This is a genomic window from Pseudomonas sp. KH_046_2 (assembly GCF_057838985.1).
On sequence record NZ_CM174480.1, the window covers coordinates 5,893,187 to 6,273,898 of the forward strand.

358 protein-coding genes, 1 other RNA gene and 10 pseudogenes (1 of these 369 running past the window's edge) are annotated in these 380,712 nt (G+C 59.8%); 172 read left to right on the forward strand and 197 right to left on the reverse strand.

Features of this window, described 5'->3' with window-relative positions; all coding sequences use genetic code 11:
* The 4 genes from AC3IX1_RS26845 to pilG form a co-directional block, all read right to left on the reverse strand.
* Window positions 1–68: the 5' end (the start) of a methyl-accepting chemotaxis protein gene (locus AC3IX1_RS26845; RefSeq protein ID WP_489386413.1), read on the reverse strand. It extends 1,993 nt beyond the left edge of the window; 68 of the gene's 2,061 nt are visible here — the first part of the coding sequence; its start codon is at window positions 66–68; its stop codon lies off the left edge, out of view.
* 65 nt (window positions 69–133) lie between these two features.
* Complete coding sequence (locus AC3IX1_RS26850; protein ID WP_046039266.1) at window positions 134–673, reverse strand: chemotaxis protein CheW; 540 nt, start codon at window positions 671–673, stop codon at window positions 134–136.
* 10 nt (window positions 674–683) lie between these two features.
* A complete protein-coding gene (gene pilH / locus AC3IX1_RS26855; RefSeq protein WP_007897961.1) occupies window positions 684–1,049 on the reverse strand; it encodes a twitching motility response regulator PilH in 366 nt (121 codons plus the stop codon).
* Window positions 1,050–1,106: 57 nt separating this feature from the next.
* Window positions 1,107–1,511, reverse strand: a complete 405-nt coding sequence (gene pilG, locus AC3IX1_RS26860; protein ID WP_489326252.1) for a twitching motility response regulator PilG — start codon at window positions 1,509–1,511, stop codon at window positions 1,107–1,109.
* Window positions 1,512–1,746: 235 nt separating this feature from the next.
* Between pilG and gshB the strand changes: the two genes are divergently transcribed.
* From gshB to AC3IX1_RS26905, 9 genes are all read left to right on the forward strand, one after another.
* Window positions 1,747–2,700 carry a glutathione synthase gene (gene gshB / locus AC3IX1_RS26865; protein WP_489386414.1) on the forward strand — a complete coding sequence of 318 codons (954 nt, stop codon included), beginning with the start codon at window positions 1,747–1,749 and terminating at the stop codon, window positions 2,698–2,700.
* Window positions 2,701–2,764: 64 nt separating this feature from the next.
* Window positions 2,765–3,664, forward strand: coding sequence for an energy transducer TonB (locus AC3IX1_RS26870; protein ID WP_489386415.1), 900 nt, complete (start codon window positions 2,765–2,767; stop codon window positions 3,662–3,664).
* Between the two features lie 192 nt (window positions 3,665–3,856).
* The gene (locus AC3IX1_RS26875) at window positions 3,857–4,429 is read left to right on the forward strand and encodes a YqgE/AlgH family protein (RefSeq protein WP_489386416.1); all 573 of its coding nucleotides are present in this window, start codon (window positions 3,857–3,859) and stop codon (window positions 4,427–4,429) included.
* Window positions 4,429–4,866, forward strand: a complete 438-nt coding sequence (gene ruvX, locus AC3IX1_RS26880) for a Holliday junction resolvase RuvX (RefSeq protein ID WP_056726497.1) — start codon at window positions 4,429–4,431, stop codon at window positions 4,864–4,866. Before AC3IX1_RS26875 ends, ruvX begins: the two co-directional genes overlap by 1 nt.
* Window positions 4,867–4,945: 79 nt before the next feature.
* On the forward strand, window positions 4,946–5,449 hold the full coding sequence (pyrR, locus tag AC3IX1_RS26885) for a bifunctional pyr operon transcriptional regulator/uracil phosphoribosyltransferase PyrR (RefSeq protein WP_489386417.1): 504 nt from the start codon (window positions 4,946–4,948) through the stop codon (window positions 5,447–5,449).
* Between the two features lie 27 nt (window positions 5,450–5,476).
* Window positions 5,477–6,481, forward strand: coding sequence for an aspartate carbamoyltransferase catalytic subunit (locus AC3IX1_RS26890; protein ID WP_007939362.1), 1,005 nt, complete (start codon window positions 5,477–5,479; stop codon window positions 6,479–6,481).
* Entirely contained in the window at window positions 6,478–7,749 is a 1,272-nt protein-coding gene (locus AC3IX1_RS26895) for a dihydroorotase (RefSeq protein WP_489386418.1), read from the forward strand. Before AC3IX1_RS26890 ends, AC3IX1_RS26895 begins: the two co-directional genes overlap by 4 nt.
* 439 nt (window positions 7,750–8,188) lie before the next feature.
* Window positions 8,189–9,178, forward strand: coding sequence for a lipid II-degrading bacteriocin (locus tag AC3IX1_RS26900; protein WP_489386419.1), 990 nt, complete (start codon window positions 8,189–8,191; stop codon window positions 9,176–9,178).
* Window positions 9,179–9,228: 50 nt separating this feature from the next.
* On the forward strand, window positions 9,229–9,627 hold the full coding sequence (locus AC3IX1_RS26905) for a hypothetical protein (protein WP_489386420.1): 399 nt from the start codon (window positions 9,229–9,231) through the stop codon (window positions 9,625–9,627).
* A 96-nt stretch (window positions 9,628–9,723) separates the two neighbouring features.
* On the opposite strand, the gene AC3IX1_RS26910 is transcribed toward AC3IX1_RS26905, so the two are convergent.
* Window positions 9,724–10,143 (reverse strand): NINE protein, encoded by a 420-nt coding sequence (locus AC3IX1_RS26910; protein ID WP_489386421.1) that lies wholly within the window; start codon window positions 10,141–10,143, stop codon window positions 9,724–9,726.
* Between the two features lie 250 nt (window positions 10,144–10,393).
* Between AC3IX1_RS26910 and AC3IX1_RS26915 the strand changes: the two genes are divergently transcribed.
* On the forward strand, window positions 10,394–11,014 hold the full coding sequence (locus AC3IX1_RS26915; RefSeq protein ID WP_489386422.1) for a C40 family peptidase: 621 nt from the start codon (window positions 10,394–10,396) through the stop codon (window positions 11,012–11,014).
* 141 nt (window positions 11,015–11,155) lie between these two features.
* Here the strand turns inward: AC3IX1_RS26915 and AC3IX1_RS26920 are convergent, their stop codons facing one another.
* The gene (locus AC3IX1_RS26920; protein WP_489386423.1) at window positions 11,156–12,190 is read right to left on the reverse strand and encodes a type IV pilus twitching motility protein PilT; all 1,035 of its coding nucleotides are present in this window, start codon (window positions 12,188–12,190) and stop codon (window positions 11,156–11,158) included.
* Between the two features lie 56 nt (window positions 12,191–12,246).
* Here AC3IX1_RS26920 and AC3IX1_RS26925 point away from each other — a divergent pair, with 56 nt between their 5' ends.
* From AC3IX1_RS26925 to AC3IX1_RS26970, 10 genes are all read left to right on the forward strand, one after another.
* A complete protein-coding gene (locus AC3IX1_RS26925; protein WP_489386424.1) occupies window positions 12,247–12,945 on the forward strand; it encodes a YggS family pyridoxal phosphate-dependent enzyme in 699 nt (232 codons plus the stop codon).
* A gap of 35 nt (window positions 12,946–12,980) precedes the next feature.
* Window positions 12,981–13,799: a pyrroline-5-carboxylate reductase gene (gene proC, locus AC3IX1_RS26930; protein ID WP_489386425.1), complete on the forward strand. Its 819-nt coding sequence runs from the start codon at window positions 12,981–12,983 to the stop codon at window positions 13,797–13,799.
* Window positions 13,800–13,823: 24 nt separating this feature from the next.
* The gene (locus AC3IX1_RS26935; protein WP_489386426.1) at window positions 13,824–14,411 is read left to right on the forward strand and encodes a YggT family protein; all 588 of its coding nucleotides are present in this window, start codon (window positions 13,824–13,826) and stop codon (window positions 14,409–14,411) included.
* The gene (locus AC3IX1_RS26940) at window positions 14,411–14,701 is read left to right on the forward strand and encodes a DUF167 domain-containing protein (protein WP_489386427.1); all 291 of its coding nucleotides are present in this window, start codon (window positions 14,411–14,413) and stop codon (window positions 14,699–14,701) included. Before AC3IX1_RS26935 ends, AC3IX1_RS26940 begins: the two co-directional genes overlap by 1 nt.
* 65 nt (window positions 14,702–14,766) lie before the next feature.
* Window positions 14,767–15,906, forward strand: coding sequence for a homoserine O-succinyltransferase MetX (gene metX, locus AC3IX1_RS26945; RefSeq protein WP_489386428.1), 1,140 nt, complete (start codon window positions 14,767–14,769; stop codon window positions 15,904–15,906).
* A 7-nt stretch (window positions 15,907–15,913) separates the two neighbouring features.
* Window positions 15,914–16,534 carry a methionine biosynthesis protein MetW gene (gene metW / locus AC3IX1_RS26950; protein WP_338583685.1) on the forward strand — a complete coding sequence of 207 codons (621 nt, stop codon included), beginning with the start codon at window positions 15,914–15,916 and terminating at the stop codon, window positions 16,532–16,534.
* A gap of 26 nt (window positions 16,535–16,560) precedes the next feature.
* Window positions 16,561–16,995 carry a DUF4426 domain-containing protein gene (locus tag AC3IX1_RS26955; protein ID WP_489386429.1) on the forward strand — a complete coding sequence of 145 codons (435 nt, stop codon included), beginning with the start codon at window positions 16,561–16,563 and terminating at the stop codon, window positions 16,993–16,995.
* A complete protein-coding gene (gene rdgB / locus AC3IX1_RS26960; protein WP_489386430.1) occupies window positions 16,992–17,588 on the forward strand; it encodes an RdgB/HAM1 family non-canonical purine NTP pyrophosphatase in 597 nt (198 codons plus the stop codon). The genes AC3IX1_RS26955 and rdgB overlap by 4 nt, the downstream gene beginning before the upstream one ends.
* On the forward strand, window positions 17,585–18,790 hold the full coding sequence (gene hemW / locus AC3IX1_RS26965; RefSeq protein ID WP_489386431.1) for a radical SAM family heme chaperone HemW: 1,206 nt from the start codon (window positions 17,585–17,587) through the stop codon (window positions 18,788–18,790). The genes rdgB and hemW overlap by 4 nt, the downstream gene beginning before the upstream one ends.
* Window positions 18,791–18,799: 9 nt before the next feature.
* Window positions 18,800–19,123 (forward strand): DUF3392 domain-containing protein, encoded by a 324-nt coding sequence (locus AC3IX1_RS26970; RefSeq protein ID WP_007987827.1) that lies wholly within the window; start codon window positions 18,800–18,802, stop codon window positions 19,121–19,123.
* A gap of 131 nt (window positions 19,124–19,254) precedes the next feature.
* Here AC3IX1_RS26970 and trmB read toward each other — a convergent pair whose 3' ends face one another.
* The 4 genes from trmB to AC3IX1_RS26990 all read right to left on the reverse strand — a co-directional run bounded on the left by trmB (window position 19,255) and on the right by AC3IX1_RS26990 (window position 21,507).
* Window positions 19,255–19,980: a tRNA (guanosine(46)-N7)-methyltransferase TrmB gene (trmB, locus tag AC3IX1_RS26975; protein ID WP_007975392.1), complete on the reverse strand. Its 726-nt coding sequence runs from the start codon at window positions 19,978–19,980 to the stop codon at window positions 19,255–19,257.
* 9 nt (window positions 19,981–19,989) lie between these two features.
* On the reverse strand, window positions 19,990–20,784 hold the full coding sequence (locus tag AC3IX1_RS26980; RefSeq protein WP_489386432.1) for a thiazole synthase: 795 nt from the start codon (window positions 20,782–20,784) through the stop codon (window positions 19,990–19,992).
* Window positions 20,785–20,844: 60 nt separating this feature from the next.
* Window positions 20,845–21,045: a sulfur carrier protein ThiS gene (gene thiS, locus AC3IX1_RS26985; RefSeq protein WP_162184594.1), complete on the reverse strand. Its 201-nt coding sequence runs from the start codon at window positions 21,043–21,045 to the stop codon at window positions 20,845–20,847.
* A gap of 90 nt (window positions 21,046–21,135) precedes the next feature.
* The gene (locus AC3IX1_RS26990) at window positions 21,136–21,507 is read right to left on the reverse strand and encodes a DUF423 domain-containing protein (RefSeq protein WP_095944384.1); all 372 of its coding nucleotides are present in this window, start codon (window positions 21,505–21,507) and stop codon (window positions 21,136–21,138) included.
* A gap of 74 nt (window positions 21,508–21,581) precedes the next feature.
* Here AC3IX1_RS26990 and mtgA point away from each other — a divergent pair, with 74 nt between their 5' ends.
* Window positions 21,582–22,304, forward strand: a complete 723-nt coding sequence (mtgA, locus tag AC3IX1_RS26995; protein WP_489386433.1) for a monofunctional biosynthetic peptidoglycan transglycosylase — start codon at window positions 21,582–21,584, stop codon at window positions 22,302–22,304.
* A gap of 162 nt (window positions 22,305–22,466) precedes the next feature.
* Here mtgA and rpoH read toward each other — a convergent pair whose 3' ends face one another.
* From rpoH to ftsY, 4 genes are all read right to left on the reverse strand, one after another.
* On the reverse strand, window positions 22,467–23,321 hold the full coding sequence (rpoH, locus tag AC3IX1_RS27000) for an RNA polymerase sigma factor RpoH (RefSeq protein ID WP_489386434.1): 855 nt from the start codon (window positions 23,319–23,321) through the stop codon (window positions 22,467–22,469).
* Between the two features lie 120 nt (window positions 23,322–23,441).
* Window positions 23,442–24,464 (reverse strand): permease-like cell division protein FtsX, encoded by a 1,023-nt coding sequence (ftsX, locus tag AC3IX1_RS27005; protein WP_489386435.1) that lies wholly within the window; start codon window positions 24,462–24,464, stop codon window positions 23,442–23,444.
* The gene (gene ftsE, locus AC3IX1_RS27010; RefSeq protein ID WP_007975383.1) at window positions 24,461–25,132 is read right to left on the reverse strand and encodes a cell division ATP-binding protein FtsE; all 672 of its coding nucleotides are present in this window, start codon (window positions 25,130–25,132) and stop codon (window positions 24,461–24,463) included. Before ftsE ends, ftsX begins: the two co-directional genes overlap by 4 nt.
* Entirely contained in the window at window positions 25,129–26,649 is a 1,521-nt protein-coding gene (ftsY, locus tag AC3IX1_RS27015; protein ID WP_489386436.1) for a signal recognition particle-docking protein FtsY, read from the reverse strand. The genes ftsE and ftsY overlap by 4 nt, the downstream gene beginning before the upstream one ends.
* Before the next feature lie 343 nt (window positions 26,650–26,992).
* Between ftsY and AC3IX1_RS27020 the strand changes: the two genes are divergently transcribed.
* The 7 genes from AC3IX1_RS27020 to AC3IX1_RS27050 all read left to right on the forward strand — a co-directional run bounded on the left by AC3IX1_RS27020 (window position 26,993) and on the right by AC3IX1_RS27050 (window position 35,276).
* Window positions 26,993–28,348 carry a M16 family metallopeptidase gene (locus tag AC3IX1_RS27020; RefSeq protein ID WP_489386437.1) on the forward strand — a complete coding sequence of 452 codons (1,356 nt, stop codon included), beginning with the start codon at window positions 26,993–26,995 and terminating at the stop codon, window positions 28,346–28,348.
* The gene (locus tag AC3IX1_RS27025) at window positions 28,341–29,831 is read left to right on the forward strand and encodes a M16 family metallopeptidase (protein WP_489386438.1); all 1,491 of its coding nucleotides are present in this window, start codon (window positions 28,341–28,343) and stop codon (window positions 29,829–29,831) included. Before AC3IX1_RS27020 ends, AC3IX1_RS27025 begins: the two co-directional genes overlap by 8 nt.
* The gene (rsmD, locus tag AC3IX1_RS27030; RefSeq protein ID WP_489386439.1) at window positions 29,831–30,430 is read left to right on the forward strand and encodes a 16S rRNA (guanine(966)-N(2))-methyltransferase RsmD; all 600 of its coding nucleotides are present in this window, start codon (window positions 29,831–29,833) and stop codon (window positions 30,428–30,430) included. Before AC3IX1_RS27025 ends, rsmD begins: the two co-directional genes overlap by 1 nt.
* A gap of 125 nt (window positions 30,431–30,555) precedes the next feature.
* Window positions 30,556–31,902 carry a M16 family metallopeptidase gene (locus AC3IX1_RS27035; protein WP_489386440.1) on the forward strand — a complete coding sequence of 449 codons (1,347 nt, stop codon included), beginning with the start codon at window positions 30,556–30,558 and terminating at the stop codon, window positions 31,900–31,902.
* A complete protein-coding gene (locus tag AC3IX1_RS27040) occupies window positions 31,895–33,340 on the forward strand; it encodes a M16 family metallopeptidase (RefSeq protein ID WP_489386441.1) in 1,446 nt (481 codons plus the stop codon). The genes AC3IX1_RS27035 and AC3IX1_RS27040 overlap by 8 nt, the downstream gene beginning before the upstream one ends.
* A 73-nt stretch (window positions 33,341–33,413) precedes the next feature.
* Window positions 33,414–34,433, forward strand: a complete 1,020-nt coding sequence (locus AC3IX1_RS27045; RefSeq protein WP_489386442.1) for a hydrolase — start codon at window positions 33,414–33,416, stop codon at window positions 34,431–34,433.
* A 3-nt stretch (window positions 34,434–34,436) separates the two neighbouring features.
* Window positions 34,437–35,276, forward strand: coding sequence for a helix-turn-helix transcriptional regulator (locus AC3IX1_RS27050; RefSeq protein WP_489386443.1), 840 nt, complete (start codon window positions 34,437–34,439; stop codon window positions 35,274–35,276).
* Between the two features lie 121 nt (window positions 35,277–35,397).
* On the opposite strand, the gene AC3IX1_RS27055 is transcribed toward AC3IX1_RS27050, so the two are convergent.
* Both AC3IX1_RS27055 and AC3IX1_RS27060 read right to left on the reverse strand, forming a co-directional pair.
* Complete coding sequence (locus tag AC3IX1_RS27055) at window positions 35,398–36,252, reverse strand: sulfurtransferase (protein WP_489386444.1); 855 nt, start codon at window positions 36,250–36,252, stop codon at window positions 35,398–35,400.
* A gap of 32 nt (window positions 36,253–36,284) precedes the next feature.
* Window positions 36,285–36,956, reverse strand: a complete 672-nt coding sequence (locus AC3IX1_RS27060; RefSeq protein WP_008048320.1) for a TetR/AcrR family transcriptional regulator — start codon at window positions 36,954–36,956, stop codon at window positions 36,285–36,287.
* A 145-nt stretch (window positions 36,957–37,101) separates the two neighbouring features.
* On the opposite strand from AC3IX1_RS27060, the gene AC3IX1_RS27065 reads away from it, so the two are divergent.
* The 5 genes from AC3IX1_RS27065 (at window position 37,102) to AC3IX1_RS27085 (ending at window position 41,804) form a co-directional block, all read left to right on the forward strand.
* Complete coding sequence (locus tag AC3IX1_RS27065; protein ID WP_489386445.1) at window positions 37,102–38,532, forward strand: coniferyl aldehyde dehydrogenase; 1,431 nt, start codon at window positions 37,102–37,104, stop codon at window positions 38,530–38,532.
* Between the two features lie 28 nt (window positions 38,533–38,560).
* Window positions 38,561–39,106, forward strand: a complete 546-nt coding sequence (locus AC3IX1_RS27070; RefSeq protein WP_489386446.1) for a twin-arginine translocation pathway signal protein — start codon at window positions 38,561–38,563, stop codon at window positions 39,104–39,106.
* Between the two features lie 91 nt (window positions 39,107–39,197).
* Window positions 39,198–40,793 carry a GMC family oxidoreductase gene (locus AC3IX1_RS27075; RefSeq protein WP_489386447.1) on the forward strand — a complete coding sequence of 532 codons (1,596 nt, stop codon included), beginning with the start codon at window positions 39,198–39,200 and terminating at the stop codon, window positions 40,791–40,793.
* Window positions 40,794–40,908: 115 nt separating this feature from the next.
* Complete coding sequence (gene coaD, locus AC3IX1_RS27080) at window positions 40,909–41,388, forward strand: pantetheine-phosphate adenylyltransferase (RefSeq protein WP_046039203.1); 480 nt, start codon at window positions 40,909–40,911, stop codon at window positions 41,386–41,388.
* A 164-nt stretch (window positions 41,389–41,552) separates the two neighbouring features.
* Window positions 41,553–41,804: a YfhL family 4Fe-4S dicluster ferredoxin gene (locus tag AC3IX1_RS27085; RefSeq protein ID WP_252884975.1), complete on the forward strand. Its 252-nt coding sequence runs from the start codon at window positions 41,553–41,555 to the stop codon at window positions 41,802–41,804.
* Here the strand turns inward: AC3IX1_RS27085 and mutM are convergent, their stop codons facing one another.
* Both mutM and AC3IX1_RS27095 read right to left on the reverse strand, forming a co-directional pair.
* A complete protein-coding gene (gene mutM, locus AC3IX1_RS27090; protein WP_046039201.1) occupies window positions 41,805–42,617 on the reverse strand; it encodes a bifunctional DNA-formamidopyrimidine glycosylase/DNA-(apurinic or apyrimidinic site) lyase in 813 nt (270 codons plus the stop codon).
* Window positions 42,618–42,659: 42 nt separating this feature from the next.
* Window positions 42,660–43,475 (reverse strand): HDOD domain-containing protein, encoded by an 816-nt coding sequence (locus tag AC3IX1_RS27095; protein WP_489388794.1) that lies wholly within the window; start codon window positions 43,473–43,475, stop codon window positions 42,660–42,662.
* Window positions 43,476–43,682: 207 nt separating this feature from the next.
* Between AC3IX1_RS27095 and AC3IX1_RS27100 the strand changes: the two genes are divergently transcribed.
* The 4 genes from AC3IX1_RS27100 (at window position 43,683) to ilvD (ending at window position 49,194) form a co-directional block, all read left to right on the forward strand.
* Window positions 43,683–44,879, forward strand: a complete 1,197-nt coding sequence (locus tag AC3IX1_RS27100) for a class I SAM-dependent rRNA methyltransferase (RefSeq protein WP_489386448.1) — start codon at window positions 43,683–43,685, stop codon at window positions 44,877–44,879.
* Window positions 44,880–45,116: 237 nt separating this feature from the next.
* On the forward strand, window positions 45,117–46,313 hold the full coding sequence (locus tag AC3IX1_RS27105) for an MFS transporter (protein ID WP_489386449.1): 1,197 nt from the start codon (window positions 45,117–45,119) through the stop codon (window positions 46,311–46,313).
* Between the two features lie 194 nt (window positions 46,314–46,507).
* Window positions 46,508–46,966: an REP-associated tyrosine transposase gene (locus tag AC3IX1_RS27110; protein WP_489386450.1), complete on the forward strand. Its 459-nt coding sequence runs from the start codon at window positions 46,508–46,510 to the stop codon at window positions 46,964–46,966.
* Between the two features lie 386 nt (window positions 46,967–47,352).
* Window positions 47,353–49,194, forward strand: coding sequence for a dihydroxy-acid dehydratase (gene ilvD / locus AC3IX1_RS27115; RefSeq protein ID WP_056726462.1), 1,842 nt, complete (start codon window positions 47,353–47,355; stop codon window positions 49,192–49,194).
* A gap of 103 nt (window positions 49,195–49,297) precedes the next feature.
* Here the strand turns inward: ilvD and AC3IX1_RS27120 are convergent, their stop codons facing one another.
* The gene (locus AC3IX1_RS27120; protein WP_489386451.1) at window positions 49,298–50,353 is read right to left on the reverse strand and encodes an HAD family hydrolase; all 1,056 of its coding nucleotides are present in this window, start codon (window positions 50,351–50,353) and stop codon (window positions 49,298–49,300) included.
* Between the two features lie 243 nt (window positions 50,354–50,596).
* Here AC3IX1_RS27120 and AC3IX1_RS27125 point away from each other — a divergent pair, with 243 nt between their 5' ends.
* Window positions 50,597–51,988, forward strand: coding sequence for an L-cystine transporter (locus tag AC3IX1_RS27125; protein WP_489386452.1), 1,392 nt, complete (start codon window positions 50,597–50,599; stop codon window positions 51,986–51,988).
* Window positions 51,989–52,087: 99 nt separating this feature from the next.
* On the opposite strand, the gene AC3IX1_RS27130 is transcribed toward AC3IX1_RS27125, so the two are convergent.
* Window positions 52,088–52,600, reverse strand: a complete 513-nt coding sequence (locus AC3IX1_RS27130; protein ID WP_489386453.1) for a dihydrofolate reductase — start codon at window positions 52,598–52,600, stop codon at window positions 52,088–52,090.
* Between the two features lie 85 nt (window positions 52,601–52,685).
* On the opposite strand from AC3IX1_RS27130, the gene AC3IX1_RS27135 reads away from it, so the two are divergent.
* Both AC3IX1_RS27135 and AC3IX1_RS27140 read left to right on the forward strand, forming a co-directional pair.
* Window positions 52,686–54,056, forward strand: a complete 1,371-nt coding sequence (locus AC3IX1_RS27135; protein WP_489386454.1) for a DUF2868 domain-containing protein — start codon at window positions 52,686–52,688, stop codon at window positions 54,054–54,056.
* Window positions 54,049–55,413, forward strand: a complete 1,365-nt coding sequence (locus AC3IX1_RS27140) for a GTPase/DUF3482 domain-containing protein (protein ID WP_489386455.1) — start codon at window positions 54,049–54,051, stop codon at window positions 55,411–55,413. The genes AC3IX1_RS27135 and AC3IX1_RS27140 overlap by 8 nt, the downstream gene beginning before the upstream one ends.
* Window positions 55,414–55,540: 127 nt before the next feature.
* Here AC3IX1_RS27140 and AC3IX1_RS27145 read toward each other — a convergent pair whose 3' ends face one another.
* From AC3IX1_RS27145 to AC3IX1_RS27175, 7 genes are all read right to left on the reverse strand, one after another.
* A complete protein-coding gene (locus AC3IX1_RS27145) occupies window positions 55,541–56,098 on the reverse strand; it encodes a phosphonate degradation HD-domain oxygenase (protein ID WP_489386456.1) in 558 nt (185 codons plus the stop codon).
* The gene (locus AC3IX1_RS27150) at window positions 56,098–57,231 is read right to left on the reverse strand and encodes a TIGR03364 family FAD-dependent oxidoreductase (protein ID WP_489386457.1); all 1,134 of its coding nucleotides are present in this window, start codon (window positions 57,229–57,231) and stop codon (window positions 56,098–56,100) included. The genes AC3IX1_RS27145 and AC3IX1_RS27150 overlap by 1 nt, the downstream gene beginning before the upstream one ends.
* A gap of 143 nt (window positions 57,232–57,374) precedes the next feature.
* Window positions 57,375–58,400 carry a putative 2-aminoethylphosphonate ABC transporter substrate-binding protein gene (locus AC3IX1_RS27155; protein ID WP_489386458.1) on the reverse strand — a complete coding sequence of 342 codons (1,026 nt, stop codon included), beginning with the start codon at window positions 58,398–58,400 and terminating at the stop codon, window positions 57,375–57,377.
* 39 nt (window positions 58,401–58,439) lie between these two features.
* Window positions 58,440–60,164 (reverse strand): putative 2-aminoethylphosphonate ABC transporter permease subunit, encoded by a 1,725-nt coding sequence (locus tag AC3IX1_RS27160; protein WP_489386459.1) that lies wholly within the window; start codon window positions 60,162–60,164, stop codon window positions 58,440–58,442.
* Window positions 60,164–61,240: a putative 2-aminoethylphosphonate ABC transporter ATP-binding protein gene (locus AC3IX1_RS27165; protein WP_489386460.1), complete on the reverse strand. Its 1,077-nt coding sequence runs from the start codon at window positions 61,238–61,240 to the stop codon at window positions 60,164–60,166. The genes AC3IX1_RS27160 and AC3IX1_RS27165 overlap by 1 nt, the downstream gene beginning before the upstream one ends.
* A gap of 219 nt (window positions 61,241–61,459) precedes the next feature.
* Window positions 61,460–62,323: a LysR family transcriptional regulator gene (locus AC3IX1_RS27170; protein ID WP_489386461.1), complete on the reverse strand. Its 864-nt coding sequence runs from the start codon at window positions 62,321–62,323 to the stop codon at window positions 61,460–61,462.
* Between the two features lie 16 nt (window positions 62,324–62,339).
* A complete protein-coding gene (locus tag AC3IX1_RS27175) occupies window positions 62,340–64,601 on the reverse strand; it encodes a heavy metal translocating P-type ATPase (protein WP_489386462.1) in 2,262 nt (753 codons plus the stop codon).
* 93 nt (window positions 64,602–64,694) lie between these two features.
* Here AC3IX1_RS27175 and cadR point away from each other — a divergent pair, with 93 nt between their 5' ends.
* Complete coding sequence (gene cadR / locus AC3IX1_RS27180; protein ID WP_489386463.1) at window positions 64,695–65,144, forward strand: Cd(II)/Pb(II)-responsive transcriptional regulator; 450 nt, start codon at window positions 64,695–64,697, stop codon at window positions 65,142–65,144.
* A gap of 136 nt (window positions 65,145–65,280) precedes the next feature.
* Here the strand turns inward: cadR and AC3IX1_RS27185 are convergent, their stop codons facing one another.
* The 3 genes from AC3IX1_RS27185 to AC3IX1_RS27195 all read right to left on the reverse strand — a co-directional run bounded on the left by AC3IX1_RS27185 (window position 65,281) and on the right by AC3IX1_RS27195 (window position 67,988).
* Window positions 65,281–66,252, reverse strand: coding sequence for a thymidylate synthase (locus AC3IX1_RS27185; protein ID WP_150755062.1), 972 nt, complete (start codon window positions 66,250–66,252; stop codon window positions 65,281–65,283).
* Between the two features lie 49 nt (window positions 66,253–66,301).
* A complete protein-coding gene (lgt, locus tag AC3IX1_RS27190) occupies window positions 66,302–67,108 on the reverse strand; it encodes a prolipoprotein diacylglyceryl transferase (RefSeq protein ID WP_489386464.1) in 807 nt (268 codons plus the stop codon).
* A 97-nt stretch (window positions 67,109–67,205) separates the two neighbouring features.
* Window positions 67,206–67,988, reverse strand: a complete 783-nt coding sequence (locus tag AC3IX1_RS27195) for a sulfite exporter TauE/SafE family protein (protein WP_489386465.1) — start codon at window positions 67,986–67,988, stop codon at window positions 67,206–67,208.
* Window positions 67,989–68,122: 134 nt separating this feature from the next.
* Between AC3IX1_RS27195 and AC3IX1_RS27200 the strand changes: the two genes are divergently transcribed.
* Window positions 68,123–68,869: an NRDE family protein gene (locus AC3IX1_RS27200; protein ID WP_489386466.1), complete on the forward strand. Its 747-nt coding sequence runs from the start codon at window positions 68,123–68,125 to the stop codon at window positions 68,867–68,869.
* Between the two features lie 159 nt (window positions 68,870–69,028).
* Here AC3IX1_RS27200 and ptsP read toward each other — a convergent pair whose 3' ends face one another.
* Together ptsP and AC3IX1_RS27210 are read right to left on the reverse strand one after the other, a co-directional pair.
* On the reverse strand, window positions 69,029–71,308 hold the full coding sequence (gene ptsP, locus AC3IX1_RS27205; protein WP_489386467.1) for a phosphoenolpyruvate--protein phosphotransferase: 2,280 nt from the start codon (window positions 71,306–71,308) through the stop codon (window positions 69,029–69,031).
* A 22-nt stretch (window positions 71,309–71,330) separates the two neighbouring features.
* Window positions 71,331–71,810 (reverse strand): RNA pyrophosphohydrolase, encoded by a 480-nt coding sequence (locus AC3IX1_RS27210; protein ID WP_003229203.1) that lies wholly within the window; start codon window positions 71,808–71,810, stop codon window positions 71,331–71,333.
* Window positions 71,811–71,953: 143 nt separating this feature from the next.
* Between AC3IX1_RS27210 and AC3IX1_RS27215 the strand changes: the two genes are divergently transcribed.
* Complete coding sequence (locus AC3IX1_RS27215) at window positions 71,954–72,610, forward strand: histidinol-phosphatase (protein WP_489386468.1); 657 nt, start codon at window positions 71,954–71,956, stop codon at window positions 72,608–72,610.
* A gap of 119 nt (window positions 72,611–72,729) precedes the next feature.
* On the opposite strand, the gene AC3IX1_RS27220 is transcribed toward AC3IX1_RS27215, so the two are convergent.
* Both AC3IX1_RS27220 and ilvA read right to left on the reverse strand, forming a co-directional pair.
* Window positions 72,730–73,155 carry a DUF2269 domain-containing protein gene (locus AC3IX1_RS27220; protein ID WP_489386469.1) on the reverse strand — a complete coding sequence of 142 codons (426 nt, stop codon included), beginning with the start codon at window positions 73,153–73,155 and terminating at the stop codon, window positions 72,730–72,732.
* Between the two features lie 40 nt (window positions 73,156–73,195).
* A complete protein-coding gene (ilvA, locus tag AC3IX1_RS27225; protein WP_489386470.1) occupies window positions 73,196–74,710 on the reverse strand; it encodes a threonine ammonia-lyase, biosynthetic in 1,515 nt (504 codons plus the stop codon).
* A gap of 266 nt (window positions 74,711–74,976) precedes the next feature.
* Here ilvA and rpiA point away from each other — a divergent pair, with 266 nt between their 5' ends.
* Entirely contained in the window at window positions 74,977–75,651 is a 675-nt protein-coding gene (rpiA, locus tag AC3IX1_RS27230) for a ribose-5-phosphate isomerase RpiA (protein ID WP_489386471.1), read from the forward strand.
* A gap of 144 nt (window positions 75,652–75,795) precedes the next feature.
* On the opposite strand, the gene AC3IX1_RS27235 is transcribed toward rpiA, so the two are convergent.
* The 4 genes from AC3IX1_RS27235 to AC3IX1_RS27250 form a co-directional block, all read right to left on the reverse strand.
* On the reverse strand, window positions 75,796–76,713 hold the full coding sequence (locus tag AC3IX1_RS27235; protein WP_489386472.1) for an SdiA-regulated domain-containing protein: 918 nt from the start codon (window positions 76,711–76,713) through the stop codon (window positions 75,796–75,798).
* Window positions 76,714–76,819: 106 nt separating this feature from the next.
* Complete coding sequence (locus AC3IX1_RS27240; protein ID WP_489386473.1) at window positions 76,820–77,746, reverse strand: SdiA-regulated domain-containing protein; 927 nt, start codon at window positions 77,744–77,746, stop codon at window positions 76,820–76,822.
* 83 nt (window positions 77,747–77,829) lie between these two features.
* Window positions 77,830–78,495, reverse strand: coding sequence for a fumarylacetoacetate hydrolase family protein (locus AC3IX1_RS27245; protein ID WP_489386474.1), 666 nt, complete (start codon window positions 78,493–78,495; stop codon window positions 77,830–77,832).
* A 38-nt stretch (window positions 78,496–78,533) separates the two neighbouring features.
* Window positions 78,534–79,928 (reverse strand): FAD-binding oxidoreductase, encoded by a 1,395-nt coding sequence (locus tag AC3IX1_RS27250; RefSeq protein ID WP_489386475.1) that lies wholly within the window; start codon window positions 79,926–79,928, stop codon window positions 78,534–78,536.
* Window positions 79,929–80,134: 206 nt separating this feature from the next.
* Between AC3IX1_RS27250 and serA the strand changes: the two genes are divergently transcribed.
* The gene (gene serA, locus AC3IX1_RS27255) at window positions 80,135–81,364 is read left to right on the forward strand and encodes a phosphoglycerate dehydrogenase (protein ID WP_095945603.1); all 1,230 of its coding nucleotides are present in this window, start codon (window positions 80,135–80,137) and stop codon (window positions 81,362–81,364) included.
* A 122-nt stretch (window positions 81,365–81,486) separates the two neighbouring features.
* On the opposite strand, the gene AC3IX1_RS27260 is transcribed toward serA, so the two are convergent.
* Window positions 81,487–81,912 (reverse strand): DUF4399 domain-containing protein, encoded by a 426-nt coding sequence (locus AC3IX1_RS27260; protein ID WP_489386476.1) that lies wholly within the window; start codon window positions 81,910–81,912, stop codon window positions 81,487–81,489.
* A gap of 134 nt (window positions 81,913–82,046) precedes the next feature.
* Here AC3IX1_RS27260 and AC3IX1_RS27265 point away from each other — a divergent pair, with 134 nt between their 5' ends.
* Window positions 82,047–82,631, forward strand: a complete 585-nt coding sequence (locus tag AC3IX1_RS27265; protein ID WP_489386477.1) for a transporter substrate-binding domain-containing protein — start codon at window positions 82,047–82,049, stop codon at window positions 82,629–82,631.
* Between the two features lie 141 nt (window positions 82,632–82,772).
* Here AC3IX1_RS27265 and AC3IX1_RS27270 read toward each other — a convergent pair whose 3' ends face one another.
* The gene (locus AC3IX1_RS27270) at window positions 82,773–83,258 is read right to left on the reverse strand and encodes a 2-thiouracil desulfurase family protein (RefSeq protein ID WP_489386478.1); all 486 of its coding nucleotides are present in this window, start codon (window positions 83,256–83,258) and stop codon (window positions 82,773–82,775) included.
* A gap of 2 nt (window positions 83,259–83,260) precedes the next feature.
* On the reverse strand, window positions 83,261–83,893 hold the full coding sequence (locus tag AC3IX1_RS27275; protein WP_489386479.1) for a 2OG-Fe(II) oxygenase: 633 nt from the start codon (window positions 83,891–83,893) through the stop codon (window positions 83,261–83,263).
* 108 nt (window positions 83,894–84,001) lie between these two features.
* Here AC3IX1_RS27275 and AC3IX1_RS27280 point away from each other — a divergent pair, with 108 nt between their 5' ends.
* A complete protein-coding gene (locus tag AC3IX1_RS27280) occupies window positions 84,002–84,754 on the forward strand; it encodes a DUF2059 domain-containing protein (protein WP_489386480.1) in 753 nt (250 codons plus the stop codon).
* Window positions 84,755–84,858: 104 nt separating this feature from the next.
* Here AC3IX1_RS27280 and bipL read toward each other — a convergent pair whose 3' ends face one another.
* Window positions 84,859–85,806, reverse strand: a complete 948-nt coding sequence (gene bipL, locus AC3IX1_RS27285; RefSeq protein WP_489386481.1) for a phospholipase BipL — start codon at window positions 85,804–85,806, stop codon at window positions 84,859–84,861.
* A 96-nt stretch (window positions 85,807–85,902) separates the two neighbouring features.
* On the opposite strand from bipL, the gene AC3IX1_RS27290 reads away from it, so the two are divergent.
* Both AC3IX1_RS27290 and AC3IX1_RS27295 read left to right on the forward strand, forming a co-directional pair.
* A complete protein-coding gene (locus AC3IX1_RS27290) occupies window positions 85,903–86,484 on the forward strand; it encodes a DUF6436 domain-containing protein (protein ID WP_489386482.1) in 582 nt (193 codons plus the stop codon).
* 103 nt (window positions 86,485–86,587) lie between these two features.
* Window positions 86,588–88,987 (forward strand): penicillin acylase family protein, encoded by a 2,400-nt coding sequence (locus AC3IX1_RS27295; RefSeq protein ID WP_489386483.1) that lies wholly within the window; start codon window positions 86,588–86,590, stop codon window positions 88,985–88,987.
* Between the two features lie 145 nt (window positions 88,988–89,132).
* Here the strand turns inward: AC3IX1_RS27295 and AC3IX1_RS27300 are convergent, their stop codons facing one another.
* Window positions 89,133–90,098: a GlxA family transcriptional regulator gene (locus tag AC3IX1_RS27300; protein ID WP_489386484.1), complete on the reverse strand. Its 966-nt coding sequence runs from the start codon at window positions 90,096–90,098 to the stop codon at window positions 89,133–89,135.
* Window positions 90,099–90,388: 290 nt separating this feature from the next.
* Between AC3IX1_RS27300 and AC3IX1_RS27305 the strand changes: the two genes are divergently transcribed.
* Entirely contained in the window at window positions 90,389–91,030 is a 642-nt protein-coding gene (locus tag AC3IX1_RS27305) for an HD domain-containing protein (protein ID WP_489386485.1), read from the forward strand.
* Window positions 91,031–91,172: 142 nt separating this feature from the next.
* On the opposite strand, the gene AC3IX1_RS27310 is transcribed toward AC3IX1_RS27305, so the two are convergent.
* The 7 genes from AC3IX1_RS27310 to AC3IX1_RS27340 all read right to left on the reverse strand — a co-directional run bounded on the left by AC3IX1_RS27310 (window position 91,173) and on the right by AC3IX1_RS27340 (window position 99,562).
* The gene (locus AC3IX1_RS27310; RefSeq protein ID WP_489317606.1) at window positions 91,173–92,063 is read right to left on the reverse strand and encodes an ABC transporter permease subunit; all 891 of its coding nucleotides are present in this window, start codon (window positions 92,061–92,063) and stop codon (window positions 91,173–91,175) included.
* Entirely contained in the window at window positions 92,060–92,941 is an 882-nt protein-coding gene (locus AC3IX1_RS27315) for an ABC transporter permease subunit (RefSeq protein ID WP_489388795.1), read from the reverse strand. Before AC3IX1_RS27315 ends, AC3IX1_RS27310 begins: the two co-directional genes overlap by 4 nt.
* Window positions 92,942–92,976: 35 nt before the next feature.
* Window positions 92,977–94,119 carry an ABC transporter ATP-binding protein gene (locus tag AC3IX1_RS27320; RefSeq protein WP_489386486.1) on the reverse strand — a complete coding sequence of 381 codons (1,143 nt, stop codon included), beginning with the start codon at window positions 94,117–94,119 and terminating at the stop codon, window positions 92,977–92,979.
* A gap of 73 nt (window positions 94,120–94,192) precedes the next feature.
* The gene (locus AC3IX1_RS27325; RefSeq protein WP_489386487.1) at window positions 94,193–95,290 is read right to left on the reverse strand and encodes a polyamine ABC transporter substrate-binding protein; all 1,098 of its coding nucleotides are present in this window, start codon (window positions 95,288–95,290) and stop codon (window positions 94,193–94,195) included.
* 188 nt (window positions 95,291–95,478) lie between these two features.
* Window positions 95,479–96,591, reverse strand: a complete 1,113-nt coding sequence (locus AC3IX1_RS27330; RefSeq protein WP_056726423.1) for a polyamine ABC transporter substrate-binding protein — start codon at window positions 96,589–96,591, stop codon at window positions 95,479–95,481.
* A 188-nt stretch (window positions 96,592–96,779) separates the two neighbouring features.
* Window positions 96,780–98,144 carry an aspartate aminotransferase family protein gene (locus AC3IX1_RS27335; RefSeq protein ID WP_489386488.1) on the reverse strand — a complete coding sequence of 455 codons (1,365 nt, stop codon included), beginning with the start codon at window positions 98,142–98,144 and terminating at the stop codon, window positions 96,780–96,782.
* A 59-nt stretch (window positions 98,145–98,203) separates the two neighbouring features.
* Entirely contained in the window at window positions 98,204–99,562 is a 1,359-nt protein-coding gene (locus AC3IX1_RS27340) for a glutamine synthetase family protein (RefSeq protein ID WP_489386489.1), read from the reverse strand.
* Between the two features lie 667 nt (window positions 99,563–100,229).
* Here AC3IX1_RS27340 and AC3IX1_RS27345 point away from each other — a divergent pair.
* Both AC3IX1_RS27345 and AC3IX1_RS27350 read left to right on the forward strand, forming a co-directional pair.
* Window positions 100,230–101,606 (forward strand): glutamine synthetase family protein, encoded by a 1,377-nt coding sequence (locus AC3IX1_RS27345; RefSeq protein ID WP_223455869.1) that lies wholly within the window; start codon window positions 100,230–100,232, stop codon window positions 101,604–101,606.
* A 255-nt stretch (window positions 101,607–101,861) separates the two neighbouring features.
* Window positions 101,862–102,500, forward strand: coding sequence for a TetR/AcrR family transcriptional regulator (locus AC3IX1_RS27350; RefSeq protein ID WP_489386490.1), 639 nt, complete (start codon window positions 101,862–101,864; stop codon window positions 102,498–102,500).
* Window positions 102,501–102,672: 172 nt separating this feature from the next.
* On the opposite strand, the gene AC3IX1_RS27355 is transcribed toward AC3IX1_RS27350, so the two are convergent.
* The 9 genes from AC3IX1_RS27355 to AC3IX1_RS27395 form a co-directional block, all read right to left on the reverse strand.
* Complete coding sequence (locus AC3IX1_RS27355; RefSeq protein ID WP_007967989.1) at window positions 102,673–102,888, reverse strand: TOBE domain-containing protein; 216 nt, start codon at window positions 102,886–102,888, stop codon at window positions 102,673–102,675.
* Window positions 102,889–102,921: 33 nt separating this feature from the next.
* Window positions 102,922–103,728 (reverse strand): aliphatic sulfonates ABC transporter ATP-binding protein, encoded by an 807-nt coding sequence (ssuB, locus tag AC3IX1_RS27360; protein WP_489386491.1) that lies wholly within the window; start codon window positions 103,726–103,728, stop codon window positions 102,922–102,924.
* Window positions 103,725–104,507: an aliphatic sulfonate ABC transporter permease SsuC gene (gene ssuC / locus AC3IX1_RS27365; protein WP_150716315.1), complete on the reverse strand. Its 783-nt coding sequence runs from the start codon at window positions 104,505–104,507 to the stop codon at window positions 103,725–103,727. The genes ssuB and ssuC overlap by 4 nt, the downstream gene beginning before the upstream one ends.
* A gap of 9 nt (window positions 104,508–104,516) precedes the next feature.
* Entirely contained in the window at window positions 104,517–105,665 is a 1,149-nt protein-coding gene (ssuD, locus tag AC3IX1_RS27370) for an FMNH2-dependent alkanesulfonate monooxygenase (RefSeq protein ID WP_095057518.1), read from the reverse strand.
* 25 nt (window positions 105,666–105,690) lie between these two features.
* Window positions 105,691–106,683 carry a sulfonate ABC transporter substrate-binding protein gene (locus AC3IX1_RS27375; RefSeq protein WP_489386492.1) on the reverse strand — a complete coding sequence of 331 codons (993 nt, stop codon included), beginning with the start codon at window positions 106,681–106,683 and terminating at the stop codon, window positions 105,691–105,693.
* 90 nt (window positions 106,684–106,773) lie between these two features.
* Window positions 106,774–107,367: an NADPH-dependent FMN reductase gene (ssuE, locus tag AC3IX1_RS27380; RefSeq protein ID WP_489386493.1), complete on the reverse strand. Its 594-nt coding sequence runs from the start codon at window positions 107,365–107,367 to the stop codon at window positions 106,774–106,776.
* 286 nt (window positions 107,368–107,653) lie between these two features.
* On the reverse strand, window positions 107,654–108,292 hold the full coding sequence (locus tag AC3IX1_RS27385; protein ID WP_489386494.1) for a peroxiredoxin: 639 nt from the start codon (window positions 108,290–108,292) through the stop codon (window positions 107,654–107,656).
* A 292-nt stretch (window positions 108,293–108,584) separates the two neighbouring features.
* On the reverse strand, window positions 108,585–109,928 hold the full coding sequence (locus tag AC3IX1_RS27390) for an OprD family porin (RefSeq protein WP_489386495.1): 1,344 nt from the start codon (window positions 109,926–109,928) through the stop codon (window positions 108,585–108,587).
* A gap of 411 nt (window positions 109,929–110,339) precedes the next feature.
* A complete protein-coding gene (locus tag AC3IX1_RS27395) occupies window positions 110,340–111,671 on the reverse strand; it encodes an OprD family porin (RefSeq protein WP_489386496.1) in 1,332 nt (443 codons plus the stop codon).
* 362 nt (window positions 111,672–112,033) lie between these two features.
* Here AC3IX1_RS27395 and tauA point away from each other — a divergent pair, with 362 nt between their 5' ends.
* Window positions 112,034–113,023: a taurine ABC transporter substrate-binding protein gene (gene tauA, locus AC3IX1_RS27400; RefSeq protein WP_489386497.1), complete on the forward strand. Its 990-nt coding sequence runs from the start codon at window positions 112,034–112,036 to the stop codon at window positions 113,021–113,023.
* 147 nt (window positions 113,024–113,170) lie between these two features.
* On the opposite strand, the gene argA is transcribed toward tauA, so the two are convergent.
* Together argA and argE are read right to left on the reverse strand one after the other, a co-directional pair.
* The gene (argA, locus tag AC3IX1_RS27405; RefSeq protein WP_489386498.1) at window positions 113,171–114,469 is read right to left on the reverse strand and encodes an amino-acid N-acetyltransferase; all 1,299 of its coding nucleotides are present in this window, start codon (window positions 114,467–114,469) and stop codon (window positions 113,171–113,173) included.
* A 246-nt stretch (window positions 114,470–114,715) separates the two neighbouring features.
* A complete protein-coding gene (argE, locus tag AC3IX1_RS27410; RefSeq protein ID WP_489386499.1) occupies window positions 114,716–115,864 on the reverse strand; it encodes an acetylornithine deacetylase in 1,149 nt (382 codons plus the stop codon).
* Window positions 115,865–116,021: 157 nt separating this feature from the next.
* Here argE and AC3IX1_RS27415 point away from each other — a divergent pair, with 157 nt between their 5' ends.
* Window positions 116,022–117,389, forward strand: coding sequence for a CYTH domain-containing protein (locus AC3IX1_RS27415; RefSeq protein ID WP_347909666.1), 1,368 nt, complete (start codon window positions 116,022–116,024; stop codon window positions 117,387–117,389).
* A gap of 108 nt (window positions 117,390–117,497) precedes the next feature.
* On the opposite strand, the gene AC3IX1_RS27420 is transcribed toward AC3IX1_RS27415, so the two are convergent.
* Window positions 117,498–117,962, reverse strand: a complete 465-nt coding sequence (locus tag AC3IX1_RS27420) for an Lrp/AsnC family transcriptional regulator (protein WP_008015415.1) — start codon at window positions 117,960–117,962, stop codon at window positions 117,498–117,500.
* 126 nt (window positions 117,963–118,088) lie between these two features.
* On the opposite strand from AC3IX1_RS27420, the gene AC3IX1_RS27425 reads away from it, so the two are divergent.
* From AC3IX1_RS27425 to AC3IX1_RS27445, 5 genes are all read left to right on the forward strand, one after another.
* A complete protein-coding gene (locus tag AC3IX1_RS27425) occupies window positions 118,089–118,427 on the forward strand; it encodes a hypothetical protein (protein WP_489386500.1) in 339 nt (112 codons plus the stop codon).
* A gap of 90 nt (window positions 118,428–118,517) precedes the next feature.
* A complete protein-coding gene (tfpB, locus tag AC3IX1_RS27430; RefSeq protein WP_489386501.1) occupies window positions 118,518–120,302 on the forward strand; it encodes a type IV pilus assembly ATPase TfpB in 1,785 nt (594 codons plus the stop codon).
* Window positions 120,303–120,386: 84 nt separating this feature from the next.
* On the forward strand, window positions 120,387–121,307 hold the full coding sequence (locus AC3IX1_RS27435) for an SPFH domain-containing protein (protein WP_046039079.1): 921 nt from the start codon (window positions 120,387–120,389) through the stop codon (window positions 121,305–121,307).
* Between the two features lie 8 nt (window positions 121,308–121,315).
* Complete coding sequence (locus AC3IX1_RS27440; RefSeq protein WP_489386502.1) at window positions 121,316–121,765, forward strand: NfeD family protein; 450 nt, start codon at window positions 121,316–121,318, stop codon at window positions 121,763–121,765.
* A 68-nt stretch (window positions 121,766–121,833) separates the two neighbouring features.
* Window positions 121,834–122,151, forward strand: coding sequence for a DUF2388 domain-containing protein (locus tag AC3IX1_RS27445; protein ID WP_150753894.1), 318 nt, complete (start codon window positions 121,834–121,836; stop codon window positions 122,149–122,151).
* Between the two features lie 108 nt (window positions 122,152–122,259).
* Here AC3IX1_RS27445 and gcvP read toward each other — a convergent pair whose 3' ends face one another.
* From gcvP to AC3IX1_RS27495, 10 genes and pseudogenes are all read right to left on the reverse strand, one after another.
* Window positions 122,260–125,133, reverse strand: a complete 2,874-nt coding sequence (gcvP, locus tag AC3IX1_RS27450) for an aminomethyl-transferring glycine dehydrogenase (protein ID WP_489386503.1) — start codon at window positions 125,131–125,133, stop codon at window positions 122,260–122,262.
* Window positions 125,134–125,278: 145 nt separating this feature from the next.
* Window positions 125,279–125,662, reverse strand: a complete 384-nt coding sequence (gcvH, locus tag AC3IX1_RS27455) for a glycine cleavage system protein GcvH (protein ID WP_489386504.1) — start codon at window positions 125,660–125,662, stop codon at window positions 125,279–125,281.
* A 48-nt stretch (window positions 125,663–125,710) separates the two neighbouring features.
* Window positions 125,711–126,793, reverse strand: a complete 1,083-nt coding sequence (gcvT, locus tag AC3IX1_RS27460) for a glycine cleavage system aminomethyltransferase GcvT (RefSeq protein ID WP_489386505.1) — start codon at window positions 126,791–126,793, stop codon at window positions 125,711–125,713.
* Window positions 126,794–126,949: 156 nt separating this feature from the next.
* Window positions 126,950–128,566 (reverse strand): ABC transporter permease, encoded by a 1,617-nt coding sequence (locus tag AC3IX1_RS27465; RefSeq protein WP_489386506.1) that lies wholly within the window; start codon window positions 128,564–128,566, stop codon window positions 126,950–126,952.
* A 180-nt stretch (window positions 128,567–128,746) separates the two neighbouring features.
* On the reverse strand, window positions 128,747–129,751 hold the full coding sequence (locus AC3IX1_RS27470; RefSeq protein ID WP_489386507.1) for an extracellular solute-binding protein: 1,005 nt from the start codon (window positions 129,749–129,751) through the stop codon (window positions 128,747–128,749).
* Window positions 129,752–129,999: 248 nt separating this feature from the next.
* A complete protein-coding gene (locus tag AC3IX1_RS27475; protein WP_489388796.1) occupies window positions 130,000–131,217 on the reverse strand; it encodes a 2-octaprenyl-3-methyl-6-methoxy-1,4-benzoquinol hydroxylase in 1,218 nt (405 codons plus the stop codon).
* A gap of 9 nt (window positions 131,218–131,226) precedes the next feature.
* A pseudogene (locus AC3IX1_RS27480) lies at window positions 131,227–131,313 on the reverse strand (tetrameric acyl-CoA thioesterase); the annotation flags it as partial.
* 58 nt (window positions 131,314–131,371) lie between these two features.
* Window positions 131,372–132,559 (reverse strand): 2-octaprenyl-6-methoxyphenyl hydroxylase, encoded by a 1,188-nt coding sequence (gene ubiH / locus AC3IX1_RS27485; protein WP_489386508.1) that lies wholly within the window; start codon window positions 132,557–132,559, stop codon window positions 131,372–131,374.
* Window positions 132,556–133,890, reverse strand: coding sequence for a Xaa-Pro aminopeptidase (gene pepP / locus AC3IX1_RS27490; RefSeq protein WP_489386509.1), 1,335 nt, complete (start codon window positions 133,888–133,890; stop codon window positions 132,556–132,558). The genes ubiH and pepP overlap by 4 nt, the downstream gene beginning before the upstream one ends.
* Before the next feature lie 27 nt (window positions 133,891–133,917).
* Entirely contained in the window at window positions 133,918–134,475 is a 558-nt protein-coding gene (locus AC3IX1_RS27495; protein ID WP_489386510.1) for a YecA/YgfB family protein, read from the reverse strand.
* Between the two features lie 194 nt (window positions 134,476–134,669).
* Here AC3IX1_RS27495 and AC3IX1_RS27500 point away from each other — a divergent pair, with 194 nt between their 5' ends.
* The 4 genes from AC3IX1_RS27500 (at window position 134,670) to AC3IX1_RS27515 (ending at window position 136,094) form a co-directional block, all read left to right on the forward strand.
* Window positions 134,670–134,879 carry a TIGR02449 family protein gene (locus AC3IX1_RS27500; RefSeq protein ID WP_007982902.1) on the forward strand — a complete coding sequence of 70 codons (210 nt, stop codon included), beginning with the start codon at window positions 134,670–134,672 and terminating at the stop codon, window positions 134,877–134,879.
* Window positions 134,876–135,193 carry a cell division protein ZapA gene (locus AC3IX1_RS27505; protein ID WP_489386511.1) on the forward strand — a complete coding sequence of 106 codons (318 nt, stop codon included), beginning with the start codon at window positions 134,876–134,878 and terminating at the stop codon, window positions 135,191–135,193. Before AC3IX1_RS27500 ends, AC3IX1_RS27505 begins: the two co-directional genes overlap by 4 nt.
* Window positions 135,194–135,223: 30 nt before the next feature.
* Window positions 135,224–135,402: non-coding RNA, 6S RNA (ssrS, locus tag AC3IX1_RS27510), on the forward strand.
* An 86-nt stretch (window positions 135,403–135,488) separates the two neighbouring features.
* The gene (locus tag AC3IX1_RS27515) at window positions 135,489–136,094 is read left to right on the forward strand and encodes a 5-formyltetrahydrofolate cyclo-ligase (RefSeq protein WP_008048703.1); all 606 of its coding nucleotides are present in this window, start codon (window positions 135,489–135,491) and stop codon (window positions 136,092–136,094) included.
* A gap of 35 nt (window positions 136,095–136,129) precedes the next feature.
* On the opposite strand, the gene AC3IX1_RS27520 is transcribed toward AC3IX1_RS27515, so the two are convergent.
* Window positions 136,130–136,285, reverse strand: a complete 156-nt coding sequence (locus tag AC3IX1_RS27520) for a hypothetical protein (RefSeq protein ID WP_007982896.1) — start codon at window positions 136,283–136,285, stop codon at window positions 136,130–136,132.
* Window positions 136,286–136,480: 195 nt separating this feature from the next.
* Between AC3IX1_RS27520 and AC3IX1_RS27525 the strand changes: the two genes are divergently transcribed.
* Window positions 136,481–136,933, forward strand: a complete 453-nt coding sequence (locus tag AC3IX1_RS27525) for an EVE domain-containing protein (RefSeq protein WP_489386512.1) — start codon at window positions 136,481–136,483, stop codon at window positions 136,931–136,933.
* A gap of 142 nt (window positions 136,934–137,075) precedes the next feature.
* Here AC3IX1_RS27525 and AC3IX1_RS27530 read toward each other — a convergent pair whose 3' ends face one another.
* A complete protein-coding gene (locus AC3IX1_RS27530; protein ID WP_489386513.1) occupies window positions 137,076–137,483 on the reverse strand; it encodes a flagellar basal body-associated protein FliL in 408 nt (135 codons plus the stop codon).
* A 150-nt stretch (window positions 137,484–137,633) separates the two neighbouring features.
* Between AC3IX1_RS27530 and AC3IX1_RS27535 the strand changes: the two genes are divergently transcribed.
* Together AC3IX1_RS27535 and glpT are read left to right on the forward strand one after the other, a co-directional pair.
* A complete protein-coding gene (locus AC3IX1_RS27535; RefSeq protein WP_489386514.1) occupies window positions 137,634–138,611 on the forward strand; it encodes an NADPH:quinone oxidoreductase family protein in 978 nt (325 codons plus the stop codon).
* Between the two features lie 447 nt (window positions 138,612–139,058).
* On the forward strand, window positions 139,059–140,408 hold the full coding sequence (gene glpT, locus AC3IX1_RS27540) for a glycerol-3-phosphate transporter (protein ID WP_489386515.1): 1,350 nt from the start codon (window positions 139,059–139,061) through the stop codon (window positions 140,406–140,408).
* Here the strand turns inward: glpT and AC3IX1_RS27545 are convergent.
* The 7 genes from AC3IX1_RS27545 to AC3IX1_RS27575 all read right to left on the reverse strand — a co-directional run bounded on the left by AC3IX1_RS27545 (window position 140,384) and on the right by AC3IX1_RS27575 (window position 148,636).
* Window positions 140,384–141,052, reverse strand: coding sequence for a gamma-glutamylcyclotransferase (locus tag AC3IX1_RS27545; RefSeq protein WP_489386516.1), 669 nt, complete (start codon window positions 141,050–141,052; stop codon window positions 140,384–140,386). The genes glpT and AC3IX1_RS27545 overlap by 25 nt on opposite strands.
* A 221-nt stretch (window positions 141,053–141,273) precedes the next feature.
* Window positions 141,274–142,242, reverse strand: coding sequence for a CDP-6-deoxy-delta-3,4-glucoseen reductase (locus tag AC3IX1_RS27550; RefSeq protein ID WP_489386517.1), 969 nt, complete (start codon window positions 142,240–142,242; stop codon window positions 141,274–141,276).
* Window positions 142,242–143,708, reverse strand: coding sequence for a 4-hydroxy-3-polyprenylbenzoate decarboxylase (gene ubiD, locus AC3IX1_RS27555; RefSeq protein ID WP_060542502.1), 1,467 nt, complete (start codon window positions 143,706–143,708; stop codon window positions 142,242–142,244). Before ubiD ends, AC3IX1_RS27550 begins: the two co-directional genes overlap by 1 nt.
* A 69-nt stretch (window positions 143,709–143,777) precedes the next feature.
* Window positions 143,778–145,775 carry an acyltransferase family protein gene (locus AC3IX1_RS27560; RefSeq protein ID WP_489386518.1) on the reverse strand — a complete coding sequence of 666 codons (1,998 nt, stop codon included), beginning with the start codon at window positions 145,773–145,775 and terminating at the stop codon, window positions 143,778–143,780.
* Window positions 145,776–145,971: 196 nt separating this feature from the next.
* On the reverse strand, window positions 145,972–147,231 hold the full coding sequence (gene rho, locus AC3IX1_RS27565) for a transcription termination factor Rho (protein ID WP_046039047.1): 1,260 nt from the start codon (window positions 147,229–147,231) through the stop codon (window positions 145,972–145,974).
* Window positions 147,232–147,478: 247 nt separating this feature from the next.
* Window positions 147,479–147,808: a thioredoxin TrxA gene (trxA, locus tag AC3IX1_RS27570; protein WP_003206727.1), complete on the reverse strand. Its 330-nt coding sequence runs from the start codon at window positions 147,806–147,808 to the stop codon at window positions 147,479–147,481.
* 120 nt (window positions 147,809–147,928) lie between these two features.
* Window positions 147,929–148,636: a FadR/GntR family transcriptional regulator gene (locus AC3IX1_RS27575; RefSeq protein WP_150724950.1), complete on the reverse strand. Its 708-nt coding sequence runs from the start codon at window positions 148,634–148,636 to the stop codon at window positions 147,929–147,931.
* A 256-nt stretch (window positions 148,637–148,892) separates the two neighbouring features.
* On the opposite strand from AC3IX1_RS27575, the gene AC3IX1_RS27580 reads away from it, so the two are divergent.
* The 5 genes from AC3IX1_RS27580 to ppx all read left to right on the forward strand — a co-directional run bounded on the left by AC3IX1_RS27580 (window position 148,893) and on the right by ppx (window position 153,483).
* The gene (locus tag AC3IX1_RS27580; RefSeq protein WP_008048680.1) at window positions 148,893–149,678 is read left to right on the forward strand and encodes a transporter substrate-binding domain-containing protein; all 786 of its coding nucleotides are present in this window, start codon (window positions 148,893–148,895) and stop codon (window positions 149,676–149,678) included.
* A 22-nt stretch (window positions 149,679–149,700) separates the two neighbouring features.
* Window positions 149,701–150,369, forward strand: a complete 669-nt coding sequence (locus AC3IX1_RS27585; RefSeq protein ID WP_489386519.1) for an amino acid ABC transporter permease — start codon at window positions 149,701–149,703, stop codon at window positions 150,367–150,369.
* Window positions 150,366–151,016 (forward strand): amino acid ABC transporter permease, encoded by a 651-nt coding sequence (locus tag AC3IX1_RS27590; protein ID WP_489386520.1) that lies wholly within the window; start codon window positions 150,366–150,368, stop codon window positions 151,014–151,016. The genes AC3IX1_RS27585 and AC3IX1_RS27590 overlap by 4 nt, the downstream gene beginning before the upstream one ends.
* Window positions 151,003–151,740, forward strand: coding sequence for an amino acid ABC transporter ATP-binding protein (locus AC3IX1_RS27595; RefSeq protein ID WP_126048225.1), 738 nt, complete (start codon window positions 151,003–151,005; stop codon window positions 151,738–151,740). The genes AC3IX1_RS27590 and AC3IX1_RS27595 overlap by 14 nt, the downstream gene beginning before the upstream one ends.
* Before the next feature lie 240 nt (window positions 151,741–151,980).
* Window positions 151,981–153,483: an exopolyphosphatase gene (ppx, locus tag AC3IX1_RS27600; RefSeq protein WP_489386521.1), complete on the forward strand. Its 1,503-nt coding sequence runs from the start codon at window positions 151,981–151,983 to the stop codon at window positions 153,481–153,483.
* A gap of 173 nt (window positions 153,484–153,656) precedes the next feature.
* Here the strand turns inward: ppx and ppk1 are convergent, their stop codons facing one another.
* Both ppk1 and hemB read right to left on the reverse strand, forming a co-directional pair.
* Complete coding sequence (gene ppk1, locus AC3IX1_RS27605; RefSeq protein ID WP_489386522.1) at window positions 153,657–155,885, reverse strand: polyphosphate kinase 1; 2,229 nt, start codon at window positions 155,883–155,885, stop codon at window positions 153,657–153,659.
* Window positions 155,886–155,903: 18 nt separating this feature from the next.
* Window positions 155,904–156,917 (reverse strand): porphobilinogen synthase, encoded by a 1,014-nt coding sequence (hemB, locus tag AC3IX1_RS27610; protein WP_046039035.1) that lies wholly within the window; start codon window positions 156,915–156,917, stop codon window positions 155,904–155,906.
* Window positions 156,918–157,125: 208 nt separating this feature from the next.
* Between hemB and AC3IX1_RS27615 the strand changes: the two genes are divergently transcribed.
* A complete protein-coding gene (locus tag AC3IX1_RS27615) occupies window positions 157,126–157,758 on the forward strand; it encodes a DedA family protein (protein WP_489386523.1) in 633 nt (210 codons plus the stop codon).
* Here the strand turns inward: AC3IX1_RS27615 and AC3IX1_RS27620 are convergent.
* Window positions 157,739–158,974, reverse strand: a complete 1,236-nt coding sequence (locus AC3IX1_RS27620) for a sterol desaturase family protein (RefSeq protein WP_489386524.1) — start codon at window positions 158,972–158,974, stop codon at window positions 157,739–157,741. The two genes, AC3IX1_RS27615 and AC3IX1_RS27620, sit on opposite strands and share 20 nt — an antisense overlap.
* A 115-nt stretch (window positions 158,975–159,089) precedes the next feature.
* On the opposite strand from AC3IX1_RS27620, the gene elbB reads away from it, so the two are divergent.
* Entirely contained in the window at window positions 159,090–159,758 is a 669-nt protein-coding gene (gene elbB, locus AC3IX1_RS27625; protein ID WP_489386525.1) for an isoprenoid biosynthesis glyoxalase ElbB, read from the forward strand.
* A gap of 122 nt (window positions 159,759–159,880) precedes the next feature.
* Here the strand turns inward: elbB and AC3IX1_RS27630 are convergent, their stop codons facing one another.
* The 6 genes and pseudogenes from AC3IX1_RS27630 to AC3IX1_RS27655 form a co-directional block, all read right to left on the reverse strand.
* Window positions 159,881–160,336: a YaiI/YqxD family protein gene (locus tag AC3IX1_RS27630; RefSeq protein ID WP_046039029.1), complete on the reverse strand. Its 456-nt coding sequence runs from the start codon at window positions 160,334–160,336 to the stop codon at window positions 159,881–159,883.
* 109 nt (window positions 160,337–160,445) lie between these two features.
* Window positions 160,446–162,344, reverse strand: a complete 1,899-nt coding sequence (locus AC3IX1_RS27635) for an FTR1 family protein (RefSeq protein WP_489386526.1) — start codon at window positions 162,342–162,344, stop codon at window positions 160,446–160,448.
* A gap of 146 nt (window positions 162,345–162,490) precedes the next feature.
* Window positions 162,491–163,823: pseudogene (locus AC3IX1_RS27640) on the reverse strand (IS4 family transposase).
* Between the two features lie 119 nt (window positions 163,824–163,942).
* Window positions 163,943–164,575, reverse strand: a complete 633-nt coding sequence (gene rhtB / locus AC3IX1_RS27645; protein ID WP_008048656.1) for a homoserine/homoserine lactone efflux protein — start codon at window positions 164,573–164,575, stop codon at window positions 163,943–163,945.
* A gap of 237 nt (window positions 164,576–164,812) precedes the next feature.
* Window positions 164,813–165,394: pseudogene (locus tag AC3IX1_RS27650) on the reverse strand (mechanosensitive ion channel domain-containing protein).
* Window positions 165,394–167,304 carry an ATP-binding cassette domain-containing protein gene (locus AC3IX1_RS27655; protein ID WP_489386527.1) on the reverse strand — a complete coding sequence of 637 codons (1,911 nt, stop codon included), beginning with the start codon at window positions 167,302–167,304 and terminating at the stop codon, window positions 165,394–165,396. The pseudogene AC3IX1_RS27650 and the gene AC3IX1_RS27655 overlap by 1 nt, the downstream one beginning before the upstream one ends.
* 50 nt (window positions 167,305–167,354) lie before the next feature.
* Here AC3IX1_RS27655 and AC3IX1_RS27660 point away from each other — a divergent pair, with 50 nt between their 5' ends.
* On the forward strand, window positions 167,355–167,819 hold the full coding sequence (locus AC3IX1_RS27660; RefSeq protein ID WP_489386528.1) for a TIGR02444 family protein: 465 nt from the start codon (window positions 167,355–167,357) through the stop codon (window positions 167,817–167,819).
* On the opposite strand, the gene AC3IX1_RS27665 is transcribed toward AC3IX1_RS27660, so the two are convergent.
* Entirely contained in the window at window positions 167,816–168,994 is a 1,179-nt protein-coding gene (locus AC3IX1_RS27665; RefSeq protein ID WP_489386529.1) for an AlgP family protein, read from the reverse strand. The genes AC3IX1_RS27660 and AC3IX1_RS27665 overlap by 4 nt on opposite strands.
* A gap of 192 nt (window positions 168,995–169,186) precedes the next feature.
* Here AC3IX1_RS27665 and AC3IX1_RS27670 point away from each other — a divergent pair, with 192 nt between their 5' ends.
* On the forward strand, window positions 169,187–169,852 hold the full coding sequence (locus tag AC3IX1_RS27670) for an FKBP-type peptidyl-prolyl cis-trans isomerase (RefSeq protein WP_489386530.1): 666 nt from the start codon (window positions 169,187–169,189) through the stop codon (window positions 169,850–169,852).
* Between the two features lie 61 nt (window positions 169,853–169,913).
* Here AC3IX1_RS27670 and rsd read toward each other — a convergent pair whose 3' ends face one another.
* The 8 genes and pseudogenes from rsd to AC3IX1_RS27710 form a co-directional block, all read right to left on the reverse strand.
* Complete coding sequence (gene rsd / locus AC3IX1_RS27675; RefSeq protein WP_223455405.1) at window positions 169,914–170,372, reverse strand: sigma D regulator; 459 nt, start codon at window positions 170,370–170,372, stop codon at window positions 169,914–169,916.
* A 177-nt stretch (window positions 170,373–170,549) separates the two neighbouring features.
* Entirely contained in the window at window positions 170,550–171,101 is a 552-nt protein-coding gene (locus AC3IX1_RS27680; RefSeq protein WP_489386531.1) for a disulfide bond formation protein B, read from the reverse strand.
* Between the two features lie 263 nt (window positions 171,102–171,364).
* Window positions 171,365–172,603, reverse strand: coding sequence for a heme biosynthesis protein HemY (locus AC3IX1_RS27685; protein WP_489386532.1), 1,239 nt, complete (start codon window positions 172,601–172,603; stop codon window positions 171,365–171,367).
* Window positions 172,600–173,763 (reverse strand): uroporphyrinogen-III C-methyltransferase, encoded by a 1,164-nt coding sequence (locus tag AC3IX1_RS27690; RefSeq protein ID WP_489386533.1) that lies wholly within the window; start codon window positions 173,761–173,763, stop codon window positions 172,600–172,602. The genes AC3IX1_RS27685 and AC3IX1_RS27690 overlap by 4 nt, the downstream gene beginning before the upstream one ends.
* Before the next feature lie 16 nt (window positions 173,764–173,779).
* Window positions 173,780–174,547 carry a uroporphyrinogen-III synthase gene (locus tag AC3IX1_RS27695; RefSeq protein WP_489386534.1) on the reverse strand — a complete coding sequence of 256 codons (768 nt, stop codon included), beginning with the start codon at window positions 174,545–174,547 and terminating at the stop codon, window positions 173,780–173,782.
* Window positions 174,544–175,485, reverse strand: a complete 942-nt coding sequence (gene hemC, locus AC3IX1_RS27700; protein ID WP_489386535.1) for a hydroxymethylbilane synthase — start codon at window positions 175,483–175,485, stop codon at window positions 174,544–174,546. Before hemC ends, AC3IX1_RS27695 begins: the two co-directional genes overlap by 4 nt.
* Before the next feature lie 138 nt (window positions 175,486–175,623).
* Window positions 175,624–176,370: a LytR/AlgR family response regulator transcription factor gene (locus AC3IX1_RS27705; RefSeq protein ID WP_489386536.1), complete on the reverse strand. Its 747-nt coding sequence runs from the start codon at window positions 176,368–176,370 to the stop codon at window positions 175,624–175,626.
* A pseudogene (locus AC3IX1_RS27710) lies at window positions 176,367–176,483 on the reverse strand (sensor histidine kinase); the annotation flags it as partial. The gene AC3IX1_RS27705 and the pseudogene AC3IX1_RS27710, both read right to left, overlap by 4 nt.
* A gap of 348 nt (window positions 176,484–176,831) precedes the next feature.
* On the opposite strand from AC3IX1_RS27710, the gene argH reads away from it, so the two are divergent.
* Window positions 176,832–178,226, forward strand: coding sequence for an argininosuccinate lyase (argH, locus tag AC3IX1_RS27715; RefSeq protein WP_489386537.1), 1,395 nt, complete (start codon window positions 176,832–176,834; stop codon window positions 178,224–178,226).
* Window positions 178,227–178,349: 123 nt separating this feature from the next.
* On the opposite strand, the gene AC3IX1_RS27720 is transcribed toward argH, so the two are convergent.
* Window positions 178,350–179,009: a glutathione S-transferase family protein gene (locus AC3IX1_RS27720; protein WP_489386538.1), complete on the reverse strand. Its 660-nt coding sequence runs from the start codon at window positions 179,007–179,009 to the stop codon at window positions 178,350–178,352.
* Window positions 179,010–179,133: 124 nt separating this feature from the next.
* Between AC3IX1_RS27720 and AC3IX1_RS27725 the strand changes: the two genes are divergently transcribed.
* From AC3IX1_RS27725 to AC3IX1_RS27735, 3 genes are all read left to right on the forward strand, one after another.
* Window positions 179,134–179,418: a hypothetical protein gene (locus AC3IX1_RS27725; RefSeq protein ID WP_489386539.1), complete on the forward strand. Its 285-nt coding sequence runs from the start codon at window positions 179,134–179,136 to the stop codon at window positions 179,416–179,418.
* 209 nt (window positions 179,419–179,627) lie between these two features.
* Window positions 179,628–179,873, forward strand: a complete 246-nt coding sequence (locus AC3IX1_RS27730; RefSeq protein WP_489386540.1) for a TIGR02647 family protein — start codon at window positions 179,628–179,630, stop codon at window positions 179,871–179,873.
* Between the two features lie 194 nt (window positions 179,874–180,067).
* Complete coding sequence (locus tag AC3IX1_RS27735) at window positions 180,068–182,911, forward strand: class I adenylate cyclase (protein WP_489386541.1); 2,844 nt, start codon at window positions 180,068–180,070, stop codon at window positions 182,909–182,911.
* Between the two features lie 7 nt (window positions 182,912–182,918).
* Here AC3IX1_RS27735 and rnk read toward each other — a convergent pair whose 3' ends face one another.
* The 3 genes from rnk to cyaY all read right to left on the reverse strand — a co-directional run bounded on the left by rnk (window position 182,919) and on the right by cyaY (window position 184,017).
* Window positions 182,919–183,329, reverse strand: coding sequence for a nucleoside diphosphate kinase regulator (rnk, locus tag AC3IX1_RS27740; RefSeq protein WP_008050852.1), 411 nt, complete (start codon window positions 183,327–183,329; stop codon window positions 182,919–182,921).
* 126 nt (window positions 183,330–183,455) lie between these two features.
* Entirely contained in the window at window positions 183,456–183,680 is a 225-nt protein-coding gene (locus tag AC3IX1_RS27745; protein ID WP_489386542.1) for a DUF1289 domain-containing protein, read from the reverse strand.
* Between the two features lie 4 nt (window positions 183,681–183,684).
* On the reverse strand, window positions 183,685–184,017 hold the full coding sequence (cyaY, locus tag AC3IX1_RS27750) for an iron donor protein CyaY (RefSeq protein WP_008050853.1): 333 nt from the start codon (window positions 184,015–184,017) through the stop codon (window positions 183,685–183,687).
* Window positions 184,018–184,228: 211 nt separating this feature from the next.
* Here cyaY and lptM point away from each other — a divergent pair, with 211 nt between their 5' ends.
* Genes lptM through AC3IX1_RS27780 form a run of 6 tightly spaced genes read left to right on the forward strand, consistent with a single transcriptional unit; the run spans window position 184,229 to window position 188,845 of the window.
* Window positions 184,229–184,405, forward strand: a complete 177-nt coding sequence (lptM, locus tag AC3IX1_RS27755; protein WP_150716244.1) for an LPS translocon maturation chaperone LptM — start codon at window positions 184,229–184,231, stop codon at window positions 184,403–184,405.
* Between the two features lie 12 nt (window positions 184,406–184,417).
* Complete coding sequence (gene lysA, locus AC3IX1_RS27760; protein WP_150724920.1) at window positions 184,418–185,665, forward strand: diaminopimelate decarboxylase; 1,248 nt, start codon at window positions 184,418–184,420, stop codon at window positions 185,663–185,665.
* A gap of 4 nt (window positions 185,666–185,669) precedes the next feature.
* A complete protein-coding gene (gene dapF, locus AC3IX1_RS27765) occupies window positions 185,670–186,500 on the forward strand; it encodes a diaminopimelate epimerase (RefSeq protein ID WP_489326332.1) in 831 nt (276 codons plus the stop codon).
* Between the two features lie 13 nt (window positions 186,501–186,513).
* Window positions 186,514–187,239 carry a DUF484 family protein gene (locus AC3IX1_RS27770; protein ID WP_015097340.1) on the forward strand — a complete coding sequence of 242 codons (726 nt, stop codon included), beginning with the start codon at window positions 186,514–186,516 and terminating at the stop codon, window positions 187,237–187,239.
* Window positions 187,240–187,241: 2 nt separating this feature from the next.
* Window positions 187,242–188,141 (forward strand): tyrosine recombinase XerC, encoded by a 900-nt coding sequence (gene xerC, locus AC3IX1_RS27775; RefSeq protein ID WP_489386543.1) that lies wholly within the window; start codon window positions 187,242–187,244, stop codon window positions 188,139–188,141.
* On the forward strand, window positions 188,138–188,845 hold the full coding sequence (locus tag AC3IX1_RS27780) for an HAD family hydrolase (protein ID WP_489386544.1): 708 nt from the start codon (window positions 188,138–188,140) through the stop codon (window positions 188,843–188,845). The genes xerC and AC3IX1_RS27780 overlap by 4 nt, the downstream gene beginning before the upstream one ends.
* A gap of 100 nt (window positions 188,846–188,945) precedes the next feature.
* On the opposite strand, the gene sutA is transcribed toward AC3IX1_RS27780, so the two are convergent.
* From sutA to glnK, 4 genes are all read right to left on the reverse strand, one after another.
* On the reverse strand, window positions 188,946–189,269 hold the full coding sequence (gene sutA / locus AC3IX1_RS27785; protein ID WP_046038997.1) for a transcriptional regulator SutA: 324 nt from the start codon (window positions 189,267–189,269) through the stop codon (window positions 188,946–188,948).
* A 101-nt stretch (window positions 189,270–189,370) separates the two neighbouring features.
* Window positions 189,371–189,796, reverse strand: coding sequence for a secondary thiamine-phosphate synthase enzyme YjbQ (locus AC3IX1_RS27790; RefSeq protein ID WP_150724915.1), 426 nt, complete (start codon window positions 189,794–189,796; stop codon window positions 189,371–189,373).
* 213 nt (window positions 189,797–190,009) lie between these two features.
* Window positions 190,010–191,347: an ammonium transporter gene (locus AC3IX1_RS27795; RefSeq protein ID WP_056726351.1), complete on the reverse strand. Its 1,338-nt coding sequence runs from the start codon at window positions 191,345–191,347 to the stop codon at window positions 190,010–190,012.
* A gap of 35 nt (window positions 191,348–191,382) precedes the next feature.
* Complete coding sequence (glnK, locus tag AC3IX1_RS27800; RefSeq protein ID WP_002555808.1) at window positions 191,383–191,721, reverse strand: P-II family nitrogen regulator; 339 nt, start codon at window positions 191,719–191,721, stop codon at window positions 191,383–191,385.
* Between the two features lie 408 nt (window positions 191,722–192,129).
* On the opposite strand from glnK, the gene AC3IX1_RS27805 reads away from it, so the two are divergent.
* On the forward strand, window positions 192,130–192,390 hold the full coding sequence (locus AC3IX1_RS27805) for an accessory factor UbiK family protein (RefSeq protein WP_046038993.1): 261 nt from the start codon (window positions 192,130–192,132) through the stop codon (window positions 192,388–192,390).
* Window positions 192,391–192,822: 432 nt separating this feature from the next.
* A complete protein-coding gene (locus AC3IX1_RS27810; protein WP_489386545.1) occupies window positions 192,823–193,341 on the forward strand; it encodes a BRO-N domain-containing protein in 519 nt (172 codons plus the stop codon).
* Here the strand turns inward: AC3IX1_RS27810 and AC3IX1_RS27815 are convergent.
* The gene (locus tag AC3IX1_RS27815; RefSeq protein ID WP_489386546.1) at window positions 193,318–193,629 is read right to left on the reverse strand and encodes a HigA family addiction module antitoxin; all 312 of its coding nucleotides are present in this window, start codon (window positions 193,627–193,629) and stop codon (window positions 193,318–193,320) included. The genes AC3IX1_RS27810 and AC3IX1_RS27815 overlap by 24 nt on opposite strands.
* Window positions 193,630–194,065: 436 nt before the next feature.
* Between AC3IX1_RS27815 and AC3IX1_RS27820 the strand changes: the two genes are divergently transcribed.
* Window positions 194,066–194,236 (forward strand): hypothetical protein, encoded by a 171-nt coding sequence (locus AC3IX1_RS27820; RefSeq protein ID WP_191624900.1) that lies wholly within the window; start codon window positions 194,066–194,068, stop codon window positions 194,234–194,236.
* A 172-nt stretch (window positions 194,237–194,408) separates the two neighbouring features.
* Entirely contained in the window at window positions 194,409–195,902 is a 1,494-nt protein-coding gene (locus AC3IX1_RS27825) for a YifB family Mg chelatase-like AAA ATPase (protein ID WP_489386547.1), read from the forward strand.
* Between the two features lie 6 nt (window positions 195,903–195,908).
* Here AC3IX1_RS27825 and AC3IX1_RS27830 read toward each other — a convergent pair whose 3' ends face one another.
* Together AC3IX1_RS27830 and AC3IX1_RS27835 are read right to left on the reverse strand one after the other, a co-directional pair.
* On the reverse strand, window positions 195,909–197,123 hold the full coding sequence (locus tag AC3IX1_RS27830; RefSeq protein WP_489386548.1) for an aldose 1-epimerase family protein: 1,215 nt from the start codon (window positions 197,121–197,123) through the stop codon (window positions 195,909–195,911).
* 111 nt (window positions 197,124–197,234) lie between these two features.
* Window positions 197,235–198,155, reverse strand: coding sequence for a LysR substrate-binding domain-containing protein (locus AC3IX1_RS27835; protein WP_489386549.1), 921 nt, complete (start codon window positions 198,153–198,155; stop codon window positions 197,235–197,237).
* Window positions 198,156–198,313: 158 nt separating this feature from the next.
* Here AC3IX1_RS27835 and AC3IX1_RS27840 point away from each other — a divergent pair, with 158 nt between their 5' ends.
* Window positions 198,314–199,711, forward strand: a complete 1,398-nt coding sequence (locus AC3IX1_RS27840) for a NorM family multidrug efflux MATE transporter (RefSeq protein WP_489386550.1) — start codon at window positions 198,314–198,316, stop codon at window positions 199,709–199,711.
* A 134-nt stretch (window positions 199,712–199,845) separates the two neighbouring features.
* On the opposite strand, the gene AC3IX1_RS27845 is transcribed toward AC3IX1_RS27840, so the two are convergent.
* Entirely contained in the window at window positions 199,846–201,519 is a 1,674-nt protein-coding gene (locus AC3IX1_RS27845) for a putative bifunctional diguanylate cyclase/phosphodiesterase (protein WP_489386551.1), read from the reverse strand.
* A gap of 264 nt (window positions 201,520–201,783) precedes the next feature.
* Here AC3IX1_RS27845 and rep point away from each other — a divergent pair, with 264 nt between their 5' ends.
* Together rep and AC3IX1_RS27855 are read left to right on the forward strand one after the other, a co-directional pair.
* Window positions 201,784–203,793: a DNA helicase Rep gene (rep, locus tag AC3IX1_RS27850; RefSeq protein WP_489386552.1), complete on the forward strand. Its 2,010-nt coding sequence runs from the start codon at window positions 201,784–201,786 to the stop codon at window positions 203,791–203,793.
* Between the two features lie 55 nt (window positions 203,794–203,848).
* Window positions 203,849–204,421: a xanthine phosphoribosyltransferase gene (locus AC3IX1_RS27855; RefSeq protein ID WP_046038985.1), complete on the forward strand. Its 573-nt coding sequence runs from the start codon at window positions 203,849–203,851 to the stop codon at window positions 204,419–204,421.
* Window positions 204,422–204,551: 130 nt separating this feature from the next.
* Here the strand turns inward: AC3IX1_RS27855 and AC3IX1_RS27860 are convergent, their stop codons facing one another.
* From AC3IX1_RS27860 to dadA, 6 genes are all read right to left on the reverse strand, one after another.
* Window positions 204,552–206,474 carry an acetyl-CoA hydrolase/transferase C-terminal domain-containing protein gene (locus AC3IX1_RS27860; protein ID WP_489386553.1) on the reverse strand — a complete coding sequence of 641 codons (1,923 nt, stop codon included), beginning with the start codon at window positions 206,472–206,474 and terminating at the stop codon, window positions 204,552–204,554.
* A gap of 271 nt (window positions 206,475–206,745) precedes the next feature.
* Entirely contained in the window at window positions 206,746–207,168 is a 423-nt protein-coding gene (locus AC3IX1_RS27865; protein WP_150815265.1) for a c-type cytochrome, read from the reverse strand.
* Window positions 207,169–207,350: 182 nt separating this feature from the next.
* Window positions 207,351–207,899 carry a cupin domain-containing protein gene (locus tag AC3IX1_RS27870; protein ID WP_008023455.1) on the reverse strand — a complete coding sequence of 183 codons (549 nt, stop codon included), beginning with the start codon at window positions 207,897–207,899 and terminating at the stop codon, window positions 207,351–207,353.
* 127 nt (window positions 207,900–208,026) lie between these two features.
* On the reverse strand, window positions 208,027–209,100 hold the full coding sequence (gene alr / locus AC3IX1_RS27875; protein ID WP_489386554.1) for an alanine racemase: 1,074 nt from the start codon (window positions 209,098–209,100) through the stop codon (window positions 208,027–208,029).
* Window positions 209,101–209,197: 97 nt separating this feature from the next.
* Window positions 209,198–209,551, reverse strand: a complete 354-nt coding sequence (locus AC3IX1_RS27880; protein WP_477763032.1) for a RidA family protein — start codon at window positions 209,549–209,551, stop codon at window positions 209,198–209,200.
* Window positions 209,523–210,827: a D-amino acid dehydrogenase gene (gene dadA / locus AC3IX1_RS27885; RefSeq protein ID WP_489386555.1), complete on the reverse strand. Its 1,305-nt coding sequence runs from the start codon at window positions 210,825–210,827 to the stop codon at window positions 209,523–209,525. Before dadA ends, AC3IX1_RS27880 begins: the two co-directional genes overlap by 29 nt.
* 157 nt (window positions 210,828–210,984) lie before the next feature.
* Here dadA and AC3IX1_RS27890 point away from each other — a divergent pair, with 157 nt between their 5' ends.
* Window positions 210,985–211,473, forward strand: a complete 489-nt coding sequence (locus tag AC3IX1_RS27890) for an Lrp/AsnC ligand binding domain-containing protein (RefSeq protein ID WP_007975155.1) — start codon at window positions 210,985–210,987, stop codon at window positions 211,471–211,473.
* Between the two features lie 138 nt (window positions 211,474–211,611).
* Here the strand turns inward: AC3IX1_RS27890 and AC3IX1_RS27895 are convergent, their stop codons facing one another.
* Window positions 211,612–211,965, reverse strand: a complete 354-nt coding sequence (locus tag AC3IX1_RS27895; protein ID WP_057398678.1) for a YkgJ family cysteine cluster protein — start codon at window positions 211,963–211,965, stop codon at window positions 211,612–211,614.
* Between the two features lie 147 nt (window positions 211,966–212,112).
* Here AC3IX1_RS27895 and AC3IX1_RS27900 point away from each other — a divergent pair, with 147 nt between their 5' ends.
* Window positions 212,113–213,420: an NAD(P)/FAD-dependent oxidoreductase gene (locus AC3IX1_RS27900; RefSeq protein WP_489386556.1), complete on the forward strand. Its 1,308-nt coding sequence runs from the start codon at window positions 212,113–212,115 to the stop codon at window positions 213,418–213,420.
* A 157-nt stretch (window positions 213,421–213,577) separates the two neighbouring features.
* Here AC3IX1_RS27900 and AC3IX1_RS27905 read toward each other — a convergent pair whose 3' ends face one another.
* Complete coding sequence (locus tag AC3IX1_RS27905) at window positions 213,578–213,823, reverse strand: DUF1127 domain-containing protein (protein WP_489386557.1); 246 nt, start codon at window positions 213,821–213,823, stop codon at window positions 213,578–213,580.
* A 179-nt stretch (window positions 213,824–214,002) separates the two neighbouring features.
* Here AC3IX1_RS27905 and AC3IX1_RS27910 point away from each other — a divergent pair, with 179 nt between their 5' ends.
* Complete coding sequence (locus tag AC3IX1_RS27910) at window positions 214,003–215,436, forward strand: aminotransferase-like domain-containing protein (RefSeq protein ID WP_489386558.1); 1,434 nt, start codon at window positions 214,003–214,005, stop codon at window positions 215,434–215,436.
* Between the two features lie 60 nt (window positions 215,437–215,496).
* The gene (locus AC3IX1_RS27915) at window positions 215,497–217,071 is read left to right on the forward strand and encodes a phospholipase D family protein (protein ID WP_489386559.1); all 1,575 of its coding nucleotides are present in this window, start codon (window positions 215,497–215,499) and stop codon (window positions 217,069–217,071) included.
* 169 nt (window positions 217,072–217,240) lie between these two features.
* On the opposite strand, the gene AC3IX1_RS27920 is transcribed toward AC3IX1_RS27915, so the two are convergent.
* The gene (locus AC3IX1_RS27920; RefSeq protein WP_489386560.1) at window positions 217,241–218,383 is read right to left on the reverse strand and encodes an MFS transporter; all 1,143 of its coding nucleotides are present in this window, start codon (window positions 218,381–218,383) and stop codon (window positions 217,241–217,243) included.
* A 193-nt stretch (window positions 218,384–218,576) separates the two neighbouring features.
* A complete protein-coding gene (locus tag AC3IX1_RS27925) occupies window positions 218,577–220,070 on the reverse strand; it encodes an aldehyde dehydrogenase (protein ID WP_489386561.1) in 1,494 nt (497 codons plus the stop codon).
* 223 nt (window positions 220,071–220,293) lie between these two features.
* Between AC3IX1_RS27925 and AC3IX1_RS27930 the strand changes: the two genes are divergently transcribed.
* Together AC3IX1_RS27930 and AC3IX1_RS27935 are read left to right on the forward strand one after the other, a co-directional pair.
* The gene (locus AC3IX1_RS27930; protein WP_489317683.1) at window positions 220,294–220,656 is read left to right on the forward strand and encodes a cupin domain-containing protein; all 363 of its coding nucleotides are present in this window, start codon (window positions 220,294–220,296) and stop codon (window positions 220,654–220,656) included.
* Between the two features lie 189 nt (window positions 220,657–220,845).
* The gene (locus AC3IX1_RS27935) at window positions 220,846–221,058 is read left to right on the forward strand and encodes a hypothetical protein (protein WP_489386562.1); all 213 of its coding nucleotides are present in this window, start codon (window positions 220,846–220,848) and stop codon (window positions 221,056–221,058) included.
* A gap of 142 nt (window positions 221,059–221,200) precedes the next feature.
* Here AC3IX1_RS27935 and rpmG read toward each other — a convergent pair whose 3' ends face one another.
* Window positions 221,201–221,356 (reverse strand): 50S ribosomal protein L33, encoded by a 156-nt coding sequence (gene rpmG / locus AC3IX1_RS27940; RefSeq protein WP_003177274.1) that lies wholly within the window; start codon window positions 221,354–221,356, stop codon window positions 221,201–221,203.
* A gap of 11 nt (window positions 221,357–221,367) precedes the next feature.
* The gene (gene rpmB / locus AC3IX1_RS27945) at window positions 221,368–221,601 is read right to left on the reverse strand and encodes a 50S ribosomal protein L28 (RefSeq protein ID WP_007975166.1); all 234 of its coding nucleotides are present in this window, start codon (window positions 221,599–221,601) and stop codon (window positions 221,368–221,370) included.
* A gap of 446 nt (window positions 221,602–222,047) precedes the next feature.
* Here rpmB and AC3IX1_RS27950 point away from each other — a divergent pair, with 446 nt between their 5' ends.
* Window positions 222,048–223,634: an ABC transporter substrate-binding protein gene (locus AC3IX1_RS27950; protein WP_489386563.1), complete on the forward strand. Its 1,587-nt coding sequence runs from the start codon at window positions 222,048–222,050 to the stop codon at window positions 223,632–223,634.
* Between the two features lie 130 nt (window positions 223,635–223,764).
* Here the strand turns inward: AC3IX1_RS27950 and AC3IX1_RS27955 are convergent.
* Window positions 223,765–223,926: pseudogene (locus AC3IX1_RS27955) on the reverse strand (JAB domain-containing protein); the annotation flags it as partial.
* A gap of 139 nt (window positions 223,927–224,065) precedes the next feature.
* On the opposite strand from AC3IX1_RS27955, the gene AC3IX1_RS27960 reads away from it, so the two are divergent.
* The 3 genes from AC3IX1_RS27960 to AC3IX1_RS27970 are packed head-to-tail and all read left to right on the forward strand — an operon-like array spanning window position 224,066 to window position 227,327.
* Window positions 224,066–225,325, forward strand: coding sequence for a tyrosine-type recombinase/integrase (locus AC3IX1_RS27960; RefSeq protein ID WP_150798389.1), 1,260 nt, complete (start codon window positions 224,066–224,068; stop codon window positions 225,323–225,325).
* On the forward strand, window positions 225,322–226,314 hold the full coding sequence (locus AC3IX1_RS27965; protein WP_150798388.1) for a tyrosine-type recombinase/integrase: 993 nt from the start codon (window positions 225,322–225,324) through the stop codon (window positions 226,312–226,314). Before AC3IX1_RS27960 ends, AC3IX1_RS27965 begins: the two co-directional genes overlap by 4 nt.
* Window positions 226,311–227,327: a tyrosine-type recombinase/integrase gene (locus AC3IX1_RS27970; RefSeq protein WP_150798387.1), complete on the forward strand. Its 1,017-nt coding sequence runs from the start codon at window positions 226,311–226,313 to the stop codon at window positions 227,325–227,327. The genes AC3IX1_RS27965 and AC3IX1_RS27970 overlap by 4 nt, the downstream gene beginning before the upstream one ends.
* Window positions 227,328–227,550: 223 nt before the next feature.
* On the opposite strand, the pseudogene radC reads toward AC3IX1_RS27970, so the two are convergent.
* Window positions 227,551–228,069 (reverse strand): annotated as a pseudogene (radC, locus tag AC3IX1_RS27975) (RadC family protein); the annotation flags it as partial.
* Window positions 228,070–228,204: 135 nt separating this feature from the next.
* On the opposite strand from radC, the gene coaBC reads away from it, so the two are divergent.
* The 5 genes and pseudogenes from coaBC to AC3IX1_RS28000 all read left to right on the forward strand — a co-directional run.
* On the forward strand, window positions 228,205–229,413 hold the full coding sequence (gene coaBC / locus AC3IX1_RS27980; RefSeq protein WP_102700099.1) for a bifunctional phosphopantothenoylcysteine decarboxylase/phosphopantothenate--cysteine ligase CoaBC: 1,209 nt from the start codon (window positions 228,205–228,207) through the stop codon (window positions 229,411–229,413).
* A 5-nt stretch (window positions 229,414–229,418) separates the two neighbouring features.
* The gene (dut, locus tag AC3IX1_RS27985) at window positions 229,419–229,874 is read left to right on the forward strand and encodes a dUTP diphosphatase (RefSeq protein WP_007975171.1); all 456 of its coding nucleotides are present in this window, start codon (window positions 229,419–229,421) and stop codon (window positions 229,872–229,874) included.
* A 266-nt stretch (window positions 229,875–230,140) separates the two neighbouring features.
* Window positions 230,141–231,517: pseudogene (locus AC3IX1_RS27990) on the forward strand (phosphomannomutase/phosphoglucomutase); the annotation flags it as partial.
* Window positions 231,518–231,534: 17 nt separating this feature from the next.
* Window positions 231,535–232,440, forward strand: a complete 906-nt coding sequence (argB, locus tag AC3IX1_RS27995) for an acetylglutamate kinase (RefSeq protein ID WP_008047078.1) — start codon at window positions 231,535–231,537, stop codon at window positions 232,438–232,440.
* A 59-nt stretch (window positions 232,441–232,499) separates the two neighbouring features.
* Window positions 232,500–232,601: pseudogene (locus AC3IX1_RS28000) on the forward strand (metal ABC transporter ATP-binding protein); the annotation flags it as partial.
* Window positions 232,602–232,614: 13 nt separating this feature from the next.
* Here AC3IX1_RS28000 and pyrE read toward each other — a convergent pair.
* Window positions 232,615–233,259 (reverse strand): orotate phosphoribosyltransferase, encoded by a 645-nt coding sequence (pyrE, locus tag AC3IX1_RS28005; protein WP_011336558.1) that lies wholly within the window; start codon window positions 233,257–233,259, stop codon window positions 232,615–232,617.
* Between the two features lie 82 nt (window positions 233,260–233,341).
* Here pyrE and crc point away from each other — a divergent pair, with 82 nt between their 5' ends.
* Window positions 233,342–234,121 carry a catabolite repression control protein Crc gene (gene crc, locus AC3IX1_RS28010; protein ID WP_003176915.1) on the forward strand — a complete coding sequence of 260 codons (780 nt, stop codon included), beginning with the start codon at window positions 233,342–233,344 and terminating at the stop codon, window positions 234,119–234,121.
* Between the two features lie 167 nt (window positions 234,122–234,288).
* On the opposite strand, the gene AC3IX1_RS28015 is transcribed toward crc, so the two are convergent.
* Together AC3IX1_RS28015 and rph are read right to left on the reverse strand one after the other, a co-directional pair.
* Window positions 234,289–234,657, reverse strand: coding sequence for a DUF4870 domain-containing protein (locus AC3IX1_RS28015; protein WP_489386564.1), 369 nt, complete (start codon window positions 234,655–234,657; stop codon window positions 234,289–234,291).
* Window positions 234,658–234,685: 28 nt separating this feature from the next.
* The gene (rph, locus tag AC3IX1_RS28020; protein WP_007975179.1) at window positions 234,686–235,408 is read right to left on the reverse strand and encodes a ribonuclease PH; all 723 of its coding nucleotides are present in this window, start codon (window positions 235,406–235,408) and stop codon (window positions 234,686–234,688) included.
* A 268-nt stretch (window positions 235,409–235,676) separates the two neighbouring features.
* Between rph and AC3IX1_RS28025 the strand changes: the two genes are divergently transcribed.
* The 6 genes from AC3IX1_RS28025 (at window position 235,677) to AC3IX1_RS28050 (ending at window position 240,980) form a co-directional block, all read left to right on the forward strand.
* On the forward strand, window positions 235,677–236,540 hold the full coding sequence (locus AC3IX1_RS28025) for a YicC/YloC family endoribonuclease (protein ID WP_008047081.1): 864 nt from the start codon (window positions 235,677–235,679) through the stop codon (window positions 236,538–236,540).
* Window positions 236,541–236,552: 12 nt separating this feature from the next.
* Window positions 236,553–237,173 carry a guanylate kinase gene (gene gmk, locus AC3IX1_RS28030; protein WP_046038947.1) on the forward strand — a complete coding sequence of 207 codons (621 nt, stop codon included), beginning with the start codon at window positions 236,553–236,555 and terminating at the stop codon, window positions 237,171–237,173.
* A 167-nt stretch (window positions 237,174–237,340) separates the two neighbouring features.
* Window positions 237,341–237,604, forward strand: coding sequence for a DNA-directed RNA polymerase subunit omega (rpoZ, locus tag AC3IX1_RS28035; protein WP_007921129.1), 264 nt, complete (start codon window positions 237,341–237,343; stop codon window positions 237,602–237,604).
* 57 nt (window positions 237,605–237,661) lie between these two features.
* Window positions 237,662–239,767, forward strand: a complete 2,106-nt coding sequence (gene spoT / locus AC3IX1_RS28040) for a bifunctional GTP diphosphokinase/guanosine-3',5'-bis pyrophosphate 3'-pyrophosphohydrolase (protein WP_489386565.1) — start codon at window positions 237,662–237,664, stop codon at window positions 239,765–239,767.
* A 23-nt stretch (window positions 239,768–239,790) separates the two neighbouring features.
* Window positions 239,791–240,171 carry a RidA family protein gene (locus AC3IX1_RS28045; protein ID WP_489386566.1) on the forward strand — a complete coding sequence of 127 codons (381 nt, stop codon included), beginning with the start codon at window positions 239,791–239,793 and terminating at the stop codon, window positions 240,169–240,171.
* A 68-nt stretch (window positions 240,172–240,239) separates the two neighbouring features.
* The gene (locus AC3IX1_RS28050; RefSeq protein WP_489386567.1) at window positions 240,240–240,980 is read left to right on the forward strand and encodes a hypothetical protein; all 741 of its coding nucleotides are present in this window, start codon (window positions 240,240–240,242) and stop codon (window positions 240,978–240,980) included.
* A 127-nt stretch (window positions 240,981–241,107) separates the two neighbouring features.
* On the opposite strand, the gene AC3IX1_RS28055 is transcribed toward AC3IX1_RS28050, so the two are convergent.
* Complete coding sequence (locus tag AC3IX1_RS28055; RefSeq protein WP_489386568.1) at window positions 241,108–241,965, reverse strand: SDR family oxidoreductase; 858 nt, start codon at window positions 241,963–241,965, stop codon at window positions 241,108–241,110.
* Between the two features lie 188 nt (window positions 241,966–242,153).
* Here AC3IX1_RS28055 and exbB point away from each other — a divergent pair, with 188 nt between their 5' ends.
* From exbB to AC3IX1_RS28085, 6 genes are all read left to right on the forward strand, one after another.
* Complete coding sequence (exbB, locus tag AC3IX1_RS28060) at window positions 242,154–243,125, forward strand: tonB-system energizer ExbB (protein ID WP_489386569.1); 972 nt, start codon at window positions 242,154–242,156, stop codon at window positions 243,123–243,125.
* 6 nt (window positions 243,126–243,131) lie between these two features.
* The gene (gene exbD / locus AC3IX1_RS28065) at window positions 243,132–243,560 is read left to right on the forward strand and encodes a TonB system transport protein ExbD (protein WP_007989589.1); all 429 of its coding nucleotides are present in this window, start codon (window positions 243,132–243,134) and stop codon (window positions 243,558–243,560) included.
* A complete protein-coding gene (locus tag AC3IX1_RS28070; protein WP_489386570.1) occupies window positions 243,557–244,306 on the forward strand; it encodes an energy transducer TonB family protein in 750 nt (249 codons plus the stop codon). Before exbD ends, AC3IX1_RS28070 begins: the two co-directional genes overlap by 4 nt.
* A gap of 181 nt (window positions 244,307–244,487) precedes the next feature.
* Window positions 244,488–245,417 carry a hydrogen peroxide-inducible genes activator gene (locus AC3IX1_RS28075; RefSeq protein WP_008000272.1) on the forward strand — a complete coding sequence of 310 codons (930 nt, stop codon included), beginning with the start codon at window positions 244,488–244,490 and terminating at the stop codon, window positions 245,415–245,417.
* A 9-nt stretch (window positions 245,418–245,426) separates the two neighbouring features.
* Entirely contained in the window at window positions 245,427–247,502 is a 2,076-nt protein-coding gene (recG, locus tag AC3IX1_RS28080; RefSeq protein WP_489386571.1) for an ATP-dependent DNA helicase RecG, read from the forward strand.
* Between the two features lie 78 nt (window positions 247,503–247,580).
* Window positions 247,581–248,984 (forward strand): aminoacyl-tRNA deacylase and HDOD domain-containing protein, encoded by a 1,404-nt coding sequence (locus AC3IX1_RS28085; protein WP_489386572.1) that lies wholly within the window; start codon window positions 247,581–247,583, stop codon window positions 248,982–248,984.
* Between the two features lie 142 nt (window positions 248,985–249,126).
* Here the strand turns inward: AC3IX1_RS28085 and AC3IX1_RS28090 are convergent, their stop codons facing one another.
* Window positions 249,127–249,498, reverse strand: coding sequence for a hypothetical protein (locus tag AC3IX1_RS28090; RefSeq protein ID WP_046038928.1), 372 nt, complete (start codon window positions 249,496–249,498; stop codon window positions 249,127–249,129).
* 536 nt (window positions 249,499–250,034) lie between these two features.
* Between AC3IX1_RS28090 and AC3IX1_RS28095 the strand changes: the two genes are divergently transcribed.
* The 5 genes from AC3IX1_RS28095 to AC3IX1_RS28115 all read left to right on the forward strand — a co-directional run bounded on the left by AC3IX1_RS28095 (window position 250,035) and on the right by AC3IX1_RS28115 (window position 256,053).
* Complete coding sequence (locus AC3IX1_RS28095) at window positions 250,035–251,444, forward strand: DUF2130 domain-containing protein (RefSeq protein WP_489386573.1); 1,410 nt, start codon at window positions 250,035–250,037, stop codon at window positions 251,442–251,444.
* A 49-nt stretch (window positions 251,445–251,493) separates the two neighbouring features.
* Window positions 251,494–252,678 (forward strand): SIR2 family protein, encoded by a 1,185-nt coding sequence (locus AC3IX1_RS28100; protein WP_489386574.1) that lies wholly within the window; start codon window positions 251,494–251,496, stop codon window positions 252,676–252,678.
* Window positions 252,675–254,447 (forward strand): ATP-binding protein, encoded by a 1,773-nt coding sequence (locus AC3IX1_RS28105; protein ID WP_489386575.1) that lies wholly within the window; start codon window positions 252,675–252,677, stop codon window positions 254,445–254,447. The genes AC3IX1_RS28100 and AC3IX1_RS28105 overlap by 4 nt, the downstream gene beginning before the upstream one ends.
* A gap of 8 nt (window positions 254,448–254,455) precedes the next feature.
* Window positions 254,456–254,668 (forward strand): KTSC domain-containing protein, encoded by a 213-nt coding sequence (locus AC3IX1_RS28110; RefSeq protein WP_489386576.1) that lies wholly within the window; start codon window positions 254,456–254,458, stop codon window positions 254,666–254,668.
* Between the two features lie 989 nt (window positions 254,669–255,657).
* The gene (locus tag AC3IX1_RS28115) at window positions 255,658–256,053 is read left to right on the forward strand and encodes a DUF6124 family protein (RefSeq protein ID WP_489386577.1); all 396 of its coding nucleotides are present in this window, start codon (window positions 255,658–255,660) and stop codon (window positions 256,051–256,053) included.
* 89 nt (window positions 256,054–256,142) lie between these two features.
* Here the strand turns inward: AC3IX1_RS28115 and AC3IX1_RS28120 are convergent, their stop codons facing one another.
* The 3 genes from AC3IX1_RS28120 to AC3IX1_RS28130 form a co-directional block, all read right to left on the reverse strand.
* Window positions 256,143–256,418 carry an HU family DNA-binding protein gene (locus AC3IX1_RS28120; protein WP_489386578.1) on the reverse strand — a complete coding sequence of 92 codons (276 nt, stop codon included), beginning with the start codon at window positions 256,416–256,418 and terminating at the stop codon, window positions 256,143–256,145.
* 194 nt (window positions 256,419–256,612) lie between these two features.
* Entirely contained in the window at window positions 256,613–257,761 is a 1,149-nt protein-coding gene (locus AC3IX1_RS28125; protein WP_489386579.1) for an NAD(P)/FAD-dependent oxidoreductase, read from the reverse strand.
* Window positions 257,762–257,779: 18 nt separating this feature from the next.
* The gene (locus AC3IX1_RS28130) at window positions 257,780–257,950 is read right to left on the reverse strand and encodes a rubredoxin (protein WP_007995385.1); all 171 of its coding nucleotides are present in this window, start codon (window positions 257,948–257,950) and stop codon (window positions 257,780–257,782) included.
* Between the two features lie 199 nt (window positions 257,951–258,149).
* Between AC3IX1_RS28130 and AC3IX1_RS28135 the strand changes: the two genes are divergently transcribed.
* Together AC3IX1_RS28135 and ubiA are read left to right on the forward strand one after the other, a co-directional pair.
* Entirely contained in the window at window positions 258,150–258,713 is a 564-nt protein-coding gene (locus AC3IX1_RS28135) for a chorismate--pyruvate lyase family protein (RefSeq protein WP_057712730.1), read from the forward strand.
* Window positions 258,713–259,603 carry a 4-hydroxybenzoate octaprenyltransferase gene (ubiA, locus tag AC3IX1_RS28140; protein ID WP_489386580.1) on the forward strand — a complete coding sequence of 297 codons (891 nt, stop codon included), beginning with the start codon at window positions 258,713–258,715 and terminating at the stop codon, window positions 259,601–259,603. The genes AC3IX1_RS28135 and ubiA overlap by 1 nt, the downstream gene beginning before the upstream one ends.
* Window positions 259,604–259,664: 61 nt before the next feature.
* On the opposite strand, the gene AC3IX1_RS28145 is transcribed toward ubiA, so the two are convergent.
* Window positions 259,665–260,048: a COG4315 family predicted lipoprotein gene (locus AC3IX1_RS28145; protein WP_489353842.1), complete on the reverse strand. Its 384-nt coding sequence runs from the start codon at window positions 260,046–260,048 to the stop codon at window positions 259,665–259,667.
* 153 nt (window positions 260,049–260,201) lie between these two features.
* Here AC3IX1_RS28145 and phoB point away from each other — a divergent pair, with 153 nt between their 5' ends.
* From phoB to AC3IX1_RS28160, 3 genes are all read left to right on the forward strand, one after another.
* Complete coding sequence (gene phoB / locus AC3IX1_RS28150) at window positions 260,202–260,891, forward strand: phosphate regulon transcriptional regulator PhoB (protein WP_003229608.1); 690 nt, start codon at window positions 260,202–260,204, stop codon at window positions 260,889–260,891.
* An 80-nt stretch (window positions 260,892–260,971) separates the two neighbouring features.
* Complete coding sequence (gene phoR / locus AC3IX1_RS28155; RefSeq protein WP_256589043.1) at window positions 260,972–262,258, forward strand: phosphate regulon sensor histidine kinase PhoR; 1,287 nt, start codon at window positions 260,972–260,974, stop codon at window positions 262,256–262,258.
* A 125-nt stretch (window positions 262,259–262,383) separates the two neighbouring features.
* Window positions 262,384–263,724: a hemolysin family protein gene (locus tag AC3IX1_RS28160; RefSeq protein ID WP_007975205.1), complete on the forward strand. Its 1,341-nt coding sequence runs from the start codon at window positions 262,384–262,386 to the stop codon at window positions 263,722–263,724.
* A 128-nt stretch (window positions 263,725–263,852) separates the two neighbouring features.
* Here the strand turns inward: AC3IX1_RS28160 and AC3IX1_RS28165 are convergent, their stop codons facing one another.
* The 8 genes from AC3IX1_RS28165 to AC3IX1_RS28200 form a co-directional block, all read right to left on the reverse strand.
* Window positions 263,853–264,749 (reverse strand): peptidoglycan DD-metalloendopeptidase family protein, encoded by an 897-nt coding sequence (locus AC3IX1_RS28165; protein WP_489386581.1) that lies wholly within the window; start codon window positions 264,747–264,749, stop codon window positions 263,853–263,855.
* Between the two features lie 204 nt (window positions 264,750–264,953).
* Window positions 264,954–265,856, reverse strand: a complete 903-nt coding sequence (locus AC3IX1_RS28170) for a response regulator (protein ID WP_489386582.1) — start codon at window positions 265,854–265,856, stop codon at window positions 264,954–264,956.
* Window positions 265,857–266,024: 168 nt separating this feature from the next.
* Window positions 266,025–266,786, reverse strand: coding sequence for a phosphate signaling complex protein PhoU (gene phoU / locus AC3IX1_RS28175; protein WP_046038908.1), 762 nt, complete (start codon window positions 266,784–266,786; stop codon window positions 266,025–266,027).
* A 128-nt stretch (window positions 266,787–266,914) separates the two neighbouring features.
* Entirely contained in the window at window positions 266,915–267,748 is an 834-nt protein-coding gene (gene pstB / locus AC3IX1_RS28180; RefSeq protein WP_253558129.1) for a phosphate ABC transporter ATP-binding protein PstB, read from the reverse strand.
* A gap of 176 nt (window positions 267,749–267,924) precedes the next feature.
* The gene (pstA, locus tag AC3IX1_RS28185; RefSeq protein ID WP_347909782.1) at window positions 267,925–269,595 is read right to left on the reverse strand and encodes a phosphate ABC transporter permease PstA; all 1,671 of its coding nucleotides are present in this window, start codon (window positions 269,593–269,595) and stop codon (window positions 267,925–267,927) included.
* A gap of 15 nt (window positions 269,596–269,610) precedes the next feature.
* Window positions 269,611–271,644 carry an ABC transporter permease subunit gene (locus AC3IX1_RS28190; protein ID WP_489388797.1) on the reverse strand — a complete coding sequence of 678 codons (2,034 nt, stop codon included), beginning with the start codon at window positions 271,642–271,644 and terminating at the stop codon, window positions 269,611–269,613.
* 411 nt (window positions 271,645–272,055) lie between these two features.
* Window positions 272,056–273,057: a phosphate ABC transporter substrate-binding protein PstS gene (locus AC3IX1_RS28195; protein WP_008045533.1), complete on the reverse strand. Its 1,002-nt coding sequence runs from the start codon at window positions 273,055–273,057 to the stop codon at window positions 272,056–272,058.
* A gap of 201 nt (window positions 273,058–273,258) precedes the next feature.
* Complete coding sequence (locus AC3IX1_RS28200) at window positions 273,259–274,557, reverse strand: MFS transporter (protein ID WP_489386583.1); 1,299 nt, start codon at window positions 274,555–274,557, stop codon at window positions 273,259–273,261.
* Window positions 274,558–274,919: 362 nt separating this feature from the next.
* Between AC3IX1_RS28200 and AC3IX1_RS28205 the strand changes: the two genes are divergently transcribed.
* Both AC3IX1_RS28205 and AC3IX1_RS28210 read left to right on the forward strand, forming a co-directional pair.
* Window positions 274,920–275,324, forward strand: coding sequence for an acyl-CoA thioesterase (locus AC3IX1_RS28205; protein ID WP_007942704.1), 405 nt, complete (start codon window positions 274,920–274,922; stop codon window positions 275,322–275,324).
* A gap of 69 nt (window positions 275,325–275,393) precedes the next feature.
* A complete protein-coding gene (locus AC3IX1_RS28210) occupies window positions 275,394–276,293 on the forward strand; it encodes a D-hexose-6-phosphate mutarotase (protein ID WP_489386584.1) in 900 nt (299 codons plus the stop codon).
* Window positions 276,294–276,326: 33 nt separating this feature from the next.
* Here the strand turns inward: AC3IX1_RS28210 and AC3IX1_RS28215 are convergent, their stop codons facing one another.
* The 4 genes from AC3IX1_RS28215 to purE form a co-directional block, all read right to left on the reverse strand.
* Window positions 276,327–276,863 carry a DUF3299 domain-containing protein gene (locus AC3IX1_RS28215; protein WP_489386585.1) on the reverse strand — a complete coding sequence of 179 codons (537 nt, stop codon included), beginning with the start codon at window positions 276,861–276,863 and terminating at the stop codon, window positions 276,327–276,329.
* Between the two features lie 87 nt (window positions 276,864–276,950).
* On the reverse strand, window positions 276,951–277,196 hold the full coding sequence (locus AC3IX1_RS28220; RefSeq protein ID WP_007928514.1) for a GlsB/YeaQ/YmgE family stress response membrane protein: 246 nt from the start codon (window positions 277,194–277,196) through the stop codon (window positions 276,951–276,953).
* Between the two features lie 106 nt (window positions 277,197–277,302).
* The gene (locus AC3IX1_RS28225) at window positions 277,303–278,385 is read right to left on the reverse strand and encodes a 5-(carboxyamino)imidazole ribonucleotide synthase (protein ID WP_414929669.1); all 1,083 of its coding nucleotides are present in this window, start codon (window positions 278,383–278,385) and stop codon (window positions 277,303–277,305) included.
* Between the two features lie 11 nt (window positions 278,386–278,396).
* Complete coding sequence (purE, locus tag AC3IX1_RS28230) at window positions 278,397–278,888, reverse strand: 5-(carboxyamino)imidazole ribonucleotide mutase (RefSeq protein WP_223455273.1); 492 nt, start codon at window positions 278,886–278,888, stop codon at window positions 278,397–278,399.
* Window positions 278,889–279,283: 395 nt separating this feature from the next.
* Here purE and AC3IX1_RS28235 point away from each other — a divergent pair, with 395 nt between their 5' ends.
* Entirely contained in the window at window positions 279,284–279,874 is a 591-nt protein-coding gene (locus tag AC3IX1_RS28235; RefSeq protein WP_489386586.1) for a reprolysin-like metallopeptidase, read from the forward strand.
* A 35-nt stretch (window positions 279,875–279,909) separates the two neighbouring features.
* Here AC3IX1_RS28235 and AC3IX1_RS28240 read toward each other — a convergent pair whose 3' ends face one another.
* Window positions 279,910–280,821 (reverse strand): LysR substrate-binding domain-containing protein, encoded by a 912-nt coding sequence (locus AC3IX1_RS28240; RefSeq protein ID WP_057712714.1) that lies wholly within the window; start codon window positions 280,819–280,821, stop codon window positions 279,910–279,912.
* A 180-nt stretch (window positions 280,822–281,001) separates the two neighbouring features.
* Here AC3IX1_RS28240 and AC3IX1_RS28245 point away from each other — a divergent pair, with 180 nt between their 5' ends.
* The 6 genes from AC3IX1_RS28245 to AC3IX1_RS28270 all read left to right on the forward strand — a co-directional run bounded on the left by AC3IX1_RS28245 (window position 281,002) and on the right by AC3IX1_RS28270 (window position 288,884).
* Complete coding sequence (locus tag AC3IX1_RS28245) at window positions 281,002–282,426, forward strand: aspartate ammonia-lyase (RefSeq protein WP_489386587.1); 1,425 nt, start codon at window positions 281,002–281,004, stop codon at window positions 282,424–282,426.
* Between the two features lie 438 nt (window positions 282,427–282,864).
* Window positions 282,865–284,316 carry an alanine/glycine:cation symporter family protein gene (locus tag AC3IX1_RS28250; RefSeq protein ID WP_489386588.1) on the forward strand — a complete coding sequence of 484 codons (1,452 nt, stop codon included), beginning with the start codon at window positions 282,865–282,867 and terminating at the stop codon, window positions 284,314–284,316.
* A 100-nt stretch (window positions 284,317–284,416) separates the two neighbouring features.
* Window positions 284,417–285,421 carry an asparaginase gene (locus tag AC3IX1_RS28255; RefSeq protein ID WP_489386589.1) on the forward strand — a complete coding sequence of 335 codons (1,005 nt, stop codon included), beginning with the start codon at window positions 284,417–284,419 and terminating at the stop codon, window positions 285,419–285,421.
* A 182-nt stretch (window positions 285,422–285,603) separates the two neighbouring features.
* Window positions 285,604–286,602: an AraC family transcriptional regulator gene (locus tag AC3IX1_RS28260; protein ID WP_489386590.1), complete on the forward strand. Its 999-nt coding sequence runs from the start codon at window positions 285,604–285,606 to the stop codon at window positions 286,600–286,602.
* A 137-nt stretch (window positions 286,603–286,739) separates the two neighbouring features.
* Window positions 286,740–287,768 (forward strand): histone deacetylase family protein, encoded by a 1,029-nt coding sequence (locus tag AC3IX1_RS28265; RefSeq protein WP_489386591.1) that lies wholly within the window; start codon window positions 286,740–286,742, stop codon window positions 287,766–287,768.
* A 15-nt stretch (window positions 287,769–287,783) separates the two neighbouring features.
* Entirely contained in the window at window positions 287,784–288,884 is a 1,101-nt protein-coding gene (locus AC3IX1_RS28270) for a polyamine ABC transporter substrate-binding protein (RefSeq protein WP_489386592.1), read from the forward strand.
* 126 nt (window positions 288,885–289,010) lie between these two features.
* Here the strand turns inward: AC3IX1_RS28270 and pdxR are convergent, their stop codons facing one another.
* The gene (gene pdxR, locus AC3IX1_RS28275) at window positions 289,011–290,564 is read right to left on the reverse strand and encodes a MocR-like pyridoxine biosynthesis transcription factor PdxR (RefSeq protein ID WP_489386593.1); all 1,554 of its coding nucleotides are present in this window, start codon (window positions 290,562–290,564) and stop codon (window positions 289,011–289,013) included.
* A 92-nt stretch (window positions 290,565–290,656) separates the two neighbouring features.
* Between pdxR and AC3IX1_RS28280 the strand changes: the two genes are divergently transcribed.
* The 3 genes from AC3IX1_RS28280 to AC3IX1_RS28290 all read left to right on the forward strand — a co-directional run bounded on the left by AC3IX1_RS28280 (window position 290,657) and on the right by AC3IX1_RS28290 (window position 292,702).
* Entirely contained in the window at window positions 290,657–291,280 is a 624-nt protein-coding gene (locus tag AC3IX1_RS28280) for an FMN-binding negative transcriptional regulator (RefSeq protein WP_489386594.1), read from the forward strand.
* 10 nt (window positions 291,281–291,290) lie between these two features.
* On the forward strand, window positions 291,291–291,737 hold the full coding sequence (locus AC3IX1_RS28285) for a GNAT family N-acetyltransferase (protein ID WP_489386595.1): 447 nt from the start codon (window positions 291,291–291,293) through the stop codon (window positions 291,735–291,737).
* 284 nt (window positions 291,738–292,021) lie between these two features.
* Window positions 292,022–292,702, forward strand: a complete 681-nt coding sequence (locus AC3IX1_RS28290; protein ID WP_489386596.1) for a GNAT family N-acetyltransferase — start codon at window positions 292,022–292,024, stop codon at window positions 292,700–292,702.
* 107 nt (window positions 292,703–292,809) lie between these two features.
* Here the strand turns inward: AC3IX1_RS28290 and oadA are convergent, their stop codons facing one another.
* Entirely contained in the window at window positions 292,810–294,633 is a 1,824-nt protein-coding gene (gene oadA / locus AC3IX1_RS28295; protein ID WP_489386597.1) for a sodium-extruding oxaloacetate decarboxylase subunit alpha, read from the reverse strand.
* Between the two features lie 11 nt (window positions 294,634–294,644).
* Complete coding sequence (locus AC3IX1_RS28300) at window positions 294,645–296,060, reverse strand: acetyl-CoA carboxylase biotin carboxylase subunit (RefSeq protein ID WP_046038868.1); 1,416 nt, start codon at window positions 296,058–296,060, stop codon at window positions 294,645–294,647.
* A 191-nt stretch (window positions 296,061–296,251) separates the two neighbouring features.
* Here AC3IX1_RS28300 and AC3IX1_RS28305 point away from each other — a divergent pair, with 191 nt between their 5' ends.
* Complete coding sequence (locus AC3IX1_RS28305; RefSeq protein WP_150671917.1) at window positions 296,252–297,214, forward strand: LysR family transcriptional regulator; 963 nt, start codon at window positions 296,252–296,254, stop codon at window positions 297,212–297,214.
* On the opposite strand, the gene AC3IX1_RS28310 is transcribed toward AC3IX1_RS28305, so the two are convergent.
* The 3 genes from AC3IX1_RS28310 to AC3IX1_RS28320 all read right to left on the reverse strand — a co-directional run bounded on the left by AC3IX1_RS28310 (window position 297,156) and on the right by AC3IX1_RS28320 (window position 301,522).
* Window positions 297,156–297,365 (reverse strand): PA3496 family putative envelope integrity protein, encoded by a 210-nt coding sequence (locus AC3IX1_RS28310; protein WP_046038865.1) that lies wholly within the window; start codon window positions 297,363–297,365, stop codon window positions 297,156–297,158. The two genes, AC3IX1_RS28305 and AC3IX1_RS28310, sit on opposite strands and share 59 nt — an antisense overlap.
* Window positions 297,366–297,584: 219 nt before the next feature.
* Window positions 297,585–298,451 (reverse strand): transcriptional regulator HexR, encoded by an 867-nt coding sequence (gene hexR, locus AC3IX1_RS28315; RefSeq protein WP_007954250.1) that lies wholly within the window; start codon window positions 298,449–298,451, stop codon window positions 297,585–297,587.
* Between the two features lie 200 nt (window positions 298,452–298,651).
* Entirely contained in the window at window positions 298,652–301,522 is a 2,871-nt protein-coding gene (locus AC3IX1_RS28320; RefSeq protein WP_489386598.1) for an EAL domain-containing protein, read from the reverse strand.
* A 256-nt stretch (window positions 301,523–301,778) separates the two neighbouring features.
* Here AC3IX1_RS28320 and uvrD point away from each other — a divergent pair, with 256 nt between their 5' ends.
* From uvrD to AC3IX1_RS28340, 4 genes are all read left to right on the forward strand, one after another.
* Window positions 301,779–303,962 (forward strand): DNA helicase II, encoded by a 2,184-nt coding sequence (gene uvrD, locus AC3IX1_RS28325; protein ID WP_489386599.1) that lies wholly within the window; start codon window positions 301,779–301,781, stop codon window positions 303,960–303,962.
* A gap of 135 nt (window positions 303,963–304,097) precedes the next feature.
* The gene (locus AC3IX1_RS28330; RefSeq protein ID WP_489386600.1) at window positions 304,098–304,538 is read left to right on the forward strand and encodes an EamA family transporter; all 441 of its coding nucleotides are present in this window, start codon (window positions 304,098–304,100) and stop codon (window positions 304,536–304,538) included.
* Between the two features lie 179 nt (window positions 304,539–304,717).
* Window positions 304,718–305,596, forward strand: coding sequence for a Tim44 domain-containing protein (locus tag AC3IX1_RS28335; protein WP_489317725.1), 879 nt, complete (start codon window positions 304,718–304,720; stop codon window positions 305,594–305,596).
* A gap of 139 nt (window positions 305,597–305,735) precedes the next feature.
* On the forward strand, window positions 305,736–306,143 hold the full coding sequence (locus tag AC3IX1_RS28340; RefSeq protein ID WP_003187120.1) for an SMI1/KNR4 family protein: 408 nt from the start codon (window positions 305,736–305,738) through the stop codon (window positions 306,141–306,143).
* Window positions 306,144–306,165: 22 nt separating this feature from the next.
* Here AC3IX1_RS28340 and AC3IX1_RS28345 read toward each other — a convergent pair whose 3' ends face one another.
* Window positions 306,166–307,929: a cation:proton antiporter gene (locus AC3IX1_RS28345; protein WP_489386601.1), complete on the reverse strand. Its 1,764-nt coding sequence runs from the start codon at window positions 307,927–307,929 to the stop codon at window positions 306,166–306,168.
* A gap of 286 nt (window positions 307,930–308,215) precedes the next feature.
* Between AC3IX1_RS28345 and AC3IX1_RS28350 the strand changes: the two genes are divergently transcribed.
* Window positions 308,216–308,698: an acyl-CoA thioesterase gene (locus tag AC3IX1_RS28350; protein ID WP_046038855.1), complete on the forward strand. Its 483-nt coding sequence runs from the start codon at window positions 308,216–308,218 to the stop codon at window positions 308,696–308,698.
* 129 nt (window positions 308,699–308,827) lie between these two features.
* Here AC3IX1_RS28350 and pdxY read toward each other — a convergent pair whose 3' ends face one another.
* On the reverse strand, window positions 308,828–309,700 hold the full coding sequence (gene pdxY / locus AC3IX1_RS28355; protein WP_489386602.1) for a pyridoxal kinase PdxY: 873 nt from the start codon (window positions 309,698–309,700) through the stop codon (window positions 308,828–308,830).
* 119 nt (window positions 309,701–309,819) lie between these two features.
* On the opposite strand from pdxY, the gene AC3IX1_RS28360 reads away from it, so the two are divergent.
* On the forward strand, window positions 309,820–310,233 hold the full coding sequence (locus tag AC3IX1_RS28360) for a DUF3301 domain-containing protein (RefSeq protein ID WP_489386603.1): 414 nt from the start codon (window positions 309,820–309,822) through the stop codon (window positions 310,231–310,233).
* A gap of 4 nt (window positions 310,234–310,237) precedes the next feature.
* Here the strand turns inward: AC3IX1_RS28360 and AC3IX1_RS28365 are convergent, their stop codons facing one another.
* Window positions 310,238–311,209, reverse strand: coding sequence for a CobW family GTP-binding protein (locus AC3IX1_RS28365; protein WP_489386604.1), 972 nt, complete (start codon window positions 311,207–311,209; stop codon window positions 310,238–310,240).
* 27 nt (window positions 311,210–311,236) lie between these two features.
* On the opposite strand from AC3IX1_RS28365, the gene AC3IX1_RS28370 reads away from it, so the two are divergent.
* Complete coding sequence (locus AC3IX1_RS28370; RefSeq protein WP_223465188.1) at window positions 311,237–311,593, forward strand: NADH:ubiquinone oxidoreductase; 357 nt, start codon at window positions 311,237–311,239, stop codon at window positions 311,591–311,593.
* A 15-nt stretch (window positions 311,594–311,608) separates the two neighbouring features.
* Here AC3IX1_RS28370 and zigA read toward each other — a convergent pair whose 3' ends face one another.
* Window positions 311,609–312,814, reverse strand: coding sequence for a zinc metallochaperone GTPase ZigA (gene zigA, locus AC3IX1_RS28375; RefSeq protein WP_489386605.1), 1,206 nt, complete (start codon window positions 312,812–312,814; stop codon window positions 311,609–311,611).
* Between the two features lie 142 nt (window positions 312,815–312,956).
* Here zigA and AC3IX1_RS28380 point away from each other — a divergent pair, with 142 nt between their 5' ends.
* From AC3IX1_RS28380 to AC3IX1_RS28410, 7 genes are all read left to right on the forward strand, one after another.
* Window positions 312,957–313,334, forward strand: coding sequence for a glutamine synthetase (locus AC3IX1_RS28380; protein WP_489386606.1), 378 nt, complete (start codon window positions 312,957–312,959; stop codon window positions 313,332–313,334).
* A gap of 145 nt (window positions 313,335–313,479) precedes the next feature.
* Entirely contained in the window at window positions 313,480–314,376 is an 897-nt protein-coding gene (gene folE2, locus AC3IX1_RS28385) for a GTP cyclohydrolase FolE2 (RefSeq protein WP_489386607.1), read from the forward strand.
* The gene (locus tag AC3IX1_RS28390) at window positions 314,373–315,041 is read left to right on the forward strand and encodes a metal ABC transporter ATP-binding protein (protein WP_489386608.1); all 669 of its coding nucleotides are present in this window, start codon (window positions 314,373–314,375) and stop codon (window positions 315,039–315,041) included. The genes folE2 and AC3IX1_RS28390 overlap by 4 nt, the downstream gene beginning before the upstream one ends.
* Window positions 315,041–315,907: a metal ABC transporter permease gene (locus tag AC3IX1_RS28395; RefSeq protein WP_489386609.1), complete on the forward strand. Its 867-nt coding sequence runs from the start codon at window positions 315,041–315,043 to the stop codon at window positions 315,905–315,907. Before AC3IX1_RS28390 ends, AC3IX1_RS28395 begins: the two co-directional genes overlap by 1 nt.
* An 11-nt stretch (window positions 315,908–315,918) precedes the next feature.
* Complete coding sequence (locus tag AC3IX1_RS28400; protein ID WP_489386610.1) at window positions 315,919–316,794, forward strand: metal ABC transporter substrate-binding protein; 876 nt, start codon at window positions 315,919–315,921, stop codon at window positions 316,792–316,794.
* Window positions 316,791–317,351 (forward strand): gamma carbonic anhydrase family protein, encoded by a 561-nt coding sequence (locus AC3IX1_RS28405; protein ID WP_423503001.1) that lies wholly within the window; start codon window positions 316,791–316,793, stop codon window positions 317,349–317,351. Before AC3IX1_RS28400 ends, AC3IX1_RS28405 begins: the two co-directional genes overlap by 4 nt.
* Window positions 317,352–317,471: 120 nt before the next feature.
* Window positions 317,472–318,350: a His/Gly/Thr/Pro-type tRNA ligase C-terminal domain-containing protein gene (locus AC3IX1_RS28410; protein ID WP_489386611.1), complete on the forward strand. Its 879-nt coding sequence runs from the start codon at window positions 317,472–317,474 to the stop codon at window positions 318,348–318,350.
* Window positions 318,351–318,461: 111 nt separating this feature from the next.
* Here AC3IX1_RS28410 and AC3IX1_RS28415 read toward each other — a convergent pair whose 3' ends face one another.
* Window positions 318,462–318,983 (reverse strand): DUF3617 domain-containing protein, encoded by a 522-nt coding sequence (locus AC3IX1_RS28415; RefSeq protein ID WP_489386612.1) that lies wholly within the window; start codon window positions 318,981–318,983, stop codon window positions 318,462–318,464.
* Between the two features lie 132 nt (window positions 318,984–319,115).
* On the opposite strand from AC3IX1_RS28415, the gene cls reads away from it, so the two are divergent.
* Window positions 319,116–320,555: a cardiolipin synthase gene (gene cls / locus AC3IX1_RS28420; protein ID WP_489386613.1), complete on the forward strand. Its 1,440-nt coding sequence runs from the start codon at window positions 319,116–319,118 to the stop codon at window positions 320,553–320,555.
* Here the strand turns inward: cls and cfaB are convergent.
* From cfaB to hflK (AC3IX1_RS28445), 5 genes are all read right to left on the reverse strand, one after another.
* A complete protein-coding gene (cfaB, locus tag AC3IX1_RS28425) occupies window positions 320,552–321,736 on the reverse strand; it encodes a C17 cyclopropane fatty acid synthase CfaB (protein WP_489386614.1) in 1,185 nt (394 codons plus the stop codon). The genes cls and cfaB overlap by 4 nt on opposite strands.
* A 219-nt stretch (window positions 321,737–321,955) precedes the next feature.
* A complete protein-coding gene (locus AC3IX1_RS28430) occupies window positions 321,956–323,866 on the reverse strand; it encodes a cation-translocating P-type ATPase (RefSeq protein ID WP_489386615.1) in 1,911 nt (636 codons plus the stop codon).
* Window positions 323,863–324,921, reverse strand: a complete 1,059-nt coding sequence (gene hflK, locus AC3IX1_RS28435) for a protease modulator HflK (protein WP_489386616.1) — start codon at window positions 324,919–324,921, stop codon at window positions 323,863–323,865. Before hflK (AC3IX1_RS28435) ends, AC3IX1_RS28430 begins: the two co-directional genes overlap by 4 nt.
* Complete coding sequence (gene hflC / locus AC3IX1_RS28440) at window positions 324,918–325,958, reverse strand: protease modulator HflC (RefSeq protein ID WP_489386617.1); 1,041 nt, start codon at window positions 325,956–325,958, stop codon at window positions 324,918–324,920. The genes hflK (AC3IX1_RS28435) and hflC overlap by 4 nt, the downstream gene beginning before the upstream one ends.
* Window positions 325,955–327,913: a protease modulator HflK gene (hflK, locus tag AC3IX1_RS28445; RefSeq protein WP_489386618.1), complete on the reverse strand. Its 1,959-nt coding sequence runs from the start codon at window positions 327,911–327,913 to the stop codon at window positions 325,955–325,957. Before hflK (AC3IX1_RS28445) ends, hflC begins: the two co-directional genes overlap by 4 nt.
* A gap of 214 nt (window positions 327,914–328,127) precedes the next feature.
* On the opposite strand from hflK (AC3IX1_RS28445), the gene lpdA reads away from it, so the two are divergent.
* Window positions 328,128–329,528: a dihydrolipoyl dehydrogenase gene (gene lpdA / locus AC3IX1_RS28450; protein ID WP_489386619.1), complete on the forward strand. Its 1,401-nt coding sequence runs from the start codon at window positions 328,128–328,130 to the stop codon at window positions 329,526–329,528.
* A gap of 112 nt (window positions 329,529–329,640) precedes the next feature.
* Here the strand turns inward: lpdA and AC3IX1_RS28455 are convergent, their stop codons facing one another.
* A complete protein-coding gene (locus AC3IX1_RS28455) occupies window positions 329,641–330,114 on the reverse strand; it encodes an Lrp/AsnC family transcriptional regulator (RefSeq protein ID WP_489386620.1) in 474 nt (157 codons plus the stop codon).
* A gap of 145 nt (window positions 330,115–330,259) precedes the next feature.
* Between AC3IX1_RS28455 and AC3IX1_RS28460 the strand changes: the two genes are divergently transcribed.
* Window positions 330,260–330,889 (forward strand): LysE family translocator, encoded by a 630-nt coding sequence (locus AC3IX1_RS28460; protein ID WP_489386621.1) that lies wholly within the window; start codon window positions 330,260–330,262, stop codon window positions 330,887–330,889.
* A gap of 3 nt (window positions 330,890–330,892) precedes the next feature.
* Here the strand turns inward: AC3IX1_RS28460 and AC3IX1_RS28465 are convergent, their stop codons facing one another.
* The 5 genes from AC3IX1_RS28465 to AC3IX1_RS28485 form a co-directional block, all read right to left on the reverse strand.
* On the reverse strand, window positions 330,893–333,010 hold the full coding sequence (locus AC3IX1_RS28465; protein WP_489386622.1) for a hypothetical protein: 2,118 nt from the start codon (window positions 333,008–333,010) through the stop codon (window positions 330,893–330,895).
* Window positions 332,997–334,193, reverse strand: coding sequence for a DUF3142 domain-containing protein (locus AC3IX1_RS28470; RefSeq protein WP_489386623.1), 1,197 nt, complete (start codon window positions 334,191–334,193; stop codon window positions 332,997–332,999). Before AC3IX1_RS28470 ends, AC3IX1_RS28465 begins: the two co-directional genes overlap by 14 nt.
* Before the next feature lie 110 nt (window positions 334,194–334,303).
* Entirely contained in the window at window positions 334,304–336,334 is a 2,031-nt protein-coding gene (locus AC3IX1_RS28475) for a pyridoxamine 5'-phosphate oxidase family protein (RefSeq protein ID WP_489386624.1), read from the reverse strand.
* 63 nt (window positions 336,335–336,397) lie between these two features.
* A complete protein-coding gene (locus tag AC3IX1_RS28480) occupies window positions 336,398–337,024 on the reverse strand; it encodes a glutathione S-transferase family protein (protein ID WP_489386625.1) in 627 nt (208 codons plus the stop codon).
* Window positions 337,025–337,144: 120 nt separating this feature from the next.
* Complete coding sequence (locus AC3IX1_RS28485) at window positions 337,145–338,047, reverse strand: LysR family transcriptional regulator (RefSeq protein ID WP_489386626.1); 903 nt, start codon at window positions 338,045–338,047, stop codon at window positions 337,145–337,147.
* Window positions 338,048–338,616: 569 nt separating this feature from the next.
* Between AC3IX1_RS28485 and AC3IX1_RS28490 the strand changes: the two genes are divergently transcribed.
* From AC3IX1_RS28490 to AC3IX1_RS28505, 4 genes are read left to right on the forward strand one after another with little or no spacing between them, the layout of a single operon-like run.
* Entirely contained in the window at window positions 338,617–339,774 is a 1,158-nt protein-coding gene (locus AC3IX1_RS28490; RefSeq protein WP_489386627.1) for an AI-2E family transporter, read from the forward strand.
* 14 nt (window positions 339,775–339,788) lie between these two features.
* Window positions 339,789–341,300, forward strand: a complete 1,512-nt coding sequence (locus AC3IX1_RS28495; protein ID WP_489386628.1) for an efflux transporter outer membrane subunit — start codon at window positions 339,789–339,791, stop codon at window positions 341,298–341,300.
* Window positions 341,293–342,411 carry an HlyD family secretion protein gene (locus tag AC3IX1_RS28500; RefSeq protein ID WP_489386629.1) on the forward strand — a complete coding sequence of 373 codons (1,119 nt, stop codon included), beginning with the start codon at window positions 341,293–341,295 and terminating at the stop codon, window positions 342,409–342,411. Before AC3IX1_RS28495 ends, AC3IX1_RS28500 begins: the two co-directional genes overlap by 8 nt.
* Window positions 342,401–343,426 (forward strand): DUF2955 domain-containing protein, encoded by a 1,026-nt coding sequence (locus tag AC3IX1_RS28505; RefSeq protein WP_489386630.1) that lies wholly within the window; start codon window positions 342,401–342,403, stop codon window positions 343,424–343,426. The genes AC3IX1_RS28500 and AC3IX1_RS28505 overlap by 11 nt, the downstream gene beginning before the upstream one ends.
* Before the next feature lie 265 nt (window positions 343,427–343,691).
* On the opposite strand, the gene AC3IX1_RS28510 is transcribed toward AC3IX1_RS28505, so the two are convergent.
* Window positions 343,692–344,876 (reverse strand): hypothetical protein, encoded by a 1,185-nt coding sequence (locus AC3IX1_RS28510; RefSeq protein ID WP_489386631.1) that lies wholly within the window; start codon window positions 344,874–344,876, stop codon window positions 343,692–343,694.
* Window positions 344,877–345,089: 213 nt separating this feature from the next.
* Between AC3IX1_RS28510 and AC3IX1_RS28515 the strand changes: the two genes are divergently transcribed.
* From AC3IX1_RS28515 to AC3IX1_RS28530, 4 genes are all read left to right on the forward strand, one after another.
* On the forward strand, window positions 345,090–345,230 hold the full coding sequence (locus tag AC3IX1_RS28515; RefSeq protein WP_489388802.1) for a hypothetical protein: 141 nt from the start codon (window positions 345,090–345,092) through the stop codon (window positions 345,228–345,230).
* A 160-nt stretch (window positions 345,231–345,390) separates the two neighbouring features.
* Complete coding sequence (locus tag AC3IX1_RS28520) at window positions 345,391–345,819, forward strand: DoxX family protein (RefSeq protein ID WP_489386632.1); 429 nt, start codon at window positions 345,391–345,393, stop codon at window positions 345,817–345,819.
* A gap of 277 nt (window positions 345,820–346,096) precedes the next feature.
* Complete coding sequence (locus AC3IX1_RS28525; RefSeq protein WP_489386633.1) at window positions 346,097–346,990, forward strand: MlaD family protein; 894 nt, start codon at window positions 346,097–346,099, stop codon at window positions 346,988–346,990.
* Window positions 346,987–347,595: an ABC-type transport auxiliary lipoprotein family protein gene (locus AC3IX1_RS28530; protein WP_489386634.1), complete on the forward strand. Its 609-nt coding sequence runs from the start codon at window positions 346,987–346,989 to the stop codon at window positions 347,593–347,595. The genes AC3IX1_RS28525 and AC3IX1_RS28530 overlap by 4 nt, the downstream gene beginning before the upstream one ends.
* Here AC3IX1_RS28530 and AC3IX1_RS28535 read toward each other — a convergent pair.
* Window positions 347,592–348,143, reverse strand: a complete 552-nt coding sequence (locus tag AC3IX1_RS28535; protein ID WP_489386635.1) for a cytochrome b — start codon at window positions 348,141–348,143, stop codon at window positions 347,592–347,594. The two genes, AC3IX1_RS28530 and AC3IX1_RS28535, sit on opposite strands and share 4 nt — an antisense overlap.
* A 428-nt stretch (window positions 348,144–348,571) precedes the next feature.
* Between AC3IX1_RS28535 and dsbG the strand changes: the two genes are divergently transcribed.
* Together dsbG and AC3IX1_RS28545 are read left to right on the forward strand one after the other, a co-directional pair.
* Window positions 348,572–349,339 (forward strand): thiol:disulfide interchange protein DsbG, encoded by a 768-nt coding sequence (gene dsbG, locus AC3IX1_RS28540; RefSeq protein ID WP_489386636.1) that lies wholly within the window; start codon window positions 348,572–348,574, stop codon window positions 349,337–349,339.
* Between the two features lie 604 nt (window positions 349,340–349,943).
* Window positions 349,944–351,368, forward strand: coding sequence for a DUF1254 domain-containing protein (locus tag AC3IX1_RS28545; RefSeq protein WP_489386637.1), 1,425 nt, complete (start codon window positions 349,944–349,946; stop codon window positions 351,366–351,368).
* Between the two features lie 48 nt (window positions 351,369–351,416).
* Here the strand turns inward: AC3IX1_RS28545 and AC3IX1_RS28550 are convergent.
* From AC3IX1_RS28550 to AC3IX1_RS28565, 4 genes and pseudogenes are all read right to left on the reverse strand, one after another.
* Window positions 351,417–351,800: pseudogene (locus tag AC3IX1_RS28550) on the reverse strand (TlpA family protein disulfide reductase); the annotation flags it as partial.
* 719 nt (window positions 351,801–352,519) lie between these two features.
* Window positions 352,520–353,548 (reverse strand): TniQ family protein, encoded by a 1,029-nt coding sequence (locus tag AC3IX1_RS28555; RefSeq protein WP_489386638.1) that lies wholly within the window; start codon window positions 353,546–353,548, stop codon window positions 352,520–352,522.
* A gap of 420 nt (window positions 353,549–353,968) precedes the next feature.
* A complete protein-coding gene (locus AC3IX1_RS28560; protein WP_489386639.1) occupies window positions 353,969–355,636 on the reverse strand; it encodes a TnsD family Tn7-like transposition protein in 1,668 nt (555 codons plus the stop codon).
* 15 nt (window positions 355,637–355,651) lie between these two features.
* Window positions 355,652–356,173: pseudogene (locus AC3IX1_RS28565) on the reverse strand (ATP-binding protein); the annotation flags it as partial.
* Window positions 356,174–356,280: 107 nt separating this feature from the next.
* Here AC3IX1_RS28565 and istA point away from each other — a divergent pair.
* Both istA and istB read left to right on the forward strand, forming a co-directional pair.
* On the forward strand, window positions 356,281–357,780 hold the full coding sequence (gene istA, locus AC3IX1_RS28570; RefSeq protein WP_178925292.1) for an IS21 family transposase: 1,500 nt from the start codon (window positions 356,281–356,283) through the stop codon (window positions 357,778–357,780).
* Window positions 357,773–358,576 carry an IS21-like element helper ATPase IstB gene (gene istB / locus AC3IX1_RS28575; RefSeq protein ID WP_489385302.1) on the forward strand — a complete coding sequence of 268 codons (804 nt, stop codon included), beginning with the start codon at window positions 357,773–357,775 and terminating at the stop codon, window positions 358,574–358,576. The genes istA and istB overlap by 8 nt, the downstream gene beginning before the upstream one ends.
* 157 nt (window positions 358,577–358,733) lie before the next feature.
* Here istB and AC3IX1_RS28580 read toward each other — a convergent pair whose 3' ends face one another.
* The 22 genes from AC3IX1_RS28580 to rpmH form a co-directional block, all read right to left on the reverse strand.
* On the reverse strand, window positions 358,734–359,594 hold the full coding sequence (locus AC3IX1_RS28580) for a TnsA endonuclease N-terminal domain-containing protein (RefSeq protein WP_489386640.1): 861 nt from the start codon (window positions 359,592–359,594) through the stop codon (window positions 358,734–358,736).
* Window positions 359,595–359,876: 282 nt separating this feature from the next.
* Window positions 359,877–361,709, reverse strand: coding sequence for a glutamine--fructose-6-phosphate transaminase (isomerizing) (gene glmS, locus AC3IX1_RS28585; protein ID WP_489386641.1), 1,833 nt, complete (start codon window positions 361,707–361,709; stop codon window positions 359,877–359,879).
* Window position 361,710: 1 nt separating this feature from the next.
* Window positions 361,711–362,487 (reverse strand): DeoR family transcriptional regulator, encoded by a 777-nt coding sequence (locus AC3IX1_RS28590; RefSeq protein ID WP_489386642.1) that lies wholly within the window; start codon window positions 362,485–362,487, stop codon window positions 361,711–361,713.
* Between the two features lie 201 nt (window positions 362,488–362,688).
* Window positions 362,689–364,056 carry a bifunctional UDP-N-acetylglucosamine diphosphorylase/glucosamine-1-phosphate N-acetyltransferase GlmU gene (glmU, locus tag AC3IX1_RS28595; RefSeq protein ID WP_489386643.1) on the reverse strand — a complete coding sequence of 456 codons (1,368 nt, stop codon included), beginning with the start codon at window positions 364,054–364,056 and terminating at the stop codon, window positions 362,689–362,691.
* A 113-nt stretch (window positions 364,057–364,169) separates the two neighbouring features.
* On the reverse strand, window positions 364,170–364,595 hold the full coding sequence (locus tag AC3IX1_RS28600; RefSeq protein ID WP_007969909.1) for a F0F1 ATP synthase subunit epsilon: 426 nt from the start codon (window positions 364,593–364,595) through the stop codon (window positions 364,170–364,172).
* A 45-nt stretch (window positions 364,596–364,640) separates the two neighbouring features.
* Complete coding sequence (gene atpD / locus AC3IX1_RS28605; protein ID WP_008045671.1) at window positions 364,641–366,020, reverse strand: F0F1 ATP synthase subunit beta; 1,380 nt, start codon at window positions 366,018–366,020, stop codon at window positions 364,641–364,643.
* 27 nt (window positions 366,021–366,047) lie between these two features.
* A complete protein-coding gene (gene atpG / locus AC3IX1_RS28610; RefSeq protein ID WP_008045673.1) occupies window positions 366,048–366,908 on the reverse strand; it encodes a F0F1 ATP synthase subunit gamma in 861 nt (286 codons plus the stop codon).
* Between the two features lie 50 nt (window positions 366,909–366,958).
* Window positions 366,959–368,503: a F0F1 ATP synthase subunit alpha gene (atpA, locus tag AC3IX1_RS28615; RefSeq protein WP_030132553.1), complete on the reverse strand. Its 1,545-nt coding sequence runs from the start codon at window positions 368,501–368,503 to the stop codon at window positions 366,959–366,961.
* A 21-nt stretch (window positions 368,504–368,524) separates the two neighbouring features.
* Entirely contained in the window at window positions 368,525–369,061 is a 537-nt protein-coding gene (locus AC3IX1_RS28620; protein WP_008045680.1) for a F0F1 ATP synthase subunit delta, read from the reverse strand.
* 12 nt (window positions 369,062–369,073) lie between these two features.
* A complete protein-coding gene (locus AC3IX1_RS28625) occupies window positions 369,074–369,544 on the reverse strand; it encodes a F0F1 ATP synthase subunit B (protein WP_102700983.1) in 471 nt (156 codons plus the stop codon).
* Window positions 369,545–369,602: 58 nt separating this feature from the next.
* On the reverse strand, window positions 369,603–369,860 hold the full coding sequence (gene atpE, locus AC3IX1_RS28630) for a F0F1 ATP synthase subunit C (RefSeq protein ID WP_003097235.1): 258 nt from the start codon (window positions 369,858–369,860) through the stop codon (window positions 369,603–369,605).
* A gap of 133 nt (window positions 369,861–369,993) precedes the next feature.
* Window positions 369,994–370,863, reverse strand: coding sequence for a F0F1 ATP synthase subunit A (atpB, locus tag AC3IX1_RS28635; protein WP_489353899.1), 870 nt, complete (start codon window positions 370,861–370,863; stop codon window positions 369,994–369,996).
* Between the two features lie 16 nt (window positions 370,864–370,879).
* The gene (locus AC3IX1_RS28640) at window positions 370,880–371,287 is read right to left on the reverse strand and encodes a F0F1 ATP synthase subunit I (protein WP_008045685.1); all 408 of its coding nucleotides are present in this window, start codon (window positions 371,285–371,287) and stop codon (window positions 370,880–370,882) included.
* Between the two features lie 148 nt (window positions 371,288–371,435).
* Window positions 371,436–372,308 carry a ParB/RepB/Spo0J family partition protein gene (locus AC3IX1_RS28645; RefSeq protein ID WP_150753779.1) on the reverse strand — a complete coding sequence of 291 codons (873 nt, stop codon included), beginning with the start codon at window positions 372,306–372,308 and terminating at the stop codon, window positions 371,436–371,438.
* 9 nt (window positions 372,309–372,317) lie between these two features.
* A complete protein-coding gene (locus tag AC3IX1_RS28650) occupies window positions 372,318–373,115 on the reverse strand; it encodes a ParA family protein (RefSeq protein WP_046038783.1) in 798 nt (265 codons plus the stop codon).
* Between the two features lie 18 nt (window positions 373,116–373,133).
* Window positions 373,134–373,778, reverse strand: coding sequence for a 16S rRNA (guanine(527)-N(7))-methyltransferase RsmG (gene rsmG / locus AC3IX1_RS28655; RefSeq protein ID WP_489386644.1), 645 nt, complete (start codon window positions 373,776–373,778; stop codon window positions 373,134–373,136).
* On the reverse strand, window positions 373,775–375,673 hold the full coding sequence (mnmG, locus tag AC3IX1_RS28660; RefSeq protein ID WP_223443616.1) for a tRNA uridine-5-carboxymethylaminomethyl(34) synthesis enzyme MnmG: 1,899 nt from the start codon (window positions 375,671–375,673) through the stop codon (window positions 373,775–373,777). The genes rsmG and mnmG overlap by 4 nt, the downstream gene beginning before the upstream one ends.
* 550 nt (window positions 375,674–376,223) lie before the next feature.
* Window positions 376,224–377,594: a tRNA uridine-5-carboxymethylaminomethyl(34) synthesis GTPase MnmE gene (gene mnmE / locus AC3IX1_RS28665; protein ID WP_489279036.1), complete on the reverse strand. Its 1,371-nt coding sequence runs from the start codon at window positions 377,592–377,594 to the stop codon at window positions 376,224–376,226.
* 79 nt (window positions 377,595–377,673) lie between these two features.
* A complete protein-coding gene (gene yidC, locus AC3IX1_RS28670; protein ID WP_489386645.1) occupies window positions 377,674–379,353 on the reverse strand; it encodes a membrane protein insertase YidC in 1,680 nt (559 codons plus the stop codon).
* A gap of 2 nt (window positions 379,354–379,355) precedes the next feature.
* The gene (gene yidD, locus AC3IX1_RS28675; protein WP_010565858.1) at window positions 379,356–379,601 is read right to left on the reverse strand and encodes a membrane protein insertion efficiency factor YidD; all 246 of its coding nucleotides are present in this window, start codon (window positions 379,599–379,601) and stop codon (window positions 379,356–379,358) included.
* The gene (rnpA, locus tag AC3IX1_RS28680) at window positions 379,594–379,995 is read right to left on the reverse strand and encodes a ribonuclease P protein component (RefSeq protein WP_223455496.1); all 402 of its coding nucleotides are present in this window, start codon (window positions 379,993–379,995) and stop codon (window positions 379,594–379,596) included. Before rnpA ends, yidD begins: the two co-directional genes overlap by 8 nt.
* Window positions 379,996–380,011: 16 nt before the next feature.
* Window positions 380,012–380,146 carry a 50S ribosomal protein L34 gene (rpmH, locus tag AC3IX1_RS28685; RefSeq protein WP_003213577.1) on the reverse strand — a complete coding sequence of 45 codons (135 nt, stop codon included), beginning with the start codon at window positions 380,144–380,146 and terminating at the stop codon, window positions 380,012–380,014.
* Between the last annotated feature and the right edge of the window lie 566 nt (window positions 380,147–380,712).

Sequence of the window (380,712 nt, forward strand, 5' to 3'; positions counted from 1 at the left end):
AACAGCACGATAATCTGCGACCGGCTGCGCGACCCTTCCATTGGCTTGCCTGCTTTTGCTTTTATCATCGGTCCTCGCCTGTTAACCCATTTCCGGGACTGCCCGCTCCCACATTGGATCTCTGTTGTTGCGCTTACACCGCGACGTTCATGAACCCCTGGGACTGCGTCAACGCAAACGGGCTGAACACTTGCCAGCACTGCTCACGCTGAAACCGGCCTTTGACGAACGCCGCCACCGGCCCCTTCAACTCGTCTGCCGGCACTGGCTCCAGGCTGTCCTGGGCAAAGTGCTGGAGGCCGAAGACTTCATCGACCAGCAACCCGGCAAACACCTCTTCATGTTCCACCACCAACACCCGCCGCTGCCGGCGCGCCGCCGAAAGCTCGTGCCCGAAGAAACCGCACAGGTCCATGACCGGCAGCAAACGCCCGCGCAGGTTGGCGACACCCTTGACCCAGGGTTTGACCCCCGGCAGCTGAGTGGAGCGCGGCTCGTGCAGGACTTCGCTGACTTCGCTCATGGGCGCGACATACCAGTGTTCGCCCAGGCGGAAACCGATGCCGCTCCAGCTGTCCCGACGGGCCGGCTGGGACGGCAAGTCCGCCGCCAGCAGACGACAGCGCTGGTCGATTTGCAGCAGCAACTCGAAAGCCGTCAGCGACTCGTTCATGGCCTGACGATCAACCGGCCAGCACGTTATTCAGGGTCTTGATCAGGGTGTCTTCATCGACCGGCTTGGTCAGGTAGTCCTTGGCGCCCTGGCGCGTGCCCCAGACCTTGTCGGTTTCCTGATCCTTGGTGGTGATGATGATCACCGGGATGTGCCCGGTTTCCGGGTCCTTGGTCAGTTGGCGGGTCGCCTGGAAGCCGTTGAGGCCGGGCATGACGATGTCCATCAGCACCGCATCGGGCTTTTCCTGGCGGGCCAGGGCCACGCCGTCGGCGCCGTTTTCGGCTTTCAACACTTCATGACCGTGCTTTTCCAGCATGCCGGTCAGTTTGTACATTTCGGTCGGCGAATCATCGACGATCAGAATACGTGCCATGGTCTTCCCCATTCTGGTCGACGCCGGGCCCGATGGCCGAGCGTCACTGTGCGTGTCCTACTGCGGCAAAACGGCGGCGAAGCCAGGAACATGGGCCTGGATCGCATCAAGCAATTCTTCCTTGCTGAAAGGCTTGGTCAAAAACTGGTCGGAGCCGACGATGCGCCCCTTGGCCTTGTCGAACAGCCCGTCCTTGGACGACAGCATAATCACTGGCGTGGACTTGAACGCGCTGTTGTTCTTGATCAGGGCGCAGGTCTGATAACCATCCAGGCGCGGCATCATGATGTCGACAAAGATGATGCCGGGGTGGTTGTCGACAATCTTGGCCAGGGCATCAAAACCGTCGATGGCCGTGATGACCTCACAACCCACGTTCTTGAGCAGCGTTTCGGCGGTGCGACGGATCGTCTTCGAATCGTCGATCACCATGACCTTCAAGGCGCTGGGGTGCCGTTCCATAAAATGCTCTACCGTCGCCTTTGCGAAACAAATTGTCCGTTTGCCGGTTAACGCGGCTCGAAACCCTTGATGCTCAAGGGCCAGCACGACATGGCAGCCTTTTTAGCACAGTCTCAAAAACCAATCTATCGGCTGACCCGCAAGGTGGTTTTTCCTTGACCGGGAACACACTCAGCGCCACTCTGACGCCACTTTTTTCATACCGATCCGGTAGCCAATTTTCGAGGAAAACCCAATGAGCGTTCGCGTCGGGATTGTCATGGACCCTATCGCCAGCATTTCCTATAAAAAGGATAGCTCGCTGGCCATGCTGCTGGCCGCGCAAAAGCGTGGCTGGGAACTGTTCTACATGGAACAGCGCGACCTGTATCAGGGCGAAGGCCAGGCCCGGGCCCGGATGCGTCCGCTGCAGGTTTTCGCCAACCCGGAAAAATGGTTCAAACTGGGCGCCGAAAGCGATGCATTGCTGAGCGATCTGGACGTGATCCTGATGCGTAAGGATCCGCCGTTCGACATGGAATTCGTCTACTCCACTTATCTGCTGGAGCAGGCCGAGCGCGCCGGCGTGCTGGTGGTCAACAAGCCGCAAAGCCTGCGGGACTGCAACGAGAAGCTGTTCGCCACGCTGTTCCCGCAGTGCACGCCGCCGACCATCGTCAGCCGTCGCCCTGACGTGCTGCGCGAATTCGCGGACCACCATGGCGATGTGATTCTCAAGCCGCTGGACGGCATGGGCGGCTCCTCGATTTTCCGCCACACCGCCGGCCACCCGAACCTCTCGGTGATTCTCGAAACCCTGACCCTGCATGGTCAGCAGCAAATCATGATCCAGGGTTACCTGCCGGCCATCGTCGATGGCGACAAGCGCATCCTGATGATCGACGGCGAGCCTGTGGATTATTGCCTGGCGCGGATTCCGGCCCAGGGCGAAACCCGTGGCAACCTCGCTGCCGGTGGTCGCGGCGAAGCCCGCCCGCTGACCGACAAGGACCGCTGGATCGCCGCGCAAGTCGGCCCGACCCTGCGTGAAAAAGGCCTGTTGTTCGTGGGTCTGGACGTGATCGGCGAGCACCTGACCGAAATCAACGTCACCAGCCCGACCTGCATTCGCGAGATCGATAATGCGTTTGGCACCGATATCGGCGGCATGCTGATGGATGCCATCGATCAGAAGCTCAAGGCACGTTGATTAGCCAAACCAACATTGCGTTATCATGCGCGGCCTGTGAAAACGCGATGTTGGTTTCCTTGTCATGACCCTCCCGTCCGATCTGCCTGCCGAACTCGCCCACCGTGGCGTGCGCCCGGTCGATCGCCTCGGTTTTACCCTGTTTCTGGCAGCGCTGATCCACCTGGCCTTGCTGTTGGGTGTCGGATTTTCAGTGGTCGAGCCCAAGCAGATCAGCAAAACCCTGGAAATCACCCTCGCTACCTTCAAGAGCGAAAAGAAGCCCGAGAAAGCCGATTTCCTGGCCCAGGAGAATCAGCAAGGCAGCGGCACCCTGGATAAAAAGGCGATTCCCAAAACCACCGAGGTCGCGCCGTTCCAGGACAACAAGGTACAAAAGGTCACGCCACCGCCGGCCGCCAAGCCTGAAACTCAGGAAGCCCCGCCCAAGGCTGCCGTAACCACCGTGGCGCCGAAGCCGAAAAAAGCCCCCGCCAAGACCGAGGAGCCCAAGACCGAGGTCAAGCCCCAGGTACAGGCGCCGACCTTCGACAGTGAGCAACTGTCCAGCGACATCGCCAGCCTCGAAGCGGAACTGGCCGCCGAACAACAGCTGTACGCCAAGCGCCCGCGCATTCACCGCTTGAGCGCGGCCTCGACCATGCGCGACAAGGGCGCCTGGTACAAGGACGAATGGCGCAAGAAAGTCGAGCGCATCGGCAACCTCAACTACCCCGACGAAGCGCGGCGCAAACAGATCTACGGCAACTTGCGCCTGATGGTGTCGATCAACCGCGACGGTTCGCTGTATGAGGTGCTGGTGCTGGAGTCTTCCGGGCAACCGCTGCTGGACCAGGCGGCGCAACGGATCGTCCGGCTGGCGGCGCCGTTTGCGCCGTTTACCGGGGATTTGTCGGATATCGACCGGCTGGAGATCATCCGCACCTGGAAGTTTGCCCGTGGTGATCGACTCTCAAGCAACTGATTCACCGCAAACCCCCTGTAGGAGCGAGCCTGCTCGCGATTGCGATCTGTCTGACACTTAAATGCTGGATGTACCGCCATCATCGCGAGCAGGCTCGCTCCCACATTTAATCTGTGTCGTTGCTGATATTCGGGGCATTTCCTGTGCATCCCCAGCTTGTCAGTTCGCCCCTCGAACGCCACACTAGCGGTCATGAAAAACGTCAGCCCCAGCTACCTCAAGCATCAATTCCTGATCGCCATGCCGCACATGGCCGACCCGAACTTTGCGCACACCTTGACCTATATCGTCGAGCACACGGCCAATGGCGCCATGGGGCTGGTGGTCAACCGTCCGCAGGATCTGAGCCTGGCCGATATCCTTGAGCAATTGCGCCCGGAAATCGAACCGCCAGCGCTCTGCCAGCATGTGCCGATCTTCATCGGTGGCCCGGTGCAGACCGATCGCGGTTTCGTCCTTCACCCCAAAGGTCTGAGCTTCCAGGCGACCGTTGATCTGGAAGACGAGCTGGCCCTGTCGACCTCCCAGGACGTGCTGTTCGCCATCGCTGACGGCGTCGGCCCGGCAAAAAGCCTGATCGCCCTCGGCTACGCCGGTTGGGAAGCCGGGCAGCTTGAAGCCGAACTGGCGCAGAACGCCTGGCTGAACTGCCCGTTCGACGCGGACATCCTGTTCAACACCAGCAGCGAACTGCGTCTGGAAGCGGCGGCCAAGCACCTTGGCGTCAACCTCAGTCTGTTGACCAGCCAGGCGGGGCACGCCTGATGGCCCTGAAGCTGATTCTGGGTTTTGACTACGGCACCAAACAGATCGGCGTCGCGGTCGGCCAGGTGATTACCGGCCAGGCCCGCGAGCTGTGCACCCTGAAGGCGCAGAACGGCATTCCCGACTGGAACCAGGTCGAAGCCCTCATCAAAGAGTGGAAACCCGATGCCGTGGTGGTCGGCCTGCCGTTGAACATGGACGGCACACCCAGTGACATGTGCGCCCGCGCAGAAAAATTCGCCCGGCGCCTGAACGGCCGCTTCAACCTGCCCTTTTATACCCACGATGAACGCCTGACCACCTTCGAGGCCAAGGGCGAACGCCTGGCTCGTGGCGGCCAGAAAGGCAGTTACCGCGACAACCCGGTCGATGCCATCGCCGCCGCCCTGCTGCTGCAAGGCTGGCTCGACGAAAACACCGCACTGTTTGAATCCTGAAGAGCCGCTGTGCGTCTCTCTTAGCTACAACCCGAGCCACTTCCCGCACAGGCTGGCTCGGGCCCAAGAAGGAGCAACCATGAGCCTGCCCAATCCCGCCGAACTGATCAGCCAGATGGCGACCCGACTTGACGCCTATCTGGCCAAACGAGGCATCAGCGACCCGCGCTTCATCGGCATCCGTACCGGCGGCGTCTGGGTGGCCCAGGCCCTGCTCAAGGAGCTGGGCAGCAATGAGCCCCTCGGCACTCTGGACGTATCCTTCTACCGCGACGATTTCAGCCAGAACGGCCTGCACCCACAGGTTCGCCCTTCGGCGCTGCCGTTCGAGATCGAAGGCCAGCACCTGGTGCTGATCGACGATGTGCTGATGAGCGGCCGGACCATCCGCGCCGCCATGAACGAACTGTTCGACTACGGCCGCCCGGCCAGCGTGACGCTGGTGTGCCTGCTGGACCTGGACGCCGGCGAACTGCCGATCCGCCCGAACGTGGTTGGCGCGACCCTGTCGCTGGCGGCCCACGAACGGGTGAAGCTGTCCGGCCCCGAGCTCGCGCTCGAACTGCAAGACCTCGCCCTTTAATTCGCCCTATTGAGAGTCCCCCTTGCGATGACGCCTCTAGAAACCAAGCGCCCGCTGCAGCTCAATGACCAGGGCCAGCTGCGCCATTTCCTCTCGCTCGACGGTTTGCGCCGGGAGCTGTTGACGGAAATCCTCGACACCGCCGATTCCTTCCTCGAAGTCGGCGCCCGGGCCGTGAAGAAAGTCCCGCTGCTGCGCGGCAAGACTGTGTGCAACGTGTTCTTCGAGAACTCGACCCGCACCCGCACCACCTTCGAACTGGCGGCCCAGCGGCTCTCGGCGGACGTGATCACCCTCAACGTGTCCACGTCGTCGGCGAGCAAGGGCGAAACCCTGCTCGACACTCTGCGCAACCTGGAAGCCATGGCCGCCGACATGTTCGTCGTGCGCCACGGTGATTCGGGTGCCGCGCACTTCATCGCCGAACATGTCTGCCCACAGGTGGCGATCATCAACGGCGGTGACGGCCGTCATGCGCACCCGACCCAAGGCATGCTCGACATGCTGACCATCCGTCGGCACAAGGGCGGATTCGAAAACCTTTCGGTGGCCATCGTTGGCGACATCCTGCACTCGCGGGTCGCGCGCTCAAACATGCTGGCCCTGAAAACCCTCGGTTGCCCGGACATCCGCGTGATTGCGCCGAAGACCCTGCTGCCGATCGGCATCGAGCAATACGGCGTGAAGGTCTACACCGACATGACCGAAGGCCTGAAAGACGTCGATGTGGTGATCATGTTGCGCCTGCAGCGTGAACGCATGACCGGCGGCCTGTTGCCGAGCGAGGGCGAGTTCTACCGCCTGTTCGGCCTGACCACCGCGCGCCTGGCCGGCGCCAAGCCCGATGCCATCGTGATGCACCCGGGGCCGATCAACCGTGGCGTGGAAATCGAATCGGCGGTGGCCGACGGCCCGCATTCGGTGATCCTCAACCAGGTGACCTACGGGATCGCCATTCGTATGGCAGTACTGTCCATGGCCATGAGCGGGCAGACTGCACAACGCCAATTCGAGCAGGAGAACGCCCAGTGAAGCTCAGCATTCTCGGCGCCCGCGTGATCGATCCGGCCAGTGGCCTGGATCAAGTAACCGATATCCACATTGAAGCCTGCAAAGTCGTCGCCCTTGGCGCTGCGCCAGCCGGCTTTGTCGCCGTCGACACGATCGACGCCAAAGGCCTGGTGGCCGCTCCCGGCCTGGTCGACCTCAACGTTGCCCTGCGTGAGCCGGGTTACAGCCGCAAAGGCTCGATTGTCAGCGAAACCCGCGCAGCGGCAGCTGGCGGCGTGACCAGCCTGTGCTGCCCGCCAAAGACCAAACCGGTGCTGGACACCTCGGCGGTGGCCGAACTGATCCTCGACCGCGCCCGTGAGGCCGGTAACACCAAAGTCTTCCCGATTGGCGCCCTGAGCAAAGGCCTGGACGGTGAACAACTGGCAGAGCTCGTGGCTCTGCGCGATGCCGGTTGCGTGGCCTTCGGCAACGGCCTGGAAAGTTTCCGCAACACCCGCACTCTGTGCCGGGCACTGGACTACGCAGCGACTTTCGACCTGACGGTGATTTTCAACTCCCAGGATTACGACCTGGCCGAAGGTGGTCTGGCTCACGAAGGGCCGACCGCCAGCTTCCTGGGCTTGCCGGGCATTCCGGAAAGTGCCGAGACCGTCGCCCTGGCCCGGGATCTGTTGCTGGTTGAACAGACCGGCGTGCGCGCGCACTTCAGCCAGCTCACCAGCGCACGCGGTGTGGAGCTGATCGCCCAGGCCCAGGCCCGGGGCCTGAAAGTGACCGCGGATGTCGCCCTGTACCAGCTGATCCTGACCGACGAAGCCCTGATCGACTTCAGCAGCCTGTATCACGTCCAGCCGCCGCTACGCACCCGCGCCGACCGCGAGGGCCTGCGCGCAGCGGTGAAATCCGGCGTGATCTCGGCAATCTCCAGCCATCACCAACCCCATGAGCGTGACGCCAAACTGGCACCATTCGGCGCGACCGAGCCGGGCATCAGCAGCGTTGAACTGCTATTGCCACTGGCGATGACCCTGGTCGAAGACGGCTTGCTGGACCTGCCGACACTGCTCAAGCGCCTGAGCGCCGGCCCTGCCGAGGCCTTGCGCCTGCCGGCAGGCAAACTGGCGGTGGGTGGCGCGGCGGACATCGTGCTGTTCGACCCTGCGGCCTCGACCGTGGCGGGTGAAAGCTGGCTGTCCAAGGGCGAAAACTGCCCGTTCATTGGCCACAGCCTGCCGGGTGTGGTGCGTTACACCCTGGTGGATGGGCGCATTAGCCACCAGGCGTAACTTCGCGTCGCCTGCATTCGCGGGCAAGCCCGCTCCCACAGGATTGAGATGAACCCTGTGGGAGCGGGCTTGCCCCGGGCGGCGTTCCGACGATGGCGTCTTAGAAGGCGCCTCTGTTCTGCGTATTGCGAACAGAGACCTGATCATTAAGCATCCAGACGTCATACAGCCCTCCTCCCCCCTCCTCCGTCATCCACTGCCTCTCCCCTAACAGCACATCCGCATCAAGTACATCTCTACAAGCGATGGCGAATAAACCTATCCAATGAACAGAAATTTCTGACTCATCATCATTTGTGCGAAAAGAACTTCGCAACACACAGAAACATCCTACAAAGTTATTGAATGCGGATTCAACGTCTATCATCTAGCATAAAAACAGCACAAGGAAACATCACTACAAACACCATGAACACAAAGCACTAATAAGGAGCAACACATGAAAAATGGACTTACTCTACCTCCTATCGTGACGAAAGGAACAACGGGGAACTCAGGCGGCTTCACAGTTAATCCTGGGTTTACTTGGGGAACCTATGGGACTGCAGATTGGCAGGGCGCAGGTGAAGCCATCATCACCAACGACGGGCAAACTTACTCACTGCCACTGTGCGACGGCCCCGTCATCTCCCCAGCCGAAATGGATATGTTCCATGATTGGCTAGAAATGAAAAGCGGTATAAAAGCCTTTACCTATGAGTTGCAAATGGTGGGCAGAGCAATTAACAACGACGCCCTCGGCGCCATTCAAGACCTTTGGAAAATCACGGAGAGTGACAACTACCTACTAAACAGCTCTTCGATCGTTACTCATGCCTATTTCAAAAACAAACTCGTAAATTTCAGTCTTGCCGACACCTTCGCAGCGCAACAAAAACTAAGCAACCTAGACGCCCTGATCAAAGTAGCATCGACAAGCCTGTACAATATCAAGTATGAAACACAAACAACCGAGCTATCAGGGGGAACATTTAGCGCTGTCAAAGCATTTGCTCACTACCTATGGGGAAATGGAGAGAAGCTGCGAGTCGACATAAACAACATAGGTCTCAACGTAAAGGCAAGTGAAATCCCGCTGTTAGCCAACACCATCGCCAGTACCAGAGAGTCCGGAAGGTACTATTTATCTGATCCAAAAGTACCTTACGAAACTAATGACGACAGCAAAATCACAGGACATTATCTAGGGCGAATAACATTGAAAATCGAAGGAGATTTTACAAGAGAAGAAAACAGCTCCTGGATTTTTGAAGGAACTGCAAAAGCCTATACTGACTTATACGACTTCAACGAAAGCAACAGATCAACACTACTCGAGATTTTAACCACAGCAGGCAGGGTATTCTCAGGAACGGATTATGAAATCGACATAACAGGAGAGCACAAAATAAGGCTAACTGGAACTGGCTTCCAGCCGGATCTGCACTAGATAAATCCGTTAGAGTTTTCAACTATCGACTGCACTCAAGAAGAGCCCACATGAAGACTCTCTACAAACACCTGAACTACATCTACCCTTTACTTTTAGCGATCACTTCCAGCGTAGCAATATTTACCATAGAAAAAAATTTGAGCACAGGCATTTACGACATAGATCGAGACTCAATCGGAATACCAATAGGTGCAATCCTGATTGCGGACTTAGTGTTATTCATATTTCACCTAATGCAAATATTTTTATACAGAAAAACCCGCCTCACCAATTCAACCTTAATAAAAATATCAGCATTAATAATTGCAATTGCATCGCTTGCGATTCTCGCCGACAGCATAAATTACTGGGCCACCCCAAACCACTTCATCATTTCAATCTTCTACAGCTTCAGCACAATGGCATTTTTAACGCTTCAACTTCAATTACTGAAAGCATTTCAGTAACCACTCATAGGCTGTAACTCAAGCAGGCAGATAGCTGGATCAGTCACCAGACGTAAAACCCTGCGGCGAGAGGGCCTGCCCCCCTCGCCGCAGAAATCAACGACTCTGCGCATTGCGCACCGACACTTGGTCATTCAACGTCCAGAAGTCATACAGCACGCCAATAAAGAACAGCCCTCCCGTCACCAGGTACAGCAACCCACTGATCCATTTCCCCTGATACATCCGGTGCACGCCGAACACACCAAGAAACGTCAGCAGGATCCACGCCACGTTGTATTCGATGGGGCCCGCGGTAAATCGCAGGTCCGCCTCGCGATCCATCGCCGGGATCAGGAAAAGGTCGATCAGCCAGCCGATCCCCAGCAAACCGAGGGTGAAGAACCAAATCGTCCCGGTCACCGGCTTGCCGTAATAGAAGCGGTGAGCGCCGGTAAAACCGAAAATCCACAGCAGGTACCCGATCACTTTGCTGTGGGTGTCTTGCTGCTGGACAGCCTGTTGATAGGGGTTCATGAATGACCTCGATTCCCACGATAGATAAATATTCTTCATTTCTTTGTGACTTTTTTACAGGCACCCGACGTATGGCAGATGCTACCTTCACTCCCGTCAAAGCCTTGTAACACCGGACTCCTGTCCGACAATTGCGCCATTTTGCCTCTTTTTTGCCACCATTGCCCCCCAGGTTGAATCGACCAACGGCCTCGGAAGCGGCAAAAAAGCTGTTATAAAGTTGCGCGCCACTTATTAAGAGCCTTGCCTAATGCGTTCATTTTTCAAGACATGGCTAACCATTTGCCTTTTGATGCCACTGGCCGCCCACGCCACCAATCGTGAGCAACGTCTTCCTAACGTTAATGGTTACACCCCAAAATCCCATGTTTCTGCTCCCTCGAGCAAAGACAAAAAATCCGCCAAATACGCTCCGAGCCTGGCCAGCAACAAAAGCGGCCTGGTTCCACCGATGGGCACCAAGGAAAGCAGCGACGTGCTGAGCCGCGCCGTGAACGTCCTTGGCACTCCCTATCGTTGGGGCGGCAGCAGCCCAAGCAAAGGCTTCGATTGCAGCGGCCTGGTGAAATACGCGTTCAACGACGCCACGTTCGACCTGCCACGCACCTCCAACGCCATGGCCAGCGGTCATGGGGAGAAAGTCGATCGCAACGACCTGAAGCCGGGCGACCTGATTTTCTTCAACATCAAGAGCCGTCGGGTCAATCACGTTGCCATTTATCTGGGCAACGACCGTTTCATCCACGCGCCACGTCGTGGCAAGTCGGTGAGCATCGACACTTTGAAGAAACCGTACTGGGAGAACCACTACGTGGTTGCCAAGCGGGTTCTGCCGAAAGAGCAGAATGCGTTGCGGGTTGTTCAGCGCTGATTTCAGTGCCCCCTCTCTGAAGGGGAGCACTTGTGGCGAGGGGGCTTGCTCCCGCTGGAGTGCGTAGCGCTCCCGGTTTTTTGGGGCTGCTTCGCAACCCAGCGGGAGCAAGCTCCCTCGCCACAGGTAACATCGTAATCCTCAGAAGCTATCCGGTGACCGCGCCTTCTCCTGCGCATGGTCACGACTGACCAAACCCTTGGACACCAGGTCCTTCAAGCTCATATCCAGCGTCTGCATCCCCAACGACCCTCCCGACTGAATCGCCGAGTACATCTGCGCCACCTTGTCCTCGCGGATCAGGTTCCGGATCGCCGACGTCCCCAGCATGATCTCGTGGGCCGCGATGCGTCCGCCGCCGATTTTCTTCACCAGGGTCTGGGACACCACCGCCAGTAGCGATTCGGAGAGCATCGAGCGCACCATCGACTTTTCGTCCCCCGGAAACACGTCGACCACCCGGTCGATGGTTTTCGCCGCCGACGTGGTGTGCAGCGTGCCGAACACCAGATTGCCGGTTTCGGCCGCGGTCAACGCCAGGCGAATGGTCTCCAGGTCGCGCAACTCCCCCACCAGGATCACATCCGGGTCTTCCCGCAGTGCCGAGCGCAAGGCGGTGGCGAAACTGCGGGTATCGCGATGGACTTCACGCTGGTTGATCAGGCATTTGCGCGATTCGTGAACGAACTCGATGGGGTCTTCGATGGTGAGGATGTGGTGATGACGATGGGTATTGAGGTAATCGATCATCGCCGCGAGCGTGGTGGATTTGCCGGAACCGGTTGGACCGGTCACCAGCACTAGGCCACGGGGAGCGTCGGTCATCTTGTGGAACACGTCGCCCATGCCCAGTTCGTCCATGCTCTGCACTTTTGACGGGATGGTGCGAAACACGGCACCCGCGCCACGGTTCTGGTTGAACACATTGACCCGAAAGCGCGCCACGCCGGGCACGTCGAAGGAAAAGTCGGTTTCCAGATACTTTTCGAAATCCACCCGCTGGGCGTCATTCATGATCGCATGGATGAGCGCCTGCACCTGCTGGTGATCCAGGGGCGGCAGGTTGATGCGCCGCACATCGCCGTCGACGCGAATCATCGGCGGCAGGCCGGCGGACAGGTGCAGGTCGGATGCCCCCTGTTTGGCGCTGAATGCCAACAGCTCAGTGATATCCATAGCGCCTCTCAATTCCAGTAGAATGCCGCGAACCTTCAGACCGCTGGCGCCTCTTGATGTCCACCATAGCAGACAACATTCTTCAGGTTAGTTCGCGCATACATGCCGCAACACTTGCCGCGAACCGCGCCGAAAACAGCGTCCAGTTGCTGGCTGTGAGCAAGACCAAACCCGCTCAAGACCTGCGTGAAGCCTACGCCGCCGGCCTGCGCGACTTTGGCGAGAATTACCTGCAAGAAGCGCTGAGTAAACAGCTGGAACTGGCCGACCTGCCCTTGATCTGGCACTTCATCGGCCCCATTCAATCGAACAAGACTCGTGCTATCGCCGAGCACTTCGACTGGGTGCATTCCGTGGATCGTCTGAAAATCGCACAACGCCTGTCCGAACAACGTCCCGCTGATTTGCCGCCCCTGAACATCTGCATTCAGGTCAATGTCAGCGGTGAAGCCAGCAAATCCGGCTGCACCCCGGCCGACCTGCCGGCCCTGGCCAACGCCATCAGCAACCTGCCGCGCCTGAAACTGCGCGGGTTGATGGCAATCCCGGAGCCGACTGAAGACCGCGCCGCCCAGGATGCCGCGTTCGCGGCCGTGCAAAGCCTGCAAGCCAGCCTGAACCTGCCGCTCGACACACTTTCCATGGGCATGAGCCACGATCTCGAATCGGCCATCGCCCAAGGCGCCACTTGGGTGCGTATTGGTACGGCCCTGTTCGGCGCTCGCGGCTCTTCACAAATGCATGGCCAGCCATAAGGCATGGCTGACTCTTCTCTTTATAAGGACCTGACATGAGCAAGACGCGTATTGCCTTTATCGGTGCCGGCAACATGGCCGCCAGCCTGATCGGTGGCCTGCGGGCCAAAGGTCTGGAAGCCGCACAGATCCGCGCCAGCGATCCGGGCGAAGAAACCCGCGCCCGCGTGAGTGCTGAACACGGCATCGAAACCTTTGCCGACAACGCCCAAGCCATCGATGGCGCCGACGTCGTCGTGCTGGCGGTCAAGCCGCAGGCGATGAAAGCCGTGTGCGAAACTCTGCGCCCAAGCCTCAAGCCCAATCAACTGGTGGTTTCGATTGCCGCGGGCATCACCTGCGCCAGCATGAACAACTGGCTCGGCGCCCAGCCAATCGTGCGCTGCATGCCTAACACCCCGGCGCTGGTGCGTCAGGGCGCGAGCGGCCTGTTCGCAACAGCCGAAGTGTCAGCCGAACAGCGTCAGCAGGCCCAGGAGCTGTTGTCAGCGGTCGGTATCGCCTTGTGGCTGAATGAAGAGCAGCAACTGGATGCCGTCACCGCCGTTTCCGGCTCGGGCCCGGCGTATTTCTTCCTGCTGATCGAAGCCATGACCGCCGCCGGCGTGAAACTCGGTCTGCCGGCGGACATCGCCGCGCAACTGACCTTGCAAACGGCCTTGGGCGCCGCGCACATGGCCGTCTCCAGCGACGTCGACGCGGCCGAGTTGCGCCGCCGAGTCACTTCGCCCGCGGGCACCACGGAAGCTGCAATCAAGTCGTTCCAGGCCAATGGCTTTGAAGCCCTGGTCGAAAAAGCACTCGGCGCCGCCGCACACCGCTCGGCCGAGATGGCTGAGCAACTTGGCCGCTAATCAGCTCTTACAAAGGATTCAATAATGCTAGGACTCAATGACGCTGCCGTTTTCATCATTAAAACCTTGGGCAGCCTGTACCTGCTTATCGTGCTGCTGCGCTTCATCCTGCAACTGGTCCGGGCGAATTTTTACAACCCGCTCTGCCAGTTCATTGTCAAAGCCACCCAACCGCTGCTCAAGCCACTGCGCCGGGTGATCCCGAGCATGTTCGGACTGGACATGTCGTCGCTGGTGCTGGCGTTGATCGTGCAGATGCTGCTGATGGCGGTCATCCTCACCCTCAAAGGCTTTGAGGTGAACTGGCTGCTGTTGGCGCCATGGTCGGTGATCGCCCTGTTCTCGCTGTTTTTGAATGTGCTGTTCTACGCGATGATCATCAGCGTGATTCTGTCCTGGGTCGCCCCAGGCAGCCACAATCCGGGGGCTGAGTTGGTCGGCCAGATCACTGAGCCCGTTCTCGCGCCGTTCCGTCGAATCATCCCGAACCTGGGCGGCCTCGATGTTTCGCCGATCTTCGCATTCATCGTGATCCAGTTGCTGCAAAGCTGGCTGATCCCGCGCCTTGCGTACTATGCGCTCATGCCGCAGGGTCTGCTCGGCCTGATCTGATGAGCTACTACCGCTGGGACGGTGATGACCTGATTCTGGAATGTCACCTTCAACCGGCCGCCCGCAGCGATGATTTCTGCGGGCTGCACGGCGATCGCCTGAAGATCCGCCTGACCGCGCCACCGGTCGAGGGCAAGGCCAACGCATACCTGATGGCGTTTCTGGCCAAGGCCTTTGGCGTGTCCAAGAGCCAGGTCAGCCTGATCAGTGGCGAGTTGAACCGACAGAAACGGGTGCGGATCTGTTCGCCGAAGAAGCTGCCGAATTTGCCTGATCTGACCCGCCCCTGATCGTCGCTTGCTGCTATTGGCAGCGGTCTTTAGACTTACGCCTCATTTCAATGAGAGCAGGGTCGATGCCAGCTGCCTTCCCCCCCGATTCTGTTGGTCTGGTGACGCCGCAAGTGGCGCACTTCAGCGAACCCCTGGCGTTGGCCTGCGGTCGTTCGCTCCCGGCCTATGACCTGATTTACGAAACCTACGGCACGCTCAACGCCACGGCGAGCAACGCCGTGCTGATCTGCCACGCCCTGTCCGGTCACCACCACGCAGCCGGCTACCACAGCGCCGACGACCGCAAACCCGGTTGGTGGGACAGCTGCATCGGCCCCGGCAAGCCGATCGACACCAGCAAGTTCTTCGTGGTCAGCCTGAACAACCTCGGCGGCTGCAACGGCTCCACCGGCCCGAGCAGCATCAATCCGGACACCGGCAAGCCGTTCGGCGCCGACTTTCCGGTATTGACCGTGGAAGACTGGGTGCACAGCCAGGCGCGCCTGGCCGATCGCCTCGGCATCGCCCAGTTCGCGGCCGTGATCGGCGGCAGCCTCGGCGGCATGCAGGCGATGCAATGGAGCATCACCTACCCCGACCGCATTCGTCATTGTCTGGCCATCGCCTCGGCACCCAAGCTGTCGGCACAGAACATCGCGTTCAACGAAGTGGCGCGCCAGGCGATCCTCACCGACCCGGAATTCCACGGCGGTTCGTTCCAGGAACACAACGTGATCCCCAAGCGCGGCCTGATGCTGGCGCGGATGGTCGGGCACATCACCTACCTGTCCGACGACTCCATGGGCGAGAAATTCGGCCGCGGGCTCAAGAGCGAGAAGCTCAACTACGACTTCCACAGCGTCGAATTCCAGGTGGAAAGCTACCTGCGCTATCAGGGCGAAGAGTTTTCCGGACGCTTCGACGCCAACACGTACCTGTTGATGACCAAAGCGCTCGATTACTTCGATCCGGCGGCGAACTTCGACGATAACCTGGCGAAAACCTTTGAAGGTGCCAAAGCCAAGTTCTGCGTGATGTCGTTCACCACCGACTGGCGCTTCTCCCCTGCCCGATCGCGGGAACTGGTGGATGCGCTGATGGCCGCGCGCAAGAACGTCTGCTACCTCGAGATCGACGCTCCGCAAGGCCACGACGCCTTCCTGATTCCGATCCCGCGCTACCTGCAGGCATTCGGCAATTACATGAACCGCATTACGTTGTGAGAAAGCCATGAGAGCTGATCTGGAAATCATCCAGGAATGGATCCCCGCCGGCAGCCGCGTGCTCGACCTCGGGTGCGGCGATGGCGAACTGCTGACCTGGCTGCGCGACAACAAGCAAGTCACCGGTTATGGCCTGGAAAACGACGCCGACAACATCGCCGAGTGCGTGGCCAAGGGCATCAACGTCATCGAACAGGACCTGGACAAGGGCCTGGGCAACTTTGCCAGCAACAGTTTCGATGTCGTGGTCATGACCCAGGCGCTGCAAGCGGTGCACTACCCGGACAGGATCCTCGAGGAAATGCTGCGCGTCGGCCGTCAGTGCATCATCACTTTCCCGAATTTCGGCCACTGGCGCTGCCGCTGGTACCTGGCGAGCAAGGGCCGTATGCCGGTTTCCGAGTTCCTGCCGTACACCTGGTACAACACGCCGAACATTCACTTCTGCACCTTCGCCGACTTTGAAGCCTTGTGTCGCGAACGTGAAGCGAAGGTCATTGATCGGCTGGCCGTGGATCAACAACATCGGCACGGGTGGGCCAGCAAGCTATGGCCTAATCTGTTAGGTGAGATCGGCATCTACCGGGTCAGCAGCCCGGGACTTGCCGACCACAAGGTCGCAGTCTGATCCACCCTATTTCAAGGAGAACGATCATGGGTCGTCTAGCGTTGTTTCTACTCACTGTCTGCCTGAGCGTCACCGCCATGGCTGCCGACGCCATCAAGAGCGAACGCAAGGAAACCTTCGGTGACGTAACGGTGCACTACAACACCTTCAACTCCACCTACCTGCTACCGGACGTTGCCAAGGCCGCCCAGCTGACGCGCAGCAAGGATCAGGGCGTGATCAACATTTCGGTGATCAAGGCCGGCACGCCGATGGCGGCCGAGGTCAGCGGCACCGTCAAAGACCTGACCAGCCAAAGCTATACACTGAACTTCAAACAAGTCACCGAGCAAGGAGCGATCTACTACATCGCCCAATACCCGGTACCACAGCAGGAAATCCGCACCTTCAACATCAAGGTGCAGACCGGCGACAAGATCAACACCATCAATTTCAACCAAGAGCTCTTCCCTGGCCAATGATCAACTTCACGCAACTCGTACTGGCCAGCCATAACGCCGGCAAACTCAAGGAACTCCAGGCCATGCTCGGCGAGTCGGTGCATCTGCGCTCGATCGGCGAGTTCAGCAGCGTCGAGCCCGAAGAGACTGGTTTGTCGTTCGTCGAGAACGCCATTCTCAAGGCCCGCAATGCCGCGCGCATTTCCGGCCTGCCGGCGCTGGCCGACGATTCCGGGCTGGCGGTGGATTTCCTTGGCGGTGCGCCAGGCATCTACTCGGCGCGTTATGCAGACGGCAAGGGCGATGCGGCGAACAACGCCAAGCTGCTCAACGTGTTGAAAGACGTGCCTGAAGCCGAACGTGGCGCGCAGTTCGTGTGCGTGCTGGCACTGGTGCGCCACGCCGATGATCCGCTGCCGATCCTCTGTGAGGGTTTGTGGCACGGGCGAATCCTGACCCAGGCCAGTGGCGAACACGGTTTTGGCTACGACCCGCTGTTCTGGGTGCCGGAGCGCGATTGCTCCAGTGCCGAACTGAGCCCTGGCGACAAAAACCAGATCAGCCACCGCGCCCGTGCAATGGATCTGCTGCGCCAGCGTCTGGGCTTGAAATGACCCGTGAATCATCCGCGTCGCCGCTGATCTTCGGCGGCGACGCTCAATCGCCTCGGGCGGCCCTGCCCGTGCTGCCGCCCCTGGCGCTGTACATCCACATCCCGTGGTGCGTGCGCAAATGCCCTTATTGCGACTTCAACTCCCACACCGCCAGCCCCGTGCTGCCGGAAGAAGAGTATGTCGACGCATTGCTGGCCGATCTCGATCAGGACCTGCACGCCGTCTATGGTCGCGAGCTGAGCTCGATTTTCTTCGGTGGCGGCACGCCAAGCCTGTTCAGCGCTGACTCACTGGGTCGCTTGCTCAAAGGCGTCGAACAGCGCATCCCGTTTGCCAGCGACATCGAAATCACGCTGGAAGCCAATCCGGGGACGTTCGAGCAAGACAAGTTCGTGGCTTACAGGAAACTGGGCATCAATCGCCTGTCGATCGGCATCCAGAGTTTTCAGCAAGAAAAACTCCAGGCTTTGGGCCGCATCCACAATGGCGACGAAGCCGTACGCGCCGCCGGCATGGCGCGGCAGGCCGGGTTCGACAACTTCAACCTGGACTTGATGCATGGCTTGCCGAATCAGTCCCTGGACGATGCCCTGGCCGACCTGCGCACAGCCATTGCCCTGAAGCCGACACACCTGTCGTGGTATCAACTGACCCTGGAACCGAACACGGTGTTCTGGAACCAGCCGCCGACGCTGCCGGAAGACGACACGCTGTGGGACATTCAGGAAGCCGGGCAAGCGCTGCTGGCCGAACACGGCTACGCGCAATACGAAGTCTCGGCCTATGCCCTGCCCGCTCGCCCGGCGCGCCACAACCTCAATTACTGGAGTTTTGGCGACTTCATCGGCATCGGCGCCGGCGCCCACGGCAAGCTCAGCCATCCGGACGGGCGCATTATTCGCACCTGGAAGACCCGCCTGCCGAAGGATTACCTGAATCCGGCGAAGAGCTTCCTGGCTGGCGAGAAAGCGCTGGGCAACGATGAAATGCCGTTCGAATTCCTGATGAACGCGCTGCGCCTGACTGAAGGCGTCGAATCACGGCTGTACCCGGAACGTACCGGCATGACGCTGGAAAGCCTTGCTGAAGGCCGCCGTGAAGCCGAACAAAGCGGCCTGTTGCAGGTCGAACCGTCACGTCTGGTAGCCACGATGCGCGGACAACTCTTCCTCAACGACTTGCTGCAGAAATTTCTGACATAAGGAAATCGAATGGATTTGGTACTCGACCTGCTTGCCACCGTGTCTCGCTGGAGCCGCAGCAACCTCTCGGAAATCGCCCTGGCCCTGGTGGGCTGCCTGCTGGTGCTGTTTGGTGCGGATTTCAAAGGCTGGGTCGAGCAGCGCCTGGGCAGCATCGCCGGCGCCTTGCGCGTGCCGCTGATGTCCCTGCTGTGCATGATCGGCAGCGGCGCGGCGCTGATCTACGCCACACCGTGGGTCGTGCGCGGCTTGAGCCAGTTCAACAACTACAGCCTGGCGCCGGTGTTGCTGGTGGTGCTGGTGTTGATTGGCGTAGTCGCTGACCGCCGCTAATCTCAGCCACACCCTAAAACAACTGTGGGAGCGGGCTTGCTCGCGAAGAAGCCGTGTCAGTCGACATAAATGCTGAATGACACACCGCTTTCGCGAGCAAGCCCGCTCCCACATTTTTTACTGTGTAAGTCTTAAGACTGCTTCTCGAACTTCAAATCCCACACGCCATGCCCAAGACGCTCGCCACGGCGTTCGAACTTGGTGATCGGGCGCTCGGCTGGGCGCGGCACGCACTTGCCGTCTTCGGCGAGGTTGCGGTAACCCGGCGCAACGTTCATCACTTCCAGCATGTACTCGGCGTACGGTTCCCAGTCGGTGGCCATGTGCAGAATGCCGCCGACTTTCAACTTGCTGCGCACCAGCTCAGCGAAGGACGCCTGAACGATACGACGCTTGTGGTGACGGCTCTTGTGCCATGGGTCCGGGAAAAACAGCATCAGGCGATCAAGGCTGTTGTCGGCCACGCAGCGGTTGAGCACTTCGATGGCATCGCAATCGTAGACCCGCAGGTTGGTCAAACCCTGGGTCAACACGCCATTGAGCAGCGCCCCGACACCCGGACGGTGCACTTCGACGCCGATGAAATCCTGATCCGGCGCAGCCGCTGCCATTTCCAGCAGCGAATGGCCCATGCCGAAACCGATTTCCAGCGAGCGCGGCGCCGAGCGACCGAACACCTGGTCGAAATCCACCGGCGCGTCGGCCAGCGGCAGTACGAACAGCGGAGTGCCCTGCTCCAGGCCCTTTTGCTGGCCTTCGGTCATGCGCCCGGCGCGCATCACGAAACTCTTGATGCGGCGGTGTTGGCGCTCGTCGCCTTCTTCCGTCTGGATTGGCGTGTCGTTCGATTCAGTCATCAATGGCTCTTACTTGATCAGACCATCCAGCGGCGAAGAGGCGCTGGCATAGAGTTTTTTTGGCATGCGGCCGGCGAGGTAAGCCAGGCGGCCTGCGACGATCGCATGTTTCATGGCTTCAGCCATCATGACCGGCTGTTGGGCATGGGCGATGGCCGAGTTCATCAGCACCGCGTCGCAGCCCAGTTCCATGGCGATGGTGGCGTCGGAAGCGGTACCGACGCCGGCATCCACCAATACTGGAATCCTGGCTTCTTCGAGGATGATCTGCAGGTTGTACGGATTGCAGATCCCCAGACCGGAGCCGATCAGACCGGCCAGCGGCATCACCGCGATACAGCCGATTTCCGCCAATTGACGGGCGATGATCGGATCATCACTGGTGTAGACCATCACGTCGAAGCCTTCCTTGACCAGCGTTTCGGCGGCCTTGAGGGTTTCGATCACGTTGGGGAACAGGGTTTTCTGGTCAGCCAGCACTTCCAGCTTCACCAGGTTGTGGCCGTCGAGCAGTTCACGGGCCAGGCGGCAGGTGCGCACGGCTTCGATGGCGTCGTAGCAACCGGCGGTGTTCGGCAGGAAGGTGTAGCGATCCGGCGACAGCACTTCGAGCAGGTTCGGCTCGCCCTCGATCTGGCCAAGGTTGGTGCGGCGCACGGCGAAGGTGACGATCTCGGCGCCCGAGGCTTCGATGGCCAGGCGGGTTTCTTCCATGTCACGGTACTTGCCGGTACCGACCAGCAAACGCGACTGGTAAGTACGACCGGCCAGGACGAAAGGCTTGTCGCTGCGAACGATGCTCATGGGAAATCCTCTGTAGGGGTGAGGTACTTGCAGAATTCTGTGGCCACTGGGCCGAGGCTGCTAGCCGCCGCCGATGGCGTGCACCACTTCGACGTTGTCGCCGTCGTTCAACGCGGTGTCCGCATGTTGACTGCGCGGGACGATATCCAGATTGAGTTCGACCGCCACCCGGCGTCCGGTCAGGTCCAGACGGGTCAGCAGGGCCGCAACGGTTTCACCGTCGGGCAGTTCAAGGGATTCGCCGTTCAACTGAATGCGCATGCCGGATGCCGCCATCATTTTTAGGGGCTGGCATTCTAGCCCGATCAGTCAGGCCGACCCAAGCCATTCGTCATGAAATGGACCGTTAAGTCAGCTCAGGCGCCAGGCGGCAAGCCCGAGGCAAAACCAGCCCACCAGAAAGGCCAGGCCACCGAACGGAGTGATGATGCCGAGCTTGCTGATGCCCGTCAGCGTCAATACATACAGGCTGCCGGAGAACAGCAGGATACCGATGGCAAACGACGCAGCGGCCCAGGTGGCGAGTCGACCGGGAATTTGCGTGGCCAGCGCTGCGACACCGAGCAACGCCAGGGCGTGCACCAGTTGATAGGTGACGCCGGTATGGAAGATCGCCAGATACTCGGCGCTCAGGCGGCTCTTCAGGCCATGGGCGGCAAAGGCCCCGAGGCCGACACCGGTGAAGCCGAAAAAAGCGGCCAGCATCAGAAAGCCACGCAGCATGCAGAACTCCAGTCAGTTTCGATCCAAAGGGTCTGTATAATGGCCCGCTCAACGGGTTCGGCCAAGCCATCTCTATGCTGCGTATCTATTTCCGTCTTTTCACCAAGGCCGTACTCTGGTTCATGGGTGGCAGCGTATTGCTGGTGCTGATCTTTCGCGTGGTGCCGCCACCGGGGACGACGCTGATGGTCGAGCGCAAGATCGAATCCTGGTTCGACGGCGAACCCATCGACCTGCAACGGACCTGGAAACCCTGGGACGAGATCTCCGATGACCTGAAAGTCGCGGTAATTGCCGGCGAAGACCAGAAATTCCCGGAGCACTGGGGCTTCGATATCGGCGCGATTCAGGCGGCGTTTGCCCATAACGAACGCGGCGGTTCGATCCGTGGCGCCAGCACCCTCAGCCAGCAAGTCTCGAAAAACCTGTTCCTGTGGTCTGGCCGCAGCTGGCTACGCAAAGGCCTGGAAGCCTGGTTCACCGGACTGATCGAAGTGCTCTGGCCCAAGCAGCGGATTCTTGAGGTGTACCTCAACAGTGTCGAGTGGGATGACGGCGTGTTTGGCGCTGAAGCAGCGGCTCGGCATCATTTTGGTGTGAGCGCCAAGAACCTCAGCCGCCAGCAATCGAGCTTGTTGGCCGCCGTATTGCCCAATCCTCGTGTGTGGAGTGCGAGCCATCCGACCGCTTACGTGGCGCGACGTGCAGGCTGGATTCGGCGACAGATGAGCCAACTGGGCGGGGACAGCTATCTGCTCGGGCTGAACGATTCGCGCCGGGCGCCTTGGGCCCAATAACCGATCACAATTCTTCAGACCCTGAAAACCACTGTGGGAGCGGGCTTGCCCGCGATGACGGCCTGACATTCAACTTTTATATTGAATGTTCGGACCTCATCGCGAGCAAGCTCGCTCCCACAGGATCAATGACCGCGGCGTTTTTTATTGCCTGTACAGCGCTTACGCGGCAATCGACACCTTGAGCTTGTTCATAGCGCTCTTCTCAAGCTGACGAATACGCTCGGCCGATACGTTGTACTTCTGCGCCAGGTCGTGCAGCGTGGCTTTTTCTTCCGCCAGCCAGCGCTGGTAGAGGATGTCACGACTGCGGTCGTCCAGCACTTCCAGCGCTTCGTGCAGGTTGTGGTTGGAGTTGTCGCTCCAGTCGGCATCTTCCAGTTGACGGGCCGGGTCGTACCGGTGGTCTTCCAGATAGTTGGCCGGCGACTGGAATGCACTGTCGTCGTCCGCTTCGGCAGCCGGGTCGAAGGCCATGTCATGGCCAGTCAGGCGGCTTTCCATCTCGCGCACTTCCCGAGGCTCTACACCCAGGCTTTCCGCTACGCGATGGACTTCCTCGTTGTTCAGCCAGGCCAGACGCTTCTTCTGGCCGCGCAGGTTGAAGAACAACTTGCGCTGGGCCTTGGTGGTCGCGACTTTCACGATGCGCCAGTTGCGCAGGATGAACTCGTGGATTTCCGCCTTGATCCAGTGCACGGCAAAGGACACCAGGCGCACGCCCATTTCCGGGTTGAAACGCTTCACGGCCTTCATCAGGCCGACGTTGCCTTCCTGGATCAGGTCAGCCTGGGCCAGGCCGTAGCCGGAATAACTACGGGCGATATGTACGACAAAACGCAGGTGGGCGAGCACCATCTGCCGAGCCGCCCCCAAATCCTGCTCATAATAGAGACTCTCGGCCAGTTCACGCTCCTGCTCCGGCGACAGCAATGGAATGCTGTTGACGGTGTGCACATAGGCCTCCAGGTTCGCACCCGGGACCAGAGCATATGCAGGTTGCAAAGAATTGGTCATACGAAAAAACCTCCGACTTACAAACTCGTGCAGTTCAGCACTGCGAAAATTGACCGGAAACCGAAAGACAAGTTCCCTAAAACCCAAAAACGCTGAAAGGTCAATACGAGCAAAATGATACTACTTAGGCGCAAGCTCCCTCAGGTGGCGTGCGACTGCAATCCATGCACCGATATACCCCAACAGCACCGCGCCAAGCAAGAGAGACAGACCGTCGGCAACTGGCACTCCAGCCAACGCAAAATCACTGCCGTACAAACCGGCCAGCCCCACCACCGCGTCGTTCAGCCAATCAAGGCCGAACGCCAGTACACCCCAGGACAGAATCCCCGCACCGAAGCCATACAGCGCGCCCATATACAGAAAGGGCCTGCGTACATAGCTGTCAGTGCCGCCGACCAGTTTAATCACTTCTATCTCTGTGCGGCGGTTTTCAATATGAAGACGAATGGTATTGCCTATCACCAAAAGTAATGCAGAAACCAGAAGCACGGTCAGACCGAAGACAAAACGGTCACCCAGCTTGAGGATGGCTGCCAGACGCTCGACCCAGACTAAATCAAGTTGCGCCTGTTGTACCTTCGGTAGCTCGGATAGTTTTTGTCTTAATGCTTCAAGGGCCGGCTTGTCGACTTCGGTCGGCGTCACCAGGACCACGCCCGGCAGCGGGTTCTCCGGCAATTCCTTGAGCGCCTCGCCCAGCCCGGACTGTTGCTGGAACTCTTCCAGCGCCTGATCCCGGCCAACATATTCGGCATCGGCGACGCCAGGCATGCCCTTGATCTGATCGCGCAGCGATTCGCCTTCGGCTGGTTTGGCCTCAAGGTCCAGATACAGGGAAATCTGCGCCGCGCGCTGCCAGGAACCACCCAGGCGCTCGACGTTACTTAGCAAAAGTGACAGCCCCATGGGCAAACTCAGGGCTACCGCCATCACCATGCAGGTGAAAAAACTGCCGATGGGCTGCTTGCCCAGGCGGCGCAGGCTGTCCACCAGACTGGCGCGATGGCTTTCGATCCAGGCGCGGAACAACGTGGCAAAGTCCGGCCCGTCGTCATCATCGTGTTTTTTCTTTTGCGGCTGCGAATCGGCGGCCTTCGGGGCCACACGCTCGGAAACCTTGGGGCTACGTGTTGCACTCATACCGCGGCCTCCCCGTCACCGATCAATCGACCGCGTTGCAGCGTCAGCATGCGGTGGCGCATGCGGGCGATCAGGGCCAGGTCGTGACTGGCGATCAGCACGCTGGTGCCCAGGCGATTGATGTCTTCGAACACACCCATGATCTCGGCGGCCAGGCGCGGGTCGAGGTTACCGGTCGGTTCATCCGCCAGCAGCAAGGCCGGACGGTGAACGATGGCGCGGGCGATGCCGACGCGCTGCTGCTGACCGGTGGACAGGTCGCCCGGGTACAAGTCGGTTTTATCCGACAGCGCCACGCGCTCCAGTGCCGAATCCACGCGCTTGGCGATTTCGGCCTTGGACAGGCCCAGGATCTGCAAAGGCAACGCGACGTTATTGAACACCGTGCGATCGAACAGCAACTGGTGATTCTGGAACACCACGCCGATCTGCCGACGCAAGAAAGGAATCTGCGCATTGCTGATGGTGCTCAGGTCTTGCCCGGCGAGCAGCAACTTGCCGCTGGTCGGGCGCTCCATCGCCAGCAACAGGCGCAACAGCGTGGACTTACCGGCGCCGGAATGGCCGGTGACAAACAAGAACTCGCCACGACGGACTCGAAAGCTCAGCTCATGCAAGCCGACGTGACCGTTCGGGTAGCGCTTACCGACCTGTTCGAAACGAATCATGAACGCTCCCGCTCGGCAAACAATGCCTGGACAAAGGGTTCTGCTTCAAAGGTACGCAAATCGTCGATGCCTTCGCCGACGCCAATGTAGCGGATCGGCAGGCCGAATTGCTTGGCCAGGGCGAAAATCACCCCGCCTTTGGCGGTGCCGTCGAGCTTGGTCAGCGCCAGGCCAGTCAGTTCGACGGTCTGGTTGAATTGCTTGGCCTGGTTGATGGCGTTCTGGCCGGTGCCAGCGTCAAGCACCAACAGCACTTCGTGAGGTGCGTCGGCGTCGAGCTTGCCGATCACCCGGCGAACCTTTTTCAGCTCTTCCATCAGGTTGTCTTTGGTGTGCAGGCGGCCGGCGGTGTCGGCGATCAGCACATCAATGCCACGGGCCTTGGCGGCCTGCACGGCATCGAAGATCACCGAGGCCGAGTCGGCGCCAGTGTGCTGCGCGATCACCGGGATCTTGTTGCGCTCACCCCAGACCTGCAATTGCTCCACCGCCGCGGCACGGAAAGTGTCGCCAGCGGCGAGCATGACTTTCTTGCCTTCCAGCTGCAGTTTCTTCGCCAGCTTACCGATGGTAGTGGTCTTGCCGGCACCGTTGACGCCGACAACCAGAATCACGAACGGTTTGTTCTGCGAGGTGATTTTCAGCGGCTGCTCGACAGGCTTGAGCATCGCCGCCAGCTCGGCTTGCAGGGATTTGTACAGAGCGTCGGCGTCGGCCAGCTCCTTGCGCGCAACCTTCTGCGTCAGACGCTGAATGATCACCGAGGTGGCTTCGACACCAACGTCGGCGGTCAGCAAACGGGTTTCGAGGTCTTCGAGCAGTTCGTCATCAATAACCTTTTTGCCCAGGAACAGGCTGGCCATGCCTTCGCCGATACTGGCGCTGGTCTTGGACAGCCCCTGCTTGAGGCGGGCGAAGAAACCGGCTTTGGTTTCTTCGGTGCGTACCGGCTCCGCCAGGGCTTCGACGGGCGCCGCGATCGGCTCAGGAACCGAAGCGGGCGCAGGTGCTTGAGCAACCGGAGCAACCGGAGCAACCGGAGCAACGAATACCGGAACCTCTGGCTGGCTGACAACGGGCACAGGCTCGGCCACGACGACTGGTTCAACAATCGGTTCGACCACAGGCGCATGAACCGGTGCAGGCGTAAACGCTGCCGGGGCCGGAATCGGCGGGGTCACGTGGGGGGCCAGGTCATTTTCGACCAATGCCACCGGCTCCTCTGCCACGGGCAAGGTCAGCCATGGCTCGGCAATCGGGGTCAGCGGCGCTTCGATAACTTCGCTGACAGGCTCAACAACAGTTTCAGCCTGCGATTGCAGCACCGGCTCGGCAAGCGGCAGAACAGCCGGTGCGGTCGCTTCTTCTATTACCAGGACCGGCGTCGGCGCTGGTTCAGGAATGGCTTGTGGCTGTTCGACGACGGGTTCCTGCGGCTTTTTGCGCAGCCATCCGAACAGGCTTTTCTTCTCGCCAGCCGCAGCTGGGGTCTTCTTGTCGTCGTTGGAACCAAACATGGAGGACGGCTATCTCACGGTAGCGACGCGCCAATGGCGCCCCGGCAAATAAATATTCGATGCAGAACAGACTGTGTTTCACCCAGCTTGTTCACGCGCAACATTTTGTCGAGGTGCTCGTCGGCGCCTCAAGGAATCGATTTCTCATAGGACTAAAGCAACAAAATCGGCGAAAACGCGGAATTCAGTTGATAAATACCCACCTTCCGTCGCAAACCCATTCAACCTGATCAAGCATAAAGGCCTGATAGGCGTGGCCGCCGCTAAAACGGATCAGTATCCTAGCACCCTCTCGCCCGCTGACGCTAAGAACAAGCGGGCAGCCCCAAAGGTTTGAAAACGAATGAATGCTCTTGCCCGCCGCGCCGCAGGCCTGCTGCTCAGCACAGTTTGCCTGCCCCTTTCGGCCCTGGCTGCCGACCCGCAACCCACCCACGAATTCACTCTCGACAATGGCTTGAAGGTGGTCGTGCGTGAAGACCACCGTGCGCCCGTGGTGGTTTCCCAGGTCTGGTACAAGGTCGGCTCCAGCTACGAGACACCGGGCAATACCGGCCTGTCCCATGCTCTGGAACACATGATGTTCAAGGGTAGCGAGAAGGTTGGCCCCGGCGAAGCCTCGCTGATCCTGCGCGACCTCGGCGCCGAAGAGAACGCCTTCACCAGCGACGACTTCACCGCGTACTACCAGGTACTGGCCCGGGATCGCCTGGGCGTGGCCTTCGAGCTGGAAGCCGACCGCATGGCCAGCCTGCGTCTGCCGGCCGACGAGTTCGCCAAGGAAATCGAGGTCATCAAGGAAGAACGTCGCCTGCGCACCGACGACAAGCCGATGTCCAAGGCCTACGAACGCTTCAAGGCCATGGCCTACCCGGCCAGCGGCTATCACACGCCGACCATCGGCTGGATGGCCGACCTTGAGCGGATGAAAGTCGAAGAACTGCGCCACTGGTACGAAACCTGGTACGTGCCCAACAACGCCACCTTGGTGGTGGTTGGCGATGTTACCCCGGACGAAGTCAAAACCCTGGCCCAACGCTATTTCGGCCCGATCGCCAAGCGTGAAGTGCCCGCGGCGAAAAAACCGCTGGAACTGGCCGAACCGGGCGAGCGCCAGATCACTCTGCACGTGCAGACCCAACTGCCTAGCCTGATGCTGGCCTTCAACGTGCCGAGCATCGCCACCGCCGAAGACAAGCGTTTGGTCAATGCCCTGCGCCTGATCTCGGCATTGCTCGACGGCGGCTACAGCGGACGCATCCCGACGCAACTGGAGCGCGGAGAAGAACTGGTGTCCGGCGGCTCGTCGAGTTACGACGCCTACACCCGTGGCGACAGCCTCTTCACTCTGTCGGCATCGCCAAACTCGCAGAAACACAAGACCATCGCCCAGGCGCAAGCCGGTTTGTGGAAGCTGCTCAATCAGTTGAAAACCACTGCGCCAACCGCCGAAGAACTGGAACGGGTCCGTGCACAAGTCATCGCCGGTCTGGTCTTCGAGCGCGACTCGATCACCAGCCAGGCCACCGCCATCGGCCAACTGGAAACCGTCGGCCTGTCATGGAAACTGATGGACACCGAACTGGCCGACCTGGAAAGCGTCACGCCGGAAGATATCCAGAAAGCCGCCAAGCTGTATTTCACCCGCGAACGTCTCAGCGTCACCCATGTACTGCCTCTGGAGACGACTCATGAGTGAGCGTAAACCCTCCCGCCTGGCCCTGATCGGCCTGGTCGCCGTCGCCGTTATCGGCTCCGCCGCGTTCTATTTGTCGCGCTCCGGTGAAACCAATGCCAGCGAAGCCCTGGACAAGGCCAAGGCCAGCCAGAAACTGCAATCGCTGACCGAGCTCAACGGCAAGGCACCGGAACACCGCAAGCTGGATGTGCAGACCTGGAACACCGCCGAAGGCACCAAGGTGCTGTTTGTCGAAGCCCATGAGCTGCCGATGTTCGACATGCGCCTGATCTTCGCCGCCGGCAGCAGCCAGGACGGCGATACACCGGGCGTGGCGGTGTTGACTAACGCCATGCTCAACGAAGGCGTGGCCGGAAAAGACGTCGGTGCCATTGCCCAGGGCTTCGAAGGCCTGGGCGCCGATTTCGGCAACGGCGCTTATAAGGACATGGCAATCGCTTCGCTGCGCAGCCTGAGTGCCAAGGACAAACGCGAACCGGCCCTGAAGCTGTTCGCCGAAGTCATCGGCAAGCCGACTTTCCCTGCCAATTCGCTGGCCCGCATCAAGAACCAGATGCTTGCCGGTTTCGAATACCAGAAACAGAACCCCGGCAAACTGGCGAGCCTGGAACTGATGAACCGCTTGTATGGTGATCACCCGTACGCACACGCCAGCGACGGCACGGCGAAAACTGTACCGACGATCAGCCAGGCACAACTACGTGCCTTCCACGAGAAAGCCTACGCGGCCGGTAACGTGGTGATCGCACTGGTCGGCGACCTGTCCCGCGCGGAAGCCGAAGCGATTGCCGCCCAGGTTTCCAGTGCCCTGCCAAAAGGCCCGGCCCTGCCGAAAATCGCGCAAGCCGTCGAGCCCAAGGCCAGCGTCGGCCATATCGAGTTCCCGTCCAAGCAGACCAACCTGATGCTCGCGCAACTGGGCATCGACCGTGACGACCCGGACTATGCAGCATTGTCCATGGGTAACCAGATTCTCGGTGGCGGCGGCTTCGGCACCCGCTTGATGAGCGAAGTGCGCGAGAAGCGTGGCCTGACTTACGGCGTGTATTCGGGCTTTACCCCGATGCAGGCGCGTGGCCCTTTCATGATCAACCTGCAAACCCGCGCCGAGATGAGTGAAGGCACCCTGAAACTGGTGCAGGATGTACTGGCCGACTATCTTGAAACCGGCCCGACCGAAAAAGAGCTCGACGACGCCAAGCGCGAACTGGCCGGCAGCTTCCCGCTGTCCACCGCCAGCAACGCCGATATCGTCGGTCAGCTAGGCGCCATTGGCTTCTATAACCTGCCGTTGAGTCACCTGGAAGACTTCATGCAACAGTCCCAGGCCTTGACCGTCGAGCAGGTCAAAGCCGCCATGAACAAACACCTGAGCACGGACAAAATGGTCATCGTCAGCGCTGGCCCGACCGTGCCGCAAAAGCCGTTACCGGCCCCTACTGATAAACCTGCCGAGCAACCGCTCGGGGTTCCGGAGCATTAATGGCTACTCATTCGAAAAAAACTGCCCGCAACGTCCACAACGGCGTGAACCAGCTGCGCATCATTGGCGGCGAATGGCGCAGCCGGAAGCTGAGCTTTCCCGACGCCCCGGGCCTGCGTCCGACGCCGGACCGGGTGCGTGAAACCCTGTTCAACTGGCTCGCGCCTTACGTGCCGGGCGCCAAGGTGCTCGACCCGTTCACCGGCAGTGGCGCGCTGTTCCTCGAAGCCCTGTCCCGCGGCGCGGCCATGGGCCAGGCGCTGGACGCCAGCAGCATCGCGGTGTCCAGCCTGAAGGAACACCTGGGGACGCTGCGATGCACCAACGGCCAGGTCCAGACCGCCGATGCCCTGCGCTACCTGGAAACCCAGACCGCAACGGCCTACGACCTGGTATTCCTCGATCCGCCGTTCAACCAGAACCTGCTGCCCGCCGTCTGCAAGTTACTCGAAGAGCGCCAATGGCTGGCCGAAGACGCCTGGGTGTACACCGAAAGCGAGTCCGCGCCTTCGACCCTGGGCCTGCCGGAGAACTGGCGCCTGCACCGGGAGCAGAAATCCGGGCGCGTGTATTACTCGTTGTGGCAACGCAGCGCCTGACATTCGGCGAGATGACTGCCCCCAAGCCGGTTGCGGGGTGCACTACATAGTTACCGCCTGACGTCTTCTCGGATCATCCACAGTGGTTTGCGCAATTACCTGCAAACCACTGAGGATGAACACGGATGAACATCTCCCGCAGCACATTTATGCTGCCCTTTATCGCCTGGCTGCCGCTCATGGCCAGCGCGGCGACACCCCCTGCGACGCAAGACTTCGTATTGGATAACGGCCTCAAGGTTGTCGTGCGCGAGGACCACCGCTCCCCTATCGTCACCGCCCAACTCTGGATCAAGGTCGGTTCAAGCTACGAACTGCCCGGCCAGTCGGGCCTGTCCCACGCCCTCGAACACATGGTCTACAAAGGCAGCAGCAAGGCCTGCGCCGGAGAGTTCGCGGTGATACTGGATAAGCTTGGCGCCAGGCAAAACGCATTCACCGGCACTGACTTCACGGCTTTTTACCAGACCCTGCCTTCCGGTCGCACAGGCGTCGCTTTCGAAATACTGGCCGACCTGATGAGTACGGCCGAGCTGAATGAACAGGACTTCACACCGGAGCTCAAGGTCATTCAGGAGGAGCGTCGGATGCGCGTTGATGATGAAATCACCGTGTCTGCTCACGAACGACTGAACAGCATCGCCCACCCGGCCAGCGGCTACCGCACCCCGACGATCGGCTGGATGCACGATCTGCAACGCATGAACACCGTGCAATTGCAGCAGTGGTATCAGGCCTGGTATTCGCCGGACAATGCGACGCTGGTGGTCGTTGGCGATGTTGTACCTGAGCGGATCAAGGCCCTGGCACAGCAGCACTTCGGCCACCTCGAGCGGCGAGCGACATCTGTGGCGCCTGCCCCCGTCGAGCTGGCTTCTGCCGGTGAAAGGTCACTGACCCTGCACGCGCCCGTAGCGTCCCCGCGCCTGATCATGAGCTTCAACGCGCCCAGCCTGGCCACGGCACCGGATCGTCGGACCGCCCATGCCCTGCGCTTGCTCGATATGTTACTGGCCGGATCCAGTAGCGCGCGGATCAAACAGCAACTGCAACTGAGCGAGGCAATACTCACTGAGGCCCACTCAGAGTACGACGCCTTCAATCGCGGTGATTCACTGCTGACCATCACCACACAGCTCAACCCGGACAAGCTCAATGACGCTGACGAAGCCCTGGCCCGTATGTGGCAAGTGATCGAATCACTCAAGAGCAAGGCACCGGAACCGACGGAACTGGAGCGTGCGAAAAACCTCCTGATCGCTAACTCGGTTTATGCGCAGGATGATCTGGAAGGACAGGCCAACACCTTGGGCCTGCTGGAAACCATCGGCCTGGACTGGCGGCTGGCCGATCAGGATACGGATGAGCTGAACAAGGTCACTCCCCTGGATATTCAGGAGGTCGCAAAGACGTACCTGACGCGTGAGCGCCTGAGTACCGCGAAAATCTTGCCGGAGAAAAGCAATGGATAAGCTCAAAGGCCTCATCAATGGATTGATCCTGGCCGGCATGCTGTTGGGTGCTCAGGCCCCTGCCGCTGCCACCACGGCAACCCAGAAACCAGTGCTGCAATCGCTCAATGAACCACAGACTCCGGCGACCCAACGCACGCTGTCGATCAAGGGTTACAAAACGCTCAGCGGAACGAAGATCCTGTTCATCCGCACCCCTGGCCTGCCGATGTTCGATGCCCTGGTGAGCTTTGCCGCCGGCAGCGCCCACACCCCGGATCAACCCGGCCTGGCAGCGGCGACCTTCAGCCTTTTGAATGAGGGTGTGGCTGGCAAGGACGTCAATGCCATACAGGCGACGTTCAATAATCTGGGTGCAAGGATGAATATGGGTATCAGCCAGGACCGGACCTGGTTTTCCCTGCGTAGCCTGAGTGACGAATCACGGCGCACTCCAGCCCTGGAACTGTTTGCCCAGGTACTCGGCAAGCCGCTGTTGCCGGAAGAGTCCCTGCCTGCAGTAAAATCCCAATTGCAGTACTTTCTGGACCTTGAAGATCAGTCCCATGCCGTTCAAGCCCGACAAGCGAACCTCGGCCAGCTGTTTCCCGACCACGGTTATGTTCAGTCCCTCTACGGAACCCGGGCCGGGCTTGCCTCCATCACCCGCACCCAGGCGCACGACTTTCATCGCGAGGCTTATGCCGCGGGCAATGCCCGGATCACACTGGTCGGCGACCTCACCGAGGAAGAAGCCCAGCGCATCGGTGCGCAGATCTCCGCGGCCTTGCCCCTGGGACCGGCCACTGCCGCGATCCAGCCAGTGACAAGTCCCACGGCCCCAAGCGTGCTGCGCGTTGAGCGACCATCGACCCAGGCTTACCTGCGCCTTGCCCAGCCAAGTGTCCTGCGCAGCAGTCCGGACTACATCACGTTACAGATGGCCATGCGGGTTTTCACCAACCGGCTGACCAATGAACTCCGTGAACGCCGAGGCCTGACCTACCACGTCAAAGCCGACCTTTCTGCCCTTCAGGCACAAGGGTTGCTGACCATTGAACTGCAGACCCGACCAGAGCAGTCCGATGCCGTGCTGGCCCACATCAAGACAATGTTCAGCGACTTCCTCACGCAAGGGCCGACGCAACAGGAACTCGAAGACATCCAACAGCAACTGACCGGTAGCGCGCCGTTGAACAGCGCTACCAATGCGCAGATTCTGAGACAGTTGCACGCCATCAGCGCTCACAATCTGCCGCTGGACCTCGACTTTGCCACGCAAGCAGCCTTGAAGCTGAACCTGGTATCAATCAAAGCCGCACTCAACCGGCATTACCACGCCGACCAATGGCGCGTTGTCATCCTGGGGCCGAAGACAGATCAACAACCGCTGCCGGCTCCGAGCGAAAGCGCAACCAATGCCATGTGTCGCGTGCCTGGCGAGATTGTGGCAAGTTAGACAACCATGATGACGCGGTCGCGGCACTGTCGCGCCGCGTCTTCGGGCAGACTCAAGAACACTTCCACCGAGAATGACTGTGCAATCGCACCCCGCACTGGCCTCACCGCCGTCCTTTACCCCCGCCTTCGGCATCGGCAATCCGCACTTGCAAACCTTGTGGGGACCGCTGTGGCGTAAAACCGTGCACATCGGCCGCGAACGCGAACGTCTCTGGCTTGAAGACGGCGATTTTCTCGACCTCGACTGGCACGGCCCGCACAGCGCCGATGCCCCCTTGGTGCTGGTGTTGCACGGGCTCACCGGCTCGTCGAATTCGCCTTACGTGGCCGGCATGCAAAAAGCCCTGGGTGACCGAGGCTGGGCCAGCGTCGCACTGAACTGGCGCGGCTGTTCGGGCGAACCCAACCTGTTGCCGCGCAGCTACCATTCCGGCGCCAGCGAAGACCTGGCCGAAACCATCAGGCACTTGCGGGCCAAACGGCCTCTGGCGCCACTGTATGCGGTGGGTTACTCCCTCGGCGGTAATGTCCTGCTCAAGCATTTGGGCGAAACCGGCAACGACAGCGACTTGATGGGCGCCGTGGCGGTGTCGGTACCGTTCCGCCTGGACCAGTGCGCCGACCGTATCGGCCAAGGCTTCTCCAAGGTTTACCAGGCGCACTTCATGCGCGAGATGGTCGCCTACATCAAGAACAAACAGCGACAGTTCCAGCACGACGGACGCGAGGACGGCCTGGCCGCCCTGGCGGCCCTCGGCTCCCTGGAAAACATGCGCACGTTCTGGGATTTCGACGGTCGTATCACCGCGCCACTGCACGGTTTCGCCGATGCCGAGGATTACTATCGCCGAGCTTCCAGCCGCTATTTCCTTGGCGAGATTCGTACGCCGACCTTGATGATTCAGGCTGCCGACGACCCCTTCGTGTTTCCCCACAGCCTGCCGCACGTCGATGAACTGTCCGCTTGCACGCAATTCGAACTGCAAGCCAGGGGCGGGCATGTCGGCTTTGTCGACGGTACGCTCAGGCAACCGGGTTACTACCTGGAACGGCGCATCCCCGAGTGGCTGGCCGCCACAGGGCGCGCTTGAATCATGGACGCTGACCAAGGCGAGTCCATCCACTTCTGGCAAACCCCGCCTCTGGCCGGGGTCGAGCTATTGTCCGCCCGCTACATCGATCATCGTTTCGCCCCCCATGTGCATGACGGCTATGTGATCGGCATGATCATGGCCGGTGCCCAGCGTTATCGCTATCGCGGTGCCGAACACCTGGCGGGCAGCGGCACGCTGGTGCTGATCAACCCCGATGAGCTGCACACCGGTCACAAAGGCACCGAGGATGGCTGGCTTTACCGAGCGTTTTATCCGGACAGCGGGCAGATAACCTCGCTGCTGGCCGAACTCGAACTGCCGACCCACCACTTGCCGGCCTTCGGCGCCACGCTGTATCGCGACCAGGATCTGGTGAACGGTTTCTGCCAGCTTCACCACCTGCTGGAAAGCCCCGCCACCGCATTGCAGCAACAAACGGTCTGGCGCGAACTGGTGCTGTCGCTGTTGCAGCGTCATGCGGCGGTGCCCGATGTCGGTAAACCTGGCAAGGAACACCGGGCCGTGAGCCTGGCCAAGGAAATGCTGCTTGCGCAGCTGGCAGCACCGCCCTCACTGGAGGACCTGGCGGCGGCGGTCAATCTCTCGCCATTCCATTTCGCCCGGGTATTCCGCCGGGCCACCGGCATGCCGCCGCACACCTGGCTGATGCAACAGCGCATCGCCCGGGCGCGGGCGTTACTGCAAAGAGGCTGTCTGCCGCTGGAAGTCGCGATGCAACTGGGGTTTGCCGACCAGAGCCATCTGAGCCGGCAGTTCAAGCAGGTGTATGGGGTTGGACCGGGGGCGTATCGCACAGCCCGGCAGTTTCCCGGATCTTGATGACAACGAAAATCCAATGTGGGAGCGGGCTTGCTCGCGAATGCAGTGGTTCAGTCAATATCTTCTTTGACTGTCACACCGCTTTCGCGAGCAAGCCCGCTCCCACAGGTTTTAGTGGTGTTTACTCGCCGGTGGCGATGCCCCGCGCAGGCTCGTTGATCCACTCGCTCCACGACCCGGCATACAACGAACCCAGTGGATAACCGGCCAGACACAATGCAAACAGGTTGTGGCACGCCGTCACGCCGGAACCGCAGTACGCCACCAGATCATTCGGCGAACGATCGCCCAGTTTCTCGGCGAAACGCTGCTTGAGCTGATCGGCCGGCAGGAAGTGCCCGTCGCTACCCAGGTTGTCGGTAAACGCCGCACACTGGGCACCGGGAATGTGCCCGGCAATCGGATCGATCGGCTCCACTTCACCCTTGAAACGCGGCAATGCGCGGGCATCGAGCAGGGTCAGTTCCGGCCGTGCAAGGCGCTTTTGCAGCTGCTCGGCACTGATCAGCAACGCCGTGTCAGGACTGCCGGTGAAGGAACCACGGGTAATCACCGGCGCATCCAGGCTCAGCGGCAAACCGGCCGCGTGCCAGGCCTTGAGGCCGCCATCAAGGATGAATACACCGTCGCGCTTGCCCAACCACGCCAGCAACCACCAGGCCCGCGCCGCATAGGCCCCCGGACCGTCGTCATACACAACCACTTCGCTATCGGCATTGATGCCCCAGGCTTGCAGGCGCTCGATCAGTTGCGCCGGCTCGGGTAACGGATGACGCCCGGTCACGCCCTTGACCACGGCGCCACTCAGATCACGCTCAAGGTCGGCATAGCTCGAACCGGCGATGTGTCCTTCGGCATAGCTGCGCTGACCGTAATCAGGGTCTTCGAGGGCAAAACGACAATCCAGAATCACCAACCCCGGCTGGTCCTTTTTCAGATCCAGGGCTTGCGGGCTGATCAGTTGCGCAATGGGCATAGCGGGCTCCTGTGATTAAGTCGGTCTTGATCCTACTGTACTTCTTCCAGCGCCTGGGCGAGGGGCACGTAAAACTCTTCGAACAAGGCGCTGACCGCATCGCGGGCCTCATCCGTGACGAACCCGGCTTCCAGCACCAGCACCTGATACACCCCGCGTTTAATGGCCTGCTCGCTCAAGTGGCTGGAGTTCTCCCGCGTGGTGCACAGGAAGCGCACCCAGGACGTGAGGATGATCCAGGCATTGAGGGTCAGGGACTCGATCTGCACCTTGTCCATCTTCAGGATACCGGCGGCGACGAAACCTTCGTAGATCGCCGAACCCTGGATCAGGCAGCGCTGGGAGAAGCGTCGATAGCGGTCGGCCAGGTCCGGATCGCTGTCGAGCAGATGTTCAAGATCGCGATGCAGGAAGCGGTAGCGCCACATCGCCGACAGCAGCTCCTTGAGGTAGAAGCGCTTGTCTTCGACCGTGGCGGCACGGCCCTGGGGCGGGCGCAGGAAGCTGTCCACCAGGCTTTCGTACTCACTGAACAGCACGGCGATGATCGCCTGCTTGTTCGGGAAGTGGTAGTACAGGTTGCCCGGGGAAATTTCCATGTGGGCAGCAATGTGGTTGGTGCTGATGCTGCGCTCGCCCTGCTGGTTGAACAGCTCCAGGCTGTTCTGCACGATGCGCTCGCTGGTTTTGATCCGTGGGGCCATGGCTTGAGCTTTAATTCAGAGTGCGTTGACGGGCATCTTAGATCTATCCACGAGCGGATAAAACAAAGCTGTTCCAGGATGTCATTTGACTTTTTAGAGTATAGACTCTAAAAATAGCCTCATTACAATAAATCCGGAGCCGACCATGACCGCTGAAATTTCCTACCTGCAGAATCTACAGCAGCCGCTGGAGGAACTTCAGGCCCTGTTCGACGCCCAGCGTGCCGCCTACGCCGCCAACCCGATGCCACCGGCCGCGCAGCGCCAGCAATGGCTCAAGGCGCTAAAGGATTTGTTGAACAATGAACGCCAGGCCCTGATCGATGCGATCAGCCAGGACTTCAGCCATCGCAGCGCCGATGAAACCCTGCTCGCCGAACTGATGCCCAGCCTGCACGGCATCCATTACGCCAGCAAACATCTAAAGGGCTGGATGCGAGCCTCGCGACGCAAGGTGGGCGCAGCCTTCCAGCCCGCTTCGGCCAAAGTGGTTTACCAACCGCTGGGCGTGGTCGGGGTCATCGTGCCGTGGAACTACCCGCTGTACCTGGCCATCGGCCCGTTGGTCGGCGCGCTGTCGGCGGGCAATCGGGTAATGCTCAAGCTCAGTGAATCGACCCCCGCGACCGGCCTGCTGATGAAGCAACTGCTTGCGCGAATCTTCCCCGAAGACCTGGTTTGCGTGGTCCTGGGCGAGGCTGATATGGGCGTGGCGTTTTCACGCCTGCCGTTCGATCACCTGCTGTTCACCGGCGCCACCAGCATCGGCAAACATGTGATGCGCGCCGCTGCGGAAAACCTGACCCCGGTGACCCTGGAGCTGGGCGGTAAATCCCCGGCCATTGTTTCTCACGACGTGCCACTCAAGGACGCCGCCGAGCGTATCGCCTTCGGCAAGACCCTGAACGCCGGCCAGACCTGCGTGGCCCCGGACTACGTGCTGGTGCCGGAGGATCGCGTCGGAGGTTTCGTCGAAGCCTATCGCACAGCCGTCCGCGGGTTTTATCCGACGCTGGCCGACAACCCGGACTACACCGCGATCATCAATGAGCGACAACTGGCGCGCCTCAACGGTTACGTCAGCGACGCCACCAGCAAGGGTGCGCTGCTGATGCCGCTGTTCGACCAGGGCCAGGGCCGGCGCATGGGCCATAGCCTGCTGCTCAACGTCACGGACGAGATGACGGTGATGCAGGACGAAATCTTCGGGCCGCTGCTGCCGATCGTGCCGTACAAGGATCTGGACCAGGCATTTGCCTACATCAACCAGCGCCCTCGCCCACTGGCGCTGTATTACTTCGGCTACGACAAGCGTGAACAACAGCGCGTGCTGCACGAAACCCATTCCGGCGGCGTATGCCTGAACGACACACTACTGCACGTTGCCCAGGACGACATGCCGTTTGGCGGCATTGGTGCCTCGGGGATGGGCCACTATCACGGTCATGAAGGGTTCCTGACCTTCAGCAAAGCCAAGGGCGTGTTGATCAAGCAGCGGTTCAACGCCGCGAAACTGATCTACCCGCCGTACGGCAAATCCATCCAGAAGCTGATCCAGAAGCTGTTCATCCGCTAACGATAATCACAGCCGGGTAATAACAATAATGACCCCCAGCCTGTCCGATACACCCGCGCTGTCACGGCGCGGGCTGCTTAAATTCAGCCTCGGCGCCACAGCTTTCCTCGCCACCGCCGGGCTCGGAGCCAGCCTCAGCGGCTGTTCGTCGAGCGTCTCGGCGAATGGCTTCGTCACGTTACGCAGCAGCGACCTGCTGTTTTTGCGGGCGTTGATTCCGGTCATGCTCGAGGGTGCCGTGACCGCCGAACGGATGCCCGAGGCTGTCGAGGGCACACTGAAAGGCTTGGACTACAGCCTCGCCCACCTGTCGCCGGAAATGCTCAAGCTGACCCAACAACTGTTCGATGTGCTGGGCATGGCCGTGACCCGCGGGCCGCTTACCGGGATCTGGGGCAGCTGGGAAAACGCCGGTGCAAACGACATCCGAGCCTTTCTCGATCGCTGGGAAAACAGTTCGTTGAGCCTGTTGCGCATGGGCCACAGCTCCTTGCTGCAACTGGTGATGATGGCCTGGTACGGCCGCAAGGAATCGTGGGCGCATTGCGGGTATCCCGGGCCGCCCACTGTTTAAACTCTGCACAAAACCTGTGGGAGCGTGGCTTGCCCGCGATGGCGCCAGTCGCCACACCACCGCATCCAAAATAATAAAGAGAACCTGAAAGATGCCCGTACCCGATCCGTTCCGCGAAGGCATGGCCCGAGGCTGGAAAACCTACAACGGCTCGCAACTGACCCAGGACCTGACACTCGAAGCGGACGTGGCGATCATCGGCAGCGGTGCCGGCGGCGGCACCACCGCCGAAATCCTCAGCGCGGCCGGCTACAAGGTGCTGCTGATCGAAGAAGGCCCGCTCAAGACCAGCAGCGACTTCAAGATGCTCGAAGACCAGGCCTACGCCAACCTTTACCAGGAAGGCATCGGCCGCATGAGCAAGGACGGCGCGATTACCATCCTCCAGGGCCGGGCGGTAGGCGGCACCACGCTGATCAACTGGACTTCCAGTTTCCGCACCCCGGAGCCGACCCTGGAACACTGGGCCAAAGAGCACAACGTCAAGGGCCACAGCCCGGCGGAAATGGCCCCGTGGTTCGAGAAGATGGAGCAACGCCTGGGCGTCGCGCCCTGGATGGTGCCACCCAACGCCAACAACGAAGTGATCCGCAAGGGTTGCGAAGCACTGAATTACTCGTGGCACGTCATCCCGCGCAACGTTCGTGGCTGCTGGAACCTCGGATACTGCGGCATGGGCTGCCCGACCAACGCCAAGCAATCGATGATGGTCACCACCATTCCAGCGACCCTGGAAAAAGGCGGCGAACTGCTTTACCTGGCCCGCGCCGAAAAACTTAACATCAGCGGTGACAAGGTCACCGGCCTGCAATGTTCGGCGATGGATGAACGCTGCGTCGCACCGACCGGGCGCACCATCACGGTCAAGGCGCGGCATTTCGTGCTGGCCGGCGGCGGCATCAACAGCCCGGCCCTGCTGATGCGCTCCGGGGCGCCCGACCCGCACAAGCGCCTGGGTAAACGCACGTTCCTGCACCCGGTGAACATGTCCGCCGCGTTGTTCGACGAAGTGGTCAACCCCTTCTACGGCGCGCCGCAGTCGATCTATTCCGACCATTTCCAATGGCAGGACGGCACCACGGGCAAGATGTCCTACAAACTGGAAGTCCCGCCCCTGCACCCGGCGCTGGCCACGACATTGCTCGGTGGTTTCGGTCAGGAAAACTCGCAGCACATGGCCAATCTGGCCCATACCCACGCCATGCTGGCGTTGCTGCGGGACGGTTTTCACCCGGACAGCCCCGGTGGCAGCGTCGAATTGCGCAGCGATGACACGCCGGTGCTGGACTACCAGCTATCACCCTACGCCTGGGATGGATTGCGCCGGGCGTTCCATACCATGGCTGAGATCCAGTTTGCCGGTGGCGCCAAGGCCGTCATGCCGATGCACGCCGACGCACGCTATGTGAAGACCCTCGCCGAAGCGCGCACGCTGATCGACGGCCTGAGCCTGGAGTTGTATCGCACACGCCTGGGCAGCGCCCATGTGATGGGCGGTTGCGCCATGGGCGAAGACCCGACAATCGCAGTGACCGACAGCCTCGGCCGGCATCATCAACTGGGCAATCTGTCGATTCACGACGGCTCGCTGTTCCCCACCAGCATTGGCGCCAATCCGCAGATGTCGGTCTACGGACTGACGGCGCAACTGGCGACTTCCCTGGCCGAACGTTTAAAAAACCCGTGAAAATGACGATTATTCCTATCGTCTATAGTGCTTTCTTACCCAACAGGCGACTTGGCCGACCGGGAAGGCTGCGATACCATCCGACTCCCCAACGGATTCCCGCCAGGACGACGCGATGAACCGAGTGTTGTACCCAGGTACCTTCGACCCTATTACCAAGGGCCATGGCGATCTGGTCGAACGCGCCTCGCGCCTGTTCGATCATGTGATCATCGCCGTCGCCGCGAGCCCGAAGAAAAACCCCTTGTTTCCTCTGGAACAACGGGTAGAACTGGCGCGCGAGGTCACTAAACATCTGCCGAACGTTGAAGTCGTCGGCTTTTCGACGCTGTTGGCACACTTCGCCAAAGAGAAGAACGCCAATGTGTTCCTGCGTGGTTTGCGTGCGGTGTCGGACTTCGAATACGAATTCCAGCTGGCCAACATGAACCGCCAGTTGGCGCCGGATGTGGAAAGCCTGTTCCTGACCCCGTCCGAGCGTTATTCGTTCATTTCCTCGACGCTGGTCCGTGAAATCGCAGCCCTGGGCGGCGATATCACCAAGTTCGTGCACCCTGTGGTGGCGGACGCACTGACCGAACGCTTCAAGAAGTAGGAGCGAGCCTGCTCGCGATGGACGTTAACGGTGACGCGAATAACCGGATAGGCCGCGCCGCTAGACGGTTTTTCGCGAGCAAGCTCGCTCCTACAGCGCCAATGCGGCACAATTGTGTGCATTGGTTTATTGCGCCCGGGCTTGCCGCCCCGGCTGGAGTTAGCATGTCCCTGATCATCACCGACGATTGCATCAACTGCGACGTCTGCGAACCCGAGTGCCCGAACGCCGCCATTTCCCAAGGCGAAGAGATCTACGTGATCGATCCGAACCTGTGCACACAATGTGTCGGCCACTACGACGAACCGCAGTGCCAGCAGGTCTGCCCGGTGGATTGCATTCCACTGGACGAAGCCCATCCGGAGACTGAAGAACAGTTGATGGAGAAGTACCGGAAGATTACCGGTAAGACTTGATCAGCTCTGGCAGCGCGGACAAAAAACGCTGGCGCGCTGCCCGAGTTTCACTTCCCGCAGCCCCGTGCCACAGACCTTGCAGTGCTCACCGCCACGGCCGTACACGAACAGTTCCTGCTGGAAATAACCAGGCTGGCCGTCACCGCCGATAAAGTCCCGCAGTGTGGTACCGCCGCGCTCGATGGCGGCCGCCAGGATGCGCTTGATCTCGATGGCCAGCTTCAAGTAACGCGCACGGGAAATGCTCTTGGCTTCGCGGCGCGGATCGATCCCGGCGGCGAACAACGCTTCGGTCGCGTAGATATTGCCGACGCCCACCACCACCGCGTTATCCATGATGAACGGCTTGACCGCCATCGAACGGCTACGGGACTGCTGGAACAGGCGCTCGCCGTCGAACAGGTCGGTCAGCGGCTCAGGCCCCAGACGAATCAGCAATTCGTGATTGAGCGGATCGAGGCTCCAGAGCATTGCGCCGAAGCGCCGCGGGTCGGTGTAACGCAGGGCCAGGCCCGATTCCAGTTCGATGTCCACATGCTCATGCTTGGCCGCCGGCAGCCCGGCTTCCACCAGACGCAAATTGCCTGACATGCCCAAATGACTGATCAAGGTGCCGACTTCGGCATTGATCAGCAGGTACTTGGCACGCCGCTCCACCAGCACGATGCGCTGCCCGGACAACCGTACATCGAGGTCCTCGGGAATTGGCCAGCGCAAGCGACGCTCACGCACGATCACCCGGCTGACCCGCTGGCCTTCCAGGTATGGCGCGATACCGCGACGGGTGGTTTCGACTTCTGGCAATTCAGGCATGGTGCTCTCGGCTCAGGCGCATGGCCTGGAAGGTTCCGACACTCAGCGATGAGTGCCGAGGTCGCGGATCGTCTGCTTGAGGGTCTCGAAGTCGTAGTCCGAGAGACCGACATAATCGAGCACCAACGCCGCGATGCTGTTCCACTCGTGATCTTCGGTCTGGTTGCCCAGTACACGGTAGGAAGCACAAATATGCTCGGCCATCTTCAGGATCGCCAGCAGGTTCTTCAGCGAACTGTTGCGCGACGACTCATCGCTGAAGATCGCCAGGGCATTATGGTGATTGGCGATCGCAGCACTCACATGTTCCGGCAGGCGCCACGACTTGGCGGTGAAATACCCGACCACCGAGTGATTGGTATTGAACACCTGGTTCTCCGTGTCGACCACCCGGCATTCAGCACTGGCGTTGGCATAGGCCTGCTCCAGAACGCCCATGTAGTCGGGGAAACGCTGGAGCATCAAGGGCACGCCGCAGTCGTGGAACAAGCCTAGGGCATACGCTTCGTCACCATTTTCGACGCCGATGCGCTTGGCCAGGGTCAGGCAAGTCATGGCCACGTCCTGGGCGGTGTCCCAGAAACGGTTCAGGGTGACAATGGTGTCGTCATTCATCTCGCCCTTGATCGACTGCGCATTGATCAGGTTGATGACCGAGCGGCTGCCCAACAGATTCACCGCACGCTGGATCGAAGCGATCTTGTTACTCAGGCCGTAATACGGCGAATTGACGATCTTCAGCAGCGAACCGGAAAGACCCGGATCCTGGGAGATCAGTTTGGCAATGACTTCCAGATCCGGGTCGGGCATGTACTGCTCCATCTGCAAATCCACCATGATTTGCGGCTGGGCCGGCACGCTGATGCCCTGCAGGGCTTGTTGGATCTGTTCGGAGGTCAGCTCTTGGGACATTTGTGCACACTCTGGGTCAGACAGTGATTCTAACCTTTATGAAGTTGGATCCGACATACCAAATCGCAAGACAACCCTCGCCACATGTCCACTTGCAGGCCAATCCGGGGTCCCAACACGCTATACTCCCGCTCTTTTTTCCGGAGCGACGACATGTCCCTGCCTAGCCTGCGCCTCAAAGCCAACGCCGACCGTCGTCTGCGCAACGGTCACTTGTGGGTATACAGCAACGAAATCGATGTAGCCGCGACGCCTTTGCACGGTTTCAAGGCCGGCGACCAGGCGATCCTCGAAGCCGCCGGCGGCAAGCCGCTGGGCATCGTTGCCATGAGCCCGAACAACCTGATCTGCGCCCGCCTGCTGTCGCGCGACATCAAGTTGCCGCTGGACAAATCGCTGCTGGTGCACCGCCTGAACGTGGCCCAGTCCCTGCGCGATCGTCTGTTCGACAAGCCGTTCTATCGCCTGGTCTACGGCGACTCCGACCTGCTGCCAGGCCTGGTGGTCGACCGTTTCGGCGACATCCTGGTGGTGCAGATCGCCTCGGCGACCATGGAAGCCCATAAAGACGACGTGATTGCAGCGCTGACCCAAGTGCTCAAGCCAAGCGGCATCCTGTTCAAGAACGACTCCGCTGCCCGTGACGCCGAAGGCCTCACCCGCTACGTCGAAACCGTATTCGGCCTGGTGCCGGAGTGGGTCGCGCTGGAGGAGAACGGCGTGAAATTCGAAGCACCAGTCATCCAGGGCCAGAAAACCGGCTGGTTCTACGACCACCGCATGAACCGCGCACGCCTGGCGCCGTATGCCAAGGGCAAACGCGTACTGGACCTGTACAGCTACATCGGCGGCTGGGGCGTGCAGGCTGCCGCATTCGGCGCCAGTGAAGTGTTCTGCGTCGACGCCTCGGCCTTCGCCCTTGATGGTGTCGAGCGCAACGCTGCGCTGAACGGCTTCGCCGAGAAAATGACCTGCATCGAAGGCGACGTGTTCGAAGCCCTCAAAGAGCTGAAAGCCAGCGAAGAACGCTTCGACGTGATCGTGGCCGACCCGCCGGCGTTCATCAAACGCAAGAAAGACATGAAGAACGGCGAAGGCGCCTACCGCCGCCTGAACGAGCAAGCCATGCGCCTGCTCACCAAGGACGGCATCCTGGTCAGCGCATCGTGCTCGATGCACCTGCCGGAAGACGACCTGCAGAACATCCTGCTGACCAGCGCTCGCCACCTGGACCGCAATATCCAGATCTTGGAACGTGGCGGTCAGGGTCCGGATCATCCAGTGCATCCGGCGATTGCCGAAACTCGTTATATCAAGAGCATCACCTGCCGGTTGCTGCCTAACAGCTAAAACCGCACACCAGTGTAGGAGCGAGCTTGCTCGCGATGGTCGTCAACGATAACGCTGGCAGCCTGACGCCCCACGGCGCTCTCAGGCTCATCGCGAGCAAGCTCGCTCCTACAGAGGTTTCCGGCATCAGAACAGGAGGCCTCCTACAACGCATTTGATTGAACTCCCTGCGTCCCAGACTAGTATCGGTTTCTGGTTTCAAGCATGAAAGCTTGATCACTCCGGAAAACAAAAACAATGTCTGAGTCCTCTTACCCAGCTCTAAGTGGCGACCTGAAACGCCAACGAGTCTCCCGCTTTATTCTGATTACCAACATCTCGCTAATCAGTTTTTTCCCGCTGAACATCCTCCTGCCTTCTTTTCCTGCCTTGGCCGCGAAGTTCGACAGTTCAACCGCTGACATCGCCCTTTCCATCAGCCTGTTCACGCTTGTTTTTGCGTTTTCTCAATTAATAACCGGCCCGCTTTCAGATAAATGGGGGCGCAAGGAAGTTCTTCTTGGTTGCATCGTTGTTTCTACCCTCGGCTCGATAGGCTGCGCGCTGGCGACGGACTTCCCAAGCTTCCTGGCGTTTCGAGCAGTCCAAGCCATCGGGTGTGGTTTTTTTGTGCTGGGTCATGCACTGGTGGAGGATTTGTTCGATGAACAGGACAGGGCCCGGGTGCGCATTTATTACATGACGCTAAGCGGTTCCTTTGTTGCACTGGCACCGCTGTTAGGCTCTTGGCTACAAACCACTTTCGATTGGCAGGGCAGTTTTTATGGTTTTGCGCTCATGGCGCTCGGCATGCTGATCCATGCCCAACTGATACTGCCTTCCAAGGCAGCCTTCCCAGAAAAAACACCCGTTTCAGTCATCCGTACACTGAAATCCATCGCTGGAAATCGAGACTTCATCCGCTATTGGTGGATAGCCGCGTTAGTGTTCGCTTGTTATTTCGCGTTAATCAGCGTGACACCGCTGATTTTCATGGATGAGTTGAAACTGTCCGAGTACCAGTACGCGTGGGTACTTATGGTGTATGGGGTCGCCTATTTCCTGGGTGGAGTCGTTGCTACCACCGTGCAGAAACATATCTCCCTATCTGTGCAAATCAACATCGGCCTCGGATTACTGGGTGCCGCTGGCCTGTTGTTGATGTTAATCATCCGTTATGAGGCGATGACAACCATCACCCTGCTCATACCGATGGTGATCAGTGCTCTGGCGGTCACCCTGGTACGGCCTGCCGCCATTTCCGCAGCCATGTTGCTGTTCTCAAACAGCGCAGGGACGGCAGCATCCGCAGGCAACAGCATCATGTTCATTACTGCCGCCGTCAGCAGCGCCGCCCTCGCACAAACAGGGGACAACTTGCTGATGACCATTGCTGTCAGCTACATCGCTTTCAGCTTCTGGGGGTTACTGACAAATGCCAGGATCGGACGCTGACTGTAGGAGCGAGCTTGCTCGCGAAGAACGTATAGACACCGCGGATAACCAGACACACCCGCGTTATCGTTGACGTTTTTCGCGAGCAAGCTCGCTCCTACAAGGGTGCCGACATATCCAGATCCACTGTCATCACGACATCCTTTCCTGCTGCGTCTAACGTTTCTCTTCCAGTCATCGAAGAAGACAACGGAATGTCCAATGCCCAACACGCCCATCGTTTGCGTACCGGCCGCTGCTCGGAAACCGGCCGGATTTATTTGCTCACAGCTGTCACCCACCAGCGACAACCCATCTTCAAGGACTGGCATATGGGTCGAATAGTGGTAAGCGAATTCAGGAAGGCATCTGAGGACGGCCAAGCCTCCTCTATTGCCTGGGTGGTCATGCCGGATCACTTTCACTGGGTGGTCGAGTTGCATAACGGTGATTTACCGAAACTGATGCAAGCCACCAAGTCTCGAAGCGCCCGCACTATCAACAAGGCGAGAGGCTGTCACGAGACGCTGTGGCAAAAAGGTTATTTTGACCGGGCGTTGCGTCGCGAGGACGATCTGAAAGCGATGGCCCGATACATCGTTGCCAACCCATTGCGAGCAGGGCTAGTCGACCATATCGGCAAATATCCGCTATGGGACGCCATCTGGCTCTGAAACGCAGCCAACTGTAGGAGCGAGCTCGCTCGCGATGGTCGTAAACGATAACGCGCTCATTCTGGATGAACACGTTGCCCTCTGGTTCATCGCGAGCAAGCTCGCTCCTACAGATATTCACTCCATGTGAAGTTCCGCAGGCTTGCCCACACGTCCAGTGAACGCTCTCTCCCCGCTTACGGCCATTCCCTCCAGCCGCCAGCCGTGTAGAATCGCGAACATTCATCGCCAGTCATCCCCGGCGGGTTTATGAGCTCAAGCTGAAGCGCGCGGCGATCCCGCAAAGTTATCGGCAACTTCCGGACACGCGGCCATTTCTGAGTGTTCCAGACGTCAATAGAAGCTCACTTCCCTTTTGATACCTGATTAGCCGCCCGGAGTGCTTCATGCCTGATTACCGCTCGAAAACATCCACCCACGGCCGCAATATGGCCGGTGCCCGCGCACTGTGGCGCGCCACGGGGATGAAAGATGACGACTTCAAGAAGCCGATCATCGCCATTGCCAACTCGTTCACCCAGTTCGTACCGGGCCACGTGCACCTCAAGGACCTGGGCCAACTGGTCGCCCGCGAGATTGAACGCGCTGGCGGCGTGGCGAAGGAATTCAACACCATCGCTGTCGATGACGGCATCGCCATGGGCCACGACGGCATGCTCTATTCGCTGCCGAGCCGCGAGATCATTGCCGACTCCGTCGAGTACATGGTCAATGCCCACTGCGCCGACGCGATCGTCTGCATTTCCAACTGCGACAAGATCACCCCTGGCATGCTGATGGCGTCCCTGCGCCTGAACATCCCGGTGATCTTCGTCTCCGGCGGCCCGATGGAAGCCGGCAAGACCAAACTCGCCTCCCACGGCCTCGACCTGGTCGACGCCATGGTGATCGCCGCCGACTCCAGCGCTTCTGACGAGAAAGTCGCCGAGTACGAGCGTAGCGCCTGCCCGACCTGCGGTTCGTGCTCCGGCATGTTCACCGCCAACTCGATGAACTGCCTGGTCGAAGCCCTGGGCCTGGCATTGCCGGGCAACGGTTCGACCCTGGCCACCCACAGCGACCGCGAGCAGCTGTTCCTGCAGGCCGGCCGCACCATCGTCGAGCTGTGCAAGCGTTACTACGGCGAGAACGACGAGTCGGTATTGCCGCGCAACATCGCCAACTTCCAGGCGTTCGAAAACGCCATGACCCTGGACATCGCCATGGGCGGGTCCACCAACACCATCCTGCACTTGCTGGCCGCTGCCCAGGAAGCCGAGATCGATTTCGACCTGCGCGACATCGACCGTCTGTCCCGTCACGTGCCGCAACTGTGCAAGGTCGCGCCGAACATCCAGAAGTACCACATGGAAGACGTGCACCGCGCCGGCGGGATCTTCAGCATCCTCGGCTCGCTGGCCCGTGGCGGCTTGCTGCACACCCAGTTGCCGACCGTGCACAGCCGCAGCATGGAAGAAGCCATCGCCAAGTGGGACATCACCCAGACCACCGACGAAGCCGTGCACCACTTCTTCAAGGCCGGTCCTGCAGGCATCCCGACGCAAACCGCGTTCAGCCAGTCGACCCGTTGGGAAACCCTGGACGACGACCGTGAAAACGGCTGCATCCGCAGTGTCGAGCACGCGTACTCGCAAGAAGGCGGCCTGGCCGTTCTCTACGGCAACATCGCCCTGGACGGCTGCGTGGTGAAAACCGCTGGCGTCGACGAGTCGATCCACGTGTTCGAAGGCAATGCGAAGATCTTCGAAAGCCAGGACAGCGCCGTGCGCGGCATCCTTGCTGACGAAGTGAAAGAAGGCGACATCGTCATCATTCGCTACGAAGGCCCGAAAGGCGGCCCGGGCATGCAGGAAATGCTCTACCCGACTTCGTACCTGAAATCCAAAGGCCTGGGCAAAGCCTGCGCCCTGCTCACCGACGGCCGTTTCTCCGGCGGCACTTCCGGTCTGTCCATCGGCCACGCTTCGCCTGAAGCGGCTGCCGGCGGTGCGATCGGCCTGGTGCAGGACGGCGACAAAGTGCTGATCGACATTCCGAACCGCTCGATCAACCTGTTGGTCAGCGACGAAGAACTGGCCGCGCGCCGGGTCGAGCAGGACAAGAAAGGCTGGAAACCGGTGGAAGTGCGTCCACGCAAAGTGACCACCGCGTTGAAAGCCTACGCCCTGCTGGCCACCAGTGCCGACAAGGGTGCCGTGCGTAACAAGGCGATGCTTGACGGGCTGTAAGCGTTAACCATCGACATAAAAATGCCCCGCCAAGTGCGGGGCATTTTTGTTTACGCCGATCCACTGTAGGAGCGAGCTTGCTCGCGATGGCGGCGCCGCGGTCTTACTGGATGTCTTCCGGCTTGACGATCACCCAGTTCTTGTCAGCCGTCACCGTCAATCCTTCCTTGGCCTGGGCCGCAGCGTTCTTGGCCATCATGCCGTTAATCTGGGTCATGTACTTGTCCTTGCGATTGACCCACAGGTGGATGCCGCCCTTGGCCACGTCAACACTGTGGAACAGCATGTAACCGTCACTGGTCGGGGTATCGCCGCCAACCAGCACCGGTTTTTTCCATTCATCGATGTAGGTCAGGATGGCCGCCTGCTTGCCGGCCATCCAGGTTGCCGGGGTCCACAAGTACGGGGTCAGTTCGAGGCCGAGGTTGGCCTTCTCGTCATACTTGCCGGCAGTGATCTGCTTGCGCGCGGTGGTCAACTCGCCAGTCTTCGGGTCCTTGAGCAGCAGCGACACGCCGATCACGTTCTGCGGTTTGACGTTGTAGCCGTACTTCGGATCGGCCGCGACCATGCGCACCAGTTCTTCGGAGGCGGCGGTCATCACGTAGACTTCGATGCCGTTCTCCATCAGCTTGTTGTACAGCTCTTGCTGGCCGGTGAAGATTTTCGGCGGGTTGACGTCGAGCTTCTTGACCACGTCGCCTTCGTAATACGTGGCCGGGACAGGCTTGCCGGACGCCATCATTTCGTCGACGTAGCCCTTGAGTTCCTTGAGCGTAAAGCCGGAGAACACCTGGGCGACCCATGGGTAGCAAACCATGTCGTCGACTTCGCAGAGGCGGTAGTAGTAGCTGAACAGGCTTTCCTTGTGGTCGGCGGTGTCCTTGAACGGCATCAGCTTCAGGGAGGGGTCGAGCTTGTCGCGGGTGATCAGGCCCTTGTTCTCCATGAACGGCAGCAACGACTCTTCAAGGTCGTAGCGGTAACTGGTGTTGTCCATGTCGAACACCGCGTAGTTACCTTTGTTGGCGTTGGCCGCGATCATCGCGTCCAGTGCCTTGGCCTGATCGGCCGGCCAGTGCTTCAAATCCGTTGCGAGAACCTGGCCGGCGAGGCCGAGGCAAATGGCTGCAGCCAGTAATTTCGGTGCGAACTTCATTAGCGTTTCTCCCTGAATGTGAAAGACATCGACGCTAACAAATAAGTGTGACAGTCCTCGTCTGTCAGCGACCGCGCACGTCCCTTTCGCGCCAGTTGCATTTCTGACAGCGACACCCGCTTATTCCAAAAACGACGGACACCATGCGTTTTCGTTATTAATTCATTAGTTTTCAAACTGTTAGGCTTGCCGGTTCGCAGCTGCCCCGGAAGGTGGCTGGCACAAGTCACTTTCGGAGTTCTCATGAATCTGCCGCTGATTCTCAATCTGCTGGTGTTCCTCGCCCTGCTCCTTGGCCTGGCGCAAACCCGCCACACGACATGGAGCCTGGCGAAAAAAGTCTTGCTCGCACTGGTGCTGGGCGTGGCGTTCGGCGTGGCCTTGCACACCGTTTACGGTGCCGGCAATCCGGTACTCAAAGCCTCGATCGGTTGGTTCGATCTGGTAGGCAACGGTTATGTGCAGCTTCTGCAAATGATCGTGATCCCGCTGGTGTTCGCCTCGATCCTCAGCGCCGTGGCCCGCCTGCACAATGCCTCTTCGCTGGGCAAGATCAGTTTCCTGACCATCGGCACGCTGCTGTTCACCACAGCCATTGCGGCGCTGATCGGCATCGGCCTGACCAACCTGTTCGGTCTGACCGCCGAAGGCCTGGTGGCCGGCACCCAGGAAATGGCTCGCCTGCAAACCATCCAGACCGACTACGCCGGCAAGGTCGCCGACCTGAATGTGCCGCAGCTGTTGCTGTCGTTCATTCCGCAAAACCCGTTTGCCGACCTGGCGCGGGCCAAGCCGACCTCGATCATCAGCGTGGTGATTTTCGCGGCGTTCCTGGGTGTCGCGGCCCTGCAATTGCTCAAGGATGATGCCGAGAAAGGTCAGAAAGTGATCAACGCCATCGACACCCTGCAAGCCTGGGTGATGCGCCTGGTGCGCCTGGTGATGAAGCTGACCCCGTACGGCGTGCTGGCGCTGATGACCAAAGTGGTCGCCGGTTCCAACCTGCAAGACATCATCAAGCTCGGCAGTTTTGTCGTGGTGTCCTACATCGGCCTGGGCCTGATGTTCGTAGTGCATGGTGTGCTGGTGTCGGCGGCGGGGATCAATCCGCTGCGTTTCTTCCGCAAGATCTGGCCGGTGCTGACCTTTGCCTTCACCAGCCGCTCCAGCGCGGCGACGATTCCGTTGAGCATCGAAGCGCAGACCAGCCGCCTGGGCATTCCGCAGTCCATCGCCAGTTTCGCCGCTTCGTTTGGCGCAACCATTGGCCAGAACGGTTGTGCCGGCCTGTACCCGGCGATGTTGGCGGTGATGGTGGCGCCGACTGTGGGCATCAATCCGCTGGACCCGCTGTGGATCGCGACACTGGTGGCGATTGTCACGCTGAGTTCGGCCGGCGTGGCCGGGGTTGGCGGCGGTGCGACGTTTGCGGCGTTGATCGTGCTACCGGCGATGGGCTTGCCGGTTTCGCTGGTGGCGTTGCTGATTTCGGTCGAGCCGCTGATTGATATGGGGCGTACAGCGTTGAACGTCAGTGGGTCGATGACGGCGGGGGCGATTACCAGTCAGGTGATGCAGCAGACTGATAAGGCGCTGTTGGCTGCGGATGATCATTCGGCGTTGGCGCACGCTTAAGTAGCGCCTGACAGACCGCTATCGCGAGCAGGCTCGCTCCTACATTGGATCTGTGATCGATACAAATCCCCTGTAGGAGCGAGCCTGCTCGCGATGCTTTTAGGCTTTTTCCCAGACTTCGAAGTTGTACGCCGGTTTGTCGCCTTCGGCCGGGTTCGGCACATTCGACACCAGTTTCCACTGGTTCAATTCAAACTCCGGAAACCACGCATCCCCTTCCGGGCTCAGCGCCACGCGGGTCAGGTACAAGCGATCGGCCTGCGCCAGCCCTTGCGCATACAACTGCGCACCACCAATCAGCATCAACTCATCAACGCCCTGTTCCTTCGCCCATGCTTCGGCGCGAACGACGGCGGCTTCCAGCGACGGATAAACCTCCGCGCCTTCGAGCAGCAGATCCGCCTGACGGCTGACCACGATGTTCAAGCGCCCCGGCAGCGGACGACCGAGGGAGTCCCAGGTCTTGCGCCCCATGATGATCGGCTTGCCGAGGGTGGTGGCCTTGAAGTATTTGAAGTCCCCCGGCAAGTGCCAGGGCATGCTGTTGTCGACGCCGATCACACGGTTTTCACCGAGGGCTGCGATCAGGCTGAGGGGGAGTGATTTAGTCATGCCGGCGAGGATACCAGAGCCGCGCTTTCGCCGATAAGCGCCACAGCGGTTATGCTCACAGCTCATTTAAGCGACGGGATGCCGCGTGACTGAACTCAATACCCTCTGGCTGACAGAAACCATCCGCCTGCGCGAAGAGTACGCCGGCCCTCTGGAAGACCTTGAAGCAAACCGACTGGCCCGCAGCACCGGCGGCGATTTGCCGTCGCGCATTCAACGCCGGGCCCTGTGGCTGGCCGAACGCGATGGACTGGCCGATGCTCTGAAGCACTGGCTGCAAGGCGCGCGATTGGCGCTGATCGCAATGGCGGTGCTGGCCGTGATCAGCGGCGCCGGCCTGGCCTTTGCGGCAATGGGCGACGGCCTGCACCCGGTGAATGTGTTCTGGGCCTTGGGCAGCCTGCTCGGGCTCAATCTGATCCTGCTGCTGAGCTGGGCCCTGGGCCTGGTGTTTGCCGGCGAACACGGCGCCAGCCTTGGGCGACTGTGGTTGTGGCTAAGTGAAAAACTCGCCCGGGACGCCAAAACCGCACAACTGGCGCCAGCCTTGCTGCTGTTGCTGCAACGCCAGAAACTCAGCCGCTGGGCGATCGGCGTGTTGGTCAACGGCTTGTGGTTGCTGGCGATGCTCAGCGCGCTGGTGATCCTGCTGACGCTGATGGCAACCCGGCGCTACGGCTTCGTCTGGGAAACCACCATCCTCAGTGCCGACACCTTTATCGCCATGACCCAGGCCCTCGGCGCGCTACCGGCCCTGCTCGGTTTCAGCGTGCCGACCGAGGAGATGATCCGCGCCAGTGGCGACGCCGCACTGAACATCGAAAGTGCCCGGCAGGCCTGGGCCGCCTGGTTGGTGGGCGTGCTGCTGGTCTACGGCGTTTTGCCGCGCCTGCTGCTCGCGCTGTTTTGCCTGTGGCGCTGGAAGTCGGGGCAAACGGCGCTGCGTCTGGATTTGAACCTGCCCGGCTACGCGCAACTGCGCGAGCGCTTGATGCCCACCAGCGAACGCCTCGGCATCAGCGATGCGGCGCCTGAGCAACTGCATCGCGTGGAAAGCGGCGTCAGCGAACAACAAAGTGATGGTGCTCTATTGGTCGCCATCGAGCTGGACGACGACCGCCCGTGGCCACCGCAATTGCCGAAAAACGTCAGCAACGCCGGCATTCTCGACAGCCGCGAATCGCGACACAAACTCCTCGAACAACTGAGCCGCTTCCCCCCGGCACGCCTGGCCATTGCGTGCGATCCACGGCGCTCGCCGGATCGCGGCAGCCTGGCCTTGATTGCCGAACTGGCCCGCAGCGCCAGCGCCACCCGCGTGTGGTTGCTGCAAGCACCGCCCGGCGAAGCGCTGGACGCCGAACGCCTGGGCGACTGGCACGTGGCGCTGCAACAACTGGAGCTGCCGTTCGCCGATTGCGCACCGATGAACTGGCTGGAGGCGGGTCATGACTAACCCTCTGAAACTCGCCGTGGTCGGCCACACCAACGTCGGCAAAACCTCGTTGCTGCGCACCCTGACCCGCGATGTCGGCTTCGGTGAAGTGTCCCATCGCCCCAGCACCACGCGACACGTCGAAGGCGCACGGTTGTCGGTGGACGGCGAGCCCTTGCTCGATCTCTACGACACCCCCGGCCTGGAAGACGCCATCGCCCTGCTCGACTACCTCGAACGCCTGGAGCGTCCCGGCGAACGCCTCGACGGTCCGGCGCGGCTGGCGCGTTTCCTCGATGGCAGCGAAGCCCGGCAACGCTTCGAACAGGAAGCCAAGGTGCTGCGCCAGTTGCTGGCGTCGGACGCCGGGCTCTACGTGATCGACGCCCGGGAGCCGGTGCTGGCCAAGTATCGCGACGAGCTGGAAGTGCTGGCCAGTTGCGGCAAACCCTTGCTGCCGGTGCTGAATTTCGTCAGCAGCACCAACCACCGCGAACCGGCATGGCGCGAAGCGCTGGCGCGGCTGGGCTTGCATGCCTTGGTGCGCTTCGACAGCGTCGCGCCGCCGGAGGATGGCGGGCGTCGACTCTATGAAAGTCTCGCCCTGCTGCTGGAATCTGCCCGGCCGCAACTCGAACGCCTGATCGCCGATCAACATGCCCAGCGTCTGGCTCGCCAACAAAGCGCCGAGCGATTGATTGCCGAATTGTTGATCGATTGCGCGGCCTTCCGACGCAGTGTGGTCAGTGAAGCCGAGCAGGAACAACAGGCGATCAATGAACTGCGCAAAGCCGTGCGCCAGCGCGAGCAGCGTTGCGTCGAGGCACTGCTCAAGCTGTACGCCTTCCGCCCACAGGATGCCGCCGCCAGTGATTTGCCGCTGCTCGATGGCCGCTGGGGCGATGACCTGTTCAACCCGGAAACCCTCAAGCAACTGGGCGTGCGCGTCGGTGGCGGAATCGCCGCGGGCGCCGCCGCCGGGGCCGGGGTCGATTTGCTGGTGGGTGGCATCACCCTGGGCGCGGCGGCATTGGCCGGGGCGATTGCCGGCGGCGCACTGCAAACCGCACGTAGTTATGGCAGCCGCCTGCTCGGCAAGATCAAGGGCCAGCGCGAACTGACGGTGGATGACAACGTGCTGCGGCTGTTGGCACTGCGCCAGCGGCAATTGCTGCAAGCGCTCAATGCCCGTGGGCACGCGGCGATGGACAGCATTCAGGTGGCCACGCCTCAGGACAAGAGCTGGCGCGAAGGCAAACTGCCCGAAGCGCTGAACAAGGCGCGGGCGCATCCGCAGTGGTCGTCGTTGAATCCGCATCCGAAGTTGAATCAGGCGGAGCGGCAGGAGCAGATCGAGGTTCTGGCAAGAGATTTGTAGGGGCTGATCCGGCGCCATCGCGGGCAAGCCCGCTCCCACAGGGTTTCTGGTGTACACAAGATCTGTGTCACCACAAATCATTGTGGGAGCGGGCTTGCCCGCGATGGCAGCGACTCGATTTAAAGGCTCACGGCACCAACAACCGCACCGCTTTTTCTTTCAAAACTGCCAGATCAATCACCGGCACATGCATCTCTTTCGCCATTTCATCCCACTGGCGCATGCGCAAGCTCACGGCACACAGCGGGTCCTGCTCGAACGCCTGCGCCTCTTCAGCCGTCATCACCCCACCCTGATATTCCAGGGTTCGGCGACTGGCTTCACTCAAGCGCTCGTAGTACCCCGGATCTTTCAGCGTCAGATAACGCTTGGCCTGCACGTGGTATTCGACCAGCCGCGCCATGCGCTCGCTGAAACCGGCGCGGCGCAGATAATCCGCACCCAGACGCTCATGGCTGACCACACCGAATCCGCCCATGTTTTCCGCGCTTTCGGCGCAGATATGCCCGATGTCGTGGAAGAACGCCGCCAGCACCACTTCATCGTCGAAGCCTTCGGCCATGGCCAGTTCAGCTGCCTGGGACATGTGCTCGATCTGCGACACCGGTTCACCGATGTAATCGCTGTCGCCAAAACGCTCGTACAGACTGAATACTTCGGCGACGACTTGCTCATTGCGCTCCATCAGATTTCCCCCAACACCGTAGCGACGTTTCGTTCGGCCATCGCCGGCCCGACACTCATGCCGACACCGGAGTGCATCAATGCCATGCTCAGGCCCTTTGCCGGACGCAGGAACGAGAACGGTCCCGGCCCCCGTGAACCATAGACCCCCTGCCAGCGTTCGACCACTTGTACCTTGCAGCCCAGGGTCTGCTCGGCCAGCTCGATCATCCAGTCGTCGACCTGCTCGGCATTGAAGGGTGACGGATCGCTGCCGTAATGGTGCGAATCACCAATGATCAATTCGCCATGGGGCGTCGGGCTGATCAGCAGGTGGATGCCGTTTTTGTGCAGGTGCGGCGCGTACCGCAGGATTTCTGCCTGCACCGCCGCGGCCTCCGGCAAATCGGCGAAGGCGCCGTAGTGCACGCAACTCAAGCCGGTGAGCAACGCGTGTTGTAGGTTGAGGTTGATTTGCGGGCGCGCGCGGAGCATTTGCAGGCGGCAGATTTGCGGCTCGAGTTCAGCGATCTGTTCGGCCAGCAACGTCTGATAATCGTGGCCGGAGCAGACGATGATCTGCTCGCCACTGAAGCTTCCGGCAGTGCTGTGCAGGCGGCCCGGCTCGATATCACGCACCAGGGTAGAAAAGTGAAACTTGACGCCCAGGTCGCGGCGCAGGAAATCGATCAGCGCCGGAATCGCTTCGCGCGAATACAGCTGCTGATCGTCCATACCGTGCAACGCAGCGCGGTGATGGCGGAACTGACCGCCGTACAAATCGCGCAGAGCAGCGCCGCGCAGCAGGTCGACACGGTAACCGTGTTCGACGGCGCGGCCCTCGCAGAAGGCTTCCAGCAACTGTTCTTCCGCTTCGGTGCGGGCGAACAGGTACGAGCCATTGCGTTTGAGTTGCAGGCCGGCGAGCTGCGCCCAATCGCCCCAGATTCCACGACTGGCGCGGGCCAGTTCCAGCATCGGTCCCGGCGGTTGGCCGGTGACCAGAGCCTGGCCGAAGTTGCGCACCGAAGCGCCAACAGGCGTTTCGCTGCGCTCGAAAACCGTGACCTTCAGACCGCGCTTGGCAGCGGCATACGCGTGGGACAAACCCAGGATGCCGGCGCCGACGATCAGCATGTCATTGTGTTGTGTCATCTAGAGGTGTCCTGAATTCGAGGCCGCCTTCGCGGGCAAGCCCGCTCCCACAGGTTTCGAGGTGCTCACAAAATCTGCATCCACCTTAGATCCCTGTGGGAGCTGGCTTGCCAGCGATGAGGCCCTGTCAGTCGATAAAAATCTTACTTGGCCGCCACTTTCTCGGACTTGCCGTCATAGCGCTTGCGCCATTCGGTCAGGATCTCGTCGCGGTTCTTCGAGGCCCAGGCAAAGTCGTTCTTGATCAGGCGCTGCTCGTAGTCGGCCGGCAGTTCGGTCTGCGGCTTGGCGATGCCAGGCTGGGCGAGCACGGCGAAGTTTTCTTTGTACAGCTCCATCGCTTCAGGGCTGGCGGAGAAGTCAGCCAGTTTCTTCGCCGCTTCTTCGTGGGCAGTACCCTTGATCACGGCAGTCGCTTCGATCTCCCAACCCAAACCTTCCTTCGGCAGGATGATGTCCAGCGGTGCGCCCTGACGCTTGAGTTGAACAGCCGGGTACTCGAAGGAAATACCGATCGGGAACTCACCGGCGGCAGCCAGTTTGCAAGGCTTGGAGCCGGAGTGAACGTACTGGCCGATGTTCTGGTGCAGGCCGTCCATGTAGGCCCAGCCCTGCTTCTCGCCAAAGGTTTGCAGCCAGGCGCTGACATCGAGGAAACCGGTGCCGGACGAGGCCGGGTTCGGCATGACGATCTTGCCCTTGTACTCAGGCTTGGTCAGGTCTTGCCAGCTCACGGGTTTGGTCAGGCCCTGCTTCTCGGCTTCGACGGTGTTGAAGCAAATGGTCGCGGCCCAGACGTCCATGCCGACCCAGGCTGGCGGGTTGGCCGCGTCGCGGTAGTTGGCGCCGATCTTGCCCAGGTCTTTCGGTGCATAGCTTTGCAGCATGCCTTGCTGATCAAGAATCGCCAGGCTCGAAGCAGCCAGGCCCCACACGGCGTCAGCCTGCGGACGGGCTTTTTCGGCCAGCAGTTTGGCGGTGATGATGCCAGTGGAGTCACGCACCCATTTGATTTCGACGTCCGGGTTGGCCTTCTCGAACGCCTCTTTGTAGGTTTTCAGTTGTTCGGCTTCGAGGGCGGTGTACACCGTCAACTCGGTTTTCGCCGCATAGGCGTTCAGGCTGAAAGCAGTGAGGACAGCAGCGGCCAGGGCCATAGGCTTGAACATGATCTTTTCCTGTTTTTTGAGTTGAGGGGTTGTGCAGATTCAATGACCGGGCGCGGTCTGCCGCCAGGCCTGTGAGCGGCGCAGCAAGCCGCGCGAAGCCCAGGCCAGCAGCAAGGACACGCCCGCCGAGGTAATCAGGATCAGGGTCGACATCGCTGCCGCACCGCCGACGTTGCCGGCGTCGTCCATGTTCAACACCGCCACCGCCGCGAGGATGGTGTCGGGGCTGTAGAGGAAGATCGCCGCCGAGACGGTGGTCATGGCCGAGACGAACAGGTAGCGCACGATGTCCAGCAGCGCCGGCAGGCAGATCGGCACGGTGACCCGCAGATAATGGCGGTACAGCGGCGCCTTGAGCGACAGCGCGGCGGCTTCGAACTCGGCATCGAGCTGACGCAGCGCGGTGGTGGCGGTCATTTGCGCGGTGGTCAAATAGTGAGCAATGGTGCAGACGATCAGCAGGGTCATGGTCCCGTACAGCACATGCAGCGGGTTGCCGGTGAGGTTGAAGAAGAAGACGTAACCCAACCCAAGCACCAGGCCCGGCACTGCCATCGGTACGAAACTGAGCATGCGCAGTGTCAGATTCAGGCCGCGCTGGCCTTTGGTTTTTTCCATCAGGTAGGCACCGGTGAAAATCAGCAGACTGCCGATCAACGCCGTGCCCAGGGCCATCTTCAGGCTGTTGCCGTAGGCCATCCAGCCACCGCCGGCGGTTTCGTTGAACTGATAATGGTTGAGCGACAGCGACAGGTTGTACGGCCAGAACTTCACCAGGGACGAGAACACCGCCATGCCGAACACCAGCAGCAACGCGGCGCAGATCAGCAGGACGATGGCCAGGTAGCAGCTGTCGCGCAGTTTCGACGGCGCGGGTTTGAACACTTGGGCGCGACCGCTCATGGAGTCGCCGTGGCGTCGACGCAACCAGGCATCGACTCCGAAACTGAACAGTGCCGGCAGCAACAGCACCATACCGATCAAGGCACCGCGACCGAACTGTTGCTGACCGACCACCGCCTTGTAGGCCTCCAGCGCCAGCACTTGGTAGTCGCCACCGACCACCACCGGCACGCCAAAATCGGTGATGGTCAGGGTGAACACCAGGCAGAACGCAGCGAACACGGCCTGACGGGTCGCCGGCCAGGTGATGCTGCGAAAGGCTTTTGCAGGACTCGCGCCCATGCTGGAGGCCGCGTCGAACAGTCGTGCATCGGCCAGGGACAGGGCCGACAACAGAATCATCAAGGCATGCGGGAAGGTGTAGATGACCTCGCCAAGCACAATGCCCCAGAAGCCGTAGATGTTGTCCGAGAGCAGGCCACGCAGCATGCCCTGGTTGCCGAACAGATAAACCAGCGCGATGCCGGGCAACATCGAAGGCGCCATCAATGGCAGCAGGGAAATGCCACGCCAGATGCCTTTGGCCGGAATCAAGGTTCGTTGCAGTGCGTAGGCAAACAGATAGGCCAGCGGTACGACTATCGCCGCAACGCTGAGGGAAACCTTCAGGCTGTTACCGAGCAACCAATGGAAGTTTTCGCTGGTCACCAGTTCTTTGGCGGCAATCCAGCCACCGCCCTGCCCGGCTTCGGCGCTGAAACCCCGCCAGAAGATCGCCAGCAACGGCATCAATACGGCAACGCCCAACAACACCAGCATGAGGACTTTGCCGCCGACCACGAACAACCGGTCACCGACCTCGGCGCGGGTGGCTTGCCGAACCTGCTTGTGCGGCAGCGGCAGGGCGATGTTCGCGCTCATCAGGCAAACACCTGCAGGCTGCGCGGCGGCAAGGCGACCATGATCTGCTGGGCGCCAAGGCGTGGCATGGCTTCCGGTGCCAGCTCCGCCAACAACGCATGCCCGGGCAATTGATCGAGTTCAAAGCTCATGCGGCAGCGGTTGCCGAGGAAGGTGATTTCGCGAACCTTGGCCGGGAACAGGTTTTCCTCGTGCACCAGCGGGTTGACGTTGATCGCTTCCGGACGGCAGAACAAACGGCCCGACGCGGTCTTGGCGCTACCATCGGCCAGGCGCACGTTCATCCCCCCGACCTGGGCGTGGTTGTCGCTGCTGCGCTGGAACGGCAACCAGTTGCCCTGGCCGACGAACTCTGCCACGAATGGCGTGGCCGGGCGGTTGTAGATTTCCTGCGGCGTGGCGTACTGCTCGACCTTGCCGTTGTTCATCACGGCGATGCGGTCGGCCATCAGCATGGCCTCGTCCTGATTGTGGGTGACCATCAGGGTGGTGATGCCGAGGTTGCGTTGCAGTTGGCGCAATTCGGTACACAGATGCTCGCGCACCCGGGCATCGAGGGCCGACATCGGTTCGTCCAGCAGCAACAGCGAAGGCGCCGGGGCCAGGGCACGAGCCAGCGCAACCCGCTGCTGCTGGCCGCCGGACAGTTGACCGGGATACTTTTTCTCGCTGCCGGTCAGGCCGACCAGTTCCAGCATCTGGCCGACACGACGGCGCACTTCGTCGCGACCGCTGCCGGCAAGGCCGTAGGCAATGTTCGCTTCGACGGTGAGATTGGGAAACAACGCGTAGGACTGGAACAGAATGCCGTAGTCCCGCGCCTGGGGCGCCAGGTGGGAAACGTCGCGATCACCCAGGTACAACTCGCCGCTGTCCTGCTTCTCCAGACCGGCGATGCAGCGCAGCAGGGTGGTCTTGCCACAGCCCGACGGGCCCAGCAGACACACCAGCTCACCGGCCGCCACGTCGAGGGACACGTTATCCAGCGCCGTGAAGGCGCCAAAACGTTTCTGTACACCTCGCACCTTCATCGGTGCGCCGGGGTTGGTCAGGGCAGTTGCGATCGGGTTGTTCATGGACGGACCTCATCTGGCAGATGGGGCCATCCTAGGGTTGTAATGAGTCCGTCATGTGGCAGTAAGGCAAAAACTGCCGATAGTGGTATTCAAGATTTTTGGTTATTCCTGTGCTGACTGGTCTACCGCCATCGCGAGCAGGCTCGCTCCTACAGGGGAATGCGGTCAACTGTAGGAGCGAGCCTGCTCGCGATGAGGCCAGGACAGGTAAAGAAGATCTCAGGCCGGAGCCATTTCCTGCGCCAACCCCAGAAACGCCGCTGGCAGCCGCGCGTTTTTGCGCTCCTTGAGGCAGTACAGGTATTCGGGAATCTGCGGCGCATTCTCGATGGTCAGCACCCGCAATTGCGGATCATGGGGCACTTCCTGACGGGCAATGATGCTGATGCCGATATTGCGCAGCACTGCTTCGCGGATCGATTCGCGGCTGCCGATCTCCAGCAGCGGGCCGAAACACACCCCGGCGCTGGCCAGCAATTCTTCGGTCAGGCGACGGGTAGTCGAGCCCGGTTCGCGCATCAGCAGGGTGTGCCCGGCCAAGGCGCCGAGCGGCACGTGATCGTGAACCGCCAGCGGATGATTGCGATGCACCGCCAACACCAGCGGATCGCTGCCGAGCACCCGGCGAACCAGTCGTGCGTCATCGAGCAACTGCGAGGACGCCGCGACATCAACCCGGTAATCCTCCAGTGCTTCGAGCACTTGCTGGGAGTTGCCGATTTCCACCGACACCTCCACCTGCGGCAAACGCTCGCGGAAGGTCTTCACCAGGTCGAGGATGTAATACGGCGCCGTGGCGGCAATGCGCAATGTGCCCTGGACCTGACCGCAGTTACGCAGGAAAAACTCGATGTCGGCTTCCTGCTGCATCAGCACCTTGACCATCGGCAGCAGCCGCGCGCCCTCTTCGCTGACGCTGAGGCGGCGGCCACCACGGTAGAACAGTTCGACCGAATACTGGCTTTCGAGGTTGCGGATCTGTGTCGTCACCGTCGGCTGGCTCAGGCCGAGCTTTTTGGCGGCCTGGGTAATGCTGCCCATGCGGGCCACCATGTAAAACGCCTTCAGCTCGGCACTCAGCACAACCTTCCCTCATCCTTTACTTGCGCAGCAGGCGCAAACCGTTGAACACCACCAGCAGACTCACGCCCATATCGGCGAACACCGCCATCCACATGGTAGCGAGCCCGGCGAAGGTTACCCCAAGAAAGATCGCCTTGATGACCAAAGCCAGGGCGATGTTCTGCTTGAGGATGCTCGAAGTCTGTCGCGACAGGCCAATGAATGCCGGGATTTTGCGCAAATCGTCGTCCATCAGGGCGACATCGGCGGTTTCGATGGCGGTATCGGTGCCTGCGGCGGCCATGGCGAAACCGATCTCGGAACGCGCCAACGCTGGGGCGTCGTTGATGCCATCGCCGACCATGCCGACCCGATGCCCTTGGGCATAAAGGGCCTCGATGGCTTGCAATTTGTCACCCGGCAACAGGTCTCCCTTGGCCTCGTCGATGCCGACTTGCGCGGCAATGGCCTGCGCGGTGTGGACGTTATCGCCGGTGAGCATCAGGGTCTTGATGCCCAGGTCATGCAACTGCCGGATAGCCTCGCGGCTCGATTCCTTTACCGTGTCCGCCACGGCAAACAGCGCCAACGGGCCGGACGAATCAAGCAGCAGCACCACCGACTTGCCCTGTTTTTCCAGGGCGAACAGTTTCTCTTCCAGCGCCGGCGAACACAGCCCCAGGTCTTCCACCAGGCGATGGTTGCCCAAATGGTAGAGCTGGCCGTTGATCTCACCGCGCACCCCGCGCCCGCCCAAGGCTTCGAAATTATCCACAATCAGCGTCGCGGTCTGGTTATCCACAGCCGCTTTGGCAATGGCCTGGGAAACCGGGTGATCCGAGCGCCTGGCCAGCGCGGCGGCAATGGCGGGCGCCGAGTCGTCGGCGGTCGGATCCAGCGACAGGTAATCGGTCTGCACCGGCTTGCCGTGGGTGATGGTGCCGGTCTTGTCCAAGGCCAGGTAGTCGAGCTTGTAACCGCCCTCCAGATAGACGCCGCCCTTGACCAGAATACCTTTGCGCGCCGCCGCCGCGAGGCCGCTGACGATGGTCACCGGCGTGGAAATCACCAGCGCACACGGGCAGGCCACCACCAGCAGCACCAGCGCCCGGTAGATCCAGTCGAACCACAACTCGCTCATGAACAATGGCGGGATCACCGCCACGGCCAGTGCCAGGACGAACACCGCCGGGGTGTAGATTTTCGAGAAACTGTCGACGAAACGCTGGGTCGGCGCCCGCGCGCCCTGAGCCTGCTCGACGGCGTGGATGATGCGGGCCAGGGTCGAGTTATCCGCCGCGGCGGTCACCGCGTACTCCAGGGAGCCGGCCTGATTGATGGTGCCGGCGAATACTTTGTCGCCGACGGTTTTCTCTACCGGCAGGCTTTCCCCGGTGATTGGCGCCTGATCGATGGTCGAGCGACCGGACAGCACTTCGCCGTCCAGGCCGATGCGCTCACCGGGACGCACCCGTACCCGTGCGCCGAGCCCGATGGTTTTGACATCCTGCTCAAGCCAGCTCCCGTCAGCCTGCAACACCGTTGCAGTGTCCGGGGTCATCTGCATCAGGCCGCCAATGGCATTGCGTGCGCGGTCGAGGGATTTGGCCTCGATCAACTCGGCCACGGTGAACAGAAACATCACCATTGCCGCTTCCGGCCACTGGCCGATCAGCACTGCGCCGGTCACGGCAATGCTCATCAGCGCGTTGATGTTCAGGTTGCGGTTTTTAAGGGCGATCCAGCCTTTTTTGTAGGTACCGAGGCCACCGCTGAGGATCGAAACCAGCGCGATAACCGCCACCACCCAGTTCGGCGCGGAAGCTGTGAAGTGGATAACTTCAGCCAGCAATGCACCAACACCGGATAGCGCCAAGGGCCACCACGGTTTTTTCCGAGGCGCCGGCGTCGGGGCTTCAGCACCCTGATCCAGCGGTTCGGCCTGCATGCCCAAGGACTTGATGGCCTCGACGATCGGCTCGACTCCGGAAAAATCGTGGGTCACGCCGAGCACCCGATTAATCAGATTGAACTCCAACTGGTGCACGCCGGTCAGTTTGCTTAGCTTGTTCTGAATAAGTGTCTGCTCGGTCGGGCAGTCCATTGCCTCGATACGGAAACTACTCAGCCTAGCGCCAATCGTCGGCGATTCGCTCAGTTTTACCAGCGCAGGCGCTGCCGCTTTAGATGAGCAGCAGGCGTCGCCGTGACCACCATGGTCATGTTTTTGCACGGGTTTGAGCTTGTGGCTGTGTTCGTGCTCAGCCCCGGGTTTGTGGGAATGCAGGGAATCGCTCATTGGTTGCGTCCATAAGAGTGCCTGTTGCCAAGTAAAGACCCTGTAGCCACTATAGGGTCAAGCACCCTTTCTGGAGTTTTGGAGATTGGCGTCATGAAAATTGGAGAATTGGCGAAACTCACGGACTGCGCCGTGGAAACGATCCGCTACTACGAGCGCGAGAGCCTTCTGCCGGAACCAGCCCGCAGTGACGGCAATTATCGCGTTTATACCCTGGCCCACGCCGAGCGCCTGACCTTTATCCGCAACTGTCGCACCCTCGACATGACACTCGAAGAAATCCGCAGCCTACTGGCGTTTCGCGACAGTCCGCAGGACCAGTGCGAAAGCGTCAACGCGTTGATCGACGAACACATCCACCACGTCAAGGCGCGGATCGACGGTTTGCTGGCCTTGCAGACACAACTGCTCGACCTGCGCCAACGCTGCGGCGAGGGGCCAGATATCGATCAATGCGGGATTTTGCAGCGGCTGGAAGTGAGCGGCGGGGTTGTGGCGACGGAGGTGGAGCATTCCCATGTTGGCCGTAGTCACGGCCACTGAATACAACACAAAACCCTTATAGGAGCGAGCTTGCTCGCGATGAATTCGAACGCGACGCACTCTTCCAGACAGTACGCGTCATCGTTCACGTCCATCGCGAGCAAGCTCGCTCCTACAGGTGAGGCGGCGTCAGGCTTCAGACCGCCATCGGCGCGGTCATCGGCGCGTGATGTTCGTAGCCTTCCAGCGAGAAATCGCCCGGCTCCACCAGCTCCAGCCATTCCGGCTGGTAAACACCCGTCTTGGCAAACTCCGGCACGCGGTCGGAAATCACCAGTTTCGGCATCGGGAACGGCTCGCGCTTGAGCTGTTCGTTGAGCATGTCCAGGTGATTTTCGTAGACGTGGGCATCACCGATGAAATAGGTGAACCAGCGCGGCGTGTAGCCGGTCAGGCGACCGATCAGGCTCAGCAGCGCGGCGCCTTCGGTAAGGTTGAACGGCGTGCCCAGGCCCAGGTCGTTGGAACGGATATAGAGAGTCAAGGAAATCTCCCTGGTCTCGACATTCGGGTGGAACTGGTACAGCAGGTGGCACGGCGGCAAGGCCATTTCATCGAGCTGGGCGCAGTTCCAGCCGTGGAACAGGATCCGGCGGCTGCCCGGGTCCTTGATGATGGTATCGACGCACTGGCGGACCTGGTCGATGGCCTTGTACAGCACCACGTAGGCCTGGCCATCCTCCTCGCCTTCGGCAATCTGGCGGTAGCCTTGCTTGAGGGTCTGCTCGATGGCGGCCGGGTTGCTGACCGGGATCTGCTTGTACGCCGGCCATTTGCGCCATTGCACGCCGTAGATTTCGCCGAGGTCGTCTTCGCCCTGGCGGAATGGGTTGGCCAGCCACTGGGCGTTTTCGTTGGCGTTCTGGTCCCAGACCTTGCAGCCCAGGGCGCGGAACTCGGCAGCGTTGTTCACGCCACGCAGGAACCCGCACATTTCGCCGATGGCCGACTTGAACGCCATCTTGCGCGTGGTGATCGCCGGGAAACCTTCCTGCAGGTCATAACGCAGCATCGCACCGGGAAAACTGATGGTGTTCACGCCGGTACGGTTGGCCTGTTTGGTGCCGTTCTTGATGACGTGGGCGACCAGTTCGAGATATTGCTTCATGAATTACCTGTGTCCTTGAACCCGCAACCATTGCTGCGGGGTTCGAATTTTATACGGCTGCCGCTGGAGTCGCCGGGGCGCGGTGATACGCCAGCCAGATCAGGAACAGCCCGCCGACGATCATCGGCACGCACAGCACCTGGCCCATGGTCAGCCAGTTCCAGGCCAGATAGCCCAGCTGGGCGTCCGGTACGCGGACGAACTCGACGATGAAACGGAAGATGCCATAGAACAGCGCGAACATCCCCGATACCGCCATGGTTGGCCGCGGCTTGCGCGAGAACAGCCAGAGGATCAGGAACAACGCCACGCCTTCGAGGGCGAACTGGTACAGCTGCGACGGGTGACGCGCCAGTTGCGCCGGATCGGTCGGAAAGACCATCGCCCACGGCACATCGGTTGCCTTGCCCCACAACTCGGCGTTGATGAAATTGCCGATACGCCCGGCACCCAGGCCAATCGGCACCATCGGCGCAACAAAATCCATCAGCTGGAAGAACGACTTGTTGTTCTTCTTGCCGAACCACAACGCCGCCAGCATCACGCCGATGAAACCGCCGTGGAACGACATGCCGCCCTTCCACACTTCGAAAATCAGCGTCGGGCTGGCCAGATAAGCGCTCAGATCGTAGAACAGCACGTAACCCAGTCGCCCGCCGACGATCACCCCCATCGACATCCAGAACACCATGTCGGAGAGTTTCTCCTTGCTCCAGGTCGGGTCGAAACGGTTCAGGCGGCGGGACGCCAGCAGCCAGGCGCCGCCGATGCCGATCAGGTACATCAGACCGTACCAGTGGATTTTCAGCGGACCGATGGCCAGGGCCACCGGGTCGATCTGCGGGTAAGGCAGCATTGCGACTCCTCGTTAGAGTTCAAATCTTAAAAATTCCCGGGCGACGCTGCCACCTCAGGATTAAGCCAGGATTGCGCTGTGCGTCAGAGCAGATGCTTCAGACTAGAAAGTTCAGACCGACGCAGAACAGCAAAGCGGCAAACAGCCGTTTCAGCAACTTCGGCGACAACCTGTGGGCCAGTCGCGCGCCCAAACGGGCGAACACCATGCTGGTCAGGGCAATGCCCAGCAACGCCGGCAAATAAATGAAACCGAGACTATGGGCCGGGAGCAACGGATCGTGCCAGCCCAGAATCATGAAACTTAATGCACTGGCCAGGGCAATCGGCAGACCGCAGGCCGATGAAGTGGCCACCGCTTGCTGCATCGGCACGCTGCGCCAGGTCAGGAATGGCACGGTCAACGAACCACCGCCAATGCCGAAAATCGCCGAAGCCCAGCCGATCACGCTGCCGGCCACGCTCAGACCGAGTTTGCCCGGCACGGTTCGGCTGGCCTTGGGCTTGACCTCCAGCGCCAGCTGAGCGGCGATCACCAGGGCGAATACACCAATGACTTTCTGCAGGTTCGGGCCGGAAATTGCTTCGGCCGTCAGCGCGCCGAACCCGGCACCGACCAGGATGCCGACGGTCATCCACATGAAAATCGGCCAACGCACGGCGCCACGGCGATGATGCTCGCGTACCGCGTTGACCGAGGTAAAGATGATCGTCGCCAGGGAGGTACCCACTGCCAGGTGCGTGAGGATCGACGGATCGAACCCTTGGGCCTTGAAGCTGAACACCAGCACCGGGACGATGATGATCCCGCCGCCCACGCCAAACAGCCCGGCGAGTACACCTGCACAGGCGCCGAGCGCCAGATAGAGCAGAAATTCCATGGTCGTCCCGCCCGCATCCCCAAAACCGGAGCGGCATGGTAACGGATGCATGGCCTCAAGCTCCACTGCGCAAGGCGATGGATCGATGAGCGATGTCTGCGTAGAGTGAGCAAAAAACACACAAGGACAGCCTGATGTGCCTGATTGTTTTTGCCTGGCGACCGGGTCATGCCCAGCCGCTGGTCGTGGCGGCCAACCGCGATGAGTTCTACGCCCGCCCCAGCCTGCCGCTGGCGCCATGGCCCGAAGCGCCGCACGTGCATGCGGGGCGCGACCTCGAGGCCGGTGGCACCTGGCTCGGTGTCGGTGCCAACGGACGATTTGCGGCGCTGACCAACATCCGCGATCCCCATCGACCGCCGGGGCGCAAGTCTCGTGGGGAGCTGGTCGCACGATTCCTGGAGGGGGATTGCTCGATTGATGACTATTTGGCCGACGTTGTCAGACGTTCGCCTGAATATGGCGGGTTCAATCTGTTGGTTGGCAACAGGAACGAGCTCTGGCACTTCAATGCCCGGGAGACGGAAGCGGTGATGCTGCAACCGGGAGTCTACGGCGTGTCGAACGCCGGGCTGGATACGCCGTGGCCGAAGTTGCTCAAGGCCAAGGCTGCATTGAGCGAGGTGCTGGATGATCCGCAGCCTCAGGCGCTGTTGGCGTTATTGAGCGATGCGCAGTCCGCGCCGTTTGCCGAGTTGCCGGATACCGGAGTGGGGCTGGCCACCGAAACGTTGTTGTCGAGCGTGTTCATTGCCAGTCAGAGTTATGGAACCCGGGCGAGTACGGCGCTGATTGTGCAGGCGGATGGGGCGCTGCATATGGTCGAGAGGAGTTTCGGACCGTATGGCGGGCATCTAGGGGAAGTGGAACTCAAAATTTGATCTGGCGCGGCCCTGTGGCGAGGGAGCTTGCTCCCGCTCGGCTGCGAAGCAGTCGCAATCCAGCTACCACAGTTTTTCTGAAAAACCGCATTAGCCGGATTAGGAGCGCTTCGCACTCCAGCGGGAGCAAGCTCCCTCGCCACAGGGGCCGTCAGCGTTTTAGAGAGGCTTGATTGCTGCCGGATTGATCATCCGCGCCAACCCGAGGTTCTTCAGCGCCAGTTGCAGCGAGCTGTGAATCACATGCGGGTTGTCGATGGTCATCAGCTCGGCAAGCAATTCCCTGGCCTTGCTCAGGTTGATCTGGCGCAGCATCCACTTCACTTTCGGCAAGTTGGTGGCGTTCATCGACAGGCTGTCGAAACCCATTGCCATCAACAGCACCGCAGCCGCCGGATCACCGGCCATTTCGCCGCAGATACTCACCGGCTTGCCTTCGGCGTGGGCATCACGCACCACGTTCTGCAGCGCCTGGAGCACTGCCGGGTGCAGGTAATCGTAGAGGTCGGCCACCCGCGGGTTGTTACGGTCCACGGCCAACAGGTACTGGGTCAGGTCGTTGGAGCCGACCGACAGAAAGTCCACCTGCCGCGCCAGTTCCTTGGTCTGGTACACAGCCGCCGGAATCTCGATCATCACGCCAATCGGCGGCATCGGTACATCGCAGCCCTCGTCACGCACTTCGCCCCAGGCACGGTGGATCAGGTGCAGGGCTTCCTCCAGCTCGTGGATGCCGGAAATCATCGGCAGCAGGATGCGCAGGTTGTTCAAGCCTTCACTGGCCTTGAGCATGGCGCGGGTCTGCACCAGGAAAATTTCCGGGTGATCAAGGGTGACGCGAATGCCGCGCCAGCCGAGGAAGGGGTTGTCTTCCTTGATCGGGAAGTACGACAGCGATTTGTCGCCGCCGATGTCCAGGGTTCGCATGGTCACCGGTTGCGGGTGGAACGCGGCCAACTGCTCGCGGTAGATCGCCAGTTGTTCCTTTTCGCTCGGGAAACGCTGGTTGATCATGAACGGCACTTCGGTGCGGTACAGGCCCACGCCTTCGGCACCGCGCTTCTGCGCACGCGCCACGTCCGCCAGCAGGCCGGTGTTGACCCACAGCGGCATGCGGTGGCCATCGACCGTCACACACGGCAGATCGCGCAGCGCATCCAGCCCGAGGGCCAATTGTTTCTCTTCCTCGACCACCTCGGCGAACTGCTTGCGCAGCACTTCACTCGGGTTGGTGTAAACCTCGCCGTGGTAGCCGTCGACGATCATCTGGATGCCGTCGACCTTGGAGTACGGCAGGTCGACCAGGCCCATCACCGTCGGGATGCCCATGGCACGCGCCAGGATCGCGACGTGGGAGTTACCGGAGCCGAGTACCGACACCAGGCCGGCCAGCTTGCCTTCCGGCACCTCGCCGAGCATCGCCGGCGTCAGTTCTTCGCTGACCAGAATGGTGTTGTCGGGGTAGACCAGGGTTTGCTGGCGCTCTTCCTGCAAATAAGCCAGCAAGCGACGGCCGAGATCCTTGACGTCCGAGGCACGCTCACGCAGGTAAGCGTCGTCCATCAATTCAAAACGGTTGACGTGATCGGTGACCACCTGGCGCAACGCGCCTTGGGCCCACTGGCCAGTCTTGATCACGGTGGTGACTTCGCTGCCCAGCGCGGCATCGTCGAGCATCATCAGGTAGACGTCGAACAAGGCCCGCTCTTCCGGGCGCAACTGCGTGGCGAGCTTGGCCGACAACGCGCGCATGTCGGCGCGTACGCCTTCGATGGCGGTCTTGAACAGCTTGAGTTCGGCCTCGATGTCGCTGATGGCCTTGTCCGGCACCACGTCCAGATCGGCCGGTGGCAGCATGACCACCGCCGTACCGACCGCCGCACCCGGCGAACCCGGCACGCCGACGAACTTGGCTTCCTGGATGCCTTTGCCCTGACGGCCGAGACCACGGATCGAACCGGTGGCTTCGGCGTGGGCGATAACGCCGGCGAGCTGCGCACTCATGGTCACGAGGAAGGCTTCTTCACCTTCATCGAACTGGCGACGTTCTTTTTGCTGGATGACCAACACGCCGACGACGCGGCGGTGGTGAATGATCGGCGCACCGAGGAACGAGGCGAAGCGTTCTTCACCGGTCTCGGCGAAGTAGCGATAGCGCGGGTGGTCCGCGGCGTTTTCGAGGTTCAGGGGTTCTTCGCGCGTACCGACCAGACCGACCAGACCTTCGTTGGGTGCCATGCTGACTTTGCCGATCGAGCGCTTGTTCAAGCCCTCGGTGGCCATCAGCACGAAACGGTTGGTCTCGGGATCAAGCAGGTAGACCGAGCAGACCTGGCTGCCCATGGCCTCTTTGACGCGCAACACAATAATCCCCAACGCCGCCTTGAGATCCTTGGCGGAGTTAACTTCCTGGACGATCTTGCGCAGCGTATTGAGCATGGCTCGGGGTCGAACTCCGTCGTCAGTCGCGCGCTAAAAGGCGCGGGGCAAGCTCTTTGAGAGCGCGTCGATACACCTCGCGCTTGAATGTCACCACCTGGCCCAACGGATACCAATAGCTGACCCAGCGCCAGCCATCGAATTCCGGTTTACCGGTCAAATCCATCCGCACCCGCTGCTCGTTGGAGATCAGGCGCAGGAGAAACCATTTCTGTTTCTGGCCGATGCACAGCGGTTGGCTGTGGGTACGTACCAGACGTTGCGGCAAACGATAGCGCAACCAGCCCCGGGTGCAGGCGAGAATTTCAACATCTTCGCGCTCAAGGCCCACTTCTTCGTTCAGCTCGCGGTACAAGGCGTCTTCCGGCGTCTCTTCGGGGTTGATTCCCCCCTGCGGAAACTGCCAGGCATCTTGATTGATTCGGCGAGCCCATAGCACCTGGCCGGCGTCATTCGTCAGAATGATCCCGACATTGGGGCGAAAACCATCGGGGTCGATCACGGCAACAACCTCGCAAACGCATGTCGCCGCATTGTTCCACAAAGGTTGTGAAGGCGGCAACGAAGGTTCCTACCTTATGTGCACTCTTGTGAAAAGACCGTATTCTTGTCGCCTTTTTACTGACTTTTCAGCGGGTAACTGTAATGCGCCTGGCTTTATTCGATTTGGACAACACCCTTCTGGGCGGTGACAGCGATCACGCTTGGGGCGATTACCTGTGCGAGCGCGGCTTTCTCGACGCCGTTGCCTACAAGGCACGCAACGATGCGTTCTACCAGGATTACCTGGCCGGCAAACTGGATAACGCTGCGTATCTGAACTTCTGCCTGGAAGTGCTCGGCCGCACCGAAATGGCCACGCTGGACCAGTGGCACAGCGATTACATGCGCGACTGCATCGAACCGATCCTGCTGCCCAAGGCCATCGAGTTGCTGGCCAAGCACCGCGCGGCCGGCGACAAACTGGTGATCATCACCGCGACCAACCGCTTCGTCACCGGGCCGATTGCCGAGCGCCTGGGAGTCGAAACCCTGATCGCCACCGAATGCGAAATGCTCGACGGCCGCTACACCGGGCGTAGCACCGACGTGCCGTGCTTCCGCGAGGGCAAGGTGACGCGTTTGAATCGCTGGCTGGAGGAAACCGGGTTTACGCTGGAAGACAGCTACTTCTATAGCGACTCGATGAATGATTTTCCGTTGCTGGAGCAGGTGACTAATCCGGTGGCGGTCGATCCTGACCCGAATTTGCGTGCCGAGGCCGAGAAGCGGGGTTGGCCGGTAATCAGTCTGCGCGGCTAAAACCGCTATCGCGGGCAAGCCCGCTCCCACAGGGATCTGCTGTGTGGCAAAAATCGCATACACAACAAAGAACCTGTGGGAGCGGGCTTGCCCGCGATTGGGGCGACGCAACCTCAAGCCTAAACCGGCTTGGCACCCATCAACCCGGCAATGGCCACAAGACAGACAAAACTGAACAACGCCAGGGCAAAGGTGAATTTCCCCACGCCCCCCGGCGTCTTGCGCAGTTTGTTGAGCCGCACCAGCAACCAGAACCACGCCAGTGCCGCCACGGTGTACAGCACGCTGGAGACCAGCAACCAGGTCTGCCCCAGCGACCAGCCCACCAGATGCACCATCCACCAGCCGGTAAACGGCATGCTCAGCAGCGCCAGACCCATCAGCAGCCAGACAAACACTCTTGGCCGCTGCAAGGTGCGACTACCCGCCGTCGCGTCACCCTTGCGCCGCGCAAGAAAAACCCAGATTCCCAGCCCCAGCGCACAAGCCAGCAGTACAACAGTTGCCACCATGTGCGCCGCTTTCAGGGCAGTTAACGTTTCCATTGTCAGATTTCCTTATTGCCTTGCCCGTCAGCGTAGCCGTTCAGCCAAGAAACAGTTGATAGGCCGGGTTGTCGCTTTCGTCCCAGTACGGGTAACCGATTTCTTCCAGCGCCGCCGGCACCAGGTGGCGCTCGTCGTGGGGCACTTGCAGGCCCGCGACGACACGGCCATCGGCCGCGCCATGGTTGCGGTAGTGGAACATCGAGATGTTCCAGCGCCCGCCAAGCTTGTTGAGGAAGTTGAATAGAGCACCCGGACGCTCCGGGAATTCGAAACGCAGGATTACTTCATCGACCACATGCGCCGCACGCCCGCCGACCATGTGGCGGATGTGCAGCTTGGCCAGCTCGTTGTCGGTCAGGTCCAGCACCGGGAAACCCTGCTCGCTCAGGCTGGCGATCAGTGCGCTGCGCGGGTCGTTTTCCGGGTGAGTCTGCACGCCGACAAAGATGTGCGCTTCGCTGCCGGTGTTGTAGCGGTAGTTGAATTCGGTGATCTGGCGCTTGCCGATGGCCTCGCAAAACGCCTTGAAGCTACCCGGTTTCTCAGGGATGGTCACGGCGATGATCGCTTCGCGGCCCTCGCCCAGCTCCGCACGCTCGGCGACATGGCGCAGGCGATCGAAGTTGACGTTAGCCCCGGAGTCGATGGCCACGAAGGTCTGCCCCGTGACGCCGCGCTGCTCGACATATTTCTTGATCCCGGCCACACCCAAGGCGCCGGCAGGTTCGGTGATCGAGCGGGTATCGTCGTAGATATCCTTGATGGCGGCGCAGATTTCGTCGGTGCTGACGGTGATCACTTCGTCGACATGGTCTTTGCAGATGTCGAAGGTGTACTGACCGATCTGGGCCACGGCAACACCGTCGGCGAAGAGGCCCACGGTCGGCAAAACCACACGCTCGCCCGCCGCCATGGCGGCTTGCAGGCAATTGGAGTCATCCGGCTCGACGCCAATGATCTTGATGTCCGGGCGCAGATACTTCACGTACGCCGCGATGCCGGCAATCAGGCCACCGCCGCCCACCGGGACGAAAATCGCATCCAGTGGTTGCGGGTGCTGGCGCAGAATCTCCATCGCCACGGTACCCTGCCCGGCAATGGTGTGGGGATCGTCATACGGGTGAATGTAGACGTAGCCTTTTTCGTCGACCAGTTTCAGCGAGTAGGCCAGGGCTTCCGGGAATGAATCGCCGTGCAGCACTACTTTGCCGCCACGGGAGCGCACGCCTTCGACCTTGATCTCGGGGGTGGTCTTGGGCATGACGATGGTCGCTTTCACGCCCAACACCTTCGCCGCCAGGGCCAGGCCCTGGGCATGGTTGCCTGCCGACGCGGTGACCACGCCGCGGGCGCGCTCTTCATCGCTCAACTGCGTCAGCTTGTTATAGGCGCCGCGAATCTTGAACGAATACACCGGCTGCAAGTCTTCACGCTTGAGCCAAATATCGTTGCCCAGCCGCTCGGAGAGCTGGCGGGCATTCTGCAATGGGGTTTCAACGGCAACGTCATAAACGCGCGAGGTGAGGATCTTTTTGACGTACTGTTCGAGCATCGGAAGCATCACTGAGCGGGTTGGGCAAGACCAAGGAGTCTAACCCGCATTTTGGCCGCACGACCACCTGTTGTAGGAGCGAGCTTGCTCGCGAAAAACGCAATGGCACCGCTGCACATCTATTTTCACGCGTTATCGTTCACGACCATCGCGAGCAAGCTCGCTCCTACACGGAACGGTCGACCTGCCAATCGGGCAATGACCTTCCCTGCCCCGAAGCCTATAATGCCGGCCTTTCGTCCCCTCCTCGGCACCCCGGAGCCCGCATGAACCAGGATCAACTCAAACAGGCAGTGGCTCAGGCCGCCGTCGACTTCATCCTTCCGAAACTCGACGACAAGAGCATCGTCGGGGTCGGCACCGGCTCCACCGCCAACTGCTTCATCGACGCCCTGGCCAAGCACAAGGGCGCATTCGACGGCGCCGTCGCCAGTTCCGAAGCCACCGCCGCGCGCCTCAAGGGCCACGGGATTCCGGTGTACGAACTGAACACCGTCAGCGACCTGGAGTTCTATGTCGACGGCGCAGATGAAAGCGACGAGCACCTGAACCTGATCAAGGGCGGCGGTGCAGCCCTGACCCGCGAGAAGATTGTCGCGGCCGTGGCCAAGACCTTCATCTGCATCGCCGACGCCAGCAAACTGGTGCCGGTCCTCGGTAATTTCCCGCTGCCGGTGGAAGTGATCCCGATGGCCCGCAGCCACGTGGCCCGTGAACTGGTGAAGCTCGGCGGCGACCCGGTTTACCGTGAAGGCGTGCTGACCGATAACGGCAACATCATCCTCGACGTGTTCAACATGCAGATCACCAATCCGGTGGAGCTGGAAACGCAGATCAATGCGATCGTCGGCGTGGTCACCAACGGTTTGTTCGCGGCGCGTCCGGCGGATCTGTTGTTGCTGGGTACGAGCGAAGGTGTAAAAACCCTGCGCGCGGAATAAGCCAGACTGCCCAGACTTTCCGAGCAGATGAATGACCTGTGGGAGCGAGCTTGCTCGCGATTGCTGACGGTCAGTTGATATCCATGTCGACTGATACGCCGCTATCGCGAGCAAGCTCGCTCCCACAGTGTTTTGTGGTGTTGGTTAAAGTTGCGTGGGTTTCTTGAACACGTAGAACAGGTTCGGCTCACTCACCAGGTACAGCGCACCGTCATCGTCCACGGCGATTCCCTCCGCTTGCGGCACGGTTTTTTGCAGGCCATGGCGCCCCTTGCTCAATGACATTGTGCTCAACGGCCGCCCATCCACATCCAGCTCCAGAATCAATCGCGACTCATCCGACAGCGCCAGCAAATGCCCGCTGCGCTCGTCGTATTGCAGGCTCGACAGATCCCGCACGAACATCCCGGCATCACGCTTGGGGTCGTTGATCACGTGCACCGAGTAGGATTCTTCAGGATTGAAGCGCGGAAAACCGTGCACCTCGTAGATCAGCATCGGGTTGCGCTCCTTGGCGACGAACAGGCGCTTGCCCACAGAGTCGTAGGCCAGGCCCTCGAAGCCCTTGTTGCCGCCCATATGTACACCAATGGTCATCTGCTCGGCGTCTGCCGCATCGACGAAGGTGGTGTCCTGCTCCAGACGAATCTTGATCAGCCGCTGCTGGCTTTCATCAGTGACCACGTAGATGTCCTCGCTGATGAACTCCACCGCCTCCGGATCGCCGAAACCGACCAGCGCCACACGACGCAAGATCCTGCCGTCGAGGGACAACTCGACCAACTCGCTCCGTTTGTTGGTGACGGTGAACAGGCTTTTGCGCACCGGGTCGTAGGTCAGCGCTGAAACGTTGTCGGCCAGGCCATCGATCACCTGCGCTTCGGTCATGACCTGATACTGGTCCAGGCCCATGGACCGGGAACTCACCGGCTGCCACAGCGTATGCAGATTGAACCAGGTGCGTTCGAACAGGCGCATGTACTGGGCGATCGCTATCAACGCGATCAGCAAGACCACCGACAGGATCAGAATCAGGGATTTGGGGCGGGCAAATCGACGCATTCGGGTGGGCTCGGGTCAAAACAGGCGGATGAAATATCACGCCCGTCTGAACTGAAGCTTAATGGTCGCTGGCCTTTTACGTACAGGCAATCAGCGCAGGCGTTGGTTACTTCTGTTTTTCAAAGCGATAAAACAGGTTCGGCTCACTCACCATGTACAGCGTGCCCGCTTCATCCATGGTCACGCCTTCTGCGCGCGGAATGGTATTTTTCAGGCCGTTGAAGCCACGCAGCAGGGTGATGAAACTGACCTGCTCACCCTTCTTGTCCAGCTCCAGCAACAGGTGCGAGTCAGCGGACAACACCAGCATGTGGCCAGTCCGTGGATCGACGGCCAGGGCAGACAGGTTGCGCATGTCCAGCGCATGGCTGGCCAGCTTCAGCTTGTCGCCGGTCAGGACCTTGCCGTCACCTTTCCAGGCGAACAATGCCGGCGGGCGCTCTTCGCCCAGCAGCAGTTGCTGATTGCTCGGGTCCCAGGTGACGCCCTCGAACGCTTTGTTCTGGTCTTTGGAAGGCCCGAGGTCGTATTTCGGGAAGTCGGCCATATTCAATTCGCGGGTATCGGCATCGACCTTGACGATAGCGATCAGATGCTCGCGCTCATCGACAATGGCCAGTCGACCGTCGCCCAGCACGGTGACGCCCTCCGGGTTGCTCCAGCCGACCAATGGCATTTTGCGCAGTACATCGCCCTGCAAGCTCAATTCGACCAGGAACGGGTTCTTGCCCATGACCGCAAACAGGGTCTTGGTCTGAGGGTCGTAGGCCACGTCCGATGCTTCATCCTTCTCCATGCCCGGCAACGGCTTGGCATCGATCACCGCCCGATAGTCCGCAAGCCAGATACTGGCCTGACGCTCGGCCGGGCTTTTGAATTGCTCTTTCACCCAGAGCACGCCCCGGGAATCCCAGTGCATGGCGAACGCAACGCCGTAGGCGACAACTGCCACCAACAGCAGCCAGGTGTGCCAACGCAGGGCGAAGCGCGAGCGGCGGGCAGGTTCAAGCTTGGAAAGCGGAGCAGTGGCCATCGGGGAATGCGTTCCAGAAATTCAGGCTAGGGGTAATAGCTGTAGGAGCTGGCTTGCCAGCTCCTACAGCGGGCAGGGGTAGATCAGCGAACGCTGCTGGTGAAACTGCTGGCGCCCGGCAATTCCAGAACGATCTCGTCACCGACATTCAGCGGACCAACGCCCACTGGCGTGCCGGTGAGGATCACGTCCCCGGCCTGCAACGAGAAGCAGCTGGCCATGTGCTGGATCATCGGCACGATCGGGTTGAGCATCGCGCTGCTGTTGCCGTCCTGGCGCACTTCGCCGTTGATGGTCAGGCGGATGCCGATGTCGGTCAGGTCGGCAAAGGTGCTGCCGGACACGAATGGAGCAAGCACTGCCGCGCCATCGAACGACTTGGCGATCTCCCAAGGCAGCCCCTTGGATTTCAGCTCAGCCTGCTTGTCGCGCAGCGTCAGGTCCAGCGCCGGGGCGAAACCGGAAATGGCATCGAGCACTTCTTCAACGCTCGGCTTGGTCGACAACGGCTTGCCGATCAACACCGCGATTTCCGCCTCGTAATGCACCGAACCGCGCTCGGTCGGAATGCTGAAACCGCCTTCCAGCGGCACCACGCAACTGCCCGGCTTGATGAACAGCAGTGGCTCGGTCGGCACCGGATTGTCCAGTTCCTTGGCGTGTTCGGCGTAGTTACGGCCGATGCACACCACTTTCCCCAGCGGGAAGTGAATGCGCGTACCGTCGACATACTGGTGCTGATAGCTCATTACCGACTCCTGCTTCGTTGGCTCTTAAAGTTCGAAAATCAAACAGCGAAAATCTTGCCCGGGTTCATGATGCCGTTCGGGTCGAACACCGCCTTGACCGCTTTCATGTACTCGATCTCGACCGGTGAACGGCTGTAGGTCAGGTAGTCACGCTTGGTCATGCCCACGCCGTGTTCGGCGGAGATCGAGCCGTTGTACTTCTCGACGGTTTCGAACACCCACTTGTTGACGGTGGCGCACTTGGCGAAGAACTCGTCCTTGCTCAGGTTATCCGGCTTGAGGATGTTCAAGTGCAGGTTGCCGTCACCAATGTGACCGAACCAGACGATTTCGAAGTCCGGGTAGTGTTTGCCGACGATCGCGTCGATTTCCTTCAGGAATGCCGGAACTTTCGATACGGTGACCGAAATGTCGTTCTTGTACGGCGTCCAGTGGGAAATGGTTTCGGAGATGTATTCGCGCAGCTTCCACAGGTTCTGCAACTGGGTTTCGCTCTGGCTCATCACGCCGTCCAGCACCCAGCCCTGCTCGACGCAGTGCTCGAAGGTTTCCAGGGCGTGGTTGGCCACTTCTTCGGTGGTCGCTTCGAATTCCAGCAGCGCGTAGAACGGGCAATCGGATTCGAACGGCGCCGGCACATCGCCACGGGCCATGACTTTGGCCAGGGCTTTGTCAGAGAAGAATTCGAAGGCGGTCAGGTCAAGCTTGCTCTGGAAGGCGTGCAGCACCGGCATGATCGAGTCGAAATCGGCGGTGCCGAGGACCATGGCGGTGAGATTTTTCGGTGCACGGTCCAGGCGCATGGTCGCTTCGACCACGAACCCGAGGGTGCCTTCGGCGCCAATGAACAGCTGACGCATGTCGTAGCCGGTGGCGTTCTTGATCAGGTCGCGGTTCAGTTCCAGCACGTCGCCCTTGCCGGTGACCACTTTCATGCCGGCGACCCAGTTACGGGTCATGCCGTAGCGAATCACCTTGATCCCGCCGGCATTGGTACCGATATTGCCGCCAATCTGGCTCGAACCGGACGATGCGAAGTCCACCGGGTAGTACAAGCCTTTTTCTTCAGCGACGTTCTGCAGTTGTTTAGTGACCACACCCGGCTGGCAAACGGCCGTGCGGTCAGTGAGGTTCACGTCGAGGACCTGGTTCATGTAGTCGAAGGACACCACGACTTCACCATTGGCCGCCACCGCTGCTGCGGAAAGGCCGGTGCGACCGCCGGAAGGCACCAGCGCCACCTTATGTTTGTTGGCCCACAGAACAATGGCCTGGACCTGCTCGGTGGTCTTGGGGAACACGATGGCGGTCGGGGCCGGGGCGAAATGCTTGGTCCAATCCTTTCCGTAAGCATTCAGGGAGTCGGCATCGGTCAGCACCTTGCCAGGCTCAACCAGGGTCTTCAGCTCTTCAATCAGGGCAGGATTGGTCATCGACAGAACTCTCGAACAATTCATGGTCATCCTGAGAACGCTTCACGTCGCAGGAATGAGTGTTTAGCGGGGTGCATATGCTAGCATAACGACCCCGCAGGATAGTGCCCAAGGGCTGTTCTGCGGTGACGGCTTTCCTGCCGTGCGGGTCAGCTCCGGGCTGCTCCCTTTCCTGCCATTTTTCTCCGGGATACAGGTTTACGCAGATGAGCAAGACTTCTCTCGATAAGAGCAAGATCAAGTTCCTTCTTCTCGAAGGCGTCCACCAATCGGCTGTCGACGTCCTCAAGGCGGCGGGCTACACCAGCATCGAGTACCTCACTGGTTCTCTGCCGGAAGCCCAGCTCAAGGAAAAGATCGCTGATGCTCACTTCATCGGCATTCGCTCCCGCACTCAACTGACCGAAGAGATCTTCGATCACGCGAAGAAGCTCGTGGCTGTAGGGTGTTTCTGCATCGGCACCAACCAGGTCGACCTGGACGCCGCCCGCGAACGCGGCATCGCGGTGTTCAACGCACCGTACTCCAACACCCGTTCCGTAGCGGAGCTGGTGCTGGCCGAAGCGATCCTGCTGCTGCGCGGCATCCCTGAGAAGAACGCTTCCTGCCACCGTGGCGGCTGGATCAAGAGTGCGGCCAACTCCTTCGAGATCCGCGGCAAGAAGCTGGGCATCGTCGGCTACGGCTCGATCGGTACTCAACTGTCGGTCCTGGCGGAAGGCTTGGGCATGCAGGTGTACTTCTACGACACCATCACCAAGCTGCCATTGGGTAACGCCACTCAGGTAGGCAACCTGCACGAGCTGCTGGCGATGTCCGACATCGTTTCGCTGCACGTACCGGAAACCGCCGCCACCCAGTGGATGATGGGCGAGAAGGAAATCCGCGCCATCAAGAAAGGCGGCATCCTGATCAACGCCGCCCGCGGCACCGTGGTCGAACTGGACCACCTGGCGGACGCGATCAAGGACAAGCACCTGATCGGCGCGGCCATCGACGTATTCCCGGTGGAGCCACGCTCCAACGACGAAGAGTTCGAAAGCCCGCTGCGTGGCCTGGACAACGTGATCCTGACCCCGCACATCGGTGGCTCCACCGCTGAAGCCCAGGCCAACATCGGTCTGGAAGTGGCGGAAAAACTGGTCAAATACAGCGACAACGGTACTTCGGTATCGTCCGTGAACTTCCCGGAAGTGGCCCTGCCGGCTCACCCTGGCAAGCACCGCCTGCTGCACATCCACGAAAACATCCCGGGCGTGCTCAGCGAGATCAACAAGGTCTTCGCCGAAAACGGCATCAACATCTCCGGTCAGTTCCTGCAGACCAACGAGAAAGTCGGCTACGTGGTAATTGACGTCGACGCCGAGTACTCGGACCTGGCGCAAGAGAAGCTGCAACACGTCAACGGCACCATCCGTAGCCGTGTGTTGTTCTAAAAGCAGCTGCAAGCTTCAAGCGGCAAGTCGAGCTCGCTTTTGCTTTGACTTGAGGCTTATAGCTTGAAGCTTGCAGCTTGCAGCTGTAAAAAAGGGAGTCCCTCCGAAGGGGGCTCCCTTTTTTATTTCACATTGACGGTGATCTTCTCGGAAACGATCGGCGGATCGAACGGCATGTGGTTGCTATCGCCCAGCTCCAACTGCAAGGTGTGCTCGCCCGGCGTGAGCGTTACTTCAGCCTGGGTCTGCGCGTTGCCGAAATGCATGTGGTTGGCATCCTTGGGGATCGGCGACCCGGCGGCTGGCAGTTCGTCGACGTCGATCAGCAAGTGGTGATGACCGGTGTTCTTGGTGGTATTGCCCGCCGGTGCCAAGGCAATGTTCTCGACCGCGAACTTGACCACGACTGTCTGTGGAACCGTCGCGCCATCCTTGGGAGACACGATGGACACTTCGGCGCCTTTCGGAGCCGGCGTTGCAGCACTGGCCAGCACAGAAACACCCATCAACAGGCCAGCCAAAGCAGCACGTGACATAAAGGTTTTCATTCTCTTCTCCAGTTTTTCCGTAAAATCCGCGTGACCATGACAACTTCATGGCCATTCGTTGTCGAAGGCACTCGACAACCATAGCAAAGCGAGCCTGAATCAGAGGATCGCGATAATAAATTCAAGGAGTGACCATGCGCTTTCTGCCTGGCCTGATCTGCCTGCTACCCCTTCTGAGCCCTTTGGCTCACGCCGAACTGATTGATGACGTCAACGACCGGGGCGAATTGCGCATTGCCGTTGAAGCCAACACTCCCCCATTCAATTTCAAGGATGACGACAAGCTCACCGGCTTCGAAGTCGAGCTGGGCCAACTGCTGGCAAGTGAACTCGATGTCCGGGCCGACTTTGTCGTCACCGACGGCAGCGACCTGCTGACAGGTGTTGAAAGCGGCAAATACGACATCGCCATCAACCACATTGCAGTGACCCCGGATCTCGAGGATCGTTTCGACTTCAGCGAACCTTACATTCAAACCAATGCGCAATTGATCGCGCAGAAAGAAGAGCCGCGCTCCATTCTGCTGGTGCAGTCGCTGACGGAAGAGAAGCCCAAAACCAACCCGGCCGTGAGCCTGGCGATTCCGTTTCAGAAGGGTAATCCGGCGTTCCATGCCAGCCTGGAAAACGCCTTGCAGCGGATCAAGGATGACGGGCGACTGCAAGCGCTGGAGCAGAAGTGGTTGGGGGCGGATGCGGGTGCGGTGCCGAAGCCTTGAGCCCACCTTGGAGCCCAAGTGAATGCAAAACCTGTGGGAGCGGGCTTGCTCGCGAAGGCGGTGTGTCAGTCAGCATCTCTTTCGACTGACATTCCCCCTTCGCGAGCAAGCCCGCTCCCACATTTGGTTTTGTGTCGGTTGTCAGTTCAGCGTTGCCAACGCCTGCACCGCCTGCGGCAACTCCAGCTCACTGAACACCTGCACCCCGTGGCGCTTGAGTAGCGCCGCCGTCACGCCCGCGCCACTGACCTTCACGCCGCTGAACGTCCCGTCATAGGTCAGCAGATTGCCGCAGGACGGGCTGTTGGCCTTGAGGACAGCGATGCGGATGCCGTGCTTTTGTACCAGCTCCAGCGCCTGATACGCCCCCGACAGAAACTGCTCACTGACGTCCTCGCCCTCGGTGGTGATCACCAACGCCTGGCCATCGAGGACTTGCGTGCCCTGCCCGCCTGGAATTTCCGCCGCTGCCCGAGGTGTTGGCAAACCACCGGCCACCTCCGGGCACAACGGCACGACCCGCCCCTCATCAAGCCACTGTTGAAGCTGATCGAACGGCCCGCTGGCCCCGCCGTCGTAACGAACCCGGTGGCCTAACAGGCAACGGCTGACGAGAATTTTCTGCATGTTCAGAACGGCTCGTTGCCGCGCCGGCGGAACCAGCCGGTCAACGACAGGCGATCACGGGTCGCGGGCAGGACTTCGTGGGGAACCTCTCCGGAGAGAAACACCACCAGGCAGCCGCCGACAGGTTGCACGTCGTGGACGCGATCATTGTCGAGGTACATGCGCAACTGGCCGCCGTGTTCGGGAAGCCAGGCTTCATTGAGGTAAACCACCGCCGAAACCATGCGCCGATCGTCATCGCGAAAGCGGTCGACGTGCTTCAGGTAGAACGCACCGGGCGGGTACATCGCAAAATGACTTTCGAAATCCTCCAGGCCGAGAAACAGACCGCGATTGATCGCCTCGCGCAGGCTGTCCATCAAATTCAGGTAGCTATCGCAAGTCTCGGCCTGGCCGGGGTCGATCCACTGGATATGGTCGCCACGAATCCCTTCGCGGATCTCCGATGACGGCCCACGGCCCACGGCGGCCGGAGCCAGCTCACCCTCGGCAGCACGTTTGCGACACTCGCCCGCCAGCGCCCGGGTCAGATCCAGGGGCAGGAAAATATTCTGCTGCGACCAGCCGTGCTCGGCCAGGTCGTCGACGATTCGTAACAGCAGCGGGTGATCCGAGGATATTTGCATGGCGCGCATAGTATTCCTGTGCCAGGAAATCCGACAGAGCCGCGCAGCGGGTTGATACGAATTCTCGACAAGTACGGATGCCGCACGGAGAATAGTCGCCTGCTGACTGGAGTCCCTATGCGCCGTTTGCTTTTATCACTGCTGATGTTCTGCGTTTTGCCCGTTTGGGCAGACGGCCACGACCAGTTGTACAAGGTCGCCGGCTGGCCGGAACAACGCGCGCATTTCAGCGACGCCCTCTCGGCCGCTCAGCAACGCTACCAGGGCAGCCTGCCTCCGGCGGTGTTTCAGGCACTGGTCAGTAACAGCAATCAGCGTTTTTCCGCCAAGGCGGTGGACCAGCGTGCCGAAGCGCAATTGCGCAAGAACCTCGCCGACCCCAAACCTGCACTGACGTTTTTCCAATCGCCTTTGGGCAAGAAGATCGTCGCCGCCGAGCTGCTGGCGACCCGTCGCGACCAACTGGCGAAAAACGCCAAGGGTCTGCCGAAGATGCAGGCCAGCGACAGCCGCATGCTGATCATCGGCCACTTGGCACAAGCCCTGCCCGCACGCGAAGCCGGCGCGGAAGTCAGCCTGGCGATTGCCGGCGTCGCCGCCGATAGCTTGAGTTCGATGATCCCCGGGTTGCTCGGTGCCGGTCAGGCCCAGGGCATGCTCAACGGCCAGCGTCAGCGCCTGATGGACCAAATCGGCAGTGATCTGAACAATACGCTGCTGTATGTCTATCGCGACCTGTCGGACAACGAACTGGAAGAGTTCGCGACCTTTGCCGAATCGACGGAAGGCCAGGCTTATTATCAAGCGGCGTTGGCGGCGATTCGGGCGGGGTTGGCGGTGGGGCAGAGCAATTCGAACCTGACCCAGTGATCTTCGGCGCCCTCTAGATAGCTTTCGCGAGCAGGCTCGCTCCCACAGGGGAATGCATTCCAAATGTGGGAGCGAGCCTGCTCGCGAAGAGGCCCTCACTGTCACTAGGGATTGCGACCCTTGATCCGCCTGGTCAAAAACCCGAAATACTCCTCTCGCATCACCAGCGTTTCATTCGCCAGATGATGCCGCGCCTCAGGCAGCATCAGCACCTGCGGCCGATCAAACTTGCCCCGCAACACTTCCAGGTTGTGCTCCCAATCCACCGTCATGTCGGCCTGCCCCTGCACGATCAGCGGCCGGCGGGTACTCATGGGGGCGGCCTCGATGCGCTTGATCCAGCGCGCCAACGCGCCCACCCAGGCTGTCGGCAGGCACAGCGGCTGCAATGGATCGGCCTGCAGGAACGGCAGAAAGGTCGGGTCGTTGGAGTTCTCGCTGAAACGTCGGGCGATGGCTTTGACAAAAGGCTTGAGCAGGTAGTAACTCAGTTGCGACCAACCCCACGCCCGCGGCCGCACCAGCGGCGACAGCAGAATCACCTGGCCCTGGGCCGGGCTGTCCGCCCCCGCATTCAACACATGATCGATCACGATCGCCCCGCCGGTACTCTGCCCGCACAGGTGCCACGGCTGCGGCAAGTCGAGGGACTGCGCCTCGCTGAACAACCCTTGCAAGGTGTCCTGATACTCGGCGAAATCCTTGATGCTCGCCCGTTCGCCACTGGACAGGCCGTGCCCCGGCAAGTCGCAGGCGATCACCGCAAAACCCTGGTCCAGCGCCCATTCGATCACATGCCGGTAGAGCCCGGTGTGGTCGTAGAAACCATGGATGACAAACAGCGTGGCCTTTGCTCGCTCGGGCCACCAGAACTGGCTGACCAGCTCATAACCGTCGACCTCGAATCGCCCAAGGCCACTGCGCACCTGACGCGGGGCAAAATCCAGCCCGTAGAATCGCTGGTAAGCCTGCGCCTGCGCCGACAACGGCTGCCCGGCCGCCAATGGCAGCAGGCTTGCACGTAGAAGATCAGGGTCGAAAGTAGCCGGCATGGACGATTCCAGAACGTGAAACGGACTTTATAGGCCTGCGATATTCATCTGTCGCGGCAAGCATGGCAAGCTAGCCGCCCTTCGAGGATTGAACCGATGCGCCCTCCCCTTCGCGCCACCCTGTTTGCCAGCCTGCTCGCCGCGGTGTGTGCCGGCATGCTGTGGGCGGCCTACGACTGGTTCCAGGGGCATTACCTGCGGGCGTTCAGCGAGCGCACCGCGATGTTTTCCGGCGATCCGCTGCGCCTTCCCGAATCTCTCGCCGGCCCTGGCGCCATCCGCCTGGTGCATTTCTGGGACCCGGCCTGCCCGTGCAATGTCGGCAATCAACAACACCTGACCGAACTGGTCGAGCGCTATGTACCCCATGGCGTGGAATTCTATGTCGTGCAAAAACCCGGTAGCCACGGCCAATTGCCGAGCACCTTGAGCAGCCTGAAAACCATCGACATCCTGCCCGGTTCCGAACAGATCCCCGCCAGCCCGGCTGTGGCGATCTGGGATCGCAGCGGCAAACTGGCGTACTTCGGCCCCTATAGCGAAGGCCTGACCTGCAATTCGAGCAACAGTTTTATCGAACCGATCCTGCAAGCGCTGGATGAAGGCCGTGCAGTGAGTGCCACGCACACACTGGCCGTGGGGTGTTACTGCCCGTGGCCTGTTGAGCCAACTAAATAGGGAAAGACGCGGTAATACGAATCCCTCCTACGGGCGATGCGCCAAATCGGCGCGCCGTGTTACACAGTGGCGCCAGGAATCACAATAACAACAAGGAGTCTCCATGAAACGCAGCCTGACCGCTCTCGCTCTGTTGATCGTCATGCTGGCCGCCGGGGCCGGTTGGTACCTCTACAGCAAGCAGCCGTCACGCCAGGGCATGGTGGAACTGCAACACCTGCAAGGCTCCGTCACTGTGCGCTACGACGAGCGCGGCGTCCCGCACATCCGCGCCAACAACGAAACCGACCTGTACCGCGCCCTCGGCTACGTGCATGCCCAGGACCGCCTGTTCCAGATGGAAGTCCTGCGTCGCCTGGCCCGTGGCGAACTGGCCGAAGTACTCGGGCCGAAACTGCTCGACACCGACAAACTGATGCGCAGCCTGCGCATTCGCGAACGCGCCGAAACCTACCTGGCGAACCTCGACAAGCAGTCGCCCTCCTTCATCGCCATGCAAGCCTATCTGGACGGCATCAACCAGTATCAGGACAGCCACGCCAAACCCGTGGAGTTCGATGTACTGGGCATTCCAAAACGCCCATTCACGGCCCAGGACACCATCAGCATCGCCGGCTACATGGCCTACAGCTTTGCCGCGGCATTTCGCACCGAACCCTTGCTGACTTTCGTACGCGATCAACTAGGCCCCCAATACCTGAACATCTTCGATCTCGACTGGCAGCCCAAGGGCGTGCTCAACGGGACCGGCACCACCCTGGCCAGCGCCGACTGGAAAGACCTCAACGCTCTCGCCCGCCTGAGCGAACAAGCCCTGGCTGACAACGGTCTGCCACAGTTCGAGGGCAGCAACGCCTGGGTCGTCGCGGGCAGCCGGACCCAAAGCGGCAAGCCACTGCTGGCGGGTGATCCGCATGTCCGTTTTTCCGCACCGTCGGTGTGGTACGAAGCGCAACTCTCGGCGCCGGGCTTTGAACTCTACGGCCACTATCAGGCCTTGATGCCGTTCGCCTCCCTGGGCATGAACCACGACTTCGGCTGGAGCATCACCATGTTCCAGAATGACGACCTCGACCTGATCGCCGAGAAGGTCAACCCGGACAACCCCAATCAGGTCTGGTATCGCGGCAAATGGGTGGACATGACGACCAGCGAGCAGCAGATCGCGGTCAAGGGCCAGGCACCGGTGACGCTGGTGCTGCGCCAATCGCCCCACGGCCCGATCGTCAACGATGCCTTGGGCAGCAGCGTCGGCAAAACACCGATTGCCATGTGGTGGGCTTTTCTCGAAAGCCAGAACCCGATTCTGGAGGGCTTCTATCAGCTCAATCGCGCCGACACCCTGACCAAGGCCCGCGATGCCGCAGCAAAAATCCAGGCTCCGGGCCTCAACGTTGTCTGGGCCAATGCCAAGGGTGACATCGGCTGGTGGGCGGCGGCACAACTGCCTAAACGTCCGGCGGGGGTTCGCCCGTGGTTCATCCTCGACGGCAGCACCGCCGAGGCGGACAAGGATGGCTTCTACCCGTTCAGCGCCAACCCTCAGGAAGAAAACCCGGCGCGGGGCTATATCGTCTCGGCGAACTTCCAGCCGGTTTCACCCACCGGCATGGAGATTCCTGGCTACTACAACCTTGCCGATCGTGGCCAGCAACTCAATCGCCAGCTCAGCGACAAAGCGGTCAAATGGGACCTGGAAAACAGCCAGAAGCTGCAGTTGGGCACCACCACCGCCTACGGCCCGCGCCTTTTGGCACCGCTGTTGCCGGTGTTGCGCCAAGTGGTGAGCGATTCCGCCGAACTCAAACTGGTGGAGCAACTGGCCCAGTGGACAGGCGATTACCCCCTCGACTCGACCAGCGCTACGCTGTTCAACCAGTTCCTGTTCAACCTGGCTGACGCGACGATGCACGATGAGCTGGGTAACGACTTCTTCGAAACGCTGCTCTCGACCCGAGTGATCGACGCCGCGCTCCCTCGGCTGGCCGCCAGCGCCGATTCACCGTGGTGGGATAACCGCACCACCCTCGGCCAGGAAACCCGTGCCGATACGGTGAAGGCAGCCTGGCAATCCAGCCTCGCGCACCTCAAGAACACCCTCGGCGCAGACGCCTCGCAATGGCAGTGGGGCAACGCGCACACATTGACCCACGGCCATCCGCTGGGGCAGCAAAAGCCGCTGGACCTGTTCTTCAATGTCGGCCCCTTCGCCGCACCCGGCAGCCATGAAGTGCCGAACAACCTCTCGGCGAAAATCGGCCCGGCACCCTGGCCCGTCACCTACGGCCCCTCGACCCGGCGCCTGATCGACTTCTCCGACCCGGCCCACAGCCTGACCGTCAATCCGGTCGGCCAGAGCGGCGTGCTGTTCGACAGTCACTTTGACGATCAGGCCGAGGCCTACGTCGAGGGGATGTACTTCCAGGCGCATCTGAATGACGAAGAAGTCACGGCCAATACCCGCAGCACCTTGAAGCTGTTGCCGGCGCGGGCTGCGCCATAATTCGGCGTTGGCAGGACTGGCCTCATCGCGGGCAAGCCCGCTCCCACAAGGATCTGTGTCGAACACAAATTGTGTGAACACCAGAGAACCCTGTGGGAGCGGGCTTGCCCGCGAAGAGGCCCTCACAGGCAAAAAAAATATCAGCTCAAACCATCGCCGCAAAATTCAACCTGAACTGCTGCGGCGTTACCCCCAACCTGCGATTGAACACACTGCGCATATGCTGGGCATCGCGAAAACCGCATTGATAGGCCACGGTCTTGAGCGGCGCGCGGGTACTCTCCAACAGCGTCCTCGCCGCATCGACCCGCGCCCGCTCGACGAACTCGGCCGGGGTGATTTTCGCTTCCCTGGCGAACACCCGGGAGAAGTTGCGCGCGCTCATGTTGGCGGCATTGGCCAGGTCGGCGATGGTCAGGTCGCCCGTCAGGTTGGCCAGCACGTAATGCTGGACCATTGCCACCGCCGAATCCGGCTCGGCGTGGGGCGTGAGGAACGGGCTGAATTGCGATTGCCCGCCCGAACGCTGGGTGAACACCACCAACCGCTTGGCGACGCTCAGTGCAACTTCCGGCCCGTGATCCCGGCCCAATAGATACAACGACAGATCGATCCCCGCTGTGACCCCGGCCGAGGTGAACAGCTCGCCGTCCTCGACATACAGTCGATCCGCTTCCACCCGGGACGAGGGACACAGCGCCGCCAGATCCGATGCGTCCTGCCAATGCGTGGTGACCCTGCGCCCCTCCAGCAATCCGGCCCTGGCGAGCATGAACGCGCCGTTGCAGATCGAGCCAAAGCGCTTGGCCCGGGCACAGGCATCGCGCAACCAGCCATCGAATGCCCTGCCGAAATCCATGAACGGCAACTGCGGCCCGCCCGCCACCAGCAACAGGTCATACGGCTCCAGCGCTTCGCTGAAATGCCGATGGGCATTGAGCGCCAAACCGTTGGAGCACGCCATCGACCCGCGCTCGACGCCGATCACCTCCAGACGATAGTGATCCTGCGGGGCAAGGAAGCGATTGGCCTCGGAAAACACATCCATGGGACCGGTGACATCCAGCGACTGAACGCCGGCGAACACCACGATGGCTACGGTTTTACTCATGGTTCGAAGAGCCTCTCATGGCACCGATTGCAACGCTCACCTGTAGGAGCGAGCTTGCTCGCGATGGACGTCAACGATGACGGGAGCTGCCTGGATGTACGCGGCGCCCTCACATGCATCGCGAGCAGGCTCGCTCCTACAGGGTCTGCATGCACCCTAGCCAATCCACACGCAACAAGCGAGGTTGGCGCGATATGCACGCTCATTGGCCGGGATCGCAGCCATGGATCGATTGTCCGGTTTCGAGGGCCGGAACAGACTGGAACCTTCATCACGACGAGGAAAACTCCATGAGCACCACCATAGCCGGCATCAGGATCCCCGACAGCGCGTTGGCCAAGGCCACCACCGAATACATCCGCGATATCGAGTCCGACCTGCTCTACCACCACTCGCGTCGGGTCTTCCTGTTCGGCGCACTGAGCGGCGAGCGCAAGCAACTGGCCTACAACCCGGAGTTGCTGTACGTCGGCGCGATGTTCCATGACCTGGGCCTGGTGCAAGGTCATCGCAGCGACAACGAGCGCTTCGAAGTCGATGGAGCCAATGCGGCAGCCGCATTTCTCAAGCCTTACGGATTGAGCGAAGACGACATCGAACAGGTCTGGCTATCGATTGCCCTGCACACCACGCCGGGCGTGCCTCAGCACTTGCGACCCACCGTGGCGCTGGTCACGGCTGGAGTTGAGATGGACGTGCTGGGCATGGACTACGCGGCGTTTTCCAGCGTGCAGCGCGAAGCGGTGGTGCATGCGCATCCACGGGGCGAGGGGTTCAAGGAGTGCATCATCTGCGCGTTTGCCGAGGGCTTGCGCCATCGTCCGCAGACCACGTTCGGGAATGTGAAGACCGATGTGTTGATGGATCAGGAGCCAGGGTTCAAGCCGATGAATTTCGTCGAGGTCATCCGCAAATCCCCTTGGGTTGCATAAAACCAATGTAGGAGCGAGCCTGCTCGCGATAGCAGTGTGTCAGGCAACAATTAAGTCGACTGACACTCCGTCATCGCGAGCAGGCTCGCTCCTACATTTTGGACTTGGGTTGAACTCGATCATGAGGTCAACCTGGCATTGCTCAAGCCGCTTCCGGTGCCTGCGCGCGACGCACGTCCGGCTGTTTCCACGAGTCGGCTGCCGCTTCTTCGATCGCCTGCTGGATCGCACGACGACGGCTTTCTTCGGCACGACGGCTGAAAAACCAGACCAGGAAGGTCACGATGGACACCGCCAGCAGGATCAGGCTGGCCACGGCGTTGATCTCGGGTTTGACCCCCAGACGGACCGCCGAGAACACTTCCATCGGCAGGGTCGTGGAACCCGGGCCCGACACGAAGCTCGCCAGCACCAGGTCATCGAGGGACAACGCGAAGGACATCATGCCGCCCGCTGCCAGTGATGGTGCGATCATCGGGATGGTGATCAGGAAGAACACCTTCCACGGCCGTGCACCCAGGTCCATGGCCGCCTCTTCGATGGACAGGTCCAGCTCGCGCAAGCGCGCCGAAACCACCACCGCCACATAGGCCGCACAGAACGTAGTGTGGGCGATCCAGATGGTGACGATGCCGCGTTCCTGCGGCCAGCCGATCATCTGCGCCATGGCCACGAACAGCAGCAACAGCGACAGACCGGTGATCACCTCAGGCATTACCAACGGCGCAGTCACCAGGCCACCGAACAGGGTACGGCCCTTGAAGCGCGTAATGCGCGTCAGGACGAACGCCGCCAATGTGCCCAGCGCCACCGCTGCAATCGCCGTGTAGCAGGCGATTTCCAGCGAGCGCACCACCGAGCCCATCAGTTGGCTGTTGTCGAGCAGGCCGACGTACCACTTGATCGACCAGCCGCCCCACACCGTTACCAGTTTGGAGGCGTTGAACGAGTAGATGACCAGGATCAGCATCGGCAGGTAGATGAACAACAGACCCACTACCAGCATCAGGCTGGAGAAACGGAAGCGCTTCATTCTTTACCCTCCATTTCCTTGGCCTGACTGCGGTTGAACAGGATGATCGGCACAATCAGGATCGCCAGCATCACCACCGCCAGTGCAGACGCCACCGGCCAGTCACGGTTGTTGAAGAACTCTTGCCAGAGCACTTTACCGATCATCAGGGTTTCCGGACCGCCGAGCAGTTCCGGGATCACGAACTCGCCCACCACCGGGATGAACACCAGCATGCAGCCGGCGATGATGCCGTTTTTCGACAGCGGCACGGTGATTTTCCAGAAACTGTTGAAGGTGCTCGAACCCAGGTCCGATGCAGCTTCCAGCAGGCTCTGGTCGTGCTTCACCAGGTTGGCGTACAGCGGCAGGATCATGAACGGCAGATAGGAATAAACCACGCCGATGTAGACCGCCAGGTTGGTGTTGAGGATCTGCAGCGGCTCGTCGATCCAGCCCATGCTCATCAGGAAACCGTTGAGCAGGCCGTTGTTGCTGAGGATGCCCATCCACGCGTAAACGCGGATCAGGATCGCGGTCCAGGTCGGCATCATGATCAACAGCACCAGCACCGTTTGCATTTCCTTGCGGGCAACGGAGATGCCGTAGGCCATCGGGTAGCCGATCAGCAGGCAGAGGATGGTGCTGAAAAGCGCCATCTTCAACGAGCCGAGGTAAGCGGCGATGTACAGCTCGTCACCGGCCAGCATCGCGTAGTTGCCCAGGTTAAGCAGCAACTGCAGCTTCTGCTCGGCGTAGCTGTAGATTTCGGTGTAAGGCGGAATGGCCACGTCCGCTTCGGCGAAGCTGATCTTCAGAACGATGAAGAACGGCAGCATGAAGAACAGGAACAGCCAGATGAATGGAACCCCGATGACCATCTGACGGCCACCGGGAATTATTCGATTGAGACGACGCTTGAATTTGCGCATGTTCATGAGCGGAGCACCACGCCGCTGTCGTCTTCCCAGTACACGTAGACCTGATCACCCCAGGTCGGCCGCTGCCCGCGACGCTCGGCGTTGGCCACGAACGACTGCACCAGCTTGCCGCTTGGCAGTTCGACGTAGAACACCGAGTGCCCGCCCAGGTAGGCGATGTCGTGGACCTTGCCGCTGGACCAGTTGTACTGGCAGGTCGGCATGTCGGCGGTGACCAGCAGTTTTTCCGGACGGATCGCGTAGGTGACCGACTTGTCCTGCACCGAAGTGCTGATGCCGTGGCCGACGTAGATCTGACGATCCAGGTCTTTGCAGGTAATGATCGCGTGGCCTTCGGCGTCGTCGATCACTTCGCCTTCGAAGATATTCACGTTGCCGATGAATTCGCAGACCAGGCGGCTGGTCGGGGTTTCGTAGATGTCGATCGGGCTGCCGATCTGGGCGATCCAGCCCAGGTGCATGATCGCGATGCGCTCGGCCATGGTCATGGCCTCTTCCTGGTCGTGGGTCACCATGACGCAGGTCACGCCGACGCGCTCGATGATCTCCACCAGCTCCAGCTGCATTTGCGAACGCAGCTTCTTGTCCAGTGCACCCATCGGTTCGTCGAGCAGCAACAGCTTCGGACGCTTGGCCAGGGAACGGGCCAGGGCCACACGCTGACGCTGACCGCCGGACAATTGATGCGGCTTGCGCTTGGCGTACTGGCTCATCTGCACCAGCTTGAGCATTTCGGCCACGCGGGCGTCGACTTCAGAAGTCGGGATCTTGTCCTGCTTGAGGCCGAAGGCAATGTTCTGCGCCACGGTCATGTGCGGGAACAGGGCGTAGGACTGAAACATCATGTTGATCGGCCGCTCGTAGGGCGGCATGTCAGTGATGTCTACGCCATCGAGGAAAATGCGCCCCTCCGTGGGCCGTTCGAAACCTGCGAGCATGCGCAGCAAAGTGGATTTGCCCGATCCCGAACCGCCGAGCAGGGCGAAGATCTCGCCTTTCTTGATTTCCAGGGACACATCGTCCACGGCAATCGTCTCGTCGAACTTCTTCGTGACCCGGTCGATTTTGACCAGCACCTGTTTAGGTTGCTGGTCGCCCTCGAGGGCTTTCTTATAGGCGCCGGAGGCAACTGCCATTTACGAAACTCCCAGAAAAAAAGAGTGCAGTTCGCTCAAGGAGAGCCAACCTTGGATAGTTTGAGCCTTGAAGCTATTTACCCGTCTTGACCTTGGTCCAGCTGCGGGTCATCAAACGTTGAATATTCGGCGGTAACTCGACTGACACGTAAGTCTTGTCGAGCACCTCTTGCGGTGGATAAACCGCTTCGTCGGTGCGAATGGACTGTTCCATCAGTTTGTCCGACCCCGGGTTGGGGTTGGCATAGCCGACGTAATCACTGACCTGGGCAATCACCTCAGGCTTCAGTAAATAGTTGATGAAGGCGTGGGCCTGCTTGACGTTGGCCGAGTCCTTCGGAATCGCCAGCATGTCGAACCAGAGCGCGCCGCCCTCTTTCGGAATCGAGTAGGCGATGTTCACGCCTTTCTTGGCTTCTTCGGCGCGGTTCTTGGCCTGGAAGATGTCGCCGGAGAAACCGATCGCCACGCAGATATCGCCGTTGGCCAGATCCGCGATGTACTTGGAGGAGTGGAAATAGGTCACGTAAGGGCGCACTGCAAGCAACTTGGCGGTGGCCTTTTCGTAGTCCTTGGGATCGGTGCTGTTAGCGTTCAGGCCCATGTAGTTAAGCACTGTCGGCATCATTTCATCGGCGGAATCGAGGAACGCGACGCCACAGCTTTGCAGCTTCTTGATGTTCTCCGGCTCGAACAGCACGCCCCACGAATCAATGGTATCGACGCCCAGCACAGCCTTGACCTTGTCGACGTTGTAACCGATGCCGTTGGTGCCCCACAGGTACGGCACGGCGTACAGGTTGCCAGGATCGTTCTGCTCCAGGCGCTTGAGCAGCACCGGGTCGAGGTTCGAATAGTTCGGCAGCTGCGACTTGTCGAGCTTCTGGAATGCCCCGGCCTTGATCTGTTTGCCGAGGAAGTGGTTCGACGGCACGACCACGTCGTAACCGGTACGCCCGGCCAACAGCTTGCCTTCCAGGGTTTCGTTGGAATCGAAAACGTCATAAACCGGCTTGATACCGGTAGCTTTCTGGAAATCGGCCAGGGTGGTCTCGCCGATGTAATCCGACCAGTTATAAATATGCACGGTACCGGCGGCCTGGACACTGACAGCAATTGTCAGCCCGGCCCCCACCAGCATGGCATTGCGTAACATAGAAAAAATAGGCAAGTGGAGGTCCTCTGAAATTAGTTGGGCCCAAGTTGCCCCGCGCTACATGACAACCGTGGTTGCCCGGCAACAAAACCGGCGCGCAACTTACCCTCGAAAAACCGTTCCAGCAAAACTTTCTGTCATTTAATTGCACCTGTCGTCGCCACCGCGCGGATGACGACAACAGGTTGTTGCATCAAACCGGCTTATTTACCGGATTTGATCTTGGTCCAGCTGCGGGTCATGATCCGCTGGGTCGCGGCCGGCAAGTCGGCAATCGCGTACAGCTTGGCCAGCACGTCCGCCGGTGGGTAAACACCCGGGTCGCTGGTGATGTCTTTATCGACCAACGCAGTTGCAGCCGCGTTACCGTTCGGGAAACGCACAGCGTTGGTGATTTCAGCCATGATTTCCGGCTTCTGCAGGAAGGTCATGAACTTGTAGGCGCCTTCGACGTTTTCGGCATCTTTAGGGATGGCGACCATGTCGTAGAAGCTGCCGGCACCTTCTTTGGGAATGTTGTAGCTGACTTTCACCTTGCCACCGGCTTCTTCCGCGCGGGACTTGGCCTGGTAAATGTCACCCGAGTAACCCACGGCCACGCAGATGTTGCCGTTGGCCAGGTCGGAGATGTACTTGGACGAGTGGAAGTAACCTACCGAAGGACGGATTTTCAGGAACAGCGCTTCGGCTTCGGCCAGTTGTTTTTTGTCCTGGCTGTCGGTTGGATAGCCCAGGTAGTGCAGCGCCACCGGAATCATCTCGGTTGGCGAATCGAGGAAACTGATACCGCACGACTTCAACTTCGCGGCGTTTTCAGGTTTGAACAGCAGGTCCCAGGAGTTGGTCGGCGCGTCGGCACCCAGTGCAGCCTTGACCTTCTCGGGGTTGAAGCCGATACCGATCGAACCCCACATGTACGGGAAGGCGTGCTCGTTGCCCGGGTCGCTCACGGAAACGGCCTTGAGCAGGTCGGTGTTCAGGTTCTTCCAGTTAGGCAGCTTGGACTTGTCCAGCTTCTGGTAGACGCCAGCCTTGATCTGCTTGGCCAGGAAGTTGTTCGACGGTACAACGATGTCGTAACCGGACTTGCCTGCGAGCAACTTGGCTTCCAGGGTTTCGTTGCTGTCGAAGACGTCATAGACAACCTTGATGCCCGACTCGTCTTCAAACTTCTTGACGGTGTCCGGTGCGATGTAGTCGGACCAGTTGTACACGTGCAGTACTTTGTCATCGGCCTGAACCGCGCCCGCCATCAAACCCATCACGGACATGGCAAGCAGAGTCTTGCCAGCGAGCTTTTTACCTAGTGCCTTCATGCGTAATGCTCCAAATTTTTCTTTTTTGAACCACTTGTTCAGCGGCCGAACCCGGGCAACTGGAACCGCGGCTAGTCTGGCAAGATCCACATCGGTCTTTCAAGGAAACGGCCACGCTTTCTGACAGTTCCGAGCGAAAGTTCCAACTTCATATGCAGAACTTTGGACTTCCGCTCAGAGCCTAGCACTTAGCCCTGCAATGCACTCAGGGTCAGGTCAAGACACTTGCGAGCCTTGGTCACCAGTTCATCGATTTCCGCCGGTGTAATCACCAGTGGCGGAGCGATGATCATGGTGTCGCCGACGGCGCGCATGATCAGGCCGTTATCGAAGCAGAACTGACGGCAGATCATGCCGACGCCCTTGCCCTCGTAACGCTTGCGTGTGGCCTTGTCCTGGACCAGTTCGATGGCCCCCAGCAGACCCACCCCACGAACTTCACCCACCAGCGGGTGATCGTTCAGTTCCCGCAGACGCTTTTGCAAATACGGTGCCGTTTCTGCATGAACGCGCTCGATAATCTTCTCGTCGCGCATGATGCGGATGTTTTCCAGCGCCACCGCGGCAGCTACCGGGTGACCGGAGTAAGTGAAGCCGTGGTTGAAGTCGCCGCCTTCGTTGAGCACGTCCACCACTTCATCACGCACGATCAGGCCGCCCATCGGGATGTAGCCCGAAGTCAGGCCCTTGGCGATGGTCATCATGTCGGGCTTGAGGCCGTAGAAATCGCTGCCGAACCACTCGCCGGTACGACCGAAACCGCAAATCACTTCGTCAGCCACGAACAGGATGTCGTACTTGGCGAGGATTTCCTTGATGCGCGGCCAGTAAGTGTCTGGCGGAATGATCACGCCACCGGCGCCCTGGATCGGCTCGGCAATAAAGGCACCGACATTGTCGACGCCGACTTCCAGAATCTTTTCTTCCAGCTGGTTGGCCGCCCATACACCGAATTCTTCCGGGGTCATGTCGCCGCCTTCGGCGAACCAGTACGGCTGGGCAATGTGGACGATGCCCGGGATCGGCAAGTCGCCCTGTTCGTGCATGTAGGTCATGCCACCCAGGCTCGCGCCGGCCACGGTGGAACCGTGATAGCCGTTCTTGCGGCTGATGATGACTTTCTTGTTCGGCTGGCCCTTGATCGCCCAGTAGTGACGAACCATGCGCAGCATGGTGTCGTTGCCTTCAGAACCGGAGCCGGTGAAGAACACATGGTTCATGCCTTGCGGCGCGATGTCGGAGATAGCCTTGGCCAGTTCCAGTACCGGCGGGTGCGCGGTCTGGAAGAACAGGTTGTAGTAAGGCAGCTCGCGCATCTGTTTGCTGGCGGCATCGGCCAGTTCATCGCGACCATAACCGATCGCGACACACCACAGGCCGGCCATACCGTCGAGGATCTTGTTGCCTTCGCTGTCCCAGAGGTAAACACCCTTGGCGTTGGTGATGATCCGCGGGCCTTTCTCTTTCAGTTGCTTGAAGTCGCTGAACGGAGCCAGGTGGTGGTCATTGCTCAGGATTTGCCATTCACGGGTTTGCGGATTGTTGCTGGTCATACGAATCTCCTAAAAAAATCAGGTGAAGGCGCCGCCAGGCAGCGGCGGCGCCCGGCGTATCAGACGGCAAAGAGCAGGAATTCCCTTTCCCACGAACTGATCACGCGCTTGAAGTTTTCATGCTCGGCCCGCTTGACCGCGACGTAGCCAGTGATGAAATTTTTGCCCAGGTAACGCTCGATGGTCGCGCTTTTTTCCATGCGTTCCAGCGCGTCTTCGATGGTCAGCGGCAGGCGCAGGTTGCGGCGTTCATAGCCGCGACCCACCACCGGCGCACTCGGGTTAAGGCCTTCGACCATGCCGATGTAACCGCAGAGCAGGCTCGCGGCAATCGCCAGGTACGGGTTGGCATCGGCGCCCGGCAGGCGGTTTTCCACCCGACGGTTTGGCGGCCCCGCATCCGGCACCCGCAGGCCCACCGTGCGGTTTTCTTCGCCCCACTCCACGTTCACCGGCGCCGAGGTATCCGGCAGGAAGCGGCGGAACGAGTTGACGTTGGGCGCGAACAGCGGCAACAGCTCGGGAATGAGTTTCTGCAAGCCACCGATGTGGTGCAGGAACAGCTGGCTCATGGTCCCGTCTTCATTGGAGAAGATGTTCTTGCCGGTCTCGATGTCGATGATGCTCTGGTGCAAGTGCATGGCACTACCCGGCTCGCCGGTCATCGGCTTGGCCATGAAAGTCGCGGCGACGTTGTGCTTGAGCGCGGCCTCGCGCATGGTGCGCTTGAACACCAGGATCTGGTCGGCCAGGGACAGGGCATCACCGTGACGGAAGTTGATTTCCATCTGCGCCGTGCCGTCCTCGTGAATCAGCGTATCGAGGTCAAGGTCCTGCAGTTCACACCAGTCGTAGACGTCTTCGAACAGCGGATCGAACTCGTTCGCCGCTTCAATGGAGAACGACTGACGACCGGTTTCCGGACGACCGGAGCGGCCGATGGGTGGCTGCAACGGGTAGTCCGGGTCGTCACTGCGCTTGGTCAGGTAAAACTCCATTTCCGGCGCCACGATCGGCTGCCAGCCTTTGTCGGTATAGAGTTTCAGGACTTTCTTGAGCACGTTGCGTGGCGACAGTTCGATCGGGTTGCCTTGCTTGTCGTAGGTATCGTGGATGACGATGGCGGTCGGCTCGATGGCCCACGGCACCAGGTACACCGCGCTCTGGTCAGGACGGCAGATCATGTCGATGTCGGCCGGGTCGAGCAGCTCGTAATAGATGTCGTCTTCGACGTAATCGCCGGTCACTGTCTGCAACAGCACGCTTTCTGGCAGGCGCATGCCTTTTTCGGCAATGAATTTGTTGGTCGGCGAAATCTTGCCCCGGGTAATCCCGGTCAAGTCGGCGATCATGCATTCGACTTCTGTGATCTTGTGGTTTTTCAACCAATCGGTGAGCTGGTCGAGGTTGTTACTCATAAATGCCTCTAGGCTTGAGTTGTCTGGCCCTTTTAAGGTCAGGCGTTGTTTGACGCATCGGCGTCGCGTTGTAGAGCGTTTGCGCGGCAGATTACCGTGCTTGCCGACACGGCTGCAGAGGCCGGGCGTGCAGAATCGCGAGCGGTGCCCTGAACGATGGTCAGGCCGCTATTGTGAATCGGTTCTATATTGAATGGAGTAACCGTAATGGGGGTGCCATCGCGACCGTCCAGAATATCGGACGGGGACGGTCGAACCGTCACGGATGAGAGGATCACCAGAACCGCTGAGGCCACGGAACGGACGGACGTGTAATCACTGATGTGATAAACATGCCGACCGACCTGTCTTGAGCAGTCGGTGACGCCGATTATCGGCAGGCGAGACATGAAGCACCCCGGTATTATTGCTGTTATGGGTTTGATTCGAGCTTAGCCTTGTTCATTTTTTTACACAACACCCCCGTAAAAAATACAACACGGCCCGCTCAAGCCTGCGGGCGCCATAGAGGCCAAAGGCATAAAAACGCCCCAAAGTGCCTCAAAAAAGCCACACGGGCGCTTTTTTAGGGCAAAAAAGGCCTCGCTTGACTTCGGCATGCCGTTCGGGTTGACTGGAATCTGAAAAGATCAATGATTGATATTTTTAACAACAAAGGTGTTGCATCATGTCGGTACCCCCGCGTGCCGTTCAGCTTAACGAAGCGAACGCGTTCCTTAAGGAACATCCTGAGGTTCTGTACGTTGACCTTCTGATTGCGGATATGAATGGTGTGGTGCGCGGCAAGCGCATCGAACGCACCAGCCTCCACAAGGTTTACGAGAAAGGCATCAACCTGCCGGCCTCTTTATTTGCTCTGGATATCAATGGCTCGACGGTGGAAAGCACCGGCCTGGGCCTGGACATCGGTGATGCTGACCGAATCTGCTATCCAATCCCCGATACCCTATGCAACGAGCCATGGCAGAAGCGCCCGACCGCGCAACTGTTGATGACCATGCACGAACTCGAAGGCGAGCCATTCTTCGCCGACCCGCGTGAAGTGCTGGCCAACGTGGTACGCAAGTTCGACGAAATGGGCCTGACCATCTGCGCCGCGTTCGAACTGGAGTTCTACCTGATTGACCAGGAGAACGTGAACGGTCGTCCGCAACCACCTCGCTCGCCGGTTTCCGGCAAACGTCCGCACTCGACTCAGGTCTACCTGATCGACGACCTCGACGAATACGTCGACTGCCTCCAGGACATTCTGGAAGGTGCAAAAGAGCAAGGCATTCCGGCCGACGCCATCGTCAAGGAAAGTGCCCCGGCGCAGTTCGAAGTGAACCTGCACCACGTGGCCGACCCGATCAAGGCTTGCGATTACGCGGTCCTGCTCAAGCGCCTGATCAAGAACATCGCCTACGACCATGAAATGGACACCACCTTCATGGCCAAGCCTTACCCAGGCCAGGCGGGTAATGGTCTGCACGTCCACATCTCGATTCTCGACAAAGACGGCAAGAACATTTTTGCCAGTGAGGATCCCGAGCAGAACGCCGCACTGCGTCACGCGATCGGCGGTGTGCTCGAGACCCTACCGGCGCAGATGGCTTTCCTCTGCCCGAACGTCAACTCGTATCGCCGTTTCGGCGCACAGTTCTACGTGCCGAACTCGCCGTGCTGGGGCCTGGATAACCGTACCGTTGCGATTCGCGTACCGACCGGTTCTTCCGACGCCGTGCGCATCGAGCATCGTGTAGCCGGCGCCGATGCCAACCCGTACCTGCTGATGGCTTCGGTATTGGCGGGCGTGCACCACGGCCTGACCAACAAGATCGAGCCTGGCGCCCCGGTCGAAGGCAACAGCTACGAGCAGAACGAGCAGAGCCTGCCGAACAACCTGCGTGATGCACTGCGCGAGCTGGACGACAGCGAAGTCATGGCCAAGTACATCGATCCGAAATACATCGATATCTTCGTGGCCTGTAAAGAGAGCGAGCTGGAGGAGTTCGAACACTCCATCTCCGACCTCGAGTACAACTGGTACCTGCATACCGTGTAAGCGGTTGCAGCAGTGAAGAAACGCCGCCGGCCTCACCGCCAGCGGCGTTTTTTTATGGCCCCTGTGGCGAGGGGGCTTGCCCCCGTTGGGCTGCGTAGCAGCCCCAAAACAGGCGATTTCATTGAAACAGACATAACGCGTTTGCCGTAAATGGAGTGCTGCGCACTCCAACGGGGGCAAGCCCCCTCGCCACAGGGGATATGGCACATCTGTGCGCTCTGCGTACAATGCCCGCTGCCCCCGCAGGAGACCTCAATGACACGCGTAGCCGCACCTCGCAAACCCCGCGCACGCAGCCAGGCCCGGATCGATTCGATTCTCGATGCGGCCCGCACGCTGTTGGCCGCCGAGGGCGTGGCCAGTCTGTCGATCTACAGCGTCGCCGAGCGCGCGGAGATTCCGCCTTCCTCGGTCTACCACTTCTTCGCCAGCGTGCCGGCGTTGCTCGAAGCCTTGACCGCCGATGTCCACGCGGCCTTCCGCGCCTGCCTGCAAGCCCCCATCGATCACCTCGCCTTGAACGGCTGGCGTGATCTGTCGCGACTGGTGGAACAGCGCATGCTCGACATCTATGCAGAGGACGCTGCCGCCCGCCAACTCATTCTGGCCCAGCACGGCCTGACCGAAGTCACCCAGGCTGACCGCCAGCACGACATCGAGCTGGGCGACCTGATGCACAAGCTGTTCGATCATCACTTCGAGCTGCCGACGTTGCCGAGTGATGTCGATGTGTTCGCTCTGGCCATGGAGCTGGGCGACCGGGTGTATGCACGCTCGGTGCAGCAGCATGGGCAGATTACGCCGCGCATGGCTGAAGAAGGGATGCGGGTGTTTGATGCTTATGTCGGGTTGTATTTGCCACCGTATCTGCCCAAGCGCAGCATTCCAGCCTGAGAACTTTATTGGTCACACCGGCCTCTTCGCGAGCCCGCTCCCACAGGGGAATGCATTCCAAATGTGGGAGCGGGCTTGCTCGCGAAGGCCGCGCCGCGAATCTCGCTGATAGACACGCACAAAAAACCCCGAAGGGCTCAAACCCTTCGGGGTTGTTGTTTGCGCATGTGGCTTACAACTTGGCGATCGACACCTCGGTGGATTTCACAAACGCGATCACTTCACTGCCGACCGCCAGTTCCAGCTCTTTCACCGAGCGCGTGGTGATCACCGAAGTGACGATGCCGGAAGCGGTCTGCACGTCGATTTCCGACAGCACGTCGCCGAGGACGATTTCCTTGATGGAGCCTTTGAACTGGTTACGAACGTTGATGGCCTTGATAGTCATGATGTTGATTCCTGTCGTTGGGTAAGACTTGAGTTATTGAGCCCAGCGCAATTGCGTAGGCAAGGGTGAAACAGGTTCCGGCTCCGGCGGTTGGCCGGGCAAAGCCAGCACGCGATTGAGCACTTCGGTTTCCAGCGCCGCCAGCCGATGGGAGCCGCGCACCCGAGGGCGCGGCAGTTCCACGTGCAGGTCGAGGCCGACTTCGCCGTCTTCGATCAGGATCACCCGATCGGCAATCGCCACGGCTTCACTGACGTCATGGGTCACCAGCAACACCGTGAAGCCGTGCTGCTGCCAGAGCCGTTCGATCAGTTGCTGCATTTCAATTCGGGTCAGGGCATCCAGCGCACCCAAGGGTTCGTCGAGCAACAGCAGGCGCGGCTGATGAATCAACGCACGGGCCAGAGCCACGCGTTGCTTCTGTCCACCGGACAGCGCGGCCGGCCACTCGTGGGCGCGATCGGCCAGGCCCACCGCATCCAAAGCTGCAAGCGCTTGCGGTCGCCAGTTACCCTTGAGGCCCAGACCGACGTTGTCGATGATCTTTTTCCAGGGCAGCAAACGCGCTTCCTGGAACATCAGCCGCGTATCCTCCCGCGCATCACTCAATGGCGCGGCTCCGGCGAGCAACTCACCGCCGGTTGGTTGATCGAGGCCGGCGAGCAAGCGCAGCAAGGTACTTTTGCCGCAGCCACTGCGACCGACCACGGCGACAAACTGGCCCGCCGGAATGTGCAGGTCGATCTCGCGCAGCACCTGCCGTGCACCGAAGGTTTTTTGCAACTTGCGCACCACCAGCGGAGTCCCGCGCAGCAGGCGTGGAGGTTGTTGAGCCGTCATGCCGCACCTCCCTTGGCAACCTGATACGCCGGATGCCAACGCAGCCAGACTCGTTCAAGCCCACGGGCCGCGAGGTCGGCCAGTTTGCCGAGCACCGCGTACAACAGAATCGCCAGCACCACCACGTCGGTCTGCAAGAACTCCCGGGCATTCATTGCCAGATAGCCGATGCCGGAACTCGCGGAAATGGTTTCCGCCACGATCAACGTCAGCCACATGAAGCCCAGGGCGAAGCGCACGCCGACCAGAATCGAAGGCAGCGCCCCCGGCAGAATCACCTGCCAGAACAGGCTGAAACCGCTCAGGCCATAGCTGCGCGCCATCTCCACCAGCGCCGGGTCGACGTTGCGGATGCCGTGATAGGTGTTGAGGTAGATCGGGAACAAGGTGCCCAGCGCCACCAGGAAAATCTTCGCTGACTCGTCGATGCCGAACCACAGGATCACCAGTGGAATCAGCGCCAGGTGCGGCACGTTACGGACCATCTGCACCGAACTGTCGAGCAGGCGTTCGCCCCACTTCGACAGGCCGGTGATGAAGCCAAGGGTCAAGCCGATGCCACCACCGATGGTGAAACCCAGCGCAGCACGCCAGCCACTGATCGCCAGGTGCGTCCAGATTTCGCCACTGCGCACCAGGCTCACGCCGGCCTCGATGACGGCGATGGGGGCCGGCAGGATCCGTGTCGACAGCCATCCAGCCGACACACTCAACTGCCATACCGCCAGCAGCAACACCGGTAATGCCCAGGGCGCCAGGCTGTGGATGATTTTCTTCATGACCGCGCCTCAGCTCTGGGACGCGGCTTTGGGCAGAATGTCGTTGGCGACCATCTCGCCGAACGGGCTGACGTAACCGGCGCTCTTCGGCAGTTCAGGACGCTCGACATCGAGGTGCGGGAACAGCAATTCGGCCACCCGGTACGACTCTTCCAGGTGTGGGTAACCGGAGAAAATAAACGTGTCGATACCGAGGTCTGCGTATTCCTTCACGCGTGCTGCCACGGTCGGACCATCGCCCACCAGCGCCGTGCCGGCACCGCCGCGTACCAGGCCGACACCGGCCCACAGGTTAGGGCTGACTTCGAGGTTGTCGCGGCTTCCGCCATGCAGCGCAGCCATGCGTTGCTGGCCGACCGAATCGAAACGCGCCAGCGAAGCCTGGGCACGGGCGATGGTCTCGTTGTCCAGATGCGAGATCAATTTGTCCGCCGCTTGCCAGGCTTCGGCGTTGGTTTCACGCACGATCACATGCAGGCGAATGCCGAAGCGTACGGTGCGACCAAGCTTGGCGGCTTTGGCGCGAACCTGTTCGATCTTCTCGGCAACGGCGGCCGGTGGCTCGCCCCAGGTCAACACCATTTCCACTTGCTCGGCGGCCAGGTCTTGCGCGGCTTCCGAGGAACCGCCGAAGTACAACGGCGGACGTGGTTGCTGGATCGGCGGATAGAGTAACTTCGCGCCCTTCACGCTGATGTGCTGGCCGTCGTAATCGACGGTTTCGCCTTCCAGCACCCGGCGCCAGATGCGGGTGAATTCCACCGAGGCCTGATAGCGTTCTTCGTGGCTGAGGAACAGGCCATCGCCCGCCAACTCTTCCGGATCACCGCCCGTCACCAGGTTGAACAACGCACGACCACCAGACAGTCGATCCAGGGTTGCCGCCTGACGCGCTGCCACCGTCGGGGAAATGATCCCGGGGCGCAGGGCGACAAGGAACTTCAGACGCTGGGTCACCGGAATCAGCGACGCCGCCACCAGCCACGAGTCTTCGCAGGAGCGACCGGTCGGAATCAGCACACCTCCGAAGCCCAGACGATCCGCCGCTTGCGCGACCTGTTGCAGATAACCGTGGTCAACGGCGCGAGCGCCTTCGGCGGTGCCAAGGTAATGGCCGTCGCCGTGGGTAGGCAGGAACCAGAAAATATTGAGGCTCATGGAGTGGTCTCCTTGGGGAGTCGATTTATTGGGCTTTGGTTACTGAGCTTTGGGCAACGGCAGCCGGCGGCGTCCAGATCACGTCTTTGATGCTCAACTGCTTGGGAATCAGCTTGAGCTGGTAGAAGCTGTCGGCGATTTTCTGCTGTGCGACGACCACTTCCGGGGTGAGGAACAGCGCGCCGTAGCCCTGGCGTTTCACCGAGGTCAGGGTGATGTCTGCTGGCAGGCCGAGCAGCGGTGAAACCTGTTCGGTCACCTCTTGCGGGTTAGCCCTGGACCACTCGCCCACCGCGCGCACTTCTTCCACCAGGGTCTTGATCACCTCGGGGTTTTTCTGCGCATAAGGCTTGGTCGCCAGGTAGAACTGATGGTTGTCGACGATGCCCTGGCCATCGCGCAGGGTGCGCGCTTGCAGCTGTTGTTCGGCGGCGGCCTGGTACGGGTCCCAGATCACCCAGGCGTCGACGCTGCCACGCTCGAAGGCGGCACGGGCATCGGCTGGCGGCAGGAATACGGTCTGGATGTCGGTGTATTTGAGGCCGGCGTCTTCCAGCGCACGCACCAACAGGTAGTGCACGTTGGAGCCCTTGTTGAGCACGACTTTCTTGCCCTTGAGCTCTGCTACCGATTTGATCGCCGAGTCCTTCGGCACCAGGATCGCCTCACTGTGCGGCGCTGGCGGCTCATAGGCGACGTAGAGCAGATCGGCACCCGCTGCCTGGGCAAACACCGGAGGCGTTTCGCCGGTGACGCCGAAGTCGATGGAGCCGACATTCAGGCCTTCGAGCAGTTGCGGGCCACCAGGGAATTCAGTCCATTGCACGTCCACGCCTTGGGCGGCGAGGCGTTTTTCCAGGGTGCCTTTGGCTTTGAGCAGCACCAGGGTGCCGTATTTCTGATAGCCGATTCGTAGTACGCCTTCCTGGGTAGAAAGCGCCTGAGCTTGAGTAATAACGCCGAAGGCGGCCGCAGCAAACAGAGCGACCAGACCACGACGCAAAATGACAGGGCGCATGGCGCTCTCCTTTTTGCAGTTGGGTTTTGGCTGCACCTGCTTGCCCGTTGGCGGGCGAGTAAGGCCAGTACTTCAATTTTTCGGTGAGGCTCAAATGCTCCAGCGAGCACTCAACAAACGATCATTCAACAGGCTCGGATCGAGCGGCTTGGGCCGTCGCGCCATGGCGCTGAAAAACAACTCCAGCGATTCATTCAGTCGTTGTTCCAGCTCCGGCGCCAACTGCGCCAGTGCGCTGCCTTCGCCGTAGGCGATCTGGCTGTCGACGGCGAAAATGCCTTGCAGCATTTCCTGGGCCTTCAATGCCGACAGCACCGGCTTGAGCGCGTAATCCACCGCCAGCATATGAGCGATGCTGCCGCCAGTGGCCATCGGCAGAACCACCTTGTGGCTCAAGGCGCGTTCGGGCAGCAGATCCAGCACGACTTTCAGGGCTCCGGAAAACGATGCCTTGTAAACCGGTGTGGCGATCAGCAGGCCATCGGCGTTTTCAATCTGTTGCAACAGGTCGATCACCTTGGGGCTGTCGAAGCGTGCGTGCAGCAAGTCCTCGGCCGGGAAGTCCCGTACCTGATAACTCACCACTTCCACGCCCTGCCCTTGCAACCAACGCCGGGAGCGATCCAGCAGCACCCCGGAACGAGAGCGCTGACTGGGACTGCCACCGAGTGAGACAACCAACATTCAGACGATTCCTTGCACGGTGTTGGCGATTCGCGGCTTGCGATCTCGCTTCGATGGAGTGACCTTAACAGCTGATTTATATATCCATAAATCATATTTATTCATTTGGTTATTCGTTATAGAAATATACAAACCGGTTTCTTCCAGGAAAAAACAGGCCGTCGAAACGGCCTGAAATCCCTGCTTTGTGGGTACACATCTTGAATTCTGTTGCGTCTGATCCGCCGCCATCGCGAGCAAGCTCGCTCCCACAGGGGTACGCATCTGCGCCAAAAATGCTGAAGATTTACCTGTTCGGCTGCGGCGTCAGGCGCAAGTATGGCTTGACCGCCCGATAGCCCTTGGGAAAGCGCTGCTTGATTTCATCCTCATCCTTGAGCGACGGCACGATCACCACCTCATCACCGTCCTGCCAGTTGGCCGGTGTGGCCACCTTGTAGTTGTCGGTGAGTTGCAGCGAGTCGATCACCCGCAGGATTTCATTGAAGTTGCGGCCGGTGCTCGCCGGGTAGGTAATCGTCAGCCGGACCTTTTTCTTCGGGTCGATCACGAACAGCGAGCGCACGGTCAGGGTGTCGTTGGCGTTGGGGTGGATCAGGTCGTAGAGGTCGGAGACCTTGCGGTCGGCGTCATCCAGGATCGGAAAGTTGACCACTGTGGCCTGGGTTTCGTTGATGTCCTCGATCCACCTGTGGTGCGACTCCACCGGGTCCACCGACAAAGCGATGGCCTTGACGCCGCGCGCTGCGAATTCATCCTTGAGCCTGGCGGTGAAGCCCAGTTCAGTGGTGCACACCGGTGTGAAGTCCGCTGGATGGGAAAACAGCACGCCCCAGCTATCGCCCAGCCACTGATGGAAACGGATGGTGCCGGCGCTGGAGTTCTGTTCGAAATCGGGGGCGATATCGCCAAGTCTGAGACCCATGGTGCTGCTCCTTGTGAGTGCTTGATGGGTTCAACTGTGCCTGTGTTTTTTATCTATTAAAAAGAATAAATATCGATTTATTTAGATCATAAAGAAATATTAAATTTCTGTTCACTGGACGTGCCCGCACAACCGGCCGAACATCGGCCCCAAGGTTCGAGAAGGCCTTGAGTTGCTGCAAAGAGGGAAGTTCAAGGCGGGATTACGGGGGTGAACCCGTCTTGAAAATGCAAAAGCCCCGCCCGGTGCAATACCGGGCGGGGCTTTTTTTGTCTCGGTTACGCGGGCGCTATTACAACAGCGGGATCGAGTAGCTGAGGATCACGCGGTTTTCGTCCTGCGAACGGGTGTTCGGCAGGTCGGTGCGCCAGGTCGCGTTTTTCCACGCCAGGCCCAGGTTTTTCAGCGGACCTTCCTGAACGACGTAAGCCAGGCTCAGATCGCGTTCCCACTCGGAAGCACCATTGGCCGCTTCGCCGCCCTTGGCGTTAACGGTATCGATATCGTCGCCGTGCAGATACACCAGACCCGCCGTCAGGCCAGGTACGCCGACCTTGGCGAAGTCATAGGAGTAGCGTGCTAGCCAGGTACGCTCGCCGGCACGGCCGAACTTCTGGATTTGCGAGTCGGTGATGGTGTAGTTCGACGAACCGTCGCCCTGGTTCAGCCAAGGAAAGTCACTGCTGCCGTTGCTGACCTGATAACCGCCACCGAAGGTGTGACCGGCAACGGTGTACAGGAACAGGCCGCTGTACAGGTTGTTGTCGACCTTGCCTTTACCGTTGGCTGCACCGCTGTAGTTGCCAGTGGTGAAGAACAGTGGATCGTGACCGTTGGCACCGTCGTCGGAGCTGTTGAAGTAACGCAAGTCAGACTTCAACACGCCAGGTCCGATTGCCCAGTTGTGCACCAGACCCAGGAAGTGTTGCTTGTAGAACTCTTCCAGGTTGCCGTAGTAGTACTGGGCAGTCAGGTCCTTGGTGATCTTGTAGTCGCCACCGGCATAGATGAATTTGTTGCTGTCGCGGCCTGTAGCGGAACGGCTGTTGGCGCCGGAGATAGACAACTGTTCGTTGTTGCTCGAGTTACGACCTTTTACCTGCTCGATCTGACCGCCGATCAAGGTCAGGTCCTTGATGTCGTTCGAGGAGATCTGGCCACCCTGCCAGGTTTGCGGCAACAGACGACCGTCGTTGGTCACGATCACCGGCAGCTTTGGCTGCAAGGTACCCAGCTTCAGCTCGGTCTGGGAGATCTTGGCTTTGGCAGTCAAACCCAGGCTGGAGAAGTCATCAACCGCTTCGCCGTTGGACTTGCTCGGGAACACGGTGCCGCCGTACGAGTTGTTGCTCGCGCCGTTGGTGCCACCACCGGAATCCAGTTTGACGCCCAACAGGCCGATCGCATCGATACCGAAGCCGACGGTGCCCTGGGTGTAACCGGAGATGAAACGCAGATCGAAGCCTTGGCCCCATTCTTCGTTTTTGTTCGGGCCAGTACCGTCACGGTAATCGGTGTTGATGTAGAAGTTACGCAGCCCCAATGTTGCCTTGCTGTCTTCGATAAAACCCGCGGCGCTTGCCTGCTGGGTCAAAACCCCGACGGCCACAGCGATGGCCAAGGTGGACTTGTTCATGTTTCGCTCCTCTCGTTTCTAATTCTGATGTTCCTGGTCCCGAATCGATTGCCCGGGATCCTGAATGCATAAATTCGCGGCAAACCGTCTGAGCCGGTCGTTTGGCGGGCCGCAGGATACATGGCCTTAAAGCCAAAAAGAATTTTTTGATGCCTTTTAATACCGCCTAGGAATATGACTTCCCACGACAGGTCCGAGGTATCGGCGGCAAGGCCAATTCCTGAACCTGATCAAATATCGGGGGACGAAACTGCCAAATCCGAGCTCAGGGATGAGTGTCGGACAGGCGCACTTTAAGCGGGATATTTAAAAACTAAAAAGAATAATAAATAATCAGTAAAGATCTTTATGGAATATGAAAAAACAGACAAAAAAACCTCGCCAGCAGGCGAGGCTTTTTCGCAAGGCTTGTTACAGGAAGCTGTAGGTGTAGTTGAAGATCAGACGAGTCTGGTCAACATCAGGGTTGTTGGAGACTTCACTGCCACGGTAGACACCATTACGTAGCGTTACACCGAAACCTTTGAGAGCGCCCTGCTGGATGGTGTAGTCGATCCGCATGTCGCGTTCCCACTCGGAGCCATCAGGGCCGCTGCCGTTGGTAGCCTTGATGTTGTCGCCATGCAGGTAGGCGATCGAAGTTTTCAGGCCCGGCACGCCCAGTCCGGCGAAGTCATAGGAGTACTGGCCGAAGGTGGTGTTTTCACCGGCACGAACAAAGCCGTTGATCATGGAGTCGGTGAACAGGTAGAAGCTGGCGCCGCCGTTCCCTTCCGGACGGCCATTGCTATCGACCACGTTGCCCTGGTTCAGGTAGACAAAACCACCGTCATCGCTGACGCGCTGATGACCGACCAGGAAGGCGTTGCCACCCAGGGTGTAGGTGAACATGGCGCTCCAGGTCTTGTTATCGACCTCGCCCGGGTTCTTGGCGAAACCATTGTTGTTGTTGAAACGGAAACCCGGATCACCGTTCCTGCCGTCGGAGCTGCTGTCGAAGTAGCGAATATCAGTCTTGAAGGACTGCTTGGCATCGATCGGATACACGTGGATCAAGCCCAGGAAGTGCTGCTTGTAGTAGTCCTTCAGATTCGAGTGGTAGTACTGCAGGGTCAGGTCCTTGGTGACCTTCCAGTCAGCACCACCGTAGTAGAACTTGTTGCTGTCCTCTGTACCGCCAGCCACGGCCAGGCCGGTGGAGTTCGAAGAGGCGCGACCTGCCGAATGCTCCAACTGACCTGCGTTGAAGGTCACGTTGTCGATTTCTTTGGAAGTGATGGTGCCACCGTCAAAGGTCTGTGGCAGCAGACGGCTGTCGTTCGCGACCAGGATCGGCAAGTTGGGTGCCAGGGCGCCACCCAGGTGGGCTTCGGTCTTCGAGAAGCGCGCCTTGACGTTAGCGGCTGCACGGCTCCATTCGGACACGGCCGAACCATCGCTGTCGCTTGGGAAGAAGGTGTTGTTGTCTGGGTGGTGACCCTTGCCGCCGTCCAGGTGGATACCCAGCAGTGCCTGGGCGTCGATACCGAAACCGACAGTGCCTTGGGTGAAACCGGAAAGATAATCGAATTTCAGGCCTTCTGCGGACTCTTTCTGATCCGCACCGCCTTCACGGTTATCGTTGTTGTAATACATGGTCCGGGAACTGATGGACGCCTTGCTGTCTTCCAGGAAACCTGCGGCGCCTGCCTGCTGCGCCAAAACCCCTACGGCCACGGCCAAAGCCAAGGTGGACTTGTTCATTGTGTAGCTCCTCTGGATTCTAATTCTTGTATTCCTGGTCTCGAGTCGTCGCCCGAAATCCTAAGATGCGCGATTAGCGCCAGACCGTGACCCACAAGTCAATCGTAACCATGTGTGTCTACGACCATTGTCTAATCCCCGATTTTTTGGTCCCTGCCGGGTCATGAATTCGTCATGAACCTGAAAAGAATTACCCGATTCTTTTCTAATACCGTTTAGGAATTTAGCGCTCAATTTCCAGCCCCCCCAGAACAGAGGGTTCGACTCATAAGCTAATTCCGAAACGGTATTTATTTTTGCTTTTTTAGATCGATTAGTTTCTGACGCAATTCGGAAACAAATCCTTACCGAAAGGCAGCCCCATGACGACCAAACGCGCACTATCCGGACCAATTGTTACAGTTTGTGTATCTCTCGCATTTTCTTTCACCGCCCAGGCGGCGAACCTCACCGTTGGCTATCAAACCGGAATCGACCCCAGCAAAGTCCCCCAGGCCGATGGCCTTTATGAAAAAACCATCGGCCAGCCCATCGACTGGCGGCGCTTCAACAGCGGCCCGGAAGTGGTCACGGCGATTGCCTCCGGCGATGTGCAAATCGGCAATCTCGGCTCCAGTCCGCTGGCCGCTGCCGCCTCGCGCAACCTTCCGATTGTCGCGTTCATCGTCTCGGCCCAGATCAATGCCGCCGAAGCGCTGGTGGTGCGCAATGGCAGCGGCATCGAAAAACCGCAAGATCTGATCGGAAAGACCATCGCCACGCCTTTCGTTTCAACCTCCCACTACAGCCTGCTAGGTGCGCTGAAGCACTGGGGCCTGGACAGTTCGAAAGTCAAAGTGGTGAACCTGCAGCCAGCAGAAATCGCGGCAGCCTGGAAGCGTGGAGACATTGACGGCGCGTTCGTCTGGTCGCCTGCCCTGGGGGAAATCCGCAAGACCGGCAAGACCCTGACTGACGCTGCGCAAGTGGGCCAGTGGGGCGCACCGACCTTTGAGGTATGGGTGGCGCGTAAGGATTACGCCGAGAAGCACCCGGAGGTGGTGGCCAAATTCGCCAGGGTCACCCTCGACGCCTTTGCTGATTACGCAGCGCATAAGGCCAACTGGACGGTCGACTCGGAGCCTGTGCAGAAAATCGCCAAACTGACCGGTGCCAACGCTGCCGACGTGCCGGAGTTACTGGCCGGTTCCGCATTCCCGGATGCCAAGGCGCAACAGAGCACCGCGCTGCTGGACGGCGGCACGGCCAAGGCCATTGGCGAGACGGCGAAATTCTTGAAGGAGCAAGGGAAGGTGGAGACGGTGCTGTCGGATTATTCGCCGTATGTCAGCGCGAAGTTTGTGCAGGAGTGAATGTAAAACCTTGTGGCGAGGGGGCTTGCCCCCGTTGGGCTGCGGAGCAGCCCCAATCCTGCCTGACCGAGCCGTATGATCTTGCGGCCGCTTCGCGACCGAACGGGGGCAAGCCCCCTCGCCACAGGGACCTCTGCTGCTTCAACATCAAAGGGCTTTTTCGAAGATCTTCGAATTACGCTGATAGTTGTACAGCGACGCCCGTGCCGACGGCAGGCGGTCAACGCTGCTCGGCACAAAACCACGCTCGCGGAACCAGTGAGCGGTGCGGGTGGTAAGGACGAACAAGGTCTTCAAACCCTGAGCCCGTGCGCGGTTTTCAATGCGTTCCAGCAACTCATCACCACGACCGCCATGGCGATACTCCGGGTTCACCGCCAGGCACGCCAGTTCACCGGCATCCGAATCGGCAATCTGATACAGCGCCGCGCAAGCGATGATCATGCCTTCGCGCTCGACCACGCTGAACTGTTCTATCTCGCGCTCCAGCACCTCGCGGGAACGGCGCACCAGGATGCCCTGCTCTTCCAGCGGGCTGATCAAATCCAGCAAACCGCCGACGTCTTCAATGGCCGCTTCGCGCACCACTTCGAACTGCTCCTGGGCCACCAGCGTACCGCCACCGTCGCGGGTGAACAGCTCGGTCAGCAGTGCACCGTCTTCGGCGTAACTGACGATATGGCTGCGGGCCACGCCGCCACGGCAAGCTTCGGCCGCGGCATCCAGCAATTCCGCCTGATAATTGCTGCCCAGCCGTTGCAAATGCGCCGGCACTTGCTGCGGACGCAGTTCACGCACCAGGCGCCCGTGTTCGTCGATCAGGCCCAGGTCGGCGCCGAACAGCAGCAGCTTGTCCGCGTCCAGGTCGATGGCCGCGCGGGTGGCGACGTCTTCGCAGGCCAGGTTGAAAATCTCCCCGGTCGGCGAATAGCCCAGCGGCGACAGCAGCACGATGGAGCGCTCGTCCAGCAGACGATTGATGCCCTTGCGGTCGACCCGGCGCACTTCGCCGGTGTGGTGATAGTCGACGCCTTCAAGCACGCCGATCGGCCGCGCCGTCACAAGGTTGCCGCTGGCCACCCGCAGGCGCGAACCCTGCATCGGCGACGAAGCCATGTCCATCGACAGGCGAGCCTCAATGGCAATGCGCAACTGGCCAACTGCGTCGATCACGCACTCCAGGGTCGCGGCATCGGTGATGCGCATGCCGTGGTGGTAATGCGGGGTCAGGCCACGGGCCGCGAGGCGCGCTTCGATTTGCGGGCGGGAACCGTGAACCAGCACCAGACGCACACCCAGGCTGTGCAACAGCACCAGGTCGTGGACGATATTGCCGAAATTCGGGTGCTCAACGCCGTCGCCGGGCAGCATGACGACAAAGGTGCAATCGCGGTGGGCGTTGATATAAGGCGAAGCGTGACGAAGCCAATTGACGTATTCGGGCATGAACCTGGGCCTGTAATAAATAGCAGCCGAAAAAAGGGCGAAACAGAAAAACGCACAGCGGGCTGATGGTTATCGTCGGAACAGGCTTGGCGACACGCGCGCTCTCCTCATGAATACGGGTTGGAACATCGGCAATTTAACCGCGAAACCTTGTAGGAGCGAGCCTGCTCGCGATGGATTTGAGGTCGCCGCGTTCATTCAGGCAATACTCGTCATCGTTAACGTCCATCGCGAGCAAGCTCGCTCCTACAGGGGTTTCAGGCAATAGTGTTCGATCAGTTGCCTTAATAGATGCACCGTAGGCTGCAAACGTGACATTTCGAGGTATTCCCCCGGTTGGTGGGCGCAGGCGATATCACCCGGGCCAAGCACCAGCGTTTCACAGCCAAGGCGCTGAAGATAAGGTGCTTCGGTGCCGAACGCCACTGCTTCGGCGCTGTGACCGGTGAGCTTTTCGGCAAGGCGCACCAGCTCGGCGTCCTCGGCCTGCTCGAACGGCGGCACTTCGGGGAACAGCGGCGCGTAATCGATCTTGACCTGATGTCGCTCGGCAACCGGCTTGAGCTTCTGCAGGATCTCGGCGCGCAGGACCTTGGGGTCCATGCCGGGCAGCGGCCGCAAGTCGAACTCCAGCGAACACTGGCCGCAGATGCGATTGGGGTTGTCGCCGCCATGGATGCAGCCGAAATTCATCGTTGGCATCGGCACGCCAAACTGTGGATTGCGGAATTCGCGCTGCCACAACAGGCGCAGGCCACGCAGTTCACCGATGGCATCGTGCATGGCTTCCAGGGCACTGTGGCCCAGGCGCGGGTCGGAGGAATGACCGCTCTGCCCGAGGATGTCGATGCGCTCCATCATGATGCCTTTGTGCATGCGGATCGGCTTGAGCCCGGTCGGCTCACCAATCACCGCCGCCCGCCCCAGCGGTCGCCCCGCTTCGGCCAGCGCGCGGGCACCGGACATCGAGCTTTCTTCATCGCAGGTGGCGAGAATCAGCAACGGCTGTTTGAACGGCTGATCGAGCAGCGGTATGACTGCCTCAATCGCCAGGGCGAAAAAGCCCTTCATGTCGCAACTGCCCAGGCCGATCCAACGACCGTCGACTTCAGTCAGCTTCAGCGGGTCGGTTTGCCACAGCGCACCGTCGAACGGCACGGTGTCGCTGTGCCCGGCCAGCACCAGGCCGCCGGGGCCGGAACCGAAACTGGCCAGCAGGTTGAACTTGCCGGGGCTGACCTGCTGGATCTCGCAGGTAAAACCCAGCTCACCGAGCCATGTTGCCAGCAGATCGATGACCGGACGGTTGGTTTGATCGAGACTGGGTTGAGTGCAACTGACGGACGGTGCAGCGATCAGCGCAGCGAATTGTTCTTTCATCGACGGCAATGGCATCGCTGACTCCCGGCTCCCGAATTGAGATCCATCATAGAACCATCCGGTGACAGGAATAAACCGTCTCGGCGCGTACTAACCTTGAGTCCTGTACACTGCACGACCTTGGCAGCCACACATTCCCCCGGCTGCGCTCCCGATCCTGGATTTTCCGGCCATGCAGAAAGAAACCGAAATCAAACTCCGCGTCAGCCGCGAAACCCTCGCCGCCCTGCGCGAGCACCCGTTACTGAAAAAACGCAACAAAAGTGGCTGGGAACGCCGTGAGTTGATGAACCAGTACTTCGACACGCCCGAGCGCGATCTGGCCCAGGCCAAAGTCGCCCTGCGCCTGCGCAAGGATGGCGAAGAAGTGATTCAGACCCTCAAGACCCGCGGCCAGAGCATCGCCGGCCTGTCCGTTCGTAACGAGTACGACTGGAACCTGCCCAAAGCCAAGCTCGACCTGAAGAAGCTCGACGGCGAATGCTGGCCCGAGGAACTGGCCGAGCTCGACAAGAAGACCCTGAAGCCGATCTTCACCACCGACTTCGTCCGCGAACGTGCGGAAATCGCCTGGGGTCGCGGCAAGACCAAAGTGGTCATCGAAGCCGCCCTGGACCTGGGTCACGTCGTGGTCGGCAAGCAGAAAGAAGAAATCTGCGAGCTGGAACTGGAACTGCGCGAAGGCGAGCCGGCAGCTCTGCTGGAACTGGCCGCCGAGCTGGCCGAGAAACTGGCCCTGATGCCCTGCGACATCAGCAAGGCCGAGCGCGGTTATCGCCTGTACGACGCCCACAGCTATTCGTTGAGTCTGCCGGCGCCGCAGATCACCGCCGAAACGCCGCTGGACGACGCGTTCGCCGCGCTGAGCTGGCATTTGCTGGGCAGCAGCCAGCGTCTGGCCGAGCAGTATCGCTTCAACGGTCACTGGCGCCTGTTGCAGGACTGGGTCGAATGCCTCGCGGAAATGCGCGCGCTGATCAGCAGCCTGGGCCAGGCCGCACCACGTCAGTCGACCCACGATCTGCGTATCGCCCTCGATGCCTTGCTGGAAGACTGGCGCCCGCTGGTACAAGCAGGCCTGGAAGATGAAGACGTGCGCAAAGCCGCGCCCGAGCAGTTCCTCGAAGAACTCGAAGACCCGCGCTGGGGCCTGTTCTCCCTGACCACCTCGCGCTGGCTGCTGGCCCGCACTTGGGCCGCCGACCGCAACACCCGTGGCAATCGCCAGGGCGCTGCGCAACTGGGCAGCTGGTTGCCGCGCCTGTTGGGCGAAGAAGCCACTTCGTTGCAATTGCAGCGTTATCAGCAACAGCCGGAAGACCTGGCCGAGCAACTGCCGCGCATCGAACGCATCCAGGTCTGGCTGCACCATGCGCGCAACGTGCTGGAGATCCCGGAAATGGATCGCCTGTACGGCGAGCTGAACAAGCTGGCGCAACTGGCCAACGAGTCGATCACCGACGAAGTCCTGGATGCGCGCAAGCAGCAGGCGATTGCGGTGTATCAGAACCGTGCGTGGAAGATGTTGCTGCGTCTGTAACACCGCCATCGCCAGCAGGCTGGCTCCCACATTGGTTTTGTGTACGCCACAAATCCCCTGTGGGAGCCAGCCTGCTGGCGATGGGGCCCGCACAATTACCGCAGAATTTCAGACCGGCAAACTGGTAGTCGACTTGATCTCCGACAACGCCACGATCGAATTGACCTCCTGAATCCCCGGCACCATCGACAGCTTCTCGAAGAAGAAGCGCTCGTACGCCTCGATGTCCGCCGTGACAATCCGCAGCAAGAAATCCACCGCCCCCATCAGCACGTAACACTCCAGCACCTCCGGAAAGCCGCGAATCGCCTCGGTGAATTCGGTGAAGTTCGAACGCCCGTGGGCATTGAGTTTCACCTCCGCGAAGATCTGCGTGTTCAGGCCGATTTTCTTGCGGTCGAGCAAGGTCACCTGGCCGCGAATGATGCCCTCCTCTTTCATCCGCTGAATCCGCCGCCAGCACGGCGATTGCGAGAGACCCACCTGCTCGGCGATCTGCGCGCTGGAAAGCGAAGCATCCTCTTGCAGCAAGGCGAGGATCTTGCGGTCGTAGCTGTCCAGTTCACTTTGCATAAAAAATCCCTAAACCGAGTAACAAGTGAATTGATTGATTCTTCATTTCTTCAATACAGCCAATCATAGAGAAGAAATACCCGGTACAGGATGTAAACATTTCTCCAATGATTTTGGAGCCAGACCATGCCGCATCTCGAAGCCGTGAACACCCCACCTGCCCGCGCCGATGTCTGGAACGTTGGCAACGCCCACTGCCGGGTTCGATATCAAATGCTGGCCGAGGCAGAACCGGACCTGCTGTGTCGCGCCCTCAATCTGTTCGCCCTGCAATTGCTCACGCCGGAACAGGTCAACGCGCAGCGCCAGGACGACTGGCTGACCATCGAGATCGTCATCGACGGTTTGAGCCGGCACCGCGCGCAAGTGATTGCGGAAAAACTTCGTAACTTGATCAGCGTCTGCTCGGTGGAGTTGCAAGAAGCTGATTCTCCATGGGCCGAAGCGGCTCAAGCGACGGGCTGAAAAACTCCGAAACGGCTTCATCGGGTAGTGGCCCAGCGGTCAGCAGGGCCACGGCTATCCTTTGCGCACTGTCGTTCAAAAGGAGCCCGCATGTCCGTACATCTCGCCTTTCAGGACCGCTGGCTGGATCTCAATGACCTGCTGCGCGAACTGGTCGCCCAAGGCTTTATCAGCCAGGATTCGGCCGAACACGCGCTCAATGCCCGCCGCCGCAATGCCTCCCTTGGGCAGATGCATCCGCTGGAGTTCATTGCCAGCCAACAGCTGGACGATCTCAGCCGCCCCGGCAAACCGCTGGACCTCGAGAGCCTGACCCTGTGGCTATCCCGGCAGGCCGGCCAGCCATACCTGCGCATCGACCCGTTGAAAATCAATGTCGCGGCCGTGACCCCGCTGATGTCCTATGCCTTCGCCCAGCGCCACAAGATCCTCGCGGTAGCGATCGACCGCGAGGCGGTCACCGTGGCCAGCGCCCAGCCTTATGTCAGCGGCTGGGAGGCTGACCTGACCCACGTGCTCAAGTTGCCGATCAAGCGTGTGGTCGCCAACCCGCTGGACATCCAGCGCTTCAGCGTCGAATTCTTTCGCCTGGCCAAATCGGTCACCGGGGCGAACAGCGGCGACCCGCAAGTCAGTACCCTCGGCAATTTCGAACAGTTGCTCAACCTCGGCGCCAGCGACCAGGAGCCGGACGCCAACGACGCGCACATCGTCAATATCGTCGACTGGCTGTTCCAGTACGCGTTCCAGCAGCGTGCCAGCGACATCCACATCGAGCCCCGGCGCGAGCAAGGCACGGTGCGCTTTCGCATCGACGGCGTGCTGCACAACGTCTATCAATTCCCGCCCCAGGTCACCATGGCCATCGTCAGTCGCCTGAAAACCCTGGGGCGCATGAACGTCGCGGAGAAACGCAAACCCCAGGACGGCCGGGTGAAAACCAAGACCCCGGACGGCGGTGAAGTAGAACTGCGCTTGTCGACACTGCCCACGGCCTTCGGCGAAAAAATGGTCATGCGGATCTTCGATCCGGAAGTATTGCTCAAGGACTTCGACCAGCTTGGCTTCTCCGCCGACGACCTGCGCCGCTGGCAAGACATGACCCGCCAGCCCCACGGCATCATCCTCGTTACCGGGCCGACGGGTTCGGGCAAGACCACCACCCTCTACACCACCCTGAAGAAACTGGCGACGCCGGAGGTCAACCTCTGCACCATCGAAGACCCGATCGAAATGGTCGAGCCGGCGTTCAACCAGATGCAGGTCCAGCACAACATCGACCTGACCTTCGCCGCCGGCGTGCGCGCGCTGATGCGGCAAGACCCGGACATCATCATGATCGGCGAGATCCGCGACCTCGAAACCGCGGAGATGGCGATCCAGGCGGCGCTCACCGGGCACCTGGTGCTGTCGACCCTGCACACCAACGACGCGCCCAGCGCCATCAGCCGCCTGCTGGAACTCGGCGTGCCGCACTACCTGATCAAGGCCACGGTGCTCGGCGTCATGGCCCAGCGACTGGTGCGAACCCTGTGCCCGCACTGCAAGGCGCCGCTGACGCTGGGCGAAGACGACTGGCAAACCCTGACCCGCCCCTGGCAAGCACCCTTGCCGACCAATGCCCAGCGCGCCATCGGTTGCGTGGAATGCCGCGACACCGGTTATCGCGGTCGCGCCGGGGTCTACGAAATCATGCAGCTGAGCGATGGCATCAAGGCGCTGATCAGTCCCGACACCGATCTGCTGGCCGTGCGACGCCAGGCATTCAAGGAAGGCATGCGCAGCCTGCGGCTGTCAGGAGCGCAAAAGGTCGGCGCCGGGCTGACGACCATTGAGGAAGTTCTGCGGGTGACACCCCAGAGCGAACAGAACTGAGCCCGGCTGTACTTATCCGGCATCGGCACAGCTACACTCCAGCGATTGCAACTCCACAGATCCACACATCAACAAGGAATCGTTATGCAGATCGGTAGTGTGCTTTTGCTTTTTGTCGGCCTGGTGGTCGCCATTCTGTTCATGGGTTTCAAGGTGGTGCCCCAGGGCTTTGAATGGACCGTCGAGCGTTTCGGTCGCTACACCAACACGCTCAAGCCGGGGCTGAATGTCATCATTCCGGTCATGGACCGCATCGGCCGCAAGATGAATGTGATGGAAAGCGTGCTGGATATTCCGCCGCAGGAAGTCATCACCTCCGACAACGCCACGGTGCAGATCGACGCCGTGTGCTTCTTCCAGGTGGTCAACACGGCCCAGGCGGCCTACGAGGTTAACAACCTCGAACACGCCATCCGCAACCTGCTGCAAACCAACATCCGCACCGTGCTCGGCTCGATGGAACTCGACGCCATGCTCAGCCAGCGTGACGGGATCAATGAAAAACTGTTGCGCACCGTCGATGAGGCGACCGCGCCGTGGGGCATCAAGATCACCCGGATCGAGATCAAGGACATCAGCCCACCCGCCGACCTGATGGCCGCGATGTCGGGGCAGATGAAAGCCGAACGGATCAAGCGCGCACAAATCCTCGAAGCCGAAGGTCTGCGTGCCGCAGCGATCCTGACCGCCGAAGGCAAGAAGCAGGCACAGATCCTCGAAGCAGAAGGCAGTCGCCAGGCCGCCTTCCTGGAATCCGAAGCCCGCGAACGGCAAGCCGCGGCGGAAGCCCAGGCGACCAAAGTGGTGTCCGAAGCCATCGCCAGCGGCAACGTGCAGGCGGTCAACTACTTCGTGGCGCAGAAGTACATCGATGCGCTGGGCAAGCTGGCTTCGGCCAACAACAGCAAGGTGATCCTGATGCCGCTGGAGGCCAGTTCGATGATCGGCGCGGTGGGCGGCATTGGCGAAATCGTCAAGGCCACTTTCGATAACAAGAAAGCCTGAGGCGCGCCATGTGGGCATTTTTACAGCACCTTTCGTTTTGGGACTGGTTGGCGCTGGGCACGGTGCTGTTGATTCTCGAAGTGTTCGGCGCCGGCGGTTACCTGCTGTGGATCGGCATGGCCGCGGCAGCCGTGGGCGTCTTGACCTTCCTGATGCCGGACCTGTCCTGGGAATGGCAGTTTCTGTTATTCGCCCTGCTGTCGATCACCACCGCGTTGTACTGGTGGCGGCGTCAGCGCACGGCGGCGCGCCCGAGCGATCAGCCGCACCTGAATCTGCGCGGCCAGGAACTGATCGGCAAAACCTTCGTGGTGCATGAAGCGATTGTCGACGGTCGCGGCAAGATCAGGGTGGCCGACGGCGTGTGGATGGCCCGCGGGCCGGACGCCGCCATTGGCAGCCGCGTGCGGGTGGTCGGCCAGCAAGGCGCGATCCTGCTGGTCGAAACGGAGGAATAGGCAACCACGGAACTCGATTGGGGGTTGGCAATCCAACCGCGTAGTCAACCCAGTGGAGTCACCCTGTCATGCGTTTCAAACTTGCTGTCGCTACCGTCGCGCTGTTGTCCCTGCCTGTCGGTTCGGCGATGGCCGATACTTTTTGGCGTAACGTTCTTACGTCCGGTGCAACCACCGGTTCGAGCTATCTGACATCCAAGGATAACAAGCTGGTCGTCGCCGCCCAGGACGACGCCAGCAGCTTCGTCGCCAGTGACGGCGGCATCCGCGGCCCGTACCTGGAGGCGGCCATGCAGAAAGTCCGTGCCGACAACCCCGGCCTGCAAGCCACGGACATGGAGTTGGCGAACGCGATCCTGGCGAAGAATGCCGTGGCTTCGGAGTAAGCGTTGCGAATGAAAAATGCCGCTCAATTGAGCGGCATTTTTTTGCCCCGAGATTACAAATCCCACCTTCACCGAGCCTCCCACAGGGGTTATGTGCATCCTGAAATGTCAGCGGTAGTCATCCACCGGCACACACGCGCAAAACAGGTTCCGGTCTCCATACACATTGTCCACCCGGTTCACCACCGGCCAGTATTTGTGCGCCTTTGTGTGCGCGTCCGGCGTGACCGCTTGCACGATGCTGTATGGCCGCTCCCACACACCGGTGATATCGGCCAACGTATGCGGCGCACCTTTCAACGGGTTTTCTTCCGCCGGCCAGTTACCGTTCTGCACCTCGTTGATTTCCGCGCGGATGCTCAGCATCGCCCCGATGAACCGGTCCAGTTCCGCCTTCGATTCGCTTTCGGTCGGTTCGACCATCAGCGTCCCCGGCACCGGAAACGACATGGTCGGGGCATGGAAGCCGTAGTCCATCAGGCGCTTGGCCACGTCCTCTTCGGTAATGCCGGTCAACGCCTTGAGCGGTCGCAGGTCGAGGATGCATTCGTGGGCCACCCGCTCGTTGCGCCCGGTATAAAGAACCGGGAAAGCACCGGACAAATGCCGCGCCAGGTAATTCGCGGCGAGGATCGCCACTTCGCTGGCGTCCGCCAGTTGCGGCCCCATCATCGCGATGTACATCCAGCTGATCGGCAGAATGCTTGCGCTGCCCCAGGGCGCGGCGCTGACGGCGCCATTTTGCGGGTGCGGCCCGTCGATCGGCACCACCGGATGGTTGGCCACGAACGGTGCCAGATGCGCCCGAACACCAATCGGCCCCATGCCCGGCCCACCGCCACCATGGGGAATGCAGAAGGTCTTGTGCAGGTTCATGTGCGAGACGTCAGCGCCAATATCGGCCGGCCGCGCCAGCCCGACCTGGGCGTTGAGGTTGGCGCCATCCATGTACACCTGACCGCCGTGCTGGTGGATCACTTCACAGATTTCGCTGATGCCTTCCTCATACACCCCATGGGTCGAAGGATAGGTCGCCATCAGGCAGGCGAGTTTGTCTGCGGCCTGCGCGGCTTTTTCCTTGAGGTCCTCCAGGTCGACGTTGCCCGCCTCGTCGCACTCGACGATCACCACGCGCATCCCGGCCATTTGCGCCGACGCGGGATTGGTGCCGTGAGCCGACGAAGGAATCAGGCAGATATCGCGGCCGCCCTGTTGCCGGCTCTCATGGTATTTACGGATCGCCAGCAGCCCGGCGTATTCGCCTTGGGCGCCGGAGTTGGGTTGCATGCAGATCGCGTCGAAACCGGTGATCGCGCACAGCCAGCGCTCCAGTTCTTCGATCATCAGCCCATAACCGGCGGCCTGTTCCTTGGGCACGAACGGGTGCAGGTTGGCGAACTGCGGCCAGGTAATCGGGATCATCTCACTGGTGGCGTTGAGCTTCATGGTGCAGGAGCCCAGTGGGATCATCGATTGATTGAGCGCAAGGTCCTTGTTTTCCAGTTGCTTGAGGTAGCGCAACATCTCGGTTTCGCTGTGATGGGCGCTGAACACTGGATGGCGTAGATAAGGCGAAGTTCGCGCCAACCTTTCGGGAATTCCGCCAGGCAAGACCTCGGCATCCAGGTCATCGACGCTGAGCCCGTGATCGGCACCCAGGAACACATCGAACAGCTTCGCCACGGTGCCTTCGTCGCAGGCCTCGTCGAGGCTCAAGCCCAGTTGGCCGCGCCCGAGAATGCGTAGGTTGATCTGCGCGGCCCGGGCACTTTCGATGATCGCAGTCTGGGCTCCGCCGACTTCCAGCGTCAGGGTGTCGAAGAAGTGCCGGTTGACCCGGGTGATACCGTTGCGTTCAAGCCCGGCAGCAAGGATGCAGGTCAGCCGATGTACCCGCTGGGCAATCCGCTTGAGCCCTTCGGGGCCGTGGTAGACCGCATAGAAACTGGCGATATTGGCCAGCAGCACCTGGGCCGTGCAGATGTTGGAGTTGGCCTTCTCCCGGCGGATGTGTTGCTCGCGGGTTTGCAGGGCCATGCGCAGGGCGGTGTTGCCCCGCGCATCTTTCGAAACACCGATGATCCGCCCGGGAATTGCCCGTTTGTATTCATCGCGGCTGGCAAAAAATGCCGCGTGAGGCCCGCCGTAGCCCATGGGCACGCCAAATCGCTGGGACGAGCCGAACACCACATCGGCACCCAGTTCACCCGGCGGGGTCAGCAACAACAGGCTCAGCAAATCCGTGGCGACACAGGCCAGTGCGTGTTGCGCGTGCAGATGATCGATCAACGGCCGCAGGTCGTGGATTTCACCGTGGGTGTCGGGGTACTGCAGCAGCGCGCCGAACACCTGGTGCTGCTTCAAGTTATCCACAGCGTCGACGATCAGCTCGAAGCCGAAACCTTCAGCGCGGGTCTGCACCACGGAAATGGTTTGCGGATGGCAGTTTTCGTCGACAAAGAACAGGTTGCTTTTGGACTTGGCGACCCGCTTGGCCAGGGCCATGGCCTCCGCCGCGGCGGTGGCTTCATCGAGCAGCGAGGCATTAGCCAGTTCCAGGCCGGTCAGGTCGATGGTCAGTTGCTGGAAGTTCAGCAGCGCCTCGAGCCGCCCCTGTGCGATCTCTGGCTGATAGGGAGTGTACGCGGTGTACCAGCCGGGATTTTCCAGCACGTTCCGCAGAATGACGGCCGGCGTGAGGGTGCCGTGGTAGCCCATGCCGATCAGGCTGGTCCAGACCTGGTTCTGCTCGGCATAACCGCGCAGCTTGGCCAGCGCGGCCTCTTCATCGAGTGCCGGGGGCAGGTCCAGCGCCCGGTTGAGGCGGATGCCCGGCGGCACCGTCTGCTCGATCAATTCGACCCGACTGCCCAGGCCGAGGCTGTCGAGCATCGCCTGTTGCTCGGCGGCATCGGGCCCGAGGTGGCGGCGCAGAAAGGCATTGGGGTCGCGTAACTGGCTCAGGGACGGCAACTGGGACATGACGGGCTCTCTCTTGACTGGCGCTCAGCGTCGATGCAACACGGTCAAACCAGCATAGCAGTCGATGCCACAGAGCCTTGAAGATCAGGATCCCGGAAACTGAAAAGCCCCGACAAGTCGGGGCTTTGGGGATGACGCTTAAGGCTTACTCGCCGATGGCGGCCTTGTAGGCCATCGCGTCGAGCAGGTTGTTCAGCTCAGAGGTATCGCTTGGCTCGAGTTTGAATATCCAGCTGTCATAAGGCGCGCTGTTGAGCAGTTCCGGGCTGTTGGCCAATTCTTCGTTAACGGCAATGACTGTACCGGAAACTGGCGAGTAGATATCCGACGCGGCCTTGACCGACTCGACGACACCCGCGGCCTCACCGGCAGCGAACACTTTGCCGATTTCCGGCAGCTCAACGAACACTACGTCACCCAAGGCTTCCTGAGCATGGTCTGAAATACCCACTTTCACGCCGCCATCATGGTCTAGACGTGCCCATTCGTGACTTTCGGCAAAACGCAGGTCGGCAGGGATATCGCTCATGTTCTGTGTCCTCAGGAAATGGTCGGCGGGCATGCCCGCCAGAAAAGGTTAGATCAAGGTTTTGCCGTGGCGTACGAAGGTCGGTTTGACCACCCGGACCGGGTACCACTTGCCACGGATTTCCACTTCAGCGCGGTCGGCTGTTGCCATCGGCACGCGCGCCAGTGCAATCGACTTGCTTAGCGTAGGAGAGAAACTACCACTGGTGATCTCCCCTTCGCCAACATCAGCGATACGAACCACCTGATGAGCGCGTAAAACACCGCGTTCCTCAAGGACCAGACCGACCAGTTTGTGCTGTACGCCGGCGGCCTGCTCGGCTTCCAGCGCCTTGCGCCCGATGAACTGCCGGGTGGCGGGCTCCCAGGCGATGGTCCAGGTCATATTGGAGGCCAACGGTGAAATGTCTTGCTGGATGTCCTGGCCGTAAAGGTTCATGCCGGCTTCGACCCGCAGGGTATCCCGTGCGCCAAGGCCGATAGGAGAAATCCCGGCACCGACCAGATCGTTGAAAAAGCCTGGCGCCTGATCGGCCGGCAGAATGATTTCCAGGCCGTCTTCGCCGGTATAACCGGTGCGCGCGATGAACCAGTCACCATCGGACAGGCCTTCGAAAGGCTTGAGGATCTGAATCAGGTTGCCGCGGGACTGGTTGACCAGTTCGGCAATTTTTTGCCGGGCGTGGGGGCCCTGGATGGCCAGCATCGCCAACTCGGAACGTTCGCGAAGTTGCACGTCGAAACCGTCGAGACGCGCTTGCATCCAGGCCATGTCCTGATCGCGGGTGGAGGCGTTGACCACCAGGCGATAACCCTCATCGAGACGGTAGACGATCATGTCGTCGACGATCCCGCCCTGTTCGTTGAGCATGGTGCTATACAACGCACGGCCGGGGCTGTGCAGGCGCTCGACATCATTGGCCAGCAAATGCTGGAGCCAGGCTTTGGCCTGGGCGCCGCCGACATCGATTACGGTCATGTGGGATACATCGAAAACACCGCAATCGCGGCGCACCTGATGGTGTTCCTCGACTTGCGATCCATAATGCAGAGGCATGTCCCAACCGCCAAAATCGACCATCTTCGCGCCGAGTGCGAGATGAAGGTCATACAGAGGCGTACGCTGTCCCATGGGTTTCTCCTTCCGGGCGTGGCGAAGGTGCGGACAAGCGCTGCACGGACTGAATGCCTTGATACAAAGGGCCTTCAGCCGATTTCAGCCACCTGGTCTGTCAGACGGACCGCACCGAATGCCGCGCATTGTAGCCGCAAGGTGTAGGACTGACACCTAGCTGTTTCGATGCGCTGAACGCCGGATCAATCCGATGACCGGTAACAGCCCAACCAGCACCAGGGTCAATGCCGGCAAAGACGCCCGGGCCCATTCGCCTTCGCTGGTCATTTCGAAGATTCGCACCGCCAGTGTGTCCCAGCCAAACGGGCGCATCAGCAGGGTTGCGGGCATTTCCTTGAGCACGTCCACAAACACCAGCAACCCGGCGCTCAACGTGCCGGGTAACAACAACGGTAGATACACTTTGAAAAACAGTCGTGGCCCACTGACGCCCAGGCTACGTGCCGCTTCGGGCAAAGATGGCCGTATACGCGCCAGGCTGCTTTCCAGCGGCCCGTAGGCCACCGCCATGAAACGCACCAGATAGGCCAGCAACAACGCTGACAGACTGCCCAGCAGCAACGGCTTGCCCGCGCCACCGAGCCAGCTCGAGAACGGGATCACCAGCTCGCGGTCCAGGTAACTGAACGCCAGCATGATCGACACCGCCAGTACCGAACCCGGCAAGGCGTAACCCAGGTTGGCCAGACTGACCCCGGAACGAATGACCCGGGTGGGCGCCAGTCGTCGGGCAAACGCCAGTAACAAGGCGACGCTGACGGTGATCAACGCCGCCATTGCCCCCAGGTACAAGGTATGGACGATCAACCCGGTGTAGCGCTCGTCGAGATCAAAGCGCCCACGCTGCCAGAACCACACCGCCAATTGCAGCATCGGGATAACGAAGGCGCAGGCAAACACCAGCCCGCACCACGTCATGGCCGCCAGCGCCTTGAAGCCTCGCAGGTGATACAGCGCCTTGACCCGTGGTCGCTCGTTGCCCGCCCGATTGGCCCCGCGAGCACGCCGTTCGCCGTAGAGCACGAGCATCACTACCAGCAGCAACAGGCTGGCCAGTTGCGCGGCGGACGACAGGCTGAAAAAACCGTACCAGGTCTTGTAGATGGCGGTGGTGAAGGTGTCGAAGTTGAACACCGACACGGCGCCGAAGTCCGCCAGGGTTTCCATCAGCGCCAATGCCACGCCCGCGCCAATGGCTGGTCGCGCCATGGGCAACGCCACCCGCCAGAACGCTTGCCAGGGCGATTGACCAAGGACTCGCGCGGCTTCCATCAGGCCTTTGCCCTGGGCGAGGAAGGCCGTGCGGGCCAACAGATAGACATAGGGATAGAAAACCAGCACCAGCACCACAATCACACCGCCCGTGGAACGCACGCGCGGCAGCCGCAGCCCACTGCCAAACCACTCGCGCAGCAGGGTTTGCACGGGCCCGGCGAAATCCAGCAGGCCGACGAAGACGAAGGCCAGCACATAGGCAGGGATCGCGAAGGGCAGCATCAGCGCCCAGTCCAGCCAGCGCCGGCCGGGGAATTCGCAAAGGCTGGTGAGCCAGGCCAGGCTGACACCCAGGACTGTCACACCGACACCGACGCCTAGGACCAGGGTCAGGGTATTGCCCAGTAACCGCGGCATCTGTGTATCCCACAGGTGGGACCAGATCTGTTGATCGATGGTTTGCCAGGAAAGCAGCAGGACGCTCAGGGGCAACAGGACCAGCGCAGCGATGGCGAAGACGACGGGATACCAGCGGCGTTGGGCGGGATGAGCCAAGGAAGTTCTCTAGAAAATACAGTTTGTGGCGAGGGAGCTTGCTCCCGCTGGGCTGCGTAGCAGCCCCAAAACGCGGAAAACCCGCACAGATTTTGTGAGTGCTGCGCACTCAAGCGGGAGCAAGCTCCCTCGCCACAGGGATAGTGCTCGGCCTTACTTTACCAGCAACCGTCTATGAACTTAGTTCCAGCCAGCCTTGTCCATCATGCGAATCGCCTCGGCCTGGCGCTTGCCGGCGATCTCCACAGGCAAGGTATCAGCAATGAACTTGCCCCATGCGGCGACTTCAGCTGATGGCTGCACGGCCGGGTTCGCCGGGAACTCCTGGTTCACGTCGGCAAAGATTTTCTGCGCTTCAGGGGTGGTCATCCACTCCACCAGGGCCTTGGCCGCTTCCGGGTGTGGCGCGTGTTGGGTCAGACCGATACCCGACAGGTTGATGTGTACGCCACGGTCAGCCTGGTTCGGCCAGAACAGTTTCACCGGCAGGTCTGGCTTCTGCTTGTGCAGGCGGCCGTAGTAGTAGGTGTTGACGATACCGACATCGCACTGGCCGGCGTTGATCGCTTCCAGCACGGCTGTGTCGTCGGAGAACACGTCAGTGGAGAGGTTCCTGACCCAGCCCTTGAGGATTTCCTCGGTCTTCCCGGCGCCGTGCACTTCGATCATGGTCGCGGTCAGGGACTGGTTGTAGACCTTCTTCGCCGTGCGCAGGCACAGGCGGCCTTCCCATTGCTTGTCGGCCAGCGCTTCGTAGGTGGTCAGTTCACCCGGCTTCACCCGATCAGTGGAGTAGGCAATGGTCCGCGCCCGCAGGCTCAGGCCGGTCCAGGCATGGGAGGCGGCCCGGTATTGCAGCGGAATGTTGGTGTCGATGGTTTTCGAGGTGAACGGCTGGAGGATGCCCATCTGCTCGGCTTGCCAGAGGTTGCCCGCATCGACGGTGAGCAGCAGGTCGGCCGGCGTATTCGCGCCCTCGGCCTTGAGCCGCTGCATCAGCGGCGCTTCCTTGTCGGTGATGAACTTCACCTTCACGCCGGTCTTGGCGGTGTAGGCATCGAATACTGGCTTGATCAGCTCGTCGATTCGCGAGGAGTAGACCACCACCTCGTCAGCGGCCTGGGCGGCGGTGCTGCCGATCAGGGTCATGGCCAGTGCTGTCAGTAGACGCTTCGGTGCCAACATGGGAGCGGTCTCTCGATTGAAAAATGAGGACAAATGATAAGGACTCACATTTAGCTTCTCAATCGAAGCTGGCCGTGGAGGAGTTACCGGATGTTGCACAGGCAGAAAATGATGGTGAATTTACCGCCGCCATCGCGAGCAGGCTCGCTCCCACAGGGGATCTCCAGAACCCAGGAGTTTTGTGTTCACCACAAATCCTTGTGGGAGCGAGCCTGCTCGCGATGAGGCCGGCTGCCACAACGAAGATCTCAGGCCTTGGCAAGCGCCGGCAAATCCCCGGTCAACCCCAACGCCTCACGCACGAACAGCGCCTTGGCTTCCGGCATCTTCTCAACCACTTTCAACCCGGTATTACGCAACCAGCGCACCGGCAACGGATCGGCCTGGAACAAGCGTTCGAAGCCCTCCATCGCCGCCATCAGCGCCAGGTTGTGGGGCATGCGTCGACGCTCGTAACGGCTGAGGACCTTCACATCCGCCAGGCGCTCGCCACGTGTTGCCGCTTGCAGCAACACTTCAGCCAGCACGGCGGCATCGAGGAATCCGAGATTCACCCCCTGCCCGGCCAACGGGTGAATGGTGTGGGCCGCGTCGCCGATCAATGCCAGGCCTTCAGCCACATAACGCTTGGCATGCCGCTGGCGCAGCGGCACACACAGGCGCGGATCGGCGCTCAGTACTTCGCCGAGCCGACCTTCAAAGGCCCGTTCCAGCTCCTTGCAGAAACCTTGTTCATCCATCGCCATCAGGCGTTCGGCTTCGCCGGGTGTAGTCGACCAGACGATCGAACACCAATCCTGTTGGCCGTCGCGCTCAAGGGGCAGAAACGCCAACGGACCGTTGTCGGTGAAGCGTTGCCAGGCCGTCATCTGATGCGGCTTGGCGCAACGCACGCTGGTGACGATGGCATGGTGCAGATAATCCCATTCGCGGGTCGCCACACCGGCCAGGCGTCGCACCGCCGAGTTGGCGCCATCCGCCGCGATCACCAGCGGCGCACGCAAGGTGCGGCCGTCGGCCAGGGTCAGCAGCCAGTCATCGCCGGAGCGACGCATCTGCTCCAGGCGAGCATTGGCCAGCAACCCAAGGTCGCAATCGTGCAGGCGCTCGAGCAAGGCATCCTGGACCACGCGGTTCTCGACGATATGCCCCAGCACCTCGGCATGCACACTGGCCGCCGAGAAGTGGATTTGCCCGGTGCCGCTGCCATCCCAGACCTGCATGTCGGTGTAGGGGCTGCTGCGCCGCCCGGCGATGCCGTCCCACACGCCCAGGCGCTCGAGAATCCGCTGGCTGGCGGCCGACAAGGCGCTCACCCGCGGCTCAAACGCAGCCTGAGCGTTGAACGGTTTGACGCTCATGGGGCTGCCGTCCAGCAGCAGGACTTCCAGCCCGCTGTCCTGCAACGCCAGCGCCAGGGCGCTGCCGACCATTCCGGCCCCGACAATCAGCAGATCTGCGCGCATTTCCATGCTTTAAGCCTGTCTCTCTTGCGGCTTGAGCCGCACGTAAAGGGTTTTCCCGACCCGCGCCACCAGGTGGCAGGAGCCGTCATGAATGTCGAACCTGCAGGCAGGTATTTTTATCAATCGCGCCTTGCCGAATCGGCGGATCAGCCAGTCACGCATCCGGTCGCGTACCCAACCCCATCGCCTGCCGGGCAAACCAGCGTTTGGCCGGTGGCAGCAGATCCAGGCCGAGCAAGCCGATGTTGCGCCCCAGGGACACCAGCGGCTGGGTGCTGCCGAACAGGCGCGTGACCTGATCAGAGAAACCCACGGTGAGGTCCTGATCGAGACGCTGGTGTTCGCGATAGGCCTGCAACGTCGCGAAGTCGCCCAATGGTTTTTCGCTGGCGAGCAAGGCATTGGCCAGGGCCTGGGCATCGCGCAGGGACAGGTTGAACCCCTGGCCGGCAATCGGATGCAGGCTGTGCGCCGCGTTGCCGAGCACCGCCAGATGCGGGCGCACCTGTTCTTCGGCCTCGACCAGTGTCAGCGGATACAGATGCCGCGCACCGACCTGTTTCAATGTGCCAAGGCGATAACCGAACACACCCTGCAACTCGCTGAGGAAGCTGCGCTCGTCGAGGGCTGCCAGGCGTTGTGCGTCCATGCCCAGGCGGGTCCAGACCAGTGCGCAGCGGTTTTCCGGCAGCGGCAGCAACGCCATCGGGCCTTCGTCGGTGAAACGCTCGAAAGCCATGCCGTTGTGCGCTTCGCTCGGGGTGATGTTGGCGATCAGCGCGCTTTGGTTGTACGGACGTTTGCGGATGCCGATCCCCAGTTGCTCCCGCAGGCCGGAACGGCCGCCATCAGCGAGTACCGCGAGGTCGCATTCCAGCATGGTTTCATCGTTCAGAGTCAGGCGATAGCCATCGGTCAGCGGCTCCATGCGGGTGACTTCCGCCGGGCAGTGCCATCTGATCACGTCCTTGTCCAGACCTTGCCACAGGCATTGGCCGAGCCAGGCGTTTTCAACGACATAACCCAGCGCTGGAACACCCTCTTCCATCGCCGACAACCGAGCCGTCGAGAATCGGCCACGGTCGGAAACATGAATCTGCTTGATCGGCTCGGCGCGGCGCGAGACTTCCTGCCAGATGCCCAACCGTTGATAGATTTGCCGCGAGCCGAAGGACAACGCCGAAGAGCGGGCATCGTAACTCGGTTGATACGTGTCGCCAGGGGCGAACGGCTCGATCAGCACGATCTTCCAGCCTCGGGCCTTGGCAACGGCTTGCAGGGCCAGCGCCAGGCTTGCACCGACCAGCCCGCCACCGATGATTGCCAGGTTGACTCGACTCATGCTGCCTGTGTCCGCGCGGCGGCCATCAGGGCCTCGATCTCGGCGACGGTTTTCGGCACGCCGTTCGTCAATATTTCACAGCCGGTTTTGGTGACCACTACGTCGTCCTCGATGCGCACGCCAATGCCGCGCCATTTCTTCGCAACATTCTGGTTGTCCGGGGCGATATAGATCCCCGGCTCCACGGTCAGCGCCATGCCGACTTCCAGCACGCGCCACTCGCCGCCGACCTTGTATTCGCCGACGTCATGCACATCCATGCCCAGCCAATGGCCGGCGCGGTGCATGTAAAACGCCTTGTAGGCTTCGCCGGCGATCAGCTCGTCAACGTCACCCCGCAGCAGACCCAGCTTGACCAGCCCGGCCGTGATGACCCGGACTGTGGCCTCGTGCGCCTGGTTCCAGTGCTTGTTCGGGGCGATTTCGGCAAAGGCGGCTTCCTGGGAAGCCAGCACCAATTCGTAAATCGCTTTCTGTTCCGCTGAATACTTGCCGCTGACCGGAAAGGTGCGGGTGATGTCGCTGGCGTAGCAGTCGATCTCGCAACCGGCGTCGATCAGCACCAGATCACCGTCCTTGAGCAGCGCGTCGTTCTGCTGGTAATGCAGGATGCAGCTGTTGCGCCCCGCCGCGACGATCGACCCGTAGGCCGGCATCTTCGCCCCGCCCTTGCGGAATTCGTAATCGAGCTCGGCTTCCAGGCTGAATTCGTGCAACCCGGCGCGACAGGCCTGCATTGCCCGTACATGCGCCTGGGCGGAAATCCGCGCAGCCTCGCGCATCACTTTCACTTCTGCCGCCGATTTATACAGGCGCATGTCGTGCAGCAGATGATCCAGGGCAACGAATTCGTTCGGCGGCTGGGCACCGAGGTTGGCCTTGGAGCGGATCACGTTGATCCACTCCATCAGGTGGCGGTCGAATTCGGGGTTGCTGCCCATGGCCGAATACACCCGGTCACGGCCTTCGATCAGGCCCGGCAGGATGTCGTCGATATCAGTGATCGGAAAGGCGTCGTCGGCGCCGAAATCGCGAATCGCGCCTTCCTGCCCGGCACGCAGGCCATCCCACAGCTCGCGCTCGGCATTGCGTTCGCGGCAGAACAGGATGTATTCGCCGTGCACGCGGCCCGGCATCAACACCAGTACGGCCTGGGGCTCGGGAAACCCGCTGAGGTACTGGAAGTCGCTGTCCTGGCGGTAGACGTGTTCGACGTCGCGGTTGCGGAGGGCCACCGCGGCGGCGGGCAGGATGGCGATGCTGTTGGGTTCCATCTGCGCCATCAGGGCCTTGCGGCGCCGGCTGTATTCCGATTTCGGGATATGGATCATGGGCAGATGGCGTTCCCTGGCAAACGATTAGTGCAGCGACGGTTTGGCTGCGGCCGGCACGTCTTTTTTGGTCTCGGAGAACAGCAGCAGCGGTGCGACGCGCAGGTACTCCATGACTTCCATGTAGTCGTTTTCGCCGTCGTCGGACTCTTCCAGGGCGTCTTGCACCTGGGAAATGGCTGCCAGATCCTGCAGCACCTCGGTGGCCTCGGTGCTCAGGGCACTGCTGTCACGGCAGTTCAGGCCAAAGCCGCTGAGGAAACCCTGGCACCATTGGCCCAGTGCGGCGGCACGTTCGGTGAGCGGCGCATCGTCGGTCGGCAGCAGCAGAACGACGGTCACGTCATCGCCGGTGAGCTCGCCTTTTACCATCTCTTGCAGGCCGATCAGGGCGTTGCGAACGTTGTCCTGCGGCTCGTTTTCGAGCAGTTCGGCGGCGTCGATCAGCCAGCCTTCGGCGTCGAAACCGGCACCGGCACAGCTGCGGCCGAGCAACAGGCCGTGCAGTTCAGCAGGCGAGACGTTGTGACCGCTGGAAGTCAGCAGGGTGGCGAAGGCTTGGTACGGGGAATTCTGAATGGTCATGGGCAGCTAGGCGCCAGACGGCGCTATGTCTAGAATGAAGGCCTTGTATCCTACATCGACTACCCCTGTAGGAGCGAGCTTGCTCGCGATGGTTGTCAACGATAACGCTGGGTACCTGACACCCCGCGGCGTTCTCAGGTTCATCGCGAGCAAGCTCGCTCCTACAGTCCAACACCCATCAGACAGTGAAGACAATGGAAGACACCGACCTGCAAGCGCTGATGGCCAGACTCGAGCTGCTGATTACCCGAGTCGAGCAACTTAAGAGTCAAAACGGACTCTTACTAGCTCAGGAAAAGACCTGGCGCGAGGAACGCGCGCACCTCATTGAAAAAAACGAAATCGCCCGGCGTAAGGTCGAATCGATGATTTCGCGCCTCAAGGCCCTGGAGCAAGACTCATGAGTTCAAGCAATAGCGTAACCGTGCAGATCCTCGACAAAGAGTATTCAATCATCTGCCCTCAGGAAGAGCGCAGTAATCTGGTCAGCGCCGCCCGTTATCTGGACGGCAAGATGCGCGAGATCCGCAGCAGCGGCAAAGTCATCGGCGCCGACCGTATCGCCGTGATGGCTGCGCTGAACATCACGCATGACTTGCTGCACAAGGAAGAACGCCCGGATGTGCAGGCCAGCGGCTCGACCCGCGAACAGGTGCGAGACCTGCTCGATCGCGTCGATCTGGCGCTCGCCACCGATCCGGACGTCACCAAAGGCTGATTCGCGTCGCCGCTTGCGGTATAATCCCCTCACTCCCTGGGGTGCTTGCCAGTTGGCGATGTCCCTGAGCCGATTTGCTATACCCTGGAGGTTGCACGTTGGGCTGGTGTGCATGTCCGCTAGACGGAAAGCCTTAAAGCCTACTGCATCTTCCACCTTGAACTTTCGGGTTCAAGGGCTAAGTCGACAGCGGCACATTCGGGGAGCCTGATTTCAGTCCAATGCCGGTTTTGATACCGGCATTGGCGTTTTTACGGGTACGCTTCACGTATCCGCATTGTTGAAGCCCGAATACATGACCGAACCTGCGCTGCTCCCCCGCCCGCAACTTCGACGCATGCTGCGCAAGGCCCGCCGCGCACTGACTCCCAGTCAGCAGCGCCAGGCCGCTCGCGGGCTGTACAAGCAATTGGCCCAGCAACCGCTGTTCCGCCGCGCCAGACACATCTCGCTCTACCTGCCCACCGACGGTGAAATCGACCCGCGCCTGTTGCTGCGCGCCGCACAACGCCGGGGCAAAGCCACCTATCTACCGGTGCTGAGCGCCTGGCCGCGAACCAAAATGGTGTTCCAGCGCATCCGTCCCGGGGAAAAACTCAAACCCAACCGCTTCCGCATTCTCGAACCACGGGCCAATCTCGCCCGGCAGCGCAAGATCTGGGCGTTGGATCTGGTGCTGTTGCCATTGGTGGGTTTTGACGATGTCGGCGGACGCCTGGGGATGGGCGGTGGTTTCTACGACCGGAGCCTGGCCTACCTGGCGCGACGCAATGATTGGCGCAAGCCGACGCTGCTGGGGCTGGCCCATGAATGTCAGAAGGTGGCGCGATTGGCTCAGGCGAGCTGGGATGTGCCGCTGCAAGGAACGGTGACGGACAAGGCCTGGTATTACGCAGGCTAGGCGCCACTTCGATCAGCGGCGCAGAGGCAACAGGATCAGCGCTTGAAGGCGGTCGACTGTTGCTGCAATTGGGCGAGTTCGACCGGCGCATCGGTCTTGTTGGCCCACAGGCTTTGGGCATAGCCAGTGGTCACGACGCCAAGGCCAAACAAAATGACCAAAATCCATAGTAAATCCGGTTTGCGTTTCATCGATTGCCCCCCAAAGGCACATCAACACGATGACAGCAGCGGTTTCCGTTTGTAGGCCGTGCAGCAGCGTCAAGCTTTAAAGGCCGGCATTTTGCGACAACGCGAACCGCTGCGCAAACGCTGACGTCAACCGACTGTCGGTTTGTCATAAAATCGCCGACAAGCTGCTCAATCACCACGCAAGGAGCAACAGACATGGCCTATTGGCTGATGAAATCCGAGCCCGACGAACTCTCGATCAAGGGGCTGGAAAAACTCGGCAAGGCGCGCTGGGACGGGGTTCGCAACTATCAGGCACGCAATTTCCTGCGGGCCATGGCGGTGGGGGATGAGTTCTTTTTCTATCATTCCAGCTGCCCTGAGCCGGGCATCGCCGGAATCGGCAGGATTATCGAAGCCGCATACCCGGACCCGACGGCGCTGGAGCCAGAGAGCCATTATTTCGACCCTAAGGCCACCCCGGACAAAAACGCCTGGAGCGCGATCGATGTCGCGCATGTCGAGACGTTTGACCGGGTGCTGAAACTGGATTACCTGAAGCAGCAGACGGCACTGGCCGAGTTGCCGCTGGTGCAGAAAGGCTCGCGGCTTTCGGTGATGCCGGTGACGGCGGAGCAATGGGCGGCGGTGATTGCTTTAAAGCCTTGAGTCATTTGTTGCCTGTACTGGCCTCTTCGCGGGCAAGCCCGCTCCCACAGTGGATTTGTGTTGGAACACGATCACGCAAACACCAAAGAAACCTGTGGGAGCGGGCTTGCCCGCGAAGAGGCTGGTCCGGACAGCAGAATTCTTATTGAATGATCAAGTTGTTGAACAACAAGTCCTCAACCACCGGCTTACCGATTTCATCGTTCATCACCTGCTGGGTCTGCTTCAGCGCTTCCTGACGCAGCTTTTCCTTGGCCTCGACGTTGTTCATCGTCTCGGTGGTCTGCTGGGCGAACAGCGCGACCAATTGATTACGGATCAACGGCTCATTGGCCTTCACCGCCTTGGCGGCCTCGTCACCGGTCACCCGCAATGCCACATCGGCCTTGTAGACCTTCAGTTTCGGCGTGCCATCCAGCCCGTAGTTACCCACGAACGGCGGGCTCAAGGTGATGTAGCTGACCTTCGGAGCAGCATCTTCTTTGGCTTCTTCGGCCACCGCTGCCACAGGCAGAGACAGGGCCAGCATCAACATGATCCACGCTTTCACAATTCGCTCCTTATCCGGTTTGCGGCTTAGCATAACGACCCGCCGCGCAAGCACAAGCTTATGGCTGACTATCAGGGCCGGGCATGCTCGTTGACCCATCGACCCATACACCTACACTTATCGGCCATCACTCCCAAAGGAATAGCCCTGATGAAAGCCGTGCTGTGCAAAGCCTTCGGCCCTGCCGAATCGCTGGTGCTGGAAGACGTCGCCAGTCCTGTCGCGAAGAAGAACGAAATCCTGCTGGACGTGCACGCCGCCGGGGTGAATTTCCCCGACACGTTGATCATCGAGGGCAAATACCAGTTCAAGCCGCCCTTCCCGTTTTCGCCCGGTGGTGAAGCGGCCGGCGTGGTCAGCGCCGTGGGTGAAAAGGTCAGCCACCTGAAAGTCGGTGACCGGGTCATGGCCCTGACCGGCTGGGGCAGCTTTGCCGAGCAGGTCGCGGTGCCGGGCTACAACGTTCTGCCCATCCCGCCGTCGATGGATTTCAACACCGCCGCCGCCTTCAGCATGACCTACGGCACCTCGATGCACGCCCTCAAGCAGCGCGGCAACTTGCAACCGGGCGAAACCCTACTGGTGCTTGGTGCCTCGGGCGGTGTAGGCCTGGCGGCGGTGGAAATCGGCAAAGCCATGGGCGCCCGGGTGATCGCCGCGGCCAGCAGCGCAGAGAAACTCGCCGTGGCCAAGGCCGCCGGCGCCGACGAACTGATCAACTACAGCGAAACCAGCCTGAAGGACGAAATCAAGCGCCTGACCGATGGCCAGGGTGCCGACGTGATCTACGACCCGGTCGGCGGCGACCTGTTCGACCAGGCCATCCGCGCCATCGCCTGGAACGGCCGCCTGCTGGTGGTCGGTTTCGCCAGCGGGCGCATTCCCGAGTTGCCGGTCAACCTGGCCCTGCTCAAGGGCGCGGCGGTGCTCGGCGTGTTCTGGGGCTCGTTCGCCCAACGCCAGCCGCAAGACAACGCGGCAAACTTCCAGCAGTTGTTTGCCTGGTTTGCCGAAGGCAAGTTGAAACCGCTGGTGTCGCTGGTTTATCCGCTGAGCAATTCGGCGCAGGCGATCAATGATCTTGGCCAGCGTAAAGCGGTCGGGAAAGTGGTGGTGCAGGTTCGCTGAATCCTCTGCAAAAAAAAGCGCGGCCATCTAGCCGCGCTCTTTTTTGCCGTCAAAGGAACACCTCCCCGGCCCTGGCATCCAACGACGCCATCAACAAAAGCACGCATATCCACCACCGCATGTCCCTCTCCCTTCGCCTGCAACGCCAGACCTGGCAACAGCACAAAGGTTAAAGCGCCGGGGCATTCGGCATAACGCCATGACTTCTGCTTTAAACGAAGGATCTTTCCTAAAGACCTGCCCTATTTCAGGCACATCAAGCGCCTGCTAACTAAACAGGTAACGCTTCCTACAACGCCCCTCACTTACATCTGAGCGACATGTTCATAAAGGAACGCGCGATATCCAACATTTCCGCTGTTTTGCCGATGAGAACCGGTGCTATTTTCGGTAACGAAACTGTAACATTCGTATCCGCAGTCAAAACAAGAAATCTGGAGCTCTTGAATGTTTGCTTTCTTTCGTCCTGCCGCACATCAGGCTCCATTGCCTGAAGAAAAAATAGACAGCACCTATCGACGCCTGCGCTGGCAGATTTTCGCCGGCATCTTCATTGGCTATGCCGGTTACTACCTGCTGCGCAAAAACTTCTCCCTGGCCATGCCGTACCTGATCGACGAGGGCTACTCCCGTGGTCAGCTGGGCCTGGCGATGTCCGCCATCGCGATTGCCTACGGTCTGTCGAAGTTTCTGATGGGCCTGGTGTCCGACCGTTCCAACCCGCGCTTCTTCCTGCCGTTCGGACTGTTGGTGTCGGCCGGAGTGATGTTCGTTTTCGGTTTCGCGCCCTGGGCGACGTCCAGTGTGACCATGATGTTCATTCTGCTGTTCATCAACGGCTGGGCGCAGGGCATGGGTTGGCCGCCGAGTGGCCGGACCATGGTGCACTGGTGGTCGCAGAAGGAACGTGGCGGCGTGGTGTCCGTATGGAACGTGGCGCACAACGTCGGCGGTGGCCTGATCGGCCCGTTGTTCCTGATCGGCATGGGCCTGTTCAATGACTGGCACGCCGCGTTCTACGTGCCGGCAGCCGTGGCGCTGGCGGTAGCGGTGTTTGCCTTTGTGACCATGCGCGACACCCCGCAATCGGTTGGCCTGCCGCCGATCGAGCAATACAAGAATGACTACCCGGAAGGCTACGACGCCAGCCACGAAGAAGAATTCAGCGCCAAGGAAATCTTCGTCAAATACGTGCTGCGCAACAAAATGCTCTGGTACATCGCCTTGGCCAACGTCTTTGTCTATCTGCTGCGCTACGGCGTGCTGGACTGGGCGCCGACCTACCTCAAGGAAGCCAAGGGTTTCACTGTGGATAAAACCTCGTGGGCGTACTTCTTCTACGAGTGGGCAGGTATCCCGGGCACGCTGCTGTGCGGCTGGATGTCGGACAAGATCTTCCGTGGCAACCGTGGCCTGACCGGCATGGTGTTCATGGCGCTGGTGACGGTCGCGACGCTGGTTTACTGGCTCAACCCGGCCGGTAATCCGATGGTCGACATGATCGCGCTGCTTTCCATCGGCTTCCTGATCTACGGCCCGGTGATGCTGATCGGCCTGCAGGCGCTGGAACTGGCACCGAAGAAAGCGGCCGGTACAGCGGCAGGCTTTACCGGTCTGTTCGGTTACTTGGGCGGTTCGGTCGCGGCCAGTGCAGCGATGGGCTACACCGTGGACCATTTCGGCTGGGACGGCGGTTTCGTGCTGCTGGTCGGCGCCTGCCTGCTGGCGATGGCCTTCCTGGCCCCGACCCTGCGGCACAAACAAATCGCCAGTCAGAGCCGCGAAGCACTCGCTTGATCGTCCTTTGATTTACAGCGCTTGAGCCGCGCCTCCAGATTCCGGTCTGGCATGGCGTGGCTGCGCAGGGCGTGCGCGGTCTGCTCGACATAATCGCGAGTGGTGCCGTAGCGCCCACAGGCGTTTTCGAACACATGGCTCAGCACATGGTCCGGCAAGTTGCCGGCATAGCTGGGCAGGTGTCGCTCCAGCACAAAACCCAATGCCTGTACCTGGCTGCCATCTTCGAGACGGCAGTTGAGCCAGTGTGGGCGGTAGGAAGGGAAAGGCATCTCGCGTTGCCAAAGTGCGTAGAGCGAGGCTTCGAGTTGTTCTTCGGGCAAACGATAGGCGAAACCGCTGCAAGAACCGCCGCGATCCAGTCCAAACACCAGGCCAGGCATTTCCGGTGTGCCGCGATGTTCGTGGGACCACAGGTACAACCCGCGATGGTAGCCATGCACCCGGCCCCGAACCCGCTCAACCGCCGTGCACTCAGGGCGCCAGATCAGCGAACCATACGCAAACAACCAGACCGGCCCACCCTTGTGGCGCGCCATGGTCGATTGCATCGAGCTGAGCAATTGTTCGTGAGTGAGCTGCGGTCCCAGATCGAGCCGCGGAGGGTAAGCCAGATTCAAAAAAGCAGATTCAATGGCGCTCATGGCGAATAGCGTTCAGCTCCCCGCGGGTGAAGAATTACTTAATAGAACGCACGGCTGTAACAATAAGGCACATAAGTTTTAAGGCAATTTAAATGCCATGGCACAGTTTTTAAATAAATGCCTGCGTGAAATATAACCTACCGATATTTATAGAAGTTTATAAATACCGATAAGCTATATAGAGAGTTATAAACCTGTAGGAGCAGCATCAGGATCCAGGCTCAAGATCGCGGCGCATACGCAAAAACGTCGGCGCGCATCTGGTGAGCGTCCATCCCCGCTTCCACCAGCGCATCCAGCGTGCCGTAGACCATGGCCGGAGAGCCACTGGCGTACACGTGCAGCGGCTTGAGGTCAGGGAAGTCTTCACAGACCGCTTCATGCAGCATGCCGCACCGCCCTTCCCAACCGCATTGATCACTGACGACCTTGTGCAGGAACAGGTTGGGCAGCTTCAGCCATTCGTCCCAGTGCTCGATTTGATAAAAATCTTCAGGACGACGCACGCCCCAATACAGATGCACCGGATGCTTGAAACCCGAGGCTCGGCAATGTTCGATCAGACTGTGGATCTGGCCCATGCCGGTACCAGCGGCGATCAGCACGAGAGAACCGTCCGGCAACTCCTCCAGGTGGGTATCGCCAAACGGCAATTCGACCCGCACCATGCTGTTGCGCTGAAGCTGTTCGATCAGGCTCAGCGCACTGGATTCGCGCGCCAGTACGTGGATTTCCAGGTCGCGCCCCGCATGCGGTGCCGAGGCGAGGGAGAAGGCGGACTTTTCGCCGCTCTCCCGTTCGATCATCAGGTACTGGCCGGCGTGATAGCGCGGCGGTTTGCCGGCCGGAGCCCGCAGACGTACGCGCCAGGTGTCGCCGCCCACCTCCTTGCACTCAATGACCTGACACGACACGCTGCGCACCGGCAGTTCTCCCAACGCGAGCACGCCATCCCACAGCACGATGCAGTCTTCCAGCGGCTCCGCTATGCAAGTGTAGAACTCGCCATGATCACGCACATTGCCGGCCTGCTCGACCCGGCCTTCCACCAGCAGCGCCGCGCACACGTGGCAATTGCCGTTGCGGCAGCTTTGCGGGCATTCGTAGCCCAGACGTCGTGCGCCATCGAGAATCCGCTCGCCGGGCAACATCTCAAGCACTGCTCCGGAGGGCTGCAAGGTTACACGCATCAATCTATTCCTAACTGATTCCAGATGGCATCGATCCGCTGGGTCACGGCATCGTCCTTGACGATGACCCGGCCCCATTCGCGGGTGGTTTCGCCCGGCCATTTATGCGTGGCATCGAGGCCCATTTTCGACCCCAGGCCGGACACCGGCGAGGCGAAGTCGAGGTAGTCGATCGGCGTGTTGTCGATCATCACCGTGTCGCGCTTGGGGTCCATGCGCGTGGTGATGGCCCAGATCACGTCGTTCCAGTCCCGGGCATTGATATCGTCGTCGGTGACGATAACGAACTTGGTGTACATGAACTGTCGCAAAAACGACCAGACACCCAGCATTACCCGCTTGGCGTGGCCCGGATACGACTTCTTCATGGTCACGATGGCCATGCGGTACGAGCAACCTTCGGGCGGCAGGTAGAAGTCGGTGATCTCCGGGAACTGCTTCTGCAGGATCGGCACGAACACTTCGTTCAACGCCACGCCGAGGATCGCCGGCTCATCCGGTGGACGGCCGGTGTAGGTGCTGTGGTAGATCGGCTTGATACGGTGGGTGATGCGCTCGACGGTGAACACCGGGAAGCTGTCGACTTCGTTGTAGTAACCGGTGTGGTCGCCGTACGGGCCTTCATCGGCCATCTCGCCCGGATGGATCACGCCTTCGAGAATGATTTCGGCGGTGGCCGGCACTTGCAGGTCGTTGCCGCGGCACTTCACCAGTTCGGTGCGGTTACCGCGCAAGAGGCCTGCGAAGGCGTATTCGGAAAGGCTGTCGGGCACCGGGGTCACGGCACCGAGGATGGTCGCCGGGTCAGCGCCCAGGGCCACGGAAACCGGGAACGGCTGGCCGGGGTGCTTTTCGCACCACTCGCGAAAATCCAGCGCGCCGCCACGGTGACTCAGCCAGCGCATGATGACCTTGTTGCGACCAATCACCTGCTGACGGTAGATGCCGAGGTTCTGGCGATCCTTGTTCGGGCCTTTGGTGACGGTCAGGCCCCAGGTGATCAGCGGACCGACGTCGCCCGGCCAGCAGGTCTGCACCGGCAGCATGGCCAGGTCGACGTCGTCGCCTTCGATGACCACTTCCTGGCACACCGCGTCCTTGACGACTTTCGGCGCCATCGAAATGATCTTGCGGAAGATCGGCAGCTTGGACCAGGCATCCTTCAGGCCTTTAGGCGGCTCGGGTTCCTTGAGGAACGCCAGCAGCTTGCCGATCTCGCGCAGCTCGCTGACCGACTCGGCACCCATGCCCATGGCGACCCGCTCGGGGGTGCCGAACAGGTTGCCGAGCACCGGGATGTCATAGCCTGTCGGCTTTTCGAACAACAGCGCCGGGCCTTTGGCACGTAGCGTGCGATCACACACCTCGGTCATCTCCAGCACTGGAGAGACGGGGATCTGGATGCGTTTCAACTCTCCGCGCTGCTCAAGCTGCTGCACGAAATCCCGAAGATCCTTGAATTTCATTGATGATGGCACCCGAAAAATAGGCGTACATCCTACCTGCTCTGCCGGCCGCTGGCAGCTTATCGCTGCTTATCTGGATGCATTCACCTGCGGTTTCCCCGGGTTTGCCCCGGCTTGCAGACTGACAAACAGCGGTTCGAGGATCGGCGCCACCCACCGCGCACCCACCTCCGAGAGGTGATTGTCATCGGTGTACAACGAGTAGCCGCCGCGTTCGGCGCGGCACAGGCCGTTTGCATCACACAGCCTTGGGGCCGGGTCCACCACCTGTACCGCCGGGTCTTGCGCCAGTTGTGCGAACAATTGACTGATGAATGCCTGGCGTTTGTGGTGCTCTGCGAGCGCCAGCCCGACATCGTCGACCGGACGGTCCAGCATTGCCAGACGCGTGAGGCGATACGGAGGGCTGAAGGCCTGCAACGGCACCTCTTTTACCAGCCAGACCCGATGCCCGCCGGCACGCAATTGCGCGACTCGTGCACGCAAGCCATCGGCCAGACGTTGTTCGGCACTGGTACGGTCGTAATGCCCGTCAGCGCTTTTCAGTGCGTGGCCCAGATCGCCTTTGCCCTCGCCGTAGAGGTACAGGCTCCAGTGCGCGACCAACACCACATCGCTGACAGCTTGCGGCTTCAAGGCCTGTACAACACGCCGATTGAACCGCGCACAACGTGCATCATGCTCCAGGCCTTCGACAGGTAAACAACCAGGAGAACTGGCGAGCATCACGTTGACGCCATGGGTCTTGGCACCCTCGTCGAAAACCGGAATCAACGCCGTGGCATGGCTATCGCCCCAGACAAGGGCTGGGGGCAGGCGATTTTGTGCGCCATAACGGCAGAACAACTTGTCATCCGGCGTCTTGTCATCGGCCAGGCAGGCCATCAGTTCCGGCCGCCATTCACGAGCCTTGGCGTATTGCAGGGCCTGGTCAGACAGACGCCACGGCAAGCCGTCGGTCCAGCGCAAGGTTTGTCCGGCCAGGCCGAGCACCAGGACGCCGCAGGCGCCGGCGAGCAAAATCTGCCGGCGCCCGGCGAGCAGGCGACGCTCACGAAACGGGGTCTCGACGAATTTCCAGGACAGATAACCCAGCAACAGCGTCAGCAAAATCAACCCGGTACTGTTGACAGCACTCGGTTCACCGACGCTGGCATAGCGGGAGAATACGAACACCGGCCAGTGCCACAAGTACCAGGAATAAGAAATCAGGCCGAGGCCGACCATCACCCGACAGCTCAAAAACTGACCAACCAAGGTTTCACGATGACCGTTGGCAAAAATCAGCAGCACCACACCCAGCACAGGCAGCAACGCCGCGACGCCCGGGAATGGCGTGGCCTTGTCATAACCGAACACCGCCAGCAGGATCAGCACCATGCCGAGCAGGCTCAGCCACTGCGCCGCCATCGGCTTGAGACGCCACCCATGCCTGGGCGCGACCGCCAGCATCGCCCCGGCCAACAGCTCCCACGCACGCATAGGCAACAGGAAGAAGGCTTTTTCCGGATGATGGGCGACGGCCCACACGCTCAAACCAAAGGACAGCAGCAATACGCCGAACAGCGCCGGCCGCCAATGCCTGAGACGGCTCGACAGCAGTGTCAGCAGCAACGGGAAGACGATATAAAACTGCTCTTCCACCGCCAGTGACCAGGTGTGCAGCAGGGGTTTGAGATCGGAGGCGACATCGAAATAGCCGTCCTGGCGCATGAACAGGATGTTGGACACGAACATCACCTGGTAACGCACCGATCGCCCCAGCTCTTCGTAATCCTTCGGCGCCAGCAAAAACCAGCCGACCGCCAGCACCGCGATGATCATCGCGAACAACGCCGGCAAAATCCGCCGCGCACGCCGGGCCCAGAAATCGACGAAGCTGAATTGCCCGGCCTGGCGATGATTCCAGATGATCGACGTGATCAGGTAACCGGAAATCACGAAAAACACGTCCACGCCGACAAAGCCGCCGGTAAATCCTGGAACGCCAAAATGAAACAGCACGACAGCGATCACCGCCACCGCGCGCAAGCCGTCGATATCCCTTCGATAAGCCAGTGTGCTCATAAACATAAAACCAGTCAGATCGTTGTTTTCAGCGCGCTTGAGCATCGTCCCCGGAGATGACTGCTGACGCGGCTGGTTGAAGTGCTAACCAACTGACCTTGGCCAATCAAAAACCTCCCATGGCCCGGGAAAAAAATTGCAGGCAAAAAAATGGCGCCCCACTGGGGCGCCATTCTCTTGAACTCAACGGACGATGTTACTTGCGCTTCATCGACAGGAAGAATTCGTCGTTGGTCTTGGTCGTTTTCAGCTTGTCGACCAGGAACTCGATGGCAGCCACTTCATCCATCGGGTGCAGCAGCTTGCGCAGAATCCACATGCGCTGCAGCTCGTCGTCGGCAGTCAGCAACTCTTCGCGGCGGGTGCCGGAACGGTTGATGTTGATGGCCGGGAAGACGCGCTTTTCAGCGATACGGCGATCCAGCGGCAGTTCCATGTTACCGGTGCCTTTGAATTCCTCGTAGATCACTTCGTCCATCTTCGAGCCGGTTTCAACCAGCGCGGTGGCGATGATGGTCAGCGAGCCGCCTTCTTCGATGTTCCGCGCGGCGCCGAAGAAACGCTTCGGTTTCTCCAGGGCGTGGGCATCGACACCACCGGTCAGTACCTTGCCGGAGCTCGGGATCACGGTGTTGTAGGCGCGAGCCAGACGGGTGATGGAGTCAAGCAGGATCACCACGTCTTTCTTGTGTTCGACCAGGCGCTTGGCCTTCTCGATCACCATTTCGGCAACCTGTACGTGGCGGGTTGGCGGTTCGTCGAACGTCGAGGCAACCACTTCGCCGCGCACGGTGCGCTGCATTTCGGTTACTTCTTCCGGACGTTCGTCGATCAGCAGCACGATCAGGTGAACTTCAGGGTTGTTGCGCGCGATGTTCGCGGCAATGTTCTGCAGCATGATCGTCTTGCCGGCTTTCGGCGGTGCAACGATCAGGCCGCGCTGGCCTTTACCGATCGGGGCGCACAGGTCGATGACACGACCGGTCAAGTCCTCGGTGGAACCGTTACCGGCTTCCATCTTCATGCGTACGGTCGGGAACAGCGGGGTCAGGTTCTCGAAGAGAATCTTGTTTTTCGCGTTTTCCGGACGGTCGTAGTTGATCGTGTCGACCTTGAGCAGCGCGAAATAACGCTCGCCTTCCTTTGGAGGGCGGATCTTGCCAACGATGGTGTCACCGGTGCGCAAGTTGAAACGACGGATCTGGCTCGGCGAGACGTAGATATCGTCTGGACCGGCGAGATAGGAAGCGTCAGCGGAGCGCAGGAAGCCGAAGCCGTCCTGGAGAATCTCCAGCACGCCATCACCGGAGATTTCCTCACCGCTTTTCGCGTGCTTCTTGAGCAGGGAGAAAATCACGTCCTGCTTGCGCGAACGGGCCATATTTTCTATGCCCATCTGTTCGGCCAATTCGAGCAGTTCGGTAATCGGCTTTTGCTTGAGTTCAGTCAGATTCATATAGGAATGACGTAATCATTTATGGAGGGGGGAAATTAAGCTTTTGGCTTAATGAGGCCGCGCCGCAGAGAAGGCGACAGGATCGCGTACTTATTCGAAAAGGAGTGCGTCGGCGACGGCTAGCAGGGGGCAATGGAGAAACCAGTGCGGGGCCGAATGTACCACCTGAGTTTAGGAGCGTCTAGCCCTGAATACGCAAAAAGCCCCGCTATTTGCGGGGCTTTTTCAGGATACTTTGCAGCGACGCTTAGATGTTGGCGTCGAGGAAGGCAGCCAGTTGCGACTTCGACAGTGCGCCGACCTTGGTCGCTTCAACGTTGCCGTTCTTGAACAGCATCAGGGTCGGGATACCGCGCACGCCGTGCTTGGCCGGGGTTTCCTGGTTCTCGTCGATGTTCAGCTTGGCAACGGTCAGCTTGCCTTTGTAAGTCTCGGCAATTTCGTCCAGAACCGGAGCGATCATTTTGCAAGGGCCGCACCATTCAGCCCAGTAGTCGACCAGTACAGCGCCTTCGGCCTTGAGTACGTCGGCCTCGAAGCTGGCGTCGCTAACGTGTTTGATAAGATCGCTGCTCATGGAATTCTCCAGGTTGTAAGCAAAAAAACGTGGCCCATCATAGCGGTCCTTCCCTCGTTCAGGAAGGTGCAGATGATTGAGTCTCGCTATGGTGATTCATGAGTTTGGGTATAGCTCAGGTCATGAAGTGACGGGAGCGATGAACGCGATTCCGGTACGCAGCGCGGCATTGCGTACGTGCTCTTGCATGGCCTTTTGCGCGGCGCCAGACGCCCGGCGAGCCAGCGCACGAAGGATTTTGCGGTGTTCCTGCCAGGTTTCCATGGCCCGCTCGACCCGGATGAACGGTAGCTTCTGGCTTTCCAGGAAGATGTCGGCGCTGGCGGTCAGGATGCTCAGCATCGCCTGATTGCCGCTGGCCAGCAGGATGCGGCGGTGGAATTCGAAATCCAGGCGGGCAGCGGCTTCGAAGTCGCCGGACTTCAGCTCGTTGCGCATGGCGGCGACATTGTCCTCCAGCGCATCGAGTTCGTCGGTGCTCAAGGTTACCGCCGCCAACCCCGCCGCAAAGCCTTCCAGCGCATAGCGCAATTGAAAGATGTCCAGCGGCGAAGCCTGCGCCGCGAACGGCCAGCCCGGCGCCGCATCGCCTCGCGGCAATTCCACCGGCGATTGCACGAACACCCCTTTGCCCGGCTGGATGCTGATGACCCCCAGCGCACTCAGCGATGACAACGCCTCGCGCAAGGATGCCCGACTGACCCCCAATTGCACCGCCAGGTCCCGTTGCGAGGGCAAGGCATCCCCGGGCCCGAAGCCCTGTTCGGTAATCAGTTTGCGGATGGCTTGCAGCGCCACTTCAGGTACGGCGCGAGAGATCGAGTTCATGGTTTTCCAGACGAACCAGGCCAATGTGCGCTCAGTTGTAAAGCTATTCGCGACGCCCGGCAAGTCGTGCCCCATGGGGGTTCGGTGATTTTCACGGCTGCGCCATCGGGGTGCGAAACGCAACCTGACTGTTCAGACCAGTAAGACCGTGCGACGCCAGTAAAACCGCGCCCTGCCGCCCTCAAACCCCCATGTTGGCATGGCCCATGCTCTGTCGATCCGCAGAAATCACTTCTTGCCGATCCGGAGATTTGCCATGACCCAGCGTTACAGCGCCCTCCTCGCAGCCCTGTTTGCCAGCCTGATGCTGAGCCAGGCACCCGCCCACGCCGACGGTCTGGAGGATGTGGTCAAGCGCGGCGTCCTCAAGGTCGCCGTGCCCCAGGACTTCCCGCCCTTCGGCTCGGTCGGCCCGGACATGAAACCCCGCGGCCTCGATATCGACACCGCGAAACTGCTGGCAGACCAGCTCAAGGTCAAACTCGAACTGACCCCGGTCAACAGCACCAACCGCATCCCCTTCCTCACCACCGGCAAGGTCGACCTGGTGATCTCCAGCCTCGGCAAGAATCCGGAGCGCGAAAAGGTCATCGACTTCTCCCGCGCCTACGCGCCGTTCTACCTCGCCGTGTTCGGTCCGCCAGACGCCGACATCAAGGGCCTGGACGATCTCAAGGGCAAGACCATCAGCGTCACCCGTGGCGCCATCGAAGACATCGAACTGACCAAGGTCGCCCCCGAAGGCGTGACCATCAAGCGTTTCGAAGACAACAACTCGACCATTGCCGCGTACCTGGCCGGGCAAGTCGACCTGATCGCCAGCGGCAACGTGGTGATGGTCGCGATCAGCGAGAAGAGCCCGAAACGCGTGCCTGCGCTGAAAGTGAAGCTCAAGGATTCGCCAGTCTACGTCGGCGTGAACAAGAACGAGCCGGCGCTGCTGGACAAGGTCAACCAGATCCTCGTCACCGCCAAGAGCGACGGCGCGCTGGAAAAGAACGCCCTGACCTGGCTGAAAGAGCCACTGCCGGCCGATCTCTGATTCGACGCGCGGGAGACATTTCATGGCTTATCAGTTCGATTTCCTGTCGGTGGTGAACAACACCGACCTGTTGCTGCGCGGTGCGTTGTTCACCCTTGAGCTGACCGCCATCGGCGCTGTGCTCGGCGTGGGGCTGGGCATCGTCGGGGCGCTGGTGCGGGCGTGGAACATCCGGCCTTTCGCAGGGGTTTTCGCGATCTACGTCGAGTTGATCCGCAACACGCCATTCCTGGTGCAGTTGTTTTTCATCTTCTTCGGCTTGCCGTCCCTGGGCGTGCAGATTTCCGAATGGCAGGCGGCGGTGCTGGCGATGGTTATCAACCTCGGCGCCTATTCCACCGAGATCATCCGCGCCGGCATCCAGGCGATCCCCCGGGGTCAGCTGGAAGCCGCGGCGGCACTGGCGATGACACGCTTCGAAGCGTTCCGCCATGTGGTGCTGCTGCCGGCACTGGGCAAAGTCTGGCCGGCACTGAGCAGCCAGATCATCATCGTCATGCTTGGTTCGGCGGTGTGTTCGCAGATTGCTACGGAGGAGCTGAGCTTCGCCGCCAACTTCATTCAGTCGCGCAACTTCCGCGCCTTTGAAACCTATGCCCTGACCACGCTGCTGTACCTGTGCATGGCGCTGCTGATCCGCCAGTTGCTGAACTGGATCGGCCACCGCTTCATTGCAAGGAGCAGCCGATGAGCGACTTCACCTTCTGGGACATCGTGCGCAACCTGCTCATGGGTCTGCAATGGACGCTGGCGCTGTCGCTGGTGGCGTTCATTGGCGGCGGGCTGATTGGCTTGCTGATCATGGTCATGCGCATCTCGGACAAATCCCTGCCGCGCAGCTTCGCCCGAACCTACATCGAACTGTTCCAAGGCACACCGCTATTGATGCAGCTGTTCCTGGTGTTTTTCGGCGTCGCGCTAGCCGGGATAGAGATTTCGCCGTGGATGGCGGCGGCGATTGCACTGACGTTGTTCACCAGTGCTTATCTGGCGGAGATCTGGCGCGGTTGCGTCGATTCGATTCCCAACGGCCAATGGGAAGCCTCATCGAGCCTAGCGCTGACCCCGCTGGAACAATTGCGCCATGTGATCCTGCCCCAGGCCCTGCGCATTGCCGTGGCGCCGACCGTGGGGTTTTCGGTGCAAGTGGTCAAAGGCACCGCCGTGACCTCGATCATCGGTTTCACCGAGCTGACCAAGACCGGCGGCATGCTCGCCAACGCCACTTTCGAACCGTTCATGGTCTACGGCCTCGTCGCCCTCGGCTACTTCCTGCTCTGCTACCCCTTGTCGCTCAGTGCGCACTACCTGGAAAGGAGACTGCATGCCTCTGCTTAGAATTTCCGCCCTGCATAAATACTACGGCGATCACCATGTACTCAAAGGCATCGACCTGAGCATAGAGGAAGGCCAGGTGGTGGCGATCATCGGTCGCAGCGGCTCGGGCAAGTCCACCCTGCTGCGCACCCTCAACGGCCTGGAATCGATCAACGACGGCGTGATCGAAGTCGACGGCGAGTACCTCGACGCCGCCCGCGCCGATCTGCGCAGCCTGCGGCAGAAAGTCGGCATGGTGTTCCAACAGTTCAACCTGTTCCCGCACCTGACCGTCGGCGAGAACGTCATGCTAGCGCCGCAAGTGGTGCAGAAAGTACCGAAAGCCAAGGCCGCCGAACTGGCGCGGCAGATGCTGGAAAGGGTCGGGCTGGGGGAAAAGTTCGATGCCTTCCCTGATCGGCTGTCCGGTGGGCAGCAACAGCGGGTAGCGATTGCCCGGGCACTGGCAATGTCGCCGAAAGTTTTGCTATGCGACGAAATCACCTCGGCGCTGGACCCGGAACTGGTCAACGAAGTGCTGAGCGTGGTCCGGCAACTGGCCAGGGAAGGCATGACGCTGATCATGGTCACCCACGAAATGCGCTTCGCCCGGGAGGTTGGGGACAAGTTGGTGTTCATGCACCAGGGCAAGGTGCATGAGGTGGGGGATCCGAAAGTACTGTTCGCCAACCCGCAGACGGCGGAGCTGGCGAATTTCATCGGGACGGTAGAGGCTGCGGGCTGAAGATCTTCGGTGCTATTGGCGCCGCCTTCGCGGGCAAGCCCGCTCCCACAGGGTCCAAGTTGAAGCACGATTGTATGTTCGACGCAAAAACCTGTGGGAGCGGGCTTGCCCGCGAAGAGGCCAGTGGCTGCACCACTAGAGCCCCATGGTGAAAGATCGCAGCCTTCGGCAGCTCCTACGCGTTGGCGCCAGCCTTTGATCGTGGCACGATGTCGAGGTTAACGACCGAGACCCCTGACCATGCCGCAATCCCAAGCCAAGAATCTGTCCCTGATCGCCGCAATCGACCTGGGCTCCAACAGCTTTCACATGGTCGTGGCCAAGGCCCAGAACGGCGAGATCCGTATTCTCGAGCGTCTCGGGGAGAAGGTTCAGCTGGCCGCCGGCATCGACGAAGAGCGCCATCTCAGCGAAGAATCGATGCAGCGCGGGCTCGATTGCCTCAAGCGCTTCGCCCAACTGATCAGCGGTATGCCCACCGGCGCCGTTCGCATCGTCGGCACCAACGCCTTGCGTGAAGCCCGCAACCGTGCCGAATTCATCCGTCGCGCCGAAGAAATTCTCGGCCACCCGGTGGAAGTCATTTCCGGCCGTGAAGAAGCGCGCCTGATCTACCTCGGCGTATCCCACACCCTCGCCGACACCCCGGGCAAGCGCCTGGTGGCCGACATCGGCGGCGGCAGTACCGAATTCATCATTGGCCAGCGCTTCGAACCGCTGCTGCGCGAAAGCCTGCAGATGGGTTGCGTCAGCTACACCCAGCGCTATTTCAAGGATGGCAAGATCACCCCGGCCCGTTACGCCCAGGCGTACACTGCGGCGCGGCTGGAGATCATGAGCATCGAGCACGCCCTGCACCGCCTGACCTGGGATGAAGCCATCGGCTCCTCGGGCACCATCCGCGCCATCGGTCTGGCGCTGAAGGCTGGCGGCCATGGTACCGGCGAGGTCAACGCCGAAGGCCTGGCCTGGCTCAAGCGCAAACTGATCAAGATGGGCGACGTCGAAAAAATCGATTTCGAAGGTATCAAGCCGGATCGCCGTGCGATCTTCCCGGCGGGCCTTGCGATCCTCGAAGCGATCTTCGACTCCCTCGAGCTGCAACGCATGGATCACTGCGAAGGTGCCCTGCGCGAAGGCGTGCTCTATGACCTGCTGGGCCGCCATCATCACGAAGACGTGCGTGAACGCACCCTCACTTCGCTGATGGAGCGCTACCACGTCGATCAGGAACAGGCGGTACGGGTCGAGCGCAAGGCACTACATGCGTTCGACCAGGTGGCCGAGGATTGGGATCTGGAAGACGGCGTCTGGCGCGAACTGCTCGGCTGGGCGGCCAAGGTCCATGAGGTAGGCCTGGACATCGCTCACTACCAGTACCACAAGCACGGCGCCTACCTGATCGAGCACTCGGACCTCGCCGGGTTCTCCCGCGAAGACCAGTTGATGCTCGCGCTGCTGGTACGCGGCCACCGACGCAACATTCCCAAGGACAAGTTCGCCGATTTCGGCGATGACGGCATCAAGCTGATTCGCCTGTGCGCACTGCTGCGCTTTGCGATCCTGTTCCACCACATCCGTGGCACCCAGCAAATGCCCCAGGTGGAGCTGAACGCCCATGGCAACAGCCTGGAAGTGGTGTTTCCGGAGAACTGGCTGGACGAAAACCAGCTGACCCAGGCCGACTTCGAAATTGAAGCGCAATGGCTAACCCGGGTCGATATCGTGTTGACCGCTCGCTAGAGCCCCTGTAGGAGCGAGCTTGCTCGCGAAAAGCCTGAGGGCAACGCGTTTATCCAGGCAGTACGCATAATCATTCACGTCCATCGCGAGCAAGCTCGCTCCTACAGTGGGCAGTGCAGAATGAAAAAGGGCGATCCATTTGGATCGCCCTTTTTTTGTCTGCCTGATCCGCGTTACCGAACCGTCAGAATCGGGCTGCCCAAACGTTCCAGCAATGTCGCCTGGGCGCTGCGCGGGTTCTGGTTGCCGGTTGGTGTGTTACGGATGTAACGACCGTCCGACTGCAAGCTCCAGCTGTGGGTGTTATCGGTCAGATACAACTCCAGCTCTTTCTTGACCCGCATGATCAGCTTCTTGCCCTCCACCGGGAAGCAAGTCTCGACGCGCTTGTCGAGGTTGCGTTCCATCCAGTCGGCACTGGACAGGAACATCTGCTCGTCGCCACCGTTGAGGAAGTAGAAGACCCGGGTGTGCTCCAGGAAGCGCCCGATGATCGAGCGCACGTGGATGTTGTGGGAAACCCCGGCGATGCCCGGTCGCAGGCAGCACATGCCACGCACCACCAGGTCGATGCGCACGCCCGACTGGCTGGCCTTGTACAGCGCGCGGATGATCTTCGGATCGGTCAGCGAGTTGAACTTGGCGATGATGTGCGCCGGTTTGCCGTCGAGGGCGAACTGGGTTTCCCGGGCAATCATGTCGAGCATGCCCTTTTTCAGGGTGAAGGGCGCGTGCAGCAATTTCTTCATGCGCAGCGTCTTGCCCATGCCGATCAACTGGCTGAACAGCTTGCCGACGTCTTCGCACAAGGCGTCGTCGGAAGTCAGCAGGCTGTAGTCGGTATACAGACGGGCGTTGCCGGCGTGGTAGTTACCCGTACCGAGGTGCGCGTAACGCACGATTTCACCCGCTTCGCGCCGTAAAATCAGCATCATCTTGGCGTGGGTCTTGAAGCCGACCACACCGTAGATCACCACCGCACCGGCCGCTTGCAGACGGCTGGCCAGTTGCAGGTTGGACTCTTCGTCGAACCGCGCGCGCAATTCGATCACCGCCGTGACCTCTTTACCGTTACGCGCCGCATCCACCAGCGCATCGACGATTTCCGAGTTGGCGCCAGAACGGTACAGGGTCTGGCGCACCGCCAGCACGTGTGGGTCCTTGGCGGCCTGGCGCAGCAGGTCGACCACCGGGGTGAACGACTCGAACGGGTGCAGCAACAGGATGTCCTGCTTGCTGATCACGCTGAAAATGTTCTCGCTGTTCTGCAGCAGTTTCGGAATCTGCGGGGTGAACGGCAGGTATTGCAGCTCGCGCTGACTGTCCAGGCCGGTGATGCTGAACAGCCGCGTCAGGTTCACCGGACCATTGACCTGATACAACTCCGTCTCGCTCAGGTTGAATTGCTTGAGCAGGTAGTCGGACAGGTGTTTCGGGCAGGTGTCGGCCACTTCCAGACGCACCGCATCGCCGTAGCGACGAGAGAACAGTTCGCCGCGCAAGGCGCGGGCCAGGTCTTCGACGTCTTCGGAGTCCAGCGCCAGGTCGGCGTTACGGGTCAGGCGGAACTGGTAGCAGCCCTTGACCTTCATGCCCTGGAACAGGTCATCGGCGTGGGCGTGGATCATCGACGACAGGAATACATAGTTATCGCCAGCACCGCCGACTTCTTCCGGCACCTTGATGATGCGCGGCAGCAGGCGTGGCGCCGGGATGATCGCCAGACCGGAATCGCGGCCAAAGGCGTCGATGCCTTCGAGCTCGACGATGAAGTTCAGGCTCTTGTTCACCAGCAAAGGGAACGGGTGCGTCGGGTCGAGGCCGATCGGGGTGATGATCGGCGCGATTTCATCACGGAAATAACGGCGGACCCAGGTCTTGAGCTTGGTCGTCCAATTGCGGCGACGGATGAAGCGAACCTGATGCTTTTCCAGTTCCGGCAACAGAATGTCGTTGAGGATCGCGTACTGGCGGTCGACATGACCGTGGACCAGTTCGCTGATGCGTGCAAGGGCCTGATGCGGTTGCAGACCATCGGCGCCGGCCTGTTCACGGGCAAAGGTGATCTGCTTCTTGAGGCCGGCGACGCGAATTTCGAAGAACTCGTCCAGGTTGCTGGAGAAGATCAACAGAAACTTCAGCCGCTCCAGCAATGGATAGGACTCGTCCAGCGCCTGCTCCAGCACGCGGATGTTGAACTGCAGTTGCGAGAGCTCGCGGTGGATGTACAGGCTGCTGTCATCCAGGCCGGGAATGGCCAGCGCCGGCGCTGGCGCTGTCGCGGCGGTTTCGACGACCGCCGCGGGCGGAGCTGGCTCCAGCTCCAGCGGGGTCTCGTCGACTTGCTCCACCACAGGTTGAGCGTCTTTTACGGCAACTTCAGTGAGTACTTCGGTATTCATCGAATGTTCCTGGGAGGGCTATTTTTGCTCTCGTAACAATTGAGCGGCACGAACGGCAAAGTACGTCAGGATGCCATCAGCCCCTGCACGTTTGAAAGCGGTCAAGGACTCGAGGATAACCCCTTCGCTCAACCAGCCATTCTGGATCGCCGCCATGTGCATGGCGTATTCGCCGCTGACTTGATAAACAAACGTCGGCACTTTGAATTCTTCTTTTACCCGGCACAGGATGTCCAGGTACGGCATACCTGGCTTGACCATGACCATGTCTGCACCTTCTGACAAGTCCGCCGCCACTTCGTGCAGGGCTTCGTTACTGTTTGCCGGGTCCATCTGATAAGAGGCCTTGTTGGCCTTGCCCAGGTTCAGCGCCGAACCGACCGCATCGCGGAACGGGCCGTAATAGGCGCTGGCGTACTTGGCCGAGTAGGCCATGATCCGCACGTTGACGTGACCGGCCACTTCGAGGGCTTCGCGGATCGCCTGGATGCGACCGTCCATCATGTCCGACGGGGCCACGACCTGAGCGCCGGCTTCGGCGTGGGACAGCGCTTGCCTGACCAGTGCGTCGACGGTGATGTCGTTCTGCACGTAGCCTTCTTCATCAAGAATGCCATCCTGGCCATGGGTGGTGAACGGATCCAGGGCAACGTCTGTGATCACACCCAGCTCAGGGAATCGCGCACGCAACGCACGGGTCGCGCGTTGGGCGATGCCTTCGGGGTTCCACGCTTCAGCGGCGTCCAGGGACTTGAGTTCGGCGGGTGTCACCGGGAACAGCGCCAGCGCCGGAATCCCCAGCTCGACCCACTTGGCTGCTTCTTCCAGCAACAGGTCGATGGTCAGGCGTTCGACGCCCGGCATCGAAGCCACCGCTTCGCGACGGTTTTCACCGTCCAGAACGAACACCGGCAGGATCAGGTCATCGACGGTCAGGACGTTTTCACGGACCAGGCGACGCGAGAAGTCGTCACGACGATTGCGACGCAGGCGGGTTGCGGGGAACAAACGGTTGGCGGGGGTAAAGCTCACGGCAGACTCCTGAGCCCGCGCTTACGGGCGAGCGTGACAGTTATAAGCGGCCATTATGACGAACGTATTACAGTTGTGTGCACCCCTGTGACAGGTAGCCGCATTCCATTGTCGTTGTAGGAAATGTTCACGTCGAGACACATTTGGACACTTTCCTGAATGTGTCCGAAGGGTTAGGCTGCGCGTTCATTTCGCCAGCACCCAGACAATGCTCCAACAATTTCTGCATGACTTCGGCTACTTTGCCCTTTTTCTAGGCACGTTCTTCGAAGGCGAAACCATCCTGGTGCTCGCGGGTTTCCTCGCGTTCCGTGGATACATGGACATCAACCTGGTGGTGGTCGTGGCCTTCTTCGGTAGCTATGCCGGCGACCAACTGTGGTATTTCCTGGGACGCAAGCACGGCCGCAAACTGCTGGCGCGCAAACCGCGCTGGCAAATGATGGGCGACCGGGCGCTGGAACACATTCGCAAACATCCGGACATCTGGGTACTGAGTTTTCGCTTCGTTTACGGTTTGCGCACGGTCATGCCGGTGGCCATCGGCTTGTCGGGCTATCCGCCGGGTCGTTACCTGCTGCTCAACGGCATTGGCGCAGCGATCTGGGCCACAGCCCTGGCGGCGGCCGCGTACCATTTCGGCGCTGTGCTCGAAGGCATGCTCGGCAGTGTGAAGAAGTACGAACTATGGGTGCTCGGTGCGCTGCTGGTCCTGGGCTTCGCGCTGTGGCTGCGTCGGCGCTTCAAGAATGCCCGCCTGGCCAAGCAGGTCTACGCCGACGAACAAGCCCTGAAAGCTGCACGGACCAACACCGAAGGTCCTACGACGCCAGCCGAGTGATGCGGTTCCTGCAACAGTAGAGACCGAGGCCACTCAACAGGCTGTAACTGAGCAGGCCGACCCAGCCCACGGCGCTGGCCGGCCACAGCCCCACCATCGGGGCCAGCCATACCAATGGCAGATTCGCCGCCAGCCGCAGCAGCTCCAGCTTCAACGCCCACGGGCGATTCTCCAGGGCCACGCCCAACACAAACAGACCGAACGCCACCGCTCCCCAGCCCAACCCCAGGGCGGCGACTGACAGTTTCGATTGAAGATTCATCAAGTAACTGCCCAGTGCGATATAGACGCAGAACTGCAAGAGGACGTAGAGCTGCTGACGCCCGTCCAACGCCACCTCGAATTTGCGAAACTGGCTCAGGTCCGGCTTGTTCACCGGGTATCTGGCCGCCACGTCCGCCGGGCGCCAGCCAGTGCGCATGAACCAGATCCGCAGCTTGTCCCAGATGCTTTCGGCACGCTGCGCATCTGCCCACAAATGCGCGTAGAACTGAACGTTCGCCCACACAGGATTCCAGCTCGCCAACGGCGTTGTCACGCCGAAAATCACTGGTTCGTTGTCGTCTTCTTCCTGGAACGAGCCGAACAGACGGTCCCAAATAATGAACACGCCGCCGTAGTTGCGATCCATGTAGAGAGCGTTCTGTGCATGGTGGGCCCGATGATTGGACGGCGTGACAAAGAACCATTCAAACCAGCCAAGCTTGGGAATGTGCCGCGTGTGCACCCAAAACTGGTACAGCAGGTTCAGCGCCGCGACGCTGACAAACACCAGCAGCGGCACGCCGACCACCGCCATCGGCAAATAGAAGATCCAGCTCAACAGGAATCCGGTACTGGTCTGGCGCAACGCCGTGGACAGGTTGTAGTCCTCGCTCTGGTGATGCACCGAATGGGCGGCCCAGAGGATGTTGCGCTCGTGGCCCATGCGATGCAGCCAGTAGTAGCAGAAATCGTAGAAGATAAAGGCATACACCCAGGTCCAGACGCTGTCGGCCGACAGCTCGAACAGCGCCAGATGCTGGAGGGCAAAGGCGTAGGTCACCAGCCCCACACCCTTGGTCAATAGACCCGTGGTGGTCGACAGCACACCGGTGCTGATGCTGTTGATCGCGTCCGCCACCCGATAATTGCTCACCCCGCGCCAACGGTCGGCCAACAGCTCGACGGCGATCAGAAAAAAGAAAAACGGCACCGCATACAGAATGAAGTCCATGACGCGCCCTGATCGGAATCTTGAGGACAGATGCTATGTGCAACCGTGAATTAACCCTATGGCAACGCGGGACAAATTAGTGGACATTTAACGCCATGAATCTGGAGAAAAGCCCATGAGCAAAAAAGTTGCAGTGATCCTTTCCGGTTGTGGCGTGTACGACGGCGCCGAGCTCCACGAGAGCGTCATCACCTTGCTGCGCCTGGATCAACGCGGTGCCCAGGTGCAGTGTTTCGCACCGAACATCGCGCAGTTGCATGTGATCAATCACCTGACCGGCGAAGAAATGCCCGAATCGCGCAACGTGCTGGTGGAGTCGGCGCGGATTGCCCGGGGCAACGTCATGGATATCCGTGATGCGAACGTCGATGACTTCGACGCGCTGATCGTGCCCGGCGGATTCGGCTCGGCCAAGAACCTGTCCAACTTCGCCATCGAAGGCGCCGGGTGCACCGTTCAACCGGACGTCCTGGCACTGACCGAAGCCTTTGCCGAGGCCGGCAAACCGGTGGGGTTGATGTGTATCTCCCCGGCCCTGGCGGCAAAAATCTACGGCCCTGGCGTCACCTGCACCATTGGCAACGACACCGACACCGCTGCCGCGATGAACAAGATGGGCGCGACCCATACCGATTGCGCGGTCAGTGACATCGTCGAGGACAAGGCACGCAAACTGGTGAGCACACCGGCTTACATGCTGGCGCAATCGATCAGTGAGGCGGCTTCAGGCATTAACAAACTGGTCGACCGCGTGCTCGAACTGACCCACGAAAACGACGCCTGACACGGTTCAGAACTGTAGGAGCGAGCTTGCTCGCGAAAGACGTGAGAGCGCCGCGTTCATCCAGCCAGCACTCGTCATCGTTGACGTCCATCGTCGGAGCGCCGCCCGGAGCAAGCTCGCTCCTACAGTTTGCGGGCCAGCCGGGTGAGAATCCGGTCCAGCGCATTGGCAAACGCCTGCTTCTCACGGTCGCCAAACGGCGCCGGTCCACCACCCATTTGCCCCTGTTCGCGCAAATCAGTGAACAAGTTGCGAACCGCCAGCCGCTCGCCCATGTTCTGCGCATCGAACTCCTTGCCCCGTGGGTCGAGCGCTGCCACGCCCTTCTTCACCAGACGATCGGCCAGCGGCACATCGCTGCAGATCACCAGCTCACCGGGCACCGCGTGTTCCACCAAGTAGTCATCCGCCGCATCCGGTCCGCTCGGCACCACGATCAGCTTGACCAGTGCCAGCCCCGGTTTGGTCTGCGGCTGCCCGGCCACCAGCACCACTTCAAACTGGCGCTTGAGGGCGAACTTCACCACCAGATCCTTGGCCGCCCGCGGACAGGCGTCGGCATCGATCCACACACGCATTGAGTTTTCCTCTGTTGAAAAGCATCGCGGGCAAGCCACGCTCCCACAGGTTAACGCTAAACCTGTGGGAGCGTGGCTAGCCCGCGAAAGTGAGCGAAGCGAATGCCGTTTAAGAAACTTGCACCCGCTGCCTCTCAACCACCCGGCTACGACCGTACAACACGACAATCGCAATGATCGCCACTGCCTGTGCGCTCAACGAATAGGCATCGGCATGGATCCCCAGCCATTCGAAGTCAAAGAACGACACCGGCCGCGTGCCGAAGATCCCGGCTTCCTGCAGCGCCTTCACGCCATGCCCGGCAAACACCACCGACAAGGCGCACAGAAGGCCGGCGTTGATGCTGAAGAACAGCGCCAGCGGCAACTTTGCCGAACCGCGCAAAATCACCCAGGCCAGGCCGACCAGCAGCACCAGCGCCGTGGCCCCACCGGCCAGCACGGTGTTGTGCCCCGCGGGGCCTGCCTGCAACCACAGGGTTTCGTAGAACAGGATCACTTCGAACAGTTCGCGATACACCGAGAAGAACGCCAGGGTCGCAAAACCGAAACGCCCGCCGCCGCCCACCAGACTGGTCTTGATGTAATCCTGCCAGGCCGCGGCGTGACGACGGTCATGCATCCACACGCCCAGCCACAGCACCATGACGCTGGCAAACAACGCCGTCGCGCCTTCCAGCAATTCGCGTTGTGAACCGCTGACATCAATCACATAGGCTGCCAGCGCCCAGGTGCCCAGCCCCGCCACAAACGCCAGGCCCCAGCCGACGTTAACGCTGCGCACCGCTGCCTGTTGATCCGTGTTACGCAGGAAAGCAAGGATCGCCGCCAGCACCAGAATCGCTTCCAGACCTTCGCGCAGCAGAATCAGCAGGCCGGAAATGTAACTCAGCGACCAGCTCAAACCCTCGTTGCCCAACAGGTCGGCCGATGCCTTCAACTTGTCCTTGGCCACGTCCAGGCGCTGCTCGACCTCGCTCACCGGCAGGCCGTCCTGCAACGACTGACGGTAGGCCATCAGGGATTTTTCAGTGTCTTTACGCACGTTGGCGTCAATGTTATCCAGCGAGCTCTCAACCAGCTCGAAGCCTTCCAGATACGCCGCCACGGATAAGTCATAAGCCTGATCATGCTCTCCGGCACGATACGCCGCGATGCTCTTGTCCAGAGTGGCTGCGGTGTAGTCGAGCAGTTGTGCCGGGCCACGCTTGACCTGCGGCGGTTGCGCTCGCTGGGCACGGAAGGTCGCGGCGGCTTGCGGGCCTTCGACGGCCTGTACTTCGGCCGGGGTCTGACGAGCGAGGTCGGCGATGTTGTAGGTCTTTTCAGCCTTGGCCGTCGCCGGGTCGACACTGAAGGTGGCGATATAGGTGGCCAGGTCCCAACGCTGACGATCATCCAGTTGATCGGCAAAGGCCGGCATGTCAGTCCCTTCAACGCCCAGGCCCAGGGTGCTGTAGATCGCGTAGAGGCTCAGTCGGTCCAGTCGTGTGGTGTCACGCAGATCGGAGGGCGGCGGCGTCATGCCGACACCTGCCGGGCCGTCGCCGGCCCCAGTATCGCCATGGCAGACCGAACATTGCTGAGCGTACAGCGGCGCGCCACGCGCCGGGTCCGGTGTAATCACCGGGGCCTGGCTGACCTCATAGGCCACGGCCAGCTTCGCACCCAGTTGCCGGGCCTGGCGAGTGACCTCGGTACCCTCCTGACGGGCGCCGATGGAATTTCCCAGCGCGGCCAGGCTTTGCTCCAGCGCGGCTTTTTCCGGCTTGGCCGGCATGGCTGCAATCAGACTTCCCAGCGTCTTGACCGATTCTTGCTGCGCGCGAAATCCAGCCTGGTCCGTGATGCCGCCCGCCTGCACCGTGTCCGGGTAATCCGCGCCGATGTAATCGAGCAAGTGCAGCGCCTGCGGCGCACCTTCGGCGGGAGCGGCCAGTAGCTGAAAACTGCACGCAGCCAACAGCGGCAGCAACAGCCAGGCCAGGAAACGGGAGGGGGCAATCATGAATGAATCTCAATTGGAAATACGAAGTTACATATTGTTAACGCCCGACGGGTTTCGCTCAAGCTTTGTTGATACTTCTTCGTAATTGCACTGGTTTCTGGAATTGCTCCCCAAACGAAAAAGACGACCTCCAGGGTTAATGCCAGTCAGTTAAGCTGACTGGCATTTTTATTTTTGATCGGATACTTCGGTGATTTCAGCCGAATCGCCCGAGGATAAACGCGCTCCTCACGTCGATGCGGCAGCACGTAGTGCGGCGCTGAAGCATGAAGCTCGGCCAAATACTTGGGGATGTTCCCGGAACGGTCGGCCGAGACGCTGTTGATAAACCCGAGAATCGCCCAGGTACACGCGGTAAAGCTCATTTCGCACGGGTAAATGCCCAGGACAGTGGCGACTCATTTCCACCATCTGATAGCGCAACAAGTTGTAGCCCAACAACACGCCCCACAACTCTTGCTCGATCATCTCGGGTGTCTTGCTGCGCAGCGTATAACTGCTGTTGAGCAGCGTCTGCTTCATTTCCCGAAAGCCTAATTCGATTTCCCAGCGCTGGCTGTACAGATCCACGATCTCGTCGGAAGGAAAACGCAGCGGGTCAGCCATTGAGGTCAGAATCTGACACACCTTGCCCTTCACGGTTTTGCTCAGCAGTCGCGCGGTCAGCCGCTCCGGCAACCCAGGCCATTGCTTGCGGGCCTGCGGCGAAGTGCTCAGCGAAACAATCGCATCCTGGCGCCCCAAACGCTGGATCACCTCGTACTGCGAGCCTTTTTTCAGCGGCATCAGCCAGTGGCGTTCGACGCCTGCCTGCTGCCACTGATGCAGTAAACCTAACGAGTAAAAACCACGATCAAACAGCGTCAGCGAGTGATCGGGGGTGGTTTCGATCAGTTGCTCGGCCAGTTTCATTTCGTTGCTGCGGTAGCCGTCAAACGCACTTCCAATCAGCAAATGGCTGGTCAACTCCATTTGGCAGACCATGCGCACCTGAGGAAAACCGGTGTCGCCGTGCTGGTTGCTGGCGGAGTCATAGCGCGCCCGATTTTCCGGCGTGTCGGGCGTGCGCCAGACAACGCCATCGACGCCCAACAAACGCAGACCGGCCCAAGTCGGATGATTGGCCGCCTCATGCCAACTTTTCTGGGTCAAATCGAAGACTTGTCGTACAGCTTCGCTGCCCAATCTCTGACGGGCCTGGACTACGGCGCTGGGGGCCACCAACGGGCGCTGGCCCGGCAACATGATGTTCATGCGACTGACCACATCCCAGGCCGACATGCGCCGGAAGAACGCCATGGAGATCACGCACCAGAGCATCATTTCCAGCGGCAAACGACGCTTGCGCAGCGTCGCCACACCGGCTTGTTCAAGCGCCTGTTCGACCAAAGAAGGATCGAGCAAGGCATCCAATCCCTCGATGGCGTTGGGGGTAGAGGCGATGTTGTGGGTCAGTTCCAGTGCCCGAGCGAGACGCATAAAAAAATCCGATGCCAGTACAGGCATCGGATTTTGATTTCTTGCGGCCAAAGGTCAAGCGAGAAGGCTTAACTGATCGGCATTAACCTCCAGGGTCGCCTTTTTTGTCAGTCGCCGTTTTACACGGCAGCCCTGCGCAACGTCGCCATGAACGCCGCCGCCCCGATGAACAGCCCGGCAAAGGTGCGGTTCATGCGTTTTTGCTGTTTCGGTGTGCGCAACAGACGCAGCACTTTGGACGCCAGACCGGTGTAGCCGGCCATGACGATCAGGTCGACGCAGACCATGGTCACGCCAATCACGAGATACTGGATCAGCAGCGGAGCATGGGGGTCGATGAACTGCGGCAGCACCGCAAGCATGAACACCAGCGCCTTGGGGTTGCTGATGTTCACCAGAAAACCACGGAACACCAGGGCCATCGGCTTGCCGATCTGGCGCAGCGCCGCGTCATCGCTCATATCGCTGGGCAGCGCACGCCATTGCTTGATCGCGAGGTAAACCAGGTACGCCACGCCGAACCATTTGATCGCATAGAAAGCCGTGGCCGAAGCCGTGAGAATGGCGCCGACACCGGCACCGACGATGGCAATCTGCAAAGCCAGGCCCAGTTGCAGGCCCAGGGCGTTCCAGTAGCCGCGCCAGAAACCGTATTGCAGGCCGCTGGACATCGACGCAATGGCGCCGGCACCGGGGGACAGGCTGATCACCCAGCAGGCGGCAAAAAACGCCAGCCATGTTTGAAGCTCCATTGCACACCTCGACTCAGACTCGTGACAGATGTCTAAGCTAATGCGGCTTTGATTGGATGACTACCGATTTTTTGTAGGACATGGCGACGGCCGACCAGTGTTTGCGGCTTGAGGGCCTCTTCGCGAGCAAGCCCGCTCCCACAGTTGATCTTCAGTGGCCACAAATCTTGCGAACGACACGGGTCAAATGTGGGAGCGGGCTTGCTCGCGAAAGCAATCTGTCAGGCAGCAGAAGCCTTACTTCTCAAACCCGCTGGAAGGAAACACATCTGTCCCGCGCCAGCGCCGTACCGAACGCTGGAAGAACAAACTGTTGGGCACCTGCACCATGGCGCTGCCAGTGCCGAGTTCTTCGGCCTCGACCAGCGTGGTGTAAAGAAGATTGATCGCCACCACCCGGCCTTTGACGCCGGGTTTGTCGGTAGTGTCCACCAACTCGACCACGTCACCTATGCGAAACGGGCCGACGGTAAAGATCAGGATCGCGCACAGCAGGTTCGAGAGCACGCTTCACATGGCGAAAAACGCCACCGCCGCCACGGCGACGAAACCGGACAACGCGGTCCAGAGCACCGTGGCCGAGACACCGAGTCGCTCCAGAACGAAAATCAGCGCACTGCCCATGATCAGCCAGCGCAATCCGCCCCGCAGCGGCATCAGCAACTGCGGCGGAAACGGGTAGCGCTCACCGAGACGAGTCAGGCATTTGGCAACAAAGCGCTGGGCGATGTAACCGGCGAGCAGGATCAGCAGGATTTGCACGCCGAGCCAGATCGGCTCGACCCACACCACCGGCAGCGGCAACTTGAAGGCATCCATCAGGACAGTGCCTCCAGCTCCGCCTGCATGCTTTCCAGCAATTCCAGGGCTTCCATCCACGCTTCTTCCAACTCCGCCTCACGCACCTTCAGCCTGGCCTGTTCGGCCAGCAGATCACGCAATTCGTTCTTGCGCGCCGGCTCGTAGATGTCGCTGTCGCCGAGGCTGGTATCGACCTTCGCCAGTTTTTCGTGGAGCTTGCCCAGTTCGGCTTCGAGCTTGTCAGCTTCGCGTTTGTGCGGTGCCAGTTGCTGACGCAGCGCTGCCGCAGCCTGACGCTGCGCTTTCTTGTCGGTCTTGTCCGGGTTGACCGGTGTGTTGCTGACCGGGGCATTGCGCTGGCGATACTCCACCAGCCAACGGGTATAGTCTTCGAGGTCGCCGTCGAACTCTTCGACCTTGCCGTCCGCCACCAGATAGAAATTATCGGTGGTGCTTTTGAGCAAATGGCGATCGTGAGAGACCACCAGTACCGCACCACTGAATTCCTGCAGGGCCATGGTCAGCGCCAGGCGCATTTCCAGGTCCAGGTGGTTGGTCGGTTCGTCGAGCAGCAACAGGTTCGGGCGGTCCCAGGCGATCAAGGCCAACGCCAGGCGCGCCTTTTCGCCACCGGAAAAATTCAGCACCGGCTCGTCGATTCGCGCGCCACGGAAGTCGAAACCGCCGAGGAAGTCGCGCAATGTCTGCTCACGCTCGGTCGGCGCCAGGCGCTGCAGGTGCAGCAACGGGCTGGCCTTGGAGTCCAGAGAATCGAGTTGATGCTGGGCGAAGTAACCGACCACGGTGTTCTCGCCACGGGTCAAGCGGCCGGCCAATGGCGAGAGTTCACCGGCAAGGTTCTTGATCAGGGTCGATTTACCGGCGCCGTTCGGGCCGAGCAGACCGATTCGCGCACCCGGGGTCAGTTGCAGCTTGACCTTCTCCAGCACGGCTTTGTCGCCGTAACCCAGACGGGCATCGGACAGGTCGATCAGCGGGCTGGAAATCTTCTGAGATTCACGGAAGACAAAGTCGAACGGCGAATCGACGTGGGCAGCGGTCAGCTCTTCCATCCGCTCCAGTGCCTTGATCCGGCTCTGGGCCTGACGGGCCTTGGTGGCCTGGGCCTTGAAGCGGGCAATGTAGCTTTCCATGTGCGCACGTTGCACCTGTTGCTTCTCGTACGCCTGCTGTTGCTGGGCCAGGCGTTCGGCACGGGCGCGCTCGAAGGCGCTGTAGCCACCGCGGTACAGGGTGATCTTGCGCTGATCGACGTGGGCCACGTGGTCGACCACGGCATCGAGGAAATCCCGGTCGTGAGAGATCAGCATCAAGGTGCCCGGATAGCTCTTGAGCCACTCTTCGAGCCAGATGATGGCGTCGAGGTCGAGGTGGTTGGTCGGTTCATCGAGCAGCAGCAGGTCCGATGGGCACATCAAGGCCTGCGCCAGGTTCAGACGCATCCGCCAGCCACCGGAGAAGTCTCCGACCTGTCGATCCATCTGTTCGTTGGTGAACCCCAGTCCGGCCAGCAACTTGCGCGCCCGGGCGTCGGCGGTATAACCATCGGCGCTGTCGAGTTCCGAGTGCAGACGGGCCTGAGCGGCACCGTCATGGGCCGCTTCGGCTGCCGCCAGGTCGCGTTGCACCTGGCGCAGGCGCAGGTCGCCATCGAGCACGTAGTCGACCGCCAGGCGTTCGAGAGTGTCGACCTCCTGGCGCATGTGGGCGATACGCCAGTCGGCCGGCAGGAAGCAATCACCCGAGTCCGGGTGCAGCTCGCCCCGAAGCAAGGCGAACAGGCTCGATTTGCCGGCGCCGTTGGCACCGATGAGGCCGGCTTTGTGGCCGGCGTGCAGCGTCAGCTCGGCGTCTTCTAGCAGACGTTGCGGGCCACGCTGTAAAGTCAGGTTCTGAAGTCGAATCATAATGGCGGCGGAGTCTACCAGCTTCGCTCGCAACTGGCGCGAGTAGCACTATGTCCTCTGACCTGTGGAGCTTTTCCCTGACCACCTACGCCCGTCCGGATGTTGAGCAGGCTTGCCTGCAATTGCAATCGGCAGGGGCCAATGTGTGCCTGTTGCTGTGCGGTGCGTGGTTGGGACAACGAGGCGTGGCCTGCGATGAGCAGCGCTTGAAGCAATTGCGCAGCGTGGCTTTCGCCTGGGACACCGATGTCGTGCGGCCGTTACGCGCCTTGCGCACACAGTGGAAAGCCGCGGCCACGCAAGACGCCGACTTGCATACCCTGCGTGAACAAGTGAAGGCACTGGAGCTGGAAGCCGAACGGCATCTGTTGTTGCGGCTGGAGAGAGCGGCGCAGAGTTGGCCGCAAAATGCCGAGACCGATCTATCGGCCTGGCTGGAAGGTGCGGCGGCTGAGGCCGCCCACCTGCACCGCGACGCGCTGCATCAGCTGCGCGTCGCGGTAACCGGCACTTAGGAAGCGCTGGCTGGGGTGGTTACAACACTCGAAGTTGCGGCAGGCGTTGGCGCTGGCGCGGCTGTCGAGGGAGTTGTTGCCGAAGCAGGTGCTACTGGCGCAGCCGGAGCGACTGGCTTGGCAACCGGTGCGGTGGCTGGTTTGGCGGCAACCGGCTTTTTCACTGCAGGTTTGGCTGCTGGTTTTGCAGCGGGTTTTGCAGCAGCCGGTTTGGCGGCGACTGGCTTGGCAGCGGCTGGCTTGGCGGCAACGGCTGGTTTCGCTGCAGCTGGTTTTGCGGCTGGTTTAGCAGCAGGTTTGGCGGCTGGTTTAGCAGCAGGTTTGGCAGCCGCTTTTACAGCAGGTTTTGCCGCTGGCTTGGCTGCTGGTTTAGCTGCTGGTTTTGCAGCGACGGGTTTTGCAGCCGGCTTGGCAGCAGGTTTCGCCGTAGCGGTGCGGGCAGCTGGTTTAGCGGCCGGTTTTGCAGTTGGTTTTGCAGTTGGTTTTGCAGCCGGTTTAGCGGCGGCGGTTTTAGCCACGGCTGGTTTGGCAGCAGCGGCTCTTGCAGCGGCAGGTCGTGCGGCGGCTGGTTTGGCAGCCGTGGTTTTAGCCGCAGGTTTTGCTGCGCTGGCAGCAGCCGGTTTTCTCGCAGCCGGTTTGGCAGCAGTTTTGGCTGCGGCCGTTTTAGCTACTGGCTTGGCAGCTGCAGGTTTTGCAGCAGCAGGCTTGGCCGGTGCTTTTGCAGCAGCCGGTTTGGCAGCGGCTTTCTTCGCAGGTGCCGCAGCAGGCTTGGCCGCACGCAGGGACAACACCTTGCCGACAGCCTCTTGTACACGACCGACGCCCTGGGCCAGTTTCAGGCTTTCCTGAGCATCGCGCTTGAGTTGCAGAATGTAGCCACGGGTTTCCGATTGACGATCCTTGAGGGCATCGAGCAGCTCCTCAAGATCGGCCACTACGCCTTTGGCCTTGGCTTGTGCCTTGGCTTTTCCGGCCGCCGCAGCGTCCTGCAGTTTGGTGCGGGATTTGTGCAGTTTTTCTTGCGCTTTTCCGCGCTGCTTTTCCAGTTTGGCGAGCAGTTTTTCAGCATCAGCCAAGGCTTCGGAACAAGCGGTTTCCAGATGCTCGAGCAGGCTGCTCGAGAGTTGTTGGAGCAAGTGCAACGGAGTGTTTACTGGCTTCTTGGTGGCCGACATGGTTTACCTCCTGGCTGAAGTGAGTGCGGCTCATACTAGACCTCTGCTGCAACCGCCGCTAGGGCATGTTGACACTATCGAAAGCGCTGTGTTGCAAAGGATTGAAAAACTTCTGCATCAGCGCAAAAGCAGTTCACCGTTGTGCGCATTCTCGCTGGCATAATCGCCTGCAATTCAGGTCGGAGAGTGCTCATGTCGCGCTACCTTTTTTTATCGCTGTGCGTGTTTTTTTCCGTGGCCCAGGCCGGCGAAACAACGCAGGAAAATGAAGCCCACGATCTCGCTTACAGCCTGGGTGCAAGCCTTGGCGAACGCTTGCGCCAGGAGGTTCCCGACCTGCAACTCCAGGCACTGGTCGAAGGATTGCAGCAGGCCTACCAGGGCAAACCGCTGGCACTGAAGGACGAGCAGATCCAGCAGATATTGACCGAGCATGAAGCGCGAATTGCCATGCAGTCAGCCGAGCCACAAAGCGAAATGGCACTGGAAAAAGAACAGCGCTTTCTCGCCGCAGAGAAAGCCAAACCCGGCGTGCGCGAACTGGCTGATGGCGTGCTGCTGACCGAGTTGACGCCAGGCGCTGGCGTCAAGGCCGGACCGAACGGCAAGGTGCAGGTGCTGTACATCGGTCGCTTGCCCGACGGCACGGTGTTCGATCAGAACAGTCAGCCACAATGGTTCAGTCTCGACAGCGTGATCGCCGGATGGCGTAGCGCGCTGCAAAACATGCCCGTCGGGGCGAAATGGCGACTGGTGATTCCATCGGCTCAGGCCTATGGTGCCGACGGTGCCGGCGACGTGATCGCTCCGTTCACTCCACTGGTGTTCGAAGTCGAATTGCGCGGTGCCACAAGCTGACGACGCCAACGAAAAACGGCGTGCCTTGGCACGCCGTTTCGGGATATTGCAGGGAAGTGCTTCAGGCCTGAACCGAGTCGGTTTCCTTGTGGGCGGTGTGCAGCACTTCGATCAGGCAGTCTTCCAGCTCGAAGCGCTCATGCAACAGTCCGCCGAGTGTCTTGAACTCTTCGGCGACACACTTTCCTGCGTCACACAGGTCATTGAAGGCGAGCAGCTTTTCGGTGATGACGTCGATACGCGGGTAGATCGTCTCGGCGAGCTCCAGGCCACGCTGGTCGTTGAAGGCCTTGGCCTCCCCCGTCAGCTGCTCGTAGATCTCGAAGTGCCCGGCCGATACATAATCGACCAGCACGCCGCAGAATTCCTGCAAGGGCTTGCGGTTCTCACCCAGCGCCTCAGGCTTTGCGCCGAGAGCGTCATAGGCCCCGATCAGTTCGTGTCGTTCCTGCAACCAGCGATCGATCAGCAGGTGCACTCCGCCCCAGCGTTCCTGAGCATTCTGACAACTTTCGAGCATGGTGATCTCTCTTCCCTTGTGGGTCAGCTGCTCTATGCCCGCTCGCCTCTTGTAACGTCAGTGGGCGGTCAGGCAGAGCGTCATCGAGCAACATAATTCCAATGACACGTGCGGGCCAGATTATGCCCGCACGACACTGGCTTCAAGGTACGCAGGCGATAATGTTCATACAAGTGTTTAATCGCCCGCAAAGGCCCGGTGCGACGACTCGCCGCCGAGTGGTCGCTGATAGCTGGTCCAGACCAGTCGCAGCGACTGGTAAACGGCCAGAATCATCATCGCGACGAAGAACAGCAGGCTCCACTCGGTGAGACTCAGATCGAACAGCGTCCAGGAAATTTCCACACAATCGGCAGCACCCTTGAACATCTGCTGTACGACCGATAGCCACGGCGAATTGGCCAACAGGTCCGCCAGATGCGTCGAGCATGCCGCTACCTGTTCCGCCGGAAGGGTTTGCAGCAGGACTTGTCGCCACGCCGTGACAGTGCCGGCCAGGCTGCAACAAAGACTGAGCAGCCAATACAGAACGTTACCGATGCGACCGGGGCCATGGACCGAAGCCATCAGGCAGACGCCAGTAAGGAGCGCCAGGCAAAACCGCTGCACAAGACACAAGCCACAAGGTCGCAGGCCGACTGCATATTCCAGGTAGTAGGAAACGCCCATCGCCAGGGCACCCGCAATGAAAGCCATGAAAAACAAGGAACGTGAGCAGGCCAAAGACATGGCTTTTCCGTAAAAGTAGTGACAGGCCATTACGGTAGAGGAAAGCGCGACAGCCTTTCAAGGCAAGTGCCCACAGAGACTTCAGCACATGCGTAGGGAAAACCCGACGCAGACGAGAGGATAAAAGGTAGTCCTCTGTAGGACTTTGCCTGCGACGAAATTTTGCGACTGAATTTCAACTATTCATCGCACTGCGGCGAGGGCGATTGCTCCCTCGCCGCAGGTCATCGCTCAGACGCCAGTGCCTGGCGCCAGCGAATGGTTCAAGCGCGGACTGGCACTGGCAGAGGGGCCGCGAGCAAGCGCTCATCCAACAACCCAAGGCCTTCCTGAAACAGCTGGTTGCTGCGCTCGGCATCGCCCATTTGCGCCAGCAAGCGTGCCAGCTCGGCACAGGCTTCCGGATTGCGTTGTACACGCAGGCTGCTTTCCAGATAGTCCCGGGCCTTGCCCCACAAACTGTTTTGCAGGCATAGACGACCCAGTGTCAGCAGCAGGCCCGGATCAGCCGGATGGTCCTTGAGCCAGCCTTCGGCGGCCTGCAGCTGACGGGCCGGATCACTGCCGCGAACCAGTCCGTAGAGTCGTGCCAGATGACTGTCGTAGCTGCGTTTGAGCGCGGTGCGCAGCACTTCTTCGGCCTCGACCTGAGCCCCCAGTTGCCGCAGTTGTTCGGCATACGCGAGCACCAGTTGCGGCTCCTGACGCTGTGCCGAAGTCAACTGTTGCCAGGCACGTTCCAGCGATTGCTGCCCTACTGTTCCGTCTTCTTCCCGTTGCGCCGCCAGGGACAGGTTCGCCCCCCAGGCCCGACGCTCCAGTTCGGCGAGTTCGGCCGCCGGCAGGATTTTGTCCTTGCGCAGCTCCGGCAGCAGGCGAATCACTGCCGACCAGTCACCACGCTGCGAAAGCAGGCGCTGCAACTGGCGCAGGGTCTGTGCGTTATGAGGATGGCGTTCACGCATGGCTTGCAGGGTGGCGAGGGCGCCATCGGTATCACCGCGATCAGTCTGCAACTGAGCGTGGCTCAAGGCGATCGCCAACTCGGCCTGAGGCTGACGCTCCAGGGCGCGCTCCAGAAAGTTGTCGCTTTCTTCGTAATTGCCGAGTTCGTTCGCGGCACGGGCAGCGCCCAGGTAGTAAAGCAGCGGCTGGCGCTCGGCTTCGGCAGCCCGATGCAAGTGCCGTTGCGCGCTGGCCCAGCGACCTTCGGCCAGGTCCAGCTGACCGTGCTCGATCGCCACCTGCACCCGACGGCTGCGGTTACGTCGCGACCAAGGATTGACCACGCCGCTGGAAGCCATCACCAGTTCGACCAGCGACTTGATGCCCCAGACCACCAGCCAGAGCACAGCCACCAGCGCCAAGGTGGCCCACAGGCTCGACTCATAACGGAAGGTCTTGTAGGCAATCAGCACATAGCCGGAGTGTTCGGCAATCGCCAGCCCCAGCGCAGCGGCAGCGGCGATCACGAGGAGCACGATCACATAGAGGCGTCTCATGGCGTGGCCTCCGGCGCGGCGTTCGCGGCAGGCCTGGCCAGTGGCTTGACCGAATCTTCGGCGTTGACGTTGCGCCGTTCCAGGTACCCCTGCACCGCGCTCAGGGTGCCGGTCAGATCCGGCGTGACGACGGTGACAGGTTGCCTGCTCAACTCGGCGACCTGCTCAAGCATGACTTTGCTTTGCGTGTTGTCCGGGTTGAAGTTGCCCTTGAGGATGTCCCGCGCTTCATCCAGCACCTGTGAGTAAACCGCCGCCTGGCCATTGAGTGCGGCCCACTGCGCTTGCTCCAGTGCGAGGCTCAGGGCCAGGCGTACCTGACTCAGGCTCTGGCCGGCCAGCAATGGACGAACGTTTTTGTCGGCATTGAAATCAATGCGGATGTAGCGCGAAATCTGATCCCACCATTGCGCCCAGCGACTGGCACCGTCGCCATCGGCAGTCAGGCCCAGCAACGAATCGCCACGGTCCTTGTACTCCGGTGCCAGCTCGGTGAGGCTGGCCACTTGATCGCGCAGCGCGCCCAGACGCAGGAACAGCCCGGTGCGATCCGGTTGTTCGGTGCTGCGCAAGGCGATCAGGGTCTTGGCCACCTGCTCGCGAGCGGCAAAGGAGCCCGGGTCGTTCTGCTCGCGCAGTATCTCGTCGGCACCCTGGACCAGCGCCTGGGCACTGCTGATGTCCTGCAAGGCGGACAGTCGCAGGCTGGCCAGACGCAGCAGGTGCTCGGCCTCGGCCAGACGCCAGTCCTTGCGACTGGCGCCGAGTACGGTTTCCAGCCGCTGGTTCAATCGCTGCTGATCACCTTGCAGCTGAATCACCAGACGACTGCGGGCTTCCAGTTCATCAGCGGGAGGCAATTGCGCCAGGCGTGCACTCAGGCGTTCCTCATTGAGCTTGAGGCTTTGCGCTTGGTCATTCAGCGCCTGCACCTGGCTCAGTTGCTGCTGATTATTGGCCTGCAGGTGACGCACCTGCCAGACACCCCAACCCCCCACCGCGACCCCGGCCGCACCCAACAGCAGCGCGATGATTGCCAGACCATTGCCTCGACGCTGCTCGGCAGCAGGTGGCGGTGGAGGCATTTCATCAACAGGAGCATCAACAGGTGCATCAAGCACCCGTCGCGAGTCATCTTTAGGCAAGGCTGTTTCGCTCACGTATCCATCCTTTGCATCAGAAAACGGGTACGGGATGCTCCCGCAACGCCGTCAGCAAGGCCGCGGCACTGGCGCCGCGACAATCCACAACTGTTTTGGCCCCGGCGGCACGCGCCATTTCGGCAACCCTGGGGCTCGGTACAAACAACGGCAACCGCGCCAACTGCGGCCAGGCATCGCCAGCCAGTTGATGCAGGTGCTCAAAACCTTGTCCACTGCTGACCACCAACCCGTTCAGGCGTTCCGCCTGGATCCGTTGCGACAGCAGTGTCGGCGGGTAAATCGGCAATCCCCGGCGGTACAACTCCAGATACTCGACACTAGCACCAAGCTCACGCAAACGCTCAGCCAGCAACTCGCGCCCGCCCTCCCCGCGCAAGATCAGCACTCGCGCATCGGGTTGTGCGATAGCCTCGCGCAGTCGGGAAAGTTCGAGCAAGGCTTCACTGTCATCGCCTTCTGCCGGGAAGCTCACGTCCAGCCCGTGATCCTCGAGGATCTGCGCAGTCGCCGCGCCGACGCTGAACCACTTCACACCGGGCGGCGTTGGCCAATACCGCTCGAGCAGTTCGACACCGATCCGGGCGGCCGGCTTGCTGACCACGATGACGGCGCAGAACTGATCCAGCGCCTGAATCACCTGGCGCATTGTGTCAGTGGCCACAATGGGCATGATGTCCAAAAGCGGCAGACTGTTACTGAATATCCCCTGCTCGGCCAAAAAGCTGTTCAGCGCCGCCGCCTCATCGGCGGGACGCGTCAGCAGCAAGCGCCAGCCGGTCACTCGTGACCAGCCTCGCCATAGACCGCTTTGAGGATGGCGTCGGCACCCTGGCTGAGCAGGTCTTCGGCGACTCGCACACCCAGCGCCTCGGCATCGCCGCGAGGGGCGCGGGCTTGTGCGCTGAGCAGCAGGCCACCGGCTGGATCGCCCACCAATCCGCGCAACCAGACCTGCTCACCTTCCAGCACGGCGTAGCAGGCAATCGGCACTTGGCAACCGCCATTGAGGTGCTTGTTGAGGGCACGTTCGGCGGTCACGCGAATGGCGGTGTCCTGGTGATGCAGGGGCGTCAGCAACGCATGGATTTCACTGTCGGCGCTGCGGCATTCGATACCCACCGCGCCCTGGCCACCGGCCGGAAGGCTGTCGTCGACGCTGATGGCCGAGGTGATGCGGTCTTCGAATCCCAGGCGGATCAGGCCGGCGGCGGCGAGGATGATGGCGTCGTATTCGCCGGCATCGAGCTTGGCCAGGCGAGTGTTGACGTTGCCGCGCAGGAAGCGGATTTGCAGATCCGGACGATGGGTCAGCAATTGAGCCTGGCGGCGCAGGCTGGAGGTGCCGACGATGCTGCCCTTGGGCAACTCATCCAGGCTGGTGTAAGTGTTGGAAACGAAGGCATCGCGCGGGTCTTCCCGCTCGCAGATGCAGAACAGGCCGAGACCTTCGGGGAAGTCCATCGGCACGTCCTTCATGGAGTGCACGGCAATGTCGGCTTCATTGTCCAGCAGTGCGGTTTCGAGCTCCTTGACGAACAGGCCCTTGCCGCCGATTTTCGACAGCGGCGAGTCAAGCAGCTTGTCACCACGGCTGACCATGGGGACGAGGGTCACCAGCAGGCCCGGATGAGCCGCTTCAAGACGGGCTTTGACGTATTCGGCCTGCCACAGGGCGAGAGCGCTTTTGCGGGTGGCGATGCGGATCTGGCGAGAGGACATGGATCAATCCGTACTGAATAGATACGGCGGATAATAACAGCTCAGCCAAATCCACTTTGACTTGTATCAGATACTACTCGGCCTCCCTGGCCCCGGATGTCCGGCAATCGGGTGTGAAATTCGCCTGCGAACAGCTGTTTAAAGCTGTTGCATCATTTTGCGCACGCCAGCCACATGCCGACGGCTGACGATCAGCGCATCACCGTTGAGGCCTTTGAGGAACAGCTGAAAGTGCCCCAGGGGTGTGCGTTGCAGTCGCTCGATACGCTCGCGGGCGACCAGTGCATTGCGATGGATTCGCACGAAACGGTCACCGAATTCGTCCTCGAGGGCCTTGAGCGGCTCATCGAGCAGCACTTCACCGCTTTCGTGGCGCAAGGTCACGTATTTGTGGTCGGCGATGAAGTACACCACCTGATCCAGCGGAATCAGCTCGATCCCTTTACGGGTTCGGGCGCTGATATGGCTGCGCGGGCCGCTGCCGCTTTCGGCAGCAGGGCGGGTCAGGGCGGCGAGCTGGGCACGATTGGGGCGCTCGGCTCTCTTTAATGCGTCATGTAATTGTTCAGTTCTCACAGGTTTCACCAGATAGCCTACGGCGCTGGCCTGTAAGGCTTCCACGGCAAATTCATCGGGCCCGGCGCAGAACACCACGGCGGGGGGAGTTTCGCGTTCACACAACCGCGCAGCCACTTGCAGGCCATCCAGGCCTGGCATGCGGATATCGAGCAGCACGATATCCGGCTTGTGGCTGTCGATCAGTGCTAACGCCTCTTCGCCATTCGTGGCACTAGGCTCCAGGACACTGTATCCCTCGAGTTCGCCAACCATTCGGCTCAGGCGCTCGCGGGCCAAGGATTCGTCATCAACGATCAGGACATTCATATTGCGCTGGATTCCTGCGTGAGTCTCGCACAAGGATAGCGTAGACAGGTGAAGTGACATCCGTCACCGCGATCCACGCTAAGACTAGCGCGAGCGTCAAAAAGTGCCGTTGGTCCGGCGGCTAAATTTTCATCTGCCGGGCGATTGGCGGCCCAGGCCCGCGTTGGCGACACATCGCCACAGGGTTTGCTGATACGCAATATGAACACCCCACTCTTCTTATAGTCAGCGGCTGCACCGAGAAGTGCGCTGATCCTACTGTCCAACTGTAGACGGTTGGCGGGACGATATAGCTCAATTGGAAAATATCGTTCGGCAAAAATGCGCGGGTCTTGCCCGGGCCTGGGCTCTCTGCCCCCAAAAAAACGTATCGACCAGTGTCAGCGACAGGATTGGCAACCCTGTTATTATCCGCGCCAGCGTTCCACGCCTTCTTACTTCAAGCCGATACGAGCGAATTCATGAGCACTGACAAGACCAATCAGTCCTGGGGCGGCCGCTTCAGTGAACCCGTCGACGCCTTCGTCGCCCGCTTCACCGCCTCCGTCACCTTCGACCAGCGCCTGTATCGCCACGACATCATGGGCTCGATCGCCCACGCCACCATGCTGGCCAAGGTCGGCGTGCTGACCGATGCCGAGCGCGACAGCATCATCGATGGCCTGAACACCATCCAGGGTGAAATCGAAGCCGGCCAATTCGACTGGCGCATAGACCTCGAAGACGTCCACATGAACATCGAGGCGCGGCTGACCGACCGCATCGGCGTGACCGGTAAAAAACTGCACACCGGCCGCAGCCGTAACGATCAGGTCGCCACCGACATCCGTCTGTGGCTGCGTGACGAGATCGACCTGATCCTGGCCGAAATCACCCGCCTGCAAAAAGGACTGCTGGAGCAGGCCGAGCGCGAAGCCGCCAGCATCATGCCGGGGTTCACCCACCTGCAGACCGCTCAGCCGGTGACGTTCGGACACCACATGCTGGCCTGGTTCGAAATGCTCAGCCGCGACTACGAACGCCTGGTCGACTGCCGCAAGCGCACCAACCGCATGCCGCTGGGCAGCGCGGCGCTGGCCGGCACTACCTACCCGATCGATCGCGAATACACCGCCCAACTGCTAGGTTTCGACGCGGTTGGCGGCAATTCGCTGGACAACGTCTCCGATCGCGATTTCGCCATCGAATTCTGCTCGGCCGCCAGCATCGCGATGATGCACCTGTCGCGCTTCTCCGAAGAGCTGGTGCTGTGGACCAGCGCGCAGTTCCAGTTCATCGATTTGCCGGATCGTTTCTGCACTGGCAGCTCGATCATGCCGCAAAAGAAAAACCCCGACGTACCGGAACTCGTGCGTGGCAAGACCGGTCGCGTGTTCGGCGCGCTGATGGGCCTGCTGACCCTGATGAAAGGCCAGCCTCTGGCCTACAACAAGGACAACCAGGAAGACAAGGAACCGCTGTTCGACGCCGCCGATACCCTGCGCGACTCGCTGCGGGCCTTTGCCGACATGGTGCCGGCGATCAAGCCCAAGCACGCGATGATGCGCGAAGCGGCCCTGCGCGGCTTCTCCACCGCCACCGACCTGGCTGACTACCTGGTGCGTCGCGGCCTGCCATTCCGTGACTGCCACGAAATCGTTGGCCATGCGGTGAAGTACGGCGTGGACAGCGGCAAGGACCTGGCGGAAATGAGCCTGGAAGAACTGCGCAAGTTCAGCGACCAGATCGATCAGGACGTGTTCGCCGTGCTGACCCTGGAAGGCTCGGTCAATGCCCGTAACCACATCGGCGGCACCGCGCCGGCGCAGGTGAAGGCTGCCGTGGCTCGTGGTCAGGCGTTGCTCGTCAGCCGCTAAATCGCCAAAAGCTTCGCGAGCAGGCTCGCTCCCACATTGATCGTCACACACAAATCCTGTGTCTGACGCACACCTCGTGGGAGCGAGCCTGCTCGCGAATGCGATCTTCAGAGCGCAACAGAATTACTTCTTGGCAGCAATCATCGCCATGAACGCCGGCATCGCGGCTTCCCGGTCCGCCGCCACACGCTGCACGTTCGGATTCCCCCCCAAAAACTCCAGCAGCGCCTTGGCCTTTGGCATCTCGGCCAACAGGTCGATGCCAAACAACTTCTTGGCGACCCCACACGCCAGAGGCACGCTGAACAGGAAATACAAATCCGCCACGCTCAAGCTGTCGCCAGCCACGTAAGGGTTGAATTTGGCGTGCCGGCCCAGCGCCGCCATCCCCAGCAACAATTCGGCTTTGGTTTTTTCCTTGATCGCATCCGGCAGGGTCATGCCGAAAAAGGCTTCGGGATAGCAGGCCCGGCCTGGCAGTTCGATGTACAGCTCGATTTCCCTGGCCAGTGCCAGCACCTGCGCGCGCTCGAACGGATCGCTCGGCAGCAGCGGCGTGCCTTTCTGGCTTTGCTCGATGTATTCGAGGATCACGCTGGTTTCATTGATGAAGCCCTGCTCTACCTGCAGCACCGGGACCTTTCCGCGAGGGCTGATGGCCAGTGCCTCGGGGCTGGTGCCCGCGTAAAACGGTACTTCTTCGAAGGGCAGGCCTTTTTCCAGCAGCGCCAGTTTGACCATGTTGTAGTAGTTACTGACGGAGAATCCATAAAGCTTGATCATCACAAAGCCTCCAGGCCATGCGGGGTGGGCAGTGCCTGTTTATAGAACGCTGCCGGGATTCTTGCCAGCAGCATCACGCCACTGAATGCGGGTAAACTGGCCGCCTTTCCCTGAGGAGCCTGCCATGAGCGAGCCAACCGATATCGAAAACGACGAAGAAGAGTTCACCGAAAGTACCCTGATCCAGGCCATCGAAAACCAGATCGAAAGCGACAACCCGCCGGCTGCCAAAGCGACGTTCAACAAGCTGACGCTGGTGGGTTATGAGCGCGAAGAAATCCTCAACCTGATGGCTCACGTTCTGGCGGTAGAAATCGACGCGATCCTCGAAGAAGACCGCGCGTTCAACACCGAATGGTACGAAGCTGCCCTGCGCGCATTACCTGAGTTGCCGCCGGAAAAGCAGTAAGCCCACGCCCTCCCTGTAGGAGCGAGCTTGCTCGCGAAAAACCCGAGAGCGCCACGGGGCATCTGGTTTACGCGTCATCGTTGACGATCTTCGCGAGCAAGCTCGCTCCTACAGAGGAAAAAAACCCTGTCACGAGCACTGGACATGCCGGACAAGCGGGTTCACCTTAGGGGCGCTGTCGTCCAATTCCTAGAAAGTCTGGAGTCCTTATGTCGCTTACCCCTGAGTTGGTTGCCGAACTGGAAGTCCTCGCACTCTTCAACCTGGACAGTTCCCAGGAAGGTCTGAAAATTCATCAGACCGCTGCCCCGAAACACATTGCCGCCGCCAAACGCCTCTTTGAAAAAGAACTGACTAACCAGCCTGATGGCGGTTACCTGACCAGCCTGGGTCGTGACGCCGCGCAAAATGTGCAAACGGTGCTGACCATTCTTAACGCCGAAGTAACAGCCTGAATTCTGCCGCATCGCCCACGGAGACCCCGATCCAGGGATTTCCGCGGGCACACTCCCCTGATTTCCGTCTCCATCCGTTAGAAATCTGACGTCAGAAAAACAAAATCAGCTTAAAAGTCCTCGCCTCAAGGCGCTAAACTGCCCCTCATCCGAAGAGCCCCACGTCCGAGCCCTGCGAGCCGGTTTGAGCTGACATGACGCGCACCCATGAAATCCGCCCCGATCTGGACGAGGGAATCGACCGCAAGGTTCTCAGCCAGCTGCGCGCACGCTTTCTGAAACTCAACGAAGGACGCATGGCTCGCGCCATGGAAGGGTTGTCGACCCGCCAGCAAGGGGTCCTGACCTTGCTGCCGCTGTTTTTCCACGTTAACCATCCGCTGTTGCCCGGCTATGTTTCGGGCAGTACGCCGGCCGGGCTGTCGAATTTCGAACCGGATGCCAATGTCCTTGCTGAAGCCCAGCGCCTGACCCGCTCGTTTTCCTACAAGCCGCGCCACGGCAGCAACCCGCCGAGGCCGATTCACGGACTGTTCCTGATGGGCAGCCTCGGCACCCTGGCGCAGGCCGACCAGAGCGACATGGATGTGTGGGTTTGCCATGGGCCGGACCTGACCGAGAACGAACTCGCCGAGCTGCGCAAAAAATGCCAGTTGCTGGAAGCCTGGGCCGCCAGCCAGGGCGCCGAAGCGCATTTTTTCCTGATCGACCCGAGCCGTTTCGTCCGTGGCGAGCGCGATACCCAGCTGAGCTCGGAAGATTGCGGCACCACCCAGCACTACCTGTTGCTGGACGAGTTTTACCGCACCGCGATCTGGCTCGCCGGACGCACACCGATCTGGTGGTTGGTGCCGGTCTACGAAGAGTCGAGCTACGACCGCTACACCCATGCCTTGATCTCCAAACGCTTCATCCGTGCCGATGAAACCCTCGACCTCGGCAACCTGGCGTACATCCCGCCTGGCGAATTTATCGGTGCCGGGCTCTGGCAGTTGTTCAAGGGCATCGAGTCGCCCTACAAGTCGGTACTCAAGCTGCTGCTGACCGAGGTTTACGCCAGTGAGCACCCCAGGGTCCATTGCCTGAGCCTGCGCTTCAAGCAAGCGGTGTTCGCCAACCGGCTCGACCTCGACGAACTGGATCCGTACGTCGTGGTGTACCGGCGCATCGAGGAATACCTGATCGCTCGCAACGAACCGGAACGCCTGGAGCTGGTGCGTCGCGCGCTGTACCTGAAGGTCAATCGCAAACTCACCGGTAACAGCCGCACCCAGAGCTGGCAGCGCTCGTTGCTCGAGCGCCTGGCACACGAATGGCACTGGGACCAGCGCCAGCTGACCCTGCTCGACAGCCGTAGCCAGTGGAAAGTCCGCCAGGTCAGCTCCGAGCGGCGGGCACTGGTCAACGAGCTGAACTACAGCTATCGCTTCCTCACTCAGTTTGCCCGTCACGAACAAACGGTCAGCCGCATCAACAAGCGCGACCTGAGTGTTCTCGGCCGTCGCCTGTACGCCGCTTTCGAGCGCAAGGCCGGCAAAGTCGAATTCATCAACCCCGGCATCGCCCCGGACCTGGCTGAAGACACCCTGACGCTGGTGCACGCACCGAACAAGAAGGAACCGGGGCAAGGCCAGTGGGGCTTGTACAACGGCAGCCTGACGGCACTGGAGTGGGAGCATTTCGCACCGATCAAACGCAGCCGTCACTTGCTTGAGCTGCTGACCTGGTGCCACCGCAATGGCGTGATCGACAGCAGTACCCGCCTGGCCTTGCACCCCGGCACCAGCGACTTGAGCGAATTCGAACTGTTCAACCTGCTCGGCAGCCTGCAACAGACCCTCGCCCTGCCCTTGCCCACCGTCGCCGAAGAGCCGCTGTTGCGCGCCAGCGTGCCGAGTGAAGTACTGATTCTGGTGAATGTCGGCATCGATCCGCTCAAGCACCATCGCGACCTGAACATCCTCATGACCACCGAGCGCACCGACTCCCTGAGTTATGCCGGAGTCCGGGAAAATCTGGTGCTGACACTGGATCAGGTCACGCTCAACAGCTGGAACGAGGTGCTGGTCGGCCGCTACGACGGTACCCACGCCCTGCTCGACTGCATCCGCGACTACCTCAACAACCTGCCGGCGGGGCCGCAACAGCCGAAGCTGAGGGTGCGTTGCTTCTGCCATAACCGCGCGCAGTTCATTGCCCAACGGGTCGAGGAAATCCTCGATACCGCGCAGAACCTGCTGCTGAGCCGACTCAATCACCGCTACCTGATCCAGGTCCAGCAGCACTACCACGTGCTGGAGTTGGTGCCGGACCAGGTCCAGCACATCGCGCTGGCCACTCTGCCGGCACTGATCGATTACCTGGGTAAGGAAATGGCGAGCTACAGCCCGCTGCACCTCGATCCGAAGGCACTGGAAGACCACGACCTCGCGCTGTTCCTGCCAACGGGCAAGCCGGACTGCATTCAAGTGTTCTACCGGGTTATCGAAGATCAGGCTGATCTGTACGTGCTCGATGAATTCAACGCCCTGTGGCAGCAACGCCTGCCCTGGCACGATGAGCAAAGCCTGTTGGTGCCGCTGCAGCGTTTCCTGCAATCGATCCAGTACCGCCGCGATGCCCTGTTGCCGATGGACGCGGCCCACCCCTTGAACCTCGACACCCTGTATTGCCAGTTGCTGCCGTCAGGCCCTGGCCGGGCGCGCCGCATCGAAGCCCGGCCGGCACCGCAGACGCCGGTGAACAAGCCGTTTTACGACGTGCAGGCGATCGTCGGCAAAGCCGCACCGGGTCAGGTGCAGGTGACGTTGTATTGCAATCAACGGGAGTTTTCCGAGCTGGAACATGGCGACCAGTTGTTCCGCATGGTCGCCCGGGAAATCGTCGGGCAGCGCCGGGAAACCGAGCGCTACCGCTGCTACATCACCGACCTCGACCTGTCAGGCCTGCTCGGTGAAGGGCAGAGTTCCGCCCATCTGTACCTGCGCTACAAAGCCGACCTGGAGCACGCGTTGAACGAGGCGCTCGATCAGGCCTGAGGGGATGTCACTCCGGGAACGCGCCGCCATTGGCCGGCTGCGATTCGACTTCCAGCAGCGTCAGCTTCAGGGTCTTGCCGCCCGGAGCCGGCCAATCGATATGCTGGCCAACCTTCAGGCCGAGCAATGCGCTGCCCACCGGTGCCAGGATCGAGACCTTGCCTTCGTCGGCGTTGGCGTCCTTGGGGTACACCAGTGTCAGGTGATAGTCCTTGCCACTGCCTTCTTCGCGGCAATGCACACGGGAATTCATGGTCACGACATCCGCCGGCACTTCATCGTGGCCGACCAGGGTATCGGCGCGATCCAGTTCGGTTTGCAGCGCAATAACGCCCGGCAGCGTGTCGTCCAGGCTGTCGATCAGACGCTCCAGACGCTGGACGTCCAGACGGGTAAGGGTGATGGAAGGTGCGGTCATGATCTGGGCAGACTCCTTTCTTCTGCACGAAAAAAGCAAAACCCCGCCAGAAAAAGGCGGGGTTTTCATAAGCCTCGATGGGTTGAGGCGTTTCCGGACACTATCACAGCTCAAAAAATATACAAGTCATGGCCCGGAGCCCTGTTTGCGCTGCGAGGCCTGCGTGCAAATCACCCGCCGACGTTCGTCATCGGCCGAACGCCATTCGCGGATGTCTTCGACGTGACGGAAGCAGCCCAGGCAGACTTTTTGCTCGTCCAGCCGGCACACACCGCTGCAGGGCGATGGCACCGCCGGGCTGACGTTGCTGTAGAGCGGCTTGGGCGCACGGACAGGCGCAGGCTGGGTCACGATCTCACAGGCCTTCGAAATCGAGCTCGACACCGGCCTGCTGCTGGACGATACGCTCAAGCATTTCACCCAGTTGCTCTTCGCTCTTGTCGCACATCCAGCGCTCGCTTTCTTCGTCGTAGTCGAAGTGGAAACCACCGGACACCGCCGCCAGCCACAGCTGACGCAACGGCTCCTGACGACTGAAGATCAACTGGCTGCCGTTCTCGAACTTGACGGTCAGCACACCGGCCGAGCTTTCGAGGTCGATATCCAGGTCGCTCTCGTCAAAGATGTCCTCCAGGGTTTGCTGGGTGGCATCGACAAGGTCATGGAAACGCGCTTCGGACAAACTCATTACGGCAACCTCAAAAAGTGTCTGATCAGGCTCAAGCGCCGCAAGATACGACCGAGCCCCGTCGATTGCAAAGGATAACGACCAGTTGCCCTGCCTGTGGGTTCGATGTGCTTGCGGCCAAGCCCCGCCGGACGGGCGGTCCGTTGCATAGGCAAGCTGCCGGGTGGCCGGTATACTCCGGCGCAATTAATGCATTTTCAAGGATTTCGCCATGAAGCGCCTGATCTCTTCCCTTGCTGCGCTCCTCGCGGTTGCCTGCCTTGTGTCGGCCTGCGGTCAAAAAGGCCCGCTGTACCTGCCCGATGCAGACCAGGACCCTGTCGAGCAAGCCAAGTCGTCGCAGCAGCAGCCTGCTTCCAAAGCACACAAGCACGACGTCTACCAATAATAAGGGAACCTCATGGACGCTTTTAACTACCGTGACGGTGAACTGTTCGCGGAAGGTGTTGCCCTGTCTGCCATCGCCGAGCGCTTTGGTACACCGACCTACGTTTACTCGCGCGCGCACATCGAAGCCCAATACCTGGCTTTCGCCGATGCACTGGCCGGCATGCCGCACCTGGTGTGCTTTGCTGTAAAGGCCAACTCCAACCTGGGCGTACTGAATGTCCTGGCGCGTCTGGGCGCCGGTTTTGACATCGTCTCCCGTGGTGAACTGGAACGTGTACTGGCCGCTGGCGGCAGCGCCGACAAGATCGTGTTCTCCGGTGTCGGCAAGACCCGTGACGACATGCGTCGCGCCCTGGAAGTCGGCGTGCACTGCTTCAACGTCGAATCCACCGACGAGCTGGAACGCCTGCAGGTGGTCGCCGCCGAACTGGGCGTTCGCGCGCCGATATCGCTGCGCGTGAACCCGGACGTCGATGCCGGCACCCACCCGTACATTTCCACCGGTCTCAAAGAGAACAAGTTCGGCATCGCCATCGCCGACGCCGAAGACGTGTACGTGCGTGCCGCGCAGCTGCCGAACCTGGAAGTGGTCGGCGTCGATTGCCACATCGGTTCACAACTGACCACCCTGCCGCCGTTCATCGACGCTCTCGACCGCCTGCTGGGCCTGGTCGACCGCCTCGGCGATTGCGGCATCTACCTGCGCCACATCGATCTCGGTGGCGGCCTGGGCGTGCGATACAAGGACGAGGAGCCGCCACTGGCTGCCGACTACATCAAGGCAGTGCGCGAGCGTCTCGACGGTCGTGACCTGGCGCTGGTGTTCGAACCGGGCCGCTTCATCGTCGCCAATGCCGGTGTATTGCTGACCCAGGTCGAATACCTCAAGCACACCGAACACAAAGACTTCGCCATCGTCGACGCTGCCATGAACGACCTGATCCGCCCGGCGCTGTATCAGGCCTGGATGGACGTCACTGCCGTACGCCCCCGCACCTCCGCTGCCCGCGCCTACGACATCGTCGGCCCGATCTGCGAGACCGGCGACTTCCTGGCCAAGGATCGTCAGCTGGCGCTGGAAGAAGGCGACCTGCTGGCCGTGCATTCGGCCGGTGCCTACGGGTTTGTCATGAGTTCCAACTACAACACCCGCGGCCGTACCGCAGAAGTGTTAGTGGACGGTGATCAGGCATTTGAAGTGCGTCGCCGTGAAACGGTAGCCGAGTTGTTTGCTGGCGAAAGCCTGCTGCCGGAGTAAAACCATGCTGCTGCGTTTTACCAAGATGCACGGCCTGGGCAATGACTTCATGGTCCTCGACCTGGTCAGCCAGCACGCGCACATTCTGCCCAAGCATGCCAAGCAATGGGGCGACCGGCACACCGGCATCGGTTTCGACCAGTTGCTGATCGTCGAGGCACCGAGCAACCCGGACGTGGATTTCCGCTATCGGATCTTCAACTCCGACGGTTCCGAAGTGGAACAGTGCGGCAACGGTGCGCGCTGCTTCGCCCGTTTCGTGCTCGACAAGCGCCTGACCGCAAAGCGGCTGATTCGCGTCGAGACCAAAAGCGGCATCATCGAGCTGGACGTTCGTAGCGACGGCCAGATCGGCGTGAACATGGGCGCCCCGCGTCTGGTGCCGGCTGATATTCCGTTCCAGGCGCCGGAGCAGGCCAAGAGTTATCAGGTCGACGTCGACGGCACCCCGGTCGATCTGGCCGCCGTGTCCATGGGCAACCCCCATGCCGTGCTGCGGGTCAGCGATATCAACAATGCACCGGTGCATGAACTGGGGCCGAAAATCGAACACCACCCGCGCTTCCCGGCGCGGGTCAATGTCGGTTTTCTCCAGGTCATCGACCGGAGCCGCGCGCAGTTGCGCGTCTGGGAACGTGGCGCCGGGGAAACCCAGGCTTGCGGAACCGGCGCCTGTGCCGCCGCAGTGGCCGCGATCAGCCAGGGGTGGATGGATTCGCCGCTATTGATCGACCTGCCTGGCGGGCGCTTGTCCATCGAATGGGCAGGCCCTGGCCAACCGGTGATGATGACCGGCCCGGCAGTGCGCGTATATGAAGGACAAGTGCGTCTTTGAGTGAGCTAAATCCATGACCGACAAGCCTCAGGTACCCGCACGACAAGCTGACGAATCACCGTCCGAAAGCCTGGAGGCGGCGGCTGTAGCCGCGTACCTGGAGGCTCATCCGGACTTCTTCGTCGAGCACGAAGAACTGCTCCCGTCCCTGCGTATTCCCCATCGGCGCGGCGATACCGTGTCGCTGGTGGAACGTCAGATGACCATCCTGCGCGACCGCAACATTGAACTGCGTCATCGCCTGTCGCATTTGATGGACGTGGCCCGGGACAACGACCGGCTGTTCGAAAAGACCCGTCGCCTGATCCTCGCATTGATGGATGCTGCCAGCCTGGAAGACGTGGTGATGTGCGTCGAAGACAGCCTGCGCCAGGAATTCCAGGTGCCCTTCGTCAGCCTCATTCTGCTCGGCGACAACGCCATGCCGGTGGGCCGCTGGGTCACCCACGCCGAAGCTCAAGTGGCCATTGGTGGTTTGCTCTCGGAAGACAAAAGCGTCAGCGGCAGCCTGCGCGAACATGAACTGGACTTCCTGTTCGGCGAAGAACAGCGCAAGCAGATCGGCTCCACCGCGGTCGTCGCCATCAGCCACCAGGGCATCCACGGCATCCTGGCCATCGCCAGCCGTGATCCGCAGCACTACAAAAGCTCGGTGGGCACCTTGTTCCTGAGCTACATCGCTGAAGTCATGGGTCGCGTGCTGCCACGGGTCAACAACTCCCTGCGCTCGGTACGCTGAACATGGAACGACAACTGGACGCTTACTGCGAACACCTGCGCAGTGAGCGGCAGGTGTCGCCGCACACACTGTCGGCCTACCGCCGCGACCTCGATAAAGTGCTGAGCTGGTGCGTCAAACAGAATATCGGCAGCTGGGCGGCACTGGACATCCAGCGCCTGCGCAGCCTGATTGCCCGCCTGCATGCCCAGGGGCAATCGTCCCGTAGCCTGGCGCGATTGCTGTCGGCCGTTCGCGGGCTCTATCACTACCTGAACCGCGAAGGCCTGTGCGACCACGATCCGGCCAATGGTCTCGCGCCGCCCAAAGGCGAACGCCGCCTGCCGAAAACCCTCGACACCGACCGCGCCCTGCAACTGCTGGAAGGTGGTGTGGAGGATGACTTTCTGGCTCGCCGGGACCAAGCGATTCTCGAGTTGTTCTACTCCTCCGGCTTGCGGCTGTCGGAGCTGACGGGGCTCAATCTCGATCAGCTCGACCTGGCTGACGGCATGGTCCAGGTGCTTGGCAAAGGCAGCAAGACCCGTCTGCTGCCGGTAGGCAAAAAGGCCCGCGAAGCGCTGGAGCAGTGGCTGCCCTTGCGAGCCATGGCCAACCCGGCAGACGATGCGGTGTTTGTCAGCCAGCAAGGTCGCCGCCTCGGCCCCCGGGCGATCCAGGTGCGGGTCAAGGCTGCCGGCGAGCGCGAACTGGGGCAGAACCTGCATCCGCACATGCTGCGGCACTCCTTCGCCAGCCATTTGCTGGAATCCTCCCAGGACCTGCGCGCGGTGCAGGAACTGCTCGGCCACTCGGACATCAAGACCACGCAGATCTACACCCACCTGGACTTCCAGCACCTGGCCACGGTCTACGACAGCGCCCACCCACGGGCCAAACGCATTAAGGGCGACGATTCATGAGCATTCAGTTGATCACCTTCGACCTCGACGACACCCTGTGGGATACCGCCCCCGTCATCGTCAGCGCCGAAGCCGTTTTGCGTGAGTGGCTGACCGAGCACGCACCCAACCTGGGGGCGGTGCCGGTAGAGCATCTGTGGACCATTCGTGAGCGCGTATTGAGCAACGAGCCAAGCCTTAAACACCGCATCAGCGCCCTGCGTCGACGGGTGCTGTTCCATGCACTGGAAGAGTCTGGCTACACCCATGCAGAAGCCTCGGATCTGGCGGACAAGAGTTTTGAAGTATTCCTGCATGCCCGGCATCAGATCGAAGTGTTTCCGGAGGTCGAACCGACCCTGGAAATCCTCGCCAACCATTACGCCCTCGGCGTGGTCACCAATGGCAACGCCGATGTGCGTCGGCTGGGCCTGGCGGATTACTTCAAGTTTGCGCTGTGCGCCGAAGACATCGGCATCGCCAAACCCGACGCACGATTGTTCCAGGAGGCCTTGCAGCGCGGTGGCGTGACCGCTGAATCGGCGGTGCACATTGGCGATCATCCAGGCGATGACATTGCCGGAGCGCAACAGGCGGGAATGCGGGCAATCTGGTTCAACCCGGCGGGCAAGGTCTGGGAAGCCGAACGGCTGCCGGATGCGGAGATTCGCAGCCTGACCGATTTGCCGGCGTTGCTGGCGCGATGGAATTCGGTGTCGGCCTGACGAAAAAACCTGTGGGATCACCACAGGTTTCATATTTTTTGTTTCAGGCATGAAAAAGCCCGCAGCGACGGCGGGCTTTTTCAGCAAGCGGGTAGCAGGCTCAGATAGGCCGGCTGCCGTACTTGTTGTCCGGCTTCTTGGGCGGATCGGCGACCACATTGGCCTCCACTTCCTGCACCTTGCCACCTTTGGCCAAAAACTCCTCCATGGCCCGCGCGAGAGCATCGCGTTCCTTGTTCTTGGCTTCGACACTCGGCAGCTCATCGACCGATACCGCTGCCTTGGCCTTGCCTTTGGCGGCCGGAACCGGCGCATCACCGCCGTCGTCTTCAGCGACGTCTTCCGCCGCTGCTTCCAGACCTTCTTCGGTTTCGTCGTCGTCGCCTACTTCGAGGTCGTCGTTTTCCAGATCATCGTCGCTCATGTTCTACCTCATGACTTGCGAAAAGCAGATTAGTTATAGCCCAGCTTTGCCCTCTGTCGAAGGCTGCCGGAAAAAATTCAATGGCCGCTGCTGACCAGCGGTTATGCCTCCTCACCGTGCACGGTGGCGAGGACTTTACGGGCACCGCCATGATCACGGTGCTCGCCCAGATAAACACCTTGCCAGGTCCCCAACGCCAACCGGCCTGCCGCAATCGGCAAACTGAGCTGACAGCCAAGTACGCTGGCCTTGAAGTGCGCCGGGAGGTCGTCCAGGCCTTCGTCGTTATGCTCATAGCCGTCTGTTCCTTGTGGGATCAGACGATTGAAAAATCGTTCGAAGTCGCGACGTACCGCCGGATCGGCGTTCTCGTTGATGGTCAACGACGCCGAGGTATGCTGCAGCCACAAATGCAACAGACCGACCCGACACGCCTTGAGTTCAGGCAGGCCGGCGAGTAACTCGTCCGTTACCAGATGAAAGCCCCGGGGCCTCGCCCGCAAGGTAATCAGAGTCTGTTGCCACATACAGTTCTCCGCACGTTCGGGGCGCATTCTAGCGCGCTCTGGGAAAAAACAAAGGCCCTAATATTCCTTCAATCCTGTAAGCCTTTGGCTGCACAAAAACACCCGACGTAAACATCGTAAAACCTGTAGGAAAAAACCTTTCAGCTCAGCCTTCAACGACAAATTCCAGACAAAAAAATGCCCGGCAAGCCGGGCAGTTTTTTACGCGCCTGCTTACAAGTTGTAGCCGCGTTCGTTGTGAAGCGCCAGATCGATGCCGACCGCCTCTTCTTCTTCGTTGATACGCAGGCCCATGACCGCATCCAGCACCTTGAGGATGATGTATGTAGCGATCGCGGTGTAGATCACCGTGAAGCCCACGCCTTTGCACTGAATCCACACTTGCGCGGCGATGTCGGTCACGGTGCCGAAGCCACCCAGGGACGGAGCAGCGAACACACCCGTCAGGATTGCGCCGAGGATACCGCCGATACCGTGCACGCCGAAGGCGTCCAGGGAATCGTCATAGCCGAGCTTGCGCTTGAGGGTGGTGGCGCAGAAGAAGCACACCACGCCAGCCGCCAGACCGATGACCAACGCGCCCATCGGGCCAACAGTGCCGGCAGCCGGGGTGATTGCCACCAGACCGGCAACCACGCCCGAAGCGATACCCAGTGCGCTAGGCTTGCCGTGGGTGAGCCACTCGGCAAACATCCAGCCCAGCGCAGCAGCGGCGGTAGCGATTTGAGTCACCAGCATCGCCATGCCGGCGGTGCCGTTGGCTGCAGCGGCGGAACCGGCGTTGAAACCGAACCAGCCGACCCACAGCATGGCCGCGCCCATCAGGGTGTAACCGAGGTTGTGCGGCGCCATCGGCGTGGTCGGGAAGCCTTTACGCTTGCCCAGCACCAGGCAGGCAACCAGGCCAGCCACACCGGCGTTGATGTGCACCACGGTACCGCCAGCGAAGTCGAGCACGCCCCAGTCCCACATCAGGCCACCGTTGCCGGACCAGACCATGTGCGCGATCGGCGCATACACCAGGGTGAACCAGATGCCCATGAACACCAGCATCGCGGAGAACTTCATCCGCTCGGCGAATGCACCGACGATCAGCGCCGGGGTGATGATCGCGAAGGTCATCTGGAAGGTGACGAACACCGCCTCCGGGAACAGCGCCGCAGGGCCGGTCAGGCTGGCTGGCGTGATGCCGGCGAGGAACGCCTTGCCCATGCCGCCGAAGAACGAGTTGAAGTTGACGACGCCCTGCTCCATGCCCGTGGTGTCGAACGCGATGCTGTAGCCATAAATGACCCACAGGACGCTGATCAGACCGGTAATGGCGAAGCACTGCATCATCACGGAAAGAATGTTTTTCGACCGAACCATGCCGCCGTAGAACAGCGCGAGGCCGGGAATGGTCATGAACAGCACCAAGGCTGTCGAGGTCATCATCCAGGCGGTGTCGCCGGAGTTGAGGACTGGGGCCGCCACTTCGTCTGCCGCCAGAGCAAGGCTGGGCATTACGATGGACAACAGGGCTCCTAGCCCTGCGAATTTACGCAGAGTCATATTGTTTTCTCCTGGGGCGTTGGGTTTGTGGCGGCTTAGATTGCGTCGGTATCGGTTTCGCCGGTACGGATGCGAATCGCCTGTTCCAGATTGACCACGAAGATCTTGCCGTCACCGATCTTGCCGGTGTTGGCAGCCTTGGTGATGGCCTCGATTACCCGGTCCAGATCCTTGTCGTCGATGGCGACGTCGATCTTCACCTTGGGCAGGAAATCGACCACGTATTCCGCGCCGCGATACAGCTCGGTGTGACCCTTCTGCCGACCAAAGCCTTTGACTTCAGTGACGGTAATGCCCTGCACGCCGATCTCGGACAGCGACTCGCGTACGTCGTCCAGCTTGAACGGCTTGATGATGGCAGTGACTAGCTTCATGAAAACTCTCTCCCGAATTAGTGGACTTGCCCCAGGAAAACAAACCCGACTCAAGTCTAAGCGCAGTGCCTGGCTTTGTAACGCATCGTCGGCCCTGACCTGCCCGTCCGACGCTCCTCACGAAACACTCCCCCGCTTCGCTTGGCGCACTGCGTTCGTCACAGTGACTGCATCAGTGCATGGGTCATCAGGGTCTAAGCAGAAAGCTTGCCATCTCCACAAAAACTACTGTTTTCAAGCCTTTACCCGCAGATGACTGCTACTTCGCAACAACACCCGACGCGATACGCACAACAACGGTGCGACAGCGTCCGTCCCCGTGCGCGAAAAGCGTGCACCCCTTGCCCGCGCAAATGACTATAGACACTGCGTGATACACTGCCCGTCATTGTTTCCAGGACATTGCCCATGCTTGCGCCAAAAGACTTCCTCGACGCCCTCACCGGCACCGCCTCCCGCCTCTTCAGCGGCGACACGCCACTGCCGAAAGCTGAAATCGAAAGCCAGTTCAAAATGTTGCTGCAGAGCGGCTTCAGCAAACTGGATCTGGTGAGTCGGGAAGAATTCGATAGCCAGATGGTTGTACTGGCGCGCACCCGGGCGCGGCTGGAGAGCCTTGAGGCGAAGGTGGCGGAGCTGGAAGCGAAGCTGAATCCACCGACCGAATAAATTCTGATGTGAAATGCAGTCCCCTTGTGAGAGTGAGCCTGCTCGCGATTGAAGGTCGGAACGACCTTGCGCTTCACCTGTAGGAGCTGCCGAAGGCTGCGATCTTTTGATCTTCAGCCCCGCAACAATCCCGGCAACATCCTACAAACATCACACCGCCGTCCGATTGCGTCGCAATGCCTCCGGTTTCTATGCTCATCCCCAGCTGAATGCTCAGCACCGGGTTTGGCGACCTGGAAAACCACAACGCATCGCGACCGCATTCGACCGAGAAATTTGCTCTCATCTCGAATTATGGCGGCTATGCGTGGGAGACCTTCGGGTCTGCCGGTTTGGTGCGTTACCGGTTCGCCAACCCCCGCATGGCTGCCACCCTCTTCGTTTGGCGACGATCAGAGGCAGTTTTCTTCATCGCACCTTGAGAACTGCACCATGAACGAAAACTATCTAATCCCTCACGTCTTCACCCGCCACAAACTCCACCTCCACGCCCTCCTAATACAAAACCAACCCTGGTTCAGCGCCCGCGACCTAGGCCGACTGCTACGCATCTACCTCAACGACCGCCAACTCCGAAAACTCGATCCCGACCAATACCAAACAGCCAAAACCCTCATCCACGGTCACATCGAAAACACCCTGCTGATCAGCGAATCCGGCGTCTACGCCTTGCTGGTCTATCACTACTGCCCCGAATACCGAGCCTTACGCGAATGGCTCACCCACGAAGTCGTTCCCGCCCTGCGAGATGCCCAATACCCCACTACAACCGAACGCCCGCAACTGAGCCTGCTCAACTGGCCGGAAATGTCGTTGAGCCTGCTGCACTGGAACAACCAGCCGTGGATTCGGTTGCAGGATGTGCCGCAGATGATGACAGAGCGGGAGCAGGCAAGACGCCCGGTAAAACCGTGGTGGAAGCGGGTTTCACTCGTCTTGCAGTCGCCTTGAATATTTAACGTTCAACCACGCTCGATCTGGACTGAGCGCAACTCGTAGGTAGAACTCGTAGGTCGATTGCAGATTCAGCCAGAAATCGGGTGTGGTGTTCAGGTGGATGGATAGCTCTCGCGCCAGACCAACACTGACACCGCTCCGCTGATTCATAACATCGCTTATTTCCGCCTCTGGCTCGTTCAGCGAGCGAGCCAGAGCATCGGTTGTAACGCCCAGTGGCTTCAAAAACTCCTCGCTGAGAATTTCGCCAGGATGAATCGGGCGCATCCCATTCCTGTTCATTCACGCCTCCTAAGGCTGCATTCAGCGAGATCATAAGCAGCAACCTTCATCCGGCAAGGCCATCCACGCTCTTTCACCGATGTCCTTCATCTTTCTCGGCAGGGTCCTACAAAAAGCGGCGCTCCGGCCTGATTTATCAGTCCTCACCCTTTTCTTTACGCTTTTCGCCTTGTTACTCGATAGACGCTAGCAATGAGAAGAAAAGGAAAAGGCACCGAACTTCGAAACCAGACTTACAAATCAGATGCACGAAAGCTCGCATATAAAATGTTCGTCAAGGACTGTAAATCTCGGGCTAGGAAACTCAACACCGAGGCGGTTAGGTTCGACCCAATAACTCCAGCTGCGATTACTGCCTGCCTCCCGTGGTTGGAAGCTGCACTCTTCCCATGGGAAAACGTGTCGAACTGGAAGTGCAAAGGCACAGGAGGTGTCCATGATTCACAGAAAGCGAAAAGCCAAGCTTTTACTCATCATTCAATATCATGCTGAAGCACTTCGGCTAGGCGGCAAGATTTCAGCCAATCAACAACGATTTCTTGATGTCGCTGCGGCTCACGGCAAAGACCTTGAACCTCCGGGCTTACTTGCCGGTAAAAGAGCCTGAAACTGTCTACCAAAGAACCGCCTGAATGGCGGTTTTTTCTGCCCGCCCGTCCGGCGATGGCTCGCAATATCCTGCGAAAATTCACCTTCATTCACGCCACGCGAAATGCTCATCTCCTGACTACCCTTGAAAAACCGCAGGAAGCGGCTCCCCGTAATTTCAAGGAACGACCATGTCCCTCTCCATCGTCCACAGCCGCGCCCAGGTCGGCGTGGAGGCGCCAGCCGTCACTGTTGAAGTCCATCTGGCCAATGGTTTGCCATCGCTGACCATGGTCGGCCTGCCCGAGGCGGCGGTAAAGGAAAGCAAGGATCGGGTGCGCAGTGCGATCATCAATTCGGGACTGCAATTTCCGGCGCGACGGATCACGCTGAATCTGGCGCCGGCGGATTTACCCAAGGATGGCGGGCGGTTCGATCTGGCGATTGCCCTGGGGATTCTCTCGGCCAGCGTGCAGGTGCCGACGTTGACACTGGATGACGTGGAGTGCCTGGGGGAGCTGGCGCTTTCCGGTGCAGTGCGGCCGGTCCGCGGGGTGCTGCCGGCGGCATTGGCGGCGCGCAAGGCCGGGCGCTGGTTGATGGTGCCGCAGGCGAATGCCGAGGAGGCTTGTCTGGCGTCGGGGTTGAAGGTCATTGCAGTGGACCATCTGCTGCAGGCAGTGGCACATTTCAATGGACACACACCCATCGAACCTTACGTTTCCAACGGGTTGCTCTACGCCAGCAAACCCTATCCTGATTTGAATGAAGTTCAGGGGCAAATGGCGGCCAAACGCGCGCTGCTGATTGCGGCAGCGGGTGCGCATAACCTGCTGTTCAGCGGGCCACCGGGTACAGGCAAGACGCTATTGGCGAGCCGATTGCCAGGGCTGCTGCCACCCCTGGCCGAGAGCGAAGCACTGGAAGTCGCAGCGATTCAATCCGTTGTCAGTTGTGTGCCACTGAGCCATTGGCCACAGCGCCCCTTCCGACAACCACACCATTCCGCCTCAGGACCGGCACTGGTGGGCGGTGGCTCGAAACCACAACCGGGCGAAATCACCCTCGCTCACCATGGCGTGCTGTTCCTCGATGAACTGCCGGAATTTGATCGCAAGGTATTGGAGGTACTGAGGGAGCCACTGGAATCCGGCCACATCGTGATTTCCCGCGCCAAGGACCGCGTACACTTTCCAGCACGCTTTCAACTGGTCGCTGCAATGAATCCCTGTCCCTGTGGATATCTTGGCGAGCCTAGCGGTCGTTGCTCCTGTACGCCGGACATGGTGCAGCGCTATCGCAACAAACTGTCGGGGCCGCTGCTGGATCGCATCGACCTGCACCTGACGGTTGCTCGGGAAGCCACGGCGTTGAATCCCGCGTTAAAACCCGGCGACGATACAGCCACCGCCGCCGAGCTGGTTGCCAATGCAAGAGAACGCCAACAAAAACGCCAGGGCTGTGCCAATGCATTCCTCGATTTACCGGGCCTGCGCAGGCACTGCAAGTTATCCACAGTTGACGAAACCTGGCTGGAAACGGCCTGTGAGCGACTGACCTTGTCGCTACGTGCAGCCCATCGACTGCTCAAGGTGGCTCGCACCTTGGCGGACCTTGAGCGAGCCGATGGCATCACCCGTGATCATTTGGCCGAGGCGCTGCAATACCGACCGACAACGCTTTAGTCGGCATCACCCCTTGGTCAGATCAACCAGCGGTGTCTGCCGCACCTCAGTCTCCCGCCCACCCTGAATCTCGTTCACCTGCTTCAACGCCTTATCCACAGCCGCCTTATCCGCCAGCAAGCTGTAGCTGATGCGGAACTGCTTGTGTTCCTTCGGCCCAATCGTCGGCACCAGCTTCAGTGGCCGCTGATACCGTCGGTTGTAGGAAAAGCTCGTTCCCGGCTCCAGCCCCGTGACGTAGCCCTGGCCTTGGGTATCGGTGTTTTTCCACAGGGAGAACACGGGCAGTGTTTGAGTGTTGAAACCGACCGAGACGCCCAGGCTGCCGGCCTTGTTATGCAGGACGGTCAATGTATCGCCCTTGGCATCGGCGTACGGCACTACGTTGTAAACCGTTTCGTCGTAGTCCTTGGTCGGTCCGCGATAGGTTTGCCAGTCCGGCAAATCGCTTTTGGCTTTATCGTTGAACGGCGACACCTGTTTCACCGGCGCAGCAAAGCGGGCGCCCTGCTCCAGGAATGGGGTGCTGAAGTTACTGTGATACAGCGCCTGGTATTCCTTCGGATAGTCGCCGTTGTTGGTCAGGGTGTCGTTGAGGGCGAACGCTACGCTGCCGGGCTCGGTAACCAGTTCGGTCGCGACCGAGAAGTCGACTTTCTTGAAAGCCTGCTCTTTCAGCTCGCCGCGCAGGCTGATGGCGTACGGCGGTTTTTCATCAATGTGCAGGGTGACTTTGTTGGCCGGGATATTGGCAGCGCGACCGTGCAGGGTCAGCAGTTCGCCGTTGTCGATGCCGGGGTGGCCGACCCATTCGTAGCCGCAGCGGGTGACCAGTTCATTGAAGCCTTCCAGCCAGCCCAGGCCACCACGGCCGTTGAGCTCGATGAAGGACGGATTGACCACTTCCTTGACTGGCGAATCCCAACCCATGCGCACGTTACCGACCGAGGCCTGCAGGACGTTCATGCCGCGAGTTGGAACTACCGAAAGTTTCATCGTGCCGTTATCGATGTCGACGATGCTGACGCCTTCCTGCCGACCGCCGTGCAAGGTGCGCAGGGTCACGCTGAAAGGTTTGTCGATTTTTACGCCGAGTTGCTGGCTGGTGATTTGCCAGTTCTGGGCGGCTTTGTCGGTGTCGAGCAGGACGTAATCCCATGCCAGGACTTGGGAGGCAGCGGACAGTGTGCTGAGGGCAACAAAGAGTTTGAGCGGGGTCATGGCAGCAGCCTTTCTTGGATTTGTGCCATTTTTATAGACATGAAGAAACGTTTCAGCAAACTTAAAAATCAAAAAAACGACGGAAAATGCAAGAGATAGTCGACAGTCGATTCAGCCTAGGCGTTCGACATCCGGTAATTCCATGGCCCGGACTTCGCCTTGCAGGAAATCGCTGAGTCGGCGCAAACGTTCACCTCCCGGGCGGGTTTTCGGCCAGACCAGGTAATAATTCTCACCACTGGCTACGGCTGTCGGCCACGGCAAACTCAGACGTCCCTGCGCGACATCCTCCGCCACCATCAGCAGATCGCCCATGGACACGCCATAACCCCGCGCGGCAGCGATCATCCCCAGTTCCAGGGTATCGAAAACCTGTCCACCCTTGAGCGACACCTGATCGGCCAGGCCCATGCGCTCCAGCCAGTTGCGCCAGTCGCGGCGGTCTGGCGTGGGGTGCAGCAACTCGGTGTTGGTCAGGCGCTCGACATCCCAGGGTTGGTCGCCCCGCAGGTTGGGCGCGCCGACCGGGATCAATTCCTCGGGGAACAGGTAACTCGCCTCCCAGTCCGGTGGGAAATGTCCATTGCTCAGCAACACCGCACAGTCGAACGGCTCGTCATTGAAATCCACCGAATCGACGTCCATCCACGCGCTGGTCAATTGCACCTCGTTGCCCGGCTGCAGATGACGGAAGCGACTGAGGCGCGCCAGCAACCAGCGCATGGTCAGGGTCGACGGTGCTTTCATGCGCAGGATGTCGTCCTCGGCACGCAAGGTATTGCAGGCGCGCTCCAGGGCGGTAAAGCCTTCGCGAATGCCCGGCAACAGCAGACGGGCCGACTCGGTCAGTTGCAGGTTGCGGCCACTGCGGTGAAACAAGCGGCAGGCAAAATGCTCTTCGAGCGTACGAATATGTCGGCTGACCGCGCTTTGGGTAATCGATAGCTCTTCGGCGGCGCGGGTAAACGAGCTGTGCCGCGCCGCCGCTTCGAATGCGCGCAGGGCATACAAGGGAGGAAGACGACGGGACATTGGGAAAGCTCCTACTGCTGGGTTCCCCCACCCTAGCAGAAACTCTCCAGCATGAGTTTGAATCATGCCACCCATCCTTTTTATCCCTTTGTGCAAACTGCGCAGAGCGCCGAGAATCGGTGCTTTCCTGTTCCCTTTGATAATCGAGCGTGATGACCATGCAACATCCAGCACGTACTGAACTCTTGGCCATCCTGCGGCTGGCGGGGCCGCTGATTGCCTCGCAGTTGGCGCACATGCTGATGGTCCTCACCGACACCCTGATGATGGCGCGCCTGAGTCCCGAGGCCCTGGCCGGTGGCGGGCTCGGCGCGGCGACCTATTCGTTCGTGTCGATTTTCTGCATCGGCGTGATCGCGGCGGTCGGCACACTGGTGGCGATCCGTCAGGGTGCCGGCGATATTGTCGGTGCCACTCGCCTGACCCAGGCCGGGCTGTGGTTGGCGTGGTTGATGGCGCTGGCCGCCGGTTTGCTGCTATGGAACCTCAAACCGATGCTGCTGCTGTTCGGCCAGACCGAAAGCAACGTCCAGATGGCCGGGCAGTTTTTGATCTTCCTGCCGTTCGCCCTACCCGGCTACCTGAGCTTCATGGCGCTGCGGGGGTTCACCAGTGCCATCGGCCGCGCAACACCGGTAATGGTGATCAGCGTGGGCGGGACGGTTGCCAACTTTTTGCTCAACTATGCGTTGATCACCGGCATGTTCGGCCTGCCGAAACTGGGGCTGATGGGCATCGGGCTGGTCACGGCGATTGTCGCCAACCTGATGGCGCTTGCGCTGGCGTGGCACATTCGTCGGCATCCGGCTTACGAGGCCTATCCGCTGCGTCAGGGTCTGTCGCGACTGAACCGCCAATACCTGAAGGAGCTGTGGCGCCTGGGCCTGCCAATCGGCGGCACCTACGCGGTGGAAGTCGGGCTGTTTGCCTTCGCCGCGCTGTGCATGGGCACCATGGGCAGCACTCAGTTGGGAGCGCACCAGATCGCCCTGCAAATCGTGTCGGTGGCGTTCATGGTCCCGGCGGGGATTTCTTATGCGATCACCATGCGCATCGGCCAGCACTACGGCGCCGGGCAATTGCTGGATGCGCGGCTGGCCGGTCGGGTCGGCATTGCGTTCGGGGCGGCGGCGATGCTGTGTTTCGCCATGGTCTTCTGGCTATTGCCAAACCAGTTGGTCGGCCTGTTCCTCGACCACAACGACCCGGCGTTTCGCGACGTCATCAATTTGGCCGTGAGCCTGTTGGCAGTGGCGGCATGGTTCGAGCTGTTCGACGGCGTGCAAACCATTGCCATGGGTTGCATTCGCGGACTCAAGGATGCCAAGACCACTTTCCTCGTCGGCCTGGGGTGCTACTGGCTGATTGGCGCACCGGCGGCGTGGTGGATGGCGTTCCACCTGGACTGGGGGCCAACGGGTGTCTGGTGGGGCCTGGCGCTGGGGCTGGCGTGTGCGGCGGTGAGCCTGACGCTGGGGTTTGAGTGGAAGATGAAGCGGATGATCAAGCGCGACACACCGTCGGAGCAGCGCTTCAAGGTCGCTCAGACTGACTGAGATCCCTTGTAGGAGCGAGCTTGCTCGCGATAAACCCGAGAACGCCGCGGGGCACCTGCCAACCAGCGTTATCGTTGACGACCATCGCGAGCGAGCTCGCTCCTACAGGTTCCGAGGCAACCAATCATTCGAGATCAGCTCACGATTTCCAGCGCCGGCTGTTCGCCGGAGCCAAACATCAGATATTCCACCAACTCGTCCAGCGGCAAAGGCTTGCTGATCAAATACCCCTGCACCTGATCGCATTCAAACCCGCGCAGCAGATCCAGTTGCTCCGGCGTTTCCACACCTTCGGCGACCACCTCAAGGTTGAGGTTGTGCGCCAGATTGATCATCGCGTGGACCAGCTTGCGGTTTTCTTCGCGCTGTTCCATGCCGCCGACAAAGCTCTTGTCGATCTTCAGCAAGGTGATCGGCAGGCTGTTGAGGTGCACGAACGACGAGAACCCGGTGCCGAAGTCGTCCAGGGAGAAGCGCACACCGAGGCGCCCGAGAGCGTCCATGGTCTGCTTGACCAGATCACTGCGGCGCATCACGGCGGTTTCAGTCAGTTCGAATTCCAGCCACTGCGCTTCAACGCCGCGCTCGGCAATCAGGCGACTCAGGGTCGAGAGCAACTGGCTGTCCTGGAACTGCCGGAACGACAGGTTGATCGCCATGTGCAACGGCGGCAAACCCAGCTCGAGCAGCGCCTGCATGTCGCGCAAGGCCCGGGAAATCACCCAGTAACCCAGCGGCACAATCAGACCGCTTTGCTCGGCCAGCGGCACGAATTCGCTCGGTGGCAGCAAGCCGCGCTCGGCATGCCGCCAGCGCACTAAAGCTTCGAGGCCGACGATCTGCCCGTCTTCGAGGTTCAGCCGTGGCTGGTAATGCAGCTCCAGCTCATCGCGACGCAGTGCCCGGCGCAGCTCGGTTTCGAGGTCGGCGATGCTGCGGGCATTGCGGTTGATGCGCTCGTTGAAAATGTGAAAGGTGCAGCCTTGGGTGCTTTTGGCCTGCTGCATGGCGATGTGCGCGTGCCACATCAGCGGGTCCGCACCGGTCTGGGCCCGGGCGTAGGCGATGCCCAGGCTGGAGCCGATCAACAGGCTTTCGCCATCGACCCAATATGGCTCGGCCAGCGCTTCGCTGATGCGCTCGGCCATCCACTCGGCACGCTGGGGAGCGCGACGGGTATCGATCAGCAGAGCGAATTCATCGCTGCCCAGACGTGCCAGTTGATCGCCGGCCTCGAGCTGGCTCTTGAGCCGCGCCACCACTTGCAGGATCAGGCGGTCACCGGCCTGATGGCCGAGGGCGTCGTTGGCATAACGAAAGTTGTCGAGGTCGAGATGACCGAGGGCCAGACCGCGACCGTCGTTTTCTGCCAGTCGCGCCGTCAACAGGGTCTGGAAGCCCTGGCGGTTGGCGATGCCGGTCAGCGGATCTTGCTCGGCCAGGCGTTGCAGGGTGTTTTCCAGGACGCCGCGTTCGCGCACATGGCGCAGGCAACGGCGCAACATGCCGGAATCGAGCAGATCGCGCACCAGCCAGTCACTCACGCCGTCGGGCGGGGTCAGCGGCTCATGGTCGAGCAACAGCACCGTCGGCAGGCTGCAACGGCCCGGCGCCGGTTGAAGTTGCGGGATGGTCAATAACACCGCGCTGCGGTTGTCATCGAACAGGCTGCTGACCGACTCCCAACTCGGCGCGCTGATGAGCACGGCCGAGCTCCCCATAGGAGCCAGACACTCGCGCAACAACGCTGCCCACGCTGGCTCTTCGGCCAGTAGCAGCAAACGCAAGGGTTCGACAGGCGTAGACAAGCTAGCTCCCTAGACTCTGCAAAGATGTAGGCGACGGGCATTATGCCGTTCCGATAACTAATGACAATGACATCAGTGAGCAAAACGAGCCCTTTGTATCCGGAATTACGAACATTAGCCGCAAATTCGTTGCGCATCCTGCGTGAAAGTAACAAACCCGGCAATTACAGATAGCGTGGTACGTCACAAGTCGGACAGAGCAGCACAATTCGCTGAGCCTGTTAAAATGCCGGCCCATTTTGTGACTGACTCCTGAATTTACGTATGTCCCGACTCAATCCCCGGCAGCAAGAAGCCGTGAGCTACGTCGGCGGCCCTCTTTTGGTGCTCGCCGGCGCTGGCTCCGGCAAGACCAGCGTGATCACGCGCAAAATCGCGCACCTGATCCAGAACTGTGGCATCCGCGCCCAGTACATCGTCGCCATGACCTTTACCAACAAGGCTGCCCGCGAAATGAAGGAACGGGTCGGCACCCTGCTGCGTGCCGGTGAAGGTCGCGGGCTGACGGTCTGCACGTTCCACAACCTGGGCCTGAACATCATCCGCAAGGAGCACGTGCGGCTGGGCTACAAGCCGGGCTTCTCGATCTTCGACGAGACCGACGTCAAGGCCCTGATGACCGACATCATGCAGAAGGAATACTCGGGCGACGACGGCGTCGACGAGATCAAGAACATGATCGGTGCCTGGAAAAACGACCTGATCCTGCCGGCCCAGGCCCTGGAAAACGCGCGCAACCCCAAGGAACAGACTGCCGCCATCGTCTACACCCACTACCAACGCACGCTCAAGGCGTTCAATGCGGTGGACTTCGACGACCTGATCCTGCTGCCGGTGAAGCTGTTCGAAGAGCACGCCGACATCCTGGAAAAGTGGCAGAACAAAGTCCGTTACCTGCTGGTCGACGAATACCAGGACACCAACGCCAGCCAGTACCTGCTGGTGAAAATGCTCATCGGCAAGCGTAACCAGTTCACCGTGGTGGGCGATGACGACCAGTCGATCTACGCCTGGCGTGGTGCCCGCCCGGAAAACCTGATGCTGCTCAAGGAAGACTACCCGTCCTTGAAAGTGGTGATGCTGGAGCAGAACTACCGCTCCACCAGCCGCATCCTGCGCTGCGCAAACGTACTGATCTCGAACAACCCCCACGAGTTCGAAAAGCAGTTGTGGAGTGAAATGGGCCACGGCGACGAGATCCGCGTGATCCGTTGCCGCAACGAGGACACCGAGGCCGAGCGCGTGGCCATGGAAATCCTAAGCCTGCACTTGCGCACCGACCGCCCGTACAGCGACTTCGCGATCCTGTATCGCGGCAACTACCAGGCCAAGCTGATCGAACTGAAGTTGCAGCATCACCAGGTGCCGTATCGCCTGTCCGGCGGCAACAGCTTTTTCGGACGTCAGGAAGTGAAAGACCTGATGGCTTACTTCCGCCTGATCGTGAACCCGGACGACGACAACGCGTTCCTGCGGGTGATCAACGTGCCGCGCCGCGAGATCGGCTCGACCACGCTGGAGAAGCTGGGCAACTACGCCACCGAGCGCAAGATCTCGATGTACGCCGCCACCGACGAGATGGGTTTGGGCGAGCATCTGGATAGCCGCTTCACCGATCGCCTGTCGCGCTTCAAGCGCTTCATGGACAGGGTGCGCGAGCAGTGCGCCGGCGAAGACCCGATCTCGGCCCTGCGCAGCATGGTCATGGACATCGACTACGAGAACTGGCTGCGCACCAACAGTTCCAGCGACAAGGCCGCCGACTACCGCATGGGTAACGTCTGGTTCCTGATCGAGGCGCTGAAGAACACCCTGGAAAAAGACGAAGAAGGCGAAATGACCGTCGAGGACGCCATCGGCAAACTCGTCCTGCGCGACATGCTCGAGCGCCAGCAGGAAGAGGAAGACGGTGCCGAAGGCGTGCAGATGATGACCTTGCATGCGTCCAAGGGACTGGAATTCCCCTACGTGTTCATCATGGGCATGGAGGAGGAAATCCTCCCGCACCGTTCCAGCATCGAAGCCGACACCATCGAGGAAGAACGTCGCCTGGCCTACGTGGGCATTACCCGCGCGCGCCAGACCCTGGCCTTCACCTTCGCCGCCAAACGCAAGCAGTACGGCGAGATCATCGATTGCGCACCGAGCCGCTTCCTCGATGAGTTGCCGCCGGACGATCTGGCCTGGGAAGGCAACGACGACACACCGACCGAAGTCAAAGCCGTGCGAGGCAACAACGCATTGGCGGATATACGCGCGATGTTAAAGCGCTAGAATTGACCACTTTTATATGACCTTCGGCGCACAGGCGCCAAAAGAGGACAGCTTCATGGAAGCACTGCACAAGAAAATTCGCGAAGAAGGCATCGTGCTTTCCGACCAGGTCCTGAAGGTCGACGCCTTTCTGAACCACCAGATCGACCCGGCCCTGATGAAGCTGATCGGCGACGAATTCGCCACGCTGTTCAAGGACTCGGGCATCACCAAAATCGTCACCATCGAAGCCTCGGGCATCGCCCCGGCGATCATGACCGGTCTGAACCTGGGTGTGCCGGTGATTTTCGCCCGCAAGCACCAGTCCCTGACCCTGACCGAAAACCTGTTGTCGGCGACCGTGTACTCGTTCACCAAGCAGACCGAAAGCACCGTGGCCATCTCCCCGCGCCACCTGACCAGCAGCGACCGCGTGCTGATCATCGATGACTTCCTGGCCAACGGTAAGGCGTCCCAGGCACTGATTTCGATCATCAAGCAGGCTGGCGCCACCGTGGCGGGCCTGGGCATCGTGATCGAGAAGTCGTTCCAGGGCGGCCGTGCGGAACTGGACTCGCAGGGTTATCGCGTTGAGTCGCTGGCGCGTGTGAAGTCACTGGCCGATGGTGTCGTGACCTTTATCGAGTAAGCCAGGACACAGTAATACCCCTGTAGGAGCGAGCCTGCTCGCGATTGCATAGTGTCAGCCAACATAGTCATTGGCTGATACACCGCTATCGCGAGCAGGCTCACTCCTACAGTTGTTTTTGGGCGAGTTGTTATTGCGCAGTGGCCTTGAGGCCGGTGAGCAGCAACCGCTGATACAAATCCTCCTTCATCCCCTCCGGCTTGGCCAACTGCATGCGCTCCAGATGCTCAGGAAACGACGCAGGCTCCGGCGCATCCAGCGCCGCCTTGCCCAATTCCAGCACCTCGCTCAGCTTGAACTTGCTCTTGAGCCAGTTCAGTGCCCGCAACAGATCACGCTCGACCTCGGTGAAATCACAGCCCAGCGGATACTCCGGAAACTGCTGCGGATGCCGCGCCTGAATCTCCTGCAAACGCTGCGGACTGTTATCGGTAAAGCGCGAATCGAGACGGAAGTCCTTGGGCAGTTTGCCGACTTTCTGCGCCTGCTCGATCAACCCCGGCTGAAAACGCGAGTCGCTGATGTTGAGTAAGGCCTCGATCACCGCCGCATCGGTTTTGCCGCGAAGATCGGCGATGCCATATTCGGTGACCACGATGTCCCGCAAGTGCCGGGGAATCGTGCAGTGACCATACTCCCAGACGATGTTCGAGCTGACGTCGCCGCCGGACTCGCGCCAACTGCGCAGCAGCAACACCGAGCGCGCGCCTGCCAGCGCATGCCCCTGCACCACGAAGTTGTACTGCCCGCCTACGCCGCTGAGCACACGCCCGTCTTCGAGCTGATCCGCCACCGCGGCACCGAGCAAGGTCACGGTAAACGCCGTGTTAATGAAGCGCGCATCCAGGCGCTGCAAGCGCTTGAGCTCTTCCTGGCCATAGAGCTCGTTGATGTAGCTGATGCGGGTCATGTTGAATTCGAGCCGCTTGTTTTGTGGCAATTCGCGCAAGCGCTCGTAGAAGCTGCGCGGGCCGAGGAAGAAGCCGCCGTGCACCGAGATGCCATCGGTTTGCGCCGTCTCGTCGAGGGTGCCGGCATTCGCCTGCTGCTGGGTCGCCACGTCCGGGTAGACCTTGCGCCGCACAATCCCGGCATCGGCCAGCACCAGCAAGCCGTTGACGAACATTTCGCTGCAGCCATACAGGCCTTTGGCGAAGGGCTCGATGCCGCCTTCGCGCTCGATCAGTTGCGCCCAGTGACTGAGGTTTACGTCTGCCAGCAAAGCCCTGTATCCGTCGTTGTCGGCTTGCCGCGCCAGCAGCGCCGCCGTCAGCGCATCGCCCATGGAGCCAATGCCGATCTGCAAGGTGCCGCCGTCACGCACCAGGGTACTGGCGTGCAGGCCGATGAAATGGTCCTGAACCCCCACTGGCATGTTCGGTGTGGAAAACAGCGTGGTGTTGTCTTTCTGGTCGATCAGCAGATCGAAGGCATCGATGCCGAGTTCCGCATCGCCGGGCATGTAAGGCAGATCGTTGTGCACCTGGCCGACCATCAGTATGGTTTCTCCGGTGGCGCGGCGCTTGGCGATCATCGGCAACAGGTCGAGGGTGATGTCCGGGTTGCAGCTGAGGCTCAAGCGGTCGGGATACTCGGCATGGCTGGCCACCAGTTGCGCCACCAGATTCAATCCGGCTGCGTTGATGTCTCGCGCCGCGTGGCTGTAGTTGCTGCTGACGTAATTCTGCTGGGCTGTCGGGCTGCTGAGCAGGCTACCGGGCTGCATGAAGAACTGCTGGATGTGGATGTTGCCCGGCAGACTATCGCGGCGCAGGTCGGCAAGAAACTCCAGCTCCGGATAATCGCCGAACACCCTTTCGACAAAGGGTTCGAGAAAGCGCTTTTGCAAACCATCGCCCAAGGGCGGGCGGCCCAGACACAACGCGGTGTAGATCGTCAGCCGTCGCTCGGGCGACTGTGCGATTCGTCGATACAGCGCGTTGACGAAGTGATTGGGTTTACCCAACCCCAGAGGCAGGCCCATGTGGATATGCGCCGGCAATCTCGCCAACACGTCATCGACCGCTTGCTCGATTGAACACAGCTGCACCATCAGGTCCTCCCTTACATTCCATGACGTGGGGTTGGACCGAGCTTGCCGGGGATTCGCTGCAATGAACAGCCCGTTAATGCCAATCGGCTGCCACAAAAACCTTGTAGGAGCGAGCTCGCTCGCGAAGAACCTGAGAGCATCGCGGGGTGCCAGGTTTCCAGCGTTATCGTTGACGACCATCGCGAGCGAGCTCGCTCCTACAAGGGTCAGCGCGGAATTGCAGGCACAAAAAAACCGTCCTGGGACGGTTTTTTGCGAACGATGCGGCGCCTTATTTCAGGCCGGACATCTTCTGGATGGCGCCTTTGAGCTCGGCGTCTGCACAATCGGCGCAGGTGCCTTTTGGCGGCATCGCGTTGATGCCGGAGATCGCCTTGGCGAGCAAGCCGTCAACACCACCTTCTTTCTTGGCACGCTCGCCCCAAGCGGCGGCATCACCGATTTTCGGCGCGCCCAACAGGCCTGAACCGTGGCAAGCGTTGCAATGTTTTGCAATCACTTCATCCGGGGTTTTCGCTCCACCACCGCCGCCAGCGGAAGCGGCCACTTCCATGCCCTTGCACTCTTTACCCTGAACACAAACCTGGCCAACTGGCTCAAGGCGTTTGGCAATATCGTCGTTGGTCGCAGCCTGAGCGCTGACACTGACAGCCCATAGGGCCAATACGGTTGCTGGTGCAGCCAGCATTTTCATAATTAGGTTCACGCGTTCACCCTCAATGGTGGCTAGTCACGCCTACGGCCACGGTTCGCAGGCGGGCGCAAGTATAGCGGTAAGCCCGTCGCACTGAAACAACCCCAAAGTCGGAGGGGTCTTAGGCCGCGACAGAAAAACTGCCCGGACGCCTCTGCGATGCTGGCAGGACGCCTCTTTTCTTAGAAATTCGCCGGCGTGGCTGCGCTGATTAGTCGCGCCGGCACATCGAACGGATTACGGAAACGGTGTGGCTTGGTACTTTCAAAGTAGTAGCTATCGCCGGCTTCGAGGACAAAAGTTTCGAGACCGACCACCAGTTCCAGTTTTCCTTCGACCAGGATGCCGGTTTCCTCGCCCTCATGGGTGAGCATCTCGTCACCGGTGTCGGCGCCTGGCGGATAGATTTCATTGAGGAATGCGATCGCCCGGCTCGGGTGCGCCCGACCGACCAGTTTCATGGTCACGGCGCCATCGGAAATATCGATCAGCTCGTTGGCCTTGTAGACGATCTGGGTCGGTTTTTCCTGCAGGATTTCTTCGGAAAAGAACTCGACCATGGACATGGGAATTCCGCCCAGCACTTTGCGCAGCGAACTGATCGAGGGGCTCACGCTGTTCTTCTCGATCATCGAAATCGTGCTGTTGGTGACCCCCGCCCGTTTGGCGAGCTCACGCTGGGAAAGGCCTTTGAGCCTACGGATGGATTGCAGTCGTTCACCGACGTCCAAAGCTTGCGCCTCCAGGATTCAGATTGTTGGAATAGTGAGCGTTATCATGGCGACAGCGTTCAGTATTTACAACACCTTGACCTGAATCCTGCTCAGCGAGGCGACTTCCGGTCTGGAGCCCGGCTCACTAAGCCCCGGAATAGAGCAGTGGCACTCGGCGCAGGTTGCAGAAGATCTGGTAAGGAATGGTGCCGGCAGCCATGGCCACATCACTGGCGAGGATGTTTTTGCCCCACAATTCGACGGTCGAACCGAGGCCGGCCTGCGGCACATCGGTCAGGTCGATGCAGAGCATGTCCATCGATACCCGGCCGATCAACTGGCTGCGCTGCCCGGCAACCAGCACGGGCGTGCCGGTCGGAGCCAGACGCGGGTAGCCGTCGGCGTAACCCATGGCCACGACGCCAATGCGCATCGGTTTAGGGGTGATGAATTTGGCGCCGTAACCGACAGGTTCGCCGGCCGGCAATTCACGCACGCTGATCACTTTCGATTCCAGGGTCATGACCGGTTGCAGACGCGATGCCACTTCGTTGGCTTCTTCGAAGGGTGTGGCGCCATAGAGCATGATGCCCGGGCGCACCCAATCGCTCGGAATCTGCGGCCAACCGAGCACCGCCGGCGAGTTGCGCAGGCTGACCTCGGCGGACAAGCCCTTGCGCGCCGCTTCAAATACCGCCACCTGATCGGCGCTGGCTTGTTCGTGCAGCTCGTCGGCACGCGCAAAGTGACTCATCAGCACCACTTTCGCGACTTTACCGCTGACCAACAGCCGTTGATAGGCGGCCTGATAATCCACCGGGTGCAGACCCACGCGGTGCATGCCCGAGTCGAGCTTGAGCCACACGGTGATCGGTTTGCTCAACGCCGCTTTCTCGATGGCTTCGAGCTGCCACAGCGAATGCACCACGCACCAGAAATCATGCTCGACGATCAGCGACAACTCGTCGGCCTCGAAAAAACCTTCCAACAGCAAGATCGGCGCGCGAATGCCCGCCGCCCGCAGTTCCAGAGCCTCTTCGATACAAGCCACGGCAAACCCGTCCGCCTCGGCTTCCAGCGCCTGGGCGCAACGCACCGCGCCATGGCCATAGGCATCGGCCTTGATCACCGCGAGGGCCTTGGCCCCCGTGAGTTCACGGGCGATTCGGTAGTTGTTGCGCAGGGCTTGAAGGTCGATCAGGGCACGGGCAGGACGCATGGCGGCAGACTTCTGGTCGGGTTATCGGGAAGAAAAACCGGCGCTGACTGGTGGCGTAAACCGCCAGCAGCACCGGGAGAGGGATCTGTCTGAAAGCTTATGGCAGAGCGGCGACAACCGACAGCTCGACCAGGATTTGCGGTTCGCACAGTTTCGATTCAACGGTGGCACGAGCCGGGGCGACGCCTTTTGGCAGCCACTTGTCCCACACCGCGTTCATGCCTTCGAAATGCGCGTCGATGTCTTTCAGGTAAATCGTCACCGACAGCAGATTGTGCTTGTCGGTGCCGGCCAGATCGAGCAACCGCTCGATGTTGGCCAGGGTTTCACGGGTCTGCTGTTCAATCCCGGCGTTCATGTCATCGCCGACCTGTCCGGCCAGGTACACCGTGCCGTTATGGGTGACGATCTGACTCATGCGCTCATTGGTGAGCTGGCGCTGGACTGACATGCTTTGCAGACTCCTGGGTTTTTTTGCCATAACGGGAAATATCGAGGCCTTCGGCGCTGATCTGCGGCTTTCTCTTCGCCATCAGGTCCGCCAGCAGGCGACCGGAGCCACAGGCCATGGTCCAGCCGAGCGTGCCGTGACCGGTGTTCAGGAACAGGTTCTTGAACGGGGTGGCGCCAACGATCGGCGTGCCATCCGGCGTAGTCGGACGCAGACCGGTCCAGAAATCGGCCTGGGCCAGATCGCCGCCCTGAGGATAAAGGTCGTTGACGATCATCTCCAGGGTTTCGCGGCGACGCGGATTCAGCGACAGGTCAAAACCGGCAATTTCAGCCATACCGCCAACGCGGATGCGGTTGTCGAAACGGGTGATCGCGACCTTGTAGGTCTCGTCGAGAATGGTCGAAGTCGGCGCCATCGCCGGGTTGGTGATCGGCACGGTCAGGGAGTAGCCCTTGAGCGGGTACACCGGCGCCTTGATCCCCAGCGGCTTGAGCAGTTGCGGCGAGTAGCTGCCGAGGGCCAGCACGTAGCGGTCGGCGGTTTCCAGCTTGCCGTCGATCCACACGCCGTTGATGCGATCACCGGCGAAGTCGAGGCGCTGGATGTCCTGACCGAAACGGAACTGCACACCGAGGTTCGCGGCCATCTCGGCGAGCTTGGTGGTGAACATCTGGCAGTCGCCAGTCTGGTCGTTCGGCAGGCGCAGGGCACCGGCGAGGATATCGGTGACGCTGGCCAAGGCCGGCTCAACGCGGGCGATGCCTTCGCGGTCGAGCAGCTCGAACGGCACGCCGGATTCTTTCAGCACGGCGATGTCTTTCGCGGCGCCGTCCAGTTGAGCCTGGGTGCGGAACAGTTGGGTCGTACCAAGGCTGCGGCCTTCGTAGGCGATGCCAGTTTCGGCCCGCAGTTCGTCGAGGCAGTCACGGCTGTACTCGGACAGACGGACCATGCGCTCCTTGTTCACCGCGTAACGGCTGGCGGTGCAGTTGCGCAGCATCTGCGCCATCCACAGGTACTGGTCGATGTCGGCGGTGGCCTTGATGGCCAGGGGCGCGTGGCGCTGCAGCAGCCACTTGATGGCCTTGAGCGGCACGCCCGGCGCGGCCCACGGCGAGGCATAACCCGGCGAGACCTGCCCGGCGTTGGCGAAACTGGTCTCCATGGCGGCAGCTGGCTGCCGGTCCACAACCACCACTTCAAACCCGGCACGGGCCAGATAGTAAGCACTGGTGGTACCGATGACGCCGCTACCCAAGACCATGACGCGCATTTTCATATCCCTCATCGCGGCTAACCGCTGACGTTTGTTATTCAGAGCTTTAGATGCGCGCAGTGTAAAAAAGATTAGCCAGTGCTTTTCACTATATAAGCGCCTATATTTGGCGACAATTCTCGGCAAAAACCCTTTTCACGGAGGCGCATCCCCTATGCGTACCAACACTCAGACCAAACGTGAGCTGGACAAGATTGACCGCAACATCCTGCGGATCCTGCAAGCGGACGGGCGGATTTCCTTTACGGAGCTAGGAGAAAAGGTCGGGCTATCGACCACGCCCTGTACTGAGCGGGTCCGGCGTCTGGAGCGCGAAGGGATCATCATGGGCTACAACGCCAGGCTCAATCCGCAGCACCTGAAGGGTAGTCTGCTGGTGTTCGTCGAGATCAGCCTGGACTACAAATCCGGCGATACTTTCGAGGAGTTCCGACGTGCGGTGCTGAAATTGCCCCATGTGCTGGAGTGTCATCTGGTGTCAGGGGATTTCGACTACCTGGTGAAGGCGCGGATTTCCGAGATGGCTTCGTACCGCAAGTTGCTGGGAGACATTCTGCTCAAGCTGCCCCACGTGCGCGAGTCCAAGAGCTATATCGTGATGGAAGAGGTGAAAGAGAGCCTGACTCTGCCGATTCCGGATTGAGATGCGCGATGCATGTTCAGCCGCTTTCGCGAGCAAGCCCGCTCCCACAGTGGATCAGTGTCGAACACAGACTCTGTGTTCACTGAAGATCGAATGTGGGAGCGAGCCTGCTCGCGAATACAGGCGATTCGGTCTTTCTTAAACCAACACCTGTCGGTTCGAAGCCATGTACTCGAACACCTGCTTCTCCACCCGCGGATGAATCAGCTCCACCGGCCCGCGCCCATTGGGGCACGGCAAGGTCTTGGTGGTACCGAACAAACGGCAGATCAGCGGCCGCTCGTCATACACCGTGCAACCATTCGGCCCCAGATGCACACAGTTGAGTTCTTCCATGGCGGCATCCTGCTCGGCGCGGGTCTTGCGCGGCAGACGCGACATTTCTTCGGGCGAGGTGGTCACCGGCCCGCAGCAGTCATGGCAGCCGGGAACGCACTCGAACGAGGGAATCTGCTGTCGCAATGTGCGGATTGTCTGGCTGTTGCAGCTCATTGCAGCGGTGACCAATTGCGGAATAGAGCGCGATTCTGACGCAAAAGCCCCGATCCAGACAGCACCAGCCGACCAATGTTGCCCCCCCGGGAAGGTCCGGCTTATGCTCCGTCAGGTTTTCCAAACGCAAGCATCAGGAACACGCACATGAATGCCCGTGCTCAACAGCCTGCCCTGAACCACACCGCGTCCTACTACGCCGCCAGCAGCCTGCCGCAGCCCGAACTTCCGGCGCTCAAAGGCGAAGTGCTGGCCGATGTATGTGTGGTGGGCGGCGGGTTTTCGGGGCTAAACACGGCGATTGAGCTGGCCGAACGCGGCCTCAGCGTAGTGTTGCTTGAAGCCCATAGAATCGGCTGGGGCGCCAGTGGTCGCAATGGCGGGCAGCTGATTCGCGGCGTAGGCCACGGCCTCGATCAGTTCAGCAACGTCATCGGTGCCGAAGGCGTGCGGCAAATGAAGCTCATGGGCCTGGAAGCAGTGGAAATCGTCCGGCAACGGGTCGAGCGCTTCCAGATCCCCTGCGACCTGACCTGGGGCTACTGCGACCTCGCCAACAAGCCCCGTGACCTCGAAGGCTTCGCCGAGGACGCCGAAGAACTGCGCAGCCTCGGCTACCGCTACGAAACCCGTTTGCTGCAAGCCAACGAGATGCACACCGTGGTCGGCTCCACGCGTTACGTCGGCGGCCTGATCGACATGGGCTCGGGGCACCTGCATCCACTGAACCTGGCCTTGGGCGAAGCAGCCGCGGCACAACGACTGGGGGTCCGGCTGTTCGAGCACTCGGCCGTGACACGCATCGACTATGGCCCCGAGATCAAGGTCCATACCGCCGAGGGCTCGGTGCGCGCCAAGACCCTGGTGCTGGGTTGCAATGCCTACCTCAATAACCTCAACCCGGAACTCAGCGGCAAAGTCCTGCCCGCCGGCAGCTACATCATCGCCACCGAACCGTTGAGCGAAGAACTGGCTCACGCCCTGCTGCCGCAGAACATGGCTGTCTGTGATCAGCGAGTGGCGCTGGACTACTACCGGCTCTCGGCGGACCGGCGCCTGCTGTTTGGCGGCGCCTGCCATTACTCGGGCCGCGACCCGAAAGACATCGCCGCGTACATGCGCCCGAAAATGCTGGAAGTCTTTCCGCAACTAGGTGGGGTGAAGATCGATTACCAATGGGGCGGCATGATCGGCATCGGCGCCAACCGCCTGCCGCAGATCGGGCGACTCAAGGACCAGCCGAACGTGTACTACGCCCAGGCCTATTCCGGTCATGGCGTGAATGCCACGCACTTGGCCGGCAAGCTGCTGGCCGAAGCCATCAGCGGGCAGCACAGTGGCGGCTTCGACTTGTTTGCCAAGGTGCCGCACATCACTTTCCCCGGCGGCAAGCATTTGCGCTCGCCGTTGCTGGCGTTGGGGATGTTGTGGCATCGGCTTAAAGAGTTGGTCTGAAGGATTGTCGGTGTCAGCTCTGACGCCTTCGCGGGCAAGTCGGATCGCCGCACCGCCGCTCTCACAGGGATTACTGGTGTTCACAAGATTTGTGTTCACCACCTAAACCTGTGGGAGCGGGCTTGCCCGCGAAGAGGCCTAAACAACACTGCAAAGCTCAGATCCGCCAGAAAGGCTTAAGCCCTTCCTCCCGCGCCTGCTCCCGCGTCAGCCCGATATCCTTGAGCTGGTCGGGTGTCAGCGCCAGCAACGCCTTGCGCGTGTGCAGGCGACGCCAGAACAGATCCCAGTGACTCAGGCCGGACGACGCGTTGCCCATAGACCCATGGCGTGCGTTGTCCGTTTGACCTGCCGCCAGTTCCTGACTGTGTAACGTCAGCCGCACATCGCTCAAACCGTTCATCTTGGATGCTCCTGTTTACTTGGGTAGCCAGAGGTTCCATGATGCGTGGGCGCGCAAAAGCATTACAGATTCAAAGCAACTGTATTAACTCCATACAGTTTTGCCGATTCCGACACTGAATCCCGATTTTTTGCCCGATCTGTACTGGTTAACCGAATCACCCCTATCGAGGCTGCACCATGACCCTTTACGTCAACCTCGCCGAATTGCTCGGCACACGTATCGAACAGGGCTTCTATCGCCCTGGTGACCGGCTGCCTTCGGTACGGGCGCTGAGCGTCGAGCACGGTGTCAGCCTGAGCACGGTGCAGCAGGCCTATCGGGTGCTGGAAGACAGCGGGCTGGCCATGCCACGGCCCAAGTCCGGGTACTTCGTCCCGGCCAGTCGCGAGCTGCCGGATTTGCCGGCAGTCGGCCGCCCGGCGCAACGGCCGGTGGACATTTCCCAATGGGATCAAGTGCTGGAGTTGATTCGCACCGTGCCGCGCAAAGACGTGGTGCAACTGGGCCGCGGCATGCCGGACATCACCAGTCCGACCATGAAACCGCTGCTGCGTGACCTGGCGCGAATCAGCCGGCGGCAGGACATGCCCGGCCTGTATTACGACAACATCCACGGCAACCTCGAACTGCGCGAACAGATCGCTCGCCTGATGCTCGATTCCGGCTGCCAGTTGAGCGCCAGCGAACTGGTGGTCACCACCGGTTGCCATGAAGCGCTGTCCACCAGCATTCGCGCAATCTGCGAGCCCGGCGACATTGTCGCGGTGGACTCGCCGAGCTTTCACGGCGCGATGCAGACCCTCAAGGGCCTGGGCATGAAAGCCCTGGAAATCCCCACCGATCCGCTGACCGGCATCAGTCTTGAAGCTTTGGAACTGGCCCTGGAGCAGTGGCCGATCAAGGTCATACAGTTGACCCCCAACTGCAACAACCCGTTGGGCTACATCATGCCGGAGTCGCGCAAACGCGCGTTGTTGACGCTTGCGCAGCGCTATGACGTGGCGATCATCGAGGACGATGTGTATGGCGAACTGGCCTACACCTACCCGCGCCCGCGCACGATCAAGTCCTTCGACGAGGACGGTCGCGTCCTGTTGTGCAGCTCGTTTTCCAAGACCCTGGCGCCTGGTCTGCGAATCGGCTGGGTCGCGCCTGGCCGCTATCTGGAACGGGTGCTGCACATGAAATACATCAGTACCGGATCCACCGCGCCACAGCCGCAGATCGCCATCGCCGAATTTCTCAAGGGCGGCCACTTCGAACCGCATTTGCGGCGGATGCGCACGCAATACCAGCGTAATCGCGACGTGATGATTGATTGGGTGACCCGCTACTTCCCGGCCGGTACTCGCGCCAGTCGCCCACAAGGCAGCTTCATGCTGTGGGTGGAATTGCCCGAAGGCTTCGACACCCTGAAACTGAATCGTGCATTGCACGACCAGGGCGTACAGATTGCCGTAGGCAGCATTTTTTCCGCCTCGGGAAAGTACCGCAATTGCCTGCGCATGAACTACGCTGCCAAGCCAACACCGCAGATCGAAGACGCGGTGCGCAAGGTGGGTGCGACAGCGATCCAACTGCTGGCGGAAACCGATCAGCTCAGCGACTGACTTTTCTTCGGGAATCAGCGTCCATATGCCTATCTGCGCCGCCAAACGGAACGATCCTACGTGAGAGTCAGACAGCCCCTGCTTGCACTTCTGCTGCTCTCCTCGTTCCTGGGCGGTTGCTCCAGCTTCGACGTTCAGCGTGTGCCGAGCCAGGCGCTACCGGCTGCAGACTCCGCATTCGGCCGCTCGGTCCAGGCACAGGCCGCACCTTACAAGGGACAATCGGGCTTTCGCCTGCTATCGGACAGCACCGAGGCCTTCACTGCCCGCGCCGAACTGATCCGTAACGCCCAAAGCAGCCTCGACTTGCAGTACTACATCGTGCACGACGGCATCAGCACGCGCATGTTGATCGAAGAGTTGCTCAAGGCCGCCGACCGGGGCGTGCGGGTGCGGGTACTGCTCGACGACACCGCCAGCGACGGCCTGGACCGGGTCATCGCGACCCTCGCCGCGCACCCGAACATCCAGATCCGCGTGTTCAACCCGCTGAATCTTGGCCGCAGCACCGGCGTGACGCGTACCGTGGGCCGACTGTTCAATCTATCGCAACAACATCGGCGCATGCACAACAAGCTGTGGCTGGCGGACAACAGCATGGCCATCGTCGGCGGGCGAAATCTGGGGGACGAGTATTACGATGCCGAGCCCAACATGAATTTCACTGACATCGACATGCTCAGTGTCGGTCCGGTTGCCGAGCAACTCGGGCATAGTTTCGACCAGTACTGGAACAGCGCCCTGAGCAAACCGATCGACGAATTCCTGTCGAGCAAACCTACACCCCAGGACCTGGAAAACACCCGCACCCGACTGGAAGAGTCCCTGGCGGAAACGCGCAAACAGAATCACGCACTCTACAAACACTTGATGACCTTCACCACGCACCCACGCCTGGACATCTGGCGCCGCGAGCTGATCTGGGCCTGGAACCAGGCACTGTGGGATGCGCCCAGCAAGGTACTGGCCAAGGGCGAGCCCGATCCGCAGTTGCTGCTGACCACGCAACTCGCACCTGAACTCAGTAACGTCAGCAAAGAGCTGATCATGATCTCCGCCTACTTTGTGCCCGGCCAGCCGGGGCTGGTGTACCTGACCGGGCGCGCCGATGCCGGCGTTTCGGTAAGTCTGCTGACCAATTCACTGCAAGCCACGGATGTTCCCGCGGTACACGGTGGTTACGCGCCCTATCGCAGGGCGCTGCTGGAGCATGGCGTGAAGCTGTACGAGCTGCGTCGCCAACCCGGCGATGAAGGCAGTAGCGGTAGTGGACCGCATCTGTTTTCCAGCAGTTCCTATCGCGGCTCTGATTCCAGCCTGCATAGCAAGGCGATGATCTTCGACCAGCAGAAATCCTTTATCGGCTCGTTCAATTTCGATCCGCGCTCAGTGCTGTGGAATACCGAAGTCGGCGTGCTGGTGGACAGCCCGGAGTTGGCCGCACGGGTCCGCGAACTGGCGCTACAGGGTATGGCTCCGGCCCTGAGTTATCAGGTGGAGCTGGAAAACGATCAGATTGTCTGGACCACCGAAGACGACGGAAAAATGCACACCCTGATCAAAGAGCCAGGGAGTTGGTGGCGGCGCTTCAATGCGTGGATGAGCAATACGGTGGGCCTGGAGAAGATGTTGTAATCCCGATTCAGCAGGGCTTTTGTGGCGAGGGGGCTTGCCCCCGTTGCGCTGCGAAGCAGTGCCAAACCCTGCAATCGCATTTTGTCTGACTTACCGGGTTGCTTGCTTTTACGACTGCTTCGCAGCCGAACGGGGGCAAGCCCCCTCGCCACAGATTCCGCGCTCGTCGCTAAGCCGGTTGCGCCACACCAAACGCCCCTTGCCGAGACACCACAATCAACACGCCCAAGGCCCCCGCCGCCATCAGCAACGGCAACGCATGGCCGTTGATCCACTGGCTGCCGGCGCCTGCCAGCAGCGGCCCGACCAGGCAACCGATCCCCCACAGTTGGGCGATGTGCGCGTTGGCGCGTACCAGTGCGTCGTCGCGATAACGCTCGCCGATCAGGATCAGTGACAAGGTGAACAACCCGCCAGCGCTGGCGCCGAACAGCACCCACAAAGGCCAGATCAGCAGCGTGTCGATCAGCATCGGAATCGCCAGGCTCGACAACAACAGGACCACCGCACAACCCGTGAACAACGCCCGACGCGACAAGCGATCGGCCAACGCGCCAATCGGCAGTTGCAGCACCGCATCGCCGACCACCACCGTACTGACCATCGCCAGGGCGATTTCCGTGGTGAAGCCCTGGCGCAGGCAATAGACCGGCAACAGCGTCAGAATCATCGCCTCGAACGCGGCGAACAGCGACACCGCCCAGGCAATCGCCGGCAGGCCGCGACAGAACGCGAGCAGATCACTGAAGGTCACGCTGCTGGCCTCGCTGCTCGGCGCGCCACTGCGGCCCAGCAACAGGAACGGAGCAGCCAAAAGCAAACCGACTCCCACCCAAAAGCCATAGTCATGCTCGGTACCGAGGAAGCCCAGCAACACCGGCCCTGCCAGCTGACTCAAGGCGTAGCTGCTGCCATACAGCGCCACCAGCCGCCCGCGCCATTGCTCGACCACCAGCTGATTGATCCAGCTTTCACCGATGATGAACACAAGGGTCAGGATTACCCCGATCATCAGTCGCAGCACCAGCCAGATCGGATAGCTCGGCAACAGCGCCAGCAAACCGATCGAAACCGCCCCGGCCCACAGGCACAGGCGCATCAGATTGGCCGTGCCGAATCGCGCCGCCAGATGGCTGGAGATTTTCGCCCCCAACAGGACGCCGATGGCCGGCATCGCTGCCATCACGCCAATGGCAAACGAGCCGTAGCCCCAGCTTTCCAGGCGAAACGACACCAGCGGCATGCTGACACCCAGGGCCAGGCCGACACTCAGGACAGATGCCAAAACGGCGAAATAAGTCGCCCAACGCATGTTCCACGCTCCTGTGGATAATTATTGTTTTTACAGACGGCACAAAACACTGTGGGAGCGAGCCTGCTCGCGATGACGGAGCAACATTCAACATTTTCGTCGACTGTCACACCGCTATCGCGAGCAGGCTCGCTCCCACAAGGGATCTGCGTCGTTCGGGAGGCCTGCTCTACAACAGGCCTCCCTTAACGGCTTACAACTTGATCCAGGTCGCCTTCAGCTCGGTGTATTTGTCGAACGCGTGCAGGGACTTGTCGCGACCGTTACCGGACTGCTTGAAGCCACCGAACGGAGCCGTCATGTCGCCGCCATCGTACTGGTTGACCCACACGCTACCGGCACGCAGTGCGCGGGCGGTGAGGTGAGCCTTGGAGATGTCGGCAGTCCAGACCGCAGCGGCCAGGCCGTACGGCGTGTCGTTGGCGATCGCGATGGCTTCTTCGGCGCTGTCGAATGCGATGACCGACAGTACCGGGCCGAAGATTTCTTCCTGGGCGATTTTCATCGCGTTGCTCACGCCGTCGAAAATCGTCGGTTCAACGTAAGTGCCGCCCGTTTCCTGGAGCGTACGCTTGCCACCGGCCACCAACTTGGCGCCGTCGGCATGACCGGACTCGATGTAGGACAGCACGGTGTTCATTTGCTGGGTATCGACCAGCGCACCAACGTTGGTCGCAGGATCCAGCGGATTGCCCGGCTTCCAGGTTTTCAGTGCCTCGATCACCAGCGGCAGGAATTTGTCCTTGATCGAACGCTCGACCAGCAGGCGCGAACCGGCGGTGCAAACCTCACCCTGGTTGAAGGCGATGGCGCCGGCTGCGGCTTCGGCAGCGTCTTGCAGGTTCGGCGCATCGGCGAACACGATGTTCGGGCTCTTGCCGCCGGCTTCGAGCCAGACACGCTTCATGTTCGACTCACCGGAGTAGATCAGCAGCTGCTTGGCGATCTTGGTCGAACCGGTGAACACCAGGGTGTCGACGTCGTTGTGCAGGGCCAGGGCCTTGCCGACGGTGTGGCCATAACCCGGCAGCACGTTGAGCACGCCTTTCGGGATGCCGGCTTCGACAGCCAGTTCAGCGATGCGGATGGCGGTCAGCGGGGATTTTTCGGACGGCTTGAGGATCACCGAGTTACCGGTGGACAGCGCAGGACCGAGTTTCCAGCACGCCATCATCAGCGGGAAGTTCCACGGCACGATGGCGCCAACCACGCCCACCGGTTCACGGGTCACAAGACCCAGTTGATCGTGCGGAGTGGCTGCTACTTCGTCGTAGATCTTGTCGATGGCTTCGCCGCTCCAGCTCAGGGCTTGCGCCGCGCCGGGAACGTCGATGTACAGGGAATCGCTGATCGGCTTGCCCATGTCCAGGGTTTCAAGCAGGGCCAGCTCTTCGGCGTGCTGTTTCAGCAGGCCGGCGAAACGGATCATGGTGGATTTGCGCTTGATCGGCGCCAGGCGCGACCAGACACCGGAATTGAAAGTGGCGCGAGCGTTTTCCACGGCGCGCTGGGCATCGGCGGCGTCACAGCTGGCAATCTTGCCCAGCAGACGGCCATCGACCGGGCTGATGCACTCGAAAGTCTCGCTAGAGACGGCGTCGGTGTATTCGCCATTGATGTAGGCGCGGCCTTCGATTTTCAGGTCGCGGGCACGTTGTTCCCAGTCGGCACGGGTCAGGGTGGTCATGCGAGTGTCCTCCTCTTATTGATACGACACCCGCGTTCTTCGCGGGCGCTGTCAGGAATTCTGCCCGGCCAGCCTGCTTTTCGGCCCAAGGCATCCACCACCCTAAACCAGCCGCACATGAAGTTTCAATATATTTGACATAACACCGGCAAACGGCCTTGCGATGTTCATTTTAATAAACATAGACTTTGGACCTTTCTAGCAATCACGGGGGATAACAACAATGAACATCCAGAACGTCGTCGACTTCAGCCAGGCCACCACCGCCGCCGAACGCTACCGCCCAGATGCAGCCAAGGTGCTCAAGGGCGACCCGGAACAAGCCGTTTACAACCACTACAACAGCCCTTGTGGCCAGCTGAACGCTGGCGTGTGGGAAGGTGCAGTCGGGCAGTGGACAGTGAACTTCACCGAGCACGAATACTGCGAGATCCAGCAGGGGGTTTCGGTGTTGCGTGACAATGACGGCAATGCCAAGACCCTGCGCGCAGGCGACCGCTTCGTGATCCCCGCCGGATTCAAAGGCACCTGGGAAGTGCTGGAGCCATGCCGCAAGATCTACGTGGCGTTTGAACAGAAGGCTTGAAGCAAGATCATCGAAATACCCGAAAGCCCGTCCATTGTGACGGGCTTTTTCATGAGCGGGCCCCGGCAAACATCGCGATACAGTACAGCAGGTGATAAATAATCGAGGCTGCTCCAGTATTTCTTCACGGCATCCAAGACGGATGTCGGGAGCAATTTCGCTCACTCACCAATTGCAAGGAAGCGGTAAATGACCATTGATTTGAAACAACACCTGGACACAGCCATTCAGTACATCGGCCGCCAATACTCCGAAGAGCTGCGTGAAGAGCTCGCCAACAAGACCGGGCTGGCGGTACGTCCGAGGGGCATCGGGTTCATCATGACCAAAGACTACAATCCCGCACGGATCAATCTGCTGGTTGAAAACGAAATCATCACCCATGTCACCATGGGCAATTGATTTACGCTAAACAATGCGTCGCGCCAATCAGCACTAAAGTGCTGTGACTTGATCAGATTGAAGCGCTACCCGTTTTTTCAAGCACAACAAAAAAGGCCCGTATCTCGCGATACGGGCCTTTTTCGTAAGAGGGAAAAATCAATTACTTGATTTTGCCTTCTTTGTAGATCACGTGCTTGCGAACAACCGGATCATATTTCTTGATCTCGATTTTGTCCGGGGTAGTACGCTTGTTCTTGTCGGTAGTGTAGAAGTGACCAGTACCGGCGCTCGAAATCAAACGAATCAATTCACGCATGATTAGCTCCCTTAAACCTTGCCATCGCGGCGAAGTTCGGCCAGCACGACAGTGATGCCACGCTTGTCGATGATACGCATGCCTTTGGCAGATACGCGCAGACGCACAAAACGTTTCTCTTCTTCAACCCAGAAGCGGTGATGCTGCAGGTTCGGCAGGAAACGACGACGGGTTTTGTTGTTTGCGTGGGAAATGTTATTCCCAGTCACCGGACCCTTACCGGTAACTTGACATACTCTAGACATGCCTCAGCCCTCTAAAACCACATGCCCAACCCGGCATGGGTTGGCCGCTTAATCTCTCAGTCATTTGGCGCCAGGCGCCGCGTTTCTTTAGAGGTCTTACCGGCTACACCTACAGTGAAGGAACCGGGCCCCTAGAAAAGAGCGCTGCTTTATACCAGAAAGACTGGAGAGCAACAACATTCGGTGTGCGTTGAATTCACAAAACCCCCATATTTCGGGCTCCGAGCGCCTTAGACAAAGGCTATCATCGATGGCGACCGCTCGTCGCAGAGAATCGGCCAACCGGCCAAACCAGGATTTTGCTCGCCCGCCTCACAGCAAATTCAGGCGCCTATAGTCCCCTGAAAATGAAAAAGGGGATAGTCATTTGCAAAAGAGCCCACTAGGGTAAGCCTTTTCCAGACTGCACTTGCAGATGGGCCTTCGACCTGTAAAGGAAGCCGACCATGCGCCTCGCTGCCCTACCGCTGTTGCTCGCCCCGCTTCTGCTGAGCCCACAGGCCTTTGCCGCCGCCTTGAGCGTCTGCACCGAGGCCAGCCCTGAAGGCTTCGACGTGGTGCAGTACAACTCGCTGACCACCACCAACGCCTCGGCCGATGTGCTGATGAATCGCCTGGTGGACTTTGACACGACCAGTGGCAAAGTGGTCGCCAGCCTCGCCGACAGCTGGGAAGTCAGCCCCGACGGCCTGACCTACGTCTTCAAGTTGCACCCGCAGGTGAAATTTCATCGCACCGAGTACTTCACCCCAACGCGCGACCTGAACGCCGAAGACGTGATTTTCAGCTTCGACCGCATGCTCGACCCGGCCAATGCGTGGCACAAAGTCGCCCAGAGCGGCTTCCCCCATGCACAATCGATGCAGTTGCCGGCGCTGATCAAGAAGATCGACGCCCTCGATCCGCAGACCGTGCGTTTCACCCTCGATCACCCGGATTCGACTTTTCTGGCGACCCTGAGCATGGGCTTCGCTTCGATCTATTCAGCCGAATACGCCGAGAAACTGATGAAGACCGGCACACCCGAGAAGCTCAACAGTCAGCCGATCGGCACAGGGCCCTTCGTTTTCACCCGTTTCCAGAAGGACGCCTCGGTTCGCTACAAAGCCAACCCCGAGTACTTCGGTGGCAAACCCTCTGTAGATCCGCTGATCTTCGCCATCACGCCGGACGCCAACGTACGCCTGCAGAAGTTGCGCCGTAACGAATGCCAGATCGCCCTGTCGCCCAAACCTCTGGACGTACAGGAAGCGCTGAAAGAGCCGACCCTGAAAGTCGAAAAGACTGACGCGTTCATGACCGCATTCGTCGGCATCAACAGTCAGCATCCGCCACTGGACAAGCCTGAAGTCCGCCAGGCCATCAACCTTGCCTTCGACAAGGCCAACTATGTCAAAGCCGTGTTCGAAGACACCGCCGAGGCGGCCAACGGTCCGTATCCGCCCAACACCTGGAGCTACGCGAAAGGCCTGCCGGGTTACCCTCACGACATTGCCAAGGCCAAAGCCTTGATGGCCAAGGCCGGACTCAAGGACGGCTTCCAGACCACCATCTGGACCCGCCCTTCCGGCAGCCTGCTTAACCCCAACCCAAGCCTTGGCGCTCAATTGCTTCAGTCTGATCTCGCGGAAATCGGCATCCAGGCCGAAATCCGCGTGATCGAATGGGGCGAACTGATCCGCCGCGCCAAGGCCGGTGAGCACGACTTGCTGTTCATGGGCTGGGCAGGCGACAACGGCGACCCCGACAACTTCCTCACGCCGCAGTTTTCCTGCGCCGCGGTCAAGTCCGGCACCAACTTCGCCCGCTACTGCAATCAGGACCTGGACAAGCTGATCAGCGCCGGCAAGACCACCGGCGAGCAAGGTGTGCGCAGCAAGCTCTACGAACAGGCCCAGGCGCAGATCCAGCAGCAGGCGCTATGGCTACCACTGGCCCACCCGACGGCCTTCGCGCTGACGCGCAAGGATGTCGAGGGGTACTCGGTCAGCCCGTTCGGCCGGCAGGACTATTCCAAGGTCAATATCAAATAACCCGCCATACACAAAACCCTGTAGGAGCGAGCTTGCTCGCGATGGTCGTGAACGATAACGCGGGAAGCCAGACACCCTGCAGCGTTCTCGGGTTTATCGCGAGCAAGCTCGCTCCTGCAGGGGCCATGCACTACATCCACCCATACTCAGCCATCGACAGCGGATCGCCGTCGCCAATGATGAAATGGTCGAGCACCCGCACGTCAATCAACTCCAGCGCCTTTTGCAGGCGCTTGGTCAGCACCCGGTCGGACTGACTGGGGTCGGTGTTGCCCGACGGGTGGTTGTGGCAGTTATGTGCCCCGTTTTCTTATGTGTCCGAAGGCGGCGACACCGGCGTAGATCAAGGATTTCGGCCCAGCATCAGGGCACATAACCGCAGGCCAAGCGCAGCATGACATCTCCTTCGCTTTTCTAGAGAGGTGGTTGTCATGTTGGAACATCACTTTCGGTCGTTTAAGGCGATTGACCGCATCAAGGCCCTGTGGCTGGGCCCGCAGATCGAGCGTTACGTCCAGTCGCTCGACGAGCAGCACACATCCAATGACACGATTCGGCAGCATGTCCGGGCGCTCGCGCACTTCAACGATTTCGCCATCGCAAGAGGCGCTACGCAGTTGCAGGAGCTTCCCGATCATGTCGATCCTTTCGTCGAACGATGGAAGGCCGAACATGGCGGCTGGTGCAAGAACGCCCAGGACAGGGCGGCAGTTGTCGCGCAAAGCCGTATTCCCGTAGAGCGGATGTTGTGCGTGGCCTTGTCCGGCTACACGCGACCGAGCAATAAGCCCGCCATGCCGTTTTCCGTCTCCGTCCCGGGCTTTTTCACCTTTCTGGTGGAGGAGAAGGGGTTGCTCCGTACCACACTGCACAATTACATCTACACGCTGCGTCCATTCGAGTCGTACCTAGCGCAAGCCGGTATCGCCTTGGCCGGACTGACGCCTGCTTGCATCACCAATTTCCTCAGCGAGCGCGCAAAAACCCTACACAAATCCGGCATGCTCAACAGCGCAGGGGCCTTGCGCGTCTTTCTCCGCTATCTGCACCGAGAGGGCATCGTGGTCACGGATCTCGTGCACAGTGTGCCGCGCGGGCGCAGCTACAGGCAGGCCTCCATTCCTCGCGCCATTCGCTGGGAGGATGTCAAGCGACTGCTTGCCAGCATCGATCGGCGCTCGGACCTGGGTAAGCGCGACTATGCCATTCTGGTGCTGCTGGCCAGCTATGGGCTGCGTGCCAGGGAGATCGCGGCCCTCTGCCTGGACGACTTCGACTGGAAGCACGCCCAGGTCAGTATTCCCATGCGCAAAGGCGGGCACTCGACCCGCTATCCACTCTCGGCGACAGTCGGCGAAGCGGTCATTGAGTATCTGCAGGTTCGACGCACCGACGTGGCGCATCGCCAAGCCTTTCTCACGGCCAGGTCACCCTACGCGCCCATGCGGCACACCACGGTTTCATCGATGGTCGGCATCCGACTACGGGCCGCCAACATCCAGGTGTCCCGGGCGGGATCACACACCCTGCGCCACGCCTGTGTGCAGCATCTCGTCGAGGCCGACGTCCCCTTCAAGGTCATCGGCGACTACGTCGGCCACCGCAGCCCGGCTTCCACATTGATCTACGGCAAGGTGGCGCTGCACAAGCTGCGCGAACTGGTCATCGCAACCGCGGAGGATGTGTTATGACCGCTCACTGGAATGGTTTTCACAGCCCCCTCGCACCTCACATCGAACAGTATCTGCGCGCCAAGCGGGCCATGGGATGCAAGTTCGCCAACGAAGACCGCCAGCTGCGTCTGCTCGACCGGTTCCTGGATGAGCAAGGCATCGAAAGCATTGAGGTGATCGATGCCGGATGCCTGCAGGCCTTCCTGGTCTCTCGTCATCGCACCAACCCACGCAGCTACAACAACTTGCTGAGCCATGTGCGACGGCTGTTCGACTGGACCGTCAGTCAGCAGCTGCTCGCGGCGTCCCCTGTACAAGCCAGGGTGCAGCCGCAGACGGCCCGGCGGCTACCTTTCCTGTTCCCGCCCGAGGCCATCCGACAACTGCTGGTCCATGCCAAGGCATTGCAGGACAACTCGCGCGCGCCGCTGCGGGGCGCCACCTACGAGATGATCTTCGCCTTGCTGGCCGGCCTCGGCCTTCGGGTTAGCGAGGTAGCCCGCCTGCAATGGGGCGACGTAGATACGGAGCGCGAAGTCCTGGAGATCCGAAACACCAAGTTTGGCAAGGACAGGCTGGTGCCATTCGGTCCCAAGCTGGCTGCCAGGCTGCGCGGCTATTTGGTCCTACGCGAGGCCCGAGGTTATGCCTGCGCGGGTGCCTGTTTCCTGTTCTCCTGGAATGGGCGAGACCCCATCAGCACGAACAGCATCCGCAATACGTTCCGCGATGACCTGCTGCCGCAATTGGCCCTGGATGTCCCAGCCGGTGTCTTCGGACCGCATGTCCACGGACTGCGTCATTCGTTTGCAGTCCGAACGCTGCTGAGGTGGTATCGCCAGGGGATTGCGCCTGCCGATCGCCTGCATCACCTGTCGACCTTCCTCGGGCACGTCAACCCAGCCAGCACGGCCGTGTACCTGACCATCACCAGTGACCTGCTCAGTGCTGCCAACCAGCGCTTCGAGGTCTTTGCACCCTTGCTTGCCGAAGAGGTGGCGCCATGAAACTCCAGAGTTTTTCATCGGTCATCCATGGCTACATCCTAGACTACCTTCCCCGGCACAAGGGCTTGCAGCCCAGCACTATCCGCAGTTATCGCGACAGCCTGCGCCTGTTCCTGGTCTTCGTCGCCAGAGCGCATCACCGGGGCGTAAGCGAACTGGAGCTGGAACATCTGGACTACCACGCGGTGCTAGCTTTCCTGCGCAACATGGAGGTAGAACGTGGCAACGCCATCAGCACGCGCAACCAGCGCCTGGCGGCGCTGCACGCGCTCTACGAGTACATCGGCCGCACAGTCCCCGAGATGCTACCGTCCTGCGCAAAGGTCGCGGCCATTCCGATGAAGCGCTGCCCTCTGCCGGAGATGAAGTTTCTGGCACGCGATGAAGTCGAAGCCTTGTTCGCCAGCATTCCCGCTCAGGACAGGCTCTCGATACGCGATCGCGCGCTCTTGATGCTGCTGTACAACACGGGGGCACGAGTCTCCGAAGTAGCCCAGTTGACGGTCGGCCAGCTCGATTTGCAGTTGCCCGCCCAGGTTCGATTGCTGGGCAAAGGCTTGAAGTGGCGGACCTGCCCCTTGTGGAGCCAGACAGCAAAGGCCTTGCAAGCCATGCTGGACGAACGCGCCGCCTCCTTGGGGCCAGCCGAGTCGGTGTTCGTCGGGACGGGCGGAGCGCCGATGACCCGCTTCGGTATCTACAAGCGCATCCGCCACCTTGCGCAGGCCTGGGAGGCCTCGGCCAGGCCCTTTTCGCAGGTCCGGGTCACGCCGCATGTGTTTCGGCATACCACCGCGGTTCATCTGCTCGAAGCTGGCGTCGAGGTAAATGTCATTCGGGGCTGGCTGGGGCACGTCAGGCTGGAGACGACCAACCGGTATGCCGAGATCACCATCCGCATGAAGACCGATGCTCTGGAGCTGTGCGAGCCCGTCACTGCAAGCCTGGGACGCTCGCGCAAACCCGCGTGGCAGGACGATGCCGCAATGCTAGCCTGGCTGTCGTCCTTGTAGTCACGACCCGCGGCTGGGCTGGACGACCTGCTTTCGCTTCGCTTGATCGTCCAGCCTCACAACAACCATCCATCTGCCGATCGGGCGGGGATTCGCCGTCTTGGCGGCTCGCCCGTTATGTCTCCTGCGACTGGGCCGAAATCCTTGATCTACGCCGGTGTCGCCGCCTTCGGACACATAAGAAAACGGGGCACATAACAGTCATTTTGTGGCGCGCCACAAAATGACAGAGGATCAATGCCGCTGCGTTGTTTGCCAGGGCGCGCTTGACCACCTCTCGCGGATGAACGCTGGTGTTGTCGATGGAGCCGCGGAACAGCGTCTCGAACGCCAGTACCTGATGCCTGGAATCGAGAAACAGACAACCAAACACCTCGTGTGGCTCATGGCGCAGCATCGACTTCAGGTACTCGCGAACCGCGTGCGGATTCTCCAGTGCCGATTTTTGGCGCGCACGCTCGGCCAGATGACGCCTGCTCATTTCTTGCGCAGCCTGCAACTGTGCAAATTTCGCCGGCCCAAGTCCCAACTGCTTGCTGAACGTTTCCTGATCGGCCTCAAGCAGCAAACGCAGACTGCCAAACTGATTCAACAGGTGTCGCGCCAGATCTACGGCACTTTTGCCTACCACCCCCGTGCGTAAAAAGATCGCCAGCAGTTCGGCATCCGAAAGGCTTCCCGCGCCCTGTTCAAGCAACCTCTCCCGCGGCCGTTCCGTCGCCGGCCAATCGCGAATACTCATAGCACCTCCCTGTCTGTGGGCACCGCTGTTCCGTAGCGGTCGCTGTGATATCGTAGCCCATCTTTTTTGCGGGCGAATTCACCCTGGGGAGGGGGTTTCGCCACGTATGTCACCAACGAATTGAAAGGCAGGCCTATGCAGCGGCTGTATCGGAAACGCATTGTTCTGGGCGTCGGCGGCGGTATCGCTGCCTACAAGAGCGCCGACCTGGTTCGCCGCCTGATCGATCAGGGCGCCGAAGTGCGCGTGGTCATGACCCGTGGCGGCGCAGAGTTCATCACGCCGCTGACCATGCAGGCCCTGTCCGGGCACCCGGTCCACCTGGACCTGCTGGACCCGGCGGCTGAAGCGGCCATGGGCCATATCGAACTGGCCAAATGGGCCGACCTGGTGTTGATCGCCCCCGCCACGGCGGACCTGATCGCCCGTCTGGCCCAAGGCATAGCCGATGACCTGCTGACCACGCTGGTGCTGGCCACTGACGCGGTAGTCGCCGTTGCGCCGGCAATGAACCAGGCCATGTGGCGCGATCCGGCGACCCAGGCCAACCTGCAAACCCTCGAAAGCCGCGACATCAAGGTCTTCGGCCCGGCCTCTGGCAGCCAGGCCTGCGGCGACGTCGGCCTGGGGCGCATGCTCGAAGCCCTTGAACTGGCGCAGTGCGCCGCCGACTGCTTCCAGCGCCAGGCACTGACCGGTAAACACGTGCTGATCACGGCCGGCCCGACCCAGGAAAACATCGACCCGGTGCGCTACATCACCAACCACAGCTCCGGGAAAATGGGCTTTGCCCTGGCTGAAGCCGCCGTGGAAGCCGGTGCCCGCGTGACCCTGATCACCGGCCCCGTGCACCTGCCGACTCCGGATCGTGTCACCCGCATCGACGTGGTCAGCGCCCGCGACATGCTCGCTGCCTGCGAAGCGGCGATCCCTTGCGACCTGTTCATCGCCTCGGCAGCGGTTGCGGATTACCGCCCGGAAGTCGTCGCCCCACAGAAACTCAAGAAAGATCCTACGAACGGCGACGGCTTGTTGCTACAGATGGTGCGTAACCCGGACATCCTGGCCACCATCGCCACTCGCCCCGACCGCCCGTTCAGTGTCGGTTTCGCCGCCGAGACCGAACACCTGCTCGATTACGCTGCGCGCAAGCTGAAAGACAAGAACCTCGATTTGATCGTCGCCAATGACGTCGCCAACCCGAGCATTGGCTTCAACAGCGAAGAAAACGCCTGCAGCGTCATCGACCGCGAGCTTCACGCCACACTTTTCGCCCAGACCAGCAAGAGCAAGATTGCTCGCCAGCTGATCACCTTTATCGCCGAACGTCTGAACCAGGTTTAATTTACATGCACGCTTTGCAAGCCAAGATCCTCGACCCCCGCATCGGTACCGAATTCCCGCTGCCGCAATACGCCACACCGGGCTCCGCCGGCCTCGACCTGCGCGCCATGCTGGAACAGGACACCGTGATCAAGCCGGGTGAAACCGTGCTGATCCCCACCGGCCTGTCGGTCTATATCGGTGACCCTAACCTGGCGGCGCTGATTCTGCCGCGCTCGGGGATGGGCCATAAGCACGGCATCGTGCTGGGCAACCTGGTGGGGCTGATCGACTCCGATTACCAGGGGCCACTGATGGTCTCCTGCTGGAACCGTGGCCAGACCGAGTTCACCATGCCGGTCGGCGAGCGCCTGGCGCAACTGGTGCTGGTGCCGGTGGTGCAGGCTCATTTCGAGATGGTTGAAGAGTTTGTTGAAACCGAGCGCGGCACTGGCGGTTTCGGTCATACCGGTACCCGCTGACCCGGTCACGCTCTTTTTGTGGCGAGGGATCTGGCTCCCTCGTCGCAAAATTCAAATTGTCATCTGCAAGGTTTAGCTCCGAAAATCAAGGCATTGCCCGGTCAAACCCTTGCCGTCAGGAGCATCATGGCCCTTTCATACCACGAACTCTCTGTGGAAAACGCCGTCATACCCTTCAGTTTGAACCTGCCACCGAATGAATCGGCGGCCTGTCCAGCCACTTTCGAGATGGAGCATTTCCACAGATGAACACCCCGGCCAAAATCGCACCCAAGTTCCCTGACAGCATCTTCCGCGCCTACGACATCCGCGGCACCGTCCCGGAATTCCTGAACGCCGAAACCGCTTACTGGATCGGCCGCGCCGTCGGCTCCCAAAGCCTGGCCCAGGGCGAGCCAAACGTTTCCGTCGGTCGCGATGGCCGTCTGTCCGGCCCGGAGCTGGTCGCGCAACTGATCAAAGGCATCGCCGACAGCGGCTGCCACGTCAGTGATGTCGGCCTGGTCCCGACTCCGGCGCTCTACTACGCCGCCAACGTACTGGCCGGCAAATCCGGCGTGATGCTCACCGGCAGCCACAACCCGTCGAACTACAACGGCTTCAAGATCGTCATCGCCGGCGACACCCTGGCCAACGAACAGATCCAGGCCCTGCACGACCGCCTCAAGACCAACAACCTGAGCAGCGGCCAGGGCAGCATTGCCCAGGTCGAGATCCTCGACCGCTACACCACCGAAATTGTCCAGGACATCAAGCTGGCCCGTCGCCTGAAAGTGGTCGTCGACTGCGGCAACGGTGCGGCCGGCGTGATCGCCCCGCAACTGATCGAAGCGCTGAACTGCGAAGTCATCCCGCTGTTCTGCGAAGTGGACGGCAACTTCCCGAACCACCATCCGGACCCGGGCAAGCCTGAAAACCTCGTGGACCTGATCGCCAAGGTCAAGGAAACCAATGCTGACATCGGCCTGGCCTTCGACGGCGATGGCGACCGCGTCGGCGTGGTGACCAACACCGGCAGCATCGTCTACCCGGACCGTCTGCTGATGCTGTTCGCCCGCGACGTCGTGGCGCGCAACCCGGGCGCCGAAATCATCTTCGACGTCAAATGCACCCGCCGCCTGATTCCGCTGATCAAGGAATACGGCGGCCGATCGTTAATGTGGAAGACTGGTCATTCGTTGATCAAAAAGAAAATGAAACAATCCGGCGCCCTGCTGGCTGGCGAAATGAGCGGGCACATCTTCTTCAAGGAGCGCTGGTTCGGTTTCGACGACGGCATCTACAGCGCCGCGCGGTTGCTGGAAATCCTCAGCAAGGAAAAATCCTCGGCCGAAGAGTTGTTCGCGACCTTCCCGAACGATATTTCTACGCCGGAAATCAATATCCATGTGACCGAAGAGAGCAAATTCAGCATCATTGATGCATTGCACGATGCGCAGTGGGGCGAAGGCGCCGACCTGACCACCATTGACGGCGTGCGAGTCGACTATGCCAAAGGCTGGGGCCTGGTGCGCGCATCCAACACCACACCGGTGCTGGTGCTGCGTTTCGAGGCCGATGACGAGGCTGAATTGCAACGCATCAAGGACGTTTTCCACGCCCAGTTGAAGCGTGTTGCACCTGATCTCCAACTACCGTTCTGATTCACCCGGAGCCCTGAATGACCCTCGAACGCGAAGCCGCCGCCAACACCGCCAAGGTCCTGTCCGAAGCGTTGCCTTACATCCGCCGTTATGTCGGCAAGACACTGGTGATCAAATACGGCGGCAACGCGATGGAAAGCGAGGAGCTGAAAACCGGCTTCGCCCGCGACATCGTGCTGATGAAGGCCGTGGGCATCAACCCGGTGGTGGTTCACGGTGGCGGCCCGCAAATCGGTGACCTGCTCAAGCGCCTGTCGATCGAGAGCCATTTCGTCGATGGCATGCGCGTCACCGACGCCGCGACCATGGACGTGGTGGAAATGGTCCTCGGCGGCCAGGTCAACAAAGACATCGTCAACCTGATCAACCGTCATGGCGGCAGCGCCATCGGCCTGACCGGTAAAGACGCCGAGCTGATTCGCGCGAAGAAGCTCACCGTTACCCGTCAGACGCCGGAAATGACCACCCCGGAAATCATCGACATCGGCCACGTGGGCGAAGTAGTCGGCATCAATACCGACCTGCTGAACCTGTTGGTCAAGGGCGATTTCATCCCGGTGATCGCGCCCATCGGCGTCGGTGCCAACGGCGAGTCGTACAACATCAACGCTGACCTGGTGGCCGGTAAAGTTGCCGAAGCGTTGAAAGCCGAGAAGTTGATGCTGCTGACCAACATCGCCGGCCTGATGGACAAGTCGGGCACGGTCCTGACCGGCCTGACAACCCAGCAAGTCGACGACCTGATCGCCGACGGCACCATCTACGGCGGCATGCTGCCGAAGATCCGTTGCGCACTGGAAGCGGTCCAGGGCGGTGTGGGCAGCTCGCTGATCATCGACGGTCGCGTGCCGAACGCAATCCTGCTGGAAATCTTCACGGATACCGGCGTGGGCACCCTGATCAGCAATCGCAAGCGTCCTTAAGCGATAGCGCATACAAAAAAGACCCCGCTCGGCCTGGCTCAGCGGGGTCTTTTTTTGCCATGGATCCTGTAGGAGCGAGCCTGCTCGCGAAGGCGTCGTGTCAGTCAACATCAATGTTGAATGATCTACCGCTTTCGCGAGCAGGCTCGCTCCCACAGGTATTTCACAAAGCCATCAGACGCCAAACTGGGCGCGGTACGCTTCCACTGCTGGCAGATGCTGCTTGAGCTGCGGATCGTCCGCGAGGAATTCCAGCACCTGGTTCAGCGAAACAATGCTGATCACAGGAATGCCGAAATCACGCTCGACTTCCTGGATCGCCGACAACTCGCCATTGCCACGCTCCTGACGGTTCAGGGCGATCAGCACGCCGGCGGCCTTGGCGCCGTCCTGGGAGGCGATGATCTGCATCACTTCACGGATCGCGGTGCCAGCGGTGATCACATCGTCAATGATCAGAACGTCGCCGGTCAGCGGTGCGCCGACCAGGCTACCGCCTTCGCCGTGGGCCTTGGCTTCCTTGCGGTTGAAGCACCATGGCAGGTCACGGTTGTGATGCTCGGCCAGGGCCACGGCGGTGGTCGCCGCCAATGGAATGCCCTTGTAGGCCGGGCCAAACAGCACGTCGAAGGGAATGCCGCTTTCAGCAATGGCAGCGGCGTAGAAACGCCCCAACTGCGCCAGGGCCGAACCCGAGTTAAACAGGCCTGCGTTGAAGAAGTAAGGACTGGTGCGCCCGGACTTCAGGGTGAACTCACCGAAGCGCAAAACGCCGCGATCGATGGCAAAACGAATGAAATCGCGCTGATACGCTTGCATGAAAAAAACCCCAAATACCACGGATTTAGCTAATTAGCTTGACGCCGTGTATCATACACGCACGCGATTTTTGGGGCCATTTATGCGGATCATCAGTGTGAACGTCAATGGTATTCAGGCTGCAGTCGAGCGTGGTTTGCTCAGTTGGCTGCAAGCACAGAATGCCGACGTCATCTGCCTGCAGGACACCCGCGCCTCCGCCTTTGAACTGGACGATCCAGCCTTCCAACTGGATGGCTACTTCCTTTATGCCTGCGATGCCGAAGTTCCCGCCCAAGGCGGCGTGGCTTTGTATTCGCGGCTGCAACCGAAGGCTGTCATCAGCGGTCTCGGTTTCGAGACGGCCGACCGCTACGGGCGCTACCTGCAAGCCGATTTCGACAAGGTCAGCATCGCGACCTTGCTGCTCCCTTCGGGGCAGAACGGCGATGAAGACTTGAACCAGAAGTTCAAGCTAATGGACGACTTCGCCCGTTATCTGGATAAACAGCGACGCAAGCGTCGCGAGTACATTTATTGTGGCTCGCTGTACGTGGCGCAACAGAAGCTGGATATCAAGAACTGGCGCGACAGCCAGCAATCTCCAGGCTTTCTGGCACCTGAACGTGCCTGGATGGACGAGATTGTCGGCAACATGGGGTATGTCGACGCCCTGCGTGAAGTCAGCCGTGAAGGCGATCAGTACAGCTGGTGGCCGGACAACGAACAGGCGGAGATGCTCAACCTCGGTTGGCGCTTCGACTATCAGCTGCTGACCCCAGGCCTGCGCCGCTTCGTACGCAGCGCACGCCTGCCACGCCAGCCGCGGTTCTCGCAACACGCGCCGCTGATCGTGGACTACGACTGGACGCTGACCATTTAAGCGTCGTTTCGCAGACACAAAAAAGCCGACAGCAATGTCGGCTTTTTTGTGGGCGGTGATTTGCTTTTCTGTAGAAGCGAGCCTGCTCGCGATGGCCGGTCAGATACATTGATGTCGACTGACACACCATCGCGAGCAGGCTCGCTCCTACAAGGGACCTTCGCTGTTTATTTAATCAACCGCCAGGTGAACGGATACCGATAAGGCTGCCCTTCATTGGCCTTCACCCCGGCAATGATCGTCAGCACCAGCGCACCGATCGCGATCAGGCCAAACAGGAAGAACCCGATAATCACCAGCATCAGCAGGAAGCAGATAGCCGAGGCGATCGCCACAGTGATCTGGAAGTTCAGCGCTTCCTTGCCCTGGGCATCGATGAACGGGTCCATCTCGCGCTTCATCTGCCAAAGAATCAGCGGGCCGATGATCGTGCCGAACGGAATCCAGATCCCCAACAAGGCGGACAAGTGGCAAAACATGGCCCACTGACGCACCTCTTGGCTCGGCGTGGGCAGCGGCAGTTGCTCGTCACTCATGGTGTCCTCCTTGCCTGGAGCAGTCCGGTCAGTCGGCCAGTGCGGCCTTTTGCAGTTCGAAGATCTCGTTCATGCCTTTCTTCGCCAGTTCCAGCATGGCGTTCAGCTCTTCAGGCTGGAACGGCGCGCCTTCGGCAGTGCCCTGGACTTCGATGAAACCGCCAGCGCTGGTCATCACCACGTTCAAGTCAGTCTCGGCGGCCGAGTCTTCCAGGTAGTCGAGGTCGAGCACAGGCTCGCCCTTGTACATGCCCACGGAAACGGCAGCGATCATCTGCTTGACCGGGTCGCCGCCTTTCAGGCCGCCACGCTTCTTGATCACTTTCAGGGCATCGATCAGCGCAACCATGGAGCCGGTGATCGAAGCGGTGCGGGTGCCGCCATCGGCCTGGATCACGTCGCAGTCGACGTACAGGGTCACGTCGCCCAGCTTGGTCATGTCCAGCGCCGCGCGCAGGGAGCGACCGATCAGACGCTGGATTTCCAGGGTGCGGCCGCCTTGCTTGCCACGGCTGGCTTCACGCTGGTTACGCTCGCCGGTAGCGCGCGGCAGCATGCCGTACTCGGCGGTCAGCCAACCCTGGCCCTGGCCTTTCAGGAAACGCGGTACGCCCGGTTCAACGCTGACGGTGCAGATGACCTTGGTATCGCCGAACTCGACCAGCACAGAACCCTCGGCGTGTTTGGTGTAGTTGCGGGTGATGCGGATCGAGCGGAGCTGATCGGCAGCGCGACCACTTGGACGTATCATAGGGAATACCTGTACTGGGGACGGAAAACTGCGGAGCATTATAGAGCCGACGGCCGCCACTGGGCACTTCTAAAAAAATCCGCCGACGACCGAGGGCTCTGCACCGCGCGTCGGTGCAGGCCTGCCGCTCTTTGTCACACCGTGTGTTTGGGCGCATCCGCGTCACTGCGCTACAATCCTGCGCCTTTGCTGCCAGTCGGCTTTAATTCATTGATATCGGATTCCCGGAACCTCGGTTCTGTGCCGATCTGCCTTGCGAGGTACCTCCATGGTGCACAGCATGACCGCCTTCGCCCGCGTCGAGAAAGCCGGCGTCCAGGGCACCCTGAGCTGGGAACTGCGCTCGGTCAACAGCCGCTACCTGGAACCCCACCTGCGCCTGCCGGAATCCTTCCGCGACCTCGAGGGCGCAGTTCGTGAAGCCCTGCGTCAGGGTGTATCGCGGGGCAAGCTCGAATGCACCCTGCGCTTCACCGAAGAGAACACCGGCAAGGCGCTGCAAATCGATCAGGAGCGCGCCGCGCAACTGGTCGCCGCCGCCGAGACCATCGCCAGCCTGATCAAGAACCCGGCAGCGCTGAACCCGCTGGAAGTCCTGGCCTGGCCCGGCGTACTGGTAGGCGACGCCACCGACCCGCAAGCCTTGAACGCCGAAGCGCTGGCCCTGTTCAACCAGGGCCTCAAGGAACTGAAGGCCGGCCGCGAGCGCGAAGGCGCGGAGCTGGCGCGGCTGATCAACGAGCGCCTGAGCTCCATCGAAGAAGACGTGGTAACCCTGCGCGAACTGGTTCCGCAAATGCTCGCCACCCAGCGCCAGAAAGTCCTCGACCGTTTCGCCGACATGAAGGCCGAGATGGATCCGCAGCGCCTGGAGCAGGAAATGGTCATGCTCGCGCAAAAAAGTGACGTCGCCGAAGAACTGGATCGCCTGAGCACTCACATCATCGAAGTTCGCCGGGTGCTCAAATCCGGCGGCGCCGCCGGTCGGCGCCTGGACTTCCTGATGCAGGAACTCAACCGCGAAGCCAATACACTGGGCTCCAAAGCCTTCGACCCGCGCAGCACCCAGGCTGCGGTCAACCTCAAGGTGTTGATCGAGCAGATGCGCGAACAAGTGCAGAATATTGAGTAAGGCTACCCCGACATGACACACAGCACCGGCACCCTGTACATCATTTCCGCCCCTTCGGGCGCGGGCAAGAGCAGTCTGGTCAAGGCCCTGACCGACGCAAATCCGGAGATCCGCGTCTCGGTCTCCCACACCACCCGCGCCATGCGCCCCGGTGAAGTGAATGGCGTGAACTATCACTTCGTCGACCGCAGCGAGTTCGTGAAGATGATCGAGCACGGGGATTTCCTCGAGCGCGCCGAAGTGTTCGGCAATCTCTACGGCACTTCGCAAAGCCACCTGCAGCAGACCCTGGACGAAGGCCACGACCTGATTCTGGAAATCGACTGGCAAGGTGCCGAGCAAGTGCGCAAGCTGATGCCTCAGGCCCGCTCGATCTTCATTCTGCCGCCGTCATTGCAGGCCCTGCACCAGCGCCTGACCAATCGCGGCCAGGACAGTGACGAAGTAATCGACGGCAGGATGCGCGAAGCCGTCAGCGAAATGAGCCACTACGTCGACTACGACTACCTGATCATCAACGACGATTTCGCCCACGCGCTGCACGATCTGAAGGCGATTTTCCGCGCCAATCAGCTGATTCAAAAGCGTCAGCAGCAGCGTCACGGCAAATTGCTGGCTGAATTGCTCGGTTAATCAGCTCTTCCCAAAACCGCTGCAAGGGCTTTACATTGGCACTTGTAGCGCGTTGAAGGGCTTGGTCAAAAAATCAGCGCTTCCCTAAACGCTGGTGATTTTTTAAACTGTCGAGTCCGCTCGCCCATCCGGGCAGCGCGCATATTGCATTTGCTACGAGGAAGACCATGGCCCGCGTAACCGTTGAAGACTGCCTAGAACACGTGGATAACCGCTTTGAGCTGGTCATGCTCTCTACCAAGCGTGCCCGTCAACTGGCCACCGGCGGCAAAGAGCCGAAAGTAGCATGGGAAAACGACAAGCCTACCGTCGTCGCCCTGCGTGAAATCGCTGAAGGCCTGATCGACTACGCAGCTATCGCCGAAGCCGAAATCGTTGAAGATGAACCGCTTTTTGCTGCATTCGAGGACGAGTCCAACGAGGCCGTCTAAGCCTATGCCTGGTCGACGTAGCACGGCGCGGGATAAAAGCTTACGGCAGGAGATATCATGCCGAGCATAGACGCCCTCGCCGATCGCTTATCGACCTACCTCGGCAAGGACCAGGTCAACCTGGTCCGCCGAGCGTATTTCTACGCCGAACAAGCCCACGACGGCCAACGCCGCCGTAGCGGCGAGGCGTACGTCACGCACCCACTCGCGGTTGCGAATATTCTTGCCGACATGCACATGGACCATCAGAGCCTGATGGCCGCGATGCTGCATGACGTGATCGAAGACACCGGTATTGCCAAGGAAGCGCTGCAAGCGCAGTTCGGCGAAACCGTGGCCGAACTGGTCGACGGGGTCAGCAAACTGACCCAGATGAACTTCGAGACCAAGGCCGAGGCACAAGCCGAAAACTTCCAGAAAATGGCCATGGCCATGGCCCGCGACATTCGCGTGATCCTGGTCAAGCTGGCCGACCGCCTGCACAACATGCGCACGCTGGAAGTGCTGTCCGGTGAAAAACGCCGGCGCATCGCCAAGGAAACCCTGGAAATCTATGCGCCCATCGCCAACCGGCTGGGCATGCACGCCATCCGCATAGAATTCGAAGACCTCGGCTTCAAGGCCATGCACCCGATGCGTTCCGCGCGGATCTACCAGGCGGTCAAACGCGCCCGGGGCAACCGCAAGGAAATCGTCAACAAGATCGAAGAATCCCTCAGCCACTGCCTGGCCATCGACGGCATCCAGGGCGAGGTCAGCGGTCGGCAGAAACACCTCTACGGTATATACAAGAAAATGCGCGGCAAGCGTCGGGCCTTCAACGAGATCATGGACGTCTATGCGTTCCGGATCATCGTCGACAAGGTCGATACCTGCTACCGCGTGCTTGGCGCTGTTCATAATTTGTACAAACCGTTGCCGGGGCGCTTCAAGGATTACATCGCGATCCCCAAGGCCAACGGCTATCAGTCGCTGCACACCACGCTGTTCGGCATGCACGGCGTGCCGATCGAGATCCAGATCCGCACCCGCGAAATGGAAGAGATGGCCAACAACGGCATCGCCGCCCACTGGCTGTACAAATCCAGCGGCGATGAACAGCCAAAAGGCACCCATGCCCGCGCCCGCCAGTGGGTCAAAGGCGTGCTGGAAATGCAGCAACGCGCCGGCAACTCGCTGGAATTCATCGAAAGCGTGAAGATCGACCTGTTCCCGGACGAGGTCTACGTGTTCACGCCCAAAGGCCGGATCATGGAGCTGCCCAAGGGCTCCACGGCGGTCGACTTCGCTTACGCGGTGCACACCGACGTGGGCAACAGCTGCATTGCCTGCCGGATCAACCGCCGTCTCGCGCCGCTGTCCGAACCGCTGCAAAGCGGCTCCACGGTCGAGATCGTCAGTGCTCCCGGCGCGCGGCCGAACCCGGCGTGGCTCAACTTCGTCGTCACCGGCAAGGCACGCACGCACATCCGCCATGCACTGAAACTGCAACGCCGCTCCGAATCCATCAGCCTCGGCGAACGCCTGCTGAACAAGGTCCTCAACGGTTTCGACAGCACGCTGGAGAAAATTCCGGCCGAACGCGTCAAGGCGATGCTCGTCGAGTACCGCCTCGAGCTGATCGAAGATTTGCTGGAAGACATCGGCCTGGGCAATCGCATGGCCTATGTGGTGGCCCGCCGACTGCTGGGCGAAGGCGAACAGTTGCCAAGTGCAGAAGGCCCGCTGGCGATTCGCGGCACCGAAGGCCTGGTGCTCAGCTACGCCAAGTGCTGCACACCGATCCCGGGCGACCCGATTGTCGGCCACCTGTCCGCCGGCAAAGGCATGGTCGTGCACCTGGACAACTGCCGCAATATCAGCGAAATCCGCCACAACCCGGAAAAATGCATCCAGCTCTCATGGGCCAAGGATGTCACCGGCGAATTCAACGTCGAGCTACGCGTCGAGCTGGAACACCAGCGCGGCCTGATCGCCCTGCTCGCCAGCAGCGTCAACGCCGCTGACGGCAACATCGAGAAAATCAGCATGGACGAACGCGATGGTCGCATCAGCGTGGTCCAGTTGGTGGTCAGCGTGCACGACCGTGTGCACCTGGCCCGCGTGATCAAGAAACTGCGCGCCTTGACCGGGGTGATTCGCATCACCCGCATGCGTGCCTAAGCCCTCATTACAAGGAGTCCTACATGACCAAGACTGTTATCACCAGCGGCAAGGCCCCGGCCGCCATCGGTACTTACTCCCAGGCGATCAAGGCTGGCAACACCGTTTACATGTCGGGTCAGATTCCCCTGGACCCAAAAACCATGGAACTGGTTGAAGGCTTCGAAGCCCAGACCGTCCAGGTGTTCGAGAACCTCAAGGCCGTGGCTGAAGCCGCTGGCGGTTCGTTCAAGGACATCGTCAAGCTGAACATCTTCCTTACCGACCTGAGCCACTTTGCCAAGGTCAACGAGATCATGGGCAAGTACTTCGACCAGCCTTACCCTGCCCGCGCCGCCATCGGCGTAGCAGCCCTGCCAAAGGGTTCGCAGGTTGAAATGGATGCCATCCTGGTCATCGAGTAATGCGTACGGCGCAGCCTCGGGCTGCGCCGACTGCTCTGCTGTAAAGAATGCTTGAAAGGATTCCACCCATGCGCAACGCGCTTGCTCTCTCGCTGCTCGCCCTGTTCCTGGGCGGATGTGCCAGCAACCCTGCCGACCGAGATATCAGCGGCACCTGGATCAACCAGGTGGCGATCGATGCTGCCGCCAAAGGCGTCCCCCTGCGTGAAGCGCTCCAGGCCTATGGCCCGAACCTGGAATGGGACATCAACACCAAGGCCGGTCAGGCCCGCTACACCAACGGTTTTGAAAATGTCGACGGCAAGCTGCTGGGTGAACAGTCCGGCGCCTGGAAAGTCGACTTCTATGGCAGCTCGGCCAGTGAGCTGAAGCGTGACGGCAAGCAACTGAGCCAGTCCGCCAGCGACAACGAGCCTGAGCAAGTCTTCGACCGCGTACAGATCCAGGTACCCGATGGCGCACCGATGGGCGCCAGCTTCGAACGTGCGCTGTATTCCGCCTACATGGGCGGTGGCTGGACAATCGTCAACGGCCCGGGCGAAGGCAACACGGTTCAATTCCAGGCCGACGGCCAGGTGACCGGCCTGCCAGGCAGCGACCGCTATGCGTTGTGCCTGGCCGGCGACTGCGCCTCCATGAGCGGCGGCAATGACAATATGTGGCTGCAACAAAATGGCCAGGGCAACGCCTGGATCTTTGCACGCAAGGGCAAAGAGCTGGAGATTTTCCAGACCGTGAACACGGCGCAGGCAGACGAGATGCCCCAGTACACGCCGGGCGATCGCAAGTGGTTGCTGGAAAAGCAATAAGCAACGCGTAACCCATGTAGGAGCGAGCCTGCTCGCGATGGCGATGTAGCAGTCAACGAGGATGTTGAATGTTATGACCTCATCGCGAGCAGGCTCGCTCCTACAGTTGCTTTAGGGTGACTGTAAGTCAGCAGCGCCCTTCAATGATCGCCGCATACCCCTCGCGAAAACTCGGATACTTCGGCGTCCAGCCCAACGCCTTGGCCCGCGCATTACTGCAGCGCTTGCTGCCAGTGCGACGCACGCTGTCGTCATCGGCCCACTCGGTCACACCCAGATACTCACGCAACCAGCCCACCACATCGGCCAGCGCTGCCGGCGCGTCATCGACGCCGATGTAGACATCATCCAGCGCCACCCCACGCCGATCCGCCTCAAGCAGGCACGCCATCAATCCTGCGGCGTCGTCGGCATGAATCCGATTGGCATACAACGGCGGATCAGTTACCACGCGATACCCCCGACGAACCTGAGTCAGCAGCCACTCACGGCCCGGACCATAAATGCCGGTCAGACGCACGATGCTCGCCGGAATGCCGCTCTTGAGGGCAAGTTGCTCGGCTTCGAGCATCACACGCCCGGAATAGCCCGCCGCCACGGCCGGTGAGGCCTCGTCGACCCATTCGCCGTTCTGCTGACCGTAGACACTGCTGCTGGACACGAACAACAGGCGATTGGGCACCTGCCCGTAGTCGTCCAGCCACTCCAGCACATGCTCCAGGCCCTGGACATACGCAGCGCGGTAACCGGCTTCGTCGTGATCGGTGGCCGCCGCGCAATACACCAGGTAATCCACGGCGCCGATTGGCCAAGTGTCCGGGCAGTCTTTGTTGAACAGGTCACCAGCCACGCCGATGACGCCCTTGGGCAGACGTGAAACGTCGCGTCGCAGGCCATGGACCTCCCACCCCGCCGCCAGCAATTGTGTGGCCAGGCGGCTGCCGACATCACCGCAGCCGGCGATCAAAACAGTAGGCGCAGACATCAGAAAACTCCCATCGGAAAGCCACAGACTAGCGCCAGCAATAGACAGGCGGCTAGCAATGCAGGAAAAAAAGAGACGCTATTACTTTAGTTAACAAGAATTAATTGCAATAATGCCTCCCCACTTTTGTTCTCGGCCTTCGAGGCCTGGAAGAACATCACCCGTTTTTTCTCTCAGGTCCGGCCAGCATGACACGCAATCAATTCTCCGCTTCGCCAACCAAACGACCTCGCGCCTGGAGCGCGGTGGCCGCCCTGCTCCTCAGCCTGATGCTCGCGCCAGTCGCCGCTTTCGCCGATGCCCAGACGCCAGCCACACCAGCCGCCACCGCACCTGCTCCGGCCGGTCACGCCGCCCCGGCCGTTGCTCCGGTCGCGACCGATCCGGCCCAGGCCGCACCGGCAGAAACGCTGGGTGAAGACGTCCCTGAAGTCCTCGAAGCCGACAACACCCTGGGCATGGCCCATGACCTGTCGCCGTGGGGCATGTACAAGAATGCCGACATCATCGTGAAAATCGTGATGATCGGCCTGGCCATCGCCTCGATCATCACCTGGACCATCTGGATCGCCAAGGGTCTTGAGCTGATGGGCGCCAAGCGTCGTCTGCGCGGTGAAATTGCCCAACTGAAAAAATCCGCCTCCCTCAAGGAAGCCAGCGCCACCGCGGCGAAGGAAGGCACCCTGGCCAACCTGCTGGTACATGACGCCCTCGAAGAGATGCGCCTGTCTGTCAACAGCCGCGAAAAAGAAGGCATCAAGGAACGCGTCAGCTTCCGTCTTGAGCGCCTGGTCGCGGCCTGCGGTCGCAACATGAGCAGCGGCACCGGCGTGCTGGCCACCATCGGTTCCACCGCGCCGTTCGTCGGTCTGTTCGGTACCGTCTGGGGCATCATGAACAGCTTCATCGGCATCGCCAAGACCCAGACCACCAACCTCGCAGTCGTCGCTCCCGGCATCGCCGAAGCCCTGCTGGCTACCGCTCTGGGCCTGGTTGCAGCGATTCCTGCCGTCGTGATCTACAACGTCTTCGCCCGCTCCATCGCCGGTTACAAGGCTCAGGTGTCCGACGCGTCGGCACAGGTCCTGCTGCTGGTCAGCCGCGACCTCGACCACCAGCCTGAGCGCAGCTCGCAACCGCACATGGTGAAAGTGGGGTAATCGGCCATGGGCCTGCATTTGAAAGAAGGGGCAGACGACGATCTGTCCGAAAACCACGAAATCAACGTCACGCCGTTCATCGACGTGATGTTGGTGCTGCTGATCATCTTCATGGTGGCGGCTCCGCTGGCCACCGTGGACATCAAGGTCGACCTGCCCGCCTCCACCGCCAAACCGGCGCCGCGGCCAGAGAAACCGGTGTTCCTCAGCGTCAAGGCTGACCAACGCCTGTTCCTCGGTGAAGACGAAGTGAAGGCCGAAGCACTCGGCGCCACCCTCGACGCCAAGACCCAGGGCAAGAAAGACACGACGATCTTCTTCCAGGCCGACAAAGGCGTGGATTACGGCGACCTGATGAGCGTGATGGACAACCTGCGCTCTGCCGGTTACCTGAAGGTCGGTCTGGTCGGACTCGAGACGGCAGCCAAGAAATGATCACGACGCGCCATAAGCTGACGCGTTACAGCGGTAGTCTGGCAGTGGTGCTGGGCGTTCACGCGCTGGCCATCGCGCTGGCGCTGAACTGGTCCGCCCGTCCGCCCATCGAATTGCCCCCTCAGGCAATGCTGGTCGAACTGGCACCGGTTCCTGCCCCGCCACCGCCTGCTCCGCCGAAGGTCGTCACCCCTGTGCAGCCACCGGCTCCGGTTGAAGAACTGCCGATACCCAAGCTCGCTGAAGCGCCGAAAGCCGAAATTGCCGTGCCCAAGCCGGTCAAACCCAAGCCGAAGCCGCAGCCGCCCAAACCGGTAGAGAAGAAGCCCGAACCGCCGAAGGAAAAACCGGCTGAAGAAAAACCGGCCGAAACCCAGCAGACTCAGGCACCGACGGAGAAATCCGCCCAGCCCGCGCCGGGCCCATCGCCGGCTCAACTGGCGGCCAAGGCCAGCTGGCAAGGCACCTTGCTGGCGCATCTGCAGAAGTACAAAAAGTACCCTGCAAGTGCCCAGGCGCGGGGCAAGGAAGGCATGAACCGTCTGCGTTTCGTCGTGGATGCCGAAGGCAATGTGTTGTCGTTTGAGCTGGTAGGCGCCTCGGGCACTGCCGATCTGGACCGGGCCACCCTGGAAATGATCCGCCGCGCTCAACCGCTGCCCAAGCCACCGGCCGACATGCTGACCAATGGCTCCATCGAAATTGTTGCACCGTTTGTGTATTCGCTGGAAAAACGCCGACGCTGAAAACCGCTGAACCATTGTAGGAGCGAGCTTGCTCGCGAATGAGACGAACGATAACGCTTGAAGCCTGACACCCCGGGGGCGATCTCAGGTTTTTCGCGAGCAAGCTCGCTCCTACGTCTGATAACGTGCGTCTATCGATTGCAGCCGGTATGCTTGGCCCGCAACTACATGGACGCTAGCTATGACCCTCACAGAATTACGCTACATCGTTACCCTCGCCCAAGAGCAGCACTTCGGCCACGCGGCCGAGCGTTGCCACGTCAGCCAGCCGACCCTGTCGGTGGGCGTGAAAAAGCTTGAAGACGAACTCGGTGTGCTGATTTTCGAGCGCAGCAAAAGCGCCGTGCGCCTGACGCCGGTCGGTGAAGGCATCGTGGCCCAGGCCCAAAAGGTACTGGAACAGGCCCAAGGCATCCGCGAACTGGCCCAGGCCGGCAAGAACCAGCTGACCGCCCCACTCAAGGTCGGCGCGATCTACACCGTCGGGCCGTACCTGTTTCCGCACCTGATTCCACAACTGCACCGGGTCGCCCCGCAGATGCCGTTGTACATCGAAGAAAACTTCACCCACGTGCTGCGCGACAAACTGCGTAACGGCGAACTCGACGCGATCATCATCGCCCTGCCGTTCAATGAAGCCGACGTGCTGACCCTGCAACTCTACGACGAGCCGTTCTACGTGCTGATGCCGGCCCAGCACCCGTGGACGCAAAAAGAGTCCATCGACGCCAGCCTGCTCAACGACAAGAGCCTGCTGCTGCTTGGCGAAGGCCACTGCTTCCGTGATCAGGTGCTGGAAGCCTGCCCGACCCTGACCAAAGGCAACGACGGCGCCAAGCACACCACTGTGGAATCCAGTTCGCTGGAAACCATTCGCCACATGGTCGCCTCGGGCCTCGGGATTTCGATCCTGCCGTTGTCGGCAGTCGACAGCCATCACTACGCCCCGGGTGTGATCGAGGTGCGTCCGTTGTCGGCGCCCGTACCGTTCCGCACCGTGGCCATTGCCTGGCGCGCCAGCTTCCCGCGCCCGAAAGCGATAGAAATCCTCGCTGACTCCATTCGCCTGTGCTCGGTGGCCAAGCCAGCGACGCAAGTCGCTGCGGGCTAAGCAACGGTCATGAGCGAGTTGTCGCAAGTGTCGGTGACGGCACTCAAGGGTGTCGGTGAAGCCATGGCCGAGAAACTGGCCAAGGTCGGCCTGGAAAACCTCCAGGACGTGTTGTTTCACCTGCCCCTGCGCTATCAGGATCGCACCCGTGTCGTGCCGATCGGCGCACTGCGGCCCGGGCAAGATGCGGTCATCGAAGGCACTGTCAGCGGCGCCGATGTGGTCATGGGCCGGCGGCGCAGCCTGGTGGTCCGGTTGCAGGATGGCACCGGGGGCTTGAGCCTGCGGTTCTACCATTTCAGCAACGCGCAGAAAGAAGGCCTCAAACGCGGCACGCGAATTCGCTGCTACGGCGAGGCGCGGCCCGGTGCTTCGGGGCTGGAGATCTACCACCCGGAGTACCGCGCCATCACCGGCGACGAACCGCCGCCAGTGGATGAAACCCTGACCCCGGTCTATCCGCTTACCGAAGGCCTGACCCAACAGCGCTTGCGCCAGTTGTGCATGCAGACCCTCACCCTGCTCGGCCCCAGCAGCCTGCCCGACTGGCTGCCGAACGAACTGGCCCGGGACTACCAACTGGCACCGCTGGCCGATGCGATCCGCTACCTGCACAACCCGCCCGCCGATGCCGATGTCGATGAACTGGCCCTCGGTCATCACTGGGCACAGCACCGTCTGGCTTTCGAAGAACTGCTGACCCATCAACTGTCGCAACAGCGACTGCGCGAAAGCATGCGCTCCCTGCGTGCGCCGGCGATGCCCAAAGCCACGCAACTGCCTGCCAAATACCTGGCCAACCTCGGCTTCAGCCCAACCGGTGCCCAGCAGCGGGTCGGCAACGAAATCGCCTACGACCTCAGCCAGCACGAACCGATGCTGCGGCTGATCCAGGGCGACGTCGGCGCCGGCAAAACCGTGGTCGCCGCCCTTGCCGCGCTGCAAGCGCTGGAGGCCGGTTATCAGGTCGCGCTGATGGCGCCCACCGAGATTCTCGCCGAGCAACACTTCATCACCTTCAAGCGCTGGCTCGAACCGCTGGGCATTGAAGTCGCCTGGCTGGCCGGCAAGCTCAAGGGCAAGAACCGCGTCGCCGCACTGGAGCAAATCGCCAGCGGCACGCCGATGGTGGTCGGCACCCACGCGCTGTTCCAGGACGAAGTGCAATTCAAGAACCTGGCGCTGGTGATCATCGACGAACAGCACCGTTTCGGCGTACAGCAGCGTCTGGCCTTGCGGCAGAAAGGCGTCGGCGGGCGCATGTGCCCGCACCAGTTGATCATGACCGCCACGCCGATTCCGCGCACGCTGGCCATGAGCGCCTACGCCGACCTCGACACCTCGATCCTCGACGAACTGCCTCCCGGCCGAACCCCGGTCAACACCGTGCTGATCACCGACACCCGACGGGTCGAAGTCATCGAACGGGTGCGCAGCGCTTGCGCCGAAGGGCGCCAGGCCTATTGGGTGTGCACGCTGATCGAAGAGTCGGAAGAGCTGACCTGCCAGGCCGCTGAAACCACCTTTGAGGACCTCACCGCCGCCCTCGGTGAGTTGAAAGTCGGGCTGATCCACGGCCGCATGAAGCCTGCGGAAAAAGCTGCGGTGATGGCCGAGTTCAAGGCCGGCAACCTGCAACTGCTGGTCGCGACCACGGTGATCGAAGTGGGCGTGGACGTGCCCAACGCCAGCCTGATGATCATCGAGAACCCCGAGCGCCTGGGCCTGGCGCAATTGCACCAATTGCGCGGCCGCGTCGGCCGGGGCAGCGCCGTCAGCCATTGCGTGCTGCTCTACCATCCGCCACTGTCGCAGATCGGCCGCCAGCGCTTGGGCATCATGCGCGAAACCAACGATGGTTTCGTCATCGCCGAAAAGGATCTGGAGCTGCGCGGCCCCGGTGAAATGCTCGGTACCCGGCAAACCGGCCTGCTTCAATTCAAGGTCGCCGACCTGATGCGCGATGCCGACTTGCTGCCCGCCGTGCGGGATGCCGCCCAGGCATTGCTCGAGCGCTGGCCGACCCACGTCAGCCCGCTGCTCGACCGATGGCTGCGTCATGGCCAACAATACGGCCAAGTGTGACAACCGTCACGGTTTCTGAGGCGTGGCCCCAAGCAAGCTGGTTATACTCCTGCCATTGTTTAAGTATGGATACAGACCATGACCGAAGTTGCCTTCGCACCCGACACCCCGCACGCTCCGTCGGTTATTCGGCTGATGCTGGGCAAGTTGGGCATTGCCTACGAAGAAGTGCTTGACCGTCACGGCCTCAATGCCGCGCGCAAAGTGCAGGCCGTTCTGCTGGATGACAGCGTAGGCGTATTGATGGTGCTGTTCCCGCAGAGCCAATTGCTGGACCTCAATCGCCTCACTGAACTCACTGGTCGCCGCCTCGCCGCCGTACCCATCGAACGCCTGAAAAAAATGCTCGGCAAGCACAACCTCAGCTTGCTGCCAGGCCTGCCGGCACTAACCAGTTCACCGTGCCTGTACGACGAAAGCCTGCTGCGCGAGCCGAAGTTGCTGATCAACTCCGGTGAGCCGGGCGTGCTGCTGGAAATCACCAGCGAAGACTTCAAGGCGACCATGCTGACCAAGGCCAGCGCCGCCAACTTCGGCGAAAACCTGACCAGCATCCGCCCCAACCTCGACCGCCCCGATGATGACCGCGAGGAAATCACCCAGGCCGTCCAGGCGTTCACCGCACGGCGCATCCAGCAGCGCCTGGAAGCGACCATCGAAATTCCGCCGCTGGCCGAAACCGCGCAAAAAATCATCAAGCTGCGCGTCGACCCCAACGCCACCATCGACGACATCACCGGCGTGGTCGAAACCGACCCGGCGCTGGCCGCACAAGTCGTGAGCTGGGCGGCATCGCCGTACTACGCCTCGCCGGGCAAGATCCGCTCCGTGGAAGACGCGATCGTCCGGGTGCTGGGCTTCGACCTGGTGATCAACCTGGCGCTGGGCCTGGCCCTGGGCAAAACCCTGAGCCTGCCCAAAGACCACCCGCAACACTCCACCCCGTACTGGCAGCAATCGATCTACACCGCCGCCGTCATCGAAGGCCTGACCCGCGCCATGCCGCGCGCCCAGCGCCCGGAAGCCGGCCTGACCTATCTCGCCGGTCTGTTGCACAACTTCGGTTACCTGCTGCTGGCCCATGTGTTCCCGCCGCACTTCTCGCTGATCTGCCGCCACCTGGAGGTCAACCCGCACCTGTGCCACAGCTTTGTGGAACAACACCTGCTGGGCATCAGCCGCGAACAGATCGGCTCGTGGCTGATGCGCTTCTGGGACATGCCTGAAGAGCTGGCCACCGCCCTGCGCTTCCAGCACGATCCACACTACGACGGAGACTTCGCTGAGTACCCGAACCTGGTGTGCCTGTCTGTGCGCCTGCTGCGCAGCCGAGGCATCGGCTCCGGCCCCGACGAAGACATCCCCGACGCCCTGCTCGAACGCCTTGGCCTGAGCCGCGATAAAGCCAACGACGTGGTCAGCAAAGTCCTCGAGGCCGAAGTGCTGCTGCGCGAACTCGCCTCACAATTCACTCAAGGCTGAAAAGCAATCGCGAGCAAGCCACACTCCCACATGGATCACCTGAATCCTGTAGGAGCGGGCTTGCCCGCGAAGGTCGTCAACGATGACGCGTGCATCCTGGATAAACGCGGGGTACTTGAGTTTCTCGCGAGCAAGCTCGCTCCTACGCCTTCTTCGGCTTCAAATACTTGGTCAGCCCCTGGAACCAGATCACCAGCGCCGGGTTGCCCTTGATCTGAATCGACTTGTCCTGAATCCCCGTCATAAACGCCAGTTGCTTGTTCTTCGCCTGCATCGTGGCAAAGCCGTACGCGGCGTCTTTAAAGGCAATCGCAAACGCAGGCTCGGCATGCACACCCGATTGGCTGGTGATGCGCTGGTCTTTGACGCGGAATTGCCGCGCCACTTTCCCGTCCAGGGTCTGCAGCTGAAACACCAGATCCTTGTCACCCAACTGCTGCTGAAACGCCGGATTGGTCCGGCTGGCCTTACCCATCAACAAACCCAGCATCCACAGCAGAAAACGAAATTTCATGCGCACAGCCTCAAGAGAAAAATGAACGGCTGGCGCAGTGTAACGGCTTCGAACGAGAACGCCACTGTTGCGTATCGTTAGAGGGAGATGATGTTATTTTTGACGCCGATGACTACCAAGTCACGGAAAAAATAGAGTGATGTAGTCGCTTCCAGCAGGATGCTTCTGCCGGCAGAAATCGACCCACAGCAGATATTGCCAGTCTCAATTACTCCATGCCGGCAGTAGCTGTACGTAGAACTTTCATTGACTCGACCTGGATTATTTAGTGAACAGTCTCGCTAACGAACTGTTCCGCTGCATTCCCCTATGAATACGGTGTACGGAGGTTGCTTGTACCATTCCGCCTAGCGCGCCTTGATGGCACGCGGCCATGTGCTACAGTCGAGAGGAAGATGATGGGCTCAGGGAACTTGGTAACGGTCGTCCTGGGGCTTCGACACGCAGACAAGCGAACCGCGCAAGCCCGAAGCCCGAAGCTGGAATCCGGGTCGTAGGTGTCAGGAAAACTCAGGAAACTGCACGGAGGCGAAAGCATGCATGAGATTATCTGTCCGCATTGTGCAAAGGCATTCAAAATTGATGAGGCTGGATACGCAGATATTCTCAAACAGGTTCGAGATACCGATTTCGAGAAGCAGCTGCATGAGCGACTTGAACTGGCTGAACAAGAAAAGCGAAACGCCGTTGAGCTAGCGATCGCCAAGGCCGCTAGCGAAATGCAGAAGTCAGCGACAACCAAGGATGCAGAAATTCAAGAGCTGCGGTCTAGGATTGAAACTGAAGAGGTCGCGCGAAAACTCGCCGTCAATGAGGCGCTAAGTGCTGTAGAGAAAGAGCGTGACACGCTTGCTTACGAGCTTGAGCAGGCACGCCGCGAACAAGAATCTGCTTCAAAGTTGGCTGAAGCGAAGCTTCTAAATGAATTGCAGAAGACAGCAGCGACCAAAGACTCTGAAATTCAGGAATTGAAATCCAAGCTCGAGTCTATAGAAATCGGCAAAAAGCTTGCGATTACGGAGGCCATTAGCTCTGTCGAGAAAGAGAGAGATAAGCTGCAAAGTGGCCTCGAAAAAGCCGAACTAGAAAAACAGCTTGCAGAAAAATCGCTCAAGGATAAATACGAAACTCAGATCAAAGATCGTGATGATGCAATCGAACGTCTCCGAGATATGAAAGCGCGCTTATCGACCAAGATGGTTGGTGAAACCCTCGAGCAGCACTGCGAAACAGAGTTCAATCGTATTCGAGCCACAGCCTTTCCAAAGGCATACTTCGAAAAAGACAATGATGTACGAAGCGGAAGTAAAGGGGACTATATATTTCGCGATTCGGATGAGACAGGAATAGAGATAGTTTCCATCATGTTCGAAATGAAGAATGAGAATGACCGTACTGCAACTAAAAACAAGAATGAAGATTTCCTAAAAGAGCTTGATAAAGATCGCATTGAGAAAGGGTGCGAGTACGCTGTGCTGGTTTCGCTTCTGGAACCTGAAAGTGAGCTATACAACACTGGAATCGTTGATGTTTTTCACCGCTTTCCAAAAATGTACATTGTCAGACCCCAGTTCTTCATTCCAATCATAACGCTGCTGCGAAATGCAGCAATGAACTCCCTAAAATACAAATCTGAGCTTGCGCTTATGAAGGCGCAAAACATCGACATCACAAACTTCGAATCTGAGCTTGATACGTTTAAATCAGCATTCGCAAAAAATTATGACCTGGCCTCAAAGCGATTTCAAACGGCGATTAGTGAAATTGATAAGTCAATCGACCATCTCCAAAAGACGAAGGAGGCATTGCTAGGTACCGACCGAAACCTTCGTCTAGCGAACGACAAGGCGCAGGATGTTACGATAAAAAAACTTAACCGCGGCAACCCAACCATGGCTGCGAAATTTTCCGATCTCAAAAGCGACGCCGCAAGCCCGGGAAAATAAAATTTCTGCGATCAACCCGGGATCGTCGAATTAATATATTAGGTAAAAAATGGAAAATACCTCGCACAACCCCGACCAGCACATGTTTGGATTTCGACAGCTCGCTACAAATGGAAGAAAGAGGATAGGGCTACTGATCGGTGCAGGGGCGCCTGTTAGCATCAACGTAGGTGGGACAGGAAACTGGAAACCGTTGATACCAAATATCGCCGGCCTTGAGAAAATTGTGTTAAGCGAACTGTCGGGAAGTCAACGGGAAGTCTACAGTCAAATAAAATCCTCATTTCCAGACTCAAACCTCGAGAAGGTGCTGTCACGCGTCAGAATGCTTGCAGAGGTTATTGGCGATGGTAAGGTTTTTGATTTTACGGAAAAAGACTTTTCCGATCTATCCGAAGCTATATGCAACTCGATTCGGGAAGTGGTTGCGCAGGACTTACCATTGGGTACAAATCCATACTCTGAACTTGTATCGTGGATTAACGGTATTAATAGAAAGTATGCGGTTGAAATTTTTACAACAAATTATGATCTTTTAATTGAAAATGCCTTGGAGCGGGCTCGAACACCTTATTTTGATGGGTTCAGCGGATCCAAGAGTGCTTTTTTTGATCCTTCAAGCATTTCAAAAAATGATCTTCCGCCGCGTTGGGTAAGGCTTTGGAAGCTTCATGGCTCCATTGGCTGGGAGTCAAATGCTAATGGAGAGGTTATACGTGTGCCGGATTCAAAAAACGCCAATATGGTTTATCCATCGCACATCAAGTACGATCAAACACAAGCAGCCCCATTTTCTTCTCTATTTGAACGTTTGAAGAACTTCATCCTTGAGCCTGACACATTAATTTTAAGCGCCGGATTTTCTTTTGCAGATGCCCATATTTCATCGCGGCTGCTTGAGTGCCTAATGGCTAACCCCACCGCCGCATTATTTGCTTTTCAGTTTAATGGTCTGGCAGATGAAAAGGCCGCCAAGGAATTGGCGCTAAAGTGCCCAGGAATAAGTGTTTTTTGTAGCGATGGTGCAGTGATCAATGGAGTGGAAGCAAAGTGGAAAATCGGTACCCCTCCAACCAAGAACTGGCATGAAATTCGAGCAGAATACTATAAAGATAATAAATTCTTACTTGGTGACTTCCTACGACTAGCTCGTTTTCTGGCGACTGCGGGTAGTGACATATCTCAAGATGCAGTTCCTCCTGTATCCCAGGAAGTGCAAGAGGAGATGGTATGACAACCATCCAACCAATGTTTCTGGGCCTTGTAAGCGCCGTCTCAAGCTCTTCGGTAGCCGTTGACCTCGCTGCCTCAGTGGAGTCTGGAATTGTCGTTCTGGAAGGACGCAATTATCGAATCGGGCAAGTCGGAAGCTTTGTGAAAATTCCTTTAGGGTATAACCACCTCTACGGAGTTATTTCCGAATCTAGCGAAACCTCAACTGTCGACGCCGATTCAAAAATGTCTTCCGAGAGAAAATGGATCAAAGTGGAGCTAGTGGGAGAATCCATCGGCGGAAATTTTGATCGAGGCATAAGCGAGTACCCAAGCATCGGCGACCATGTTCATTTTGTCGTCGAAAGCGACCTGAAATTAATTTTCAGAAAGCACTTAAATAGTCACTTCCAAGTTGGCCGCCTATCCAGTTCGGAAGGAATTGAAATAAGCTTGGATCTGGATAAGCTTGTCGCTCGCCATTCTGCAATTTTGGGGTCTACCGGATCTGGGAAGTCAACCAGCACGGCAAGCATTCTTCGGTCGATGGTGATCAAGCCTGATGGATCCCCCTTACCATCTGCGAGAGTTTTGCTGATAGACATTCACGGCGAATATGGTCCAGCACTTAGCGATGTCTCCAAGACCTTTTCAATCATGCCCTCAGGCGAAAATCAGCTTTACATACCGTTTTGGTGCATCTCGCCTGATCAGCTTATTGATTTTCTTTGCAATAACCCAAACGACTCTCAGCGATCACTTTTCATGGATAAAACCGTTGATGAAAAAAGACTTAGCGTCGTTGAGAATGATATACCAAATATAGATGTGGATAAGATAACAAGTAATACACCGCTTCCTTATAGATTAAAGAAGATATGGTATGACCTTTGTCATGAGGACGGTGTTAATTACAGTGATCTTGCCATGACTACGCCAGCATATTCTCCTGACGGGGAGGGGGCTTTTGAAGATTTGATCGCCCCTAAATTTCTCCCTCCTGGGGCTGGCCCATCCCTACCGAAGAAGGGCGGAACTGGGGCAATGAAGAGGCAGCTTGATTTGATGAAGTCAAGGCTGCTCGATACGCAATACTCGTTCTTGCTGGAGCCAGGCGATTGGAATCCAGACAAAGAGGGCAAGATCAATAAAGATTTAGATGGACTATTGGAAGATTGGCTAGGGCATGATAAGCCAATAACGATATTTGATTTGTCCGGCATGCCCTCGGCACGGTTGACGCTTCTTTTGGGTGCAGTCCTCGATATTATTTTTGAGTCAGCCATTTGGGGGAGAAATGTCACTGAGGGGATGCGTGAGCGCCCCCTTCTTATCGTCCTTGAAGAAGCCCATCGTTATCTTGGGAAGTCAGAGAATGGACACTCAAAAGAAATGGTACAGCGGATTGCTAAAGAAGGTCGAAAGTTTGGGGTCGGCGCCATGATTGTTAGTCAGCGTCCATCCGAAATAGATGAAACTATTTTATCTCAGTGCGGAACAATTATATCGCTACGCATAAATAATTCGACGGATCGTGGAATAGTTAAATCAGCTATGTCTGATGGCTTGGCCGGGATTGTTGACTCACTACCCATCCTTAGAACTGGGGAAGCCATTATAGTGGGGGAAGCAGCACAACTCCCTACCCGGTGCAGGTTCAATGTTTTGCCAGATGATAAATACCCCAATAGCGGAGATCCTAAAATTGGCGAAAAGTGGAACTCTGCGCGCAGTAACGAAGATTATTCCAAGCTCGTTAGGGCGTGGAGAAACCAAGATAGTACGCAATAGGAGAAATCATGGAACGTGTATCTGTTAGCTCATCAAATATCGCCTCTGTTGGACATGACGAGTCATCGCAGATTCTCGAAGTTGAGTTCTTGAACGGATCAATGTACGAATATTACGACGTACCTGAACATGTCTACCAGGAGTTGATAACCGCATCTTCCGTGGGGGGCTATTTCGCGCAGCGGGTAAAAAATGTGTACGGCTTCTCTCGTGTTGGATAGGGCTGTTACATGATGTAGGGTTTTTTGGCTTGAATTTCGTGGATCACGCTTTGTTCAGAGGAGGCTCGCGTCGCAATGCGAACCTCCTCGATGAATCATGGCTCTCGATCACTGATCTTTACGATTTGACTTAGTAAGAATGCGCACCAACCTTTTAGGTTAGTCAAAATAATCCACGCTCAGCAAACGATACTGTGGATTAACAACCGGGATACACCTATGCCATTTCGGATAGGCGTCAACGCCGGCCGGCATGATCCGCCTCGTGCGGAGGGGCTGCGCTTCGTTATGTCGCTGAGCGCTGCGCGTAGTTGGAGGCCCCAGGGTGATAACGTTTTGAGGTTGTTCTGAGTGAATCTCACGGAAATTTTTACGTTATTGGCCGGTTGTGCAATGGTGACTCTGCTTTAGCCAATGAAAGGTGTTGGATCTGAATCACCCAAAATTTCGTAGGCACATCGGGCGACCGAAGTTTATGGAGATTAGCCCCCAGACGGAGGCTGGCTTCTGGCCGTTTGCTGCCTGTTTATATCACTGCAGCAGTGTGTAGCTCATTGTCGATCATGAATATGGGGCATGACGGTCGAATTCGATTTGATTCCCAGTGATACTCAATGCAAATGGGTGTTTAAGGAGAGTGCGACTTCGTCTCTAATCCCCCTCAACCTTCTCAGACATTTCCTTCGAAATGCCGAGCCCTCCATGAACTAGGCACCCTCCACATCCGCAGCTAACCTCTGCCAGCCACCGCAAAAAACGGTGACACGGACGTGCAAGTCCGGTACATATCGCCGCGCAACTGCCTCGCAAATCTTTGAGCATAAACATGCTTTTGGGATCGCTATATGGCGGCTGTGCGTGGGAGGTCCCTTTGGGGTCTGCCGGGGTCCGATATGCCCGGTCTTGCACACCTGCGTACGGCTGCCACCAACATTCGAATGCAAGCGAAACGGTGTCAGTCCCTTACCTACACATATCGGGATACACCAATGATTAAGCCAACACCTAATCCGCCAGAAGATCCGGCCACATCCCCCTACGAATCCCTCGATTCCAAAAAACTCCACGAAGCCGCCGAACGCGCCCTAGATCACTATCTCGCCCCACCAAAACAAACACCAACGAAACGCAGCGGCCAACTCTTCAGTGTCTGCCCAGACATCAACACCGAAGCACTTCTGGCCAACGCTTCGGAAGATCTGCTGTCCATCAGCGCCATCGCCGCTGACCTGGCCGATGACGTAGACGGCTCACGCCGCTCAGTAGCCTTGGCGATCAGTCGCGTGGCGGAGGGGGCGCATTTGCTGGTAGAGCGGGCGCTGGATCATCTGGATGAGCCGGAAGTGGCGGCGATTCTCGCCAATCAACAAAGCGGGTTTGGCTGACTCGCCACCCACAAAAAATGGGCACCCAACCCTGGTTGGCGTGCCCATTTTTTATTCCACTCCCCCGCTGCGCGGGAGGTGAACACGGATTACGGATTAACGCTGTCTTTCAACGATTTGCCTGGCTTGAACGCAACGGTGTTGCTGGCCTTGATTTTGACGGGCTCACCGGTTTGCGGGTTTTTGCCGGTGCGGGCACCGCGATGGCGTCGCAGGAAGGTGCCGAAGCCCACCAGCGTCACGCTTGATCCTTGGTGCAGGGCACCGGTGATTTCTTCAAGAACGGCGTTGAGAACGCGGTTGGCTTGTTCTTTGGTGAGGTCTGCTTTTTCAGCAATGGCTGCTGCGAGGTCTGGTTTACGCATGTGAGTGAAGCCCCTTTGACGGTTTGTTGTTGTTATGTCCGTGCTGCTCTCTGCGGAGCAGCGCCAAAAGCGCCGCAGGTGCTCTACTCTGCGGCAGACGGGAGTGAGGATGGCACGCAGTGAGGCCCCGCGCCAGTATCGGCGCGGCCATTGTTAGGGCAAAAGGGGGGTGATTCCGACAGAACGACCGGTATTTACGCCAACAGGGCCGGAAGCTCTTTGTTCAGGGCCAGTTTTTCCATCACGGCGGCACCGGTGAGGGCATAACCGAGCAGCTTGCCCGCGGCATCGCGGCATAAAACCTTGATGTCGGCGCCCTGCCCTTCGACTGTCCAGATGCCCTCTGCACCCCGTGGCGGCGGGGACACCACCAGCGGGCAGACCGGGGTCTTGACGGTGATTGGCATCGGGCCATAGGTGACAGCGGTCGGGTTGCCGGCCAGGGTTTGCACCAACGCCCTTGCACAGCTCATCAGGGGCATCACGTACAGCAGGTTCAGCCCGTCGACCTCGGCGCAGTCGCCCAGGGCGTAGATGTTGGCGTGGGAGGTCTTCAGCTGCCGATCGACCATGATGCCGCGATTGACCTGCAAACCGGCCGCAGCCGCCAGGTCGACGCGCGGGCGCAGGCCAATGGCCGAGACCACCACATCACACGGGATCACCTGGCCATCGGACAGGTGCGCTTCCAGGCCGTCAGCCACGCGTTGCAGGCGGTTGAGCACCGGGCCGAGGTGGAAGCGCGCGCCGAGGCTTTCGAGGCCAGCCTGCACCGCAGCGGCGGCCGCCGGGTGCAACAGGGTCGGCATGACTTGTTCGCACGGTGCAACCAGTTGCACTTCGTAGCCGCCCAGGGTCAGGTCGTTGGCAAACTCGCAGCCGATCAGGCCCGCGCCGAGAAGCAGCACACGGCGCTTGCCGGCCGCCGCCGCACGGAAGCGTGCGTAGTCTTCCAGGTCGTTGATCGGGAATACGCAGTCTGCCGCGTCGCCTTCAATGGGCACGCGCACGGTTTCGGCGCCCCAGGCCAGGATCAGGTCGCGGTAGATCACCGCTTCTTCACCGATCCACAGGCGCTTGTGGCCCGGGTCAATGCCGCTGATGCGCGTGTGGGTGCGTATTTCGGCCTTGAGCTGCTCGGCCATGGCGCCGGGTTCGGCCATGCTCAGGCCGTCGGCATCCTTGTTTTTGCCGAAGCCGGTGGAGAGCATCGGCTTGGAGTAGGAGCGTCCGTCATCGGCGGTAATCAGCAGCAGCGGGGTTTCGCTATCGAGTTTGCGAAACTCGCGGGCCACGTTGTAGCCCGCCAGGCCGGTGCCAATGATTACGACAGGTGCGTTCATTCCTTACTCCTCAATTATTCAGGCAGCGATTTCGATCATTTCAAAATCCATTTTGCCCACACCGCAGTCCGGGCACAGCCAGTCTGCCGGGACGTCTTCCCAACGGGTGCCCGGCGCAATGCCGTCATCCGGCCAACCGTCGGCTTCGTTGTAGATCAGGCCGCAGACGATACATTGCCACTTTTTCATCAGGTACTTCCTCAGGGTTCAGGCGTTTTGCCGGCCGGACGGTCGATGGTTGCAGCACTGCCGTCCAACTCAGCGCGTTTTGTACTGATCGGGGCCGTCGGATGCAAGCCTGTTCGGCGCAACGGCAGGCCATTTCAATCGATATCGGCGGCTGACATGTTAAGCTCGCCGCCTCATTTGCTGCCAATAATGACTCATTGTGCATCACACAGAATCCCCCTCTCCAGCTCCTCTCTGGCTCTCGCGCAGCGAACTGGCGCCCCTCCCCGATGCCTCCACCCTCGACTGGCTGTTCGATGAAGGCTCGCTGACCAGACGTCTGATTCATCTGTCGAATGACGCTTTCAGCGTCTCGCCGATGTTCGAAGGCTGGCAACCCCTGCGCGCCGACGAATGCGCAGCGCTGGACCTGGCCGATGGCAGTGAGGGCTGGGTGCGTGAGGTGTATTTGCGCGGTCATGGCCAGGCGTGGGTGTTTGCGCGCAGCGTGGCGTCACGCAGTGCCTTGCAAGGCGACGGCTTGCACATGGACGAACTGGGCAGCCGCTCGCTGGGCGAATTGCTGTTTTGCGATCAGGCCTTCCAGCGCCGGGCCATCGAGGTTTGCCATTATCCGCAAGCGTGGCTGCCCGCCGAGGTGCAATCGCCTGGGCTGTGGGGCCGTCGCTCGCGCTTCGACCGAGGTGCCTTGAGCGTTTTGGTGGCCGAAATATTCCTGCCTTCCCTGTGGGACGCCGCCTGCGCCCAATCGGAGAACCGTTGATGTACCAAAGCCTGCTCAAGTCCTTGAACCGCTTGAACCCTCGGGCCTGGGATTTCATTCAGCTGACCCGCATGGACAAGCCGATCGGCATTTACCTGCTGCTCTGGCCAACACTGTGGGCGCTGTGGATTGCCGGCAAGGGTTCGCCGTCCCTGGCCAACATTGTGATTTTCGTCCTTGGCGTGGTGCTGACCCGCGCCGGCGGCTGCGTGATCAATGACTGGGCGGACCGCAAGGTCGATGGTCATGTGAAGCGTACCGAGCAGCGGCCGCTGGTGAGCGGCAAGATCAGTTCCAAAGAGGCGCTGGTGTTCTTCGCATTGCTGATGGGCGTGAGTTTCCTGCTGGTGCTGTGCACCAATGCCGCGACCGTTTGGCTGTCATTGGGCGGCCTGGCGCTGGCGTTCAGTTACCCGTTCATGAAGCGCTACACCTATTACCCGCAAGTGGTGCTGGGCGCCGCATTTTCGTGGGGGATGCCGATGGCGTTCACCGCAGAAACCGGTGAACTGCCGGCAGTTGCATGGCTGCTGTGGATCGCCAACCTGATGTGGACCGTGGGTTACGACACGTATTACGCGATGACCGACCGCGATGACGACCTGAAAATCGGCGTGAAATCCACGGCAATCCTGTTCGGCGACGCGGATCGGGCAATCATCCTGACCCTGCAAGGGCTGGCGCTGGGTTGCCTGTTGCTGGCGGGTTCGAAGTTCGACCTTGGTGGCTGGTTCCACCTCGGATTGCTGGCGGCCGCCGGCTGCTTTGCCTGGGAGTTCTGGTACACCCGCGACAAGGACCGCATGCGTTGCTTCAAGGCGTTTTTGCACAATCACTGGGCGGGGTTGGCGATTTTCGTCGGGATTGTGCTGGACTACGCGTTGCGTTGACCGTTGAAAAGATCGCAGCCCTGGGCAGTCCCTACCCGAAGGCTGCGATCTTTTTGCGGTATTACATATGTTCGCGAACGACGTGCCAGACGTCTTTCATCTTGTCGCCTTTCATTTCTCCGGGTGCCTTGTCCTTCTGGAAGTAGTAAAGCGGCTTGCCGTCGTAGGCCCATTGCATCGTGCCATCGTCACGCTTGATGACGGACCATTTACCTTCAGCCTTTGCGCCAGCTTCCGCCTTCAGCGGTGGCCAGTACTCTGCACACTCACCGGTGCAGGCCGACTTGCCGCCCGTGTCCTTGTCGAAGGTGTACAGGGTCATCCCTTTGTGGTCGGTCATCATGCCGTCTTTCATCATGCCCGGTTCGGCGGCGAAGGCCATCGAAGGCAATGCCAGGGCAGCGGCCAGCAGCAGGGCCTTGATGGAGTGCGAGTGTCGATTCATTTGAAGCCTTCCTTTGTGGTTGTCAGGATTCGGACTTAGAGCTTAGCCCAGGATCCAGCCAATCGCCGGTCGACTAAAATACTGTCACACGACTGCAATAATTCCGTTATCTAATGCGGCGCAAGACAGTTAAATGACAAGAGGATTAAGGGCATGGTTGGCAGGAGCATTCTGATCGTCGACGACGAAGCGCCTATTCGCGAAATGATCGCCGTTGCGTTGGAAATGGCCGGCTATGACTGCCTGGAGGCTGAAAACTCCCAGCAGGCCCACGCCATTATCGTCGACCGCAAACCGGACCTGATCCTGCTCGACTGGATGCTGCCCGGCACGTCCGGCATCGAGCTGGCCCGTCGCCTCAAACGTGATGAACTGACCGGGGACATCCCGATCATCATGCTCACCGCCAAGGGTGAAGAGGACAACAAGATCCAGGGCCTGGAAGTCGGCGCCGACGACTACATCACCAAACCGTTTTCCCCCCGTGAGCTGGTGGCGCGCCTGAAGGCCGTGCTGCGCCGTGCCGGCCCGACCGATGGCGAGGCGCCAATCGAAGTCGGCGGCCTGCTGCTGGACCCGATCAGCCACCGCGTGACCATCGACGGCCGTCCTGCCGAGATGGGCCCGACCGAATACCGCCTGCTGCAATTCTTCATGACCCACCAGGAGCGCGCCTACACTCGTGGCCAGTTGCTGGATCAGGTCTGGGGCGGCAACGTCTACGTCGAAGAGCGTACCGTTGACGTACACATTCGACGCCTGCGCAAAGCCCTCGGCGATGCTTACGAAAATCTGGTACAAACCGTGCGCGGCACTGGTTACCGCTTTTCTACCAAAGCCTGACTCGGACCTTTACCGCCCGACAAGCTGACAAGGACGCGCGTCAAGTGAACCAAAACTGGCATGGCACCCTGATTCGCCACATGCTGCTACTGGTCACCGCCTGCCTGGTGATCGGCCTGATCACCGGCTATTACGGCTGGAGCCTCGCCGCAGGCCTGGGTCTTTACCTGGCCTGGACCCTCAAGCAATTGCTGCGTCTGCACGAGTGGCTGCGCCTGCACAAGCCCGATGAAGCGCCACCCGACGGCTACGGCCTGTGGGGTGAGGTGTTCGACAGCATCTACCACCTGCAACGCCGCGACCAACGCGTGCGCGGACGTCTGCAAGCGGTGATCGACCGGGTTCAGGAATCCACCGCCGCGCTCAAGGATGCGGTGATCATGCTCGACACCGACGGCAACCTGGAATGGTGGAACCGCGCCGCCGAAACCCTGCTGGGCCTCAAGACGCCACAGGACAGCGGCCAACCGGTGACCAACCTGGTGCGCCATCCGCGCTTCAAGGAATACTTCGAGCAAGACAGCTACGCCGAGCCGCTGGAAATCCCTTCGCCGACCAACGACCGCGTGCGCATTCAGCTGTACATCACCCGCTACGGCAACAATGAACACTTGATGCTGGTGCGCGATGTGACGCGCATCCATCAGCTTGAGCAAATGCGCAAAGACTTCATCGCCAACGTTTCCCATGAACTGCGCACACCGTTGACGGTGATCTGCGGTTACCTGGAAACCTTGCTCGACAACGTCGACGAAGTGAACCCGCGCTGGGGCCGTGCCTTGCAGCAGATGCAGCAACAAGGCGGGCGCATGCAGACCCTGCTCAACGACCTGTTGTTGCTGGCCAAGCTGGAAGCCACCGATTATCCGTCGGACAACCAGCCGGTGCCGATCGACGGCTTGCTGCAATCGATCAAGAGCGACGCGCAGCAGTTGTCCGGCCAGAAAAACCAGAAAATCACCCTGGAAGCCGACCCGACGATTCTGCTCAAGGGCAGCGAAGCGGAGTTGCGCAGCGCGTTTTCCAACCTGGTGTTCAACGCGGTGAAATACACCCCGGCCGAGGGCAATATCCGCATCCGCTGGTGGAGCGATGACCAAGGGGCGCACCTGAGCGTGCAGGACTCCGGGATCGGCATCGATGCCAAACACCTGCCGCGCCTGACCGAACGCTTCTATCGTGTCGACTCCAGCCGCAACTCCAACACCGGGGGCACCGGCCTGGGGCTGGCGATCGTCAAACACGTCTTGTTACGACATCGGGCACGGATGGAAATCAGCAGCGTACCGGGCCACGGCAGCACCTTTACCTGCCACTTTGCCCCGGCCCAGGTCACCAAATCACGGGTTATCAGCACCGCTGACTGATACCGGTCAGCACGCGCCACTAGGCAACTGCCAAGTCAGCCGCTACATTGGCTGACTTGCGCCTGCCTTTCAGGCGCGGTTTTTTTACTTCCCTCTCGAATATACGGAACCCGCAAAACTCCATCATGGACCCTTCCCCTGGCTTGACCCTCGCTACAATTTTCGCCGACTTCGGCATGATTCTTTTTGCTCTGATCCTGGTTTTGCTCAACGGATTTTTCGTTGCGGCGGAATTTGCCATGGTCAAATTGCGCTCGACCCGGGTCGAGGCCATCGCTGACAAAAACGGCTGGCGCGGGCACATCCTGCGCACCGTGCACAGTCAGCTCGATGCCTATCTCTCGGCCTGCCAGCTCGGTATCACCCTTGCCTCCCTGGGCCTGGGCTGGGTCGGTGAACCCGCGTTTGCCCACATTCTAGAGCCGGTATTGAGCGCGGTCGGCGTCGAGTCGGCCGAAGTGGTCAAGGGCATCTCGTTCTTCACCGCCTTCTTCATCATTTCGTACCTGCACATCGTGGTCGGCGAACTGGCCCCCAAATCCTGGGCGATCCGCAAACCCGAATTGCTGTCACTGTGGACCGCCGTGCCGCTGTACCTGTTCTACTGGGCCATGTACCCGGCCATCTACCTGCTCAACGCCAGCGCCAACACCATCCTGCGCATCGCAGGCCAAGGTGAGCCCGGTCCGCATCACGAGCACCATTACAGCCGTGAAGAACTGAAACTGATCCTGCACTCCAGCCGTGGCCAGGACCCGAGCGACCAAGGCATGCGCGTGCTGGCCTCGGCGGTGGAAATGGGTGAACTGGAAGTGGTCGACTGGGCCAACTCCCGTGAAGACCTGGTGACCCTGGAGTTCAACGCGCCGCTCAAGCAGATCCTGGCGATGTTCCGTCGCCACAAGTTCAGCCGCTACCCGGTGTACGACAGCGAGCGCCAGGAGTTCGTCGGCCTGCTGCACATCAAGGATCTGCTGCTGGAACTGGCGGCACTGGACCACATTCCCGAGTCGTTCAACCTGGCCGAACTGACCCGCCCACTGGAGCGCGTATCGCGGCACATGCCGCTGTCGCAATTGCTGGAGCAGTTCCGCAAGGGCGGCTCGCACTTCGCCGTGGTCGAAGAGGCCGACGGCAACATCATCGGCTACCTGACCATGGAAGACGTGCTGGAAGTGCTGGTAGGCGACATCCAGGACGAACACCGCAAGGCCGAACGCGGGATCCTCGCGTATCAGCCGGGCAAGCTGCTGGTGCGGGGCGATACGCCGCTGTTCAAGGTTGAACGACTGCTGGGCATCGACCTCGACCACGTCGAAGCCGAAACCCTCGCCGGGCTGGTCTATGAGAGCCTCAAGCGGGTTCCCGAAGAGGAAGAAGTGCTGGAAGTCGAAGGCCTGCGGATCATCATCAAGAAGATGAAAGGGCCGAAGATTGTTCTGGCCAAGGTGTTGATGCTCGATTAACTGGCTTATCCGGATTCGCGGCGCTCCCATCGCGGGCAAGCCCGCTCCCACAGGTACAGTGGCAATCCTGTGGGAGCGGCGGTGCGGCGATCCGACTTGCCCGCGATGGCGTCAGGTCAGACAACGCATCACTGCTTGCCCAACGCAAAGTTGGGCAGCGCGCCTACCGGCTGGTTGAACTGGTACGGAATCGATACCAGCCCCAGCCCCGTATTGCGCTGCACCACAAAGTGCAAATGCGGCCCGGTGCTGTTGCCGGTGTTGCCCGACAGCGCCAAGGCGCTGCCCACATTTACACGCTGACCTTCCCGAACGCAGACCGAGCCTTTCTTCAGGTGCAGGTACACACCCATGGTCCCGTCATCGTGCAGCACCCGCACGAAATTGCCGGATGCATCGGTGCCGCGACCGCTCTGTCTGTTCTCGGTTTTCACCACTACCCCACCTCGTGCCGCAATGATCGGTGTGCCTTCGGGCATCGCAATGTCTATGGCATAGCGGCTCTTGGGCCCGAAGTGGCTGTAGGGGCCATTGGCGCCCTGACTGATCCGGAACGGCCCGCCACGCCAGGGCAACGGGTACCGATAGCCCACCGTGGGCCCTGAGGGGTCGCCCAGGGAGTATTTGAACTTCGGGACGTACGCGAGGGGCCTCCCACCTTTAGCCGCCGTGAGCTGCGCCAGGCGCACGCTGCTGCGTAGCGGTATCACCCGCCGAATCGTCCCGCCCGGCACACCGTTGGCGTTCTTCACCCCGGCAAAACTCAATTCGACTTCTACCGGCGCATACAGGTCATTTCGCACGTACACGCTGTGCACGCCGTTCTTCTTCATGACGATGAGGCGCACCTGACGCTCAAGGTGCTCGACCATGCCATCGCGAAAAACGAACACATGTGCGCCTTTGCTCGGGCGGTCGCTGTAGGAAACCACGCCATAGGCATCTTTGGATTTGTAGATGGCCATGGCCATGGCCGAGTTGGCGACCATGAACAGGCCACATAGAAGCAGCAGGCGCGAGAACATGAGCAAGGATTCTGTCGAGTGAGATCTGGGATTGAGCCTAGCAGCTGCAATGGACCCGGGTAGTCGGCAGATGTTTCAGAAAAGGTGTTCAGCAGATGTGCGGTAACAGTGATGGCCCCTTCGCGAGCAGGCTCCCACAAGGAAACGCATTCCAAATGTGGGAGCGAGCCTGCTCGCGAAAGCGGACTGTCAGGCGACGCTATATCAAGCGCCAGGAATGAAGTGCTTCTGCGCCGTACCACGCGCAATCAGGCGCGAGATGTAATCGAGCTTCTGTGCATCCTGATCGACAAAGCGGAAGGTCAGTTGCAGCCAGTCACTGTCGGGCTTCGGTTCGTGGGCCACGACGGCGTGCAGGTAGCCGTTGAGACGGGCGATTTCGGCGTTGTCGCCCTGCTCCAGATCCAGCACGGCGCTGTCGAGGATCTGCGGCAGGGCCTCGGTGCGCTTGACCACCAACAGGGCTTCCTTGAGGCTCAAGGCCTTGATCACGCATTGCGCGATACCGTTGGGCAAGCGCAGTTGACCTTGGCCACGGCCACTGGTGGGTGCCGACGAGGCCACAGGCGCCTTGACCGGCGGACTGTTGAGCAAGCCTTTTGACGGAGCAGGTGCAGCCGTTGGCGTGACGACGGGCGCCTTGCCACCGGTCAACGCAGCGAGGGAGTCGTTAGCGAAGGCAGGGCTGGTTTTGGTCGCGGCTACGTTGATCAAGGCATCGAGTTTGCCGACCTTGTGCAGCGCCTGCTTGACCTTGGTGATCAGTTGCTCGTTGGTGAACGGTTTGCTGACGTAACCGGATACACCGGCCTGAATGGCCTGGACGACGTTCTCCTTGTCGCCACGGCTGGTCACCATCACGAAGGGCATGGCTTTGAGATTGTCTTGCTCGCGGCACCAGGTCAGCAGTTCCAGGCCGGACATTTCCGGCATTTCCCAGTCGCACAGGACCAGGTCGAAGGCTTCCTTGGCCAGCATGGCCTGGGCCTTTCTGCCGTTGACCGCGTCTTCGATCCGCATGCCCGGGAAATAATTGCGCAGGCACTTTTTCACCAGGTCACGAATGAACGACGCGTCGTCCACGACCAACACACTGACCTTACTCATCCAAAACCCCTTTAAAAAATCCCGGCCAGCATACCGCCTTACTGATGGCACTTTGCCAAAAACCTTCAGTCACGCCGGACTTTTCGTTCGCGGGGTGCTGCTTTTCGAATTCGTGAAGCGCAAACAAAAACGCCCGGCCAAAAGGCCGGGCGCTTTACTTGGGCAACCTTACTTATCGTCAGTTTTGCCCGGAACATTAGCGCTTTCGCCACTGGTTCCTTCGACTTCTTCCTTCATGCGCTTGAGACCCAGATGTCGCACATCGGTGCCGCGTACCAGGTAGATCACCAGCTCGGAGATATTGCGGGCGTGATCGCCGATACGCTCCAGCGAACGCAGCACCCAGATAATGCTCAGAACCCGCGAAATGGAACGCGGATCTTCCATCATGTAGGTGGCCAGCTCACGCAGGGCAGTCTTGTATTCGCGGTCGATGATCTTGTCGTATTGCGCTACCGACAAGGCCAGTTCGGCGTCGAAACGGGCAAAGGCGTCCAGTGCGTCGCGGACCATGTTGCGCACCTGGTCACCGATGTGGCGCACTTCGACGTAACCGCGCGGCGCTTCGCCTTCCTCGCACAACTGGATGGCACGACGGGCGATCTTGGTCGCTTCGTCACCGATGCGCTCCAGATCGATCACCGACTTGGAAATGCTGATGATCAGGCGCAGGTCGGAAGCCGCTGGTTGGCGACGGGCCAGAATGCGCAGGCATTCTTCGTCGATGTTGCGTTCCATCTGGTTGATCTGGTCGTCGATCTCGCGCACCTGCTGGGCCAGGCCGGAGTCGGCCTCGATCAGCGCGGTGACCGCGTCGTTGACCTGTTTCTCGACCAGCCCGCCCATGGCCAGGAGGTGGCTGCGCACTTCCTCCAGTTCGGCGTTGAACTGCTGGGAGATGTGGTGTGTAAGGCCTTCCTTAGAAATCATTGTGTTCGCTCCGCAAAAGCGTTTAACCAAGAGCTGCAAGCTACAAGCTGCAAGCTGTGTTGTGGTGAACTCAAAACCGCATAGCTTCTAACTTGCCGCTTGAAGCTTGCGGCTTGTAGCTGCCTCAACTAGCCATAGCGACCGGTGATGTAGTCTTCGGTCTGCTTCTTCGCAGGATTGGTGAACAGGGTATCGGTGTCGCCAAACTCGACCAGCTTGCCCATGTACATGAACGCTGTGTAGTCGGATACCCGCGCGGCCTGTTGCATGTTGTGGGTCACGATCACGATGGTGAACTTGGATTTCAGTTCGTAGATCAGCTCTTCGACTTTCAGCGTGGAGATCGGGTCGAGTGCCGAGCACGGTTCGTCGAGCAGCAGCACTTCCGGCTCCACGGCGATGGTGCGGGCAATCACCAGACGCTGCTGCTGACCACCGGACAGGCCCAGTGCCGACTCGTGCAGACGGTCCTTGACCTCGTCCCACAGCGCCGCGCCTTTCAACGCCCACTCGACGGCTTCGTCGAGGACGCGCTTCTTGTTGATGCCCTGGATACGCAGGCCATAAACCACGTTTTCGTAGATGGTTTTCGGGAACGGGTTGGGCTTCTGGAACACCATGCCGACGCGACGACGCAGCTCGGCCACGTCTTCGCCCTTGCGGTAGATGTTGTTGCCGTACAGGTTGATCTCGCCTTCAACGCGGCAGCCGTCAACCAGGTCGTTCATGCGGTTGAAGGTACGCAGCAACGTCGACTTGCCGCAGCCGGACGGGCCGATGAAGGCGGTCACGCGCTGTTTCGGGATGTTCATGCTGACGTCGTACAGCGCTTGTTTGTCGCCGTAGAACAGGCTCAGGCCCGGCACTTCGATGGCTACGGTTTCCTGCTCGAGGTTCAGGCTCTGTTTATCGCGACCCAGGGCCGACATGTTGATGCCGTGGGTATGTGCTTCGTGCTGCATGGGAGGCTCCCTGTGCTAACAAATTCGGTTCGGTTGCCACTGGCCAAGGCCTGCGGTTACACAATTCTTTCTGTAGGAGCAGCCGGTCGACGCTCGACTGCTCGCGATGGTCGTTCAGACACAGAAAATGTGTCGGATGTACCTTCTTCGCGAGCAGGCTCGCTCCTACAGGGTTATCAGCTGTCCAGCGCCTTGTACTTCTCGCGCAGGTGGTTACGGATGTACACCGCCGACAGGTTCAGGGTGGCGATCACCAGCACCAGCAGCAGCGCCGTGGCGTATACCAGCGGTCGCGCGGCTTCGACGTTCGGGCTCTGGAAGCCGACGTCATAGATGTGGAAGCCCAGGTGCATGATCTTCTGGTCCAGGTGCAGGTACGGGTAGTTGCCGTCCACCGGCAGCGACGGCGCCAGTTTCACCACGCCCACCAGCATCAGCGGCGCCACTTCACCCGCGGCGCGGGCCACGGCGAGGATCATGCCGGTCATCATTGCCGGGCTGGCCATCGGCAGCACGATCTTCCACAAGGTTTCAGCCTTGGTCGCACCGAGGGCCAACGAGCCTTCACGCACAGTGCGAGGAATTCGCGCCAGGCCTTCTTCGGTGGCCACGATCACCACCGGCACCGCCAGCAGCGCCAGGGTCAGCGAAGCCCAGAGCAGACCCGGCGTACCGAAGGTCGGTGCCGGCAGTGCTTCCGGGAAGAACAGACGGTCGAGCGAGCCACCCAGCACGTAGACGAAGAAGCCCAGGCCGAACACGCCGTAAACGATGGCCGGAACACCCGCCAGGTTGTTCACCGCGATGCGGATCACTCGGGTCAGCGCGTTCTGCTTGGCGTATTCACGCAGGTACACCGCCGCCAGTACGCCGAACGGGGTCACGATCATCGCCATGATCAGGGTCATCATCACGGTGCCGAAGATGGCCGGGAAAATCCCGCCCTCGGTGTTCGCTTCACGCGGGTCGTCGCTCAGGAACTCCCAGACCTTGCTGAAGTAGAAGCCGATCTTGGTGGTCGTGCTCATGGCGTTCGGCTGATAGGCGTGAACCACTTTGCCGATGCCGATTTCGATTTCCTTACCGTTCGCATCGCGGGCGGTCAGGCTGTCGCGGTTGAACTGCGCATGCAGATCGCTCAGGCGCGCTTCAACATCCTGATAGCGAGCATTGAGTTCGGCGCGCTCGGATTCCATGTCCGCTTGTGCGGTGGCGTCGAGCTTGCCATCCAGCTCCAGCTTGCGGCCGTGCAGGCGGATGCGCTCGAGACCGGCGTTGATCGCGCCGATGTCGGTTTTTTCCAGGTTCTTGAGCTGTGCAGCCAGCTTGTTCACTCGGTCGACACGGGCCTGCAACTCAGGCCATGCGGCTTCGCCTTCAGCGACAACCTTGCCATCCTGTTTTACGTTGACCAGGTAACCGTAGAAGTTGCCCCACTCGCGACGCTCGATGGCCATCAGCTCCGGCGGCGTCGTCTGCTTGGTCAGCCACTCGCCGACGATCCAGGTGAAGTCGTTGCCGTTCAGGTCACGGTTGCCGACCTTGATCAGCTCGCGGGTCATGAACTCCGGGCCTTCGTCAGGCACCGGCAGGCCGGCGCTCTTCAGACGGGCACGTGGCACTTCTTCCTTCTGTACGATTTCGCCGATCACCAGGTGATTGGCCTGGCCCGGTACGTCGTAACTGGCATGCACCAGGTCAGCCGGCCAGAAGTGACCCAGGCCACGCACGGCAATCACTGCCAGCAGGCCAATGGTCATGATGACCGCGATGGACACCGCGCCACCGCTGATCCAGACGCCGGGGGCGCCGCTCTTGAACCATCCTTTCAGGGAGTTCTGTTTCACAGACTTCTACCTTTCTTAAAGCGACGAGTATTTCTTGCGCAGACGCTGACGAATCAGTTCCGCGAGGGTGTTCATGACGAAGGTGAACAACAGCAGCACCAGCGCCGAGAGGAACAGCACGCGGTAGTGGCTGCCGCCAACTTCCGATTCGGGCATTTCCACCGCGACGTTGGCCGCCAGGGTGCGCAGGCCTTCGAACAGGTTCATTTCCATGACCGGGGTGTTACCGGTGGCCATCAACACGATCATGGTTTCACCGACCGCACGGCCCATGCCGATCATCAGTGCCGAGAAGATGCCCGGGCTCGCGGTGAGGATCACCACGCGGGTCATGGTCTGCCACGGCGTGGCACCGAGGGCCAGGGAGCCCAGGGTCAGGCCTCGAGGCACGCTGAACACGGCGTCTTCGGCGATCGAATAGATGTTCGGGATGACCGCGAAGCCCATGGCCAGGCCCACTACCAGAGCGTTGCGCTGGTCATAGGTGATGCCTAGGTCGTGGGAGATCCACATGCGCATGTCGCCACCGAAGAACCAGTTCTCCATGAACGGGCTCATGTACAGCGACAGCCAGCCCACAAACAGGATCACCGGAATCAGCAGCGCACTTTCCCAACCATCCGGGACTTTCAGGCGGATCGACTCAGGCAGGCGGCTGAAGGTGAAACCGGCGACCAGGATGCCGATCGGCAGCAACATCAGCAGGCTGAAGATGCCCGGCAAATGCCCTTCCACATACGGCGCGAGGAACAGACCGGCGAAGAAACCGAGGATCACCGTCGGCATCGCTTCCATCAGCTCGATCACCGGTTTGACCTTGCGGCGCATGCCCGGGGCCATGAAGTACGCGGTGTAGATCGCAGCGGCAACGGCCAGTGGAGCGGCCAGCAGCATGGCGTAGAACGCGGCTTTCAGGGTACCGAAGGTCAGCGGCGACAGACTCAACTTGGGTTCGAAGTCGGTGTTGGCGGCGGTCGATTGCCAGACGTATTTAGGCTCGTCGTAGTTCTCGTACCAGACCTTGCTCCACAGCGCGCTCCACGAGACTTCCGGGTGCGGGTTGTCGAGCAGCAGCGGGTGCAACTTGCCGCCGGCTTCCACGATCACGCGGTTTGCACGAGGCGACAGACCGAAAATGCCCTGGTCTTCAGCGACCGGCTCCACTAGCAAGGTGCGGTGGGCGGTGCTGTGGAACACGCCGAGCTTGCCGGAAGCGTCGAGGGCCACGAAGCCCTTGCGGCGTTCTTCGGCAGTGATTTCAACGATAGGCGTGGTGCCCATCTGGAAGGTGCGGATCTGCTTCAGGCGTTGCTCGCCATCGGGGTCGCGCGCCATGAACCACTGGGCCAGACCACCCTTGGAGTCACCGATGATCAGCGAGATGCCGCCCACCAGCTGGGTGCTGGCGGTGACTTCGGTTTCGCCATTTTCCGCCAGTTTGTAGCGACCGTTGAGGCTCTTGTCGCGCAGGCTGAACACGTCGGCCTGGGCACGTCCGTTGATTACGTACAACCACTGCTGACGCGGGTCGACGAAGATGCTCTTCACCGGCTCGTTCATCTGCGGCAGTTCGATGCGCTTCTGCTCGTTGGTGACTTCGCCGGTCATCATGTTCTCTTCGCTGGTCAGCGACAGAACATTGAGTTGCGAACCGGTGGAGCCGACCAGCATCAGGGTCGAATCGTTAGCGTTGAGGCTGACGTGCTCCAGCGCACCGCCGGCTTCGTTCACCACGATCGGCGTTTCGCCATACGGGTACTCGATGGCCGGGGTGATGGTTTTCTTGCCTTCCGGGTAGCTGACTTTATAGGTGTGACGGAACACCAGGGCCTGGCCGTTGGACAGACCCACCGCCACCAGCGGGTGACCTGGCTGGTCTTCACCAATGGAGGTCACGGTAGTGCCGGCCGGGATCAACAGATCGACGCGCTTCAATTCAGCGCCACTGTCGATGTCGAAGAACAATGCCTGGCCCTTGTCGGACACCCGCATCGCCACCTGATTTTGCTCTTCCAGAGAGATCATCAGCGGCTTGCCGGCGTCTTGCATCCAGGCTGGCGTGATGGCGTCCTTGGACGTCAGGCTGGCACCCTGGAACAGGGGCGCGACGACGTAGGCAAGAAAGAAGAAGATCAAGGTGATCGCGCCCAGTACAGCGAGGCCGCCAACGAGGACGTACCAGCGGGTCAGGCGATCTTTGAGCGCGCGAATGCGGCGCTTGCGTTGCAGTTCAGGCGTATTGAAATCAATTCGCTTGGGGGGATTAGTAGTCATGTTGGAATTGGCCAGATCATTCATTCGCACACCCTAGCGATCCTGTATGACAGAAAGATGACAGTGCAGTGACGCAACAAATCCGCCGCTGGCGGTAACCAGCAGCGGATAGAGAATTAGAGGTGTATGGGGGCGGCTCCTGCCGCCCCCATGTGAGTCCGAGGGGTTCACCTCGGACTCAATTTGTTACTTTTTTGCGACTTCAGCGCCGCCTTCCGCGAGGCCCAGGTCAGCCAGTGCTTTTGCAGCAACCTTGGCTGGCAGTGGGATGTAGCCGTCTTTCACTACAACTTCCTGGCCCTGTTTCGACAGAACCAGTTTCACGAACTCGGCTTCCAGCGGGGCCAGAGGCTTGTTCGGGGCTTTGTTGACGTACACGTACAGGAAGCGGGACAGCGGGTACTTGCCATTCAGGGCGTTTTCTTCGGTATCTTCGATGAAGTCCTGGCTGCCTTTCTTGGCCAGGGCCACTGTCTTCACGCTAGCGGTCTTGTAGCCGATGCCCGAGTAACCGATGCCGTTCAGCGAGGAGCTGATCGACTGCACGACCGAAGCCGAACCTGGTTGTTCGTTCACGTTTGGCTTGTAGTCGCCTTTGCACAGGGCTTCTTCCTTGAAGTAGCCGTAGGTGCCGGATACCGAGTTACGACCGAACAGTTGAACCGGCTTGTTGGCCAGGTCGCCGGTCACGCCCAGGTCACCCCAGGTTTTGACTTCGGTCTTGGCGCCGCACAGACGAGTGGACGAGAAGATCGCGTCGACCTGTTCCATGGTCAGGTGCTGGATCGGGTTGTCCTTGTGTACGAAAACAGCCAGGGCGTCCACGGCAACCGGGATAGCGGTTGGCTTGTAGCCGTACTTCTGCTCGAAGGCAGCCAGTTCGGTGTCCTTCATCTTGCGGCTCATCGGGCCCAGGTTGGAGGTGCCTTCAGTCAGCGCAGGTGGCGCAGTGGCGGAGCCAGCGGCCTGAATCTGGATGTTTACGTTCGGGTATTCTTTTTTGTAGTTCTCGGCCCAAAGGGTCATGAGGTTGGCCAGGGTATCGGAACCAACGCTGGACAGGTTGCCCGACACACCAGTGGTCTTGGTGTAGCTCGGGATAGCAGGGTCAACAGCGGCAACCGCGTTGGCAGTCGCAACGCCAGCAGCGACAAAAGTCATTGCCGCCATCAAACGCTTCAGTTTCATGCCTTACTCCTAGCAGATAGGGTGTGTTATTCGGGGCCAAGTATCAGCAGGCCGTGTGAACACTCTATGGCTGAAATATGACAATTGGATGAAAGGCCAGCACTCCGCTCGGAAGGCTGGCCTTTCAGTTGTAACTGTAAATGTAGGAATTGACGGGATTTAGCCGGAAACGCAGGGCGCACCGTTGCCACTACTAACGGATCAACGGCCCTTCTTCCAGAGCCAGGCCCCCACCAGAATCCCGACCCCGCACAGCACCGCCACATAATAGGCAGGCCCCATCGCACTCTCCTTGAGCAACAGGCTGACGATCATCGGCGTCAGGCCGCCGAAGATGGCGTAGGCCACATTGTAGGAAAATGACAATCCGCTGAAGCGCACCACCGGCGGGAACGCCTTGACCATCACATAGGGCACCGCGCCGATGGTGCCGACCAGTAAACCGGTCAGGGCATACATCGGGAACAGCCAGTCGGGATGATCGGCCAGGCTGTGGTAGAAGGTCCAGGAACTGGCCAGCAACGCAGTACAGCCAATCACGAAGACTCGTCCCGCACCGAAGCGATCGGCCAGTGCGCCGGCAATGATGCAACCAAAGCTCAGGAACACGATCGCCACGCTGTTCGCCTGCAGGGACGTGGTTGGCGAGAAGTGATAGACCGTCTGCAACACAGTCGGGGTCATCAGGATCAACACCACGATGGCGGCCGACAGCAACCAGGTCAGCAGCATCGAAATGGCAATCGCACCACGATGGTCACGCAGCACCGCCCGCAGCGGTACTTCTTCGGCCAGGGCCTTGCGCAGTTGCAGTTCGGCGAACACCGGGGTTTCGTGCAGCCAGCGACGCAGGTACACCGAGAACAGACCGAACACGCCACCCAGCAGGAACGGGATTCGCCAGGCGTAATCCGCTACTTCCACCGGGGTATAGAGGCTGTTGATCGCCGTGGCGACCAGTGAACCGAGCAAGATGCCCGCCGTCAGGCCGCTGGTCAGGGTGCCGCAGGCGTAGCCGATGTGTCGCTGCGGAACGTGTTCGGAAACGAAGACCCACGCCCCCGGCACTTCACCGCCAATGGCGGCGCCCTGGATCACCCGCATCAACAGCAACAGGATCGGCGCCCACATGCCGATCTGCGCATAAGTCGGCAGCAACCCCATGATCAAGGTCGGCACGGCCATCATGAAAATGCTCAGGGTGAACATTTTCTTGCGGCCCAGCAGGTCGCCGAAGTGCGCCATCACGATGCCGCCCAGCGGCCGCGCCAGGTAGCCGGCGGCGAAGATGCCGAAGGTCTGCATCAGGCGTAGCCACTCGGGCATGTCCGCCGGGAAGAACAGCTTGCCCACCACCGTGGCGAAGAACACGAAGATGATGAAATCGTAGAACTCCAGCGCGCCGCCCAGGGCAGACAGCGATAGAGTCTTGTAGTCGTTGCGGGTCAGCGGACGTGCGGGTTGGTCTGTCTGCGCGATGCTCGAGGGCGCTGTGGTCATGGCAAGGGCTTCTCTTATAGTCGGATCTGCAACCTCAACAACGCTGGCTGAGGTTTGGGCAGGTCCGGCACGATAGCAAATTGTTCGAAAAAGCACATAGAGGTGCGTTTTTGACGGTCAAAATGAGAACCGGACGGTCGTCGCGGAGTCTACCGACCGATATACTCAAAGCCTGCTCCGGTTTTTGAGGGGTTGCTGTGCGAAAGCGCCTGTCAGGTTCATAGGCGATTTCGCAGAGTTTCCCTTTAGGCGCCTGATGGAAAACGTGACGAACGTAGTATGTTCGGTGCTGAATCGTTTTTCCCGAAGACGGCTACCACCAGCAATACCAACGAAGAGTCACGGGTCAGAGGCCCCCCGGCATGATAGAACTCGAACAAGAAGATCCGATCCCGCAAGGCGACCTGGCCCTGCAAATCACCGCGCTCCCACGCGAAACCAACGGCTTTGGCGATATTTTCGGCGGCTGGCTGGTGGCGCAGATGGATTTGGCAGGCACCGCGATGGCCAGCAAGGTCGCCGGTGGGCGCGTTGCCACCGTCGCAATCGACCGCATGGCATTTCTGGTTCCGGTGGCTGTGGGCGCCCAGCTCTCCTTTTATACCCAGGCCCTGGAAATCGGCCGCAGCTCGATCAAGATGATGGTCGAGGTCTGGAGCGACGATCCACTGTCCAGCGAGTGGCGTAAAGTAACCGAAGCGGTGTTTGTGTTCGTTGCCATCGACGGCAGCGGTCGCACGCGCTCGGTTCCGCCTCGGGCTCGCTGAAAGAGTTTCTAAACCTGGTAGCCGTTTTGCGGTCGATAGTCGTCCACGTTACTGATCGAGAGCTGTCCCATGAGCACGCCCAATGTTGAAGCCGTAAAACTGGATGAACTGAACTGCTGGCGTATTCGCCACGGTCAGGCCGAATTACTGGTGGCCCAGCAAGGCGCGCATATCCTCAGCTATCAATTGGCCGGCCAGCCGCCGCTGATCTGGCTCAACGACGAGGCCGTGTTCAAGACCGGCAAGAGCATCCGCGCTGGCGTGCCGGTGTGCTGGCCGTGGTTCGGCAACTTTGCGCGCAACCCGCAAAGCGTTCAGGCGATGCGCACCAGCAATGAAGCGCCGTCGGCTCACGGCTTCGTGCGAGCGATGGATTGGGAGCTGGGCGGCATCGAAGCCGAAGGCGAAAGCCTGAAGGTCGAATTCCTCCTGCCCTATCCCGAAGGCGGCTTTCCCGGCTGGCCGCACCAGGTGGATTTGACGCTGAGCATTCGCCTCGACGAGCAATTGCACATCCATCTGACCAGCCACAACCGGGGCGCTGAAACCGTCAGCATCAGCCAGGCGCTGCACAGTTACTTTGCCGTCAGCGATGTGCGCGAGGTGCAGGTCGAAGGCGTGGATGGCTTGAGCTACATCGAAACCCTGGAAGACTGGAAAACCAAGCAACAGTCCGGTGATTTGCGTTTTACCGGCGAGACCGATCGCATCTATCTCGACGCCCCGCCACTGCTGAGCATCGTCGATCCGGCCTGGGAGCGACGCATCGAACTGACCAGCATGGGCTCGCGTTCGGCGGTGATCTGGAACCCGTGGATCGACCGCGCCGCCGCGTTCAGCGACATGGCCGACGATGGCTGGCAGCGCATGCTGTGCATCGAGACGGCGAACGTGATGGGCGATGTGGTGAACCTGAAACCAGGCGCGAGCCATACTTTGGGTGTGAGCGTCGGTAGCAAGCCGCTCTAAGCAACACCACAAAACCAATGTGGGAGCGAGCCTCTACAAGTCTGATTCTTTCACTAGCCGTACCTTCAGCGCATCCAGCGCATACGCCGCATCGGCCAGGTCATTGCTGACCTTCTCGACTTTCAGCGTACCGGTGACCCACAGCGGCGTGTAGATATCATTCAGCTTCAGGCCCTGTGGATAGCGCACCAGCACCAATTGGTTGGGCGGTGGTGGCGGCACGTGGATGCACGCGCCCGGGTACGGTACGAGAAAGAACAAGGTACTGCGGCCCTTGGCGTCGGACTCCAGCGGCACCGGGTAACCGCCAATGCGGATGTTCTTGTCGTTCATCGACGCAACGGTCTTGGTCGAGTACATCACCGCCGGCAAGCCTTTGGCCTGCTTCATCCCACCCTTGTCGGTGAAAGTGCCATTGGCTTCAGGGGAGTTGTGGTCGATTTCAGGCATGGCCTCGAGGGCCTTCTGATCCGACTTTGGCATCAATTCGAGCCAGTCGGTTTCCGGCAGTTCGCCGGCATGGGCAAGGCCCGTTCCCAATAAAAGAAGAGTCAGCAGAAGACGGCGCATGAAGGTGCTCGGTATAGGAAGGATCAGGAAACGCCGAGCATTCTAGCCCTCCCGGCTTGTGCGGCCGAGAGGACTTTGTCGCCTGGATCAGTTCTTTTTGACCAGGCCGTAGATCACCAGCAACACAACAGCGCCCACCAGCGCACCGATGAAGCCTGCGCCCTGGCCAGCCTGATAAATGCCCAGAGCCTGGCCGCCGTAAGTAGCCGCCAGCGAACCGCCGATACCGAGCAGGATGGTCATGATCCAGCCCATGCTGTCATCGCCCGGTTTCAGGAACCGCGCCAGCAGGCCGACAATCAAGCCGATAAAGATGGTTCCGATAATTCCCATGGCATTTCCCTCTGATTGGTTTGTTATGCGAAAGCCTAGTCAGACTTTGGCATCCTGCCATGAGAGAACGGCGGTCCCTGAATGGTTCCGCCGCTGCCACATGAAACTATTCGGCGATCAGCGCTTCGACCTTGAGGATCTGCGCAGTCAGCGTTTCGCGGTCTGCACAACGCAGATTGGCGTGACCGACCTTGCGGCCGACCTTGAAGGCCTTGCCGTAGTGATGCAGATGGCAATCGGCGATGGCCACGACCTTCTCGGTGTCCGGCACTTTGCCGATGAAGTTGAGCATCGCGCTCTCCCCAACCTTGGCGGTCGAACCCAACGGCAGACCGGCAACGGCCCGCAGGTGGTTTTCGAACTGGCTGCACTCGGCGCCTTCGGTGGTCCAGTGCCCTGAGTTGTGCACCCGCGGGGCGATTTCGTTGGCCTTGAGGCCACCGTCGACTTCAAAGAACTCGAACGCCATCACGCCGACGTAATCCAGCTGCTTGAGCACACGGCTGGAGTAGTCTTCAGCCAGGGCTTGCAACGGGTGATCGGTGCTGGCCACGGACAGCTTGAGAATGCCGCTTTCGTGGGTGTTGTGCACCAGCGGATAGAAGCGGGTTTCACCGTCGCGAGCACGCACGGCGATCAGCGAGACTTCACCGGTGAACGGCACGAAGCCTTCCAGCAGGCAGGCCACGCTGCCCAGCTCGGCAAAGGTGCCAACCACATCTTCAGGGGTACGCAGGACTTTCTGACCCTTGCCGTCATAACCCAGGGTACGGGTCTTCAGCACCGCCGGCAGACCGATGGAAGCCACGGCAGCGTCCAGATCAGCCTGGGACTGAATGTCGGCGAACGCCGGGGTAGGAATCCCCAGGTCCTTGAACATGCTCTTCTCGAACCAGCGATCGCGGGCGATGCGCAGCGCTTCGGCGCTCGGATAGACCGGGACGAATTGCGACAGGAAGGCCACGGTCTCGGCCGGAACACTTTCGAACTCGAAGGTCACCAGATCGACTTCATCGGCCAGCTGACGCAGGTGATCCTGATCGCCGTAATCGGCTCGCAGGTGTTCGCCCAACGCGGCTGCGCAAGCATCCGGCGCCGGGTCCAGGAAAGCGAAGTTCATGCCCAGCGGAGTGCCCGCCAGCGCCAACATGCGACCCAACTGGCCGCCACCGATTACACCGATCTTCATCGTCAACAACCTCAGGCGATGCGTGGGTCTGGATTGTCCAGGACGCTGTCTGTCTGCTCAGCACGGAAGGTTTTCAGCACCGTGTGGAACTGCGGGTGCTTGGCGCCAAGGATACTCGCCGACAGCAGCGCTGCGTTGATCGCGCCCGCTTTGCCGATGGCCAGGGTGGCGACCGGAATGCCCGCCGGCATCTGCACAATAGAGAGCAGCGAGTCGACGCCCGACAGCATCGCGGACTGTACCGGCACGCCCAGCACCGGCAGGTGGGTCTTGGCCGCACACATGCCAGGCAAGTGCGCCGCGCCACCGGCACCGGCGATGATCACCTCGATGCCACGCGCCTCGGCTTCTTCAGCGTACTGGAACAGCAGGTCCGGGGTGCGGTGGGCAGAAACCACTTTCACCTCGTAGGGGATGCCGAGCTTTTCCAGCATATCGGCGGTGTGGCTAAGGGTGGACCAATCGGACTTGGAGCCCATGATCACGCCAACCAGTGCACTCATCGTCGTGCCTCTTCTCTCTGGGCGCCCGCAGGCGCGTCAAAAAACAACAAGCCACGCAGGATGCGTGGCTTGATTGTACGAATTATGGCCGGTCGTAACCGGCCGAAGGCCGCGCAGTATACCTCAATGAAGCAGATAAACAGCCCCTGTTGCAACCATCTGTCATGCCATCGAGAAATCCATGCTTCTTGACTATCAAGTCAACCAATAGATTCCGGCATGCCACGAAGTGCTTGATTTCTTACTTCAATAAATTTCGCAACTCTTATCACACTTAGTTGCCGACTTATTGAGCTTATACATATTAAAAAACAAACTACGACTGGTTAAAAACCTATAGAAAATTTAGCTTCAAGCGGCAGGAAATTTTAAATCAAACAGGGAGTTCAGCAGATATGAAAAAAACCATCACCATAATGGTCATCATTCACAGCGACCTACAGGGTTATCAAAAAAACAAATTATACGCCGATTATTTTGCTTGGCTTAAAACCGAACTCGAACTCATCTCGGGACTTAAAGTCCTGATTTTATTGTACCACCATGACGAGGTTCCAAAACTGTCCGGATACAACTACAGAAATGAGGATAATTCGGCCGCATTGCATGGCTGGAGAGATCTCTTACACGACCTGTATTCAAAAATCTCATACAGGGACCGTGATGAAGCGAATCTCACCAAGTTTCTCTTGCTGACCCAAGACAGCATCAACGAACAGCTCGGCGGAGTTCTCGGGTGGACAGGCGGAGTTGCCATGTTCGAAGGTCATTGCGCAATCGCGTCGATCAGCTCTTACCGAGTTCCCGCACATGAAATAGGTCATATGTTTGGCGCGACCCACGAAGACAGTGAGGTTGTCTATGACGGCTGGTGGCACAACACAATAATGCTCACCGATGAGTTTTCTCTTGCTCGTGGAAATGTTTACCGCTTCAGCGACAAGAACAGGGAAAATATTCGCAAATATCTAAATCGCTTTTCATAAGTTCAGTCGCCTTGCGATAGTTGCCTCAAACATTCTCACGAAGCCGAGCCGGCCGCACCACCCTCCAGCTTGCGCCACAACAACCGCACATTCGCCTTGCGCACCAGAGCACACCGATATAAACGGATTTCCAGCGGCACATGCCACTGCGGCCCGCCGCAGACCACCAACTCACCGCGCGCCAGTTCGGCGCGCACACTCAGTTGCGGCACCCAGGCGATGCCCAGGCCTTCCAGAGCCATGCTTTTCAGGCTGTCGGCCATGGCGGTTTCGTAGATGGTGGTAAAGCGTAGCGCCCGTTGGCGCAGCAGCATGTTCACCGAACGGCCGAGAAACGCACCGGCGCTGTACGCCAGCAACGGCACGCTACCTTCGCCTTCCAGATCGAACAGCGGTTTGCCGTCAGCGTCAGCGGCGCAGACCGGCAGCATTTCCGTGTGGCCAAGGTGCAGCGAGGGGAAGATTTCCGGGTCCATCTGCATGGCCGCGTCCGGGTCGTAGAACGCCAGCATCAGGTCGCAGCCGCCTTCGCGCAAGGCATGCACGGCGTCGCCGACGTTGGTCGCCACCAGCCGCGTGGCAATATTCAGGCCTTCGTTGCGCAACTGAGCGATCCAGCGCGGAAAGAAACCGAGCGCCAGGGAGTGCGCGGCAGCAACTTGCATCACTTCGCCCTGCCCGCCTTCCAGGTGATGCAGATGGCGCAGCACTTCGCCGAGCTGTTCGACCACGGTGCGCGCGGTGACCAGAAACAATTGCCCCGCCGCCGTCAGTTCCACCGGCGTGCGGGAACGGTTGACCAAGGTTAGCCCCAACGCGGCCTCAAGGCTGCGGATTCGCCGGCTGAACGCTGGCTGCGTCACGAAACGCCGCTCGGCGGCCTGGGAGAAACTGCGGGTGGCGGCCAGGGCACTGAAGTCCTCCAGCCATTTGCTTTCCAGATTCATCACGTCCTCCCGGACACGCACCAATTTAGGTCACACGTTCGCCGTCAAGCCGGCGTCACACGGGCATTATGCCGAATATGCATAGCCTAGTGTTTAACAGCATTGGCCCAAAATTCTCCACAGGCCTAGCATTCGCAGCGTTCCGGCACAGACCGGGTCCATATTGAGATGATTTCTATCATGTCCTCCGCTGCATCATTCCGCACAGAAAATGACCTGCTTGGCGCCCTCGAAGTACCGGCTCAAGCGTATTACGGTATCCAGACCCTGCGAGCGGTGAATAACTTCCGCCTTTCGGGCGTTCCGATTTCGCACTACCCGAAACTGGTTGTCGGTCTGGCCATGGTTAAACAGGCCGCCGCAGACGCCAACCGTGAGTTGGGTCACCTGAGCGAAGCCAAGCACGCTGCCATCAGCGAAGCCTGTGCACGTTTGATCCGCGGCGACTTCCACGAAGAGTTCGTGGTGGACATGATTCAAGGCGGCGCTGGCACTTCGACCAACATGAATGCCAACGAAGTCATCGCCAACATCGCGCTGGAGGCCATGGGTCACCAGAAAGGCGAGTACCAGTACCTGCACCCGAACGACGACGTGAACATGGCGCAGTCGACCAACGACGCCTACCCGACGGCAATCCGTCTGGGCCTGCTGCTCGGTCACGACGCCCTGCTCGCCAGCCTCGACAGCCTGATTCAGGCATTCGCGGCCAAGGGTGAAGAATTCAACCACGTCCTGAAGATGGGTCGTACCCAGCTGCAAGACGCTGTACCGATGACCTTGGGTCAGGAATTCCGTGCGTTCGCCACCACTCTTGGCGAAGACCTGGCACGCCTGAAAACCCTGGCTCCGGAAGTGCTGACCGAAGTGAACCTGGGCGGCACCGCGATCGGCACCGGCATCAACGCCGACCCGCGTTACCAGCTCCTGGCCGTTCAGCGTCTGGCAGTGATCAGCGGTCAACCGCTGGTACCGGCCGCCGACCTGATCGAAGCCACCTCCGACATGGGCGCCTTCGTGCTGTTCTCCGGCATGCTCAAGCGTACCGCGGTCAAGCTGTCGAAGATCTGCAACGACCTGCGCCTGCTGTCCAGCGGCCCACGTACCGGCATCAACGAGATCAACCTGCCGGCACGCCAGCCAGGCAGTTCGATCATGCCAGGCAAGGTCAACCCGGTTATTCCGGAAGCAGTCAACCAGGTGGCGTTCCAGATCATCGGTAACGACCTGGCCCTGACCATCGCGGCCGAAGGCGGCCAGCTGCAACTGAACGTGATGGAGCCGCTGATCGCTTTCAAGATCTTCGACTCGATCCGCCTGCTGCAACGCGCCATGGACATGCTGCGCGAGCACTGCATCGTCGGCATCACCGCCAACGAAGCACGCTGCCGCGAACTGGTCGAGCACTCGATCGGCCTGGTCACTGCGCTGAACCCGTACATCGGCTACAAAAATGCCACCCGCATCGCCGGCCTCGCCCTTGAAAGCGGCCGCGGTGTGCTGGAACTGGTGCGCGAAGAAGGTCTGCTCGACGAAGCCATGCTCGCCGACATCCTGCGCCCGGAAAACATGATTGCTCCGCGTCTGGTGCCTCTGAAGGCGTAACCCGACGCGTTACCTGTAGCACCGCTCACCAGGTCGAGGGACTAGACACCTCTCACCTTTTGAGGGCTTGGAGATCATTCTCCAGGCCCTTTTTTTTAACTGTTTGAAAGGACAAACGTCTTCTGTGGGAGCGAGCAGGCTCGCTCCCACAAGAGCCTGACAGCAAAAATGTCAGGTGTTTCAAAGGCTTCACTTCACCGAATGCACCACAACCGTGCAGACGGACGGCACTGTCATCGGTATAGTGCCGCCCCTCTTCGCGTGAGCGGTCGTCGGTAGCGAGGCCTCAACCCATGCGAAACCCGAACTAATAACAAACCCGCGATATGAAACCGGGACGAACTTCGAACCGCCTATTGTGCCGTGCGCCAAGGGGTGTAACTCGATGTGTCTGTCCGGCCAGCATTTGCCTACACAAAAAACAGCGAGGAATAATCCATGCTCGAAGTCATTAACGACTTCCTCTCAGGGAAAGTACTGATCGTGCTCATTGTCGGGCTCGGTAGCTACTTCACGATCCGCTCGCGTTTCGTTCAATTGCGTCACTTCTTCCACATGTTCGCGGTGTTCCGCGACAGCCTCAAAAGCAGCGCCGGGCAACTCAGTTCGTTCCAGGCCCTGATGCTTAGCCTCGCCGGCCGCGTCGGTGCGGGCAACATCGCCGGTGTCGGCATTGCCGTGACCCTCGGCGGCCCAGGTGCCGTGTTCTGGATGTGGGTGACCGCGCTGGTCGGCATGTCCAGCAGCTTCTTCGAATGCTCCCTCGGCCAGCTCTACAAGCGCTGCGATTCCGAAGGCCAGTTCCGTGGTGGCCCGTCCTATTACATCCAGCATGGTTTGCAAAAACGCTGGTTGGGCATGCTGATGGCCTTCCTGTTGCTGGTGACGTTCGGCTTCGCCTTCAACGGCCTGCAAGCCCACGCCGTGACGCACTCGTTGAACAACGCGTTCGGCCTCGACACCACTTACACCGGCATCGGCCTGGCTGTGCTTTTGGGCCTGGTGTTCATCGGCGGGATCAAGCGCATCGCCAAGGTCGCCGACCTGTTGGTGCCGGTGAAAACCCTGGTGTACATCGGCGTGACCCTCTACGTGATCGTGCTGCAGTTCGACCACGTACCAGGCATGTTGATGACCATCGTCAAGAGCGCCTTCGGTCTGGACCAGGCCTTCGGCGGTCTGATCGGCAGCGCCATCGTCATGGGCGTGAAGCGTGGCGTGTTCGCCAACGAAGCAGGCCTGGGCAGTGCGCCAAACGTGGCGGCGGTGGCGGCGGTCGAGCATCCGGTGGCACAAGGTGTGGTCCAGGCGTTCAGCGTGTTCCTCGATACCTTCGTGATCTGCACCTGCACCGCGCTGCTGATCCTGCTCTCCGGTTTCTACACCCCGGGCTTCGAAGGCGACGGCATTGCCCTGACCCAGAACTCGCTCGCCGCCGTGGTCGGTGACTGGGGCCGGATGTTCATCTCCGTGGCCCTGGCGTTGTTCGTGTTCACCTCGATCCTCTACAACTACTACCTGGGCGAGAACAACCTGCGCTTTTTGATCGGTGAAAACCGCAAGGCGCTGATGGGCTATCGCGCGCTGGTACTGGTACTGATTTTCTGGGGCGCCATCGAAAACCTCGGCACCGTATTTGCCTTCGCCGACATCACCATGACCATGCTCGCGTTCGTCAACCTGATCGCGCTGTTCCTGCTGTTCAAGGTCGGCATGCGCATCCTGCGTGACTACGATGACCAGCGCGCCGCCGGGATCACCACGCCGGTATTCGATTCGAGCAAATTCCCGGATCTGGATCTGGACCTGAAAGCCTGGCCGGCGAACCCGCCAGCACCAGCCCCCAAGGCTGAAGCGGCTCCGGCAGGCGTGACCGCAGCGCAACGCTGATCGGTAAAAAACCGGGCGCATCCCCTGCGCCCGACGTGACACAGCTTGCGACCGGCGTCATGCTCGGAAACAAGCTGTCATCATTTTTGGAGAACCTCCCATGAGTGCCCCGACCTATCCTGCCGCCCAGCACGTCATGGTGCTTTACACCGGCGGCACCATTGGCATGCAGGCCAGCGCCCATGGCCTGGCCCCGGCGTCCGGTTTCGAAGCGCGGATGCGCGACTATCTGCACAGCCAGCCGGAGCTCGTTGTTCCGCAATGGCGCTTTCGCGAGATGTCGCCGTTGATCGACAGCGCCAACATGACCCCGGCCTACTGGCAGCAACTGCGTGAAGCAGTGGTCGATGCAGTGGATGTTCAGGGCTGCGACAGCGTGCTGATCCTGCATGGCACCGACACTCTGGCCTACAGCGCGGCGGCCATGAGTTTCCAGTTGCTCGGACTGCATGCCCGCGTGTGCTTCACCGGCTCGATGCTGCCGGCCGGTGTGACTGACAGCGACGCCTGGGAAAACCTCGGCGGTGCGCTGGTTGCACTGGACCAGGGCCTGGCGCCGGGCGTGCATCTGTACTTCCATGGCGAACTGCTGGACCCGACCCGTTGTGCCAAGGTACGCAGTTTTGGTCGGCATCCGTTCAAGCGATTGGAGCGTCAGGGCGGCGGTGTGAAGGCAACTTCGGTTCCGTCGCAGTTGAATTACAGCCAACCCAAACAATTGGCGAACGTCGCGGTGCTGCCGCTGTTTCCCGGCATCGGCGCCGAGGTACTGGATGGTTTGCTCGACAGCGGCATTCAGGGCCTGGTGCTGGAGTGCTACGGCAGCGGCACCGGCCCGAGCGACACCCCCCGGTTTCTCGCCAGCCTCGCACGTGCGCGGGACAACGGCGTGGTCGTGGTAGCGGTCACGCAATGCCACGAAGGCGGGGTTGAACTGGATGTCTATGAAGCCGGCAGTCGCTTGCGCGGTGTGGGCGTGTTGTCCGGTGGCGGCATGACCCGTGAGGCGGCGTTCGGCAAGCTGCATGGATTGTTGGGGGCAGGGCTTGAGGCAGACGAAGTCCGTCGGCTCGTCGAGCTCGACCTTTGCGGCGAGCTGAGCTGAGCTGAGCTGAGCTGAGCTGACACCACACTACCCTTGTAGGAGCGAGCCTGCTCGCGATAGCGGTCTACCATTCACATTGATGTGACTGATCCACCGTCATCGCGAGCAGGCTCGCTCCTACAAGGAACATCACCCGGCATACAACTTGCTGCGTTCCAGCCAACCCAAGGCTGGAAGTCCTCATGCTTCACTCCCACCTCACCACGCTCAACGCGGTTTCCCTGGTACTCGATGCCTTCAAGGCGCAAGGCTTGCCCAGCGAAGCGCTGCTGGCCGGAAGCGGCATCAGCGCGGCGGATCTGAACCGTGCCGACACGCGCATCACCACCAATCAGGAAATGCAGGTCTGTGCCAATGCCGTTGCCCTCAAGCGTGACATCGGCCTGGAACTGGGCCGGCGGATGCACGTTTCCTGCTACGGCATGCTCGGTTACGCCCTGCTCACCAGTGCCACCTTCGGTGACGCTTTGCGTCTGGCGATGCGCTATCCGGCGCTGCTGGGAACACTTTTCGAACTGAGCCTGGAAGACGATGGTGAGCGCATCTGGTTCGCCGCCGCCGATTACCGAGAGAGCCCGGCCATGGCGGTGTTCAATGCCGAGTTCTGTCTGGTGTCGCTGAAAGTCACCTGCGACGACCTGCTCGGCCATCCCTTGCCCTTGCTCGGCGCACGCTTCGAACATGCCGCGCCCGACTACGAAGCGACCTACGCCGAACACTTCAACTGCCCGCTGCACTTCGGCGCGCGGAACAACGCCTTCGCCTTCAACAAGCGCTGGCTCGACCAGCCATTGCCGCTGGCCGATGTCATCACCCATCAAGCCATGGCCGAACGCTGCCGCAAACAGAACATCGAGTTCACCGGGCGTCAGGCCTGGCTGGGGCGGATCCGCCAATTGCTCAGCGCGCAGTTGAATGCGGCGCCGGGGCTGGATGGATTGGCCGAACAAATGAACTGTTCAGCGCGAACCTTGCGTCGGCATCTCAAGGACATGGGTTGCAGCTACCAGGAAATGCTCGACGAACTGCGCTTCGAGCAGGCCAAGCAAATGCTGTGCGAGGATCAATTGCCGATCTATCAGATTGCCGAAGCCCTGGGCTTCAGCGAGACCGCGAGTTTTCGCCATGCCTTTGTGCGCTGGAGTGGTGTGGCGCCCAGCCAGTTTCGGCCACACGGATAATCCTGTGGGAGCAAGGGGCGAATTACGGTCAAATGTTTTGGCCATATTGATCCCCTTTTGGCCTTTCCTACCGTTCTCCGATTCGCCGTGCACCGCAACACTGGGGGCAACCGAATCAGCCCTGCGGAGAACAACAAATGCTGACGATCTACTCTGACGATCACCACCTGCACCATGGCCGCTGCGAACTCATCGACGGCCAGCTCAAGCCGTGCTTCGAGATGCCATCGCGCGCCGATCACGTGCTGCAACGCGTGCAGAACCAGAACCTTGGTCCAGTCGAAGCGCCAAAGGATTTCGGTCTTGAGCCGATCGCCCGCATCCACAGTCGCGACTACCTCGACTTTTTCAAAGGCGCCTGGGCACGCTGGGCCGAATTCAACACCGACGGTGACCTGCTGCCCTACACCTGGCCTGCACGCACCTTGCGCCCGATCAAACCCACCAGCCTGCACGGCCAGCTCGGTTATTACAGCTTCGACGGCGGCGCCCCGATCACCGCCGGCACCTGGCAAGCGGCGTACAGCGCAGCACAAGTTGCGCTCACCGCCCAAGCGGAAATCCAGCGCGGCGCCCGTTCTGCTTTCGCCCTGTGCCGTCCACCGGGACACCACGCCGCAAGCGATTTGATGGGCGGTTATTGCTACCTCAACAACGCCGCCATCGCCGCCCAGGCGTTCCTCGATCAGGGCCACAAAAAAGTCGCGATCCTCGACGTCGACTACCACCACGGCAACGGCACCCAGTCGATTTTCTACGAGCGCAGCGACGTGCTGTTCACCTCGATCCACGGCCACCCGGAAGCCGAATTCCCGTTCTTCCTCGGCTATGAAGATGAACGCGGCGAAGGTGCTGGCGAAGGGTTCAACTTCAACTATCCGTTGGCCGCCGGTTCAGGCTGGGACACCTGGAGCGCCGCGCTGGAACAAGCCTGCAAAGAGATCGAAAGCTACGGCGCCGACATCGTCGTCGTGTCCCTGGGCGTCGATACCTTCAAGGACGATCCGATCTCGCAATTCAAACTCGACAGCCCGGATTACCTGGCCATGGGCAAGCGCATCGCGGCGCTCGGCAAACCCACGCTGTTCGTCATGGAAGGCGGCTATGCCGTGGAAGAAATCGGCATCAATGCCGTGAACGTTCTCGAAGGTTTTGAAAGCGCTTGATGAGGAAGTAGAAGAATGAAAAGTCTTAAGCGTTTTATTTTTCCAGCCCTGTGCGCCACGCTGCTCAGCGGGCCTGCACACGCTGAAGAGCGAACGTTGCGCGTCTACAACTGGTTCGACTACATCACCCCCAAGGCCCTGGAAGACTTCAAGGCCCAGAACACCCAGACCAAACTGGTCTACGACATCTTCGACACCAATGAAGCACTGGAAGCCAAGCTGCTGACCGGCAACTCCGGCTACGACGTGGTGGTGCCGTCCAACGTGTTCCTCGCCAAGCAAATCGAAGCCGGGGTATTCCAGCCCCTGGACCGCAGCAAGCTGCCGAACTGGAACCACCTCGATCCCAAGCTGATGAAGCTGATCGAAGCCAACGACCCGGGCAACAAGTTCGCCGTGCCGTACATGTACGGGACCATCCTGATCGGCTTCAACCCGGACAAGGTCAAGGCAGCCCTTGGCGCCGACGCGCCGGTAGACAGCTGGGACCTGATCTTCAAGGAAGAGAACATCAGCAAGCTCAAGCAGTGCGGTGTCGCCCTGCTCGACTCGCCATCGGAGATCCTGCCGCTGGCCCTGCAACACCTCGGCCTGGACCCCAATAGCAAAAAGCCTGCGGACTATGACAAGGCTGAAGCACTGCTGATGAGGATCCGCCCGTACATCACCTACTTCCACTCGTCCAAGTACATGGCCGACATTGCCAACGGTGACATCTGTGTCGCAGTCGGCTATTCCGGCAGCTTCTCGCAAGCCGCCAACCGCGCCAAGGAAGCCAAGAACGGTGTGATCGTCGACATGCGTTTGCCGAAGGAAGGCGCGCCGATCTGGTTCGACATGTTGGCGATTCCAAAGGGGGCGAAAAACCCCGAAGACGCCTACACCTTCATCAACTACCTGCTGCAACCACAGGTGATTGCGCCGGTCAGTGACTTCGTCGGCTATCCGAACCCGAACAAGGACGCCACGGAACTGGTCGACCCGGCGATCCGCAACAACCCGAACCTGTACCCGACCGAAACGGCGATGAGTACGCTCTATACCCTGCAACCATTGCCGCGCGATGCCGAACGGGCGCGGACCCGCGCCTGGACCAAAATCAAGTCCGGCACCTGATAACTGTCTCGTTCCCGCTGTCACCAGGACCTGCGCTCGCGCAGGTCTTTTTTTGCCCGCGATATTTACTTTCCGCAAACCGCACACCGATGCCCCCTCGCGATTGGACTGAACAGGCCGCCCGCTTCAGAGCACCTTCCACACCCTGCGCAATCGCTCCAATGCGGATTCGATCGCCTTTTCAGGTACGGCGGCAAAGCCCAGCACCAGACCGGCGCGTTGATCCATCGGGGTCGCGGATTCCGGCAACCAGTAACTGCTCAAGCCGTTGATCTCGACATCGACACTGCTCGCCAACTCGATCAGCTCGCGCTCACGACACACGCTGTCGACCGGCACGGTCATGTGCAGTCCCGCGGCGACGGTGGGCAGCTTGCCGATGCCTGGAATATCCACAGGCCAACCATTGAGCAAGGTATTGCGCCGACTCAGCGCCGCACGCCGCATGCGCCGGATGTGCCGCTGGAAATGCCCGGCCGCCATGAACTCGGCCATGACCGTCTGGGTGCTGACTTCGGAATGCCGTACGTCCACCGCACGTCGCTGCGCAAAGGCCTGCACCAGCCCCGGCGGCAGCACCAGATAACCGAGACGCAACGCCGGAAACGCGACCTTGCCGAACGTGCCGACATACAACACCCGCCCGTGACGATCGAGCGCTGCCAAAGGCGCCAATGGCGCCCCGCTGTATCGATACTCGCCATCGTAGTCATCCTCTACGATCCAGCCTTGGGTGCGCTCGGCCCAGGCCAGCAGCTCCAGGCGTCGCGCCAGGCTCATGACCACACCAGTGGGATACTGGTGTGACGGTGTGACATAGGTCAGCCGACAATCATCGAGCCCTGTCAGCTCGCTGCAATTGATGCCCTCGCTGTCCACCGCCACTCCGTGCAGCCGCGCCCCCGCCACGGCGAACGCATGACCGGCCGCCCGGTACCCCGGATTTTCAATCGCCACCCCGTCACCTGGCTCCACCAGCAGCTGTGCACAAAGGCTGATTCCCTGCTGCGCGCCACTGGTGATCACTATTTGTTCAGCTGTGCACTGCATGCCCCGCGAACTGCGCAGATACGCAGCGATCATCCCGCGCAATCGCGCATCGCCTGCCGGATCGCCATAGCACAACTGCTGGAAATCCGGCTTACGCCAGAAAGCCGCATTCAGCTTGGCCCAGACCTCGAACGGAAACAGATCGAACGCCGGAACACCGACCCGAAAAGCCCTGGGTGGACCACTGGGCGGCATGGGTAAATGATTCTTTTCAACGCGAGTCAAGGCACCGCTGTGGATAACTTTGCTGGATGAATCCACAGGTAAATCGAGCCAATTTGTGGATAAGGCTGTGGGTAAGCCTGTTGAAAACCCTGTGGATACTTTTGTGGATAGTTTTTTTGCCGGCAAGGTTGCCTGGGGCAATTGCGCGACATAAGTCCCGTCGCCGACCCGCCCTTCGATAAACCCTTCGGCGTACAACTGATCGTAGGCGCGCACCACACTGTTGCGAGAAATCGCCAGCGCGGCGGCCAGATCACGACTGGCCGGCAGACGCGTTCCGCTGGCCAGTCGCCCGTCCAACACACGCGTGCGCAATGCCTGGTAGAGCTGACGACTCAGCCCCTGGCGACGATCAAGTTCGATACCCGCCGGGTTGAAGGTCAGGGACAGTGGTTCGCTAGTCATTGCAATGGACCTATGAAATTGGTCATTAATGGCTCTTACAACAGACCAATAGCCTGCCTAGGATGCAGGCATTCGCCAAGGAAAATATCTCCATGTACACGCCACGTGCTTTTGCCATCGACGAGTTGTCCCAACTGCATGAACTGATCCTCGCCACCCGTCTCGCCATATTGGTGACCCACGGTGAAAGCGGCCTGCAAGCCAGCCATGTACCGGTGCTGCTGCATTGCGAACAAGGCTCGAACGGCACGTTGTACGGGCATCTGGCCAAAGCCAATCCACAGTGGAAAGACCTGCGCGACGGCGCCGAAGCCCTGCTGATTTTTGCCGGCGCCGATGCCTACGTCAGCCCTGGCTTCTACCCGAGCAAGGCCGAACACGGCAAAGTCGTGCCAACCTGGAACTACATCGCCGTACACGCCTATGGCCGAGCCGAAACCTTCAGCGATGGCGGGCGGCTGCTCGACATCGTCAGCACCCTCACCGATCGTCATGAAGCTGGCCGCGCCCAACCGTGGTCAGTGGCCGATGCCCCCGCCGATTACATCGACGGCATGCTCAAGGCCATTGTCGGTTTCGCCATTCCCATCGACCGCCTGGAAGGCAAGCGCAAGCTCAGCCAGAACCGCAGCCCCGCCGACATCGCCGGCGTGCGCGAAGGCCTGGCCGCCAGCCCCGACGTCAACGACCAAACCCTCGCCCAATTGATGCGCTAAGGAAATCACCATGAGTCAGATCGACATTCGCCAAGTCACCGCTGGTGATCACGCGGCCTGGTTGCCGCTGTGGCAAGCCTACCTGCGCTTCTACAACACTGAACTGGCGGATGCCGTCACCCAAAGCACCTGGCTGCGCATGCTCGACCCGAGCGAACCGACTCACGCCGCCCTCGCCTGGGCCGACGGCAAAGCGGTGGGCATGGTGCATTTCATCTACCATCGTTCGAACTGGGCCATCGAGAACTCCTGCTACCTGCAAGACTTGCTGGTGACCCCGGAAACCCGAGGCACCGGCGTCGGCCGCCAGTTGATAGAGTTCGTCTACGCCACGGCCAAGACCGACGGCTGCAACAAGGTCCACTGGCTGACCCACGAAACCAACGCCACCGCGATCCAGCTCTACGAGCGCATCGCCGAACGCCCGGGCTTCATCCAGTTTCGCAAAGCCATCTAGGGGGCGTTCTCAATTAGTTTCCCTACCGCGCCGGGTCTGCTGTTGTGCAGGGCAAGGCGCGAGAAGCGCAGTTTGGTCATTCCAAATCAGCTTCGAGCAACACAGCCCTGCACAACAGCAGGCCCGGCCCTTCGGGTTGTGCCTTAAAGCTGGCCATGCTGCGTTGCAGGCCTTGGAAAGGGAACAACCATTCCCAGCGGCCTACGCCTTGCCTGGCCAGCTTTAAGGCGACAACGCGGTGGGGAAACTAATTGAGAACGCCCCCTAGGTTCAAGGAGAACAGCATGTCGATTTCACTCGCCGACTGGAAAGGCGTCCCGGCCCCCACGACTCAACTGATCGAAGGGCGCTTCATCCGCCTGGAAAAACTCGACCCGGCGCGCCACGGCGACGACCTGTTCAAAGCCCTGCAAGGCCCGGGCGCCGACCCGAAGCTGTGGGACTACCTGCCTTACGGCCCCTTCCCTGAGCGTAGCGTCTTCAACGACTGGCTGAACAACCATGCGGCCAACAGCGACCCGTATTTCTTCAGCGTGATCGACCGCGCCAGCGGCGAGGTCCAGGGCATTCTCAGCCTGATGTCCATCGTCCCGGCCCAGGGTCGCATCGAAATCGGCCACGTCACCTTCGGCGCCCCGATGCAGCGCTCGCCGAAAAGCACCGAGGCAGTTTACCTGTTGGCCAAGGAATCCTTTGCCCTGGGCTACCGTCGCCTGGAATGGAAATGCAACAACGCCAACGCCCGCTCCAAATACGCGGCCGAGCGCCTGGGCTTCAGCTTTGAGGGTGTGTTCCGCCAGCACATGGTGGTCAAAGGGCAAAATCGGGACACCGCGTGGTACTCGATTCTGGACTCGGAATGGCCGGCGATTGGCGCCGGGTTCGAGAAGTGGCTGAGCGATGAGAACCAAACCGCTTCGGGTCAGGTTAAAGGGTTGGTGGAGTGCAGAACGCAACAGTCCTGAATCCAAAAGCTGCAGCCTTCGGCGAAGGCTGCAGTTTGAATTTCGGGCGAAAAAAAGGGGAGCACATGCTCCCCCGAGGTATAAAGCGTTGTATCGCGGCTGTTAAATCAGCCTTCGATCTCGATCAGGATCTCGCCCGGGTTCACCCGGTCGCCCTTGGCCACGTGAATGGCGGTGACTTTACCGGCGATGGCTGCCTGGACTTCGGTTTCCATCTTCATCGCTTCGGTGATCAACACGGCCTGGCCCGCCTTGACGGTGTCGCCCTCCTTGACCAGCACGTCGACGATGTTGCCCGGCATGGTGGTACTGACGTGACCCGGTGCAGTGGCTTGCTTGCGCTTGCTGCTGCCGCCACCGACGAATTCGTTGAGCGGTTCGAACACCACTTCTTCCGGCATGCCGTCGATGGACAGGTAGAAGTGACGCTTGCCTTCGGCCTTGACGCCCACACCAGTAATGTCGACGCGGTAGGTTTCGCCGTGGACGTCGATGACGAACTCGGTCGGCACGCCTTCGCCACCAACCGAGGCAACGCCGCCGGCTTCAGGAATAGGCAGCAGCACTTCAGGTGTCAGGGTGCCGGCAGCACGTTCTTCGAGGAACTTGCGACCGATGTCCGGGAACATGGCGAAGGTCAGCACGTCCTCTTCGGACTTGGCCAGTGCGCCGATGTCGGCACGCAGCTTGGTCATTTCCGGCTTGAGCAGGTCAGCCGGGCGAACGTCGATCACTTCTTCGCTGCCGATGGCCTGGCGACGCAGTTGTTCGTTCACGGTGCCCGGCGCCTTGCCGTAGCCGCCTTGCAGGTACAGCTTCACTTCGTTGGTGATGGTCTTGTAGCGCTCGCCGGCCAGCACGTTGAAGAACGCCTGGGTGCCGACGATCTGCGAAGTCGGGGTCACCAGCGGCGGGAAGCCGAGGTCTTCACGAACCCGCGGGATTTCGGCCAGCACTTCGCTCATGCGATTGAGTGCGCCCTGCTCCTTCAACTGGTTGGCCAGGTTGGAAATCATCCCGCCCGGTACCTGGTTGACTTGAACACGGGTGTCGACGGCGGTGAATTCGCTTTCGAACTGGTGGTACTTCTTGCGCACGGCGTAGAAGTACAGGCCGATCTCTTGCAGAAGTTCCAGGTTCAGACCGGTGTCGAACTCGCTGCCTTTAAGGGCGGCAACCATCGACTCTGTGCCCGGGTGGCTGGTGCCCCAGGCGAAGCTGGAGATCGCGGTGTCGATGTGATCGGCGCCGTTTTCGATGGCCTTCATTTGGCACATCGCGGCCAGGCCAGCGGTGTCATGGGAATGGATGAACACTGGCAGCGATTGCTCGGCTTTCAGTGCCTTGACCAGTTCGCCAGTTGCGTACGGGGTCAACAGGCCGGCCATGTCCTTGATCGCCACCGAGTCGCAGCCCATGGCTTCCATTTGCTTGGCCTGGTTCACGAAGGCCTCGATGGTGTGCACCGGGCTGGTGGTGTAGGCAATGGTGCCCTGGGCGTGTTTGCCGGCGGCTTTCACCGCTTCGATGGCCACGCGCAGGTTACGCACATCGTTCATGGCGTCGAAGATGCGGAAAACATCGATGCCGTTGACCGCGGCCTTGGCGACGAAGGCTTTGACCACATCGTCGCTGTAGTGGCGGTAGCCCAGCAGGTTCTGGCCGCGCAACAGCATTTGCAGGCGGGTGTTAGGCAGCGCGGCGCGCAGTTGGCGCAGACGCTCCCACGGATCTTCTTTCAGGAAACGTACGCAGGCGTCGAACGTCGCGCCGCCCCAGCATTCCAGCGACCAGTAGCCGACTTTGTCGAGCTTGTCGCAGATCGGCAGCATGTCTTCGGTGCGCATGCGAGTGGCGAGCAGCGATTGGTGGGCGTCGCGCAGGATCGTGTCGGTAACGTTTATCTTTTTAGAAACAGGGGGGTTGCTCATTGTTCTATTCCTCACAGGCCTGCGTGGGCGGCGATGGCGGCGGCGATGGCCAGGGCCAGCTCTTCGGGTTTGCGCTTGATCGAGTAGTTGGTCAGTTCAGGATGGCTTTCAACGAAGCTGGTGTTGAACTGGCCGCTACGGAATTCCGGGTTACGCAGGATTTCCTGGTAGTACGCGGCGGTGGTCTTGACCCCTTGCAGACGCATGTCGTCGAGGGCGCGCAAGCCACGGTCCATCGCCTCTTCCCAGGTCAGCGCCCACACCACCAGTTTCAGGCACATGGAGTCGTAGTACGGCGGGATGGTGTAACCGGTGTAGATCGCCGTGTCGGTACGTACGCCGGGGCCGCCGGGTGCGTAGTAACGGGTGATCTTGCCGAAGCTCGGCAGGAAGTTGTTCTTCGGGTCTTCAGCGTTGATCCGGAATTGCAGGGCGAAACCACGGTGCTGGATGTCTTCCTGTTTCACCGAAAGCGGCAGGCCGGAGGCGATGCGGATCTGCTCGCGGACAATGTCGATACCAGTGATTTCTTCGGTGATGGTGTGTTCCACCTGCACTCGGGTGTTCATCTCCATGAAGTACACCTCGCCCTCGGCGAGCAGGAACTCCACGGTGCCGGCGTTCTCGTAACCCACGGCCTTGGCTGCGCGCACCGACAGGTCGCCGATGTAGGCGCGCTGTTCCGGGGTCAGTTGCGGGCTCGGGGCGATCTCGATCAGCTTCTGGTTACGGCGCTGGATCGAGCAGTCACGCTCGAACAGGTGCACCACGTTGCCGAAGCTGTCGCCAAGAATCTGCGCTTCGATGTGCTTCGGATTGACGATGCACTTCTCCAGGAACACTTCCGCCGAACCGAAGGCCTTGGTGGCTTCGGAAATGACACGCGGGAAAGCCTGTTCGAGTTCTTCGCGGCTGTTGCAGCGACGAATGCCGCGGCCGCCACCACCGGACGTGGCCTTGAGCATCACCGGGTAGCCGATGCGATCGCCTTCGGTCAGGGCTTCTTCGATGCCCGACACGTTGCCTTCAGTGCCCGGGGTCACCGGTACACCGGCCTTGATCATGCTGCGGCGAGCTTCTGTCTTGTCGCCCATGCGGCGAATGACTTCAGCCGACGGGCCAATGAATTTGATCCCGCGTTCGGCGCAGATCTCCGCCAGCTCGGCGTTTTCCGAAAGGAAGCCATAGCCGGGGTGCAGAGCGTCGCAACCGGTTTCCACAGCCAGGTTCACCAGCTTGCGCGGGTTCAGGTAACCGGCCAGCGGTTCGGCACCAATGCTGTGGGCCTCGTCCGCACGCTTGACATGCAAGGCATGACGGTCGGCATCGGAGTAGATCGCGACCGAGCGAATGCCCATTTCGGCGCAGGCACGTACGATTCGTACGGCAATCTCACCACGGTTGGCGATCAGGATCTTTGTTATCACTTGGAGTTTCCCTTGAGCCGGTGGTACCCACGACCTGCTAGACCCAGGTCGACGCGTGACCAAATGTTTCAATTTGGTCGCAGGTCCACACTAGCGCCCACAAGGGATTAACAAAAATGAATAATTATTGGGCCATGCATAAGTAAAGACTTATAGTTGATTCACCAGCCAGCGACGAGAGCGACCATATAATGCGTAAGTCATTGATGCGTATGACTTTGCGGCAATTGCAGATCTTCAACGAGGTCTGTGATTTGCGCTCCTACAGCCGCGCGGCCGAGGAAATGTCGCTCACACAACCTGCCGTCAGCCTACAGATTCGTCAACTTGAAGAGCTGATTGGCCAGCCTTTGTTCGATTACGTCGGCAAAAAACTCTACATGACCGAAGCGGCTGAAGCGTTACAGCGGGCCAGTCGGGATATTTTCGGGCGCCTGGAAAACCTCGACATGCAGCTGTCGGACATGCAGGGCTCGTTGCAGGGGCAACTGAAACTGGCGATTGAATCCAGCGCCAAATACTTCGTGCCGCATCTGTTTGCCGCGTTCAAACGCCAGCACCCGGAAGTGAACCTGCAACTGACGGTGGTCAATCGCGGCCAGGTCATTCGGCGTCTGTCGGACAACCGCGACGACCTGGTGATCATGTCCATGGTGCCTCAAGACATGGGCCTGGAATTCCTTCCGTTCCTGAACAACCCGATCGTCGCCGTGGCGCCACCGGATCATCCGCTGTGTCATATGGGGCCGCTGCGCCTGCAGGATCTCGAGCCCTACACACTGCTGCTGCGTGAGCCAGGCTCCGGGACGCGGCTGGCGTGCGAAGAATACTTCAAAGAGAAGCGCGTGCACTTCAACCAGACCCAGGAGGTCTCGTCTGCCGAAGCTCAGCGTGAATGTGTACTGGCAGGCCTGGGCGTTGCGCTGTTGACGCGCCACGCCCTGAGCCTTGAACTGGCAACCGGTGGACTGATCGAGCTACCGGTCGAAGAGCTGCCACTGTTTCGCAGCTGGTGCCTGGTGCAGGCCAAGGCGAAACGCCTGTCACCGGTGGCTCACGCCTTCCTGGCGTTTATCCGAAGCGAACGGATTCAGATCAGCGCGCTGGTTGAGCGTTTCGACGGGACGCCGAGGGAGATGCCTGCCAGAAGTTGAGTTCCAACTCCGGAAAATCGCCAATTTCGGCCAGAAGCTGACGGCGTTCGCAGCGATCTTCGATGGCGCGGCGGAATTCCATGCGGCGCTGATCTTCTTGCTGACGACGGGTTTTGACAGCGCTGTTGCGTTCTTCGTAGGGCATGGCCATTTCGAGTCTCCCAAGGCGAGTACGGGAGTTTCAAGATAGGCGCGGGGGATGACGGTTTGGCGGCGGGAGGGTTACAAAGGGATGAAATTGTGGCGAGGGGGCTTGTCGGATCGCCGCACCGCCCCGTTCGACTGCGCAGCAGTCGCAAATTACTTGGGGCCGCTGCGCGCCCCAACGGGGGCAAGCCCCCTCGCCACAGAGTCCGTGTCGGTCTTCAGATCAATCGTCCAGCGCTTTCACCGACTTGGGCGACAACCGCAAGCTGCGCAGGCTGCGCTTGACGCTCTTGAGGTGGTTGACCAGGCTCGGGCCACGGGCCATGGCCACGCCCATCGCCAGCACGTCGATCACCACCAGGTGGGCGATACGCGAAGTCAGCGGCGTATAGATTTCAGTGTCTTCATGCACATCGATCGCCAGATTGACCGTAGACAGTTCGGCCAACGGCGTCTGGCTCGGGCACAAAGTGATCAACGAGGCACCGCTTTCGCGCACCAGGTTGGCGGTGATCAGCAGGTCCTTGGAACGTCCGGACTGGGAAATGCAGATCGCGACGTCGGTTGGCTTGAGCGTCACGGCCGACATCGCCTGCATGTGCGGGTCGGAATACGCCGCAGCGGTGAGCAGCAAGCGGAAGAACTTGTGCTGGGCATCCGCCGCAACCGCACCCGAGGCGCCGAAGCCATAGAACTCGACACGCTGGGCCTGGGACATCAGCGTCACCGCCCGCTGCAATTCCAGCGGATCGAGCTTCTCGCGAACCTCCATCAGCGTATGCAGGGTGGTGTCGAAGATTTTCAGGCTATAGTCGGCGACCGAGTCATCCTCATGGATCGCAAACTGGCCGAAACTTGCACCTGCCGCCAGGCTCTGGGCTAGCTTCAGCTTCAGGTCCTGAAAGCCGGAACAACCAATGGCACGGCAAAAACGCACGATGGTCGGTTCGCTGATGCCCACGCTGTGGGCCAAGTCGGCCATGGAGCTGTGCATCACGGCCGCAGGATCAAGCAGCACGTGGTCGGCGACCTTGAGCTCCGACTTGCGTAACAGGTGGCGAGACTGGGCGATGTGTTGCAGCAGATTCAAGGGGCTGGACTCTTTGTTATTGGCAGGTGCCGGGGATGTAGCACGCTTGTAGTTATACTACATGAATTGGCTTTTTGCCTGCTCAATGCGTTACCGAATCCCTCGATTTCAGGTGCCCGCGCTTCATGTAGCACCCATGGCGCCTGTCCTGGTGCGCTGGGTGCGCGTTTTAACGGACAAAAGCGCCTTGCGTATCCTCGTCAGCTTGCGGCTTGCGCGTGCAGCAAACCTGCCAACGTCTGGGCCTCGACCGGGCGGCTGATCAAATAGCCCTGTACTTCATCGCAGCGCTCGGCTTTCAGGAACTCAAGCTGTTCTTCCCGCTCCACCCCTTCCGCCACGACCTTCAGCTTCAGGCCGTGAGCCATGGCAATGATTGCCCGGGTAATCGCCGCGTCTTCGCTGCCCTCCCCCAGGCCACGGATAAACGCCTGATCAATTTTCACGTAATCCACCGGGATCCGCTTGAGGTAGCTCAGGGATGAGTAACCGGTGCCAAAATCATCAATGGCCAGTTTCACCCCGAGATCACGCAACTGCTGGAACGTTGCGATGATATGTTCGACGCTGTCCAGCAACTGGCTTTCGGTGAGTTCCAGCTCCAGCAGTTGCGGTGCCAGCCCGGTTTCCTCCAGCACCTGACGCACCAGACTGACCAGCTTGCCCTGGCGCAATTGATGCACCGACAGATTGACCGACACCCGAATCGCTTCAAGCCCCTGCCGTTGCCACTCACAGGCTTGCCAGCAGGCCTGACGCAGCACGAACTCACCGATCGGGCCGATCAATCCGGTTTCTTCAGCCAGACCGATGAAATCCCCCGGCGGCACGCGGCCCATGGTCGGATGATCCCAACGCACCAAGGCTTCGGCGGCATTCAACCGGCCAGTGGCCAGGCATAGTTTCGGTTGGTAAAACACCTTCAGCTGTTTGTCTTCGATGGCTTTGCGCAGGTGGTTTTCCAGTTGTAAACGCTCCAGCGTGCTGGCTTGCAAGCTGTCGGTGTAAAACTGGAAATTGTCGCCACCCAGGTGTTTGGCGTGCTGCATCGCCATGTTCGACTGACTGACCAATGCCGATATTTCCCGCGCGCTGTCCGGCAACAGGCTGATGCCCATCGACGCGCTGACCACCAGCTCATGCCCGTCAATGGTCACCGGCAGGCGCAACTTGTTCGCCAGACGAGTCGCCACCCGGGCCAGGCTCGAAAGGTTGCCGTAGGAATTGAACAGCACGGCAAACTCATCACCGGAAAGGCGCGCGATGGTGTCTGCTTCAGGCAATGCATTCACCAGTCGCCGGGCCATTTTCTGCAACAACTGGTCGGCGACTTCATGCCCCAGGCTGTCGTTGAGTTGCTTGAACCGATCGAGATTGATGTGCAGCAACGCCAGGCTGCGATAACCGCCCTGTCGCACGCGTTGATGAGCCTCGCTGAGTCGTTCGCGGAACATCGCGCGGTTGGCCAGACCGGTAAGTTCGTCGTAATGGGTCAGATAGCGCATGCGCTCTTCGGATTCTCGGCGGGCTGAGAGATCAGCGAAGAAGCCCACAATATGGCTTACATTTCCCCGAGTATCGCGTACAGCATTCAGTTGCAGCCATTGCGGATACATCTCGCCGTTCTTGCGGGTCTCCACCAATTCGCCCTGCCAGCTGCCTTCCTGCTCCAGCGCCTGGTGTATTGAGGCGTAATGCCGACGCGCATCACGACTGCATGGCAGCTCAACGACATTGCGTCCGATCATGTCGCCGATGTCATAGCCGGTCACCCGGCTGAAGGCTTGATTGATCGCGATCAGGACGTAATTCGGATCGAAAATCACGATCCCTTCGCTGGCCGCCTCGAACACGGTCGCCGCCAGTTGCCGCTGCTCCTCCAGGCCTTTGCTGGCACTGATGTCGCGGCGAGTGCCGACCATGCGAATCACCCGGCCGTTGTCGGCACGCTCGACTGCCCGCCCGCGGTCCTCGATCCAGACCCAGTGGCCGTCGCCATGCCGCACGCGATACTCGATTTGATAATCCTCAGTGCGCCCCTTCAAATGCTCGACCAGCGCCCTTTTCAGCGCAGGAAGATCCTCAGGATGAAGGCGCGGCTTGAGGTGGCGCAGTAATGCCGTGACCTGCTCCGGTTCCAGACCGAACAATTCCTGAATCTGCGTGTGATGGACTTCGTCGGATTGCAGATTCCAGTCCCACAACCCCAACTCGCTGGCCTTCAATGCCAACGCCAGACGCGCCTCACTCTTGCTCAGCGCCTGGTTGGCGGCGTCCAGTTCCAGGCTGCGCTGAGCGACACGGTTTTCCAGGTCGACCTGGATCTCTCGCAACTCGTCCTCGGCACGTCGGCGCTGCTCTATCTCCTTGGCCAGCTTCTGATTGAGCTGATCACTGCAGCTTTGCGCTTGCTGTAGATGTTCGATCAGTGCCTGGTTCTGAAAGCGTCGCATCAAGCCCCGATCGATCAATCGATTGACTTGCCAGGCGACCACGCTCAACGCACCGAGCAGGATCAGCCCGAACCAGCCCCAACCTTGCTGCTGTTCGTCAGCCCCCCAAAACATATAGGCGATGGCCGGCAACAGGCAGGGCAAGGTAAATGACAGAAAGGCCGGCAAACTGACCGCATAAGCCACACTGGCCGAGAGCGCTGCGGCACCGATGAGGCCGAAGACCCAGGCTTGCTGAATGAAGTTATCGGCGGGAACCAGGGCGATGCCGGCACCGGCCAGTGTCAGACCGGTGAGACCGGAGCCCAGCAAGAACATCCGTCGCCAAATGGGATGGGCCTGACGATTGGGAATGGCCGAATCGAAGGCTGCGACCTGAATCACTCGCAATGCCACCAAAGACAACAACCACACCAGCCAGACACTGACCAGAAAATAGCGCTGCGGGCTCCAGAGTAACCCGGCACAGACCAGGCCATTGATCAGCATGAACAAGGTGGGCAATAGCGAGCCTTGATACAACAGGCGCGTGCGTTCGACCGCCATTTCCATGGCGTACTGTTTTCGGATCACCCGGGGTTCCACAGTGGGGCCCGACAGGTCGAAGCTGAGGGTCATAGGCGATGTTCTTGTTCTTATAATGATGAGCATGTGCCCGAAACTGCTCGGAGCATACACAAGCAATTGCCCGGACCAAACTGCTGCTGATCAATAAATCGCCAAATTTTTTGGCCGCCGACACCACTGAAAATGCTGAAGGCACGCCCCGCCAACGCCTGCAGCCGATGACTGACCGGTCGTCCTTCGCATAACTTTCATCGGTTAAAGCAAAGCGGGGTTTGCCCGGTGTGGCGCGGCCCCCTAGAATGCCCCGATGCGCGATGATCTCTCCCTTCTGCTGAACTCCCTCAACGATGCCCAACGCCAGGCCGTAGCGGCCCCCGTGGGTCGTCAGTTGGTCCTGGCCGGTGCTGGTTCCGGTAAAACCCGAGTGCTGGTGCACCGTATCGCCTGGTTGATCCAGGTCGAAAACGCCTCGCCCCACTCCATCCTGTCGGTGACCTTCACCAATAAGGCCGCTGCCGAGATGCGCCAACGCATCGAGCAGCTGATGGGTATCAACCCGGCCGGCATGTGGGTCGGCACCTTCCACGGCCTGGCGCACCGCCTCCTGCGGGCGCACTGGCAGGAAGCGGGCCTAAGTCAGACCTTCCAGATTCTCGACAGCGATGACCAGCAGCGTCTGGTCAAGCGGGTGATCCGCGAGCTCGGCCTGGACGAACAGCGCTGGCCGGCCCGTCAGGCCCAGTGGTTTATCAACGGGCAGAAAGACGAAGGCCTGCGCCCGCAGCACATCCAGGCCAGTGGTGACTTGTTCCTGGCCACCATGCGCGGTATTTATGAAGCCTACGAGGCCGCCTGCCTGCGTGCGGGCGTCATCGACTTCTCCGAATTGCTGCTGCGCGCCCTCGATCTGTGGCGCGATCACCCTGGCCTGCTCGCTCACTATCAAAAGCGCTTCCGGCACATCCTGGTGGACGAGTTCCAGGACACCAACGCCGTGCAATACGCCTGGTTGCGCCTGCTGGCCAAGGGTGGCGACAGCCTGATGGTCGTAGGCGACGATGACCAGTCGATCTACGGCTGGCGCGGCGCGAAAATCGAGAACATCTACCAGTATTCCGAAGACTTCCCGGACGCCGAAACCATTCGCCTGGAGCAAAACTATCGCTCCACCGCCGGCATCCTGAAGGCTGCCAACGCCTTGATCGCCAATAACACCGGGCGCCTGGGCAAAGAGCTGTGGACAGACGGCGGCGACGGCGAAGCGATCAACCTGTACGCCGCCTTCAACGAGCACGACGAAGCACGCTACGTTGTCGAAACCATCGAAAGCGCGCTGAAAACCGGCTTGTCTCGCAGCGATATCGCGATTCTGTACCGTTCCAACGCCCAATCACGGGTTCTGGAAGAAGCCTTGCTGCGCGAGCGCATTCCCTACCGTATCTATGGCGGTCAGCGTTTCTTCGAACGCGCCGAAATCAAGAACGCCATGGCCTACATGCGCTTGCTCGAGGGCCGCGGTAACGATGCTGCGCTGGAACGGGTGATCAACGTGCCGGCCCGTGGCATTGGCGAGAAAACCGTCGAAGCGATCCGCGACCATGCTCGCCACAGCGATGTGTCGATGTGGGAAGCGATGCGCCAACTGGTGGCCAACAAAGGCCTGACCGGTCGTGCGGCCGGCGCCCTTGGCGCGTTTATCGAGCTGATCGAGAACCTCGCCGCCAAGTGCATGGAAATGCCACTGCACCTGATGACCCAGACCGTCATCGAGCAGTCAGGGCTGATCGCCTATCACGAAGCGGAAAAAGGCGAGAAAGGCCAGGCCCGGGTAGAAAACCTTGAGGAACTGGTCAGCGCCGCGCGCAACTTCGAAAACAGCGAAGAAGACGAAGAGCTGACGCCATTGGCAGCGTTCCTCGGTCACGCATCGCTGGAGGCCGGCGATACCCAGGCCGACGAGCACGAAGACAGCATTCAACTGATGACCCTGCACAGCGCCAAGGGCCTGGAATTCCCTTACGTGTTCCTTGTGGGCATGGAAGAAGGTCTGTTCCCGCACAAGATGAGCCTGGAAGAACCCGGCCGCCTTGAGGAAGAGCGTCGCCTGGCCTACGTCGGCATTACCCGGGCCATGCAGAACCTGGTGATGACCTTTGCCGAAACCCGACGCCTTTATGGCAGCGAAACCTACAACAAGGTGTCGCGCTTCGTACGCGAGGTTCCGAAAGGCCTGATTCAGGAAGTGCGGTTGTCCAACAGCGTCAGCCGTCCGTTTGGTGGCAACCAGTCGATGAGTGGTAGCAACCTGTTCAGCGGCAGCGAGATTCCACAGACCGGTTTCAGCCTTGGCCAGACCGTACGCCACTCCATCTTCGGTGACGGCGTGATCCTCAACTTCGAAGGCGCCGGGGCCCAGGCCCGGGTGCAGGTGAACTTCAGCGAAGGCAGCAAGTGGCTGATGCTGGGGTATGCCAAACTGGAAGCTATTTAAGGTCACACTGACTGTTTTTCTGTGGGAGCGAGCCTGCTCGCGAAGAACGATGACGCGGTGTTTCAGAGACACCCTGAAATTCCCATTCGCGAGCAGGCTCGCTCCCACAGTTGACCTGACTAAAGGTGCTGAAAAATGGGCTCAGGCTTTTTTTCCTCCTGGACATTCTGGGCCCTGTTATCGGCGGCATTCGCAGCAATGACCGCCATTTTCGCGAAAGTCGGCATCGAAAACGTCAACTCCGACTTCGCCACCCTGCTACGTACGATAGTGGTATTGGTCAGCCTGGCCTTGATTTTGTACGCCACGGGCCAATATCAGTCATTGGGATCGATCTCTGCGAAGAGCTACCTGTTCCTGCTGTTGTCGGGCCTTGCCACCGGTGCATCGTGGATCTGCTATTTCCGCGCACTCAAGGTCGGTCCGGCGTCACTGGTTGCCCCAGTGGACAAACTCAGCGTGGTGCTGGTGGCTGTCCTTGGCGTTGTCCTGCTGGGTGAAAAACTCGACCTGCGCCAATGGGGCGGAATCGGCCTGATCACGGCCGGGGTTGTCTTGCTTGCCCTGCGACGCTAGGCAAGCGTCCTACAAGCCCTGTCCACTCATCTGACAGATCAAAGTCAAAAGGCCTTATTGCACTGACTGGAGCTGAACACGACCTGTCAGGCAAAAGCCCGAAACACTCTGCCGCTAGCCAGTAACACTTCACCTGTGCAACATGGCGCGCGTGCCTTCCACAAATGGGAATTCCCTTTATGAAACGTTTTCTTAGCATCGCCATGGCGTTGTGCATCGGCCTGACGATGAGTCTCGACGTCAATGCCGCCAAGCGCTTCGGTGGTGGCAAAAGCGCAGGCGCTGCGCCGACTCACCAGACCAGCCAGATGGCTCCTTCTTCTCCAGGCATGGGCGGCGCTGCGGCGACCGCTGGTGCTGCCGGTGCCGCTGGCGCTGCTGCCAAGGCCGGTGGCGCTTCGCGCTGGCTCGGCCCTCTGGCCGGTATCGCGGCCGGTGGCCTGCTGGCCTCCATGTTCATGGGTGACGGCTTCCAGGGCATGCAGATCTTCGACATCCTGATCATGGCCGTCATTGCGTTCCTGGTCTTCCGCTTTATCGCCGCCCGTCGTCGCAAGCAGCAGGAGCAGTACGCTCCGGCCGGCCACGCGCCGATGCAACGTGAAGCGTTCGAACAAAAGCCTGCCGGCGGTTCGATCTTCGGTGGTTCGCCAGCGCCTGTTGCCGCTCGCCCAGTGATCAACGCGCCAGCCTGGTTCAACGAAGGAAACTTCGTCGAAGCGGCACGCAATCACTTCCAGTCCCTGCAGCAGCACTGGGACGCCAACGAAATGGACAAGATCGCCGAGTTCGTGACCCCGCAAATGCTGGAGTTCCTCAAGCGTGAGCGTGCTGACCTGGGCGACGGTTTCCAGTCCACCTACATCGATAACCTCAATGTACAGCTGGACGGTGTGGACGACCGCGCCGACAAGACCATCGCCACCCTGACCTTCACTGGCGTGTCGAAAACCTCGCGTTTCGACCAGGGCGAAGTCTTCAGCGAAAGCTGGAACATGGAACGTGCACAGGGCGAAAACCAGCCTTGGCTGGTAGCCGGTATCCGCCAGAACGGCTGATCCTCCCCCGGCGCTTCACTTGCTGCAAACAAAACCCCGGCTCAGGCCGGGGTTTTCTATTTCGCGGTTGCATCTATAGCAAGCTACTGTATAAACCGCCCCATATAAACCGCGCCATACAAGCAAGAGGATCCCGGACGTGGAAGAAATCATCGAACAACTGCGTGAAGCCAACGAACCGGTACCGGTCCCCTTGGAATTGCCCGACGAAGACCTGCTGGTCGAAATCGAGGAACAACTGTTCATCGACATTCCGTTCGTCTTCAGAGAGTTTCTGCTGACTGTCAGTGACGTGGTCTACGGCAGCCTGGAACCGGTCACCGTGACCGACCCGCAATCCCACACCTACCTGCCCGACGTTGCCGCCAACGCCTGGGACGCCGGCGTCGATCGCAGCCTGATCCCGATCTGCCAGGACGGTGATGACTACTATTGCGTCGAAGAAGACGGCACCGTGGTGCTTTGGCAGGCCGAAGAAGAGCTGATCGCCGAAGAAACCTGGGAGTCGGTGTGGCACTGGGCGCGGGACGTCTGGCTGGAAAGCTGATCCAGTAAACGCCACTGGGTGGTCAGTGCCCGGACGACTCCTTGTGATTGTCGAGGGTTTCCAGCAACGCCACCTGCATCCGCGTATGCACACGAATGAACCAGCGCCACAACAGCGCCGCCACGGCGGCTGCGACCACGGCGATCAGCACCAGCAACTTGTTGGTCGGCAGAATACTGGCCGACAAGGCTGCCAACAGCAAAAAGATCACCAGCAGCGACAGGATCGGGATCACTTCGGCGATCACCCGGCGCACTCGCTGCGTGTGGCGCCCGGCCATCTCCGGCTTCACGCCCATTTCCGCCAGCAACATCGACAATGCCTTTAGCTTGCGGTACGCCGCAATCAAAAAAGGCAGCGATAACAGCAGCGCCCCACCCCAGATCAACGCCTTTTGCCAGCTCGGATCGCTGATCCAGCCTTGCAGGTAAGCCGACATGCGCTCGGCGAAGTACGCCCCCGAGAAGAAGATCGCGATCACGAGCGCCAGATTGACGCCCACCTGCAGCAAGATCCTGCGAATCATGGATGCCAGTAACGCGCCCTCACCCTGAGGCTGGATGCTGCGCAGCCATTCGCCGTACATCCCCAACACCCGCCCCAGGCGTTCTGGCATGGCGCCGGCGAGCTTGATCGACAATGGATCGGCCGCGCGGATCAGATACGGCGTCAGCAGGGTCGTGATCACCGAAACCGCCACAGCCACGGGGTATAAAAAGTTACTGGTGACCTGCAAGGTCATGCCCAGTGCCGCGATGATGAAAGAGAATTCGCCAATCTGTGAAAGACCCATCCCGACTCGCAGCGAGGTACGTCCGTCATTGCCGGCGATAAATGCACCAAGGCCGCAGGACAACATCTTGCCGAGCACCACGGCTACGGTGATTACGGCGATTGGCCAGGCGTACTGAAGCAGAATCGCCGGATCAAGCATCAGCCCGATTGCCACGAAGAAAATCGCACTGAAAAGATCGCGAACCGGTTCAATCAATCGTTCGATTTTCAGCAGTTGCCGGGACTCAGCCATGATCGCTCCGATCAGGAATGCCCCGAGGACCATGCTGTATTCAAGCTTGACCACCAGCAGGCAGAAACCGAAACACAGGCCCAGCACGGTGATCAGCAGCATTTCGTTGCTTTCGAATCTGGCGACGTAGGCCAGCAGCCGCGGCACCATCAGGATGCCAATGACCAACGCGACGATCATGAACAGCGACAGTTTGCCGACCGTGGAAAACACTTCGCCGGAGCTGACCGTACCGCTGACCGCGATGCTGGACAGTAGCGCGATGATGCCGATGCCCAGAATGTCTTCGACGATCAGCACTCCGAATATCAATTGGGCAAATCGCTCGTTCTTCAACTTCAGATCATTGAGCGCCTTGACGATGATGGTGGTCGAGGAAATCGCCAGGATCGCGCCGAGGAACAGTGAATCCATGGTGTTCCAGTCGAACCAGCGACCAATCTCGTAGCCGATCCAGATCATCAGCACGATTTCCAGGAAGGCCGCGATGAATGCCGTGGCACCGACCTTGAACAACTTGCGCAGGCTGAATTCCAGGCCCAGGCAGAACATCAGGAATATCACCCCGAGTTCGGCCAGGGTCTTGATCGTGTCTTCGTCGTGGATCAGGCCGAATGGCGGGGTGTGCGGGCCAATGATGAAACCGGCGACGATGTATCCCAGCACCACCGGTTGCTTCAGACGATGGAAGACCACGGTGACCACACCTGCGATCAACATGATCACTGCCAGATCCTGAATGAAACTGATGGCATGCATGGCGTGAGACTCCCTGGATGGCGTTGCTCGATCCCCAGACGCAGGAAAAGCCTGATCGAGCAGGACAAAAATCGGAATTGCACGTAAGAAATGCCCTTGAGGCAGGGCTTTTTGCAGGGTAACACCGCGACTTCTGGCAGAAAGGCGGTGCAATATATGGAAACAGATCGATCCGGCGTGACGGCGACCCTGCACCCGGCGTCCCGATAACTGTTGGTTTGAAAAAACCGCCGAGGCACCCGCAGAGGTGTATCCCTCAAACCTGGCCTTGACCCGTGAGAATGCTATGGAACCCGGAAACGCCCAGCTGTCGATGACGGTATTGATGACCCCCGACATGGCCAACTTCTCTGGCAATGTCCACGGCGGCACCCTGCTCAAATACCTCGACGAAGTGGCCTACGCCTGCGCCAGCCGTTATGCCGGCCGCTATGTGGTGACCCTGTCGGTGGATCAGGTCATTTTCCGTGAGCCGATCCATGTCGGCGAACTGGTGACCTTTCTCGCCTCGGTCAACTACACCGGCAACACCTCCATGGAGGTGGGTATCAAAGTGGTGACCGAGAACATCCGCGAACGCTCGGTGCGTCACACCAACAGCTGCTTCTTCACCATGGTTGCGGTGGATGACCAGCGTAAACCTGCCTCCGTACCACCGTTGCAACCGCAGAATAGCGAAGACAAGCGTCGTTACATGCAGGCCCAGCAGCGCCGGCAGATTCGTCAGGAGTCGGAAAAGCGCTATCAGGAGATCAAGGGCGACGTCTGAGTTGTTCAGGCAGGCTGATGGTGTTTTCTAGATAGCCTTCGCGAGCAAGCCCGCTCCCACACTGGATCTATGCAACACCGAAGATCAAATGTGGGAGCGGGCTTGCTCGCGAATGGTTTCAACGCTCAATCAGAGGCTGATCGAGGTCGCCTCGAACCGCACCCGCGGATGGGCAATCCGGTCCTGAGCCCGAACCAGTTCCAACTCGTAGCTGGCACAGGCCTGGGTTTCCAGCAGCACTTCATGCACCGCCGACGCCGCGAACTCGAACGCGGCCACCAGGCTGTCGCCCAACAGCACACGCGCCAGGAACAGGCCGGACGTCAGATCGCCCACGCCCACCGGCTGACGCGGGAACGCCAGCAACGGGCGCTGCAAATGCCAGCTGCCTTCGGCCGTCACCAGCAGCATCTCGAAGACCTCTGGCGATTTGCCTGGGTAGTCCAGATGCTTGACCAGCACCGCTTTCGGGCCGCGCACCAGCAATGCACGCGCCATTGCCAGGCAATCGAACAGCGATTGCGGCTTGCGCCCGGAGAAGCTGTCCAGCTCCAGCTGGTTCGGGCACATGAAGTCCGCCACGGCGGCGGCCTCTTCCAGCAGGAAATCACTGACCTCCGCCGGAACACTGCAGCCCTTCTCCGGATGCCCCATGACCGGGTCACACAGGTACAGAGCCTTGGGATTCATCGACTTGATCCGCGCCACCCCCGTCAGGATCGCCCGGCCCTGGGCCGCACTGCCGAGGTAACCGGAGAGCACCGCATCGCAGTTGCCCAGCTCGCCGATCGCCGCAATGCCTTCGACCAGGTCGGGGATCTGGTGCGGCGCCAGCACTTCACCGGCCCACTGACCGTACTGGGTGTGATTGGAGAACTGCACGGTGTTGAGCGGCCAGACATTCACCCCGACCCGTTGCATCGGGAAAACCGCGGCACTGTTGCCGGCGTGACCGAATACCACGTGGGACTGGATAGCGAGCAAATGCGGTGTACGTTTCATGCGGTGGATTTCCGTAAAACGATTGAAATTCTAGCCGCGCAGTATGCGACTAAACGCAGCCTGTACGACAGACCAGCGACGCAGTTAAGCTGACACTATCTTGTTGGAGCACCCTGTTGATGCTGACCCTTGGAAATATATTCGTGCTGATGCTGTTCGCCACTGCCGGCGCATGGCTATGGCACAACCACGGCTTGCGCGAGCGCGCGCTGGAGCGGGTCAAGCAGCATTGCGGCAAACTCGGGATCGAATTGCTCGACGGCAACGTTGCCCTGAAAAGAATCGCGTTCATCAGGGATGCCAATGGTCGGCGACGCCTGGCCCGTGTGTATAACTTCGAATTCACCGTGACGGGCGAAACCCGCCACAACGGCACCATCACCCAGTTCGGCGCTCACAGCGCACAGATCGAGCTGGCGCCCTACCCGGTCCCGTTCGACGAAACCGAACCAGTGGTCGAAGTGGCAAAACCTCGCGCGGAAGTGATCGAGCTGAGCCAGTGGCGTCAGGACCATACCAAGTGGCGGCCGTGAGCCATTAACCCGATCCGCACCGGCACGCTACCAGCTCACGCTGCAGTCGTTCTGCATTCTGCACCTCACTGAAAATCAGCTCGATACGTGAATCCTGCCGCCATTCACTGGGCCGCCAGTTCAGCACCGAGTTATCCACCGCGTTCGCCGAAACCCACCCTTGGGTACTGTGGATAACCAGCTTCGCCCGCTTCCAGACAAGGTTTTCAAGCCACCGGCCAACCAGAACGGCATCAAATACCTGGCTTGGGTGCCAACGCCAACCGATGCTCCAGCCACCGTCCTGTTCCTGACTCAAGCAAATGGGCAATGCGGGATCGCTCCAGACCGCCGGCAGCTGCGCCAGGCCCTTGGGCAAGACGAAGTTATCCACACCTGCCCGCGCTTTGGCATTCAGCCCCGGCAACTCGCTCAAGGGTAAAGCCGCCTGTTGCGTCCAACACAGGGGGAGCGGCGGCAATTGCCCGGCGATTCGCTGGCGGCTTTCTTCTTCGAGACCTTCAGACTTGTTCAACAGCAGTAGTCCCGCATGGCCCAGCGCTTGCTGCTGAACATCCGGCAGCGGTTTGCCAGCGGCGAGCGCCTGGGCATCCAACACCAGCACACAAGGCTGGACAGCCAACACGCCTTGCCACGGCGCTTCGCTCAATTGCTTGAGCAACTGCGCCGGATGCCCCAGCCCTGAAGGCTCGATGAACAGCCGATCCGGCTGTGCCTTGCGCAACAAACGCCCAAGACCAATCTGAAACGGCGCACCGTTGACGCAACACAAGCAGCCCCCGGCCACTTCCCCCAGTGCGATACCATCGGCGTCCTGGGTCAGTAGCGCAGCGTCGAGACCGATCTGGCCAAACTCGTTGATCAACACTGCCCAGCGCTCACCAGCCGGGCGCTGGGTCAGCAGGTGCTTGATCAGGCTGGTCTTGCCGGCGCCCAACGGGCCGGCAATGACATGAGTGGGGATATTCTGCAGCATGGTTGATGATTTCTGAGGAGGTGGTGGATGCGGTTGATCGGCTTGTCGTTGCTCTTGGCACTCGTTTCAGGCGAGGCGCTGGCCCAGGCTTGCGTGGTTCATAGCCAGGGCCAGCGGCTTGATGTCCAGGTTTGCCAGCAGAACCGCAACATCCCGCCAAAACTCTTCGCCGATGGTTTCTGCCAACCGAACCTGGCGGGGCAGAAAGTCGATGTGCAGTATGTCGATCAATGTCCCGGCGGCGCATTTGGTATCTGCAGCAACGCCCAAGTCGCCAATATGCCCTACCGACAGGATATTCACTATTACGGCGTTGCCACCGACGCGGCGTATCTGCAGCCGTACTGCGAGGCCCAGAGCCAGGGCACCTGGCTCAAGCCTTGAAGCGCCAGTAGTGGATCAGGCGGCCTCTTCGTACCAAGGGCCGAATGGATCAGGCAGCAAACGCCAGCCCTCTAACCCCAGCGCCATTTCCTCATCGGTCAGCAGGCATGCGTTCAGCTCAGCCGTGAGTTGCGTGAAGTCGATGTTCTGGCCGATGAACACCAGTTCCTGGCGACAGTCTCCGCTGTCGGCGGTCCAGTTTTTCATGATCCCGGCGGTACTTTCTTCGTCTTGCGGCCATTGGTTTTTCGGTACGAAACGCCACCAGCGCCCGGCAAAACCATAGCGCATCAAACCACCGGCCTGAGACCAGCTGCCGGCGTCCATGTGCTTGCTCGCCAGCCAGAAAAAGCCCTTGGAGCGCAGCAGCTTGCCGTTGTCCCAAGGACCGTCGATGAAGTTGAAGAAACGCTGTGGATGGAACGGCCGGCGAGCCCGGTAAGCACTGGACGCGATGCCGTATTCTTCGGTTTCCGGCACGTGTTCGCCGCGCAGCTCCTGCAACCATCCCGGTGCCTGGGCAGCTTTTTCGAAGTCAAAACGACCGGTGTTGAGAATCTTGTTCAAGGGAATTTCGCCCATCGCCATCGGAATGATTTCCGCCCGAGCGTTGAGCCGCTCAAGTATGGCGATCAGTTCCTCGCGCTGGTGGCTGCTGATCAAGTCGATCTTGCTGAGCAAAATCACATCGGCGAACTCGACCTGCTCAATCAACAGGTCGGTAATCGAACGTTCGTCTTCCTCCCCAAGGGTTTCTCCTCGGGAAGCCAGGCTTTCGGCAGCCTGGTAATCGAGCAGGAAGTTCATGCCATCGACCACCGTGACCATGGTGTCGAGACGTGCGATGTCGTTGAGGCTCTGGCCGTTTTCATCGCGGAAGGTGAAGGTTTCCGCCACCGGCAGCGGTTCGGAAATTCCGGTGGACTCGATCAGCAGATAGTCGAAGCGACCCTCTCTGGCGAGTTGACTCACCTCCTCCAGCAGGTCTTCACGTAACGTACAGCAAATACACCCGTTACTCATCTCCACCAACCGTTCTTCGGCTCGGTTTAGGCTGACATCGCGCTGGACTTCGGTGCCATCGACGTTGATTTCGCTCATATCGTTGACGATGACTGCAACTCGTAAACCATCGCGATTACGTAGTATGTAATTAAGAAGTGTACTCTTTCCGGCGCCTAGAAAGCCGGAGAGAACGGTCACGGGAAGTCGATTGGACATCTGCATACTCCTCACAGGGATGCCCGGTCGCTGTGTCGGGCTTGCATAATGTTATACTGTAACACCACAAATAAACCATCCCCTCTTGCCCGGCTGGGCAAAGGACAGGATGCTGAACGCCGCTCCCCTTGTGAGAAAGCTCATGCGCAACGCCCTTAAACCTGCATTGATCATGCTTTCCCTGTTGGCGGCGGCCGACGCGATGGCCCAGGTCCCGAGCCTGGCCAAGTGCACCCGCAGCGCCAACCTGCTGGCCTGCGTGGATGCGGATGGCAACGCCTACAGCGTCAACACTGCCGGCAGCACCCTCTATCTGCGGGGTTTCGAAACGGCCGGAAAACGCTATTGGGCACAGACCAACAGCCGCTACGGCCAGCTGACGTTTTTCACCGGTATCGCTTCCGATGGCGAGGCCTGGGTCGGCTACAACAGGCGCGTCGGCTGGACCACGATCAACCGGTTTTCCAGCTCCGGAGGCAGCAGCGCCAAGTTCACCTGCAACCGGATCGCTGGCTGTTAGGCCTCTTTGTTTTTCTGTTGATGGCGTGAAATCAGGCTGAGCATGTGGTGGTTGCGCATGATGAAAGTCCGTTCATGAAAAAGGCATCGTCGATTGTATTGTTATACTATAACATTACAAATCAACTCCCACGATGGACCTGCTCATGAATGCGCTGACTCTGCCGGATATCGCCGCGCAGGCCTCACGCCAAGCCCTGCCACTGGAGTGGGTGGGCATGTGCGGCATTGCTCTTCCTGTTTTGTTTGATGGCCAACGACTGAATGCGAAGGCCGATGCCGGCGTGAGCCTCGACGATGGCAATGCGCGCGGCATTCACATGTCACGGCTCTATCTGGCGCTTGAATTGCTGGAGCAGGAAAACCTTTCACCGGCTTTATTGCGGCGGGTTTTGCAGCGTTTTCTTGAGAGTCATGAAGGGCTATCCAGCAGCGCACACCTAACCATTCATGCCGATTTGTTGCTGAAAAGGCCGGCGCTGATCAGTCCACTGGCTGGCTGGAAAAGCTATCCAGTCACCATCGAAGCGCGTTTGAAAAACGCAATGTTCCACGTGGAACTAAAAATAGACGTGCCTTATTCCTCAACCTGCCCGTGTTCCGCGGCCCTTTCTCGACAGTTGATTCAGCAGCAGTTCGTCAATGATTTCGCCAACAAGCCACTGCAACACGCCGACGTTTTAGCCTGGCTCGGCTCCACGAACGGCATAGTCGCTACACCTCACAGCCAACGCAGCAGTGCAAAGTTGCGCGTACGGCTGGCTGATTTTTTGGACGAGTTGCCTCTGATCGCCGTCATCAATGACGCCGAAGCCGCACTCGGCACCGCCGTTCAAACAGCGGTAAAACGCGCCGACGAACAGGCCTTCGCCCTGGCCAATGGTCAGAACCTGATGTTCTGCGAGGACGCCGCACGCCGTTTGAATCTGGCCCTGAAGCGCTCCACAGGCATCAACGCCTTCCACATTCGTGTCATCCACGCCGAAAGCCTGCACGCCCACGACGCCGTAGCCGAAAGCCGTTTCAACTGGGAGCTCGCATGATTGCTTGCCACGCTTTGCGCTGGGGCGCACCGGGGCAGCCACTCACGCCAGCGCTGGACTTCGAACTATCGAAGGGCAGCCTGACTGCCATCATCGGTGCGAACGGCTCCGGGAAAAGCAGCCTGTTGAAGGTCATCGCCGGCTTGCAAAAACCCTTGGCCGGAAAGGTTCGACTGAGTGTTCCACTCAAGGGCGGTGTGTCGTTCCTGCCCCAGCAACAACACCTGGACAGGCAATTTCCGATCAGCCTTCAGACATTGGTCGCCGCCGGTTTCTGGGGCAACAAACAGTCACCGGAAATCCGTAGCCAACGACTTAAAACCGTCTTCGAAAACTGGTGCCTGAACGGCCTGGAAGATCGACCTTTGATGGCCCTCTCCGGCGGCGAATTGCAACGGGCCCTGCTCGCCCGATTGAGCCTGACCGACGCCCCCTTGATGTTGCTCGACGAACCCCACGCGGCCCTCGATGAACTCGGCCAGGCATTGCTCTGGAAGCACATACACGATTGGCACCTCGAAGGCCGCACACTGGTGGTCGTGTGCCATGACCTCGCCGCTGTCCGCGAGCACATCCCGCACACATTGCTGATCAAACACAGTGGTTGTGTATTCGGCCCGAGCGCCGAACTGATCCGCCAAACATCCCAAGTGCAGGTGGCCTGATGATCGCTGCCGCGCATCTCTGGCAACCGTTCCACGAGTTCGTCTTCATGCGTCGGGCGCTACTCGGTGGTTTGCTCCTGGCGTGCAGTACGGCGCCTCTTGGGGTGTTTCTGATCCTCAGGCGCATGAGCCTGATCGGCGATGCCGTCGCCCACGGCATCCTTCCCGGTGCGGCCCTGGGTTTCTGGTTTGCCGGGTTGAGCCTCCCGGCCTTGACCATCGGCGGCCTCGGCGCCGGCCTGAGCATGGCCGGCCTCGCGGCCTGGATTACGCGGCGCACCGGCCTGCGAGAGGACGCCAGCCTCGCGGCGATCTACCCGATCTCCCTGGCCGGTGGCGTGCTGATTCTCGGCATCGCCGGCAAACGCCTGGACCTGTTGCACCTGTTGTTTGGCTCGGCGCTGGCGGTCGATGGCCCGACCTTGACCGGCATGCTTTGGGTCTCGGGCCTGAGCCTGATTGCCATGGCATTGATCTACAAACCACTGCTGCTCGACACCCTCGACCCGTTTTTTCTGCAAACCGTCAGCCGACTCGGCCCCTTGGCCCACGGCGTGTTCCTGACGCTGGTGGTGTTGAATCTGGTCATTGGTTTCCAGGCGATCGGCGCGTTGATGGTGGTCGGCCTGATGATGCTGCCTGCCGCCGCGGCGCGTTTCTGGAGTCGCCGCCTGCCGGTGCTGATCGTCGTCGCCGCCTTGCTCGGCTGCTTCTCGGTGTGGCTCGGCTTATTGATCTCGTTCTATTACTCGCTGCCCAGTGGCCCGGCAATCGTGCTGGTGGCCGGCGGTGGGTACCTGTTGTCCGTGGTGTTCGGGCCGGTGCACGGCTTGCTGCGCCGCCCGCCTTTGCTCACATCCCAATGAGGTGTTACCCGATGCGCGCTTTACTCGTGCTGTTCAGTTTGATGGTGTCGATGTCGCTGTCTGCCGCCGAAAAACTTCAGGTGGTCACCAGCTTCAGCATCCTGGCTGATATGACCCGGCAGGTCGGCAAGGAGCATATCCAGATCACCAACATGGTCGGCCCGGACGCGGATGCCCATACCTACGAGCCGACACCGGACGACGCCAAAGCGCTGCTCAAGGCCAGGCTCATCATCAAGAACGGCCTGGGTTTCGAGCCCTGGCTGGATCGCCTGGTAACGAGTACCGAGACCAAGGCGCCGGTCATCAGCGCGAGCCGCGGCGTCATACCGCGTAGCCTGGATGAAGACGGCGAAACCGTTCCCGACCCGCATGCCTGGCATAACCTGGCGAACACCGAACTGTACATCGCCAACATCACCAAGGCGCTGATTGCCGCCGACCCGGCGAACACCGCCGACTATGAGTGCAACAGCCAGGCGTATCTGAAACAGGTCTACGCCCTGCTCGCCGAAGCCAAGGCCAAGCTCGGCTCACTGCCACCGGGTAACCGCAAAATCGTGACGTCCCATGATGCCTTCGGCTATCTCGGCCAGGCCTACGGCATCGAGTTCATGGCGCCTCAAGGCCTGTCCACCGAGCGCGAACCTTCAGCCGCCGAAGTGGCCGCACTGATCACCCAGATTCGTCAGGCCAAGGTCAAGGCGGTGTTCATGGAAAACATCAAGGACGCCCGCCTGCTCAAGCAGATCGCCGATGAAAGCGGCGCGCAAATCGGCGGCACGCTGTACTCCGATGCCCTGGCGGCGAGCGGTCCGGCCAGCACCTTCACCGGGTTGTTCGAGTACAACCTCAACACCCTGTACAACGCGTTGAGCAAGCCATGATCCGCAAGAACCCTTCCGGAGATTTACCGCTGATTGCCGAGTCGGCCTACGTCGACAAGACGGCGATCATCTGCGGCAAAGTGGTGATCGGCGAGAACGTGTTCGTCGGGCCCTATGCCGTGATCCGTGCTGACGAAGTCGATGACTCAGGCGACATGCAGCCGATCACCATCGGCGCCAACTCGAACATCCAGGACGGCGTGGTGATCCACTCCAAATCCGGTGCGGCGGTGACCATTGGCGAGTTCAGCTCCATCGCCCACCGCTCGATCGTGCATGGCCCCTGCACCGTGGGCAATCGAGTGTTCATCGGCTTCAACAGCGTGCTGTTCAACTGCGTGGTCGGTGACGGTTGCGTGGTGCGGCACAACTCGGTGGTCGACGGTCGTGACCTGCCTGACGCCTTCTATGTGCCCTCTACCACGCGGATCGGCCCCAACACCGACCTCTCGCAATACCCGCCGGTGAGCGTCAGTGCCTCGGAGTTTTCCGAAGACGTGGCGCGCACCAACGTCGACTTGGTGCGCGGCTACAAAGCCCTGCAAAACGAGTTCTGACGCGGGTGGCCAAAAACAGCCATCGTGTCAGGACAAATTGCCTGGCACGACAAACGTCTTAATGTTTGCCCCTACGGTTTATGCGATAACGCTCGCTAGAAGCACGTGAGTACGCCGACCATGATCCAGATCACCCTGCCCGATGGTTCATTGCGTGAGTACGACCAGCCGCTGTCCGTCCACGAGGTGGCCGCCAGTATCGGCTCCGAACTGGCCAGCGCGGCCGTAGCAGGAAGGGTCAATGGTGTACTGGTGGACTGCGAACACATGATCGAGGCGCACGCCCGGGTCAGCATTGTCACCCCCCGGGAGCCCGACGGCCTGGAGATCCTGCGCCGCTCCTGTGCATTGATGCTGGCCATGGCGGTCAAGCAACTCCACCCCCACGCGCAATTGCGTGCGGGAAAGGAATTGGGCGACGGTTTCTTTTACGAGTTTGCAGTCGAGCAACCGCTGACCCCGGCAGACCTGCCCCTCATCGAAGCGCGCATGCAGTCACTGGCAGCGACCAATCACTCGATCCGTCGTCGACCGGCGCGCGAAGCTGTGTCGCTGTACCGTCTGGGGGACACCGAGTACCAGAGCCACGGACCGCACGTCCCCACCACCAAAGTCTTGCAGGCGTTTGCCCTCGATCACATCAGCGGCACGTTACAGCAACGGATCTACGGCACCTGCTGGTCCAGCCATCAGGAACTGCAACACTGGCGCATTCCACCCCATGTGGTCGTCGTGAGCATGGATGAGCGCCAGGCAACTTATGCACAAGCGGTGACCGAATCCTTGCGCCAAAAAGGCGTGAGGGCCAAGGCCGACCTGCGAAACGAAAAAGTCCGCTACAAGATTCGCCAGCACAGCCAGACCGTGCCGTACCTGGTCGTGGTTGGCGAAAAAGAACAGGCTGGGGGGTTCGTCAGTGTGCGCAGTCGCACGGGGGAGGATTTTGGCCGGATGGCTGTCGAGGCGGCGTGTGAGTGGTTGAGTCGACCGGGGATCTAGGGAGGCTGGAAGGACGCCTTCGCGAGCAAGCCCGCTCCCACATTGGTTTTGTGAATACCACAGATCCAGTGTGGGAGCGGGCTTGCTCCGGGCGGCGATCCGACGAAGCTTTTAAGCTCTTGGCTTCACCGTGCCGCAATCCTGCCCCAACCAGACGGCGCGCGACTCGAGGCTGCCCTTCTGCTGTATGCCGGTGGCGTTGAACGTCCCGTTGACCTTAGTGGTGAATTCGCGATCACTGAGGAATGTCGCCACGCCCGCCCCCTGGGCTCTCGGGCAACTGAAACGGAATTTCCACTGATTGCCAGAGCGGTCGGTGATTTCCTGCTTGCAGCCCGACTGTGGATCGGTCAGCGGAATGTTATCGGTCTTGACCTGCTCCGGGGTCAGGCACGCCCGAATTCCTTTGCCACCCATGGTGATGCCCTGCTTTTCCATTAGCGCGCGCTGCTCAGGGGTCATCTGGCTCTGGAGCTGACCGAGGATCAATTGCAGGTCCGGCATATTCTGCTCGTCGACCTTCATGTTGCTCGTGGTCAGCTCCCACAATCCTGGTTGCAGCATTTGCGCGTGAGCCGCCACAGGAAGTGCCAAACCCAGTGCCATGGCCAAACCCAGCAGACGAACGTTCATCGAGTAACTCCTGATCAGTAGTGGCCGTTAGACGTCAGCCGCAAGCTTCGGTTCATGGGCCAATTAATTAGCGACATTCTGCACGGAACATGGTCTGTTAAGCACTGAATCTTCAGGAGCAAGGCAGCCCCCATGGATTATTTCGGACCGCATATTTTCGGTTATACCATCGCCCTGTTGCACTCGCTGGGCATGATCGCGGCCATACACGCCGTGTTGACCGTCCGTACCGCCCAAGGCTCGATTGCCTGGGCCCTGTCGCTGTTTTTCATCCCTTACCTCACGCTGATCCCGTACCTGATGTTCGGCCGCAGTACCTTTGATGGCTACATCAAGGCCCGGCGGCAGGCCAACGAGGAGATGCGCAAAGCCGTTTCCGAACTCAACTGGCGCCCCTGGGTAGAAGAAGCGCTCACCGCCCGCGCTTCTTCTGCATACGCCTCACTCAGAGCGATGCCCAAGCTCGGAAACATGCCCTGCCTGGCCAATAACCAGACGCGGCTGTTGATCAACGGACAGTCGACATTCGACGCCATATTCGATGCCATCAGCCAGGCGAAAGAAGCCGTGCTGATCCAGTTTTTCATCGTCCACGACGACCGCCTCGGCCAACGCCTGCAGACTTTGCTGTTGAAGAAAGCCGCCGAAGGCGTGGCGATCTACCTTTTGTATGACCGAATCGGCAGCCACTCCCTGCCTAACGGCTACGTGCAGGCCTTGCGTGATGGCGGGGTCGAGGTCAAGGGTTTTGGCCCCCGTAATGGCTGGTTCAATCGCTTTCAGGTGAACTTTCGCAACCACCGCAAGATAGTGGTCGTGGACGGCATTCTCGGCTTCGTTGGCGGGCACAACGTCGGTGATGAATACATGGGCGAGAAACCGCCCCTGGCCCCCTGGCGCGATACCCACGTGCAAGTGCGCGGGCCAGTGGTGGCGTGCATGCAGGAGTCTTTCGCTGAAGACTGGTTCTGGGTGGCTCATGCCCTGCCGCCACTGATCCTGCCCGAGGTTTATCCGGAAGACGGCGTGCTGTGTCAGTTGCTCGCCAGCGGTCCGGCAGATGCCTGTGAAACCTGCTCTCTGTTCTTTGTCGAAGCAATCCATGCGGCGACGGAACGGGTCTGGATCACCAGCCCGTACTTCATCCCCGATGAAGCCGTGTTCGCAGCGTTGCGCCTGGCGGTCCTGCGGGGCGTGGATGTGCGACTGCTGTTGCCGTCTCGACCCGACCATCGAATCGTCTACGCCGCCTCCAGCCTCTACGCTTTCGAAGCCGTGCGCGCCGGTGTGCGGGTGTTCCGTTACGAGCCCGGATTCCTGCACCAGAAAGTGGTGTTGATCGACAGCGAAATCAGCGCCATCGGCAGCGCCAACCTGGACAACCGTTCGTTCCGGCTGAATTTCGAAGTGATGTTGCTGACCGTCGACAGTGCCTTTGCCGCCGAGGTGGAACAGATGCTCAACGATGACTTCGCCAACGCCCACGAAATCGCCAAAGAAGAAAGCCGGGAGACCCACCGCCTGCAGCAGGTCGGCATGCGGGTCGCCCGGCTTATTTCGCCGATTCTCTAGAGGTAGATATCGTCACGGGTCCAAGGCAGTTCATGACTGCCATCGGCGTGGGCCTTCACCGCGAGAATCTGGTGCAGGTTGATCCAGCCCCGGGCAAACGCGTAAGCGCAACCGGCCAGGTACAGCCGCCAAATGCGCAGGACTTGCTCCGGTACGAGTCTGGAGGCCGCTTCGAGGTTGTCTTCCAGGCGTTCGCTCCAGTGATCGAGCGTACGTGCGTAGTGCAGGCGCAAACTCTCGACGTCGACGATTTCCAGCCCCGCCTCACTGATCTCGGCAGAGATCATCGACAGGTGCGGCAGCTCGCCATTGGGGAACACATATTTCCCGATGAAATCTCCGGCACCTCGTCCCACCGGACGGCCATCGGTGTATTTGGCGGTGATCCCGTGGTTCATCACCAGGCCGCCCTCTTTCACCGCGCCGAACAGGGTCGTGCAGTACTCGGCAAGATTGGCGTGGCCGACGTGTTCGAACATGCCGACGCTGACCACTTTGTCGAAACGGCCATCCTGCGGCAGATCGCGATAGTCGAGCAGTTGCAGTTCGACCAGGTCCTCCAGGCCTTCCGCTTTTACGCGTTCCCGGGCCAGGGCCAACTGCTCCTTGCTGAGGGTGATACCGAACACTTTCGCGCCAAATTCCCGCGCCGCAAAACGCGCCAATCCGCCCCACCCGCAACCCACATCCAGCAGATATTCGCCGGGCTGCAGGCGCAGCTTGCGGCACAAATGACGGAACTTGGCTTGCTGGGCCTGCTCGAGGCTTTCACTGCCGGTCTCGAAGTAAGCGCAGGAGTACGCCATGTCGCTGTCGAGCCACAGCTGATAGAACGCGTTGGAAAGGTCGTAGTGGTAGGAAATCGCCTTGGCGTCCATCTCTTTGTCGTGGGCGCTACGAACCGGCTGATTGTCGTCGTTTTCATCCAGCAACGCCTGGCTCCATTCATCGCAGACGCGGATCACTTCGCTGATGGAGCCTTCGAGTTCCAGTTTGCCTTCGACAAAAGCAGCACCGAGGGCGTCCAGGCTTGGATGGGTAAACTGGGTGACCATTTGTGGGTCCTTGACCACAATCGTGACGCTGGGCGCCGGTCCCAGATTGAGTTCATGGCCATCCCAGAGTCTCAGGCGAAGCGGTAATTGCAGATTCTGTAAGGCCGGTGGAAGATGCGCGAGCATGGAGAATCTCCCTTGTTTCAGACGTCTAAACAGAGGGTAGACCATCTTTGAAAAATAGCTGGCTATCGAATTAATAGCCGATTTCAATGATTCGCGCCGCCTACACCTGCCGCCGCGAACGCACAAAAATGATGTGCCCTCATCTCCAATGACTACAAACCGGGCGCACAGTTCTAAAAAGTTGAAACCCCGTGATTGCCCGGTTTAGAGCATTCTTCTTCAGGATTCGTCCTTGAGCTTGAGCAACGGCTCCTGGAACCGCAACAAACGACCGGCATTGCCCAACACCAACAAGGTGCTGAGGTTATGCAACAACGCCGCAATCATCGCCCCGGCAGCGCCGAGCCAGCCGAACGCGGCGAAGGCCACGATCGCCAAGGTCCAGCCCAGTCCGATGATCACATTCACCTGCAACGTCTGGCGGCACTGACGACTCAGGCGCACGCAGGTGCCGAGGCGGCGCAGGTCACTGCCGATCAGCACGATGTCCGCCGATGCCAGGGCGATGTCCGCACCACCGGCGCCCATGGCTACACCCACCACACCTGCCTTGAGGGCCAGGGAGTCGTTGATGCCATCGCCGACCACCATCGGCCGGAAGCCGCTGTCGATTTCCTTGAGCACACGGTTCAGCTTGTCTTCGGGCAGGGCTTGCGCTTCGACGTCACTGATCCCGACATCCCGCGCGAGTGTTTGCGCGACGCTGTTCCGGTCACCGGTGAGTAACAACTGGCGGCCCAAGCCCAATTCGCGCAACTCACCCAAGGCAAACTGCGCCTCGGGTTTGACGCTGTCGGCCAGCAACAGCCAGGCAAGGAATTCGCCATTGAGCGCCAGCCCTGCAATCGGACCGTCATGATCGGGAACCGCCGTTGTGCTGATGCCCAGTTGCGCGAACAACTCCGGCCGGCCGAGCGCCGCTTCGCCCTGCTCGGTCATCGCCACCACGCCCAGGCCCTGGCGCTCATGAATGTCAGAAAGTAGCAGGAAATGCTCCTGGGTCACCAACCCCGCCAGCGCACGACTGACCGGGTGACTGCTGGCCGAGCCAAGGCTGGCGGCGAGCTTCAGGACATGACTGCGATCCTCCAGCGGACTGTCGATGGACTGCAGGCGCAAGGTGCCGAAGGTCAGCGTCCCGGTCTTGTCGACCACCAGCGAGGTCAGGTCCGCCAACTCTTCCAGGAACGCGGAACTGCGGATCAAAATGCCGTGACGCGCCGCCACTGCCACTCCGGCAATCGCCGTGGCCGGTGCCGACAACACCAGCGCACAAGGACAGGCCGCCACCAACACCGCGAGCATCGCTTGAGCGTTGTTGGTGATGAACCAGGTCACCGCCGCCAGCAGCAACACCAGCACCATATAGCTGCCCGCGTAACGCTCCAGCAGACGCGTGATTGGCGGCTTGGAGCGCTCGGCGTTTTGCATCAGGGCGATGACTTTGCCGAGGGTCGATTCCTGGCCGGTGCGGGTCACTTCGATTCGCAGCAGACCGTCGAGGTTGATCGCCCCGCCGAACACCGACATGCCGACGCCTGCCTCCATCGGTACCGATTCGCCGGTAATGGAGGCGGTGTCCAGACTGGCCTGACCGGACAACACCCGGCCATCTGCCGGCACTCGGTCACCGGCTCGCACCTCGACCAGATCGCCAGCTTTGAGTGTGCCGTTGTCGACTTCGATGATGGAGCCATCCGCCTGAATCTTGCGCGCGTGGCTGCGGGTCAGTTTGCCGAGGGCGTGAATCGCCTCCTGGGAACCGATCACGCTGCGCTCTTCCAGTACGTGGCCGAAGATCATGATGATCGGCAACAGGGCCGCCGTCAGCAGATCCCCGGTGGCCCAGGCACCCAGCATGGCCAGGGCGATCAATTGATCGGTGATGCCGTGCAGGCTTGGATAACGCAGGCTGTACCAGGCCGAGCGCATGACCGGCACGGCGACCAGCAGCGAGGCAAAACCCAGCAGCAGCTGACTGACGCCAGTCTGCTCCGGCGCCAGCCAACGCCAGATCAAGCCCAAGGCCAGCAAGCCCAATGCGAGCATGGCCAGGGTCAACTGGCGCGCGGCGCGGCGCTGTTCGGACGAAGACAACAGGCTCGGTACGGCTGCGGTTTGAGCGGTCATTGTGCAGCTCCCTGAATGATCAGACGGGAATCGTCTTTGGGATCGACCGTCGTTACCGAACCAGCCTGGCCGAGAATTTTCGGTATCCGCTCGCGAGAGATGCGCAGCAGCATTTGTGGGTCAGTGCCCTGTTGTTGCGCCTTGGCCAGGCTCAACACCGTGGCCGTGTCGGTGGATGCTTTGGCCAGTCGTTCACTGGCCTGGGCATGGGCAACCTGTAATGTGCGGTCGGCTTGTTCGTTGGCGGTTTGCGTCAGCTTCTCGGCTTCGGTACGCGCATTGGCTACGGCTTTGTCGGCCTGCTGGCTCGCTGTGAGTACCGCGTTGAAGGCATTGATCGCAGGGCCTGGCAGACTCGATTGCACATCGACCCGCGCCACTTCGATCCCCAGTCCCTGCCCTGTCGCGGTGAGGTCAGCCAGCCGTTGATTGATGCCCTGCACCAGATCACCCCGCAAGCGCTCGCGTCGTTCCGCCGCCTGACTGTCAGCCCCGATCAATTCCGGGCGAGCGACCAGGATGGTGTCCAGATCCCGTGCGGCCGTGAGCGCCAGTGCGCTGCGGGTCACCAGACGATCCAGTGCCGGCAACACGTGCTCGCCTTGAAGCACGAACGCGTAAGGTTCGGTGACTTTGTAGAAAACCCGTACATCGAGTTGCACCACACCGGCATCACCCGTTAACAAATAGCCGGAGCCTGCGAGGGCATCGCTGATGGGCGTGGCAAAACTGGCCACCCGATCTGCCTGGATCGCGGCACCACTGCGCAACAGACCTTCCACTCGACGCTCGATCACCCGCTCCGCCGCCGGCAATAAAATCACCTGCTCGAACGGTTGCGGCCAGGCCAATAACAACCCGGCGTTCTGAATGCGATCCAGCGCGCCGAAATGCAAAACCACTGCGCGATTCTGCGGATCGATCTGCCGCACATTGGAAAACGCCCAAGCCAATGCCGCCAATACTGTCACCGCGTACAAGGCCAGAAACGCCAAGCGCCCGGCCTGAATCCAGGGGCTGCTCAACTCATTTGTTCCACGTGGAACCAAACTCATGGCTGCGATCCGGACTTGTTGTCGAGGCTCGGCGGACCGTCAACCAACACCCGGAAAGGTGCCGCGTCGGTGCGCAGAATCAGCTTGGTCCCCGGCGTTACCACCGTGCCCAAGGTATCGAGCGAGCGCAGCAGGTTGTAGAGCTGCGGCGAACCCGCGTAGGCGCGACCGTAAATCTGCGCCGCTTCGACGCGCGATTGCGCTTCGATATCTGCCGCTTTCACTGTGGCATCGGCCTGCACAATTCGCGCATCACGCTCGGCGGCGGAACGAATTTGCGCGGCTTCACGCTTGCCGATGGCCGTGTGCTCAGTAGCGATGGTTTCACGCTCGGCGCGCATCCGGTCGACCGTCGCGGTGAGCGTCACCGAAGGCAGCGTCAATCGTTCGATACCGACCTGCAACACGCGTACACCATAAGTGGTGAGCAGCTGCTGATCGATTTGCTTGCGCAGTTGTGCTTCGAAATCGGCGATGCGCACCTGACTGGCATCGGTATTGACCAGGTTTGCCAGATCAAAACTGCTGGCGGTGGTTTCCAGTGCGGAGCCGACAAAGGTGCGAATCTGCCGCGCGGCTTCATCGGGCTGGTTCTGCACCGCGCGCATGAAACGTTGCACATTGTCCGGATCGCCCTGCACCTGCCACGCCACGTAGGCCTGAACGATGATGCGCAAACCGTCCCGGGTGCCGACATCCTGCAAACCGCTGGACGTGGTGCGCAGCCGCAGATCCACCGGGATCGCCGCCTCGAACGGTGCCGGCCAGCGCCAACCCAGTCCCGGCTCCAGCAAGACTCGCGATGGATTGCCAAAGCGCGTGATCACCGTGGCCTCACCTGAACGCACCTGTACCAGGCTCGCGGCGGCGACCGCAAACGCCACCAGCAATGCCGCCCAACCCATCCGACGCCACGGGAATGGACCGGCCTCCTGATGATCGCCGTGATGATGGTGATGGCCGTGGTGATGATGCCCGCCATGGCCGTGATCGTGGCCGGCGTGGTCATCGTGATCGTGCGTATGGGACTGGCTCAATTGGCAGCTCCTGGCTGAGCGGTTTTACGCGACGGCGCAGGGTCAACCGGCAGCGCGAAAGTACGGAGGTCGATGGTCGGCGCATTGCTGCTGCCGCCCAAACGATGATCGAGCACCAGCAATTTGGCGTTGGCCAAACCCTGGGACAACTGGCTGAAATACTGCTCCAGCACGAAGGCCTGACCAGCGCTGGCATAGGCTTTTTGCTCGGCGTTGAATTTCAGGTCCGCAGCCTGGGCGCCGGCATTGATTTCACGGGCGCTGGCCGTCGCCTGATCGCGGGCGATGCTGGCCTGCAACTGCGCCTGATTGGTGGCCTCGGCAGCAGCGCCACGTTCCCGGGCGATCAACGCTTGCGCGCCAATCTGCGCCGCTTGCACGCCGTGATAGGCGTTGGCTGCACCGGCCGGAGGGTGAATCGCCTCGACCACCGTGGCGAGAATTTCCACGCCGCTGTCGAGCTTTCGCAAGTCCGCCTGGACGGCGCGGCCGATTTCTTCGGCCAACCCTACCCTGTCCTCGCCCAGCAAACCGTCGAGGGTACGCGAGGCGAAGTCGTGAACCAGGATTCGGCTGGCGGTGCTGCGAATCAACATCGGCACATCGGCACTGTTATAGGTCGCGGCCAACGCCGCCTCATCGCTCAGGCCAATGCGATAGACAAAGCGCACGTCCATGTTGACGATCTGAAAGCTCTGCTTGTCGGCTCGGCTGCTGGCGATCACCTGGGATTTGTCGTTCACGTGGCTGGCGTCCCACAAGCGGTTGGCAACCGCCGGGGCCGGGCCTTCGGCGGGGTCAGCCTGAGCGGGGGCCGAAGTTTCGCCAACACTGGTGGCCAATTCGTGAACCACGCCATTCTCGACGTTCAACACCCGGCCCAATGGCCATGGCAAGCCCATATGCAAACCTGGGCCAAACACCTCCACTGGCTTGCCGAATCGTTCGTAGATGCCACGCCCTTGCAGGGAAATTTCGTGAATGCCGGTCAGCGACCAGCCAACGAGCGACACCACCGCCAGCACCGGCAGGAACGCCCGACGCATGTAAGTGAAGGCCCAGATCTGCCGCAGATCGATGCCGAAGCGGTTATGCAATTCGTGCTGCAACGCCAGCAATGGCTGTGGTGGCCAGCGCAGCATGTCGGCGACAAAACTGCGCGCCAACAACTCCGGTTCAAGGCGTTCGCGGCGCGGGCTGAACAATGACAACACCGCGCGCAGCAACAGTTCTGCCGCCACCAGCCCCGGCAGTAGTCCGATCAACACCGCCAGGCGTACAGGCCATACCGAAGTTTCATCGGCAAACAACAGACAAAAAGCACCGAGCACCAGGCTGATAATCGCCACACGGGTCAATTGCGCCAACGCAGCGGCTTCAGGCCATTGCGCGGTGTTTTCCTGCGCCAGATGGCGCTCCATCACCAACAGGCCGAACGCCAACAGCAAAAAGCACGCAGCCCCGACGGTGGCCGACAGGCCCAGCGCTGCCGGGGGCAACGTGAGGTTCCAGGCCTGTTCCACGCCCAATACCGCCAACAATGCCCAGCCGGCAAGCCACAGCGTCGGCGCGCCGATTTGCCCGAGCAGGTGCTGCGATTGCTGGCTGATCCGGTCCAGCAAACGCTCATACCACCCCGAAGGCGCGACAGACTCGTCGACAACGACCACCGGCACCTCGGGATTCATGGCGCGGGCACGCCACTGAGCTACCCACCAGGCCGATTGCAAACCGGCCATCAACACCACAGACGCCGCGCTCAGGTTCAACAGCAACGCCGGCCACAGTGTTTGCGACGAAAACAGCCCGGCAAACAGCGCCAGCAGCACACTCACCGTCGCGAGTACGCCCGCACCGATGGCGAACTGGCGCAAACGCCGCCCTTGAATGAACGCCCGCTGAAAGCGCGGCAACCCGGCTAACGGCGCTTCATCAACATCGAGATCGACTTGCATACCACCCCAGAGTGTCTTCGCTTACAGGACAATTCGTTACGATATAACGAAAATGGTGAAATTTCTGTTTTCAAGCGCGCTATCTAAAGATTCCCAACCTGTCGCTTAGCTGAAGCCTTGACCGAAATACGACAGGACGCACATATTACGATCGTAATTTTATCAAGGAACTACTTTTACCCATCCTTTCCCCTTTCGATCCAGGAGTACATCCATGAGCACTTATGACGTCGTGATACTCGGCGGTGGCCCCGGCGGTTACAACGCGGCGATCCGCGCCGGACAACTGGGTCTGAAGGCCGCCTGTGTGGAAGGACGCGCCACACTCGGCGGTACCTGCCTGAACGTCGGCTGCATGCCATCCAAGGCGTTGCTGCATGCCTCCGAACTGTACGACGCGGCCATGGGTGCGGAATTCGCCAACCTGGGGATCGACGTCAAACCCAGCCTCAACCTCGCCCAGATGATGAAGCAAAAGGATGAAAGCGTTACCGGGCTGACCAAGGGCATCGAGTTTCTTTTCCGCAAGAACAAGGTCGACTGGATCAAAGGCTGGGGCCATATCGACGGGCCGGGCAAAGTCACGGTGACCGATAGCGCCGGTGGCAAGACAGAGTTGAACGCCAATGACATCATCATCGCCACCGGTTCCGAGCCCACGCCCCTGCCCGGCGTAGACATCGATAACAAACGCATCCTCGATTCGACCGGCGCCCTGGCACTGACCGAGGTGCCCAAGCATCTGGTGGTGATCGGCGCAGGCGTGATCGGCCTGGAACTGGGTTCGGTCTGGCGACGCCTTGGGGCACAGGTGACAGTGGTCGAGTTTCTCGACCGGATCTGCCCCGGCGTGGACATCGAAGCCGGCAAAACCCTGCAGCGCTCCCTGAGCAAGCAAGGCTTGAGTTTCAAATTGAGTTCAAAAGTGACCAGCGCAACCAGTTCCGCCAATGGCGTTCAGCTCAGCATCGAGCCTGCCGCTGGCGGTGCTGCCGAGCTGCTGGAAGCCGATTACGTGCTGGTGGCCATCGGGCGCCGACCTTATACACAGGGCCTGGGCCTGGAGAACGTCGGCCTCGGCACGGACAAGCGCGGCATGCTCGCCAACAAGGGGCATCGCACCGAAGCCGCCGGGGTCTGGGTGATTGGAGACGTGACCTCGGGCCCCATGCTCGCCCACAAGGCCGAGGACGAAGCCATGGCCTGCGTCGAGCAGATCGTCGGTAAGGCCGGCGAGGTCAATTACAACCTGATCCCCAGTGTGGTCTACACCAGACCGGAACTGGCCAGCGTCGGCAAGACCGAAGAGCAGCTCAAGGCCGAAGGCCGGGCGTACAAGGTCGGCAAGTTTCCCTTCACCGCCAACAGTCGGGCGAAGATCAACCACGAAACCGAAGGCTTCGCCAAAGTACTGGCTGATGAGCGCACGGACGAAGTCCTCGGCGTGCATCTGGTCGGCCCGAGCGTCAGTGAAATGATTGGCGAATATTGCGTGGCCATGGAATTCAGCGCCTCGGCCGAAGATATTGCCCTGACCTGCCACCCACACCCGACCCGCTCCGAGGCGTTGCGCCAGGCGGCGATGAATGTGGAGGGGATGGCGACGCAGATGTAAGACCCGGAGGACTTGGCTGACAGATCTATCGCCATCGCGAGCAGGCTCGCTCCCACAGGTACAGCGCAAACCTTGTGGGAGCGAGCCTGCTCGCGATAGCGGTGCATGCGGTCTAAAGCGGCAAATGCTCCAGCGGCAACACCCCCGGAGCCTTCACCGTATGAATCGCAAAGTTGCTGCGAATATCGCTCACACCCGGCAGCTTCAGCAAACGCCCGGTGAGAAAGCGGTCATAGGCACGCAAGTCCGGCACCACCACCTGCAGCAGAAAATCCGACTCCCCTGACACCAGAAACGCCGAAATCACCTCGGGCAATGCCGTTACCGCCAGGCGAAAGGCTTCGGCTTGTTCATCGTTATGACGCTCGACCTTGACCCCGACAAACACCGTCAGCCCCAACCCCACTTCATCGCGATCCAGATTGGCCTGGTAGCCGCGAATCACCCCCGCCTCTTCAAGCATCCGCACCCGGCGCAAGCAAGGCGATGCCGACAGACCGATCTCGTCTGCCAGTTGCACATTGCTCAGGCGGCCATCCCGTTGCAGCGCGGCGAGAATCTTGCGGTCGAAGGCGTCGAGTTTCATTGTTTGGCAGATCCTGATGGTTCAAGCTTGATTAAGTGGCAGATTATGCCAATACACGACCCGATAGAAGCTTACAACGCAAGCACCTGCCCCGCCCTTCAGCCCTAGACTGGCACGACCGAATCGACAACGAATGGGGTGCAACGTGGAAGGGCTCTGGGTGTTTTTCATGGCGCTGGCGGTGGTCTATCTGTTGCCGGGGCCTGACATGATCCTGCTGTTGCAGACCGGGGCCCGCCAGGGCAAAGGCGCTGCGCTGGCCACGGCCGTGGGGCTGGGCATCGCCCGGGGTTGCCATGTGGCATTAGCGGCGCTGGGGCTGGCGGCACTGTTCAAGGCTGCGCCCTGGACATTTGATGTGGTGCGCCTGGCCGGCGCCGCGTATTTGCTGTGGATCGGCATTCAGTGCCTGCGAACCACGATGCTGCCGAGCCTCACCAGCGCCGACACAACCGGCGAAAAACCGTGCTGGGGCGCAGCCATCCGACGCGGACTGCTGACCAACCTGCTCAACCCCAAGGCCCTGTTGTTCTGCTCGGTGCTACTGCCGCAATTCATCGACCCACAGTCTGGGCCTGTGCTCGGGCAATTTGCGACCTTGGGCGTGGTGCTCGTTGGTGTCGGTTTGCTGTTCGACAGCGCTTACGCCCTGGTCGGCGCGGCACTCGGCCGTTGGCTGCAACGCAGTCCTTCAGCCCAGCGCCTGCAACAATGGTTGTTCGGCAGCCTGTTGATCGGATTCGCAGTACGGCTGACCTTTGTGCAACAGGCATGAACCTCACTGCGCCCTGCGCCGGCGACGCTTGAACATCAACAGCGCGGCTGCCGCGAACACCACTAAGCTACCGATCTGTAACGGCGTCTTGTAGGGCCGCAAGGCCGAACGCGCAGCGTCGGTGACTTGGGTCACGTAGCGCTTGTCGGCGTTCTCGAAGTCGGGGTACGGGCACTGGTGGCCGAAATCGGCAGCCCATTCCACGTAAGGCCCTTCCTTGACATAACGCTGATAAATCGCACTTTGCTCCTCGAGGCTGCTGTTCCACCCCGATGCCTCGCACAGTACCGCCGCGAACGCCTGACTGGTGTGAGGCAAGTTATCCGCGGCCTTGCTCGCCAGCACCGTGGCCACGAAGCGATAGTGGTAACGCTGATCAGGCTGGGCAGCACTGGCCTGCTGACGCTTCACTTCGTCCTCGGCCACCAACGGACCGACCTTGAGTTCGGCGTTTTCAAGCATGTAGTTACCGCCGAACGTGGCGTAATCCGGCGCCATTTCGTAGCCCAGGATGTCCATGCCCCACTCGCGTGCCGTCCAGGCCGCATTGAACAGCGCAGCGGCGCGACGGGTCGGCCACCAGGCTGCATCAGCTGCCAGACGTTGCTCGCCATATAATTTCGCCTTGTGCCGCAGGCCGTCATTATCGAAGTAAGCCGGTGCTTGCTCATAATGCCCCTCGCGCAACAAACGCCGCCCCAGCAGATTGCGCAGGCTCGCCGCCACCGGCAAGGGCACGTAGTTGTCGCGGTCCTGCTGGCTGAGCGGCGGCGGGGCCGGCACTTGAGTGTCGACGTAGTGCTTGAGTTCTTCGAGGGTCAACACGCGCTCGGCAACGGTGGCGGCGTCGAACCAGTAAATGCTTTGGCTGCGATACAGCTGATCGAAGGCTTGCAGGTAATCCCCCCGTTGCAGGGCCAGGATCGCGCTTTCACCCTCGACCCGACATTTGGGCTGGAGCGTTTCGTAATCGAAGTCCGGGGTCCGTCGCTCGCCCCAGGATTCATTCTGCGGGAAGGCCTGGGCCGCTTTGGCATAGGCTGCGGCGGCCGCGCTCTTATCGCCCTCGCGCACCGCCAGTTTTGCCCGCAACCACCAGGCCAACCCGCCATCGCCGGCATGTTCGAGGAAAGCCTTGGCGCTGGCGTAATCGCCCTGTTGATAATTCATCGCCGCCAGGCGGTCGGCGTTTTCGAGACTGCCACGGGTGCTGTTTTGCAGCAGCTTGATCATTTTCTGTTCATTGGGCGGTTGATCGCCGAACGACCAACCCAACCGGCTGATCAGCGATGCAGTCACCAGTTGCTGCACTGGCTGGTCCTTGAGCAACTCGGCCACTTGATCCTCCGGCAGCGTCATCAGGTCCGCCATCAACAGCTTCAGCGAGGTGTAGCCCACCGCAGAGCCGTGCAGATTCTGCGTGGCGTACAACTCGATGGCGCGGTTCCAGTCGCCGGCGGTGCGCACGACCCGGGCTTCTTCGCCGAGGCTGGCGACCCCCAGTTCCAGTGGATCGCTGAAGCCGTCGATACTCAGTTGCCGGGTTTGCTCGAAGGCCTTGCGGGATTGTTCGAGCAGATCCGGAGCCGCATTGGCTTCGGCGCTCATGGCGAACAATGCGCGCCCCAGCGAGTAAGCCGCCCAGGTGCTGCGCGAAGCCCGTTGCTCTGCGGGCAGGGCCAGCACTTTCTTGAAATACCCGGCGGCCAGGGCAGGATCACCCGCGCCAAATGCCACAGCGCCCGCCAGGTACAACCTGAGCTCAGGCGGCAGTTGCGCGCCCTCGTTTTCAACCTGACGGGCATCCGACAGGCTGCGCAAGTGTTTCACCAACACCTGTTGCTCGGCGGAAAGTCCCGCCTGCTCGGCCTGATCCCGCAGCGCCACAAGGTCAGGTTCATCGCTGTTGTCGGCGCCAGCAGAGACGTTCTTCAACCCGTTGATGGCGTGGCCGAGGCGACTGATTTCAAAGCTGAAGTTGCCTTCCGGCAGTTCCGCCAGCGACTGGCCTCGGTTATCCAGCAGGCGCATGGGGAAGTCCGGGCCGCAGGCCAGCGCCGAACCCAGCGGCAGGCTGAGGCTCAGGCAAAGCAAATGACGCGGCCAGTTACGGGTGAACATTCGAACCTCCTTGATCAATGTGTGCGCAGCGAGCCCAACCAATGGCACGCTGTCCGCCGGCCGGAATTCGGCCATCGCGCAGGCGGGTGAAGGTAAGCAGATCCGGACGCTGTTGCAACGCGTAACCGGCCAAGGCATCGGCTCCCTCACAACCGCTGACTGCCAGCGTCAGGCGCTCGGGCCAGGCGCTGTCGAGGTTGCCCTGGTTGCTGATGCCGATGTCATAGAGGCCATTGTCGGCCGAGAGTTTCAGGTTCAATTGACTGTCGAGGACATCACCACGTGCCACAGCGCGCAACGTGGTCAAGCTCCAGGCTCGACGGTCGTTGGCCAATGGCAAACGAAACCAGATCAGGCCCGCCAGATGTTTCGGTGGATCGGCCCGCAGTTCGGTACCGAGGGTGCGCAACGACTGCGGATCGGCGAGCAACTCCCGGCGCAGGCCTTCGCGCTCCAGCGTGACTTCGCTTTCCACAACAGGTGCGCCACCCGCCGACGGCAGCAACGCCACGCCATAGGCCGGCAGCGCCAGATAGAAGGGTTTCGTCGTGATTCGGCTCCAGGCTTTCGCCCATTGCCGGGCCTGATCGGCATCAAACAAGCCGCGACGCGGATCGCTCACCGCGTGCACCTGCAACACACTGCTGTCGACTGTGGATAACAACGCCGGCAGTTCGCGGCTGTCGAGCCAGGACGGCAACGCGGTGATGCTCAGGGGCAGCGACGTCGGCAACGCTCCGCGCAAATGTGCGAGAAATTGGCGGTAGGCCGGTAGTCGAGCGTTACCAGCGTCGTGGTCGATTTCCACGCCAGCGAGGTTCACCCCCTGCCCTTGCCAATCGCTGATCAGCTGCCGGATTTGCGCCGTAACCTCATCCTGATCCAACGCCTTGAGCTGCCCATCCAGGCGAATCACCGCAATCACCGGCCGGCCATCGCGCTTGAGCAGTGCAGGGTCAATCCGCGCCCGACTCCAGCCCGCGGAGGGGAAGGCCTGCAAGGCCAGCACCCGCAAGGTCGAAAAATCGGCGCGGCTGTCCCGGAGGGCAGCATCGTGGGCCGGCGTCCACTGCCGCTGCCAGACGTAAAGCTGTTGATCCAGCGGCGGTGCATCCTGTCTTTCGCAACCGGTCGTGAGCGCCAACGCCATCAGCAAGACCATCGAGCGAGTGAAAAAAACCATTGAAACGCCTGTTCCTGAAATGCAGAAAGGGCCTCTGCGGCCCTTTTTCGTTCTGCTCACTACCCTACCCAGCCATCGACCGTCGGGCAATGTTCACCAGCAATCTTCCTTCAGATATCGAGTACCAACGGCTGCGCCCCCTGCGCCGGAATCGCACAGCAAATCAGCACCTCTCCGTCATCCGGCACCTCGGCTGGCGGCAATGGATAATGCACCTGACCGCTGACCAAGCGTGTCTTGCAGGTACCGCAGGAGCCGCCGCGACAACTGAATTCCGGACGCAGGCCACGGCTTTCCGCCAACTCCAGCAAGCTGCCGCCCTCCGGTTGCCAGCGCGCCTCCTTGGCGGATCGCTGGAACACCACGGGCACGGACGTGGTGGCGGCTGGCGGTTGCTCGATAACCACCGCATCGGGGTCCGGACGCCGGCGCAAGGTCGACGGGCCGAAGGTTTCGGCGTGAATCCGCGAATCGCGAATGTCCAACTCGCGCAAGCCGTCGTACAGCGCCTGGGTAAAACTCCCGGGGCCACAGACGACAAAATCCAGCTGATCGTAGTCCTCGACTGCCAGCAGATCCTTGAGCAGCGCAACGTCGATCCGTCCACTGAGGTCGAAGTCCTCTCCTGGCATAGCCTCGGCTTCCGGTTGACTGAGCAAACGCACCACCCGCACCGCGTCACCGGCATCCTCAAGCAAGCGATCCAGCTCACGGCGAAACGGCTGGTCGGCCAGCGTGCGCGAACTCTGGATGAACCATGTCGGCCGGATACGGCGGGTGCGCAATCCCTGGTAAACCACTTCCCGCAGCATCGACAACAGCGGCGTGATGCCGACCCCGGCCGCCAGCAACACCAATGGCCGACGCTCATGGGGCGCCACGGTGAAATGCCCTTGCGGCGCCCGCGCTTCCAACAGGTCGCCAACACGAATCTGCTCATGCAAATGCGTAGACACCCGCCCGTCACGCTTCACGCTGATGCGGAAAAAATCATCGGACGGCGCGCTCGATAAACTGTACGTGCGGATGTGCACATCGCCGTCAATGTTGAAGCGCAGGGGCAAATGCTGCCCGGCCTGGAACAGTGGCAACCCGGCTCCGTCAGCGGGCTCCAGGTAAATCGAGCGAATGCTTTGGCTTTGCGCTTCAATCCGCACCACCCGTAACGGCCGCCATTGATCGCCCAGGGCCTTGGCCTGCAAACGCGCCTTTGCCTGCTCCCATGTGCCGGTAAGCAAACTGGTGGGTGAAACACCGTCGAAGCGCCAGCGCAACGCCAGGGCGGCGGGACGGCGCACGACTTGCTCGACATCGATTGTCCACAGGCGCTCGGCCCCCTGGAACGCCTCGACCTGAGGGCCGTCCAGGATGATTTCGGTGCGCCCGCTGAGCTGCAGCAAATCACCGGTATTGAAATCGATGAACAACAACCCCGCCTGGGGATTGAGCAGCAGGTTGCCCAAGGTGTTGAAATGCAGGTTGCCGGCGAAGTCCGGAATGATCAGGTGATTGCCTTCCACCTGTACGAAACCAGCCTGACCGCCGCGGTGCGACACATCCACCGAGCGTTCACCGTCGACGTCCACATAACTGGCAACGAAGAACGTATCCGCCTCGGCGATCATGGCTTTGGCCGCATCATCCAGTTCGTTGAAATGCCGGGCGACACGCGTCGAAGGATCAGCCAGCGGCACCGAGCGAAACTGGCGCAACTGAATGTACTGCGGGCAATTGCCAAAGGACTGATCCACCGTCACCGCGAATCCGTCCGTGGACATGGCGCGGACATGGCCATTGATGCGGTTGCGGCGGCGGGTGTGCAACTCGATGCCCAACAGGCCGATGGCCGAGCTGTCGCTCAACTGCGCGGGGTCATCAAAGGCCGGCAGGCTGCGAAATTGCAGCAAGCCCGGTTCTGGCGAGTAGGCGAAACCAGGCTGACCTTCGAGGATGCTGGCCCAGGGATGACCGTCGGCATCCACCGCTGCGTACAGCATGAACGGCAATTGCTGATAGAAGGTGCGGTGCTGGTCCGGCATCTCGCTGCGAATCACCTTACGACCGAATTCCTCCATTCGTTCGGCAACGCCCACGTGCGCCTGCAGTTGTTTCTCACCGGCATGCCAGGGTGAACGGTCCATACGGCTGCTCCCTTGCGCCACTGGCGCAGAACGGGGCGGCCCGGCAACACCGGGCCGCCAGCATCAGGCGGTTTTTTGCAGACCGGCGACGGTGCGCGGCATGCCGACAAAATCCGGCAAGGCTTCGATGCGGGCCAGCCAGGCGCGAATGTTGGCGTACTCGTCCAGCGACACATTGCCCTCAGGCGCATGGGCGATGTAGCTGTAGGCGGCGACGTCGGCAATCGTCGGTTCAGTGCCGGCCAGATATGGCGTATTGGCCAGCTCGTGATCGATCACGTTGAGCACGGTATGGGCATAGGCAATCACTTCTGCAGCGTTGTAAGGCGCGCCAAACACAGTGATCAATCTTGCCCGGGCGGGGCCGAAGGCAATCGGACCGGCAGCCGCCGACAACCAGCGCTGGACCTTGGCGGCCCCTACCGGATCAGCCGGCAGCCAACGACCATTGCCGTACTTTTGTGCCAGGTAAACCAGAATCGCGTTGGAGTCGGCCAACACCACGCCCTGATCATCAATCACCGGCACCTGACCGAATGCATTGAGCGCCAGAAACGCCGGTTGCTTGTGTTCGCCCTTGGCGAGGTCGACGAAGATCAATTCGGTCGGCAGTTTCAGCAGGGACAGCATCAACTCGACACGATGAGCGTGGCCGGAACGTGGGAAGTTGTAGAGTTTGATCGCTTGCATGGTCGACACCTCGGGGTAAGTGGTGCTGTTCAGGAGAGAGATGGGTCGTATCTTCTACTCACATCCAAACCAACAGAATCACCAGCCAACGCAATCCATTATTTCAGCGAGAGAAATAATTCAACGCGTGAGCGCCGGATGCTCGCGCAGGGTCTTCACCGCGAAATCGACAAAACTGCGCACCCGGGCCGGCGCCTTGCGCCCGCCCTGATAGACCACATGGATGGGCAACGGCGGCAGTTCGAAGTCGGCCAGAATGATTTCCAGCTCACCGGCAGCTACCTTGCTCGCCACTTGATAAGACAGTACCCGCGTGAATCCCAACCCCAGGCAGGCTGCCGTGATGGCCGCCTGATTGGCCGTCACCACCAGTCGCGCTTCAGCCCGGACACTCAAGGTTTCGCCGTCTTCAATGAATGGCCAACTCCTGAGTTGGCCGATAGCCGAGGTCGCGATAATCGGTGCCTGGGCCAGCTCCCGGGGATGCCTGGGCCGACCATGGCTGGCCAGAAACTGTGGCGAGGCGCAGATCACCCGCCGCACCTCGCCCACGCGGATCGCATGCTGATTGCTGTCGGGGAGTTCACCGATGCGAATCGCCACATCGACGCCCTCCTCGACCACGCTCACCACCCGGTCCACCAGCAGCGCGTTGATGCAGACCTCGGGGAATTGCGTCAGATAATTCACCATCAACGGCGTGACAAACAGCTCGCCAAACAAGACCGGTGCGGTGATGGTCAATTGCCCGCGGGGATGGATATGGCTGCCCGCTGCCGAGTCCTCGGCTTCCTGCACCTCGGCGAGAATTCTCCGACAGTCCTCCAGGTATCGCTGGCCGGCCTCGCTCAAATACACGCTGCGCGTGGAACGCGTGAGCAGTTGTGTGCCTATTCGCTTTTCCAGCGCCGCGACCGCCCGGGTGACACTGGCCGCCGACAGACCCAAACCCCGCGCCGCCGCCGAAAAACCCTGCTCCTTGGCGACAGCAGCGAAGACCTGCATTTCCTGGAAGCGGTCCATGGGCCTGTCCTCATTTCAAATAGATAAATCGCAACCGAAGACCGGAATTTTAATCGCAAATGTTCAACAACATAGTTGAGCGCGCGACCATCAGGTAGATCAATGAGCTACTGCACTCTAGCGCCTGCTCCGTAAAAACCAAGCGTGTCACAAACCTCGATTATTGATAATTATTGAGGGTTTTTTTCTTGCGACGGGTGCTACTGTTGGCAATTATCCGGATCGGTCCACTGCAACGGCTAATGCCTGACACGGAACAAGAGCCACTGGCCCTGCGCCCAGCTCGTTTCCAGGCAAGGCCGCGTCAGCGGGCTCCATCAACTACAGCAGAATTCCAGCCTGCATAAGCGGGCGGAATATACGACTGCTCCTATACTACAAACCACCCCGTTACCTATTGGGTTTTTGGTAGGTACCTCGTTGAAGTTTTCTCTACTTAAAGTAACGCGTTGTGGGTTTTTAACGCTTGGACGGCTGTCCGTCGATCTTGCTTTATGGATTCACTTAGTAGGGAAGAGTTGAACTTCAACGGCCTGGCTAACCTGTGTGACACAGCAAGGAGTTCGACAATGTTGCGCACTAACATTTCCGCTAGAGCACTGTCCGGTGGTTTGCTCGACGTACTGATTCGCGCCGGGTTGATTACGGTGCTGGTACTGTTCTGCTTCCAGATCTTCCACCCCTTCCTCAACCTGATGCTCTGGGCAATGATTCTGGCCATCACCCTGTATCCCCTGCATGGGCTCATCAAGCGCAAGCTGCTCAACAAGGACGGTCGTGCAGCCACCCTGATCGTGGTGGTCGCCCTGGCGTTGCTGATGGTGCCGATCTACCTGCTGGGCACCTCGATCAGTGAATCGATCCAGGGCACCTTGGCGGTCCTCAAGTCCGATACGCTGCATGTTCCGCTGCCCAGCGAAAAAATCGCTTCCCTGCCGCTCATTGGCAAGCCGCTGTATGGCTATTGGATGCAGGCCGCCACCGACATGAGCAGCGTGCTCATGAAGCTGATGCCTTATATCAAGTCCGTCGGCCTGACCTTGTTGGGCAAAATGGCCGACGTTGGCGTGGGCTTTCTGTTGTTCATCGGCGCCCTGATCATTGCCGGTGTGCTCATGGCCTATGGCGAAAACGGCGAAAGAAGCGCCCTGGCCATCACCTCGCGCCTTTCCGGACCAGAGCGTGGGCCACGCATTACCGTGCTCTGCACTGCGACCATCCGCGCGGTCGCCCAGGGCGTAGTGGGCATCGCGTTCATTCAGATGTTGCTGGTCGGCGTGGGTTTCGTGCTCATGGGCGTCCCCGGTGCCGGGCTGCTGGCCATGGTCGCGCTGTTGATGGGGATCATGCAATTGCCCGTGCTGCTGGTGACTCTTCCGGTGATCGCTTATGTCTTCGCCACCGAAGGGACCAGCCTGGCCACTGTTGTATTTGGCATCTACAGCCTGATTGCCGGGATGGCCGACAACGTTCTCAAGCCATTGATGTTGGGTCGAGGCGTCGATGTCCCGATGCCGGTGATTCTGATTGGCGCCCTGGGCGGCATGGTAAGCGGCGGCTTCATTGGTTTGTTCATCGGCCCGGTTGCGCTGGCGGTGGGCTACCAACTGTTCTGGCAATGGGTCCAGGACCAACCGTCTGCCGAGGTAATGAACGAGACACCCGAGATCGAGGCGGTGAACGAGATACCGAAGATAGAGGCAACGAACGACCAGCATCCTGTCTGAGGAGTTTGCGCTTGATGCCACGCCCTGCTCGCATCAGCCGGCTGCTGCTCTGTGGCACCGTCTTCCTGGGGGGCTGCGTGCAACTGGGCCCGGATTTCCAGTCACCGGCCCAGCCCTGGGTCGACCACTGGAACACCCCGGCCCTGGAGATCGCCGGCCAACAACACGCGCAACCCGATAGCCGCCAATGGTGGCGCGTGTTCAACGACCCGGTGCTGGACCATTTGATGGCCGAAGCCGATGCCCACAACCCTGACCTGCACGTCGCAGGCCTGCGGGTCATGGAGTCCCGGGCACAATTGGGTATCGCCCTGAGTGGACGCTACCCGCAATTGCAGCAGGCCAGCGCCGACAGCCTGTACCTGAACCGTAAGCAATCCGGCGGCGCCAACCCCCAGGACACGCATTTCTGGCAACACAGCGTCGGCTTCGATATCGGTTGGGAGCTGGATTTCTGGGGGCGTTTCAGTCGTGCCATCGAGTCGGCCGACGCCTCCTGGTTTGCCGCCCAGGCCAACTATGAAAATGCCTTGGTGCTATTGCACGCGCAACTGGCGCAAAACTACTACGCCTTGCGCACCGCCGAGGCGCGCCTGGCCATCGCCCGCAGTAACGCCAAATTGCAAAAACGCAGCTACGAGATCACCGAGCGCCTGTTCAACAGCGGGGCCGAAGCCGAACTCGACCTGCAACAAGCCAAGACCCAGTACCTGGGCACCCTCAGTACCATCCCGGATTTCGAAAGCCAGGTGGCGAGCTTGCGCAATGCGTTGTCCACCCTGATCGGCCAGCCACCCGGCTCGATCCCTGACCTCAATCGCAACACCGGCTTGGTGCCGCTGCTCGATACGGCGGTCTTGCAGGATGTGCCGGCCAACCTGCTGGTGCGACGCCCCGATGTGCGCGCTGCCGAACTGCAAGTGGCAGCGCAGTCGGCGTTGATCGGTGTGGCCGAGACCGACCTGTACCCATCCATCAGCCTGCTGGGCAGCATCGTCTGGTCCGCCAGCTCGCTCAACGCTGCGCCCAATACCCTCGACATGGTGGCCGGCCCCAGTCTGCGCTGGGACATCTTCGACCACGGCCGGATCACCAACAACGTCCGCGTGCAGGATGCCCGCTTGCAGCAGCTGATCGTTATCTACCAGGACAGCGTGCGCCAGGCGGCGCGCGAGGCTGACGATGCCGCGACCGGCCTGATCAAGGCGTTGGAGCGCGACCAGATCCTCAGCGAAGCATCGGTGGCCGCCGAACGTTCCGTAACCCTGGCCAATGCCCAATACCGCGAAGGCTATTCGGATTTCCAGCGCGTGCTGGATGCCCAACGGGCCCTGTTTGCCCAACAGGATATCTACCTGGTCAACCGTGGCACCGCGGTCAACAGCCTGATCGCCCTGTACAAGGCCTTGGGCGGAGGCTGGTACAGCGACCAGCCGATAGTCGACCCGGCCACCCGCAAACAAATGCAAGAACGGACCGATTGGGGCGATCTGCTCGACGAACCGAAGGAAAGTGCCCATGACTGACAGCCAACAACCGGTCGACGAGAAAGCCCCGGTACCCGCCGCCGACCCGGCAAAAAAAGCGATCAACTGGGTGGTGCTGCTGATCATCCTGAGCCTGGTCTGGTACCTGATGGCCGACCGTTACACGCCCTACACGCAACAGGCACGGGTGCAGGCCTTCGTTGTGCCAGTGGCGGCTGAGGTATCGGGCCGGGTGACCAAGGTGCATGTACGCAACAACCAGGACGTCAAGGCCGGCGAATTGCTGTTTGAGGTCAATCCAGAGCAGTACCAGATTGCCGTCGATCGCGCCCGCGCCGACCTTGAGTCGACCCGTCGCCAGGTGGGCGCCAACACCGCTGGCGTCGACTCCAAGCAGGCGTCCCTGCGTGCGTCCCAGGCCAACGAACTCAAGGCACGCCAGGACATCCAACGGCTTGAACGCCTGTACCGCGAAGACCCGGGTACCATCTCGCTGCGCCGCCTGGAGATATCCCGCGCCACTCTGGAAGAATCCATCAGCCAGGTCGCCGCGGCCAAGGCCGAAGTGCAACGTGCACGGGAACAACAAGGCGGTAACGAAGACGAAAACGCCCAACTGCTCAGCGCCGCCAGCAACCTTGAAAAAGCCGAGCTGGACTTGAGCAACACGAAAATCCACGCGCGCTCCGCCGGCCTGATCACCGATCTGCGCACCGATGTCGGCCAGTTCGCCGCCGCCGGTGCTCCGGTGATGACCCTGATCGCTATCCACGATGTGTGGATCAGCGCCGACATGACCGAAAACAACCTGGGCAGTGTCCAGCCCGGAACGCCGGTGTCCATCATCCTCGACGCCCACCCGGGCAGAATTTTCAAAGGCCATGTGCGCAGCGTCGGCTATGGCGTCGATATCGGCCAGACCACCCAGCCGGGCAGCCTGCCGACGGTGGAGAACAGCCGCGATTGGCTACGCCCTGCCCAGCGCTTTCCGGTCATCATCGAGTTCGAACCCGGTGAGTTGACCGGCCCGCAAGGCATTCGGTCCGGCGGGCAGGCCGAAGTCATGGCGTTCCCGAGTGAAAGTAACCCGCTGAATATCCTGGGTCGCTTGTTCCTGCGCGTGATGAGCTGGATGTCCTATGCGTATTGAGCACCCGGCCCGGGTTCAGCGCGCCCTGCGCCTGAGCTTCGGCACGGCGCTGTGCCTGGCGGCGAGCTTTGGTCTGGCCCTGCCCATCCCGTTCCTCTCGCCGATGCTGGCGCTGATGATGCTGGCAGCGATGAACCGGCCATTGCCGTTCAAGGCCAGCCTGGGCCTGATCCTGATCCTTATGCTGACCACCGGGAGCGGCCTGCTGCTCATTCCCCTGCTGCGTTACTACCCGTTCAGTGGCGTGTTGCTGGTCGGACTGTGCCTGTTCCTGGCCTTCGGTTATGGCCTGCGCGGCGGCAACCCGCTGGTGGCGACCTTCCTGGTGGTGGGCCTGACCTTGATCAGCTCGGCCGGAACCGCTGAATTCGCCCTGGCGCTTGAGGTGATAGTGGCCTTGGTCAAGGGCCTGTTCCTGGCGGTCACTGCGCTGACCATCAGCCATTGGCTGTTTCCCGACCCCGCCAGTGCCCCCGCGGCCAAACCCGGCCCGAGCCTTACTCCAACCGAAAGCGGTTGGCTGGCGCTACGGGCCACGCTGGTGGTGCTGCCGACTTTCCTGCTGGCCATGATCGACCCGGCCAGCTACCTGCCGATCATCATGAAAGCCGTCAGCCTCGGCCAACAAAGCTGCGCGACCAGCGCCCGCACCGCCGGCCAGGAGTTGCTCGGCTCGACCCTGCTCGGTGGCCTGATGGCGATCCTTTTCTGGTGTGCGCTGAGCCTGTTCGTCAACCTGTGGATGTTCTTTCTGTGGATGTTGCTGTTCGGTTTGCTGGCGGCCAGAAAGCTCTATGGCCTGGCCCTGACCCGACAACCACCGAGTTTCTGGCTCAACAGCCTGGCGACCCTGATCATTCTGCTCGGCCAATCGGTGCAGGACAGTGCCGCGGGCAAGGATGTCTACACCGCCTTCGCCATCCGCATGGGCCTGTTCATACTGGTGACTTTGTACGCCTGCGTCATGGTCTATCTGCTGGATACGCGGCGCCAGCGTCGAATTACGACCGCCTAGAAACAGAAAAACCCCCTTAGAAGGGGTGTGACGAAACAATAAAGATTGTCACAGTACCCTGCGTATTTCGCGGACTGTAGGGCACTACAACGCTAGCTCTTTGAAAATAAAGCTTGTCACAAAACTCCAAATCTCTCCAAAAATGGGTTCCGCTGCAAACAATAAAGATTGTCACAAGGCCTTCGGGGAAAATCGCAAAGAGGTACGCTGGCTTGATCACCACTTAACTATCCATCACATGCGACACCAGCCTTCAGGATCACACCTAAACTCCGAGCGCCGCGATCAGCTTCGCTGGAGAAGCCACCACCTGCGTCCCGAAGCGCTTGGTAAGCGGCTGTATGACACTGCACATGTACTTGTCAGCCCTGAAATAGGAGACGTAAGGAACGTACAGCGCATGGATGATATCCACGAAGTCGCTGGCCTTCATGGCCCGAGGACGCTCTGCGAAGGAATTCTGGAGCGAGTCGTAGAAGGTGTTGATGCAAATGAAAATGCCAGGGCAATATTCCTCAATGGCCGTGGTGTCATCGCACGCCAGCGCCCCGGGCAACAGTAGTGTGAGCAGGCGGTTTACGATGTCGATCATCCCCTGCTTCTTCAGCTTCGCCCAGTGTGTACCGCTTACGCCCTTCATAACTGCAGCACGATCACTTTCTGGCAATTCTGCCAATTGCTCTCGTAGCTTCGTGAGCGTTTCTTCGCAGCTTTCCAGCAGCTGCCGGGCTGGACGCCTCACCCATTCCACGATAGAGCCCAACTGATGGTGATGGTGGATGAACCATTGGGCCATGTAGCTGGGGTCGCGAAGGCTTTCCAAGAAGGCTTTGTCGGCTTCCTCCCGAGTTGCTCGACCCAGGACATAATTCTTGAGCACCGTAAAATCACGAGGTCGCATCGGCACTTTATCGGTCAGCTCGCTGTAATCCATCTGACCGAAGCGTTGCTCCAGATCGCTACGAAAATTGCCGCGCTTATTGGTCGTACCCGCCTTAAGCATCCTCCGCATTTTTCGATTGAGCGCGTGCTTGTCCATCTCCTGCTGCATTTTTCCGGCAACGTCTATCTCATCGAGGGGACTCATGAGTGACCCCATGTCCGGGAACCACTCGCCATTTCTATCAAAGACGTCCACGGGCTGCGGGCTTCGTGCGACCAAGCGAGAGAGTTCAGCTTTCATGAGCCGATCGAACGAGATCACCGTATTGCGACCGCAGAGCTCTACCAGCAAATTCGTGCGCTCCACTGCGGCTGTGGAGTGCTGCTGATCCAGAGGAGACATCTCTGAGATGTGTGCTCCGGAGAACACGAAAAGTGCGTCCCCCCTAAGCTTGAGCGCTTTGAGGGTATCTAGTTGCTGCGCTTCTGACTCAACGAGCTGCGGTTTGCTCAGGGCGGAGTAATCACAGCTATCGAGGTAGATGAGGGTTGGCTTGGAAGGTTGCAATCGTCGATATCCTTATCTGACCCGAATTGAGTATGCACAGAAAGCAAGTAACAGGAATAACATCAATTCCGATGAGCGCCAGCCGCGAAATGGTCGTATTTGCTTCATATTTCAAGCGCAACGTGTGATATCACTAGGCCACCATCAGTCAGCAGTACTCGCCTGCCCAACAACGACGCCAACTGATGACAAGCCTGAAATATGGATATTTCAATGCTCACTCCCGACGCCTCGCTGCCATTCCCTTATTCGTCCGCCTCCTGCAAGCGGGACATCAGCCATTACCTGATGCATCGCTACAACTGGATCAGGCCGCATCAATTCAATGAAGGGCTACCCCCTGCGGTGGCCTAAGCAAAACTTAACCCACTGTCCGGGATGGGTTGACTACTACAAGCTAGATTTCCCAACTTGGTCCAGATATTTCCCCCGGCGACTACAATTGGTCTTACGCAGTCCACTACGGCCTTTCTAAGTGGCATCCAGCGCTCAACCTCGCTCAGGAGATCAGTTGATGTCTGCCTTCATTTCCCAACTCAACACGCTTTGGGCACCACGCCTGCTTAGTGTCCTGCGGATCATCGCGGCCTTCCTGTTCCTCCAGCATGGCACCGCCAAGTTGTTTGGATTTCCGCATGTCGCTTTTTTCGATGAGTTGAGCCTGTTTTCCCTGATCGGATTTGCCGGAGTGCTGGAAGTGGTTGGCGGACTGCTGCTAGTGCTCGGCCTTTTCACGCGCCCGATGGCCTTTATCCTGTCCGGAGAAATGGCTTTCGCCTATTTCATCGGGCACGCCCCCAAAGGGCTGTTCCCGCTGCTGAATAACGGTGAGCAGGCGATCCTGTTCTGCTTCATATTTCTATACTTGGTTGCGGCCGGTGGTGGCGCCTGGAGTCTTGACCGTCGCCTGTGCCGAGGCAAACCTGGCTGCGATTGGGTCTAGGCCGGCCGTGGCAACCGTAGCGGAGCTGGATGCCTTTTCCTGCGGGTTCCTCTTGGGGCGTCAGTGCCTGGATGTACGAATGCCGGTGGGGTGCTATTCAGAAACCTTCAAAAACTGCTCGACTGCTAAGCTTGTTTACCGTTGTTGAGGCAAAAATCAGCAACTCACCCTGGGTCAATTTTCCATCAGCACCAACACCGCCTCTAAAGCTTACGTGCATATAAGGAGGATTTCGCACGAACCCATGCTAATCCCCAACTTCTGGAGGTGATGCGCAATGCAAAACCGCATCAACACGAAGGCAAGGCTCGCGTTTGTGGCGTTCCTGCTTATCTCGATTGTCATCGGGGCAATCTGGTATTTCTTTTCATTAAGTCAATACACAACCTATCAGATCTATACCCAAGAGTCGGTCTCTGGCCTCATGATCGATGCCCCGATTGAGTTCCACGGCGTCGATGTGGGAAAGGTGAAAAGCATCAGACTGGTCAATCCGCATTTAGTGGCCATCGTGTTGAATATCGACAAGACTGTCCCAGTTAGTTCGACCAGTGTGGCGACGATTACCTCTAGAGGACTAGCAACACGAGGATTTACCGGCTACGTATACATTGCTCTCGAAGACGTCGGCACCAATTCGGTGCAACTGACCGCATCGCCGGGCGAGCCTTATCCGATCATTCCGACGGCACCCTCAAAAATCGTGACGCTCGATACGTCGATAAATCAGGTAAACGAAAATTTCCAGGCACTGGCCCAAGTACTGGAATCGCTATTCGACGAGAAGACTATTGTGTCGCTGAAGCAATCAGCCGACAACATGCAGCAAGTCACTAAGGCACTGGCTGAAAATACCAAGAAGCTGGACGCTATCGTTGCCAATATCGAGCGCACCAGTCATGGATTTGAACCGCTCCTGAAATTGAGCCATGACACCGTGAGAACGCTCCAGATGCAAATCTTGCCGGAAACCCACAAGGCCTTGTCCGACCTTGAGAATCTGTCCAGTTCCTTCTCGACTCAAGTCTTGCCGGAAGCGCACAAGGCCCTGTCCGACCTTGAAAATCTGATCAGTTCCCTCTCTACCGTAACGGCCAAGATCAATCGAGACCCCTCAATCCTGATTCGTGGTTCCGCGCCGCCGCCACCCGGACCGGGGGAAAAAAAATGAAATTTTCCATGGGCAGGACGGCTCTCATCGCATTATGCGTCGTCTTGCTATCGGGCTGCGCCTTGCTCTCCCCGGTCAAGATTGATACGAAGAAATATGTGCTGAACTCCATCCCGCTCAATCTACCCAGCGAACAGACCCACTCCGCGACCCTGCTGGTCTTGCCCCCCGAGACTGAGCCTATCTATGCCATAACGCAGATGGCCTATACGACAAAGGCTTATGAAATTGCATATTTCAGCCAGAACGAATGGGGGGCAACGCCATCGCAGATGATTCAACCTTTAATCGTCGAGACACTTCGGCACACCCACTATTTCAGCGAGGTTCTACCGTCCCCTCATTTCGGCCGCCACACTTTTGCGCTTCGCACCGAAATCCTGGAGCTTAAGCAGGACTTCACTTCGGACCCCGCGATGCTGCAACTCGCGATGCGCTTCTATCTGAGCCGCGAGGCAACGAATCAAGTTATCGCTACCAAGGAATTGGCGGTTCGGGAACCCATGCGGGAAAGGACCCCCTATGCGGGAGTCGTGGCGGCCAATGAGGCCATGGGAAAACTATTGCAGGAATTAGCCAAATTTGTAGTCGAGAAAGCACATTAAGGCAGCATTCTGCGCAAGGTATCGTCCTTGAAAACAAAGTGATGCCACAGTGCTGCACTCATATGGATCAATATGAAAAAAAAGAGCATGTAACCCAACCATTTGTGAATGTCGATGAATCTCTGTAACAGATAGCCGTCGTAACGAATCAAATCAGGCAGCGTGTATAGACCAAAGAACGATACTGAAAAGCCAGCGGCGGAAGACATGAGCCATCCAGTCATTGGCAAGGCGAACATCAGTGCATAAAAGGAAAGATGGACAAATTGAGCGGCGATTTTTTGCCAGTCAGGCAGGTGTGCAGCCAGTTGCGGCAGTATTTGAGTTAAACGCCATGCCAAACGCGGTGCGAGTAGCATTAGCACCAATATGCCGAACGCCTTATGGTAGAAAATAAGGTAGATCTTTTTCGTATTAAAACCGACATCAGGAAGCGTGACCATGTAGAGACCCAATATTACAAGGCCAATAACAAGAAGAGCCATCGACCAGTGGAACAGGATCGCGATCACTCCATAACTTTCCTCGGTGTTCTCGATCGGCGACATCGCTCGTGCTCCGTTCATCAAGTGCCCTACCGGCGCAAGGCTAACCCAATTTCATCTCTCGTCATCAAGCAGTTGGACAGTATTTCCACTTGCTATATCCCGGCCTCTCAGCAGGTATCCGGCCCGGCCTTGGTTTGATAGCGACAACGTGAGTTAGATTTTATGCACCTTTCCACAGAGATTCGCGCTGTTCTCAAGGCGCTGAGCTGTGCGGTATGAAGTGCGTTTGCGCCTCTGGGCTTGTGCAGGGAGAGTCGTCCATGCGCCTGCGGCGTACTAACATTGACTAAACCGGTCCGCTACCAAGTCTCTGCAAGCGGCGCGAAGATACCGGGTGTGACCAGTCGCCAGGTCGTACCTGATTGGTGAGATATCCCCCGTGATACTCGCGGGGGCCCTGGCGATTCTGCGCGAGAGAGGCCTCAGCCATGTTGCGCCACAAGTACCTCCCCCTGTTGCTCGCCCTTGTCAGCTCACTGCTCGTCTCGGTTACGCAGGCGGAGGAGTTGCCAGCGCCCATCAAAGCGTTTGAGACTCGCGGAGCCACCATCGTGGGCGAGTTCACGGCACCCGGTGGTCTGCGAGGCTATGCCGCGCGCTATAACGGCCAAGGGCTGGCTCTTTACCTCACGGGCGATGGCCAGCACGTCCTGATTGGCACCCTGTTCGATGCCCAGGGTGAGGATCTGACGGGTGCAACGCTGGAGCGTCTGATCTACGAACCGATGGCCAAGGAGGTGTTGGCACGCCTGGAAAAGAGCACCTGGATTGCCGATGGGCGCAAAGATGCCCCACGCATCGTCTACATGTTCGATGATCCGAACTGTTCCTACTGCAATAAGTTCTGGCACCAGGCGCGCCCGTGGGTTGAGTCCGGCAAGGTTCAGTTGCGCCACATCATGGTGGGCCTGCTCAGTCCCGACAGTGCCGGCAAGTCCGCGGCGCTGTTGACGGACAAGCAACCAGAAGCCGCGCTGAAACAGCATGAGGCGGCCGGTGGCGGGAGCTCACTCAAGGCTCTGGAAACGGTGCCCAGCAATGTTCAGGAGCAACTCGATGCCAATCTTGCGCTGATGGCTGGGCTGGGCAGCGAGGCAACGCCCACGATCGTCTATCGCGATGCAAAGGGCCGCCTGCAAATGCAGAAAGGCTTATCACCCGCTCAGGCCATGTCGGAGCTTCTGGGGCCGAAATAAACCTCAGTCGGGGTTGACCTTCCCATCATGTCAAGATCGAAGCTGCATGTGTGCGAAATTGCACTCCACTTGACCACCCGCTTGCATTCGACTTGACCAGTCATTTGCATTCGTTCTGACCACCGATTGCATCGGATTTGACCAGCACGCTTTGTAACCATGATCGGCAGAGAACGGCCAAAAGCAGCCATTCAAAAGTGCCTGGGTATCGCTTTAGCTATGCACCCATATGACCTGTACCGTCATACCTTTCCACTATAGAGAGCCTGGAAAAGTTTCGATGGGGAGCCTCGGATATCAGAAAGGACGGCGATGATGCGTCGGTGCCTGGCTTTGTCTGGAAAAGCTGCCGGCATCTCAGAAGCGTTATTTGAATTGCCGCTTATACTGACCGAGCAGCCTGGGTTTGCCAGCCCCATCCATGTCGAATTCTCCTCGAACCGTGTCGCGTTCGGAGTGACATCTTCGGGCAAGACAAAGACTTACAGGAAGACAAAAAGCGCGATGTGTCATCAGGTCGTTAACAGCGCGCCCCTTCATATCGCCTGATTAATGGTTAGTTGATCGACTCACTATCCGATTCAAGGAATGGAGAAACAGGTTCATGAAAAACCCACTACCGAGAGCCGTTGGCTTTGCGATGTTATTGCTCGTCTCATTTACATCCACCCTCACCCACGCAACGGACATCACTCCCGCCGAAACGAAAGCCATCGCCGAGGAAGGCTACATCTACGGTCTGCCCATCGTGATGAACTACGCGACCATGTACGACTATGCCGTGGACAAGAACTCCGGCCAGTACAAGGCGCCGTTCAACCACATTCACAACATGCACAATGTCTTTAGCTACAAGGACACGGCCATCGTCTCGCCGAACAGCGACACCCCGTATTCCTTGATGTTTATGGACCTGCGTAGCGAGCCGATCGTGCTATCGGTGCCGACGGTGGAGAAACCGCGGTACTACTCGGTGCAGCTCATCGATAACAACACCAACAACTTCGGTTACATCGGCAGTCGCACCACCGGCAGCGAAGCCGGCGATTACCTGCTGGTCGGCCCCGATTGGAAGGGCGTGACCCCGCCGGGCATCAAGAAGGTGTTTCGTTCCCAAACACAACTCCTCTTCGTGATCTTTCGCACCCAGCTCTACAATCCGGCGGACATGCCGAACGTCGAAAAGATCCAGTCCGGTTATGCGACCCAGCCGCTATCGGCTTTTCTCAAGCAACCTGCGCCGCCTGCCGCGCCGACGATAAACTTTCCGAAGTTCGACAAGGACCTCGTGAAGACCGACTTCTTCAAGTATCTGGGCTTTGCATTGCAGTTTGCCCCGGCCACACCGGAAGAAGTGGCGATCCGCGCGAAGCTGGCCCGTATGGGCATTGGCGCCGGCAAGGACTTCAACTTCCAAGATCTCTCCGCCGAGCAAAAGACCGCCATGGTTGAGGGCATGCAGGCTGGACATACGAAGGTCCAGGATGCGGTCAATCATCTTGGCACGCAGATCAATGGCTGGAACATAGTGAGTTCCGGCGGTGATGCCGCGTTCTACAATGGTGATTGGCTAAAACGTGCCGCCATCGCACAAGCGGGCATCTATGCCAACGACGCCGAAGAGGCTACGTATCCGATGGCCAAGATTCTGTCCGATGGGACGCCGCTTGACGGCAGCAAGCACAACTACACGATCACCTTTCCCGCTGGACAACTCCCGCCGGTCAACGCCTTCTGGTCGGTGACCATGTACGACGGCAAGTCGCAACTGCTGATCAAGAATCCGGTCAATCGCTACCTCATAAACTCGCCGATGCTACCCGACATGAAGAAGAATTCAGACGGCTCGTTGACGCTCTACGTCCAGAAGGATTCACCCGGCGCGGACAAGGAAAGCAACTGGCTGCCCGCACCGAACGATCTGATCTACATGGTGATGCGCCTGTATTGGCCGAAGACGGAAAACCCTTCCGTCCTGCCTCCTGGCAAAGGAACGTGGAGTCCGCCCGCGATCGTAAAAATCAATTGAACACCTACCGATCTCCCGGTAAAAGTCCCGTACCACCTGCAGTCCGCCTTGATCGAGCGAGAGCGCTACCACCTGGAAGTCGTCGCCGCCCAGTTTTTCCTGGAGGCGATCCAAGGTCGGCATCTCCTGACGGCAAGGGACGCACCAGGTGGCCCAGAGGTTGAGCAGAACCACCTTACCCCGGAAGTCAGCCAAGCTTCGTAGTTTTCCCTCTCCATCGACGAAACTCACATTGTCTACCGGTTTGGGCTCGGACCAGACGATCAACCCCGCCCGAGTGCTGGTTTCAGCAGTTGGCTCGGCGCCGAACGAGAGACGAGCCCTGGCCAAAGGCAGGAGTAGGCAAAGCAGCAGCCAGCAGGTCCGTAAATACCAGGACTGCCCAGTGCAGACTGAGGCCCGGTGCGTGGCGCGAGGTAAAGCGCAGGTCATGGCACACCTCACGAGTAACTGTTGCTTTAAACTGCCAAACCGACGCTGGCTGGCCACAATTTCCGGGGAGGCAAGGCTGCTATTGGGATTATAGCAGTGCCTACCCGCCGTTCATGTGGCCCCTTGCCATTAATCGGCTTCTTGGGCAAGGGAGGCTGATATGGCACTGTTGGATGGGCCGGCGGGTTTCAAATACTGCGCCTGACGGTCAAGAAGCGAATGCGTGCGACGCTGCTGGCTATTCGAGATGAGTTGAAGCGCCGACGTCACCACCCCATCCGGGCTCAAGGGCAATGGCTCACTCGGGTGGTGTGTGGTTACTTCAATTACCACGCGGTGCCAGGAAACTTGAAGCTGTTGAGTGGCTTCAGGAAGGCCATATGCCGATATTGGCGTCAGGCTCTCGGGCGACGCAGTCAGCGAAATCGGCTGCAATGGTCTCGCTTCGGGTTGCTCACAGATCACTACATACCGAGCCCAAAGAATGCACACCCGTATCCTGAGGATCGCTTCGCGTCACGCACCCGAGGCAGGAGCCGTATGCGGTAGTTCCGCACGTACGGATCTGTGCGGGGGGTGGCAGGTTGTTGACGCTGACACCAAATTAACCCACCTGCCGACTCTAGACTGACCAATCTCCAATCGTCACAGCCTCACCACGAGTGATGGTTGGCGAGAGGTCGAACCGGGTCAGTGACGCATCGGTACCTGGGTCAATCCTACGTCAGCGGCAACAGATCCTTCTTACTAGGCCGCCACTGCTTAACTTTTGAAGGAATCCCAGAATTAGCAGCGCTAAAAAGAACCAACTCTTTTCTCAAGGACAGTTCAAACTTTTCGACATTACCGAACAGATGAAACGCGATAATCAAATGCCGGGCTAGCGGCATATCGATCTGGCCTTTATAAACCCTAAATCTAATCCAGGTCTGAAGCTTCCCTTGGTCAAAAGCCCTGTCCATCTGCGACAGAACCTCATCCCCAAATTTAGTTCTAATGCTATCAATTAATTTTGCAGTACTGATTAGTTCGCCGTGAGTGAAACCGCGCTTTTTGCTTTGCCGAACGAAGCAGGAACAAAGAACTTTACTGGACACCGATGGAAGATTTCTCTGTAGAACTTCATACGCGAAAACTGCAAACTTCATCTCAACGTCCGATGCCTTCGGCCCTTCTGCAGCTTTTAACGGACTCCAACCGCATACACATTGTTCAGTTAAGCTCGGGAGTAATTTGTACCTCCGATAGAATGGATGGGAGCACTTTGGGCAGGCATGAATAAGCCGCTCGCCATGACGCCAGCAGGCCATAACACCAGGCATATGGTGCGAACGATGCCAGTAGGCATAGCCAAGCTCTATGAGATCCTGCTGTACGCAGCTGAGACAGATCCTAGCCTTTCCGTGAACCGTTACTTCTCGACGCGGTACACGTGCCACTTCAGAAACAATGCTCCCGTCAGCTCCTTTTTCCGCATCGTCGCGCATGCCCAAAAAAGGCCGATAGGCCGGAAAAGTAGTGTTGATGCTGATTAGCTCGTCGAGATTGCGCTCTCTATCACCCGGCAGCTTCGCCGCGAGAACCTCGATCTGTTTAGGAAGCATTCCGACGCCAAATGGAGTCGAGTCGAACAGATCATGAAAGGTCTCTGCTTCGGTCCTGTTACCTGACAGATAGTGATAGCGAGTGATACGAGAATGCAACATCTCGTCCGGCATCGACATAGGGAAAAAAAGTAGATCAGACATCAGTTACCGACTACAAGGTGGGGCTCGGAAAGGACACATATCCCGGAATTGCCCCCCTTGTAACACAAACCAACCTGTACCTAGGTAAGGATTTTCTTAATGATTTTCAAAAAATCAATGTCAACTAGCCAATGCTCTTTACACCTTCCTGTTAATTAACGTGATACACCTAAGTTAGATACAGAACACGTATAAATAATAAGCCGGCTTGGAGTGAGCTACTTACACAAAAGGTTTTCCACTTTTCCGACGAAAAAATCTCTTACGCCCGTTAAACCGAGCTCAGCGTACTACTCGGCAACTGTCAGACCTTCATTGTCCCCTGTGAACGCAAGCAACGATCGAAGCCATGTCCTTCTATGAAGCACGCCGACGTTGAGGTAACCCTGGCCGCTGGCGATGCGCCAGATCATCATCTGACTAGGTCCTGTGCCTGATACTCGCAGCCCTGTAGAGAGACGACTGGGTGACGGACTTTCCCTCCGAGCGAAGCTTTTGCTGCGCCCACCACAACCGTCGATTGTGGAACTCTTCAAGAGACTCACAAGCCTCGATGAGTGCTGCTGCACAGAGGGGCAGCTTGGAGAGTTGTTTCTCGAAACGGGACAGCACGTGGAGCTCTCGGCCAATCCTGGTACGTGAGATCCGGATAGGTTTTCCCGGCAGAGAGCGAAGTGCTCTGGCACATTGCCCGACTTGCTTGGCAAGTTTCGCATCGAGAGCGGCGAACATGTTAGAGCTATCCGCTCTGTTTGCATGGTCGGTAGCTCGTTTCGCAATGCATTCCGACAGCCAAGGCCGATCACAACGATACAGCCAAGCATACCCCCGGCAGTCATGTGCCTTCTGCAAGCGATATTCAGCATCGAAGGCCATTCGTCTTTCGCGGAGCTGCCTGAGAAACCTCGCCTCCTTCCAGGCGTCTGGTCCACCGGCCACGCTGCGGATGGTCCGGTAGACGTGGATCTGGGAAACCCCTAGTGCGGATGCAATCTTTCTTGCATCGGCTCCCGCGAGCGCAAGTTCCCACACCGCGACCGACATGCAGCCCAAGCCTTCGATGGAAAACAACGGTGGAACAATCTTAGGGGGTGAAGTGACAGCCATTAGGGGAGGCGATGTCTGTGGCTCACATAATGTCCCTACACCCAACACGCTCGCCATCTCGACCCTCAGTGCGCTGGCCAGCAGGATGTACTTGAGAGGGTGGTGGGAGGCTCTTGGCTTGCGCAGAAGCTTGGTGACCCATGTGGCGGGGATACCCTCACGAGTCTCGCTGAGTATCGAATATTCCCAGGCAGTCGGAAGTGTTCGACAAAATGCGGCCATATGCTGCGCTAGGCGCTCTAGATGCAAGCGATGGGCACTAGAGATCAGTTGGAGTTCTGCGGCCCCTTGCAGAAGCGTAGAGCGCACTTTGGAGGCCGACGCAGTACTGACCTCAGATTCGAGCACCTGTAGTGAGCGCAACGCTATGTTGTGTAGTGCTGGTAGGTAGAACGATGGGAAATGAAGCGGGATCGAGTGAGTTTGCACACTGTCGTCGCCAGGCAGGTTGAGTTGCCGAGAATTGCGACTGAACCAGCGATGATCTAAGACGCTCAGCAAGGTGCCATGATAGGGACACACCAGCACGCCAGGTAGCGTGTGAACCCGATGCCAGTAGGCGACTCCGACTCTAACCTGATCCTGGGCTATGCAATCTGGGCAAAAACGCATTCTGGAAGCGAACCCGAGACGACTCGCATTGACTCCCAATTTGAGCATCAGCCCTGTTCCATCGCCGGCCATCAAAGCCTGGGCCTGATCCACTTGATCCTGGCTGAGAAAGGGGGCGTAGTAGGGCAACAGCGTGTGACGCTTGATGACCTCGGCCACCGACAAGCCCGTACCAAAAGGAAGGGCTTCGACGAGATCGTCCAAATGACTTGGGAAAGCCACACTCTGCGAAAAAGCCGCTGGGGATCTTGCTCCGGCGAAAGCTACTTTGAAGCTGCAAACACCGCAAAGGCGTGCATAACGAGAAAGCACGCTGTGAAGCGTCTCGTCGGGAAATGCTGCGGGGAAGAAATGGAATTTGAGATCCATTTCACCACCTCCGACTCACTTTTTGCGATACGTCGGTGAAAACTCAAACAGGTCGTTATTTATCCAACCTGCGGCCCTTAACGCTACAAGTGGGGAATCGTGTTCAGCCAGCGCTTTAGCCTCAGAGGACTCTACAGCAACAGCAGCAGGTGCCTGAGGTTTACCCGCGGAGACCGCTGGAGTCAGATTTGTCTGATGTTCACGCGACACGACACTCCGAAGCAGGGCAAGACGGTCTGCTCGAACCAGTCCATCGAACGCCATCATGTCGTTCAGCTGCTCTTCGATCGGCAGCAGGTCGTCGAACTGCCGCATCCGCTTTGGATCTCGGCTGCGCAGTGCTGACAGTGCTGGCTTCAGGATCTGCATCTTCGAGTTGCTCACCTTCGCAATTATCTCGGCAGTCAAACACTCCGAGCCACTTTGAACGGCATAACGCTGACTCAACACCAACAGTTTGACGAGAAAATCTGTGACGCCTTGGGTGTGCTCATACAACACATCGAAAATCTCGTCAGTCAGTTCCGCCTGTTGCCGCTGACCGAAAACTGACCCAGTAAAGGCTGTTCTGCCGACTGAAAACTGACCCAGGTGTTCAACTACTTCTGCTCACTTTCCGAGCAGGAGAACACAGGGTGATCAGCATGGAAATGTTGGGGAAAATTCGGAGGATGTACTTTCGCGACAAGCTGTCGCTGCACCAGATCGCCAAGCGTACCGGGCTGTCGAGAAACACCATCCGAAAATGGGTCAGAGCACCCGAAGCCACTCAGCCGGCGTACCAGCGGTGCGTAACCTTCAACAAACTCAGCCCATTCCACGAGACGCTGGAGCAGGCGCTGAAGGCTGATTCGTTTCGGGCAAAGCACAACCGCAGGAGCGCCAAAGCACTCTTTGAGCAGATCAAAGCCCAGGGTTATGACGGCGGCTACAGCCAGCTCACAGCCTTCATCCGCTCGTGGCGCGGTGAGCAAGGCAAATCGTTACGTGCCTTTGTGCCGCTGACGTTTGCACTCGGTGAGGCTTTTCAATTTGACTGGAGCGAAGAAGGTCTGCTGATCGGCGGCCTGTTCCGACGCATCCAGGTCTCCCACATGAAGCTGTGCGCCAGTCGCGCGTTCTGGTTGGTTGCGTATCCCAGCCAAGGCCACGAGATGCTGTTCGATGCCCATACGCGCTCGTTCGGTGCGTTAGGTGGGGTGCCACGTCGAGGCATCTACGACAACATGAAAACGGCTGTCGACAAGGTTAACAAGGGCAAAGGCCGCACGGTCAATGCTCGGTTTTCCGTGATGTGCGCGCACTACCTGTTCGATCCGGACTTCTGCAATGTCGCCTCGGGCTGGGAAAAAGGCATCGTTGAAAAGAACGTGCAAGACAGCAGACGACGCATCTGGCTCGACGCTCAAGACTGCATGTTTCACACCTTCGAAGAATTGAATGCCTGGCTCGGCCAACGCTGTCGTGCACTCTGGAGCGAGCTGGTGCATCCGCAGTACAACGGGCTGACGGTGGCAGAGGTCTTGGAGCTAGAGCGGGTCGAAATGATGCCGATGCCGACGGCTTTTGATGGCTACGTCGAGCGCACCGTGCGGGTCTCCAGCACCTGCCTGATCAGCGTGGCGCGAAATCGATATTCGGTGCCTTGCGAGCGCGTCGGCCAGTGGGTCAGCAGCCGTCTGTATCCTTCTCGGATCGTGGTCATCGCCGATGAAACTATGATCGCCAGCCACGAGCGTCTGTTTGATCGAGATCAGGTCAGTTTTGACTGGCAGCATTACATCCCACTCATCGAACGCAAACCCGGTGCGCTGCGCAATGGCGCGCCGTTTGCCGATCTGCCTAAGCCGTTGCAGCTTCTCAAGCGGGGCCTGAGACGTCACAGCAACGGTGATCGAATCATGACGCAGGTACTGGCTGCTGTGCCCATCGCCGGTCTCGACCCGGTGCTCGTGGCGGTAGAACTGGTGCTTGAGTCGGGAAGCTTGAGCGCCGATCACATCCTGAATGTTCTAGCTCGACTGACCTCCACTGCACCACCTCCTTCCGTAGAAACCAACCTGCAACTCAAGGTAGCGCCTGTCGCCAATACGGCGCGCTACGACCGGCTCCGTACAACCGATGAGGAGAATCGCAATGCGTGACCTAATGGCGGAACTCAAAGAGCTGCGTCTGCATGGCATGGCCAGCGCTTGGGAAGAACTGGCTTCTCAAGGCGAAGCCTCGACGACGTCGTCGAAGTGGCTGCTCGAACATCTGCTCCAACAAGAACAAGCAGATCGCGCCGTACGCTCAGTGAACCACCAGATGAACATGGCCAAACTGCCCATGCATCGTGACTTGGCAGGCTTCGACTTCGGCGCTTCCAGCGCAGATGCCCGTCTGGTCAAAGATCTGTCCAGCTTGGAGTTCACAGAGACCGCGCAGAATGTCGTGTTCATCGGCGGGCCCGGAACCGGCAAAACACATTTGGCCAGCGCCCTGGCCGTGTCCGGAATCACGACCCATAACAAACGCGTGCGCTTCTTTTCCACAGTGGATCTGGTCAATCTGCTGGAGCGTGAAAAGTACGACGGCAAGAGTGGCCGAATCGCTCAAGGGCTGCTTCGGACAGACCTGGTGATACTCGATGAACTGGGGTATTTGCCCTTCAGCCAGAGCGGCGGCGCGCTGTTATTTCACCTGCTGTCCAAGCTATACGAGCACACCAGCATTGTGATCACGACCAACCTCAGCTTCTCGGAATGGTCGAGTGTGTTCGGCGACGCCAAGATGACCACAGCGTTGCTGGATCGGTTGACACACCATTGTCACATCGTCGAAACGGGCAACGAGTCCTACCGCCTGCAACACAGCACTCTGGCCGCGCAGACAAAGATCAAATCACGTGAACGAAAGCGCAAGGACGAAGATGGTATCGAGGACGATGAACCGTTTTGATCTGCACCATAAACACCCTGCCGCATGCCTTTATGCGGTGGGGCTTGATGACCGTTCAACCGGAACACTGCTGCTAAGCTTATTCACAATTGCTGGGACAAAAAACAGCAATCCGCCCTGGGTCAATTTTCAATCGGCAGGGTGGGTCAGTTTTCAATCAGCGCCAACACATATTCTCCTTCAAGAATGCCTGGCCGGCCGTTTGAAGAACTGCAAATTCCGGTAGAGCGGCAGTCAGTAAGAGAGGAGCATTCAACAAATCAACCTTAACCACTTTACTCCAGACAAGATAAAAAAATATTCCTCTGGCATCGGCGTAGGATATAGATAACCGAGAAGCAATTTTTCGCAGACACTCAGCCAAAGTCCATGGATAGGCCCTGACACTCTCCAAACAATCGATAAAATCAACATGCAGGGATGATTTCATTAAGTCTCTAGGTAGCTGCGAGTACTTTCTGAGCATACCCAGATTTTTTATTAAATCCTGAGTAAAGAACTCTTCAGTAACTATGCTCCAATCAACTCCTTGGCTTTTCCAAAAACGCCTTTCAATTTCAAATTTTTCAAGCGTTCGCTTTACCCCTTTACCTTCCAAATCCTTTTGATACTTAACCGTTCTAGCAACAGACTTAAAACTTCCATTCGACTCCCGAACGGTCAAGAGAAAGTCTGTCGTCATTACACACGGCAATGTGGTACCAGGGTACTTTGGATAACGGACACCTATCGAAGCGGCAATAGCTTGCGCATGCTCCTGAGGTAATAATGGATATTGCTCACGGATATCCACGACATCTTCAGAAAATTCGCAAACAAGGTAGTAAGATCGCTCAAGATCTGACAGAAGGTGGTGTATCCGATCAACCTTCACTCCTTGGATCTTGTGTGAACGCCCCCTTGACGGAACATCCTGCACCCGTAGCCAGGGCACGTAGCTCGCTCCAGCGCCTGCGCCAAATCCATTTGCAATATGCCGTTCAATGTCCTGCTGTGATGCAAACCTGCGACCTCGCAACCCCCCGCCTCCTCAGTCCGTGCGAACCGCTTCATTTCACGCCGGAAATAGTTGTAGGAAAAGATGTTCGGCATAGCGACCATCTCGAAGGCATTCCTAGGCTACTACAGCTGAAAATCGAAGCGATGAATCCAGACCGAAGGATCGACCCGGAAAAGTAAACCCCCCGTAAATACGGGGGTTTAGGCCTTGTGTCAATCTATGTTGGCTTGTGTCAATCTTTATTGTTTTGTGTCAATCTTTATTTTTCAAAACCAAGGGGGTTTTTCATCTGTGGATAACTTATTCCACAGTGACCGACTTCGCCAGGTTGCGCGGCTGGTCAACATCGGTGCCTTTGAGTACGGCAACGTAATACGACAGCAGTTGCAGCGGGATGGTGTAGAGAATCGGCGACAGGATGTCGTGGATGTGCGGCATGTGCACCACGTGGGTGCCTTCACCGTTGGTCATGCCGGCCTTCTCGTCAGCGAAGACGATCAACTGGCCACCGCGGGCGCGGACTTCCTGGAGGTTGGACTTCAACTTCTCCAGCAGCTCGTTGTTCGGCGCCACGGTCACCACTGGCATATCGTTATCCACAAGCGCCAACGGGCCGTGTTTCAGCTCGCCGGCCGGATAGGCTTCGGCGTGGATGTAGGAGATTTCCTTGAGCTTGAGTGCCCCTTCCATCGCCACCGGGAACTGCGCGCCACGGCCGAGGAACAGCGTATGGTGTTTCTCGGCGAACAGCTCGGAGATTTTTTCCACGGTGGTGTCCATGGCCAGCGCTTCGCCCAGACGGGTCGGCAAACGACGCAGTTCTTCGACCAGCGTCGCTTCGACGCCTTTGGCCAAGGTGCCACGAACCTGGCCCAGGGAAAGCGTCAGCAACAACAGGCCAACCAATTGCGTGGTGAAGGCTTTGGTCGATGCCACACCGATTTCGCGACCGGCCTGGGTCAACAGGGTCAGATCGGACTCACGCACCAGCGAGCTGATGCCGACGTTGCAGATCGCGAGGCTGGCCAGGAAGCCCAGTTCCTTGGCGTTGCGCAGCGCGGCCAGGGTGTCGGCGGTTTCGCCGGACTGGGAAATGCTCACGAACAAGGTGTCCGGCTGCACCACTACCTTGCGGTAGCGGAATTCGCTGGCGACTTCGACCTGGCAAGGAATGCCGGCCAGCTCTTCAAGCCAGTAACGCGCGACCATGCCGGCGTGGTAGCTGGTGCCGCACGCGACGATCTGTACGTTACGCACTTTGGCGAACAGCTCGGCAGCCTGTGGGCCGAATGCCTGTACCAGCACCTGGTTCTGGCTCAGGCGACCTTCCAGGGTGCGCTGCACCACGGACGGTTGCTCGTGGATTTCCTTGAGCATGAAGTGGCGGTACTCGCCCTTTTCAGCGGCTTCGGCGCCGTCGCGATACTGCACGGCTTCGCGCTCGACAGCCTGGCCGTTGACGTCCCAGATCTGCACGCTGTCGCGGCGGATTTCGGCGATATCGCCTTCTTCCAGGTACATGAAGCGGTCGGTGACCTGACGCAGGGCCAACTGGTCGGACGCCAGGAAATTTTCCCCCAGGCCCAGGCCGATCACCAGCGGGCTGCCGCTGCGGGCTGCGACCAGGCGATCAGGCTGCTGCATGCTGATCACTGCCAGGCCATAAGCGCCGTGCAGTTCTTTGACAGTTGCCTTGAGGGCCACGGTCAGGTCGTTCAGATCCTTGAGTTTGTGGTTCAGCAGGTGAGCGATGACTTCGGTGTCGGTGTCCGAGGTGAACACATAACCCAGGGCCTTGAGTTGTTCACGCAGGACTTCGTGGTTTTCGATAATGCCGTTATGCACCACCGCCAGATCGCCGGAGAAATGCGGGTGGGCATTACGCTCGCACGGCGCACCGTGAGTAGCCCAGCGGGTGTGGGCAATACCCAGGCGCCCGACCAGAGGCTCGGCAGCCAGTGCTTGTTCCAGCTCACTGACCTTGCCCGGGCGACGCACGCGCTCGAGTTTTTCGTCGTTGGTGTAGACCGCTACGCCAGCGCTGTCATACCCACGGTATTCCAGGCGCTTCAGGCCTTCGACCAGGATGGCGGTGATGTTACGTTCTGCGACTGCGCCGACAATTCCACACATGCTATTTCTCCTGACTGACAGCCGCGCAAATCAAAGTGATGCCGCGGGCCTGAATCTGATCGCGAGCCTCTAGCGGCAGGCGTTCATCGGTAATAAGGGTATGGACACTGCTCCAGGGCAGCTCCAGGTTGGGAATCTTGCGGCCAATCTTGTCGGCCTCCACCATCACGACCACTTCGCGGGCGACTTCGGCCATGACCCGGCTCAGCCCGAGCAGTTCGTTGAAGGTGGTTGTACCGCGAACCAGATCGATGCCATCGGCGCCGATAAACAGCTGGTCGAAGTCGTAGGAGCGTAGTACCTGCTCGGCAACCTGCCCCTGAAAGGACTCGGAATGCGGGTCCCAGGTACCACCGGTCATCAACAGCACCGATTCGTGCTCAAGTTCGCTCAGGGCATTGGCGACATGCAGCGAGTTGGTCATCACCACCAGGCCGGGTTGCTGTCCGAGTTCCGGGATCATGGAGGCGGTGGTACTGCCACTGTCGATAATGATCCGCGCATGCTCGCGAATCCGCGCGACGGCGGCACGGGCGATGGCTTGCTTGTACTTGGAAACCGGTTGACCAAGGTCCGCGACCAGTTCCTGAGGCATGGTGATCGCCCCGCCGTAACGACGCAGCAACAGGCCATTGCTTTCAAGCGCCGCCAGATCCTTGCGAATCGTAACTTCCGACGTTTCGAAGCGCTTGGCCAACTCATCCACACTGACTTCGCCCTGCTCATTGAGCAAGGCGAGGATGTTGTGACGACGCTGAGGTGTGTTGCGCTTCGACATGAGCTGGTAAGTTTCGTTTCGAAAGATAACGGAAGCAATCAAAACCTATCAGCGAAACTTCGTCAAGCGCCATGCGATAAAAAGAGCTGTGGATAACTTGCTCGCGATGGGCGTGAGCGATGATGCATTCTTTCTGGAAAAATGCGCCGCTCTCGAATTCATCGCGAGCAAGCTCGCTCCTACAAGGGAGTTGTGGATAACTCAGCCCTTCTTGATCTTTTCCGGCCGCTTCCAGCCATCGATGTTCTTCTGACGAGCACGCCCGATAGCCAACTGGGATTTATCCACAGTCGAGGTGATGGTCGAGCCGGCCGCCGTGGTCGCACCGTCCAGGATATCCACAGGCGCTACCAACGAGTTGTTGGAACCGATGAACACGTCTTCACCCAGCACGGTTTTCCACTTGTTGGCGCCGTCGTAGTTGCAGGTGATGGTGCCAGCACCGATGTTGGTGCGCGCGCCCACTTCGGCATCGCCCAGATAAGCCAGGTGACCGGCCTTGGCGCCTTCACCCATGTGAGCGTTTTTCAGTTCGACGAAGTTACCCACATGCGCACGGGCTTCCAGCACGGTACCTGGACGCAGACGTGCAAACGGGCCGGCATCGCTGCCTTCACCCAGAACGGCACCTTCGATATGGCTATTGGCTTTGATGACCACACCTTTGCGCAGGGTGCTGTCCTTGATCACGCAGTTCGGGCCGATCACCACGTCGTCTTCGATGACGACTTTGCCTTCGAGGATGACGTTGATATCGATCAGCACGTCGCGGCCTATGGTGACTTCACCGCGCACATCGAAACGCGCCGGGTCGCGCAGTGTTACGCCTTGGGCCATCAAGCGGCGACCAGCGCGTAATTGAAAGTGACGCTCAAGCTCGGAAAGTTGCTTGCGGTCGTTTGCGCCCTGCACTTCCATCGCGTCGTGCGGTTGTTCAGTGGCCACCACCAGACCATCCTTGACCGCCATTTCGATCACGTCGGTCAGATAATACTCACCCTGAACGTTGTTGTTTGACAGGCGACCGGTCCAGTCAGCCAGGCGATCCGCCGGGACTGCAAGAATACCGGTGTTGCCTTCGTTGATGGCTCGTTGAGCTTCCGTGGCGTCCTTGTGCTCGACGATGGCAGAGACCTTGCCATCAGTGCCGCGAACAATTCGGCCGTAACCGGTCGCGTCGTCCAACTCGACGGTGAGCAGACCCATTTGCCCTGGCACGACAAGCTTGAGCAGGCGCTGCAGGGTGTCGACCTCGATCAACGGCACATCACCATAGAGCACCAGTACGGTGTCGGACTGAATGAACGGTACTGCCTGAGCAACGGCGTGACCGGTACCCAACTGTTTATCCTGCAGGACGAAATTCAGGTCATCCGCCGCCAGGCGTTCGCGAACGGCATCGGCACCGTGACCGATCACGACGTGGATGCGCTGTGGATCAAGTTGCCGGGCGCTGTGGATAACATGGCCGAGCATGGAGTTGCCGGCAATCGGGTGCAAGACTTTCGGCAACGCGGAACGCATGCGCGTGCCTTGGCCAGCAGCAAGAATAACGATTTCAAGAGACATGACTGGCTACCAATCCTGGGTGGTCAGCGGCTGCGACCAGGTTGTAAAAATCGGAAAAGAAAAAAGGGTAGCCGAGGCTACCCTTTTTAATCAATCACACAACAAGTGCTGCCTTAGTGGCCGAACTTCTTGCGGATCTGCTGGACGGTGCGCAGCTGAGCTGCAGCCTCGGCCAGACGTGCGGCAGCAGAACCGTAATCGAATTCTGCGCCCCGCTCATGCAGGGCCTTCTCGGCAGCCTTGACGGCTTCCTGAGCGGAGGCTTCATCCAGGTCGGCAGCACGTTGCACGGTGTCGGCAAGAACCTTGACCATGTTCGGCTGAACCTCGAGGAAACCACCGGAGATGTAATACACCTCCTCTTCGCCGCCCTGCTTGACCAGGCGGATCGGACCTGGCTTCAGATTAGTGATCAGCGGCGCGTGACCCAGAGCGATACCAAGATCACCCAGTGCACCGTGCGCAATCACCATCTCGACCAGACCGGAAAAGATTTCTCCTTCCGCGCTGACGATATCGCAATGGACTGTCATAGCCATCTGATTGCCTCAACCTAAATTAGCGCCCGTTGCCGGGCGCCGGGATTACAGTTTCTTGGCTTTTTCGATCGCTTCTTCGATGCCGCCAACCATGTAGAACGCTTGTTCTGGCAGGTGGTCGTAGTCACCGTTGAGGATGCCTTTGAAGCCAGCAATGGTGTCTTTCAGGGAAACGTATTTACCCGATGCACCGGTGAAGACTTCAGCCACGAAGAACGGCTGCGACAAGAAGCGCTGGATCTTACGAGCACGGTTTACCAACTGCTTGTCGGCTTCCGACAGCTCGTCCATACCCAGGATCGCAATGATGTCCTTCAGTTCTTTGTAACGCTGCAGAACGTACTGAACGCCGCGAGCGGTGTCGTAGTGGTCCTGGCCGATTACGTTCGGGTCCAGCTGGCGCGAAGTCGAGTCGAGTGGATCGACCGCTGGGTAGATACCCAGGGAAGCGATGTCACGGGACAGAACGACGGTAGCGTCCAAGTGGGCGAAGGTGGTCGCTGGCGACGGGTCGGTCAAGTCATCCGCAGGTACGTATACCGCTTGGATCGAAGTGATCGAACCTTCCTTGGTCGAAGTGATACGTTCTTGCAGAACGCCCATCTCTTCAGCCAGGGTCGGCTGGTAACCTACTGCCGAAGGCATACGGCCCAGCAGTGCGGATACTTCAGTACCGGCCAGGGTGTAACGGTAGATGTTGTCGACGAACAGCAGAACGTCGTTACCTTCGTCACGGAACTTCTCGGCCATGGTCAGGCCAGTCAGTGCTACGCGCAGACGGTTTCCCGGCGGCTCGTTCATCTGACCGTAAACCAGTGCCACTTTGTCCAGAACGTTGGAGTCCTTCATCTCGTGGTAGAAGTCGTTACCCTCACGAGTACGCTCACCCACACCGGCGAACACGGAATAACCGCTGTGCTCGATGGCGATGTTACGGATCAGTTCCATCATGTTTACGGTCTTGCCTACACCGGCACCACCGAATAGACCGACTTTACCGCCTTTGGCGAACGGGCAAACCAGGTCGATAACCTTGATGCCGGTTTCCAGCAGGTCGTTGCCGCCTGCTTGTTCAGCGAACGAAGGCGCTGGACGGTGAATGCCCCAACGCTCTTCAGTAGCGATTGGACCTGCTTCGTCGATCGGGTTGCCCAGAACGTCCATGATCCGGCCCAGAGTCGCTTTACCGACCGGTACGGAGATGGCTGCGCCAGAGTCGACAACGTCCAGACCGCGCTTCAAGCCTTCGGTGGAACCCATCGCAATGGTACGAACCACGCCGTCGCCCAGCTGCTGCTGAACTTCCAGGGTGGTCCCGGCCGCGCTTTGAACTGTCAGCGCGTTGTAGATGCTCGGTACGCTGTCGCGTGGAAATTCCACGTCGATAACGGCGCCGATGATTTGAACGATACGTCCGCTACTCATAGCTGGATCCTCTGAATATTTGAACCGTTAAACCGCGGCAGCGCCGCCGACGATTTCCGAGATCTCTTGGGTGATCGCAGCCTGACGCGCCTTGTTGTAGACCAGCTGCAAATCGCTGATCAAATCACCGGCGTTGTCGGTAGCGTTCTTCATCGCGATCATCCGCGCAGCTTGTTCAGCCGCGTTGTTCTCGACCACCGCCTGGTAGACCTGCGACTCCACGTAACGGACCATCAAGCCGTCCAGCAGCTCCTTGGCATCCGGTTCGTAGAGATAGTCCCAGTGGTGCTTGAGGTCTTGATCCGGGGTTGCCACCAGTGGAATCAACTGCTCCACGGTAGGCTGTTGCGTCATGGTGTTGATGAACTTGTTGGACACCACGGACAGGCGGTCAATACGGCCGTCCAGGTAGGCATCCAGCATCACCTTGACGCTGCCGATCAGATCATTGATCGACGGCTCTTCACCCAGGTGGCTGATAGCTGCAACGACGTTACCGCCGAAGTTGCGGAAAAAGGCCGCACCCTTGCTACCAACGACACACAGATCGATCTCGACGCCGTTTTCGCGGTTTACCGCCATGTCCTTGACCAGGGCCTTGAACAGGTTGGTGTTCAAGCCGCCGCACAGACCACGGTCACTGCTCACAACGACATAACCAACACGCTTGATTTCGCGGTCGATCATGAACGGGTGGCGGTATTCCGGGTTGGCGTTGGCCAGATGCCCAATTACCTGGCGGATACGCTCCGCATAAGGACGGCTAGCAGCCATGCGCATTTGTGCCTTGCGCATTTTGCTGACCGCCACTTTTTCCATGGCGCTGGTAATCTTTTGCGTGCTTTTGATGCTCGCAATCTTACTGCGAATCTCTTTTGCGCCTGCCATGTAACACCTATCAGGTTAGCAAGCGGGAGCCTTGCGGCTCCCGCTGCGGCTTACCAGGTTTGGGTGGCCTTGAACTTCTCGATACCGGCTTTCATGCCAGCGTCGATTTCGTCATTGAAGTCACCTTTCACGTTGATCTTCGCCATCAAATCGGCGTGATCGCGGTTGAAGAAAGCAATCAGCGCTTGCTCGAAGCTGCCGATCTTGGCGATTTCAACGTCAGTCAGGAACCCACGCTCAGCGGCATACAGCGACAGCGCCATGTCAGCGATCGACATTGGTGCGTATTGCTTCTGCTTCATCAGCTCGGTAACGCGCTGACCATGCTCAAGTTGCTTACGGGTCGCTTCGTCCAGGTCAGAAGCGAACTGGGCGAATGCCGCCAGTTCACGGTACTGAGCCAGAGCGGTACGGATACCACCGGAGAGCTTCTTGATGATCTTGGTCTGAGCGGCACCACCCACACGGGATACCGAAACACCGGCGTTCACTGCAGGGCGGATGCCCGAGTTGAACATGGCGGATTCCAGGAAGATCTGACCGTCGGTGATGGAAATCACGTTGGTCGGAACGAACGCGGAAACGTCGCCAGCCTGGGTTTCGATGATCGGCAGTGCGGTCAGGGAACCGGTTTTACCGGTCACTGCGCCGTTGGTGAACTTCTCTACGTACTCTTCCGAAACGCGGGATGCGCGCTCCAGCAGACGGGAGTGGAGATAGAACACGTCGCCTGGGTAAGCTTCACGGCCTGGTGGACGGCGCAGCAGCAGGGAAATCTGGCGGTAAGCCACTGCTTGCTTGGACAGATCGTCATAAACGATCAGCGCGTCTTCACCGCGGTCGCGGAAGAATTCACCCATGGTGCAACCGGAGTACGGTGCCAGGAATTGCAGCGCAGGAGATTCCGAAGCACTGGCAGCCACGATGATCGTGTTGGCCAGGGCGCCGTTTTCTTCCAGCTTGCGAACCACGTTGGCGATGGTCGATTGTTTCTGACCGATTGCTACGTAGACGCAGAAAATGCCGCTGTTCTTCTGGTTGATGATCGCGTCGATCGCCAGAGCGGTTTTACCGATCTGACGGTCACCGATGATCAGCTCACGCTGGCCACGGCCGACAGGGATCATGGCATCGACAGCCTTGTAGCCAGTCTGTACAGGCTGGTCTACCGACTTACGCCAGATCACGCCTGGAGCAACTTTCTCGACCGCGTCGGTCTCGGTGTTGCCCAGTGGACCTTTGCCGTCAACAGGGTTACCCAGTGCGTCGACTACGCGACCCAGCAGTTCCTTACCAACCGGAACTTCCAGGATGCGGCCGGTGCACTTGGCGCTCATGCCTTCAGCCAGAGACTGGTATGCGCCCAATACAACGGCACCTACGGAGTCTTGCTCCAGGTTGAGGGCCATACCGAAGACGCCGCCCGGAAACTCGATCATCTCGCCGTACATTACGTCGGCCAGACCGTGAATCCGCACGATACCGTCAGATACGCTGACGACAGTGCCTTCGTTACGGGCTTGGGAGGTCACATCGAGCTTGTCGATGCGGCCCTTGATAATTTCACTTATTTCGGAAGGATTGAGTTGCTGCATTGCTCTGCTGCCCCTTCAAACTCAAGATTTCAATGCTTCGGCAAGTTTCGCGATTTTGCCGCGAATCGAGCCATCGATAACCAGGTCGCCGGCGCGGATGACGACACCACCAATAAGGGCAGCGTCCTCCGCAACTTGCAGGCGCACTTCCCGGTTGAGTCGTGCACTGAGAACCTTGGCGAGTTTGTCTTGCTGTTCTTGGTTCAATGCGAAAGCACTGGTGACTTCAACGTCTACCGACTTCTCTTGTTCGGCCTTGTACAGGTCGAACAGAGCGGCAATCTCCGGCAACAGCGGGAGACGGTCGTTTTCGGCAACGACGTGGATGAAGTTCTGTGCCTTGGCATCAAACTTGTCGCCGCACACGTCAATGAACGTGGCGGCCTTTTCTGCGCTCGTCAGTCGCGGGGCCTTGAGCACGCGCTGCATGGTGTCGTCTTCCGACACCGCTGCAGCCAGGCCGAGCATGGCTGACCAATTGGCCAGTTGCTGGTGGGCCTGAGCGTGCTCGAAGGCCGCCTTAGCGTAAGGTCGGGCCAACGTGGTCAGTTCTGCCATGATCGCCCTCGCTTAGATTTCAGCAGCCAGTTGGTTAACCAGCTCTGCGTGCGCGTTTTGATCGATTGTGGCACCCAGGATCTTCTCGGCGCCGCCGACTGCCAGCAAGCCCACTTGGGCACGCAACGCGTCTTTGACACTGTTCAGTTCCTGTTCGATCTCGGCCTGAGCCTGAACCTTCACACGGTCAGCGTCGATACGGGCTTTTTCAACAGCCTCTTCAACAATCTGGTTACCGCGTTTCTTGGCTTGCTCGATGATTTCAGCTGCCTGAGCTTTCGCTTCGCGCAGTTGGTGACCCGCTTTTTCTTGGGCCAACTCCAGGTCGCGAGCTGCACGGCTGGCAGCGTCCAGACCATCAGCGATCTTCTTTTGACGTTCGTGCAGTGCCGCAATGACCGGAGGCCATACGAACTTCATGCAGAACAGTACAAAAATCAGGAACGCAACGGACTGGCCAATCAGGGTCGCATTAATGTTCACGCCAACACCTCGCAGTTACGTTGTCCATCACACCAAATTACCCGGAAGATCCGAGTAATTAGCCAGCGATTTGACCAACGAACGGGTTCGCAAAGGTGAAGAACAGAGCGATACCAACACCGATCATGGTTACGGCGTCGAGCAGACCGGCAACGATGAACATTTTAACTTGCAGCATTGGAACCATTTCTGGCTGACGCGCTGCGCCTTCCAGGAACTTGCCGCCCAGCAGGCCGAAACCAATTGCGGTACCCAGTGCGCCCAGGCCGATCAACAGTGCAACAGCGATAGCGGTTAGACCAACTACAGTTTCCATCTTTCCTCCCGACTTTTACGTCGTATGGTTTAGGTTTTTTAGATTAAAGCGGTAAAACAAATCGTTTCAGATGCCCCGTAAGGAGCCCCTCCCCGTTTTACCGGGAAGGACATCAGACTAGTCGAGACTGGTCTTAATGGTTTTCTTCGTGCGCCATCGACAGGTAAACGATGGTCAACATCATGAAGATGAACGCCTGCAGGGTGATGATCAGGATGTGGAACACAGCCCACGCCCACTGCAGAACAACGCCCAGGCCACTAAGCCAGAGCAGACCGCTGCCGAACATCACAGCAATCAGAATGAAGACCAGCTCGCCGGCGTACATGTTGCCGAACAGACGCAGAGCCAGGGAGATCGGCTTGGCGATCAGGGTCACGAATTCCAGCAGGAAGTTCACCGGGATCAGCAGCGCCTGAAGGAAGATGTTCTTGCTGCCGAACGGGTGCAGGGTCAGCTCACCGATGAAGCCGCCGAGGCCCTTGATCTTGATGCTGTAGAAAATGATCAGCGCGAACACCGAGAAGGCCATGGCCAGAGTCGCGTTCGGGTCGGTGGTCGACACGGCACGGAACGGGATGTGTGCATCGCCGGAGATCAGGATGGCCAGCTGAGGAATCCAGTCGACCGGTACCAGGTCGACGGCGTTCATCATGAACACCCAGACGAAGATGGTCAGTGCCAGTGGTGCAACCACCGGGCTACGACCATGGAAGCTGTCTTTCACGCTGCCATCGACGAATTCGACCAATACTTCAACGAAGTTCTGCAAAGCACCAGGTACACCGGTAGTCGCCTTCTTCGCCGCCATGCGGAAAAGGAGAACGAAAATCAGACCCAATGCGACCGACCAGCCGAGGGTATCGACGTGGAAAGCCCAGAAGCCCATTTCCTTGGCTTCTGCTGCGGTGTGGGCAAAGCCCCAGCCGCCGTTTGGGAGCTGACCGAAGGTCAGGTTCTGCAAGTGGTGCTGGATATAGCCCGAAGCGGTTGTTTCTGCCATGGTTGCCTCAAACGCCCTAAGGTCTCGAAAGTCTTGTTCTCATCAGCAGGGGAGCGAACCAGCTGACCGACTGAGTCAGCACGAAGGCACCGAATACTGCAATCGGCGCCAGTGGCTTCACACCTGCAAACACCAGTGCAAACAGCACTGCCGTCAAAATCAGTTTGCCTGCCTCGCCGGCATAAAAAGACCGGACGATGGACTGGGCTGCTCGGGCGCCGGAAAACCGAAATGCCCTGTGAGCGAAATAAACATTGGGTAGCAAGGCTATCAGGCCTCCACAGAGTCCCGAGTACCCGGCAACGACTCCATATCGGTACCAGAGCGCCAAAGCGGCGATCAGCAACACGACAAATTGAGCCATTAACACCGGAAAAACTGCCAGGCGATGGAAGGGCAGGCGGTTTGGCGTGCGGGTTTCCATCACTTTTACTCTCCAATGGTCGGCTGCCGAAATTCAATAACTTGGCATAATTTGTGCCGACAAAATGCGCGCAGAGTATAGGGGCGGTTCTGCCCCTATTCAACTGTCAGGTAGTGATTTCCGACTGCGCGCTACATGAGGAAATGTTTCAGCGGATATGTGCAAGTACGCCTTGAAGCTCATCCAGTGAGTTGTAGCCAATCACCAACTGCCCTTTACCCTTCTTACCGTGGCGGATCTGCACCGCAGAGCCTAGGCGCTCGGCCAGGCGCTGTTCGAGACGGGCGATATCCGGGTCTGGTTTTGCCGCTTCAACAGGCTCCGGTTTACCACTCAACCACTGGCGAACCAGTGCCTCGGTTTGGCGCACGGTCAGCCCGCGTGCGACAACATGTCGCGCCCCTTCAACCTGTTGAATTTCCGGCAAACCGAGCAAAGCACGGGCATGACCCATTTCCAGGTCGCCGTGGGACAACATGGTCTTGATGACTTCCGGCAAGGAAATCAGGCGCAACAGGTTAGCCACGGTCACCCGGGACTTGCCCACAGCTTCGGCCACCTGTTGCTGGGTCAGCTGGAACTCCTGCTGCAAACGCTGCAGGGCGACTGCTTCTTCAATCGGATTCAGGTCTTCGCGCTGGATGTTCTCGATCAGCGCGATGGCGATCGCGGTTTCATCGGGTACATCGCGCACCATCGCCGGGATCGTTTCCTGCCCGGCTTGCTGGCTGGCGCGCCAGCGACGTTCGCCGGCAATGATCTCGAAACGGCCGCTGCCGATCGGGCGAACCACGATGGGCTGCATGACGCCCTGGGCCTTGATCGATTGTGCCAGCTCTTCGAGGGCCTGCGGATCCATGTCACGACGCGGCTGGTACTTGCCACGCTGGAGCAGATCCAGGGGCAGGTGTTGCAGCTCGCGCTGATCGGCTTGCGTCGCTTGTTCTTCAAGCAAGCTGACAGTCGGACCACTCAACAGAGCATCCAGTCCACGTCCGAGACCTCGTTTCTTGACGGCCATGGGGATTCCTTAAGTTGCCTGAGCAGCGGCGATGCGTGAGTTTTTGCGTTGACGACGAACCATTTCGCCCGCCAATGCCAGATAGGCAACGGCGCCTCGCGACGCTTTGTCGTACGCCAGCGCCGGCATGCCGTAGCTTGGCGCTTCGGCCAGACGGATATTACGCGGAATGACGGTGTCGTAGAGCTGCTCGCCGAAGTGTTCCTTGAGCTGCGCCGAGACATCGTTCATCAGGCTCAGACGCGGGTCGTACATCGTACGCAGCAGGCCTTCGACCTTGAGGTTCGGGTTCAACAGTTCAGAGATACGCTTGATGTTATCCACAAGGTCGCTCAAGCCTTCGAGTGCGAAGTACTCGCACTGCATGGGGATAATGACCCCGTCGGCGGCAACCAGTGCGTTCAAGGTCAGCATCGACAGCGACGGCGGGCAGTCGATCAGGATGTAATCGTAGTTTTCCCGGATCGGCGCCAGCGCGCTGCGCAGACGACTTTCCTTCATCTGCATTTCCAGCAGAACCACTTCGGCCGCGGTGAGGTCGCGGTTGGCCGGCAACAGCTGGTAACCACCGTGTTCGGAGAAGTGCATGGCCTGGGCCAAATCACATTCGCCGATCAAAAGGTCGTAGACCGAGTTTTCCAGGCCATGTTTATCCACACCGCTACCCATGGTGGCGTTGCCCTGTGGATCAAGATCGATCAACAGCACCCGGCGCTTGGTCGCGACCAGGGATGCTGCGAGGTTGATGCAGGTGGTGGTTTTGCCCACGCCACCCTTTTGGTTCGCAATCGCGAATACCTTAGCCATTCTTGCTTGTGTTCCCAATCATGCCGTGCGGCGCAGTATCAGCAGATGGCGTTGGCCTTGGCAACCAGGTACGGCCAGGGCGTGTTCGCTATCGAGGTGGAAGTCTGCCGGCAATGCTACCAGCTCATCGGCCGGATGAACGCCCTTCATTGCCAGCCAGCGTGTTTCTCTATCGCCGAGGTGGCGAGTCCAGTTGCTGAAGTTTTCCATGCTGCTGAACGCCCGGGAAATGATCCCGTTGAACGGCTGGGCAGGTTGGAACGCTTCGACGCGACTGTGGATAACTTGCAGGTTATCCAGTTTGAGTTCGAGTTTGACCTGGGTCAGGAAGCGGGTTTTCTTGCCGTTGCTGTCCAGGCAGGTCACCTGGGACTCGGGAAACAGGATCGCCAGCGGAATGCCAGGCATGCCGCCGCCACTGCCGACGTCGAGCCAGCGACCGTTTTCGATGAACGACATCACGCTCAGGCTATCGAGCAAGTGACGGGAAACCATTTCGTCCGGATCACGCACGGCGGTGAGGTTGTAAGCCTTGTTCCATTTGATCAACAGGGCCAGGTAACCCAGCAGCTGTGCGTGCTGGGTTTCTGTCAGCGTGACACCGAGCTGGCGAGCACCTGTGGATAACTCTTCTGCGTGTTGCGAAGTGACCAACGAACTCAAGCGCTTTGCTCCAACTGACGGCCCGCGCCGCGTTTTTTCAAATGAATCATCAACAGCGAAATGGCTGCCGGCGTAACGCCCGGAATGCGTGAAGCCTGGCCCAGGGTTTCGGGACGGGTCGCGCCGAGCTTGCTCTGGATCTCCTTGGAGAGACCGGAAATATTCGTGTAATCGATATCCACAGGCAATTTGGTGTCTTCGCTGGCGCGCAGGCGGGCGATTTCATCCTGTTGACGATCGATGTAGCCGGCGTACTTGGTCTTGATTTCGACCTGCTCGGCAACCTGTGGATCTTCTGCGCCCCCACCGGTCACGGCGATCAGACCAGCGTAGTCGATTTCCGGACGGCTCAAGAGATTGAGCAGGTTGTATTCGTGGGTCAGTGGCGTGCCGAATTTTTCGGCAATGGCATCGCCCTGTTCGGTGCCCGGGCGTACCCAAGTGCTTTTCAGACGCTGCTCTTCCAGTTCGATGCTTTCGCGTTTTTTGCAGAAAGCGGCCCAACGCACGTCATCCACCAGGCCCAGTTCGCGACCTTTTTCGGTCAAGCGCAGGTCGGCGTTGTCTTCGCGCAGGATCAAACGGTACTCGGCACGGGAGGTAAACATCCGGTACGGCTCTTGGGTACCGAGGGTAATCAGGTCGTCGACCAACACGCCGATGTAGGCTTCGTCGCGACGCGGGCACCAGGCGTCTTTGCCTTGCGCACGCAGTGCAGCGTTGGTCCCGGCAAGCAAACCTTGGGCACCGGCTTCTTCGTAACCGGTTGTGCCGTTGATTTGCCCGGCAAAGAACAGACCGCCGATGACTTTGGTTTCCAGGCTGTATTTGAGATCGCGCGGATCGAAGTAGTCGTACTCGATCGCGTAGCCCGGACGCACGATGTGGGCGTTTTCCATGCCGCGGATCGATTGCACGATCTGCAATTGCACGTCGAACGGCAAGCTTGTGGATATCCCGTTCGGATACAGCTCATGGGTGGTCAAACCTTCCGGTTCGATAAACACCTGATGGCTTTCCTTGTCGGCAAAGCGGTGGATCTTATCTTCGATCGACGGGCAATAACGCGGGCCGATCCCTTCGATCTCACCGGCAGCGGAATACATCGGCGAACGGTCGAGGTTCGCGGCAATGATTTCGTGGGTGCGGGCGTTGGTGTGGGTAATCCAGCAGCTGACTTGCTTCGGATGCTGCTCTTTGGAACCCATGAACGACATCACCGGGATCGGCGTATCACCCGGTTGTTCGGACATCACAGAGAAATCCACAGACCGGCCGTCGATACGCGGCGGAGTACCGGTTTTCAAACGACCCACACGCAATGGCAGTTCACGCAGACGGTGAGCCAGCGCGATCGATGGCGGATCACCGGCGCGACCGCCGGAAAAATTCTGCAAACCGATGTGGATAAGTCCACCGAGGAACGTGCCGGTGGTCAACACCACGGAATCGGCGAGGAAACGCAGACCCATTTGCGTGACAACACCACGGACTTGTTCCTGCTCGACGATCAAATCGTCAGCGGCTTGTTGAAATATCCACAGGTTCGGCTGGTTCTCCAGGATTTCGCGGACAGCGGCCTTGTACAGAACCCGGTCTGCCTGCGCGCGGGTTGCTCGCACGGCCGGGCCTTTGCGGCTGTTCAACACACGAAACTGGATACCGCCTTTATCGGTAGCCATGGCCATCGCGCCGCCGAGGGCATCGATTTCCTTGACCAGGTGGCTTTTGCCGATCCCGCCGATGGCCGGGTTGCAACTCATGGCACCGAGGGTTTCCACGTTATGCGTCAGCAACAGGGTTTTAACCCCCATACGTGCTGAGGCCAGTGCTGCCTCGGTACCGGCATGACCGCCGCCGATGACGATCACTTCAAAACGGGAAGGGAAATCCACCACGCACCTCGTGCCTGCTTAAGTAGGTAATTCAGGAATAGTTTGAGCTCAGGTTTTTGGACCTGGTCGACAAGTATAGGGACTTCGCCCTTCCTAAAGAACCCTTTGCACAAAATTTAACCAGCTGTGGAAAAGTCGGAGTTATAGAAATTAAAAAGAAAGAAATTTATTAAATCTTTGTTTTTATGTTTATTTCTATGCACCTGCCTTTCTGTGGATAGATTGATACGGCCCTTTGTTTTCAATGTGTACAGAGATTCAAAACCCTGTGTTCATGTGCCAATGAGGCCCTTGGATAACCGGTGTAAGCCTGTGGATGAAAGGGGTGGTTATCCACAGAGACGGTTATGTTCAGTTTTCGAGCCTTGTTATCAACTGACCTTAGCCGCGGTTATTCACAGGGCTTAATCCACAGAAAAATGCCGTTTGCTCGAAATTCGGGTACAGGAATTGCGCTCAAGCAGACGAAGTCCGCTCGGCACTGGAAGTTTTTTTCAGAAAGGGAGGGAGCAGACAGGCACGAATGGCCTGTCTGTGAATAACAGGAAGGCTACTTACCGATACAGAAGCTGGAGAAAATTCGCCCCAGCAGATCGTCAGAGCTGAAAGCACCGGTGATTTCACCCAGCGACTGCTGAGCCTGGCGCAGATCCTCGGCCAATAACTCGCCAGCACCGGCCAGGGTCAATTGGGCACGGCCATGCTCGAGGGCAGCACTGGCATGACGCAGCGCCTCAAGGTGTCGCCGGCGAGCGCTGAAGCTGCTTTCGGACGTTTGTTCATAGCCCATGCAGGCCTTGAGGTGATCACGCAGCAGCTCCAGCCCGACACCACCAGACTTGGCGCTCAGGCTGATGGTGACATGGCCGTCCTGGCTGACCTCCAGGGCAATGGCTTCACCAGTAAGGTCGGCCTTGTTGCGGATCAGGGTAACTTTCGCGGGATCGGGACGGATTTCGAGAAACTCCGGCCACAGCGCGAAAGGATCGAGGGCTTCCGGCGCCGTGGCATCGACCACCAGCAATACCCGATCCGCTTCGCCGATGGCTTTCAAGGCTCGCTCGACGCCGATTTTTTCCACATGATCATCGGTATCGCGCAGGCCGGCGGTATCCACGACGTGCAGCGGCATGCCATCGATGTGGATATGTTCACGAAGCACGTCACGAGTGGTGCCGGCAATTTCGGTCACGATCGCCGCTTCACGCCCGGCCAGGGCATTGAGCAGGCTGGATTTACCGGCATTCGGACGGCCGGCAATGACCACTGTCATGCCGTCACGCAGCAAGGCGCCCTGCCCGGCTTCGCGGATGACGGTGGATAACTCGTCGCGCACCTTGTCGAGCATGCTCAGGACGTGGCCATCGGCGAGGAAGTCGATTTCCTCTTCCGGAAAATCGATGGCCGCTTCGACATAGATGCGCAGGCCGATCAATTGCTCGGTGAGGTTATGCACACGTGACGAGAAAGCCCCCTGCAGGGAGCGCAATGCGTTTCGCGCAGCCTGGGCAGAACTGGCTTCAATCAGGTCGGCAATGGCTTCGGCCTGGGCGAGGTCCAGTTTGTCGTTGAGGAAGGCGCGCTCACTGAATTCCCCCGGTCGGGCGAGACGGCAACCCAGTTCCAGGCAGCGCTTGAGCAACATATCCAGAACGATCGGACCGCCATGGCCTTGCAGCTCCAGCACATCTTCGCCTGTGAACGAGTTCGGGCCGGGGAAATACAAGGCAATGCCCTGGTCCAGCACCTCGTCGTTTTCACTGAAAAACGGACCGTAGTGAGCAAATCGCGGCTTGAGCTCGCGACCGCTGAAGGCCTTGGCCGCAACGCTGGCCAACGGCCCGGAAATACGCACGATGCCTACACCGCCGCGACCTTGAGCGGTGGCGACGGCTGCGATGGTTTCACGAGGAACGCTCATAAACCGGTATCCAGACAAAAGTGACAGATAGCAAAACGCCCCACTAGGGGGCGTTTTGAGTGGTTATCCACAGTGTAAATCAGGCAGCTGCTTTAGCGGCCGCTTCGATCTTACGTGTGATGTACCACTGTTGGGCGATCGACAGGCAGTTGTTCACTACCCAGTACAGCACCAGACCAGCCGGGAACCACAGGAAGAAGAAGGTGAAGATGATTGGCATCAGCTTCATCACCTTGGCCTGCATCGGATCCGGAGGAGTCGGGTTCAGCTGCTGCTGGATGAACATGGTTGCACCCATGATGATCGGCAGGATGAAGAACGGATCCTTGATCGACAGGTCAGTAATCCACAGCATGAACGGCGCCTGACGCATCTCGACGCTTTCCAGCAGAACCCAGTACAGCGAGAGGAAAACCGGCATCTGCACGAGGATTGGCAAGCAACCACCCAGCGGATTGATCTTCTCTTTCTTGTACAGCTCCATCATGGCTTGCGACATTTTCTGCCGGTCATCGCCATGTTGCTCTTTCAGCGCGGCCAGTTTCGGTGCCACTGCACGCATGCGCGCCATGGATTTGTAGCTGGCAGCCGACAGCGGGAAGAAGATCCCTTTGATCAGCATGGTCAGGAAGATGATCGACCAGCCCCAGTTACCCACAATGGCGTGGATATGTTGCAGCAACCAGAAGATCGGTTGGGCGATGAACCACAGAATGCCGTAGTCGACCGTCAGTTCCAGACCTGGGGACAACTCTTTGAGCACGGCCTGGCTTTTCGGACCGGCGTACAGAACGGCGCTGGTCTCGGCCTTGGCACCCGGTGCAACACTCATCGATGGGCCGGTGTAGCCGATGATGTAGTTGCCTTTGCTGTCTTTACGGGTCTGGACGACGTTGTTTTCGCCCTTGGCCGGAATCCATGCGGTCACGAAGTAGTGCTGCAACCAGGCAACCCAACCGCCATTGACGGTTTCTTTCAGCTGAGCCTTGTCCATGTCGCTCATCGACACTTTCTTGTACGGCTCGGAACTTGTCCACAGGGCGGCGCCCAGGTAAGTCGCGGTGCCGGTAGCCGTGGTCGACGAAGGATCGGCGCTGGCGTCGCGCTTCAACTGGGCGAACATCGCACCGGTCCAGGGCTGGGCGCTCTGGTTGTCGATCAGGTAGGAAACGGTTACGTCATACAGGCCGCGTTTCAGGGTGAAACGCTTGATGTAGTTGACGCCGTCCTTGCTGAACTTCAGGTCCACGACCAATTGGTCCTGACCGTCAGCCAGCTGATAAACCTTCTTCTCCGAGGAGTAAACCGGACGACCGGCCGGATTTGCATCCGGACCGTTGGTGCCGATCAGACCGCTTTGCGCCAGATAAGTACGTTCGCCGCCGTTATCGAACAGCTGGAACGGAATTTCCGGGTGATCCTGACGACGCGGATACAGCGGCAGGGTCAGCTGGGCAACATCGCCACCTTGTGGGTCGACAGCCAGGTCCAGTACATCCGTTTTGATCTGGATGAGGTCCTTGCTCACAGCCACCGGCGTTTCGGCAGGTGCGCTGGTGTCGCTTGCAGCACGTGGAATGTCGTCACTGGCGGAAGCGTTGGAGCCAGATGCCGTATCCGGCAGGCCCGATGCAGTCGTATTGGTGGCAACATTCTGAGTCGGCAGGGCAGCCTGGCCATAGTCCTGGTTCCATTTAAGAACCATAACGTAGGACACGATTGCCAGGGCGACGATCAGGATCGTGCGTTTGATATCCATGATTACTCGGCCATCGAAGAAGAACGGGAGGTAGGGATAGGTGGAACCGGGTCATAACCACCGGGATTCCACGGATGACAGCGACCTAAACGACGAAAGGTCAGCCAGCCACCGCGAAGAAGGCCATGATTTTCGATGGCTTCTAACGCGTAGCAGGAACAACTGGGGTAGAAACGACAGTGATCGGCCATCAGGGGACTAATGGCATAGCGATAAAACTGGATCGGAACGAGTGCCAGTTTACGCATCCGGACTGTCTACCCCTACAGGTTCGGTTTTGACTGCTGGTACCGGCGAACTGCGAGCCAGTCGTTTCCAGAGTTTGCCGAAATGCTGAATCAATTCGGGGTTTTCTACGTCGCCCAAACCTTTGCGCGCGACGATAACAATGTCCCAGCCGACCAGAGAATCCTGGTTCAGGCGAAACGATTCGCGCATCAGACGTTTGAGGCGATTGCGCTCGACGGAGAGCTTTACGCTCTTTTTCCCGATAACCAACCCGAGACGGGGGTGATCAAGATCGTTGTTGCGCGCAAGGAGCAGGAGATTTTTCCCCGGAACCTTGCCGGTAGGGGAGTCAAAGACTGCCTTGAATTGCCGGGGGGTAAGCAGACGCTTTTCCCGACTGAAGTCCTGACTCACCTCCAGTGCCGGATTATCAAACTGCCAGACGCGCACGACCTTTGGCGCGACGACGCGACAGGACGGCACGACCGTTCTTGGTAGCCATGCGAGCACGGAAACCGTGGGTACGAGCGCGTTTGATAGTGCTTGGTTGGAAAGTACGTTTCATTGTCGTGTTACCTGGTTCGTCCACAACGGGCCGGAATGGCCCCCGTTTTAAGAGACCGGGGATTCTAGAGAAAGCAAGCCTTCAGGTCAATTTCCAACCAGCGTTTCCTTATAAATAGATCTCCAGAGGTTTTTCGCCGCTTGCACCTTACGTAGATATAAAAATAAGAAAGGAAAGTATTTAAAGCTTTTTTGTAAAGCTTATAAAAGCTAGGCCCGCCCCCTTCTGTGGATAACTCGATTCAGCCCTTGTTTTACCTGATGTACAGAGAATGACAACTACAGTGGAAAACAGTGTTCAGCCTGTGCTGCGGTGTCGGATAACCTGTGTGTGAAAGGTCGCCTTATCCACAGGCCGGTTATCCACCGAGTTTCGCCCCCACTTGTGCAATGACCTTAACCCCGGTTATCCACAGAGCTTATGCACAGACCACTGGTCGCCTTTTTTGCGTATGAAACGGTGATTCTTCTTGGTCGATGAACCACCTTCGTGTGGATAAGTCGGCGTCTGGTCGCTACAATGGCCGCTTGTTTTTGCCTCACCGGCTTTCAACTTAGGGGATATCC

Coding starts and splice junctions, on each gene's coding strand:
- AC3IX1_RS27250 (WP_489386475.1), bottom strand. CDS start 79,928: ATGACCAATCCTGCCCTGATTGAAGAGCTGAAGACCCTGGTTGAGCCT.
- hemW (WP_489386431.1), top strand. CDS start 17,585: ATGACCCGTGAATCATCCGCGTCGCCGCTGATCTTCGGCGGCGACGCT.
- AC3IX1_RS27730 (WP_489386540.1), top strand. CDS start 179,628: ATGTCGCTTACCCCTGAGTTGGTTGCCGAACTGGAAGTCCTCGCACTC.
- glpT (WP_489386515.1), top strand. CDS start 139,059: ATGTTTGCTTTCTTTCGTCCTGCCGCACATCAGGCTCCATTGCCTGAA.
- AC3IX1_RS27795 (WP_056726351.1), bottom strand. CDS start 191,347: ATGACTCTGCGTAAATTCGCAGGGCTAGGAGCCCTGTTGTCCATCGTA.
- glnK (WP_002555808.1), bottom strand. CDS start 191,721: ATGAAGCTAGTCACTGCCATCATCAAGCCGTTCAAGCTGGACGACGTA.
- AC3IX1_RS27475 (WP_489388796.1), bottom strand. CDS start 131,217: ATGCGCGCAGATCTGCTGATTGTCGGGGCCGGAATGGTCGGCAGCGCC.
- recG (WP_489386571.1), top strand. CDS start 245,427: ATGAGCGAGTTGTCGCAAGTGTCGGTGACGGCACTCAAGGGTGTCGGT.
- AC3IX1_RS28205 (WP_007942704.1), top strand. CDS start 274,920: ATGATAGAACTCGAACAAGAAGATCCGATCCCGCAAGGCGACCTGGCC.
- AC3IX1_RS27500 (WP_007982902.1), top strand. CDS start 134,670: ATGGAAGACACCGACCTGCAAGCGCTGATGGCCAGACTCGAGCTGCTG.
- elbB (WP_489386525.1), top strand. CDS start 159,090: ATGAGCAAAAAAGTTGCAGTGATCCTTTCCGGTTGTGGCGTGTACGAC.
- AC3IX1_RS28645 (WP_150753779.1), bottom strand. CDS start 372,308: ATGGCCGTCAAGAAACGAGGTCTCGGACGTGGACTGGATGCTCTGTTG.
- AC3IX1_RS27055 (WP_489386444.1), bottom strand. CDS start 36,252: ATGCCCATTGCGCAACTGATCAGCCCGCAAGCCCTGGATCTGAAAAAG.
- AC3IX1_RS27820 (WP_191624900.1), top strand. CDS start 194,066: ATGATTCACAGAAAGCGAAAAGCCAAGCTTTTACTCATCATTCAATAT.
- AC3IX1_RS26890 (WP_007939362.1), top strand. CDS start 5,477: ATGACGCCTCTAGAAACCAAGCGCCCGCTGCAGCTCAATGACCAGGGC.
- ptsP (WP_489386467.1), bottom strand. CDS start 71,308: ATGCTCAATACGCTGCGCAAGATCGTCCAGGAAGTTAACTCCGCCAAG.
- ssuE (WP_489386493.1), bottom strand. CDS start 107,367: ATGTTGGTTGTCTCACTCGGTGGCAGTCCCAGTCAGCGCTCTCGTTCC.
- oadA (WP_489386597.1), bottom strand. CDS start 294,633: ATGAGCAACCCCCCTGTTTCTAAAAAGATAAACGTTACCGACACGATC.
- AC3IX1_RS28500 (WP_489386629.1), top strand. CDS start 341,293: ATGACTGACAGCCAACAACCGGTCGACGAGAAAGCCCCGGTACCCGCC.
- AC3IX1_RS28225 (WP_414929669.1), bottom strand. CDS start 278,385: ATGAAGATCGGTGTAATCGGTGGCGGCCAGTTGGGTCGCATGTTGGCG.
- AC3IX1_RS26990 (WP_095944384.1), bottom strand. CDS start 21,507: ATGCTGCGTGGCTTTCTGATGCTGGCCGCTTTTTTCGGCTTCACCGGT.
- AC3IX1_RS27335 (WP_489386488.1), bottom strand. CDS start 98,144: ATGACCAGCAACAATCCGCAAACCCGTGAATGGCAAATCCTGAGCAAT.
- AC3IX1_RS27470 (WP_489386507.1), bottom strand. CDS start 129,751: ATGTTGGCACCGAAGCGTCTACTGACAGCACTGGCCATGACCCTGATC.
- AC3IX1_RS28545 (WP_489386637.1), top strand. CDS start 349,944: ATGAAAAACCCACTACCGAGAGCCGTTGGCTTTGCGATGTTATTGCTC.
- AC3IX1_RS28105 (WP_489386575.1), top strand. CDS start 252,675: ATGACAACCATCCAACCAATGTTTCTGGGCCTTGTAAGCGCCGTCTCA.
- glmS (WP_489386641.1), bottom strand. CDS start 361,709: ATGTGTGGAATTGTCGGCGCAGTCGCAGAACGTAACATCACCGCCATC.
- AC3IX1_RS27615 (WP_489386523.1), top strand. CDS start 157,126: ATGCTCCAACAATTTCTGCATGACTTCGGCTACTTTGCCCTTTTTCTA.
- AC3IX1_RS27025 (WP_489386438.1), top strand. CDS start 28,341: ATGAGTGAGCGTAAACCCTCCCGCCTGGCCCTGATCGGCCTGGTCGCC.
- AC3IX1_RS28335 (WP_489317725.1), top strand. CDS start 304,718: ATGAAACGTTTTCTTAGCATCGCCATGGCGTTGTGCATCGGCCTGACG.
- AC3IX1_RS28245 (WP_489386587.1), top strand. CDS start 281,002: ATGTCCTCCGCTGCATCATTCCGCACAGAAAATGACCTGCTTGGCGCC.
- rpoH (WP_489386434.1), bottom strand. CDS start 23,321: ATGACCAATTCTTTGCAACCTGCATATGCTCTGGTCCCGGGTGCGAAC.
- AC3IX1_RS28560 (WP_489386639.1), bottom strand. CDS start 355,636: ATGGATCTCAAATTCCATTTCTTCCCCGCAGCATTTCCCGACGAGACG.
- pyrE (WP_011336558.1), bottom strand. CDS start 233,259: ATGCAAGCGTATCAGCGCGATTTCATTCGTTTTGCCATCGATCGCGGC.
- AC3IX1_RS27350 (WP_489386490.1), top strand. CDS start 101,862: ATGACACGCGTAGCCGCACCTCGCAAACCCCGCGCACGCAGCCAGGCC.
- pyrR (WP_489386417.1), top strand. CDS start 4,946: ATGAGCCTGCCCAATCCCGCCGAACTGATCAGCCAGATGGCGACCCGA.
- AC3IX1_RS28055 (WP_489386568.1), bottom strand. CDS start 241,965: ATGTCTGCGCCTACTGTTTTGATCGCCGGCTGCGGTGATGTCGGCAGC.
- coaD (WP_046039203.1), top strand. CDS start 40,909: ATGAACCGAGTGTTGTACCCAGGTACCTTCGACCCTATTACCAAGGGC.
- serA (WP_095945603.1), top strand. CDS start 80,135: ATGAGCAAGACTTCTCTCGATAAGAGCAAGATCAAGTTCCTTCTTCTC.
- argE (WP_489386499.1), bottom strand. CDS start 115,864: ATGCCATTGCCGTCGATGAAAGAACAATTCGCTGCGCTGATCGCTGCA.
- AC3IX1_RS27545 (WP_489386516.1), bottom strand. CDS start 141,052: ATGAGCGCCATTGAATCTGCTTTTTTGAATCTGGCTTACCCTCCGCGG.
- AC3IX1_RS27390 (WP_489386495.1), bottom strand. CDS start 109,928: ATGAACAAGTCCACCTTGGCCATCGCTGTGGCCGTCGGGGTTTTGACC.
- AC3IX1_RS26850 (WP_046039266.1), bottom strand. CDS start 673: ATGAACGAGTCGCTGACGGCTTTCGAGTTGCTGCTGCAAATCGACCAG.
- AC3IX1_RS26935 (WP_489386426.1), top strand. CDS start 13,824: ATGCTAGGACTCAATGACGCTGCCGTTTTCATCATTAAAACCTTGGGC.
- purE (WP_223455273.1), bottom strand. CDS start 278,888: ATGAGTGCACTGGTTGGCGTGATCATGGGCTCCAAGTCCGATTGGTCC.
- ssuC (WP_150716315.1), bottom strand. CDS start 104,507: ATGAAGAAAATCATCCACAGCCTGGCGCCCTGGGCATTACCGGTGTTG.
- AC3IX1_RS27085 (WP_252884975.1), top strand. CDS start 41,553: ATGTCCCTGATCATCACCGACGATTGCATCAACTGCGACGTCTGCGAA.
- AC3IX1_RS28465 (WP_489386622.1), bottom strand. CDS start 333,010: ATGTTCACCCGTAACTGGCCGCGTCATTTGCTTTGCCTGAGCCTCAGC.
- trxA (WP_003206727.1), bottom strand. CDS start 147,808: ATGAGCAGCGATCTTATCAAACACGTTAGCGACGCCAGCTTCGAGGCC.
- AC3IX1_RS28370 (WP_223465188.1), top strand. CDS start 311,237: ATGCGGTTGATCGGCTTGTCGTTGCTCTTGGCACTCGTTTCAGGCGAG.
- ilvD (WP_056726462.1), top strand. CDS start 47,353: ATGCCTGATTACCGCTCGAAAACATCCACCCACGGCCGCAATATGGCC.
- hemC (WP_489386535.1), bottom strand. CDS start 175,485: ATGTCCTCTCGCCAGATCCGCATCGCCACCCGCAAAAGCGCTCTCGCC.
- exbD (WP_007989589.1), top strand. CDS start 243,132: ATGGGCCTGCATTTGAAAGAAGGGGCAGACGACGATCTGTCCGAAAAC.
- AC3IX1_RS28195 (WP_008045533.1), bottom strand. CDS start 273,057: ATGAAACTGAAGCGTTTGATGGCGGCAATGACTTTTGTCGCTGCTGGC.
- AC3IX1_RS27435 (WP_046039079.1), top strand. CDS start 120,387: ATGCAGATCGGTAGTGTGCTTTTGCTTTTTGTCGGCCTGGTGGTCGCC.
- rep (WP_489386552.1), top strand. CDS start 201,784: ATGTCCCGACTCAATCCCCGGCAGCAAGAAGCCGTGAGCTACGTCGGC.
- AC3IX1_RS27150 (WP_489386457.1), bottom strand. CDS start 57,231: ATGACACAACACAATGACATGCTGATCGTCGGCGCCGGCATCCTGGGT.
- lptM (WP_150716244.1), top strand. CDS start 184,229: ATGAAGCGCCTGATCTCTTCCCTTGCTGCGCTCCTCGCGGTTGCCTGC.
- ftsE (WP_007975383.1), bottom strand. CDS start 25,132: ATGATTCGTTTCGAACAGGTCGGTAAGCGCTACCCGAACGGTCACGTC.
- AC3IX1_RS28380 (WP_489386606.1), top strand. CDS start 312,957: ATGCGCAACGCCCTTAAACCTGCATTGATCATGCTTTCCCTGTTGGCG.
- AC3IX1_RS27825 (WP_489386547.1), top strand. CDS start 194,409: ATGTCCCTCTCCATCGTCCACAGCCGCGCCCAGGTCGGCGTGGAGGCG.
- AC3IX1_RS27805 (WP_046038993.1), top strand. CDS start 192,130: ATGCTTGCGCCAAAAGACTTCCTCGACGCCCTCACCGGCACCGCCTCC.
- AC3IX1_RS28125 (WP_489386579.1), bottom strand. CDS start 257,761: ATGAACGCACCTGTCGTAATCATTGGCACCGGCCTGGCGGGCTACAAC.
- pilH (WP_007897961.1), bottom strand. CDS start 1,049: ATGGCACGTATTCTGATCGTCGATGATTCGCCGACCGAAATGTACAAA.
- AC3IX1_RS27065 (WP_489386445.1), top strand. CDS start 37,102: ATGACCGCTGAAATTTCCTACCTGCAGAATCTACAGCAGCCGCTGGAG.
- AC3IX1_RS27105 (WP_489386449.1), top strand. CDS start 45,117: ATGTCTGAGTCCTCTTACCCAGCTCTAAGTGGCGACCTGAAACGCCAA.
- lpdA (WP_489386619.1), top strand. CDS start 328,128: ATGAGCACTTATGACGTCGTGATACTCGGCGGTGGCCCCGGCGGTTAC.
- gcvT (WP_489386505.1), bottom strand. CDS start 126,793: ATGGGACAGCGTACGCCTCTGTATGACCTTCATCTCGCACTCGGCGCG.
- AC3IX1_RS28270 (WP_489386592.1), top strand. CDS start 287,784: ATGAAAAGTCTTAAGCGTTTTATTTTTCCAGCCCTGTGCGCCACGCTG.
- AC3IX1_RS28505 (WP_489386630.1), top strand. CDS start 342,401: ATGCGTATTGAGCACCCGGCCCGGGTTCAGCGCGCCCTGCGCCTGAGC.
- AC3IX1_RS27670 (WP_489386530.1), top strand. CDS start 169,187: ATGTCGCGCTACCTTTTTTTATCGCTGTGCGTGTTTTTTTCCGTGGCC.
- AC3IX1_RS27890 (WP_007975155.1), top strand. CDS start 210,985: ATGCGTACCAACACTCAGACCAAACGTGAGCTGGACAAGATTGACCGC.
- AC3IX1_RS27445 (WP_150753894.1), top strand. CDS start 121,834: ATGCGTTTCAAACTTGCTGTCGCTACCGTCGCGCTGTTGTCCCTGCCT.
- yidC (WP_489386645.1), bottom strand. CDS start 379,353: ATGGATATCAAACGCACGATCCTGATCGTCGCCCTGGCAATCGTGTCC.
- gcvP (WP_489386503.1), bottom strand. CDS start 125,133: ATGTCCCAGTTGCCGTCCCTGAGCCAGTTACGCGACCCCAATGCCTTT.
- AC3IX1_RS28405 (WP_423503001.1), top strand. CDS start 316,791: ATGATCCGCAAGAACCCTTCCGGAGATTTACCGCTGATTGCCGAGTCG.
- atpE (WP_003097235.1), bottom strand. CDS start 369,860: ATGGAAACTGTAGTTGGTCTAACCGCTATCGCTGTTGCACTGTTGATC.
- rnk (WP_008050852.1), bottom strand. CDS start 183,329: ATGACCGCACCTTCCATCACCCTTACCCGTCTGGACGTCCAGCGTCTG.
- sutA (WP_046038997.1), bottom strand. CDS start 189,269: ATGAGCGACGATGATCTGGAAAACGACGACCTCGAAGTAGGCGACGAC.
- AC3IX1_RS27145 (WP_489386456.1), bottom strand. CDS start 56,098: ATGGAGCGCAATGAGCAAGTCGTCGCCGAAGTATTCAGTCTGTACGAG.
- AC3IX1_RS27420 (WP_008015415.1), bottom strand. CDS start 117,962: ATGCAAAGTGAACTGGACAGCTACGACCGCAAGATCCTCGCCTTGCTG.
- AC3IX1_RS28070 (WP_489386570.1), top strand. CDS start 243,557: ATGATCACGACGCGCCATAAGCTGACGCGTTACAGCGGTAGTCTGGCA.
- AC3IX1_RS27125 (WP_489386452.1), top strand. CDS start 50,597: ATGAATCTGCCGCTGATTCTCAATCTGCTGGTGTTCCTCGCCCTGCTC.
- ssuB (WP_489386491.1), bottom strand. CDS start 103,728: ATGACGGCTCAACAACCTCCACGCCTGCTGCGCGGGACTCCGCTGGTG.
- AC3IX1_RS27735 (WP_489386541.1), top strand. CDS start 180,068: ATGACGCGCACCCATGAAATCCGCCCCGATCTGGACGAGGGAATCGAC.
- pstB (WP_253558129.1), bottom strand. CDS start 267,748: ATGCAGCACGAAGCACATACCCACGGCATCAACATGTCGGCCCTGGGT.
- rpiA (WP_489386471.1), top strand. CDS start 74,977: ATGAACCAGGATCAACTCAAACAGGCAGTGGCTCAGGCCGCCGTCGAC.
- gmk (WP_046038947.1), top strand. CDS start 236,553: ATGACACACAGCACCGGCACCCTGTACATCATTTCCGCCCCTTCGGGC.
- exbB (WP_489386569.1), top strand. CDS start 242,154: ATGACACGCAATCAATTCTCCGCTTCGCCAACCAAACGACCTCGCGCC.
- xerC (WP_489386543.1), top strand. CDS start 187,242: ATGGAACGACAACTGGACGCTTACTGCGAACACCTGCGCAGTGAGCGG.
- AC3IX1_RS26970 (WP_007987827.1), top strand. CDS start 18,800: ATGGATTTGGTACTCGACCTGCTTGCCACCGTGTCTCGCTGGAGCCGC.
- AC3IX1_RS28255 (WP_489386589.1), top strand. CDS start 284,417: ATGAGTGCCCCGACCTATCCTGCCGCCCAGCACGTCATGGTGCTTTAC.
- yidD (WP_010565858.1), bottom strand. CDS start 379,601: ATGCGTAAACTGGCACTCGTTCCGATCCAGTTTTATCGCTATGCCATT.
- lysA (WP_150724920.1), top strand. CDS start 184,418: ATGGACGCTTTTAACTACCGTGACGGTGAACTGTTCGCGGAAGGTGTT.
- AC3IX1_RS27345 (WP_223455869.1), top strand. CDS start 100,230: ATGTCGGTACCCCCGCGTGCCGTTCAGCTTAACGAAGCGAACGCGTTC.
- zigA (WP_489386605.1), bottom strand. CDS start 312,814: ATGTCCAATCGACTTCCCGTGACCGTTCTCTCCGGCTTTCTAGGCGCC.
- AC3IX1_RS27835 (WP_489386549.1), bottom strand. CDS start 198,155: ATGTCCCGTCGTCTTCCTCCCTTGTATGCCCTGCGCGCATTCGAAGCG.
- ppx (WP_489386521.1), top strand. CDS start 151,981: ATGCCGCAATCCCAAGCCAAGAATCTGTCCCTGATCGCCGCAATCGAC.
- AC3IX1_RS28220 (WP_007928514.1), bottom strand. CDS start 277,196: ATGGGAATTATCGGAACCATCTTTATCGGCTTGATTGTCGGCCTGCTG.
- AC3IX1_RS28320 (WP_489386598.1), bottom strand. CDS start 301,522: ATGACCCTCAGCTTCGACCTGTCGGGCCCCACTGTGGAACCCCGGGTG.
- AC3IX1_RS28490 (WP_489386627.1), top strand. CDS start 338,617: ATGTTGCGCACTAACATTTCCGCTAGAGCACTGTCCGGTGGTTTGCTC.
- bipL (WP_489386481.1), bottom strand. CDS start 85,806: ATGCCGGCTACTTTCGACCCTGATCTTCTACGTGCAAGCCTGCTGCCA.
- rho (WP_046039047.1), bottom strand. CDS start 147,231: ATGAATCTGACTGAACTCAAGCAAAAGCCGATTACCGAACTGCTCGAA.
- AC3IX1_RS27035 (WP_489386440.1), top strand. CDS start 30,556: ATGAACATCTCCCGCAGCACATTTATGCTGCCCTTTATCGCCTGGCTG.
- AC3IX1_RS27425 (WP_489386500.1), top strand. CDS start 118,089: ATGCCGCATCTCGAAGCCGTGAACACCCCACCTGCCCGCGCCGATGTC.
- AC3IX1_RS27770 (WP_015097340.1), top strand. CDS start 186,514: ATGACCGACAAGCCTCAGGTACCCGCACGACAAGCTGACGAATCACCG.
- AC3IX1_RS27515 (WP_008048703.1), top strand. CDS start 135,489: ATGACCGAACCTGCGCTGCTCCCCCGCCCGCAACTTCGACGCATGCTG.
- AC3IX1_RS27140 (WP_489386455.1), top strand. CDS start 54,049: ATGACTAACCCTCTGAAACTCGCCGTGGTCGGCCACACCAACGTCGGC.
- AC3IX1_RS28265 (WP_489386591.1), top strand. CDS start 286,740: ATGCTGACGATCTACTCTGACGATCACCACCTGCACCATGGCCGCTGC.
- AC3IX1_RS28015 (WP_489386564.1), bottom strand. CDS start 234,657: ATGAGTGACGAGCAACTGCCGCTGCCCACGCCGAGCCAAGAGGTGCGT.
- cls (WP_489386613.1), top strand. CDS start 319,116: ATGGATTATTTCGGACCGCATATTTTCGGTTATACCATCGCCCTGTTG.
- AC3IX1_RS28095 (WP_489386573.1), top strand. CDS start 250,035: ATGCATGAGATTATCTGTCCGCATTGTGCAAAGGCATTCAAAATTGAT.
- atpB (WP_489353899.1), bottom strand. CDS start 370,863: ATGGCAGAAACAACCGCTTCGGGCTATATCCAGCACCACTTGCAGAAC.
- dadA (WP_489386555.1), bottom strand. CDS start 210,827: ATGCGCGTCATGGTCTTGGGTAGCGGCGTCATCGGTACCACCAGTGCT.
- dapF (WP_489326332.1), top strand. CDS start 185,670: ATGCTGCTGCGTTTTACCAAGATGCACGGCCTGGGCAATGACTTCATG.
- AC3IX1_RS28120 (WP_489386578.1), bottom strand. CDS start 256,418: ATGCGTAAACCAGACCTCGCAGCAGCCATTGCTGAAAAAGCAGACCTC.
- AC3IX1_RS28495 (WP_489386628.1), top strand. CDS start 339,789: ATGCCACGCCCTGCTCGCATCAGCCGGCTGCTGCTCTGTGGCACCGTC.
- hflK (WP_489386616.1), bottom strand. CDS start 324,921: ATGAGTTTGGTTCCACGTGGAACAAATGAGTTGAGCAGCCCCTGGATT.
- AC3IX1_RS27720 (WP_489386538.1), bottom strand. CDS start 179,009: ATGATCAAGCTTTATGGATTCTCCGTCAGTAACTACTACAACATGGTC.
- AC3IX1_RS27685 (WP_489386532.1), bottom strand. CDS start 172,603: ATGAGACGCCTCTATGTGATCGTGCTCCTCGTGATCGCCGCTGCCGCT.
- AC3IX1_RS28240 (WP_057712714.1), bottom strand. CDS start 280,821: ATGAATCTGGAAAGCAAATGGCTGGAGGACTTCAGTGCCCTGGCCGCC.
- AC3IX1_RS27300 (WP_489386484.1), bottom strand. CDS start 90,098: ATGAGTAAAACCGTAGCCATCGTGGTGTTCGCCGGCGTTCAGTCGCTG.
- AC3IX1_RS27440 (WP_489386502.1), top strand. CDS start 121,316: ATGTGGGCATTTTTACAGCACCTTTCGTTTTGGGACTGGTTGGCGCTG.
- AC3IX1_RS27355 (WP_007967989.1), bottom strand. CDS start 102,888: ATGACTATCAAGGCCATCAACGTTCGTAACCAGTTCAAAGGCTCCATC.
- crc (WP_003176915.1), top strand. CDS start 233,342: ATGCGGATCATCAGTGTGAACGTCAATGGTATTCAGGCTGCAGTCGAG.
- mtgA (WP_489386433.1), top strand. CDS start 21,582: ATGCTGCGTATCTATTTCCGTCTTTTCACCAAGGCCGTACTCTGGTTC.
- AC3IX1_RS28290 (WP_489386596.1), top strand. CDS start 292,022: ATGTCGATTTCACTCGCCGACTGGAAAGGCGTCCCGGCCCCCACGACT.
- AC3IX1_RS27900 (WP_489386556.1), top strand. CDS start 212,113: ATGAATGCCCGTGCTCAACAGCCTGCCCTGAACCACACCGCGTCCTAC.
- AC3IX1_RS27595 (WP_126048225.1), top strand. CDS start 151,003: ATGCCTCTGCTTAGAATTTCCGCCCTGCATAAATACTACGGCGATCAC.
- istA (WP_178925292.1), top strand. CDS start 356,281: ATGGAAATGTTGGGGAAAATTCGGAGGATGTACTTTCGCGACAAGCTG.
- AC3IX1_RS27970 (WP_150798387.1), top strand. CDS start 226,311: ATGAAACTCCAGAGTTTTTCATCGGTCATCCATGGCTACATCCTAGAC.
- AC3IX1_RS27075 (WP_489386447.1), top strand. CDS start 39,198: ATGCCCGTACCCGATCCGTTCCGCGAAGGCATGGCCCGAGGCTGGAAA.
- rpoZ (WP_007921129.1), top strand. CDS start 237,341: ATGGCCCGCGTAACCGTTGAAGACTGCCTAGAACACGTGGATAACCGC.
- AC3IX1_RS26940 (WP_489386427.1), top strand. CDS start 14,411: ATGAGCTACTACCGCTGGGACGGTGATGACCTGATTCTGGAATGTCAC.
- AC3IX1_RS27895 (WP_057398678.1), bottom strand. CDS start 211,965: ATGAGCTGCAACAGCCAGACAATCCGCACATTGCGACAGCAGATTCCC.
- AC3IX1_RS28555 (WP_489386638.1), bottom strand. CDS start 353,548: ATGTCTGATCTACTTTTTTTCCCTATGTCGATGCCGGACGAGATGTTG.
- AC3IX1_RS27235 (WP_489386472.1), bottom strand. CDS start 76,713: ATGCGTCGATTTGCCCGCCCCAAATCCCTGATTCTGATCCTGTCGGTG.
- AC3IX1_RS27660 (WP_489386528.1), top strand. CDS start 167,355: ATGTCCTCTGACCTGTGGAGCTTTTCCCTGACCACCTACGCCCGTCCG.
- pilG (WP_489326252.1), bottom strand. CDS start 1,511: ATGGAACGGCACCCCAGCGCCTTGAAGGTCATGGTGATCGACGATTCG.
- AC3IX1_RS28025 (WP_008047081.1), top strand. CDS start 235,677: ATGGTGCACAGCATGACCGCCTTCGCCCGCGTCGAGAAAGCCGGCGTC.
- AC3IX1_RS27185 (WP_150755062.1), bottom strand. CDS start 66,252: ATGAAGCAATATCTCGAACTGGTCGCCCACGTCATCAAGAACGGCACC.
- AC3IX1_RS27240 (WP_489386473.1), bottom strand. CDS start 77,746: ATGGCCACTGCTCCGCTTTCCAAGCTTGAACCTGCCCGCCGCTCGCGC.
- AC3IX1_RS28210 (WP_489386584.1), top strand. CDS start 275,394: ATGAGCACGCCCAATGTTGAAGCCGTAAAACTGGATGAACTGAACTGC.
- ubiH (WP_489386508.1), bottom strand. CDS start 132,559: ATGAGTCGAGTCAACCTGGCAATCATCGGTGGCGGGCTGGTCGGTGCA.
- AC3IX1_RS28310 (WP_046038865.1), bottom strand. CDS start 297,365: ATGGCCATGCCCTACGAAGAACGCAACAGCGCTGTCAAAACCCGTCGT.
- AC3IX1_RS27880 (WP_477763032.1), bottom strand. CDS start 209,551: ATGTCAGTCCAGCGCCAGCTCACCAATGAGCGCATGAGTCAGATCGTC.
- AC3IX1_RS28535 (WP_489386635.1), bottom strand. CDS start 348,143: ATGTCGCCGATCGAGAACACCGAGGAAAGTTATGGAGTGATCGCGATC.
- AC3IX1_RS27395 (WP_489386496.1), bottom strand. CDS start 111,671: ATGAACAAGTCCACCTTGGCTTTGGCCGTGGCCGTAGGGGTTTTGGCG.
- pdxY (WP_489386602.1), bottom strand. CDS start 309,700: ATGAAACGTACACCGCATTTGCTCGCTATCCAGTCCCACGTGGTATTC.
- AC3IX1_RS28590 (WP_489386642.1), bottom strand. CDS start 362,487: ATGTCGAAGCGCAACACACCTCAGCGTCGTCACAACATCCTCGCCTTG.
- AC3IX1_RS27245 (WP_489386474.1), bottom strand. CDS start 78,495: ATGAGCTATCAGCACCAGTATGTCGACGGTACGCGCATTCACTTCCCG.
- AC3IX1_RS28525 (WP_489386633.1), top strand. CDS start 346,097: ATGCAAAACCGCATCAACACGAAGGCAAGGCTCGCGTTTGTGGCGTTC.
- gcvH (WP_489386504.1), bottom strand. CDS start 125,662: ATGAGCGATATCCCTGCCGACCTGCGTTTTGCCGAAAGTCACGAATGG.
- AC3IX1_RS27520 (WP_007982896.1), bottom strand. CDS start 136,285: ATGAAACGCAAACCGGATTTACTATGGATTTTGGTCATTTTGTTTGGC.
- AC3IX1_RS27560 (WP_489386518.1), bottom strand. CDS start 145,775: ATGAGCACACTGGCTTATCGAAGGGATATCGACGGCTTGCGCGCGGTG.
- AC3IX1_RS27280 (WP_489386480.1), top strand. CDS start 84,002: ATGCGCCGTTTGCTTTTATCACTGCTGATGTTCTGCGTTTTGCCCGTT.
- mnmE (WP_489279036.1), bottom strand. CDS start 377,594: ATGAGCGTTCCTCGTGAAACCATCGCAGCCGTCGCCACCGCTCAAGGT.
- AC3IX1_RS28200 (WP_489386583.1), bottom strand. CDS start 274,557: ATGACCACAGCGCCCTCGAGCATCGCGCAGACAGACCAACCCGCACGT.
- AC3IX1_RS28350 (WP_046038855.1), top strand. CDS start 308,216: ATGGAACCCGGAAACGCCCAGCTGTCGATGACGGTATTGATGACCCCC.
- cadR (WP_489386463.1), top strand. CDS start 64,695: ATGAAAATTGGAGAATTGGCGAAACTCACGGACTGCGCCGTGGAAACG.
- AC3IX1_RS27265 (WP_489386477.1), top strand. CDS start 82,047: ATGCGCTTTCTGCCTGGCCTGATCTGCCTGCTACCCCTTCTGAGCCCT.
- AC3IX1_RS28475 (WP_489386624.1), bottom strand. CDS start 336,334: ATGGACCGTTCACCCTGGCATGCCGGTGAGAAACAACTGCAGGCGCAC.
- AC3IX1_RS28530 (WP_489386634.1), top strand. CDS start 346,987: ATGAAATTTTCCATGGGCAGGACGGCTCTCATCGCATTATGCGTCGTC.
- AC3IX1_RS28395 (WP_489386609.1), top strand. CDS start 315,041: ATGATCGCTGCCGCGCATCTCTGGCAACCGTTCCACGAGTTCGTCTTC.
- AC3IX1_RS27905 (WP_489386557.1), bottom strand. CDS start 213,823: ATGAACGGTTTGAGCGATGTGCGGCTGACGTTACACAGTCAGGAACTG.
- AC3IX1_RS27415 (WP_347909666.1), top strand. CDS start 116,022: ATGCAGAAAGAAACCGAAATCAAACTCCGCGTCAGCCGCGAAACCCTC.
- AC3IX1_RS28235 (WP_489386586.1), top strand. CDS start 279,284: ATGAAAAAAACCATCACCATAATGGTCATCATTCACAGCGACCTACAG.
- AC3IX1_RS28650 (WP_046038783.1), bottom strand. CDS start 373,115: ATGGCTAAGGTATTCGCGATTGCGAACCAAAAGGGTGGCGTGGGCAAA.
- AC3IX1_RS28620 (WP_008045680.1), bottom strand. CDS start 369,061: ATGGCAGAACTGACCACGTTGGCCCGACCTTACGCTAAGGCGGCCTTC.
- AC3IX1_RS28090 (WP_046038928.1), bottom strand. CDS start 249,498: ATGAAATTTCGTTTTCTGCTGTGGATGCTGGGTTTGTTGATGGGTAAG.
- AC3IX1_RS27045 (WP_489386442.1), top strand. CDS start 33,414: ATGACTGTGCAATCGCACCCCGCACTGGCCTCACCGCCGTCCTTTACC.
- AC3IX1_RS27590 (WP_489386520.1), top strand. CDS start 150,366: ATGAGCGACTTCACCTTCTGGGACATCGTGCGCAACCTGCTCATGGGT.
- AC3IX1_RS27270 (WP_489386478.1), bottom strand. CDS start 83,258: ATGCAGAAAATTCTCGTCAGCCGTTGCCTGTTAGGCCACCGGGTTCGT.
- AC3IX1_RS27020 (WP_489386437.1), top strand. CDS start 26,993: ATGAATGCTCTTGCCCGCCGCGCCGCAGGCCTGCTGCTCAGCACAGTT.
- AC3IX1_RS27310 (WP_489317606.1), bottom strand. CDS start 92,063: ATGAAGCGCTTCCGTTTCTCCAGCCTGATGCTGGTAGTGGGTCTGTTG.
- atpA (WP_030132553.1), bottom strand. CDS start 368,503: ATGCAGCAACTCAATCCTTCCGAAATAAGTGAAATTATCAAGGGCCGC.
- AC3IX1_RS27220 (WP_489386469.1), bottom strand. CDS start 73,155: ATGGAAACGTTAACTGCCCTGAAAGCGGCGCACATGGTGGCAACTGTT.
- phoR (WP_256589043.1), top strand. CDS start 260,972: ATGCTGCTACTGGTCACCGCCTGCCTGGTGATCGGCCTGATCACCGGC.
- atpD (WP_008045671.1), bottom strand. CDS start 366,020: ATGAGTAGCGGACGTATCGTTCAAATCATCGGCGCCGTTATCGACGTG.
- tfpB (WP_489386501.1), top strand. CDS start 118,518: ATGTCCGTACATCTCGCCTTTCAGGACCGCTGGCTGGATCTCAATGAC.
- AC3IX1_RS28430 (WP_489386615.1), bottom strand. CDS start 323,866: ATGACCGCTCAAACCGCAGCCGTACCGAGCCTGTTGTCTTCGTCCGAA.
- AC3IX1_RS28045 (WP_489386566.1), top strand. CDS start 239,791: ATGACCAAGACTGTTATCACCAGCGGCAAGGCCCCGGCCGCCATCGGT.
- AC3IX1_RS27925 (WP_489386561.1), bottom strand. CDS start 220,070: ATGACCACCCTGACCCGTGCCGACTGGGAACAACGTGCCCGCGACCTG.
- phoU (WP_046038908.1), bottom strand. CDS start 266,786: ATGATTTCTAAGGAAGGCCTTACACACCACATCTCCCAGCAGTTCAAC.
- ubiA (WP_489386580.1), top strand. CDS start 258,713: ATGTACCAAAGCCTGCTCAAGTCCTTGAACCGCTTGAACCCTCGGGCC.
- AC3IX1_RS27705 (WP_489386536.1), bottom strand. CDS start 176,370: ATGAATGTCCTGATCGTTGATGACGAATCCTTGGCCCGCGAGCGCCTG.
- AC3IX1_RS27295 (WP_489386483.1), top strand. CDS start 86,588: ATGAAACGCAGCCTGACCGCTCTCGCTCTGTTGATCGTCATGCTGGCC.
- AC3IX1_RS27635 (WP_489386526.1), bottom strand. CDS start 162,344: ATGATTGCCCCCTCCCGTTTCCTGGCCTGGCTGTTGCTGCCGCTGTTG.
- AC3IX1_RS27330 (WP_056726423.1), bottom strand. CDS start 96,591: ATGAAGGCACTAGGTAAAAAGCTCGCTGGCAAGACTCTGCTTGCCATG.
- AC3IX1_RS28360 (WP_489386603.1), top strand. CDS start 309,820: ATGCTGACCCTTGGAAATATATTCGTGCTGATGCTGTTCGCCACTGCC.
- AC3IX1_RS26910 (WP_489386421.1), bottom strand. CDS start 10,143: ATGAACCCCTATCAACAGGCTGTCCAGCAGCAAGACACCCACAGCAAA.
- rph (WP_007975179.1), bottom strand. CDS start 235,408: ATGATACGTCCAAGTGGTCGCGCTGCCGATCAGCTCCGCTCGATCCGC.
- AC3IX1_RS27050 (WP_489386443.1), top strand. CDS start 34,437: ATGGACGCTGACCAAGGCGAGTCCATCCACTTCTGGCAAACCCCGCCT.
- AC3IX1_RS27215 (WP_489386468.1), top strand. CDS start 71,954: ATGCGCCTGGCTTTATTCGATTTGGACAACACCCTTCTGGGCGGTGAC.
- AC3IX1_RS28345 (WP_489386601.1), bottom strand. CDS start 307,929: ATGCATGCCATCAGTTTCATTCAGGATCTGGCAGTGATCATGTTGATC.
- AC3IX1_RS27385 (WP_489386494.1), bottom strand. CDS start 108,292: ATGGGTCTCAGACTTGGCGATATCGCCCCCGATTTCGAACAGAACTCC.
- AC3IX1_RS27920 (WP_489386560.1), bottom strand. CDS start 218,383: ATGCGTTGGGCGACTTATTTCGCCGTTTTGGCATCTGTCCTGAGTGTC.
- AC3IX1_RS26875 (WP_489386416.1), top strand. CDS start 3,857: ATGAAAAACGTCAGCCCCAGCTACCTCAAGCATCAATTCCTGATCGCC.
- AC3IX1_RS27505 (WP_489386511.1), top strand. CDS start 134,876: ATGAGTTCAAGCAATAGCGTAACCGTGCAGATCCTCGACAAAGAGTAT.
- AC3IX1_RS28455 (WP_489386620.1), bottom strand. CDS start 330,114: ATGAAACTCGACGCCTTCGACCGCAAGATTCTCGCCGCGCTGCAACGG.
- AC3IX1_RS28400 (WP_489386610.1), top strand. CDS start 315,919: ATGCGCGCTTTACTCGTGCTGTTCAGTTTGATGGTGTCGATGTCGCTG.
- ilvA (WP_489386470.1), bottom strand. CDS start 74,710: ATGCTCGAACAGTACGTCAAAAAGATCCTCACCTCGCGCGTTTATGAC.
- AC3IX1_RS27040 (WP_489386441.1), top strand. CDS start 31,895: ATGGATAAGCTCAAAGGCCTCATCAATGGATTGATCCTGGCCGGCATG.
- AC3IX1_RS28520 (WP_489386632.1), top strand. CDS start 345,391: ATGTCTGCCTTCATTTCCCAACTCAACACGCTTTGGGCACCACGCCTG.
- AC3IX1_RS27680 (WP_489386531.1), bottom strand. CDS start 171,101: ATGTCTTTGGCCTGCTCACGTTCCTTGTTTTTCATGGCTTTCATTGCG.
- cfaB (WP_489386614.1), bottom strand. CDS start 321,736: ATGCTCGCGCATCTTCCACCGGCCTTACAGAATCTGCAATTACCGCTT.
- AC3IX1_RS28410 (WP_489386611.1), top strand. CDS start 317,472: ATGATCCAGATCACCCTGCCCGATGGTTCATTGCGTGAGTACGACCAG.
- rhtB (WP_008048656.1), bottom strand. CDS start 164,575: ATGGAGCTTCAAACATGGCTGGCGTTTTTTGCCGCCTGCTGGGTGATC.
- AC3IX1_RS27165 (WP_489386460.1), bottom strand. CDS start 61,240: ATGAACAACCCGATCGCAACTGCCCTGACCAACCCCGGCGCACCGATG.
- AC3IX1_RS27725 (WP_489386539.1), top strand. CDS start 179,134: ATGAGCGAGCCAACCGATATCGAAAACGACGAAGAAGAGTTCACCGAA.
- AC3IX1_RS27375 (WP_489386492.1), bottom strand. CDS start 106,683: ATGCGCCCTGTCATTTTGCGTCGTGGTCTGGTCGCTCTGTTTGCTGCG.
- alr (WP_489386554.1), bottom strand. CDS start 209,100: ATGCGTCCTGCCCGTGCCCTGATCGACCTTCAAGCCCTGCGCAACAAC.
- rdgB (WP_489386430.1), top strand. CDS start 16,992: ATGATCAACTTCACGCAACTCGTACTGGCCAGCCATAACGCCGGCAAA.
- AC3IX1_RS28305 (WP_150671917.1), top strand. CDS start 296,252: ATGCGTAAGTCATTGATGCGTATGACTTTGCGGCAATTGCAGATCTTC.
- AC3IX1_RS27575 (WP_150724950.1), bottom strand. CDS start 148,636: ATGAACTCGATCTCTCGCGCCGTACCTGAAGTGGCGCTGCAAGCCATC.
- AC3IX1_RS26980 (WP_489386432.1), bottom strand. CDS start 20,784: ATGAGCATCGTTCGCAGCGACAAGCCTTTCGTCCTGGCCGGTCGTACT.
- ftsX (WP_489386435.1), bottom strand. CDS start 24,464: ATGAGTGCAACACGTAGCCCCAAGGTTTCCGAGCGTGTGGCCCCGAAG.
- AC3IX1_RS28170 (WP_489386582.1), bottom strand. CDS start 265,856: ATGAGTAAGGTCAGTGTGTTGGTCGTGGACGACGCGTCGTTCATTCGT.
- AC3IX1_RS27060 (WP_008048320.1), bottom strand. CDS start 36,956: ATGGCCCCACGGATCAAAACCAGCGAGCGCATCGTGCAGAACAGCCTG.
- mutM (WP_046039201.1), bottom strand. CDS start 42,617: ATGCCTGAATTGCCAGAAGTCGAAACCACCCGTCGCGGTATCGCGCCA.
- AC3IX1_RS28600 (WP_007969909.1), bottom strand. CDS start 364,595: ATGGCTATGACAGTCCATTGCGATATCGTCAGCGCGGAAGGAGAAATC.
- AC3IX1_RS27950 (WP_489386563.1), top strand. CDS start 222,048: ATGCGCCTCGCTGCCCTACCGCTGTTGCTCGCCCCGCTTCTGCTGAGC.
- argA (WP_489386498.1), bottom strand. CDS start 114,469: ATGCCCGAATACGTCAATTGGCTTCGTCACGCTTCGCCTTATATCAAC.
- AC3IX1_RS27840 (WP_489386550.1), top strand. CDS start 198,314: ATGCAACATCCAGCACGTACTGAACTCTTGGCCATCCTGCGGCTGGCG.
- AC3IX1_RS26905 (WP_489386420.1), top strand. CDS start 9,229: ATGAAGACTCTCTACAAACACCTGAACTACATCTACCCTTTACTTTTA.
- AC3IX1_RS27175 (WP_489386462.1), bottom strand. CDS start 64,601: ATGAGCGATTCCCTGCATTCCCACAAACCCGGGGCTGAGCACGAACAC.
- AC3IX1_RS27810 (WP_489386545.1), top strand. CDS start 192,823: ATGAACGAAAACTATCTAATCCCTCACGTCTTCACCCGCCACAAACTC.
- AC3IX1_RS28330 (WP_489386600.1), top strand. CDS start 304,098: ATGGGCTCAGGCTTTTTTTCCTCCTGGACATTCTGGGCCCTGTTATCG.
- dsbG (WP_489386636.1), top strand. CDS start 348,572: ATGTTGCGCCACAAGTACCTCCCCCTGTTGCTCGCCCTTGTCAGCTCA.
- AC3IX1_RS27495 (WP_489386510.1), bottom strand. CDS start 134,475: ATGACCATTCAGAATTCCCCGTACCAAGCCTTCGCCACCCTGCTGACT.
- AC3IX1_RS27100 (WP_489386448.1), top strand. CDS start 43,683: ATGTCCCTGCCTAGCCTGCGCCTCAAAGCCAACGCCGACCGTCGTCTG.
- AC3IX1_RS26915 (WP_489386422.1), top strand. CDS start 10,394: ATGCGTTCATTTTTCAAGACATGGCTAACCATTTGCCTTTTGATGCCA.
- AC3IX1_RS28075 (WP_008000272.1), top strand. CDS start 244,488: ATGACCCTCACAGAATTACGCTACATCGTTACCCTCGCCCAAGAGCAG.
- AC3IX1_RS28250 (WP_489386588.1), top strand. CDS start 282,865: ATGCTCGAAGTCATTAACGACTTCCTCTCAGGGAAAGTACTGATCGTG.
- AC3IX1_RS28515 (WP_489388802.1), top strand. CDS start 345,090: ATGCTCACTCCCGACGCCTCGCTGCCATTCCCTTATTCGTCCGCCTCC.
- AC3IX1_RS26900 (WP_489386419.1), top strand. CDS start 8,189: ATGAAAAATGGACTTACTCTACCTCCTATCGTGACGAAAGGAACAACG.
- tauA (WP_489386497.1), top strand. CDS start 112,034: ATGACGACCAAACGCGCACTATCCGGACCAATTGTTACAGTTTGTGTA.
- AC3IX1_RS27860 (WP_489386553.1), bottom strand. CDS start 206,474: ATGGTGCAGCTGTGTTCAATCGAGCAAGCGGTCGATGACGTGTTGGCG.
- AC3IX1_RS27290 (WP_489386482.1), top strand. CDS start 85,903: ATGCGCCCTCCCCTTCGCGCCACCCTGTTTGCCAGCCTGCTCGCCGCG.
- AC3IX1_RS27195 (WP_489386465.1), bottom strand. CDS start 67,988: ATGGAATTTCTGCTCTATCTGGCGCTCGGCGCCTGTGCAGGTGTACTC.
- AC3IX1_RS26955 (WP_489386429.1), top strand. CDS start 16,561: ATGGGTCGTCTAGCGTTGTTTCTACTCACTGTCTGCCTGAGCGTCACC.
- coaBC (WP_102700099.1), top strand. CDS start 228,205: ATGCAGCGGCTGTATCGGAAACGCATTGTTCTGGGCGTCGGCGGCGGT.
- AC3IX1_RS27320 (WP_489386486.1), bottom strand. CDS start 94,119: ATGGCAGTTGCCTCCGGCGCCTATAAGAAAGCCCTCGAGGGCGACCAG.
- lgt (WP_489386464.1), bottom strand. CDS start 67,108: ATGCTGCCTTACCCGCAGATCGACCCGGTGGCCCTGGCCATCGGTCCG.
- cyaY (WP_008050853.1), bottom strand. CDS start 184,017: ATGAGTTTGTCCGAAGCGCGTTTCCATGACCTTGTCGATGCCACCCAG.
- rpmB (WP_007975166.1), bottom strand. CDS start 221,601: ATGTCTAGAGTATGTCAAGTTACCGGTAAGGGTCCGGTGACTGGGAAT.
- AC3IX1_RS28145 (WP_489353842.1), bottom strand. CDS start 260,048: ATGAATCGACACTCGCACTCCATCAAGGCCCTGCTGCTGGCCGCTGCC.
- AC3IX1_RS26925 (WP_489386424.1), top strand. CDS start 12,247: ATGTCCACCATAGCAGACAACATTCTTCAGGTTAGTTCGCGCATACAT.
- phoB (WP_003229608.1), top strand. CDS start 260,202: ATGGTTGGCAGGAGCATTCTGATCGTCGACGACGAAGCGCCTATTCGC.
- metX (WP_489386428.1), top strand. CDS start 14,767: ATGCCAGCTGCCTTCCCCCCCGATTCTGTTGGTCTGGTGACGCCGCAA.
- AC3IX1_RS28470 (WP_489386623.1), bottom strand. CDS start 334,193: ATGGTTTTTTTCACTCGCTCGATGGTCTTGCTGATGGCGTTGGCGCTC.
- AC3IX1_RS27830 (WP_489386548.1), bottom strand. CDS start 197,123: ATGACCCCGCTCAAACTCTTTGTTGCCCTCAGCACACTGTCCGCTGCC.
- AC3IX1_RS28190 (WP_489388797.1), bottom strand. CDS start 271,644: ATGCAAGACGCCGGCAAGCCGCTGATGATCTCTCTGGAAGAGCAAAAT.
- AC3IX1_RS28480 (WP_489386625.1), bottom strand. CDS start 337,024: ATGCAAGCGATCAAACTCTACAACTTCCCACGTTCCGGCCACGCTCAT.
- glmU (WP_489386643.1), bottom strand. CDS start 364,056: ATGTCTCTTGAAATCGTTATTCTTGCTGCTGGCCAAGGCACGCGCATG.
- AC3IX1_RS27910 (WP_489386558.1), top strand. CDS start 214,003: ATGACCCTTTACGTCAACCTCGCCGAATTGCTCGGCACACGTATCGAA.
- istB (WP_489385302.1), top strand. CDS start 357,773: ATGCGTGACCTAATGGCGGAACTCAAAGAGCTGCGTCTGCATGGCATG.
- AC3IX1_RS28640 (WP_008045685.1), bottom strand. CDS start 371,287: ATGGAAACCCGCACGCCAAACCGCCTGCCCTTCCATCGCCTGGCAGTT.
- AC3IX1_RS28215 (WP_489386585.1), bottom strand. CDS start 276,863: ATGCGCCGTCTTCTGCTGACTCTTCTTTTATTGGGAACGGGCCTTGCC.
- AC3IX1_RS27130 (WP_489386453.1), bottom strand. CDS start 52,600: ATGACTAAATCACTCCCCCTCAGCCTGATCGCAGCCCTCGGTGAAAAC.
- dut (WP_007975171.1), top strand. CDS start 229,419: ATGCACGCTTTGCAAGCCAAGATCCTCGACCCCCGCATCGGTACCGAA.
- ftsY (WP_489386436.1), bottom strand. CDS start 26,649: ATGTTTGGTTCCAACGACGACAAGAAGACCCCAGCTGCGGCTGGCGAG.
- argB (WP_008047078.1), top strand. CDS start 231,535: ATGACCCTCGAACGCGAAGCCGCCGCCAACACCGCCAAGGTCCTGTCC.
- AC3IX1_RS28285 (WP_489386595.1), top strand. CDS start 291,291: ATGAGTCAGATCGACATTCGCCAAGTCACCGCTGGTGATCACGCGGCC.
- metW (WP_338583685.1), top strand. CDS start 15,914: ATGAGAGCTGATCTGGAAATCATCCAGGAATGGATCCCCGCCGGCAGC.
- AC3IX1_RS26870 (WP_489386415.1), top strand. CDS start 2,765: ATGACCCTCCCGTCCGATCTGCCTGCCGAACTCGCCCACCGTGGCGTG.
- hflK (WP_489386618.1), bottom strand. CDS start 327,913: ATGCAAGTCGATCTCGATGTTGATGAAGCGCCGTTAGCCGGGTTGCCG.
- AC3IX1_RS27525 (WP_489386512.1), top strand. CDS start 136,481: ATGGCCTATTGGCTGATGAAATCCGAGCCCGACGAACTCTCGATCAAG.
- AC3IX1_RS27275 (WP_489386479.1), bottom strand. CDS start 83,893: ATGCGCGCCATGCAAATATCCTCGGATCACCCGCTGCTGTTACGAATC.
- AC3IX1_RS27160 (WP_489386459.1), bottom strand. CDS start 60,164: ATGAGCGCGAACATCGCCCTGCCGCTGCCGCACAAGCAGGTTCGGCAA.
- AC3IX1_RS28390 (WP_489386608.1), top strand. CDS start 314,373: ATGATTGCTTGCCACGCTTTGCGCTGGGGCGCACCGGGGCAGCCACTC.
- AC3IX1_RS27305 (WP_489386485.1), top strand. CDS start 90,389: ATGAGCACCACCATAGCCGGCATCAGGATCCCCGACAGCGCGTTGGCC.
- rpmH (WP_003213577.1), bottom strand. CDS start 380,146: ATGAAACGTACTTTCCAACCAAGCACTATCAAACGCGCTCGTACCCAC.
- AC3IX1_RS28100 (WP_489386574.1), top strand. CDS start 251,494: ATGGAAAATACCTCGCACAACCCCGACCAGCACATGTTTGGATTTCGA.
- ppk1 (WP_489386522.1), bottom strand. CDS start 155,885: ATGAATACCGAAGTACTCACTGAAGTTGCCGTAAAAGACGCTCAACCT.
- AC3IX1_RS27535 (WP_489386514.1), top strand. CDS start 137,634: ATGAAAGCCGTGCTGTGCAAAGCCTTCGGCCCTGCCGAATCGCTGGTG.
- pdxR (WP_489386593.1), bottom strand. CDS start 290,564: ATGACTAGCGAACCACTGTCCCTGACCTTCAACCCGGCGGGTATCGAA.
- argH (WP_489386537.1), top strand. CDS start 176,832: ATGAGCACTGACAAGACCAATCAGTCCTGGGGCGGCCGCTTCAGTGAA.
- AC3IX1_RS27935 (WP_489386562.1), top strand. CDS start 220,846: ATGACCATTGATTTGAAACAACACCTGGACACAGCCATTCAGTACATC.
- AC3IX1_RS27855 (WP_046038985.1), top strand. CDS start 203,849: ATGGAAGCACTGCACAAGAAAATTCGCGAAGAAGGCATCGTGCTTTCC.
- proC (WP_489386425.1), top strand. CDS start 12,981: ATGAGCAAGACGCGTATTGCCTTTATCGGTGCCGGCAACATGGCCGCC.
- AC3IX1_RS27260 (WP_489386476.1), bottom strand. CDS start 81,912: ATGAAAACCTTTATGTCACGTGCTGCTTTGGCTGGCCTGTTGATGGGT.
- ubiD (WP_060542502.1), bottom strand. CDS start 143,708: ATGAAATTCAAGGATCTTCGGGATTTCGTGCAGCAGCTTGAGCAGCGC.
- rsmD (WP_489386439.1), top strand. CDS start 29,831: ATGGCTACTCATTCGAAAAAAACTGCCCGCAACGTCCACAACGGCGTG.
- rsd (WP_223455405.1), bottom strand. CDS start 170,372: ATGCTCGAAAGTTGTCAGAATGCTCAGGAACGCTGGGGCGGAGTGCAC.
- spoT (WP_489386565.1), top strand. CDS start 237,662: ATGCCGAGCATAGACGCCCTCGCCGATCGCTTATCGACCTACCTCGGC.
- AC3IX1_RS28165 (WP_489386581.1), bottom strand. CDS start 264,749: ATGTTCTCGCGCCTGCTGCTTCTATGTGGCCTGTTCATGGTCGCCAAC.
- ruvX (WP_056726497.1), top strand. CDS start 4,429: ATGGCCCTGAAGCTGATTCTGGGTTTTGACTACGGCACCAAACAGATC.
- AC3IX1_RS27960 (WP_150798389.1), top strand. CDS start 224,066: ATGTTGGAACATCACTTTCGGTCGTTTAAGGCGATTGACCGCATCAAG.
- AC3IX1_RS26920 (WP_489386423.1), bottom strand. CDS start 12,190: ATGGATATCACTGAGCTGTTGGCATTCAGCGCCAAACAGGGGGCATCC.
- AC3IX1_RS27655 (WP_489386527.1), bottom strand. CDS start 167,304: ATGATTCGACTTCAGAACCTGACTTTACAGCGTGGCCCGCAACGTCTG.
- AC3IX1_RS27580 (WP_008048680.1), top strand. CDS start 148,893: ATGACCCAGCGTTACAGCGCCCTCCTCGCAGCCCTGTTTGCCAGCCTG.
- AC3IX1_RS27155 (WP_489386458.1), bottom strand. CDS start 58,400: ATGTTCAAGCCTATGGCCCTGGCCGCTGCTGTCCTCACTGCTTTCAGC.
- AC3IX1_RS28280 (WP_489386594.1), top strand. CDS start 290,657: ATGTACACGCCACGTGCTTTTGCCATCGACGAGTTGTCCCAACTGCAT.
- AC3IX1_RS27550 (WP_489386517.1), bottom strand. CDS start 142,242: ATGCGTGTAACCTTGCAGCCCTCCGGAGCAGTGCTTGAGATGTTGCCC.
- pepP (WP_489386509.1), bottom strand. CDS start 133,890: ATGATCCATATCCCGAAATCGGAATACAGCCGGCGCCGCAAGGCCCTG.
- ssuD (WP_095057518.1), bottom strand. CDS start 105,665: ATGAGCCTCAATATTTTCTGGTTCCTGCCTACCCACGGCGACGGCCAT.
- rpmG (WP_003177274.1), bottom strand. CDS start 221,356: ATGCGTGAATTGATTCGTTTGATTTCGAGCGCCGGTACTGGTCACTTC.
- folE2 (WP_489386607.1), top strand. CDS start 313,480: ATGAATGCGCTGACTCTGCCGGATATCGCCGCGCAGGCCTCACGCCAA.
- AC3IX1_RS27965 (WP_150798388.1), top strand. CDS start 225,322: ATGACCGCTCACTGGAATGGTTTTCACAGCCCCCTCGCACCTCACATC.
- AC3IX1_RS28260 (WP_489386590.1), top strand. CDS start 285,604: ATGCTTCACTCCCACCTCACCACGCTCAACGCGGTTTCCCTGGTACTC.
- AC3IX1_RS27780 (WP_489386544.1), top strand. CDS start 188,138: ATGAGCATTCAGTTGATCACCTTCGACCTCGACGACACCCTGTGGGAT.
- AC3IX1_RS28115 (WP_489386577.1), top strand. CDS start 255,658: ATGATTAAGCCAACACCTAATCCGCCAGAAGATCCGGCCACATCCCCC.
- gshB (WP_489386414.1), top strand. CDS start 1,747: ATGAGCGTTCGCGTCGGGATTGTCATGGACCCTATCGCCAGCATTTCC.
- AC3IX1_RS27200 (WP_489386466.1), top strand. CDS start 68,123: ATGTGCCTGATTGTTTTTGCCTGGCGACCGGGTCATGCCCAGCCGCTG.
- AC3IX1_RS28365 (WP_489386604.1), bottom strand. CDS start 311,209: ATGCTGCAGAATATCCCCACTCATGTCATTGCCGGCCCGTTGGGCGCC.
- AC3IX1_RS27630 (WP_046039029.1), bottom strand. CDS start 160,336: ATGCGTGTGTGGATCGATGCCGACGCCTGTCCGCGGGCGGCCAAGGAT.
- AC3IX1_RS28160 (WP_007975205.1), top strand. CDS start 262,384: ATGGACCCTTCCCCTGGCTTGACCCTCGCTACAATTTTCGCCGACTTC.
- AC3IX1_RS27620 (WP_489386524.1), bottom strand. CDS start 158,974: ATGGACTTCATTCTGTATGCGGTGCCGTTTTTCTTTTTTCTGATCGCC.
- AC3IX1_RS28050 (WP_489386567.1), top strand. CDS start 240,240: ATGCGCAACGCGCTTGCTCTCTCGCTGCTCGCCCTGTTCCTGGGCGGA.
- AC3IX1_RS27070 (WP_489386446.1), top strand. CDS start 38,561: ATGACCCCCAGCCTGTCCGATACACCCGCGCTGTCACGGCGCGGGCTG.
- AC3IX1_RS27930 (WP_489317683.1), top strand. CDS start 220,294: ATGAACATCCAGAACGTCGTCGACTTCAGCCAGGCCACCACCGCCGCC.
- AC3IX1_RS27815 (WP_489386546.1), bottom strand. CDS start 193,629: ATGAACAGGAATGGGATGCGCCCGATTCATCCTGGCGAAATTCTCAGC.
- uvrD (WP_489386599.1), top strand. CDS start 301,779: ATGCGCGATGATCTCTCCCTTCTGCTGAACTCCCTCAACGATGCCCAA.
- AC3IX1_RS28085 (WP_489386572.1), top strand. CDS start 247,581: ATGACCGAAGTTGCCTTCGCACCCGACACCCCGCACGCTCCGTCGGTT.
- atpG (WP_008045673.1), bottom strand. CDS start 366,908: ATGGCAGGCGCAAAAGAGATTCGCAGTAAGATTGCGAGCATCAAAAGC.
- AC3IX1_RS27585 (WP_489386519.1), top strand. CDS start 149,701: ATGGCTTATCAGTTCGATTTCCTGTCGGTGGTGAACAACACCGACCTG.
- trmB (WP_007975392.1), bottom strand. CDS start 19,980: ATGACTGAATCGAACGACACGCCAATCCAGACGGAAGAAGGCGACGAG.
- thiS (WP_162184594.1), bottom strand. CDS start 21,045: ATGCGCATTCAGTTGAACGGCGAATCCCTTGAACTGCCCGACGGTGAA.
- AC3IX1_RS27120 (WP_489386451.1), bottom strand. CDS start 50,353: ATGAAGTTCGCACCGAAATTACTGGCTGCAGCCATTTGCCTCGGCCTC.
- AC3IX1_RS27790 (WP_150724915.1), bottom strand. CDS start 189,796: ATGTGGCAACAGACTCTGATTACCTTGCGGGCGAGGCCCCGGGGCTTT.
- AC3IX1_RS28110 (WP_489386576.1), top strand. CDS start 254,456: ATGGAACGTGTATCTGTTAGCTCATCAAATATCGCCTCTGTTGGACAT.
- AC3IX1_RS27110 (WP_489386450.1), top strand. CDS start 46,508: ATGTCCAATGCCCAACACGCCCATCGTTTGCGTACCGGCCGCTGCTCG.
- AC3IX1_RS27865 (WP_150815265.1), bottom strand. CDS start 207,168: ATGAAAATGCTGGCTGCACCAGCAACCGTATTGGCCCTATGGGCTGTC.
- AC3IX1_RS27340 (WP_489386489.1), bottom strand. CDS start 99,562: ATGAGTAACAACCTCGACCAGCTCACCGATTGGTTGAAAAACCACAAG.
- AC3IX1_RS28415 (WP_489386612.1), bottom strand. CDS start 318,983: ATGAACGTTCGTCTGCTGGGTTTGGCCATGGCACTGGGTTTGGCACTT.
- AC3IX1_RS28130 (WP_007995385.1), bottom strand. CDS start 257,950: ATGAAAAAGTGGCAATGTATCGTCTGCGGCCTGATCTACAACGAAGCC.
- AC3IX1_RS28485 (WP_489386626.1), bottom strand. CDS start 338,047: ATGGACCGCTTCCAGGAAATGCAGGTCTTCGCTGCTGTCGCCAAGGAG.
- AC3IX1_RS27665 (WP_489386529.1), bottom strand. CDS start 168,994: ATGTCGGCCACCAAGAAGCCAGTAAACACTCCGTTGCACTTGCTCCAA.